Source organism: Mycolicibacterium holsaticum DSM 44478 = JCM 12374, from assembly GCF_019645835.1.
Classification (GTDB): Bacteria; Actinomycetota; Actinomycetes; order Mycobacteriales; family Mycobacteriaceae; genus Mycobacterium; species Mycobacterium holsaticum.
Genome location: NZ_CP080998.1, coordinates 1,760,485 through 2,221,857, shown reverse-complemented (window position 1 = coordinate 2,221,857; position 461,373 = coordinate 1,760,485). Strand labels below are relative to the sequence as shown.

At 67.3% G+C, this 461,373-nt stretch carries 413 protein-coding genes, 7 tRNA genes and 8 pseudogenes (2 of these 428 cut by a window edge); 174 read left to right on the top strand and 254 right to left on the bottom strand.

The window, feature by feature from the left end; translation table 11 throughout:
• The 6 genes from K3U96_RS10665 to K3U96_RS10640 form a co-directional block, all read left to right on the top strand.
• A protein-coding gene (locus tag K3U96_RS10665) for a PucR family transcriptional regulator (protein WP_069404906.1) crosses the window boundary here: on the top strand, window positions 1–746 show its 3' portion. 532 nt of this gene lie to the left of the window's left edge; the window shows 746 of its 1,278 coding nt (coding positions 533–1,278); the start codon falls outside the window, past its left edge; the stop codon is at window positions 744–746.
• A gap of 136 nt (window positions 747–882) precedes the next feature.
• Window positions 883–1,791 (top strand): ACP S-malonyltransferase, encoded by a 909-nt coding sequence (locus K3U96_RS10660; protein WP_220692986.1) that lies wholly within the window; start codon window positions 883–885, stop codon window positions 1,789–1,791.
• A gap of 92 nt (window positions 1,792–1,883) precedes the next feature.
• Complete coding sequence (gene acpM / locus K3U96_RS10655; protein ID WP_069404904.1) at window positions 1,884–2,183, top strand: meromycolate extension acyl carrier protein AcpM; 300 nt, start codon at window positions 1,884–1,886, stop codon at window positions 2,181–2,183.
• The gene (gene kasA, locus K3U96_RS10650) at window positions 2,180–3,430 is read left to right on the top strand and encodes a 3-oxoacyl-ACP synthase KasA (protein ID WP_069404903.1); all 1,251 of its coding nucleotides are present in this window, start codon (window positions 2,180–2,182) and stop codon (window positions 3,428–3,430) included. Before acpM ends, kasA begins: the two co-directional genes overlap by 4 nt.
• A gap of 27 nt (window positions 3,431–3,457) precedes the next feature.
• A complete protein-coding gene (gene kasB / locus K3U96_RS10645) occupies window positions 3,458–4,729 on the top strand; it encodes a 3-oxoacyl-ACP synthase KasB (protein WP_220692985.1) in 1,272 nt (423 codons plus the stop codon).
• Between the two features lie 54 nt (window positions 4,730–4,783).
• Entirely contained in the window at window positions 4,784–6,205 is a 1,422-nt protein-coding gene (locus K3U96_RS10640; protein WP_220692984.1) for an acyl-CoA carboxylase subunit beta, read from the top strand.
• 39 nt (window positions 6,206–6,244) lie between these two features.
• On the opposite strand, the gene K3U96_RS10635 is transcribed toward K3U96_RS10640, so the two are convergent.
• Window positions 6,245–7,783: a glycerol-3-phosphate dehydrogenase/oxidase gene (locus K3U96_RS10635; protein ID WP_220692983.1), complete on the bottom strand. Its 1,539-nt coding sequence runs from the start codon at window positions 7,781–7,783 to the stop codon at window positions 6,245–6,247.
• Window positions 7,780–8,361, bottom strand: coding sequence for a TetR/AcrR family transcriptional regulator (locus K3U96_RS10630; protein WP_069404899.1), 582 nt, complete (start codon window positions 8,359–8,361; stop codon window positions 7,780–7,782). The genes K3U96_RS10635 and K3U96_RS10630 overlap by 4 nt, the downstream gene beginning before the upstream one ends.
• Before the next feature lie 59 nt (window positions 8,362–8,420).
• Here K3U96_RS10630 and K3U96_RS10625 point away from each other — a divergent pair, with 59 nt between their 5' ends.
• Complete coding sequence (locus tag K3U96_RS10625; protein ID WP_220693483.1) at window positions 8,421–10,001, top strand: FAD-binding oxidoreductase; 1,581 nt, start codon at window positions 8,421–8,423, stop codon at window positions 9,999–10,001.
• 48 nt (window positions 10,002–10,049) lie between these two features.
• Here K3U96_RS10625 and K3U96_RS10620 read toward each other — a convergent pair whose 3' ends face one another.
• Window positions 10,050–11,234, bottom strand: coding sequence for an RNA-guided endonuclease InsQ/TnpB family protein (locus tag K3U96_RS10620; RefSeq protein WP_220692982.1), 1,185 nt, complete (start codon window positions 11,232–11,234; stop codon window positions 10,050–10,052).
• A 113-nt stretch (window positions 11,235–11,347) separates the two neighbouring features.
• On the opposite strand from K3U96_RS10620, the gene K3U96_RS10615 reads away from it, so the two are divergent.
• On the top strand, window positions 11,348–12,253 hold the full coding sequence (locus K3U96_RS10615) for a diacylglycerol kinase (protein ID WP_220692981.1): 906 nt from the start codon (window positions 11,348–11,350) through the stop codon (window positions 12,251–12,253).
• On the opposite strand, the gene K3U96_RS10610 is transcribed toward K3U96_RS10615, so the two are convergent.
• The 5 genes from K3U96_RS10610 to K3U96_RS10590 form a co-directional block, all read right to left on the bottom strand.
• Window positions 12,250–12,762, bottom strand: a complete 513-nt coding sequence (locus K3U96_RS10610) for a DUF3145 domain-containing protein (RefSeq protein ID WP_069404919.1) — start codon at window positions 12,760–12,762, stop codon at window positions 12,250–12,252. The genes K3U96_RS10615 and K3U96_RS10610 overlap by 4 nt on opposite strands.
• 117 nt (window positions 12,763–12,879) lie before the next feature.
• Window positions 12,880–13,704, bottom strand: a complete 825-nt coding sequence (locus K3U96_RS10605) for a serine hydrolase domain-containing protein (protein ID WP_069404895.1) — start codon at window positions 13,702–13,704, stop codon at window positions 12,880–12,882.
• Between the two features lie 10 nt (window positions 13,705–13,714).
• On the bottom strand, window positions 13,715–14,791 hold the full coding sequence (locus K3U96_RS10600) for a class I SAM-dependent methyltransferase (RefSeq protein WP_220692978.1): 1,077 nt from the start codon (window positions 14,789–14,791) through the stop codon (window positions 13,715–13,717).
• Between the two features lie 89 nt (window positions 14,792–14,880).
• On the bottom strand, window positions 14,881–16,497 hold the full coding sequence (locus tag K3U96_RS10595; protein WP_220693482.1) for a response regulator transcription factor: 1,617 nt from the start codon (window positions 16,495–16,497) through the stop codon (window positions 14,881–14,883).
• 27 nt (window positions 16,498–16,524) lie between these two features.
• The gene (locus tag K3U96_RS10590; protein WP_069404893.1) at window positions 16,525–17,295 is read right to left on the bottom strand and encodes a dioxygenase family protein; all 771 of its coding nucleotides are present in this window, start codon (window positions 17,293–17,295) and stop codon (window positions 16,525–16,527) included.
• Window positions 17,296–17,359: 64 nt separating this feature from the next.
• On the opposite strand from K3U96_RS10590, the gene K3U96_RS10585 reads away from it, so the two are divergent.
• Together K3U96_RS10585 and K3U96_RS10580 are read left to right on the top strand one after the other, a co-directional pair.
• Window positions 17,360–18,451, top strand: coding sequence for an S-(hydroxymethyl)mycothiol dehydrogenase (locus tag K3U96_RS10585; protein WP_220692976.1), 1,092 nt, complete (start codon window positions 17,360–17,362; stop codon window positions 18,449–18,451).
• Window positions 18,452–18,476: 25 nt separating this feature from the next.
• The gene (locus K3U96_RS10580; RefSeq protein ID WP_069404891.1) at window positions 18,477–19,106 is read left to right on the top strand and encodes an MBL fold metallo-hydrolase; all 630 of its coding nucleotides are present in this window, start codon (window positions 18,477–18,479) and stop codon (window positions 19,104–19,106) included.
• On the opposite strand, the gene K3U96_RS10575 is transcribed toward K3U96_RS10580, so the two are convergent.
• A complete protein-coding gene (locus K3U96_RS10575) occupies window positions 19,103–19,693 on the bottom strand; it encodes an SHOCT domain-containing protein (protein ID WP_220692975.1) in 591 nt (196 codons plus the stop codon). The genes K3U96_RS10580 and K3U96_RS10575 overlap by 4 nt on opposite strands.
• A gap of 77 nt (window positions 19,694–19,770) precedes the next feature.
• On the opposite strand from K3U96_RS10575, the gene K3U96_RS10570 reads away from it, so the two are divergent.
• Window positions 19,771–20,859 (top strand): class I SAM-dependent methyltransferase, encoded by a 1,089-nt coding sequence (locus K3U96_RS10570; RefSeq protein WP_220693481.1) that lies wholly within the window; start codon window positions 19,771–19,773, stop codon window positions 20,857–20,859.
• Between the two features lie 24 nt (window positions 20,860–20,883).
• Here the strand turns inward: K3U96_RS10570 and K3U96_RS10565 are convergent, their stop codons facing one another.
• Together K3U96_RS10565 and K3U96_RS10560 are read right to left on the bottom strand one after the other, a co-directional pair.
• Window positions 20,884–22,647, bottom strand: coding sequence for an Hsp70 family protein (locus K3U96_RS10565; RefSeq protein WP_220692974.1), 1,764 nt, complete (start codon window positions 22,645–22,647; stop codon window positions 20,884–20,886).
• A gap of 60 nt (window positions 22,648–22,707) precedes the next feature.
• Window positions 22,708–23,790: an NAD(P)H-dependent amine dehydrogenase family protein gene (locus K3U96_RS10560; protein WP_220692972.1), complete on the bottom strand. Its 1,083-nt coding sequence runs from the start codon at window positions 23,788–23,790 to the stop codon at window positions 22,708–22,710.
• Window positions 23,791–23,900: 110 nt separating this feature from the next.
• Between K3U96_RS10560 and K3U96_RS10555 the strand changes: the two genes are divergently transcribed.
• Complete coding sequence (locus K3U96_RS10555; protein ID WP_452299539.1) at window positions 23,901–24,512, top strand: TetR/AcrR family transcriptional regulator; 612 nt, start codon at window positions 23,901–23,903, stop codon at window positions 24,510–24,512.
• Window positions 24,513–24,531: 19 nt separating this feature from the next.
• The gene (locus K3U96_RS10550; RefSeq protein WP_220692971.1) at window positions 24,532–26,409 is read left to right on the top strand and encodes a S9 family peptidase; all 1,878 of its coding nucleotides are present in this window, start codon (window positions 24,532–24,534) and stop codon (window positions 26,407–26,409) included.
• 22 nt (window positions 26,410–26,431) lie between these two features.
• Here the strand turns inward: K3U96_RS10550 and K3U96_RS10545 are convergent, their stop codons facing one another.
• Window positions 26,432–26,968 carry a hypothetical protein gene (locus K3U96_RS10545; RefSeq protein ID WP_069406690.1) on the bottom strand — a complete coding sequence of 179 codons (537 nt, stop codon included), beginning with the start codon at window positions 26,966–26,968 and terminating at the stop codon, window positions 26,432–26,434.
• A gap of 153 nt (window positions 26,969–27,121) precedes the next feature.
• Between K3U96_RS10545 and K3U96_RS10540 the strand changes: the two genes are divergently transcribed.
• Genes K3U96_RS10540 through K3U96_RS10520 form a run of 5 tightly spaced genes read left to right on the top strand, consistent with a single transcriptional unit; the run spans window position 27,122 to window position 32,928 of the window.
• Window positions 27,122–28,657 carry an ABC transporter substrate-binding protein gene (locus K3U96_RS10540; RefSeq protein ID WP_220692970.1) on the top strand — a complete coding sequence of 512 codons (1,536 nt, stop codon included), beginning with the start codon at window positions 27,122–27,124 and terminating at the stop codon, window positions 28,655–28,657.
• Window positions 28,654–29,622 (top strand): ABC transporter permease, encoded by a 969-nt coding sequence (locus K3U96_RS10535; RefSeq protein ID WP_220692969.1) that lies wholly within the window; start codon window positions 28,654–28,656, stop codon window positions 29,620–29,622. Before K3U96_RS10540 ends, K3U96_RS10535 begins: the two co-directional genes overlap by 4 nt.
• Window positions 29,619–30,509, top strand: a complete 891-nt coding sequence (locus K3U96_RS10530) for an ABC transporter permease (protein WP_220692968.1) — start codon at window positions 29,619–29,621, stop codon at window positions 30,507–30,509. The genes K3U96_RS10535 and K3U96_RS10530 overlap by 4 nt, the downstream gene beginning before the upstream one ends.
• The gene (locus K3U96_RS10525; protein WP_220692967.1) at window positions 30,506–32,134 is read left to right on the top strand and encodes a dipeptide ABC transporter ATP-binding protein; all 1,629 of its coding nucleotides are present in this window, start codon (window positions 30,506–30,508) and stop codon (window positions 32,132–32,134) included. Before K3U96_RS10530 ends, K3U96_RS10525 begins: the two co-directional genes overlap by 4 nt.
• A 53-nt stretch (window positions 32,135–32,187) precedes the next feature.
• On the top strand, window positions 32,188–32,928 hold the full coding sequence (locus K3U96_RS10520) for an SDR family NAD(P)-dependent oxidoreductase (RefSeq protein WP_220692966.1): 741 nt from the start codon (window positions 32,188–32,190) through the stop codon (window positions 32,926–32,928).
• Here the strand turns inward: K3U96_RS10520 and K3U96_RS10515 are convergent.
• The 4 genes from K3U96_RS10515 to K3U96_RS10500 all read right to left on the bottom strand — a co-directional run bounded on the left by K3U96_RS10515 (window position 32,925) and on the right by K3U96_RS10500 (window position 38,020).
• On the bottom strand, window positions 32,925–34,568 hold the full coding sequence (locus K3U96_RS10515) for a DUF7800 domain-containing protein (RefSeq protein WP_220692964.1): 1,644 nt from the start codon (window positions 34,566–34,568) through the stop codon (window positions 32,925–32,927). The two genes, K3U96_RS10520 and K3U96_RS10515, sit on opposite strands and share 4 nt — an antisense overlap.
• Before the next feature lie 50 nt (window positions 34,569–34,618).
• On the bottom strand, window positions 34,619–36,352 hold the full coding sequence (locus tag K3U96_RS10510) for a hypothetical protein (RefSeq protein ID WP_230982422.1): 1,734 nt from the start codon (window positions 36,350–36,352) through the stop codon (window positions 34,619–34,621).
• Between the two features lie 177 nt (window positions 36,353–36,529).
• Window positions 36,530–36,715 (bottom strand): hypothetical protein, encoded by a 186-nt coding sequence (locus K3U96_RS10505; RefSeq protein ID WP_069403213.1) that lies wholly within the window; start codon window positions 36,713–36,715, stop codon window positions 36,530–36,532.
• A 24-nt stretch (window positions 36,716–36,739) separates the two neighbouring features.
• On the bottom strand, window positions 36,740–38,020 hold the full coding sequence (locus K3U96_RS10500; protein WP_220692961.1) for an acyl-CoA dehydrogenase family protein: 1,281 nt from the start codon (window positions 38,018–38,020) through the stop codon (window positions 36,740–36,742).
• A 132-nt stretch (window positions 38,021–38,152) separates the two neighbouring features.
• Here K3U96_RS10500 and K3U96_RS10495 point away from each other — a divergent pair, with 132 nt between their 5' ends.
• The 4 genes and pseudogenes from K3U96_RS10495 to K3U96_RS10485 all read left to right on the top strand — a co-directional run bounded on the left by K3U96_RS10495 (window position 38,153) and on the right by K3U96_RS10485 (window position 42,454).
• A complete protein-coding gene (locus K3U96_RS10495; protein ID WP_069403211.1) occupies window positions 38,153–38,455 on the top strand; it encodes a DUF732 domain-containing protein in 303 nt (100 codons plus the stop codon).
• An 80-nt stretch (window positions 38,456–38,535) separates the two neighbouring features.
• Window positions 38,536–39,396: pseudogene (locus K3U96_RS26900) on the top strand (lytic transglycosylase domain-containing protein); the annotation flags it as partial.
• Window positions 39,397–39,456: 60 nt separating this feature from the next.
• A complete protein-coding gene (locus K3U96_RS26895; protein WP_230982499.1) occupies window positions 39,457–40,125 on the top strand; it encodes a DUF1460 domain-containing protein in 669 nt (222 codons plus the stop codon).
• Window positions 40,126–40,288: 163 nt separating this feature from the next.
• Window positions 40,289–42,454 carry an alkaline phosphatase family protein gene (locus K3U96_RS10485; RefSeq protein WP_220692959.1) on the top strand — a complete coding sequence of 722 codons (2,166 nt, stop codon included), beginning with the start codon at window positions 40,289–40,291 and terminating at the stop codon, window positions 42,452–42,454.
• 7 nt (window positions 42,455–42,461) lie between these two features.
• Here the strand turns inward: K3U96_RS10485 and K3U96_RS10480 are convergent, their stop codons facing one another.
• Window positions 42,462–43,007, bottom strand: a complete 546-nt coding sequence (locus K3U96_RS10480) for a TetR/AcrR family transcriptional regulator (protein ID WP_220692958.1) — start codon at window positions 43,005–43,007, stop codon at window positions 42,462–42,464.
• Between the two features lie 167 nt (window positions 43,008–43,174).
• On the opposite strand from K3U96_RS10480, the gene K3U96_RS10475 reads away from it, so the two are divergent.
• The gene (locus tag K3U96_RS10475; RefSeq protein ID WP_220692957.1) at window positions 43,175–44,401 is read left to right on the top strand and encodes a cytochrome P450; all 1,227 of its coding nucleotides are present in this window, start codon (window positions 43,175–43,177) and stop codon (window positions 44,399–44,401) included.
• Here the strand turns inward: K3U96_RS10475 and K3U96_RS10470 are convergent.
• The 7 genes from K3U96_RS10470 to K3U96_RS10440 form a co-directional block, all read right to left on the bottom strand.
• Window positions 44,398–45,456 carry a cytochrome P450 family protein gene (locus tag K3U96_RS10470; protein WP_220692956.1) on the bottom strand — a complete coding sequence of 353 codons (1,059 nt, stop codon included), beginning with the start codon at window positions 45,454–45,456 and terminating at the stop codon, window positions 44,398–44,400. The genes K3U96_RS10475 and K3U96_RS10470 overlap by 4 nt on opposite strands.
• A gap of 60 nt (window positions 45,457–45,516) precedes the next feature.
• A complete protein-coding gene (locus K3U96_RS10465; protein WP_069403205.1) occupies window positions 45,517–46,320 on the bottom strand; it encodes a crotonase/enoyl-CoA hydratase family protein in 804 nt (267 codons plus the stop codon).
• A gap of 59 nt (window positions 46,321–46,379) precedes the next feature.
• Window positions 46,380–46,453: transfer RNA gene (locus K3U96_RS10460), tRNA-Ile, on the bottom strand.
• A 67-nt stretch (window positions 46,454–46,520) separates the two neighbouring features.
• On the bottom strand, window positions 46,521–47,000 hold the full coding sequence (locus K3U96_RS10455; protein WP_230982498.1) for a hypothetical protein: 480 nt from the start codon (window positions 46,998–47,000) through the stop codon (window positions 46,521–46,523).
• Between the two features lie 118 nt (window positions 47,001–47,118).
• Window positions 47,119–47,961, bottom strand: a complete 843-nt coding sequence (locus K3U96_RS10450; protein WP_220692954.1) for a carboxymuconolactone decarboxylase family protein — start codon at window positions 47,959–47,961, stop codon at window positions 47,119–47,121.
• Window positions 47,962–47,968: 7 nt separating this feature from the next.
• Entirely contained in the window at window positions 47,969–49,345 is a 1,377-nt protein-coding gene (locus K3U96_RS10445) for a metallopeptidase TldD-related protein (protein ID WP_220692953.1), read from the bottom strand.
• A 2-nt stretch (window positions 49,346–49,347) separates the two neighbouring features.
• Window positions 49,348–50,865, bottom strand: a complete 1,518-nt coding sequence (locus K3U96_RS10440) for a TldD/PmbA family protein (RefSeq protein WP_220692952.1) — start codon at window positions 50,863–50,865, stop codon at window positions 49,348–49,350.
• 45 nt (window positions 50,866–50,910) lie between these two features.
• Here K3U96_RS10440 and K3U96_RS10435 point away from each other — a divergent pair.
• Both K3U96_RS10435 and K3U96_RS27155 read left to right on the top strand, forming a co-directional pair.
• Window positions 50,911–51,600: pseudogene (locus K3U96_RS10435) on the top strand (carbohydrate ABC transporter permease); the annotation flags it as partial.
• Between the two features lie 2 nt (window positions 51,601–51,602).
• Window positions 51,603–51,905 (top strand): annotated as a pseudogene (locus K3U96_RS27155) (sugar ABC transporter substrate-binding protein); the annotation flags it as partial.
• Here the strand turns inward: K3U96_RS27155 and K3U96_RS10430 are convergent.
• Window positions 51,902–52,738: a CbiQ family ECF transporter T component gene (locus K3U96_RS10430; protein ID WP_220692951.1), complete on the bottom strand. Its 837-nt coding sequence runs from the start codon at window positions 52,736–52,738 to the stop codon at window positions 51,902–51,904. The pseudogene K3U96_RS27155 and the gene K3U96_RS10430 overlap by 4 nt on opposite strands.
• Entirely contained in the window at window positions 52,735–54,783 is a 2,049-nt protein-coding gene (locus tag K3U96_RS10425) for an ATP-binding cassette domain-containing protein (protein ID WP_220692950.1), read from the bottom strand. Before K3U96_RS10425 ends, K3U96_RS10430 begins: the two co-directional genes overlap by 4 nt.
• A gap of 107 nt (window positions 54,784–54,890) precedes the next feature.
• Here K3U96_RS10425 and K3U96_RS10420 point away from each other — a divergent pair, with 107 nt between their 5' ends.
• Window positions 54,891–55,331 (top strand): MarR family winged helix-turn-helix transcriptional regulator, encoded by a 441-nt coding sequence (locus K3U96_RS10420; protein ID WP_069403196.1) that lies wholly within the window; start codon window positions 54,891–54,893, stop codon window positions 55,329–55,331.
• Window positions 55,332–55,349: 18 nt separating this feature from the next.
• Here the strand turns inward: K3U96_RS10420 and K3U96_RS10415 are convergent, their stop codons facing one another.
• Entirely contained in the window at window positions 55,350–56,522 is a 1,173-nt protein-coding gene (locus tag K3U96_RS10415; protein ID WP_220692949.1) for an amidohydrolase family protein, read from the bottom strand.
• Between the two features lie 38 nt (window positions 56,523–56,560).
• Here K3U96_RS10415 and K3U96_RS10410 point away from each other — a divergent pair, with 38 nt between their 5' ends.
• Window positions 56,561–56,863 carry an acyl-CoA synthetase gene (locus K3U96_RS10410; protein WP_220692948.1) on the top strand — a complete coding sequence of 101 codons (303 nt, stop codon included), beginning with the start codon at window positions 56,561–56,563 and terminating at the stop codon, window positions 56,861–56,863.
• A 41-nt stretch (window positions 56,864–56,904) separates the two neighbouring features.
• Here the strand turns inward: K3U96_RS10410 and K3U96_RS10405 are convergent, their stop codons facing one another.
• The 10 genes and pseudogenes from K3U96_RS10405 to K3U96_RS10360 form a co-directional block, all read right to left on the bottom strand.
• Window positions 56,905–57,930 carry a spirocyclase AveC family protein gene (locus tag K3U96_RS10405; RefSeq protein WP_220692947.1) on the bottom strand — a complete coding sequence of 342 codons (1,026 nt, stop codon included), beginning with the start codon at window positions 57,928–57,930 and terminating at the stop codon, window positions 56,905–56,907.
• Entirely contained in the window at window positions 57,927–58,937 is a 1,011-nt protein-coding gene (locus tag K3U96_RS10400) for an LLM class flavin-dependent oxidoreductase (RefSeq protein ID WP_230982421.1), read from the bottom strand. The genes K3U96_RS10405 and K3U96_RS10400 overlap by 4 nt, the downstream gene beginning before the upstream one ends.
• A gap of 15 nt (window positions 58,938–58,952) precedes the next feature.
• A complete protein-coding gene (locus tag K3U96_RS10395) occupies window positions 58,953–59,807 on the bottom strand; it encodes a mycofactocin-coupled SDR family oxidoreductase (RefSeq protein WP_220692946.1) in 855 nt (284 codons plus the stop codon).
• Window positions 59,808–59,828: 21 nt separating this feature from the next.
• Window positions 59,829–61,406, bottom strand: a complete 1,578-nt coding sequence (locus K3U96_RS10390; RefSeq protein WP_230982420.1) for a class I adenylate-forming enzyme family protein — start codon at window positions 61,404–61,406, stop codon at window positions 59,829–59,831.
• A gap of 23 nt (window positions 61,407–61,429) precedes the next feature.
• Window positions 61,430–61,615, bottom strand: a pseudogene (locus tag K3U96_RS10385) (thiolase family protein); the annotation flags it as partial.
• Between the two features lie 35 nt (window positions 61,616–61,650).
• On the bottom strand, window positions 61,651–63,816 hold the full coding sequence (locus K3U96_RS10380) for an acyl-CoA dehydrogenase family protein (RefSeq protein WP_220692943.1): 2,166 nt from the start codon (window positions 63,814–63,816) through the stop codon (window positions 61,651–61,653).
• Entirely contained in the window at window positions 63,780–65,213 is a 1,434-nt protein-coding gene (locus K3U96_RS10375; protein WP_220692942.1) for a phosphotransferase family protein, read from the bottom strand. The genes K3U96_RS10380 and K3U96_RS10375 overlap by 37 nt, the downstream gene beginning before the upstream one ends.
• A complete protein-coding gene (locus K3U96_RS10370; protein WP_230982419.1) occupies window positions 65,210–66,055 on the bottom strand; it encodes an enoyl-CoA hydratase/isomerase family protein in 846 nt (281 codons plus the stop codon). Before K3U96_RS10370 ends, K3U96_RS10375 begins: the two co-directional genes overlap by 4 nt.
• Window positions 66,052–67,320 carry an FAS1-like dehydratase domain-containing protein gene (locus tag K3U96_RS10365; RefSeq protein WP_220692941.1) on the bottom strand — a complete coding sequence of 423 codons (1,269 nt, stop codon included), beginning with the start codon at window positions 67,318–67,320 and terminating at the stop codon, window positions 66,052–66,054. The genes K3U96_RS10370 and K3U96_RS10365 overlap by 4 nt, the downstream gene beginning before the upstream one ends.
• Before the next feature lies 1 nt (window position 67,321).
• Window positions 67,322–68,587 carry a cytochrome P450 family protein gene (locus K3U96_RS10360; RefSeq protein WP_220692940.1) on the bottom strand — a complete coding sequence of 422 codons (1,266 nt, stop codon included), beginning with the start codon at window positions 68,585–68,587 and terminating at the stop codon, window positions 67,322–67,324.
• 118 nt (window positions 68,588–68,705) lie between these two features.
• Here K3U96_RS10360 and K3U96_RS10355 point away from each other — a divergent pair, with 118 nt between their 5' ends.
• The 4 genes from K3U96_RS10355 to K3U96_RS10340 all read left to right on the top strand — a co-directional run bounded on the left by K3U96_RS10355 (window position 68,706) and on the right by K3U96_RS10340 (window position 73,497).
• Complete coding sequence (locus K3U96_RS10355; protein WP_220692939.1) at window positions 68,706–69,542, top strand: enoyl-CoA hydratase/isomerase family protein; 837 nt, start codon at window positions 68,706–68,708, stop codon at window positions 69,540–69,542.
• A 4-nt stretch (window positions 69,543–69,546) separates the two neighbouring features.
• Window positions 69,547–70,977 carry a FadR/GntR family transcriptional regulator gene (locus tag K3U96_RS10350; RefSeq protein ID WP_220692938.1) on the top strand — a complete coding sequence of 477 codons (1,431 nt, stop codon included), beginning with the start codon at window positions 69,547–69,549 and terminating at the stop codon, window positions 70,975–70,977.
• Between the two features lie 82 nt (window positions 70,978–71,059).
• Window positions 71,060–72,637: an AMP-binding protein gene (locus tag K3U96_RS10345; RefSeq protein ID WP_220692937.1), complete on the top strand. Its 1,578-nt coding sequence runs from the start codon at window positions 71,060–71,062 to the stop codon at window positions 72,635–72,637.
• A gap of 26 nt (window positions 72,638–72,663) precedes the next feature.
• On the top strand, window positions 72,664–73,497 hold the full coding sequence (locus K3U96_RS10340) for an acyl-CoA thioesterase (RefSeq protein ID WP_220692936.1): 834 nt from the start codon (window positions 72,664–72,666) through the stop codon (window positions 73,495–73,497).
• Here the strand turns inward: K3U96_RS10340 and K3U96_RS10335 are convergent.
• Window positions 73,458–74,684 carry a cytochrome P450 gene (locus K3U96_RS10335; RefSeq protein ID WP_220692935.1) on the bottom strand — a complete coding sequence of 409 codons (1,227 nt, stop codon included), beginning with the start codon at window positions 74,682–74,684 and terminating at the stop codon, window positions 73,458–73,460. The two genes, K3U96_RS10340 and K3U96_RS10335, sit on opposite strands and share 40 nt — an antisense overlap.
• Before the next feature lie 152 nt (window positions 74,685–74,836).
• Here K3U96_RS10335 and K3U96_RS10330 point away from each other — a divergent pair, with 152 nt between their 5' ends.
• From K3U96_RS10330 to K3U96_RS10320, 3 genes are read left to right on the top strand one after another with little or no spacing between them, the layout of a single operon-like run.
• Window positions 74,837–76,030, top strand: a complete 1,194-nt coding sequence (locus K3U96_RS10330) for a thiolase C-terminal domain-containing protein (protein ID WP_220692934.1) — start codon at window positions 74,837–74,839, stop codon at window positions 76,028–76,030.
• A gap of 7 nt (window positions 76,031–76,037) precedes the next feature.
• Window positions 76,038–76,457: a Zn-ribbon domain-containing OB-fold protein gene (locus tag K3U96_RS10325; protein WP_220692933.1), complete on the top strand. Its 420-nt coding sequence runs from the start codon at window positions 76,038–76,040 to the stop codon at window positions 76,455–76,457.
• Complete coding sequence (locus tag K3U96_RS10320) at window positions 76,454–77,671, top strand: CaiB/BaiF CoA transferase family protein (RefSeq protein ID WP_220692932.1); 1,218 nt, start codon at window positions 76,454–76,456, stop codon at window positions 77,669–77,671. The genes K3U96_RS10325 and K3U96_RS10320 overlap by 4 nt, the downstream gene beginning before the upstream one ends.
• Before the next feature lie 13 nt (window positions 77,672–77,684).
• Here the strand turns inward: K3U96_RS10320 and K3U96_RS10315 are convergent, their stop codons facing one another.
• Window positions 77,685–78,857, bottom strand: a complete 1,173-nt coding sequence (locus K3U96_RS10315; RefSeq protein WP_220692931.1) for an amidohydrolase family protein — start codon at window positions 78,855–78,857, stop codon at window positions 77,685–77,687.
• A gap of 152 nt (window positions 78,858–79,009) precedes the next feature.
• On the opposite strand from K3U96_RS10315, the gene K3U96_RS10310 reads away from it, so the two are divergent.
• Window positions 79,010–79,819, top strand: coding sequence for a FadR/GntR family transcriptional regulator (locus tag K3U96_RS10310; RefSeq protein WP_220692930.1), 810 nt, complete (start codon window positions 79,010–79,012; stop codon window positions 79,817–79,819).
• 106 nt (window positions 79,820–79,925) lie between these two features.
• On the opposite strand, the gene K3U96_RS10305 is transcribed toward K3U96_RS10310, so the two are convergent.
• Complete coding sequence (locus tag K3U96_RS10305; protein WP_220692929.1) at window positions 79,926–80,750, bottom strand: mycofactocin-coupled SDR family oxidoreductase; 825 nt, start codon at window positions 80,748–80,750, stop codon at window positions 79,926–79,928.
• Between the two features lie 128 nt (window positions 80,751–80,878).
• On the opposite strand from K3U96_RS10305, the gene K3U96_RS10300 reads away from it, so the two are divergent.
• Entirely contained in the window at window positions 80,879–81,979 is a 1,101-nt protein-coding gene (locus tag K3U96_RS10300) for a DUF7064 domain-containing protein (RefSeq protein ID WP_220692928.1), read from the top strand.
• 26 nt (window positions 81,980–82,005) lie between these two features.
• Window positions 82,006–83,214: a CaiB/BaiF CoA transferase family protein gene (locus K3U96_RS10295; RefSeq protein ID WP_220692927.1), complete on the top strand. Its 1,209-nt coding sequence runs from the start codon at window positions 82,006–82,008 to the stop codon at window positions 83,212–83,214.
• Window positions 83,215–83,218: 4 nt separating this feature from the next.
• Here the strand turns inward: K3U96_RS10295 and K3U96_RS10290 are convergent, their stop codons facing one another.
• On the bottom strand, window positions 83,219–84,049 hold the full coding sequence (locus tag K3U96_RS10290) for a FadR/GntR family transcriptional regulator (RefSeq protein WP_230982418.1): 831 nt from the start codon (window positions 84,047–84,049) through the stop codon (window positions 83,219–83,221).
• 46 nt (window positions 84,050–84,095) lie between these two features.
• On the opposite strand from K3U96_RS10290, the gene K3U96_RS10285 reads away from it, so the two are divergent.
• Window positions 84,096–85,571: an aldehyde dehydrogenase family protein gene (locus K3U96_RS10285; protein ID WP_220692926.1), complete on the top strand. Its 1,476-nt coding sequence runs from the start codon at window positions 84,096–84,098 to the stop codon at window positions 85,569–85,571.
• A 9-nt stretch (window positions 85,572–85,580) separates the two neighbouring features.
• Window positions 85,581–86,018, top strand: coding sequence for a DUF2599 domain-containing protein (locus tag K3U96_RS10280; RefSeq protein ID WP_220692925.1), 438 nt, complete (start codon window positions 85,581–85,583; stop codon window positions 86,016–86,018).
• Here K3U96_RS10280 and K3U96_RS10275 read toward each other — a convergent pair.
• Genes K3U96_RS10275 through K3U96_RS10225 form a run of 11 tightly spaced genes read right to left on the bottom strand, consistent with a single transcriptional unit; the run spans window position 86,008 to window position 97,392 of the window.
• A complete protein-coding gene (locus K3U96_RS10275; protein ID WP_220692924.1) occupies window positions 86,008–86,745 on the bottom strand; it encodes a DUF3298 domain-containing protein in 738 nt (245 codons plus the stop codon). The two genes, K3U96_RS10280 and K3U96_RS10275, sit on opposite strands and share 11 nt — an antisense overlap.
• Entirely contained in the window at window positions 86,742–87,341 is a 600-nt protein-coding gene (locus K3U96_RS10270; protein ID WP_220692923.1) for an Rv1363c family protein, read from the bottom strand. The genes K3U96_RS10275 and K3U96_RS10270 overlap by 4 nt, the downstream gene beginning before the upstream one ends.
• 27 nt (window positions 87,342–87,368) lie before the next feature.
• Window positions 87,369–88,619: an MlaD family protein gene (locus K3U96_RS10265; protein WP_230982417.1), complete on the bottom strand. Its 1,251-nt coding sequence runs from the start codon at window positions 88,617–88,619 to the stop codon at window positions 87,369–87,371.
• A complete protein-coding gene (locus K3U96_RS10260; protein ID WP_220692922.1) occupies window positions 88,616–89,884 on the bottom strand; it encodes an MCE family protein in 1,269 nt (422 codons plus the stop codon). The genes K3U96_RS10265 and K3U96_RS10260 overlap by 4 nt, the downstream gene beginning before the upstream one ends.
• Window positions 89,881–90,981, bottom strand: coding sequence for an MCE family protein (locus K3U96_RS10255; RefSeq protein WP_220692921.1), 1,101 nt, complete (start codon window positions 90,979–90,981; stop codon window positions 89,881–89,883). Before K3U96_RS10255 ends, K3U96_RS10260 begins: the two co-directional genes overlap by 4 nt.
• Window positions 90,978–92,033 (bottom strand): MCE family protein, encoded by a 1,056-nt coding sequence (locus tag K3U96_RS10250; protein WP_220692920.1) that lies wholly within the window; start codon window positions 92,031–92,033, stop codon window positions 90,978–90,980. Before K3U96_RS10250 ends, K3U96_RS10255 begins: the two co-directional genes overlap by 4 nt.
• A 5-nt stretch (window positions 92,034–92,038) precedes the next feature.
• On the bottom strand, window positions 92,039–93,112 hold the full coding sequence (locus K3U96_RS10245) for an MlaD family protein (protein ID WP_220692919.1): 1,074 nt from the start codon (window positions 93,110–93,112) through the stop codon (window positions 92,039–92,041).
• On the bottom strand, window positions 93,109–94,476 hold the full coding sequence (locus K3U96_RS10240; RefSeq protein WP_220692918.1) for an MlaD family protein: 1,368 nt from the start codon (window positions 94,474–94,476) through the stop codon (window positions 93,109–93,111). The genes K3U96_RS10245 and K3U96_RS10240 overlap by 4 nt, the downstream gene beginning before the upstream one ends.
• Before the next feature lie 2 nt (window positions 94,477–94,478).
• Window positions 94,479–95,333 carry an ABC transporter permease gene (locus tag K3U96_RS10235; RefSeq protein ID WP_220692917.1) on the bottom strand — a complete coding sequence of 285 codons (855 nt, stop codon included), beginning with the start codon at window positions 95,331–95,333 and terminating at the stop codon, window positions 94,479–94,481.
• Window positions 95,333–96,184, bottom strand: coding sequence for an MlaE family ABC transporter permease (locus K3U96_RS10230; RefSeq protein WP_220692916.1), 852 nt, complete (start codon window positions 96,182–96,184; stop codon window positions 95,333–95,335). Before K3U96_RS10230 ends, K3U96_RS10235 begins: the two co-directional genes overlap by 1 nt.
• 17 nt (window positions 96,185–96,201) lie before the next feature.
• Window positions 96,202–97,392: an acyl-CoA dehydrogenase family protein gene (locus K3U96_RS10225; RefSeq protein WP_220692915.1), complete on the bottom strand. Its 1,191-nt coding sequence runs from the start codon at window positions 97,390–97,392 to the stop codon at window positions 96,202–96,204.
• Window positions 97,393–97,510: 118 nt separating this feature from the next.
• On the opposite strand from K3U96_RS10225, the gene K3U96_RS10220 reads away from it, so the two are divergent.
• The gene (locus tag K3U96_RS10220) at window positions 97,511–98,635 is read left to right on the top strand and encodes an acyl-CoA dehydrogenase family protein (protein WP_220692914.1); all 1,125 of its coding nucleotides are present in this window, start codon (window positions 97,511–97,513) and stop codon (window positions 98,633–98,635) included.
• 17 nt (window positions 98,636–98,652) lie between these two features.
• Here K3U96_RS10220 and K3U96_RS10215 read toward each other — a convergent pair whose 3' ends face one another.
• Together K3U96_RS10215 and K3U96_RS10210 are read right to left on the bottom strand one after the other, a co-directional pair.
• Window positions 98,653–99,744, bottom strand: a complete 1,092-nt coding sequence (locus K3U96_RS10215; protein WP_220692913.1) for an esterase-like activity of phytase family protein — start codon at window positions 99,742–99,744, stop codon at window positions 98,653–98,655.
• A complete protein-coding gene (locus K3U96_RS10210; protein ID WP_220692912.1) occupies window positions 99,744–100,463 on the bottom strand; it encodes a VIT1/CCC1 transporter family protein in 720 nt (239 codons plus the stop codon). Before K3U96_RS10210 ends, K3U96_RS10215 begins: the two co-directional genes overlap by 1 nt.
• A 117-nt stretch (window positions 100,464–100,580) precedes the next feature.
• Between K3U96_RS10210 and K3U96_RS10205 the strand changes: the two genes are divergently transcribed.
• A complete protein-coding gene (locus tag K3U96_RS10205) occupies window positions 100,581–102,503 on the top strand; it encodes an acyl-CoA dehydrogenase family protein (RefSeq protein WP_069403194.1) in 1,923 nt (640 codons plus the stop codon).
• A 10-nt stretch (window positions 102,504–102,513) separates the two neighbouring features.
• Here K3U96_RS10205 and K3U96_RS10200 read toward each other — a convergent pair whose 3' ends face one another.
• Window positions 102,514–102,987: an LppP/LprE family lipoprotein gene (locus K3U96_RS10200; protein ID WP_220692911.1), complete on the bottom strand. Its 474-nt coding sequence runs from the start codon at window positions 102,985–102,987 to the stop codon at window positions 102,514–102,516.
• Window positions 102,988–103,455: 468 nt separating this feature from the next.
• Between K3U96_RS10200 and K3U96_RS10195 the strand changes: the two genes are divergently transcribed.
• The 5 genes from K3U96_RS10195 to K3U96_RS10175 all read left to right on the top strand — a co-directional run bounded on the left by K3U96_RS10195 (window position 103,456) and on the right by K3U96_RS10175 (window position 108,129).
• A complete protein-coding gene (locus K3U96_RS10195) occupies window positions 103,456–104,613 on the top strand; it encodes a tyrosine-type recombinase/integrase (RefSeq protein ID WP_220692910.1) in 1,158 nt (385 codons plus the stop codon).
• A gap of 149 nt (window positions 104,614–104,762) precedes the next feature.
• A complete protein-coding gene (locus K3U96_RS10190; protein WP_220692909.1) occupies window positions 104,763–104,978 on the top strand; it encodes an excisionase family DNA-binding protein in 216 nt (71 codons plus the stop codon).
• A 96-nt stretch (window positions 104,979–105,074) separates the two neighbouring features.
• A complete protein-coding gene (locus K3U96_RS10185; RefSeq protein WP_220692908.1) occupies window positions 105,075–106,907 on the top strand; it encodes an AAA family ATPase in 1,833 nt (610 codons plus the stop codon).
• A gap of 350 nt (window positions 106,908–107,257) precedes the next feature.
• Entirely contained in the window at window positions 107,258–107,749 is a 492-nt protein-coding gene (locus K3U96_RS10180) for a hypothetical protein (RefSeq protein ID WP_220692907.1), read from the top strand.
• Entirely contained in the window at window positions 107,746–108,129 is a 384-nt protein-coding gene (locus K3U96_RS10175; protein WP_220692906.1) for a flagellar hook-length control protein, read from the top strand. The genes K3U96_RS10180 and K3U96_RS10175 overlap by 4 nt, the downstream gene beginning before the upstream one ends.
• Window positions 108,130–108,193: 64 nt before the next feature.
• Here K3U96_RS10175 and K3U96_RS10170 read toward each other — a convergent pair whose 3' ends face one another.
• On the bottom strand, window positions 108,194–108,490 hold the full coding sequence (locus K3U96_RS10170; RefSeq protein WP_230982415.1) for a CDGP domain-containing protein: 297 nt from the start codon (window positions 108,488–108,490) through the stop codon (window positions 108,194–108,196).
• A gap of 221 nt (window positions 108,491–108,711) precedes the next feature.
• Between K3U96_RS10170 and K3U96_RS26885 the strand changes: the two genes are divergently transcribed.
• From K3U96_RS26885 to K3U96_RS10155, 3 genes are read left to right on the top strand one after another with little or no spacing between them, the layout of a single operon-like run.
• Window positions 108,712–108,876, top strand: a complete 165-nt coding sequence (locus tag K3U96_RS26885; protein WP_230982414.1) for a hypothetical protein — start codon at window positions 108,712–108,714, stop codon at window positions 108,874–108,876.
• On the top strand, window positions 108,873–109,172 hold the full coding sequence (locus tag K3U96_RS10160) for a hypothetical protein (protein WP_220692904.1): 300 nt from the start codon (window positions 108,873–108,875) through the stop codon (window positions 109,170–109,172). Before K3U96_RS26885 ends, K3U96_RS10160 begins: the two co-directional genes overlap by 4 nt.
• On the top strand, window positions 109,169–110,788 hold the full coding sequence (locus tag K3U96_RS10155) for a terminase large subunit domain-containing protein (RefSeq protein ID WP_230982413.1): 1,620 nt from the start codon (window positions 109,169–109,171) through the stop codon (window positions 110,786–110,788). The genes K3U96_RS10160 and K3U96_RS10155 overlap by 4 nt, the downstream gene beginning before the upstream one ends.
• 138 nt (window positions 110,789–110,926) lie before the next feature.
• Here the strand turns inward: K3U96_RS10155 and K3U96_RS10150 are convergent, their stop codons facing one another.
• From K3U96_RS10150 to K3U96_RS10140, 3 genes are read right to left on the bottom strand one after another with little or no spacing between them, the layout of a single operon-like run.
• Window positions 110,927–111,670 (bottom strand): recombinase family protein, encoded by a 744-nt coding sequence (locus K3U96_RS10150; protein WP_220692903.1) that lies wholly within the window; start codon window positions 111,668–111,670, stop codon window positions 110,927–110,929.
• Window positions 111,667–111,912: a hypothetical protein gene (locus K3U96_RS10145; protein WP_220692902.1), complete on the bottom strand. Its 246-nt coding sequence runs from the start codon at window positions 111,910–111,912 to the stop codon at window positions 111,667–111,669. The genes K3U96_RS10150 and K3U96_RS10145 overlap by 4 nt, the downstream gene beginning before the upstream one ends.
• A gap of 46 nt (window positions 111,913–111,958) precedes the next feature.
• Window positions 111,959–112,153, bottom strand: a complete 195-nt coding sequence (locus K3U96_RS10140; RefSeq protein WP_220692901.1) for a hypothetical protein — start codon at window positions 112,151–112,153, stop codon at window positions 111,959–111,961.
• A 243-nt stretch (window positions 112,154–112,396) separates the two neighbouring features.
• Here K3U96_RS10140 and K3U96_RS10135 point away from each other — a divergent pair, with 243 nt between their 5' ends.
• From K3U96_RS10135 to K3U96_RS10115, 5 genes are all read left to right on the top strand, one after another.
• Window positions 112,397–112,639: a hypothetical protein gene (locus tag K3U96_RS10135; protein WP_220692900.1), complete on the top strand. Its 243-nt coding sequence runs from the start codon at window positions 112,397–112,399 to the stop codon at window positions 112,637–112,639.
• Window positions 112,636–113,328 (top strand): hypothetical protein, encoded by a 693-nt coding sequence (locus K3U96_RS10130; RefSeq protein ID WP_220692899.1) that lies wholly within the window; start codon window positions 112,636–112,638, stop codon window positions 113,326–113,328. Before K3U96_RS10135 ends, K3U96_RS10130 begins: the two co-directional genes overlap by 4 nt.
• A complete protein-coding gene (locus tag K3U96_RS10125; RefSeq protein WP_220692898.1) occupies window positions 113,325–114,137 on the top strand; it encodes a hypothetical protein in 813 nt (270 codons plus the stop codon). Before K3U96_RS10130 ends, K3U96_RS10125 begins: the two co-directional genes overlap by 4 nt.
• 167 nt (window positions 114,138–114,304) lie before the next feature.
• Entirely contained in the window at window positions 114,305–114,685 is a 381-nt protein-coding gene (locus K3U96_RS10120; protein WP_220692897.1) for a hypothetical protein, read from the top strand.
• Between the two features lie 15 nt (window positions 114,686–114,700).
• Window positions 114,701–115,273 carry a M50 family metallopeptidase gene (locus tag K3U96_RS10115; protein ID WP_220692896.1) on the top strand — a complete coding sequence of 191 codons (573 nt, stop codon included), beginning with the start codon at window positions 114,701–114,703 and terminating at the stop codon, window positions 115,271–115,273.
• 768 nt (window positions 115,274–116,041) lie between these two features.
• On the opposite strand, the gene K3U96_RS10110 is transcribed toward K3U96_RS10115, so the two are convergent.
• From K3U96_RS10110 to K3U96_RS10100, 3 genes are all read right to left on the bottom strand, one after another.
• Window positions 116,042–117,190, bottom strand: coding sequence for a hypothetical protein (locus K3U96_RS10110; RefSeq protein WP_220692895.1), 1,149 nt, complete (start codon window positions 117,188–117,190; stop codon window positions 116,042–116,044).
• The gene (locus K3U96_RS10105; protein ID WP_268928478.1) at window positions 117,191–118,024 is read right to left on the bottom strand and encodes a serine/threonine-protein kinase; all 834 of its coding nucleotides are present in this window, start codon (window positions 118,022–118,024) and stop codon (window positions 117,191–117,193) included.
• 173 nt (window positions 118,025–118,197) lie between these two features.
• Window positions 118,198–118,270, bottom strand: a tRNA-Asn gene (locus K3U96_RS10100).
• Between the two features lie 148 nt (window positions 118,271–118,418).
• Between K3U96_RS10100 and K3U96_RS10095 the strand changes: the two genes are divergently transcribed.
• Window positions 118,419–118,673, top strand: a complete 255-nt coding sequence (locus K3U96_RS10095; RefSeq protein ID WP_069403177.1) for a hypothetical protein — start codon at window positions 118,419–118,421, stop codon at window positions 118,671–118,673.
• Here K3U96_RS10095 and K3U96_RS10090 read toward each other — a convergent pair.
• From K3U96_RS10090 to K3U96_RS10080, 3 genes are all read right to left on the bottom strand, one after another.
• A complete protein-coding gene (locus K3U96_RS10090) occupies window positions 118,670–118,966 on the bottom strand; it encodes a DUF7155 family protein (RefSeq protein WP_069403176.1) in 297 nt (98 codons plus the stop codon). The two genes, K3U96_RS10095 and K3U96_RS10090, sit on opposite strands and share 4 nt — an antisense overlap.
• Before the next feature lie 65 nt (window positions 118,967–119,031).
• Window positions 119,032–120,957, bottom strand: a complete 1,926-nt coding sequence (gene dnaG / locus K3U96_RS10085; RefSeq protein ID WP_220692893.1) for a DNA primase — start codon at window positions 120,955–120,957, stop codon at window positions 119,032–119,034.
• A 24-nt stretch (window positions 120,958–120,981) separates the two neighbouring features.
• Complete coding sequence (locus K3U96_RS10080; protein WP_220692892.1) at window positions 120,982–122,244, bottom strand: deoxyguanosinetriphosphate triphosphohydrolase; 1,263 nt, start codon at window positions 122,242–122,244, stop codon at window positions 120,982–120,984.
• A gap of 72 nt (window positions 122,245–122,316) precedes the next feature.
• On the opposite strand from K3U96_RS10080, the gene K3U96_RS10075 reads away from it, so the two are divergent.
• Window positions 122,317–124,302, top strand: a complete 1,986-nt coding sequence (locus K3U96_RS10075; protein ID WP_220692891.1) for a TPM domain-containing protein — start codon at window positions 122,317–122,319, stop codon at window positions 124,300–124,302.
• A 92-nt stretch (window positions 124,303–124,394) separates the two neighbouring features.
• On the opposite strand, the gene K3U96_RS10070 is transcribed toward K3U96_RS10075, so the two are convergent.
• On the bottom strand, window positions 124,395–125,282 hold the full coding sequence (locus K3U96_RS10070; protein ID WP_220692890.1) for a type IV toxin-antitoxin system AbiEi family antitoxin: 888 nt from the start codon (window positions 125,280–125,282) through the stop codon (window positions 124,395–124,397).
• A gap of 192 nt (window positions 125,283–125,474) precedes the next feature.
• Window positions 125,475–126,869 carry a glycine--tRNA ligase gene (locus K3U96_RS10065; protein ID WP_069405030.1) on the bottom strand — a complete coding sequence of 465 codons (1,395 nt, stop codon included), beginning with the start codon at window positions 126,867–126,869 and terminating at the stop codon, window positions 125,475–125,477.
• 71 nt (window positions 126,870–126,940) lie between these two features.
• Between K3U96_RS10065 and K3U96_RS10060 the strand changes: the two genes are divergently transcribed.
• Both K3U96_RS10060 and K3U96_RS10055 read left to right on the top strand, forming a co-directional pair.
• Window positions 126,941–127,327, top strand: a complete 387-nt coding sequence (locus K3U96_RS10060; RefSeq protein ID WP_069405031.1) for an ArsR/SmtB family transcription factor — start codon at window positions 126,941–126,943, stop codon at window positions 127,325–127,327.
• Window positions 127,328–127,338: 11 nt separating this feature from the next.
• Window positions 127,339–127,731 carry a Fur family transcriptional regulator gene (locus K3U96_RS10055; protein WP_069405052.1) on the top strand — a complete coding sequence of 131 codons (393 nt, stop codon included), beginning with the start codon at window positions 127,339–127,341 and terminating at the stop codon, window positions 127,729–127,731.
• Here K3U96_RS10055 and K3U96_RS10050 read toward each other — a convergent pair.
• The 11 genes from K3U96_RS10050 to K3U96_RS10000 are packed head-to-tail and all read right to left on the bottom strand — an operon-like array spanning window position 127,720 to window position 138,994.
• Window positions 127,720–128,145 carry a hypothetical protein gene (locus tag K3U96_RS10050; protein WP_069405032.1) on the bottom strand — a complete coding sequence of 142 codons (426 nt, stop codon included), beginning with the start codon at window positions 128,143–128,145 and terminating at the stop codon, window positions 127,720–127,722. The genes K3U96_RS10055 and K3U96_RS10050 overlap by 12 nt on opposite strands.
• A 25-nt stretch (window positions 128,146–128,170) precedes the next feature.
• A complete protein-coding gene (locus tag K3U96_RS10045) occupies window positions 128,171–129,067 on the bottom strand; it encodes a decaprenyl diphosphate synthase (protein WP_069405033.1) in 897 nt (298 codons plus the stop codon).
• On the bottom strand, window positions 129,000–129,857 hold the full coding sequence (gene recO / locus K3U96_RS10040; RefSeq protein WP_220692889.1) for a DNA repair protein RecO: 858 nt from the start codon (window positions 129,855–129,857) through the stop codon (window positions 129,000–129,002). The genes K3U96_RS10045 and recO overlap by 68 nt, the downstream gene beginning before the upstream one ends.
• Window positions 129,858–129,911: 54 nt before the next feature.
• Window positions 129,912–131,321 (bottom strand): MCE family protein, encoded by a 1,410-nt coding sequence (locus K3U96_RS10035; RefSeq protein WP_069405035.1) that lies wholly within the window; start codon window positions 131,319–131,321, stop codon window positions 129,912–129,914.
• 1 nt (window position 131,322) lies between these two features.
• Window positions 131,323–132,444 (bottom strand): MCE family protein, encoded by a 1,122-nt coding sequence (locus K3U96_RS10030; protein ID WP_372514968.1) that lies wholly within the window; start codon window positions 132,442–132,444, stop codon window positions 131,323–131,325.
• Window positions 132,445–132,476: 32 nt separating this feature from the next.
• On the bottom strand, window positions 132,477–133,715 hold the full coding sequence (locus tag K3U96_RS10025; RefSeq protein ID WP_220693474.1) for a virulence factor Mce family protein: 1,239 nt from the start codon (window positions 133,713–133,715) through the stop codon (window positions 132,477–132,479).
• Window positions 133,709–134,968 carry an MCE family protein gene (locus K3U96_RS10020; protein ID WP_220692888.1) on the bottom strand — a complete coding sequence of 420 codons (1,260 nt, stop codon included), beginning with the start codon at window positions 134,966–134,968 and terminating at the stop codon, window positions 133,709–133,711. The genes K3U96_RS10025 and K3U96_RS10020 overlap by 7 nt, the downstream gene beginning before the upstream one ends.
• A complete protein-coding gene (locus K3U96_RS10015; RefSeq protein WP_110917299.1) occupies window positions 134,965–135,996 on the bottom strand; it encodes an MCE family protein in 1,032 nt (343 codons plus the stop codon). The genes K3U96_RS10020 and K3U96_RS10015 overlap by 4 nt, the downstream gene beginning before the upstream one ends.
• Window positions 135,993–137,336: an MCE family protein gene (locus K3U96_RS10010; protein WP_220692887.1), complete on the bottom strand. Its 1,344-nt coding sequence runs from the start codon at window positions 137,334–137,336 to the stop codon at window positions 135,993–135,995. The genes K3U96_RS10015 and K3U96_RS10010 overlap by 4 nt, the downstream gene beginning before the upstream one ends.
• A gap of 4 nt (window positions 137,337–137,340) precedes the next feature.
• A complete protein-coding gene (locus tag K3U96_RS10005; RefSeq protein WP_069405039.1) occupies window positions 137,341–138,207 on the bottom strand; it encodes an ABC transporter permease in 867 nt (288 codons plus the stop codon).
• A gap of 13 nt (window positions 138,208–138,220) precedes the next feature.
• A complete protein-coding gene (locus tag K3U96_RS10000; RefSeq protein WP_069405040.1) occupies window positions 138,221–138,994 on the bottom strand; it encodes an MlaE family ABC transporter permease in 774 nt (257 codons plus the stop codon).
• A 321-nt stretch (window positions 138,995–139,315) separates the two neighbouring features.
• Here K3U96_RS10000 and K3U96_RS09995 point away from each other — a divergent pair, with 321 nt between their 5' ends.
• Genes K3U96_RS09995 through K3U96_RS09975 form a run of 5 tightly spaced genes read left to right on the top strand, consistent with a single transcriptional unit; the run spans window position 139,316 to window position 143,847 of the window.
• Complete coding sequence (locus tag K3U96_RS09995) at window positions 139,316–139,714, top strand: SCP2 sterol-binding domain-containing protein (RefSeq protein WP_069405041.1); 399 nt, start codon at window positions 139,316–139,318, stop codon at window positions 139,712–139,714.
• Window positions 139,707–140,765: an alcohol dehydrogenase catalytic domain-containing protein gene (locus tag K3U96_RS09990; RefSeq protein ID WP_220692886.1), complete on the top strand. Its 1,059-nt coding sequence runs from the start codon at window positions 139,707–139,709 to the stop codon at window positions 140,763–140,765. The genes K3U96_RS09995 and K3U96_RS09990 overlap by 8 nt, the downstream gene beginning before the upstream one ends.
• Before the next feature lies 1 nt (window position 140,766).
• Window positions 140,767–142,272, top strand: a complete 1,506-nt coding sequence (locus K3U96_RS09985; protein WP_220692885.1) for an aldehyde dehydrogenase family protein — start codon at window positions 140,767–140,769, stop codon at window positions 142,270–142,272.
• 19 nt (window positions 142,273–142,291) lie between these two features.
• Window positions 142,292–143,644, top strand: coding sequence for a cytochrome P450 (locus K3U96_RS09980; RefSeq protein ID WP_220692884.1), 1,353 nt, complete (start codon window positions 142,292–142,294; stop codon window positions 143,642–143,644).
• Entirely contained in the window at window positions 143,641–143,847 is a 207-nt protein-coding gene (locus K3U96_RS09975; protein ID WP_220692883.1) for a ferredoxin, read from the top strand. Before K3U96_RS09980 ends, K3U96_RS09975 begins: the two co-directional genes overlap by 4 nt.
• Window positions 143,848–143,853: 6 nt before the next feature.
• Here the strand turns inward: K3U96_RS09975 and K3U96_RS09970 are convergent, their stop codons facing one another.
• Window positions 143,854–144,969: a LuxR C-terminal-related transcriptional regulator gene (locus K3U96_RS09970; protein ID WP_220692882.1), complete on the bottom strand. Its 1,116-nt coding sequence runs from the start codon at window positions 144,967–144,969 to the stop codon at window positions 143,854–143,856.
• A gap of 27 nt (window positions 144,970–144,996) precedes the next feature.
• Here K3U96_RS09970 and K3U96_RS09965 point away from each other — a divergent pair, with 27 nt between their 5' ends.
• The 3 genes from K3U96_RS09965 to K3U96_RS09955 are packed head-to-tail and all read left to right on the top strand — an operon-like array spanning window position 144,997 to window position 148,615.
• Window positions 144,997–146,535 (top strand): acyl-CoA synthetase, encoded by a 1,539-nt coding sequence (locus K3U96_RS09965; protein WP_220692881.1) that lies wholly within the window; start codon window positions 144,997–144,999, stop codon window positions 146,533–146,535.
• Window positions 146,536–146,561: 26 nt separating this feature from the next.
• A complete protein-coding gene (locus tag K3U96_RS09960) occupies window positions 146,562–148,052 on the top strand; it encodes an amidase (protein WP_220692880.1) in 1,491 nt (496 codons plus the stop codon).
• Window positions 148,053–148,063: 11 nt separating this feature from the next.
• Window positions 148,064–148,615 (top strand): CAP domain-containing protein, encoded by a 552-nt coding sequence (locus K3U96_RS09955; RefSeq protein ID WP_069405046.1) that lies wholly within the window; start codon window positions 148,064–148,066, stop codon window positions 148,613–148,615.
• A 3-nt stretch (window positions 148,616–148,618) separates the two neighbouring features.
• On the opposite strand, the gene era is transcribed toward K3U96_RS09955, so the two are convergent.
• The 10 genes and pseudogenes from era to hrcA form a co-directional block, all read right to left on the bottom strand.
• On the bottom strand, window positions 148,619–149,530 hold the full coding sequence (gene era / locus K3U96_RS09950; RefSeq protein ID WP_220692879.1) for a GTPase Era: 912 nt from the start codon (window positions 149,528–149,530) through the stop codon (window positions 148,619–148,621).
• Between the two features lie 79 nt (window positions 149,531–149,609).
• Entirely contained in the window at window positions 149,610–149,927 is a 318-nt protein-coding gene (locus tag K3U96_RS09945) for a cytidine deaminase-like protein (RefSeq protein ID WP_220692878.1), read from the bottom strand.
• Complete coding sequence (locus tag K3U96_RS09940) at window positions 149,924–151,213, bottom strand: hemolysin family protein (RefSeq protein ID WP_220692877.1); 1,290 nt, start codon at window positions 151,211–151,213, stop codon at window positions 149,924–149,926. Before K3U96_RS09940 ends, K3U96_RS09945 begins: the two co-directional genes overlap by 4 nt.
• Window positions 151,210–151,746 (bottom strand): rRNA maturation RNase YbeY, encoded by a 537-nt coding sequence (ybeY, locus tag K3U96_RS09935; RefSeq protein ID WP_069405050.1) that lies wholly within the window; start codon window positions 151,744–151,746, stop codon window positions 151,210–151,212. The genes K3U96_RS09940 and ybeY overlap by 4 nt, the downstream gene beginning before the upstream one ends.
• A gap of 6 nt (window positions 151,747–151,752) precedes the next feature.
• Window positions 151,753–152,088: pseudogene (locus K3U96_RS26880) on the bottom strand (PhoH family protein); the annotation flags it as partial.
• A gap of 261 nt (window positions 152,089–152,349) precedes the next feature.
• Window positions 152,350–152,580: pseudogene (locus tag K3U96_RS26875) on the bottom strand (LAGLIDADG family homing endonuclease); the annotation flags it as partial.
• 585 nt (window positions 152,581–153,165) lie between these two features.
• Window positions 153,166–153,891: pseudogene (locus K3U96_RS26870) on the bottom strand (PhoH family protein); the annotation flags it as partial.
• 110 nt (window positions 153,892–154,001) lie between these two features.
• Window positions 154,002–154,742, bottom strand: a complete 741-nt coding sequence (locus K3U96_RS09925; RefSeq protein ID WP_069405051.1) for a 16S rRNA (uracil(1498)-N(3))-methyltransferase — start codon at window positions 154,740–154,742, stop codon at window positions 154,002–154,004.
• 6 nt (window positions 154,743–154,748) lie between these two features.
• Window positions 154,749–155,897: a molecular chaperone DnaJ gene (gene dnaJ, locus K3U96_RS09920; protein ID WP_220692875.1), complete on the bottom strand. Its 1,149-nt coding sequence runs from the start codon at window positions 155,895–155,897 to the stop codon at window positions 154,749–154,751.
• A gap of 38 nt (window positions 155,898–155,935) precedes the next feature.
• Entirely contained in the window at window positions 155,936–156,967 is a 1,032-nt protein-coding gene (gene hrcA / locus K3U96_RS09915) for a heat-inducible transcriptional repressor HrcA (RefSeq protein WP_069408135.1), read from the bottom strand.
• A 148-nt stretch (window positions 156,968–157,115) separates the two neighbouring features.
• Here hrcA and K3U96_RS09910 point away from each other — a divergent pair, with 148 nt between their 5' ends.
• Complete coding sequence (locus tag K3U96_RS09910) at window positions 157,116–157,436, top strand: type II toxin-antitoxin system VapB family antitoxin (protein ID WP_069408134.1); 321 nt, start codon at window positions 157,116–157,118, stop codon at window positions 157,434–157,436.
• 12 nt (window positions 157,437–157,448) lie between these two features.
• Here K3U96_RS09910 and K3U96_RS09905 read toward each other — a convergent pair whose 3' ends face one another.
• From K3U96_RS09905 to K3U96_RS09870, 8 genes are read right to left on the bottom strand one after another with little or no spacing between them, the layout of a single operon-like run.
• A complete protein-coding gene (locus K3U96_RS09905) occupies window positions 157,449–158,096 on the bottom strand; it encodes a DUF998 domain-containing protein (RefSeq protein ID WP_230982411.1) in 648 nt (215 codons plus the stop codon).
• Window positions 158,097–158,123: 27 nt separating this feature from the next.
• Window positions 158,124–158,339 carry an MbtH family protein gene (locus K3U96_RS09900; protein ID WP_220692874.1) on the bottom strand — a complete coding sequence of 72 codons (216 nt, stop codon included), beginning with the start codon at window positions 158,337–158,339 and terminating at the stop codon, window positions 158,124–158,126.
• Complete coding sequence (gene mbtG, locus K3U96_RS09895; RefSeq protein ID WP_220692873.1) at window positions 158,317–159,630, bottom strand: NADPH-dependent L-lysine N(6)-monooxygenase MbtG; 1,314 nt, start codon at window positions 159,628–159,630, stop codon at window positions 158,317–158,319. The genes K3U96_RS09900 and mbtG overlap by 23 nt, the downstream gene beginning before the upstream one ends.
• Window positions 159,627–163,979: a non-ribosomal peptide synthetase gene (locus tag K3U96_RS09890; protein WP_220692872.1), complete on the bottom strand. Its 4,353-nt coding sequence runs from the start codon at window positions 163,977–163,979 to the stop codon at window positions 159,627–159,629. Before K3U96_RS09890 ends, mbtG begins: the two co-directional genes overlap by 4 nt.
• A complete protein-coding gene (locus K3U96_RS09885) occupies window positions 163,976–169,075 on the bottom strand; it encodes a non-ribosomal peptide synthetase (RefSeq protein ID WP_220692871.1) in 5,100 nt (1,699 codons plus the stop codon). The genes K3U96_RS09890 and K3U96_RS09885 overlap by 4 nt, the downstream gene beginning before the upstream one ends.
• Window positions 169,068–172,034, bottom strand: coding sequence for a mycobactin polyketide synthase MbtD (gene mbtD / locus K3U96_RS09880; RefSeq protein ID WP_220692870.1), 2,967 nt, complete (start codon window positions 172,032–172,034; stop codon window positions 169,068–169,070). The genes K3U96_RS09885 and mbtD overlap by 8 nt, the downstream gene beginning before the upstream one ends.
• A complete protein-coding gene (locus K3U96_RS09875; RefSeq protein WP_220692869.1) occupies window positions 172,034–173,344 on the bottom strand; it encodes a beta-ketoacyl [acyl carrier protein] synthase domain-containing protein in 1,311 nt (436 codons plus the stop codon). Before K3U96_RS09875 ends, mbtD begins: the two co-directional genes overlap by 1 nt.
• On the bottom strand, window positions 173,334–174,080 hold the full coding sequence (locus K3U96_RS09870; protein ID WP_220692868.1) for a thioesterase II family protein: 747 nt from the start codon (window positions 174,078–174,080) through the stop codon (window positions 173,334–173,336). The genes K3U96_RS09875 and K3U96_RS09870 overlap by 11 nt, the downstream gene beginning before the upstream one ends.
• A gap of 275 nt (window positions 174,081–174,355) precedes the next feature.
• On the opposite strand from K3U96_RS09870, the gene K3U96_RS09865 reads away from it, so the two are divergent.
• A complete protein-coding gene (locus K3U96_RS09865) occupies window positions 174,356–175,216 on the top strand; it encodes an LLM class F420-dependent oxidoreductase (protein ID WP_220692867.1) in 861 nt (286 codons plus the stop codon).
• A 69-nt stretch (window positions 175,217–175,285) separates the two neighbouring features.
• Here K3U96_RS09865 and K3U96_RS09860 read toward each other — a convergent pair whose 3' ends face one another.
• A complete protein-coding gene (locus K3U96_RS09860) occupies window positions 175,286–178,741 on the bottom strand; it encodes a non-ribosomal peptide synthetase (RefSeq protein ID WP_220693472.1) in 3,456 nt (1,151 codons plus the stop codon).
• A 99-nt stretch (window positions 178,742–178,840) separates the two neighbouring features.
• Here K3U96_RS09860 and K3U96_RS09855 point away from each other — a divergent pair, with 99 nt between their 5' ends.
• Window positions 178,841–180,499 carry a (2,3-dihydroxybenzoyl)adenylate synthase gene (locus tag K3U96_RS09855; RefSeq protein ID WP_220692866.1) on the top strand — a complete coding sequence of 553 codons (1,659 nt, stop codon included), beginning with the start codon at window positions 178,841–178,843 and terminating at the stop codon, window positions 180,497–180,499.
• 32 nt (window positions 180,500–180,531) lie between these two features.
• Here K3U96_RS09855 and K3U96_RS09850 read toward each other — a convergent pair whose 3' ends face one another.
• Window positions 180,532–185,640 (bottom strand): type I polyketide synthase, encoded by a 5,109-nt coding sequence (locus tag K3U96_RS09850; protein ID WP_230982410.1) that lies wholly within the window; start codon window positions 185,638–185,640, stop codon window positions 180,532–180,534.
• A 137-nt stretch (window positions 185,641–185,777) separates the two neighbouring features.
• Complete coding sequence (hemW, locus tag K3U96_RS09845) at window positions 185,778–186,953, bottom strand: radical SAM family heme chaperone HemW (protein ID WP_220692864.1); 1,176 nt, start codon at window positions 186,951–186,953, stop codon at window positions 185,778–185,780.
• Here hemW and K3U96_RS27150 point away from each other — a divergent pair.
• The 4 genes from K3U96_RS27150 (at window position 186,886) to K3U96_RS09830 (ending at window position 190,378) form a co-directional block, all read left to right on the top strand.
• On the top strand, window positions 186,886–187,137 hold the full coding sequence (locus tag K3U96_RS27150) for an Ms4527A family Cys-rich leader peptide (RefSeq protein WP_350355537.1): 252 nt from the start codon (window positions 186,886–186,888) through the stop codon (window positions 187,135–187,137). The two genes, hemW and K3U96_RS27150, sit on opposite strands and share 68 nt — an antisense overlap.
• A 119-nt stretch (window positions 187,138–187,256) precedes the next feature.
• The gene (locus K3U96_RS09840; RefSeq protein WP_069403563.1) at window positions 187,257–188,933 is read left to right on the top strand and encodes a nitrite/sulfite reductase; all 1,677 of its coding nucleotides are present in this window, start codon (window positions 187,257–187,259) and stop codon (window positions 188,931–188,933) included.
• 28 nt (window positions 188,934–188,961) lie between these two features.
• Window positions 188,962–189,666: a phosphoadenylyl-sulfate reductase gene (locus K3U96_RS09835; protein WP_069403564.1), complete on the top strand. Its 705-nt coding sequence runs from the start codon at window positions 188,962–188,964 to the stop codon at window positions 189,664–189,666.
• A 7-nt stretch (window positions 189,667–189,673) separates the two neighbouring features.
• A complete protein-coding gene (locus K3U96_RS09830) occupies window positions 189,674–190,378 on the top strand; it encodes a sirohydrochlorin chelatase (protein ID WP_220692863.1) in 705 nt (234 codons plus the stop codon).
• A gap of 1 nt (window position 190,379) precedes the next feature.
• Here the strand turns inward: K3U96_RS09830 and K3U96_RS09825 are convergent, their stop codons facing one another.
• From K3U96_RS09825 to K3U96_RS09805, 6 genes are all read right to left on the bottom strand, one after another.
• Window positions 190,380–191,450 carry a sulfate/molybdate ABC transporter ATP-binding protein gene (locus K3U96_RS09825; protein ID WP_220692862.1) on the bottom strand — a complete coding sequence of 357 codons (1,071 nt, stop codon included), beginning with the start codon at window positions 191,448–191,450 and terminating at the stop codon, window positions 190,380–190,382.
• A 27-nt stretch (window positions 191,451–191,477) separates the two neighbouring features.
• Window positions 191,478–192,290, bottom strand: coding sequence for a sulfate ABC transporter permease subunit CysW (gene cysW, locus K3U96_RS09820; RefSeq protein ID WP_069403567.1), 813 nt, complete (start codon window positions 192,288–192,290; stop codon window positions 191,478–191,480).
• Window positions 192,287–193,171: a sulfate ABC transporter permease subunit CysT gene (cysT, locus tag K3U96_RS09815; RefSeq protein WP_069403568.1), complete on the bottom strand. Its 885-nt coding sequence runs from the start codon at window positions 193,169–193,171 to the stop codon at window positions 192,287–192,289. Before cysT ends, cysW begins: the two co-directional genes overlap by 4 nt.
• A complete protein-coding gene (locus K3U96_RS09810) occupies window positions 193,168–194,199 on the bottom strand; it encodes a sulfate ABC transporter substrate-binding protein (RefSeq protein ID WP_069403569.1) in 1,032 nt (343 codons plus the stop codon). Before K3U96_RS09810 ends, cysT begins: the two co-directional genes overlap by 4 nt.
• Before the next feature lie 116 nt (window positions 194,200–194,315).
• Window positions 194,316–194,408, bottom strand: a complete 93-nt coding sequence (locus K3U96_RS27145; RefSeq protein WP_350355536.1) for an Ms4533A family Cys-rich leader peptide — start codon at window positions 194,406–194,408, stop codon at window positions 194,316–194,318.
• A gap of 141 nt (window positions 194,409–194,549) precedes the next feature.
• Entirely contained in the window at window positions 194,550–194,747 is a 198-nt protein-coding gene (locus K3U96_RS09805; RefSeq protein WP_069403570.1) for a hypothetical protein, read from the bottom strand.
• A 33-nt stretch (window positions 194,748–194,780) separates the two neighbouring features.
• Between K3U96_RS09805 and K3U96_RS09800 the strand changes: the two genes are divergently transcribed.
• From K3U96_RS09800 to epsC, 4 genes are read left to right on the top strand one after another with little or no spacing between them, the layout of a single operon-like run.
• The gene (locus K3U96_RS09800) at window positions 194,781–196,010 is read left to right on the top strand and encodes an FAD-dependent oxidoreductase (RefSeq protein WP_220692861.1); all 1,230 of its coding nucleotides are present in this window, start codon (window positions 194,781–194,783) and stop codon (window positions 196,008–196,010) included.
• Window positions 196,011–196,068: 58 nt separating this feature from the next.
• Window positions 196,069–198,093, top strand: coding sequence for a glycoside hydrolase family 15 protein (locus K3U96_RS09795; RefSeq protein ID WP_069403572.1), 2,025 nt, complete (start codon window positions 196,069–196,071; stop codon window positions 198,091–198,093).
• A gap of 56 nt (window positions 198,094–198,149) precedes the next feature.
• The gene (gene cysK / locus K3U96_RS09790) at window positions 198,150–199,085 is read left to right on the top strand and encodes a cysteine synthase A (protein ID WP_220692860.1); all 936 of its coding nucleotides are present in this window, start codon (window positions 198,150–198,152) and stop codon (window positions 199,083–199,085) included.
• Between the two features lie 7 nt (window positions 199,086–199,092).
• Window positions 199,093–199,677 (top strand): serine O-acetyltransferase EpsC, encoded by a 585-nt coding sequence (gene epsC / locus K3U96_RS09785; protein WP_069403574.1) that lies wholly within the window; start codon window positions 199,093–199,095, stop codon window positions 199,675–199,677.
• A 24-nt stretch (window positions 199,678–199,701) separates the two neighbouring features.
• On the opposite strand, the gene K3U96_RS09780 is transcribed toward epsC, so the two are convergent.
• Together K3U96_RS09780 and lepA are read right to left on the bottom strand one after the other, a co-directional pair.
• Window positions 199,702–200,415 carry a sensor domain-containing protein gene (locus K3U96_RS09780; RefSeq protein ID WP_220692859.1) on the bottom strand — a complete coding sequence of 238 codons (714 nt, stop codon included), beginning with the start codon at window positions 200,413–200,415 and terminating at the stop codon, window positions 199,702–199,704.
• A 7-nt stretch (window positions 200,416–200,422) separates the two neighbouring features.
• Window positions 200,423–202,327: a translation elongation factor 4 gene (lepA, locus tag K3U96_RS09775; RefSeq protein WP_230982495.1), complete on the bottom strand. Its 1,905-nt coding sequence runs from the start codon at window positions 202,325–202,327 to the stop codon at window positions 200,423–200,425.
• Window positions 202,328–202,365: 38 nt separating this feature from the next.
• Here lepA and K3U96_RS09770 point away from each other — a divergent pair, with 38 nt between their 5' ends.
• Entirely contained in the window at window positions 202,366–202,968 is a 603-nt protein-coding gene (locus K3U96_RS09770) for a type II toxin-antitoxin system PemK/MazF family toxin (RefSeq protein ID WP_069403576.1), read from the top strand.
• 18 nt (window positions 202,969–202,986) lie between these two features.
• On the opposite strand, the gene K3U96_RS09765 is transcribed toward K3U96_RS09770, so the two are convergent.
• Window positions 202,987–203,598, bottom strand: a complete 612-nt coding sequence (locus K3U96_RS09765; RefSeq protein WP_220692858.1) for a GNAT family N-acetyltransferase — start codon at window positions 203,596–203,598, stop codon at window positions 202,987–202,989.
• Window positions 203,598–204,029, bottom strand: coding sequence for a CBS domain-containing protein (locus K3U96_RS09760; protein ID WP_069403578.1), 432 nt, complete (start codon window positions 204,027–204,029; stop codon window positions 203,598–203,600). The genes K3U96_RS09765 and K3U96_RS09760 overlap by 1 nt, the downstream gene beginning before the upstream one ends.
• Window positions 204,030–204,272: 243 nt before the next feature.
• Here K3U96_RS09760 and K3U96_RS09755 point away from each other — a divergent pair, with 243 nt between their 5' ends.
• On the top strand, window positions 204,273–205,130 hold the full coding sequence (locus K3U96_RS09755; RefSeq protein WP_220692857.1) for a ribonuclease Z: 858 nt from the start codon (window positions 204,273–204,275) through the stop codon (window positions 205,128–205,130).
• Between the two features lie 142 nt (window positions 205,131–205,272).
• Complete coding sequence (rpsT, locus tag K3U96_RS09750; RefSeq protein ID WP_069403580.1) at window positions 205,273–205,533, top strand: 30S ribosomal protein S20; 261 nt, start codon at window positions 205,273–205,275, stop codon at window positions 205,531–205,533.
• Window positions 205,534–205,562: 29 nt separating this feature from the next.
• Here rpsT and holA read toward each other — a convergent pair whose 3' ends face one another.
• Genes holA through K3U96_RS09735 form a run of 3 tightly spaced genes read right to left on the bottom strand, consistent with a single transcriptional unit; the run spans window position 205,563 to window position 208,908 of the window.
• Window positions 205,563–206,525, bottom strand: coding sequence for a DNA polymerase III subunit delta (holA, locus tag K3U96_RS09745; protein WP_069403581.1), 963 nt, complete (start codon window positions 206,523–206,525; stop codon window positions 205,563–205,565).
• Complete coding sequence (locus K3U96_RS09740) at window positions 206,522–208,066, bottom strand: ComEC/Rec2 family competence protein (protein WP_220692856.1); 1,545 nt, start codon at window positions 208,064–208,066, stop codon at window positions 206,522–206,524. Before K3U96_RS09740 ends, holA begins: the two co-directional genes overlap by 4 nt.
• Window positions 208,067–208,071: 5 nt before the next feature.
• Window positions 208,072–208,908: a ComEA family DNA-binding protein gene (locus K3U96_RS09735; RefSeq protein ID WP_220692855.1), complete on the bottom strand. Its 837-nt coding sequence runs from the start codon at window positions 208,906–208,908 to the stop codon at window positions 208,072–208,074.
• Between the two features lie 158 nt (window positions 208,909–209,066).
• Here K3U96_RS09735 and K3U96_RS09730 point away from each other — a divergent pair, with 158 nt between their 5' ends.
• Window positions 209,067–209,792, top strand: coding sequence for a hypothetical protein (locus K3U96_RS09730; RefSeq protein ID WP_230982409.1), 726 nt, complete (start codon window positions 209,067–209,069; stop codon window positions 209,790–209,792).
• Between the two features lie 1,105 nt (window positions 209,793–210,897).
• On the opposite strand, the gene K3U96_RS09720 is transcribed toward K3U96_RS09730, so the two are convergent.
• Complete coding sequence (locus K3U96_RS09720; RefSeq protein WP_220692854.1) at window positions 210,898–211,335, bottom strand: hypothetical protein; 438 nt, start codon at window positions 211,333–211,335, stop codon at window positions 210,898–210,900.
• 194 nt (window positions 211,336–211,529) lie between these two features.
• Between K3U96_RS09720 and K3U96_RS09715 the strand changes: the two genes are divergently transcribed.
• Window positions 211,530–212,051: an Rv2253/PknI dimerization domain-containing protein gene (locus tag K3U96_RS09715; protein ID WP_372514970.1), complete on the top strand. Its 522-nt coding sequence runs from the start codon at window positions 211,530–211,532 to the stop codon at window positions 212,049–212,051.
• Between the two features lie 15 nt (window positions 212,052–212,066).
• On the opposite strand, the gene K3U96_RS09710 is transcribed toward K3U96_RS09715, so the two are convergent.
• Genes K3U96_RS09710 through K3U96_RS09675 form a run of 8 tightly spaced genes read right to left on the bottom strand, consistent with a single transcriptional unit; the run spans window position 212,067 to window position 221,072 of the window.
• Complete coding sequence (locus K3U96_RS09710; RefSeq protein ID WP_220692853.1) at window positions 212,067–213,548, bottom strand: MCE family protein; 1,482 nt, start codon at window positions 213,546–213,548, stop codon at window positions 212,067–212,069.
• Window positions 213,548–214,732: an MCE family protein gene (locus tag K3U96_RS09705; protein WP_220692852.1), complete on the bottom strand. Its 1,185-nt coding sequence runs from the start codon at window positions 214,730–214,732 to the stop codon at window positions 213,548–213,550. Before K3U96_RS09705 ends, K3U96_RS09710 begins: the two co-directional genes overlap by 1 nt.
• Window positions 214,729–216,162 carry an MCE family protein gene (locus tag K3U96_RS09700; RefSeq protein ID WP_220692851.1) on the bottom strand — a complete coding sequence of 478 codons (1,434 nt, stop codon included), beginning with the start codon at window positions 216,160–216,162 and terminating at the stop codon, window positions 214,729–214,731. Before K3U96_RS09700 ends, K3U96_RS09705 begins: the two co-directional genes overlap by 4 nt.
• Window positions 216,159–217,241, bottom strand: coding sequence for an MCE family protein (locus tag K3U96_RS09695; protein ID WP_220692850.1), 1,083 nt, complete (start codon window positions 217,239–217,241; stop codon window positions 216,159–216,161). The genes K3U96_RS09700 and K3U96_RS09695 overlap by 4 nt, the downstream gene beginning before the upstream one ends.
• A complete protein-coding gene (locus tag K3U96_RS09690) occupies window positions 217,241–218,263 on the bottom strand; it encodes an MCE family protein (RefSeq protein ID WP_220692849.1) in 1,023 nt (340 codons plus the stop codon). Before K3U96_RS09690 ends, K3U96_RS09695 begins: the two co-directional genes overlap by 1 nt.
• A complete protein-coding gene (locus K3U96_RS09685) occupies window positions 218,260–219,447 on the bottom strand; it encodes an MCE family protein (protein ID WP_220692848.1) in 1,188 nt (395 codons plus the stop codon). The genes K3U96_RS09690 and K3U96_RS09685 overlap by 4 nt, the downstream gene beginning before the upstream one ends.
• Before the next feature lie 12 nt (window positions 219,448–219,459).
• A complete protein-coding gene (locus tag K3U96_RS09680; protein ID WP_069403592.1) occupies window positions 219,460–220,317 on the bottom strand; it encodes an MlaE family ABC transporter permease in 858 nt (285 codons plus the stop codon).
• An 11-nt stretch (window positions 220,318–220,328) separates the two neighbouring features.
• Window positions 220,329–221,072: an MlaE family ABC transporter permease gene (locus K3U96_RS09675; RefSeq protein WP_230982492.1), complete on the bottom strand. Its 744-nt coding sequence runs from the start codon at window positions 221,070–221,072 to the stop codon at window positions 220,329–220,331.
• Window positions 221,073–221,342: 270 nt separating this feature from the next.
• Between K3U96_RS09675 and K3U96_RS09670 the strand changes: the two genes are divergently transcribed.
• Genes K3U96_RS09670 through K3U96_RS09650 form a run of 5 tightly spaced genes read left to right on the top strand, consistent with a single transcriptional unit; the run spans window position 221,343 to window position 226,525 of the window.
• A complete protein-coding gene (locus tag K3U96_RS09670) occupies window positions 221,343–222,215 on the top strand; it encodes an alpha/beta fold hydrolase (protein ID WP_069408213.1) in 873 nt (290 codons plus the stop codon).
• A gap of 27 nt (window positions 222,216–222,242) precedes the next feature.
• Window positions 222,243–223,493 (top strand): sulfotransferase family protein, encoded by a 1,251-nt coding sequence (locus K3U96_RS09665; protein ID WP_220692847.1) that lies wholly within the window; start codon window positions 222,243–222,245, stop codon window positions 223,491–223,493.
• Complete coding sequence (locus tag K3U96_RS09660; RefSeq protein WP_220692846.1) at window positions 223,490–224,734, top strand: alkyl sulfatase dimerization domain-containing protein; 1,245 nt, start codon at window positions 223,490–223,492, stop codon at window positions 224,732–224,734. Before K3U96_RS09665 ends, K3U96_RS09660 begins: the two co-directional genes overlap by 4 nt.
• Window positions 224,731–225,480: an SDR family NAD(P)-dependent oxidoreductase gene (locus K3U96_RS09655; RefSeq protein WP_220692845.1), complete on the top strand. Its 750-nt coding sequence runs from the start codon at window positions 224,731–224,733 to the stop codon at window positions 225,478–225,480. Before K3U96_RS09660 ends, K3U96_RS09655 begins: the two co-directional genes overlap by 4 nt.
• Before the next feature lie 34 nt (window positions 225,481–225,514).
• Window positions 225,515–226,525, top strand: a complete 1,011-nt coding sequence (locus K3U96_RS09650) for a zinc-dependent alcohol dehydrogenase (protein WP_220692844.1) — start codon at window positions 225,515–225,517, stop codon at window positions 226,523–226,525.
• Between the two features lies 1 nt (window position 226,526).
• Here the strand turns inward: K3U96_RS09650 and K3U96_RS09645 are convergent, their stop codons facing one another.
• Complete coding sequence (locus K3U96_RS09645) at window positions 226,527–228,155, bottom strand: flavin-containing monooxygenase (protein WP_220692843.1); 1,629 nt, start codon at window positions 228,153–228,155, stop codon at window positions 226,527–226,529.
• A gap of 196 nt (window positions 228,156–228,351) precedes the next feature.
• Between K3U96_RS09645 and K3U96_RS09640 the strand changes: the two genes are divergently transcribed.
• The 5 genes from K3U96_RS09640 to lipP1 all read left to right on the top strand — a co-directional run bounded on the left by K3U96_RS09640 (window position 228,352) and on the right by lipP1 (window position 233,850).
• Window positions 228,352–229,533, top strand: a complete 1,182-nt coding sequence (locus K3U96_RS09640) for an acyl-CoA dehydrogenase family protein (RefSeq protein WP_069407748.1) — start codon at window positions 228,352–228,354, stop codon at window positions 229,531–229,533.
• A 14-nt stretch (window positions 229,534–229,547) separates the two neighbouring features.
• Window positions 229,548–230,456, top strand: coding sequence for a biphenyl-2,3-diol 1,2-dioxygenase (gene bphC, locus K3U96_RS09635; RefSeq protein ID WP_220692842.1), 909 nt, complete (start codon window positions 229,548–229,550; stop codon window positions 230,454–230,456).
• Complete coding sequence (locus K3U96_RS09630; RefSeq protein WP_220692841.1) at window positions 230,453–231,919, top strand: FAD-dependent oxidoreductase; 1,467 nt, start codon at window positions 230,453–230,455, stop codon at window positions 231,917–231,919. Before bphC ends, K3U96_RS09630 begins: the two co-directional genes overlap by 4 nt.
• Before the next feature lie 165 nt (window positions 231,920–232,084).
• Window positions 232,085–232,924 carry an IclR family transcriptional regulator gene (locus tag K3U96_RS09625; RefSeq protein ID WP_220692840.1) on the top strand — a complete coding sequence of 280 codons (840 nt, stop codon included), beginning with the start codon at window positions 232,085–232,087 and terminating at the stop codon, window positions 232,922–232,924.
• Entirely contained in the window at window positions 232,921–233,850 is a 930-nt protein-coding gene (gene lipP1 / locus K3U96_RS09620) for a LipP1 family hormone-sensitive lipase (RefSeq protein ID WP_220692839.1), read from the top strand. The genes K3U96_RS09625 and lipP1 overlap by 4 nt, the downstream gene beginning before the upstream one ends.
• Here lipP1 and K3U96_RS09615 read toward each other — a convergent pair.
• Window positions 233,793–235,034 (bottom strand): NADH:flavin oxidoreductase, encoded by a 1,242-nt coding sequence (locus K3U96_RS09615; protein ID WP_220692838.1) that lies wholly within the window; start codon window positions 235,032–235,034, stop codon window positions 233,793–233,795. The genes lipP1 and K3U96_RS09615 overlap by 58 nt on opposite strands.
• 99 nt (window positions 235,035–235,133) lie before the next feature.
• On the opposite strand from K3U96_RS09615, the gene K3U96_RS09610 reads away from it, so the two are divergent.
• Both K3U96_RS09610 and K3U96_RS09605 read left to right on the top strand, forming a co-directional pair.
• Window positions 235,134–235,481, top strand: a complete 348-nt coding sequence (locus tag K3U96_RS09610; protein WP_220692837.1) for a hypothetical protein — start codon at window positions 235,134–235,136, stop codon at window positions 235,479–235,481.
• Entirely contained in the window at window positions 235,474–236,088 is a 615-nt protein-coding gene (locus K3U96_RS09605) for a Dabb family protein (protein WP_230982408.1), read from the top strand. The genes K3U96_RS09610 and K3U96_RS09605 overlap by 8 nt, the downstream gene beginning before the upstream one ends.
• 52 nt (window positions 236,089–236,140) lie before the next feature.
• On the opposite strand, the gene K3U96_RS09600 is transcribed toward K3U96_RS09605, so the two are convergent.
• The gene (locus tag K3U96_RS09600; protein WP_220692836.1) at window positions 236,141–237,028 is read right to left on the bottom strand and encodes an SDR family NAD(P)-dependent oxidoreductase; all 888 of its coding nucleotides are present in this window, start codon (window positions 237,026–237,028) and stop codon (window positions 236,141–236,143) included.
• On the bottom strand, window positions 237,025–238,947 hold the full coding sequence (locus K3U96_RS09595; RefSeq protein WP_230982407.1) for a flavin-containing monooxygenase: 1,923 nt from the start codon (window positions 238,945–238,947) through the stop codon (window positions 237,025–237,027). The genes K3U96_RS09600 and K3U96_RS09595 overlap by 4 nt, the downstream gene beginning before the upstream one ends.
• A 103-nt stretch (window positions 238,948–239,050) precedes the next feature.
• On the opposite strand from K3U96_RS09595, the gene K3U96_RS09590 reads away from it, so the two are divergent.
• From K3U96_RS09590 to K3U96_RS09555, 8 genes are all read left to right on the top strand, one after another.
• Window positions 239,051–240,640: an acyl-CoA synthetase gene (locus K3U96_RS09590; protein WP_220692834.1), complete on the top strand. Its 1,590-nt coding sequence runs from the start codon at window positions 239,051–239,053 to the stop codon at window positions 240,638–240,640.
• Between the two features lie 14 nt (window positions 240,641–240,654).
• Complete coding sequence (locus tag K3U96_RS09585; protein WP_220692833.1) at window positions 240,655–241,761, top strand: zinc-binding dehydrogenase; 1,107 nt, start codon at window positions 240,655–240,657, stop codon at window positions 241,759–241,761.
• A gap of 46 nt (window positions 241,762–241,807) precedes the next feature.
• A complete protein-coding gene (locus tag K3U96_RS09580; protein WP_069408000.1) occupies window positions 241,808–242,962 on the top strand; it encodes an acyl-CoA dehydrogenase family protein in 1,155 nt (384 codons plus the stop codon).
• Window positions 242,947–243,969, top strand: coding sequence for an acyl-CoA dehydrogenase family protein (locus K3U96_RS09575; protein ID WP_372515078.1), 1,023 nt, complete (start codon window positions 242,947–242,949; stop codon window positions 243,967–243,969). The genes K3U96_RS09580 and K3U96_RS09575 overlap by 16 nt, the downstream gene beginning before the upstream one ends.
• A 76-nt stretch (window positions 243,970–244,045) precedes the next feature.
• Window positions 244,046–244,537, top strand: a complete 492-nt coding sequence (locus tag K3U96_RS09570; RefSeq protein ID WP_069408001.1) for a nuclear transport factor 2 family protein — start codon at window positions 244,046–244,048, stop codon at window positions 244,535–244,537.
• Between the two features lie 4 nt (window positions 244,538–244,541).
• A complete protein-coding gene (locus tag K3U96_RS09565; protein ID WP_220692832.1) occupies window positions 244,542–245,393 on the top strand; it encodes an SDR family oxidoreductase in 852 nt (283 codons plus the stop codon).
• 70 nt (window positions 245,394–245,463) lie between these two features.
• Window positions 245,464–246,405, top strand: a complete 942-nt coding sequence (locus tag K3U96_RS09560) for an alpha/beta hydrolase (RefSeq protein WP_220692831.1) — start codon at window positions 245,464–245,466, stop codon at window positions 246,403–246,405.
• Between the two features lie 81 nt (window positions 246,406–246,486).
• Complete coding sequence (locus K3U96_RS09555) at window positions 246,487–247,563, top strand: hypothetical protein (protein ID WP_069407778.1); 1,077 nt, start codon at window positions 246,487–246,489, stop codon at window positions 247,561–247,563.
• Between the two features lie 4 nt (window positions 247,564–247,567).
• On the opposite strand, the gene K3U96_RS09550 is transcribed toward K3U96_RS09555, so the two are convergent.
• From K3U96_RS09550 to K3U96_RS09525, 6 genes are read right to left on the bottom strand one after another with little or no spacing between them, the layout of a single operon-like run.
• The gene (locus tag K3U96_RS09550; RefSeq protein WP_220692830.1) at window positions 247,568–248,380 is read right to left on the bottom strand and encodes an SDR family NAD(P)-dependent oxidoreductase; all 813 of its coding nucleotides are present in this window, start codon (window positions 248,378–248,380) and stop codon (window positions 247,568–247,570) included.
• Window positions 248,381–248,390: 10 nt separating this feature from the next.
• Window positions 248,391–248,879, bottom strand: coding sequence for a nuclear transport factor 2 family protein (locus tag K3U96_RS09545; protein WP_220692829.1), 489 nt, complete (start codon window positions 248,877–248,879; stop codon window positions 248,391–248,393).
• Between the two features lie 9 nt (window positions 248,880–248,888).
• Window positions 248,889–249,740, bottom strand: a complete 852-nt coding sequence (locus tag K3U96_RS09540) for an LLM class F420-dependent oxidoreductase (RefSeq protein ID WP_220692828.1) — start codon at window positions 249,738–249,740, stop codon at window positions 248,889–248,891.
• Between the two features lie 10 nt (window positions 249,741–249,750).
• Window positions 249,751–250,551 carry an SDR family NAD(P)-dependent oxidoreductase gene (locus tag K3U96_RS09535; RefSeq protein WP_220692827.1) on the bottom strand — a complete coding sequence of 267 codons (801 nt, stop codon included), beginning with the start codon at window positions 250,549–250,551 and terminating at the stop codon, window positions 249,751–249,753.
• 14 nt (window positions 250,552–250,565) lie between these two features.
• Entirely contained in the window at window positions 250,566–250,856 is a 291-nt protein-coding gene (locus K3U96_RS09530) for a ferredoxin (RefSeq protein WP_220692826.1), read from the bottom strand.
• Window positions 250,857–251,990, bottom strand: a complete 1,134-nt coding sequence (locus K3U96_RS09525; protein WP_220692825.1) for a 3-ketosteroid-9-alpha-monooxygenase, oxygenase component — start codon at window positions 251,988–251,990, stop codon at window positions 250,857–250,859.
• 101 nt (window positions 251,991–252,091) lie between these two features.
• On the opposite strand from K3U96_RS09525, the gene K3U96_RS09520 reads away from it, so the two are divergent.
• Window positions 252,092–253,798 (top strand): 3-ketosteroid-delta-1-dehydrogenase, encoded by a 1,707-nt coding sequence (locus K3U96_RS09520; protein ID WP_220692824.1) that lies wholly within the window; start codon window positions 252,092–252,094, stop codon window positions 253,796–253,798.
• Here the strand turns inward: K3U96_RS09520 and K3U96_RS09515 are convergent.
• Window positions 253,795–254,445 (bottom strand): PadR family transcriptional regulator, encoded by a 651-nt coding sequence (locus K3U96_RS09515; protein ID WP_220693465.1) that lies wholly within the window; start codon window positions 254,443–254,445, stop codon window positions 253,795–253,797. The two genes, K3U96_RS09520 and K3U96_RS09515, sit on opposite strands and share 4 nt — an antisense overlap.
• Before the next feature lie 221 nt (window positions 254,446–254,666).
• On the opposite strand from K3U96_RS09515, the gene K3U96_RS09510 reads away from it, so the two are divergent.
• The 4 genes from K3U96_RS09510 to K3U96_RS09495 are packed head-to-tail and all read left to right on the top strand — an operon-like array spanning window position 254,667 to window position 258,706.
• Window positions 254,667–256,214: an FAD-binding protein gene (locus K3U96_RS09510; protein ID WP_069407848.1), complete on the top strand. Its 1,548-nt coding sequence runs from the start codon at window positions 254,667–254,669 to the stop codon at window positions 256,212–256,214.
• The gene (locus K3U96_RS09505) at window positions 256,211–256,780 is read left to right on the top strand and encodes a PaaI family thioesterase (RefSeq protein ID WP_220692823.1); all 570 of its coding nucleotides are present in this window, start codon (window positions 256,211–256,213) and stop codon (window positions 256,778–256,780) included. The genes K3U96_RS09510 and K3U96_RS09505 overlap by 4 nt, the downstream gene beginning before the upstream one ends.
• 59 nt (window positions 256,781–256,839) lie before the next feature.
• Window positions 256,840–257,646: an SDR family NAD(P)-dependent oxidoreductase gene (locus K3U96_RS09500; RefSeq protein ID WP_220692822.1), complete on the top strand. Its 807-nt coding sequence runs from the start codon at window positions 256,840–256,842 to the stop codon at window positions 257,644–257,646.
• A 10-nt stretch (window positions 257,647–257,656) separates the two neighbouring features.
• A complete protein-coding gene (locus K3U96_RS09495) occupies window positions 257,657–258,706 on the top strand; it encodes an NAD(P)H-dependent amine dehydrogenase family protein (protein WP_220692821.1) in 1,050 nt (349 codons plus the stop codon).
• Here K3U96_RS09495 and K3U96_RS09490 read toward each other — a convergent pair.
• The 8 genes from K3U96_RS09490 to K3U96_RS09455 form a co-directional block, all read right to left on the bottom strand.
• A complete protein-coding gene (locus K3U96_RS09490; RefSeq protein WP_220692820.1) occupies window positions 258,684–259,544 on the bottom strand; it encodes a DegV family protein in 861 nt (286 codons plus the stop codon). The two genes, K3U96_RS09495 and K3U96_RS09490, sit on opposite strands and share 23 nt — an antisense overlap.
• Complete coding sequence (gene octT / locus K3U96_RS09485; protein WP_069407694.1) at window positions 259,535–260,266, bottom strand: diglucosylglycerate octanoyltransferase; 732 nt, start codon at window positions 260,264–260,266, stop codon at window positions 259,535–259,537. The genes K3U96_RS09490 and octT overlap by 10 nt, the downstream gene beginning before the upstream one ends.
• On the bottom strand, window positions 260,256–260,924 hold the full coding sequence (gene gpgP / locus K3U96_RS09480; RefSeq protein WP_069407695.1) for a glucosyl-3-phosphoglycerate phosphatase: 669 nt from the start codon (window positions 260,922–260,924) through the stop codon (window positions 260,256–260,258). Before gpgP ends, octT begins: the two co-directional genes overlap by 11 nt.
• Window positions 260,921–261,289 (bottom strand): ribosome silencing factor, encoded by a 369-nt coding sequence (gene rsfS / locus K3U96_RS09475; RefSeq protein WP_069407696.1) that lies wholly within the window; start codon window positions 261,287–261,289, stop codon window positions 260,921–260,923. Before rsfS ends, gpgP begins: the two co-directional genes overlap by 4 nt.
• Window positions 261,286–261,927 carry a nicotinate-nucleotide adenylyltransferase gene (gene nadD, locus K3U96_RS09470; RefSeq protein WP_084223723.1) on the bottom strand — a complete coding sequence of 214 codons (642 nt, stop codon included), beginning with the start codon at window positions 261,925–261,927 and terminating at the stop codon, window positions 261,286–261,288. The genes rsfS and nadD overlap by 4 nt, the downstream gene beginning before the upstream one ends.
• Before the next feature lie 90 nt (window positions 261,928–262,017).
• A complete protein-coding gene (locus tag K3U96_RS09465; protein WP_220692819.1) occupies window positions 262,018–263,463 on the bottom strand; it encodes a vWA domain-containing protein in 1,446 nt (481 codons plus the stop codon).
• A gap of 9 nt (window positions 263,464–263,472) precedes the next feature.
• The gene (locus K3U96_RS09460; RefSeq protein ID WP_069407699.1) at window positions 263,473–264,375 is read right to left on the bottom strand and encodes an AAA family ATPase; all 903 of its coding nucleotides are present in this window, start codon (window positions 264,373–264,375) and stop codon (window positions 263,473–263,475) included.
• 14 nt (window positions 264,376–264,389) lie between these two features.
• Window positions 264,390–265,637 carry a glutamate-5-semialdehyde dehydrogenase gene (locus tag K3U96_RS09455; protein WP_220692818.1) on the bottom strand — a complete coding sequence of 416 codons (1,248 nt, stop codon included), beginning with the start codon at window positions 265,635–265,637 and terminating at the stop codon, window positions 264,390–264,392.
• Window positions 265,638–265,711: 74 nt separating this feature from the next.
• On the opposite strand from K3U96_RS09455, the gene K3U96_RS09450 reads away from it, so the two are divergent.
• The 6 genes from K3U96_RS09450 to K3U96_RS09425 are packed head-to-tail and all read left to right on the top strand — an operon-like array spanning window position 265,712 to window position 269,157.
• Window positions 265,712–266,590, top strand: a complete 879-nt coding sequence (locus K3U96_RS09450; protein WP_220692817.1) for a ribokinase — start codon at window positions 265,712–265,714, stop codon at window positions 266,588–266,590.
• A complete protein-coding gene (locus K3U96_RS09445) occupies window positions 266,587–267,405 on the top strand; it encodes an enoyl-CoA hydratase/isomerase family protein (protein WP_220692816.1) in 819 nt (272 codons plus the stop codon). The genes K3U96_RS09450 and K3U96_RS09445 overlap by 4 nt, the downstream gene beginning before the upstream one ends.
• A 40-nt stretch (window positions 267,406–267,445) precedes the next feature.
• Window positions 267,446–267,775 carry an ArsR/SmtB family transcription factor gene (locus K3U96_RS09440; protein WP_220693464.1) on the top strand — a complete coding sequence of 110 codons (330 nt, stop codon included), beginning with the start codon at window positions 267,446–267,448 and terminating at the stop codon, window positions 267,773–267,775.
• Window positions 267,775–268,386, top strand: coding sequence for a cation efflux transmembrane domain-containing protein (locus K3U96_RS09435; protein WP_220692815.1), 612 nt, complete (start codon window positions 267,775–267,777; stop codon window positions 268,384–268,386). The genes K3U96_RS09440 and K3U96_RS09435 overlap by 1 nt, the downstream gene beginning before the upstream one ends.
• Window positions 268,387–268,406: 20 nt before the next feature.
• Window positions 268,407–268,946: a YbhB/YbcL family Raf kinase inhibitor-like protein gene (locus tag K3U96_RS09430; protein WP_220692814.1), complete on the top strand. Its 540-nt coding sequence runs from the start codon at window positions 268,407–268,409 to the stop codon at window positions 268,944–268,946.
• Between the two features lie 25 nt (window positions 268,947–268,971).
• Window positions 268,972–269,157, top strand: a complete 186-nt coding sequence (locus K3U96_RS09425; RefSeq protein WP_220692813.1) for a hypothetical protein — start codon at window positions 268,972–268,974, stop codon at window positions 269,155–269,157.
• Here the strand turns inward: K3U96_RS09425 and K3U96_RS09420 are convergent.
• Window positions 269,154–271,229 carry an NAD(+) synthase gene (locus K3U96_RS09420; protein ID WP_220692812.1) on the bottom strand — a complete coding sequence of 692 codons (2,076 nt, stop codon included), beginning with the start codon at window positions 271,227–271,229 and terminating at the stop codon, window positions 269,154–269,156. The two genes, K3U96_RS09425 and K3U96_RS09420, sit on opposite strands and share 4 nt — an antisense overlap.
• A gap of 44 nt (window positions 271,230–271,273) precedes the next feature.
• Between K3U96_RS09420 and K3U96_RS09415 the strand changes: the two genes are divergently transcribed.
• Together K3U96_RS09415 and K3U96_RS09410 are read left to right on the top strand one after the other, a co-directional pair.
• The gene (locus tag K3U96_RS09415) at window positions 271,274–271,813 is read left to right on the top strand and encodes a cysteine hydrolase family protein (RefSeq protein ID WP_220692811.1); all 540 of its coding nucleotides are present in this window, start codon (window positions 271,274–271,276) and stop codon (window positions 271,811–271,813) included.
• Window positions 271,814–271,852: 39 nt separating this feature from the next.
• Entirely contained in the window at window positions 271,853–272,716 is an 864-nt protein-coding gene (locus K3U96_RS09410) for an NAD-dependent protein deacetylase (RefSeq protein ID WP_220692810.1), read from the top strand.
• Here the strand turns inward: K3U96_RS09410 and proB are convergent.
• The 11 genes from proB to K3U96_RS09355 form a co-directional block, all read right to left on the bottom strand.
• Entirely contained in the window at window positions 272,713–273,813 is a 1,101-nt protein-coding gene (gene proB, locus K3U96_RS09405; protein ID WP_220692809.1) for a glutamate 5-kinase, read from the bottom strand. The two genes, K3U96_RS09410 and proB, sit on opposite strands and share 4 nt — an antisense overlap.
• The gene (gene obgE / locus K3U96_RS09400) at window positions 273,810–275,255 is read right to left on the bottom strand and encodes a GTPase ObgE (RefSeq protein WP_220692808.1); all 1,446 of its coding nucleotides are present in this window, start codon (window positions 275,253–275,255) and stop codon (window positions 273,810–273,812) included. The genes proB and obgE overlap by 4 nt, the downstream gene beginning before the upstream one ends.
• Window positions 275,256–275,342: 87 nt before the next feature.
• The gene (gene rpmA / locus K3U96_RS09395; protein ID WP_069403886.1) at window positions 275,343–275,606 is read right to left on the bottom strand and encodes a 50S ribosomal protein L27; all 264 of its coding nucleotides are present in this window, start codon (window positions 275,604–275,606) and stop codon (window positions 275,343–275,345) included.
• Between the two features lie 43 nt (window positions 275,607–275,649).
• Window positions 275,650–275,973, bottom strand: a complete 324-nt coding sequence (gene rplU, locus K3U96_RS09390) for a 50S ribosomal protein L21 (RefSeq protein ID WP_069403885.1) — start codon at window positions 275,971–275,973, stop codon at window positions 275,650–275,652.
• 172 nt (window positions 275,974–276,145) lie between these two features.
• On the bottom strand, window positions 276,146–279,013 hold the full coding sequence (gene rne / locus K3U96_RS09385) for a ribonuclease E (RefSeq protein WP_220692807.1): 2,868 nt from the start codon (window positions 279,011–279,013) through the stop codon (window positions 276,146–276,148).
• Between the two features lie 311 nt (window positions 279,014–279,324).
• Window positions 279,325–279,735 (bottom strand): nucleoside-diphosphate kinase, encoded by a 411-nt coding sequence (gene ndk, locus K3U96_RS09380; protein ID WP_220692806.1) that lies wholly within the window; start codon window positions 279,733–279,735, stop codon window positions 279,325–279,327.
• A 10-nt stretch (window positions 279,736–279,745) separates the two neighbouring features.
• Window positions 279,746–280,126 carry a DUF4233 domain-containing protein gene (locus K3U96_RS09375; RefSeq protein ID WP_069403882.1) on the bottom strand — a complete coding sequence of 127 codons (381 nt, stop codon included), beginning with the start codon at window positions 280,124–280,126 and terminating at the stop codon, window positions 279,746–279,748.
• The gene (gene folC, locus K3U96_RS09370) at window positions 280,123–281,532 is read right to left on the bottom strand and encodes a bifunctional tetrahydrofolate synthase/dihydrofolate synthase (RefSeq protein WP_220692805.1); all 1,410 of its coding nucleotides are present in this window, start codon (window positions 281,530–281,532) and stop codon (window positions 280,123–280,125) included. The genes K3U96_RS09375 and folC overlap by 4 nt, the downstream gene beginning before the upstream one ends.
• A 16-nt stretch (window positions 281,533–281,548) precedes the next feature.
• Window positions 281,549–284,218: a valine--tRNA ligase gene (locus K3U96_RS09365; RefSeq protein WP_220692804.1), complete on the bottom strand. Its 2,670-nt coding sequence runs from the start codon at window positions 284,216–284,218 to the stop codon at window positions 281,549–281,551.
• 97 nt (window positions 284,219–284,315) lie between these two features.
• The gene (locus K3U96_RS09360) at window positions 284,316–285,572 is read right to left on the bottom strand and encodes a saccharopine dehydrogenase family protein (protein ID WP_069403879.1); all 1,257 of its coding nucleotides are present in this window, start codon (window positions 285,570–285,572) and stop codon (window positions 284,316–284,318) included.
• Window positions 285,573–285,582: 10 nt separating this feature from the next.
• Window positions 285,583–287,568 (bottom strand): S9 family peptidase, encoded by a 1,986-nt coding sequence (locus K3U96_RS09355; protein ID WP_220692803.1) that lies wholly within the window; start codon window positions 287,566–287,568, stop codon window positions 285,583–285,585.
• 101 nt (window positions 287,569–287,669) lie between these two features.
• Between K3U96_RS09355 and K3U96_RS09350 the strand changes: the two genes are divergently transcribed.
• Both K3U96_RS09350 and K3U96_RS09345 read left to right on the top strand, forming a co-directional pair.
• Window positions 287,670–288,848, top strand: coding sequence for an FAD-dependent oxidoreductase (locus K3U96_RS09350; RefSeq protein WP_220692802.1), 1,179 nt, complete (start codon window positions 287,670–287,672; stop codon window positions 288,846–288,848).
• On the top strand, window positions 288,845–289,459 hold the full coding sequence (locus K3U96_RS09345) for a VOC family protein (protein ID WP_220692801.1): 615 nt from the start codon (window positions 288,845–288,847) through the stop codon (window positions 289,457–289,459). The genes K3U96_RS09350 and K3U96_RS09345 overlap by 4 nt, the downstream gene beginning before the upstream one ends.
• Here the strand turns inward: K3U96_RS09345 and K3U96_RS09340 are convergent.
• The 6 genes from K3U96_RS09340 to K3U96_RS09315 all read right to left on the bottom strand — a co-directional run bounded on the left by K3U96_RS09340 (window position 289,425) and on the right by K3U96_RS09315 (window position 295,592).
• Complete coding sequence (locus K3U96_RS09340; RefSeq protein ID WP_069403875.1) at window positions 289,425–289,919, bottom strand: transglycosylase family protein; 495 nt, start codon at window positions 289,917–289,919, stop codon at window positions 289,425–289,427. The genes K3U96_RS09345 and K3U96_RS09340 overlap by 35 nt on opposite strands.
• Before the next feature lie 208 nt (window positions 289,920–290,127).
• Window positions 290,128–290,448, bottom strand: coding sequence for a transglycosylase family protein (locus K3U96_RS09335; protein WP_069403874.1), 321 nt, complete (start codon window positions 290,446–290,448; stop codon window positions 290,128–290,130).
• Between the two features lie 1,036 nt (window positions 290,449–291,484).
• Window positions 291,485–292,075, bottom strand: a complete 591-nt coding sequence (gene mobA, locus K3U96_RS09330; protein WP_220692800.1) for a molybdenum cofactor guanylyltransferase — start codon at window positions 292,073–292,075, stop codon at window positions 291,485–291,487.
• 10 nt (window positions 292,076–292,085) lie between these two features.
• Window positions 292,086–293,156: a 2-oxoacid:ferredoxin oxidoreductase subunit beta gene (locus K3U96_RS09325; protein ID WP_220692799.1), complete on the bottom strand. Its 1,071-nt coding sequence runs from the start codon at window positions 293,154–293,156 to the stop codon at window positions 292,086–292,088.
• Entirely contained in the window at window positions 293,153–295,108 is a 1,956-nt protein-coding gene (locus K3U96_RS09320) for a 2-oxoacid:acceptor oxidoreductase subunit alpha (RefSeq protein WP_220692798.1), read from the bottom strand. The genes K3U96_RS09325 and K3U96_RS09320 overlap by 4 nt, the downstream gene beginning before the upstream one ends.
• Window positions 295,109–295,445: 337 nt before the next feature.
• On the bottom strand, window positions 295,446–295,592 hold the full coding sequence (locus tag K3U96_RS09315) for a hypothetical protein (protein WP_165614091.1): 147 nt from the start codon (window positions 295,590–295,592) through the stop codon (window positions 295,446–295,448).
• Between the two features lie 128 nt (window positions 295,593–295,720).
• Between K3U96_RS09315 and fdhD the strand changes: the two genes are divergently transcribed.
• A complete protein-coding gene (gene fdhD, locus K3U96_RS09310) occupies window positions 295,721–296,557 on the top strand; it encodes a formate dehydrogenase accessory sulfurtransferase FdhD (protein ID WP_069403870.1) in 837 nt (278 codons plus the stop codon).
• Window positions 296,558–296,582: 25 nt separating this feature from the next.
• Here the strand turns inward: fdhD and clpX are convergent, their stop codons facing one another.
• The 6 genes and pseudogenes from clpX to K3U96_RS09280 all read right to left on the bottom strand — a co-directional run bounded on the left by clpX (window position 296,583) and on the right by K3U96_RS09280 (window position 301,504).
• Window positions 296,583–297,863: an ATP-dependent Clp protease ATP-binding subunit ClpX gene (clpX, locus tag K3U96_RS09305; RefSeq protein WP_069403869.1), complete on the bottom strand. Its 1,281-nt coding sequence runs from the start codon at window positions 297,861–297,863 to the stop codon at window positions 296,583–296,585.
• 317 nt (window positions 297,864–298,180) lie between these two features.
• Window positions 298,181–298,474 (bottom strand): hypothetical protein, encoded by a 294-nt coding sequence (locus K3U96_RS09300; RefSeq protein WP_220692797.1) that lies wholly within the window; start codon window positions 298,472–298,474, stop codon window positions 298,181–298,183.
• A 127-nt stretch (window positions 298,475–298,601) separates the two neighbouring features.
• Entirely contained in the window at window positions 298,602–299,261 is a 660-nt protein-coding gene (locus K3U96_RS09295) for an ATP-dependent Clp protease proteolytic subunit (RefSeq protein WP_069403867.1), read from the bottom strand.
• A pseudogene (locus K3U96_RS09290) lies at window positions 299,258–299,872 on the bottom strand (ATP-dependent Clp protease proteolytic subunit); the annotation flags it as partial. The pseudogene K3U96_RS09290 and the gene K3U96_RS09295, both read right to left, overlap by 4 nt.
• Window positions 299,873–299,966: 94 nt before the next feature.
• Window positions 299,967–301,391 carry a trigger factor gene (gene tig / locus K3U96_RS09285; protein WP_220692796.1) on the bottom strand — a complete coding sequence of 475 codons (1,425 nt, stop codon included), beginning with the start codon at window positions 301,389–301,391 and terminating at the stop codon, window positions 299,967–299,969.
• A 39-nt stretch (window positions 301,392–301,430) separates the two neighbouring features.
• Window positions 301,431–301,504, bottom strand: a tRNA-Pro gene (locus K3U96_RS09280).
• 139 nt (window positions 301,505–301,643) lie between these two features.
• Between K3U96_RS09280 and K3U96_RS09275 the strand changes: the two genes are divergently transcribed.
• Window positions 301,644–301,717: transfer RNA gene (locus K3U96_RS09275), tRNA-Gly, on the top strand.
• A gap of 103 nt (window positions 301,718–301,820) precedes the next feature.
• On the opposite strand, the gene K3U96_RS09270 is transcribed toward K3U96_RS09275, so the two are convergent.
• The gene (locus K3U96_RS09270; RefSeq protein ID WP_230982405.1) at window positions 301,821–303,083 is read right to left on the bottom strand and encodes an acyl-CoA dehydrogenase family protein; all 1,263 of its coding nucleotides are present in this window, start codon (window positions 303,081–303,083) and stop codon (window positions 301,821–301,823) included.
• A 51-nt stretch (window positions 303,084–303,134) separates the two neighbouring features.
• Window positions 303,135–304,790, bottom strand: a complete 1,656-nt coding sequence (locus K3U96_RS09265) for a long-chain-fatty-acid--CoA ligase (protein WP_069403864.1) — start codon at window positions 304,788–304,790, stop codon at window positions 303,135–303,137.
• Window positions 304,791–305,004: 214 nt separating this feature from the next.
• Here K3U96_RS09265 and K3U96_RS09260 point away from each other — a divergent pair, with 214 nt between their 5' ends.
• Entirely contained in the window at window positions 305,005–305,748 is a 744-nt protein-coding gene (locus tag K3U96_RS09260; RefSeq protein WP_220692795.1) for a DUF1542 domain-containing protein, read from the top strand.
• Between the two features lie 86 nt (window positions 305,749–305,834).
• On the opposite strand, the gene K3U96_RS09255 is transcribed toward K3U96_RS09260, so the two are convergent.
• From K3U96_RS09255 to K3U96_RS09245, 3 genes are read right to left on the bottom strand one after another with little or no spacing between them, the layout of a single operon-like run.
• The gene (locus K3U96_RS09255; protein WP_069403862.1) at window positions 305,835–306,629 is read right to left on the bottom strand and encodes an Fpg/Nei family DNA glycosylase; all 795 of its coding nucleotides are present in this window, start codon (window positions 306,627–306,629) and stop codon (window positions 305,835–305,837) included.
• Between the two features lie 2 nt (window positions 306,630–306,631).
• Entirely contained in the window at window positions 306,632–307,105 is a 474-nt protein-coding gene (locus tag K3U96_RS09250; RefSeq protein ID WP_069403895.1) for a ribose-5-phosphate isomerase, read from the bottom strand.
• Between the two features lie 48 nt (window positions 307,106–307,153).
• A complete protein-coding gene (locus tag K3U96_RS09245; protein WP_069403861.1) occupies window positions 307,154–307,774 on the bottom strand; it encodes a mycothiol-dependent nitroreductase Rv2466c family protein in 621 nt (206 codons plus the stop codon).
• A 181-nt stretch (window positions 307,775–307,955) separates the two neighbouring features.
• Between K3U96_RS09245 and K3U96_RS09240 the strand changes: the two genes are divergently transcribed.
• The 3 genes from K3U96_RS09240 to K3U96_RS09230 all read left to right on the top strand — a co-directional run bounded on the left by K3U96_RS09240 (window position 307,956) and on the right by K3U96_RS09230 (window position 311,335).
• Window positions 307,956–308,327 carry a DUF732 domain-containing protein gene (locus K3U96_RS09240; RefSeq protein WP_084222930.1) on the top strand — a complete coding sequence of 124 codons (372 nt, stop codon included), beginning with the start codon at window positions 307,956–307,958 and terminating at the stop codon, window positions 308,325–308,327.
• 9 nt (window positions 308,328–308,336) lie between these two features.
• A complete protein-coding gene (gene pepN, locus K3U96_RS09235; RefSeq protein WP_220692794.1) occupies window positions 308,337–310,922 on the top strand; it encodes an aminopeptidase N in 2,586 nt (861 codons plus the stop codon).
• Between the two features lie 62 nt (window positions 310,923–310,984).
• Window positions 310,985–311,335, top strand: a complete 351-nt coding sequence (locus tag K3U96_RS09230; RefSeq protein WP_069403859.1) for an HNH endonuclease — start codon at window positions 310,985–310,987, stop codon at window positions 311,333–311,335.
• Window positions 311,336–311,342: 7 nt separating this feature from the next.
• On the opposite strand, the gene K3U96_RS09225 is transcribed toward K3U96_RS09230, so the two are convergent.
• The 3 genes from K3U96_RS09225 to K3U96_RS09215 are packed head-to-tail and all read right to left on the bottom strand — an operon-like array spanning window position 311,343 to window position 312,697.
• Window positions 311,343–311,810: a DUF5130 domain-containing protein gene (locus tag K3U96_RS09225; RefSeq protein WP_069403858.1), complete on the bottom strand. Its 468-nt coding sequence runs from the start codon at window positions 311,808–311,810 to the stop codon at window positions 311,343–311,345.
• On the bottom strand, window positions 311,797–312,030 hold the full coding sequence (ctaJ, locus tag K3U96_RS09220; RefSeq protein ID WP_084222929.1) for an aa3-type cytochrome oxidase subunit CtaJ: 234 nt from the start codon (window positions 312,028–312,030) through the stop codon (window positions 311,797–311,799). The genes K3U96_RS09225 and ctaJ overlap by 14 nt, the downstream gene beginning before the upstream one ends.
• A 25-nt stretch (window positions 312,031–312,055) precedes the next feature.
• On the bottom strand, window positions 312,056–312,697 hold the full coding sequence (locus K3U96_RS09215; protein ID WP_220692793.1) for an HNH endonuclease: 642 nt from the start codon (window positions 312,695–312,697) through the stop codon (window positions 312,056–312,058).
• A gap of 137 nt (window positions 312,698–312,834) precedes the next feature.
• On the opposite strand from K3U96_RS09215, the gene K3U96_RS09210 reads away from it, so the two are divergent.
• The gene (locus K3U96_RS09210; RefSeq protein ID WP_069403856.1) at window positions 312,835–313,230 is read left to right on the top strand and encodes a globin; all 396 of its coding nucleotides are present in this window, start codon (window positions 312,835–312,837) and stop codon (window positions 313,228–313,230) included.
• A complete protein-coding gene (locus K3U96_RS09205; RefSeq protein WP_220692792.1) occupies window positions 313,230–314,795 on the top strand; it encodes a glycoside hydrolase family 13 protein in 1,566 nt (521 codons plus the stop codon). Before K3U96_RS09210 ends, K3U96_RS09205 begins: the two co-directional genes overlap by 1 nt.
• 85 nt (window positions 314,796–314,880) lie before the next feature.
• Here K3U96_RS09205 and K3U96_RS09200 read toward each other — a convergent pair whose 3' ends face one another.
• From K3U96_RS09200 to K3U96_RS09135, 14 genes are all read right to left on the bottom strand, one after another.
• Window positions 314,881–316,308, bottom strand: a complete 1,428-nt coding sequence (locus K3U96_RS09200) for an MCE family protein (protein ID WP_220692791.1) — start codon at window positions 316,306–316,308, stop codon at window positions 314,881–314,883.
• A 1-nt stretch (window position 316,309) separates the two neighbouring features.
• Window positions 316,310–317,449 carry a virulence factor Mce family protein gene (locus K3U96_RS09195; RefSeq protein WP_069403853.1) on the bottom strand — a complete coding sequence of 380 codons (1,140 nt, stop codon included), beginning with the start codon at window positions 317,447–317,449 and terminating at the stop codon, window positions 316,310–316,312.
• On the bottom strand, window positions 317,446–318,741 hold the full coding sequence (locus tag K3U96_RS09190; RefSeq protein ID WP_372515074.1) for an MCE family protein: 1,296 nt from the start codon (window positions 318,739–318,741) through the stop codon (window positions 317,446–317,448). The genes K3U96_RS09195 and K3U96_RS09190 overlap by 4 nt, the downstream gene beginning before the upstream one ends.
• A gap of 29 nt (window positions 318,742–318,770) precedes the next feature.
• Window positions 318,771–320,021, bottom strand: coding sequence for an MCE family protein (locus tag K3U96_RS09185; RefSeq protein WP_220692789.1), 1,251 nt, complete (start codon window positions 320,019–320,021; stop codon window positions 318,771–318,773).
• Window positions 320,018–321,034 carry an MCE family protein gene (locus K3U96_RS09180; protein WP_220692788.1) on the bottom strand — a complete coding sequence of 339 codons (1,017 nt, stop codon included), beginning with the start codon at window positions 321,032–321,034 and terminating at the stop codon, window positions 320,018–320,020. The genes K3U96_RS09185 and K3U96_RS09180 overlap by 4 nt, the downstream gene beginning before the upstream one ends.
• 60 nt (window positions 321,035–321,094) lie before the next feature.
• A complete protein-coding gene (locus tag K3U96_RS09175) occupies window positions 321,095–322,468 on the bottom strand; it encodes an MCE family protein (protein WP_220692787.1) in 1,374 nt (457 codons plus the stop codon).
• Window positions 322,469–322,472: 4 nt separating this feature from the next.
• A complete protein-coding gene (locus K3U96_RS09170; protein WP_372515072.1) occupies window positions 322,473–323,330 on the bottom strand; it encodes an ABC transporter permease in 858 nt (285 codons plus the stop codon).
• Window positions 323,327–324,130 (bottom strand): MlaE family ABC transporter permease, encoded by an 804-nt coding sequence (locus tag K3U96_RS09165; RefSeq protein WP_069405946.1) that lies wholly within the window; start codon window positions 324,128–324,130, stop codon window positions 323,327–323,329. The genes K3U96_RS09170 and K3U96_RS09165 overlap by 4 nt, the downstream gene beginning before the upstream one ends.
• 99 nt (window positions 324,131–324,229) lie before the next feature.
• On the bottom strand, window positions 324,230–325,831 hold the full coding sequence (locus tag K3U96_RS09160) for an acyl-CoA synthetase (RefSeq protein ID WP_220692786.1): 1,602 nt from the start codon (window positions 325,829–325,831) through the stop codon (window positions 324,230–324,232).
• A gap of 251 nt (window positions 325,832–326,082) precedes the next feature.
• Window positions 326,083–326,244, bottom strand: coding sequence for a hypothetical protein (locus K3U96_RS09155; protein WP_165614142.1), 162 nt, complete (start codon window positions 326,242–326,244; stop codon window positions 326,083–326,085).
• A gap of 1 nt (window position 326,245) precedes the next feature.
• Window positions 326,246–327,127 (bottom strand): VOC family protein, encoded by an 882-nt coding sequence (locus K3U96_RS09150; RefSeq protein WP_220692785.1) that lies wholly within the window; start codon window positions 327,125–327,127, stop codon window positions 326,246–326,248.
• A complete protein-coding gene (locus K3U96_RS09145; protein ID WP_230982404.1) occupies window positions 327,108–328,919 on the bottom strand; it encodes a CocE/NonD family hydrolase in 1,812 nt (603 codons plus the stop codon). Before K3U96_RS09145 ends, K3U96_RS09150 begins: the two co-directional genes overlap by 20 nt.
• Before the next feature lie 118 nt (window positions 328,920–329,037).
• On the bottom strand, window positions 329,038–330,021 hold the full coding sequence (locus K3U96_RS09140) for an NAD(P)H-dependent flavin oxidoreductase (protein ID WP_220692784.1): 984 nt from the start codon (window positions 330,019–330,021) through the stop codon (window positions 329,038–329,040).
• A 136-nt stretch (window positions 330,022–330,157) separates the two neighbouring features.
• The gene (locus K3U96_RS09135; protein WP_220692783.1) at window positions 330,158–331,429 is read right to left on the bottom strand and encodes a styrene monooxygenase/indole monooxygenase family protein; all 1,272 of its coding nucleotides are present in this window, start codon (window positions 331,427–331,429) and stop codon (window positions 330,158–330,160) included.
• Between the two features lie 384 nt (window positions 331,430–331,813).
• On the opposite strand from K3U96_RS09135, the gene K3U96_RS09130 reads away from it, so the two are divergent.
• The 12 genes from K3U96_RS09130 (at window position 331,814) to K3U96_RS09075 (ending at window position 342,938) form a co-directional block, all read left to right on the top strand.
• On the top strand, window positions 331,814–332,494 hold the full coding sequence (locus K3U96_RS09130; protein ID WP_220692782.1) for a GntR family transcriptional regulator: 681 nt from the start codon (window positions 331,814–331,816) through the stop codon (window positions 332,492–332,494).
• A complete protein-coding gene (locus K3U96_RS09125) occupies window positions 332,491–332,877 on the top strand; it encodes a cupin domain-containing protein (protein ID WP_064918001.1) in 387 nt (128 codons plus the stop codon). The genes K3U96_RS09130 and K3U96_RS09125 overlap by 4 nt, the downstream gene beginning before the upstream one ends.
• A gap of 2 nt (window positions 332,878–332,879) precedes the next feature.
• Window positions 332,880–333,287 carry a RidA family protein gene (locus K3U96_RS09120; RefSeq protein ID WP_069405936.1) on the top strand — a complete coding sequence of 136 codons (408 nt, stop codon included), beginning with the start codon at window positions 332,880–332,882 and terminating at the stop codon, window positions 333,285–333,287.
• 1 nt (window position 333,288) lies between these two features.
• Window positions 333,289–334,164, top strand: coding sequence for a fumarylacetoacetate hydrolase family protein (locus tag K3U96_RS09115; RefSeq protein ID WP_069405935.1), 876 nt, complete (start codon window positions 333,289–333,291; stop codon window positions 334,162–334,164).
• 86 nt (window positions 334,165–334,250) lie between these two features.
• A complete protein-coding gene (locus K3U96_RS09110) occupies window positions 334,251–335,072 on the top strand; it encodes an FAD binding domain-containing protein (RefSeq protein ID WP_069405934.1) in 822 nt (273 codons plus the stop codon).
• Complete coding sequence (locus K3U96_RS09105; RefSeq protein WP_069405933.1) at window positions 335,073–335,564, top strand: (2Fe-2S)-binding protein; 492 nt, start codon at window positions 335,073–335,075, stop codon at window positions 335,562–335,564.
• Window positions 335,557–338,025, top strand: a complete 2,469-nt coding sequence (locus tag K3U96_RS09100; protein ID WP_220692781.1) for a xanthine dehydrogenase family protein molybdopterin-binding subunit — start codon at window positions 335,557–335,559, stop codon at window positions 338,023–338,025. The genes K3U96_RS09105 and K3U96_RS09100 overlap by 8 nt, the downstream gene beginning before the upstream one ends.
• Window positions 338,022–338,468 carry an SRPBCC domain-containing protein gene (locus K3U96_RS09095; RefSeq protein WP_069405932.1) on the top strand — a complete coding sequence of 149 codons (447 nt, stop codon included), beginning with the start codon at window positions 338,022–338,024 and terminating at the stop codon, window positions 338,466–338,468. Before K3U96_RS09100 ends, K3U96_RS09095 begins: the two co-directional genes overlap by 4 nt.
• A gap of 22 nt (window positions 338,469–338,490) precedes the next feature.
• Complete coding sequence (locus K3U96_RS09090) at window positions 338,491–340,089, top strand: phytoene desaturase family protein (RefSeq protein ID WP_220692780.1); 1,599 nt, start codon at window positions 338,491–338,493, stop codon at window positions 340,087–340,089.
• A 40-nt stretch (window positions 340,090–340,129) separates the two neighbouring features.
• On the top strand, window positions 340,130–341,749 hold the full coding sequence (locus tag K3U96_RS09085; protein WP_220692779.1) for an FAD-dependent monooxygenase: 1,620 nt from the start codon (window positions 340,130–340,132) through the stop codon (window positions 341,747–341,749).
• Complete coding sequence (locus K3U96_RS09080) at window positions 341,746–342,213, top strand: VOC family protein (protein ID WP_220692778.1); 468 nt, start codon at window positions 341,746–341,748, stop codon at window positions 342,211–342,213. The genes K3U96_RS09085 and K3U96_RS09080 overlap by 4 nt, the downstream gene beginning before the upstream one ends.
• A gap of 107 nt (window positions 342,214–342,320) precedes the next feature.
• On the top strand, window positions 342,321–342,938 hold the full coding sequence (locus K3U96_RS09075) for a GntR family transcriptional regulator (protein ID WP_069405007.1): 618 nt from the start codon (window positions 342,321–342,323) through the stop codon (window positions 342,936–342,938).
• Window positions 342,939–342,941: 3 nt separating this feature from the next.
• On the opposite strand, the gene K3U96_RS09070 is transcribed toward K3U96_RS09075, so the two are convergent.
• Window positions 342,942–343,718, bottom strand: a complete 777-nt coding sequence (locus tag K3U96_RS09070; RefSeq protein ID WP_205871010.1) for an SDR family NAD(P)-dependent oxidoreductase — start codon at window positions 343,716–343,718, stop codon at window positions 342,942–342,944.
• A 186-nt stretch (window positions 343,719–343,904) separates the two neighbouring features.
• On the opposite strand from K3U96_RS09070, the gene K3U96_RS09065 reads away from it, so the two are divergent.
• Complete coding sequence (locus K3U96_RS09065) at window positions 343,905–344,942, top strand: AraC family transcriptional regulator (RefSeq protein WP_220692777.1); 1,038 nt, start codon at window positions 343,905–343,907, stop codon at window positions 344,940–344,942.
• A gap of 15 nt (window positions 344,943–344,957) precedes the next feature.
• Here the strand turns inward: K3U96_RS09065 and K3U96_RS09060 are convergent, their stop codons facing one another.
• From K3U96_RS09060 to K3U96_RS09015, 10 genes are all read right to left on the bottom strand, one after another.
• Window positions 344,958–346,673 (bottom strand): flavin reductase, encoded by a 1,716-nt coding sequence (locus K3U96_RS09060; protein WP_230982403.1) that lies wholly within the window; start codon window positions 346,671–346,673, stop codon window positions 344,958–344,960.
• 136 nt (window positions 346,674–346,809) lie between these two features.
• On the bottom strand, window positions 346,810–347,460 hold the full coding sequence (locus K3U96_RS09055; protein WP_069405009.1) for a DUF8185 domain-containing protein: 651 nt from the start codon (window positions 347,458–347,460) through the stop codon (window positions 346,810–346,812).
• Complete coding sequence (locus K3U96_RS09050) at window positions 347,457–347,819, bottom strand: acyl-CoA thioesterase (protein WP_220693460.1); 363 nt, start codon at window positions 347,817–347,819, stop codon at window positions 347,457–347,459. Before K3U96_RS09050 ends, K3U96_RS09055 begins: the two co-directional genes overlap by 4 nt.
• Window positions 347,820–347,863: 44 nt before the next feature.
• The gene (locus K3U96_RS09045) at window positions 347,864–352,726 is read right to left on the bottom strand and encodes an NAD-glutamate dehydrogenase (RefSeq protein WP_220692776.1); all 4,863 of its coding nucleotides are present in this window, start codon (window positions 352,724–352,726) and stop codon (window positions 347,864–347,866) included.
• Between the two features lie 123 nt (window positions 352,727–352,849).
• Entirely contained in the window at window positions 352,850–354,523 is a 1,674-nt protein-coding gene (gene ettA / locus K3U96_RS09040; RefSeq protein WP_069405011.1) for an energy-dependent translational throttle protein EttA, read from the bottom strand.
• Between the two features lie 86 nt (window positions 354,524–354,609).
• Window positions 354,610–355,077, bottom strand: a complete 468-nt coding sequence (gene ssb, locus K3U96_RS09035) for a single-stranded DNA-binding protein (protein WP_069405012.1) — start codon at window positions 355,075–355,077, stop codon at window positions 354,610–354,612.
• A 214-nt stretch (window positions 355,078–355,291) separates the two neighbouring features.
• On the bottom strand, window positions 355,292–357,301 hold the full coding sequence (locus K3U96_RS09030; protein WP_069405013.1) for a bifunctional copper resistance protein CopD/cytochrome c oxidase assembly protein: 2,010 nt from the start codon (window positions 357,299–357,301) through the stop codon (window positions 355,292–355,294).
• A 22-nt stretch (window positions 357,302–357,323) separates the two neighbouring features.
• Complete coding sequence (locus K3U96_RS09025; protein ID WP_220692775.1) at window positions 357,324–359,672, bottom strand: glycerol-3-phosphate 1-O-acyltransferase; 2,349 nt, start codon at window positions 359,670–359,672, stop codon at window positions 357,324–357,326.
• Window positions 359,669–361,258 (bottom strand): HAD-IB family hydrolase, encoded by a 1,590-nt coding sequence (locus tag K3U96_RS09020; protein ID WP_372515077.1) that lies wholly within the window; start codon window positions 361,256–361,258, stop codon window positions 359,669–359,671. The genes K3U96_RS09025 and K3U96_RS09020 overlap by 4 nt, the downstream gene beginning before the upstream one ends.
• A 32-nt stretch (window positions 361,259–361,290) precedes the next feature.
• Entirely contained in the window at window positions 361,291–362,775 is a 1,485-nt protein-coding gene (locus K3U96_RS09015) for a wax ester/triacylglycerol synthase family O-acyltransferase (RefSeq protein ID WP_220692773.1), read from the bottom strand.
• A gap of 127 nt (window positions 362,776–362,902) precedes the next feature.
• Here K3U96_RS09015 and K3U96_RS09010 point away from each other — a divergent pair.
• The 4 genes from K3U96_RS09010 (at window position 362,903) to K3U96_RS08995 (ending at window position 365,746) form a co-directional block, all read left to right on the top strand.
• Window positions 362,903–362,975 (top strand) — tRNA-Arg (locus K3U96_RS09010).
• Window positions 362,976–363,015: 40 nt separating this feature from the next.
• On the top strand, window positions 363,016–364,533 hold the full coding sequence (locus K3U96_RS09005; RefSeq protein ID WP_220692772.1) for a PE-PPE domain-containing protein: 1,518 nt from the start codon (window positions 363,016–363,018) through the stop codon (window positions 364,531–364,533).
• Window positions 364,534–364,611: 78 nt separating this feature from the next.
• Entirely contained in the window at window positions 364,612–364,962 is a 351-nt protein-coding gene (locus tag K3U96_RS09000) for a hypothetical protein (RefSeq protein ID WP_069405027.1), read from the top strand.
• Window positions 364,963–364,993: 31 nt separating this feature from the next.
• Window positions 364,994–365,746, top strand: coding sequence for an enoyl-CoA hydratase (locus tag K3U96_RS08995; RefSeq protein ID WP_220692771.1), 753 nt, complete (start codon window positions 364,994–364,996; stop codon window positions 365,744–365,746).
• Between the two features lie 59 nt (window positions 365,747–365,805).
• Here K3U96_RS08995 and K3U96_RS08990 read toward each other — a convergent pair whose 3' ends face one another.
• From K3U96_RS08990 to K3U96_RS08955, 8 genes are all read right to left on the bottom strand, one after another.
• Window positions 365,806–366,954, bottom strand: a complete 1,149-nt coding sequence (locus K3U96_RS08990) for a dihydrolipoamide acetyltransferase family protein (protein ID WP_220692770.1) — start codon at window positions 366,952–366,954, stop codon at window positions 365,806–365,808.
• Window positions 366,951–368,009: an alpha-ketoacid dehydrogenase subunit beta gene (locus K3U96_RS08985; RefSeq protein WP_372515070.1), complete on the bottom strand. Its 1,059-nt coding sequence runs from the start codon at window positions 368,007–368,009 to the stop codon at window positions 366,951–366,953. Before K3U96_RS08985 ends, K3U96_RS08990 begins: the two co-directional genes overlap by 4 nt.
• Before the next feature lies 1 nt (window position 368,010).
• A complete protein-coding gene (pdhA, locus tag K3U96_RS08980) occupies window positions 368,011–369,078 on the bottom strand; it encodes a pyruvate dehydrogenase (acetyl-transferring) E1 component subunit alpha (protein ID WP_220692769.1) in 1,068 nt (355 codons plus the stop codon).
• Window positions 369,079–369,179: 101 nt separating this feature from the next.
• Window positions 369,180–369,998 (bottom strand): HpcH/HpaI aldolase/citrate lyase family protein, encoded by an 819-nt coding sequence (locus K3U96_RS08975; protein ID WP_220692768.1) that lies wholly within the window; start codon window positions 369,996–369,998, stop codon window positions 369,180–369,182.
• Complete coding sequence (locus K3U96_RS08970; protein ID WP_069405023.1) at window positions 369,998–370,498, bottom strand: MaoC family dehydratase; 501 nt, start codon at window positions 370,496–370,498, stop codon at window positions 369,998–370,000. The genes K3U96_RS08975 and K3U96_RS08970 overlap by 1 nt, the downstream gene beginning before the upstream one ends.
• Entirely contained in the window at window positions 370,495–371,718 is a 1,224-nt protein-coding gene (locus tag K3U96_RS08965) for an acyl-CoA dehydrogenase family protein (protein ID WP_220692767.1), read from the bottom strand. The genes K3U96_RS08970 and K3U96_RS08965 overlap by 4 nt, the downstream gene beginning before the upstream one ends.
• Entirely contained in the window at window positions 371,715–373,703 is a 1,989-nt protein-coding gene (locus K3U96_RS08960; protein WP_372515069.1) for an acetyl-CoA carboxylase biotin carboxylase subunit, read from the bottom strand. Before K3U96_RS08960 ends, K3U96_RS08965 begins: the two co-directional genes overlap by 4 nt.
• 5 nt (window positions 373,704–373,708) lie before the next feature.
• Window positions 373,709–375,259, bottom strand: coding sequence for a carboxyl transferase domain-containing protein (locus K3U96_RS08955; protein ID WP_069403748.1), 1,551 nt, complete (start codon window positions 375,257–375,259; stop codon window positions 373,709–373,711).
• Between the two features lie 69 nt (window positions 375,260–375,328).
• On the opposite strand from K3U96_RS08955, the gene K3U96_RS08950 reads away from it, so the two are divergent.
• Window positions 375,329–375,928: an SACE_7040 family transcriptional regulator gene (locus tag K3U96_RS08950; RefSeq protein ID WP_069403747.1), complete on the top strand. Its 600-nt coding sequence runs from the start codon at window positions 375,329–375,331 to the stop codon at window positions 375,926–375,928.
• 63 nt (window positions 375,929–375,991) lie between these two features.
• Here K3U96_RS08950 and K3U96_RS08945 read toward each other — a convergent pair whose 3' ends face one another.
• The 3 genes from K3U96_RS08945 to K3U96_RS08935 form a co-directional block, all read right to left on the bottom strand.
• A complete protein-coding gene (locus tag K3U96_RS08945) occupies window positions 375,992–376,144 on the bottom strand; it encodes a hypothetical protein (RefSeq protein ID WP_165614087.1) in 153 nt (50 codons plus the stop codon).
• A 31-nt stretch (window positions 376,145–376,175) separates the two neighbouring features.
• Window positions 376,176–376,403, bottom strand: coding sequence for a hypothetical protein (locus tag K3U96_RS08940; RefSeq protein WP_069403746.1), 228 nt, complete (start codon window positions 376,401–376,403; stop codon window positions 376,176–376,178).
• Between the two features lie 93 nt (window positions 376,404–376,496).
• Entirely contained in the window at window positions 376,497–378,338 is a 1,842-nt protein-coding gene (locus K3U96_RS08935; protein WP_220692765.1) for an alpha/beta hydrolase family protein, read from the bottom strand.
• Window positions 378,339–378,536: 198 nt separating this feature from the next.
• Between K3U96_RS08935 and K3U96_RS08930 the strand changes: the two genes are divergently transcribed.
• Window positions 378,537–379,304 carry an MmpS family transport accessory protein gene (locus tag K3U96_RS08930; RefSeq protein WP_220692764.1) on the top strand — a complete coding sequence of 256 codons (768 nt, stop codon included), beginning with the start codon at window positions 378,537–378,539 and terminating at the stop codon, window positions 379,302–379,304.
• Here the strand turns inward: K3U96_RS08930 and K3U96_RS08925 are convergent.
• The gene (locus tag K3U96_RS08925; protein ID WP_220692763.1) at window positions 379,301–380,623 is read right to left on the bottom strand and encodes an MFS transporter; all 1,323 of its coding nucleotides are present in this window, start codon (window positions 380,621–380,623) and stop codon (window positions 379,301–379,303) included. The genes K3U96_RS08930 and K3U96_RS08925 overlap by 4 nt on opposite strands.
• Window positions 380,624–380,648: 25 nt before the next feature.
• Here K3U96_RS08925 and cmrA point away from each other — a divergent pair, with 25 nt between their 5' ends.
• Window positions 380,649–381,455, top strand: a complete 807-nt coding sequence (cmrA, locus tag K3U96_RS08920) for a mycolate reductase (RefSeq protein ID WP_069403744.1) — start codon at window positions 380,649–380,651, stop codon at window positions 381,453–381,455.
• Window positions 381,456–381,538: 83 nt separating this feature from the next.
• Here cmrA and K3U96_RS08915 read toward each other — a convergent pair whose 3' ends face one another.
• Window positions 381,539–383,113 (bottom strand): helicase HerA-like domain-containing protein, encoded by a 1,575-nt coding sequence (locus tag K3U96_RS08915; RefSeq protein WP_069403743.1) that lies wholly within the window; start codon window positions 383,111–383,113, stop codon window positions 381,539–381,541.
• An 80-nt stretch (window positions 383,114–383,193) separates the two neighbouring features.
• Here K3U96_RS08915 and orn point away from each other — a divergent pair, with 80 nt between their 5' ends.
• From orn to K3U96_RS08900, 3 genes are all read left to right on the top strand, one after another.
• Window positions 383,194–383,841: an oligoribonuclease gene (orn, locus tag K3U96_RS08910; protein WP_069403742.1), complete on the top strand. Its 648-nt coding sequence runs from the start codon at window positions 383,194–383,196 to the stop codon at window positions 383,839–383,841.
• A gap of 35 nt (window positions 383,842–383,876) precedes the next feature.
• A tRNA-His gene (locus tag K3U96_RS08905) sits at window positions 383,877–383,952 on the top strand.
• Between the two features lie 191 nt (window positions 383,953–384,143).
• Window positions 384,144–385,760, top strand: coding sequence for a serine/threonine-protein kinase (locus tag K3U96_RS08900; protein WP_220692762.1), 1,617 nt, complete (start codon window positions 384,144–384,146; stop codon window positions 385,758–385,760).
• A gap of 301 nt (window positions 385,761–386,061) precedes the next feature.
• Here K3U96_RS08900 and K3U96_RS08895 read toward each other — a convergent pair whose 3' ends face one another.
• From K3U96_RS08895 to K3U96_RS08885, 3 genes are all read right to left on the bottom strand, one after another.
• Window positions 386,062–386,718 (bottom strand): hypothetical protein, encoded by a 657-nt coding sequence (locus K3U96_RS08895; RefSeq protein ID WP_131815051.1) that lies wholly within the window; start codon window positions 386,716–386,718, stop codon window positions 386,062–386,064.
• 29 nt (window positions 386,719–386,747) lie between these two features.
• Window positions 386,748–387,725: an IS481 family transposase gene (locus tag K3U96_RS08890; RefSeq protein ID WP_220693458.1), complete on the bottom strand. Its 978-nt coding sequence runs from the start codon at window positions 387,723–387,725 to the stop codon at window positions 386,748–386,750.
• A gap of 530 nt (window positions 387,726–388,255) precedes the next feature.
• Window positions 388,256–389,476, bottom strand: coding sequence for a L,D-transpeptidase (locus tag K3U96_RS08885; RefSeq protein ID WP_220692761.1), 1,221 nt, complete (start codon window positions 389,474–389,476; stop codon window positions 388,256–388,258).
• A 155-nt stretch (window positions 389,477–389,631) separates the two neighbouring features.
• On the opposite strand from K3U96_RS08885, the gene K3U96_RS08880 reads away from it, so the two are divergent.
• Window positions 389,632–389,704: transfer RNA gene (locus K3U96_RS08880), tRNA-Lys, on the top strand.
• 570 nt (window positions 389,705–390,274) lie between these two features.
• Here the strand turns inward: K3U96_RS08880 and K3U96_RS08875 are convergent.
• On the bottom strand, window positions 390,275–390,502 hold the full coding sequence (locus tag K3U96_RS08875) for a DUF3618 domain-containing protein (protein ID WP_069403752.1): 228 nt from the start codon (window positions 390,500–390,502) through the stop codon (window positions 390,275–390,277).
• Between the two features lie 114 nt (window positions 390,503–390,616).
• Here K3U96_RS08875 and bcp point away from each other — a divergent pair, with 114 nt between their 5' ends.
• Window positions 390,617–391,090 carry a thioredoxin-dependent thiol peroxidase gene (gene bcp, locus K3U96_RS08870; RefSeq protein ID WP_220692760.1) on the top strand — a complete coding sequence of 158 codons (474 nt, stop codon included), beginning with the start codon at window positions 390,617–390,619 and terminating at the stop codon, window positions 391,088–391,090.
• On the opposite strand, the gene K3U96_RS08865 is transcribed toward bcp, so the two are convergent.
• The 4 genes from K3U96_RS08865 to K3U96_RS08850 form a co-directional block, all read right to left on the bottom strand.
• On the bottom strand, window positions 391,079–392,413 hold the full coding sequence (locus K3U96_RS08865; protein ID WP_220692759.1) for a dipeptidase: 1,335 nt from the start codon (window positions 392,411–392,413) through the stop codon (window positions 391,079–391,081). The two genes, bcp and K3U96_RS08865, sit on opposite strands and share 12 nt — an antisense overlap.
• 100 nt (window positions 392,414–392,513) lie before the next feature.
• A complete protein-coding gene (gene acpS, locus K3U96_RS08860) occupies window positions 392,514–392,906 on the bottom strand; it encodes a holo-ACP synthase AcpS (RefSeq protein WP_069403737.1) in 393 nt (130 codons plus the stop codon).
• A 15-nt stretch (window positions 392,907–392,921) separates the two neighbouring features.
• On the bottom strand, window positions 392,922–402,161 hold the full coding sequence (locus tag K3U96_RS08855) for a type I polyketide synthase (protein WP_220692758.1): 9,240 nt from the start codon (window positions 402,159–402,161) through the stop codon (window positions 392,922–392,924).
• Between the two features lie 674 nt (window positions 402,162–402,835).
• Window positions 402,836–403,525, bottom strand: coding sequence for a MerR family transcriptional regulator (locus tag K3U96_RS08850; RefSeq protein WP_220692757.1), 690 nt, complete (start codon window positions 403,523–403,525; stop codon window positions 402,836–402,838).
• 309 nt (window positions 403,526–403,834) lie between these two features.
• On the opposite strand from K3U96_RS08850, the gene K3U96_RS08845 reads away from it, so the two are divergent.
• Window positions 403,835–405,130, top strand: a complete 1,296-nt coding sequence (locus K3U96_RS08845) for an MFS transporter (RefSeq protein ID WP_220692756.1) — start codon at window positions 403,835–403,837, stop codon at window positions 405,128–405,130.
• On the opposite strand, the gene K3U96_RS08840 is transcribed toward K3U96_RS08845, so the two are convergent.
• The gene (locus tag K3U96_RS08840) at window positions 405,127–405,546 is read right to left on the bottom strand and encodes a ChaB family protein (RefSeq protein ID WP_220692755.1); all 420 of its coding nucleotides are present in this window, start codon (window positions 405,544–405,546) and stop codon (window positions 405,127–405,129) included. The genes K3U96_RS08845 and K3U96_RS08840 overlap by 4 nt on opposite strands.
• 178 nt (window positions 405,547–405,724) lie before the next feature.
• On the opposite strand from K3U96_RS08840, the gene K3U96_RS08835 reads away from it, so the two are divergent.
• Both K3U96_RS08835 and K3U96_RS08830 read left to right on the top strand, forming a co-directional pair.
• Window positions 405,725–406,306: an AfsR/SARP family transcriptional regulator gene (locus K3U96_RS08835; protein WP_220692754.1), complete on the top strand. Its 582-nt coding sequence runs from the start codon at window positions 405,725–405,727 to the stop codon at window positions 406,304–406,306.
• Between the two features lie 138 nt (window positions 406,307–406,444).
• On the top strand, window positions 406,445–407,173 hold the full coding sequence (locus K3U96_RS08830) for an IspD/TarI family cytidylyltransferase (RefSeq protein ID WP_220692753.1): 729 nt from the start codon (window positions 406,445–406,447) through the stop codon (window positions 407,171–407,173).
• Here the strand turns inward: K3U96_RS08830 and K3U96_RS08825 are convergent.
• The 6 genes from K3U96_RS08825 to K3U96_RS08800 form a co-directional block, all read right to left on the bottom strand.
• On the bottom strand, window positions 407,142–407,834 hold the full coding sequence (locus K3U96_RS08825) for an IspD/TarI family cytidylyltransferase (RefSeq protein ID WP_069403730.1): 693 nt from the start codon (window positions 407,832–407,834) through the stop codon (window positions 407,142–407,144). The genes K3U96_RS08830 and K3U96_RS08825 overlap by 32 nt on opposite strands.
• 13 nt (window positions 407,835–407,847) lie before the next feature.
• A complete protein-coding gene (locus K3U96_RS08820) occupies window positions 407,848–408,504 on the bottom strand; it encodes an Rv1363c family protein (RefSeq protein ID WP_220692752.1) in 657 nt (218 codons plus the stop codon).
• Complete coding sequence (locus K3U96_RS08815) at window positions 408,501–409,322, bottom strand: Rv1363c family protein (protein WP_220692751.1); 822 nt, start codon at window positions 409,320–409,322, stop codon at window positions 408,501–408,503. The genes K3U96_RS08820 and K3U96_RS08815 overlap by 4 nt, the downstream gene beginning before the upstream one ends.
• A 141-nt stretch (window positions 409,323–409,463) precedes the next feature.
• The gene (locus K3U96_RS08810) at window positions 409,464–410,939 is read right to left on the bottom strand and encodes a FadD3 family acyl-CoA ligase (RefSeq protein ID WP_268928476.1); all 1,476 of its coding nucleotides are present in this window, start codon (window positions 410,937–410,939) and stop codon (window positions 409,464–409,466) included.
• Window positions 410,936–412,126 (bottom strand): amidohydrolase family protein, encoded by a 1,191-nt coding sequence (locus tag K3U96_RS08805; RefSeq protein WP_220692750.1) that lies wholly within the window; start codon window positions 412,124–412,126, stop codon window positions 410,936–410,938. Before K3U96_RS08805 ends, K3U96_RS08810 begins: the two co-directional genes overlap by 4 nt.
• Before the next feature lie 65 nt (window positions 412,127–412,191).
• The gene (locus tag K3U96_RS08800) at window positions 412,192–413,742 is read right to left on the bottom strand and encodes an AMP-binding protein (protein WP_220692749.1); all 1,551 of its coding nucleotides are present in this window, start codon (window positions 413,740–413,742) and stop codon (window positions 412,192–412,194) included.
• Between the two features lie 117 nt (window positions 413,743–413,859).
• Between K3U96_RS08800 and K3U96_RS08795 the strand changes: the two genes are divergently transcribed.
• Window positions 413,860–414,576, top strand: a complete 717-nt coding sequence (locus tag K3U96_RS08795) for an enoyl-CoA hydratase/isomerase family protein (protein ID WP_220692748.1) — start codon at window positions 413,860–413,862, stop codon at window positions 414,574–414,576.
• An 83-nt stretch (window positions 414,577–414,659) separates the two neighbouring features.
• Here the strand turns inward: K3U96_RS08795 and K3U96_RS08790 are convergent, their stop codons facing one another.
• Complete coding sequence (locus K3U96_RS08790; protein WP_220692747.1) at window positions 414,660–415,181, bottom strand: VOC family protein; 522 nt, start codon at window positions 415,179–415,181, stop codon at window positions 414,660–414,662.
• Window positions 415,178–415,597, bottom strand: coding sequence for a nuclear transport factor 2 family protein (locus K3U96_RS08785; RefSeq protein ID WP_220692746.1), 420 nt, complete (start codon window positions 415,595–415,597; stop codon window positions 415,178–415,180). The genes K3U96_RS08790 and K3U96_RS08785 overlap by 4 nt, the downstream gene beginning before the upstream one ends.
• Before the next feature lie 50 nt (window positions 415,598–415,647).
• On the opposite strand from K3U96_RS08785, the gene K3U96_RS08780 reads away from it, so the two are divergent.
• Genes K3U96_RS08780 through K3U96_RS08770 form a run of 3 tightly spaced genes read left to right on the top strand, consistent with a single transcriptional unit; the run spans window position 415,648 to window position 417,764 of the window.
• Window positions 415,648–416,079, top strand: a complete 432-nt coding sequence (locus K3U96_RS08780) for a Zn-ribbon domain-containing OB-fold protein (protein ID WP_220692745.1) — start codon at window positions 415,648–415,650, stop codon at window positions 416,077–416,079.
• A gap of 16 nt (window positions 416,080–416,095) precedes the next feature.
• Window positions 416,096–417,250, top strand: a complete 1,155-nt coding sequence (locus K3U96_RS08775) for a thiolase family protein (RefSeq protein WP_220692744.1) — start codon at window positions 416,096–416,098, stop codon at window positions 417,248–417,250.
• Between the two features lie 52 nt (window positions 417,251–417,302).
• A complete protein-coding gene (locus tag K3U96_RS08770; RefSeq protein ID WP_372515068.1) occupies window positions 417,303–417,764 on the top strand; it encodes an Rv2576c family protein in 462 nt (153 codons plus the stop codon).
• Here K3U96_RS08770 and K3U96_RS08765 read toward each other — a convergent pair.
• Entirely contained in the window at window positions 417,680–418,366 is a 687-nt protein-coding gene (locus K3U96_RS08765) for a TetR/AcrR family transcriptional regulator (protein WP_220692743.1), read from the bottom strand. The two genes, K3U96_RS08770 and K3U96_RS08765, sit on opposite strands and share 85 nt — an antisense overlap.
• Window positions 418,367–418,537: 171 nt before the next feature.
• Between K3U96_RS08765 and K3U96_RS08760 the strand changes: the two genes are divergently transcribed.
• Entirely contained in the window at window positions 418,538–419,818 is a 1,281-nt protein-coding gene (locus K3U96_RS08760) for a cytochrome P450 (RefSeq protein WP_220692742.1), read from the top strand.
• A gap of 79 nt (window positions 419,819–419,897) precedes the next feature.
• Here the strand turns inward: K3U96_RS08760 and K3U96_RS08755 are convergent, their stop codons facing one another.
• A complete protein-coding gene (locus K3U96_RS08755) occupies window positions 419,898–420,299 on the bottom strand; it encodes a hypothetical protein (protein WP_069403718.1) in 402 nt (133 codons plus the stop codon).
• A 78-nt stretch (window positions 420,300–420,377) separates the two neighbouring features.
• Here K3U96_RS08755 and K3U96_RS08750 point away from each other — a divergent pair, with 78 nt between their 5' ends.
• The gene (locus K3U96_RS08750) at window positions 420,378–420,905 is read left to right on the top strand and encodes an Rv2253/PknI dimerization domain-containing protein (RefSeq protein ID WP_220692741.1); all 528 of its coding nucleotides are present in this window, start codon (window positions 420,378–420,380) and stop codon (window positions 420,903–420,905) included.
• Here the strand turns inward: K3U96_RS08750 and K3U96_RS08745 are convergent, their stop codons facing one another.
• From K3U96_RS08745 to K3U96_RS08690, 12 genes are all read right to left on the bottom strand, one after another.
• Entirely contained in the window at window positions 420,906–422,555 is a 1,650-nt protein-coding gene (locus K3U96_RS08745) for an MCE family protein (protein WP_220692740.1), read from the bottom strand.
• Between the two features lie 2 nt (window positions 422,556–422,557).
• Window positions 422,558–423,964 carry an MCE family protein gene (locus tag K3U96_RS08740; protein WP_220692739.1) on the bottom strand — a complete coding sequence of 469 codons (1,407 nt, stop codon included), beginning with the start codon at window positions 423,962–423,964 and terminating at the stop codon, window positions 422,558–422,560.
• The gene (locus K3U96_RS08735; protein ID WP_220692738.1) at window positions 423,961–425,469 is read right to left on the bottom strand and encodes an MCE family protein; all 1,509 of its coding nucleotides are present in this window, start codon (window positions 425,467–425,469) and stop codon (window positions 423,961–423,963) included. Before K3U96_RS08735 ends, K3U96_RS08740 begins: the two co-directional genes overlap by 4 nt.
• Window positions 425,453–426,562, bottom strand: coding sequence for an MCE family protein (locus K3U96_RS08730; protein WP_220692737.1), 1,110 nt, complete (start codon window positions 426,560–426,562; stop codon window positions 425,453–425,455). The genes K3U96_RS08735 and K3U96_RS08730 overlap by 17 nt, the downstream gene beginning before the upstream one ends.
• Window positions 426,563–427,588 (bottom strand): MCE family protein, encoded by a 1,026-nt coding sequence (locus tag K3U96_RS08725; protein WP_220692736.1) that lies wholly within the window; start codon window positions 427,586–427,588, stop codon window positions 426,563–426,565.
• Window positions 427,585–428,781: an MCE family protein gene (locus K3U96_RS08720; protein ID WP_220692735.1), complete on the bottom strand. Its 1,197-nt coding sequence runs from the start codon at window positions 428,779–428,781 to the stop codon at window positions 427,585–427,587. Before K3U96_RS08720 ends, K3U96_RS08725 begins: the two co-directional genes overlap by 4 nt.
• 12 nt (window positions 428,782–428,793) lie before the next feature.
• Window positions 428,794–429,651: an MlaE family ABC transporter permease gene (locus K3U96_RS08715; protein WP_069403592.1), complete on the bottom strand. Its 858-nt coding sequence runs from the start codon at window positions 429,649–429,651 to the stop codon at window positions 428,794–428,796.
• Window positions 429,652–429,662: 11 nt separating this feature from the next.
• Entirely contained in the window at window positions 429,663–430,472 is an 810-nt protein-coding gene (locus tag K3U96_RS08710; protein ID WP_220692734.1) for an MlaE family ABC transporter permease, read from the bottom strand.
• The gene (locus K3U96_RS08705) at window positions 430,462–431,628 is read right to left on the bottom strand and encodes a thiolase C-terminal domain-containing protein (protein ID WP_220692733.1); all 1,167 of its coding nucleotides are present in this window, start codon (window positions 431,626–431,628) and stop codon (window positions 430,462–430,464) included. Before K3U96_RS08705 ends, K3U96_RS08710 begins: the two co-directional genes overlap by 11 nt.
• A 91-nt stretch (window positions 431,629–431,719) precedes the next feature.
• Window positions 431,720–432,895: an OB-fold domain-containing protein gene (locus K3U96_RS08700; protein WP_220692732.1), complete on the bottom strand. Its 1,176-nt coding sequence runs from the start codon at window positions 432,893–432,895 to the stop codon at window positions 431,720–431,722.
• 27 nt (window positions 432,896–432,922) lie between these two features.
• Window positions 432,923–434,131: a CaiB/BaiF CoA transferase family protein gene (locus K3U96_RS08695; protein ID WP_220692731.1), complete on the bottom strand. Its 1,209-nt coding sequence runs from the start codon at window positions 434,129–434,131 to the stop codon at window positions 432,923–432,925.
• Window positions 434,132–434,159: 28 nt separating this feature from the next.
• Complete coding sequence (locus tag K3U96_RS08690) at window positions 434,160–435,659, bottom strand: aldehyde dehydrogenase family protein (protein ID WP_220692730.1); 1,500 nt, start codon at window positions 435,657–435,659, stop codon at window positions 434,160–434,162.
• 264 nt (window positions 435,660–435,923) lie between these two features.
• On the opposite strand from K3U96_RS08690, the gene K3U96_RS08685 reads away from it, so the two are divergent.
• The 5 genes from K3U96_RS08685 to K3U96_RS08665 are packed head-to-tail and all read left to right on the top strand — an operon-like array spanning window position 435,924 to window position 439,601.
• Complete coding sequence (locus K3U96_RS08685) at window positions 435,924–436,622, top strand: SDR family NAD(P)-dependent oxidoreductase (RefSeq protein WP_069407267.1); 699 nt, start codon at window positions 435,924–435,926, stop codon at window positions 436,620–436,622.
• A 26-nt stretch (window positions 436,623–436,648) separates the two neighbouring features.
• Window positions 436,649–437,509 (top strand): mycofactocin-coupled SDR family oxidoreductase, encoded by an 861-nt coding sequence (locus K3U96_RS08680; protein ID WP_069407266.1) that lies wholly within the window; start codon window positions 436,649–436,651, stop codon window positions 437,507–437,509.
• A gap of 16 nt (window positions 437,510–437,525) precedes the next feature.
• Window positions 437,526–437,720 carry a ferredoxin gene (locus K3U96_RS08675; RefSeq protein ID WP_069407265.1) on the top strand — a complete coding sequence of 65 codons (195 nt, stop codon included), beginning with the start codon at window positions 437,526–437,528 and terminating at the stop codon, window positions 437,718–437,720.
• A 25-nt stretch (window positions 437,721–437,745) separates the two neighbouring features.
• Window positions 437,746–439,110 carry a cytochrome P450 gene (locus K3U96_RS08670; RefSeq protein WP_069407264.1) on the top strand — a complete coding sequence of 455 codons (1,365 nt, stop codon included), beginning with the start codon at window positions 437,746–437,748 and terminating at the stop codon, window positions 439,108–439,110.
• 47 nt (window positions 439,111–439,157) lie between these two features.
• Window positions 439,158–439,601 carry a hypothetical protein gene (locus K3U96_RS08665; RefSeq protein WP_220692729.1) on the top strand — a complete coding sequence of 148 codons (444 nt, stop codon included), beginning with the start codon at window positions 439,158–439,160 and terminating at the stop codon, window positions 439,599–439,601.
• A 48-nt stretch (window positions 439,602–439,649) separates the two neighbouring features.
• Here K3U96_RS08665 and K3U96_RS08660 read toward each other — a convergent pair whose 3' ends face one another.
• From K3U96_RS08660 to K3U96_RS08610, 11 genes are all read right to left on the bottom strand, one after another.
• Window positions 439,650–441,014: an amidase family protein gene (locus K3U96_RS08660; protein ID WP_220692728.1), complete on the bottom strand. Its 1,365-nt coding sequence runs from the start codon at window positions 441,012–441,014 to the stop codon at window positions 439,650–439,652.
• A complete protein-coding gene (locus K3U96_RS08655) occupies window positions 441,011–442,225 on the bottom strand; it encodes a DUF1214 domain-containing protein (protein WP_220692727.1) in 1,215 nt (404 codons plus the stop codon). Before K3U96_RS08655 ends, K3U96_RS08660 begins: the two co-directional genes overlap by 4 nt.
• Window positions 442,226–442,233: 8 nt before the next feature.
• Window positions 442,234–442,998, bottom strand: coding sequence for a sugar phosphate isomerase/epimerase family protein (locus K3U96_RS08650; RefSeq protein WP_372514931.1), 765 nt, complete (start codon window positions 442,996–442,998; stop codon window positions 442,234–442,236).
• Window positions 442,999–443,000: 2 nt separating this feature from the next.
• Window positions 443,001–444,170: a sulfotransferase family protein gene (locus K3U96_RS08645; protein ID WP_220692726.1), complete on the bottom strand. Its 1,170-nt coding sequence runs from the start codon at window positions 444,168–444,170 to the stop codon at window positions 443,001–443,003.
• The gene (locus K3U96_RS08640) at window positions 444,167–445,294 is read right to left on the bottom strand and encodes an LLM class flavin-dependent oxidoreductase (RefSeq protein ID WP_220692725.1); all 1,128 of its coding nucleotides are present in this window, start codon (window positions 445,292–445,294) and stop codon (window positions 444,167–444,169) included. The genes K3U96_RS08645 and K3U96_RS08640 overlap by 4 nt, the downstream gene beginning before the upstream one ends.
• Window positions 445,295–445,376: 82 nt before the next feature.
• Complete coding sequence (locus K3U96_RS08635) at window positions 445,377–446,153, bottom strand: SDR family NAD(P)-dependent oxidoreductase (RefSeq protein WP_220692724.1); 777 nt, start codon at window positions 446,151–446,153, stop codon at window positions 445,377–445,379.
• A gap of 17 nt (window positions 446,154–446,170) precedes the next feature.
• Window positions 446,171–447,469 (bottom strand): acyl-CoA dehydrogenase family protein, encoded by a 1,299-nt coding sequence (locus tag K3U96_RS08630; protein WP_220692723.1) that lies wholly within the window; start codon window positions 447,467–447,469, stop codon window positions 446,171–446,173.
• Window positions 447,470–447,491: 22 nt separating this feature from the next.
• Window positions 447,492–448,271: an enoyl-CoA hydratase/isomerase family protein gene (locus K3U96_RS08625; RefSeq protein WP_220692722.1), complete on the bottom strand. Its 780-nt coding sequence runs from the start codon at window positions 448,269–448,271 to the stop codon at window positions 447,492–447,494.
• 1 nt (window position 448,272) lies between these two features.
• Window positions 448,273–449,499 carry an acetyl-CoA C-acetyltransferase gene (locus tag K3U96_RS08620; protein ID WP_220692721.1) on the bottom strand — a complete coding sequence of 409 codons (1,227 nt, stop codon included), beginning with the start codon at window positions 449,497–449,499 and terminating at the stop codon, window positions 448,273–448,275.
• 1 nt (window position 449,500) lies between these two features.
• Window positions 449,501–450,688, bottom strand: a complete 1,188-nt coding sequence (locus K3U96_RS08615; RefSeq protein WP_220692720.1) for an acyl-CoA dehydrogenase family protein — start codon at window positions 450,686–450,688, stop codon at window positions 449,501–449,503.
• Window positions 450,672–451,670, bottom strand: coding sequence for an acyl-CoA dehydrogenase family protein (locus K3U96_RS08610; RefSeq protein WP_220692719.1), 999 nt, complete (start codon window positions 451,668–451,670; stop codon window positions 450,672–450,674). The genes K3U96_RS08615 and K3U96_RS08610 overlap by 17 nt, the downstream gene beginning before the upstream one ends.
• Window positions 451,671–451,943: 273 nt before the next feature.
• Here K3U96_RS08610 and K3U96_RS08605 point away from each other — a divergent pair, with 273 nt between their 5' ends.
• The 4 genes from K3U96_RS08605 to K3U96_RS08590 all read left to right on the top strand — a co-directional run bounded on the left by K3U96_RS08605 (window position 451,944) and on the right by K3U96_RS08590 (window position 455,564).
• The gene (locus tag K3U96_RS08605; RefSeq protein ID WP_220693454.1) at window positions 451,944–453,032 is read left to right on the top strand and encodes an amidohydrolase family protein; all 1,089 of its coding nucleotides are present in this window, start codon (window positions 451,944–451,946) and stop codon (window positions 453,030–453,032) included.
• A 27-nt stretch (window positions 453,033–453,059) separates the two neighbouring features.
• Window positions 453,060–454,202, top strand: a complete 1,143-nt coding sequence (locus tag K3U96_RS08600; RefSeq protein ID WP_069407459.1) for an amidohydrolase family protein — start codon at window positions 453,060–453,062, stop codon at window positions 454,200–454,202.
• 61 nt (window positions 454,203–454,263) lie between these two features.
• Complete coding sequence (locus K3U96_RS08595; protein ID WP_069407462.1) at window positions 454,264–454,656, top strand: Rieske (2Fe-2S) protein; 393 nt, start codon at window positions 454,264–454,266, stop codon at window positions 454,654–454,656.
• On the top strand, window positions 454,653–455,564 hold the full coding sequence (locus tag K3U96_RS08590; RefSeq protein ID WP_220692718.1) for an alpha/beta fold hydrolase: 912 nt from the start codon (window positions 454,653–454,655) through the stop codon (window positions 455,562–455,564). Before K3U96_RS08595 ends, K3U96_RS08590 begins: the two co-directional genes overlap by 4 nt.
• Before the next feature lie 45 nt (window positions 455,565–455,609).
• Here K3U96_RS08590 and K3U96_RS08585 read toward each other — a convergent pair whose 3' ends face one another.
• The gene (locus K3U96_RS08585) at window positions 455,610–456,083 is read right to left on the bottom strand and encodes a hypothetical protein (RefSeq protein WP_069407457.1); all 474 of its coding nucleotides are present in this window, start codon (window positions 456,081–456,083) and stop codon (window positions 455,610–455,612) included.
• A gap of 36 nt (window positions 456,084–456,119) precedes the next feature.
• On the opposite strand from K3U96_RS08585, the gene K3U96_RS08580 reads away from it, so the two are divergent.
• The 6 genes in view from K3U96_RS08580 to K3U96_RS08555 are tightly spaced (at most 41 nt apart) and all read left to right on the top strand, a layout consistent with a single transcriptional unit that may run on beyond the window.
• Window positions 456,120–457,421, top strand: coding sequence for an NADH-ubiquinone oxidoreductase-F iron-sulfur binding region domain-containing protein (locus tag K3U96_RS08580; RefSeq protein WP_220692717.1), 1,302 nt, complete (start codon window positions 456,120–456,122; stop codon window positions 457,419–457,421).
• Window positions 457,418–457,729, top strand: coding sequence for a ferredoxin (locus K3U96_RS08575; RefSeq protein ID WP_372514933.1), 312 nt, complete (start codon window positions 457,418–457,420; stop codon window positions 457,727–457,729). The genes K3U96_RS08580 and K3U96_RS08575 overlap by 4 nt, the downstream gene beginning before the upstream one ends.
• Window positions 457,726–459,369, top strand: coding sequence for a thiolase C-terminal domain-containing protein (locus K3U96_RS08570; RefSeq protein WP_220692716.1), 1,644 nt, complete (start codon window positions 457,726–457,728; stop codon window positions 459,367–459,369). The genes K3U96_RS08575 and K3U96_RS08570 overlap by 4 nt, the downstream gene beginning before the upstream one ends.
• A 41-nt stretch (window positions 459,370–459,410) precedes the next feature.
• Window positions 459,411–460,235: an alpha/beta hydrolase gene (locus tag K3U96_RS08565; protein ID WP_069407461.1), complete on the top strand. Its 825-nt coding sequence runs from the start codon at window positions 459,411–459,413 to the stop codon at window positions 460,233–460,235.
• Window positions 460,235–461,053 (top strand): NAD(P)-dependent oxidoreductase, encoded by an 819-nt coding sequence (locus K3U96_RS08560; protein WP_069407453.1) that lies wholly within the window; start codon window positions 460,235–460,237, stop codon window positions 461,051–461,053. The genes K3U96_RS08565 and K3U96_RS08560 overlap by 1 nt, the downstream gene beginning before the upstream one ends.
• 28 nt (window positions 461,054–461,081) lie before the next feature.
• Window positions 461,082–461,373: the start of an NAD(P)-dependent oxidoreductase gene (locus tag K3U96_RS08555; protein WP_220692715.1), read on the top strand. It continues 503 nt past the right edge of the window; only the first 292 of its 795 coding nucleotides appear in the window; it begins with the start codon at window positions 461,082–461,084; its stop codon lies beyond the right edge, outside the window.

Genomic DNA, 461,373 nt, shown 5'->3' with positions numbered 1-461,373 from the left:
ACACCGGACCGGAGCTGCAGTCGCAGGCCGCCGCGCTGAACTGGGACGCCACCGCGCCGGCCACCGTCATCGTGGGCCTGCCCCAACCCGACCGCATCGACCTGGCCAGCGACGACATCCACGACGTGGTGAAGCGCAACGGCCGCGCGGCGCTGTCCGACGTCCACGGCGCCTGGCTGGTCGCCATCGTCTCGGGTGCGCTGTCCCCGACCGACCGGTTCCTCGCCGACGTGCTGTCGGTGTTCGCCGACGGCCCCGTCGTGGTCGGGCCGACCGCGCCCACCCTGGGTGCGGCCCATCGCAGCGCCACCGAGGCGATCGCGGGGATGAACGCCGTCGCGGGCTGGACCGGGGCGCCGCGGCCGGTGGCCGCCCGCGAACTGCTGCCCGAGCGGGCCCTGCTCGGCGACGCGACGGCGATCGCGGCGTTGGAGACGGAGGTGATGCGGCCGTTGGCCGACGCCGGCCCTGCGCTGACCGAGACCCTGGACGCGTATCTGGACTCCGGAGGCGCCATCGAGGCCTGCGCCCGCAAATTGTTCGTTCATCCAAATACCGTCCGCTACCGGCTCAAACGGATCGCCGACTTCACCGGACGTGATCCCACTGTCCCACGCGACGCGTACGTGCTCCGCGTGGCCTCCAGCATGGGTCGGCTCAGCCGCCAGACATACCAAACGAGCACGCCAAATACCGGTCCGGTGGTGCGTCCGGTGCTGCGACCCGCCAACCCGACAGGTCAGTAAACGAAGCTGCTGGTCGCGAAGCGATCTCGGTGAAGTCGCATCACATGCCTTTTTGTGGACTATCCACAAAAACATAAGACGAGGTTCATAATCTCTTACACCGCGCAAAACCGTCTTCACAGTGTTCTCTTAGAGAGTGCTTGCATTGCTTGCGCCCGGACAGGGCTCCCAGACTCCCGGCATGCTCGCCGCGTGGCTTGAGCTACCCGGTGCTGCCGAGCGTCTTGCCGCCTGGTCGCAGATCAGCGGACTGGACCTGGCCCGCCTGGGCACCACCGCGGCCGCCGAGGAGATCACCGACACCGCGGTGACCCAGCCGCTCGTCGTCGCCGCGACCCTGCTCGCGCACGAGGAACTGACCAAGCGCGGCCTGCTGCAGGGCCAGGACTTGCTGGTGGCGGGCCACTCCGTCGGTGAGATCGCCGCATACGCCATCGCCGGGGTCATCTCCCCCGACGACGCGGTCAAGCTGGCCGCCACTCGTGGCGCCGAGATGGCCAAGGCCTGCGCAGCGGAGCCGACCGGTATGGCCGCGGTGCTCGGCGGCGACGAAACCGAGGTGCTCGCTCGCCTCGAAGCGCTCGACCTGGTGCCGGCCAACCGCAACGCCGCCGGACAGATCGTCGCCGCGGGTGCCCTCGCCGCGCTGGACAAGCTGGTCGAGGACCCGCCGGAGAAGGCGCGGGTGCGCAAGCTGGCCACCGCGGGCGCTTTCCACACCCACTACATGGCCTCGGCCCTCGACGGTTACGCCGCCGCGGCCGACGGTGTAACGACCAACGAGCCGAGCGCGACGCTACTGTCGAACGCAGACGGCCAGCCGGTGGCCTCGGCCGCCGACGCCATGACCAAGTTGGTCGCGCAGATGACCCGCCCCGTGCGGTGGGACCTGTGCACCGCCAGCATGCGGGACAACGATGTCACCGCGATCGTCGAGTTCCCGCCCGCCGGGACGCTGACCGGTATCGCCAAACGCGAACTTCGGGGAGTGCCGGCCTACCCGGTTAAATCCCCGGCTGACCTGGACGGGCTCGCAGAGTTCTGACGGGCATCACATTTCCGGCTCGCCGGGAAGCACAACCGCATATCTGAACGTCACAACAAGTAAGCAGTACCAAACAAATAGAAGGAGCCACCGTGCCCGCAACTCAAGAAGAAATCATTGCCGGTCTCGCCGAGATCATCGAAGAGGTCACCGGTATCGAGCCGTCCGAGGTCACCCCGGAGAAGTCGTTCGTCGACGACCTGGACATCGACTCGCTGTCGATGGTGGAGATCGCCGTCCAGACCGAGGACAAGTACGGCGTGAAGATCCCCGACGAGGATCTCGCCGGCCTGCGCACCGTCGGTGACGTCGTCGCCTACATCCAGAAGCTCGAGGAAGAGAACCCCGAGGCCGCTGCCGCCATTCGGGCGCAGATCGCGGACAACAAGTGACCAGACCTTCCACTGCTAACGGCGGTTTCCCCAGCGTTGTGGTAACCGCCGTTACGGCGACGACGTCGATCGCGGCGGACATCGAGAGCACGTGGAAGGGCCTGCTGGCAGGCGACAGCGGAATCCGCGTGCTCACCGACGACTTCGTCACCAAGTGGGACCTGCAGGTCAGAATCGGTGGACACCTCAAGGAGCCCATCGATCCACAGATGTCGCGTCTCGACATGCGCCGGATGTCCTACGTCCAGCGGATGGCCAAGCTGCTCAGCGGTCAGCTCTGGGAGACCGCGGGTAGTCCCGAGGTCGACCCGGACCGCTTCGCCGTCGTGATCGGCACCGGCCTGGGTGGCGGCGAGAAGATCGTCGAGACCTACGACGCGATGAACGAGGGCGGCCCGCGCAAGGTGTCGCCGCTGGCCGTTCAGATGATCATGCCGAACGGTGCGGCCGCGGTCGTCGGGCTTCAGCTCGGGGCCCGCGCAGGCGTGCTCACCCCGGTGTCGGCCTGCTCGTCAGGCTCGGAGGCCATCGCTCAGGCGTGGCGGCAGATCGTCATGGGCGACGCCGACATCGCCGTATGTGGCGGTGTCGAGGGCGGTATCGAGGCGCTGCCGATCGCGGCGTTCTCGATGATGCGCGCCATGTCGACCAACAACGACGATCCCGAAGGCGCATCACGGCCGTTCGACAAGAACCGGGACGGTTTCGTGTTCGGTGAGGCCGGCGCGCTCTTGGTCATCGAGACCGAGGAGCACGCGAAGGCACGCGGCGCCAAGCCGCTGGCCCGGTTGCTCGGTGCGGGCATCACCTCGGACGCCTACCACATGGTCGCCCCGGATCCCAACGGTCTGCGGGCCGGCCACGCAATGAAGCGTGCGATGGAGACCGCGGGCTTGGAGCCCAAGGACATTCAGCACGTCAACGCTCACGCCACGGCCACGTCGATCGGTGACGTCGCCGAAGCCAACGCGATTCGCGTGGCGGGCGTCGAACATGCCCCGGTGTACGCGCCGAAGTCGGCGCTCGGCCACTCAATCGGGGCCGTCGGAGCGCTGGAGTCCGTGCTGACCGTGCTCACGCTGCGCGACGGCGTCATCCCGCCGACGCTCAACTACGAAACCCCCGACCCCGAGATCGATCTCGATGTCGTTGCGGGCGAGCCTCGATATGGCGACTACCAGTACGCCATCAACAACTCGTTCGGTTTCGGTGGGCACAATGTCGCCCTGGCGTTCGGACGCTACTGAGCTAGGAAAGGAAACGTCGGGACTGTAATGGCAGGGCAGACACGGCTGACTCGGCTCTCCACAGGAGCCGGTTTCCCCAACGTCGTCGTCACCGGTATCGCGATGACGACGTCCGTGGCGACCGACGCCGAGGGCACCTGGAAAGCGTTGCTGGAGGGGCGCAGCGGAATCCGCAAGCTCAAGGATCCGTTCGTCGAACAGTACGACCTCCCGGTCCGTATCGGTGGTCACCTGCTCGAGGATTTCGACTCCGAGCTCACCAAGGTCGAACTGCGCCGGCTGTCGTATCTGCAGAAGATGTCGACGGTGCTGGGCCGGCGGGTGTGGAAACACGCGGGTTCCCCCGAGGTGGACACCAGGCGGTTGATGGTGTCGATCGGGACGGGCATGGGTTCGGCCGAAGAGCTCGTCTTCGCCTACGACGACATGCGCGCCAAGGGTATGCGGGCGGTATCGCCGTTGGCGGTGCAGAAGTACATGCCCAACTCCCCTGCTGCCGCGGTGGGCTTGGAACGCGGCGCCAAAGCCGGTGTGATCACGCCGGTTTCGGCGTGCGCCTCCGGATCCGAAGGTATTGCGCACGCATGGCGCAACATCGTGCTCGGCGAAGCCGACATCGCGATCTGCGGTGGTGTCGAATCCAAGATCGAGGCCGTGCCGATCGCCGGTTTCGCCCAGATGCGAATCGTGCTGTCCAACACCAACGACGACCCGCCAGGTGCTTGTCGTCCGTTCGACAAGGACCGCAACGGTTTCGTGTTCGGTGAGGCCGGCGCGCTGCTGGTCATCGAGACCGAGGAACACGCCAAGGCGCGCGGGGCCAACATCCTGGCCCGCATCATGGGTGCCAGCGTCACGTCCGACGGCTACCACATGGTGGCCCCCGACCCCAACGGTGAGCAGGCCGGACATGCGATGACCCGCGCCATCCAGCTCGCGGGCCTCTCGCCCACCGATATCGACCACGTCAACGCGCACGCCACCGGCACCTCGGTCGGTGACGTCGCCGAAGGCATCGCGATCAACAATGCGCTCGGCTCACACCGGCCTGCGGTCTACGCACCCAAGTCGGCCCTGGGGCATTCGGTGGGCGCGGTCGGAGCGGTGGAGTCCATCATCACCGTGTTGGCGCTGCGGGACGGCATCATCCCGCCGACGCTGAACCTGAAGAATCAAGACCCCGAGATCGACCTGGATGTCGTTGCAGGTGGGGCTCGGCCCGGAAATTACCAGTACGCAATCAACAACTCGTTCGGATTCGGTGGGCACAACGTCGCGCTCGCCTTCGGGAAGTACTGACGTACCCACAACTCGAGGCGCACGCCGAAATCCGGTGCGCTACAGGAGGTTTCGATGACGATCATGGCGCCCGAGACGGTTGGCGAATCGTTGGACCCACGCGATCCGCTGTTGCGGCTGAGCACGTTCTTCGACGACGGCACCGTTGAGCTGCTGCACGAACGTGACCGCTCCGGCGTCCTCGCCGCCGCAGGCACCGTCAACGGCGTCCGCACCATCGCCTTCTGCACCGACGGCACCGTCATGGGTGGCGCCATGGGTATGGAGGGGTGTACCCATATCGTCAACGCCTACGACACCGCCATCGAGGAGCAGAGCCCGATCGTCGGGATCTGGCACTCGGGCGGCGCGCGCCTCGCCGAGGGGGTCAAGGCCCTGCACGCGGTCGGCCTGGTCTTCGAGGCGATGATCCGGGCGTCGGGCTACATCCCGCAGATCTCGATCGTCGTCGGCTTCGCCGCGGGTGGCGCGGCCTACGGGCCCGCGCTGACCGACGTCGTGATCATGGCGCGGGAAGGCCGGGTGTTCGTCACCGGACCCGACGTGGTGCGCAGCGTGACCGGCGAGGACGTCGACATGGCGTCGCTGGGTGGCCCGGACACCCACCACAAGAAGTCCGGCGTATGCCACATCGTCGCCGACGACGAGATCGACGCCTATGACCGCGGCCGCCGGCTGGTCGGCTTGTTCTGCCAGCAGGGCCATTTCGACCGGGCCAAGGCAGAAGCCGGTGACACCGACCTGCACGCGCTGTTGCCCGAATCCGCGCGGCGCGCCTACGACGTGCACCCGATCGTCGAAGCGCTCCTCGACGACGACGCACCGTTCGACGAGTTCCAGGGCAAGTGGGCGCCCTCGATCGTCATCGGCCTCGGCCGGCTGTCGGGCCGTACCGTCGGCGTCATCGCCAACAACCCGCTGCGCCTGGGCGGCTGCCTGAATTCCGAGAGCGCCGAGAAGGCCGCGCGGTTCGTGCGGTTGTGCGACGCGTTCGGCATCCCGATCGTCAACGTCGTCGACGTGCCCGGCTATCTGCCCGGCGTGGATCAGGAGTGGGGCGGGGTGGTGCGCCGCGGCGCGAAGCTTCTGCACGCGTTCGGCGAGTGCTCGGTGCCGCGCGTCACGTTGGTGACGCGCAAGATCTACGGCGGCGCCTACATCGCGATGAACTCGCGCTCGCTGGGCGCGACGAAGGTGTTCGCGTGGCCCGACGCCGAGGTCGCGGTGATGGGCGCCAAGGCCGCGGTCGGCATTCTGCACAAGAAGAAGCTGGCCGCCGCGTCCGACGACGAGCGCGAGGCGCTGCACGAGGAACTGGCCGCCGAGCACGAGCGGATCGCCGGTGGGGTCGATTCCGCGATCGACATCGGCGTGGTCGACGAGAAGATCGACCCGTCGACGACCCGCAGCAAGCTGACGCAGGCGCTGGCCGAAGCGCCGGCCCGCCGCGGTCGCCACAAGAACATCCCGCTGTAAGGCAGCGATTTCGGCGCGCTCAGCGCCCGTGACGGGGCATTAGCGCGCCGAAACCACAAATTCGTCGGCTACCGTCTCGGCCCGGTCGCGGTCGGCCTTGACCAACCCGATCCGGGTGCGACGGTCGAGGATGTCGTCGGCGGTCAGCGCGCCTTCGTGCGTCACCGCGTATTCGAACTCCGCGCGGATGACGTCGATCCCGTCGGCCACCGGTTCGGTCGGCCGCTCGCAACTGGCGGCCACGATCACGTTGGGGGCCTCGGCGCCGTAACGCGCGACCAGCGAACTGGGTATCTCGACCGGCGCGCGCAGCGTCGTGACGGGATTCGAGGGCGCGCCGACCAGCGGCAGGTTGCGGGTGCGGCAGGGTGTGGCGGTCAGCCCGCGCAACGCGACGGCCCGGTCCACGACATCCTCGGCCATATAGCGGTATTCGGTCAGCTTGCCGCCGATGATGCTGATCAGACCCGACGGCGACTCTACGACCGCGTGCTCGCGGGACACGTCCGCCGTGCGGCCCGCTCCGGTGTCGATCAGCGGCCGCAGCCCGGCATACGCGCCGATCACGTCTGAGGATCCCACCGAGACGTCCAATGCCGTGTTCACGGTGTCGAGCAGGAACGTGATCTCCTGCGGAGTCGGTTCGGGCACATCGGGAATCGGGCCAGGCGCGTCCTCGTCGGTGAGCCCGAGGTAGATCCGGCCCAGCTGTTCGGGCATCGCGAACACGAAGCGGTTGATCTCCCCGGGTATCGGAACGGTCAGCGCCGCAGTCGGATTGCCGAATGCTTCGGCGTCGAACACCAGATGCGTTCCGCGGCTTGGCCGCAGCTTGATCGACGGGTCCACCTCACCGGCCCATACCCCGGAGGCGTTGACGACGGCGCGGGCCGTGACATCGAAGGATTCGCCGGATAGCTGGTCGGTCAGCCGCGCCGTGGTGCCCGTGGCGTCGGAGGCCGCTACCCGGGTCAGAATGCGCGCGCCGTGCTGTGCCGCGGTGCGGACCACCGCCGTCACCAGGCGCGCGTCGTCGATCAACTGCCCGTCGTAGGCAAGCAGGCCACCGTCTAATCCGGCGCGGCGCACCGTCGGGGAGAGCTCGATGGCGTGCGATGCGTCGACACGCCGTGAGCGCGGCAGCGTCGAACCCGGGGTGCCAGCCAGCTTGCGCAGCCCGTCGCCGGCCAGGAAGCCGAACCGGACCAGCGCCCGCGACGCGGTGTTCATCGACGGCAGCAGCGGAACCAGTTGGGGCATGGCGTTGACGAGGTGCGGGGCGTTGCGGGTCATCAGGATTCCGCGTTCGATCGCGCTGCGCCGCGCGATGCCCACGTTGCCGGTCGCCAGGTAGCGCAGCCCGCCGTGCACGAGCTTCGAACTCCACCGGCTGGTGCCGAAGGCGATGTCGTGCTTTTCGACCAGCGCGACGCTCAGCCCGCGGGTGGCCGCGTCCAGCGCGATACCCGCACCGGTGATGCCGCCGCCGATCACCAGGACGTCGGGCGATTCCCCGTCGGCCAGCGCAGCGAGTTCGGCGGCGCGCCGGGTGGCGTTCAGAGCTGTTGAGCCAGTCACGGTTTCAGGTATCCATTCAGGGAGTGAGCCAGTTCGACGGCCAACGCGTCGGCGTCGAGGATGGGAGCGACGATCTGGGCGGACTGAATCGTCGACTGGGTGATCAGCACGCACATGGCCGCGAGTTGGCGCGGGTCGCCGTCGCGAACGCTGCCCTCGTCCTGTGCCAGTTTGATCTCGCCGGCGACCGCGTCCAACAGGATCTGCTGGCTGGTACCCAGTCGTTCGGCGATGTAGACCATGGCCAGCTCCGGTGCGCTGTGCAGCACCGACATCACCACGTCGTCACCGCGTACACGCTGTGCGACGGCGACGATACGGTCGACGAGCGCCTCGCGCCCCACGCCTTGTGCGGACACCTCATCGAGCAGGGCCACGATCCGCGCGGTCAGCAACGCGGCCATGATCGATCGGGTATCGGGCCAGCGTCGATACACCGTGGGCCTGCTGACGCGCGCGCGGCGGGCGATCTCGGCCAGGGTGACGCGGTCGATTCCGTATGCCGTGACGCAGTACGCCGCCGCCTCGAGGATCCGGTCCTCGATCGACGCCGAAGTTACGTTACTGCTTGACATCATGTGTAATACTGTAACGCATGACGCGTCGAGATGACCACCCGGCCGGCCTGCTGCCCCCGATGAAGTGGAACGCCTGGGGTGACCCCGACGCCGCCAAACCCCTGTCAGAAGGGATCCGGGCGCTGCTCGAGCAGGCCCTGGGGGTGGCGGGATCGACGGTTCCCGAACCGACGGTCGAGGAGGTGCGGCTCCGGCCGTCCGCGCTGTCCGACGCCGACCGCGACGGCTTTTCTGCGATCGTCGGCGCTGAGTACTGCACTGTGGACGACCGTGGACGCCTGTTGCGCGCCGGCGGCAAGTCCACGCTGGACCTGTTGCGCCGCAAGGATTCCGGTGTGCAGGATGCCCCGGATGCGGTGCTGCTGCCGGGCTCCGAGGACGAGATCGCTTCGATCCTGCGGTTCTGCGCCGAGCGGGGTATCGCGATCGTGCCGTTCGGCGGCGGCACCAGCGTCGTCGGCGGGCTCGACCCGATCCGCGGCGACTTCGCCGCCGTCGTCTCGCTGGACCTGCGGCGGCTGAACCAGCTGCATTCCCTCGACGAGATTTCCGGTGAGGCCGAACTCGGCGCCGGAATGACCGGGCCCGACGCCGAACGCCTGCTCGGCGAGCGCGGCTTCTCGCTCGGCCATTTCCCGCAGAGCTTCGAATACGCCACCATCGGCGGGTTCGCCGCCACCCGGTCCTCCGGGCAGGATTCGGCAGGCTACGGCCGGTTCAACGACATGGTCCGTGGGCTGCGGGCGGTCACCCCGGCCGGCACGCTCGAGTTGGGCCGCGCCCCGGAGTCAGCGGCCGGACCCGACCTGCGCCAGCTGCTGATCGGTTCGGAGGGCGTGTTCGGCGTCATCACCCGGGTGCGGGTCCGGGTGCACCCCGTGCCGACCGCCACCCGCTACGAGGCCTGGTCGTTTCCCGACTTCGCGACCGGCGCCGACGCGCTGCGCGCCGTCGTGCAGACCGGCACCGGACCGACCGTGATCCGGCTGTCCGACGAGGCAGAGACCGGCGTCAACCTCGCGACCACCGAGAAAATCGGCGAACAGCAGATCACCGGCGGCTGCCTGGCCGTCACGCTGTTCGAGGGCACCGACGCCCACGTTGCGAGCCGCCACGCCGAGACCCGCGCGGTGCTGGAGGCCGCGGGCGGAACCTCGTTGGGTGAGGAACCGGCTCGAGCCTGGGAGCACGGCCGGTTCGGCGCGCCGTATCTGCGGGACTCGCTGCTGTCCGCAGGCGCGCTGTGCGAGACGCTGGAGACCGCCACGAACTGGTCGAATGTGTTGGCGCTCAAGGCCGCGGTCACCGAGGCGCTGACGAGTTCGCTCGCCGAATCCGGCACACCGGCGCTTGTGCTGTGCCACATTTCCCATGTGTACCCCACCGGCGCGTCGCTGTATTTCACCGTCGTGGCCGGACAGCGCGGCAACCCCATCGAACAGTGGCGCACGGCCAAAACCGCCGCCTCGGATGCGATGATGCGCACCGGCGGCACCATCACCCATCATCATGCGGTGGGCGCGGACCACCGGCCGTGGATGCGCGACGAAGTGGGCGACCTCGGCGTCGCGGTGCTCCGCGCGGTCAAGGCCACGCTGGATCCGGCGGGAATCCTCAACCCCGGCAAGCTGATTCCTTGACGTCCTCCCCGGACCAAAGTCCGGAGATTCCAACCCCATACCACCCGCCTACGCGGCAGGAGTAGAGAATTGAGGTTCACGGTTCATAGACCGCCCACTGGCGAGGTCTCCCCGTGCGGTCACCGCCCGTCCGGCGGCGATGTTACGTGCAGCATTGACGTCGGCGTTGCACCGTCCAGCAGTGCAGGCTTCGCACTCGAAAACCGCTTGGCTCTTGCGGTTCCCAGGAGCGACGTGCCCGCACGCGGAGCATCGTTGCGACGTGTACGCAGCCGGCACCTGCTCGACCCGGCCGTAAGCCTTGTGCTGCAGGCGTGTAACAAGCTGGCCCCAGCCGCTTCGGCTGATTGCGCGATTGAGCCCCCTCTTCTGAGCCACGCCCATACCGGGCTGCTGGATGGTGCCGCTCGCGGAGCGCGTCATCGCCCGCGCATCAAGGGCCTCGACTCTGATCACGTCGAACCGCCCTGCGAGGTCGGTAGTGGTTTTTTCCACCCAGTCCTTGCGCCGATCTCTTTCGCGTGCCTTCAGTCTCGCGATCGCCCGTTTGACCTTCTCGCGTCGACGGGAGCCGAGCTTGGCGCGGGCGAGCCGCTGCTGCAACACCTTCAGTCGTTTCGACTCACCAGGTGTAAGACTGGGTGCGTGAAGCAGTTCGCCGGTCGACAGAGCAGCCGACACCGCCACGCCGCGATCGACCCCCACCACGCTGCCGTCACCTGGACTAGTGATCGGATGGGGAATGTTCGCGAACGCGATATGCCAGCGTCCAGCCCGATCACGCTTAACCCGGTAAGACTTGACACCGTCCGGCACCGCCCTCGACAGGCGAAGCCGCACCCAACCAACCTTCGGTACCCATATGCGGCCGAAGCGGCGGTTCAACCGCTCGACATGGTGCGCCTTCACGGCGACTTGCCGAAACCCTTCATGCACGCCGGCCTTGCGCCACGTCGGACGGCTATGCGTTCCGTTAAAGAAGTTTCGCATCGCTTGGGCGAAATCGCGCAGCGCCTGTTGCTGCACCGTGTGACTTCCTGCGCGAAGCCACCCGTATTCTCCCCGAATCTCCGTCAACTGCGCGCACTGCTCGACATAACCGGGAGCCTTGCGGCCCGGTTGCCAGTATTGCTGCTGCTCCACCGCCAAATTCCACACATACCGCGCATCCCGACAATGCGCCAACAAGCCCTCCTCTTGCTCGGGAGTCGGCAACAGTCGGAACCGGGACATACCCGAACCGTAATTCCCACCACCGACAATCGCTGCCCTAGTAGACCCTCATCCGTCGAGAGCGGCTTCCTTCCGGGAGTGACGTCCCAGGTTCCCAGCCGAAGGAAGCATCAATGATGTCAGTCGGCCGGGTCACTGTCCTGACCAACCCGATGTCGGGGCACGGCAGCGCGTCACACGCCGCCGAGCGGGCGGCCGCCAGGTTCGCCAAGCGCGGCGTCGACGTCGTCGCCATCGTGGGCCGCGACGCCGAGCACGCCCGCCGCCTCGTCGAGGGCGCCCTCGAACGCGATATGGACGCGCTCGTGGTGGTCGGCGGCGACGGCATCATTTCCCTCGCGCTGCAAGTGCTTGCCAAGACCGACATACCGTTGGGCATCATCCCCGCCGGCACGGGTAACGACCACGCGCGTGAATTCGGCATTCCGCGAAAGGATCCCGAGGCGGCCGCCGACGTCGTCGTCGATGGTGTCACCAAGACCATCGACTTGGGTCGCATCGTGGGCGCCGACGGCACCAACAAATGGTTCGGCACCGTGATGGCCGCCGGGTTCGACTCGCTGGTCACCGACCGGACCAACCGGATGACCTGGCCGCACGGCCGGATGCGCTACAACCTGGCGATCGTCGCCGAGTTGTCGAAGCTGCGGCTGTTGCCGTTTCGGCTGTGCCTGGACGGGCGCGAGATGGACATCGAGTTGACGCTGGCCGCGTTCGGCAACACCAAGAGCTACGGCGGCGGGATGCTGATCTGCCCGGACGCCGACCCCACCGACGGCAAGCTCGACGTGACGATGGTGGCCTCAGCCTCGCGCACCAAGCTCATCCGGCTGTTTCCCACCGTGTTCAAGGGCACCCACGTGCACCTCGACGAGGTGAGCACAGCCCGGGCGCAGACGATCACCGTCGACTCGCCGGGTATCAACGCCTACGCCGACGGTGAGTACATCTGCCCGCTGCCGGTCGAGGTGTCGGCGGTGCCTGCCGCGCTGAAGATCCTGCGCCCGGCTGGCAGCTAGCCCACTCCGCGCGACAGCCAGCTGACCTCGGCGCCCTCCCCGCCGTCGCGGTAGGGCTCGAGTGCCTCGTCCCATGCGGTGCCCAGAACCGAATCGAGCTCGGCGGCGAGCATGTCGGCGCCCTCGGCCATCAGCGCGCGCAACCGCATCTCCCCGACCATCACGTCGCCGTTGGCGCTCATCGGCCCGCTCCACATGCCCAGCTGCGGGGTGTGGCACCACCGGTGTCCGTCGACGCCGGCGCTGGGATCCTCGGTCACCTCGAACCGCAGCACCGACCACGAGCGCAGTGCGCTTGCCAACTGGGCACCCGTGCCGACCGGGCCGACCCAGTTGGTGACCGCGCGCAGCTGTCCGGGCATGGCCGGCTGCGGGGTCCACTTGAGATTCGCCCTGGCTTGAAGGGTCGACGACAACGCCCACTCGACATGCGGGCACACCGCCGCGGGTGAGGCGTGGATGTACACCACGCCTGTCGTCGCGTCGGCGAACTGATTCGCTGCACGCATCTGCTGCTCCTTCGGTTCCACGAGGGACGTCTTCCCCAACGACCTGGCAAAACCGAATGACTTGCAGATATGTATGTGTCGTGCGTGTCTATTGTGCCTTGTGTGACCCCTGTTGCGCTAGTCTGCGCGGAATTCTCTCAGCACTTCATCAGAGAGGGCAGGCCACGGGGTGTATGCCCACTTGTCGAAGTCGCGGTCGGTGAGCACCACGAGCGCGAGCTCGGCCTCCGGATCAACCCATAAAAACGTGCCTGACTGGCCGAAATGGCCGAACGTGGCGCCGGAGTTGGCCGACCCGGTCCAGTGTGGCGACTTGGTGCCGCGGATCTCGAAACCCAGCCCCCAGTCGTTGGGCCGCTGCACCCCGAAACCGGGCAGCACGCCGGTCAGACCGGGGAACTGCACGCTGGTGGCCTCGGCGTGCATCTGCGCCGACACCGTGGCGGGGCGCAACAGGTCGACGGCGAAGGCCGCGAGGTCGGTCACCGTCGACGTGGCCCCGAACCCGGCGGCGGACGCGCCGCCGGTCAGCGACGTGGCTGACATGCCGAGCGCTTCGAACACCGCCTCGGTGAGGTACTGCCCGAACTCGATGCCCGACGCCTGCGCGATCGTCTCGGCCAGGACGGTGAAGCCGTAGTTGGAGTACACCCGGCGGGTGCCGGGCTTGGCCATCAGCTCCGCGGAGTTCATCGAGTAGCCGGTCGCGTGTGCCAGCAGGTGGCGCACGGTCGAGCCCGGTGGGCCCGCTTCGGTGTCGAGTCCGATCGCGCCTTCTTCGACTGCGATGTGCGCGGCGCGGGCGACCAACGGTTTGGTGACCGACGCCAGCCGGAACTTGTGCCCGCCGTCGCCGTACTCGGCGAGCACCCCTGACGGACCGACCACGGCAGCAGCCGCTGTGGCCACCGGCCAGTCGGCAATAGCGTTCAGCGCGCCCACCGCGCGGAGCTTACTTGCGGGCGATGTAGTAGTTGTTGATCGGGTCCGACTCGATCTCGCGCACCTGCACCTCGGCGAAACCGGCGTCGACGAGCATCGACTCGGCGAGCTGGCGGCCCCAGCACGTGCCAAGCCCGGCGCCGTCTAGCCCCAGCGACACGCTCATGCAGTGCATCGTCGACACCGTGTACATGTACGCGGAGAACGGGGCACCGACGTTGTCCTCCAGCCGGCTCGACGCCTTGATGTCGACCATCAACAGGTAGCCGCCGGGCCGCAGCGCGCGGTGGATGTTCTCCAGCACCTTGGCGGGCTGGGCCTGATCGTGGATTGCGTCGAAAACGGTGATGACGTCGTAGTTTTCGACGGCGTCGAGCTCAGCGACGTCGCAGGCGACGAACGCCGCGTTGGTCAGGCCGAGTTGCGCGGCTTCGGCCCGGCCGGTGCCCAGCCCCTCATCGGAGAAGTCGATCCCGGTGAAGCGGCTGGCCGGAAACGCCGTGGCCATGACGTTGATGGCATGTCCGCTGCCGCAACCGATGTCGGCGACGTCTGCACCCGCGCGCAGCAGCTCCGGCAGCCCGTCGGCCATCGGCAGGATGACGTCGACCAGCGCCGCATCGAACACCTCCCCGCTCTCCTCGGCCATCACCTGGTGAAAGCGCGGATACTCGCTGTAGGACAGGCCGCCGCCGGTTCGGAAGCATCCGATGATCTTCTGTTCGACCTCGGCCAGCAGCGGGATGAACTGCGCGACGCGGGCGAGGTTGTCCGGTCCCGCCGCGCGGGTCAGCACCGCCGCGCGCGATCGCGGCAACGTGAACGTCTGGTTGGTTGCGTCGTAGTCGACCACCTGTGCCGCCACGACGCCGCCGAGCCACTCGCGCACGTAACGTTCGTTGAGCCCGGCTGCGTCGGCGATCTGGGCGCTGGTGGCCGGAGGAAGTTCGGCCAGCGTGTCCCACAACTTGGTCTGATGGCCGATCGACAGCAGGATGGCCAGGCTGGCGCTGTCGATCGCACCGACCATGCGCTCTGCGAACTGTTCGGTGGTGTCGGCCACCGCGGTATCGGGCAAAGTCGTCATGACGAAAACAGTAGGCCGCACAACGTTCGAACGCATCGGGAAAACCATGCAAATCCGCGACTGCATGATGATGCAAATGATGTAGGCAGTTAGTGCAACAAGTTCTGTTCGTGCGCCCAGGCCACTGCCGCGGTACGCGACGAGACCCCGAGCTTGCCATAGATGTTGGCGAGATGTCGCCCGACGGTCTTCTCGCTGATACAGATCTGCTCGGCGACCTGCTTGTTTGTCCCGCCGCTGGCCACCCGCCGCAGGATGTCGATCTCCCGTCTGGTTAGACCGCCCGGCAAGGGCGACGCGCACTGAGACGACTCGACCCCAAGTTGGGCATAGATGTTCTCCGCGGTTGCCGCGTCGGCGGCGGCCAGATCCTGCTCTCCGAGACCTCTGTGCGCCACCGACATCCATTCATAGACTTGCGCGGTTTCGTAACGGCACTGTTGTACGCGGTACTCCCGCAGTGCGCCCTCCAGCACTTCGAGAGCGTGCGCGTGTTGAGCGCGTCGCACCAGCACCGCACCACGCGCATGCGCCGCCCACGCCCGGAAGCCCGGTGTGCCGAATGCGGCTGCCCCGGATTCCAATTCTTGACAATGCCTTTCGGCCTCGTCGATGTCGTCGCGGGACAAGGCCACCTCGACGGCACCGAACAGCAGACGCATCCGGCCCAGCCGATCCTCGCCCGCGAGCGCCACCCGCAGATTGGTCCATGCAATCTCGCCGTCACCCAGATGACAGTGCAGCAGCGCCTCGCCGGGTTGGGGCTCGACGCCCAGTTCTCGCGCCCGTGCGAAGGCGGCAAGTGCGCCGTCGGCGTCGCGGCGAAGGCGACGTACTTCGCCGAGTTGGTAATAGCCCTCGCCCGCGGCCCAACTGTTGACCTCTTCCAGCGCGCGGCTTGTCTGATCCAGTCGAGCGTCCAGGGCCGTGTAGTCGTCGGTGCCAGCCAACAGTTGCAGACGATGCACGTCACATACGCCGCCGTAGGTGATCGAGGCCGCGAAGTCGCGGCACCAACGCTCCATCGACTGAGTCCACGACCGCATGCGCGGCAGATCGGCAAGCCGGTGGCAGTGATGCAACACGATGCAGTAGATGTCGCCGGCCCAGTCCAGCGGCACCTGATCAGCCAGCACCGGCAGCATCGCCTCGTCGATCAGGCTGTACGCCTCGGCCATCCGGCCGTCCAGCATCGCCTCCAGCCCCTCGGCGACGTGGGACAACGCGGTCAGCGCAGGCGAATCGAGCCGCCCGCACAGTTCCCGCAGCGCGCTCACCCGCGGCCCGATGACGGCGGTGTCGCGGTTCCGCACGGCGACGACGGCGTCCAGGTAGGCCAGGTATGCGTGGGTCGGGCCGGCGGGCGCGCCCTCGAGCAGGCGCCGCGCCCGATTCATCCAGCCCTGCCCGATGTTGACGTCGCCGCGGGTGAGCCACCCCAGCGCGACGTCCACCGCTTTCATCGCCGCCGACGGCGGATCGGTGCGGGCCAGTTGGGTGAAGACCCGCTCGGCGACCCGCAACGATTCCTTGCCGTGCCCGAGGCGCCAGGCCGCGGTGGCCATCGCGTCGAGGTCGTCGACGCCCAGCGAGGTGTCCTCCGCGGCCTGCGTGAACGCTTCGTAGGCCGCGCGCCAGTCGCGGCGCCCGTGCGCGCTGCGCGCCGCGATCAGAAGTTCACTCGAAACGTCCAGCCGGGTAACCATGTCGATTCGGGTCAACGGTATCTCCCCTCAGAGCAGTTCGATCGATCGTTTCGCCAGTCCCATCCAATATCCGTCGATCACCTGGCGCGGGGCTTGGCCGGGGTCCGAGGATGCGCCGAGCGCAACGAACAGCGGTGCGAAGTGCTCGATCGTGGGATGCGCGTACGGCATGCCCGGCGCGCGGTGGCGGAAGTCGACGAGCGCGTCGACGTCGCCGGCGGCGAACCGTTCGGCCGCCCATGCGTCGAACTCCACGGACCACCCCGGTGGCACCGCGCCCGGCGACGGGTCGTCGAGGAACGGCAGCCCGTGCGTGGTGAACCCGGACCCGATGAGCATGACGCCGTCGTCGCGCAGCGGTCGCAACCGTTCACCGAGCCTCAGCAGGTGTTGCGGATCCAGCGTCGGCATCGAGATCTGCACGACGGGGACATCGGCGTCGGGATACATCACCGTCAACGGAACGTAGGCGCCGTGATCGAGCCTGCGGTGCGGGTCGTGGCGCACCGGTTCGTCGGCCGGCATCGCGGCTTCGACGCGCGCCGCGACGTCGGCGGCGCCGGGCGCGTCGTAGGTGACGTCGTAGTAGTGCTGCGGAAATCCCCAGAAGTCGTAGGTCAACGGCGTCCGCGGCGACGTCGAACCGATGGTCAGCGGCGCGGACTCCCAGTGCGCGGAGACGACGAGGATCGCCGTGGGGCGGGGCAGTTCGCCGGCCCATGCCGTCAGCTGCGACACCCACAGGTCGTCGTCGACGAGCGGGGGTGCGCCGTGGGACAGATACAGCGCCGGGATCATGCCTCCAGCCTGACACTCCGCTGCGCCCTCCTCACCGAAATTGCCCACCCATTACGTTGGACGCATGAGTCAAACGGTTCGTGGTGTGATTTCGCGGAAGAAGGGTGCGCCGGTCGAGGTGGTGGATGTGGTCATCCCCGATCCCGGCCCTGGCGAGGTGGTGGTCGACGTGATCGCCTGCGGTGTGTGCCATACCGACCTGACCTACCGGGACGGCGGTATCAACGACGAATACCCGTTCCTGCTCGGCCATGAGGCCGCCGGCACCGTGGAATCCGTCGGTGCGGGGGTCACCAACGTGGCCCCAGGCGATTTCGTGATCCTGAACTGGCGTGCGGTGTGCGGGCAGTGCCGGGCATGCAAGCGCGGCCGCCCGCACCTGTGCTTCGACACCCACAACGCGGCGCAGAAGATGACGCTGAGCGACGGCACCGAGTTGACGCCCGCGCTGGGCATCGGCGCGTTCGCCGACAAGACGCTGGTGCACGAGGGCCAGTGCACGAAAGTCGATTCCGCCGCCGACCCGGCCGTGGCCGGGCTGCTGGGCTGCGGCGTGATGGCCGGCATCGGCGCGGCGATCAACACCGGTGCGGTCAACCGTGACGACACCGTTGCGGTCATCGGGTGCGGCGGCGTCGGCGACGCGGCGATCGCCGGTGCGGCACTGGTCGGCGCCAAGCGAATCATCGCGGTGGACACCGACAACAAGAAGCTGGACTGGGCGCGCGAGTTCGGCGCCACCCACACCGTCAACGCGCGCGAGCTCGATCCGGTGGAAACCATCCAGGACCTCACCGACGGGTTCGGCGCCGACGTGGTGATCGACGCGGTCGGGCGTCCGGAGACCTGGAAGCAGGCCTTCTACGCCCGTGATCTGGCGGGCACGGTGGTGCTGGTGGGTGTTCCGACGCCGGACATGACGTTGGAGATGCCGCTGGTCGACTTCTTCTCCCGCGGCGGATCGCTGAAGTCGTCCTGGTACGGCGACTGCCTGCCCGAGCGCGACTTCCCCACGCTGATCAGCCTGTACCTGCAGGGCCGGTTGCCGCTGGAGAAGTTCGTCACCGAACGGATCGCGCTCGACGATGTGGAAGGGGCGTTCACGAGAATGCATGGTGGAGAGGTATTGCGCTCGGTGGTGGTGTTAGACCGATGAGCGCTTGCGCGATGAGGAGAAAGCGATGAACGGCGGACCGATTCAACGGGTCGTCACCAGCGGCACGTTCGAACTCGACGGCGGCAGTTGGGAAGTCGACAACAACATCTGGATCGTCGGCGACGACAACGACGTGATCGTGTTCGACGCCGCCCATGACGCCGCACCGATCCGGGCGGCGGTCGGGAGCCGCAACGTGGTGGCGATCGTCTGTACGCACGGGCACAACGACCACATCACCGTCGCCCCCGAACTGTCCGCGGCGCTCGACGCGCCGGTGCTGATGCACCCGGCCGACGACATGCTGTGGCGGATGACGCACCCCGACAACGATTTCCGCACCGTCGACGACGGCGACGCCCTCACCGTCGCCGGTATCGAGTTGCGCGCCCTGCACACCCCCGGGCATTCACCCGGTTCGGTGTGCTGGCACGCGCCCGAACTCAACGCGGTGTTCAGCGGCGACACGCTGTTCCAGGGTGGGCCCGGCGCGACCGGCCGGTCATTCTCCGACTTCCCGACGATCCTGGAGTCGATCTCGGGCCGGCTCGGCAAGCTGCCCGGCGACACCGTCGTCTACACCGGCCACGGCGACTCCACCACGATCGGCGACGAACTGGTCAACTACGACGATTGGGTGGCCCGGGGGCACTAGCCCTGATCCGACGTCGGCGGCATCTCGTCGGGCGCCAGGGGCCGGGCGCGTTTGGCGGCGCGCACCGACCAGAGCACCGACGGGATCAGCAGCACCGCGCCCGCCCCGGCGAGCAGGCCGAACACCCACGGCAACCAAGCGTGGCTGCTGCCGTGGCCGAACGCCAGGCGCGGGCTGATGTAGCCGTTGATGTCGCCGTCGGTGGTGACGCGGTAGGTGGCGCCCTGAGCGATTCGCGCAGTCCATACCCGCACATGGGTGTCGCTGTTGACTGTGGTTGTCGCGCCGATACTTTCGGTGACCACCGGGTCGGCCACACCGTCGGGCGGTTCGATGCTCAGGCTCATCCGCGGGATGGGAAATCCGGTCGTCGGCTGTCCGATGACCAGCGTGTGGAAACTGACGTTCACGTCACCCGCGGGGAGGTGGACTTCGCCGGAACCCGGGATCGGCACCTCGCCGTACGCGTCGTAGTCGTCGAGCACGAACGCGTTGAGGACCAACGTCGCGATGACGCCGGCGATGCCGACCACCACGGTCAGGGTGGATACGACGACAGCGAGGCGCGGGCCGAACCTTCCACTCATGGGCGAAGTCTGTCACGCCCACGGCCGCGAAGACTACGGTCGTGGGTGTGAACCGTCCGCATGTCTCGGACGTCGCGGTGCCCGAATCGAGCATCGTCGTACGTCCCGAACCGATGGAAAGCGAGTCCTACACCGCGAGTTCGCGTCTGCAGGCCGCCGGTTTGCGCCCGGCCATCGCGCTGTTCGAGAAGGCCGCATCGGAGGTGCCGTTGCCTGCCGCTCCGCAGCCGATCGTCATGGCCGACTACGGTGCGGCCACGGGCCACAATTCGCTGCTGCCGATCTGCTCGGCGGTGCGCGCGATACGCCAGCGGACCCGGCTTGACCACTCGGTTCTGATCGCCCACACCGATGTGCCCGACAATGACTTCTCGGCGTTGTTTCGCACGTTGACCGAGGATCCCGACAGTTACCTGCACGAGGATTCCAACACGTTCCCGACGGCGGTCGGCCGGTCCTTCTACGAGCAGATCCTGCCCACCAGCAGCGTGCATCTGGGGTGGAGTTCCTGGGCGGTGCAGTGGCTTCGCCGCGTCCCGGCGCCGATCCCCGACCATGTGCAGATGGCGTACAGCGCCAGCGCCGAGGTGCGCGCCGCCTACGCCAAGCAGGCCGCCGACGACTGGCTGGCGTTCATCGGGTGCCGCGGCAGGGAGTTGCGCCGCGGCGGCCGCCTGGTGGTGATGACGATGGCCGTCGACGACGCCGGCGAGTTCGGTTACCGTCCGCTGCTGGCGGCGTTGGTGGACACGCTCAACGAACTGGCCGGCCACGGTCTGCTTTCGGCCGACGAAGTACACCGGATGTGCATTCCGACCGTCGGCCGCAGCAAGGCCGACTTCATGGCGCCGTTCGCGCCGAAGGGCCGCTTCGAACAGCTCGAGATCGAGCACCTCGAGGTGTTCGACGCCGAAGACCGGTACTGGAAGCAGTACCAAATCAACAAAGACGCTGCGATTTTCGGCAGGCAATGGGCGTCGTTTCTGCGCGCGTCGGTGTTTCGGACGCTGGCCAGGGCGCTCGACGGTGGCCTGACCGATGCACGTGCGGAGGCCTTCTTCGACCGCTTGGAGGGCGGGGTCGGCGAACGCGTCGCCGCGGCGCCCGAGCAGATGCAGATACCGATGGCCCACCTGGTGCTGATCAAGCGGCCGAAGCTGCACTGAGGCTGCACCCGCGACGGGGCGCCGTCACGGACCCGGCGGTTGCGGTAATTGCGGCGCGGGCACCCACGGCAGTCCCGGGATCGTCGGGTACGGCGGGGTCGGACTCCACGGCGGGGGCTCCGGCGTGGTCGGCGGCGGGGGCTCCGGCGTGGTCGGCGGCGGGGGCTCCGGCGTGGTCGGCGGCGGGGGCTCCGGCGTGGTCGGCGGCGGGGGCTCCGGCGTGGTCGGCGGCGGTTCGGGCGGCGGTGGCGCCGTGACCGTCTGGGTCACCGGCGGGGGCGCCTGCTGGGTGACGGTGCGCGGTGGCGGGGGCGGTGCCTGCGTCACCTGCGCTGGTTCGCTGGTCGGCGGCGCCGTCGTGGCCGGCCGCGGGGTGGCCGTGATGGGGTCGGTGGTCGACGCCGGCGAGGGGGCGGCGTCGTCGCTGATGACGAACAGCGCCGCGGCGGTCAGCGCCGCCAGCACCGCGAGGACGCCGACGCCCGCCGCGACTGCGGGTTTGCGATACCACGGCAGCGGAGGCGGCGGCAGGTCGTCCCACGACTCGTGTTCGAACTGCACCTGCGGACGCGGTTCGGACGCCCGCCCGTTCACCACCGGATAGTCGTACGGGTCGGCGGCCGACACCTCCGGGATGTCCTCGGCGTCCGACCAGGCCAGCGCCCCGGGCGTGCCGGGCGGCGGCGGCGCGGCTTCGGGTGCCATGGCGGTCGCGGCGGCGGCCGACATCGACGTCGCGCCCTCCTCGACCGTCCCGCGCACGGCTGCCAGGCCCCCGCCGATCGCGGCCGTCAACTCGGGGTGCGCGGCGGTGATGACCGGTACCCGGAAGTGCTCGGACAGCGCGGTGGTGAGGATCGGGATGCGCGCACCGCCGCCCACCGATGCCACAGCGAGGATGTCGGCGTTGTGAATCCCGTTGCGTTCCAACGTGTCCTGTAACACCGCGGTGAACTCGGCGACCGGCTGGCGGATCGCTTCGTCGAGTTCGTTGCGGGTCACCCTGGCCTCGGTGCGGTGCCCTGGCAGGTCGGCGATCAGGGTGGTGGCGGCTGCGGTGGACAGCCGTTCCTTGGCGCCGCGGCACTGCGCGCGCAACCGGGCCAGCGATCCGATCGCCGACGTCCCGGACAGATCGATGCTGCCCGCCGCGGAGAGGTCCTCGATGACATGAGTGAGCAGCGCCTGATCGATAAGGTCACCGGACAGGTCGCTGTGCCGCACCGTCGGGCCGACGGGGGTGTAGCCGTTGGCCGCGTCGACCAGCGTGATGCTCGTTCCGCTGCCGCCGAAATCGCACAGGGCGATCACGCCGCGGGCGGGCACGCCCGGGTCGTCCTGCAGCGCGGTCAGCGCCGCGGTCGCATCCGAGACCACCGGCACCTGCTTGGGCTGCCGAAATTCGGGGACCGCGGCCAGCGCCTCGCGCAACGCGTCGACGGCGGCGGGGCGCCAGTGCGCGGGATGGGTCACGGTGATCGGCCCGGCGGGCACCCGGCCACCGCCGACCGCGTAGAGCATGGCGCGCAGCGCATCGGCCAGCACGACGTCGGCGCGGTGGGTGGTGCCGTCGGCGGCGACGATGCCGACCGGATCACCCACCCTGTCGACGAAGTCGGTGAGGATCAGCCCGCGCTCGTTGAGCCGCGGGTTCTCGCTGGGCACGCCGACCTCGGGCGGCCGGTGGGGGTAGCGCGTGAGTACCGGGGACCGCGACACCGCGGTCCGGCCCACTACCACGGCCGCCAGGTTGGTGGCCCCAACCGACAGCCCTACGCCGTCAGACATGGTTTCCCGTCTCGATGAAAATATCCCGATATCACGCCGCAGGGGCGAGGTTAGCGCTTCTCAGCGGATCGTCCCCGCCCCGGGGATCAGCGGTAGATCCAGCGCCGTCACCCAGCCCGGGGACAGGCTGTTGACCGCGGGGACCGCGTTGAGCGCGCGCAGCCCGGTGGCCAGGCAACCGGCGGCGGCCGCATCGCGACCCGATCCGTCGGTGAACCGGAATGCGGTCTCCTGGAAGATGCTCGGCGTGCCGTCGATCTCCACGCGGTAGACGTCGTTCTCGTTACCGGCCGGCCAGTCGGGTGCGGCGTCGTTGCCGATGCGGTTGACGTGTTCGAGCTGAATACGGGTCTGCCCCTGGTAAATCCCGTTGACGGTGAAGCGCACCGCGGCGACGTTGCCGGGTTCGATGATGCCCTTGGCGGTCTTGCGTTCGGTGGGCGTCACCCACTTGTCCCATGTCGTGGTGATCTCATCGAGCATGATGCCCGCAGCGTGCGCAATCATCGGTACCGTTGCGCCCCAGGCGAATACGAGGATGTCGGGGTTCTCCAGCAGCGGGCGGTACTCGGGCGGTTTGCCGATGCCCATCTCCCGGTCGTAGTCACCGGTGTAGTCGGTGTAGTCGAGCAGTTCGCTCGCGCGCACCTTGCGGACCTCCGAACACAGGCCCATCAGCGTCATCGGGAACAGGTCGTTGGCGAAACCGGGGTCGATGCCGGTGGTGAAGCACGACGACTCCCCCAACTCGCACGCCTGCGTGACGGGTTCGATCCAGTTCGGCGGGTTGAGGTGCATGCTCGGCCACACCCACGGGGTCATCGCCGTCGAACAGACGTCGATGCCTGCCCGCAGGAACCGGGTGATCAACGCGATGTTGTCGTCGGCGTGCGCCGCGGTGGGACCGTAGTGCACGAGCGCGTCGGGTTTCAGCGCGATCAGGGCGTCCACGTCGTCGGTCGCCGTCAACCCCAATGACGTTGCCAAGCCGCAGATTTCGCCGACATCGCGGCCCACCTTGTCGGGATTGCTCACGCCGACACCGACGAGTTCGAAATGCGGGTGCTTGACGATCTCGGCGATCACCATCTTGCCGACGAAACCGGTTCCCCAGATGACCACGCGTTTGGCGTCAGATTTCACGCCCTACACCTTAGAGCCGCCACGGGGGTTCGATCCGTTTGACGGACGGTGTCACTTAGTGACAGAGTGGACGTGTCACTAAGTGACAGCCGTTGTGAGAGGAGGGCACGATCCCCAACCTGGCCGAGGCGCGGCTGAGCGTTTCCCGCCTTGCGTGCGCGCTGTTCTGGGAACGCGGGGTGGCCGCCACGAGTGGCGATGACATCGCCGCGGCCGCGGGGCTCTCGACGCGCACGATCTGGCGCTACTTCCGGACCAAGGAGAGTTGCGTCGAGCCGGTGCTCGCGAAGTCCACCGACCGGTTCATCGCGGTGTTGGACCGGTGGCCACCGGAACTGTCGCTGGCCGAGCACCTCGTCGCCGACGCCGTCGAGCACCCGATGAGCCAGCAGGACATCGAAGACGAGTACACCGCGATGCGGATCGCGGCGAGCACGCAAACCGAGCCGGCGTTGCGCACCGCGTACCTGATGGTGCACGACCAACTCGAACGCGGCTTCATTCCGGTGATCGCCAAACGCCTGCGGCTGCCCGACGACGACCTGACGGTCCGGCTGTGCGCGGCCGCCGTCACCGCGGCGTTTCGCGTCGTCGACGAGGACGTCAGCACCGCCGTCGTCGTCGACGGCCAGAACGTCACCCAGCACGAGGTGCTGGCGCTGATCGACCGGGCGATCCGGGAGGCCACCAACGGCCGGCTCGGTGGACCCGTCCCGTCATGACCCAATCCGAAAGGAACCCGTGGCCCTGCCCGAAAAGATCTCTGTCGAAGAGTTTTTCAGCCCACCGGAGCGCGCGCTGGCGACGATCTCACCGGACGGCACCAGGATCGCCTACCTCGCGCCGTGGAAGAACCGGCTCAACGTGTGGGTGCAGAGTGTCGACTGCGATGAGGACTCGCGGTGCGTGACGGCCGACGAGACCCGCAGCGTCTACATGTACCGCTGGACCCACGATTCCCGGTGGCTGCTCTACGTGCAGGACAACGGCGGGGACGAGAACTGGCACGTGTACCGCGTCGACCCGGATGATCCCGGCGCCCCCGCCGTCGACCTGACGCCGTTTGCCGGGGCGAAAGCGATGTTCGAGTTGCCCGCCGGGCGGCCGGCGAAAGCGGTCGTTTACCTCAACACCCGCACCGTCGAGCTGCTCGACGTCTACGAACTCGACATCGCCTCCGGCGAGCTCACCCTGCTCGCGCAGAATCCCGGCGACGTGTTCGACTGGCTGTGCGCCCGCAACGGTGAGCTGTTCTCGTCGACGATGACCGCCGACGGTGATGTCTCGTTGGCGCGATGGGATACCGCGACACAGACGTCACATCCCATTTCGACGTACGACGGCGCCGACTACCCGGTGGGCATCCTGCCGATGCACGCCACCCCCGACGGCAGCGGCCTGTGGCTGGGTTCCAACAAGGACAGCAGCCGAGTTCGCCTGGCCCGCCTCGACGCCGCAACCGGTGAGGAGACCGAGGTCGACAGCCACCCGGTGTTCGACCTCGGCGGGCCACTCGGGATCGTGCCGACCCTCATCGTCAGCCAACGGACCGGCGAGCTGCTTGGCGCCCGCTATCACGGTGAGCGCCAATTGATTTCCGTTTTGGACCCGCACTTCGGTGCGGTGCTGGACAACCTGGCCAAGCTCTCCGACGGCGATCTGGCCACCGTGTCGTCGGATGCCAGCGAGCAGCGTTGGGTGGTCAGCTTCACCCACGACCGTGATCCCGACGTCACCTACTACTACGACCACTCGACAGGTGAAAGCCGGCAGCTGTTTCGGCCGTATCCGCATCTGGATCCGCAGGCGCTGGCGCCGATGACCCCGGTCACGATCACCTCCCGCGACGGACTGGCTCTCCCGTCGTATCTGAGCCTTCCGGTCGGCGTCGAACCGGTCGGGCTGCCGATGGTCCTGCTGGTGCACGGCGGTCCGTGGACCCGCGACAGCTGGGGTTATTCACCCGAGGTGCAACTGTTCACCAATCGCGGATATGCGGTGCTGCAGGTCAACTTTCGCGGCTCGACGGGGTTCGGAAAAGATTTCGTCAAGGCCGCGGTCGGTGAATTCGCCGGCAAGATGCACGACGACCTCATCGACGCCGTGGACTGGGCCGTCGAACAGGGCTACGCCGATCGCGATCGGGTCGCGATCTTCGGTGCCTCCTACGGCGGATACGCGGCGCTGGTCGGTGTCACGTTCACCCCGGATGTGTTCGCTGCGGCCGTCGACTACGTCGGCATCTCGAACCTCGCGACCTTCATGCGCACGCTGCCGGCCATCGCCCGCCCGTTTCTGGCCAACAACTGGCATCTGTTCGTCGGCGATCCCTCGGACCGGAAACAGGAGGCCGACATGCTGGCCCGCTCACCGATCACCCGGGCGGACCAGATCCGCACCCCGCTTCTGGTGATCCAGGGCGCCAACGACTCCCGCGTCGTCCAGGCCGAATCCGACAACCTGGTGGCGGCGCTGCGCAACCGCGGCGTCGAGGTCGAGTACATGGTCAAGGACGACGAGGGACACGGGTTCCTCAACCCGGAGAACCTGATCGACATGTACTCCGCGGTGGAGCGCTTCCTTGCCCGTCACCTCGGCGGCCGAGTGGCTACCGGGTGAGCGGATCCGGCGGCGTCGACGCTCAGAAGCAGCGGCGCAGGCCGCCCGGCTCACAGATCAGCGGATACTGGTCGACGGGGATGACCAGTGGGCGGTTGAAGGACATCGTGAGCGGCACTTCGAACATCGCTGCCTGCTCACCGCACGCGGCACCGTGGATCACCTTCATCGTTCCCACCCACGTGTACGGGTCGAACGCATAGATCGTGCGCTGCGGCGCGGTGCTGCCGTCCGCACAGACCTTGCCGTCGATCGTGGGGTATTCGAACGTCCAGCGCCCGCCGATCATCTTGGCCTCGGCGCCGGGCTGACCGCTCGGGGTGACCTTCAAGGTGCACCCGACCGGAAGCAACAGCGGTTCGCGCAGGTCACCGACCGTGGGCACGCACAGCGGGAAGATCTCCCACGTCGTGGCGGCCTGTCCGTCGATGTTGACGTTGTAGACACCCTCGGGAACGCCCGGGGCCTTGACGTCTCCTTGCGCCTGGGCGGGCGCAGCCAGCACGAGTGCCGTGGCAGCGCTGATCAGGGCCACCCCGAGCCCACGGAGAAGTCTCACGATGTGCACCCTTCCACCCTGCGTCCGACGTTGAACCGCGTCGAGTATGTCAGTGTGAACATGGCCCCGTCACCTGTTTCGCCGCGTCCGCGTTTCCCCGAGCGGCCTCAGCGGGTAGAACGCGGGTGCAGACGACTCCCGAGGTGATGGCGCATGAAACGGCTGGCGGTGACGGCAGCTGTCGCCGCCATCGCCTCTCTCGTCCTTGCCCTCACCGCGTGCTCACCTGGCCAACGGGTCGACCTCGGCGACGACGTGTCGGGCAACCTCATCGCCGCCATCTCCGGTGAACCCGACCAACTCGATCCGCACAAGACCACCGCCTACTTCTCGTTCGAGGTGCTGGAGAACGTCTTCGACACCCTCGTGCAGCCCGACGAAAACCTCGAAATGCGTCCCGCGCTCGCCGAGTCGTGGCAGATCAGCCCGGACCAACTCACCTGGACCTTCCATCTGCGCGGTGGTGTCAGCTTCCACGACGGCAGCCCGCTGCGCGCCGACGACGTCGTCTACTCCTACCACCGGATCATCGACGAGAAACTGGCCAACGTCGACAAGTTCAGCGCCGTCGCCGACGTCACCGCGCCCGACCCGCTGACCGTCGTCATCAACCTCGAGCGCCCGACCCCGAACCTGCTGACCAACCTCGGCGGTTTCAAGGGCATGGCGATCGTGTCGCGCCGCAACGTCGAAAGCGGTCAGATCGCCACCCACCCGGTGGGGACGGGCCCGTTCGAGTTCCTGGGCCAAAAGAGCGGTGACTCGATCACGCTCAGGGCCAACCCGTCATATTGGGGTGGGGCACCGAAGATCTCCGGTGTCACGTTCCGGTTCATCTCGGAACCGTCCACGGCGCTCTCAGCGCTGCAGGCCGGTGAGATCGACTGGACGGATTCGGTTCCCACCCAACGCGTTGCGCAGTTGCGCGAAGACGACTCGATCACGTTGGCGGTGACCGCCAGCAACGACTACTGGTATCTGGCGCTCAACGAAGCCCGGCCACCGTGGAACGACGTGCGGGTGCGCCGGGCCGTTGCGTACGGCATCGACCGCGACGCGATCGTGGCGGCCACGAGCTACGGCACCGCCACCGCGAACCAACTCGCGATCCCGGCAAACAACCCGTGGTACACCCCGTATCACCGCTACCGCTATGACCTGGACACCGCCCACCGGCTGCTGAACGAGGCCGGCGTCGGCGACGTCGGCATGGACCTGTTGGTCACCAGCGAGTATCCGCAAACCGTCACCGCCGCGCAGATCATCGCCGATAACCTTGCCCCGCTTGGTATCACGGTGAACATCCGCACCGTCGACTTCGCCACCTGGCTGGACCAGCAGAACACCGGCAACTTCGACATGCTCATGATGGGCTGGCTGGGCAACATCGACCCCGATGACTTCTACTACGCCCAGCACCATTCGCAGGGCACCAGCAACGCCCAGAAGTTCTCCGACCCCGAAGTGGACCGGCTGCTGGACGCGGGGCGGGTGGAGACCGACCGGCAGGCGCGCGGTGCGCTGTACGACGAGGCGGCCACGCTGATCGCCGACAAGGTGAGCTACATCTTCCTGTACAACCCGTCGGTGATCCAGGCGTGGACCCCGGCCCTGACGGGTTATACGGCCCGCCGCGACGCGGCGGTCCGGTTCCGCACCGCAGATCTGGCGCAGGGGCAGGAGCGATGACCCGCGTGCTGACGCATCCGGTCGTCGGGTTCCTGGCGCGCCGGTTGCTGTATTCGGCGGTGGTGATGGTCGGCGTACTCGTGGTGGTGTTCGCGCTCGTGCACCTGGTGCCCGGCGATCCCGTCCGGATCGCGCTGGGCACGCGCTACACACCGGAGGCCTACGACGCGCTGCGCCACGCCAGCGGGCTGGACAAGCCGATGGTGGCGCAGTTCTTCGGTTACCTCACGTCGGCGCTCACCGGCGATCTGGGGGTGAGCTTCCGCAACGGCGACCCGGTGACGCTGATCCTGCTCGAACGGCTGCCTGCGACAGTGTCTCTCGCGGTGGTCGGCATTCTCATCGCGCTGCTCATCGCGTTGCCGGCCGGGATCTGGTCGGCGCTGCACGAGGGCCGGCTCAGCGACGCGATCGTCAGGGTGGCCAGCCAGTTCGGCGTCTCGATCCCCGACTTCTGGATGGGCATTTTGCTGATCGCGCTGTTCGCGACCACGCTGGGGTGGCTGCCGACGTCGGGATACCGCCCGCTGTTCGAGGATCCGGCGGGCTGGCTGCGCCATATCGTGTTGCCCGCGTTGACGGTTGGGCTGGTGGCCGCGGCGATCATGACGCGCTACGTGCGCTCGGCGGTGCTCGAAGTCGCCGCCACCGGCTACGTCCGCACCGCGAGATCCAAGGGGTTGCCGCCCGCGGTGGTCACCTTCCGCCACACGGTGCGCAACGCGCTCATCCCGGTGCTGACCATCACCGGCATTCAACTGGCCACCATCCTCGGCGGGGTCATCGTCGTCGAGGTGGTGTTCGCCTGGCCCGGGCTGGGCCGACTGGTCTACAACGCCGTCGCGGCAAGGGATTACCCGGTGATCCAGGGCGCGGTGCTGCTGATCGCGGCGCTGTTCCTGCTCATCAACCTGATGGTCGACGCACTCTACGCTGTCGTCGACCCGAGGATCAGGTTGTCATGAGCGCCGACGGTGACCGGGATACGCGGGTGGCGTTCTGGCGGCTGCTGCTGGGCAATCCGGTGACGGCCGCCAGCGCAGCGGTGCTCGCGGTCATCGTGTTCGTCGCGCTGGGCGCGGATTGGCTTGCCCCGTATGGCGTCAACGATGTGGATGTGCCCAACGCGCTGCAACCGCCGAGCGGCGCGCACTGGTTCGGCACCGACGAGTTGGGCCGTGACGTGTTGTCCCGTGTGCTGGTGGCGATCCAGGCGTCGCTGCGGGTGGCGGTGGTCAGCGTCGCGTTCGCGGTGATCGTCGGCGTGACGGTCGGGGTGGTCTCCGGTTACCTCGGCGGCTGGTTGGACACGGTGTTCATGCGCATCGTCGACGTGATGTTCGCCTTCCCGGTGCTGATTCTGGCGTTGGCGGTGGTGGCCATCCTCGGCCCGGGAGTGACGACGACGATGCTGGCGATCGGGATCGTCTACACCCCGATCTTCGCCAGGGTGGCCAGGGGCAGCACGTTGAGCGTGCGCACCGAACCGTACGTCGCGGCGTCCCAGAGCATGGGCACCGGAAGCGGCTACATCCTGGCCCGGCATATCCTGCCGAACATCGCCGGGCCGCTGGTGGTTCAGACCTCGCTGTCGTTGGCGTTCGCCATCCTCGCCGAGGCGGCGTTGTCGTTTCTCGGGCTGGGCATTCAGCCGCCGGAACCGTCGTTGGGCCGGATGATCTTCGACTCGCAGGGCTTCGTGACGCTGGCGTGGTGGATGGCGGTGGTTCCCGGCGCGGCGATCGTCGTCACGGTGCTGGCGTTCAACCTGCTGGGCGACGGCCTGCGCGACGTGCTGGATCCCAAGCAGCGCACACTTGCCGAAGCCCGCCGAAAAGGGATGCAGCAATGACCGGCCCCACGCTGAGCGTGCGCGACCTGCGAGTGTCGATCGGTCGCCGCGAGATCGTGCACGGTATCTCGTTCGACGTACAGCCCGAACAGACGATGGGCATCGTCGGCGAGTCCGGCTCCGGTAAGACGATGACGGCGCTGGCCGCCACCGGGCTGCTCGACGCGCCCGGCGCCGTCGTCGCCGGAACGAGCGTGCTGGGCGCCGCTGCCGGCAAGGACGCCGTACAACTGGTCGGCGCGTCGGCGCGGTTGTTGCGCACCGTGCACGGCGGCCGGATCGGCTTCGTGTTCCAGGATCCCGCCACGTCGCTCAACCCGCTGCTGACGATCGAACGTCAGATCACCGAATCGATTGAGACACATCGTCGTTCAACGCGGCGCGAGGCCCGCGCCCGGGCGCTGGAGCTGCTGGAGGCCGTCGGCCTGCCCCAGCCCGAGTCGCGGCTGGACAGCTATCCGCATCAACTGTCGGGCGGACAGCGGCAACGCGTGATGATCGCGGTCGCGATGGCGTGTGACCCGCAACTGCTGATCGCCGACGAACCGACCACCGCGCTGGACGTGACGACGCAGGCCCAGATCGTCGCGCTGGTACGGGATCTGCAGCGCGACTTCGCCACCGCGGTGGTGTGGATCAGCCACGACCTCGGCGTGATCGGGCAGGTGGCCGACGACGTCACGGTGCTTCAGCACGGCCGCGCCGTCGAACAGGCCCCGATCGCCGACGTCTTCGACCGTCCGCAACATCCCTACACCCGTGAGCTGTTGGCCGCCCGTCCGCTGGTCGGGCACGCCGGGCCGGCGCCGGTCGACGACGCCGAGGTGTTGCTGGACGTCGCCGGCCTCGATGTGCGGTACCGGGTGACGACGACGACCGGCAAGCGGACCGTGCACGCGGTGGACCACCTGACGTTTTGCATCCGGCGCGGCACCACGCTGGGCCTGGTCGGCGAGTCCGGTTCGGGCAAGTCGACGGTGGCCGCGGCGCTGACCGGTCTGGTCAAACCCGACGCCGGCACCGCCACCATCGGCGGGGCCGACGTGATCGGCGTGCGGCGCTCGGCGGTCAAGTCGGTGCGCAGGCGGATCAGCCTGGTGCTACAGGACCCGTTCTCGTCGCTGAACCCCCGCGCGCGGGTGGGCACGTCGATCGCCGAGCCGCTGGTGGTGCATCGGCTGGCGCGGGGCAGGCAGGCGCGCCGGGCCCGGGTCGGCGAACTGCTCGAACTGGTCGGGCTGGCCGCCTCGTTCGCCAGCGCCTACCCGCACGAGTTGTCCGGTGGCGAACGCCAACGCGTGTCGATCGCGCGGGCCCTGGCCGTCGAACCCGACCTGGTGATCTTCGACGAAGCCACTGCGTCCCTTGATGTTTCGGTGCAGGCTCGGGTGCTCGACCTGTTGACCCGGCTGCAGCGTGAGCTGGGGTTGACCTACCTGTTCATCGCCCACGACCTGGCGATCGTGCAACAGATGAGCCATGACGTGCTCGTCATGCGCGACGGCGCCCAGGTCGAGTACCGTCCGGCGGCCGACCTGTTCGCCGCGCCCGAACACGACTACACCCGCGAGCTGCTGGCCGCGGTACCGCCGCCTCACCGCCGAAATAGCATTCCGGGTCGCTGATGCGGCGGCCCGGCAGCCATGGCGTCACGCTCGGCGTGAGAGGGTCTTGATCCATGACTTCACTAAGCGGCAAGGTCGCATTGGTCACGGGCGCGTCGGCGGGGTTGGGCGCCGCGGTCGCGCAACTGTTCGCCGAGCGCGGTGCGACGGTGTTCGGCATCGCGCGCGACGCCGAACGGATGGCGGCGGTCTTCGGCGAGATACCGGGTGGCAGGTACGCGTCGGTGGACGTCACCTCGTCGTCGGCGTGCCGCGACGCGGTGACGCAGTGCGTCGAGGCGTTCGGCCGGCTCGACGTCCTGGTCAACGTCGCGGGCTTCCACCAGATGCGCCACAGCACCGCGGTGACCGACGAGGACTGGGACCGCGACCTCGCGGTGAACCTGAACGGGCCGTTCTACCTGTGCCGCGCGGCCCTGCCGTACCTGCTGGAGAGCGGCGGCAACATCGTCAACGTCGCCTCGATCGCCGGCGTGGAAGGTGAGGTGTACTCCGCGGGCTACTGCGCGGCCAAGCACGGGCTGGTCGGCCTGACCCGCGCGCTGGCCGTCGAGTACACCAAGGAGAGGATCCGCGTGAACGCCGTCTGCCCCGGCGGAATGCCGACCGCGCAGACCACCGAGTTCACCGCGCCCGACAACGCCGACTGGGATCTGATTCTGCGGATCGCGTCACCGCGCGGCTTCATGGACACCGTCGACGTGGCCAAGGCGATCGCGTTCCTCGCCAGCGACGACGCCGCCGCGATCCACGGCGCGGTGTACCGGGTGGACAACGGTAAGGGTGCGGGCTAGAGCAGCTTGTGCTCGATCACGGTGGTCAGCTGTGGCTTTCGCCAGCCGCCGGTGACCTTCTCGATCCGCACGCCCATTTCCCCGCCGACGATCTCCAGCGTGCCGATCTGGTTGCGGAAGTGCGGCATCGTGACGGGCCGCCACCGTAGCCGCGGCATCCCGACCTTCGTGGTCCGCACCAGCGCCTTGCCGACGGCCTCGACGAACCCGGTGTGGCCGACGCGCAGCACGACGCGTTCGACCGCCGACGGTTCCTTGCGCAGCCCCGAGCACACCACCTGCCACACCTTGGTGCCCAGCCCGGCGACATCGTCGGGTGCCTCGACCTCGGTCACCCAGCAGTGGTGCACGTCGCCGCCGAACAGCACCATCGAGTCCGGCGCCGGCCCCCGCTTACCGCTCACCACGTCGATGACCAGATCCTCGAAGCGTCGATAGCTGTCCTGGAAGCAGGCCCAGTGGTCGAGGTTGGCGCCGATGCGCACCTTCTCCCCCAGCCCGGACAGCCGCCTGCCCCATGCGCCGTCACCCACCGCCTCCGACCAGGCTTCGATGTGGTGCATGCCGTACGGCAGCAGGATCGGCAGCGAGCTGGCGAACAGCAGATGGTCGTAGTTCCCGTCGACGTTGGCGGTGATCCAGTCCCATTCCTCGTCGGTGGTGATCCGACGGCGCCCTGGCTGAAGCTGGCGCCCGGAGCGGGCGTCGACGACGATCAGGCGCGCCGACCCGAGATCGCGGCACATACTGAAATGCGAGACACCGTCGTCTTTTTCGGCCATGCGCGCGAGCTCGCGGACCGCCTCGGTGCCGTCGCGGGTTTCCACCATACGCCGGAAGGTCTGGTCTTTGGCCAGCTCGTCGGGCGACATGTTGCCGAGGTGCTGATAGATCCAGTACGCCATCAGCCCGCCGATGATCCGGGTTTGATACCAGTCGGTCTGGCGCTTCTCCTGAAGCCAGGCCAACGAGGTGTTCCACTTGTCGTTGATCTCGTGATCGTCGAACATCATCGACGTCGGAACCGTCGAGAGCATCCACCGCACAACGGGATCGCGCCAGGCGTCCCAGTATCCGATGCAGTACTCCTCGAAGTCTTCGAGCACCTCGACGGGCCCGTCGGCGTGCACCTCGCGGTCGGCCACCAGGTCCCTGATCGTGTCGTTGACCTGATCGGCGTAGAGCTGGTCACCCATCATCAGCAGCGCATCCGGCCACAGCGCCGACGGCTGACGCAGCATCCGCATCCCGTAGGTGCGCAGCACGTCGATGCCCTGACCCTTGGGGTGCCACCAGTGCTGGTAGGTGTAGGGCGGGTGATGCGGGGACGACGCGCGGCACGACCCGAACAGCAGCCGCAACGAGCCGTCGCGCGGCATCAGCCGCACCCGGGGTTGCGGGAACTCGTAACCGGATGGCGGCCAAGCTTTCTGACCGTCGAGGCGAACCTCGTAGGGATGTTCACGGTCCGGGTCCAGCGACGTCACGCAGACGATCGCGAAGTGGTGACCCTCGACCTCGAAGGTGTCCGCGCGGTGGCCGAGCACCTCGACCTCGCACGGGATGTCCGTCTCCACCCAGATCGTCGCGTCGGTCTCACCGACGTGACGAAGCAGGGGCCCTACGCGAACCTCGGGCATCGCCCCATCATGCATCACCTAGCGATGGCAGCGGTGCCCGAGGCGCGATCTCAGTGTTCAGGCCGTCGACGTCCCAGGAAGAACGCCAACCCGATGGCGCCGAAGCCCAGCGTGCCGATCACCCCGGCCGCGACCATCAGGAAGATGTCGCGTCCGGTCAGGCCGGCCGACGACGACTCGTCGGATGCCAGCTGCAGACGGTAGTCGCCCGGCAGCGGACCCTCTTGGGGCTCCTCCAGACCCGGGAACTGCTGGGTCCGGTGCACCTCGAATTGCCGTTCACCGCTTGGCGTCTGGGTCCACACGCCCCATGCCGGCGTCGCACCGTCGAGAAGGACCTTGCGCTCACCGAACCGGGCGTCCTCGCCGACATCGACGATCCGACGGACTCGGAAGGGTTGGTAGGTCGCATCTGAGTAACGCACCTGTACGGGCACGTTGTCGTAACGCAGCACCCGCGGCGGAGGCGGCGGCAACGGCAGCCCGGCACCCGGGTAGTAGCCACCGCCGAAGAAGCTGCCCACCGCGATGTTGGTGAGGGCCTGGGCGGTGTCGATGGCCGCATTGATCGGGTTGAGGATCGCCGCGGTGAAGCTGTAGGCGGCGAACCTGGCGGCCTCCAGCACGATCCGCGACAGCGGCGGGATGTACATGATGCGGGGCCGCATGTCGTAGACGTAGACGATCCGCACCGGAGCCCGGAACGGGTTGGCGATGATCGGGCGGTAGTACCTGTCGTACTCGATCCATTCCGGACGCCACTGGCGTACGTTGCTGACGAACTCGGCCTGGCGACGCTCGGCACGACGCTCGACGCCGAATTCGGTCTTGGCGCTCGCCCCGATGTCCAGGCCCGGGATCTTCAGGCTGGTTTGGATCGAGTTCGCGAACGCGGCGACGTCCTTTTCAGCGGCCGGCTCGGGCTGCTTCTCGAGGATCGGCTCGGCGCTCTTGGCCAGCTTCACGTCCTCGGCCGGGGCCTCGAGGGTTTCGGGCTCCAGTGTCTTGATCTGCTTGGCGGCCTGCGAGATCGACACCGTCGGCGTCTCGGATTCGCCGTCGCGGGTCGTGGTCTTGCTCTCCGAGGTCGGCGACTCGCTGCTGGGCGACGACGGCGCCTTGCTGGCCTCGGTGTCGGGTGCGAGCGCCTCGGACGGGGCCACCGACGTGCCCGACGTCGGCGGCGCATCGGCGTCGGCCTGCGTGGTACGCGCAACCTTGCTCTCGGTGCTGGGGGCAGCGGAGCCGGCCGGTGAGCGCTCGGCGGTGCTCGACGGCTTGGACTCGTTGGTGGCCGACGGTTCCGGCTCGGCGGTGACGGCCGGTTCGGTGGGCTGCACCGTGGTGCCGACGGTGGTCTTCGGCGCCTGGGTCTGCGGCTCGGGTTCGGGCTGCTCGACGGCGGACGGGGCCTGCGTCTCCGGGGCCTGCGTCTTCGGGGCCTGCGTCTGCGGGGCCTGCGTCTGCGGGGCCTGGGTCTTCGGGGCCTGCGTCTGTGGCGCCTGGGTCTGCGGGGCCGGCTGTGACGGCGGCGCGGGCGCCTCTACCGCGGGGGCCGGGCCCTTCGGTTCCGGAGCCTGCTGTTTGGGCGCGTCCTCCTTGGGCGCCTTGGGGGCCTTGGGCGCCTCCTCCTGCTTGGGCTCTTTGGCCTTCGGCGCGGGCGCCATGACAGTCGTCGTCGGCCCACTCGGGTCGTCCGATCCCGGCTTGGCCAGCGCCGGTGCTATTCCTCCGGTAAGGGCTGTCAGCGAGATGACGATTCCGGACGCCAGAACGGCGACCACGCCACGCTTCGAGCAAAATTCAAGCGGTGCACCCATTGTGCGTTTGCTCCTTCAAAACATGCGCGTCGACTCCCCCAACGCTGGTGCCTGTTTCCAGCAGTCGCGGCGCTCGACAGTTTCATCGCTAATTCGGCCGTAGTAGTTACAGACCCGAGCGACGGAAAAAATATTTCTGGGCTACGGCTTTCGACGCAGGGCGCCGACCACCAGGACGATCCCGACCAGCGCGATGAGGGGACCCAGAATGGACCAGGTCGTGGTGTTGCTCATCGGGCTGCCGCCCACCATGCCGAAACCCTGCAGCGCGAACAGAAGGCCGAACGCCGCGACGATCACTCCGATGACGGCTATGGCGATTCGCATGGTTTCACCCTAGGGGCAGCGTTGTCAGCGGCGACCGGCGAGGTACTTGCGGTAGGCCTCGGCGGCGGCCGCCAATTCGGGGCGCGCATCCAGCACGGGTTGCAGCTTCTTGCGCGCGGCCTCGCGCTTGTAGGGCAGGAACTCCGTCGGGAAGTTGCCGTCGTGCGGCTGGTAGTCCCGCAGCACCCGGCGCGCGACGGTGGCCATGTGCACCTCGTCGACGCCGTCGGCGATGCCCATCGTCGGCGCACCGGCGTACATCGCCTGGATCGGGGTGAGGTCGGTGGTGCCCAGCGAGCCGAGGATGTGCAGCGCGTTGAACGACACGTCGCGCAGCACCCGCGCCATCGTGAACTTGACGGCGGCGATGTCGGTGCGCGCCTCCTGCGTCGAGGTCTGGTCGATCTTCCACGCGGTCTCCAGCACGAACAGTCGCAGCATCTTGATCATCGCGTAGGACTCGGCGATCTTCTCCTGCACCATCTGGTGTTCGGAGATGACCTTGCCGTGCGATTCGCGGCTCAGCGCCCGCTCGCACATCATGTCGAAGGCCAGGTTGCACTGCGCGATGGTGCGCATGGCGTGGTGGATGCGCCCGCCGCCCAGACGCCGCTGCGCCAGCATCTTCGCGCCGTCCTCCGGGCCCAGAAGATGATCGAGCGGCACCCGCACGTCGCGGTAGACGATGTGGTTGTGGTTGCGCGGTTCGGGCATGATCTCCACGCCCGGCGCCTTGCGCGGCACCACGAACATGCCGTTGGTGCACATCACGAAGAGGATGTCGGCGACGCGGCCGGCCGAGGTGAACCACTTCTCGCCGTTGATCACCCATTCGTCACCGTCGCGCACGGCGTGGGTCTTGAACAGGTTGGGGTCGCTGCCACCCTGGGGTTCGGTCATCGAGTAGGCCGAGAACATGTCCTGGTTGAGCAGCGGCTTGAGCCAGCGTTGCTTCTGCTCCTCGGTGCCGTACGCGGCGAGCATCTCCATGTTGCCGGTGTCGGGTGCGGACGCCCCGAACATGTGCGGGGCGCCGGCGTAGCGTCCGATGACCTCGTTGAGCAGGCCGAGCTTGAGCTGTCCGTAGCCGGGGCCGCCGAGTTCGCGGTCCAGGAAGATCGCCCACAGGCCCTGGTCCTTGACCTCCTGCTGCAGCTCACGCACATAGGCCTTGACCGCGGGGTCCGGTGAGCGCACCGCGTGCGGAAACACGTGATCGAGCGGTTCGACCTTCTCCTCGCAGAACTGCTTGACCCAGTCGAGCTTTTCCTGAAATTCCGGTTCGGTGCTGAAATCCCACGCCATGCCAGCAGTCTGTCATCACGCCTCTGACGCCAAGCAGCAATCCCGGCCTCGGTCACGCTCCTGTGTCAATCTGCATCCAATCGCGCCTGCCGCGACCAGAAGCGGGTAGTAAAGCGGTAGGAAAGACATGACATGACGACGCTTGCGCGACACACAGCGCTGTTGGTGCTAGGAATCGGCTCGCTGTTGGCCGCACCCCACGCTGCCGCATCACCCGACGACGATTTCTGCCGCAGCATGACCTCGGTAGGTTTCACCGGCAACTGCGCGACCCTGAGCACCCTGGCCCGCGACGTATGCGCGCAACTCGCGCGCGGCGCCGATGCGTCGGCGGTGGCCGAGAAGTTGGACATCACGACGAAAGACGAAACGCTGTCGAACTTCATCGTGGCCGGTGCTCGGCTGTACTTCTGCCCGGAGCCCCACCAAACCTGAACCGCTAAACTTCGACGGCAATGAATGCCGGTGGGCCCCGATCTGAAATCGCCAGGATTGTTGCTGTCGCGGGCATCGCCATGATGTTGTCGGTCCTCGTCGGATGCTCGACCTCGGAGCGGCCGGAAACATCCGCCACGACGACAGCGGCACCCGCGAACCCCGCACCCGCTGCCGAGCCCCCGCACCGTGAGCTCGCGTCCGACCCCGTCGACATCGCCGAGGGCCTGGTTGCCGACGAACATGCGTTGCGCGACCCGTCGTCCTCGGAGGCGGCGCTGACGGCGGCGGCGCAACGGCAGCAAGCGGCCTACCGGGCCATCGGACGCCATCCTGAATGGGACCCGATCGTGCGTCCACGGATCCCGCCCGAGCTCCTGGGGGTCTACGACCTCAATGTCAACGCGCGCCGGGAACTCGGCGTGATGAGCCGGCCGAAGGACACCCTGCCGGCGTGGCGGATCGTCGCGCCCACACCGGCGGCCGAACTCATGGATTACTACCGGGAGGCCGAAGCGGAGTTCGGTGTCGACTGGAACTATCTGGCGGCCATCAACCTCGTCGAAACCGCGTTCGGCCGCGTCGCCGGGGTGAGTACCGCGGGCGCGCAGGGTCCTATGCAGTTCATGCCCGCCACGTTCGCCACGTTCGGCGCGGGCGGGGACATCCACTCGCCGCGCGACAGCATCATGGCGGCAGGACGCTACTTGGCCGCCAACGGGTTCGCCGGAAACCGCGATCACGCGCTGTACCGGTACAACAACTCGAACAACTATGTACGGGCCATCAACGACTACGCCGCCGCCATGGCCGCCGACCCCGCCGCGTTCACCGGCTATCACCGGTGGGAGGTCTACTACCTGACGACATCCGGTGATGTGCTCCTGCCGATCGGATACGCCGAGCCTACTCCGATTCCTGTTGCGAATTACCCTGGCGCGGTGACGAACACGGCGCTCGAGGTTCAGATCTCCGAACAGAGCGCACAGATCCTCGAGAGGATGCTGACGGCCAGGAACGGTGCGGCCGGTGCAGGCGCCGACGCGATTTCGCAGCAGTTCGTTGGAACGCCTTATGGCGCAGACACTCTCGTCGGCTCCGCGAACGCGCCGGAGAAGCTGGTGGTGGAGTTGGAGAAGGTGGACTGCTTCACCTATGCCGACTACGTCGAAGCGCTGAAGCGGGCGAGCAATCGCGAGGAGTTCCTCGACGCGCTCATCGACGTGCGCTACAAAAACGGCGTCGTCGCATTCCAGAACAGGAAGCACTTCTTCACCGACTGGGCCGCCGCATCGCCCGCAGTGGCGACCGACGTCACCGCGACGTTGAGCCCCAACGTGATTGAGGTGCACAAGAACCTCAACGAAAAGGACTCAGGCGGCCTCTACCTACCCGGGCTACCGGTGGTGCCCAGGACCATTTCCTACATTCCCAGTTCCCAGGTCGACGGCGGCGTGCTGAGCCAACTGCGCACGGGTGACTACATCGGGGCGTTCGCCGAAGACGGCGGCCTCGACGTCACCCACGTCGGCATCTTCGTCGCCACACCCGACGGGCCGGTGTTCCGCAACGCCTCGTCGTTACGCGCGCACGAGAAGGTCATCGATCAACCGCTGGCCGAGTACCTGCAGACCGTGCCGGGCGTGGTCGTGCTCCGCCCGACCCAATAGCGTTTGCTGGAGCTCCTCGGTGGGGTACAGCGAACGCGATCGAACATCTTCGTCGCGTGTTCTTCGAAGTCGCGTACACCGCGCGCCGGAAGCGGTAATTTGCTGCAAACGTCAATAATTCGCTGCACCGCTTCGCGTCGCGCGGGCATGGAAGGAAACCACCATGGGGTACGCCAACCACATCGGCCGCGTCGGGGCCCTGGCGGTGACGTTAGGCGTCGGGTTCGCCATCGCCAACGCTCCGGCCGTCGCGTTCGCCGACACCTCGGGCACCTCGTCCACGAGCAGTTCGTCGCCGAGCGAGTCGTCGGCATCCAGCGAATCGTCGACGTCGACCACCACGTCTTCCACCGAGGATGCGACGTCGCCCGCCGAGTCCGACGACACCGCCGCGTCGGACCCGACCGAAGACGCCGCCGCGGACAGCGACGCCGAACAAGAACAAGACGCTGACGCGCAGGAGGAAGCCGAGGAGGACGCTGAGGCGTCGCAGGACGACGCCGCGCTCGACTTGGCAGACGGCGACGCGGATGACCAACCGGCGACGAACACACACGACTCGCGCGCGTCGAGAATCGCCGACGCCCCGCGTGACGTCCAATCGTTGGTCACCGACGCCGTCGAACGGTTCACCCGCGCGCAGGAAGAGAAGGCACAGCCGAACATCGCGGCCGAGGTCGACAACGCCGCCGATGACGTCGCGCAGCCGCCGACGACCACGACATTCACCACCACGGCGTCCAACCCCAACCCCACGGCGACGTTCACGACTTTGACGACCCCGGAGGCCGCCGCTGCGGCGGTGACGCAACCGCGGCCCACCTTGGTCAGCCTCGTCACCGAGACGGTGGCCGCCGTGCTGGGACCGCTGATGGGCCTGGACACCGGAGCGCCGCTTCAAGCCCCTGCGCTGTGGGCGATGCTGGCGGCCGCGCGAGGTGAGTTCGAACAGGGATCGTCTCAGCAGACCGCACCGCCGGCCGCGCAGTACACCGTCACCCAGATCTCGAGCCCGTCAGCGCAAGCCACCGGCACGCCCTACGTGCTGGTGATCGGCGTCGACGGGACCAACCTGGGCAGAATTCTCGCCGACCCCGAGAACGACAACTTCTTCGCGCTGATGGCCGACGGCACCACCGCGGCGGCCAGCATCGTCGGGCACACCACGATCTCCAACCCGTCGTGGTCGGCGATCCTGACCGGCGTGTGGGGTGAGACGACGGGTGTGGTCAACAACGTGTTCACCCCGGGCACCTACGACCGCTGGCCGACGGTGTTCAACCTGCTCGAGTCGCACGACCCGAACATTCAGACCATCACGATCGCCAACTGGAACGTCATCGCCGATATCGCCGGCGCCGGTTCGATTCCCGCCGACCAGATCATCTTCATCCCCCAGGTGCCCGGTGACTCCAGTTGGTTCCTCACCGACGACGCGGTCGGTGCGGCCACCGTCGAGGCGATCCGCAACACCCAGACCGGCACGCCGACGTTCATGTTCACCTACTTCGTCGGCGTCGACGAGAACGGCCACAACTACGGCGGCGCGTCGCCGCAATACGCGGAGGCGATCCGCAACGTCGACGAGAACATCGGCGACATCATGGCCGAGATCGCCAAGCGCGAAGACTGCAATACCGGACCGTGTGAGAACTGGACCGTGATCGTGGTGACCGACCACGGTCATCAGCCGCAGAAGGGCTTCGGTCACGGTTTCCAAACGCCCACCGAGACTTCGACGTTCGTGATCGCCAGGGGCTCGGACTTCAAGGACGGGTACATCAACCTGCAGTACCAGATCGTCGATACGACGCCCACGGTGTTGACCCTGTTCGGCGTCACGCCGCCGGCATACTCCAACGGTGTCTCGCTGACCACCCTCGGCGACAGCGATGTCGACCCGGTCGATCTGCACCAGGCGCTCTTCGATGCCATCGACATGAACGGCTACCCCGATATCGCCACCAACGTCGCGCTGAGCGTGCGGACGATCTTCACCTCGATTCCGTACTTCATCTACACGTTCACCTACGACACGATCGATCAGCTGAAGGCGGTCGCCAAGCAGGACATCTTCCTCGTCAGCGCGCTGGCCGGGCTGGCGGTCGTGCCGGTGCAGTTGGTCGGCAACCTGCTGTACGTGGCGACCAACATTCCCGCGCAGATCGTGGCGCGGCTGACCGGGGTGACCGGCGCCAGCATCTTCCCGCTGGTGGCCCCGCCGCCGTCGACCTGGCCCCCAGCGCAGCTCAACGTGCCGGATCTGGCGCTGCTGGCCTGCGGCGATGGCGCCGCTGAGCCGCAGTGCAACGCCGCAATCGTTGCGTGACAACGCATCAGCTGAACGCGGGAGCGACGAACCGTTCGACCATGTGACGTTCGACGTCGTCGTCGACGACGGGCCAGATCGCCAGCGCCATCACGACGCGAACGATCCACTGGGCGGCCTGCGCGTCGTCGTCGGTGATGCCGGTGAGGTCGGCAGCCATTCGGCCCAGCACCGGCGAGGACGGCAATTCGGTTAGGTCGCGACCGGTGGTGAGCCCGATCATCATCTGCCGGATCGGGTCGGCCCGGATGTGCTCGAGCGCCACGGTGATCGCCTTCACGACGCGTTGCGTGCCGGTGAGGTCGTGGACCGCGGCCCGGACCGCGTCGACGACGCGGGCCGCCAACCGCAGCAGCACGGCGTCGCGGATCTGCGCCTTACCCCCGGCGTAGCGGTAGATCGTCGCGCGGGAACAGTGCACCCGCTCGGCGAGGACGTCGATCTCCAAGGCGTCGAGGCCGTCGCGCAGGACGAGGTCGGTGGCGGCGGCATAGACCCGCTCCGCGGCGGCGGTGCGACGCTCACCTCCGACGAGCCAATCGTCTCGTGCCACCGTTGCTCCCTCGTTTCTCAGGGTTGAGACAAAAAAGACGTTACATCTCAGCGTTCGCGCATGTGCACGGGACGCCGTGAGACGGCGTCGCCCATTGCGGTTGAACTGGGATTTCAACTTTGTGGCCGGCTATTGACGCGGCTGGAATCGCCGGACAGGTTGGACGCATGGGGTGGCGCAGCGGTCAGCTTGGCATCGCGTTGTTCGACGACGAATGCATCCAGAATCCCTATCCCCTGTACCGACGGATGTTGGACACGGCGCCGGTGCACCAGATCGGCGGATCAGGGTTTCACGCGGTGTGCGGTTGGCAGGCGGTCAATGACGTGATCGCCCGGCCCGACGATTTCTCCTCGAATCTGACCGCGACGATGACCTACCAACCCGGCGGAGTTGTGGGTGCCTTCGAGATGGAGGGGCTGGGCGGCAAGAGCCATGTGTTGGCCACCGCCGACGAGCCCGCGCATGCGGTGCACCGCAAGGCGGTGCTTCCGCAGTTGACCGCCAAGCGGATACGCGCGTTCGAACCGTTCGTCGGTGACATCGCCGACCAGTTGTGGGCGAAGAGCTTTCACGACGGGCGTATCGAATGGATGAGCGCGATGGCCAACCGCTTGCCGATGATGATCGTGGGACGGATCATCGGCGTGCCCGACGCAGATGTCGACAAGCTGGTCCGGTGGGGTTATGCGGCGACCCAGGTCGTGGAGGGCCTGGTGAGCCAGGACCAGTTGGCCCAGGCCGGCGTCGCGGTCGGAGAACTCGCCGGATACATCATCGAGCAGTTTCGACAGGCTGCGGCTGACCCGCAGGACAACTTGCTGGGTGACCTGGCCGCGGCGTGCGCGTCGGGCGAGATGGAAGAACAGACGGCGCTGGGGATGATGATCATCTTGTTCAGCGCGGGCGGCGAATCCACCGCGTCGTTGATCGGCTCTGCGGCTTGGGTTTTGGCGACCCGCCCGGATATCCAGGCGCAGGTGCGCAGTGCGCCCGAACTGCTCGGTGCGTTTCTCGAAGAGGTGCTGCGCTGCGAACCGCCGTTCCGCGGTCATTACCGCCACGTGGTCGACGACACGACGCTGTGCGGTGTGGACCTGGCGGCCGGTTCGCGGCTGTTGTTGTTGTGGGGTGCGGCCAACCGCGATCCGTCACACTTCGACAGCCCGGACGAGTTCAGGTTGGACCGGGCTGGAGGTAAGGGGCACATCAGCTTCGGCAAGGGTGCACATTTTTGCGTCGGGGCGGCGCTTGCGCGCCTGGAGGCGACGATCGTGATCCGACAGCTCCTCGAACGGACTACGCACATCGAGGCCGCCGACGTGGGCCGTTGGCTGCCGAGCCTGCTGGTCCGGCGACTGGACCGGCTGGAACTGGCCTGCGCCGGCGGCTAAATGGCGAGGCGTCGGGACGGCGTGAACCGCACCGGCATCGACCGGATGCCGTTCATCAGAGTGGACCGCACACGTTGCACCGGCCCGGCGAGCTCGAGGTCCTTCATCCGGGACAGCACCTCAGGAATGATCGCCGCGGCTTCTACGCGGGCAAGGTTGGCGCCCAGGCAGAAATGGGTTCCGCCGCCGCCGAACGCCAGATGCGGATTCGGCGCGCGGCCGATGTCGAGGCGGTCGGGGTCGGTGGCCAGGCGGGCCTGCTCGCCGGGGTGCTCCAGTAGCGCGAGAATGCCTGCGGCGACGAGGTTTCGGGTGGTATCACCGCCTGCATTGATCAGCAGCAGGAAAAACATGTTGAATTCGAGGTCGGTGAGGCTCTCGCCGTCGACCTCGGCGCGCAGCAACGAAGTCGCGATATCGTCGCCCGGTTCGGCGCGTTTGCGGGCGGCAAGCTCGGTGCCGTACTGGAACATCTGCATCTGCGCGTCCAAGACGTGTGTCTGGTCGTGTAGGTCGCCGACCGCGCCGGAGTTCATGATCTCGGTCAGCTCATAGAGCCGCCGACCGTCGTCCAACGGAATGCCGAGCAGTTCAGCGATGACGAATGACGGTAGCGCACCGGCGATGTCGTACACGAAGTCGCATTCGACTCGCTCGACTACGGCGTCGACGATCTCGCGCGCCATGCCCGCGACGTGGTCGTTCAGCCGAGCGACCTGCCGCGGGGTAAACCCCTTGCTCACCAACGAACGCAGCTTGGTGTGCCGCGGCGGGTCCATCGTGAGCATCATCAGCGACAGTTGGTATTGCGCTTCCGGGACCGGCACGTCGAAGAACACACCGGCCGCCTGCGACGACCAGGTGGCGCTGTCCCGTGAGACGGCCAAGATCTCGTCATAGCCGGTTACCGCATAGAACCCGTCGTCCTTGTACGGGTGCCAGGCAACGGGGGCGTGCCGCCGAAGTTCGCGGAACGCGTCGTAGGGCATACCGGCCAGATAGATATCGGGATCGGTGAGGTCGACTCCGGCGATGCTGATCGCGTCCTCGGTCATGTCGCCCCGACCTCCCAACGAGCCCAGATGGGACCAAACCCTAGCCAAGTGTGGTCGCGATTACTCCGGGTCGACGAAGACCGGTGGCTCTCCCGACATGCCCGCCATGACGGCGGCAATCTGGTTGGGCCTGCCGATCAGCCCGGTTTGTAACTCGGATTCGAGCGACAGGGCGGCCGAGGCGTCGTTGCTGACCCAGGTCTCGTTGTAGAGGCGTTTCGCCGCGCGCACCGCGTCGGGGGACTTCTGGGCGATCTCCTCCGCGAGCGCCAGCGCCGCCGCGAGCGGATCGTCAGCAGTGCGCGTGACGAGTCCGAGCGCGACAGCATCGCTCCCGGAGACGATACGGCCGGTGAACGTCAGCTCCTTCGCGACGTCGATGGGCACCAGCCGCGGAAGCGTCTGTGTGATGCCCATGTCGGGCACAAGGCCCCACTTGACCTCCATGACGGACAGTTTTGCGTCCGGCGCGGCGATCCGGATGTCGGCGCCGAGCGCGATCTGCAGACCGCCGCCGAAGCAATTGCCGTGAATCGCGGCGATGACCGGCGCCGGCACCGTCGACCAGTCATAGGTCACACGCTGCGCGAAGTTGGCCTCGCGGTCGTCGTCTCGCCCCAGCAGCACACTCGTCCCGCCGCGGCGGTCCATGAAACTTGCGACATCGAGTCCGGAGCAGAAACTCTTGCCCTCGCCGTGCAGCACGACCGCGCGAACCGAAGCGGCGCCGGCGACTTCTTCAGCGGCATGTACCAGGCCTTCGAACATGGCGTGGTCAAGCGCATTGTGTTTGTCTGCGCGAACCATCGTCACAGTGGCCACGCCACTCGCACCGATCTGCACTCGAACTCTGTCATCGCTCACGGGTGGCAATTTACCGCGGCGCGGTACTGACCATCCGGCGCACTGCGGGGTTGGAAGTGTGGGGCGGGCGGGACTTGAACCCGCGACCTAGGGATTATGAGTCCCCAGCTCTGACCAACTGAGCTACCGCCCCCGCGCAGCAAGGCGAGCAAGCGCGGGACAACTCTAGCGTTGGCGTACCCCTGGTGTGTCTAGGGGCGTCAGCGTTCTCCGCGGGAGCAGTTCGGCTCTGCCGGCTTTGACGGCCACGTGCAGACGTCGACGAAGGTGGTGCTGTCGAACCCTCCGCCGTCGAACACGCCGAAGGCATCGCCGTGGGTACCGGTGTAGGTGGCGCCGCCACCGCCTTCACCGCCCGAGGTGACGATCGTCGTGACCGCCCAACCGTCGTCCTCCAGCGCGGACTTGTAGGCGTTCATCACCTCGACCGGCGCGCCGTCGACCCGAAAGTGCATGTGGATTCCGTTGTCGGCGATGTCCTCTGGCCCCTTGGTCTCCTGGGAGGCCGCCGGTGTGGGTATCAACGAGGGTAGTTGCGAGCGGTCGACCGGGCTGGTCGTCGTTGCGGCCGAAGACGTCGGCGACGCCGCTGGCTGACTGCTCGTCGCGGTGGTGCCCTCGGTGGCCTTGTCCGCGGTGTCGGAGCTGGAGCATCCGGATACCACCAGCCCAGCGGCCATCGCCGTCACGCCTAAAGCGTAGGTACTGCGTCTCATGCTGGCCCTTTCGTCTCGCGCACAGTAGCAACGCGCCGCACCGAGAAGACCGTTTTTGGCAAATGTGTCAATATTTGCTGAACTAGCTGAACACGGTCTGCCCGTCGGCGTCGATCAGATACTGCTCGGTGCCCTCGGCCACCCGCGGCGCGTCGGCGCCCAGCGACACCGCGATCTTGTTGGCGGCGTTGCGCATGACGTCCAGCGTCAGTTCGAATGCCTCCTCGTCGGAGAAGTGTTTGCGCACACCGCCGGCCACTTCGTCCGAGATCTGCGACGGCGACCAGATCAGCGCATCGACGTACCGTAACGCCGCCTTGTGCGCCTTCGTCAGCTCGTCGGCCGATTCGTACCGTTCGATCTGGCTGTACAACTCGTCAGACCCGCCCGCGTCCAACGCCGTGCTCTCCCGCAGCGACTTGCACAACCGGCAATTGTGTTGCGTGGCCCCGCGCAACCGCACAACCTCCGTCGTCACCGGGTCAAGACCCCGCAGCCGCGCCACCGCGGGCACGAACCCGTTGAGTAGCGCATCGACCGGATCAGTGTCGTGATCCCACTCCACCACGTCGCGCGCACCGCGCCCTCCCAGCCCCAGCGCGTCACATCCCGCCCACACCCGCGGCACGAAGTCGGCGATGAAGATCGTCACCACCGTGCGAAACGCGTTGTCGCCCAAGGTCGCCAGCAGTTGTGTCCGCTGGTTCTCCCCGATCCCCGACACATCGACGGAAAACTGCTCGGCGAATGCCGCCACCACCGAGTCACGTTCGGCCGGACCCTCGACCGGGTCGACCTCCACCGGAAGCGGCGGCAACACCAGCGCCCTGGCGCACGTCAACCGGATCAGCGTGTCCAGACCGCGGTCCCCCGACGACAACGCCACCAACCCAGCCAGCCTCTCGGCCAGTTCATGTGAGCCCATGTGGGCATTATTGCGCCTGGCTCACCGATGACATGTGAAAGTCCGGTATTCGCAGCGACGGCATCGCCGCCCGGGTCGCCCAGTCACCCCACTCCCGCGGCAGCGTGACCTCGCTGACCCCGGCTTCTGTTGCTCTGCGCAAGACATCCAAGGGGCTCTCGTTGAACCGAAAATTGTTGACGGCCGCGCTCACGTCGCCGTCCTCGACGAGGTAAACGCCGTCGCGGGTCAGCCCGGTCAACAGCAGCACCGCCGGGTCGACCTCGCGGATGTACCACAGCGTGGTCAACAACAATCCGCGCTCGGTGCCGGCGATCATGTCGGCCAGGCTCCCCGCACCGCCCGTCATCACCAGGTTGTCGGCCGGCACCGCCACCGGCGCACCGAATTCCGCAGCCGCCGCGCGCGGGTACGCCAACGTCTCGATGGCACCGTCGCGGATCCAGTCCACCCGGCCGATGTCCATCCCGTTGTCGAACACCGACACCCGTTCCGATGACGTCGTCGTCGCCACGAACGGTGTGCACTCCAACCCCGCCGCGTACGGATCCGAGTACAACGTCAACGGCAGATCGGTGAGCTTCTCGCCCACCCGCGTTCCGCCGCCGGGCGCCGACAGCGCGGTGCGGCCCTCCTGCGCGCCGCGCCCGTCCATCGTCCAGGTCAGATAGATCATCAGGTCCGCCACCGTCGACGGCGGCAGAATCGTCTCGTATCGCCCCGCAGGCAACTCCACCGACCGCCGCGCCCAGCCCAACCGCGTCGACAGCTGCTCGAACATCGAATCGGTTGGCACATCGGCGAAGTCAGGTGTGCTCACGCCCACCCACGCGCTGGCGCCGTCCCGTTTGGCATTGATCTCCACCGAGCCCGTCGGCTGCGTGTAGCGTCTGCGCAGCCCGTTGGACGTGGCGACGAACGTTGTCTCCATGACGTGCCTGGCGTACCCGTACAGCTGATCGGGGCCGCGAAAGCCGCGCGCGGCAAGGCTGCCCGCCAACGGCAGGAACGCCTGCGCTCCGGTGCCGGGCACCGGGTCGTCCCAGTCCCGCGGCGCGGGCCCGGCCGGCAACGGTTCAGCGCTGTCGCGTGCTGCGGGTGCCGACGCCGCCGCCTCCTGTGAGGCGGCCACCAGCCCCGTGATGACACCCGGATCCACCTCGCTTGACCGCACGGACCCGACCCGGGCCTCGTTGCCTTGCCGCAGAATCGATATCACCGTGGTGTGCCGGCTCGTCGACTCGCCGTTGGTGGTCATCGAGTTGCCCGCCCACCGCAGCGACGCGTCCGCCCGGTCGGTGACCAACACGATCGTCTCGTCGGCCCTGCCCAACCGGGCGGCCTCGGCCAGCGCGCTGTCGATGACCTGCTGCGCCCCGATCACCGCTACCGCCCTGCCTCGGTGCGCGTGTTGAGCACGTTCACGCCGCGAAACAGCGCCGACGGGCTGCCGTGACTGACCGGGGCCACCTGTCCCGGCTGGGCCTTGCCGCAGTTGAACGCCCCGCCGAGGCGCCACGTCGACGGCCCGCCGACCGCCTCCAACGCGCCCCAGAAGTCCGTGGTGGTCGACTGATACGCGACGTCGCGCAGCTGGCCGTCGAGCCGGCCGCCGCGGATCCGGAAGAACCGCTGCCCGGTGAACTGGAAGTTGTAGCGCTGCATGTCGATCGACCAACTCTTGTCGCCCACGATATAGATGCCGTCGTCCACCCGCGCGATCAGCTCCTCGGTGCTCACATCCTCGGTCGCCGGCTGCAGCGACACGTTGGCCATCCGCTGGATCGGCACGTGGTGCGGCGAATCGGCGTACGAGCAGCCGTTGGACCGCGCCACACCCAGCCGCGGTGCGAACACCCGGTCCAGCTGATAGCCCACGAAAACACCGTCGCGCACCAGATCCCAGCGCTGCGCACGTACACCCTCGTCGTCGAAACCGACGGTGGCCAAGCCGTATTCGACGGTGCGGTCGGCGGTCACGTTCATCACCGGCGAGCCGTAGCGCATGGTGCCCAGCTTGTCCGGCGTGGCGAACGACGTGCCCGCGTACGCTGCCTCATAGCCGATCGCCCGGTCGTATTCGGTTGCGTGCCCGATTGATTCGTGGATCGTCAACCACAGGTTGGACGGGTCGATCACCAGATCCGTCGGTCCCGCAGTGACGCTGGGTGCCTTGACCTTCTCGGCGAGCAGCGTCGGGATCTCGACCAGCTCGTCAGACCAGTTCCACACGTCGTCACCGGCGAGGACCTCCCAGCCCCGCGCGGACGGCGGGCACAGCGAGCGCATGGTCTCGAACGTGCCCGCGGCCGCATCGACCGTCACCGCCTCCAACATCGGCAGCACCCGGACCCGCTGCTGGGTGATCGTCGAGCCGAAGGTGTCGGCGTAGAAGGTCTGCTCCTTGACGGCGTTCACCCCGGCCGACACGTGGTCGACACCGTCGGCGGCCAGCAGCCGCCCGGAGTGCTCCCCCAGCACGCCCAGCTTGTCCGTCGAAGCGACAGCGAACGGGTCGACCCGGTAGTCCGACACCCACTCGGCGTCGGAATACACCGGTTCGGGGGCCAGCTCGATGCGCTCGGCGTTGAGCGGGGCCAGCGTCGTCGCCACCTGCACCGCCCGGCGCGCCGTATCGGCTGCGACGTCGGTGCGCAGTTCGGCGTGCGAGGCGAACCCCCAGGTGCCGTCGACGATCACCCGCACCGCCAGGCCGATCTCGCGGTTGACGACGGCGGTTTCCAGCTCGCCGTCGCGTAGCTGTACGAGTTCGGTGGTGATCGCGTGGATGCGCAGATCAGCGTGGCTGGCTCCGGCGGCCACGGCCGCGGACACCGCCGCATCGGCCAGGGCATGTCGCGGAAGCTCGAGGAAGTCGGCGTCGACGCGTCGGCTCGCTGTCACGCCTCTACCGTAGTGGCGGACCCTGCGGCCCGCTTTAATGGCTCGGTGACCACCCCTCGTGTCCGGACGAGCGCGCTGGGTTATCTGCTGCTGGCGCCCAGCCTGTTCGGGGTGGTCACGTTCCTGCTGCTGCCGATGCTGGTCGTGCTGTGGCTGTCGCTGCAGCGCTGGGACCTGTTGGGGCCGATCGAGTTTGTCGGACTGCGTAATTGGCAGTCCGTGCTGACCGACACGTCGTTCGCCACCTCGCTGCTGGTGACGCTGTTGTTCATTGCGGTCGTGGTGCCGACGCAGACGGTGCTGGGGCTGGCGGCCGCGGCCCTGCTGGCCCGCGGGCTGCCCGGCAGCGGGTTCTTCCGCACGCTGTACGTGCTGCCGTGGATCTGCTCGCCGCTGGCGATCGCGGTGCTGTGGCGCTGGCTGCTCGCGCCCACCGACGGCGCGGTCGCCACGCTGCTCGATCAACGTGTCGAGTGGCTCACCGACCCGACGCTGGCGCTGCCGGTCGTGTGCGCGGTGGTGGTGTGGACCAACGTCGGGTACGTGGCGCTGTTCTTTCTTGCCGGCATCCTCAACATCCCCGAGCAGATCCACAACGCCGCCCGGATCGACGGCGCCACCGCGTGGCAGCGGTTTCGTCGGATCACGCTGCCCCTGCTGCGTCCGACGCTGTTCTTCGTGCTGGTGACCGGAATCGTCAGCGCCGCCCAGGTATTCGACACCGTGTATGCGCTGAGGTTCTCGAGTGGATGGGTAGCCGCAGCGGCAACGCGTACCTGGGTGCGGACGGCGCGGCGATCCCTGCGGTACTGGCCGCGCAGCCCGGCTACCACGCGTACTGGCGCTCGCGCGGCGTGGATGTACGCCCGTTCTTCGAAGTGCTCGACGGCCCGCGCATCGCCGCCCCTGGCGGGGCGGGCTTCCCCGCGGGTTTCGACGCGCTCAAACCCTACTTCGACGAGATGTTCCTCGGTCGCCTCGAGGTGCCGACGGCACTGAAGCGGGCGCAGCGCGCGGCCAACGACGCCGCACAGCGCTAGCCGCTGGTGCCCGCCACCGTCAACTCCAGGGCCAGCGCGGCGCCGCACACCACGGCGACGATCGAGAACGCCACCCAGTCAATGCGTTTGGGCCGCGACGGCATCGCCGAGATCTGGCCGGCACCGCCGCGCGCGGTGATCGCGTCGCCCATCTCGTCGGCCCGCCGCAGCGCGACGATGATCGCGGCCGCCAGCAGGTCGATGGCCTCCAGCCACCAGCGGCGGTGGCGCCCGCGTCTGCTCGGTGGCCGCACCTTGGGTCGCAGCCGGCGTGCGGCGTAGAGCACCCGGAACTCGTCGATCAGCATCGGGAACGCGCGCAGCGCCAACGTCAACGCGACGGCCCATTCGTCGACGGGTATGCGCAACAGACGCAGCGGCCGGCCCAAAGTGGCCACGGCCGGGGCGATCTCGGCGACGTTGGTGGTCCACGACACCATCACGCCCAGCCCGAGCAACACGATCGAGAGCGCGGTGATGCGCAGGAAGTTCAGCAGCCCGCCGAGCCCGACGTCGACCGAGCCCACGGCGATGATCGGGTCGCCACCGGCGAAGGTGGCGGTGACACCGCCGAGGAGCAGCAGAACCCACAGCCAGCCCGGAATCGTGGGCAGCACGCCGCGCGGGATGCGCGTCAGCCAGGCGGCCGTCAGCACCAGCGCGGCCACCGCGCCGATCGGCACCCAGCCCGGATAAAACGTGAGCAGCACGCCGATGCCTGCCACGATGGCCAGCTTGGAGCCGGCCCACAGCCGGTGTATGACGCTGTCGCCGGGCACGGGCCGCAGCAGCACCAGCGGCTTGGGCTGACGTCGGGTGGCCGGCGCCGTCATGACATACCTCCGGCCGCCGAGGGCGCCGCGACCAGGGCGCCGCTTTCCAGGTGCAGCGTGCGCGGGCACAGCTCTTCGAGCCCGACGAAGTCGTGCGAGATCACGACGACGGTCAGGCCGGCGGTGCGCCGCAGGTCTTCCAGCAGGCGCAGCAGGCCGCGTTGGCTGGCGGCGTCCAGACCGGCCAGCGGTTCGTCGAGGATGAGCGCGCGCGGTGACCGTTCCAGCAGCCCGGCCAGCACCACCCGGCGCATCTGCCCGCCGCTGAGTTGGTCGATGCGCCGCTTGGCCAGCCCCGGGTCCAGCCCGACCGTGCTCAACGCCCTGGCCACCCGGCGGTGGTCGTCGACGGAAAAGCCGGCTGCCGAGGCGATTTCGTAGCCGACGTGGCTGCGCATCAACTGCAGCCGCGCGGCCTGGAATGACAGCGCCACCGCACCCACCTGCTCGGCGGCCGGTGCGCCGTCGAGCAGGCAGGTGCCGACAGTCGGAACGGTCAGGCCCGCCATGATCCAGGCCAACGTCGACTTGCCCGACCCGTTGAGCCCGTGGATCAGCACGCCGTCGCCCTCGTGCACGGTGAAGTTGATGTCGCGCAATGCGGTGGCCGCCCAAGGGGTTCCGCTGCCGTATTCGTGCCCGACGCCGGTGAGTTCGAGTACCGGGTTTTCGGAGTGGTGGCCTGCTACGACGGTCGCCGCGGGCGCCGCCGTGGTCTCCACCATCTCGGTGTTGTCGGCCGCGCCGCCGGTTCCGTTGAGGTTGATGGTCCGGTCGGCGTTGTCGGCCTCGTCGTTGTAGTGGGTGATGTGCACCAGCGACATGTCGTGACGTTTGGTGAGGCCCGACAGCAGCGACACCAGCGATTCGCGGCCCTGCTGGTCGACCATGCTGGTGACCTCGTCGGCGACGAGCAGCGAGGGTTCTCGGGCCAGCGCCGCCGCCACCGCCAGGCGCTGCAACTCGCCGCCGGACAGCCCGCCGGTGTCGCGCTCGGCCAGCCCGTCCAGGCCCACCTCGACGAGCAGTTCATGCACGTCGATGGTCTTGCCGGGCGGCAAGCCCCAGACGACGTCGTCGGCGACGCGGGTGCCCAGCACCTGGCTCTCGGGATGCTGCATGACCACCGCGGTGCCGCCGATGCGCCCGAGGCCGACGGCGCCGGGCCGTTCGACGGTGCCCGACGTGGGTTCGCGTCCGGCCAGCACCAGCATCAGCGTGGTCTTGCCCGAGCCGTTGGCGCCGGTGACGGCGAGGTATTCGCCGGGTTCCACGGTCAGCGAGACCGGACCGAGGGCGTCGTCGTCGCTGCCGGGATAGCGGAACCGCACGTCGTGCAGCCGGGCGGGCACCGGCGCCACGGTGCCGGTGTCGACGGAGGACTCGAGCTTGTGCACGTCGGGGATGCCGAGCAGCCGCGCCATCACCCGCGAGAGCGCCCACCAGCCCAGCAGGCTGATCATCGTGATGGACAGCACCCCGCTGCCGAAGAACAGCAGCGGCCAGTAGTCCAGCGCCGTCGCGAAATTCCGCTTGAGTTCGTCGGCCACACCTTGCATGTTCGGGATGCGGGCGATGATCGCGGCCGCGCCGTCGACGTTCGCGGTGACCGTGTCGAAGATCAGGTGACGTAGCCGCGACAGGATGGCCAGCGCCACCACCGAGGCCGCCCCGAACACCGCACCCGCGATGATCGCGACGAACACCACCGTCGGGGTGCCGCGGCCGCGGCGCTTGACGATCCCGGTGAGCCCGCCGATGTAGGCACAGTTGAACACCGTCATGAACCCGCCGACACCGGCGATCAGGAACGCGATGATGCCGCCGGCCACGGTGGCCGTGATGAGCACACGCAGCCGGTAACGGTAGGCCAGCAGACCCATCGGGACGGTGCCCAGCAGCGCCAGCCCGGCCGCGAACGGGACGACGACGGCGATGATCGCGGTCGCCGCGGACAGCGCCGCCATCACGGCGGCCTGTGCGAGTTCGCCCGGACGCAAGGAACCGGTCCGTCGAGACGGTGTCGATTCCCCGGTCAAGGCCATTGCACGATTCTGCCAGTCGAAAGCCGATAAGCTCCATCAGCGCAGTTGTGACTGGCGACACGGCCGCGATCTTGATAAATATAGTAAAGCTATGTAATCATGGCCACATGTCGCCGTCACTCGGAGCCGACCTGCTCGCCGTCGTTGCCCGGATCAACCGACTGGCCACCCAGCGGGCCCGCATGCCGCTCGGTTACGCCCAGGCGCGGCTGCTGTCGACCATCGAAGACCGCGGCGAGGCCCGCATCTCGGACCTGGCCGCACTCGACCACTGCTCGCAGCCGACGATGACCACCCAGGTGCGTCGGCTCGAGGACGCCGGGTTGGTGTCGCGCACCGTCGACCCCGAGGATGCGCGGGCCGTGCTGATCCGCATCACCCCCAAGGGGGTGGAAACGTTGCGTCAGGTCCGGTTGGATCGCGGCGCGGCCATCGACCCGTATCTGGAACGCCTCGACGACGACGATCGGCGCGTGCTCGGCGAGGCCGTCGTGGTGCTGCGTCGCCTCCTCGAGGACGCCGCGTCCCCGGGCGCCGTCGCCAGGTAGCCTCCCGGTGAGGTCGCCCTACCCGGCGGCGCGCGGAAACCTCAACATGCGTCGCGCGTTCTGCTCCACGATCAACGAGCACTCGTCATCGGGGACGTCGGCGAGCACCTCAGCCGCGCGTTTGCGCGAGTTCGGCCAGTTGGAATCCGAATGGGGGAAGTCGATCTCGAGTGTGATGCGGTCGACCCCGATGGTGTACCGGTTCGCCAGGCCGTGTTCATCGTCGATGAAACAGCCGTAGAAGTGACGGCGGAAGAGATCCGATGGGCGTGTGTCGAAGTCGATCGGCTGGTAGTAGCGGTGCCGCTCCCACACATAGTCCGCGCGCTCCAGGATGTAGGGCACCCACCCGATGCCGCCCTCGGACAGCGAGAACTGCAGGTCGGGGAACTTCTGCAGCTTGCCGGAGAACAGCAGATCGACGGTCGTCCACATCAAGTTCGTCGAGAACAGCGTGATCGCCACCGCGAACGGCGCATCCGGCATCGCCGGCGCCGGTGAAGTGGCCAGGGCCGAATACGAGAAGCCCGGCACGAACGAGCCGGATCCGAAATGCAGCGACACCGGCATCTTGGCTTCAGAACAGACCTGCCACAACCCGTTCCAGTGATCAGAGTGAAAAGACGGCAGGCCCATCGGCACGGGGCTGTCGGGGAACGACACGGTGCGCGCCCCCTTGGCGGCCACGCGTTCTGCTTCGGCGACGGTCGCGTCGATGTCCCACACCGGCAGAATCGCCAGCGGAATGTAGCGGTCCGGCGCGGTGGCGCACCACTCGTCGATGTAGAAGTCGTTCCACGCCTTGACGCAAAGCAGGGCGAGTTCCTTGTCCTGACCGCGAAAGAACGTGCTACCACCGAATCCGGGAAACGACGGGAAGCACAGCGCGGCCTGCACGCCGTCGAGGTCCATGTCGGCGATGCGTGCCGCCGGGTCATAGCAGCCGGGAATCATGTCCTCGTAGCGGACGGGGTCCATCCCCCATTCCTCGGGAGGCTTGCCCGCGACCGCGTTGAGGCCGATGGTCGGCAGGATCTGCCCGTCATAGCTCCACAGATGCCTGCCTTCGATTTCCACGATGCGCGGGCCGTTCTCGTGGAACTTCGCAGGCAGTCTGTCCTGCCACACCCGGGGATGTTCGATCAGATGGTCGTCGACGGAGACGATCTGATGGTCCTTTTGCAACGGCATGGTGGGCCTCCTGCGAATCAATCGGTAACTTGGGCTACATGAACAACGCGGGTTCAGACGAGGGTTCGAATGTCATCCGCAAGCGGGTGGATGAGGACGACCACGATCTGCTGACTTTCGGTGAAGTCGGTGAGCGGCTACGCATCGAAATCGCCTCGGCCCGTGCCGCTGTCGCCGAAGCCGAGTCCGGCGGTGACGCCGAGGCGCTCCAGCGAGCCCGTACACGGTTGGCCGCGCTGGAATCCGCGGTCAAGCGCAACAGCGCCAGCGGCATCAACGACGCCAACTTCGAGAAGTTCTTCGGCTATCCGGGGACCGCCAAACGCAACCTGCCCGGCTGACGCTTGCGGTGTCGCTGCGCGCGCGGCGGCTGTGAGCGGTCTCATGGCCGCGGGGGGCAGGGCGGGTTCGGGCCGACCCCGCACATTCCGTGATGGATGTAGCTGGGTACTTCCACGGCGGGCGGCTGCACGTCTGCGTGCTGGTTGACCAGGTTGAAGCCCAGGTTGAACACCAGCATGATCAGGTTGAACACCGCCGTCAGCGCCAGAATGCGCACGGGGGTGACGGTGCGCTTGTTCTTCAGCTGCTCGATGCCGATATCGGAGAGCATGTGGCCGTTGCGGTCACGCAGGCAGTAGATGGCGATGGACGACATGCTGACCAGGCCACCGAACACGATGCCCTCGTACAGTGGGAACTGATACATGGTGCCGCGGAAGATCGACCAGGTGTCGTCGACGCGCAGGTAAGTCCACAGCCCGATGCGGTGGAAATACTGTTCGAGCACGATGTCGAGAACGATGAACAGCACCAGCATCGCCAGCAGCACGCCCGCGGTATTGATGCGCGGCAGCCTTTTTCGCATGCGGGCGATCACCTGATCGATGCCCATGATGGCCAGCGGCGTCAGCAGGATGTAGCTGGCGAGGAAGTAGATGATCGGTTGCGGGTTCTCGGCGCCCTTGTGCACCCAGCCCGGGATGAACTCACCCCAGGTGCCCATGTTGAAGAAGCCGGCGTTGTACCCGAATACCGGGCGCACGGCATTCACCCCGGGGTCTTGCCAGGCCGCGAGCAGCCAGGCCACCACGAAGATGCCGACGGGCGGAAGTTGCTTGTCCCGCCGGGTCTTGCGGATCATCCAGATGAGGAAGAAGACGCCGCCGATCATGCAGCCGATCTCCCAGAACCGGATCCAGGCGATGTTGGAGCCGGGAATGGGGTCGGGTCCGATCGGCGCGGGCGCGAACTTGTCGGAGAAGATCCAACGCCCGTAGACGTAGAGCTGAAACGCCACGAAGACGGCGCCCAACCGGGCCAGCCAGATGATCGGCGGTGAGTCCCGGTAAGTCTTGGGCTCCTGCGCGAGAAACTCCGGGGTCTCGGTATGTCGATGCGTGGTCACCTGACGGCTCCTGTCCGCGTGAAGGCCTCGATGATTTTCTTGCCATACTGTTGGCGCCGCCGGGTACTGACGAGAAAGCCTGGCGGGGAATGGAATCCAAGGTCGGGAAGGGCGCTGCGGGCGGCAAGCATCGCCCGCGTTTGCTCGGTGTCGCCGCACGCCGCCATCGCCCACAGCATCTCGTCGGTGACGTGCGTGCCGATCGCGCGCGGGTCTCCCCGGGCGAAGTCCGCCCGGATCGCGGCCACCTCGTCCTGCCAGCCGTGCAGGGCGACCAGCGAGTCGTAGGTCTTGACGGTCAGATAGAACGCGATCTGGCGTTTGGCGTCATCGATCGCGCGCTGTGGATCTTCGTCGTCGATCGCGGTGATCACCCAACCCCAACGCAAGAGCCGCGCCGGGTCGCGCCCGGTGCGCTGCGCGCCCGAGGCCACGTTCGGCTCGACGATCTCGGTCCACCACCGGTCGGTGAACAGCCCGTGTCCGAGCACCCCGTCAGCCACGCTGCCGACGGCGCGCAGCATGTGAACGTTGAACGCACCCAACAGGATCGGCACTTCTATGCGGCCAAGCACCGGAGCCTGGATCCGGGCGTCGATGTGGTAGTAGTCACCGTCGAAGGTGATCCGCTGGCCGTTCTCGGCGTGCAGGAACGCCCGGATGCAGCCAACCAACTCTGTCATCCGGGGCGCCGGATGTGAGGAGTCCACCCCGAACCAGTCGCGGTTCATCCGGCCTGTCCCTGCGCCCAGCCCGAGGAACACCCGGCCGGGCGCGATGTGATTGAGGTGCCGCGCCGACGCGGCGTGCACGAACGGGGACCGCGCGAACGCGTACGCGATCCCCGGCCCGATCCGAGCGGTGCTGGTGTGGTGCGCCATCTCCGATGCCGTGACGTACGCGCCGATATCGGCGAACTCACCGGCGCAGAACGCCGCTGCGCCAGCGGCTTCGGCGTGTTTCGCGAGTTCGCTGCCCGGCCACGGCATCGCCCACTGCTTCGCCATCGGTGTCGGCCCGCGTCAGAACTTCAAGGTGGCGCCGGCGTCGACCTTGAGCTGCACTCCGGTCACGTACCGGGATTCGTCGGAGGCCAGGTAGCAGATTCCGTGCGAGATGTCCTCGGGTTCGACGTAGGGAATCGGCATGCCCTGCATCATCGGGAAGGTCAGCAGCGCATCATCGAGTGCCGGATGCTCGAGGTCGGGCCGGAACATCTTGTACATCGACTCGTTGTGCAGCATCGGGGTGTTGACGTTGGTCGGGTGCACCACGTTGACCCGGATCGACTTGGGCGCCAGCTGGGCCGCCAGCGCCATCGTGTACTTGTCGATGAACTGCTTGGCCAGGTTGTAGCCCGCGCCGCCGGAGCCGTTGGGTCCCGCATTCGCCGCCGCTCCGGCCTTTTCGGCCAACAGTCCGGCCACCGACCCCACGGTGATGATCGACGCCCCGGCCGACAGGTACGGCAGCGCGACGTGAACGGTGTTCACCACGCCGACGAAGTCGACGTCGAAGGCGTTGGCGAAGGCGTCCATCGGTTGGTCCGCGCCCAGCGGGCAGATGCCTGCGTTGGCGACCACCACGTCGAGCTTGCCGAGTTCGGCCACCGCCGATTTCAGCGCGTCGGCCAGCGCAGCCCGGTCGCGCACGTCGACGACGGCCGTCACCACCCGGCGTCCGGTCTTCTCGACCTCCCGGCCGGCCTCCTCGAGGTCGTGCTCGGTGGACAGCGGATACGCGTTGTGTTCGACGTCACCGCAGATGTCGAACAGGATGACGTCGGCGCCCTCCTCGGCCAGTCGCACCGCATGCGACCGGCCCTGCCCACGCGCCCCGCCGGTGATGAGAACCACCTTGCCCTGCACTCTGCCCACGTTCGTTCCTTCCGTCAGGTGTCACTGGCCGGCTGTATTGAGTTGTTCTCTGAGACGGTGCTTTTGCACCTTGCCGCTGATGGTGCGCGGCAGTTCAGGTACCACCACGACGCGCTCAGGCGTCTTCTGTATGGCCAGTCCGCACGCCGCGAAGTGCGCTGCGGCATCGGCGATGTCGAAGGAGCTGCCGTCGTTGAGTACGACGAACACGCAGACCCGTTCGCCGTACTTCTCGTCGGGGGCTCCGATCGCGGCGGCTTCGGCCACCGCGGGGTGGCTGCCGACGGCGTCTTCGACTTCCTTCGACGAGATGTTCTCGCCGCCGCGCACGATGATGTCCTTCTTGCGGTCGGTGATGGTGAGGAAGCCGTCGGCATCCAGCCGGCCGACATCGCCGGTGCGAAACCACCCGTCGACGAAGCTGGCCTCGGTGAAGCGGGGATCGGTGTAGCCCCGGAACAATTCGGGTCCCTGCGTGAGGATCTCGCCGTCGGTGCCGGTCGGCACGTCGTTTCCGTGCTCGTCGATCAGGCGGACCCTGGTGCCCGGGGCGATGCGCCCGTCGGTGTCGGCCCGTTTGTCCAACGGGTCCTCCGGGCGGCCCACGCTGATGGTGGGGTGCTCACTTGATCCGTAGCAGCGGTAGGCGCCGATGCCGAACCGGTCGGCGCGCCGGATCAGCGTGCCCGCGACACCGGCGGCGCCCGTCGTGTACTCGCGCAGGCTCGACACGTCCAGGCCGTCGCGCTCGGCGATGTCCAGGATGCCGCCGAGGTGGATCGGTGCGCCGGCCGAGACCCTCACCTCGTGCTTGGCGATGAGCCGGGCGGCGGCTTCGGGATTCCAGGCGTCCATCGCGATGGTGCCGCCGGACCTGCACATCAGGCGCAGGATGCCCAGCGTCCCGGCGATGTGCCCGGACGGGAACACCGCCAGCGTGGTCTCCCCCGACGCGGTGCGGCGCAGTTCGTCCATCGCCCGCAGTTCACCGAGCAGCGAGCCGTGGCTGTGCTGGACGCCCTTGGGTTCGGCCGTCGTGCCCGATGTGTACACCAGGACCGCGCGACTGTCGGGATCGGGGCGAACCGGTGTGAAACCCGTTGGCGCAGCCGAACTCAGCTCTTCGAGCGGGATGGTTCCGGCGTGCGCGCCGCCCGCCACGATGCGGTACTGCAGGTCCGGGAGATCGGCCAGCGCCGCCACGGTCGCGCGGGTGTTGCGGTTGCGTAGCTCACGGGCAACGATGATGGCGCGCGCCCCCGATTGCCTGGCGATGAAGGCGACCTCGGCCGGCCCGTAGATCGGCACGATGGGCAGCACCGCCGCGCCGCACAGCCAGGCCGCGGCATGCGCGGAGAAGCATTCCCGCCAGTTCGGCAGCTGAACGGCGACGATGTCGCCAGGTCCGATACCCAGCCCCGCCAGCCCGGCGGCCAACCGCGTGCCCTCGTCGAAGAGTTCGGCGACGGAGAACTCGTCGGGATGGACGTCACTGTGCACGATGACCGTGGTGTCTGGATGCTCGCCGATGAACCCGGCGATCTCGTCGGGAATGTTGTCGGCGGCCGCGACCACGGGGCGCTCGGACTCGGTCAGCACGACAGCAGCACACATCCGGCGATCGGGCCGCCTTCGCCGTCGGCGCCGAAACCCAAGGCTTCCAACCAGGCCAGCGTGAGATAGCGGAACCCGTAGTACAACTCGACCAGGTCGACGTCCGGCGCGATCGAACCGTGCACCGGCATGTCACAATCGAGCAGCCTCAGCGGCGAGGAGATGGGCCGTGCGCTCAGGTACTGCTCCATGGAGCGGTACCACGCGTGGGTGCCGGTGTTCGCGCCGGTCATTTGATCAGCGGGTCGCGCGGCAGCCCGAGGATGCGCTCGGCGATCTGATTGCGGGTGATTTCCGACGTGCCGCCCGCGATGGTCATACCGCGCGAGGCCAGCACCATGAAGCCCGGCACCTTGCCGAGGCCGCTGACCAGCGCCACGTCGGGTCCGGTCAACTCCGCCGCGAGACCCGCCCGCGCCACCACGTGTTCGGCGATCAACAACTTGGTGACGTTTCCCTCGGGCCCGGGTTCGGCGCCGACCACGCTGCGTGCCACCCGGCGCAGGTTGAGCAGCCGCAGAGCGTGATCGTCGGCGAGGAACCGGCCCGCCCGCTCGGGCGCCGCGGCCACCCGGTCGCCGTATTGCTGTGTCAGGTCCACGACCGTCGCGGCCGCACCCTTGATGCCCGGCAGCCCGCCGCCGATGCTCACCCGCTCGTTGCCGAGCGTCGCGCGCGCCACCCGCCACCCGTCGTTGGGCGCACCGACCACGTCGCGGTCGGGTACGAACACGTCGTTGAAGAAGACCTCGTTGAACTCCGAGCCCCCGGTGATCTGGCGCAGCGGCCGGACTTCGACGCCGGGAGCGGTCATATCGACGATGACAGTGGTGATGCCTGCGTGCTTGGCCGCGCCCGGATCGGTGCGCACGGTCGCCAGGCCGTACCGGCAATACTGCGCCCCGCTGGTCCAGACCTTCTGGCCGTTGATGATCCAGCCGCCGTCGGTGCGCGTGGCCTTCGTGCTCACCGCCGCCGCGTCCGAACCGGCGCCCGGTTCGGAGAACAACTGACACCACACGTGCTCGCCGGTCAGCGCCGGATGCACCAGGCGCTCGATCTGATCCGCGGTGCCGTGCTGGATCATCGTCAGCACCACCCAGCCGGTGATACCGAAGTCCGGGCGTTTGATGCCGGCCTCGGCCATTTCCTGCTCGATGACCAGTTGCTCCACCGCTCCGGCCGCCCGACCCCACGGCGTCGGCCAGTGCGGCATGACATAGCCGGTCTCGATCATCTTCTCGCGCAACTGTTTCGGATCCAGACCCGACCAGGTGGCAAACTCCGCACGCACTTCCTGACGCAACTGTTCTGCCTCCGCAGGCAGATCGATCGAGTTCTCCCGCACGACGCCCTTGGCGGTCAGCTGGTAGACGTCGAGCGGAGCGTCGCGCCCGCCGAGCAAACCGCGCAGCGTGACGGCACGCCGAAGGTGCAGGTGCGCGTCGTGCTCCCAGGTGTACCCGATGCCGCCGTGCACCTGGATGTTCAATTCGGCGTTGTGCACGTAGGCCGGAAAGGCCAGCGTCGCCGCGCAGGCCGCCATCAGCGCGAACTCCTGCTCTCCCCCATCCGCGGCCCGTGCCGCGTCCCATACGGTGGCACTGGCAGATTCGACCGCCACCAGCATGTTGGCCAGATGATGCTTGACCGCCTGGAAGGTGCCTATGGTGCGGCCGAACTGCTCGCGCACCTTTGCGTACTCGACCGCCGAATCGAGACAATTATGTGCTCCCCCAACGGCTTCGGCGGCGAGTATGGTCCTGGCCATGGCGCGGGCGATCCCGGCCGCGCCCGGCAGCACCTCGGCGCCGCCGACCTCGACGTCGGTCAGCGTGACGCGCGCGGCGCGCCGGGTCGGATCCAGGTTGGTCTTCATCGTGACGGTGAGGCCGTCGGTCGCGGCCGGCAACACCAGAACGTCCTCACCGGCGGTCAGCATCAGCAGGTCGGCCAACCCGGCGCCGAGCACCACACCCGCATCCCCCGTGCACCGCGACCCCTCGGAGGACAGCGCGGTATTGAAACCCACGCCCGCGGCGTAACTCCCGTCGACCAGGCCCGGCAACCACCGCGCGCGTTGCTCCTCGGTGCCGGCCACCGAGACGACAGCCGAGGCGATCACTGTCGGGACGAACGGCCCCGGCGCAACCGCGCGGCCGAATTCCTCTGTCACCGCGACGAGTTCGGGTAGTCCACACCCCGAACCGCCGTACTGCTCGGGCACGTGGAGGCCGAGCCACCCCAACCCGGCGAGCTCTGCCCAGAAGTCCGGCCGCGGTTCCGCGTCGGCGTCCAACAGCGCCCTGGCGGCCGCACGCGCGCCACGCGCACCGAGGAAGGACTGCGCGACGTCGGCTAGCTCACGGTGGTCTTCGGTGATGGCGATTCCCATCGCTGCACTCCTGTTTCGCTCGAATCGTGAAGGTCCGGCCAGGTTCGGTGTCGCAACGCCCCGGAAGCTGTTCTGGTGAGGTAGTCGTCGCGTTTGATCCCGCGCCACAACTGGGTGACGTAGTCGCGCTCGCCGAGTTCACCACGGGCGACCCGGTCCGCCAGGGCTGCCCGACCAGCAGACACCGAGGCCGGGGTCTCACCGAGCAATTCGGTGAGTTCGGCGAGTTCGGCCGCGTCGACCTGTGCGCCGACCCGGTCCACCTCGGCGAGGTACTTGACCAGCCGGGCCGCCCCCTTGATGTAGCGGGTGGCCAACGCGTCGGTGGAGCGCCCGACCGCGTCGGACAGTGCCGCGGCGGTGGCGGCGTACACGGCGGCGTGCTCGGAGTCCCGGTCCTCGTCGGGCAACTCGACCTCGACGTCGGATATGCCGACCACCCGGGCCAGCGCCTCGATCAACAACCGGCGGTGCAGCATCCCGTAGATCAAGCTGTTCCCGGCATCGGGCGAATGGACGGGCACCGAGGACCGTGCGTCGATGCCGCTGGGGTTCATCGAGGCCAGCCGCGTCTCGGCGAACAGCCGGTAGTACCAGACCCGGTCCTCGTCGACCTGATGCCCGGAGTGCCGTCCGTATTCGGCGATACGGTCGGGGAAATGGGTGAAGGTGTCCTGCACGGTGCGCAGGGACAGCCAGGCGATGTCGTCCATCGGGTCACCGAAATGCGCCAACTCCCAATCCACGATGGCGGTGACCTTGCCGTCGGCGTACATGAAGTTGCCGGGCCCGGTGTCACCCTGGACCAGCACGGTCGGTCCGTCGTAGTCGGGGATGTGGCTCTCGAGCCAATCGATGCAGAACGACACCAACGGCGCCGGTTTCCCGTGGGCCGCAACACGTCGCCGCATCCTGGTCAGCTCGTCGCGCACGTGCCCGGGCACCGGGCCCGCCGGACCGAGGCTGGGGATGTCAAGGCTGGCGGCGTCAATGCGATGCAGGTAGGACAGCTTGGCGATGAAGTCCTGGGCGGTACGCACCTGAACTTCGGGATCCTTGATCAGCCGAAACCAGGTATCGCCGCCGATCCGCTCCAACAGCACCGCCTGTTCGACCGGATGTGCGGCCAAAACCCGCGGCACCGTCACACCGTGCCGACACAGCTCGGCCATGATCTCCGCCTCGACCTGCAGGGGGTGAAAGGCGCTGCCGGGCTTGGGCGGATGCGGGTCATAGCGCAGGAACAGCTTCTCGCCGCCTGCCCGGCCGTGCGCATCGACGAACCAGGCCTGCCTGCTGGCGCCTCCGGGCACTTGCTTGACCTCGACCCGGTCGGCCCCGGTGACCTCCAGGATCCACTGCTGTAACTCTGCGGAGATCGCGGGCACGCTGCTCATGACCGGGCGCCCGACTTGGCTGCGGCGGCGGCCAGCCAGGCCTTGACCGCCGCCCGGTGCTCGGCGGTCATTCCGCTGCGCACCATGCGCTCGCTTTCGGCCAGCAACGCCTGCCCCAACGGAAGGCTTTGGGCATCAGCCACGTTGGCTTTGACCCCGGCGAACGCGTACGTCGGCCCCGCGGCGATCTGCGCGGCCCAGCGGATCGCCGAATCCCGCAACTCGCCGTCGTCGACGACGCGGTTGAACAAGCCCATCCCCTGCGCGGCCTCGGCGTCCACGGGTTCGTCGGCGATCAGCAGCTCCAGTGCCTTGGCCGGTCCGACCAGCCGGGTCAAAAACCAGGCTCCGCCGAAGTCGCCGGAGAAGGCCAGCTTCGACCAGCCGGGGATGAGCCGCGCCGAACGTGCCGCGATGCGCAGGTCAGCGGCCAGGGCGATACTCATCCCCGCACCGACCGCCGGTCCGGGTAACGCGGCGATCGTCACCTTCGGCATGGAGTGCAGCAGCATCACCATCTTGGCGTTGTCCGTCAGGCGGGCGGCCTGGGCGCGCACCCTGGCGTCCGCGTCGGCTTGGCCGCCGCCCGCGTCTTGTCTGGCCGAATTGCCGTCGCGCACATCACCGCCCGCGCTGAACGCAGCGCCCGATCCCGTGATCAGCACACAGCCGATCGCATCGTCGGCGCTGAACTGCTCGAGTAACTTCGGCACCGCGACGTACATCTCGGCATGCAGTGCGTTGCGCCGCTCGGGACGGTTCAAGGTGATCACCCCGACCCCGTCGATGATCCCGGCCAGCACGGTGTCCGTGCCGGATTCGACCGGCTGGGCTGAACTCACTGTCGCGATTTCCCGATCAGTTCGTTGTGCCGGTCGAGCATCGCCACCGCCTTGCGGCGCAATTCCTCATCCGGGGTGGGCAGCGTCACCGGACCGTGCTCACGGCTGGGCAGCGCCACGGTGGCGGTGGCCGGAGCGGTGATCTCGCCGCGCTGGCTGGTGCAGCGGAAGTCCAGGTCCACCAACGCGTTTCCATTCTCGATGCGCTTACCCACCACCTCGCCGGTGATGAACTGGGTGTCTCCGATGAAGTTGAACTTGCGCATCTCGTCGTGCTGGCGCACCAACCAGCCGTCGTCACCGATCCAGTCGGTGACAAAGTGGGTGAGCCAACACTCGCGCATCACACCGTAGTCGTAGGCCATCGGGTTGCCGATGGACTGCGACCATTCGTTCTCCCAGTGCAGGCGCTGGGCGACGTCGGGGATGCCCGCGGCGTTCTTGATGTAGAACTTGGGCACCCGCTGGCGGTTCTTGTAACCGATTCGGGCGGCGCCGATCCCGTACGGCCCGAAGCCATAACCGCCCGAGTGGAAGCTGATGACGTCGGTGAGCGTCAGCGGTCCCTTGACCATCTTCGGCAGCGCCTCGCCGACCTCGACGTCCTCCCAGTACCGCGGCTCGGCGCCGCGCGCGCGTTCGGCGGCGTAGATCTCGTCGATCTCGGCGATCTGCTCGTCGTTGTAGCTCGCGGGCTGGATGTCCATGTACTTGCCGCGCTCGCGTGAGCGCTGACGTTCGGTCGCGATCAGGATGATGCGGGCGACGGCGACCACCTCGGCGCGTTGGTTCACCTTGACCTGGCGCAGGATGCGGATGATGGATCGACCCGCGTACTCGCTGTGCTTTTCTTCTATCGACTCCAAGCCACCGAAGCCGTAGAGCGAATCCCCCGGCCGCACCGGCTGATACCACTCGGTGGTCTGCCCGGAGACGAAGACGTGGATGCCGGAGAACAGCCCCCTGGTGGCCCTGCGGATATCCTCCGGGATCGGATCGCCCAGCATCTTCTTCGACATCGCCGAGAAGATCATCGGCGGCGCGATGACCCCGCCCCACCGGGTGTCGGCGGCGTAGTCGGGATCGCAGAACAACGGGTTGTCATCCCCGGCTCCGCGGGCGAAGTTGCGGATTCCGTCGATGCTGGCTTCACGGTAGAACTCGTCGATGCTCGTCGGGGCATCGATGCCGATCAGCAGCTTGGCGCGCTCGATGTCCTCGTCCTTGATGGCGTGGTCGAACTCCTGCTGTTGGGTCTGGGTCATGTCAGTACATCCGTATCGGTAGGTTGGTCAGTCCGCGTAGCGACACCGTCGGCTTGTAATGCAGCCCCTCGGGAGGTGTCGTGAGTTCCCAGTTGGGGAAGCGCCGCAACAGGGTGCTCAGCGCCGCGCGGCCTTCCAGCCTCGCGAGCTGATGACCCAGGCAGAAGTGGATGCCGAAGGCGAACCCGAAGTGCCGGTTGGGCTTGCGGGTCAGATCCAGCGCGTCCGGGTCGTCGAATACCGTCTCGTCCCGGTTCGCCGAGATGATCGCCGCCAGCAGCTGTGCGCCGCGCGGGATGGGAACCCCGCGAATTTCCATGTCCTGCTTGGCCAGCCGAGCCGCACCGTAGGCCACCGGGGCGGTGTAGCGCAGCAGCTCCTCGAAGGCAGTGGATTCGAGCAGTTCGGGCTGGCTGCGCAGCAAGTCCTGTTGCTCGGGATGCTGAGTCAGCGCCAGCACGCTGCTGCCGATCAGGCTCGAGGTGGTGTCATGGCCGGCCAGCAGCAACAGGAACACCATGGCGACGGTCTCCTGATGGCTGAGTTTGTCGCCACCTTCGTTGGCCCGCACGAGTTCTGAGAGCAGCCCGTCGTCGGGGTTGAGCCGGCGGTCGGCGATCATCTCCTCGAAGAGCTTGGACAGTTGCATCGAGTGATACGCACTGCGCAGCTGTCCGCCGCGTCGTCCGGCGTCGTCTCCGAGCTTCTCCACCAGTTGGTGGAAGGTGTCGCGGTCCTTGTCGGCGACGCCGAGCATGGTCGCGATGACCGCCAGCGGCAGCTTGACGGCGAAGGCCTGGACCAGATCGACGTCACGTTCGGCTGCCACCTCGTCGGCGAGCTGCTCGGAGATCTTGACGATGTCGGGCGCCAGCGTGCTGACGAACCTCGGCGTGAAGGCCTTGTGCACCAACGTTCGCAGGCGCTTGTGGTCTGGGTCGTCACGGAACACCATCGTCTGGGTCAGCATCCGGATCGACGACGGCAACATCCACGTGAACCGGCGCGCCGAGGTGTACTTGATGATGTCGTTGGAGAACCGGTCGTCGCTGAAGACGAATCCGACGTCCTCGTGCCGGGTCACCAGGTAACCGCCCTTGCCGCGCAGCAGCAACGGGGCGGTCGCCCATGAGATCGGCGCGTCCGCCCGCAGTTCGGCCATCCGCGCGAATGGATCGTCGAGCATCTGCCGGGTGCCGAGGTGGGTGTACGCCAACCCGGCCGGGCCCGGACTTGCCTTGGGGGACGTCCTGGACAGTTTCGTCATGGCCACTCCCACCGGGGCTGACTCGCACCACGGCTGCCCGCTACCCGCATACCTGAACTGCCCATCTCATTTCCCCGTGTGTCGGTTGCGAATCCAAATCATTAGTACACTGAATACTATGATTTCCGCTAGCCCCCCATCGGACATTGAGCCGGGCGCGCCCGCAGCCGGTGCGCTCGAGGCCGTCGAATTCACCGTCGGCTCGGACCATGTGGCCACGGTGACGCTGAATCGACCGAAGGCCATGAACTCCATCTCGGACCGGATGGCCCGCGAGTTGGCGTGGGTCTGGCAGACCGTGCGCGACACCGACGACATCCACGTCGTGGTGTTGCGGGCCGCAGGCGAGCGGGCCTTCTGCACCGGCGTGGACGTCAAGGGAGACGCGAGTTGGTTCCTGAAGTCCAACGTGTGGAACAGCTTTGACCCCGGAGTATGGGTCTCGCCGAAGATCGCGCACCGGTGTTGGAAGCCGGTGATCACCGCGGTCCACGGACTGGTGGCCGGCGGCGGGCAGTACCTGCTCAACGAGGCCGACATCGTCATCTGCTCCGAGGACGCCGCGTTCTTCGACCCGCACGCCAACGGCTCGATCGTCTCGGCGCTGGAACCGATCGGGATGCTGCATCGCGGAGTCCCGCTCGGCGACGTGCTGCGCTGGGCGCTGATGGGCACCGAAGAGCGCATCTCGGCCCACACCGCGCTGCGCCTCGGGCTCGTGACCGAGGTCGTCGAGCGCGACCAGCTGTGGGAACGCGCCCATCAGATCGCGACCACCATCGCCGAGCGAAACCCCAGGGCAATACAGGGCACCATCCGCGCGATATGGGAATCTCTTGACATGACCAGGTCCACCGCGCTGCAGAACGGGATGGCCTATACCCACATCGGCAACCCGCCGGTGGCCGAGCGACGCGCGACGCCACGGCGCAACGGGCCGCCCAGCTACCGGTGACGCAGTGGATCAGGACCTGATCGCGCCGCGGATCGACTCGCGGCAGGCCAAGCTGGCGGGCCGGGCCGCAGAGCAGATCGTCGCCGACGTCATCGAGCTCGGCTGGCCGGTGGGCCACGTGCTCGGTTCCGAGGCCGAGCTGCTCGAGCGATACGGGGTGAGCCGAGCGGTGCTACGCGAAGCGGTGCGCCTCGTCGAGCACCAGCGCGTGGCGCGCATGCGCCGCGGCACCGGTGGCGGCCTGGTCATCGACGAACCCGACGTCGACGCGGTGATCGGCCCGACGGTGATCTATTTGCTGCGCGCCGAAGCGACCCTCGACGAACTCTTCGACACCAGGATCATCCTGGAAGAGCTGGTCGCCGAGCTGGCCTCGCAGCGTGTCGGCGAGGCAGACATCCGCACCGTGCGCGAAACCCTGGCGCAGGAGTCGACGGGCAACTTCACCGAGTATCGACTGCTGCACAGCCAGCTGGCCGCGCTGACCGGAAATCCGGTGTTGCAGTTGTTCGTCGAAACCTTCAGCCGTGTCATCGATTTCCACTTCGCCGACGAGGCGATGCTGCCCGCCAGCATGATCAAGGAGGTCCAGCACGCGCACGCGAGCATCGCCAGGGCGATCCTGACCAACAACCCCGGCGTGGCCCGTGAGCGGATGAGCAGGCACCTGCGCGCTGAAGCCGACTTCATCCACCGTCAGCCGGCCACGGTGCAGCATCTCGACCCGACCGCCGCGCTGGCGGGTACCGACGGCGACAAGCGGGGCGAGGCGCTGGCCAGACAGATCTTCGCGTGGGTGCTCGACACCGGGGCGACACCGGGCACGTTCATCGGCTCGGAGGCCTCGCTGATGACCAAGTATCGGGCCAGCCGGGCGGTGCTGCGCGAAGCGATCCGGATCCTGGAGTACCAGCAGATCGCGCTCACCCGGCGCGGTCCCGGCGGCGGGCTGTTCGTCACGGAGCCCGACAGTGCCGCGCTGACCGAGATCATCTCGATCTACCTGCGCCGCCACGGCGTCACCACCCAACACCTCGAAGAGGTGCGCAGCGGGCTGGAGCTGGCCGTGGTCGAGCGGGTGGCGGCCGCCGTGCGCTCCGGCACCGTCGACACCGCCGTCATCGAGCAGGCGCTGACCACCGAGTCCGAGCAGGGGGTGACCGCCGCATACGCCAAACGTGAAGACTTCCACTCGGTGCTCGCACGGCTCTCGGGCAATCGCGCGCTGGAACTGGTGCACCGGGTGACCATGCGGCTGGGCTGGAACTTCTTCGCGCAGTACGCCAATGCCGACCCGCACGCGCTGGAACGCGCGAGCCGCGCCATCGAGCCGGCGCACCGCGGCATCGCCGATGCGCTGCTGGCCGGCGACGGCGAGCTCGCGGTGGTGCGGATGCGCTCCCACGTCACCGCCACCACACCGTCGGGGCGGTGATCTTGGCGTGCCTGTGGGACTGACCCTGTCCATGGCCCGGCATTGAGTATACTGTTATATCTAATTGAAGATGGGAGCGCACGTGAAGCATCCGTGGGACCAGCGACTCGGAGTGTGGTGGATCGCCGAAGATCATCCCCACGCACCGGCGATCGCCGAGTCACCCAGCGGGCGCACCTTGAGCTTCGGTGAGCTCGCTGCGGCGGCCCACCGGGTGGCCAATGCGCTGCGCGCCCACGGCATCGGGGGCGGCGAGGTGGTCGCCTACGCGCTGCCCAACGACGTCGATGCCGTCGTCTGGCAACTGGCGACCACCGAGATCGGCTTGCGCTACCTGACCCTGAACCCGACGTTGTCTTCCGGCGAATTCGCCTCGATCCTCGCGCACTCCGGGGCCAGCGCCCTGGTCTCGCACGTCGACTACCTCGACCGCTGCGCCGGCGCCGCCGGCGGCGCCACCCTGGGCGTCGCGGTCGGTGCGGCACCCGCGGAAGACAAGCTGCCCCCCGGGTTCATCACCGACGCCGCATTGGTCGCCGACCAGCCGTCGACGCCGCCGGCCGACCGCAAGCAGGGCGATTCCATCCGGTATTCCTCGGGGACCACCGGCAAGCCCAAGGGCATCGTGCGCACCCTTCAGGACCGCGATCCGTCCGAGGCCGCCAACGCCATGGCGGTGTTCGGCCGGGCATTCGACTTCCGGCCGTTCGACGGCGCGCATCTGGTGTCCACGGGCATGCATCACGCCGGTTGCCAGAGCTTCTACCTCGGGGCGCTCAACGTCGGGCAGGCGCTGGTGATCCTCGGCAAGTTCGACGCCGAGCAGACCCTGGCCGCCATCGACCGGCACCCGGTCACCTCCGCCTACATGGTGCCCACCCAGTTCGTCCGGATGGTCAAACTTCCGCACGATGTCCGCAGCAAGTACGACGTGTCGAGCCTGCGTTCGGTGGTGCACTCGGCGGCGCCGTGCCCTCTGCAGATCAAAAAGGACATGATGGATTGGTGGGGCCCGGTGATCTGGGACACCTACGGCGGCACGGAGGGTGCGGCCACCATCGCCAAACCCCATCACTGGCTGGAGAGGCCCGGCACGGTCGGCAGGCCGGTGCGGGGCATGAGCGTCAAGATCCTCGACGACAAGGGTAATCCGTTGCCCGCCAACGAGATCGGCAATGTGTACATCGAGTCGCAAGCTGGGCGCAGCTTCGAGTATCGCAACGACGCCGAACTCACCGACTCGGTGCACCGCGGCAACGCGTTCACGCTCGGCGACATGGGCTATCTCGACGACGACGGCTACCTGTTCATCTGTGACCGCGCCAAGGACATGATCATCAGCGGCGGCGTCAACATCTATCCGGCCGAGGTCGAGGGCGTTCTGTCCAGCCACCCGGCCATCGCGGACGTCGCCGTGATCGGCATACCCGACCCCGAGTGGGGCGAACAAGTCAAGGCCGTGGTCGAACTCGTCGCCGGCGTGGCACCGTCCGACGCGCTGGCCGAGGAACTCATCGCCTACACGCGGGCGCGGTTGGCCGGTTACAAGCGGCCCCGCTCGGTGGACTTCACTGCCCGACTCCCGCGCACAGAAACCGGCAAGCTCCTCAAACGTCAGGTCCGGGACACCTACTGGGTGGAAGCCGGTCGGCGGGTCTGAGCGATGGCGGCGATTCCGGGGCTGACATGAGCATCACAACACGGGAAGTGTTCGACGGAGAACAATCCGCGCCCGTGGCGGAAGTGTTGCAGCTCAAGGCGTTGCCGTACGACCGGTTCCTGGCGGGACCGATCACGACGACGGCCCGCCGCACCATCTACGGCGGGCAGGTGGCCGCCCAGGCGCTGCGCGCGGCCAGCCTGACGGTGCCCGATGGTCGCGTCGCCCATTCATTGCACGCCTACTTCCTGGCCGCCGGGGACGCCAGCGCACCAACCGTGCTGGAGGTGCAACGCGACCGCGACGGCGGACGCTACTCGGGACGCCGCGTCGTCGCACGCCAGGGCGAGGCGGTGATCTTCTCGATGGTCTGCTCGTTCTCACGGGCCAAGCGCGGCGCCCCCGAATTCCAGGCGGCCGACATGCCCGACGTTCAGCGTCCGGCCGAACTGCCCACCCACCAACTCAACGCGTCGCGCACCTTCGACGTGGAAGCGCGCGTACCGGCGGATCCCGATCCGTGGTACCGCTGGCCTGCGCGGCTGTGGCTGCGCATCCGAGAACCGCTCGCCGACGATCCGAACGTCCGCGCCTGTGGGGTGGTGTTCCTGTCGGATCTGTGCACGGGGCTGTCGCGGGCCCCGCAGATCGAAGAGGTGGGCCTGCTGCCCAGCCTCGACCACGCCGTGTGGCTGCACCGCGGCGCCGACCCGAACCAGTGGCTGCTGGTGGACCTTCATCCGCAGGCCACCGCCGGCGGGCGCGGCATGTACTGCGGACAGATCTTCGACGAGCGCGGCACGCTGGTGGCCAGCTTGAGTCAGGAGTCGTTGTTCGACATCGCCCGCGACGGCGTGTAGCGCACCGGCAGTGACGCCAGGCCCGATGTGAGGCTGGTCGCCGCCCACGTCTCGGCTCCGGCCTGCTCGATGTCGGGTAGCCGGGTGAGCAGTTCGCGGATCATCACCGAACCCTCGGCGCGGCCCAGATGTGAGCCGACACAGAAGTGCGGCCCACCGCCGCCGAAAGCCAAGTGATCGCCGCGTTTACGGTCGATGTCGAACGCCTCGGGGTCGTCGTAGACGCGTTCGTCCCGGTTGCCCGAGCCGTAGTAGATCACCACCTTGTCACCCTTGGCGATCTTCTGGCCGGCCAACTCGGTGGCCTGGGTGGCCAGGCGGCGGATGTAGACCACCGGCGACAACAACCGCAGCATCTCCTCGATCGCACCGGGAAGCCGCGCGTCGAGGTCCTCGACCAGCCGGGCGCGCACGTCGGGGTGGTCGAAGAGCAACTTCATCCCGCCGGAGATGAGGTTTCGCGAGGTGTCCAGGCTGCCGTCGGTCAGCAGGATGAAGTTGCCGATGAACTCCATGTCGGTGATCGGGCGGCCGTCGACTTCCATGTTCGCGTAGGCGCTCAGCACATCGTCGGCCGGCTCGGCCTTCTTTGCCGCCAACGCCGCAAAGCCCATCTCGGCCATCTCGACGAACGATGCCTGGAAAGCCTCTTCCCCCACCACATCCGGCGAGCTGTGGGTGATCATGAACAACTCGTGCAGCCGGTGGCCGTGTTCACGAGGGATACCCAGCAGCGCCGCGGCGGTGTAGCCGGCCATCCGGCCCGCGAGATCGACCAGATCGCACTGGCCGTCACCGGCAACGTCGTCGACGATCCCGGCGGCCAGGCTCTGCAGGTCGGGCAGCATGTGCTTCACCCGGGCCGGAACCAAGCGGGGCGCGACCTGGCGTCGGAACTGCGCGTGCCGGGCGCCGTCCATGGACAGAAAGCCCACCTCGATCTGAGCATCGGCGATGCCGACCGACGGCGCGGACTGAAACAGCTCGGGATGGTGCTCGATGTAGCGGATGTCGGCGTTGCGCGTCACCGCCCAGAAGTGACCGCCGTCCGGGTCGGGGTGCGGATAGACAGGGGCGTTCGCCCTCAGCCAGCGGTACTGGCCGAACGGATGCCCGTTGCTGAACGACTTCGCCGAGTACAGGTCGATGGGTACTTCCGGTGCGTCGACGTTGACGGTGTCGGTCATGGAAACCTCCGCGCTCGCGGGTACACGGCCCCCGTAACATAGCAAGGTTTCAGGCGCATATTCGCGCTTTAGCCGGGCTGTTTGGCGCCGGTTTGCGGTAATTTTTGTCTGAATATGCTTGTATTTGGTGTGCCGGCCCGTAGGGTTTCGATATGGGTCAGACGGCACCGCACCCGCTGCGCGACCGGTGCGCGATCGTCGGGATCGGCGCGACGGACTTCACCAGAAAGTCCGGGCGCACCGAAGTGGCGCTGGCCGCGGCCGCCGGTAGCGCGGCCATCGCCGATGCCGGAATGTCACCGGCGGACATCGACGGCATCGTGCGGTGCGAACAGGACACGGTGCGTCACAACGACCTCGCCGACGCGCTGGGCCTACCCGCGCTGACCTACTGGGGATCCACCGGGACGGGCGGTTCTGCGCCCGCCGGAATGGTGGCTCAGGCGTGTGCCGCGATCGCCTCCGGGCTGGCCCGCTCCGTCCTTGTCTTCCGCTCCCTCAACGGGCGCTCGGGGGCGCGCTTCGGCCAAGCCCGGCGCAGGCAGGCGGCCGTCGGCGGCAACGGCTCCTACGATGAGTTCTTCCTGCCCTACGGGCTGCTGGCCCCCGGCCAGATGTTCGCCCTGATCGCCCGCCGTCACATGATCGAGTACGGCACGCAGCCAACGCATCTGGGCGCCATTGCGGTGGCATGCCGCGAACACGCGAACGCCAACCCGGCAGCTCAGATGTACGGCAGGCCGATGTCGCTGTCGGACTACCTCGGTGCCCGGCCGATCACCGAGCCGTTGCGGCTGTATGACTACTGCCTGGAGACCGACGGTGCGTGTGCGGTCGTGGTGACCTCCGCCGAGCGCGCCCGCGACACACCTGCGCCGCCGGTCTCCATACGCGCCGTCGCCCAGAGCGCCGACCCGGCCCAGCAGCCCGGGCTCGTGTTCGGGGCGCTGATGCGCGCCAGCCTGACCGAGCAGCCGTCGGCCAGGACCGCCGAACTGCTCTACCACAGAGCGGGTCTGGGGCCCGAAGATGTCGACGTGGCGCAACTCTACGATTGCTTCACGATCACGGTGCTGCTCCAGTTGGAGGGCTACGGCTTTGCCCCCAAGGGCGACGGTGGGCCGTTCGCGGCTTCCGGTGCGTTGCGCGTCGGCGGTGCCCTGCCCGTCAACACCGCGGGCGGAAATCTGTCCGAGGGTTACCTGCACGGGCTGAACCACGTCGTCGAGGGCGTGCGCCAAATCCGCGGATGCTCGACCAACCAGGTGCCCGACGCCGAGGTGTGCCTGGTCACCTCCGGGTTACCGACGGCCACCGGCGCACTCCTGCTGACCGCCGCCCGTTAGGACCGCCATGCCTCAAACGCCCACACCCGTCCTGGACGATTCCGACACCGGGGGCTTCTGGCAGGCCGCCCAACGCGGTGCGCTGGCCGTGCAATGGTGTTGGCGCTGCGCACAACCGGTTCACCTGCCCCGGCCGCAGTGCCCCCGTTGCGGGTCGTCCGAGCTGGGCTGGCACGATGTCGACGGCACGGCCACGGTGTACTCGTGGGCGGTGGTGCGCCATCCCGTCCACCCGGCTTTCCCCGTGCCGTACACCGTCGCCCTCGTCGCGCTGACCGACCACCCAAGCGTGCGGCTGATGGCTCACTTTGACGGCACCCCGCCTCTGCGCGAAGGGCTGCCCGTGCGCTGCGTTGCGCGCCCCGATGCCGCCGGAGTGCTTGTCCCGCAGTGGGAACTCGTCACCGATGACAGGAGTATGACGTGACCAAGGTGTTGCAGGGTGTGCGGGTGCTGGAGGTGGCGCTCTACGGGTTCGTACCCGCCGCGGCAAGCGCGCTGTCGGACTGGGGAGCCGACGTGGTCAAGATCGAGCACCCTGAGACCGGGGACCCGATCCGGGGTCTTGCCGCCTTCGGGGTCAAGCCCGGCGACGGCGGGGTGACCATGCTCTGGGAGGTGCTCAACCGCGGAAAGCGCTGCGCGGGAATCGACATCGCCCATCCCGACGGTTACGCGGCGCTGATGAGCCTGGTCGATCATGCCGATGTCTTTGTCACGAACTTCCTGGGCCCGGCCCGCCAGCGGTTGCGTATCGACGCCGAGCACATCCGAGCCCGCAACCCGAGCATCGTCTACGCCAGGGGCACGGGACACGGCGTGCGCGGACCCGACGCCGACCGCGGCGGCTTCGACGGGATCTCATACTGGGCGCGCAGCGGGTTGGCCACGGCGGCGATGCCGGTCGATTACGACTACCCGATCGGCCTGCCGGGTCCGGCGGTCGGCGATATCCAGGCCGGGCTGAACCTGGCGGGCGGTATCTGCGGAGCGCTCTACCATCGCGAGCGCACCGGTGAGGGCGCGGTCGTCGACGCGTCGTTGTTGTCGTCGGGGCTGTGGGCCATGCAGGCCAGTATCGCGGGCAGCTACGTCACCGACCGCGATCAACTCGCCAAGGGAGACCGGCGCCATCCCGGCAATCCGCTGGCCAACGTGTACCGGACCGCTGATGATCGCTTCGTGTTCCTGGCGATGCTGGAGGCCGACCGGTACTGGCCAGGGTTCTGTCGGGCGGTGAGCCGGCCGCACTGGGTCGATGATCCACGGCTCGCGTCGGCCAAGTGCCGGTACAAGAACATCGGGTACTGCGTGCAGCTCCTCGACGATCTGTTCGTCGAACATCCACTGGCACACTGGAAGTCGGTGCTGAGCAGTCAGGAAGGGCAGTGGAGCGTCGTGCAGTCGCCTCGCGAGACGCTCACCGACGAGCAGGCCTGGGACAACGACTTCTTCAGGATGGTCCAGTACGACAACGGCCCTTCGCTTCCGCTGGTGCCCGTGCCGGTCCAGTTCGACGAGACCGCGGCGGAGTTGACGCCCGCGCCCGGGCATGGCGAGCACACCGATGAGCTGTTGCGCGCGTGTGGTTACGACGACGAGACCATCATGAACCTGAAGATCGCCGGCGCGATCACCTGAGGACCGCGCGGGCTCAGGTCGAGCGCGGAAAGCGCAGCAGCTTGCGCGCGTTCGTCTCGGCGATCTTCGCCACCTCGTCATCGGGCACGTCGGCCAGCACCTCGGCGGCGCGTTTGCGGCAGTTCGGCCAGTTGGAATCCGAATGCGGGAAGTCGCTTTCCAGCATGATGTTGTCGACGCCGATCGCGTCGCGGTTCTTGAGCCCGTGTTCGTCATCGATGAAGCAGGTCCAGAAATGCTCGCGGAACAACTCCGAGGGCCGGGCGTCGAAGTCGATGTTCTGGTAGTACCGGTGGCGCTCCCAGGTGAAGTCGGTGCGCTCGAGCATGTAGGGCACCCAACCGATACCGCCTTCGGCGAGCGAGAACTTCAGGTGAGGGAACTGCTGCAGCTTTCCGGAGAACAACAGATCCACGGTGGTCCACCAGGAGTTGGTGGCGAACACCGCGATGGCGACGGCGAACGGAGCGGTCTTGCTCTTCATGGTCTTCGGCGCAAACGGGGCACCGGAGAACGAGAACCCGGGTACGTATCCGCCCGCGCCGAAATGCAGTGAGACCGGCAGTTCGGCATCGGAGCACACCTGCCACAACGGATCCCAATGGTCGGTGTGAAAGGACGGCAAATCGAAGACCGTCATGGTGTCCGGGAAGGACAGCGTGCGCGCACCCTTTGCGATCAGGCGTTCGGCCTCGGCGACCGTGGCGTCGATATCCCAGAACGGCACCAGGCCGAGGGGAATGTATCGGTCGGGGGCCGTGGCGCACCATTCGTCGATGTAGAAATCGTTCCATGCCTGCACACACAGGCCGGCCAATTCCTTGTCTTTGCCGTGAAAGAAGGTGCTGCCTGCGAAACCGGGAAAGGACGGGAAGCACAGCGCGGCGTGCACACCGTCGACGTCCATGTCCTTCACGCGCGCCACGGGGTCGTAACAGCCCGGGATCATGTCCTCGTACCGCACCGGGTCCACACCCCACTCCTGCGGCGGCTTGCCGGCCACCGCGTTGAGCCCGATGGTGGCGAAGCGGGTGGCGTTGTAGTGCCACAACTGCTTGCCGTCGACTTCCTTGATCTGCGGCGCCTCATCGCACCACCGGGCGGGCAGCCGGTCCAACCACACCCGCGGATGCTCCACGAGGTGGTCGTCGACGGAGATGATCTGATGACTCTCCTGAAGCGGCATGGCTCCTCCTCAAGACCCGACGGCCACCGATGGGCCAAATATACCCATATTTAAGCGGCTCCGACAGGGTGTTGATCCACATCGGGATCCGCGGTGCGCGGTAACCTGAATGTCCGACTGTTTGAGAGGCTGGCGCGCATGCGGAGTGGTACATGACCATCGACGTGACCACCGCCGGCGACTCGGCCCGCCAGGAACGCGTCGCACGGGCCCGGCGACGCAAGATCTCGCTGGTCATCGCGCAAGACATCGTCCGGCAGATCGCGCTGGACCAGCTCACCCCCGGCTGCCCGCTGCCCACCGAGCAGGCGATGGCCGCCCAGTTCGGCGTCGGGCGGGCCTCCATCCGGGAGGCGCTGCGGGTGCTGGAACTGCAGGGCATCATCGAGATCCGGCGGGGTAACGGCGGCGGACCCGTCGTGGGCCGGCGTGGGCCGCAACGCTTCGGCGAGACGATGACGATGCACCTGCAGTTGGCCTGCGCCACCATGCGGGATGTCAACGAGGCGATGATCCAGCTCGAACCGCTGTCGGCGGAACGGGCCGCGCAGCGCGTGCACGACGGCTCCGCCGACCCGGCGGCGATCGCGGCGGTGGTCGAGGAGAGCAGGCGCGGGATGGCGCGGGTCACCGAGCAGAACCTGTCCAGCCAGGACTACGTCGATTCCGGCAGTCGCTTCCATCTACTCGTCCGCGACGTCGACCCCAACCCGGTTCTGGATCTGCTCACCGAATCGGTGAGCCACATCTTTGCCAGTCGCACAGCTGACGGCGGCGCCAACCTGTTCAGCAACGACACCCGGACGCGGCTGCATTTCGATCACATCCGCATCGCCGATGCGATCCAGGCCGGCGATGCCGAAACCGCGCGGGCCCTGATGCGCGACCACATGGCGTCGGCCGCCCGGGCGATCTTCGAGATCGCACCGGACCTGGCCGAGGACCTGGTCGACTGGCAGTGATCCGATGAGCGCGCGCTGGACTTTGATCTCCTGATGCAGCCGGGCGCCGGCCTCACCGAAGGTGAGCGGACCGTGGTCGTCTTCGGCCTCGCGTCTGGGTGCGGGATCAGGCATTGCAGAACCCGGCATCGACGGGAAGGCAGACCCCGGTGAGGTAGCGGGCCTGATCGGAGACCAGCCAGGCCACCGCGTTGGCGACGTCGGCGGGCTGCAGAACGTCAACGCCGGGCAGGACGTTGCGCAGATTGCCGACCGGGTTCTCGGCCATCTTGCCGATCCAGTCGACGAAGGCCTGGTTGCGCGTCATCCCCGAGTCGACACCGGTCGGCAGGATCGCGTTGACTCGAATATCGTTGGGGCCGAGGAGGTTCGCGAACAACCTCATCAGACCCAGGATGCCCGCCTTGGCGGCGGTGTAGCCGTCCAGGCCGCCCCAGCCACCCGTGAAGCCCTTGACCGCGGCTGTGGAACTGGTCAGCACCACCGACCCCGGACGGCCGGTCTCGACGAGTGCCTGCGTCGTCGCCTTCACGGTGTTCCACACCCCGACCAGCATGATGTCGACCGCGTCCCGGAAGGCCAGGCCCTCATCGACATCCGAGGGGTAGGCACACCCTCCGGCGTTGGCGATCACGATGTCGGCACAGTCCACGCCGAGCGCGGCCGTGCCCGCCGAGAAAGCCCGTTGCAGTTGGGCCAGCTCGCGGACGTCGGCGACCTGCAAGCTGGCCCGCCGCCCCTGTTCCTGCACCAGACGACACGTCTGCTCGAGGTCCTCGCGCGACCCCATCGGGTACGGAATGGTGTCGATATCAGCGCAGATGTCGACGGCTATCACGTCGGCGCCGTCGGCAGCCAGCCGCGCGGCGTGCGCCCGGCCTTGACCGCGGGCAGCCCCGGTGATGAAGGCGACCCGCTGCGCATCGGCCATGGCGCTTCTCGCTTATCACTCGAAATGTTCGACTATTAGCGGCCAACGTACGGCAGCCGTCCCCGGTGTGGCAAGGGATTTCATCGGCATTCGACTAAATAAGTATCCTTTGGTCTAGGATGCGAATCATGGCGCGTGCGCTCACGTCGGATGTTGCGAACGGACCGGTCACCGCCGATACCCCATTCGTCGCGGCGGACGACAACTTTCATCCCGCACCCGAGGGCGATCCGTACTGGGCCGAGACCACGTGGTGGTCCTTCAACGTTCCCGAACGCAAGATCGGTTGCTGGCTGCACGCCACCTTCCACACCACCCGCGGCACGGTGACGTGGCGGGTGTACGTGTGGGACCCCAGCGGTGCCCGCCCCGAGGAGTTGCGTTACTTCCGCATGGAGACCGACGTACCCATGACGGAACCGAACCCGGATCTGCGCGATATCGTCGTCCCCGGCGGCGGGTTCTCGGTCCGGATGCTCACCCCGATGCGCGAATACCAAATCGAATTCGCCGATCCGGAAGCCGACTTCGCCATCGAGCTGCACTTCGAGGGGCTGCACGAACCCCGCCGATTCACCCCCGGTGAGCCGCCGTTCATGAACCACACCCACTTCGACCAGGTCGGACGGGTGACCGGACTGTTGACGCTCGACGGCGAACGCATTCCGATCGACTGCTACTCGGTGCGCGACCGGTCCTGGGCACCAAGGGGTGCGCCGAGGCCGGAGCATAAGCCCGGCGACAGCCGCCCGGCGGACAGCACGTCGAGGGTCCGTCACCCCGGCGGCCCGCTCTGGCGCCAGATCGAACGCGAACGCGGACGTGGACGCATCCAGTACGTGTTTGCCCACGCCGGACCGGAAACCGGGTTCCTGGGGTTCGTCCGGGTCGCCGACGGTGACGCCGACGGCTGGTCACCGCTCAACCACGGTTGGCTGCTGCGTGACGGGGAGTTCGCCGCGCTGGACAAGTCGGCCAGCGTGATGAAGAACTATCGGGATCCGGTCACCGGATGGAGCTCGCACATGCAGCTACAGCTGACCGACGTGCTGGGCAGGGAGTTGGTCGCCGAAGGCTTCTCTGTCAGCCATATCAGCGAATACGGCGGTGGCAGCACGGCATTGATGCGGTTCGACATCGACGGGCGCATCGGCTGGGGAGAAGACCAGGACATCTGGGAACCAAAGCACTTCGCGCGCATGCGTGACGCACTGCAGGCGCTGCACTAGAACTCGACGACCCACAGGAGACGCCCATGGCCGGACCGTTCGAAGGTGTTCGCGTCGTCGAGGTGGCGGCATGGACCTTCGTGCCCGGCGCCGGCGCCATCATGGCCGACCTCGGTGCCGACGTCATCAAGGTGGAGCCGCCGACCGGGGACCCGCAACGCGCCCTGCGCAATGCGCTCAACGCCGACGACATCGCGCCCAACCCTTTCCTGCAGGTGCCCAACCGTGGTAAACGCAGCATCACCATCGACCTGACCACCCCGGCGGGCCTGGACGCGCTGCGCCGGCTCGTCAACGGCGCCGACGTCTTCCTCACCAGCTATCTGCCGGACGTCCGCGCCAAACTGGGCATCGACCCCGAAGACCTGCGCGCGGACCATCCTCGGCTGATCTACGTACGGGGTTCGGGCTGGGGCAGCGCCGGCCCCAACGCCTCCACCGGTGGATTCGATTCCGCCGCAGCGTGGTCGGCCGCGGGCGTACAGAACAAGCTGACCGCCCCGGGAGCCGCCGAGCCGGCCGCGCAGCCCGCCGCCTTCTTCGACCTGCAGGGCTCCAGCGCCATCGCCGGCGCCGTGGCGATGGCGTTGTTCCGGCGGGAACGTTCGGGTGAGGGTGCGCTGATCGACGTCTCCCTGCTGAACACCGGAATGTGGACGATGGGCCCCGACCTCGCCGCGGCGGCGGCCGGTTCCGGTGAACTCCCCCGCATGGAGCGCAAGGCGGCGCCCAACCCGATCGTCAACTACTACCGCACCTCCGACGACCGTTGGCTGAACCTGGTGTGCCTGCAGGCCGACCGGTTCTGGGCCGAACTCTGCACGCTGATCGGGCGCGAGGACCTGGCCGACGATGAGCGGTTCCGCGACGCCATCTCGCGCTACGTCAACAGCGCCGAATGCGTCGCCGAGCTGGACGCCACCTTCGGCGGCCGCACGCTCGAGGAATGGCGCAGCGCGCTGGCCGGGTTCTCCGGTGTGTGGTCGGCGGCCGCAACGTTCGAAGAGGTTTGCGCCAGCCCGCAGGTCGCCGACAACAAATATCTTCCCGAGGTCGTCGGAACCGACGGCCGAGCCTTCCGGTTGGTTGCCCCGCCTTATCAATTCGACGGCGTGCCAACCACTCCGGTGGGACCGGCACCCGAACTCGGCCAGCACACCGAGGAGATCCTGTTGGACTGCGGCATGGACTGGGACACGATCGCCGACCTGCGCGAGCAGGGGGCGCTGGGCTGACGTGTCAGGAGTAGAGGTCGATGACCGTTTCGTTGGCGAGATCGCCCCAGAGCATCCGGCGGCCCGCCCGATTCATGTGCGCGGTCCAGAGGTCCCTGGCTCCTGCCCCGTCTCCGTCTTCGACCAGCGCGATGAACTTCTCGAAGGTGCGCAACGTCTGCTTGAATTGTTTCTCGACGACGCCGGGGCCGGCGGCGGTCCTGACCACACGCTCCATGTGCTTGGTGACGATGTCACGCAGCACCGCACCGACCAGTGCCATGGTGTTGTTTCCGGACCGATCGAGGATGACATCGTGGAACCGGAAGACCGCCGCCGACCACTCGCGAAAGTCGGCTTGTTCGGTCCCGTCAGCGATCAACTCCGCCAATGTCGCGGCAGTGGACTGCAATTCGGCGATGTCGTCGGGCCGGGCCCGGTTGGCCAGCAGCTCAGCGGCGGCGGGTTCGAAGACCTTGCGTGCCTCATACACGTCGGCCAGCGTGGTCTTCGACATCTGCAGCAACAGCCCGAAGTCCCTTGCGGCCACGGCGGTTTCGGGCGAGGACACCAGCACGCCACCCCGCGAACCGCGGCGCACCACGATCAGCGACTCACTCTCCAGGATCCGAAAGGCTTCGCGCAGGGTGGGCCGGGATACCCCGAACTGCCGGACGAGTTCGACCTCGGTCGGCAGTACGTCGCCCTTCTTGAGCACCCCGCGAACGATACTGCTGCGCAGGTGGTCGGCGATCAGCTCGGCGGTCTTGGGGGCGCGGACCAGCTTGGACGAGCGGTCACCACGCCCGGCCAGATCCATCACACCCCTGCCCCATCCGCCGAGCAACTCCGTCAAATATTTAATTCAGCTTACTCAATGACATCCAACTAGGAGGAGTTCTGTGACTGCCACGACAGTTTCCACCCGCGGAGGCTTGTTCATCAACGGCGCGTGGACGTCGGGCACCGGCAACGACACCGTCACGGTGGTGAACCCGGCGACCGAAGAAACCATCGCCGAGGTGCCACAGGCAACCGTCGCCGACGTCGACGCCGCTGTCACCGCGGCACGCAACGCCTTCGACGAAGGACCGTGGCCGACGATGCGCCCGGCTCAACGCGGCCGCATCCTGGCCGCCATGGCCGACGAACTCACCCGGCGCCGAGACGAACTCATCGAGTTGAACATCGCCGAGGCCGGCTCGACCCGGATGCTCGCCGAGATGCTTCAGGTCGGCACCCCGATCGACCACTTCTGCGACCTGACCAACCGGGTGCTGCCACAGTTCGACTTCGAGCCCCCGGTGCGGCCGGTGATGGGACACGGCATCGGCCAGGGCATGGTGCTGCGCGAACCGTACGGCGTGGCCGCGCTCATCACCCCGTTCAACTTCCCGTTCCTGCTCAACCTGGCCAAGGTCGGACCCGCGCTGGCCGCCGGCTGCACGGCGGTGCTCAAACCGTCGCCGTACACGCCGCTGGAGGCGCTGGTACTCGGCGAGATCGCCGAGACCGCCGGGCTGCCCCCGGGCGTGCTCAACGTCATCACCGGCGACATCGCCGAGGGCGAGGCGCTGACCACCCACCCAGGGGTCGACCTGGTCAGCTTTACCGGCTCGGATGCGGTGGGCCGCAGGGTGTACACGCAGGCCGCGGATTCCCTGAAGAAGGTCGTCCTCGAACTCGGAGGCAAGTCGGCGAACATCCTCCTCGAGGACGCCGACCTCGACAAGGTGATGGAGAGCGTGCTCGCGGGCATCGTCACGCACGCCGGCCAGGGCTGCGCGCTGCTGACCCGGATCCTGGTGCATCAGTCCCTCCATGACGAACTGGTCGCCCGCATCACCGCCGTGCTGGGCTTCATCAGCGTCGGCGACCCGTCAGATCCGACGACGATGATGGGGCCGCTGATCCGTGAGGCTCAACGCCGGCGGGTCGAGTCGCTGATCGCCACCGGGGTCGACGAGGGCGCCCAGATCGCCTTCGGCGGAAAGCGTCCCGCACAATGCGAACGTGGCTATTTCGTGGAGCCGACGCTGTTCGTCGGCGTCGACAACTCGATGCGCATCGCGCAGGACGAGTTTTTCGGCCCGGTCGGCGTGGTGATTCCGTTCAGCGACGACGACGAAGCGGTGCGGCTGGCCAACGACAGCCGCTACGGGTTGGCGGGCGGCGTCTGGTCGGCAGACCCGCTGCGTGCGGTGGCGGTCGGCCGCCGGTTGCGCGCCGGCACCGTCATCATCAACGGTGGCGGCGGCGGATTGAACCCCAGCGCACCGTTCGGCGGCTACAAGCACAGCGGTATCGGCCGGGAGTTCGGTGAGCACGGGCTGGCGGAGTACTTGCAGCACAAGGCGCTTCAATGGCCGGTCGGCTGAGGTGAAGTCGTGAGGGTCGCTCGCTTGCTGGCCATCGCCGCGGGCGCCGCGGCGCTACTTTCCGGCGCGGTGGTGGCACAGGCGGCGCCACTGCCCGCGCGCCCGGCGGGCTCCCCCGACTACATCGACCACACGGTGTGGGAGTACCACGGCGATCGGGCGACCCTGCGGATCTACCCCACCGCGTGGGGCTGGGCCGGGTCGGGGGTCTTCACCAACGGCGCGCAGAGCTACGACGCGTGGGCGGAGTTGCTCGAACATGCGCCGGACGCCAATACGCTGTCCATGCAGAACCAGTTTCTGTGCTACTGGCAGCTGTCCACGTTCACCAACCCCGGCAAGGTCGGCACCTGGAACCTCGAACCGTGGCGACCGGTCGTGTCCAGCATCATCATGCAGAACTCGGGGTGCAACCCCGGCGGACCGGACGACGTTCTCAACTGGTGATGGGCGCGAACACCGGGTCGATGAGATCCGTGACCGCGGCCCAAGGAACGGTGATCGAGCGAACCTCCCTGCCGAATTGTCCTTCGGGGAAGTGAATTTGGAGGCCCGCGTCGGTCGGAATCCAGAATCGGAAGTTGCGCTGCACCGGCGCCCACCCCGCGTAGTACTCGCCCCACCCGCCAAGCGGCGGCGTCGGGTAGGTGGCGGGCAGGATCTGCTTGGTCAACTCGCCCAACCGGTTCAGCCCGGCCTGTTCATCGACGAACAGGTTGCCCCAGACGATCTGGATCCCGCTGCGCGAGTCGAAGACCCGCGTGGCCACGGTGTCGACAGGCATGTTCGGTAGGTCGAACGCGTTGTACTGACCCTTGAACAGCGCTGAGATGGTCATCGGCCGAAACAGCAACCTGCCATCGGTGTTGAACACCCACCGGGAGCTCTTGCTGGCGCTGGCGGCGAAGAGCCACACCTGACCGTCGGCCTCGTCGTCGAGGATCCGGTTGATCGCGTCGGTGACCGCGGGATTGCCGCCGGCGAGTTTCTCGTAGTTCACCGTCCACTCACCGGGCCCCTGGGGGCTGACCCCGGCGCGGACGTCAGGTACGACGGTGTAGGTGACGCCGTTGGATATGGCGTCCGCGTCGGCCGTGGGCGCCGCGCCGACGAGCAGCCCGACGAGCGTGATGGCGAGCAGCGGGCCCGCCCACCGCGCGAGAACCCGGCTCATGGCAGCACGACGTCGCTGGCCAGCCAGCGGCCGTCGACCTTTTCCATCGTGATGATGATCCGGTTGCGATCAAGGCGCGGTTCGGGATTCAGCGCGTTGGTGACCGCCTGATCGAGGAAGAGCATCACCTCCACCTTGTCCTGTGTCGCCGACTTGATACCCGCCGCGACGACCTTTCCGTCGGCGCTGGCCTTGTTGTCGATGAGCGCCTGTTTAAGCTGACTACTGGACTCGCTGTACATCGTCTTGAATTCGCCGGTCGCACCGTCCAGCACCGCCGCGAAGTTCGCGTCGAGCTTGGCCGCGTCGACACTGGTCAGCACGATTGCGTACTGCTGCGCGGCGGCGAGGGCCTGCTGGCCGGCGTCGGCGATCGCCCGGTCCCGCTGCAGTTCGAGCGCCAGCAGCGCGCTGGTCACCAATGCGCCGACCACGAGCGCGGCGCCCGCCCCGAGGGCCACCGTCTTGCGACCGGGCCAACGCAGCCACCGGCGCCGCGGGGAATCCGGTGCCAGGCCGGTCTCCTCGGGCCGGACCTCTTCAGCGTCGGTGTCGCCGGTGGCATCCAGTGTCGATGCCTGTTCCCGGGTAGTCATCGTCTGCTCCTTTCGGGGTAGCCCGCATCACGGACCGCTCGGCGGTGGTGGAAGTGGCAGGAAGGGGCCGCCGTAGGGCGTCGGAATGGTCAGCGGGCCGGTCGGAACCGGATCGGCGCGCTGTAACGGATGCGCACCCGGTGGTGGGCCCGCGGTGTCGTCACCCGGTGGTCGCGGTGCGTTGCGCGCGCCCCGCACAAGATATTTCGGATCCGGGTTCGGGCAGTAGGTGTACAGGAACGGCTCCGGGAAGTCGGTCAGTGTCGGCGGGGCCTTCGGCAGGTTGTAGTCGCACCCGTACCGCGAGTACAGGCTCACCGCGCCCCACACCCCGCCGTCGCGGAAGGTGCTGCCGACCGCGTCGAGCGCCGAACCGGCGCGGTACTGCGGGAAGAAAAACTCCTGCAGGGCGGGCACCCGCAGATACGCCAACTGGGACACAGTGGTCAGGTTGCCCAGCAACTGCACCATCGTCGGTGAGTTGTCGGCGATGACGGCGTCGATGCCCGCGAACGCTTCGGGGCCGCGGTCCAGCAAGGTCCGGTAGCCGCCGTCCATGCGTTCGACGCCACCGAGGATCGTCGAAAGGTCCGCCGACGTCGCGGCCATCCCGGGGCTGACATCACGCACCGTCGACAGCACCACCTTGCTGTTCCGGATGAGGCTGACCGTCTGCGGCAGCACCGAATCGAGCGTCGACACCAGGAACGCGCCACCGTCGAGAATGGCGGCGAGTTTGTCCGCCCCGTCCGGGCCCACCCGCAGCTCGTCGAGGACGGCCGACAACCGTGCGGGGTCGACCTGCTCGAGGGCGCCGTCGAGATCGCCGAGCAGCTTGGCCAGCGTCACCGGCGTTCGCGTTCGGTCACTGGCGATTTCGGCACCGTCGGCGAGGTAGGGCCCGTCGTTGCGGTCGGCGCGGAAGTCCAGGTACTGCTCACCGGCGGGTGACAGCGCCGATACCCGCACCTCGGTATCGGTGGGGATCCGGGTACCCGGATGGATCGCCGCCACTGCCACCGCACCGGTGTCGGACAACTCGATCGAGCGCACCCGGCCCACCGGCACCCCGCGAAGCGTCACGTCCTGGCCCGGCAGCAGACCACCGGTCTGCTCGAGGTGCACGCGGATCACCGCCTCGGTGCGCGACGGATCCAGCCGCAACGTACCGAACATCAGGTACGTCACACCGATGACGAACATCATCGCCAGCGCGATCGCCGACAGGCCCAGTCGGTGCAGCTTCGCCCAACCCAATGCGTTCAACAGCGCTCTCACGGTGGCCCCTCCAGCGACCCCCCCGGCGGAGCCGTCGGCGGGGGTGGCGGCAGTCCCGGCGGTGACGGAGCGGGTGTGAGGTTGCCGGGATTCGGCCCGATCAGGTTGGGCGGCTGCGGCATTCCGGGCGGCGGGGTGGGCGCACCCCAGAACTTGTTGCGGACCATCAACAGCTCGTAGGAGATGCTGCCGACCAGATTGCGGAAGTCTTCTCGCCCCGGCCCACGGCTGCCCGGATCGGCGGGGTGGTGCGGGTCGGCGAACGCACCGACAGCGAGGTCGGCGAGATCGATCTCGACGTTGGATGCAGTCGAGTTGGTCGTCTTGAGGATCGGGCCGAACATCAGGTTGAAGTTGGCCAGCGACGCGCCGGGCGCCGTCGACGCGTCGTTGAGGCCCGCGGAGAGCCGGTTGAGGTCGGCCATCATGCTGCGCGACTCCTCCCCGCGCACCGAAGGAAACTTGGCCAGTTGCAGGGTGATCCGGTTCAGCTGTGCGATCAGATCGACGATCCGGTCGGTGTTCTCCGCGACGGCGCCCAGCGCGGGGCCGGCAGCCTCGATGGCCGCGTCGATGGATTTCTGCCGGGCCGCCATCGTGGCGGACAGATCGCCGGTCTGGTTGAGCGCGCGCTTGATGGAATCCGAACGGGCCGAGAGGCTCTGGATCAGCCGGGTGGACTCGTCGACGAACTTGTTCAGATCCTCACCCTTACCGCCGACCGCGCGGCCCATCCCGTTGATCAGCCGGGTCAGGTTGCGGATCGCTCCCCCGTTGACGAGCAGCGCCGCGGTGCTCAGCACGTCTTCCACCGAGGCGGCCGACGCCGTGGAGGCCAGCGGAAGCACCGCGCCCGGCGCCAGCGGTGTGGTCGTGGCGGATGCGTCGGCAGGCGGTGTCAGCGCGACGAAGATGTCGCCGAGCGGGGTGGCCGACCGCAATTCGGCGGTTGTGCCGGCGGGGATCGCGACATTCGAGGCGATCCGCATCGTCACCACCGCCGTGTAGTCGCGGGCGGTCATCGACTCGACCTCGCCGACGTCGGCGCCGGACAGCCGCACCTTGGCCTTGGCGGGCAGGTTCAGCGCGTTGGCGAACGTCGCGCTGATCTCGTATGTGTCCGCGCCGACGGACGGCGCAGGCAACGGGATCCGGTCCAGGCCCATCGAACAGCCCGCCAGCCCACCCACCAGAGCCACTGCCGTGGTGAGCGCGGCAAGCGCGCGGAGCGGTCTGCGCGCCGGTATCGCCAAGACCGGTGTCATGGGGTAAGACCTGCCAATCCCTCGAGCATGCTGGTGATTCCGAAATCGGGGCCGAAGTCCTGGACGGTCCCGGTGGTGCATCCCAACTGCTTCATGCCCAGCAGGTTGCACACCTCCTTGGTCAGCTGACCGTTGAGTTCGACCTTGTCGAGCACGGGATGCGAGCGAATCGCGTTCTTCTCGTGGTCGATCATGTTGTAGACGTTGTCGAGCAGCATCGGCGCCACATCCAGCGTTTCCGCGAGCTCGCGCCGGTAGTCGGCGATGGCCTTGGTGGTCGTCTCGAAACCGGCAGCCGTCGACTTCAGCGCGTCCCGGTTGTCCTCGATCAGATCGGCTGTTTCGGTGAGGATCTGGTTGATCTGCGCGCCGGTCGACCCGCTGCCGAGCTGTTCGGCCGCCATCACATCGCTGAGTTGGCGCATCGACGAGCCGAAGTCGCGGATGGTCCGGTCGTTCTCGGCTGACGCGGTGGTCAGGCTTTCCAGGTTGGTGACGATCTTCGTGATCGCGTCACCGGTCGGGGCGCCGCGTTCCTTGCTCATCCTCAGCGCGGTCGACAGCTCCCCCAGCGCCGACCGGATCTTTGTGCCGTTGCCCTCGGTCATCGCGGCGCTGACCGAGAGCAGGTCGGCGACCGGGCCGGACCCGTGCCCGTCGCCTTCCAACTGCACGGCCAGCTTGTCGATCATCGCCAGCACCCGGTCGAATTCCACGGGGGTGCGGGTGCGGTCCAGGCCGAGCGTCTGACCGTCGGCGAGCGTCGGCCCGTCGCGGTAGACCGGGGTGAACTCGACGTGCCGGTCGGTGAGGATGGAGGTGGAGACGGTGACCGCCTGCGCGTCGGCGGGGATTTTGACGCCGGGTTCGACCCGCATCGTCACCTCGACGTACGCGCCCCTGGCCTCGATCTTCTCCACCGTGCCGACCGGCATCCCGAGAATCGACACCGCATTGCCTTCGTAAAGCCCGCTCGCACTGTCGAAAAGCCCGATGATCGTCATCGCCCGCTCGCTGAACGGGCCGCTCGTACAACCGCACGCGCCGCACACCATCGCAACGATGGCGATCAGCTTGAGGAATGCGCGCGGGGTCATTTGCAGTCCCCGAAGTAGGGCGGCAGGTTGAACTGCTTGGCGCGCCCGCTGATCGCGCAGATGAACGTGTCGATCATGGTGCCACCGCTGGAGGTGAAGTCGAACTCGTTGCCGTTGCCGGTGGCGTTGGCGAAGTTGCGCACCGTGACGGGCATCAGCTGCAGCGTGCTGCGCAACAACGCGTCGTTGCGGCCTACCGCGCTGAGCATGCCGTCGAGGTTGTTCATCAGTTCATCGATCCGCTGCCGGTCGCCGATCAACACGGGCCGCAACTGGTTCACCAACTTCGTGGTGGCGTCGATCAGCCGAACCACCAGGTCCTTGCGCGCGGCCAGATCGCCGAGCACCTCGCGGCCCTGGGTCATCAGCAGGCCCAGGCTGCGCTGCTGATTGCCGAGCAATTCGGCCACCTGCTCGGTGCTGCGCAGCAGGTCGTAGATCTGATCGCGGCGCGACGCGATCACCGATGACAGGTGCTCGATGTTCTGCAGCGCCTGGGGCAGCACCTCGGGTGCCCCCGCCAACTGTGTCGACAGCGTGGTCATCGACTGCGCGATCTTCTCGGCGTCGACGGCTTCGAACGTCGTGGTGGCGTCCTGCAGCGCGGCCTGCAGGTCGTAGGGCACCTCGGTGTTGGCCAGCGGAATACGGTGGTCGGAAAGGTCTTTCGAACCCGCCGGCTGTAGGTCGACGTACCGGGCACCGAGCAGCGTGGTGAGTTTGACCGAGGCCCGGGTGGCCGAGCCCAGCGGTATGTCATCGTCGATCTCCAGTCCGACGGCCACGTGGTCGCCTGCGAGGCGCATGCTGGAGACGCGCCCGACCCGCACACCGGCCACCGTGACCTGGTCGCCCACACTCAAGCCGGCCGCCTGTGCGAACTCGGCGGTGTAGACGTCCTTCCCGATCCCGAGCCGGCCCAGGCCGAGCGCAGCCCCCAGGGTCAGCACGATGACCAGCACGGCGGTCACGCCCAGTTGCAGCTTGCTGTAGGACTGGATGGACCGAAGCCACAGACGTTTCCCGGCCGTGCTGTCGTGCGTCACTGTCATGACCATCACCGGCACTTCTGGCTGTAGGTCAGCCGGTCTTCGGGCGTGCCTTCCCGGACGATCGCGTTGATCAAGCTGTCGATCCGGGGGAATTGGCTGACGGTCAGGTTGCATGCGTACACGTCGAGGTACGCCCCGCCCTGACTGAACCGGGCCAGACCCTTGAGCATCAGCGGTGTGTTGAAGGCCATGTAGGCGAATCCCTGTTTGTCTTCCATGAAGTGCTTGGCGAAGCCGGGTTCGCGCGCCAGCCATTCCCTCATGTCCGGCTGGACGTCGGTGATGACGTTCGCCAATCGTTCGCCGACCACGGAAACCTGATCCAGCGAGTCGACGAATTCGGCACGGCGTTGGGCGAATCCGTTGAAGGCCGTCTCCGCCGAATCGATGCTGCTGTTCAGCGCGTCGCCGTGGTCGGCCAGCGAGGCCACCACGCTGTTCAGATGGGTCAGCACACCATCGAGGATCGCGTCGGTGCCCGAGTACGACTGCGCGAGGCGGGTCGTCTCGGAGATCATCGTCGCGATCGCTCCGGTGTCGCCCTGCAGCGACCGCACGATGGCGGTGGTGAGGTTGTCGACCTGTTCGGGGTTCAGCAGCGCGAACAGCGGCTCGAACCCGTTGAGCAGCCGGGAGATGTCGAATGAGGGTTCGGTGTGTTCGACAGGGATGACCGAGCCGGCGGGCAGCACGCGGGGGTCGCCGTAGTCGGCAAGCGACAGGCCGAGGTAACGCTGCCCGATGATGTTCTGGTAGACGATGGCGGCCTTGGTGTTTCCGTACAGCACCTGTTCGGACTGCACCCGGAAACGCACCCGCGCGTCGGTGCCGTCCAGCGCGACGTCGTCCACGCGGCCGACCTTCACTCCCGCCATCCGCACCTCGTCACCGACCTTCAGCCCCGATACATCGGTGAAAACGGCGCTGTACGCGTGCGTTCGACCGTCGACCTCACGCTGCAACGTGACGAACACCGTCCAGATCAGCGCGAGGCAGACGACCAGGAATATGCACAGCCCGATCAGCGGGCGGATGTGTCTTCTCAGGGGTGTCCTGACAGGTGTGCTGGCCGACTTCACGGACCGTCCCTCCCTCCCGGCTCGACGGACCCGGGATGCGCAGCCTCCGCGGGCAGTGGCGACCCCGGCGGCGCGGCCGCCGACGGATCGGGAACGATGTGCACGGTGCTGCCCCTGAGTACCGGCCCGAGCAGCAGTTCGGCGGCGGCATTGGGCTGTGGTCCGAGCAGTTCGCTCAGCTCTGCGCGTTCTTGTGGGCTGCCGACCGGGCCCACGTTGCCGCCGGGCGGTTGGTAGTTGCGCGGGTCGAGTTGTCGGGGCAGCACCGGCGGGTCGGCGGTGAGCGGGGCGGTGCGGCAGCTGGGGCCCTCGAGTGCGCCGTAGCGCGGGCAGTCCTGACGGGTGTACATCCGGTTCGGTGTGAGGACCAACATGAACTTGCCCACCGCCATCTTCTTGTCCTCATGCCAAACGTGTTCGAAGAAGCGGTTGGTCAGGTCGTTGATCCGGGTGACGATGGGTGCGAAAGCGCCTGAGCCGTCGGCCATTACACCCATCACCGGGGACATCTGAGTGGTGATCACGATCATCTGGTCGGTGTTGTTCTCGAAGGAGGTGCCCACTTCGCCGAACGTGGCGTGCCCGGCAGACAGGAAAGTGGTCAACTCCTGACGTTTCTCGGCGAAGGTGCGCATGGGCACGACCGCGCTGTGCACGGCGTCCAGCAGGTCGGGCGCGCTGTCCTCGAGGCCCTGCAGGGCTTCGGAGAGGACCGCGAGCGTGGCCTCGGTGCCGTCGTCGGCGATGATGCGGTTGAGTTGGTCGACGATGCGGTTGGCGCCGCTGCCCGCGCGTTCGAGTTCGTCACCGCGCCCGCTGGTCGCCTCGGCGACGGCGGCCAGCACGCCGACGGTGTCGGTGGACCCGGGTCGGCCCGCGGCGGCGAGCACGTCGCGCAGCTTCGACAACGCCGTCTGGAACTGGACGGTGGCCAGGCTGTCGTCCTGACGGATTTGCGAACCCGGCTTGAGCGCGGGCCCGGAACCGTTGTCCACCAACTGCACTGACGATACGGCGAACACGTTGCCCGGCACGACGCGCGCTGTGACCGAGGCGGGGATCGCGTGCGCGAAGTGCGGGTCCAGGGTCAGGTCGACCTCGTTGTCGCCGCCGTCGATGCTCGGCGTCACCCCTTCGACGGTGCCGACCAGCGCGCCGCGGAATTTGACGTCGGAGCCCCTGGGCAGCCCGTCTCCGACATTGGCGAGCAACGCGACCACCTCGACACGGTTGGAGAACGCCCCCTCGGACTTGGCGATCGCGGCGGCGGCCAACAGCACGGTGCCCAGCAGCAGCGCGATCCCGCGCAGCAGTAACCGGGAATCCGATACCGGGTTGGTGGCCGATTCGAAGCTCTGCGTCACCGTCAGCCCCCCAGCCTCGCGCCGGAGCCGATCCCCCACAAGCCGATGGTGAGAAGCAGGTTGGCGATGATCATGACCGAGATGCTGGCCCGCATCGCGCGGCCGGCCGCGATCCCGACACCTTGTGGGCCGCCCGCCGCGAAATAGCCGTAGTAGCACTGGATGGTGGATGTGAGGATCACGAACACGATCGCCTTGACGACGGAGTACACGATGTCTTGGCCGGTGAGCACCAGCCGGAAGTAGTGGTTGAAGGAGCCGGCCGACAATCCGCCCGCGAAGGTCACGATGCTCTGCACCGCGGCGTAGTTCACGACCAAACACAGGATGTAGAGCGGAATGATCGCCACCACCGAGGCCAGCAGCCGGGTGCTGATCAGGTACGGCAGCGGACGGATCGCCAACGACTCGATGGCGTCGATCTCCTCGGAGATGCGCATCGAACCAAGTTGCGCGGTGAACCGGCAGCCGGCCTGCGCGGCGAACGCCAGGGCGGCCATCACCGGCGCGAGTTCGCGGGTGGACACCGTCGAGGACAGCAGTCCGGCGGCGGGTTCCATGCCCAACAGGTGCAGCGCCTGATAGCCCTCGATGCCCACGATCGCTCCGGCCGTCGCGCCGAGCAGAATGATCACCCATGCGGTGCCGCCGCCCACCACGATGGATCCGTTGCCCCACGTGACATCCGACAAGATGGTCAGGAAGGCCTTGCGGTACCGGGTCACCGCCAGCGGGACACCGCCGACCGCGCGGCTGAAGAAGGTCAGCATGTGGCCGAGCCGGATGCCGAGCCCGGCCACGGACGTCGACGCGCTGACCAACGGCCGCAGACCTCTGGGGTAGTACGGCGCCGCCATCAGAGCGCCGCCTTGGGGAACAGCAGGACGTACATCTGGGTGAACACCACGTTGGTGATCATCAGCAGCAGGATGGACGCCACCACGGTGGCGTTGACCGAGTTCGCGACGCCCGCGGGCCCACCCTTGGTGGTCAGTCCCTTGTCACACGCCACGATGGCGACGATCGCGGCGAACACCACCGCTTTGATCATGGTGAGGATGAGGTCGCCGACGGTCGCGAACGACGCGAAGGTCATCACGAAGCTGCCCGCCGCACCGTTTTGAGCGAACGTGTTGAACAGATAGCCGGCGAGGAACCCGATGAAGCACACCAGCCCGGTCAGCGCGACGCCGACGACGATGGACGCCGCGAGCCGCGGGACCACGAGCCGGCGGATGGCCGAGATCCCAAGAACTTCAAGGGCGTCCACCTCTTCGCGGATGGTGCGCGAGCCGAGGTCGGCGCAGATCGCCGAACCGACCGCGGACGCCATCAGCAGGGCGGCCACCAGCGGCGCGCCCTGCCGGATCACCGCGAGCCCGCTGGCGGCTCCGGCCAGCGAGGTGGCGCCGACCTGTCCGGCCAGCAGGGCGAACTGGATCTGCAGCGTCACCCCGATCGGGATCGCCACGCACATGGTCGGCAGCATCGCCGTCGACGCCATGAACGCCGCCTGCTGCACGAACTCCCAGAACGGAAACCGCCATCTGACGATATCGATCACCAGGTAGCGAAGCGCCTGCAGGCCCAGGATGCACTGGCTGCCAACGGTGCTCAGCGCCGCAACGGGGTGCCGCTGGACGTATCCCCGGCCCCACTCACCGACCTCGCCGAGTGGGCTTGGGTCCACCGGGCGCTGCGTGGTCATCCCGCGCTCACCAACCGTCAGCCACGTGGAAGTCCGAGCGCCCGTTCCGCGATGACATTGCGCAAGACCTCGTTGGTGCCCCCGGCGATGGTGAAGGCCCGTCCGTACAGAAACGCGTCCTGCCACCAACCACCGTCGTGGACATGCGGATCCGTTTCGACACGAATGCCGTCATGGCCCTGCAGTTGCATCCCGTATTCGTGCAGTGCCAGATTGATCTGGCTGAACAGGATTTTGGACACCGGCGCATCGGCGAAGTCCGCGCCGCCGTGCAGCGCGCGGCTTTCGTTGTACGCCGCGACCAACGAGTTGACGTGCACGTCGGCGACGAACCCCCCGATCGCCTGACGCACGTCTCGGCGATCGAGTGCAGAGCCCGATTCGGCGCCCGACGAGTCGGGCAGGCTGCCCGCCAGCCGTACCAGCCGCTGCAGCGCACCGAACAGCGACGCACCGCTGCCCGCGCCCGCACGTTCGTGCACCAGGCTGGCCGTGGTCACCGCCCAGCCCTGATCCACCTCCCCGATCACATGCTTGCTCGGGACGCGCACCCCGTCCAGGAAGACCTCGTTGAAGTCCGCCGTTCCGGTGATCTCGCGCAGCGGCCGCACCGTGACGCCCGGCAACGACATGTCCAGAGCAAACGCCGTGATGCCCGCGTGCTTGGGCGCGTCCGGGTTGGTGCGGGCCAGCAGATAGCCCCAGTCGGCGTGCTGTCCGTTGGTCGTCCACACCTTCTGCCCATCGATGACGAAGACGTCGTCCTCACGGCGTGCGCGGGTGCGTAGGCTCGCCAGGTCGCTACCAGCTTCCGGCTCACTGAACAGCTGGCACCAGATGTGTTCGCCAGAGCGGATGCGGGGCAGGAAGTAATCCCTCTGCTCGGCGGACCCCGACGCGATGATCGCCGCGGCTGCCAGCATCCCGCCACCGACCGGACCGGGTGCGTTGACCCGGATCAGCTCGTCGATCACCACCGATTCGTGCAGCGGATGCGGATCGGGCAGCCCCCCGTAGGCCACCGGCCAGTTCACCCCGAGCATTTGCTCGGAGAACAGCCGGGCGGTCCACTCCCGCAGTGCGGGGATGTCGTGGGCCTCCGGCGCCCGGACGCCGGTCCGGCCATGTCGGGGAGGTTGATGTCGAGCCGCCAAGGCACGTACTCGCTCGCGCAGGAAGTCGAGGTGCGTGTCCTGTTCGAGGTGCATTCAACCCCTCTCCATCGATTGGTCGAACCAGCAATCGACCTTAATCAGTGTCCTGTATGTTTGTGAAGCCTTTTCCCGAACCGGTCTGTCCGGCCCCGCGTACAGCTAAGGAGCCGCCGTGAATTTCGACCTCACCGACGAGCAGCGGGCGCTGATCGAGGTGACCCGGGAGCTGCTGGAGCGGCACTCGTCGGTGGCGGCGGCGCGGGCGTTGATCGACGGGCCGTCAGGCTACGACGAGCAACTGTGGCGCAAGGGGGTCGGGCTGGGATGGCCCGCCTTGACCATCGCCGAGGAGCACGGCGGACTGGGCTTGCAGTCCACCGAACTGGCTTTGGTGGCAGTCGAACTCGGACGCGGGCTGGCCTCGACTCCGTTCCTGCCGACCGCCGTCGTCGCCGATGCGGTCACCCGCTCGACCGCTGTCGACCGCGTTGCACTGCTGTCTTCGCTGGCCTCCGGTACCCAGACCGCGGCCTGGGCATTCGCCGAGGCCGGACAACCGTGGTCGACGGCCGGGATTCACACCACCGCGGTCCGGGACGGCTCCGGGTATGTCATCAACGGCGCGAAGGCCTCGGTGCAGGACGCCGATTCGGCGGCGGTGCTTCTGGTCGACGCCGTGCTCGACGGGCGGCCGGCGCGCTTTCTGGTTCCGGCCGACACGACCGGTGTGAAAATCGAGCGCCAGCACACGCTCGACGTGACCCGCCGGTACTGCGATGTCGTGCTGGACGGGGCGGTGCTGGGTGCCACCGCGCTGTGCGCCGAGGGCGCGGCCGCCGAGCAGTCGATCGTCCGCTCCAACGAGCTCGCTGCGGTGCTCACCTGCGCCGAACTGGTCGGCGTGGGCGAGCGACTGCTCGAGCTCACGGTGGCCTACGTCAAGGACCGCGTGCAGTTCGGCAAGGCCGTCGGCAGCTTCCAGGCCGTCAAGCACAAGTGTGCGGACATGCGGATCTGGATTCAATCCAGTGCTGCGGCAACCTACTTCGCCGCCATGACCCTCGATAGCCAACATCACGACAGCGCCCACGCGGCCAGCGTCGCCAAGGCCTACGTGTCGGATGCGGTGAATCAGCTTGCCGGCGAGGCGCTGCAACTGCACGGCGGCATCGGTTTCACCTGGGAGCACGACCTGCACCTGTTTCTGCGCCGGGCCCGGGTCGGCGCAGCGCTGTACGGCGACGCCGACCACCACCGCGAGGAGTTGTTCCTGGCGCAGGTTCTCGCCTCCGCCTGACGCTCTTCTCGGCGCGCTCAGAGCGCGAACGCCAGGAACTGGGTGAACTGATCGGCCGAGAAATTGTCGTCGCTGACCAGCACCAGGGCCTGACGCCCGTCGGGCAGCGTGGGCCCGAGCGTCATCCCCTCCAGGTTGTCGATCGGGTCGACGGCGCCGGCCAGATCGACGAGCAGTGTCTTGGTCATCGTCTGCACCGGCGCATCGCGCAGCGACGGCCGGGCCAGCACGTCATCGGCGTCGCCGATGACGACGCGGTACAGACGCGCTTGGACGTGCGTGCCGTATCCGCGTTCCAGCACCAGGAACTCGTCGTCGTCGACCGCCACCAGTTCGGACAAGCCGTTGTCGCCGCCAGGACCTGAGGCAACCGCGTCGACGCGGTAGGTGTATTGCGCTGTGGCGGCGCGGGTCTCGACGTCGAACTTGGTGATCCGGACCAGCGCGCCGTCGGCTTCGCTGGGCAGTTCACCGTCGTCGTAACGCGGTCCCTCCATCGCCGCCCACAGGTGGCGGCCGTCCGGGCTCAACGAGAGGCCTTCCAGCCCAACGTTGCGTCTTGGCCCGGTTTCCTCGCCGGACATGTGCAACATCGGGGGCAGGGTGAACTCGCCGAGATAGCCGCCGTCGAGGTCGGCGATCCGTACCGACGGGTCGAGCATCGCCTCGCCCTGCCGTTCGCCCTCGCTGGACCAGTAAATGCGCTGGCGGCCAACGTCAACGGCGATACCTTCGGGGTCCGGCGGCACCACCGGTGGCCTGGCGTCGGCGTTCAGCGGCGCGAACGGCTTGCCGTCGGCGTCCAGCAGGGGGTGCGTGCCGACAAAGTCGACGTCTTCGACGCCACTGTCGGACAGTGTTATCCGGGCGGTGTAGAACCGTGCCGGGTTCTTGGCCGAGCGGTCGTCGCTGATGAGGTAGTACAGGTCGCCGTCGCGGTCATAGCTCAGCCCGGACAGCCCGCCGATCGCCGTGCCATCGAGGGTCGCGCCGTCCCGCAGTTTCAGCTGACCCAGATACTGCGGCCCGTGGACGTCCGTGGTTTCGGCGCCGCCGCATGCCGACACCAGCACGGCACATGCGAGCGCGGACTGCAGAAGGCCTCGCACTAGGCCACGGTATCGAGCAATGTTCCGACAAAGTAGGTGGCCGCAATCGCCACGGTGCCGAACGCCAACTGGCGCAGCGATCCGAACCACGCCGGTTTGCGGGTGATCCGGGCGGCCATGGCCCCGGCGATGAGCAGTCCCAGCCCGCCGCACGCCAGGCCGACCCACAGCGATTCGTATCCGAGCAGGTAGGGGATCAGCGGGATGATCGCGCCGATCGCGAACAACACGAACGACGAGGCCGCCGCCACCCACGGCGACGGCTTCTCCCTGGGGTCCACACCGAGCTCCTGCACGAGGTGGAAGTTCAACGCGCGGCTCTCGTCACGGTGCACCTCGTCGGCGGCCTTCGTCGCGGTTTCGCGCGTCATACCCATCTCCATCAGCATCGCCACCAGCTCGGCCTCTTCGGCTTGCGGGTTCTTGCGGAAGGAGCGGCGCTCGACGAGAACCTCGGACTCGATCTGTTCGTTGGCAGTGGTCACCGAGGTGTACTCCCCCATGGCCATCGAGAAGGCGCCCGCCAGCAGCCCGGCGACGCCGCTGATCACCACGGTCTGCGCGCTGGCGGCGGCCGCGACGCCCGCGATCAGCGCAGTGTTGCTGACGAGGCCGTCCATGGCGCCGAACGTGGCGGCGCGCAGCCAGCCGCCGGTGACGTCGGCGTGCCGGTGGGTGGTGAGGTGAGGCGCACCCGTGGGCGACACCCATTTAGGCATTCCCGGACCCTTTCATGTCCTTGATTGAACTTCATCGGATTCCACCGGATTTAGTTAGGTACTCCTGCGTTTGCCGCATCACAGTTTGAGGTGCGCGGTAGCGGGCTACCGTTGGGTATGACCACCACTGCAGAGCACCTACGCAATGCGCTCGACGGCCGTTGGCGCGATGTGAAGAACCGGATGCGTGAGGAACTCTCCACCGAGGTTTTCCGCCCGCACTACACCCCCAACACGGTCATCGCCCGCACCAAAGTGGCCGAGCAGATGAAGATCATGGCCGACCACGGCGCCGCCGAAGACGGATTCAAGAAGGAACACGGCGGCAACGGCGATGTCGGTGCCGCGGTCACCCAGATCGAGATGCTGGCCATGTCGGATCTGTCGCTGATGGTCAAGGCCGGTGTGCAGTGGGGGTTGTTCGGCGGGGCTGTCGAGAACCTCGGCACCGAACGCCACCACGAGAAGTACGTGCCCAAGATCATCAACCTCGACCTGCTCGGCTGCTTTGCGATGACCGAGACCGGCCACGGCAGCGACGTGCAGTCGCTGGAGACCACCGCGACCTACGATCCGGCCACCCAAGAGTTCATCATCGACTCCCCCACCCGCACCTCCCGTAAGGACTACATCGGCGGTGCGGCCGAAACCGCGCGGATGGCAGCGGTTTTCGCGCAGCTGATCACACCCGATGGGGTGGGGCACGGTGTGCACTGCTTCCTGGTCCCGCTGCGCGACGACGACGGCAACGATCTGCCGGGGGTGACCACGTCGGACAACCACTACAAGGGCGGCCTGCCCGGCGTCGACAACGGGCGCATCCAGTTCGCCCACGTGCGGGTGCCGCGGGAGAACCTGCTCAACAAGTACGCCGACGTCGCCGAGGACGGCACCTACTCATCGCCGATCGAGAACCCCAACCGACGGTTCTTCACGATGTTGGGCACGCTGATCCGCGGTCGCGTCACCGTCGCAGGCAGCGCGGCCGCGGCCGCGCGGGTGGCGCTCGACATCGCCACCCGATATGCGTTGCAGCGCAGGCAGTTCGCCGCACCCGACGACGAGAACGAAGTGCTGATCATGGATTACCTTGTCCATCAGCGCCGGTTGCTGCCGTTGATCGCGAAATCCTATGCGCTGCAGTTCGCGCAGAACGAGTTGGTGGCCAAATGCCACGAACTGCAGACGGCCGACGATCCCGATCCCGAAGAGCAGCGCGAGTTGGAAGCCCGCGCCGCGGGCCTGAAGGCAACCAACACCTGGCACGCGACGCGCGCGATCCAAGAAGCCCGCGAAGCCTGCGGCGGGGCCGGGTACATGGCCGAGAACAGGTTGATCGCGCTGAAGGCCGACACCGATGTGTTCACCACGTTCGAGGGTGACAACCATGTGCTCACCCAGCTGGTCGCCAAGCAGCTGCTCACCGACTACGCCGACGACGTCAAGAGCATGAGCCCGGTGGAATGGGTGCGCTTCGCCGCCGAGACCGTCGGCACCCGCGTGCTCAAACGCACTGCGGCGCAACCGATCATCCAGACGATCCTGGACAACCGCCAGGACAACGAAGAAGAGGGCAGCCTGTTCAACCGCGGTACTCAGGTGCAGATGTTCGAGGACCGCGAGGAGTACATGCTGTCCACCGTGGCGCGCCGGCTGCAGGGCAAGGCCAAGGAGATGAGCGCGTTCGAGGCGTTCAACGCCGTGCAGGATCACGTGTTGCACGCCGCGCGCGCACACATCGACCGCACCATCCTGGAAGCGTTCGTCGCAGGCATCGACACATGCCAGGACGAGGAGGCCCGCAAGATCCTCGAGATGGTCTGTGACCTGTACGCGCTGACCGTGATCGAAGAGGACCGCGCCTGGTTCATGGAGCACCGTTTCCTGTCCACCGAGCGCGCCAAGGCCGTCACCCGCGGGATCAACGAACGCTGCCGCAACCTGCGTCCGTACGCGGAGTTGCTGGTCGACGGGTTCGGCATTCCCGAGCAGTTGCGTTACGCCGAGATGCTGCACCCGGAGAACATCGTCGACACCTGATGTCCTGGCGCTACGGGCCGGGGATCGGGTCGACCGCGGTCAATCTGCCGTCGACGACCCTGAACCGGACGTTGCCGATGCCCGTCGGGCAGCACGCCGGGTCGTCACCCTGACGCCACCGGTACTGCAGGACGGCGGTCTCGTTACCGGTGGGCATGACGCTGATGTAGGGCCGGGGCTGCGGTGTCGGGGTGCCGAGCGGTCGCTGGTGTTCGAAGAACAGCACCTGCTGAGGGCTGTCGTCGGCATCGCCGGATGTGACGACGACCCAGTGCAGTCGGCAGTCCACGGTGTGCCCGCGGTCGGACTCGCGCCACTGGGCTGCGGGGAGCTTCCCGATCTCGGCAGCGATGACGTCGGCGCTGGGCGCGTCGGACGGGGAACAGGACGCCGAGGTGCTCGGCGCGGCGGGCGGCGGGCTGGAGCCGCATCCGGCGGCGACCAACACCATGGTCAGCAGCCCGAGCAGCCGAGCAAAACGCATGGGGCCGAGCTTACGGACGCGTCGGCCCGCCACCTCGCTCGGTGACGGGCCGGCGCCCGAATGGCTCCCCGCTAAGCAGCGGCGAGCTGTGTTGTCCCCGTACACGCGCCCGGCAAGGGCGGTGTGATCGCGACCACAGTATCGCCCTGGGAGGTGAGCCGCTCGGCTTTTGCCGGTCCGCAGCGCCGACATCTGTCCAGTGGGATCGGACCGGGTGAAATGGGCGCTCGCCGATGTTGCAGGTGCAAAAAAATGTCGGGCGATAGAACCTGCGAAATACTTGCTCCCCCGGCTGGACTCGAACCAGCCTCTCACGGGGTTTTGGCAGGTTCTCTGAGCTGGCCCTACGGCCCGAAATTGGCACTTTAGCAGCACTTATCCACTAGCCAATCTGGTTGATTGTGTTAGGTTCTGTCGGACTCACTGTTGTGCAAATGTTGTGCAGAGACCGACCGAAGCGAGGCCCACGTGCCAACACGCAAACCACAGAGCACCCCCCGCCGTCTGGCCTTCGGCCGGGCGCGGCAAGAACGGTCGGGCCGATGGTCTGCGGCCTACCTCCATCACGGCGTACTGCACCGGGCCGTCGCCACCTTCCCCACAAAGCAGGCGGCGACCTCCTGGCTCGACGGTGAGCAACATCTGATCGAGCTGGACCGGCGCACCCCGGGAACCTGGACACCGCCCGCAGAACGCGCCACCAAAGCCGCCGCGGCCCGCCTCACATTGCGCGGTTACGCCAAGCCGTGGCTCGAACAGCGCAACATATCTCGCCGCACCCGAGAGAACTACCGCTACCACCTGGAGTCCAACATCCTGCCCACGCTCGGAGACCACGCGCTCACTAAGATCACGCCCGAGGATGTCCGCGTGTGGTTCTCGGGGTTGGGCACCGATTACCCAACCCGCAACGCGCGCGCATACGGAGTGTTGACCGCCGTGCTCAACACTGCGGTGGACGACGGTTTGATCGACCGCTCCCCCGCCCGAATCAAGGGCGGCACCGCGGTCAAGCACACCAAGCGCTCGGTGGTCCTGCTGGAGCCGGGCGAGCTGGCTGCGCTCGCCGAGGCCATGCCCGCTGAGTTGCGGCTGACGGTGCTGCTGGCGGGATGGTGCGGGCTGCGGCGCGGTGAGGTGTTCGGCCTGACCCGCGAGGACATCGGAACAGGCTGTGCCACCGTGCGGATCAACAAGGCGGTCGTCTACCGGGAGCACACCTACACCTGCGGCCCGACGAAAACCAGAGAATCGAACCGCACTGTGACGGTACCGATCCACCTGCGGCCGGTAATCGAGAGTCACCTGCGTGAGCACACCGGCAAGGCCAAGAGCGCGTTGCTGTTCCCCGATCCCGAGACCGGATCGTTCTACACAGAGGGGCGATTCCGCGGCCCGTTCTTCGCCGCCCGCAAGGCTATCGACAAAGAGGGTCTGCACTTCCATGACCTTCGCCACTTCGGCGGCGTCATGGCGGCAGTGGCCGGGGCTACGACCAAAGAGGTCATGGACCGCCTCGGCCACACCACCAGCACCGCCGCGATGCGCTACCAGCACGTCGCGGCCGGCCGCACCGATGCCCTGGCCGAACGCTTGTCGGCACTAGCGGCGCCCAAAACTCCGTAAGTCTCTACCGTCTAAGACGGCGGAATCATACTGAGCCACAGCGATTCTCACGCATCCACGTTTAACCGGATGTATGCTGACAACTGACGGCCGGGACTGTGCCTGCCAAGGGGAATGAACCCGCGCGCCAGGTGTAAAGGACCACCGCCATGCCCGCCCGTCCCATCACTCCCGACTTTGAGTCTCTCCAGCACGCCGCCGCGCGTACTGGATTCTCCGTCTTCACCTTCCGTGCGCTGGTGAGCAGCGGGAAGTTGCCCGCGTACCGCCTGAGCGACAAGCCCGGGAGTGCGATCCGCGTTAAGCGCGCCGACGTCGATGCCCTCATGAAACCGCTTATCCCCGAGGCTGTGTACGCCGACTAACCCCGAAACGTCACCGGACCGTGGGGCCTTGCCTCTGACCACCCACGGCCCGGTGATCGCCCGCGGAAATTCCCGTCACCCACGAACAGGAACACCATGCAGAATACCGCCGAACCCGGCAGCCGCCCCGGGGCGTCAGAGGCAATCAACACCAACACCAATGGGCACCACGACATGGGACTCGGCGCCCTTGCGGAGTGGATCAGCGGCGCGCAATGGGCTGACGAGCTCGGCGTCGACCCCGACAGCGGCATCGGTGAAGTCCTCGGCGAGAACGCCTGGAAGGCAGTGCGCAAGTTCTGCCGTCGCTACGCCGTCGACGTCTATCACTATGGCTCCGATGGGATGGCGTTCTCCGACTTCGAGGCGCTGCCGCGTGAAGTTTGGCGCACCGCGAGCCCAAAGGTCGAATTGACCCGCGCGCAGGTCGCCGAGTTCGCCGACGATGCGCTGACCGAGGATCCGCACGAGATCGGCGAGAAGCTCCAACGAGAGCGGTTACAGCGGTACCGCGAGAGAGACCGGGCCGAACGTGCCCTAAAGGCGAAAAGCATTCCCAGTGATCGCCTGTACACGTTGGATGAGGTTGCGCGGGTCTGTGGAGACAACACCGCCGATGCTGTGCTCGCAGTGATAGAGCGAGCCAATCGGCGGACATGGAACACGCCGAAGCCGCACAACCATCGTGAGCATGAGTATTTGATCACCGCCGCCGAGTTGTACGCGAAGTTCCACGTGGCGGTACGCGCCATCGCCATGATGACCGCGGCGACCGAACAGGATCAGGATGCCGCCCTGGACAGGCTCAGCCTGGCCCGCGCTCGACACCGCAACGACGTGACCGAGCGAGCGAAAGCCGGTGACGCAGACCCCGACGACGGAACGCCGCTCTACGCCGACATCGCGCAGCTTCTCGACGGTGGCGTGCCCGACCCGCCAACGCCGGACATTCTGCGCCGTAAGGATGGCGTCGGACTGTTCTACCGCGGTGAGATCAATCTGCTCTACGGCGATCCCGAGGACGGCAAAACCATGGTTGCGCTCGCTGGGTGTGCCGAGGTGCTGCGCGACGGCGGCACCGTCTTGTTCGTAGACCTGGATGACAACGGCGTCGAATCCATCGTCACCCGACTGCTGATGCTCGGAGCGCCGGAATCCGCATTGCGCGCGGGCAGGTTCCGCTACTGCTCACCCGCAGGCCGCGACCGCTTGGAGCAAGTGATCAAGGACTGCACGGTCGACGGGCAGATTCCCGACGTCGCGGTCATCGACTGTGTGGGCGAGCTGGTGCCAATGTTCGACGGCAGCAATAACGACAGCGACGACTTCACCAGGATCATCCGCGCCACTGCCGGGCTGCTGGCGCGGTCGGGAGTGTGTGTCGTGCTGATTGACCACATGGCCAAGAGCACCGACAGCCGCAAATATGGAGCGGGCGGAACCATGGCCAAACGCCGGCGAGTGGGCGGAACGCAACTGCGGGTCGATGTTGAGGTGCCGCTGCGCAAGGGGCAGGGCGGGACGCTGCGATTGTCGATTCGCAAGGACCGGCACAGCGGGCTACGCCAACACTGCCACCCGGTCTCGAGCTCGAGCGCCAACGACGGTCTGCAACAGGCAGGACGTTTCATCATCGACCCCGGAGACACCGCGTGGTGTGTTGCCGTCGACCCAATGGTTTTGAGCGCCGAGGATGGCGCGCCGACGCACGACGGCAAGCACAGCCGCTACATCGAGGCAGCACAAGGGCTCGATGAAGGATGGACGATCACCGCCCTTGCGCAACGTGTCCACGGCGACCAGTGCACCGAAGCGCAGCGTAAGGACACCGGCCGCGCCGTCAAACACATGATCGCCACCGGTTGCGTTGAAAAGCTCGCCGCAGGAGGCAAGTTCAAGCCTGCGACACACCGCCTCATGCGCGACTAGCAGGCGTACAAAAGCCCCCGTCGCACATGGACAAACCACCATGGACAACCGGTCTCCATGGACAACACATGGACACATGGACATCGGGACAACAAATCCGCAGGTCACTCCATGGACAACCCTTATGGACAACATGGACATCGCCCATATGGACATTGGACACACCCCCTTAGGTGTGTCCATGTGTCCATGGGTCGTTCTGGTCCGCGAGTCCAGTGCAGGGGTTAGGACCGACAGAATCTCGTTGCGTCGGGCCACCCGACGACGCGGCCGGAACACAGTAGAGGGCGGTGCCCGAAAGTGCGCGCGAGCGTACGACCCATTGCACGCAATGTCGACACAATGCATACATGGCACCTCGGGAAGGCCGACAAGATAGCTATCGGAGGGCAGCCCGCGCATATCGGTTGCGGGTCATCGGCCGGACGTGGCAGGAGATCGCCGACGCTGAGGGCTACAAGACGCGCAGCGGTGCTCAACTGGCCGTGCGTCGGCATCTGGCGCGTGAGGCACCGGAGTCCATCGAGGATCAACGACGGGCGGCGGTGGACGGGATTCGGGTCGCGCAGGCGGTGCTGTTCGAGCGTCTGGCCCTGGCCGTCGAGCGCGACGACGACGACCGGATCGCGTCGATTTCCAAGGAGATCCGCGCCCACATCGCCGAGACATCGAGGCTCAACGGGTTGGCCGCGCCCGTGAGGTCCGAGGTCGATGTACGGATGTCGCACTCAACGGCCGCGATCCTGGACCGTGCCGAGCGAGAACTGTTGGCCCTGAGCGCGCAGCGTCAGCGAGAGTTCCCGGTGATCGACGCCGAAGTGATGGAGGCTGTGACGGAATGAGCACCACGCAGGACGACACGATCAAGGCCGCGATGAGCGTGGCGCGCGACGTGGCCGAGGGACGGCTGGACCCGGCCGCGCTCGATGCGGCGGTGGCCGACGAATGCCGCGCGCTGTTCGGCGTCGTGGCGGGGCCGGCTGACCCGTTGTGGTCGTTGCATGTGGACGTCGCCCGCCAGGTGCTCGCGCTCGGCGGTGTGCCCGCGAACGAGTTGAGCGAGTGGGCCGCGGTCATCGGACCCCGAGAACAGCAGAGCGGGGCTGTGGTGGCCGCTGAGACGTCGGCAGCGCCATCCGTGGACGATTCCATGGCTGACGCCGAATCGTCAGCGAGCGGGCCACACAGCCCCGACTCCATTGTTGCCGAGACTGAGGATTAAGCGGCGAACATGGTTGCGGTGCATGAAAATACCGTCTCAGACGGGTATCTGCTGCGCCGCTCGGCTACGGCTGGAGATGGTGCTGCGGCGCCCACGGGTAGGGATCTTGCCCTGGTCCGGCGACGTCATAGCAATTCCCCGAACCCGGCCAGTACCCGGTGATGGATCCGTTGTTGTATGAGGGAAGTGGCTGGTTGTAGAAGCAGCGACGCCACGACCCGTTCTCGCGGACAGGCCCGTCGCAGTAGGACACCAGTGGACGTGGCTCGCAGTACATGTCGTTGTCGGCACCAGCGGGCGCGGCCAACGTGACACCCAATGGTGCCATTGCCAACGCGACGAGGATCACTCGTAGTTTCAACGGATGCACCCCTCTGACCTCAGTTTGCCCCAGTCTCAGCGGGAAACAATAGCGGGCAGGTAGGGCACCTGTCACCGGGACAGCAGAAACTTGCTGACCTCGGTTACTGCACTCCGATGTTGTTAGGTCGTCGTGTGACTACGCCAAATCGTGACCACCGAAGCGGTTACGCGGACCCGCAATCGCGCCCGATGGCCTCGTGGCAAGGGCGGCTTGCCGTCATGGCATCGCGCGGCGAAGTCGACGGCCCGCGCGTCGACGAGTGCCGCCGCGCGCTCGCATGGTGGCGGTGCCACAACGTGATCGCCGCCGAGGTCGACCGCGGGGCGATTGCGGCCGACCGGGCAGCCGAACTGATCGAGCACCTGACAGGAGCGCTGGCATGACCACAACCGACGCCGAGACAGAGCCCGCCGCAACGGTCGTCACACCTGACCAGCTCGACGCGGCAATCCTGGACGGGCTGGCCGACGCCGAGGGCCAGGCGATGGCGTGGGCGCAACTGCGCGAGCTGCTGCCCGCCTCGACGTATTGGCAGCGCGTCGAGTCGTTGACCCGGCTTGACGTCACGGGCCGGGTGCATGTCGTCAAGGTCGACGGGCGGAACTACGTCGCGCTGGCGTTGACGCTGCCTGCCCAGCGGCCACGACGGCGCCGAGGCGTGCCGAGGACGGCGGCGTGAGCGCGGCGGCAGCGACGGCCGGTGACCCGACGACGCGGGTTGTGGCGGTGCGCGCCGTGGCGGCTCAGCGTGCACAGCGCCGACCGGCGACACCGGCAGAGCTGGCCAAGCGGATCGTTCCCGGCTACCGGATCACCCCGACCATCGCATTGATCAGCGACGCCATCGCCGACGCGGTGACCAACCCTGACCGGCGTTACATCATCAGCACGCCGCCGAGGACCGGTAAGTCCGTGCTGACAAGCCAGGTCGGCACCGTGTTCGCCCTGGCCAGCAATCCCGCGGCGATGATCATCCTGCGGTCCTACAGCGACAGCCTGGCCGAGGAACACTCGCGTGCAGCCCGGCGCCTGATCGAGGACCACGGCCAGCTCTTGGGGATCTCACTGTCCACCGACAAGGCCAGCGTGGGCCGGTGGCAGTTGGCCGGCGCACGCGGTGGTCTGTTGGCCGGTGGCATCCTGTCCGGCGCAACCGGATTCGGCGCCGATCTGCTAATCGTGGACGACCCGATCAAAAACTCAGTGGAGGCCGACAGCGCTGCCTACCGGCGCCGGTTGAGCACGGAGTTCCGGGCCTCGCTGCTCTCACGTCTGCACCCCGGCGCCAGCGTGATCATCGTGGCCACCCGCTGGTCGGAGGACGACCTGTCCGGCGAGCTGCTGGCCGAGGACGGCACGCGGTGGACGCACATCAACGTGCCCGCGATCAGTACGCCGGGCGTACCCGATGCCCTGGACCGGGCGCCGGGTGTCGGGATGACGACCGCGCTCGGTGAGCGCAGCGTCAGCGATTTCGAGGAGATCAAGCGGGCGGTGGGATCGCGCGCGTGGGCGGCGCTGTACCTCGGCGTGCCGAGCACGCCCGAGGGCACGCTGATACGCGCCGACTGGCTCGACACCTGGCGGCTACCGGCCGCACCGCCGCGCCCGATCAAGACGGTTGTCGGCGTCGACCCGTCCGACTCGGGTAGCGGCGACAACTGCGGCGTGGTGGCCGCGTCGATCACCCCTGACGGCACGGTGGCGGTCATCGCCGACGTGTCCGCGCCGATGACCAGTGACCAATGGGCCAGGGCCGCTGTCGAACTGGCGGTGAACGTGGGCGCCTCGGAGATCGGGGTGGAAGGATTCGCTGCGCGCGAAACCTACGTGCGGGTGGTCAAGGATGCGCTGTCGCGGTACCAGGTCAGCCGACCGGTCAGGGTCACGTCCTGGCCTCCCAAGGGCTCGGGCCGCGGCGGTGGCGATGCGCTGGCGCGGTCGTCTGCGCTGCTGCAAGGTCTGGAGGTTGGAACGGTGCGCATCGCCGGACACCTGCCCGACCTGGAGGACGCGATGGTCGGCTGGCAGATCGGCCAGCACCAGCCCGACCAGATCGCTGCCCTGGTCGTCGCTCACGACGTGCTGGTGCACAGCCTCGCGCAACAGGTGACCTTCACCAATCCCGCGCGCGCCGGGCAACTGCGCGAGACCGGATCACGCCGGTTCACAGGACGATTCGACCCTCGCGGGCTGGCCTCGGTGACACCGATCAACAGCCGGTTGACTCGACGTATCAGCGACGGCGGCTATGACCCGCTGCGCTACCAGCGGCCGACACGGCGCGGACTCTGATACGCGGGCGGTGCTGTCGGCCGACCCCGAACTGACGCGCCGGGGCCGGCCGACATTGGACGCCGTAACCACACGACACCAGGCCGATACTCGGACATGTCAACGAGCGGATACCTGGTGCGCCCATGTGGCTTTCCTCTATGGAGTTCTCAAGGTGCAGCGATGAAAGTCGACGGCCGCGGTTGCGGCCTTGGCCCGCAGACGCGCAGCGTCCTGGCCGTCGAGCACGACGCGCACCGTGCTGGCGTGCCACTTACCGCCCGTGGCGGTGGGCACGGCGTCGGCGGTCAGCTCGGCGGCGATGGCCCGCAGTGATGCACCGCCCGCCCGAGCCGCGAGGATGCGGGCGACGACCTCGGCGGGCAGGTTCGACGGCCGACCGAGGCGCACGCCCTGGGCGCGTTTCACTGCCAGGGCCTCGCGGGTGCGTTGGCTGATCAGGCGCCGCTCAAGTTGGGAGAACACGGCCATCATCGACGCGGTGGCCTCACCCGCGGGCGTGCTGGTGTCGATGGCCAGATCACAGGTCACCAGCTCCCACCCGCCACGGCGGGCGCGTTCCATCAGCTTGGCCGTGTCCAGCACCGAGCGGCTGATGCGGTCGAGCTTGGCGGCGAGTAGCCCGGCCGCGTCGCCCAGCTCCACCGCGGCCACAGCGGCGGCCAGGCCGGGCCGGTGCTCGATGCCCTTGCCGCCACTGATGCCCTCATCGGCGTGCCAGGCCACGACGGTCCAACCCCGGCGCTCGGCCTCGGCGGTGATGGCGGCGCGTTGGGCATCGAGCCCGGCGCCGCTGGCTGCCTGCTCATCGGTGGACACCCGCAGATAGGCGACCACGGTGCCCTCCGGTGCGGTGTGGGTCCGGCGACGCGGCGCGCTCACGCCAGCGTCTCCAGCGCGTAGGCCGATCCGATGCACAGCTGAGTGCAGCTCTCGCACTCCCAGTAACCGGCCTTGCTGACCCGGCCCGCGTCGACCAGGTAGCCCACGGTCTCCACGAACGCGATCACGCGGTCGTAATCGCAATCGACATCTGTGCACAGCATCCGCTGCATGTCGAAAGCCGAGTAGTCATCGTTGACGATGGCCGGGGCGCAGGTGTCACAGACGTGATAGACGCTCATGGTTTGTTGTTCCTCTCGGTTGGTGGGGTCAGGGGTCACGGCCGGGCTACTGGTACTCGATGCCCGAGGCGTAGAAGGCGTCATCGGCCGCATCGGCTGCAGGTCCGGTGCCGGGCGCCCATACCGGGACGCCGGCCGGCGCCTGGTGGCACACCGCAGCCAGTGAGCAAACTGGCTTGGCATCCGATACCGGCGCCGCCGACGCAACGGATGCAATGGCAATACCGGTGCTGGCGAACATGATTCGAGCGATTTGTGTACGCATGGCCTGAAAATACCGTCCGGTCTCGTCGAAACAGAGCTAACAGGTACACGAGGCCAACCGTGCCCACAATCACCACGATTTCGGACTCTGAACTTCAGGACTCCGCCGTCCGGAACGGCAATATCGTTGTGCCACAGTGTCTTTGGATACGGCACGGACAACAGGCCCTCGTACGTCGCAGCGCAGAAGCGGTGCACCCCGCAGTGATTGACTGCGCCCATGACCGTTACAGCAACAGCCGACCCGGCGTCACGCACAGCGTCAAGCTGGTCGTCCACACTGGCCGCGCTCAAGAGTCGCGGAGTTCCCGACACCGACCCGCGGGTCATCGAATGCCAGACGGCGCTGGCCTACTGGCGGTGCCGCCGAGTTATCGACGCCGAACGCGGCAACCTCGATCCAGCCCACATTCCCGCCCTGGCCGACATGCTGCGCCATGCCCACCCGGTGGTGTCCGCATGAGGCCGGTAACGCGGCGGCGAGCCAAGACCGCTCAGTCCGCCCGACCCGAACCGGTGCTCTCGCAGGCCCAGTTGCGGCAGCGGCGCCGCGCCGGACTGACCACGGCCTACGGCGGTGCGTTCTCGCTGCCTGCCGAGGTGAGCGCCGTCGTGCACCCCCTGGCGCGCCGAGTCAGCCGGTTGCCCAACCCGCAAGTTTGCGCAAGCTGTGCCGCCGATCTAGCTGACGCGGTGCACGAGCTGGTGTCGACGGTGATCGGGTGGCTCGCCGAGATCGACGCAAAGGCCCGCGCCGAGCACCTGACCCACCTGGACTCGGCGGGTAAGGCGCAGGCGGTGCGGCTGATGGTCGACCTCACTCAGCGGCCGGCGCTGCCCGACATTGGAAGCGACGCGCTGGCGTCGGGGATCTGGGCTACCCATCTGGTCCAGATGTCGCAGGCGTGCAGCGGCGAACTGGCCGGGCTGCTGGCCCGCGCCCGACCACCCGGCGACCCGCAGTTGCGCGGCGTGGCCAGCCGGTCCGAGCGGCTGTGCGACATGCTGCGCGACGTCGACACCGCCGCACGCCAACTGGAGATCCGCATCGACCGCGCCGAGGCCGCAGCGGCCAAACGCCGCCGGTCACAGAACAGCCGCGCGCAGACCAAGCGCGCCCAACTACGCGAGCTAGGAGTAGCGATTCCATGACCACTGCATTGCAGCCCGTCGAGTTCACCCCGCCGCTGATCGCACCGGCCAACCCGTTGGGCCTGGACGCGGCAACCACCTGGACACAAGCAACCGAGGGCGAAGCCCTGCACTGGCTGCCCTCCGGTGTGCAGATCCGCGCGCGCACCCACCGCGACCCCGGCGCGTTCGGGATCTGGGGTGCGCCGTGGTGCGTCGACCCCGACGACTTGGACCCCGGCGACGTCAAGACCGGCCCGCCACCCGAGGACAGCGACCCCGACCCCTTTGCGGCTCAGACGGTTTGGGCGTTCGACCGGCTACAGGAGTGCGGCAACCTCTCGGAGTTCGACCGCGGCCAGGTGATCGAGCGCGCCCGCCAGACGTTCGCCATCCGCGAGCCGCTGGCGGTTGAGACCCAGTTCGCCACCCGGCTGCTGGCCGACGCGCCGAGCCCGACCGCTGCCGCCGATCTGGTGGAGGCGGTGGGCCACCTTGAGCAGACGTTCGCCGCAACCGGCACGTTCGGGCTCATCCACGCACGGGTAGGGCTGCTGGCGCTCGCCGAGCACCTGCGCATGATCGTGCGCGACCCGGGGGCGCCGGGCGTGCTGCGCACCCCGGCCGGTCACCGATGGGTGTTCGGCGCCGGGTACGCAACGCCGTTGGGCGACACGCTGGTCGGCACCAGCCCGACCTACGGATGGCGCGACGAGGTCGTGGTGCGCGAGGTGATCCAGTACGAGGCAAGCCAGTTCGTGGCCATCGCCGAACGCTCGGTGATCGTCGGCTATGAGGCCCTGATCGGCACGGCGGTGATCACCCAGTGACCATCGTCGTGTGCGAGGGGCTGCGGCGAAACGAGGTTGCCGCAGCCTCTCGCAGACCACGGCGGGAACCGGCGTCGTGGTGGCGGTGGGCAGGCTGCGGACCGCACTGCCATCACGACGGCCGATTCTCACAGAGAAGCGCGTCCGTGCAGATAGGCTTCGAGCCCGTGGCAAAGATGAAACCAGGTAATGGCGCTCTTGCGGTGGCTGTCGTGCTGTTTGTGCTTACTGCGCTGTTTGCGCTCTGGAATGTGAACAACCGGGACGGCATCGTCTGCGGCAGTTGGCTCTCTCCCAACGACCAGCACGCCAAACTCGCTGACTACGAGGATTTCGCGGACCCTCGCTACTTCTCGAACGACCGGCAGGTGACCGACTGTGCAGAAGCCCGCGCAGACCGGACGCCGGTCGTCGTCGTTTTCGGCGTACTGACCATTGCGGCCCTGGCGGTCGGCGTACTTCGCCGCTATCAGCCGCGCGACGCATCGACCGGGAACAACCCGGCGAACCTGAAACCCATCCCGAGAATGCGCCGCGACGATGATTGAGGAGCGCAGCGAGCAGTGAGCAACGGTCATCGGCTGACGCAGGCCGAACTGTCCCGGCTGTCGACGGCATTCCATGAGGCCGGCCACGCGGTGGCAGCCGTGGTGCTCGGCGGCCGAGTACACGGGTCGGTGCTCGATGACGAACACCCGCATACCGAGTTCGACACGCTGCCCGCAGGCACCGACCCGGCGGTCAGCCTGGCAGGTCCGTGGTGCGAGGCGCGGTGGACCCTCGGCCGCAGCCCCGGCCCCGCCGACAACCGCCGCATCCTGGCCGCCCACACCTCAGACGACCGCGCTCTGTGCGCCGCGGGTGGATGGGCAGCGGGCGCCAGCGTCGTCCCACTGCTCGAACGCTGCTGGCCCGCAGTCAAAGCCGTCACATCCCGGCTCTACTTCCACGGCCGCGCCGAGCACGCCGACGTATGCGCCGCGCTCGGCCTGACCGACGACGGCGGGCCAGCCAGTCTCGGACTGGCAATGATCCGGTCAGGCGCGGCGCCGGGCGCGTTCACCATCACAAAACCCGTGGCGGCGAACGTGGGCTCACCATTTCGGTCGGTGGACCGCATTAATCTAGATGGATGACGAACGCCCCGCAGGCCCTCCATTAGGGTGATCGCTGCCCCGAGTCACAATTCTGGTTGGAGCCCGACAACTGTGAGACGCGTCCGACTAGTCGACCCCACCTCTTCACGTGGCGGGCGACGCTTCGAGGCGGGGGCCGAGCGCCGTCTCTACGGCCTTGCGAACCATGTTGCAGCCTCACTGCAAGGCCCCAAAGGCCACGCACTTCTCGTGGCTGAGATGCCAAGCCCCTTGGGCGTGCCCGATTTTGTTGCCCTCGTCGGCGGACAGTGCTGGTTGAACGCTCGCGAAGCCGCCGGGGTCCCCCCGGTGCTGTCGGAGATCGACTGCACTGTCCTCTCCGCGCTTTCGCCTGTCCGGCCGCTGAGCTTGGCCACGCTGGCGCGACGTCTCGGATGGGACATCGAACAGGTTGACCGTTCAGTTGGTCGGCTCTTACGGTCGGGCGCTGCTGTATCTACTAGTTCCCGGACCGTTTCGTGCGCTCCCGGTATGAAGCCTGTTGGCTCACTCTTCGCAATCGAAGCCAAGGTCAAGAACTGGCAACGCGCCGTCATCCAGGGACGCGGGTACCGAACATGGGCCGACAACTATGTGATGATTCTTGGCGACACCGGCCCGAAGGCAGCTGAGCGAGCCCGGTCCGCGGTGGCGGCAGACGGCGCGGGTCTCTATACGGCGGTGGGGTGGGTGGTTCGCCCACGTAAACGGTCGCCGTCGCTAGCTAGGCGAACGATGGGATTTGAACACTTGTTTGCGGCTCTTGCCTCAGGTCCAACCTTCCGATGACCTGAAGAGGTTCAAGCCGCCGAGAAACGGGGTGATCCAGCGACCGGGACCGATCCTCGTTCCTGTGACACGCAGGACCTCGGGCCATTCGCCACGCGCTTCCGTGTATCGATCGCGAAGGTAGTCGACCCGTTCGCGTCCGCTCAGGGGTTCGAGCGCCCGAATGACGCTCGACAGCACCGTCGCATGGTGCCGGAATGCACTCGCTGCCTGCGGTGCGATTGTTCCAGGCGTTAGACGGGCCGATAGGTCGCGCTGTTCCGACGTGAGCAGGTCGTACTCATTGCTCGACAGGCCGCCCAGCAAGCCTTGGAGCGTCGGTCTCTGGTACCAGGCGCCACCGCCGGGATCAGCATCCCGGTCCTCATAATCCTGATATGCGCAAATCCGTTGCCGCATATCCCATCCGGTGCCCAACGACTCGGCACCGGCAGCGACTGCCGGCAGCGCCGCGAGATCGCCAAACGCGACGCGCACCGGACGATCCCGGCTCAATGCGTATGCCGACCGCATCAGACCGAATACCTCTTCGGGTGTCGACGACGGCGGCATCGATGTGTCATTGCGTGCCACCACGAAGAGCCAACCTCTTGGTTCACACTGATCCAAAGCACCTATGTGAGCGTCAAGCTCTGCACCTGCGGCCCAAAATTGTTGGTCGCCTGCAACTGTTAGCCACGCGGCCGGATCTATCTCTACGGCAACTTCGGCGAGGTCAAGAGCCCGCTTACTGTTTGGCGTGTCCGGATATGAAACCAGGGTCGTGGGGGCAAGATGCGGACTTCCCAGCTCGTCCTGGATTCCGAAGACTGTGGAGGTATGGGTCCGCATCGACTCTCGGGTTGACAGATCGCCTCTCGTTCCACCCCATAGCGACCAACCGTCGTAACTGCGAAAGTTCCCACATCGAGGCATATCGAGCGCGTATGTCATTGAGTCGAACCAGAATTCGCCGCCCGCATTCCTGATCGCCGTCGACGTCTCGAGCGCGGACTTCTTGAAACCATTAGATTCGCGCGGCGAGATGAACGGTGACAGGAATGCGCCCCTGGCATACCCGTCTCTGATGGCATTGCCGGTCCACTTGATGAGGTTGTTCCTCGCAGTGTCCTGAATCATCACCGCCATTTACAGAGCCCCGAAGACTGCGGCGAGGGCCGCTCCATTTCGATATCGACGAGCTGGCTGCGCGTGCAGGCCACGCTCGACTACCTCTACCAGTGGGGCGGGAAGATCGGTGCGCACCTGAGCCAGCGGTATATGTTGCGCCGTCCTCAGCCGACGCATGTACTCCGTATCGTCGCCCTTATAGGGGACGGGCGGTTGACCGGTTGCAGCGAGATAGACCAAAGCGGCGCAACCAAAGACGTCTGACGCGGCAGTCGGCGCGCCTGAATACGCTTGTAGGTGCTCGGGCGTCATGAAGCCCGGAGTTCCTGGCTGACCGCCGATCGTCAATCCGCTCTTGAGAGTGTGTTTGGCGAAGCCGGGGTCCATCACAACGAACCGACCACTCAGCGTTCGCTGCACGTTGCCGGGACTCAGATCTCGATGGATTACCTTCTTCGCGTGCAACGCCCCAAGGCCAGCCGCAACGTCACTTCCAAGCGCGATCAACTGGTCCGCGGACCATCCCGTTCCGCAACAATGGCGGAGGTCTCCGCCGTCTAGAAACTCCTCCAACCAGAACGCGGCTACCGGCGGTGTTCCGAGTTCCCGTAGTTCAGTGCGGACCTTGACGACATTCGGATGATCGACGCTGCGGAGTAATTCAACCTCACGACGTGCCCGCTCAAGTGCTGCCGGGTCACTGGCCGCCCCGAGATCAATCAGCTTCAATACGCTCTCCGTCCCCGCGGCATCAGCGACGACGTGGACCTGTTTTTGCCCTCCAGCGACAAGCGGCCGAACACGGTGAACGCCCAAATCAGTGCAAGCGTCTGTGACCAGGTCCGCCGGCATGGCTACACCTACACCCCTCACATATAGGGGACTGCGCCGCCGCCCACGCTGATTGCGGTCGCGAGTTCGTCCACGCGGCATGGTAGCCGTTACTGCGGCCGAGTTGGCCCGCGACACTAACCAAGATGTTGTGCGGATGTTGTGCATCAGAGCCGAAAACCGCTCTGACCTTGCTCCCCCGGCTGGACTCGAACCAGCAACCCTTCGGTTAACAGCCGAATGCTCTGCCAATTGAGCTACAGGGGATCGCTCCTCCGCGAACGTCGTGTTCGGCGGATCGAGGGATGACTCTAGCCTACGTGCCGCGCGGGCCGCCAATACGCCGCCACCCGGCACGCACCCCGCGAAGTGAGGCAGGATGGATGGGTATGCACCGTCGACCGGGAGGGGCCCTGTGATCCGGTATCTCGTCGTATTGGCTGTCGGCTACGTCATGGGCACGAAGGCTGGCCGACGTCGGTATGAACAGATCGCCGGGACCTACAAGGCGGTCACCGAGAGCCCGGCCGCCAAGGCCGTGATCGATGCGGGGCGGCGCAAGATCGCCGACCGTGTGTCACCGGACCAGACGATGGTCACGCTGACCGAGATCGACTCCGACACCACGGTGATGGGCCCCGAGGCCGCGCAGCGCGGGCAGCGTCGTTAGTTGATGCCCTCGGAGATCGTGGTGCCCGGAAGCAGCGGGCCGGTGCTGAAGCCCGCGCCGTCGGGACCGTAGAGGCCGAAGGACGGCGTGCCGACGTTGAAGCCGTTGCCGTTGGAGGTGCCAAGGCACTTGCCGTCTTCTTTGTTGCCGAACCAGGCCAGGCAACCCTGCGCCACCGAAACATCAGAGGTGGTGCTGACCAGCACAGATGCCGCGAACGGCGCCGCGACCGCAGCCACCGCGAGCGTGCCCGCAGCGACGAGCCGCCGCACCCGGTTGTTGGTCGATGTCACGAGCTTGCCTTTCTGACCGTCCCCCGACGGTTTATAGCGTGCCAACCCTATCGCGTTACCGGGTCTCACGCAGTCAAGTCATCGCCGCTGGCCTGTTCGAGCAGGCTGCGGCGATACGCCTCCATCGCCACCAGGTCCCCGAACAGCGCGTGGTACTCGTCGCCCTGTTCGACCGGCGACATGCGCTGCAGTTTCGACTTCACATCGGCGATCTGGCGTCCCACCCAGACCTCCTGCAGCCGGGCCAGCACTCCACCGATGTAGCGCGGCAGCCGTTCGTCGTCGACGACGTTGATCGCCTCCACGCCGAGTTCGTTGACCAGGTTCGCCACGGCCGGCGCTGCGGTCTGATCGCGGACCGCCTCGATCCACTCCGCGCCCGACTTGCCCGCCGATGCGCCGCCGGCACCCTCGATCGCGGCGCGCACCGCCGCATAGCCGGGATGGGTGAAGCTCTCCACGGTCAGCGAATCGAACACCGGACCGGCCAGCGCCGGATACTGCAGCGCCGCCTTGAGCGCCTCCCGCTGCGGCCACAGGGTCGGGTCGGTGGGATCGGGCCGTGCCGCCGCGGCCGGCTGGGCGCCGGACCGTCGCGCCGGGGCCTCGGTCCCCGCGCCGCGACGCCGGCCGCGGTCGGGCATGCCGCGCTTCTGGGCCTCCTCGCGCACCCGCGACAACACCTGGCCCTCGTCGCTCCATCCCGTCCACCCCGCCAGCCGACGGGCGTATTCGTCACGCAGCGCGTAGTCGCGGATCCTGGCCACCAGCGGCACGCACTGGCGCAGCGCGTCGACCTGGGCCTGCGGATCGTTGTCGAGAGCGTCACCGTCGGGGATCAGGTTGCGGATCGCGAACTCGAACATCGGGATGCGCCGGGCCACCAGGTCCCGCAGCGCCTTGTCACCCGATTTGAGCCGCAGGTCACACGGATCCATCCCGTCGGAAGCGATTGCGACGAAGGACTTTCCGGCGACCTGCTGGTCGCCGTCGAACGCCTTCAACGCCGCGGCCTGGCCGGCCTCGTCGCCGTCGAAGACGAAGATCAGCTCACCGCGGTACCAGTTGTCGTCCATCATCAACCGGCGCAGCAGGGCGAGGTGCCCGTCCCCGAACGCGGTGCCGCACGAGGCCACCGCGGTGGTCTCGTTGGCCAGGTGCATGGCCATCACGTCGGTGTAGCCCTCGACGACGACGGCGCGGTGCGACTTGGCGATGTCGCGCTTGGCCAGGTCCAGGCCGAACAACACCGCGGACTTCTTGTACAGCACCGTCTCAGGGGTGTTGACGTACTTGGCCTGCATCTGGTCGTCGTCGAAGATCCGCCGGGCGCCGAAGCCGATCACCTCACCGCTGCTGGCCCGGATCGGCCACAGCAACCGGCGGTGAAAGCGGTCCATCGGGCCGCGGCGGCCCTCCCGCGACAACCCGGCCGCCTCGAGCTCCTTGAACTCAAAGCCCTTGCGCAGCAGGTGTTTGGTCAGCGAGTCCCAGCCCGAGGGCGCGAAGCCGCAGCCGAACCGGGCCGCGGCCTCGGCGTCGAAGTTGCGCTCGAGCAGGTACTGGCGCGCCGGGGCGGCCTCATCGGATTGCAGCGCCTGGGCGTAGAACTCCTGGGCGGCGACGTTCGCGGCCAGCAGCCGGCTGCGGCTGCCGCGGTCGCGTTGCACGTTCGTCGCGGAGGCCCCGGAGTAGGTGATCGTGTAGCCGACGCGGTCGGCGAGCAGTTCGACGGACTCGACGAAGCTGACGTGCTCGATCTTCTGGATGAAGGCGTAGACGTCGCCGCCCTCTCCGCAGCCGAAGCAGTGGAAGTGGCCGTGGTTCGGGCGGACGTGAAACGACGGTGACTTCTCGTCGTGAAACGGGCACAGCCCCTTCATCGAGTCCGCGCCGGCGCGGCGCAGCTGCACGTAGTCGCCGACCACGTCCTCGATGCGGATGCGTTCACGAATGGCCGCGATGTCACGATCGGGAATGCGGCCTGCCACGGCCACAGTCTAGGCCCCGCCCGATTACCCTTCCGCGGGTTCCAGCCGCTCCAGCCGGCCCTCGGTGTACGACGCGATCTGATCGACGATCACCCGGATGCGCGCGCCCTCGTCGGCGGCGTCGTTGAACGCCGGTACGAAGATCGGGTCCAGGGTCGCGGGCGCACCCGCGAGCAGCCAGTGCGCGACCCGGTGGATGCGTTCACGCTGTTGTGCCTGCAGTTCCAGGTGCCGCGGGTCGGACATGATGAACTGCAGCGCCAGGATCTTGAGGATCGCGACCTCCGCGCGCACCAGGTCGGGCACGGCCAGGTCGGCGCCGTACCGCACCAGCGGGCCGCGCCCGGCGACCTCCCGGGTGGCCGTGATCGCCGCCGATGCGAAACGCCCGACCAACTCGCTGGTCAGCCGTTTCAGCGCGACGGACGCACCCAGCGTGCCGTCGTACTTACCGACGGCGGCGACCACCGGCAGGCTCGACAGCCGTTCCGCCGCGGCCGCCAGGTGCTCGGCGGGCAGGCCCGCGCCCATCCCGCTGGTCTCGCCGAGCCGTCCCAACACGGCGGCCGCGTCGTCGTCGGCCAGGACCCGCATGTCGATGCGCCCGGAGATGACGCCGTCCTCGACGTCGTGCACCGAGTAGGCGACGTCGTCGGCCCAGTCCATGACCTGGGCCTCCAGGCACGGCCGGCGCGCCGGGGCGCCGGAGCGGATCCAGTCGGCGAGAACCGCGTCGTCCTCGTAGAAGCCGAACTTGCGGTGCTGCCCGTCGCGGCGCCACGGATACTTGGTGACCGCGTCAAGCGCTGCGCGGGTCAGGTTCAGACCAGCGCTACACCCTTGACTATCAAGGGTTTTCGGTTCGAGGCCGGTCAGGATCCGGATGTTCTGGGCGTTGCCCTCGAAACCGCCGTGCTGGTCTGCGAACTCGTTGAGCGCGCGCTCCCCGTTGTGCCCGTACGGCGGATGCCCGATGTCGTGGGCCAGCCCGGCCAGGTCGACGAGGTCGGGGTCACAGCCCAAACCGATGGCCATCCCGCGGCCGATCTGGGCCACCTCCAACGAATGGGTCAGCCGGGTGCGCGGCGTCTCCCCCTGGCGGGGTCCGACGACCTGAGTCTTGTCGGCCAACCGGCGCAGCGCCGCACTGTGCAGCACGCGCGCGCGGTCGCGGGCGAAGTCGGTGCGGTGTTCGGTGTCGGTGCCCGGTAGACCGGCAGCCTTGGCCGGTTCGACCACCAGCCGCTCTCGGTCGAACTCGTTGTACGGATCGGAAATCGCTGCCACCGGAGCACAGTCTGCCAGCCGTGTTCGCGGGTAGCGCGTGGTCGGGTCGTGCGCCGCATTACATTGGCGATCATGCGTCTCGCTCGTCTGCTCAGCCTCGTGTCGGCGGTGCTCGTCGTCAGTGTCCTTGTGGCGCCGAGCGCGGCCGCCGAACCGCCGTTCCGGGTGCCGGGATACGTCACCGACAGCGCGGGCGTGTTGTCTGCCGATCAGCGCGCCCAGGTCGAGTCCGCTGTCAACCAGCTCTACACCGATAAGCGCATCCGGCTGTGGGTGGTCTACGTCGACAGTTTCGGGCAGAGCCCGGTGCGGTGGGCGCGAAGCACCATGCAGCTCAGCGACTTCGGTGAGCGTGACGCGCTGTTGGCGGTCGCGGTCAACGAACGCTCGTACGCGTTTCAGGTGCCGACGGCGGTGATGGACCAGTCCGACGCGGGGGCGCTGCAGCGCGACGACATCGAACCGGCCCTGCGCCGCAACGACTGGGCGGGCGCGGCGGTCGCGGCGGCCACCGGGCTGAACACCGCCCCGGGCGGCGGGATCAGCTGGGTGGCGGTGCTGGTGGTGCTGGCGGTCATCGCCGTGGGCGTGCTGGGTCTGTGGCTGTGGAGCCGGCGTCGGCGCCGCAAGCGCCGCGAAGCGGAGTTCGCCGCCGCGCGGCGGGTTGACCCGACGGATCCCACTGCGTTGGCGGCGGTGTCGCTGGATGCGCTCGACGACCTGTCCCGGGCGATGGTGGTCGAGGTCGACAACGCGGTGCGCACCAGCGAGCACGAGCTCGAGCTGGCGGTCGAAGAGTTCGGCGACGAGCAGACCGCGAAGTTCGCCGACGCGGTGCGCAACGCGAAAACCACCCTGACGCAAGCGTTCAACGTGCGCCAACAGCTCGACGACGCGATCCCCGAGACTCCCGCACAGCGCCGGGACCTGTTGACGCGGGTGGTGGTGGCGGCCGCCAGGGCCGACCGAGAACTCGACACCCGCAGTGAGGAGTTCGCCCAGCTGCGCGACCTGGTGATCAACGCGCCGGCGCGGCTGAACACCATGACCCAACAGGTCGTCGACATCACGGCGCGGATCGAACCGTCGCGCCAGAAGCTGGCCGAACTGCACAACGAGTTCGACTCCGCGGCGTTGACGTCGGTGGCCGACAACGTCGACGCGGCCAAGGAGCTGCTGACGTTCGCCGACCGGTCCATCACCCGGGCCCGAGAGTTGGCCGAGCGGCCGGTGGCCGGACGCCAGACCGAGCTCGTCGAGAGTGTGCGCGCTGGGGAATCCGCGCTGGGCCAAGCTAATTCACTGCTCGATGCGGTCGACAGTGCGGCCAGCGACATTCGGCGCGCCGCGGCCGCGCTGCCCGCCACGATCGAGGACATCAAGGCCGGCATTTCACAGGCCGGTGCGCTGCTGGCGGAGGGCTCAGTGCCGCAGGCCGACCAGCTCTCGGCCGCCAGGGACGCCGCGACGGCCGCCGTCGCTGCCGCGCAGCGCACCGGATCGGTGGATCCGCTCGGCACGTTCACCGAGCTGACCAAGGCCGACGCCGACCTGGATCGGCTGTTGGCCGCCGTCGAGCAGGAGCGCGAAGCCGCCGACCGGCTCAACCGCGCGCTGGAGGAGGCGCTGTTCACCGCGCGGTCGCGGGTGCGGTCGGTGTCGGACTTCATCGACACCCGGCGCGGCACCATCGGCCCGGAGGCGCGCACGCGGCTGGCCGAGGCGGTCCGGCAGATCGGCGCCGCCGAAGCCAAGCGGTCGACGGATCCCGCGGAAGCCATCGCGCACGCCAACGGCGCGGCGATGCTGGCGGCCCAGGCGCAGGCGTTGGCCAACGCCGACGTCGAGCAAGCACGACGCAACTACATGGGCGGCCCGTACGGCGGTGGCGGCGGTGGCGGGAACATGGGTGCCGTCATCGGCGGCATCCTCATCGGCAACATGCTGGGCGGCGCGATGCGCGGCGGCTTCGGCGGGTTCGGCGGGGGTGGCGGGTTCAGCCCGGGTTCGTTCGGCGGCTCCGGCGGCGGCTTCTCGGGCGGCGGCGGCCGGTTCTAACTCACCCCTGGCGGCGAGCGTGCGTGTTCCCCTCGCTTCGCTGGTGGGCCCAGAGGGCGACACGCCGCGCAAATCCGCGAGTTTGCGCACGCTCACGCCGCCCGCGAGCGCCTTAGCTCGACCTCGATGCGCCGCAACATCGCCTCCGGCCTAACCCTGACGTCGTCGAAAACCACCGACAGCACACTCCAGTCGATCTCCTGCAGAGCGGCTCGCTTTCGGCGATCCCGACGAAACTGCTCCTGGTCGCTGTGCCAGTCGAAGCCGTCGTACTCGACGGCGACCCTGCGTTCGGGCCACGCGAAATCGACCCGCCACGTTCGGAAATCGCGATCGATGATCTCGTACGGCAACTCCGGCGGCGTCAAACCGCCGTCGATCATGACCAGGCGCGCCTCGCTCTCCATCGGCGACTCGGCTTCGGGCCTCGCCAGCGGAATCAGTTCGCGCACAGCCACAATGCCGCGCCTGCCCGCCTGCTTTCCGACCGCGATGCGCAGCTGACGCGCATCACACGTGCCGCTGCGCAGGGCGGCGTCGAGCGTGGCCAGTGCGCGTGGACGACGCAGGCCACGCGCCACCTCGACGGCGGTCCACCCCGGCGTGGTCGCGGGTCGGCCGTCGACCAAACCCAGCGGCGCGCCGTCGCGGCGATGCACGAACAACCCGTCGGAGTTGCGCAACTGGTGCCCGTCGGGGTTGAGCACGTGAAGGTCCACGACCCCTTCGGTGTCGAATCCATATGCGGCCGCGGCTGTCCCGAGACAGATCGCGACGGCTTCTCCGGCACGGAGATCCAGGCCGGCAAGCCGTGTGGCGTCGTCGGGTTCGTCACGGCCGTAAACGCCGGGCCAGACCTTCACCAGTTCACCGCTGCGAATCTTGGTGTCGAGCCGGCTGCGGCCCATCACCGCTAACAGTTGAGCCGTGGTGGCCACGCCGTTCTGGGTGTCGAAGAGCGCTGCGATATCGCCAGTCATGACGATGATTCTCAGTGCTGGGCGGGGGCGCACCCCGCACACGTTGCCCCGGCTGTGGATGAGTAACCGGTTGGGGACGACGCCGGCTGACCGCGAGCGTGCGCAAACTCGCGGATTCGTGCGGCGTGTCGCCCTCTGGGCCCACCGCGAAGCGAGGGGAACACGCACGCTCGCGGCCAAGAGAAGAGGGGGTCAGCAGCCTTTGAGGCGGGCGGCCAGGTAGTCGCTGACGGTGTCGAGTGCGACGCGGTCCTGCGTCATCGCGTCGCGTTCGCGGATCGTCACCGCCTGATCCTCGAGCGTGTCGAAGTCGACCGTCACGCAGAACGGGGTGCCGATCTCATCCTGGCGCCGATAGCGCCGGCCGATCGCGCCTGCGTCGTCGAATTCGACGTTCCAGTGCCTGCGCAGTTCGGCGGCCAGGTCGCGCGCCTTGGGCGACAGGTCGGCGTGCCGTGACAGCGGCAGCACCGCGGCCTTGACCGGCGACAGCCGCGGGTCCAGCCGCAGCACGGTGCGCTTGTCCACCCCGCCCTTGGCGTTGGGGGCCTCGTCCTCGGCGTAGGCGTCGACGAGGAACGCCATGAACGAGCGGGTCAACCCCGCCGCCGGTTCGATGACATACGGCACATAGCGGGTGTCGCTGGCCTGGTCGTAGAACGACAGGTCGGCACCGGAATGCTTACTGTGCGTGGACAAGTCGAAGTCGGTGCGATTGGCCACACCTTCCAGCTCACCCCACGGGCTGCCCGAGAAGCCGAACTTGTACTCGATGTCGACCGTGCGTTCGGAGTAGTGCGACAGCTTCTCCTTGGGATGCTCGTAGAGCCGCAGGTTGTCGCGGTCGATACCGAGGTCGACGTACCACTGCAGGCGTTCATCGATCCAGTACTGGTGCCACTCGCGGGCGGTCGACGGTTCGACGAAGAACTCCATCTCCATCTGCTCGAACTCGCGGGTCCGGAAGATGAAGTTGCCCGGCGTGATCTCGTTGCGAAAGCTCTTGCCGGTCTGGGCGATTCCGAACGGTGGCTTCTTACGCGCGGTCGTCACCACGTTGGCGAAGTTGACGAAGATGCCCTGGGCGGTCTCGGGCCGCAGATAGTGCAGGCCCTCCTCGGTCTCGATCGGGCCCAGATAGGTCTTGAGCATCATGTTGAAGTCGCGCGGCTCGGTCCACTGGCCCTTGGTGCCGCAGTCCGGGCAGGCGATCTCCGACATCGGCACCGCGTCGGGGTCGTCCAGACCCTTCTTGGCCGCGTAGGCCTCCTGCATGTGGTCCTGGCGGTGGCGCTTGTGGCAGTTGAGGCACTCCACGAGCGGGTCGTTGAACACGTCGACGTGACCGGAGGCCACCCACACCTCGCGCGGCAGGATGATCGCGCTGTCCAGGCCGACGACGTCGTCGCGGGCGGTCACCACCGCGCGCCACCACTGCCGCTTGATGTTCTCCTTGAGCTCCACCCCCAGCGGGCCGTAATCCCACGCCGACTTGGTGCCGCCGTAGATCTCGCCCGACTGAAAGACGAGGCCGCGACGCTTGGCGAGGTTCGCGACGGTGTCGATGATCGAAGAAGATGGAGCCACGGGCACACAGCCTAGCGACCCCGCGGCGTTCCGTTGACATGCGTAACTGCGCATGTATGGTGGGCGCCATAATGAAAACCGTTTCCACTTTGGCCAAGACCGCCGACAACGCCGGGAACACCGTCGATGCCGTCCACGACCACAGCGGCGCGCCGTTTCCCGAGCTGCCGCCGCGCGACGTGCTGGACACCTCCGGTGATCTGCTGCGCGCGCTGGCCGCGCCGGTCCGCATCGCGATCGTGCTTCAGCTGCGCGAATCGACCCGCTGCGTGCACGAGCTCGTCGACGCGCTCGGGGTGCCGCAGCCGTTGGTCAGCCAGCATCTGCGCATCCTCAAGGCCGCGGGTGTGGTGGCCGGGGAACGGTCGGGCCGGGAAGTGATGTACCGCCTTGTCGATCACCACCTGGCCGACATCGTCGTCGCCGCCGTCACCCACGCAGGCGAGGGCGGCACATGACCTCCACCCCGATGCCCACCGGCGTGCGCTCGACCCGCCAGCGCGCCGCGATCGCCGCGCTGCTCGACAAGGTCGACGAGTTCCGCTCGGCCCAGGAGCTGCACGACGAACTGCGTCGGCGCGGCGAAGGGATCGGGTTGACCACGGTCTACCGCACGCTGCAGCAGATGGCGGCCGCCGGCCTCGTCGACACGCTGCGCACCGACACCGGCGAATCGGTGTACCGGCGCTGCTCAGACGAGCACCATCACCACCTGGTGTGCCGGGCCTGCGGCGCGGCCGTGGAGATCCAGGGCCGCGACGTGGAGACCTGGGCCGCCGAGGTCGCCCGGGAACACGGCTTCTCCGACGTCAGCCACACCATCGAGATCTTCGGGCGCTGCGGGGACTGTTCAGCCGACTAGCGCGCGACGCACGTCGGCGCCGGTGGCCAGCACCATGAGGATCAGGGTGCGCAGCGCGTCATCGGTCAGACCCGCGGCGGGAAAGTTGTAGCGCAGCAACACGTCCGCGGCCTTCTTGGAGTTGCGTGCGGCGCCGGCGGCGATCTCCTTGGGTGCGCTCTTGGCGGCCAGCGAGACGGTGCCGAGCAGCGTCTTGTGCGCGTGATCGGCCACCTTGGCCCGCAGCTTGGCGTCCAACGGCAGATCCCACGCCAGGATCTGGGTCAGCGACACCATTTCCAGACCCTCGGCGATCGTCACCGCGCGCAGCGAGGCGAACGTCTCGTCGTGGTGCACGGTGATCGCACCGTCATCCTCCCGTTGCACCGGCAGGATTTCTTCGAGCACCGCGGCCAACCGCTCCTGCAGCTCCATCAGGCCCGCCCGCTCAGGTACATCATTAGGCTCTGCCGAAGCGACGATTGCGGTTCACGTACTCCTCGCACGCCGCCCACAGATCGCGGCGGTCGTAATCGGGCCACAGCTTGTCCTGGAAGACGAACTCCGCGTAGGCGGCCTGCCACAGCAGGAAGTTGCTCGCCCGCTGCTCCCCCGAGGTCCGGATGAACAGGTCGACGTCGGGGATGTCGGCGCGGTGCAGATGCTTGGCGAACGCCGCCTCGCTGATCCGGTTCGGGTTGATCTTGCCGTCGACCGCCTCCTGCGCCAGGGCGCGCGCCGCCTCGACGATCTCGGTCCGCCCGCCGTAGTTCACGCAGTAGTTGATCGTGATGACGTCGTTGCCCACCGTCATCTGCTCGGCGATGTCGAACTCCTTGATCACGCTGCGCCACATGCGCGGCCGCGAGCCGACCCAGCGCATCCGCACGCCCATGTCGTTGAGGTTCTCGCGGCGGCGCCGCACCACTTCCCGGTTGAAGCCCATCAGAAACCGCACCTCTTCGGTGCTGCGTTTCCAGTTCTCCGTGGAGAACGCATAGACCGTCAGGTGTTTGATCCCGATTTCGATTGCCCCGCAGGTGATGTCGATGAGCACGGCCTCGCCCATCTTGTGCCCCTCGGTGCGGTGCAGGCCCCGCTGGGTGGCCCAGCGGCCGTTGCCGTCCATGACGACGGCGACGTGGTTGGGCACCTGCTCGGCGGGGATCTGGGGGGCGGCGGCCTTCGACGTGTGCTGGGGCGGCCGGGCGAACCTGCCGTTGGTTCTGGGTGGCAGGTCGGGGAATACGACCGGCCACGTCGACTTGTCGGGGAAGCTCGGGTAGTCCTCAGGCGCCGGAGGCAGCTGGGGGTAGGTCGCCTTGCGCGTCCGGTTCCCGGCCCTCTTCACTGCCATGCGCCATATCCTGCCCGAACCCGGACACGCGGCGATCAGCGACCGCCCTGTCCACCCGATAGACCCGTTCGACCAGCGGTAACGTCCGCAGTTGGCGTTCCAGATGCCACTGCAGATGCGCGGCGACCAGCCCGCTGGCCTGGCTGCGATGCGACGACGTCGTCGCCTGCGCATACTCCCAGTCGCCGTCGTGCAGAGCGACCATCAAATCCACCACACCCTGCGGCGGGGTCACCGACCCCGACGGGCGGCAGTGCACGCACACACTTCCGCCTGCCGCGACATGAAACGCCCGGTGCGGCCCGGGGGTGGCGCAGCGGGCGCACTCGGTCAGCGCCGGGGCCCAGCCCGCGATCCCCATGGCGCGCAACAGATACGCATCCAGCACCAGCTCGCGGGGTCGGCCGCCGTCGGCCACCGCCCGCAACGCCGACACGGTCAGCCGGTGCAGCGCGGGCATCGGCACCCGCTCCTCTCCGGCCAGCCGTTCAGCGGTCTCCAGCATGGCGCACGCACACGTGTAGCGGCCGTAGTCGCTGACGATGTCGGTGGCGAACGCGTCGATGGACTGCACCTGGGTGACGATGTCGAGGTTCCGGCCGGGATGCAGCTGAACGTCGATGTGCGCGAACGGCTCCAGCCTGGCCCCGAACTTGCTGCGGGTGCGCCGCACCCCCTTGGCCACCGCGCGCACCAACCCGTGCTGGCGGGTGAGCAGCGTGACGATCCGGTCGGCCTCGCCGAGCTTGTGCTGGCGCAGCACCACCGCCCGGTCCCGATACAGCCGCATCGTCACAGTCTGGCATCCCGCGGTGACGCAGTCGCGGATGCGCGCCGAGGCGCCTCAGCTTCCCGGCGGCACCAGCATCGACTGCCACGTCTGGTCTGCGGCGTTGCGCGCCAGATCCGATTGGGTGTACCGCCGGCCGTCGGGGCCGGTGTAGGAGCCGCTGGCCGGGTCGTACACCGCCACAGCCACCGGTGGCGGCAACTGCGGAATGTCCTGGCCCGTCAGGGTGGCGTTGGGGTCGCCCTTCCAGTTGAAGCCGTCGTTCAGCGCGACGTAATCCTCATCGCTTTCGCACAGCTTGACCGTCGCCGCCCGCTTACCCGGCCGGGTCGTGCACGGCAGATTGCGCGCGCCGCGCACGTTGAACTGCGAATCCTGCGGCACCCGGCAGTACAGGTCGCCGTCGGGCCGGGCCGGATGGTCCACCAGGCTCGGACTGCGCAACTGCGCGGCAGGCAGGTACCCGGTCATGCACGGTGGTGGCAGGTTGAGGTTGAGGTTGAAGCTCAGATAGGCGCCCCGATAGTCCTGTTTGGTGTCCACGTTGGCCGCCAGCGAACCCTGCTCGATGGCCACGAGTTGGGGCAGCAGGACCAGGATCTGCTCGATGCTGTCGGAGTAGGTGACCGCGACCTTGCCGACGCTGACGAGGTTGGCCAGCAGGATCGGCAGCGTGGGTTGTAGCCGCTCGACCAACTGGCGGGCCTCGTCGAGGGCCGGGCCACCGTTGTCGAGGACGGCGGCGACGGCCGGATCGTGGCGCTGCAACTGCCGGGTGACGACGGACAGATGCGACGCCCAGTCCTGGATCGGCCCCGCGGTGCGAACCTGCGAGTCGAGTACGGGCGCGGCGTCGTCGATGAGGGCCAGCATCGGCTCGAGGTTGTCCCCCGCGTCGATCGACAGGTCGGTGATGCCGTCCACGATCCTCGCCAGTTCCGGCCCGAGGCCGCTGACCGCGGTGTAGGACTCGTCGACGACGGTCTTGAGGTTGTCGCGCGGGATCGCCTGCAGGCCCGTCTTGACCGCATCGAGCACCGCGTTGATGTCTTTGGGTACCGACGTGTCCGCGACGGGGATGACGTCACCGTCTTTCAGCGGCGGCGCGGTGTCGCTGCGCGGCACCAACTCGATGTACTGCTCCCCGATGGCCGACTGGCTGTGCACCTCGGCCGTCAGATCGGCGGGGATGTCGACGCCGGAATCCAGCGACATGTACGCGACGACACCGGATTCGGTCAGCTGCACCGACGTCACCCTGCCGACTTCGCTGCCCCGGTAGGTGACGTTGCCGGTGGCGTACAGACCCGCGGCGTGGGGCAACTCGACGGCCACGGTGTAGCGGCCGACGCCCAGCAGTTGGGCGGGTAACTTCATGTAGTTGACGGTCATCAGGGCCAGCGCGATCAGCGCGATGACGGTGAACACGGCCAGCTGCACCCGCGCTCGTCGGTTCAGATGCATGTCAGGGTCCCTGATCCCAGCGGTACGGCGCGGTCAGCGGGTTGCCCGGTCCCAGTGGGCCCGGGGCCAGGCACGGGCTGGGGAACTGGCCGATCGTGCGGCCCCATTGCAGCTCCAGCCGGGTCAGATCGCACTCCCACCTGGTGCCGGTGAACAAGCCCGCATCGAGCCGGCTCAGCGTGAGGTCGATGACCGCGGTCAGGTTCGCGTAGTCACCTCGTTGCCATGTGTCGATGTCCGTGTTGGGGAACGGGTAGGTGGGGATCAGACCCAACGAGCGGGTGAGGCTGGGGCCCGCGTCGGCCAGCGACTGCAACACCGGCCCGACCGCCGCCAGTTCGCGAACCAGTTGCTCCTTGCTCTGGTTGACCGTGTCGGTGGTGAGCGCGCTGAACCTGGCGAGCCCTTCTGCGGCCTGCACCAACGTGTTTCGCTGCTCGTTGAGCACCTGCAGCGCGCCGGGCAGGGTGGTGATCGCGCGGTCCAACACGGGTTGGTTGGCGGCGAACTTTCCGGTCAGCGCGTTGAGGCTCTCGGTGGCGGCGATGATGTCGCCGCTCTGATCGTCGAGGTTCACCGCGAACCGGCTCAACTGCTCGACGAGGCTGCGCAGGTCGTGTTCGCGGCCACGGAACGCCGTGCTCAGCGCCTCGGTGATGTCACCGGCCTGACCCACCCCGCCGCCGTTGAGTACCAGCGACAGCGCGGCCAGCGTCTGTTCGGGCGTCGGGTAGGCCCCGGCGTTCGACAGCGCGATCAGCGAACCGTCTGTCAGCCTGCCCCGCGGCGCTTCGCTTGTCGGCGCGGCCAATTCGATGTGCAGCGATCCGAAGATCGTGGTCATACCGATCATCGCGGTGGCGTTCGCCGGCAGGTCGACGTCGCCGTTGAGCCTCATCGTCACCAACGCGTGGCCGCCCTGCAGGTCGATCCGCGTCACATGGCCGACCGTCACATCTGCGACCCGCACCCGCGAATTCGGTTGGATGTTGCTGACGTCGGGCATCTGTGCCTGCACCTCGAACGAGCCGGGACCGTTGCCCTCGGTTCCCGGCAACGGCAGCGAGTTCACCCCACGCCAACTGCACCCCGACCCGGCGGCGATCAGCACCGCGAGCATCATGATCGCCGAGATCCGCAGGCACCCGGGCCATCTCATGAGCCACTCCCGTGGGGCACCATCATCTCCGAAAGGCCGACGGCGGGCTCGGGCGGCACGAAGTCGGGCCGCATCCAGGCCTCGCTGTAGGTGACCTCGTTGGGCCGCGCCTGGGTGCCGACGAACAGGTTCTCCCCCAGCGGCGGGAAGTTGTACTGACGGTTCTTCACGATCGGCGCGAGGTACTGCACGCACAGCTTGGCGGCCTGCTCGGCGCCCAGCCGGGAGGCGGCCTGCACCGCCCCGCACAGGAAGGACACCGGGTTGGCGAAGTTGCTCACCATCAGCGCACCGGTCAACGACCCGTTGGCGGGCTCGTAGATGTTGTTGAAATTGGCCATGACCGTCGGCAGTATGTGCAAGGTCTGTTCGAGGTCGTCGAGGCTGCCGACGACCGCGGTGGAGATCGACGTCAGCTTGTCCGAGGCGATCCCGAGCGGTTCGCGGTTCTCGGCGACGAACGTGCGTACATCGTCGACGACGTCGTTGAGGTCCTCGACCGCCTGACCGACCTCGTTGGGATCGTCGGCAATCAGCGACGACACCGCGGACAGGTTGACGTTCAGCCGGCCGAGTAGGTCGCTGCTGTCGCGCAGGGCCGACACCAGCGCCGCGAGGTTCCTGATGGTGCCGAAGACGTCCTTGCTGTGATCACCCAGCGTGGACAGCGTCTGCGAGAGCCGGATCACCGTCGCGCGGATCGTGGTTCCCTGACCGCGCAGATTGTCTGCGGCCGTGTTGATCACGGCACCCAGGCTGCTCATCCCGCCGGGTTCGGCCGGCTTCAGCATGTCGGTCAACCGTTCGAGCTGTGCGCGCACGTCGTCCCACTCCACGGGCACGGCGGTGCGTTCCAGGGGGATGACCGCACCGCCGGCCAGTTTGGGTCCGCCGGTGTAGGGCGGGGTCAGCGCGATCGCCCGGCCGGTCACCAGTTGCGGAGACAAGATGATCGCGTTGGCCTCGGCAGGCACGTGGTAGCGACGGTCGAACCAGAAGGTGATCTTGGAGCGCAGCGGTTGCGGTTCGATCTTCACCACCTTGCCGACGGACACGCCCCGGATGCGCACGTCGTCACCGGGATACAGGCCGATGCTGTTGTCGAAGTAGGCGACCACCACGTTCCTGTCGCGGTGTTCGCTGAGCCGAATAGTCACCACCATCCCCGCGATCAGCACCGTGATCAACGTGATCGCCAGCGCGGCACGCGGTTTGACCGCCAACCTTTTCACGATGCGCCTCCTGGTGCGGCGGGCGGTCCGGGCGGCGGGCCACCCGGGGGCGGCGCCGGCGGCTCAGGCGTGTAGGGGTAGCGGCCGGGAAACTGCGTCGGCAGCCGCGGATCCTGGTTGCCGGTGATCGCGTCGGGCACCGAAAGCCGCGGTTGGCCGCCCTGACCGGTGCGCGGATACGGAACGGGCAGCGCGGGCGTGCCGGGCTGGCCGACCTGTGGATCGCTGAGTTGCGACGGCAGCAGGGTCGCCGGGTCCAGGCCCAGGTCGGAGAACGCGGCGTCGATGAACGGCTGCACGAATTGGCCCGGCAGCAGGTTGGCGACATAGGCCTTGAAGAACGGGCCCGAGGATATTGTCTCGCCCAACGCCATCGCGTAGGTGTTGAGTCCCTTGATCGCCTGCTGGATACGTTCTTTCCGGTTGTCGACGATGCTCAGGACGCCGTTGAGCTTGTCCAGCGCCGGCTTCATTTGTTGTCGGTTCTCGGCGATGAACGCCTTCAATTGCCGTGCCACCGCCGAGATGCTGGTGCTGATCTCGTCCATCGCCGCGCTCTGGACCCGCAACTGAGCCAGCAGCGCGTTGGTGTCGCGCACCAGGTCGACGATCTGATCCGTGCGGTGCGCGAGCACCCCGGTCGCCTCGGCGGCGTTGTCCAGCAGGTTGCGCAACTGCGCGTCCCGCGAGTTGAGGGTTTCGGCGAAACGTGCCACCCCGTCCACCGCGTTTCGCACATCGGGCGGGGTGTCGGCGAAGGTCTGCGCGAGGGTCGCCATCGAATCCGACAGCTGGGTGGTGTCCAGATCCCCGATGGTGGCGGCTAATTCGCCGAGGGCGTCGGGCAATTGGTAGGGCGAGGAGGTGCGCTCGATCGGGATCGGGCCGACCAGCTCGTCCTCACCCCGCGGGGTGACCGCGAGCTGTTTGGTACCCAGCAGGCCCTTGGCCCCGATCGCCGCTTCGGTCCGGTCGCCGAGGTGGATGTTTCCGGCGATGTCGAACGTGACCAGCACGCCGGAATCCTCCAGCGAGATATCCGACACCTTTCCCACCGGATATCCCGACACTTCCACGGTCGCACCGCTGTACAGCCCACCGGCATCCTCGAAGTAAGCCGCGTAGGAGGTGTTGTCGTTGACAAACGGCAGCCTCTGGTTGCCCAGCGCACCCGCCACGATCGCGACCACCGCCACCGCCCCCACGACGCCCAGCGTCAGCGGGTTGCGTTCGGAGAAGGTCTTTTTCAGTCTCATTTCGGTGCGCACCGCCCCGCGCTCTGACCGGCGACCTTGACGAACACCGGCTGTCCGCCCTTCCCGTTGAGTTTGAGGACCACGTCACAGAAGTAGAAGCTGAAGTAATCCCCGGATATCCCCTGCCGGTTCAGCTTCTGGTAGGCCTCAGGAAGGTCGTTGAGGACCTTGTCGAAGTACTCGTGGTCGGCCAGCACCACCGCGGCGACGCGGTCGGTTTGGTTGACGACGTTTCGCGCCGGCTCGCGCACATTGGTCAGCAGGTCGGCGACCGACTCCGCCGCGGCGTTGGTGTGGGCCACCGCGTTGGCGATATCGGTCCTGCGCTCGGCCAGCCCGTGGATCAGCTCCGACAACGACGACACCGCGAGATCCAACTGGTCGGATTGCCCGCCGAGCGAACCGAGCACCACGTTGAGGTTGTCGATCACCTGACCGATCAGCACGTCACGGTCGGCCAGGGTGTTGGTGACCGCGGCGGCCCGGTCCAGGAACGATTCGATGGACGGCCCCTGGCCCTGAAGTGCTTGCAGGAGTTGGCCGCTGAGCTCATTGACCTGTTCAGGCTCCAGCGCCCTAAACAGCGGACGAAAGCCGCCGGTGACCGATTCGAGGTCCAATGCAGGGGAGGTCCGCGCCATCGGGATCGTCTGACCCGGCGCCAGCACCGTCGGGCTCTCATCGCTGTCGGTCAACGCCAGGTATCGGCCGCCGATGAGGTCGTCGTAGCGGATCTCGGCGCGGGTGGACTCGGTCAGCACGGCCCTGGTGTCGGCGCTGAACTGCACCGTGACGGTCGCGTCGGCGTTGACGACGATGCTTTTGACCTTGCCGACCTCGACGCCGGCCACGCGGACCATGTTGCCCTCACGCAGCCCCGACACATTGCTGAACTCGGCGCGGTAGTCGCGGGCGTCGCCGCCGAACCTGAACTGTGCGAAGACCACGATGAGCGCGAACAGCGCCAGCGCACACACGAGCATGAAGGCCGCCAGGCGCACGACGACGCCTCGAAGTTTCGCGCTCACGGCGTTCCCGCCGGGTTCGGTGCGGCGGGAGAAACCCCGGGCCACAGGGGAACACCGCCCGGACCGTACAACGCGGCGCCGTAGGGCGGTGCCCACGGAGGCTGCGGTCCCGGGGCCGGCCCGGGCAGGCATTGCCGGATGCTCGGCTCCTGCGGAACCGCGCGGGTCACCGGGAAGTAGTTCGCCCAGCACGGATGTCCGATTCCCGGGTTGGGCCGGATGTCCAGGCCCCTGCCCCAGCCGGTGTCGGTGATCAACTGGCGTACCGGGAAGTTCTTCGTGGCGTCGGGCAGCGAACCGCATCCGGGTTTTCCGCCCGGCCCGCCCTTGGCAGCCACCACGGGCAGGTTCTCCGGATAGGCGTACGGGTCGTTACCCGGCAGCAGTGTCACGTCGACGACGAACGTTCTACCGTCACCGCCGAACATGTGGCCGGACTTGTCGAGTATCCAGTCGGCGCCCTGCAGCATGCAGGTGTAGGTCGGGCCGTAGAAGTTGACCAGGCTGGTCGTCGAGTCCAGGGTGTCGACGGCGGTGACCAGATCGTCTTTGGCGCTCGCCAGCAAGTTGGTTCCGGCTGTGGTCAGCCCGACGGCGTTGAGCAGCAAGGCATCCAGCGCGTTGCGGTGGTCCGTGACCGTGGTTGCGGTGGTGGATGCCGCGTTCAGGATCGCGACGATGTCGTCGGCGACCGAGCTGTAGATTTCGCCGACGTCCGTCACGGATCGCAGGTCGGCGCGGATGGTGTCGGTGCGGGCGTTGAGCGCGGTGAGAACCTCCTGGAGGCTTGTGGTGGCCGCGCCGATGCGCTGCCCGCGGCCACGCATCGCGTCGGCCACGGCGGTCAGCACGGCGTTGAGTTTCAGCGGATCCACCATGTCGAGCACGTCGACGAGGTTCTCGAAGACGGTGTTCACCTCGGTGGTCACGTTGGCCGAGCGCAACACCGCACCGGCAGAAAGGCGCTGCGGGCTCGGCTGCGTGGGGTACACGAGGTCGACGAACTTGGCCCCGAACACCGTGGTGACGTCGATCTTGGCTGCGACGTTGGCGGGGATGAACCGGATCTGGTCGGGGTCGATCTCCAGCTCGAGCCGCGCTTGGCCGGCATCGCCGTGGATCTCGGCAACCCGGCCCACGTTGACGCCGCGCAATTTGACCTTGGCACCGGTTTCGAGCACCAGCCCCGAACGGTCCGACGTCAGCGTGACCGGCACGTAGGACCGCAACGCACCGGTGAACGACGCTGCGGTCGCGCAGGCCAGCAGCGCGATGATGGCCAACAGGATCAGCGGCCACCACCGGTTGCCGAGACGCTGCCCTCGTGATCGCGGTGGCATCGGACTACCCGGCCAGGTGGAAGTTGCCGGACTGGCCGTAGACGGACAGCGTGACAGCCACCAGCACAATCGCGCCGACCACCATGGACGCCCGGACCGCCCGGCCGACGGCTTCCCCGACCCCGGCCGGACCGCCGGAGGCGGTGTAGCCGTAGTAGGTGCAGATCAACATGACCACGACGATCATCGCGATGGTCTGGACGAACGACCAGGCCAGGTCGGGGGTATTGAGAAACGTGTTGAAGTAGTGGTCGTACACCCCGGTGGCCTGACCGTAGATCGCCGTCGTTCCCACCCGGGCGGACACGAAGCCCATGATCAGCGCGACGGCGTAAAGCGGTATGACGACGATGGTTCCGGCCACCACGCGGGTGGCTGCCAGGTAGGTCACGCTGCGGATGCCGATCACTTCCAGCGCGTCGACTTCTTCGTTGATCTTCATCGCCCCCATCTGTGCGGTCGCGCCGGCGCCGACCGTGGCGGTCAAGGTGACCTGCGCGGTCCCCGGCACGATGATCCTGGGGATGAAGTAGGCCGCCGCGAAGCCGGTGAACGCTTCGACGCCGACGCTCTGAAACTGGGTGTAGCCCTGCGCGGCCACCACCGCCCCGGTGGTCACGGTCATGAAGCCGACGATCACCACGGTGCCGCCGATGGCTGCCAACGCGCCGCTGCCCAAACCCATCTGGGCGATCAGGCGCAACACCTCGGGGCGGTAGTGGATGACGGCGTCGGGGATCGCGGCCAGGGTGGTGAAGTAGAACCGGGTCTGCGCACCGATGCGGTCCCATTCGGCGGCCAGCTTGGACCCGATCCGGCGCAGTCGTGGAAACCGGTTTCGGGCAACGGCTTTCGGAAGCGTACGTGTCATGGCTTGCCGTCTTTCAGGTCTGGGTGAATTGGACGCCGACAGCGGTCACGATGATGTTGATGGTGAACAGCACCATGAACGAGAACACCACGGTCTCGTTCACCGCGTTGCCGACGCCGGCCGGCCCGCCGCCCACCGAGATGCCCTTGTAGCAGGCGATCAAGCCTGCCGCCAGGCCGAACAGCGCCGCTTTGACCATCGAGACCACCACGTCGCCGACCCCCGTCACCAGCGTCATCCCTGCGATGAAGACACCCGCCGAGACGTGCAGGTTGTACACGCAGAAGAAGAACGACGCGATCATGCCGACCAGGTTCACCAAGCCGATCAGCGCGACCGACACCGTCGTGGCCGCGAGCACCCGCGGGATCACCAACGCCTGGATCGGATCGATACCCATCACGCGTTGCGCGTCGAGTTCCTCGCGGATGGTGCGCGCACCGAGATCGGCGCACATCGCGGTGGCGCTCGCACCCGCGGTCACCAGCACGGTCACCAACGGGCCGATCTGGTTGATGTTGAACAAGGCCGCACCGGCACCCGAGAAGTCCGCGGCACCGAATTCGGCCAGCAGGATGTTGAAGATGAACGTGTTGATCAGCGCGTACGGGATCACCATCAGCACCGCGGGCACCACCGAGACCCGCGCGACGAACCAGGTTTGATGCAGGTACTCCTGCCACGCAAGCGGTTTGGTGAAGATGCCGGCCGCCACATCCAGCGACATGCCGACGAACCCGCCGATCGCCCGCACCGGGGTGGCGAGTGTGTCCGCCGTAATCACCATGGCGTGAACGTGGTTCGAGCGGCACGGTGGCAGGTATCGTGCCAAGTGTTGTGCGGGCAGTGCCGATCGACTCGCGACATGCCCAGAGGCTATCGATCTCGGTGAGCCCGGTTCGGCTCCCCGTTGGGATATATCCCTCTCCCATAAGGGACATCTCCGTGTCGGCTGGTACGCGATCGCGGTCGTGTCGCGCCACCCCGTCGTGGGCGCGGGTATATCCCTTGGGGGATACGAAGTGCTCACCAACGGCATCTGACCAGAGCACACCTGCGGTGCTTGCATGGGTGTGAGCGGACCACCACACAGATCGGAGCAAGGCGCATGGGCTTTTTCAAGGATGCCGACGAGCTTGACACCTACATCGGCGGGGTCTTCCGCGACGCCGGCGAGCACCCGGAATCGGGCCCGAAACTCAAGGGCGCCAACATCGTCATGCGGGTGATCTACACCGACCCCGATTGCGAGATGACGATGGTCTTTCGCGACGACTACCAGGTGATCCCGGGCCCCAACGAGCACAAGGCCGACGTCACCCTGCTGATGCGCGGGGATACCGCCGACCAGTTCTGGCGCGGCGACTACAACCTCGCGATCGGCCTGGCCAAGGGGCAGGTCAAGGCCAAGGGACCGGTCAACAAGATCCTCAAGCTGGTTCCGCTGACCAAACCGCTGTTCCCGATGTACCGGGAGAAGGTCGCCGCCAAGGACGCCAATGCCTGAGACCATGCGGGCCGTGGTGCTGCGTGCGCCTCACCACGTCGAGGTCGCCGAGCTGCCGATACCCCACATCACCAGCCCGACAGACATTCTCATCCAGGTCGAACGGACCGCGATCTGCGGCACGGACCTGCACCCTTATGAAGGGCGCCTTGAACTCGAGCCCGATATCGTGCTCGGGCACGAGTTTCTGGGCACCGTCGTCGACGCAGGCAACGCGGTCAACCAGTTCACCGAGGGTGACCGGGTGGTCAGCTCGTGCGTGGCCAGTTGCGGCTCCTGCTACCAGTGCCGGCGCCACCAGCCCGGAAACTGTGCGGGGGCACGGATTTTCGGGCTGGGGATGGCGCTGGGTGACCTGGCCGGCGGGCAGGCCGAGTATGTGGTGGTGCCCAACGCCGACATCAACGCGCGACACATCCCGGCCGGCGGCACCGCCTGCGACGACGACATCCTGTTCGCCGGCGACATCATGACCACGGGCTACGAGGCGATCGCGCGGGCGATGATCCCCGGCGACACCGTGGCGGTGGTCGGCGCCGGACCGGTCGGTCTGTGCGCGACGATGGCCGCGGGCGCCTTGGGTGCCGCGCAGGTGATCGTCATCGACAAGGTGGCCGCCCGGCTCAAGGAGGCCGAGAACCTCGGAGCCAGCGCAGTCGACGCGGCGCAGATGGACCCCGCCGACGCCGTGCTGGACGCCACGGACTGGCGCGGCGCCGATGTCGTCGTCGACGCCGTCGGTCACGAATCAGCGCTGCTGACCGCCATTTCGCTGGTGCGCGCGGGCGGCACGTTGTCGATTCCGGGGGTGTACAACGAGGACGCCATCACGATGCCGTTCGGTGAGCTGTACCTCAAGGGCGTCAAAGTCGAGATGGGGGTCTCCCACATCACCGAATACATCGACGAAGTGATCGCGTTGAACTGCGCGGGCCGGCTGCGGCCCAGCGCGATCATCTCGCACCGGATGGGGCTGTCGCAGGCGCCCGAGGCCTACCGCATGTTCGAGGCCCGTGAAGCGACCAAGATCGTGCTGGATCCGAGGAGCTGATATGACAAGCGTTGCCGTCAAACACTATCCGATGCGGATCGGCGGTGCCGACGTAGACTCCGAGCGCCGCATGACGATCGTGGATCCGGGCACCGGCGAAACTGTGGCCACGGTCGCCCAAGGCGGATCTGCCGAGGTCGATTCCGCGGTCGCCGCGGCGAAGTCCACCTTCGACGCCGGTGTGTGGCGGCTGAAGACACCGCAGGAACGCGCGACGGTGATGCGCCAGATCACCGCCGCGGCCAACGCGGTCGCCGACGAGCTGGTCGAGCTGGAGATGTGTGCCAACGGCGCGACCGTGCGCCAGGCCACCGGATTCCACATCGGTTATGCGCTCACGCATTTCAACTACTTCGCCGATCTGGCCGAAACGTATGCGTGGCAGCGCCCCGCGCCGATCTCGTCGTTCCCGGCGCTGGGCCAACCGGTCGTGCACCGCGAACCGATCGGTGTGGTGGGTGCGATCGCCCCGTGGAACTTCCCGCTGCTTCTGACGCTGTGGAAAGTCGGCCCGGCGTTGGCCGCCGGGAACAGCGTGGTGGTCAAACCCGATGAGCACACACCGTTGTCGATCCTGGAGTTCGCCCGCATCGCCGAGGCCAACGGGTTGCCGCCCGGAGTGCTCAACGTCGTACCCGGCGACGGACCCGAAGCCGGAGCGCGGCTGGCCAGCCATCCCGACGTCGGCAAGATCGCGTTCACCGGCTCCACCGCGGTGGGACGCGAGATCATGCGGCTGGCGTCGGGCACCGTCAAACAGGTCACCCTCGAACTCGGCGGCAAGGGCCCCTCGATCGTGCTCGACGACGCCGACCTGGACATGGCGGCCGACGGGGTGCTCTACGGCTGCTTCGTGTACTCCGGCCAGGTGTGCGAATCAGGCACTCGGGCACTGGTTCCCGCCGATCGCCACGATGCGTTCGTCGACCGGCTGGTGCGACGCGCCCGGACCATCCAACTGGGCCCGACCCGGGACTGGGACACCGACATGGGTCCGGTGATCGACGGTAGACAACAGCGCCGCATTCTGGAATACATCCAGGGCGCCGTCGCCGAGGGCGCCCAGATCGTGCTCGGCGGTGAAGCGCTGCCGCAGCCGGGTTTCTGGGTCAGCCCCACCATCCTGACCGGGGTGCACAACGATATGCGCATCGCCAGGGAGGAGGTGTTCGGGCCCGTCCTGGTGGTCATCCCCTACACCGACGACGATGACGCCGTCGCGATCGCCAACGACTCCGAATACGGTCTGGCGGCCAGCATCTGGAGTGGCAACAACGCCAGGGCCCTGGAGTTGGCCGAGCGGATCCAGGCCGGCAGCGTGTGGATCAACGACGCGCATCAGATCAACTGCCAGGTCCCGTTCGGGGGTTACAAGCAGAGTGGGCTGGGCCGCGAACTGGGCCCCGACGCGCTGGACGCGTACACCGAGGTCAAGACCGTGCACCTGGATCTGTCCGGCGGTCGCGACGCCAAACCCTACGACATCCTGCTCAGCCACGCCGACTAGCCCACCCGAGGAGACCACGATGAGCCCTGTCGAAAGCGAACTGTTCACCGCCGACGTATCATTCGACGACGACGACACCGTCGACATCCCGCCCACCAACGATGTGGCCGCGACCCGCGCCTACGATCCGCTCAACGTGAGCAGCGACGCGTTCTGGGATCTCGATCTGCCCGAACGGGATCCGATATTCGCCGAGTTGCGCAGGGACCGCCCGGTCAGCTGGCAGCCGCCGATCGAAACCGCGGTCTCCCCGGATCCCGACGACCCCGGTTACTGGGCGGTGGTGCGGCACTCCGACATCATCGAGGTCAGCCAGAACAACGACGTCTTCGTCTGCCGGTACGGGGTGATGTTCGACATGTTGCCGCCGGTGTTTCTGGCGATGGCCATGTCGTTTCTGGCGATGGACAACCCGCAGCACCACAAAGTGCGCCGGCTGGTCAGCTCGGTGTTCACCCCGCGTCAGATCCGGCGCATCGAAGGGGATATCGCCACCCGCGCACAGCGCATCGTCACCGCGGCGGTGGCGATGCACCGCGACGGCCAACCGGTCGACTTCGTCGCCGACATCGCCAAGCACCTGCCGACCGAGATGTTCGGCGACATGTTCGGCTTTCCCGAGGAGATGCGTGCCGACCTCGTGCATGCCGCCGACGAGACGCAGGCATGGGCGGACCCGGTGTTGCTCGCCGGGCGGGATCCCGCGGAGGTCCAGGTCGAGGCGGCGCTGCGGATCCACGAAATGACCGAGGGGCTCATCGAGCAGCGCCGCAAGCAGCCGGCCGAGGACCTGCTGAGCGCCCTGGTGCACGCCGAGGTCGATGGTCAGCAGTTGTCGGAATTCGAGATCGGCGCCACCATGGTGCTGTTCTCGGTGGCCGCCAACGACACCACCCGGCACACGTCGAGCCTGGCAGCCAAGGCGCTCAACGACTTTCCCGATCAGCGCAGATGGCTCTGGGACGATTTCGACGGCCGCATTCCCACCGCGGTCGAGGAGTTCCTGCGTTGGGGGTCGGTGGTGCAGAACTTCCGCCGCACCGCCGTGGAGCCCTACGAACTGGGTGGCCAGCAGATCCTGCCCGGTGACAAGGTCGTGATGATGTACGGATCGGGCAACCGCGACGAGACGGTGTTCGACGACCCCACCACCTTGAACCTCGATCGCCGACCGAATCCGCACATCGCGTTCGGCGGCGGCGGTATCCACTACTGCCTGGGTAGTCAGTTGGCCAAGGTGATGTTGCGCTCGCTGTTCCGCGAGCTCCGCGATCAGACACCGGATTTCTGCACCGGTGCACCGGAATTGGTGCGCACCAACTTCATCCGCGGGGTGTTGAGCATGCCGTTCGATCCGGGGATAACGCGATGAGCGCCTGCCGGGTGGTGTTTTCCGCGGATCGCTGCGCAGGCATCGGGCTGTGTGAAGCGACCGCACCGGACGTCTTCGAGATCGGCGACGACGGCAAAATGCATGTGCTGCAGACGGTCGTCGACATCACCCGGCGCCTTGAAATCGAGGAAGCCGCCACCAACTGCCCGACCCGGTCGCTGCGCATCGAGATCGTCGATTGATGGTCGTCAAGCCCCGTCGGACTGGTACAGCATCGAGACGGCCTCGACCCGGTTCTCGGCGCCCAGCTTGCGCAAGATGTGCTTGACGTGTTGTTTGACGGTGCCTTCCGAGATGAACAGCTTGGTGGCGATGGCGCCGTTGGTGCGTCCGTGGGCCATGTGCTCGAGGATTTCGATCTCGCGCGACGTCAGCCGGTCCCGCACCGACCGCACCGCCCTGCGCGTGGGTCCGGCCAGCACCCGACCCGGTTCACCCGCGGTGGCCGTCTCGTCCAGATCGAAATCGTGCATGCTCGACACCGCGTTGTCGCACTCCTGCGACGCCGACCGCAGCGCGCCGCCGACCGCGTCGAGTTGGGCGGCCGCCCTGGCCCTGCTGAAGGCCAGCGCCAACCCCTTGGCGTACGCCGCGAGCATCTCGCAGTCGGCGGCATCGGTCTCGCGTTTCTGCAGGTAGCGGTCGGTGTGCAGGAGCGCCACCACCCGGTCGCCCGCCATCACCGGCGCGGCCACATACGAGTTCGAGCGCGACGCCTCGGCGATCGGCCGGTGCACGCGCGCCTCGTGCTGAACGTCGGTGACCAGCCTGGCTTCCCGTCGGCGCACGATCTCGGTTTCGAAGAGCCCCCGCACCAGCGGCTGCGGTTGCTCCTGCCCGGCGCGGTTGATCTGCGCGGCCCACTCCGGATCGTCGGGCACGTACACCGAGTGCGAGATCCACACCCCGTCGACGATGCGCGAGAAGATCGCCCGGTCGAAGCCGAGCCGGGTGACGGCGTGCGGGGCCAGTTCCATCAGCTCGGCCACCGAGCACGGCGCCGACTCCAGACATCCCAGCGCCTCCCCGAGCCGGTGCGAGGCGTCCCTGACCCGCACCAGCGCCACGTCGGCGTCGGCCAGTTTGCGCAAGGCCGTCAACAGGGCCGTGGCATCGGAATTGTCGTCGAGGACGTCGGCCAGCGCCGTCCAGGCGTCATCGAGGATGGCGCGCGCGTCGGCGGCGGCGGGTCGCCATTTCGGATCGTCGGGGTCGGCGATGGACCGTAACCCGGCCAGCACCGCGCGCAGCCGCTCGTCGGTCGGCGCTGATCCAGCCGACGTCGCGCGGTCCTCGCGATCCACCCCGCCAGCGTAGAGAAAGGAAACGTGATGTACCCAGGAATCCACGCGGCCGTCGACCCGGCGAAGCCGGCCGCCATCATCGTCGACACCGACCAGGTGCTGACCTACGGCGACCTGGAGGAGCGGTCGGTACGGCTGGCCAACGCCCTGCGCGAGGCCGGGGTCCGCCGCGGTGACGTGGTCGCGTTGCTGTCGACCAACAACGTCGAGGTCTTCGTCGTGTACTGGGCCTGCCTGCGCGCCGGGCTCTACCTGACCTCGCTCAACTACCACCTGACCCCCGCCGAGGCCGCCTACATCCTCGCCGACTGCGGCGCCTCGGTGCTGATCGCCTCACCCGACCTGGGCGCGCTGGCCCTGCAGGCCGCCGAAACGGCGCCCGACCTGCGGTTACGTCTTGCCTACGGCGCCGGATCGCCGGGCCTGGACGCCTACGCCGACTTCCTCGCCGGCGCGTCACCGTTGCGATCCGACGACGAACCTCGCGGCGCCGACATGCTCTACAGCTCCGGAACGACGGGCCGGCCCAAGGGAATCAAACCCGCGCTGCCCGAGCGCCAGGTCGGCGATGACGGCGACCCGTACGTCACGGTGTTCGGCGCCGCGTACGCCATGTCGGCCGACACCGTCTACTTCTCCCCCGCGCCGCTGTACCACGCCGCGCCCCTGCGGTTCGGGATGATCGTGCACTCGCTGGGCGGCACCGTGCTGAGCACGTCGAAATTCGACGCCGAGCAGTCACTGGCGGTGATCTCGGGCTACGGCGTCACGCATTCGCAGTGGGTGCCGACCCACTTCGTGCGCATGCTGCGGCTGCCCGGCGCGGTGCGCAGCCACTACGACGTCAGCTCGCAGACCCACGTGATCCACGCCGCGGCGCCGTGCCCGGTCGAGGTCAAAAAGCAGATGATGGCGTGGTTCGGTCCGATCCTGCACGAGTACTACTCGTCGACCGAGGCCAACGGTGTCACGATGATCGGCCCGGACGAATGGCTGGCCAAGCCGGGTTCGGTCGGCCGGGCCACGCTCGGCATCCTGCACATCTGCGACGACGACGGTCGCGAACTGGCGGCCAACGAGACGGGGCTGGTGTATTTCGAGCGCGACACGATGCCGTTCGTCTACCACGGCGACCAGGAGAAGACCGACGACGCACGCCATCCCGACCACCCGACGTGGTCGACGTGCGGCGACGTCGGTTTCGTCGACGCCGACGACTACCTGTTCCTGCGCGACCGCAAGGCGTTCACCATCATCTCGGGTGGCGTCAACATCTATCCGCAGGAGATCGAGAACGCTCTGGCGTTGCATCCCGACGTCTTCGACGTCGCGGTAATCGGGGTGCCCGACGCGGAGTACGGCGAGATCGTCGCCGCGATGATCCAGTTGCAAACCGGCGTCGTCGCGGACGCCGACGTCGCCGATCGCATCAAATCGTATCTGCGCGAACACATTGCGGGATACAAGGTGCCGCGGCGCATCGAGTTCGTCGACTCCCTGCCCAGGACGGTGACGGGAAAGCTCGTCAAGGGTGTGCTGCGAGATCGGCTCACCCGCACCGGATGACGGCGGCGTCGATATCCTGGTAGGCGATGGTCGACACTGCCCGTTTTCCCACGCTCACCCAGCAACTTTTCCGCCTGGCGAGTGGCTCCGTCACGTCCGTCGAGCTGACCCGGCGCTCGCTGGACGCGATCGAGGCCAGCCAACCCACACTCAACGCGTTCCGGGTGGTCCTGCGGGAGGAGGCGTTGGCCGACGCCGCCGCGGCCGACCGTAAACGCGCGGCGGGCGAACAACTTCCGCTGTTGGGGATTCCGATCGCGGTCAAGGACGACGTCGACGTCGCCGGGGTGCCGACCCGGTTCGGCACCGACGGCACGGTGCGGCGGGCCTCCCAGGACGCCGAGGTCGTGCGGCGGCTGCGCGCGGCGGGCGCCGTGATCGTCGGCAAGACCAACACGTGCGAGTTGGGGCAGTGGCCGTTCACCAGCGGGCCGGGTTTCGGCCACACCCGCAACCCGTGGTCGTGTGAGCACACCCCCGGCGGGTCCTCGGGCGGCAGCGCCGCGGCCGTCGCGGCCGGGCTGGTGACCGCGGCGATCGGCTCCGACGGTGCGGGCAGCGTACGGATCCCCGCGGCGTGGACGCATCTGGTCGGCATCAAACCGCAGCGCGGCCGCATCTCCACCTGGCCGCTGCCCGAGGCGTTCAACGGCATCACGGTCAACGGGGTGCTGGCGCGCACCGTGGCCGACGCCGCGATCGTGCTGGACGCCGCGTCGGGCAACGTCCCTGGCGATCTTCACCAGCCGCCGCCGGTGCGGGTGTCGGATTCGGTCGCGCAGGCGCCCGGTCCGCTGCGCATCGCGATGTCGACGAAGTTCCCCTTCACCGGGTTCCGCGCCAGCCTGCATCCGGAGATCCGCGCCGCGATGCAGGCCGTCGCCGCCCAACTGGGCGAGTTGGGCCACACCGTCACCGAGAACGACCCCAGCTACAGCCTCGGGATGTCGTGGAACTTTCTGTCCCGCTCGACGTCGGGGCTGCTGGACTGGGCCGACCGCCTCGGCTACGGCGTTCGGCTGGACGCGCGCACCAAGTCCAACCTCCGGATGGGCCGGTTGCTCTCGGAGAACGTGCTGCGTAAGGCGCGCGCTCGGGAGGCCGCCGCACAGCGCCGGATGGGATGGATCTTCAACATCGCCGACGTGGTGCTGGCGCCGACGACCGCGCAACCGCCGCCGCTGGTGCACGATTTCGATCACCGCGGCGGCCTGTCCACCGACCGCACGATGATCAAGGCGTGCCCGGTGACGTGGCCGTGGAACCTGCTGGGCTGGCCGTCGATCAACGTGCCGGCCGGGTTCACCTCGGCCGGGCTGCCGATCGGTGTTCAGCTGATGGGCCCCGCCAACAGCGAGCCGCTGCTGGTGTCGCTGGCCGCCGAACTGGAGGCGATCAACGGGTGGGCGATGAAGCAGCCGCAGCCGTGGTGGACCGCCGGGCCAGCCCCGGACCCCACGCCGACCGGCCGCAACGAACCCGACATTGTGGGGTCCATCTCCGACGAGGTCGCGTAAGGTCTTCGATCATGAATGCGCGGCGCTACGCATACGCGGTCCCGGCACTGGCCCTAGCGGGCGGGTTGGTCGCGGGAATGCCCGCGGCGAACGCGGACAACAAGCGGCTGAACGACGGTGTGGTCGCCAACGTCTACACCGTGCAGCACCAGGCCGGGTGCGACACCGACATCAAGATCAACCCCAAGCTGCGGTTGGCTGCGCAGTGGCACACCAACGACGTGCTGCACAACCGGGCGCTGAACTCCGATATCGGCTCGGACGGCTCGACCACACTTGATCGGGCGCGCAACGCGGGCTACGCCGGCGACGTCGCCGAGACCGTCGCGATCAACCCGGCGTTGGCCATCAGCGGTATCGAGTTGATCAACCAGTGGTACCACCGGCCCGACTACCACGCGATCATGGCCGACTGCGCCAACGTCGACATCGGGGTGTGGTCGGAGAGCCTGATCGACCGCACCGTGGTGGTCGCGGTCTACGGCAAGGGCGACGCCGCCCCGCCCGTCAACGCCCCGGGTCAGCGCCCGTTCGGGCAACCGGGCGCGGGCGTGCCGGGCTGAGGTCTAGAACCCCAGCCGGCCCAGCTGTTTGGGATCGCGTTGCCAGTTCTTGGCGACCTTGACCCGCAGGTCCAGGAACACCTTGGTGCCGAGCAGCTTCTCGATCGACGTGCGCGCGGCGGTGCCGACTTCGCGTAACCGCGCGCCGCCCTTGCCGATGACGATGCCCTTCTGGCTGTCGCGCTCGACGAACAGGTTGGCGCGCACATCGACCAGGTCCCCTTGTTCTGGTGAGCGGCCTTCGCGCCGGCTGACCTCCTCGATGACCACGGCCAGCGAATGCGGCAACTCGTCGCGCACACCCTCGAGCGCGGCCTCCCGGATCAGCTCGGCCATCAGCGTTTCCTCGGGTTCGTCGGTGAGCTCCCCGTCGGGATAGAACGCCGGGCCCGGCGGCAGCTGCGCGGCCAGCACGTCGGTCAGCACGCCGAGGTTCTCCCCGGTGGTCGCCGACACCGGCACGATCTCGGTGTCGGGGCCGACCAAGTCACTGACCGCGACCAGTTGCGCGGCCACCCGGTCCTTGGCCACCTTGTCGATCTTGGTCACCACCGCGATCAGCGTGGTGTTCGGCGCGACGGCGCGGATCTGCTCGCAGATCCACCGGTCCCCCGGCCCGATCCGCTCGTCGGCGGGGATGCACAGCCCGATGACGTCGACCTGGGAGTAGGTGTCCTTCACCAGATCGTTGAGCCGCTGCCCGAGCAGGGTGCGCGGCCGGTGCAGGCCGGGGGTGTCGACGAGGATGATCTGGAAGTCGTCGCGGTGCACGATGCCGCGGATCGTGTGCCGGGTGGTCTGCGGCCGGTTCGACGTGATGGCGACCTTCGCGCCGACCAACGCATTGGTCAGCGTGGACTTGCCCGTGTTCGGCCGGCCGACAAAACACACGAAGCCGGAGCGGAAGTCCGTCATGGCGTCCCGCTTCGCGCGCCGAGACTGCGGGCATATCGCGTTTTCGGCGGTTTCTGCGATCTGTGCGCAGTCTCGAGCCTCATGTGGGGTTTCCCGACCGGTCGGTGATGAGAACGGCCGCGTCGGCCGACAGTTCGCGCACCGCGGCGACGCCGGCGTCGTCGACGGTTCCGCCGACCAGCACCGCCGCTTCGAGCCCGCTGGCGCCGGAAGAGACGGCGGCGGCGACGGCGGCCTGCAGTGCCGTCAGGCGCAGCGCGTCCAGCGCGACCGGCGCGCCGGCGTAGGTGCGGCCGTCGGCGTCGCGCACGGCGGCGCCGGTGGTCGCGTCGGCCCGGCCCATCGCGCCGCGGGCCAGCGTCACCAACTTGGCGTCCTCGGGGTCGAGCTCACTCATTGGGTCTCCTTGGGTGCCGGCGCCGTCGGGCTGACCAGGACGGTACCGATGCGGACCCGGCCGCGGTGGTCGGGACCGCCCTCGGCGCGCAGCCGCAGCCCGTCCCAGGTGACCTCGGCGCCGGGCAACGGCACGCGGCCCAGCTCGAAGGCCACCAGCCCGCCGACGGTGTCGACGTCGAGGTCTTCGTCGAACTCGATGTCGTAGAGCTCGCCGAGGTCTTCGATCGACAGCCGCGCCGACACGCGGTAGCGCTTGTCGCCCAGGTCCTCCACCGGAACGGTTTCACCGGCGTCGTATTCGTCGACGATCTCGCCGACGATCTCCTCGAGCACGTCTTCAATGGTGACCAGCCCGGCGATGGCGCCGTACTCGTCGACCAGCAGCGCCATGTGGTTGCGGTCGCGCTGCATCTCGCGCAGCAGGTCGTCGAGGGGTTTGGAGTCCGGAACGAACACCGCCGGCCGCATCACCTCCGACACCCTGGTGCCGCGGCCCCCGTCGGTGGAGTAGTAGGTGCGCTGCACAAGGTCTTTGAGGTAGACCACGCCGACGATGTCGTCGACGTTCTCGCCGACCACCGGAATCCGGGAGTGCCCGCTGCGCACCGCCAGCGACGTGGCCTGCCCCGCCGACTTGTCCGCCTCGATCCACACCATCTCGGTGCGCGGCACCATCACCTCGCGGGCCGGGGTGTCGCCGAGTTCGAACACCGACTGGATCATCCGGCGCTCGTCGTCGGCGACCACGCCGCGCTGCTGGGCCAGGTCGACGACCTCGCGCAGTTCGATCTCGGAGGCGAACGGTCCGTTGCGGAAACCGCGGCCCGGTGTCAGCGCGTTGCCGATCAGCACCAGCAGCCGGCTGATCGGGGTCAGCAGCAGCGAAACCGCTTGCAGCGGAAGGGCGGCCAGCAACGCGATCGTGTACGCGTGCTGTCGGCCCAGGGTGCGCGGGCCGACGCCGATGACCACGAAGCTGACCACCACCATGATCGCCGCGGCCACGAACAGCCCCCACGTCACGCCGAGATGACCGTCGAGATAGGCCGCGAGCAGCACGGTCGCGCCGACCTCGCACGTGATGCGCAGCAACACGATGAGGTTGATGTAGCGCGGCCGTTCGGCCATCACCTTGGCCAGCCGGACCGCGCCGGGGCGTTCGTCGCGCAGCAGTTCGTCGACGCGCGCCGGCGACACCGTGCTCAGCGCCGCGTCGATGGCCGCGAACAACCCACCGAGACCGACCAGCACGATCGCGACGATCAGCTGCCCCGCGGTGCTCACAGTTCGTCGAAGTATCGGGAGTTGTCCAGCAGCCTGCGTTCCTTCTCGGACTGGCGATGCTGATGATAGGACTCGACCTGATCGGCCACCCACTCTTCGAGCAGTTGGCGCTGCAGCGTGAACATCTCCTTTTCCTCATCGGGTTCGGCGTGGTCGTACCCGAGAAGGTGCAGCACGCCGTGCACGGTCAGCAGGGCCAGCTCCTGGCCCAGCGAGTGACCGGCCGCCGCGGCCTGCTCGGCGGCGAACTCCGGGCACAGCGCGATGTCGCCGAGCAGCGCCGGGCCCGGCTCGGGCGCGTCGGGCCGCCCACCGGGTTCCAGCTCGTCCATCGGAAAGCTCATCACGTCGGTGGGCCCGGGCAAATCCATCCACCGCATGTGCAGGTCGGCCATGGCCGCGGTATCGAGCAGCACCATCGACAACTCGGCTGCCGGATGCACGTTCATCTTGCGAATGACGAACCGGGCGACGCTGATCAGTTCGTCTTCGGAGACGTCGATGCCCGACTCGTTGGACACCTCAATGCTCATATCGGGCTACCGTCGTGACCTGTTCCCCGAGGCCCGCCGCTGGGCCCGGTTCACCAACCCCGGCTCCTCGAATTTCGCGTACGCATCGACGATTTCGGAGACCAGCCGGTGCCGCACCACGTCGGCGCTGGTGAGTTCGGCGAAGTGGATGTCGTCGATGCCGTCGAGGATCTGCATCGCCGCGCGCAGTCCGGAGCTTGCGCCGCCGGGCAGATCCACCTGCGTGATGTCGCCGGTGACAACGACTTTCGAACCGAAGCCCAGCCGCGTCAAGAACATCTTCATCTGTTCGGCGGTGGTGTTCTGCGCCTCGTCGAGAATGATGAACGCGTCGTTGAGAGTGTTGTGCGTGAGCAGAAAGTCTTCAGTCACATAAAGGGAATCCGCAGCCGCCACTCGAATACAGACAGCCTCCTCAGTTCCTGCCGGCTCGATGCGATCGATATAGCGCTTCGGCTGACCGCCCCCTGTTACGTCATACTTGGCCGCCTTGCGTGCGAGTCGAAATGGAGCGATGCCCTCGGGAAGGCGAATATCGAGAGTGTGCGCGTCAGCCCGGTGATGTACGTCCTGGCCCCGCGCCTTTCCGGGCTTCCGTCCCTCGGCCTTCCTGGTTCGCGAGTAGACGACACCGCCGATCGATCGAACGAGAAACTTGACGTCATCTCTGAGGCGGTCAGAAACGGTGGTGAATTGTATTCGGCAAGTACGGCCCTGCTGGGTGACAGGATCTCCATCACTATCGAACAGGCCTTGCAGGACGCCGAGCCTGGCATCGAACGAGTTGAACAGGTACTCCCGCGGAACGAACTTGCGGTCGGACTTCAGACCCATCAGACCGAGGCGGCGCAAAGCGCCTGTCACCGGGTTCTCAATCGTGATGACTTCCCCAGGACGCCTTACGCGGTTCAGTACGTAATCGACGTCGGTTTTCCGACGAACGTCAATGCCTGGGATGCGGCGCTGCAGAGCGTCGGCCAATTCAGGATCACTCGTGGCGAATGCAGGGGTGGCTCGACACGAAAAGCAGCCGTCACCGAGAAGCAAGCCAAGGGCGTACGGGTCGAGAGGTACCGAACGCCGTTCGAACTCCGCGGGGGCGCTCAACAATGGCAGTTCATAGCGGTGGTAATGAGCTGCGCGGAGGTTGCCAATCATCTCCTTGGTCTGCAGCACTCGGGCCGGTTTCCCGCGATAACGGTCGCTGCGCGTGTATACGGACCACAGGTGGTCACCGGATGCGAGGGTCGACGAGCCGTCCTGGGTGTAGACGCGGTAGATCTCCTTGAATCCTTGCGGATACACACCCAAGACCTCAGTCGGTCGGCCATCGGATCCGATGACGAAGTCGCCGACATTCAGGTCACCGATTGGCTGGAAGCCCTCCGGCGTCAGTACTTCGGTAAACAAGGGCTGCGCGCGGCCCCGCATGTACGCCAGCGGTGCCACCTCGATCACCCCGGCGCTCATCAGTTTTGGGATCAATTCGGGATCCATCATGTCGTGCAGCGCGTCGTAGAGCGGTCGCAGGTAGGGGTCGATCTTCTCGCTGAGGGTGCCCGGCAGGAAGCCCAGCCGCTCCCCGGCCTCCACGGCAGGCCGGGTCAGGATGATCCTGGTGACCTGTTTGGTCTGTAACGCATTGACCGCCTTGGCCATTGCCAGATACGTCTTGCCGGTGCCTGCCGGGCCGATGCCGAAGACGACGGTGTGCGCGTCGATGGCGTCGACGTAGCGCTTCTGGTTCAGCGTCTTGGGGCGGATCGTCTTGCCGCGCCGCGACAGGATGTCAAGGGTCAGCACCTCGGCGGGCGACTCGTTGCCGGCGCCGGTGAGCATGCTCACGCTGTGCCGCACGACGTCGGGGGTCAGCGACTGCCCGCTGGCCACGATCGCCAGCAATTCGGAGACCACGCGCTCGGCCAGCGCGACGTCAGCGGGTTCACCGGAGAGGGTCAGCGCGTTGCCGCGCACATGGATGTCGGCCGCCAGCACCCGCTCGAGCGCGCGCAGATTCTCGTCGGCGGAACCCAGGAGGCCCACGACATAGGCGGGTGGCACATCGATTCTGGAGATGCTGCTTTGTACCGACTCAGAAGACTGTTCAGCCTGCGACGAGTCAGCGGTCGTCTCGCGGGGCGTCAAGAGGGTTCAGTGCCTGCTTTCTGTGTGTGTCCTGGCCTGGCGGTTCGTCAAGAACCCCCAGTTTACCGCCGGGTCGTGACGCTTCCCAATGTTTAGCGCAGGCGCCCGGTTCACCGCCACCGCCCGGTCAGCACGCCAAGGGCCCCCAGCGCGACCGCCGCCGCCGTCGAGGTCCGCAGCACGGTGGGACCCAGCCGCACCGGCGTCGCGCCGGCACCGGACAGCGCCGCGACCTCGTCGTCGGTGATGCCGCCTTCCGGGCCGACGACCAGGTACACCGCACCCGCATCGGCCACCGGCACGTCGGTGAGCGGGCGCGTCGCCGATTCGTGCAGGACGAGCGCGACGGCGTCGCGGGTGCCGAGGCGCTCGACCAGCTCGGCCGTCGACACCACGGCGCCGACCTGCGGGATGTGCGCGCGGCGCGACTGGCGGGCCGCGGACCGGACCACCGCGCCCCAGCGCCGCAGCCCCTTGTCCACCTTGGCCGCACCGTCCCATCTCGCGACGCAGCGGGCGGCCTGCCAGGCCAGAAACGCGTCGGCCCCGGCCTCGGTCGCCAGTTCGACGGCCAGCTCCGCACGGTCGGATTTCGGGATCGCCTGCACGACGGTCACCGTCGGCGAAGGGGGCGGCACGAAACGGCGCTCCAGCACCCGCGCGGTCAGGCGGGCCTTGGCCGCCTCCTCGACGACACAGTGCGCCAGCTCGCCGGCGCCGTCGCTGAGCGCCAGCCGCTCGCCTGCCCGGATGCGGCGCACGTTGGCGGCGTGGAAACCATCGTCGCCGTCGACGACGACGGTCTCACCGACCGGCGCCAGCGCGTCGACGTAGAACAGCGCCAACGACACGACGGGTCAGCGGCCGCTGAACGTTTCGCGCAGCCGGGAGAACAGCCCGCCACCGGAGGACCCCGCCGCCCCGTTGGTGGAGCGCACCTCGGCGACGTCGCGGGTGCGGCGTTCCTTGAGCTTGCCCAACAACTCGATGTCCTCGTGCTCCAGCCGCGACGGCACGACGACCTCGATGTGGGCGTGCAGATCACCGCGCACCCCGGACCGCAGATGGGGCATGCCGTGGCCGCGGAGCGTCGTCACCTGCCCGGGCTGGGTGCCCGCCGGGACGGTGATCTCCGTGGGGCCGTCGATGATCGCCTCGACGCTGACGCTGGTGCCCAGCGCGGCATCGACCATCGGTACCGAAATCGTGCAGTGCAGGTCATCGCCGTCGCGCACGAAGATCTCGTGCGGCTTCTCGTGCACCTCGACGTAGAGGTCACCGGCGGGTCCGCCGCCGGGCCCGACCTCGCCCTGGGCCGCCAACCGCACCCGCATCCCGTCGCCGACGCCTGCGGGGATCTTGACGCTGATCTCCCGTCGCGCCCGCACCCGGCCGTCACCGCCGCAACGGTGGCACGGGTCGGGTATCACCTCGCCGACGCCGCCGCACACCGGGCACGGCCGTGACGTCATCACCTGGCCGAGCAGCGAGCGCTGCACGGTCTGGATCTCGCCGTGGCCGCCGCACGTGTCGCAGGTGGCGGGGCTGGAGTTGCCGTGGGTGCCCTTGCCGTGACACAGGTCGCACAACACCGCGGTGTCGACGGTGACCTGCTTGGTCACCCCGGTCGCGCATTCGGCCAGGTCCAGCCGCATCCGCAGCAGCGAGTCCGAGCCGGGCCGGACCCGCCCGATCGGCCCGCGCGACGTCGGGCCGCCGCCGAAGAACGCCTCGAACACGTCGCCAAGCCCGCCGAACCCGGCGAACCCGTTGCCCGCGGCGCCCGCGGATTCCAGCGGATCGCCACCGAGATCGACGATCCGGCGCTTCTCCGGATCGCTCAACACCTCGTAGGCGACGCTGATCTCCTTGAACCGCGCCTGGGCGTCCTCGTCGGGGTTGACGTCGGGGTGCAGTTCGCGCGCCAGCTTCCGATAGGCGCGCTTGATCTCCGAATCACTTGCGCCCTTGCTCACTCCGAGCAGCCCGTAATAGTCGCGTGCCACGCCTGACCTGCCTGTCTATGCCTGTGTTTGGTGCCGAGTTATCGGCTGCCTAAGACTTCGCCGATATAGAGAGCAACCGCAGCGACATTAGCGATAGTTCCCGGATAGTCCATCCTGGTGGGTCCCAACACACCCATGCCGCCGTACACCTTGCCCGCACTACCGTAGGCCGTGCTGACCACCGCGGTGCCCGTCATCTCCTCGGCCTCGGTCTCGTGACCGATGCGCACGGTGACCTTGCCGGCCTCCTGCTGCGCGGCCAGCAGCCGCAGCACCACGACCTGTTCCTCCAGCGCCTCGAGCACCGAGCGCAGCGAGCCGCCGAAGTCGGCGGTGTTGCGGGTCAGGTTGGCGGTGCCGCCCAGCAGCAGCCGTTCTTCGCGGTGCTCGACGAGGGTTTCCACCAGCACCGTCGCGGCTCGCCCGATCGCGTCGGACAGTCCGCCGGTCCCGTCGAGCTGGGCGGCCAGCTCGGCCACCGCGGCGGATGCGGCCGACAGCGGTTTACCCTCCAGCGCCTGCGCCAGCCGATCACGGAGCTGCCCGAGTTCGTGGTCGTCGATGGTGTCGCCGAGCTCGACGATGCGCTGGTCGATGCGCCCGGAGTCGGTGATCACCACCAGCAGCACCCGCGCCGGGGTGAGCGGGACGACCTCGAGGCGGCGCACGGTCGACGCCGTCAGCGTCGGGTACTGCACGATCGCCACCTGCCGGGTGAGCTGCGCCAGCAGCCGCACGGCGCGGCGCAGCACGTCGTCCAGGTCGACGCCGGATTCCAGGAACGTCAGGATCGCGCGTCGTTCAGACGTGGACAGCGGTTTGACGTCGTGGATGCGGTCGACGAACTCGCGGTAGCCCTTCTCGGTGGGCACCCGGCCCGAGCTGGTGTGCGGCTGGGTGATGTAGCCCTCGGCCTCGAGGACCGCCATGTCGTTGCGCACGGTCGCACTCGACACCCCGAGGTTGTGTCGCTCGACAAGGGTCTTGGAGCCGATCGGTTCCTTGGTGGCCACGAAGTCAGCGACGATGGCGCGCAGCACCTCGAACCGACGCTCGTCGGCACTCCCCATGGTTCACCTCCGATTTCGCTGTCCAGTTTACGGTCATCAGCAGCGCGAATACCCGCCAGCACAGTTCACGTGGCGAACGGCGCCTGTGCGATAGCCTTCGCAGCGTGAACCCTCCGCCCAGATCGAGGACACCGGGGGCGTCCGGCAGATGATCTTCAAAGGCGTCCGCGAGGGCCGACCGTATCCCGATCACGGGCTGTCCCACCGGCAGTGGGCCCGGATCCCACCGCGGCAGATCCGGCTCGACGAGTTGGTGACGACGACGACCGTGCTCGCCCTTGACCGGTTGTTGTCGGAGGACTCGACGTTCTACGGGGACCTGTTTCCGCATGCGGTGCGCTGGAAGGGCATCGTCTATCTGGAGGACGGGCTGCACCGCGCGGTGCGGGCCGCGCTGCGTAACCGCACCGTGCTGCACGCCCGGGTGTTCGACATGGACATCCCGTCCCCAGCTGACGCGTGGGCCTAGTAGCCGGCAGGCCTAGCCGCGAGGCGCCGCCGACCGCGTCCACAGCAGCAGGGCGCTGAGCAACTGCCAGCCCAGGATCGTGTACACGCAGGCCCGCTCGACGAGCCCGACCGGCGCGTAGTTCACCGCCCAGTCGTTGTAGTTCTGCAGCATCGCGAAGATCACGATCCCGGCGACGCCGATCAGCGCGCCGACCCAGCGGTACCAGCGCGCCGCGGTGGCGCGCGCCACCACCGCCGATCCGGCCAGCACCGCGGCGTTGCCGCCGAGGATCGCCAGAAACGCGCCGAGCGCGTGCAGCCACTGATATCCGTTCGTCCACAGCGGGGAGCCGCCGTGCACGACGCCGACCAGGAGGTTGCCTACGGCGTTGAGCGCCGCCAGCACGACGAACACCGCGCTGAAGCGGCCCCGGACCGCCGTGGCGACCAGCAGTGCCCCGGTCAGGAACAGCACCCCTTGGGCGTAGAAGGCGGCGTTCATCAGATAGGCGCGCGGTGACCAGGCCGGAACGCCCAGCGAACTGATGTAGTGCTGGGTGTAGCTGTATCCGGGTAGCGCGGCCGCCGCCAGCAGTTCGAGCACGACGTAGCCGAGCGCCGCGGCAACCCAACATGCCGCGGCCACCGTAAGCGTCGTCGGCCGCGTCGTGGTCGCCACGGCAACCAACGTAGAGCAGTCGGGGTGTTACTCCGCTTGGATGGCGGCCTTCAGGCTCAGCGGACGGATGTCGGTCCAGTGCTGCTCGATGTAGGCCATGCAGTCCGTGCGGGCGGCTTGGCCGAACAGGACACGCCACCCGGTGGGCGGTTCGGCGAACGCGGGCCACAGGCTGTGCTGGTCCTCGTCGTTGACGAGCACCAGGAACGTACCGTCGTCGTCATCGAATGGGTTGGTGCGCATCGCTTCTCCGAGGTGCTTGGTCGGCGGGTGCCTCGGTGCCCGCACCGAGGTCCGCGCCGAGGATCCGGTCGGACAGCAACCCGAGGCAGGACAGGTTGGGAAACCCGGGCCCCTGGGTCAGCCCGGACAGCCCGGGCAGAAACAGTTTCGGGGCGACGTTGGTGACCGCGAGGTCATAACCGATGGCCTCCTGCAACCGGTCGCCGCTGAGCGGTCCGCCCAGGCCGAGTTCGAGCAGATCCAGCGCGTCCTGGCCCAGCAGCGGCACGAACCATGTCGCGTCGGCGCCCGAACCGTCGATCACCAGGTCGAAACCATGCACGGTCTCCAGGCTCTCACCGCCCTGATTCGTGCTCAGCGTCAACCGGATTCGCCCGTCGCGGGCTACGGCGTGCGCCACCCTGCCGCGCAGGTGACGGATCCGGTCGTCGGACAGCAGGGCCTCTTGCACCCGCGCGGAGAACACCCCACGGTCGGTGCGGGTCAGCGCGTCGCGACGTTCGGCCAGCGTCAGGCCCGTCCATCCGGTGGGGTCGGAGAACAGCGTGTTCTCGAAGAAGCCCTCGCCCCTGGTGAACAGGGTGACCTGCGGCGAGATCACGGTGATCGTGGAAACCCGGTGCCGGAACAGCTCGTTGAGCATCGACGCCGCGGTTTCGCCGCCGCCGATCACCGCGACGCGCTCGGCGGTGATCAGCTCGCACTGGGCGGCGCGGTGCCAGAACTGGGCGATGGACAGCACCCGCGGGTTGCCTGGCAGGATCGACCGCTCGGGCTGACCGGGGCCGGTGATCATCAGCCCGTCGCCGTGCACGGTCTCATCGGCGGTGCGCACGGCCCACCGCCCGGTGGCGCCGGAGTCGACCGAAATCTGCTGCACCTCACCGTAAACCACGTTCATGCCGATGTTGTCGGCGACCCAGCGCAGATACTGGCTCCACTTCTTGTGCGTTGGCGCCGGCCTGCCGCGGTCCACCCATTCGGCGAACTGGCCGGTGCCGATGAGGTAGGACTGCCAGCTGTGCCGGGTCATCCGCTCGTCGAGTTCGGCGTTGCGGCGCGGCACCAACGAGGACCGGTACGGGAAGCCGACGTCCTTTTCCGGGCCGGTGCCGAGCCGGTGTTGACCGTCGGTCCAGCCGCCGTCGGCCTTCCAGTTAGCCGCCACCGCAGTGCGTTCCACGGCGACGACGTCGGGTACGGCGACGCCCATCTCGCGCAGGACGGCGGCCTTGGCGGCGACTGCGACCGCCTTGGCTCCCGCACCGACCACAGCCAACGTCGGGGTCATGACACCACCTCTCGTAACGATTCCTGCCACAGGGACTGAAGGATGACGACATCGTCGGCCGACAGGATGTCGGGCAACGTCCGCCACTGCGCGGCCAACACCGGCGCGTCGCTCGCACCGAGCACCGCCGCCACGATGGTCAGCTCGTGTCGCACCGCGAGTTCGGGCTCCGGCAACGGCGATACCCCTGCCAGCAGCGTGCGATCCGGTCGCAGCACGCCACCGTCGAGCCCGACGTGGATGCGGCCCAGGAAGTTCAGCAGCAGCTGGGGTTCGCGGTATCCGCGCAGCCGGCTGGCGGTGTCGGGGCGCAGATAGCGCAGCAGACCGTAGTCGATGCCGTCGCCGGGGATCGCGGCCAGGTCCTGGCTGGACTGCACCCGCAGCGGGTAGATCGCGGTGAGCAGCCCGACGGTGTCGGATGTGTCCGCGTCCGCGACGATGCCGTCGGCGCGCCCATGGGTCTCCAGCGCCAGCAGCGGCGGGCGCGGGTCCTGCCCGCGGTGTTGTCGCCAGCGGGTGAGGGTGCGCGCGGCCGCGACGGCCAGCAGGTGCGGCGTCGGGACACTCGATGTCACCAGCCGGGCGCTGACATCGGCGTCGGCGACCGACACGGTGACGACGACGTCACCGGCCCTGTCGGTTTCGGGCTGCACCCGGCGCGCGCCGATGGCGGGATCCTCGCCGTCGAGTTGCGCGGCCCAGAAGTCACACGTCTGCAGGTCCTGCGCGCGCTCGCGGAGCCGGCGCGACCACCGGCGCAGGCTGGTGTGTTCCCGGATCGGGGCCGGTGCTGCGCCGGAACGGATCGTGTGCCATGCCGCGTCGAGCTCACCCAGCACGATCCGCCATGACGCCGGGTCCAGCGCGAGCGCGTGCGCGGTGAGCACCAGCACGCCGGGCCCGTCGGGTGGGCGCAGCCACACCGCGGACAGCATCGAACCGCGTTGCGGGTCAAGGCGTTGCACCGAGGCATCGGTATGTCGGGCGACGGCGTCGGCCAGGTCGCTCTCGACGGTCACCTCTGACAGGATGTCGCCGGGTTCCTGAGCCACCAGCGTCATCGTCTCGGCGTCGAGCCGGCACCGCAACACCTCGTGCCCGTCGACGACGGCGCGCAGCATCTGGTGCAGCTGATCGCCGGTGATGCCGTCGGGTAGCCAGATCGCCTCGGTCTGGGCCAGCCGGCGCGGGTCGCCGTGTTCGTAGAGCCAATAGGCGTTGGGTAGCACGGGAACCGGCCCGGCCTCGTCACGATCGTCGCGTTCGACGCCGACCCACTCGTTGTCGATGGCCGCCGCGAGTTCGCGCACGCTTGCACATTCGAGCATCAGCCGGGCCCGCAACGGGATTCCGCGCCGCCGCGCGGCCTGCACCACCGAGAGCGCCACGATGCTGTCCAACCCGAGCGCCAGGAAGTCGGCGGTGACGTCGATCTCGGCGCCGTCGAGCAGTTCTGCCAGCACCTGCACCAGCGCGGCCTCGGTCTGGGTCTCGGCAGCGGCCGACGGACCCTCCGCAGCGGTGATTGCGGCCAGCGCGGCGTCGTCGACCTTGCCGTGCGCGGTGAGCGGGAGCTGGTCGACGACGACGATGCCGTGCGGAACCATGTAGCGCGGCAACCGTTTTGCCAGCAGGGCTCGCAGCTCGGCCACCGCGGGCTCGGGATCCGCGGCCACGTACGCGGTCAACCGTGGCCCCCAGCGGTGCCTGCGCACCGCGACGTGGGCGTGGCGCACGGCCGGATGTGCGTGCAGGACCGCGGCGATCTCGTCGGGTTCGACGCGGAAGCCACGGATCTTCACCTGGGTATCGGAGCGCCCGAGGAACTGCAGCGCACCGTCGGGCTGGCGGCGCACGACATCGCCGGTGCGGTACATCCGCCGGCCCGCGGCGAACGGGTCGGCGACGAACCGGCTTGCGGTCTCCCCCGCCCGGCCCAGATAGCCGCGGGTCAACTGCCCGCCGGCCAGGTACAGCTCGCCGGGCACGCCGTCGGGCACCGGGCGCAGCCAGGAGTCCAGCACATAGGCGCGGGTGGGTGAGGTGGGCCGCCCGATCGTGGGCTTTTCGTGGTCGGCGATACCGGCAACGACGGCCTCCACGGTGGTTTCGGTTGGGCCGTAACAGTTGTAGGCCGCCATCCCGGTGCGGGCGCATTCGTCGCGGATCAGGGTCCACGCCGGAAGTCCGACGGCCTCGCCGCCCAGCGCCAGCACCGCGAGGGGCACGGTGGTGAGCAGGCCCGCGGCGTGCAGTTGGGCGAACATCGACGGGGTGGTGTCGATCATGTCGATGCCGTATCGCCCGATCGTGTCCACCAACGCCTCGGCGTCACGTTGCACGTCGTCGTCGACGATGTGCACGGCGTGCCCCTCCAGCAGTGCGGCCAGCGGTTGCCAGGCGGCGTCGAACGTGAACGACCAGGCGTGGGCGACCCGCAGCGGCCGGCCCAGCCGAGCCGCCGCCGGGCGCAACATGTTCCGCGCGTGATCGGCGGCGTAGGCCAGGACGGCCTGATGAGTTCCGACGACGCCCTTCGGCCTGCCGGTGGTGCCCGAGGTGAACACCGCATAGGCGGCCTGCCCGGGATGCACGGCAGCGGGCCGGAAGTCACCGGTGAGTTCGTCGGCTGCAGCGGCGATCAGTGCGTCGTCGACGACGACCGCGGCACCGGACTGCGCCAGGATGTCGGTGACGCGCTCGGCGGGCATCGACGGGTCCAGCGGGACGATCACTCCCCCGGCCTTGAGCACCGCGAGCATCGCGGTCACGTACTGTCGGCCGCGGCTGAGGTTGACGGCCACCGGGTGTTCGGCACCGACCCCGCGCCGGGCCAGCGCGGCCGCCAACCGGTCGGCGGCCTGGTCCAGTTCCCGGTAGGTGAATTCGCCGCTGTTCCAGCTCAGCGCCCGCGCTGCCGGCCGACTGTCGACGATCTCGGCGAACGCGTCATGTATGCCGAGATGTGCTGGTGTGTCGATGGATTCGGCTGGCGGGGTGGCTTCACCGTCGAGCAGCACACCGACGTCGCGCAGCGGGCGGTCCCAGTGGGTGATCAGGCGCTGCACGGTGCTCAGCAGACGCCGGCCCAGCGATTCGGCGCTCATCGGCCCCAGCGCGTCGTCGATCACCTCGACCAGCACGGTGAGTTGGTCGTCGACCATGTGCGCGGCGATGGTCACCGGGAAATGGGACAGGCTCTCCAGCGCCGCCGGGCGAAACGACGCGCCGTTGGCGGTGAAATCGCCGCCGCCGACCAGCCCGCCCGGCGGGAAGTTCTCGTACACCAGCAGGCTGTCGAACATCTCACCGATACCGCCCAGCGCGCGCAGTTCGGCGTGCGGCTCATAACTGTGATCGCGCAACAGGGCGGCCTCGCGCTGCAGCGCAACGCATTGCGCGCCGACCGAGGCCACGGGGTCGAGCCGCACGCGCAGCGGCACGGTGTTGATGAACAGCCCGACCATCGTCTCCACGCCGGTGAGCTCATCCGGCCTGCCCGACACCGTCACGCCGAACACCACGTCGCTGCGGTCGGTGAACGCGGACAGCAGTGTGGCCCACGCCATCTGCATCAGGGTGTTCACCGTGATACCGCGGGTGCGCGCGGCCTCCGCCAGCTCCGCGGTGGCCTGTTGGTCGAGCTTCAGCTCGGTGCGCCGCGGTGCTCCGGTCGGCGGCTCGGCCGCCGCCAGCGTGGGTGTCAGCAGCGTCGGGCCGTCGAGCCCGTCGAGGTGTTGACGCCACAGCGCCCGGCTGGCGTCGCGGTCGCGGTCGGCGAGCCAGCCGATGTAGTCGCGGTACGGCCGCGGCGGTGGCGGCAGTGCGGCCGGGTCACCGCCGTACCGGTACAGCGTGATCAGCTCGCCGACGAACAGCGGCAGCGACCAGCCGTCGATGATGATGTGGTGGGCGAGGACGGTGAGACGGAAGCGATCGCCATCCTCTTCTGTCGGCATTTCGATGAGCACGAATCGGATCGCCGGTCCGCGTTCCAGGTCGAACGGACGGCGCCGTTCGGCGATGTCGAGCGCGTCCAGTTCGTCGGCGGTGGCGGTGATCTGTCGCCATGGCACGTCGACATGGGTGGGCACCACCTGCACGGGCCGACCGGGGTTGGCCTGCAGGAAACTGGCCCTCAGGTTGGGGTGGCGGGCCAGCATCGCTGCCGCGCATTCGCGTAACAGCGCGGTGTCCAGCGCGCCGCTGATGTCGGCGGCCATGGCGATCACGTACGGGTCGCCGCGGTCGTCGTCGCTGAGCTTGGCCAGCGAGAACAGCCCCTGTTGCAGCGGGCTGAGCGCCATCACATCCTCGATGGCCGCCTTGGCGTCCGTCGCGGTCAAGGGGCACCGTCGCGCGAGGCCGTCCACATCGACGTCACGGCTGCCAGTTCGTCGGGTGAGAGCCCGGAGGCCGACATCGGGTCGTGGCGGGTGTCGGCGACCCGTGGCGTGTCGGCGGCCTCGTCGATCTTGGCGGCCAATTCGGAAACGGTGGGGTGCTCGAACACCATTCGCGCGGTCAGCGCCAGCCCGGTGTCGCGGGCGCGGGCGGCCACCTGCACCGCCAGGATCGAGTCACCGCCGAGTTCGAAGAAACCGTCGGTGCGGTTGACGTCGGGCACGCCGAGCACGTCGGCGAGGATCGCCGCGAGCGCCCGCTCGGTTTGGGTGCGAGCCGGTTCGGCCGGCCCGGCGGGCGCCGACGGCGCGCGCACCTCGGTCGTGTCGAGGATCTGCACGGAGCCGTGCTCGGTCCACCGCCCCCGCGTGCCGCGGGCCCGAAGATGCGTGCCGATCTGGTCGACGACGTGGTCGTAGACGTCGCCGACGGCGCCGATCGCGACGGGGTCGCGCCAGCCGTCGAGGATGCTGACCTGTGCCGCAACGCTGAACTGGTGCACCTGGCGCAGTTCGGCGTCGTCGGCGATCTGCACGTCGCGCAGCCGTTGGTCGGGATCGTCGGCGAACGCCGCCAGCACCCGGCCGAGCCAGCCGACGAGCCGCTGCGCGGTCGCGCGCCGGTACAGGTCGGTGCGGTAGATGAGGTGGCCCCGGTATCCGTCCTCGGTCGCGAAGAAGTTGACCGACAGATCGGCGTGCGCGACGTCGAAAGGGGGTTCCAGCGCGGTGAACGTGGTCGCGCCTTGTGCGCCGGACTCGATGGGTTGGTCGACGGGCAGCCCGTCGCGCACGTGCACCACGACACCGAACAGCGGATTACGTGACAGCGACCGCGTGGGCCGCACCGCGTCCACCACCTGGTCGAACGGAAGGTCCTGGTGTGCATAGGCTTCCAGCGCGGTGTCGCGGGAGCGGCGCAGCACCTCGCGCAGCGTCGGGTTGTCCCGCAGGTCGTTTCGCAGCACCACGATGTTGACGAAGAACCCGATCAGCTGGTCCAGTTCGGCCTCGGTGCGCCCGGCGACGGGGGTGCCCAGCGGGATGTCCGGTCGTTCACCGGCTTTGAGCAGTGCCACGGCCACCGCCGATTGCAGCAGCATGAACTCGGTGACGCCGAGCTCCTGGCTCAACGCGGTGAACTTGGCGCGGGTCGCGGCGTCGATGCGCAGCTCGACGGCGTCGCCGTCGCCGCTCAGCACCGGCGGGCGCGGGAAATCCGGTGCCAGGCCGGGGTCCTCGGGCAGGCCCGCGAGTTGGGTGCGCCAGTACTCCCGCTGCCCGGCCACGGGTCCGTCGGTGTCGGACAGCAGGGCCGCCTGCCACGCCGCGTAGTCCGCGTACTGCACCGGCAGCGGCGCGAACTTCGGCGGGTGACCGGCGCGGCGGGCCCGGTAGGCGGTCAGCAGGTCGGTGAACAACACCATCGCCGACCAGTGGTCGGATGCGATGTGGTGCACCACCAGCGACACCACGTGTGTGTCGGGCGTCGACAGCACGGCGGCGCGCACCGGCAGGTCGTGTTCGAGATCGAAGATCTGGCGCCGCTCGTGGTCCAGTTCGGTGTGCAGCCAGGTGTCGTCGGCGCCGTGGGCCCGGCGAACCGCCACGTCACCGGCGGCGTTCACGATCTGGTATGGCACCCCGTCGATTTCGCGGTAGGTCGTGCGCAGCACCTCGTGGCGGGCCACGACGTCACGGACCGCCGCGACGAACGCGTCGGCGTCGCAGGGCCCGCTGATGCGGGCCGCGAACGGGATGTTGTTGACCGGGTTGGGCCCGTCGATGCGGTACTGGAACCACATCCGCAGCTGCGAGGCCGACAACTGCAGCGGACCGTCGTGCGGGATCGCCACCAGCGGGGGCCGCGCGGTACCGCGCGAGGACGTCGCGTCGATCCGCTCGGCCAGCGCGGCGACGGTACCGAGCTCGAACACCTCCCGCACGCCGATGTCGACGCTGAACCGCGACCGCAGCCCCGCAACCAGTTTGGTGGCCAGCAGCGAGTGCCCGCCCAGGTCGAAAAAGGAGTCGTCGGCGCCCACCCGGTCACGGTCGAGCAGGTCGGCGAACATCTGCGCGACGTGCCGCTCGGTGCCCTCGGCGGGTTCGCGGTACGCGGCGCCGGAACCGGCCAACGCATTCAAGTCCGGTTCCGGCAGCGCCGCCCGGTCGATCTTGCCGTGCGCGGTGATTGGGATCTCGTCGACGACAACGTATGCCGCCGGTGTCATGTACTCGGGCAGCGCGGCGGTCACCCGGTTGCGGATGCGCTCGACGTCGACGACCTCGGCGTCAGGCGCCGCGGTCAGATACCCGACGAGGCTTCGGCCCAGCCCCGGCAGGTCGCTGGCCACCACGACCGCCTGACCGACGCTGGGGTCCACCGAGATCGCCGCGGCGACCTCCCCGAGCTCGATGCGGAAACCGCGGATCTTGACCTGCTCGTCGGCGCGCCCGACGAACTCGATGTCACCGTCGGCGTTGCGGCGCGCAAGGTCGCCGGACCGGTAGAGCCGCCCGCCCGCCGTGAACGGGTCGGCGACAAACCGTTCCGCGGTCAACCCGGGACGGTCGTGATAGCCGTGCGCGACATGTGTTCCGCCGATGTAGATCTCACCGATGACACCGACCGGCACGGGCTGCAGTGCGTCGTCGAGCAGGTGGATCTGGGTGTTGATCTTGGGGGTGCCGATCGGCACGATGCGGGTGCCCTGGGTGCCCTCCACCTTGTATCGGCTGGCGTTGATGACGGTCTCGGTGGGGCCGTAGAAGTTGTGCAGCAACGCGTCGAACGTGGCGTGGAACTTGTCGGCGAGCTCACCGGGCAGCGCCTCCCCGCCGATCGGCACCCGCTGCAGGGTGCGCCACTGGTTCACGCCGGGCAGCGACAGGAACAGCCCGAGCAGTGACGGCACGAAGTGCATCGAGGTGATGCCTTCGTTGCGCAACAGGTCGGTGAGATATCCGATGTCGCGCAGGCCGTCGGGCCGCGGAATCACCAACCGCCCGCCGCAGGCCAGCATGCCGAAGATCTCGCCCATCGACACGTCGAAGCTCGGCGACGCGACCTGTAGCAGCCGCTCGCGATGGTCGATGTCGTACTCGTCGGCGAACCACACGAAGTACTCGGCGACCGGCCGATGCGGTACCGGCACCCCCTTGGGCAGACCGGTGGACCCCGACGTGTAGATCAGGTACGCGGTGCTCTGCGGGCTCAGCGCGCGCACCCGGTCGGTATCGGTCGGGTTGTCGGAGCGGTACCGGTCCAACCCGGTGACCGGTTCGCGCAGCACGAGTTTCGGGTCGGAGTCGGACAGGATGAAGGTGAGCCGGTCTTCGGGGTAGGTCGGGTCGACGGGCAGGTAGATCGCGCCGGCCTTGATCACGCCGAGCGCGGTGATCACCAGTTCGGGTGAGCGGTCCAGCAGCACCGCGACGCGGTCCTCGGCGCCGATGCCCTTCTCGATCAGCCAGTGCGCGACCCGGTTGGCGGACTCGTTGAGCTCACGATAGGAGTAGTGACGGCCCTCGTAGACGAGGGCTACCGCATCGGGGGTGCGGGCGACCTGCGCCTCCACCAGCTCGGTCAACGTCTTTGCCGGGGTGTGGAATTCGTCGCCCGCCGCGACCGCACGCAGCCATTCGCGATCGGCGGCGCCCATCACCTGCAGCTCGCCGATCCGCTGGTCGGGGTGGCGCAGCGCGTCGTCGAGTAGCACGGCGTAGTGATCGAGCAGCTGTCGGGCCAGCGTCGCGTCGAGCACCTCGACGAGATACTCGGCCTCCACCACCACCGTCGGGCCGTCGAACTCGACCATGAATGTCAGCGGAAGCTGGGTGAATTGGCCACGCAGCTCGGCACGTTCGCACGTGATGCCGGGTGGGCAGAAGCCGGACCCGTCGGCGCCGCGGGCGCCGAACGCGACGCGGGTCATCCGCTCCACCCCGTGGCGGCGGTCGGGGTTCAGCTCGCGCACCACCCGGTCGAGGTTGGCGTGTTGATGGGCGAACGCACCGACGGCGGTGTCGCGGGTGGCCGCCAGGACGTCACGGAAGGTCTGTCCGGCTAGGGGGCGCAGCCGCAGCGCCACGGTGTTGCCGTAGTAGCCGATGACGTCGTCGAGTTCGGCGGGCCGGTTCAGCACCGGTGTGGCGACCAGCATGTCGTCGGCGTGGGTGTAGCGGTGCATCAGCACCCCGAACGCGGCCAACAGCACCATGTAGGGGGTTGCGCCGGATTCCTTGGCCAGCGCGGCCACCTGCTCGGCGGTCTGCCCGGGCAGCGTCAGCGTGGTGCGCTGCGAGCGCCAACTCGTCGGGACCGCAGACCCGTTGGGCCCGGGCAGCTCGAGGGGTTCGGGCGGATCGGCCATCGCCGCGCGCCAGTAGTCGAGGTCTTCGGCGCTCGGCTCGTCGTCCAGTCGGGGCACCGCGGTGGGTGCGGGCAGCGGTTCCCCGTCGTATGCACGGGTGAGGTCGGCGAAGAACACTGCCCAGCAGGCGTCGTCCCACGCGATGTGGTGCGCGACCAGCAGCATGACGTGTTCGTCGGCGCCGGTGCGGACCACCGTGATGCGCAGCGGCGCGTCGGTGCTCAGGTCGAACGGCGCGTTGAACTCGCGCTGCGCCAGCACCTCCAGGCGCAGTCGGCGGGCATGCTCGGACAGTTCGGAGAGGTCGTGGACGGACCAGCCCGGTGTCAGCTCGTCGTGCACGGTCGGTTGCGGCTCGCCGTCGGCGTCGGCGCAAAAGGTGGTGCGCAGCGCGCGATGGCGCGCTGCGACGGCGTCGAGGGCGTCGTGCAGCCGTGACACGTCGAGCGCCCCGGTGAGCCGGTAGGACAGGCAGATGTTGAGGATCGCGCCGGTGGGATCGGCGGTCTGGACGAACCACATGCGGCGCTGGCCGTCAGACAGGCCGTCGACCGCGTCGTTCTGCGGGTTCGTCGACCGCAGTCCCCGCTCGGCGAGCCTGCGCCGCAACACCTCCAGCCGTCGCTGGTCGAGGTCCTCGCGGATATCAACGGTGTCAGTCACGCGTGGTTTCCACCTTCTCAGTGCGTGCGGAAGCTGTCGGGTCGTCCAGGGCGTCGATGAGTTCGCGGGCGGTGATGCCGCCCAGCAGGGTCGCCAGCGTCACCTTTGTGCCGGTGCTGCGCAGCAGCCGGCTGCGCAGGTCCAGCGCCAGAAGGGAATCCACGCCCAAATCCAGCAGCGGCGTTTCGGGGTCGATCGCCGTCGCGTCGAGGGCCAGCACGGCGGCCAGCGCGGCCAGTACACGGTCGGCGACGTCGGCGCCGGCGGCGAGTTCAGCTGTGTGCGGCGCTGGTTCGCGCACCGGTTGGCTGTCCAGGAACACGCGCAGTCGCTCGGCGTCGGCGGACATCAGCAGCGGGTCGGCCGGGTGATCGCACAGGCTGGCCGCGACCGCTGCCTCCGGTGCCATCGGCAACAGCCCCGAGCGTTCGATGTTGGCCACCCCGGCCCCCTCGGCGATGCCGCTGCCGCGTTGCGGATCGCCTTGCCACAGCCCATATCTGACGGCCACACAGGCCCGGCACTTCGCGCGTAGTTGGCCGGCCATCACGTCGAGCATCCGGTTGGCCGCGGAGTAGGCTCCATGGCCGCGCCCGCCCCAGACCCCGGACAGCGACGAGCACAGCACGATCCGTACCTCGGGATGCAGCGGCCAGTGGTCCGTCATCCGGGCGAGCCCGGTGATCTTGGCCGCCGCGGTGTCGGTGAACGTGGCGCCGGTGATGCGGTCGCATTCGGCGAACGTGGCGGCGCCCGCGGCGTGCACGAGCAGCGTCGCGCCGCCACCTGCGTGCTCGCGGGCCACCGCCAAAAGCTGCTCCGCTGATGTGATATCGCACCGCGCGTCGACGATTTCGACATCGGGCGAGCGAAGCTGGGTCCTGGTCGTCTCGCCGATCCCGCTGCGGCTGAGCAACACGATCCGGCGGGCGCCGCGCTCGGCGAGGTACCGCGCGAAGTGCATGCCCACGGTGCCACTGCCGCCGGTGATCACCACGTTGTCGAGCACACCGTCGGTGAGCGGCCACGGGGTGGCGGCCGTCATCGATGCCGTCACCGTGCGGGTATACGCCGTTCCGTCGCGCACCGCCGCGTCCTGCGCCTGGCCGAGTACCGCGTCGACAGCGGCCGCGGCGGTGGCGTCGTCGACGTCCCACGACGGCAGGTCCAGACGACCGAACGTCAGGTCGGGGTGTTCGAACCCGACGCTGCGGTGCATTGCGGCCAGGGCGCCCTGGGCCGGCAGGGCCGCGGCGTCGCCGGGGCGGACTTGCTCGCCGCCGACGGTCACCAAACACACGGTGGCGCACTCTGATCCGGCGGCTTCGACGTAGTCGAGCAGTCCGGCGTCGATGAGCTTGGCGATGTCGTGTGCGGCCGGTTCGGCGTCCGGGCAATCGAGCACGGGAGCGACCGCGACGAGGACGTCGGCGTCGTGTGCGTCGGCGGGTTGCGCGCCGGGATGGTGCTGCACGGCGGTGCGCAGCCGATCGCCAAGGGTGCCAGCGGGGCCCAAGAGGTCGACGACCGCGATACGTCGAACCGTATCGCCGGGGACCGGGCGTGCCGTCGGCACCCACCGTTCCTCCGCCACGGTGAGCCGAGGCACCGGCGCAAGTGGTTCCGGCGCTGCCCACAGCGCGACAGCACGCATCGGTGCGTTCGGAAAGCCTTGCAGCACAGTGCTGTCGGTGTCGAACAGGTCGGCCCAGCGGTAGCCGGGGTCGGCGACGGCGGCGGCGACGATGGCCGCCGACACGGCGTCGCCGAACGGTTCACCGCGTCGACCCGACCCGACGATCTGCGGTTCGTCGCCGGGCTCATCAGCGAACAGATCGCCCAACGCGAACAGCAGCGACGGATGCGCCGACAGCTCGACGAACCGCGATGCCCCGCGCCCGCGGGCTGCGGCCGCCGCGCGGTCGAAGCGGACGGTGTTGCGCAGGTTGCGGTACCAGTAGTCGACGAAGTCGGTGCCCGCAGCGACGGTCGCTGCGGTGGCCGATCCGATGAATTCCGCTGTGCCCGCCACGAATTGACCGCGCGGCAACGATGCGGTGAGGGCGTCGCGCAGTGGTTCCAGCGCGCTGGTGTGGCCGGGATAGGTCACGTCGAGTGCGCGCACGAACACCGCGCGCTGCGATGCGGCGGCCACCAGCGCGTCGACGGCGGCGCGGTGCCCCGATACCACCACGGAGGACGGGGAGTTGACGGCGGACACCTCGAGCCAGCCGTCGACCGTCGCGGCGAGACGCTGCGCGTCCTCGCAGGTGATGCCCAGCGCCGCCATGCGGTAGTCGCCCGCCAGGCTGTCGACGGCCCTGGCCCTGGCGATCACCACGGCCGCGGCGTCGGCGAGGGTGATCGAGCCCGCGATGTAGGCGGCGGCGATTTCGCCGAGGCTGTGTCCCACCACGATGTCGGGGGCGAACCCGCAGGATCGCCACACCTGGGCCAGTCCGGCCGCGTGGGCGAACTGCGCGGCCTGGCGCTGCACCTGGCTCCACCCACCACCGTCGGTGTCGGCGGTCAGGTACGGCAACGGGGAGGGTTCCCCCGCGGCGACGAACGCCGCCGCGCACCGGTCGACCTCGGCGCGGTACACCGCCGACTGACGGTAGGCGTCGGCGCCCATCGACGGCCACTGGTTGCCCTGGCCGGGAAGGACGAACGCCGTTCGGGCCACGACTGACCCCGACGACCGGGCCAGAAGCGGATGGTCCGCACCTGTGCTCAGCGCGCGCAGACCGTCGGCCAACTCGTCGAGGTCGGCCGCGCGCAGCACGGCGCGGTGCCTGCGCAGCCTGCGGGTGCGCACCAAGGTGTTGGCGACCGCATGGACGGCGCAACCGTGATCCAGGTAGCGCAGGATCGCCTCGGCGTCGGCCCCGATCAGTTCTTCGGCGTGCGCGCTGAGCACGACGGGCACCCGCCCGTCGGGCAGCAGGCGACCCGGCATCAGGCCGCCTCGTTTCCGCGCTCGGGCATCGAGACGATCACGTGTGCGTTGGTGCCGCTCATGCCGAACGCACTCACCGCGGCCATCCGCTGACCGTCGACGGCGGGCCAGGGTGTCAGCTTGGTGGCTAGCCGCAGTCCTTGGCTGTCCCAGTCGATTTCGCGGCTGGCATCGTCGGCGTGCAGCGTGGGTGGGACGGCGGCGTGCTCGGCGGCGATCAGCACCTTGGCCAGTCCCAGCCCACCGGCGGCGGCCTGCGTGTGGCCGATGTTGGACTTCACTGAGCCGAGCAGTCCGCCGCGGCGGGCTGCGGTGGCGCCGTAGGTCTGCGACAGCGAGATCAGCTCGGTGCGGTCGCCGAGTCGGGTTGCCGTGCCGTGTCCTTCGATCATGCCGATGTCTTCGGGGCGCACGGCGCCTTGGTCGATGGCACGCTTGAACAGCCGGGCCTGCGCCGCTCCACTCGGTGCGGTGAGCCCGGCCGACCGGCCGTCCTGGTTCAGGCAGGTGGCCCGCAACTCGGCGAGCACCCGGCGTCCGTCGCGCAGCGCGTCCGAGCGGCGTTGCAGGACGAAAATCGCCGCGCCCTCGGCCCACACCGTTCCCGAGGCGTGCGCGCTGTACGGGCGGCAGTGGCCGTCGTCGGAAAGCGCGTGCTGCTTGGAGAACTCGACGAAGAAGCCCGGTGATCCCATCACGCAGACACCGCCGGCCAGCGCCAGATCGCAGTCGCCGCAGCGCAGCGCCTGGCTCGCCACATGGATGGCGGTCAGCGCCGAGGAGCACGAGGTGTCGATCGTGAGCGCGGGTCCGGTGAGGCCGAGCGTGTAGGCGATCCGCCCGGACACCGGGCCCAGCGCAGTGCCGGCCATCAGATGTCCGGTCAGGTTGGTGTATTCGGCCAGATCGGGTCCGTAGCCCATCGCCGACGCGCCGAGGTAACAGCCCACGTCGTGTCCGGCGAGGTCGTCGGGGTTGATCCCGGTGTTCTCCAGGGCGCGCCACGCCACCCGCAGTGCGACCCGCTGCTGGGGGTCCATGGCGAGGGCCTCGCGCGGCGAGATGGAGAAGAACTCGGGGTCGAATGTGGCTGCGCCGGTGAGGAATCCACCTAGGTCCTGGATCGGCTTGAAGCCGTCGCGCCGTGACCCGTCCAGCACGTCACGGATCGCCCAGCCGCGGTCGCGCGGGAACGGGCTCAGCGCTTCGCGTTGTTCGGCGAGCAGCGCCCAGTACTGGTCGGCGGTTTCGATTCCGCCGGGCGCCTCGAGCGCCATACCGGTGATGACCACGGGGTCGCTAGCTGTCATTGATCAGCTCCGCCACCGTGTCGATGTGCTCGTTGAGGTAGAAGTGTCCACCGTCGAAGAGTGTGAGCGTGACGGCTTGCTCGGTGTGGATTTCCCACCGGCGCAACATGTCCTGGCTGACCCGGTGATCGCCGCGGCCGCCGAGCAGATGGATGTCGGCGCGAATCTTGCGGTCCGGGCCGCACACGTAACGGTTGAACGCCACATAGTCGGCACGCACGGCGCGGACCAGCAACTCGATGAACTCCTCGTCGTCGAGCAGGCGCGGATCGGTGCCGCCGAGGTCGACCATGTTGGCGACCACCTCGGCGTCGGCGGTCGGCAACCGCGGTGAGGTGACGACCGTGTGGGGCGCCTGGCTGGCCGACACCCACAGCTGGCCGACGTCGACGCCGTGTTCCTCGGCGACGCGGGCGAACTCGAACGCGATGATCGCGCCCATGCAGTGGCCGAACAGGCGCAGCGGGCCGATGCGGGCCCAGTCACCGGCCGCGTACAGATCCGCCGCCAACTGTTCGACGGTGTCGGGCGCCGGGTGCGACAACCGGTCGGCTCGTTGCGGATACTGCACGACGTACGCGTCGTTGCCGGTGGCGGCCAGGGCTGTCGCGAACCCCCGGTAGGCCGCGGCGGCGCCGCCGGCGTGGGGGAACACCACCGTCGAGCCGTCGGCGCGCTGGCCGGGTGTGCGTTTGATCCAGGGCGCGAAAATCAGTTCCCGCTGTTCATCGATCATCGTGGCGGTGGCGTCGCATCGGCTCCACGGCAGTGGACGGCCTGGCTCTGCGCGGCGGTACCACCCATCATGTCCCTCCGAGAATTAGCGCAGGCTGCCCTAAGTTAGGGTGACATTACCTTATCGTCGGCCCGCCGAACACGGCTACGCCCCGAGTGCCACCGGGTGCGGCCATCGACCAACCGGTCGCGGCTTGGAGATCGGCGGCTACGTAACGTGGGGTCGGTAGTTGCGTCGAAAGGACGCTTCGAAAGGACGCTTCGAAAGGACAGGGCATGGATCTGGCAGGCGTCGGGATTTGGAGTTCGCAGCTGCGTTACGGCGACCAGGGCGAGGCGGCGGACGCCGCCGCCGAGCTGGAAGACCTGGGCTTTACGGCGCTGTGGATTCCCGACGTCGGCGGGCCGGTTCTCGATTCCGTGGACCATCTGCTGTCGTCGACCAAGCAGGTCGTCATCGCCACCGGCATCCTGAACCTGTGGATGCACGAGCCTGCCGACGTGGCGGCGCGCTATCAGTCCCTGACGGCCGAACACGGTGAGCGTTTCCTGCTGGGCATCGGGGTGAGCCACGCGCCGCTCATCGACTCGAAGGAACCGGGTCGCTACCGCAAGCCGCTGGCGGCGACGCGAGCCTTCCTCGACGGCATCGACGCGGCGCAAACCCCGGTGCCGGTCGGCAACCGGGTGCTGGCGGCGCTGGGCCCCAAGATGCTCGAGTTGTCGGCGACCCGGGCGCGCGGTGCCCACCCCTATCTCGTCACGCCCGAGCACACCCGGGGCGCCCGCGAGGTGCTCGGTACGGGTCCCCTCCTGCTGCCCGAGCAGACCGTGCTGCTCACCGAGGACGCTTCGGTGGCCCATACGATCGGAAAGGACTGGCTGCGTTCGTATCTGGCGTTGCCGAACTATGCCAACAACCTGCTGCGCTCCGGTTTCACCGAGGAAGACGTGACGTCGGTGAGCGACCGGTTGTTCGACGCGATCATCGCGTGGGGCGACGAGGAGAAGGTGCTGGCCCGCGTCAACGAGCATCGCGACGCGGGCGCCGACCACGTGTGCGTGCAGGTGTTGACCGCCGACCCGAGGGAGTTCCCGCGCGAGCAGTGGCGTCGGCTGGCCGCGGCGCTGGGTTAGCTTCCGCCGAGACCGACGTTTCGGCGCGTTTTACTCGCACTTCCCCGCCCGTTTGTCCCTTTCGGCGGATCATCGGGTGAGTTCGGCGAGGACTTCGGCGCTGTCCATCGCCGCGACCTCCAGATACACCTCGGCCACCGCGTCGAGCCGGTCGGCGTCGGGTTCCCGCTCGCGCAGTCGCTCGGCCAGCTTGGCCACGCACCGGGCGGCGAACATGTCGGTGACCATCACCGACGACGTGTCCAGCCACTCCCGCATCCGGGCCACCGCCTGGGTGGCCAGCAGCGAATCCCCGCCCAGGACGAAGAAGTCGTCGTCGACGCCGACCTGTCCCGCCTCGACGCCCAGCACCCGGGCCACGATCGCCACCAGCGCCGACTCCAGCGGGTTCGTCGGCGCGCGGTAACCGCGCCCGGCGGGCATCTCGGCGTCGGCCAGTTGCCGTTGCACGGCCGCGCGGTCGATCTTGCCCGCCAGCGTGAACGGTATCCGGTCGGTGACCACGAGAACCTTCGGAACCATATGTGCCGGAACCAGTTCCGCCATCTCAGCGGCGACCGCGTGCGAGTCGACGGTCGGATCGGTGGTCCGGACCAACGCCGCCAGCACGTCGCTCTCACCGGGTAGCACGGCGGCGACGGCGGCGTCGATGCCGCCGACGCGCTTGAGCGCCGCCTCGACCTCGCCCAGCTCGATCCGATATCCGCTGATCTTGACCCGGTGGTCGATACGGCCGACGAACTCCAGCGTGCCGTCCGGCCAGTAGCGGACCAGATCACCTGTGCGGTACCACGTTCGGCCGTCGTACTCGACGAACTTCTCGGCGGTCAGGTCCGCGCGGTCGCGGTAACCGCGGGCGATGCCGCGGCCGGATAACCACAGCTCGCCGGGCACCCAGTCCGGGCAGTCCGCACCGTCGGCGGCGACCACGCGGCACGCGATGTTCGGAAACGGCGTGCCGTAGGGCACCGACGCCCAGTGCGGCGCCGGCTCGTCGACCTCGCACAGCGTGGCGTGCACCGCGGTCTCGGTCGCCCCGCCCAACCCCGCCACCCGTACGCCCGGTGCGGCGTTGCGCAGTGCCACAACGAGTTCCGGGCGCACCCAGTCGCCGCCGAGAAGCACCGTCCGCAGGCTCGACAGCCGGGCGCCGCCGACGCTCAGCAGCATGTCCAGCCAGCCGGGCATCCAGTTCAAGAACGTCACCGAGTGCTGCTCGATCAGATCGGCCCACCGGTCGGGGTCGCGGCGCTGTTGTTCGTCGACCACGACGACCGTGCCGCCTGCGCGCAGGATCGCGAAGATCTCCAGCACCGACATGTCGGCTTCCAGCGAGGCCAACGCCAGGCTGCGATCGGTGGGTCCGAGGTCGAAGTGCGCGGTGAGAAACTCGACGGTGTTCATCACCGCGTCGTGGGTCAACTCGACACCCTTGGGTTCGCCGGTCGACCCCGAGGTGAATAACACGTACGCCAGCGCCGAGGGGTCGACCGCGGCCAGTGCGAAATCCGCGTCGCGGTCGACGGCGGCGGCGACGGTGATCGTCGGCACGTCGGGCAGCACCGCAGCCGGTTCAGCGTCACCGCACACCAGCACCGCCGCGACACCGCTGGATTTCAGGATGCGCGCGGTCCGGTCGGGCGGTTGGTCCGCGCCGATCGGCAGGTACGCCGCGCCCGCGGCCAGAATGCCCAGCACCGCGGGGATCTGCTCGGCGCATTTCGGTCCGATCAACGCCACCAGATCGTGTGGCCGGACCCCGTTGTCACGCAACGTTTCCGCGACCGAACACGCCTGTCCGCGCAGGGCGCCGTAGCGCAGCTCGCCCGCGCTGCTGAGCACGGCGGGCGCATCGGGCGTTGTCTGCGCAGCGCGGAAGAACCCGTCGTGCAACGCTTCCCCACTCGCCGGCGCGGTCGCGGCGTTCACCGCATCGCGTACCGCGCGGGCCTGCTGCGGTACCGCGGGCGGATCCGGCGCGTCCCACGCCGCGTCGTCGGTGGCGAGGCGGGTCAGTTCGGCCACGTGATAGGCGAACATCGCGTCGACGACGCCGGGGCGGAACGCCTCGACGCGGACATCCCAGTTGATCATCAGGCCGGTCGCCAACGGGGTGGCCTGTGCGTCGATGAGCACCTGCGGGCCTTGGGAAATCGTCCACACCGGCGCGCCGAACTGGTCGGTCACCTCCCCCGCGAACAGGTCGCCGAGACCGATCGCGCTGGTGTACACGATCGGTGCCAGCGTCTGAACACCGCGGTGCCTGCTCAGGTCGCGCAGTACCGAGAGCCCGGAGTAGCTGGAATGCCGTGCGGTGCTGTGCAACGTCTCCTGGACCGCGCGGGTGCGCTCTGCGGCGGTGCGGGTCTGGGTGAGATCGATGTCGAGCATGAGCGACGAGGTGAAACACCCGACCAGCTTCTCGACGTCGGGGTGAAACGGCTCGCGGCCGAACATCGGCAGGTTGAGCAGGAAGCGCGCGTTGGTCGACCATCGCGCCAGCGCGTTGGCGTACGACGCCGCCACCGCCATGGCCGGTGTGAGGCCGCGACGCTGGGCGGCGGCGAACAGCGCGTCTCGGGTCGGGACGTCGAAGACGTGCCAGAGCCGGACGCTGCGCCGGGGGTCGGCTTGTTCGGCGGGTGGAACCAGCGGCAGCACAGGCGGTTCGGGCAGTTCCGGTATCCTTTGGGCCCACCACCGCACGTCTTCTTCTGACGGTCCGGGGTCGGCGGCGGTGAGCGCGGCGCGGTACTGCCGGTAGGTGTAGCCCAGTTCGGGCAGCTCACCGCCGCGGTAGAACACCGCGAGGTCGGCCATGAACTTGCGGTAGCTCACCGCGTCCGCGGCGTTCATGTCCATGTCGACGTGCAGGCGGGTGCGCCCGCCCGGGCACAGCGACAGGCTCAGTTCCAGCACGTCACCGTCGAGGACCTGATGCGATTTCTCGTCCCGGATCGCGTCGAGCCGTTCCTGCGCCGCTGATTCGGACAGGTCCCGCAGGTCGTACACCGTCACGGGCAGAGCACGCTCACCGATGCGCTGCGTGCCGTCGGGCAGGATCTCCACCCGCAGCATCGGGTGGCGCGCAACGAGTTTCGCTGCGGCCTGCCGCAGCCGGTTCGGGTCGACGCCTGCGCCGTCGAATTCCACGTACAGGTGGGCGGCCACCCCGCCGAGTTGCTGGTCGTCGTTGCGGCCCAGCCACATCGCGTGCTGCATGGGCGCGAGCGGGAACGGTCCGTCGGCGTCGGTGTCCTCGGCTGCTGCGGGGTCGGCGCTCGGCGGTGCGGTACGGGCGGCGACCAGCGCCGACCACGCCGCGACCGTGGGCGCCTCGGCCAGCGCGGCGAAGTTGACGTCGATGCCCTGCTTACGCCAGCGCCCGGACAGCGACATCATCCGGATGGAGTCCAGGCCGGAGGCGATCAGGTCGGCGTCGGGGTCGACGGCGTCGGGGCTGACACCGAGGAGTTCGGCGACCTCCTGTCGGACGGTCTCGGAACTCGTCGCCGCATCACCCACTCTGTCCTCCAAATTAGTAAAGGCTGCCCTAACTAACCCGGTGGACGCTACCTTATATTCGAGGCACCGCACACTCCTACAGAGGGGCCCACATCATCCATGAGCACCGGTTTCACGCCTCAGCGGAGCGACTTCGCCGACCTGGCGCACGGTTTCGCGCCGTTTCCCGCCGACCGTGCCGAGGAGTACCGCCGGGCGGGCTACTGGACCGATCGCCGGCTTGATTCGATCCTCACCGCCGCGGCGGCCGCCTGGCCCGACCGCAACGCGGTGATCGACGCCGACGTCACCTACACGTTCGCCGAACTCGACGCGCGCGCCGACCGGATCGCCGCGGCGCTGGCCGACCGCGGCATCGCCGCAGGAGACCGGGTCCTGTTGCAGCTTCCGAACACGTGCGAGTTCGCGGTCGCGCTGTTCGGGCTGCTGCGCGCGGGCGCTGTGCCGGTGATGTGCCTTTCGGGACATCGTTTCGCCGAGCTCAGTCACTTCGCCGCGGTCAGCGGCGCCGTGGGGCTGATCATTCCCGACGTCATCGCCGGATTCGACTACCGCGACATGGCCGAAGGTCTGGTGAACGACCACCCGGGGTTGCGTCACGTGTTCGTCGACGGCGATCCCGGAAGGTTCCAATCCTGGTCGCAGCTGGGCACTTTCGACGGCGCAGTCCGTGAACCGGCGCCCGTCGACCCGGACCTGCCCGCGCTGCTGCTGGTGTCCGGCGGCACCACCGGGCTGCCCAAACTGATCCCGCGCACCCACAACGACTACGTCTACAACGCGACGGCCAGTGCCCGCGAGTGCGGCCTCACCTCCGCAGACGTCTATCTGGTGGTGTTGCCCGCGGGCCACAACTTTCCGCTGGCCTGCCCCGGCCTGCTCGGGTCGATGACGGTCGGCGCCGCGACGGTCTTCACCCCCGACCCCAGCCCGGAGTGCGCGTTCGCGTTGATCGATCGCCACACCGTCACCGTGACCGGCCTGGTCAACGCGCTGGCCAAGATGTGGACGCAGGCCTGCGAGTGGGAACCGGTGCTGCCCAAGTCGTTACGGCTGGTGCAGGTCGGCGGGTCGCGGATGACCGCCGACGAGGCGCGCTACATCCACGAGGGGCTGACACCCGGGCTGTCGCAGATCTTCGGCATGGCCGAGGGCATGCTGAACTTCACCCGCCTCGGCGATTCCGTCGACATCGTGCTCAACACGCAGGGCCGGCCGATGTCGCCGCACGACGAGATGCGGGTGGTTGACGACACCGGCGCCCCGGTCGCGCCCGGCGAGGAAGGTGAACTGCTGGTCCGCGGGCCTTACACCCTCAACGGCTATTACCGTGCCGACGAAGCCAATTCCCGCTCGTTCAGCCCCGACGGGTTCTACCGCACCGGGGACCGGGTGCGAATCTTCGCCGACGGACCGCGGGCCGGCTACGTCGAGGTCACCGGCCGTATCAAGGACGTCATCCACCGCGGCGGCGAGACGGTGTCGGCGTCGGACCTGGAGGAGCACCTGTTCGCCCATCCGGCGATCTACGCCGCAGCGGCCGTCGCGCTGCCCGATGAGTATCTCGGTGAGAAGATCTGCGCGGCCGTGGTTTTCAACGGCTCGCCGATTTCGCTGGCCGAGCTCAACCAGTTCCTCGACGCGCGCGGGGTTTCGGCGCACTCCCGCCCCGACATGCTCGCCCCGCTGCCGTCGCTGCCCAAGACCGCGGTCGGCAAGGTGGACAAGAAGAGAGTCGTGGCCCAGCTGCTGTCCTGACCGGTAGGTCGCCGCGAGCGGGCGCCGGCCCCTCAGGACGCGTGGACCTCTTCGCGTGCGGCGGTGACCAGTTCGACGATCCGGTCGCACACCGCGTCCGCGGTCGGGTATTCCCACAGCAGGGTCGGCGGCAGCGCGAGGCCGGTCTGCTTCTCCAGCTGCCGCAGCAGGCCGACGGTCATGATCGAGTCGACGCCGAGTTCGACCAGCGGCTGGCTGGTATCGACCCCGTCCTCGGGCAGGCCCAGTTGGGCCGCCACAGCCGCGACCACGCGCCTGGGCACCTGCTGCGGATCCGCGTCGACGCCGGCCAACTCGTCGGCACCGTCCGCGTCGGTCTCCGCGGGCGCCACGTCGGCGAGCATCGGCACCGCGGCGGCGTTGGCACGCAGCGGCAGCACCACCACGTTCGCCTCGTCCAAGCGCATGGCCACGTCCAGCGCGCGCATCGCCTCGTCGGCGGTCACGGTGTCCATCCCCAGCGCGTCCAGTTGCGCCGCGACGAACCGCGACGTCGACCCCATGCCGAGGCCACGCCACGCGGTCCACGCGACGCTGACGGTGCGATCCCCCAGCGCGCTGCGGTGGCGGGCCATCGCGTCGAGAAACGAGTTCGCGCAGGCGTATGCGCCCTGACCCGGGAAGCCGGGCAGATACCCGCACGAGGAGAACAGCACCATCCAGTCCAACTGCTCGGGCGGAAACACCTCGTGCAGGGTCAGCGTGCCGTCGACCTTGGGCCGCATCGCCGCCTCGATATCGTCCTGGCTGGTATTGACCAGCAGCGCACCGGCTTCCACACCCGCGGCGTGAATCACGCCCCGAACCGGTGGCAGGTTGCGCAGCGCCGCGCGAAGGGTTTCGGCCGCGCCGGGCGCCGCGATGTCGACGGCGACGACGTGAACCGACACGCCGCGCTCCTCGAGGGCCTCGACGGTGCGGATCACCTCGGAGTCACCGCAGTCGCGCCATGTCTGCCGCTCGGGCATGCCCGAGCGGGACAGCAGCACCACTCGCCGCGCCCCGATGTCGGCCAGCCGCTGGGCCATTCGAAGTCCCAGCACGCCGGTGCCACCGGTGATCACATAGGTGCCACCCGCGCTGCACTGCATCGGCGCACCGGCGCCGTGGCCCGCGTCGGCCAACCGCGCGACGGTGGCGACACCGTCGCGGATCACCACGACCGCATGGCCGGGCAGCGACACCAACGCACCGACGGGTAGGTGCGCGTCGGCGACGTCGAGCACCCCGCCGAAGATGTCCGGGTGTTCGGCGGCGGCCACGCGGGCCAGCCCCCACAGCGAGGCGTGCGCGACGTTCGTCCCCTCGTGCACCTGCTGCGTCAGCACCCACATCCGCGCCTTCACACCGCGCTCGAGCAGGTGTTTGAGCGTGCGCATCACGAGGTCCACCGACGCCTGCGGTGAGCCGTGGGCGTCCGGCAGCACCAATACCGTCGCGTCGCGGTCCAGTTCGGCGGCCGTGATCGCGGCCGGATCGGTGCACATCGCGTACGGCACATCGGCGGCGGCCAGGTCGCGGGTGGCGAATCCGCGCGTTTGGGCGTCCCCGCCGACGAGCAGCACCGCGGCGGGGCGGCTGTCTTCGCGCCACGGCACCGGATACCACGCCAGCCGGTGCACCAGCTGCGAGACATCGCTGCCGGTGGGGTTTTCCAGCTCCTCGAACACCATCGCCGTCAGCGACGCACACACCGTGCCGTTTTCCTCGGCGATCGACACGTCGGCGGCGGTGGTGCCGGCGCGGCGCCGAACATGCAGAAGGGCCACCGCAGGCGGCCGACCGTGTACCGCGACCCGCTCGATCCGGGCGGGCATCCGCAGCCGCGGCGGGCCGTCGAACACCGTCGACGCCGCCGACGTCGCCGCGTCGAGAAGCGGAGCCCAGCTCGCCGGCCGCGACCGGTCAGGGCGAGCTGCTACCCGGACCAACAGCTCACCGTCCCCGCGGCGCAATTCGGTGATCTGCCAATCGAATCCCATCGCGGCGACGCCGAGCGCCGCCAGCGTGTCGACCACGTGCTCGGCAGGCAACGGCTCGGGGCAGCGGTCGCGCAGCACGGGCTCGTCGATCGTCCGGCCCCGCAGTTCTTCGAGGTCGTCGTCGGCCGCGGCCACCGCGCTGCTGTGGGTGAGCCAACTGCCGTCCTCGGCGGTGTCGTCGTCGAGCAGGCACGTGGCCAGGGTCAGCGCGCGGTCCTGCAGCACGACCTGGACGTCGCGGGCCCGACCGGGGGCCACCGGCGTGCGCAACCGGACGTCGACCAGGTCGCACTGCGCCGCGGCGAGGAAAGTGTTCAAAAGAACTGCGGCAGGCACGATCTCGGTGCCCTTGACCGGATGATTTCCCGGGTAGGGCCGGGTGTCCAGGTCGAGGCGGGTCTGCCACATGCGTGACGTCACGGCGCCCGTCACGTCGACACGGCCGCCGAGCAGCGTGTGGCTCTCGACGTCGTGCACGCCGCGACCGCCCGGCGGCGGGGTCGGGGTGCGCCAGAACCGCCGGTGCTGCCACTGGGTCACCGGCAGGTCGTCGGCCCACGGCGCGGTGACGGCGATACCGTGGTCCACGGGTGCGCCGTGGCAGTGCAACGCCGCCAGCGCGGTGGCCACCGACGTGATGGCGGGCCGGTCGCGACGAAGCAGGGGTAGGACCGCGTGCTCGTCGATGCCGTGATGCGTGAGCGTCTCGACGATGGAATGCGCGACCACCGGGTGCGCGGATACCTCCAGGAACAACCGATGGCCGTCCTCGACGGCGGCTACGACCGCCTCGGTGAAACGCACCCGGTCCCGCAGGTTCGCCACCCAGTAGCGCTGGTCTCGCGGCGCGGCCGAGCGCGGGTCGGCCAACGCTGTTGTGTACAGCGGGATATCGGGTTTGCGGGCAGGTGGCAGCTGACCGGTCAGCCGACCCAGCTCGCCGGTCAGAGTGTCCATGGCCGGGCTGTGAAACGCCACGTCCGTGTTGACCCGGCGCACCACCAGGCCCTCGTCGGTCCAGGATCGGCAGACCGCGTCGACGGCGCCGATTTCGCCGGAGATCACCGTCGACCCCGGTGACGCGCTGATCGCGGCCACCACGTCGAGGCTCGCGCCCAACCGCTTTTCGGCGTCCGCGAACGGAACGTGCACCAGGGCCATCGCCCCCCGGCCCATCACCGTGCGGAACCCGCGGGCCCGGTAGCAGGCCACCGCCGCCCCCACCGTCAGGTCGAACACCCCCGCGGTCACGCAGGCCGCGACCTCTCCGACCGAATGCCCGATCACCGCCGCCGGCGCCGCCCCGCGGGCGCGCAACACGGCGGCCAGGCCCACCTGCATCGCGAACGTCAGCGCCTGCACGCGGTCGGTGCTGCCGAGCTCACCCGTGCGCAGCGCCTCGGCCGCCGAAAAGCCCAGTTCGGCGGTGAAGATCGGTTCGACGGCTTCGATCACCGCCGCGAACTCGGGTTCGCCGGCCAACAGTTCGCGGCCCATCTGCGGCCAGTGCGAGCCGTGTCCGGAGAACACCCACACCGCGCCGTCTTCCGCGGACGCAAGGGCGGCGCCGGTCACCACCGAAGCGTCGGGCACCGCGTTGGCCAACGCGTCGAAACCGGCGGCCGCACCGTCGATGTCGTCGGTGACGACCGCCGCGCGTACCGGTTCGTGCGAGCGGCGCAGCCACGTCGTCGCGGCGACCTCGTCGAGCCGCAGGTCACCGCGGCCCAGGCGCGCCGACAACGCCGCCGCCTGTGCGCGCAGCCGCGGCGCGGATCGCGCCGACACCGGGATGACAACCGGATAACGTTGCGCCCGTGTGGTTTCGACGACCTGCGCCGGCGCCTCTTCGAGCAGGACGTGGGCGATGGTGCCGCCGTATCCGTAGCTGCACACCGCGGCGCGTCGCGGCGCGTCGTCGCCGCGTTTCCACTGCTCGACCTCGGTGGGCACCCGCAGCCCGCTGTTGGCCCAGTCGACCGCCGGGGTCAATGTCTGCAGGCCCGCGGTCGGCGGGATCGTCTCGTGGTGCAACGCCAGCGCGGCTTTGATCAGCCCGACGATCCCGGCCCCGCCCTCGAGGTGACCGACGTTGGGCTTGACCGATCCGATCCGGCAGGGCGCATCGGGGGGCCGGCCCACACCGTAAACCGATGACAGCGCGCGGATTTCGGTGGGGTCGCCGGTCGGAGTGCCGGTGCCGTGCGCCTCGACGAAGTCCACGCTCGACGGCGCGACACCCGCGGATTGGCATGCGCGCCGGAACATTTCGGCCTGGGCGTCACCGTTGGGCGACATGATGCCCACGGTGCGGCCGTCCTGCGCGACCGCGCCGCCGCGCACCACGGCGTAGACGTGGTCGCCGTCGCGCAGCGCGTCGCCGAGCCGCTTGAGCACCACCACGCCGGCGCCTTCGCCGCGCCCGTATCCGTCGGCCGTGGCGTCGAAGGTCTTGCATCTGCCGTCGGGGGCGGTCGCGCCTGCGACGTCGAGCACGCGGGTCAGCCCCGGGCCGATCAGCGCGCTGACCCCGCCGGCCAACGCCAACGACGTCTCCCCGGCGCGCAACATCTGGCAGGCCTGATGCACGGCCACCAGCGATGCGGCGCAGGCGGCGTCCAGCGCGACGCTGGGCCCGCGCAGATCGAGCAGGTGCGACACCCGGTTGGCGATGCCACACAACGAGGTGCCGATCCCCGTCCAGGCTTCGATGCCGGTGAGGTCCTCCATGACCAACTTGCCGTAGTCGTCGGAGTTGACGCCCATCAAGACGGCGGTGTCGCTACCGGCCAGCGACCTCGGCGGCACCCCGGCGTGCTCGAGCGCTTCCCAGCTGACCTCCAGCGCCAGCCGCTGTTGCGGATCCATCAGCTCGGCCTCCCGCGGCGAGACGCCGAAGAACTCCGCGTCGAAGCCGGGCAGGTCGTCCAGGAAGGTGCCCCAGCGGGTCACGTCGCGCAGCACCGCGGCGTTGCGCGGGTCGCGGCGCAGGTAGGGCTCCCACCGCTCGGCGGGCACTTCGGTGACCGCGCTGCCGCCGTCGAGCAGAAAGTTCCAGAACTGGGCCGGTGTGGTGATGTCACCCGCCACCCGGCAACCGATGCCGACGATCGCGACGGGCTCGGAGGCGGAGCTCACGAAAGAATCCGGCCGCCACAAACAGGCCCAGTAGTCTGGATAGCCTTGCCTAACAAGTGACGCGCCATGGCGCCCATATTTGCACACCGTCGGTGATATTTGGCAACTACGGAGCGCAGGTCGGAAGTGGTGCCGCCCTAGTCGAGCACCGCGCGCACGACCGCGTCGGCCAACAGGCGGCCGCGGTCGGTGAGCACCAACCGGTCGGCCTGCATGGTCGCGAGCCCGTCGTCGACGACGGTGGCGGCGCGGCGGCGTTCGGCCTGGCTCAGCAGCGCCACCGGCAACCCGTCGCGCAGTCGCACCCGCAGCATGACGTCCTCGGTGTGGCGGATGCCGTCGTCGAGCAGCTCGTAGTCGGCCACCGGCAGCTGCCCGGCATCCAGCGCTTGGGCATAAGCGTTGGGGTGCTTGATATTCCACCACCGGGTCGCACCGACGTAACCGTGCGCCCCCGGCCCGGCGCCCCACCATTGACCGCCGTTCCAGTAGCCGATGTTGTGCCGGCACTCACCGCCGGGCCGACACCAGTTCGACACCTCGTACCAACCGAACCCGGCCGCCGACAGCTGCGCGTCGAGCAGCTCGTACCGGTGCGCCAGCTCGTCGTTGTCGGGTGTGGTGAGCTCGCCGCGACGCACCCGGCGCGCCATCGCGGTGCCGTCCTCGATCACCAGCGCGTACCCGGATACGTGGTCGACACCCGCGTCGACGGCGGCCTCGATCGAGCGCAGCAGATCGCCGTCGCTCTCCCCCGGCGTGCCGTAGATCAAATCGAGGTTGACGTGCGCGAACCCGGCGGCGCTGGCTTCGCGGGCGGCGTCGAGGGCGCGGCCCGGCGAGTGCACCCGGTCGAGCACCGCCAGCACGTGCGCAGCGGTCGACTGCATGCCCAGCGACACCCGGGTGAACCCCGCGGCGCGCAGCTGCGCGAAGAACTCCGGCGAGGTGGACTCGGGGTTGGCCTCGGTGGTGACCTCGGCGTCGGGAGCCAGGACGAAATGCTCGCGGATCGCCGCGAGCACCACCGCCAGGCCCGCGCCGCCCAGCAGCGACGGGGTGCCGCCCCCGACGAATACGGTGTCGACCGCCGGCGGCGACCCCAGCTGGGCGGCGGCCAGGCGCAGCTCGGTACGCAGCCCGGCCAGGAATCCGTCCGGGTTCGCCCCGCCCAGCTCGGCCGGTGTGTAGGTGTTGAAGTCGCAGTATCCGCAGCGCGACGCGCAGAACGGCACGTGCACGTAGATGCCGAACGCGCCCCCCGGTGTGGCGGCCAGGCCCGGCAGTGTCACGGGCGCGGTTCGGACGGTCATAGGGCCAGTTTCCCAGACGACTTCTGCTCACCTTGAGCGCAAATATCGCCCGGTTAGTGCACACGGCGTAGTTCATGGCACAATTGGCGTCGTGACTGCCGCACGCATCTTCCCCCGCATTTCGCTGGTGGCGCGTCGGCACGTCGATTTCAAGCGCGTCTGTACCTGTTGTTGTCTGCCTTGACGCGCTGATTTCGGACCCAGCCCAACCAACACTTCTAGCTGGCCGCCGGATCTGCGCTGCCGGTCAGCTCACCGGTGAATGCGCGGTCCCAACGCCGGCTCCACGAAGGAGCCAAACCCATGACTCAGGCAAACCCAAGACCAGCCCGTGCGCCTCGCGCCGAAGGCCAGTGGGCTCTCGGGGACCGGGAACCGCTCAACCCCACCGAGCAGTTCAAGAAGGACGACGACGCGCTCAACGTGCGTGACCGCATCATCGACATCTACTCCAAGACCGGTTTCGACGGCATCGACCTCACCGATCTGCGGGGCCGGTTCCGCTGGATGGGGCTCTACACGCAGCGCGCGGAGGGCTACGACGGCACCTGGACCGGTGACGAGAACGCCGAAATCCTGGAAGCCAAGTACCTGATGATGCGGGTGCGCTCCGACGGCAAGGCGCATTCGGTCGAAACCATCCGCACCCTGGGCCAGATCTCGATCGACTTCGCCCGCGACACCGCCGACCTCACCAACCGCGAGAACCTGCAGTACCACTGGATCGAGATCGAGAACGTGCCCGAGATCTGGCGCCGCCTGGACGCCGTCGGCCTGGGCACCACCGAGGCGTGCGGCGACTGCCCCCGCGGCATGCTCGGTTCGCCGCTGGCCGGCGATTCGGTCGACGAGGTCCTCAACGCGCAGCCCGCGCTCGACGAGATCGTGCGGCGCTACATCGGCAACCCCGAATTCTCCAACCTGCCGCGCAAGTACAAGACCGCGATCTCGGGCCTGCAGGACATTCCGCACGAGATCAACGACGTGTCGTTCGTGGGCGTCAACCATCCCGAACACGGGCCCGGCCTGGACCTGTGGGTCGGCGGCGGCCTGTCGGTCAACCCGATGCTGGCCCAACGCCTCGGCGTCTGGGTGCCGCTGGATGAGGTGCCCGAGGTGTGGGCGGGCGTGACCTCGGTGTTCCGCGACTACGGGTACCGCAGGCTGCGCTCCAAGGCCCGGCTGAAGTTCCTGGTCAAGGACTGGGGTGTGGAGAAGTTCCGGGAAGTTCTCGAACAGGAGTACCTGGGCCGCAAACTCATCGACGGCCCGGCGCCCGAGCCGGTGCCCCACGCCATCGACCACGTCGGCGTGCAGCGGCTGAAGAACGGCCTCAACGCGGTCGGCGTCTCGCCGATCGCCGGGCGGGTGTCGGGCACGGTGCTGTGCGCGATCGCGGACCTGGCCGAGCAGGTCGGCTCCGACCGCATCCGATTCACCCCGTACCAGAAGGTCATCATCCTCGACGTGCCCGACGACAAGGTCGACGAGCTGACGGCGGGGCTGGACAAGCTCGGTCTGCCCGCGCGGCCGTCGCACTGGCGGCGCAACCTGATGGCGTGCACCGGCATCGAGTTCTGCAAACTGTCGTTCGCCGAAACCCGGGGCCGCGCCCAGGTGATGGCGCCCGAGTTGGAGCGACGCCTCGACGACATCAACGCCCAACTGGACGTGCCGATCACCATCGGCATCAACGGCTGCCCCAACTCCTGCGCCCGCATCCAGACCTCCGATATCGGGTTCAAGGGCCAGATGGTCGACGACGGCAACGGCAACACCGTGCCCGGATTCCAGGTCCACCTGGGCGGCAGCCTGGGCGTGGACAGCGGTTTCGGCCGCAAGTTGCGCAAGCACAAGGTCACCGACGCCGAACTGGGCGACTACATCGAGCGGATCGTCCGCAACTTCGTGAAACAACGCGACCAGGGTGAGCGTTTCGCTACCTGGGCGATGCGGGCCGACGAGGCCGATTTGCGATGAGCGCACGGGCGACCAACGGAAGGCACAGATGACCGACCTTTCTTCAGACACCGATCTGCAGGCACTGGCCGAGCGCGGCGCCAGGGAACTCGACGGCGCCAGCGCCGTTGACCTGCTGCGCTGGACCGACGAGCACTTCCGCGGCGACTACATCGTGGCGTCCAACATGCAGGACGCGGTGCTGGTCGATCTGGCCGCCAAGGTGCGCCCCGGGGTGGACGTGTTGTTCCTGGACACCGGCTATCACTTCGTGGAAACCATCGGCACCCGCGACGCCGTCGAAGCCGTCTACGACGTGAAGGTGATCAACGTCACGCCGGAGAACTCCGTGGCCAAACAGGACGAGCTGTTCGGCAAGGACCTGTTCGCCCGCGAACCCAACGAATGCTGCCGGATGCGCAAGGTCGAGCCGTTGAGCAAGGCGCTGCGCGGATATTCGGCGTGGGTCACCGGCATCCGGCGGGTCGAGGCGCCGACGCGGGCCAACGCACCGCTGATCAGCTGGGACAAGGCGTTCGGCCTGGTGAAGATCAACCCGTTGGCGGCGTGGACCGACGAAGACATGCAGAACTACATCGACGCCAACGGCATCCTGGTCAATCCCCTTGTCTACGAGGGCTATCCCTCGATCGGCTGCGCTCCGTGCACGGCCAAGCCGGTCGAGGGCGCCGACCCGCGCAGCGGTCGCTGGGCAGGCACCGCCAAGACGGAATGCGGGCTGCACGCCTCGTGAGGTCGTCGTGACGCTCATCCTCACGGCGCACGGCAGCGTCGATCCGCGCTCGGCCGCGGTGACGCACGCGGTGGCAGGCCGCATCCGGCGGCTGCGGCCGTGGCTGGACGTGCGTCCGGCGTTCCTGGAGAAAGCCGCACCGAGCCTGGGCGATGTGCTCGCCGGCGTGCCCGGCCACGGAATCGTGGTGCCGTTCCTGCTCGCCGACGCCTACCATGCCCGCATCGACCTGCCCGCGGTGATCGAAGCCTCGGGGGCGAACGTGGTACAGGCCGAAGTGCTCGGCCAGGACCTGTCGCTGCTGTCGGTGTTGCGGCAGCGCCTCGCCGAGAGCGGGGTGTCTCCCGACGACGACGGCCTCGGGGTGATCGTGGTCGCCGTCGGTTCGTCGAGCGCCACCGCAAACGCGCACACCGCGGCCGTCGCGCAGACGTTGCACGCCGGAACCCGTTGGGTGGGCGCCGAAGTGGCGTTCGCCACCGGGCCGTATCCCAGCGTTCACGACACCGCGCAACTGCTGCGCGCCCAAGGTGCACGACGCCTGGTGATCGCCCCGTGGTTCTTGGCGCACGGCCGGATCACCGACCGTATAGCCGACTACGCTGGCGCACACGGTATTTCGATGGCCGAGCCGCTGGGCTCGCACAACCTCGTCGCCGCCACGGTGCTGGACCGCTTCGACGCGCGCACCACCGCCGACATCGCGGCCTAGCTCACGCCGTCGTCAGCGCCTCGTCATCATCGGCGTTGTCGGCCTTGGGTATTGACGAAGCGGCCGGTATCGCGGGCACACGGGTGGCCCGAACGTAGACGGTGTCGCCCTCTTTCAACGCGAGCGCCTCGGCGTCGCCACGGGTGATCTGCGCGGTGAACGAGGTGTGCGACGCGGCGTTGGTGAGCTCGACGCGAACCTCGAAGCCCAGCATCACGATCCGGTCGATGGTCGCCCGCACCACGCCGGTGGCGGCGATGGTGTCGTCGCTTGCCGCGATGGCCATCTCCGGATTGCGCCCGACGCGGATGTCGTGCGGGCGCACCAGGCTGCCGTTCAGCGACGACACCGCGCCCAGAAACGACATCACGAACGCGTTCGCGGGCTCGTCGTAAACCTCTGTCGGAGAACCGACCTGCTCGATACGACCCTTGTTCAGCACCGCGATGCGATCGGCCACGTCCAGCGCTTCGGACTGGTCGTGGGTGACCAGCACGGTCGTGACGTGCACCTCCTCGTGCAGCCGTCGCAGCCAGACCCGCAGGTCCTCCCGGACCTTGGCGTCCAGCGCGCCGAACGGCTCGTCGAGCAGCAGCACCTGCGGGTTCACCGCGAGCGCGCGCGCCAGCGCCATGCGCTGCCGTTGCCCGCCGGAGAGCTGATTGGGGTATCGGGTCTGGAAACCGGCCAGCCCCACCACTTCCAGCAGGTTGTCGACCTTCTCCTTGATCTCGGCCTTGGGCCGCCTGCGGATCTTCAGCCCGAACGCCACGTTGTCGCGCACGGTCAGATGCTTGAACGCCGCGTAGTGCTGGAACACAAAGCCGATGCCGCGGCGTTGCGGGGGCACCTTGGTGACATCACGGCCGTTGATCGTGATGGTCCCGGTGTCGGGCCGGTCCAGCCCGGCGATCGCGCGCAGCAGGGTCGACTTACCCGAACCGCTGGGGCCGAGCAGCGCGGTCAGCGACCCCGACGGCACGTCGAAGTCGACGTTGTCCAGCGCCGCGAAGTCGCCGTAGCGCTTGTTGACGGCGCGCACGGTGATCGCAGTGGTCGTCCGGGTGGTCACGGCAATCGTCTCCTCATGGCGTAGAACTCAGGTGTCCAGTTTCGCGCGGCGGACGTCGAGTAGCACCTGGACCACCAGGACGACGACTGCGACCGTCATCAGCAGCGTGGAGATCGCGTAGGCGCCGTACTCGTTGCCGCGGGTGTGGCGGTCGGACACCAGCAGCGTCAACGTCTGCGATATCCCCGGCAGGTTCGACGACACCATGATCACGGCGCCGTATTCGCCGAGCGTGCGCGCGACGGTCAACACCACCCCGTACATCAGCCCCCACTTGATCGAGGGCAGCGTGACCAGCCGGAACGTCTGCCACGCGCTCGATCCCAGTGTCGAGGCGGCTTCCTCCTGGTCGGTGCCCAGCTCGTGCAGCACCGGTTCGACCTCGCGGATGACGTACGGGACGGTGACGAAGATGCTGGCGAGCACGATGCCGGGAAACCCGAAGATGATCTTGATGCCGAGGTCGTTCTCGACGAACCCCAGCGCCCCGGCCGAGCCCCACAACAGGATCAACGCGACACCGACCACCACCGGAGACACCGCGAACGGCAGGTCGATCACCGCCTGCAGCAGGCTTTTCCCTCGGAACCGGTTGCGCGCCAACACCAATGCGGTGGGCACCCCGAAGATCACGTTGAGGGGCACCACGATCGCGACGACGATCAGCGACAGGCGCAACGCCGAAATGGCTGCCGGGGTGCTGATGGACGCGATGAACTCGCCCACCCCGGGCTCGAAGGTGCGCCACAGAATCAAGCCGACCGGCACCACCAGCAGGAACAGCAGGTAGCCCAGCGCCAAAAAGCGCAGCAGGTAGCGCACCGCGGGCGACAGGGTCACGTCACCAACTCCTGGCGCTTGGCGGCCCGCGACCCGATGGTGCGCAGGATGAACAGCACGACGAACGAGATCGTCAGCAGCACAATCGACACCGCGGCCGCGCCGGTGCGGTCGTCGAACTCGATCAACGTGCGGATGTACTGCGAGGACACCTCGGACTCGCCGGGCACCGCGCCGCCGATCAGCACGACCGAACCGTACTCACCGATCGCGCGGGAGAACGCCAGCCCCGCCCCGGAAAGCAGGGACGGCAGCAGCGCGGGCAGCATCACCAGCCGGAAGATCGTGAAGTTGTCGGCGCCCAGTGACGCCGCGGCTTCCTCGACCTCGCGGTCCAACTCCAGGATCACCGGTTGCACCGAGCGCACCACGAACGGCAGCGTGACGAACAGCAGCGCGACGCCCACGCCCCACTTGGTGTGCTGGATGTGGATTCCCACCGGGCTGTTCGGCCCGTAGAGCGCCAGCATCACCAGGCTCGCCACGATGGTGGGCAGGGCGAACGGCAGGTCGATGATCGCGTCGACCAACCGTTTGCCGACGAAGTCGTCGCGGGTGAGCACCCAGGCCACCAGCAGCCCGAAGAACAAGTTGATCACCGCGACCGCGAACGAGACGGTCAGCGTGACCCGGAACGACTGGATGGCGCCGTTGGAGGTGATCGCCTGCCAGAACGCCTCCCACCCGCCGCCTGCGGATTGCCACACGATCGCCGCGAGCGGCATCAGCACGATGATCGACAGCCACGTCGTGGCGACCCCGACGCGCAGCTTCGTGTTGCCGTAGCGGCTGGTGAAAAACCCCCTGGCCGCTGCGGCATCGCCGGCGCCGGACTGGTCCGGCGGAAGCTGTGGCCCGTCCGCGTCGAGGCCAGCTGTCATCTCGTTGCTTCTTTGTAGATCTTGGTGATCGTGCCGTTGTCCTTATCGAACAATGCCGGATCCACGGCCTGCCAGCCGCCCAAATCGTCGACGGTCCACAGTTTCTCCGGAGCGGGGAAATCGCCTGCGAATTCCATCGCGACCCCGGGGTCGACCGGACGGAAGCCGGCCTCGGCCCAGATCTTCTGGCCCTCGGGCGTGTAGAGGAAGTTCTTCAGCGCGTTGGCCTTCTCGGGATGCGCGCTGGAGGTGACGACGGCGACGGGGTTTTCGATCTTGAACGTCTGCGGCGGGTTCACATGCTCGACGGGCTTGCCCTGCCGTTCGATGTTGATGGCCTCGTTCTCATAGCTCAGCAGCACATCGCCGGTGCCCTGCAGGAACAGGTCGCTGGCCTCCCGTCCGGACGACGGCCTGGTCCGGATGTGATCGGACACCAGCGCGTTGACGAAATCCAGCCCGGCCTGCGCGTTCTGCCCGCCGTTGCTCTTCGCGGCGTACGGCGCCAACAGGTTCCACTTGGCCGAACCCGAGCTGAGCGGGCTGGGGCTGACCACCTCGAGGCCCGGCTGCAGCAGGTCGTCCCAGTCCCGGATGTTCTTCGGGTTGCCCTCGCGGACCACCAGCGTGACGACCGAGCCGAACGGGACGCCGCCGGTGGCGTCGGCGTTCCAGTCCTCGGCGACCTTGCCCGCCTTCACCAACCGGGTGACGTCGGGTTCGACGGAGAAGTTCACGATGTCGGCGGGCTTGCCGTCGACCACGGCGCGCGACTGGTCACCCGAGGCGCCGTAGGAGGCGGTCACCGCGGTGCCCTCGCCCTCCTGGGTGGCGGCGAACGCCGGGATGATCTTGCTCCAGCCGGGTTCGGGAACCGCGTAGGCGACCAGCGTCAACGTGTGGTCGCCGCCGCCGGTCTCCGCGCCTCCGCCCGCGACGTCGCTGGACCCGCCGCCGCACGCGGCCAGCAGGCTGGCCGTGGCGGCGACGACGGCGGCGGTGCGCCAGGACTTGCGGTTGATGAGCATCTGATGACCTTTCCTTGCAGGGACGCTAACGGGGCGACCCGCCGCGACGGCACGAAGGGACCAGCATCAGGCTCGGGAAAGCCGCTGCCGACACCAAACCGCGGACGGGATTGGAGTCAGCAACAACAGCAGACATCAGCGACAGCGGTGAAACCCACGGCAATGAGGGCCAACACATGGCCGTCCTTGTTGCCGGTTGCCGTACGCATGGCGCGAAGAATAACAGAACCAGCCGATTGTGCGCGGCGTGGGCTCAACCGCCCTGACGCGTCACCAGCCACGTGACGAGCACCAACACCACCAGGAAGACCAGCACCAACGTCACCCGCGAACGTGGCATGCCGCCCTCCTCATCGGTCGTCGTCCAGGTCAAGATGGCGCGCCCGGCGCACCAACCGAATGCTGTTGCCCAGCGCGCCGTCGAGCACCACCGCAACCCCGAACGCCAGCGCCAGCACCACCGGCATCACCACCGCGGTCTGGGCAACGAACGGCAGCCCGGTGAGCCACAGCTCAACGCCGTCCCACCAATTGAGGAAGCCGTCCACCAGGCCAGGGTAGGTGATGGCAAGATTTGCGCCGTGCCGGACGACCACCGCAGCGACCGCACCACCTGCCTCGTCGCCGGCGGCGGCCCCGCCGGAATCATGCTCGGGCTGCTGCTGGCCCGCGCCGGCGTGGACGTCACGGTGATGGAAAAGCACCCCGACTTCCTGCGTGACTTCCGCGGCGACACCGTGCATGCCAGCACCCTGCGGTTGCTCGACGAACTCGGTCTCGGCGAGCAGTTCGACCGGATGCCGCACCGCGAGATCGACCGGTTGACCATGGACGTGCAGGGCACCGAGGTGACGATGGATCTGCGTCGAATCCCGGGGCCGCACAAACACATCGCGCTGGTCCCGCAGTGGGATTTCTTGGAGCTGTTGGCGTCGGCGGCCGAGAAGGAGCCGACGTTCACGCTGTTGCGCAGCACCGAGGTGCTCGGGCCGATCGTGCGCGGCCGCACCATGGTCGGGGTGCGCTACCGCACCCCCGACGGCGCGGTGCGCGCGATGCACGCGGCGCTGACCGTCGCCTGCGACGGCCGGTCCTCGACGTTGCGGTCGGCGATGGGGCTGACGCCCAAGAACTTCGGCGCGCCGATGGACGTGTGGTGGTTCCGGCTGCCGCGCAACGCCGGCGACCCGCACGGCCTGGCCGGGGTGCTCGGCGCCGGCCACGCCCAGATCGTCATCGACCGCGGCGACTACTACCAGTGCGCCTACGTCATCCCCAAGGGCCGCGACGGTGAACTGCGCGCCGAAGGCGTCGAGAGGCTGCGCCGCGACGTGGTGGCCCTGGTGCCGTGGCTGGCCCCGCACACCGCGGCGTTGACGTCGATGGACGACGTCAAGCTGCTCAACGTGGCGCTCAACCGGCTGCACCGCTGGTACACCGACGGATTGTTGCTGATCGGGGACGCCGCGCACGCGATGTCACCGGTCGGCGGGGTCGGGATCAACCTCGCGGTGGCCGACGCGGTGGCCGCCGCGCGCGTCCTGGCCGGCCCGCTGCGCACCGGCAGGGTCTCGACCAGGCAGCTGGCCCGGGTGCAGATCCGGCGGTGGGTGCCCGCGGCACTGATCCAGGCCGTGCAGCGGGTGATCCACGCGCGGGTGATCGCCGTCGCGGTGGGCTCCAGCGGCCCGGCCCGACCCCCGCTTATGGTCCGGCTGGCCGCGCGCTCGTCGCTGCTGCGCAGGGTCGCGGCCTACGGGGTGGCGATCGGCCCGCTGCCCGAACATGTGCCCGAATTCGCACGCCGCTGAAACCGCGCGGGAAACGATTCGGTGGACGGCGGGCAGGTCGGCAGTCGATGATGTCGGCATGGTTCTGCCACAGATCGAGCCGTCCGACGGGTCCCCGCAGGCACAGCCCGACCTCACCACTGAGTCCAACGTCTCGTTGACGATGACTGGGCCGATGCCCTACGCGCCGACGGCGACGTTGCGGAACTCCTTTCCCCCGATCGCCGACTACGCGTTCTTGTCCGACTGCGAGAACACCTGCCTGATCTCGTCGGCGGGGTCGGTGGAATGGCTGTGTGTTCCGCGCCCGGACTCCCCCAGCGTGTTCGGCGCGATCCTGGACCGCGGCGCCGGCCACTTCCGGCTGGGCCCGTACGGGGTGTCGGTACCCTCGGCGCGCCGGTATCTGCCGGGCAGCCTGATCCTGGAGACCACCTGGCAGACCCACACGGGGTGGCTGATCGTGCGCGACGCGCTGGTGATGGGGCCGTGGCACGACCTGGATGCCCGGTCGCGCACCCACCGGCGCACCCCGATGGACTGGGACGCCGAGCACATCCTGCTGCGCACGGTGCGCTGCGTCAGCGGGACGGTCGAGTTGGTGATGAACTGCGAACCGGCCTTCGACTACCACCGCATCCCGGCCACGTGGGAGTACTCGGCCCAGGCCTACGGCGAGGCGATCGCCCGCGCGCGCCGCGACCCCGATGCGCATCCGACGATGCGGCTGACCACCAACCTGCGGCTGGGCCTGGAAGGTCACGAGGCCCGCGCCCGCACCCGGATGAAGGAGGGCGACAACGCGTTCGTCGCGCTGTCGTGGTCCAAGCATCCGGCACCACAGAACTACGACGAAGCCGCCGACAAGATGTGGCAGACCAGCGAGGCGTGGCGGCAGTGGATCAACATCGGGAACTTCCCCGACCACCCGTGGCGGGCCTACCTGCAGCGCAGCGCGTTGACGCTGAAGGGGCTCACGTACTCCCCGACCGGCGCGCTGCTGGCGGCGCCGACCACGTCGCTGCCCGAAACCCCTCAGGGCGAACGGAACTGGGATTACCGCTACGCCTGGGTGCGCGACTCGACGTTCGCGCTGTGGGGTCTGTACACGTTGGGTCTTGACCGCGAGGCCGACGACTTCTTCGCGTTCATCGCCGACGTGTCCGGGGCGAACAACGGTGAACGGCACCCGCTTCAGGTGATGTACGCCGTCGGCGGTGAGCGCACGCTGGTCGAGGAGGAACTGCACCACCTGTCCGGCTACGACGGCGCGCGCCCGGTGCGCATCGGCAACGGGGCGTACAACCAGATGCAGCACGACATCTGGGGCACCATGCTGGATTCGGTGTACCTGCACGCGAAGTCGCGCGAGCAGATCTCCGACACGCTGTGGCCGGTCCTCAAACAACAGGTCGAAGAGGCCATCAAGCACTGGCGCCAGCCGGACCGCGGCATCTGGGAGGTGCGCGGTGAACCGCAGCACTTCACCTCCAGCAAGATCATGTGCTGGGTGGCGCTGGACCGCGGGTCCAAACTCGCCGAACTGCAGGGTGAGAAGTCCTACGCCCAGCAGTGGCGCGCCATCGCCGAGGAGATCAAGGCCGACGTGCTCAAGAACGGTGTGGACTCCCGCGGGGTGCTCACCCAGCGCTACGGCCACGACGCGCTGGACGCGTCGCTGCTGTTGGCGGTGCTGACCCGGTTCCTGCCCTCCGACGACCCGCGGGTGCGGGCCACCGTGCTGGCGATCGCCGACGAGCTGACCGAGGAAGGGCTGGTGCTGCGCTACCGCGTCGAGGAGACCGACGACGGGCTTGCCGGCGAGGAGGGCACGTTCACGATCTGCTCGTTCTGGCTGGTGTCGGCGTTGGTGGAGATCGGTGAGCTGCACCGGGCCAAGCACCTGTGTGAGCGGCTGCTGTCGTTCGCCAGCCCGCTGCACCTCTACGCCGAGGAGATCGAGCCGCGCACCGGCCGCCATCTGGGTAACTTCCCGCAGGCCTTCACCCACCTGGCGTTGATCAACGCCGTGGTGCACGTGATCCGCGCCGAGGAAGAGGCCGACAACTCCGGCGGGTTCGTGCCCGCCAACGCGCCGATGTAGCAGAGGCGCCTTACCGCTACTCTCGGTCTGACGAACGGGCTCGACCAAAGGGCGGCATGGGCAACATCTATCACGACGTCAGCGAGATCGTGGGTCGGACCCCGCTGGTCCGGCTCAACCGCATCACCGAGGGTTTGCAGGCCCAGGTGCTGGCCAAACTCGAGTTCTACAACCCGGCCAACAGCGTCAAGGACCGGATCGGGGTGGCGATCATCGACGCGGCCGAGGCCGCCGGGGCGCTGCGGCCGGGCGGCACCATCGTGGAGGCCACCAGCGGAAACACCGGTATCGCGTTGGCGATGGTGGGCGCGGCCCGCGGCTACCGGGTGATCCTGACCATGCCGGACACCATGTCGACCGAACGCCGGGTGATGCTGCGGGCCTTCGGCGCCGAAATCGTCCTGACACCCGGCGCCGAGGGTATGGCCGGCGCCGTCGCCCGCGCCAAACACATCATCTCCGAGACCCAGAACGCGGTGGCCGCAGACCAATTCGCCAACCCCGCCAACCCCGACATCCACGAGCGCACCACCGGCGAGGAGGTGTGGGCCGACACCGACGGCGCGGTCGACATCTTCGTCGCCGGGATCGGCACCGGCGGCACACTGACCGGTGTCGGCCGGCTGCTCAAGTCCCACAAGCCCGACGTGAAGATCGTCGGTGTCGAACCGCTGGACTCCCCGATCCTCAACGGCGGTGACCCCGGCCCGCACAAGATCCAGGGCATCGGGGCCAACTTCATCCCCGAGGTGCTCGACCGCGGCGTCTACGACGAGATCATCGACGCCGGGTTCGACGACGCGATCACGGTCGCACGCGCCCTGGCCACCCAGGAGGGCATCCTGGGCGGCATCTCGGCGGGCGCCAATGTGTGGGCCGCGCTCGAGTTGGCCAACCGGCCGGAGAACGCCGGGAAGATGATCGTGGTGGTCATCCCCGACTTCGGCGAACGCTACGTGTCCACGCCGCTGTTCGAGCACATCCGGGACTGAGACCGTCATGGCGCTGCTCGCCACCCTGCGAGAGGACCTGAGAAACGCCCGTGCCCACGATCCCGCCGCGCGCGGAGATCTGGAGAACGCGCTGGTGTACTCCGGTCTGCACGCGATCTGGGCGCACCGGGTGGCGCACCGGATGTGGGCACGGCCGCGGCTGCGTGGACCGGCGCGCGTGCTGATGCAGATGGTCCGGGCGCTGACCGGTGTCGAGATCCACCCGGGCGCCACCATCGGCAGGCGCTTCTTCATCGACCACGGCATGGGCGTGGTGATCGGCGAGACCGCCGAGATCGGCGACGACGTGATGCTCTACCACGGGGTGACGCTGGGTGGGCGCACCCTCAAACAGGTCAAGCGCCACCCCACGGTCGGCAACCGGGTCACGATCGGCGCCGGCGCCAAGGTGCTGGGGCCGCTCACGGTCGGCGACGACAGCGCGATCGGCGCCAACGCCGTTGTCACCCGCGATGTTCCGCCGGATTCGATCGCGACCGGCATACCGGCGGTCGTGCGGCACCGCACCGATCAGGAACGCGAGCAGGCCGTCGACCCCACCTGCTACATCGATCCGGCGATGTATATCTGAGGGTCGGCGGGCGGCGGAAGCCGGTCAGTCGATCTTCTGCAACATCAGGTTGGCGACCGAGACCGCGTCGTGCGCGCCCATCGGGTCGGGCCCGGCCACGTCGGAGATCTCCACGTCCACAACGCAATCCGATGCCACCCCCAGCGCGCGCTGAACCGTCGAGCCGCCGTCGTGCATCACGACGGCCGACACGGTGTTGTGGTCGACGGTCACCCCGGTGATCCTGCTGGCGGCGGAGGTGTGCGAGCCGGGGCGTTGCAGCACCAACGTCTGCCCGTTGCAGCGGTGCCATTCGTCGGCCGCGGCGGCGAAGAACTGCTGGGCGTCGTCGGGGGTGGCGAACTGGACGACGCCGAAGAATCCCGACGACGACGGGCCGTTGGCGTCCCCACCCGCCCACGACTGGCTGGCCACGGTGCGCACCGAACCGGCCCCGTAGACGACCTTCTGCAGCCGGTAGCCGGTGCCCACGCACTCCGCGGGGGTCGCCTCGGCCTCCCCGACGCTCTGCAGCAGCAGGTCGGGGCCGCCATCGACGAGCTGCCCCAGGAAACCGGCGATGCCCAGCATCGTGGCCAGTTCGTCGCCGCTGGGCAGCACCTGGGCGAGCGCACGCACCGGCGACGGCTTGACGACCTCGGCGATACGCAGCGCGGGCGGGTCGGCGACCTGGCTCGAACAACCGGCAAGCAGCACACAGGCGCTCAGCGCACCGACGGTCCACCCGCGCGAGCGCATCGACGGCCTACTTCTTGGCCTTGTCGGCAGCCGAGTCGGTGGACAGGGCGGCGACGAACGCCTCCTGCGGCACCTCGACCCGACCGATCGTCTTCATCCGCTTCTTGCCTTCCTTCTGCTTCTCCAGCAGCTTGCGCTTACGGGTGATGTCACCGCCGTAGCACTTCGATAGCACGTCTTTGCGGATCGCGCGGATGTTTTCGCGGGCGATGATCTTCGACCCGATCGCCGCCTGCACCGGAACTTCGAACTGCTGACGCGGGATGAGCTCCTTGAGCTTGGTCGTCATCTTGTTGCCGTAGGCGTACGCCGAGTCCTTGTGCACGATCGCGCTGAACGCGTCGACGGGCTCACCCTGCAGCAGGATGTCGACCTTGACCAGGTCGGCTTCCTGCTCGCCGGCCTCTTCGTAGTCCAGGCTGGCGTAGCCGCGGGTACGTGATTTCAGCGAGTCGAAGAAGTCGAAGATGATCTCGCCCAACGGCATCGTGTACCGCAACTCGACGCGTTCGGGCGACAGGTAGTCCATGCCGCCCAACTCGCCGCGGCGCGACTGGCACAGTTCCATGATCGCGCCGATGAACTCGCTGGGCGCGATGATCGTCGTCTTGACGACGGGCTCATAGACGGCGCGCATCTTGCCGCCCGGCCAGTCCGACGGGTTGGTCACCACCATCTCCGCACCGTCTTCGGTCACCACCCGATACACGACGTTGGGTGAGGTGGAGATGAGGTCCAGGTTGAACTCTCGCTCGAGGCGCTCGCGGGTGATCTCCATGTGCAGCAGGCCCAGAAAGCCGCAGCGGAAACCGAATCCCAGCGCCACCGAGGTCTCCGGCTCCCACGTCAGCGCGGCGTCGTTGAGTTGCAGGCGGTCCAGCGCGTCACGCAGATCCGGGTAGTCCGAGCCGTCGACCGGATACAGCCCCGAGTACACCATCGGCTTGGGTTCGCGGTAGCCGGTCAGCGCCTCCACGGCGCCGTTACGTGCGGTCGTCACGGTGTCACCGACCTTGGACTGCCGCACGTCTTTGACCCCGGTGATCAGGTAGCCGACCTCCCCGACGCCCAGGCCGTCGGACGGCTTGGGTTCCGGGGACACGATGCCGACCTCGAGGAGTTCGTGGACGGCGCCGGTGGACATCATCTTGATCCGCTCGCGTGGGACGATCCTGCCGTCGACGACGCGGACGTAGGTCACCACACCGCGGTAGGTGTCGTAGACCGAGTCGAAGATCATCGCTCGTGCCGGGGCGTCGGCGTCGCCGGTGGGGGCAGGCACCTCGCGCACGATGTGGTCGAGCAGGTCGGGGACACCATCGCCGGTTTTGCCCGAGACCCGCAGCACGTCGCCGGGTTCACAGCCGATGATGTGGGCGATCTCCGCGGCATAGCGGTCCGGGTCGGCGGCGGGCAGGTCGATCTTGTTGAGCACCGGGATGATCGCCAGGTCGCGGTCGAGCGCCAGGTAGAGGTTGGCCAGTGTCTGCGCCTCGATGCCCTGGGCGGCGTCCACGAGCAGCACCGCGCCTTCGCACGCCTCCAACGCCCGCGACACCTCGTAGGTGAAGTCGACGTGGCCGGGGGTGTCGATCAGGTGCAGCACGTATTGCTGGTCGCCCTGTTGCCCCTGCACCGTCCAAGGCAGCCGGACGTTCTGGGCCTTGATCGTGATGCCGCGCTCACGTTCGATGTCCATCCGGTCCAGGTACTGCGCGCGCATCGTGCGGTCGTCGACGACGCCGGTGAGTTGCAGCATCCGGTCGGCCAGCGTCGACTTGCCGTGGTCGATGTGGGCGATGATGCAGAAGTTTCGAATCTGCGCCGGCGCGGTGAAGGTCTGGTCGGCGAAGCTGCTGATGGGAATCTCCTGGTGAAGCGGACTATGTGTGCTATCAGGGTATCCAGGCAGGCGCCGGTCGGCACAATCGCGGCCAGGCGACTTCACATATGCTCGGCAATATGGCTCCGCCGTGGAAAACCTTTCAGAGGTTTGCCGAGAATTTGGTGTTCAACGAGGCGCCCAAGTTCGTCCGTCAACTGCAGAATTCCCAGACGCTGCAGCGCGGTATCCAGCAGGGCATCAAGATCGGCTGGGATGCCATCGCGGGCCCCGTCGACGAGCGCGTTCCTGCCCTCACCACAGGCCGGCCGGTCAGCCGCAATTTCGTGCCGACCACGCATCGCGCCCGCAAGCTGGTCTATGCCCCCGACCTGGACGGCCGCGCCGACCCCGGCGAGATCGTGTGGACCTGGGTGGTCTACGAGGACGATCCGAACCAGGGTAAGGACCGTCCGGTGCTGGTGGTCGGCCGGGACCGCGCCACCCTGCTCGGGCTGATGCTCTCCAGCCAGGACCACCATCGCGACGACCCGAACTGGGTCGCGATCGGCAGCGGCACCTGGGACTACGAGAACAGGCAGAGCTGGGTGCGGCTGGACCGGGTGCTCGACGTGCCCGAGGAAGGCATCCGCCGCGAAGGGGCGATCCTCGAACGCGAGAAGTTCGAGCTGGTCGCCACCCGGCTGCGCGCCGAGTACTCCTGGAGCTGACTTCTCCTCGGCGCCGACCTATCGCGGTTGGCGCCACATGGGCCACATCGTCGGCCCGCCGTCGGGCACCGTGATCTCGCCGGTGACCTCGAAGCCGAACCGCTGATAGTAGGGCACGTTGTCGGGGTTGCTGGACTCCAGGTAAGCCGGCGCATGCTCGGCGTCCACCCGTTCCAGCCGGGACTGCATCAAGGCGTGCCCGAACCCGCCGCCGCGCACGGTCGGATCGCTGCCGATCACGCCCAGATACCAGTGCGGCTCTTCGGGATGGTGCTTCTTCATCAGCTCGCTGATCTGGCGACCCCGGCCCGCCGCGGTGCCCATCGCGAGCATGAAGCTGGGCATCATCCGCAACTCCTGCAGCGGCGACTGCTGCCACCGGCCCGGCGGATCCCACAGCGCCGCCGCGCCGATGCCGTCGGATCCGAGCGCGACCTCGACGCCTCCGCCGGCCAGAAAGTGGTAACGGGTCATCGCCGCGAACATGCGCGTCAACCCCTTGGTGCGGCGGCTGTCGTCGGGCAGCAGCCACGTCATCAGGGGGTCGGTGTAGAAGGCTCGGCCCAAGGTGCGAGCCAGCGACCGGATATCGGCCTTGTGCGGTGGACGAACGTCGAGGACGCTCGGCATCAGCCGCCCTGGGTGATGTAGGCCTCCAAGTGCTCCTGTTGCGCCTCGAGTTCCTCCATCCGCGTCTTGACCACGTCGCCGATGCTAACAATCCCGGCCAGTCGACCGTTTTCCATCACCGGAACGTGACGCACCCGGTTGGTGGTCATCAACGCGCTCAGGCTGTCCACGGAGTCGTTCGGCGAGCAGGTCGCCACGAGCGTGGACATGATCTCCGACACCGGGCGGGTGAGCAGCTCACCGCCCTTTTTCTGCAGTGCACGCACGACATCGCGTTCGGACACGATGCCGGCCAAACCATCCGGGGCGACCACCACCATCGCGCCGATGTTCCGCACGCTCAACTCGGTCAGCAGCCCGGCGATCGAAGTCTCCGGGGTAATGGTCGCCACCGACGCACCCTTGTTGCGCAATACGTCCGCGATCCGCATCGATGCCTCCGTTTCAGTGATCTTCCTCACACCAGGCTAGGTCTGCGGGGCCAAACGCGGGAGGTTTTGGCATCGGTGTCCCAGAACCGCGGCACCGCTGCCCCCGGACGGCGCAGCCCCGACGGACCGCTCGAGCGCGCACCGTGCGGCGCCGTCGTCCGGTGCGGGCACGAGTCATCAGTCAGCGCAACCGATTTCGCTACGACCGCACTTTTGCCGCTGCGGTCCGGTATATGTGGGGCCATGATCGAGGTGACGCTGCTCGGAACTGGTAGCCCGATTCCCGACGCCAATCGCGCGGGCCCGTCGACGCTCGTGCGGGCAGGCGGGCAGACGTTCCTCATCGACTGCGGCCGCGGGGTGCAGCAGCGGATGACGGCCGCCGGTGCCGGCGCCAACGGGCTGACCGCGCTGCTGCTGACCCACCTGCACAGCGACCACATCGCCGATCTCGGCGACATCATCATCAGCCGCTGGGTCACCACGTTCACCCCCGAACAGCCCCCGTTTCCGATCATCGGCCCGCCCGGCACCGCCGAGGTCGTCGACGCCACGCTGAAGGCGTTCGGCTTCGACATCGGCTACCGGATCGCCCACCACGACGACCTGAAGACGCCGCCCCCGCTGGAGGTGCACGAATACACCGAAGGGGTGGTGTGGGACCGCGACGGCGTCACGATCACCGCCGCGCCGACCGATCACCGGCCCGTGGCCCCGACGATCGGTTTCCGCGTCGAACACGCCGGCGCCTCGGTGGTGCTGGCCGGCGACACCGTCCCGTGTGAAAGCCTCGACAAGCTGGCCGCCGGGGCGGGCGCGTTGGTGCACACGGTGATCCGCAAGGATCTGATCGACGCGATGCCGATGCAGCGGATCCGCGACATCTGCGACTACCACTCCTCGGTCGAGGAGGCGGCGGCCACCGCGACGCGCGCCGGGGTGGGCATCCTCATCCTCACCCACTACGTGCCTGCCATCGAGCCTGGTCAGGAAGACCAGTGGCGGGCGCTGGCCGCGACGGCGTTCGACCGGCAGATCGAGTTGGGCGACGACCTGCACCGGGTCGAAGTGCACCCGGGCGTCGGCGCCCAGCCCGGCTGACACCACCGGGCCCATACCGGCAGGCCAGCGTCCCTCGCTTTGGGAGATCGGGGGGCTCGCTGGTACCCTGAGCAGTCGCTGCCCTTGTTCGGGCGCCCACTTACTTGCCCCATCCCGTCGAGACTTACGAAGGACTATCCGCGTGGCCAACATCAAGTCGCAGATGAAGCGCAACCGCACCAACGAGAAGCGCAGGCTGCGCAACAAGTCGGTGAAGTCGTCGCTTCACACCGCGGTGCGCGGGTTCCGGGCGGCTGTGGAGTCCGGCGACAAGGAGAAGGCCGGCGAGCTGCTGCTGTCGACCAGCCGCCAGCTCGACAAGGCCGCCAGCAAGGGTGTCATCCACAAGAACCAGGCCGCCAACCGCAAGTCGGCGCTGGCCCGCGCGCTCAACAAGCTCTGAGCCGCGCCGCTTTCCTTATCTTTATCTTTCTAGTCCGCCGCGAGTTCGGCGACTTTGCGCACCGTCGATTCCAACGCGTAGTTCGCGTCGGCTGCCGCACCCTTGACGTCGGCGTTGAGCGCCGCGACGAGCCGCATCGCCTCGGCCACCGATGCACGCGACCACCGACGGGCCTGCTTCTGCGCCTTCTGCACCCGCCACGGCGGCATCCCCAACTCCGAGGCCAGCCGGTAGGGATCTCCGGACAGCGGAGCCACCCGCGCGATCGTGTGCACGGCCTCGGCCAACGCGTCGGCCAGCACCACCTGCGGTTCGCCGCTCATCATCGCCCACCGCAGCGCCTCGGCGGCCCCCGCGACGTCGCCGAGGACGGCCTTGTCGGCGATGTCGAAACCCTTCACCTCGGCTTTGCCTGAGTGGTAGCGGCGCACCGCCGCGGCGTTGACCGCGCCGTCGGTGTCGGCGACCAACTGTGAGCACGCCGATGCCAGCTCGCGGATGTCCGAGCCGACAGCGTCGAGCACGGCGGTGACGGTGTCGTCGTCGACCTTCATCTTCAACGCGCGGAACTCCGCGCGCACGAAGTCGGCGCGCTCACGCGGCTTGGTGATCCGGGCGCATAAATGCTCTTGGGCCCCCAGCTTTTTGAGTTGATCCGCGAGGGCCTTGGCGCGGCCACCGCCGGAATGCACGACGACGAGCATGGTGCCCGGCGGCAGGTCCGCCGCGGCCGCGGCGATGACGGCGACCGCGTCCTTGCCCGCCTCGCCCGCCGACTCCAACACCACCACCCGCTCGTCGGCGAACAACGACGGGCTGAGCAGCTCGGCCAGTTCGCTGGTGCTGACCTCACCGGCGCGCAGCCGATCGACCGGGACGTCGTCGGTGCCTGCGCTCTTACGGGCGGCCCGCAGCACGGCGGCCACGGCGCGTTCGACCAGCAGCTCCTCGTCACCCAGGACCAGGTGCAGGCGCGAATCCTCTTGGCTCACTCCCCGATCGTGTCATGCCCGCCCGACAGCCCCGACACCGTCCACGCGAGCAGGCAGATCGCGGCCGCGCACACCGCGAGCCGCACCCAGCGCCACCGCCACGCCAACACGGCGACACCGCCTGCCGCCGCGATCGTCGACACCCCGAGCAGACCCGAGGGCACCGGCAGCGACGCGCCGGGGACCGCGGCGGCCCAGTGCGCCACCTTCAACAACCACCACAGCTCGGGCCCGGTGAACCGGATCAGCAGGTGGGTCGCGGGCGGCCAGAGCCCACCGAGTGCGGCCGCCGCGGTGCCGATCACGGTGATCGGTGGGATCACCGCGGCCGCAGCCAGGTTCGCGACGACGGCGACCAGGCTGAACCGGCCCGAGATGCCGGCCACCAGTGGCGCGGTGACCAACTGCGCGGCGACGGCCACCGTCACCGCGTCGGCCAGCGGCTTGGGCCAGCCGCGTCCGACGAGTCGCCGCGACCAGTGCGGAGCCAGCACGACGAGGGCCGCCGTCGCCGACACCGACAGCGCGAACCCGACGTCGACGGCCAGTTCCGGGGAGGCGACCATCAGCACCAGCACGCTGGCCGCCAACGCCGGCATCGCCTGCCGCCTGCGGTGGGACAGCAACGCCAACAGCGTGATCCCGCCCATCACCGCCGCCCGCAGCACGCTGGCCGACGGTTGCACCACGACGACGAACGCCACCAGCACCGCCGCGGCCAACACGACGGCCGTCCGCGGTCCGATCAGCCCCGCGGTCAACAGCACAGCACCGCAGACGATGGTGACGTTGGCGCCCGACACCGCGGTCAAATGCGTCAACCCGGATGCCCGGAACTCGGCGGTCGTCTGCGCGGTCACCGCCGAGGTGTCGCCCAACACCAGCGCGGGCAGCATCGCCGCCTGATCGGCGGGCAGCACGTGCCGCGCGGCGTCGGCGAACCCGCGCCGAATCCGGTGTGCGGCCCGGTGGACCGGCGACGCTTGTCCCAGCGACAGTTCTCCACCGGCCGAAAGCACCGCAACGGACAAATCGCGGCGCGTCGGCCGGCCGATGCGCGCACGGAACCCGGCGGGTTGTCCCGCCGACAGGTCGGCGACCGAGACCGCCGAGGCGAAAACGACCACCCCGCCGGTCATCTCGCGTCCGTCAACCGCCACCAGCGATCCGCGGAACATCGCCCGGTTACCGCCAAGCACGCGTGGGCTCTCACTCGCCGTCACGACGACGGCGGCGACCGTGCCGTAGCGCTGCGTGACCGGATGATGCTGCAGGGCGTCGACCCGCAACCCGATCGCGATCGCGAACGTCGCGCCGACGACGGCGACCGCGGCGAGGCCGGCGCGCACGGCCCAGCCGTCGGCGTCGGTGCCGCGGCGGCGCTCACCGAACCACCCCGCCGCGGCGGTCAGCGCCACCGCCGCGATCACCGCCACGAACAAACCGGTGACGTGCCAGAGGATTCCGGCCGCCGTCACGGCCCAGCTGGTCAGCGCCGCGGGCACCAGGCGCAGGTCGAGCCGGAATGCGCCGACTTCCATGGGGGTCACACACGCACGAGTTCACGAAGCTTCTCCAGCCGCGCTGGACCGATGCCGTCCACGTCACCGAGCTGGTCGACGCTGCTGAACGGTCCGTTGGCGTCGCGCCACGCCACGATGGCCGATGCGGTCACCGGCCCGATTCCGGGCAACGTGTCGAGCTGTTCGACGGTCGCGGAGTTGAGATCCACGAGAGCGCCGGGGGCCGCGGTGCCCTGCGCGGGTGCTGATGCGCCGGTGGACGCGGTCGCGCCGGTGTCTGCGGTGACCGAGCTGCCCATCGCGGCCGGTTCACCGGGAGCCGGTGCGATGCCGACGATGATCTGCTCACCGTCGGTGACACGCCTGGCCATGTTCAGCCCGAGCAGATCAGCACCGTCGAGCGGTCCCCCGGCGGCTCCCAGCGCGTCAGCGATCCGCGCACCCGGGTCCAGCGTGACCAGACCCGGTTTGTGCACCAACCCGACCACGCTGACGACGACCGGCTGCGCGGGCCCCGGCGGGGCGTCGCTCGGTGTCGGGCTGCCCGACGAAACCATCTGCACCGGAGGTAAGTTCGCCGACATCACCGGCGGTGGCCGGTCACGGACGATGGCGAACACCGTCACCAGCACCGCAACGATGCCCACTACGGCCAGTGCCACGACACCGGCCCGGCCGGGGTCCGCGCGCACCCCGGCGATCCAGCTGGCGGCGCCGCCGGTGTTGGTGTCGGGAAGCCATCGCGACAACAGCGTGTCGGGTTGGGGCGCCTCACCCGGCGGCTGGCCGTCGTCGGCATCGGGCTCGGTCTCGGCGCCCAACCGACGCTGCAGACGCTCGGCCGGCAATTCGGTTCGCATGCGCTGAAAGGTAGGCCGCGGCGCCGACCGATTTCGTCTTGTGCGGTGACACGCCGCAGAGGCTGTGGATGAAATCGCGTTTGTGGATACGGTGTGGTTGACGCTTGTCCGCCGGCGCCCGCGCCACCGCGTCGCCACGGCACGTAGGGAGCGCAACAATGGATCGTCGTACACCGATGATCGCCGGCATCGCGTTCGGCGTGCTCTTCGCCCTCGCGCTGGTGACGGGTCCGAGCATGCCGGGCATCGACCGGCCCGGCTTGGACATCGTCTCCTATGTCAACGAACATTCGGCCACGATGCGGGTGCACGCGCTGTTGGTGGCGTTCGGGTCGCTGGCGCTGGTGGTGGTGTTCGGCCACGCCCGTGACCGGCTGACCGGCCCCGCCGGTTACGTGTTCACGATCGGCTCGGCGCTGGTGCTGGCCCAGATCGCCGTCGCGACGTGGTTCACCGCCGGGTTCGCGCTGAACCCCGCTCAGCTCGGTTCGGCGACGGCCCGCACGATCGGTGACATCGTGGCGATGTCCGCGCCGATGCTCACCTTCGCCAACATCATGGTCGCGGTACCAATTCTCTTGGCGGCCAACGAAGACCGGTTTCCACGCTGGCTGGGGATCGCGGCCGCGGTGTTCACCGTCGAGCAGTTGATCGAGACGATCACGATCATCGGCCCGCCGGGCAGCTTCATCTCACCGGGCGGACCGATGAACGTCTATCTCGGCGGGTCGTTGTTCGTCGTGTTCTTCGCCGCGCTCGGCGTCGCGCTGTCCCTGGACGATCCGTCGTCGGTGGAATCCGGGCCGTCGGAGCGACCCGACCACGCCCCGGAGCGTGCCGACCGGCCCGCCGGAGAAACCGAGGAGTCCGCCGACGAGAGCTGATCCGAAGCGGCGGGCGCATCGTGGTGCCGGCCGAGGTCCGCTGCCCGCTTGGGTATCTGCGCGAACCTACCTAATTTCGGGCGGTGCAGCTGGGTGTGGTGGGTATCCGAAGTCGCTGCGGGACGCGATGTTTGGGTGGTCGCCGGCTCGCTGGCGGGTTCGGCGGCCGGCAGCTCGGCAGGGCCGGGACGCAGCGTCGACGCGGTGCGTGCAAACGGGTCGGCGACCGCGGCGCGCACGTTGGTGACAGCGGTCTTGGCCGCGTCGCCGACGATGCCGGCGGCGACGGCCACGGCGTCGGCTGCTTGCGCGGTGCCCGCTGCGATCGCTGCGGACGGGTCGCCGGACACGGCCAGTTCCTGGGCGGCGGTGTCGACGGCCTGCACGGTTCCCAGCAGCAGGATCTCGCCTGCCTGAAACGCGATGGCCGCGAGAACCCTGATCGTCTCGACCGCGAGCACCTGTGGCAGCGTCCTTGCGCCGGTTTCGGTCGGCGCGGGCGGCGGCAGCGGCTGGTTGAGAGCGGCCAGAATGCTCGTCCGCGCGGCGTCGACTTCGTGCAGCAGATCACCGGGCCGCAGCGCCGCCGAAGCGACGTCGAACAGCTCGACCACGGTGACCTCAAGGTTGTTGAACGCCTTCGGCACCACCCGGAAGACATCGTTTTCGATGATGCCCGTCGCCGCGGCGTTCGCCGGTCCGGTCACCGAAGCCGCGGCAGCGCCGAGCGCCCGCAGCGGTGATCCCGTCGCGCCGAGGGCGCCAAGAAACGTGACCGGGGTAATTGCCAGCGCGATCGGCACCGTGATCAGCCCGTCGACGACGTGGGGGCAGATGAGGCTGCAGTACTGAAGCTGGTTGCCGATGAACGCCAGCGGTATCGCGCCAAGGGGTGGGGCGGTCGCGGCGAGACGTACGTCGTGGACCTCGGTGCGCGGCGTTGCCACCGCCGGCTCGGCGGGGATGACCGCCGTCGGCGCGACGACACCCACGGCGGTGACGGCGGCAAGCAGACCCGATTGAAGTCGACCCGGCATCTCGACCCCCTTTTTGGTAGCGACCGGACCTCTAGGTCACGGCTGGGGGGACCGAAAAGTTCGAATGCCTACAGCCGTACGAGGCGGAACGGGTAGGTGAACGTGCCGCCCGGCGCACCGTCGCAACCCGCCGCGAAGGAGGATTCAAGCGTGCCCGACCGCGTCGTCGCGTCCCAGGAATAGACGTCACGGGTGGCGATGACCGGACCGTAATAGACGTTGCCGCAGCGTAACCCGTCCGGCACGTCGACGGTCATCGTGTACCGGCCGTCTGCCAGCTGCGCGGTTCCCCGGTACGGAAATGCCTTGGCGTTGGGTTGCGGCACCGCCTGGACCTCGACGCACTTTTCGTTCCCGCAGCGCGAGATCACCCACAGCCAGGTGTGGAAGTCGTATCGGCCGTCGATGTGCAGTTCGAAGTTGCCGTAAGGCGTGTCGGCCGCCGCAGTCCCCGGCGATGACAGTGCGATGACAGTGCACGCGATGGCGAGCAGTGCGGCTTTCATGGCGGTCTCCGGACTCGTGGTGGTCTGCAGTGATCCTCACCGATTGCGGGCACCCCCTTTAAGGGTTGTCCCTGCAGGCGGGACAGCGCATCGCCTGCCCTCGGGTCGTCCCGCTCAGCGGACGACGGTGCGCACCGCCATCGGCACCACCGCTAGGTTTGGTTACCTGGCCGGGCCGCCGCGGTGAGGAGTGTGTGTTGGGGATCTCCGAACTGGTGGGGTGCGCGGCGGCGGTGGCGCTGGGACTCACGGCGGGCGGATTCGCGGCTACCGCCCACGCGTCCGAGGACGACTGGGGCCTCAACGGCACCTACACCGCGACGTCGAACGGTGAATGGGCCAAGACCAACGACAAGTTTCGCGATGAAGCCAGCTTGCGCAGCACCTGGACGATCTCGACGGTCTGCAGTTACCCGACCGAATGCACGGGCACTGTGGTCAGCGACTTCGGTTGGACCGCACCGATTTACAAGACCGGCGGCATCTGGTACGTCAAGCACACCGTGGAGAACTGGGTGCCGTGCCCGGACGGCACGGGGGCGCCCGGGCTTCAGGTGTTCCGCTTCGTGCCGGTCGTGGAGGACGGCAGCCAAACCGACCCCGCGTCGACGACGTTGGCGGGTGAAGACCAGACCACGGGCGTCAGCGGCGCCTGCGGGGTGAGCAAGCCGGTGTTCATCAGCATGCCGTTCAAGCTGGTCAAGGTCGGCGGTTGAGCGATCCGCCGACCGTCATGGTCCGGTGGCGAACAGATCCTGCCACGGCCGAGGGCCGGCCGGCGTAACCAGGTCGCCCTGGCGGAACACCTTTCCGTCGGGTGTGGCGTACTGACCCGTCTGCGGATCGTAGGTCGCCACCGCAACGGAGGGTCCTGCGGGTTCGGGCGCCGGCGGGGCCGGTGCGGGCGCCGGGGTGCCCTCGACCGGCCCGAAGATCCGGTCACCGAAGTCGACCCGGTCGTCGGGGGCCACGCCTTGGGCGATCAGGTTCGGGTCGATGGGGTACGGGCCGGTGGCGTGTTGGCGCATTGCCAGCGGCTCGAAAGGCCGGTCACTTTCACAGATCTCCACCGTGGGGGCCCGCTTTCCCGGCTGACCCATGCAGGGGTAGTTGCGAGCACCGCGAACGCCGATCGGCGAGTCCTGCGGAAGCTTGCAATACAGCCCGTCGGGGGTGTCGACGACGGTGGTGTCCTCGGGCGACCGCCACATGCTCGGCGGCAGGAACCCGACGGTGCATGCCGGTGGATCGTTCATCACCATGGTGAAGTCTCCCAACGCCATTCCGGTCGGGTTGTTTCTCGAGACGCCGACCGTCTGGGTGGCGGCGACGTAGGGCGGGAACAGCACCAGCAGTTGTTCCAGGGACGCGTGATAGGTGACGCCGACCTTGCCGATCGTGGTGAGGTTGGCCAACAGCACCGGCAGCGTGGCCTTGACGCGGTTGAACAGCTGGGACGCCTCGTCGGCGGCGCCGGGTCCGGCGTCCAGCACCGTGCGTATCTGCGCATCGTTGGCGGCGAGCTGGTCGGTGATGCCCGCCACGCTGCGCGCCCACGTTCGGATGCTGTCCGCGGACTGCGCCTGGCCGTCGAGCAACGGGCGGCTGTCGTCGATCAACGATCGGGCGCGATCGGCGACGGCGTCGGTCTCGGCGACCACCGTCGCCGACGAGTCCATCAGCGATCCGATGTCGTAGGCGGCACCGTCGAGGCCCTTGAACGTTTCGTCGAGCAGCGCGCTGATCTTGTCCTTGGGCACACTGTCCAGCAGGGCGCTGACCTGATCGAGCATGGGGCCGACGGCCTGCGGCACAGACGTGTTCTCCTTGGCGATGACCGATCCGTCTGCCAGGTAGGGCCCGTCGGCATTGGCGGGCGTCAGATCGACGTACTGTTCCCCGACTGCCGAGACGCTGCGCACGTAGGCGTGCGAGCTTGCCGGGATTCTCGGTGACGTACCCAGCGACAGGGTGGCGACGGCACCGTCGCGGGTGGGCTGCACATCCATCACCTTGCCGACCTGTACGCCGCGATAGGTGACGTTGGCGAACCGGTAAAGCCCGCCGGTGCCGGCCAACTCCAGCTTCACCGTGATGCGGCCGATTCCCAGCAGCGTCGGTACCTGCATGTAGCTGAACAACATCACCGAGATGCCGACGACGGAGGCGACCGTGAAGACGATCAACTGATTCCGGACGAAACGGGTGAGCATCAGCTGCCGCCCTCGGGGACCGCACCGGTCGGCGACACCGCCAACGGTGGCAACTCGGCGACTTCGGTGGGGGTGGCGGTGATGGGCGCCTTGAGCGGGTCGTAGGTGTAGGCCAGGTACCATGGATCTCCGGGTGCGGGGACCATCGGGGCGCCCTCCTGGCCCCACCGGGTGCCCAGGAACAATCCCCGCTTGAGCCGCGGGATGGTGAAGTCGAACACGATGAACTGGTTCATGTAGTCGCCTCGGATCGCGCGGTCGATGAAGCTCTGCGTGTAGGGGAAGGTCGGCGCGTACGACAGCACCGTGCCCAGGTCGGGTCCGACGTCGGCGAGGGCCCGCAACGTCGGCTCGAGGTTCTCGAGGTTGCGGACAAGATCGGCTTGGGAGTCGTTGATCAGTCCGGTGGCGGTGTCGCTGAATTGGCGGAGTTTGTCGAGGGCTTCGGTGATGCGCGGCCGCTCTGTGACCAAGACGTCCAGCGCGGGCGGAATCCGGTGCAGCGCAGCGGTGATCACGTCTCGCTGGCCGGCGAACGTGGTGGCCATCCGGTCCATCGCCGCGATCGACGCGTTGATGTCGTCACGTTGGGTGTCGAGCATGCCGACGAAGTCGTTCAGCCGGGTCAGCAGGCTTCTGATCTGGCTCTCGCGGCCGTTGAGCGCGGCGTTGAACTCCCTGACGATGTCGCCCACCTGGCCAAGGCCCCCGCCGTTGACCACGACGGACAGCGAGGCCAGGGTCTGTTCGGTGGACGGATACGTCGAGGACCGGTCCAGACCGATGGTCGCACCTGGTTGCAGCGTGCCGCTGGCCGGTTGTCCCAACGGTGGGTTTAGCGCCAAGTGCATCGAGCCGAGCAGGCTCGTCTGCCCGACGGTGGCCACCGCATTGGCCGGTATCGCGACGCCGGGTTCGACAGAGATCTCCACGTCGGCGTGCCAGTTGTCGACCCGCATCTTGCCGACGCTGCCGACCACGACATCGTCGATCATGACCGGTGAGTTCGGCTCCAGCGAACCGACATTGGCGACGAGCACACGGTAGGTGGAGGCGTCGGGACCGTGCCCGACGGTACCGGGAAGCGGCAGTGAGTTCAGCCCTTCGAAGGCACATCCGGTTGCGGTCAGGACGACGCAGGACGCGAGCACGGTCATGCGGCGAAGCGCCTTGCCGACGGTCATGATGGCGGCTCCTGCGCTTCCGCGGGAAGCAGCATGTCCGAAACGGTCGTCGGCCCTGACGGCGCGGCCGTGGGCACTCCCGGCGGGACGGGCGCCCCGGGATACAGCGCGGGCTGGGGATGTCCTGGCAACCCGTGCGGCGCATAGGCGCCCGGAGGAGCCGGTGGGGTGTCCCAGCCCGCCGGGGGCGGCATGTCGCCGGCACCTGTGTAGGCCGACACCGCCGGTGCGAGTTCGGGCGGCAGCGGGCTGCCGCCTGCGCCGCCGGGCGCCAGGTCGGGATCCGAGTAGATCAGGTTGTCCGGGCTCGGCGATTTCTGTAGGTAGGCGTTGAACGGCATGGGCAGGTAGTTGAAGTTGAGCAGACGCAGCGCAGGGCCGAGGTATTCCGCACAGAGCCTGGAAGTCTCTGATGCGGTGGCGTTCTTGACCGCGCCGATCGACGAGCAGACCAGCTGTACCGGGTTGGCGAAGTTCGACATGGCGAACCCACCGATCATCGTCCCGGTGTCGGGGTTGTAGATGTTGTAGCCGTTGGCGATCGCGTTGGGCGCCGCGTGCAGGACGTTCTCCAGGGCCAGGCGGCGGTCGGCGAGGTTCTGTGTCACGTTGGCCAACCGGGATATCTGCTCGGCGGTCTGCTCGCTGCTTCCGGCTACGAATCGCTGCACCTCGACGACGGCCTCCGACAGGTAGGTCAGTGCCGCGTCGAGGTCGGACCTGCTGGCATCCACGAGGCTGCTCACGGTGGCCAACCGGTCCGAGAACTGCACGATCTGAGTGTTGCTGTCACGCAACGCGGCGACGAAGACCTGAAGGTTCTTGATGACGTCGACGATGTCTGCGCTGCCGTCGGCCAGGATGCGGCCCACCTGTGCGAGTTGGGTGATGGTCTCGCGCAACTTCTCTCCGTTGCCGTTCATCGCGCTGGCCGCGCTGTCGATGACACGTCCCATCGAGGTCGTCGAGACATCGCCGGAGGGCCCCAACTCCGTTGCCAGGCGCATCAGTTGGGTCTTGACCTCGTCCCACTCGACGGGCACGGCGGTGCGGTCGGCGCCGATCACCGCGCCGTCGGGCATCGTCGGCCCGCTCGTCTCGTAGGCGGGTGTGAGCTGAACGTAGCGTGCGGAGACGAGGTTCTGCGCGACGACGACGGCCTGGGCGTCGGCGGGCACGGGCACGTCACGATCGACGCGCAGCGTGACCCTCGCCTCGGCTCCGACAGGCTCGATGGCCTCGATGGTGCCCACCTTGACTCCCGCAACCCGCACCTCGTCGCCGGGATAGATGGCGGTGGCCGAGGTGAAGTACGCGGTGATCGTCTTGGGACTGAGGTAGTTCTGGTAGACCAGTACCGCCGAACCGGCGATCAGCAGCCCGGCCAGTACCGCCGACAACGCGACGGTCAGACGCTTACGGCGGTTCATCGTGATCCTCCGGGAATCCCGTTGTACGGGAACGGGAATTCGGCGCGGGGCCCGGCGTTGTCCGGAGGCTGGCCGGCGTTGACACCGCGTCTGAAGCCCCACAGGTAGTCGAGGAACGGTTGCAGGGCCGGTCCCGGGATGAGGTTGCCGACGAACGCGTTGTAGTAGAAGCCGTTGTTGACCGCCTCACCCTGGGTGACCTGGTACTTGGCCAGGCCCGTCAAGGCTTTGGCGATGTTGTCGCGGTTACGCTCGAGCATGTCGGAGACCATGTTCAGCTTCTCCAGGGTGGGCGCGAGTTCGGCTTCGTTGTCGTGCACGATGTTGGTCAATTGCTGTGCCGCCGCTGATGTTTGGGCGAGCAGGTTCACGATGGCGTGCCTGCGTTGCTCGAGCACACCCGTGAAGTCGTTGGCGTTGAGGATGAGCGTGTTGAGCTGCTGGCTGCGTTCGGAGAGGACACCGGTGACGTCGGCGGCGCTGTTCAGCAGGTTTCCCAGCGTCTCGTCGCGGCCGTTCAGCGACTGTGACAGCCGGCTCAGCCCGTCGAACGTGGGCCCGAGTTGCGGGGCGATCCGCTCGATCGTCTCCGACAACGTGTCCAGCGACCGGTTCAGCGCCGCGGTGTCGGTGGTAGCGGTGTTCGCCGTGAACTCGCTGACCGCCTCGGTCAACGAGTACGGCGACGAGGTCCGCGACAGTGGGATCACATCGGAGGGACGCAACTTCTCGGTGCCGTCGGGTTCCAGCGTCATCATCCGCTCACCGAGCAAGGTCCCGGTGCGGATGTGAGCGGTGGTCTGTGATCCCAGCGCCACCGTGGCGTTGACGGTGAAGGTGACCAACGCCTTGCCCTTGCTGAGTGCGACCCGCGAAACCGAACCGACCTTCATGCCGGACACTTTCACGTCGTTACCCGCCGTCAGCCCACCGGCCTCGGCGAACAGCGCCTGATATCTGATCGACGTCGCCATCGAGAGCAGCCGCTCCGGTTGCAGCCCGACCGCGCATACCAGCACGATCAACACCGTGCCGATGAAGCCGGTGCGGATAAGCGACGCCTTGCGGTATTTCAGCATCAGGGCTCCCCGCACCTTCCGGTGTTCTGGATGATCCAGGGAAAGTGCGCGGTGCGACCCTGTAGATCGGTGACGCGCACCGAGATTCCGCAAAGGTACTGATTCAAGAAGCTGCCGTAGGCGCCCAGCCGCACCACCTTCTTGTAGTTCTCCGGGAGCTTCTGCAGTGAAATGTCGAGCAACGGTTCGTCTTTCTCCAACAACGGAGCGACCCGATTGAGTTGGTCGATGCTGCCTGCCAGCGGTTGACGCGCGTGGTTGAGCAGGTCGGCCAGCGACGCGGTGCCGTTGTCGAGCGCGGTGATCGCCTCGCCGATGGGATCGCGGTCGGCGGCCAAGCCGGTGATCAACTGTTCGAGGCGGTCGACGGCACCGGAGAACTTGTCCCCGTCCTTGGCGACGGTGGTCATCACCGCGTTGAGGTTGTCGACCAGCTGCTGCACTGTCTCACCGTTGTCGGCGATCGCGTTGGTGAAAGATGCCGTCTTGGCGAAAAGGGACTCCACGTTGCTGCTCTGCCCCTGCAGGATCTGGATCAGCGAGCTGGTCAGCGCGTTGACGTCCTGTGGGTTGAGGCCCCGGATGACCGGCTTGAGCCCACCGAGCAGCAGGTCCAGATCGAGCGCCGGGTCGGTGCGCTCGGTCGGTATTTGCGATCCGGCGGCCTGGATTTCGGTAGAACCAGGCCCGTCGAGCAGTTCGAGATAGCGGTCGCCGACCAGGTTGAGGTAACGCACCGCGGCCCTAGTGCCCGTGGTGAGCACGATCTCGGGGTCGGCGTCGAACTCGACGAGGACCTTGTGGTCGGTCTGCAGCGATACGCCGGTCACGGTGCCGACCCGGATTCCCGAAACCCGCACCGAATCCCCCGGTTCCAGGCTCGACACATCGGTGAACACCGCGGAGTAGCCGTGGGCGGTGCCCGATCGGTACTCGCTGAAGACCGCGAACAGACCGGCGGTCATCAGCACCATGACGCCCCCGAACACGCCGAACTTGAGCGCGGTGGCAAAAAGCCTCATCCCGGCTGCCCGATCTGGGCGGTGTTGCGTGGCGGCCCGTCGATCGGGCCGAACAACGCCTGTTTGAGCGCATCGGAGTTGAGCAGGATGCCCTGGTTGCCGTATTGCGCACGGTTGGCGTCGATGTCGGTGACGACATACGGTGCCCGGGTCTCGTACCCGACGTCGGGTAGCCGCCCGCACTGCGGCCCACCGGTGGCCGCGACCTTGGGCAGGTTGCCCGGGTAACGGTAACGTTCGGAACCCAGCACGAAGGAATCCAGCAGCAGCACACCGGGTACCGGTGTCGGCGGGGCTTTGGCCAGTGGCGCCATACCGGCCAGGGCGCAGTTCAGCGCGGCGTTGTACTGGTTTGTCAGGTCGGTGGTGGGCACCAGCAGGTCAGCGACATCGGTGAGCGCCCGCCGGTTGGTGGCCACCACCTCGCCGGCGATTTCGGCCAGCCCAATCGTGCTGAGCAGCAACGTGTCCAGATCGCTTTGCTTCTCCACGATGGTGTCGCTCATGCGGGTGGCGCGTTCGGCGATCGTGACGAGATCGGGCGCCGCGTCGGCATAAGCGTCGAGCACCTCGGGGGCCACCGCTATGTCGTGGGCGAGGTTATCCAGGCTGGGGTTGATCTTGGCCAGCATCGTGTCCAGGTCAGACATCATCTGGCCGAACTTCGCGCCGCGACCGTCCAGACCAGTCGCGATCGCGCCGAGCGTCTCGTTGAGCTTGGCGGGTTCCACCTTGTCCAGCACGGCAACGAGTTGTTGGAAGATCGTGTTGATTTCGACTGTCACGTGCTCGGAGTCGAGGACCTGTCCGGACCGCAGCGACTGGGGTGCGGGATCATCCGGTGGGACCAGCGCGACATACTTCGCGCCGAACACGGTCGACGACGTGATGTCCACCCGCACGTTGGCCGGGATCAGTTGCAGCGCTGACGGTTCCATCGCGAGGTGGATGGCGGCCTTACCGTCGGGCAGGGTGTCGATCGACGCCACCGTGCCGACCTGTGCACCGTTGAGCTTGACCCGCGCGTCGGGGTTCATGACCAGGCCGGCGCGTTCGGAGATGATGGTGATGGGCACGGTTTTGGTGAAGTCGCCGCGGAACAAGGTGATGGCCAGGGTCACGATCAAGGCGATCGCGATGATCATGGCCAGCCCGGTCAGCGGGCGTAGTGCACCAGATTTCATGGATGACGCCCTTTAGCCTGAGAGGTTGAAGTTGCCGTTGGAGCCATACACCGACAGCGACACCAACAGCGTCACCGAGACCACCACCACCAAACTGGTGCGCACCGCGTTACCCACCGCCACCCCCACCCCCGAGGGACCCCCGGTGGCGAAATAACCGAAGTAAGTGTGGATCAACAAAATCGTGATCGCCATCAACACCGCCTGCAGAAACGACCACAACAAATCGATCGGGTTCAAAAACGTGTCGAAATAATGGTCATAGAGCCCACCGGACTGCCCGAACAACACCACCGTGGTGAACTGCGACGCCACAAACGACAAGATCACCGCGATCGAATACAACGGCGTGATCGCCAACATCCCGGCCACAATCCGCGTCGACACCAAATATTCCACCGGGCGGATCGCCATCGACTCCAACGCATCAATCTCCTCATTGATCCGCATCGCCCCCAACTGCGCAGTCACCCCCGCCCCGAACGTGGCCGCCAACCCGATCCCGGCCACCACCGGCGCAGCGATACGCACATTGATAAACGCCGCCAAAAACCCCGTCAACGCCTCGATACCGATATCACCCAACGAGCTATACCCCTGCACCGCCAACGTGCCCCCGGCCGCCAGCGTCAAAAACCCCACAATGGCCACCGTGCCACCGATCATCGCCAACGTGCCCGCACCCATCGAGATCTCAGCGATCAACCGCACGATCTCCTTACGGAAATGCACACTGGCATGCGGAATACCGGCCAACGCCCGCACATAAAACAACAAATGATCACCGACACGACCCAACACATCCACCGGCCGGCGCACCGAACGCGTCAACCGCGGATAGGTGGAACGCAAAATCGTCATCGTGCCCATCAGCGGCCCCGCTACCCCGCCGTCATCCGGATACCAATCGCGGTGACCACCACATTGATCACAAACAACGACATAAACGCATACACCACCGTCTCATTGACCGCATTACCCACCGCCTTGGCCCCACCACCCGAAATCGTCAACCCCCGATAACAGGCCACCAACCCCGCGATCAACCCGAACAACGCCGCCTTCACACACGAAATAATCACCTCAGGCACCCCGGTCAACAACGTGATCCCCGCCGCGAACGCCCCCGGATTCACATCCTGAATGAACACCGAAAACATATATCCACCCAAAATGCCGATCACCACAACAAAACTGTTGAGCAACAACGCCACCAAACCCGAAGCCAACATCCGCGGCGTCACCAACCGCTGCACCGGATCAATACCCAACACCTCCATCGCATCGATCTCCTCACGAATCGTGCGCGACCCCAAATCCGCACAAATCGCCGTCGACCCCGCCCCCGCCACAATCAACACCGTCACAATCGGACCCACCTGCGTCACCGCCCCAAACGCAGCACCAGCCCCCGACAAATCCGCCGCACCCAACTCCCGCAACAAAATATTGAGCGTGAAACTAATCAACACCGTGAACGGAATCGCCACCAACAACGTCGGCGCCAACGCCACCCGCGCAATAAACCAACACTGCTCCAAAAACTCCCGCCACTGAAACGGCCGCCGAAACACAAACCGCACCGCATCAGCCGACATCGCAAACAACCCACCCACAGCCGCCATCGGCCCCGCCAAATCACGCACCCGCGGCAACCCTCTTCTGCGACCCACCGCCCACCGCTCCGGCGACGTCACCACCGCACGGTCGGTGACGTCCGGCGTTGACATCGCGCTCCTCAGTGCTGGGTGAACGGATAACGGGTAGCGACAGTCCCCCGAGCGCAAAGGTTCGCACCGAACCGCGGCCGCTCACGCTGAGCGTCCCGCTTAACGGGAGGCCCGATCAGCGGAACACGTCACCGCTGCCGCGCACCGGCGTGGCAGGCTGTTGCGATGACCGACAACGCCTCGCTGGCCGCCCGAGTCGAGAACGATCTGCGTGAGGCTCAAACCCCGTCGGGGACATTGCGCTACTACGACGCCGGTTCCGGGCCGGTTTTGCTGTTCCTGCACGGTTCGGGCCCGGGCGTTACCGGCTGGCGTAACTTCCGCGGCGTGCTGCCCGCGTTCGCCGACCAGTTCCGGTGTCTGATCCTGGAGTTCCCCGGGTTCGGGGTCAGCGACGACTTCGGTGGGCATCCGATGGTCACCGCGCAGGGTGTGGTCACCCCGTTCCTCGACGCGCTCGACGTGGACCGCGTCGACATCATCGGTAACTCGATGGGCGGCGGCGTCGGCGTCAACTTCGCGATCAACAACCCCGACCGCATCGGCCGGCTGGTCACGATCGGCGGCATCGGCACCAGCATCTTCAGCCCCGGACCCAGCGAGGGCATCCGGCTTCTGCAGGAATTCACCGAAGACCCGACCCGCCAACGCCTGGTGGACTGGCTCAACTCGATGGTCTACGACCAGTCGCTGGTCACCGATCAGCTCATCGAGGAGCGCTGGCAGCTGGCGACCGATCCGGACACGCTTGCCGCCGCGCGCCGCATGTACGGCAAGAAGGCGTTCGCTCAGATGATGGCGATGATGAAGGCCGCCGACATGCCGATGCCGTGGGCGCTGATGCACAAGGTGGCAGCCCCGACGCTGTTGACATGGGGTAGAGACGACCGGGTGAGTCCCCTTGATATGGCGTTGATCCCGATGCGCACCATCCCCAACGCGGAGCTGCACGTGTTCCCCAACTGCGGACACTGGGCGATGATCGAGGCGAAAGAGGCGTTCGAAAGCACCGTGCTGGCGTTCCTGAACCGACGATGATCGGTCCGCCGGCCCCGGAGGAGCCAGATGGATAGCGCGGTAGACATCGAGGATCTGACCAATCCGGTGCTCACTCGGGCGCAACGCGACACCCTCGAACAGGTTGAAAGCCTGCCCGTAGACCTGGACCCCGGAACCCTGATCGCGGAGGCGGTCGAGAAAACCGGACTGGAGAATTTCGGGAGCGGCGATTTCCGGACCCGGCTCGATGCGTACGCGGGAGCCGTCGAAGTCGACACCGGCGCCACGAACCTCAACCGCCTCATCCTCCATAATCGGATCGTCCGACTGCTGTCGCAGCGCCTGTTGTTGACCGATCTGCTGCGCCGCTATCCCGAGATAAACGAGATCGAGATCGACAGACCGATCATCGTGGTCGGGCTTCCCCGTTCGGGCACAACACATCTGGTGAACCTCATCGCCTCGGATGCCCGGCGGCGGGCTCTCCCGTACTGGGAGAGCCAGGAGCCGTTTGTACTTCGCGGCGAAGGCCCCGGCGTCGACGGCGTCGATCCCCGATTCGCGCGAAGTGCCGCCGAGCACGAATCGGCGAAGACGATGACCCCACTGCTGCAGGCGATGCACGACCGGTTTCCGCAGGCGATCGAGGAGGAGGTCGAGCTGCTCGACCTCGACTTCGCGAGCTATGTGCTGGAGTGGCATGGCCGGGTTCCGCAGTGGCGCGACTTCTATCTCGGCTTGAACCAGGACGAGCACTATGCCTATCTGCGCACGATTCTCAAGGCACTGACATTCTTGAGGGGGCCACGGCGGTGGGTCCTCAAGTCCCCGCAGCACTGCGAACAACTCGGCCCGTTGATGCGCACCTTCCCCGACGCGACCGTCGCGTTCACCCACCGGGATCCGGTGGCGGTCATCCAATCCGCCGTCACCATGCTGGCTTACGGCGACCGGGTCCGCCGCAAGAAGATTGACCCGGAAGCGCTGGTGGAGTACTGGATCGATCGAGTCGAACGGCTGCTGCGGGCGTGTGCGCGCGACCGGGAGCTCGTCGATTCCGGGAGCAGTATCGACATCTCCTTCCACCAACTCAACGGAAACGAGATGTCGATCCTGGAGACGTTGTATGCCTACAACGGCACACCGTTGAGCCCACAGGCGCGGGCGGCGTTCCGCGGCTACCTCGACGACAACCCGCGAGGCAAGCACGGCCGGCTTCGCTATGACCTGCAGGGCCATTTCGGGCGGTCCCCGAGCGAGGTTCGTTCGCGGTTTGGTTTCTACTTCGACCGTTTCGACGTGCGGGAGGACGCGTGACGCCCTATGAGCCCGCGTACCTGAGCCGACCAGGGGCCGACGAGATCGTCGGCGCGGGTGCGCCTGCCGAGCAGGTCAGCCCCGGCATCTGGCTCTCTCCGGGGTTGTCGAACTCGTATCTGCTGACTACCGATGAGGGCCGGATCGTGGTGAACACGGGGATGGGTTTCGAGGGACCGGTTCACCGCGCTAACTATGACGCCATCAGCACCGCACCGATCCGCTACGTCATTCTCACGCAGGGACACGTCGACCATGTCGGGGGTATCGACACGGTCGCCGACCCCGACAGCGAGATCGTCGCGCAGGCGAACTGGCAGACGTGGCGGCACGACAACGAGCGGCTGTCCGCGTTCCGGGCCCGCAACTCTGCGTTCGCATGGCTCGACAAGGTGATCGCCACGATCGAAGGCACGACCGAGCGGTTCGGGCCCCCGCCGCCGCAGAGCGTGCCGAACCCCACCGTCGTGTTCGACGACGAACTGATCATCGAGCTCGGTGGCCGCACTCTGCAGCTCATCTCCACCCCCGGGGGTGAAACGACCGACAGTCTGGTGGTGTGGTTACCCGACGAAGAGGTCTGCCTGTGCGGCAATGTGTTCGGGGCACTTTTCGGACACATTCCGAACCTGGTCACCGTCCGAGGTGACCGCTATCGGGACGCGCTGACCGTGGTGGAGTCGATCGATCGAGTCCGCGCGCTCGGCGCCCAGACGTTGCTGACGGGGCACTTCGGCCCGATCGTCGGAAAAGACCGGATCGAATGGGAGCTGACGCGGCTACGCGATGCCGTGAAATACATTCACGACCGCACGGTGGAAGGTATGAACGCAGGCAAGGACGTTCACACGCTGATGCGTGAAATCGAACTACCGCCCGAACTGGAGGTCGGCCAAGGGTACGGCACCGTACGGTGGAACGTCCGCGCCATCTGGGAGAACTATGCGGGATGGTTTCACCATCGATCGACCGCCGAACTCTACGCCCAGAGCACGGACCCAGCCGAAGCGGATTTGCTCGAACTCGCAGGCGCAGGACCGGTTCTCGACCGGGCCCGCGCACTCTTGCACGCCGGAGAACCGGTGCGGGCCGTCCAACTGGCCGAGATCGTGAACCGTGCCGAACCCGAAAACAAGGAAGCCAAGCAGGTGTCGCTCGCCGCACACCAAGCGTTACTGCGAGACAGCTCCAACTTCTGGGAGGCCGCATGGCTACGCAAGCGGATCGAGGGCCTGACATGAGCAACCGCGTTTCGTTCGACTTCACCGGTGCGACGGCGTTGGTCACCGGCGGCACCAGCGGCATCGGTCACGCCACTGCAACCCGGCTGCGCGACAGCGGTGCGCACGTGACGATCACCGGCACCAGGGCCCGACCCGAGGACTACGACGTCGACTTGTCGGGTCTGCGGTATCATCAGTTGGCGCTGACCGACTCGAGCGGGATCGACGCTCTCGCCGACGCATTTGCGGAATTGGACGTGCTCATCAACAACGCCGGGGGCAACTTTCCGGGTGGTCTCGATGAAGCGACCGCGGCAGGGTTCGCCGCATCGGTGGAGGTGAACCTGCTGGCGCCGTTCAGGTTGACCGAACGCCTGCACGGCGCGCTGAAGGCATCGACAGCGGCGGGCGGCGCGAGCGTGGTGATGCTCGCCTCGATGGCGGCGATTCGTGCGGTGCCGGTGGTACCCGGGTACGGATCTGCGAAAGCCGGGGTGCTCGCGCTGACCCGCAACCTCGCCGTGAGATGGGCCGCAGACGGTATCCGGGTCAACGCCGTCGTCCCCGGGGTCGTCGCCACCCGCATGACCGCGCCGATGGACCATGTACCTGAGATCAAGCAAGCACAGATCGACCATATCCCGCTCGGCAGGTTCGCCGACCCGGCGGAGATAGCCAGCCCGATTCTCTATCTGTGCAGCGGCAATGCGTCCTACAGCACCGGATCGGCGCTCGTCGTCGACGGCGGCTACGGCGTCTTCTGAACGACCCAACGACATCGACGAGGAGGATGCCGCAGTGAGAGCAGCCGTCATCACCGCTCCGCAGACCACCGAGATCGTGGACGTGCCGACGCCAACCGCCGGCCCGCACGACGTCGTGGTGAGGATCCGGGCCTGCGGCATCTGCGGGTCCGACACCCTCTACATCTCCCTCGGCGGGCTGCCGCCGCGGCAAGGCAGGATGCCGATCGGCCACGAACCCGCCGGTGAAGTGGTAGAGGTCGGCGCCGAGGTGAGCGGCATATCGGTCGGTGACCGAGTCGTGGTCAACCCGATGGCCGCGGCTGACGACATCATCGGCAACGGCGGCTCGACCGGAGCGCTGGCCGACTACCTACTCGTCAAAAACGCGGTGCGCGGCAAGAGCATCGAGGTGGTGCCCGATCACATTCCATACGAGGTCGCAGCGCTCAACGAACCCATGGCGGTGGCTCGTCACGCGGTCAACCAGGTGGCGCCCCGGCAGAGTGATCAGGTGCTGGTGTTCGGCGCTGGCCCCATCGGCCTGGGCATCACGCTGGCGTTGAAATCGCGCGGGGTCAGATCCGTCGTCGTTGCCGATGTCCTGCCGTCCCGGCTGGACAAGGCGCTGAAAGTCGGTGCGGACGCCGTGATCAACTCCGCGGCCGAGGATCTGGCTGCGCGGCTGACCGAGCTCCACGGAACCGGGACTTCGATGTGGCCGGACCGGGCAGGTACGGACATATTTCTCGATGCCGCCGGTGTGCCCGCGGTGATCGACACCGCCCTGGGCGTGGCCAAACGTGGAGCCAAACTCGGCGTCGTCGCCGTCCACAACGAGCCCGTCAGCATGGACCTGATGAACCTGATGGCCAACGAGCTGACGATCGTCGGGTCGATGGGATATCCCAGTGAGATCTTCGAGGTGACCGACGACATCGTCGAAAACTGGGAGAAATACCGCGTGATCATCAGCCACACTTTCGATTTCGATGATCTGGCCGAGGCGCTGCAGTGTGTCGCGACGCCGGGCAAGGCCGACAAGGTCGTCATCACGATGAACTGATTCACGGCGCCGGGATCAGTGCGAACCCCTTGTAGCCGGCGTCGGCGACCTCCTGGCAGATGTCGAGGTACACCCCGAAACCGCCGATGAACAACATGAATCCGCGCGGTTTGCCCGGCACGTTGGCGCCCATGTACCAGGAGTTCGCTTTGGGAAACAAGGTGGCTTCGGCGCGTCGGCTGCATTCGGCGATCCAGTTGTCCACCGCATCCGCCGTGGCTTCCATCGCGGCGTACCCGTGTTCGTCCAGATAGCCGATGGCGTCGGCGATCCAGTTCACGTGGGCTTCGGCGTGCAGCACCATGTTGGCCAGCACCGCAGGCGCGCCGGGACCCGACACCATGAACAAGTTGGGGAAGCCGTCGACGCCCAGGCCCAGATAGGTTCGCGGCCCGTCGGACCAGTCGTCGCGCAAGCTCTGTCCGCCGCGGCCCGCGATGTCGATCTTGGCCAGCGCGCCGGTCATCGCGTCGAAGCCGGTGGCGAGCACGATGGCGTCCACGTCGTAGTGGGCATCCGAGGTGTTGATGCCGCTGGCGTCGATCGACTCGATCGGTGTCTTGCGCACGCTGACCAGGGTCACGTGCGGTTTGTTGAAGGTCTGAAAGTAGTTGGTGTCCGTGCAGATCCGTTTGGTGCCGATCGGATGGTCGTCGGGGATGAGAAGCTCGGCGACCGCGGGGTCGTCGATGACGGCGCGCACCTTCTCCTCGTAGAACTTGCGGGCCTCCTCGTTGGCGGCCATGTCGATCATCTGGTCGCTGAAGGTCTTGGAGAACAGCACGCCACCGAGCTGCCAACGCTTTTCGAACGCTTCCCGGCGCTCTTCGGGAGTGGCTTCCATCGTCAGCTTGGGGTGGGCGATGTGCGGTGACCCGCCGCCGCTGCGCCACGACAGCCTGCGCCGTTCGGCGTACGTCGCCTTGATCTGTGCCCGCTCGTCATCGGAGAGCGGCCGGTTGCCCGAGGGCACGCTGTAGTTGGGCGTGCGCTGGAAGACGTAGAGTTGTTCGGCTTGTTCGGCGATGACCGGAATCGACTGGATGCCAGACGATCCGGTGCCGATCACCGCTACCCGTTTACCCGTGAAGTCAACGGTCTGGTGTGGCCAGTGCGCGGTGTGGTACAACTCCCCGGCGAAGCTGTCCAGGCCGGGAAAGTCCGGGGTCAGCGCCGCCGACAACGGACCGGTGGCCATCATGCAGAACCGGGCGCTGACCACGTCGCCGCGGTCGGTGCGCACCGTCCACCGCATTGTCTGTTCGTCCAGCACTGCCGCGGTGACCCGGGTGTCGAACGTGATGCCGTCGCGCAGGTGCAGTTTGTCGGCGACCCAGTTCAGGTAGCGCAGGATCTCGGGCTGGGTGGCGTATTTCTCCGACCAGTCCCATTCCTGCTCGAGTTCGCTGGAAAACGAGTAGCAGTAGTCGACGCTTTCCACGTCGCAGCGTGCACCCGGGTAGCGGTTGTAGTACCAGGTGCCTCCGACTTCGGGGGCCGCTTCGAACACCCGCACCGACAGCCCCTGGCCGCGCAGCTTGTGCAGTGCGTAGAGGCCGGCGAATCCGGCGCCGACCACGACGACATCGACGTCGACCACCGGGCGCTGCGGGTCTGCCGAGATACTCACGGCGCCACGGTAGGCCGTTTGGGTGGCCGCCGCACGGTCGACTTCCCGGTCACCGGACGCTTGCCCCGCCCACTGCCCGGGCAACGGACCCGCGAATACTGACCTGAATCCGGTCCGCTGAACGGGATTGCCGCCCGAACCGCAGCCCACTGCGGTAGACCATGAACCAGGCCACACACAGATAGGAACTTCGACGATGAGTGAGCGCGTACTCGACAGGCTGATGGAACTCGCCGACCAGTTCACGGCGCAGGCCGTGGAGGCCGAGAAGATCGGCCAGTTGCCCGACGCAACGGTCAAGAGCATGAAGGCCATCGGCTCGATCCGGCTGCTGCAGCCCGAGTCGCACGGCGGATACGAAGTGCATCCGCGCGAGTTCGCCGAGACGGTGATGGCCACCGCCGCGCTGGATCCCGCGGCCGGCTGGATCAACGGCGTGGTCGGCGTGCATCCCTATCAGTTCGCCTACGCCGATCCCCGGGTGGCCGACGAGGTGTGGGGCGATGACCCCGACACCTGGATCGCCTCGCCGTACGCACCGCAGGGCGTGGCCAAACCGGTGGACGGCGGATACGTCTTCAACGGCCGCTGGCAGTTCTCCTCGGGCACCGACGCGTGCGATTGGATCATCCTGGGAGCCATGATCGGTGACGCCGACGGCACGCCGCTGATGCCGCCGCAGATGCTGCACATGATCCTGCCGCGCAGCGATTACGAGATCGTGCCCGATTCATGGGATGTGGTGGGCCTGCGCGGCACCGGCTCCAAGGACGTCATCGTGCGGGACGCGTTCGTGCCGGAGTACCGCACCATGGACGCCATGAAGGTGATGGACGGCACCGCTCAGATCGAGGCCGGCATGACCAAGACCCTCTACAAGATGCCGTGGTCGACGATGTTCCCGCTCGGAATCAGTTCGGCGACCATCGGTATCTGCGAGGGCGCGCTGGCCGCGCACCTGGACTATCAGCGCGAGCGCGTCAGCGCGGCGGGCACCGCGGTCAAAGACGACCCCTATGTCTTGTACGCCGTCGGCGAGGCGGCCGCCGACATCAACGCTGCGCGTCAGGAGATCCTGGCCAACGCCGACCGCATCTACGACATCGTCGACGCCGGCAAGGAGGTGTCCTTCGCCGACCGGGCCGCGGGTCGCCGCACCCAGATCCGCGCCGTATGGCGCGCGGTCATGGCCGTCGACCAGATCTTCACCCGCTCGGGCGGCAACGCGCTGCGCATGGACAAACCATTGCAACGGTATTGGCGTGACGCGCACGCGGGCATGGCCCATGCCATCCACGTGCCGGGCACCGTCTATCACGCCTCCGCACTGAGTTCGCTGGGCGTGGATCCGCAGGGTCCGCTGCGGGCGATGATCTAGGAGGGCCTGCCGACGTGAGTGATCTGAAAAGCCTGGGATACGTCAAGGTTCAAGCCACCGACATGGAGCGCTGGCGGCGCTTCGCGTTCGGCGTGCTCGGGTTCGCCGAAGGCTCCGGCCCGGATCCGGACGCACTGTATCTGCGCATGGACGAGCGCGCCGCGCGCATCATCGTGGTGCCCGGCGACGTCGACAAGATCGTCACCGTGGGCTGGGAAGTGCGCGACCATGCCGCGCTCGAGCGGGTGAAGGCCACGCTGACAGACGCCGGAGTCGCGGCGAAGGAACTGTCCCTTCAGGAGGCCGACGCGCGCCGAGTAGAAGAAGTTCTCGCGTTCGACGATCCCGCGGGCACCTCGACGGAGGTGTTCCACGGCGCGGTGCTTGACCACAGCCCCGTCGTCACACCGTTCGGGGCCAGGTTCGTCACCGGTGACCAAGGCCTCGGCCACGTGGTGCTGCCGGCACTCGACGTGCCGGGGCTGTTCGAGTTCTACACGGAGGTACTCGGTTTCAGGTCCCGCGGCGCGTTCCGGGTGCCGACGCCACCGGAGTTCGGCCCGCTGCGGGTGCGGTTCCTCGGGATCAACGAACGCCACCACAGCCTGGCGATCTGCCCGGCGATGACGTTACGCGACCCCGGCCTGATTCACTTGATGGTGGAGGTGGACAGCCTGGACACCGTCGGGCAGGCCCTGGACCGGGTCAACAAGGACGGCTTCCAGTTGTCCTCGACGCTGGGCAGGCACACCAACGACAAGATGGTGTCCTTCTACGTGCGCGCACCCGGGGACTGGGACATCGAGTTCGGCACCGACGGCATGCGCGTCGACGAAACGTACTACACCGCAGAGGAGATCACCGCCGACAGCTACTGGGGCCACGAATGGGTCAGTGACCTGCCCGCATCGATGCGACCGTGACGCCAGACGCCGACGTCACCCCGGTTGCGGCCGCGTCGATCACCACCTGGGACCACGAGGCCGACGTCGTCATCGCCGGATACGGGGTGGCAGGCGCCGCCGCAGCGGTCGAGGCCTGCCGGGCGGGCGCGGACGTGCTGGTGCTCGAACGCACCGGCTCGTGGGGCGGCGCGGCGTCGATGGCCGGCGGGTTCATCTACCTCGGCGGCGGCACCGCGATCCAAAAAGCCTGCGGGTTCACCGATTCCGTCGAGAACATGGCGGCGTTCCTCAACGTCGCCATGGGCCCTGGCGCCGACGAGAACCGCATCGCCGACTACTGCGCGGGCAGTGTCGGCCATTTCGACTGGCTCGTCGACTGCGGGGTGGTGTTCAAGCCGGAGTTCTTCGCCGAACCGGGCTGGGAGCCGATGGGCGACCAGGGCCTGATGTACAGCGGCGGGGAGAACTCCTACCCGTTCAACACGATCGCCGACCCCGCGCCGCGCGGCCACGTACCGCAGATGTCGAACAAGAAGCAGGGCGAGGCCAGCGCCGGCTACATGCTGATGAAGCCGCTCGTGGAGACCGCCACCGCGGCAGGTGCGCGGGCGATCTATGACGTGCGGGTCCAGCGCCTCGTCGTCGAATCCGACGGCCGGGTGGCCGGAGTCTGTGCGCGCCAGTACGGCACCGACGTCACGATCCGCGCGCGCCGCGGCGTCGTGCTCGCGACCGGTAGCTTCGCCTACAACGAGTCCATGGTGGCGCGGCACGCACCGCGCATCGCGGGCCGTCCCGCCGCGTCCATCGAACAGCACGACGGGCAGGCCATCCGCATGGCGCAGGCGCTCGGCGCGGACCTGGCGCACATGGACGCCACCGAGGTGGCGATCTTCATCGACCCGCAGCAGTTGGTACGCGGCATCCTCGTCAACGCCCGCGGGCAGCGCTACGTCGCCGAGGACACCTACCCGGGCCGGGTGGGCCAACTCACGCTTTACCACCAGGACAACACCGCCTACCTCATCATCGACGGCGACTCCCAAGAGGAGGCGATGGCCTCACTGTCACCGCAGTTGATGTTGCGTCCACCGACCTGGGTGGCCGACACCGTCGCCGACTTGGAGCACCAGATGGGGCTTGCGAGCGGCGCGCTGCAGGCGACCGTGACCGCTTACAACGACGGCGCCGTTCGCGGTGAGGATCCGCTGCTGCACAAAAAGCCGCAGTGGATCCGGCCGATCGGCTCCCCCGTCGGCGCGATCGACCTGCGCGACAGCACCGGCGGGTTCACCCTCGGTGGTCTGCACACCACGCTGGACGCCGAGGTGCTGCACGTCAGCGGTCAGCCCATTCCGGGTCTTTTCGCGGCGGGCCGCTCCACGGCCGGCCTGGCGGCCTGGGGGTATGCCAGCGGTGTTTCGCTGGGCGACGGCAGCTTCTACGGCCGGCGCGCCGGTCGCGCCGCCGCCAACGGGTAACCGAACCACCGCGCCGGCGCCCACGGCGCCGGATCGTTCACCGCGTCTCGAGTGGCGCGGATCTTGACCGTGCCAAATGTGTGACAGCGACCACAGACTATGGTACAAACTGCCATATGACTATTAGTCATATGGCAGTCCGGAAAACGTGCCTGAGGAGGCGTCATGACGGTGAGCGTCGAATCCACCACCCCTAGTGCGGTTATCGACCGCGTGTCGCTGGTGCTGGATGCGTTCGACGGTCCCGGCCGGTTGACGCTGGCCCAGATCGTGCGCCGCACGGGTCTGCCGCGCTCCTCGGCGCACCGCATGCTCGAGCGGTTGGTCCAGTTGCGGTGGCTGCGCCGCAGCGGGCGCGACTATGAACTGGGCATGCGGCTCGTCGAACTCGGCTCGTTGGCTGTACATCAGGACCGGGTGCACCGGGCCGCGATCCCGCTGCTGCACGATCTGCACCGTGCCACCGGGCTGGTGGTGCACCTCGCCGTGCTGGACGGCGCCGACGTCGTGTACCTCGAGAAGATCGGTGACCGGATGACCGCCGCCATCCCCACCCGGGTCGGCGGCCGTCAACCCGCGCACTGCACCGCGGTGGGCAAGGTGATGCTGGCCTACGCCGAGGAACTGGCCGAGGTCGATCTCACCAAGCGGAAGACCAAGTACTCCATCGGTTCTCACGCCCAGCTTGCCGCGGACCTGGCGAAGATCCGCGCCCGCGGCGTGGCGTTCGACCGGGAGGAGTCGTTGCCGGGATTCGGTTGCGTCGCGGCGCCGATCGGCGGCCCCGGCGAGGCCGTCGCCGCGGTGTCGGTATGCGGACCGATGAGCCGGATGTCGTTCGACCAGCGGCTGGCCGCCCCGGTACGCATGACGACGATGGGGGTCTGGCGCAACGTCGAGGACGGACCACAGCGTGTGGCGCCGACGTTGCAGCAGGCGCGTCCGTTGCGCGGCGGCCCGATGCCGCGACCCACCGCTGATCCGGCCGCGCTGAAGTACGCATGAACCTGGACCCGCAGATCGCCGGCTACCTCGAGGCGCTCGATTCCGGCTTTCCCGCCGTGCACACCATGACCGGTGCGCAGGCCCGCGCGGTCATCAAGTCGCGGTTCGTCCCGTCGCGCCAACCCGAAGAGGTGGATGCGGTGACCGACGAGACGGTGCCCGTGGCCGACGGTTCGGTGCCGGTGCGCATCTACCGGCCGGCGTCGTCGACCGGTGCCGTACCGGTTCTCGTGTACGCCCACGGCGGCGGGTTCGTGTTCTGCGACCTGGACACCCATGACGGGTTGTGCCGCGCATTCGCCAACCTGCTTGGCGCCGTGGTGATCTCCGTCGACTATCGGTTGGCGCCAGAGCATCGCTGGCCGTCGGCCGCCGAGGACGTCTACGCGGTGACGCAGTGGACGGCACGCAACGCCGACAGGTTCGGCGGTGACGTTGAGCGCATCGTCGTCGGTGGTGACAGCGCCGGGGGCAACCTCGCGGCGGTGACAGCGCTCATGGCGCGCGATCGTGGCGGGCCGAGCCTGGCCGCCCAGCTGCTGGTGTACCCGATGATCGCGGCACACTTCGACACCGGCTCGTATCAGCTGTTCGGGCAGGGTTTCTACAATCCCCGTCCGGCGTTGCAGTGGTACTGGGACCAGTACGTGCCCTCCCCCGCCGACCGCGATCACCCCTACGCCTCACCACTGGCCGCCGACTTGCACGGGATGCCGCCGGCGATCGTCGTCATCGCCGGCCACGACCCGTTACGCGACGAAGGGGTCGCGTACGCCGACGCCTTGACCGCCGCAGGTGTGCACACCGTGCAGTGCCGCTACGAGGGCGGCATTCACGGGTTCATCACGATGCCGACGCTCGACCTTGCTCAGCGCGCGCGCACCGAGGCCTGCGGCGAACTCTCGGCGCTGCTGGCCGCGCCGTAGCGCTGCACCGGATCCAGCACGCAGTGCGTGCGCCCGAACACGGTGACCATGCATTTGTTGTTGTGCGTGCAACGGCTTTTCGTATCCGGGTCGTCGATCATCCTGTTGACGAGATCGGGCTCGCGCAGCAGCGCACGCCCCATCGCCATCAGGTGGAAGCCCTCCCGAATGCCCGTTTCCAGATGGGCGCGGTTGGTGATTCCGCCGAGCAGGATCAGCTTGGTGTTTCGCATGACCGGCACGAACTGCCGGGCGGCCTCGAGCATGTACAGATCCTCGTAGGGATAGGCGCCCATGGTCCACTTCGCGGTGAGGCGGACGCCGGCGCGCATCGGCCGCGGCACCACTTGGGTGAACTCCCTGACCGGGATGTCGCCGCGGAACAGATACATCGGTTTGAACACCGATGAGCCCTGGGTCAATTCGATAGCGTCGAGGCTCTGGTCAGCATCGAGCAGTTGTGCAGTGCGCAACGCCTCGTCCACCCAGATACCGCCGGGCAAGCCGTCGTCCATGTTGAGTTTCGCGATGACCGCGATCTGAGTGCCGACGACGTTGCGGACGTGTCTGGCGATCTCACGCACCAACCGCGAGCGGTTGTCGATACTGCCGCCGTAGTCGTCCTTGCGCCGGTTGATCAGCGGGCTCAGGAATGAACTCGGCAGGTACAGATGGCCGAAATGCAGTTCGACGGCGTCGAATCCGGCGTCGACGGCGACCTGCGCGGCGCGCCCGAACTGGTCGATGACCTCGACGATCTCGGCGCGGGTGATCTCCCGGCAGTACGCCATGGACGCCGGGTTGACGAACCGGCTCGGCGAAACCGGGGTCACACCCGTGAGCTTTTTGGATGCGACCACACCGGCATGGCCCAACTGCGCGGCGATGGCCGCACCTTCCTCATGCACCGCCTCGGTCAACCGGCGCAATCCCGGCAGCGCGGCCTCGCTCATCACGATCTGGCCGGGGGCGCTGGCGCCTTGCGGTGACACGCAGCAGTAGGCGACGGTGGTCATCCCGACACCGCCGGCGGCATACGCCCGGTGGAACTCGACCAGATCATCGGTGACCAAACCGTCCGGGGACCGGCCCTCGGAGGTGGCGGCCTTGACCACGCGGTTGCGTAACCGCGCCGGACCCAGGTCGACGGGCGCGAACGGGTCCGGCGTCTCAGCGGGGTTCATCGTTTCACGTTCCCGGCCAGCGGCTTCGGGGTCAACCGTGCTGTCCCGATGGGCGGGAACACGACCGCCGACCGGCCCCGGTGACCCTAGCCTGAGGAGGTGGCTGAAGGCGCGGTTTACGTCATCGACCGCGTGGTCACCCGGCCCGGGTGTGCCCGCGCGTTCGTGGACCGCTACCTCGACGAGTACGCCCCCGGCGCCCGCGGTCGCGGCATGACGCTGCGCGATGTGCTTGTCAGCCCGCCGATCTGGTTCGATGACCAACCCAACACGGTCACGATCACCTGGACGTTGCCCAACCCGGGGGCCTGGTGGGAGATGACGTGGCAGGGCCGGCCGGACCCGTCGCTCGGGCAGTGGTGGGACGACATCGCCGAGCTGATCGTGGAGCGGACCCGCAACGTCGCGGCCGCAGCCGACGACGTCGACGGGCTGGGCGATGTTTAACGTCACGAGGCTGATCACCACCGCCGAGGGCGACCGGGAGCGGCTGGTGAGCATGCTTCGCACGGCGGCGTCGCAAACCCGCGCCGCACACGCCGTCGTCGCACCGACGTTGCCCGGCTCCCGCAACGGCGGCGACATCCTCGTGCATCTGCGTTACACCGAGCGCAGCCAATGGGACACTGCCGCAGCGCGATTCACCGATATTCTCGAAAACCACGCGGTCGGCCACGTCGACGGCGCGACGTATTCGGGCAGTCCAGCCAGCACCGGCCGTGCCGCACCGGCGACGGTGTATCGCACGCTTTTGCTGCGGGTGGCGCCCGGCACCGACGCTGCCGTCGTCGCGCGTTTCGAGGCCGATCTCGCCCTGATGCCGCGCTACGTGCGCTCGATCGTCGACTGGCAGCTGAGCCCCGTCGAGTCGGCGGTCGGTGCCTCGCCGTGGACCCATGTGTTCGAGCAGCACTTCACCGACGTCGACGGCCTGATGGGCCCGTACCTCATGCACCCGATTCACTGGGCCTACGTGGACCGCTGGTTCGATCCGGAGTGCCCCGAGGCCATCGTGCGCGACCGCATCTGCCACAGCTTCTGCCCCTCCGAGTGATTTCGGCGCGCTGACGCCCCCTCACGGGGCGTGCGCGCGCCGAAATCGCCAATTACATGCCCGCGGGCAGGATGTTGGGGTTCGCGGCGGCCGGCGGTTCCCGGGGCGGCAGCACCGTTGCCCCGTCGAGGCTGCGCACCGCCAAGCCCTGCGACCACGGGTAGTGCAGGCTGAACGCCACCAACCCGGTGCGCTCGGCGGCGGGCAGGTGGCACATCGCGAGCACGGTCTCGGCCAGGTACTCCACCGGTTCGGTCGGAAATGTCTCGGGGATCAGCGATGCGGCGCCGGGTGTGCGGATCGCCGTCGAGGGTCCGACGCAGTTGACCGCGATGTTGGCGTCGAGCAGTTCGGCCGCCACCCCCTGGGTGAACCGGTGCAGCGCAGCCTTCATCGACGCGTACACGACGTCCCCGGAGGTCTTGTTGTACTCGCGGTAGGGCCGCACGGGCGCGACGCCGGTGACCGAGCCGATGTTGACGATCCAGCCCGCACCCTGCTGTCGCATGTGCGGGATCGCCGCTCGGGTCAGCACGAACGGCGCCCGCAGGTAGTGCTCGACCGTCCGGTCGAACGTCTCCATGTCCATGTCTTCGACCAGCGCGTAATCGGCGAAACCCGCGTTGTTGACCAGGATGTCGATGCGTCCGGTCCGCTCGAGCACCTGGTCCACCAGGCCGGCGCGCTGCTGTGGATCTTCTAGGTCGGCGGCGATGCCGATCGCCGTACCGCCGGCCGACTCGATCAGCTCGACGGTCTCACCGATGGTGCCCGGCAGTTCCGCAGCCCTCGCGCCCCGTACCGACGCCGACGGCCGATACGAGCGCGCGGTCACCACAACCGTCGCACCTTCAGCCGAAAGGCGTTGCGCCACAGCGCGCCCGATCCCCCGGCTACTGCCTGTGACCAGCGCCGTTCGACCGGCAAGCAGTCCGCTCATCGCAGCGTGAAGTGGTCTTCGACCGGCGCGCGGTGCTGCTGCCACACGTCGACCAACCGGTACGGTGTCGACACCACCACACGGCCAGAACCCGATCGGTAGTAGGTGTGCGCGTTAGGGGTATGACACCACACCGTCTGCGACATCGCCTCGTCGATCGCGGCCACGTACTCCTCGTAGGCCTGTCGGGTCACCTCCATGGTGGTGGCGCCGCGCAACGCCATCAGCTGCAGGCACTCGACGATGAAGTGCGCCATCACCTCCATCGAGAAGTTCGCGCCCGCCCCGTGCCCGGGACTGTAGTTCGGCGCGGAGTTGATGAACAGGTTCGGGAACCCGGGCACGGTGCCACCGCGGTACGCCCGCGGGCTGTCGCCCCACTCCTGTTGCAGCGTGCGTCCATCGCGGCCACGGATGTCGAGGGTCGACAGGAAGTCGAGGTGATAGCCGGTGGCGTAGATGATCACGTCCAGGTCGATCTGCCGACCATCCTGGGTGACAATGCCTTTCGGGTTCACCTCGGCCGGTTCGGCGGCCTCCACGTCGACGTGTTCGCGGGTCAACGCCGCGTAGTAGCCACCGGGATCGCGCACGATCCGCTTACCGTACGGCGCGAAGTCCGGTGTGACCTTCTTCGCCAGTTCCGTTCCCTCGCCGAAGGTCCGGTTGATGTAGTCGCGGCACATCTGCAGCAGCACGTCGTTGGCCGGGGAGATGGACAGGTTCTTCTCGGCCCATTCCGGGTCGCGCAGGATGACCGGGTAGTTGTTGTCCGCGGTACCCCAATAGGACTTCAGCCGGTGCCAGTTGGCGTAGTACGGCAGGTGCCGGCCCAGGAAGCGCCGGTGCTCGGGCACATCATCGGACAGGCGCTTGCGCGGTGCCACCCAGTGCGGTTGCCGTTGGAACACGGTCAGGTGCTCGACGTCCTCGACGCAGGCGTCGACGATCTGCACGGCCGTGCACCCCGCCCCGATCACCGCTACCCGCTTACCGGCCAGATCCACCGACGGATCCCACAGCGCCGAGTGGATGCTGGTGCCCGCGAAGGAGTCTCGACCGGGCACGTCCGGCCAGCGCGGACGGTTCAGATAGCCGGCCGCGGTGACCACCACCCGCGCGAAACTCACCTCACGTTTGCCGTCACGGTCCACCGAATGGATCTGCCACTGGTGGCGGTCCTCGTCCCACCACAACGCCTGCACCTCGGTGCCGAACCGGGTGTGCTCGCGAAGCCCGTACTTGTCGGCCAGCGACACCAGATACGCCTGGTATTCCCCGCCCTGCGGGTAGTAGCTCGTCCAGTCGGGGTTCACGTCCCGCGACAACGAGTAGTACGCGGAGGGGGTGTCGACCCCGATGCCCGGGTAGGTCGTGGTCAGCCACGTCCCGCCGACTTCGTCGTTGCGATCGAAGATCTGGTAGTTCACCCCGGCGTCGGCGGCAGACAACGCGGTGATGATGCCGGCCAGACCCGCGCCGACGATGGCGACCGTCGTCGATTCCGGAATCGGCACCGTGCGCGGCAACGTCGGCTGGGAAAGCTGAAAGCCGCCCTGTTCGAGCAGCAGCGCTACGAACTCGTCGTCGACGTCGGAGCCGAGCGCCACGGGCAGCACCCGGGTGAACAACGCCGGGTCGTCGGCCGCCAGTGCATCCGGGGCCCGCGGAGCGTCCAGACCGTCGACGATCGCGGCTACCAGTTCCTCCATCGTGTCGGGGTCGGTGACGCCGGCCCGCTCGGGCGGATCGGGAACGTGGCTGATCTTGGGCCCGAACCGGTCGGCGACCGCTGGGTCACCCGTCAACTGCGCCAGCACTGCCACCAGGACGCCGGGGTCGGCCTGGCGCAGGTGTGCCCGCAGTTCGGCAGCGTCGACCGGCACCCGGGGCGTCGTGGCTTGCGCATCAGTGGTCACAACGACGAAGTATCGGCGCGAACGCGGCGACCGGCCATGGTGTTGCCTACTGAGCGGGACACCAACCGCCCTGTTCGGCCCGCCGGGCCCTACGCTGCCGGTCATGCAAGGGTTGCAGGATCTCGACGCCGTGATCGCACGGGCGCGCAGCCATAGCGTCGGCGACATTCCGCGGCGCTCGGCCCGTAGACAGCCCGACAAGATCGCGATCATCGACGGTGACCTGCAGCTGACGTACGCCGAGTTCGACAGCGTCGTCGACAGGGCGGCCGCCGCGTTGCACGACAATGGATTTCGGCCCGGCGACCGGGTGGCTCTGTTGTCGCACAACTGCTGGCAGTACGCGGTGCTGGCGTTCGCGACGGCCCGCGCCGGGGTGGTACTGGTCCCGATCAACTTCATGCTCACCGCCGAGGAGATCGCCTACATCCTCGGCCACTGCAACGCCACCGGGTTCATCGTCGAGGACCAACTGACATCGACCGCCGAGCAGGCCATGCGGTCAGGGGGTGCCGTGAGGACCAGGGCGGCGCTGACCCGGCCAGGCCAGCCGGCACCGCCGGGCTGGGACGACTTCGCGCAGTGGCTGACCACCAGCTCGCCGGCACCGACACCGCACATCGACGACGACCAACTGCTGCGGCTGATGTACACCAGCGGCACCGAGTCGCGTCCCAAAGGGGTGATGCACTCCAGCCGCAGCCTGATCTGGCAGTACGTCAGCACGATCATCGCGGGCTCGATGACCGGCGACGACGTCGAGATCCATTCGCTGCCGCTGTACCACTGCGCGCAGCTGGACAATTTTCTGGCCACCGACATCTATCTGGGTGCCACCAGCATCATCCTGCCCGGCCCCGACCCGGACCTGGTGCTGCGGGCCATCGAGCGCCACCGGGTCACCAACTACTTCGCCCCGCCGACGGTGTGGATCTCGCTGCTGCGCTCGCCGATCTTCGACGAGGTGGACCTGTCCAGCCTGGGCAAGGGTTATTACGGCGCCTCTGCCATGCCGACGGAGATCCTCGCCGAGATCCGCGAGCGGCTGCCGGGGCTGCGGCTGTGGAACTTCTACGGCCAGACCGAGTTGGCGCCGTTGGCCTCCGCGCTGGGACCCGACGAACAGGACACCCACGCCGGCGCGGCGGGACGGCCGGTGGTCAACGTGGAGACCACGATCCTCGACGAAGCCGAAAACCCGGTTCCCGCCGGCGTACTGGGTGAGATCGCCCATCGCAGCCCGCATCTGATGCTCGGCTACCTCGACGACCCGCAGAAGACCGCAGAAGCGTTCCGCGGCGGCTGGTTTCATTCCGGCGATCTGGGCTACTACGACGAGCACGGGCTGCTGCACGTGGTCGACCGCAAGAAGGACATGATCAAAACCGGCGGGGAGAACGTCGCCAGCCGCGAGGTCGAGGAGGTCATGTACCGGCACAGCGGAATCGAGGAAGTCGCCGTGTTCGGGCTGCCGCACCCGACCTGGGTCGAGGCCGTGGTCGCGGCGGTCGTCCCCCGCGCCGGCTGTGCCCTGACCGAGGACGACGTGATCGCGCACTGCCGCGAGCACCTCGCCGGGTTCAAGACCCCCAAGCATGTCTTCTTTGTCGACGCGCTGCCGAAGAATCCGAGCGGCAAACTGCTCAAACGTCAACTGCGCGAACGCTTCGCCAACGAAGCGCCCAGCCGCTGAAAGGAAGTGCCCCGGTGTTCACAGGACGGATCGCACGATTCGATGGCCCAGGAAAGCCGTTCGAGATCGACACGGTGAGCCTGCCCGAGGTGAAACCCGGCGAGATCCTGATCAAGGTGAGCCGCACGAACATCTGCGGCTCGGACGTGCACGCCTGGCACGGCACCTTCGCCACCGGTGGGCTGGGCGGACAACTCCCCACCGTGCTCGGCCACGAGATGGTCGGCGCGGTCGAGGCACTCGGGGACGGCGTCAGCGCGGACTCCAACGGTGTGCGCCTCGAGAAGGGCAGCCGGGTGGTGTTCCCGTACTTCTTCAGCTGCCACCGGTGCCGTCACTGCCTGGCCGGTCGGCGCAACGCATGCCTGAACCTGAAGATGGCGATGCTCGGCCGCGCCGACGAACCGCCCTACTTCGTCGGAGGCTACGGCGATTACTTCCTGCTGCCCGCGGGCGCGGTCGTCTACCAAGTGCCCGACAACGTGACCGACGACATCGCTTCGGGCGCCAACTGTGCACTGTCCCAGGTGATCTACGGCCTCGAACGCGTCGATCAGCAACTCGGCGAGATCGTCGTGGTGCAGGGCGCTGGCGCGCTGGGGCTGTACGCCGTCGCGGTGGCCAAGGCGCGCGGTGCGGCTCGCGTCATCGCCATCGACGGTGTACCCGAGCGGCTGGAGTTGGCAACGGCTTTCGGCGCCGACGCGGTGATCGACATCAACGAGGCCGCCACGGTGAAGGACCGGACGAAAATCGTCAAGACCCTGACCGGCGGGCATGGCGCCGACGTGGTGGTCGAGGTGGTCGGTCACCCCGCCGCGATCGACGAAGGCCTCAAGATGCTGGGCCAGTTCGGTCGTTACGTCGAAATCGGCAACATCAACATCGGCAAGACGTTCGAGTTCGACCCGTCGCGGTTCGTCTTCGCCAACAAGACGATGGTCGGGGTGTCGCTGTATGACCCCGCCGTGCTGTCCCGGGCGCTGACGTTCCTCGAACAGCACCGCGACAGTCTGCCGCTGCACCGCCTCGCCGCCGCGCAGTACCCGCTCGACGACATCAACGAAGCCTTCGCCGCTGCCGAGCGCAGAAGCGACGTGCGCGCCAGCATCGTCTTGTGACACGGTCCGAAGAGTTCCTGCAGACCAAATCTCTAGAGTTGTCGTCATGAGCACGCAGACGGTGCCCCGGCTGGTCCCACCCGCGGCTGTCGACGCCGCCTCGACAGCGGCGCTGCGCGCCGAGGTCCGCGAGTTCCTCGCCGAGCAGCTCGCCGCGGGCGCCTACACCCCTGCGGTCGACGCCTGGCTGACGGGATGGGACGAGGATTTCACGAGAGCACTTGCCGCACAGGGCTATCTAGGGATGACGGTGCCCGTCGAGTACGGCGGGCACGGCCGCTCGTTCATCGAACGGTTCGCCGTGACCGAGGAACTCCTCGCCGCGGGCGCACCGGTCGCGGCCCATTGGATCGCCGACCGCCAGATCGTGCCGTCGCTGCTCAAGTACGGCACGGAAGCGCAGAAAAAGAAGTTCCTCGCGCGGATCACCCGGGGCGAGTGCTACTTCGGCATCGGTATGAGCGAACCGGATTCGGGCTCGGATCTGGCCAGCGTGCGCACCAAGGCGGTGCAGGTCGACGGCGGTTGGGCGCTGTCGGGCACCAAGGTGTGGACCTCGGGTGCGCACCGTGCGCATGCGTTCATCGCGCTGGCCCGCACCGCACCCGTCGACCCGCAGAACCGGCACGCCGGGCTCAGCCAGTTCATCGTCGATCTGCGCGGACCGGGAGTGGACATCCGTCCCGTCGTCTCGATGAACGGCGCGCACCACTTCAACGAGGTGATCCTCGACGGGGCGTTCGTGCCGGACGACATGGTGTTCGGCGAGATCGGCCAGGGCTGGCGACAGGTGACGTCCGAACTGGCCTTCGAGCGCAGCGGGCCCGAGCGGTTTCTGTCGACGTTCGTCCTGTTGACCGCATGCAGCGAGCGGATGGCCGCGCGGCAGGTTTCCCGCGATGCCGATGTGGGCCGGCTGACGGCCCGCATCGCCGCCCTGCACCAGATGTCCACCGCCGTCGCCGGTGCGCTGGAGCGACGTGAACCGGCCGACGTCCCCGCGGCGGTCGTCAAGGTCCTGGGCACCACCACCGAGGGCGACATCGCCGATTTCGCCGACACCATCACCGACGGCACAACCGATCCCGCGTTCGCCCAACTGGTTTCGAACGCGGTCGACCAGCGGCCCGGCTTCACGCTGCGCGGCGGGACCAACGAGGTGCTGCGCGGTGTGATCGCCCGCGGATTGGGGCTGCGGTGACCGTCGACCCCGCACTGACCGAGATGATGGGCGCCGTCTTCGCCGAGTACCGCGAAGCCCGCCCGCCGGCGGCGGCGATCGCTCGCGACCCGGCGTTGTGGCGCCGTCTCGACGAACTCGGGCTGGTCCGGTTGACCGGCGCCGAGGAGTCCGGCGGCAGCGGGGCCGGCTGGTTCGAGGCGGCCGAGCTGCTCACCGCGGCCGCCCGCAATGCGGTGCGAATCCCGTTGGCCGAGCATGATCTGCTGGCCTGTTGGCTGCTGGACGCGAACGGGATGCCCGGTGATGCCGCGGTGCGGACGGTGTGCCTGCTCGACGACGACGCGACGGCGCGGGGGGTCCCCTGGGCCGCTGGCAGCGACCGGGTGGTGGTGGTGTGGCACGACGGTGACGAACACCGTGTCGCGGACGTCGAGCGCGCAGCGCTGGACATCGCGGCGGGCGTCAACCTGATCGGCGAACCGCGCGACACGGTCACCGCCGATGTCACCGCGCTCGACGGAGTACCCATCGGGGCCGACCTCGTCGCGCAGTTGCAGATGAAGGCCGCTGTGGTGCGGGCGATTCAGGTGTGCGCGGTACTCGACGAGACCGCGCTGCGCTCGATCGAGCACGCTGGCTCGCGCGTCCAGTTCGGCCGGACGTTGTCGCGCTTCCAGGCGGTGCAGCACGCGATCGCCGACCTGACCGCAGAAGCGGCACTGGCCCGTGCGGCGACCGAATCCGCACTGACCGCGGCGGTCGGCAGCGACTGGACGGCGCCGAACCTGCCCTTCCGCATCGCGGTCGCCCGCTCCTGCGTCGGCCACGCCGCGTCGGTGGTGGTGCGAAACGCGCACCAGGTGCACGGCGCCATCGGCACCACCATCGAACACCGGTTACATGAGTTCACCCGCGCCGCACTGGCATGGCGGTCTGAGTTCGGGTCGGTGCGGCACTGGGACGAGCAGGTCACCGACGCGACGCTGGCCGCGGGCGCCGACGTGTGGCGCCTGATCACGGATTGAGCCGCCGCGACGCGTGGTGTTCCACTCAACGGGCATCGTGGTGCCACATCGTGGTCGGCGGAGGTTGACTGCTGCCATGAGTAACGACATCACGCTGTCCGAGGTCCAGGAGTTCATCGCTGCCTTCTGGTACCACTACGACCAGGGCCATTTCGCCGAACTCGGCGCCCGGCTCGGCGACGAGATGGAGTACCTGAGCCGATCCGACTCGGGCAACTGCCCGTTCGAGGACCTGCTGGCCGCCGAACTGCACGGTAAAGACGACACATTGGCGTGGCTGACCCAGCACCGCAACGAGAACCCCTACCCGCTGCGTCACCATGCGACCAACATCTTCCGCACCGGCGTGGACGGCGCGGTGACCACCGCCCGCTTCTACCTGTATGTCAACCAGGTGACCAACAACGTCCCGTTCGACGTGTCCAGCGGGGTCGTCGACGTGGGCATCCGACGCGCCGACGGCGGTCTGGTCTTCACGTCGATGACGGTGATCCTCGACGCCGAGGACTCGATCCCGTTCGCCGAGCACGCCGCCAAGACCGCCGCGACGGCTTCGGCCGGTTCGTAACGGCGTGGACGCACGGGCAACATTCGGCGGCGGTGTCGCGGTCATCACCGGCGCCGGCAACGGAATCGGTGCCGGGCTGGCCCGGCACGCCGCCGGGCTGGGCATGACCGTGGTGTTGGTCGACGTCGACGCCGACGCCATCGCCGCGCTGCGCGAGGAACTGCCCGGCTCGACGGACGTGGTGTGCGACGTGCGCGACCCGGAAGCGCTCGAAGCTGTTGCCGCGCAGGTCTACTCCGATATCGGCCCGGTACGGCTGCTGGTCAACAACGCGGGCGTCGAACAGTTCGGGTATCTGTGGGACATCCCCGTGGCCAACTGGGACCGGCTGGTCGACATCAACGTCAGCGGGGTGTTCTACGGGATCCGCGCATTTTTGCCCCGCATGGTGGCCGCCGACACCCCGGCGTGGGTGTGGAACCTGTCGTCGATCGGCGGGGTCGTCGCGATGCCGTTGCAGACGCCCTACATCATGAGCAAGCACGCGGTGCTGGCGCTGACAGAGTGCCTTCGCCTCGAAGTGGAACTGGCCGGACACGCCGACCGGATCCACGTGCAGGCGGTGCTCCCCGGCGCGGTCAGGTCGAACATCTTCGAGGCGGCCGGCGGGGTCGACGACGGCGACGTAGCGGCCGCCGAATCACACCGGGCAGCGATGTTGGACATCAGGAACTCGGCGATGGATCCGCTGCAGGCCGCACGCGTGATGTTCGATCAGTCGGCGGCCGGCGAGTTCTACCTGCTGACCCAGCCCGAGTACGTCGGCAACGCGATGGCCGAACGGGCCGCGGTCCTGGCTGAGCGCCGCGCACCGGCCCTGCGCACCAAGCAGCGATTCGACCCCGCTCGGCAGTGAGCGGACGACGCGCGGGCGCGCATGCGGCCGCCACGCTGCGGTCGGCATCAGGCGACCGGGATCCACTGTGATGCAGTACCGACTGGACCCGGATGCCGCCGCGCGCGTCGCGGCGTTCGGGACCGTCGCACCGATGCGTGAGCGGGGTCTGGCCGAAGTCCGCCGGACGCTCGAATCGGCGCCGCACCCCGACGACATGCCGCACATGGCCGACATCGAGGACCGCGTCATCTCCGGCCCTGGCGGATCGGTCCCGATCCGGATCTATCGGCCGACGCGCGTCAACCCCTGCCCCGTTCTGGTCTACTTCCACGGCGGCGGAATGGTATTGGGCTCCAACCACTCGTTCGAACCGCTCGCCCGGACACTGGCCGCGGTGAGCGATGCCACGGTGGTGTCCGTCGAGTACCGGCTGGCGCCCGAGGCGCCCGCGCCGGCGCAGTTCGAGGACGCCTGTGCGGCCACCTCGTACGTCGCCGCCAACGCCGACGCGCTTCGGGTCGACGCCCGCCGCCTGGCCGTCATCGGTGACAGCGCGGGCGGCTCGCTGGCCGCGGCCGTCGCGCTGGCCGCGCGCGATCGCGGCGGCCCGTCGATCTGCTGTCAGGTGCTGCTGTACCCGGGCCTGGACCGCAATATGACGTGTGAGTCGATCCGCAGCATGCCCGACGCGCCGATGCTGCGCCGTGCGGACATCGACTACATGCACGAACTCGCCGACCGGGGGGTTACCACGGCGCCGGACGAATACCGGTTCCCCGCAATGGCAACCGACCTGTCCGGGCTGCCGCCGGCCATCGTCGTCACCGCCGCCTATGACCCGATCCGCGACTGGGGCGAGCGGTACGCGGCGCGGCTGCGTGACGCCGGGGTGCAGACGACCCTGACCCGCTATCCGGGCATTTACCACGGGTTTTTGATGCGTTCGGATGCCACGGCCAGGGGCCGGTTGGCGGTGGCCGAGGTCGGTGCGCTGCTGCGCGCCAAATTCGCCACCCCGCTCCCCTTCTAGCGTCTGCTCGCCGGGGAACGGGTGTCCCGATCACCGGACAGGTGGTGCTCGGAGGGGCTGCGGCGGCACCACAATCAAGCCATGCTTACCGAACAGCAGCGGATCGAGCTTTCCGACGTCCTGCGGCCGGCCTCACCGCCCCGGGAACTCGACAACATCTACACCGACGATCAACGCGAGCGTCTGCTCGACGTGGTCCGCACGCAGGGGCCGTGGCGGCTGATCATCGCCCAGCACTTCGCGTCGGCCGAAGAGCTGATGGCGACCATGAGCGGCATGTTCCCCGAGGGGTTCACCCCGTCGCTGGACCTGTTCTTGACCGCGACGTTCCGCGGCTATCTGGCCAACTACGGCACGGTGCTCTACCCCGAGTTGCACGACTGCTTCTACAACCAGCGCTTCGTCGACTACGCCAAGAGCTACTGGGACGCCGAGTACGCCAAGCCGCAGATGATGCTGTTCAACATCAACGGTCCGTGCGCCAACCGCGATCCCGGCCACCTGGATGCCCCGAGCTTCCGCGGCGTCCGGCACGAGAACGCGCCGACGTGGCTGACCAGCGTGATGGGCAAGTCCGGCTTGTTCCGCGACTACCTGATCAAGATGGCGCAGGTGATCACCTGGTTCTCCCTCGACGAGGGAAGCGGTTTCACCTACTGGCCCGAGGGCCCGCTCAAAGAGCCGCGGCGCATCATGCCGCCGATCTACAACCGCGGTGTGCTGGTGCAGAACGAGATGATGGTGCATCGCGGCGAGGCGAACGGGCCGCTGGAGTTGCAGACCCCGGCGGGCCTGGCCTTCGACACCGTGTTCACCGGTGATCCCGCCGATCGCGACCACTGGCTGCTCAAGAACGGCGACGACGTGATCGCCCGGCATCACACCGACGAGTTGCGGTTCCTGGTGCACTGGTCGGCCGAGGTGTTCTCCGATTTCGACGAGCTGAAGAAGAACATGGACGGCAGCGACGACCTGACCGTCGACAAAGCCATCGACATGCTCGTCGACGACGTGCACAAGAAGGGCATCAAGCTCGACGTGCCAAGCGAGCCGCTGCACGACCCGCAGTTCATCGCCGCGCTCAACGCGGTATACGACCTCGGCGGTCCGACAACCTATCCCGAGGACGCCCCGATCAGCGCGTTCCAGCTGACCTGAGGTTTCAGCGCACGATCACATCGCTGGGCGTGCGCGGCGCGCCAAGCAGGTCCCGGTGCGACGGCGGCTGTCTGCCGCCCTCGTCGGTGATGCCGTAGCGCTGGGCGAGTTCGGCGGCGATCAGGGCGTGCCCGCTGCGCTCGCCCCGCTGCGGGTCGCGGTACAGCGCGTCGATCACGTGCCCGACGAACTCGGGTGTCTCGGCGTGCTGCGTCATCGCCGCCAGACCGTCGGGGTTGCCGTCGAAAGCGCTGCGCAACTTGGCCGTCAGCAGGATCCCCATCCAGATCGACGCGGTGTGCACGGTGGTCCCGCCGAAGTCGACCGCCATGTCGGCGGCCATCTTGTCGACGCCGGCCTTCTGAGCCCCGTAGGCGGGTCCATGCATGTAACACACCGATCCCGGGGAGGACGTGAACGCGATCAGCCCGCGCTCGGCGCGAAGCAGCAGCGGCGCGGCGAAATACGACGCGACGTACGCCGATCGCAGGCCCACGTCGAGGATCTCAGCCAACTCGACGGGCTTGTCCCAGAACGGTTTCGGGCCCGTCAGAGCGTCGTGCACGACGGCGGCGTTGTTCACCAGCAGATCCAGCCGGCCGTTCTCGGAGGCCACCCGGTCAAACAGCGCAGCCACGGCCGCGTCGTCGCGGTGGTCCAGCGGCGCGGCGATGACACCGTCGCCGGTGTCGCTGACGGTGCGGCCCGTCGCGTACACCCGCCAGCCGTGCATCTGCAGCGCCCTGGCGATGCCGTGGCCCGCGCCGCGGCTGGCGCCCGTGACGACGGCGACGGGCGGGTCGAGGATTTCGGTCACGCACGAAAGACTACGGCGCGGGGCGCCCCGCAACACCGTCCGCCAACAACGCGCGTGATTCGGCGCGCCCGTCGAGGGTGCGGGTGGTGCGGTCGACGATCTGCCAGCGCCCCTCGATCCGGTTGAGCCGGAAGTGGTTCGCGGCCGCGCGCCACACCACGTAGCCGTCGCCGCGCCGGGTCACCACCAGCGACTCGCACACCGCGATCGCCTCATCGCCGTGCACGGTGGCGACCGCAGGGCCGAGGAAGTGCGCGCAGCCGCGCCCGATCAGGCCCTGGTGAGCGTCGGAAGCCACCATGGCGGCAACCTCGGCACGGCTGTGCATCGGCCAGCCCTCGACGTCGTAGGCGCCCTCGACCGCCCACAGCGCGGCGGCCGCATCGGCCTCGCCCGCGTCGACCAGCGGGCCGTACGAGGCGATCATCCGCTCGATCGCGCGTTCGTCCTCGACGCGGTGCAGTCGCGCTTCGAGTTCTGCCAGTCGGTCGTCGGTCACGATGGCTCCTCACATGCCGTCGGCCACCGTGCGTAGCGCGGTGAGTTGGTCACAGTATTCGTCGGGTGTTGCGGCGGTCAGCGAGCAGGTGACGGCCGTGGCACCGAGATCGGCCAGCTTGCGCAACCGCTGCGCGGTCGTGTCGCGGTCGCCGCAGGGGTCAAGCGGCCCGACCGGTAACACCACGTCGAACAGCGGTGGACGCTCCACGGCGGCAAGCATTCTGGCCATGTCAGCACCGCGCAGCCCGAACGGCATCCAGCCGTCGGCCAACTCGACCGCGCGGCGCAGCGACCGCATGCTGCGGCCACCCACCCAGATCGGAACGCGCGGTTGCACCGCGCACGGCTCAACCATCATCGACTCGTAGTGGTAGTACTCGCCCGCATAGGCCGGGTTCGGGGTGGACAGCGACGCCCTCAGGGCACGGATCGCGTCGTCGGCGCGGGCGCCGCGGTCCGCCCACGACGCGCCGAGGAGGTCGAACTCGGCGGACAGCGAGCCGACGCCGACGCCGAGCACCAGCCGTCCCCCGCTGACCCGGTCCAGGGTGCCGTACCGCTTCGCGAGCGCCAGTGGGTGGTGATATCCCAGCACCACCACCGAGGTGGCCAGCCGGATGCGGGAGGTGCGTGCCGCCAGAAACGCCAATGTGGCCAGCGGATCCCAGTACACCGAGCCGCGCACCGCGGCGTCGTCGGCGGGTACGGCGACGTGCTCTGAACACGTCAGGTAGTCGAACCCGAGTTCGTCGGCCACCTGCGCGATCCGGGCGATGTCCTCGATACCGGCGTCGCGCTCCCATGCGTTCGCCGCGGCGGGCATCTGAATGACCACCGGTGTCGACAATCCGATTCGCATACCTTCGGTTCTAGTCGATGCCTTCCGCGCCGATGAGCTTTTGTATCGCCCGGTGCGACCCGAGCACCACCTTCGCCCGGTCCGGGTGGTTGCGTTGCTCGACGTCCTGGGCGTTGCCGCCGGCGACGTACACCGGACCGTTGGGCAGGTTCTGCAGCCCCTCACGGGCCACGTCCGCCGGCTCGGCGACGCGCATTCCCGGTACGTCGAAGTTCAGCCCGACGCGGGCCATCGCCGGAGTGCGTGTCACCCCGAGCACCAGTTCCAGCACGTGCACGTCGAAATCCCGAAGTTCCAGCCACAGACTCTCGGCGAAGATCCGCCCGAACGCCTTCACCCCGCCGTAGATGGTGTGGCGCATCGAGCCCAGGTAGCCCACCATCGACCCGACGAGTAGAACCCCGCCGCGGCGACGGTCCCGCATCGGCCGGCCGAAATGCTGGACCAGCGCGAGCATGGTGCCTATGTTCAAGTCGATGACGCGCTGAAAGTCCGCGAGGTCACCGTCGAGGAAGTTCTCGCTGCACGTGTTGGCGCCCGCGTTGTAGATCAGCAGCCCCACCTCGAGGCCATCGGTGGCCTCCACGACACGCCCCACAGCCGTCTCGCTCACCAAATCCACTGACAGGGTTCGGACTTCGACGCCGAGTTCGCGGCACGCCGCGGCGGTGGCCTCGAGCGGGCCGGGTTTTCGCGCCAGCAGGACGAGGTTGATCCCGGCGCGCGCGAGCAGCAGGGCGAACTCCGCTCCCACGCCTTCTGATCCGCCCGCGATAACCGCCCACGGCCCATATCTCGTCAGATCCGTCATAGTCCGATTCTGCGTCACGTCGAGGATGCGTCCACCGTGTCGTCGACGACGTGCAGCGCACCGCTGGCCACCGCCTCGTCGATCGAGTTCCGCAGGTCCGAGCAGCCCAGAAACACTCCGCCGCTGTGCTTGGTCAGATGCTCCGCGTCCTGTCGTTGCGGACACCTGGCGATTGCGTGGGCGTTCCACTGGATGCTGGTCTGCTGCCAACTGCTCTTGCGGACCAGCACTTCGGCCGCGCAGCGCCGGCAACTCACCGGTACCAGCGGCGAGTCCTGCAGGCGGTTGTCGGTCCGGACGGCCATCTAGGCCTGCGCGGCGCGTGCGGCGATGTTGTCCTCGACCTGCTGCTGCCACGCCTCCCGCGGTCGGGTGACGTCGATCTCGTACTCGAACCGGTCCACCATGTCGGGGGCGATGTCGGCGACGTCGACATAGAACTGCTCGTACCACCGTCGCAGCTGATAGACGGGCCCGTCCTCTTCGCACAGCAACGGGTTGTCGATGCGGGCCTTGTTCTTCCAGATCGCCACATCCTGTTCGAAGCCCACCTTGACCCAGTCCCCCAGCGCCACCGCGGTCTGCAACGCGGCGTCCTTCGGCAGGCTCTCGGACTTCTTGACGATGATCCCATACTGCAGCACAAAGGAATTCGCATCGATCGGATAGTGACAGTTGAGCAGTATCGTCTTCTGGTCTTCGTGCTCGAAGTGGTAGGTCAGGTCGTCGATCATGAACGACGGCCCGTAATACGACGCAGCCGATGTGGTGCCGAGCATCTTGGGTTGGCCCTCAGGATGCGGGATGTCCTCACGGGAACCGCTGTTCATGTACTGGGTCGCGACGTGCCCTTCGAAGATGTTCTTGAAGTAGGTCGGCATCGACCCGTGGATGTAGAAGAAGTGCGCCATATCGACGACGTTGTCGATGATCTCGCGGCAGTTGGTGTTGACCACGGTGGTGTACCAGTGCCAGTCGGTCCACTCGTCGCTTCCGGCGCCTTCGATGCGTGGGATCGCCACCTCCTCGGGCGGCGGGTTGCGCTCGGGATCGTTCCACACGAACAGCATCCCGTCCTGCTCGAGCGTTATCCAGGTCGCCGTGCGGGCCAGCCGCGGCACCCGCTTGCTGTAGGGCACCTTCTTGCACCGGCCGTCACCGCCCCAGCGCCAGTCGTGAAACGGGCACGCGATCTCGTTGCCCTTGACTTCGCCTTGGGACAGGTCCCCGCCCATGTGCCGGCAGTAGCCGTCGAGCACGTTGATCCTGCCGTCCGCGCTACGGAACACCACCAGTTTCTGGCCGAAGGCGTGCACCGTGTGCGGTTTACCGTCCCCGAGATCGCGGGCCAGGCCCAGGCAGTGCCAGCCGCGCGCGAACCGGGTGGGCGCGTCGTCGGTTTCGATCTGGCGGACCTCGACATCAGTCTGCAACGTCATGGCTTGGTTGTACCGCGGAAAACCCGCCAGGGCCGAAGATCGTCCCGCTGGTAGGGAGGCTGAATCCGGGGTGCGGTGAGCGCTATCTACTGTCGACAAACGTGACGACTTCCGACGCAAGCACGATCCCTGCCGGACTGGATGTCCAGGACACCGTCGTCGACCTCGTGGTCGTCGGCTCAGGCACCGGAATGGCCGCTGCGCTGGCGGCCAAGGAGCTTGGGATGTCGGTCCTGCTGGTCGAGAAGTCGTCCTCGGTCGGCGGTTCGACCGCCCGCTCCGGCGGTGCGCTGTGGTTTCCCGCGAGCCCGATCCTCGCCGAGAACCGGGCCGGTGACCGGATGGCGGCCGCGCAGGACTACCTGGACTCCGTCGTCGCCGGAACCGCGCCCCGGGAACGCTCCGCGGCGTTTCTCGCCCATGTCGGCGCGACGGTGCACCTGCTGCGCCGGGCCACACCGATGCGGCTGTTCTGGGCCAAGGACTACTCCGACTATCACCCCGAGAGGCCCGGCGGCACCGCGGCCGGCCGCACCTGCGAGTGCCGGCCGCTGAACTCGGCGATCCTCGGCGACCACCGGAGCCGGTTGCGCGGCGGCGTCATGGAAGTCAAGATCCCGATGCCCACCACCGGAGCCGACTACCGGTGGCTGAACCTGATGTCGCGGGTGCCGCGCAAAGGGCTGCCGACGATTGCCAAGCGTCTCGGCCAGGGGGTCGGCGGACTGCTGCTGGGCCGCCGCTATGTCGCGGGCGGACAGGCGCTGGCCGCCGGGTTGTTCGCCGGGGTGCTGCGGGCCAACATCCCGATCTGGACCGACACCGCGCTGCGCGGCCTGAGCACCGAGAACGGCCGGGTCACCGGCGTCGTGGTGGACCACGGCGGACGCGAGGTGAGCGTCACCGCGCGGCGTGGTGTGGTGTTGGCCGCCGGCGGATTCGACCACAGCATGGACATGCGGTGGAAGTTTCAGTCCGAAGCCCTCGGCGAGAACATGAGCCTGGGCGCCGACACCAACACCGGTGATGCGATTCGCTGCGCGCAAGACGTCGGCGCCGCAATCGATCTGATGGATCAGGCGTGGTGGTTCCCGGCGATCGCACCGCTGCCCGGGGCGGCCCCGTTGGTGATGCTGGCCGAACGGTCACTGCCCGGGTCGGTGATCGTCGACCAGAACGGCGCCAGGTTCGTCAACGAGGCGACCGACTACATGTCGTTCGGCCAGCGGATGCTCGAGCGGGAACGCGCCGGCCATCCGGTCGAGCAGATGTGGATCGTTTTCGACCAGAAGTACCGCAACAGCTATGTATTCGGCGCTGAACTGTTTCCGCGGATGGCCATTCCACCCGCCTGGTATGAGGCGGGTATCGCGCACCGATCCGATGACCTCGCCGACCTCGGCGCCAAGATGGGGGTGCCGGTGTCGCAGTTCAGCGCGACGATGACACGGTTCAACGAGGCGTCGCGCACCGGTCACGACGCCGATTTTCACCGCGGCGCCAGCGCGTATGACCGGTACTACGGCGACCCGACCATCAAACCCAACCCGAACCTGCGCGCGCTGGACAAGGCGCCGTTCTATGCGGTCAAAATGGTGCTCAGCGACCTGGGCACCTGCGGCGGACTTCGCGCCGACGACCGTGCCCGGGTACTGCGCGAGGACGGCACCCCGATCGGGGGGCTCTACGCGATCGGCAACACCGCCGCCAACGCGTTCGGTGCCAGCTATCCCGGTGCGGGAGCGACGATCGCGCAGGGTCTGGTGTTCGGCTACATCGCCGCCCAGCACGCGGCAGACCGGTCCTAGTCGGAATCTTCCGCGTCGGCCTTCTTCTCGATCTCATACCAGTATTCCGGTTTGGGCCAAGGGATTCCGGTTTCTGCTCCCCCGGTGGCCTTGGCGAAGACCGCTTGGGCCTCGTCGAGATCCTTGATCATCTGCACGGTCAGTTCGCGCTCTGCGGCGTAATGCCTTTCTGCCCACTGCAATCCGACGCGGGCGAATGCCCACGCCGGTTCGACGTCGGCCCAGCGCGCATCCTTGGCCGCCTCGTTGTGCATCTGCTCCACCCAGGCCAGGTGCTCCTGCAGGATCTCCTTGAGCCGGGCGGGGCTGGTCAGATGGCCCAACGTCACCCGCAGAATCGCGCTGTGTTTGAGCACCGGCGGGTCCAGCGGGGCCTCGTTCGCCCACTGGGTGACGGCCTGCATGCCGGATTCGGTGATCTTGTACAGTCGCCGGTTACGCGTGCCCGCGCTGTTTTCCACCCGCGAGGTGACGAATCCGAGCTCTTCGAGCTTTTTGAGCTCCGAGTAGATCTGGCTGTAGGCCGGGCTGCCGTAGAAGAACCGCATACTCCAGCTGATCCATTTGCGGATGTCGTAACCGGACAGCTCCGTGTCGTACGACAGCATGCCGAGCAGCGCCCATGCGGTCGCTGTCAGGTTCGGCATCGCCGAAGTCGGTTCCACCGAACCAGGCTATCAATGCCGGTGCTGGTGAAATTGTTAGCTGCCGCTCACCGGGACACCGCGTGGCCGGGTAACCGGGCGATGCCAGACTGTGGTCATCACCAGGCGATGGAGGCGGATTTGGCTGCGGACGACTCGACGGCGGGCGCGCGAGCGTCGGCACTATCCACCCGGTCACCACGTCCTTCGCAGGTGACCCCCCCGTGACCGCCTTCGACCAGGTCGTCGATGTCCTGGTGGTCGGCTCGGGCGGCGGTGTCACCGGCGCCTATACCGCGGCGCGCGAAGGTCTTTCGGTGGCGCTGGTCGAGGCGACCGACAAATTCGGTGGAACCACGGCCTATTCGGGTGGCGGTGGGATGTGGTTTCCGTGCAACCCGGTGCTCAACCGCGCGGGCAGCGACGACACCGTCGAAGACGCCCTGGCCTACTTTCACGCCGTCGTCGGCGACCGCACCCCGCGGGCACTGCAGGACGCCTACGTCCGCGGCGGTGCAGCGCTGATCGAATATCTGGAAGCCGACGAACATTTCGAGTTCGCCGTGCTGCCGTGGCCGGACTACTTCGGCGCCGTACCCGGCGCGCGAACCGACGGCTTACGTCACATCGTCGCCAAACCGCTGCCGGCGAGTCGACTCGGGCCGTACAGCGATTCGGTGCGCGGACCGCTCGACAGCGAGCGGCTCGGCACACCCCGACCCGATCTGTTGACCGGTGGCCGCGCCCTGATCGGGCGGTTCATCGCCGCCCTGCACGGCATGCCCAACGCCGCGTTGCACCTGAATTCCCCTTTCGCGGAGCTCATTACGGACAACGGCGCGGTCGTCGGCGCGGTCGTGGACCGCGGGGGCAAGCGGGTGACCCTCGGCGCCCGTCGGGGGGTGCTGCTGGCGGCGGGCGGTTTCGAACAGAACGAGCCGATGCGAAGGCGATACGGTGTGCCGGGCCGCGCCGAGGACACCATGGGCGCCCCCGGCAACACCGGCGCTGCACACCAAGCGGCCGTCGAGGCGGGGGCGTCGGTCGATCTCATGGATCAGGCGTGGTGGTCACCGGGTCTGACTCACCCCGACGGACGTTCGGCGTTCGCGTTGTGGTTCACCGGCGGCATCTTCGTCAACCAAGAGGGCGCCCGCTTCGTCAACGAATCCGCGCCTTACGACCGGCTGGGCCGGGAGATGATCCGCCAGATCGACAGTGGCGCGCTGCGGTTACCGTGCTGGATGGTCTACGACGACCGGGAGGGCGAGGTGCCACCGGTCAAGGCGACCAACGTGTCGATGGTCGAAACCGAGCGTTACCGCGCCGCGGGCCTGTGGCACACCGCTGACACGCTGGAGGCGCTGGCGCAGCTGATCGGCGTGCCCGCCGCCAACCTGATCCGCACCGTGCAGCGCTTCAACGACATGGTCGCCGGCGGCGAAGATCAGGACTTCGGACGCGGCAACGAAGCCTACGACCGGGCGTTTTCGGGCGGAAAGCTGCCGATGGTCCCGATCGACACACCCCCGTTCCACGCCGCGGCGTTCGGGCTGTCCGATCTCGGCACCAAGGGCGGCCTGCGCACCGACACCCGGGCCCGGGTGCTGGACACGTCGGACCGGCCGATCCCCGGCCTGTACGCGGCCGGTAACACCATGGCCGCCGTCAGCGGCACCGCCTATCCGGGAGGCGGCAACCCGATCGGCGCGTCGATGCTGTTCAGCCATCTCGCGGTGCGCGACATGGCGGCGCGGGGGCCGCACGGATGACCGACGACTTCGCATCGCTGACGCAGTCGGTGCGCCGCCTCATCGACGCCACCATCCGCAGCGAAGTGGGCGGCAACGTCGCCGCGGAGGCCAGGGCGCACGTCGACCGGGCCGTCGACCTGTTGTCGGCGGAGTTGATGCCCGGTTCGTACGGGGTGCGCGCCACCGCCGACGGCCGCCCGACGGCGCTGGGCAACGTGTTGATCGGGGCCCGCAACGCCGTCGCTCCCCCGCTGGTGATCCACCACGAAGCCGACGGCAGCGTGCACACGGAGTTCGAACTCGGCGCCGCCTACGAAGGGCCCGCGGGACACGTGCACGGCGGGGTCTGCGCGCTGATCCTCGACCACGTCCTGGCCGCGCCCGCCCACCAACCGGGAAAACCCGCCGTCACCGGGACCATCACCGTGCGCTACGTCCGCCCGACCCGGCTGGGCCGGCTGCGCGCCCAGGCCCGCGTCGACCGCGTCGAGGGCGCCAAAACCTACGTCGTGGGAAACATCGCCGACGCCGAGGGCGCCACCGTGGAAGCGTCCGGCGTTTTCATCCGGCCCAAACGCCGCTGAAATCCCGACGATCGAGACATCTGGCTGACACCGTCTGCCCGACAGTGTTGTATCGGCCCATGGCAACTCTTCAGCGATACACCGACCGTCGCGTTCTGATCACCGGCGGTGGCTCGGGCATCGGGCAGGCGACCGTGCTTCGCATCCTCGACGAGGGCGGGCGCGTGGTCGCCGCCGACATCAGCGAGGCCGGGTTGAAGGACACCGTCGCCAAGGCCGAACCGCACGGTGACCGGCTCACCACCGTGGTCATGGACATCGGCAGCGAACCGTCGGTGCAGGCCGGCGTCGCCGACGCGGTCAGGGCGCTGGGAGCGCTGGACACGCTCGTCAACGCGGCCGGGGTGCTGCGCTCGGCGCATTTCCTGGACACCACGCTCACCGACTTCGAACAGGTGTTGCGGATCAACCTGGTGGGCACCTTCCTGGTGACCCGCGAGGCCATCCCCGCGCTGCGCGAGGGCACCAAACCCGCTGTGGTGAACTTCAGTTCGACGTCGGCGGCGTTCGCCCACCCGTACATGTCGGCCTACGCGGCGTCCAAGGGCGGCATCCAGGCGATGACGCACGCGTTGGCCCTGGAGTTCGCCAAGGAAGGTATCCGGTTCAATTCGGTGCAGCCGGGCTCGATTTCGTCGGGCATGACCGACGGCACGGGCGAGTCCAAGCAGAGCGTCGGGCCAGGACTGCCCGCCGACACCGACTTCACCCTGTTCGGCAAGGTGCAGCCGGTGTTGCCCGTCGACGACGGGGCGATGTTCGCCAAACCTGACGCCGTCGCCGCGGTGGTCGCCATGCTCGGCAGCACCGACGCCTACTTCGTGACCGGCACCGAGGTCCGCGTCGACGGCGGCACCCACATGTAACCTCCTGCAGATGAACACCGCCCGACCTCTTCGCGTCATCCAATGGACCACCGGCAACATCGGCCGGCGGTCACTGCACGCCATCCTCGGCCGCGACGACATGGAGCTCGTCGGGGTCTACGCCCACGGCGCCGACAAGGTCGGCGTCGACGCCGCGGACCTGGCGGGCTGGCCCGAACCCACCGGGGTCACCGCCACCAACGACGTCGACGCGCTGCTGGCTCTGAAACCCGACGCGTGCTGCTACAACCCGCTGTGGCCCGACATCGACGAGCTGGTCCGGCTGCTGGAAACCGGCGTCAACGTCTGTTCCAGCGCGGCATGGATCACCGGCGGCAAGCAGACGCCCGAGGACCTCGATCGCATCCGGAAGGCCTGCGAGACGGGCAATTCCACCATCTTCGGCAGCGGTGCGCATCCGGGCATGTCCAACATGGTGGGCATGGTGCTGTCCGGCGCCTGCGAACGCGTCGACGAGATCCGTATCACCGAATCGGTGGACTGCTCGACCTATGAGTCAGCGGGAACCCAAGTGGCGATGGGCTTTTCGCAGGATCCCGATACCCCGGGCCTGGCCGAAAGCGTGCGGCGCGAAAGCGAGGTCTTCGCCGAATCCGCGGCGATGATGGCCGACGCCATCGGCGCCAAACTCGACAAGATGACGTTCGACGTGACGTTCACCGCCGCGACCGGCGACAGCGACCTGGGCTTCATGCAGATCCCGAAGGGCACGGTCGCCGGGGTCATGGGCTATCACCGCGGCTGGGTGGGCGACAAGAACGTCGTCAGCGTCGGCTTCAACTGGATCATGGGCAACCACGTCACACCGCCGAAGCCGCTGGAACACGGCCACGTCATCCAGGTCTTCGGCCTGCCCAACATGCGCACCGTGCTGCACTGCCTGGCGCCCAGGGACTGGACCGAACCCGGCTTCATGGGCCTGGGCATGATCTACACCGCGCTGCCGGTGACCAACGCGGTGCCGGCCGTCGTCGCCGCCGCGCCGGGCATCGTCACGCTGGCCGACCTGCCGCCGGTCACCGGTCGTGCGGCGGTGTAGCGGGATCGGTGATCTGCACGACGACGCCCACGGCCCCGGCGCCGACGTGCACCGACAACACCGGCCCCATGTCCGACACCGTGAGCGACCCGATCTGCGGCAGCCGCGTGGTCAACTCCGCGCCGATCGCGTCGGCGCCGTCATGGTTGTCGACGTGGTGCACCGCGACCGCGGCTTGATGGTCGCCGACGACGTCCACCACCCGATCCACCATCGCCGCGTGGGCCTTGCCGACCGTGCGGATGCGCTGATCGAGCACCAACCGTCCGTCGACGTCCAGGCACAGCAGCGGCTTGACCGCCAGCGCGGTGCCCAGCCACGACGCCGCGGTCCGGATGCGTCCGCTGCGCCGCAGGTTGTCGAGGCGATGCACGACGACGAACACCCGGCCGCGGTCGACGGCAGACCGGGCGACGCCTTCCACCGTGTCGAGGTCCGCACCTGACGCCGCGGCGCGGGCGGCGCTCAACGCGACGAAGCCCACCCCCATCGCGACCGATCGCGAGTTGACCACCCGTACCGCAGGGCCGAACTCCCGGGCGGCCTGCACCGCCGCGCTGTACGAGCTGGACAGCGCGGCCGAAAGATGCACGGCCACAACGCCGTCGCCGCCGCTGTCGTGCAGCGCGTGCCGATAAGCCTCGGCGAGCTCGGCCGGCGTGGCTCCGGCGGTGGTGGCGCGCGGCAGCTCGTGGATGTCGTAGGGCACCTCGTCGACGCCGTCGCGCAGATCGACCTCGTCGACCAGCACGTGCAGCGGCACCTGCCGGATCTGCCACTGTTTGAGCTCATCGGGGTGCAGCCGCGACGACGAGTCCGTGACCACGACTACGGACACGAGACGCCCGCCTCCACCAGTGCCTTGACCATCAGTTCGGCAACGGCCTGATGGCCCTCGAAGTTCCAGTGAATGCCGTCGGGGTTGCCCTGGCCGGCCATCACGTATTCGCCGACAGCCGCCTTGAGGTCGACAAGCGGGACGTCGTGCTGCCCGGCCCATTCGGTGATCGCCCGCACCGTCTGTTCGCGGCCGGAGTGCGCCTTGCCGTAGGTCTCGGCGATGTGCACCGACGGCAGACACGCCACCACGGGAATGCCCGGGCGGTTGAAATCGATGGCGCCGCGGGTCATTTCGAGGTACTCAGCCGAGAGCCGCCCGGGCAGCGCCGGACGCGACACCGGCGAGAGCCGCGGCTGCAGCCACCCGTAGCCGTCGCGCACCCACCGTCGTAGCCACGGCGGACGCACGTAGCGGATCAGCTCGCGCAGCGCGGTCGGCAGCGGAGACGGCAGCGAGTCCATGCCGCCGGTCGCGAAGATCACCGCCCCCGCGCGCGGCAACGCCGCCCACGCCCGCGGATCCTGGGTGGCCGCCCACCACACGTCGCGACAGGTCCAGCCGATCCGCCCGATCAGCTCGACATCCCAATTCAGCTGGCGCGCAACGATGTTAGGCCAGATCCTGGCGTCGTCTGAGGGTAGTCCCCCGGCCGGCCCGTAATACGACAGCGAGTCGCAGAAGACGAGCAGGGTGGGGCGGAGCGGTGTATCACAAGACATCGTTGGCAACCTGTGCCGAGGCGTTCCACACATCGAGGCGCCAGCGGATGTCCTCGGCACGCGCGTCGAGGTCGCTGTGCCCGGACAGCTGCACCCAGCTGGCGTTACCCATCCCGCCCAGGATCGGCCAGTTGTCCACCGGCAGCCCCAGCAGCGCCGCCGTCAGCGCCGCGATCAGCCCGCCGTGGGCCACCAGCACCACCGGCCGCTCGGGTGAATCCAGCCCCCACTCAGCCTGCCCGGCGACCAATTCGGTCACCAACGGCATGGCACGCGCGGCGACGTCGACCCGGCTCTCACCGCCGTGCGGGGCCCAGCGGGCGTCCTCGCGCCAGGCCAGCCGCGCGCCGGGCGCGGCGTCGTCGACCTCGAGGTGCGTCATCCCCTGCCAGTCGCCGAGGTGCGTCTCCCGCAACCGGGCATCGACCAGCACCGGCATTCCGGCACGGTCGCCCAGAGTTACCGCGGTGTCCAGGGCGCGCCGCAGATCGGAGGACACGATGACCAGCGGCTGGCGCTTGGCCAGCACGTCGGCGGCCGCGACGGCTTGTTCGCGGCCCAACTCCGACAGGTCGGTGTCAAGCTGCCCCTGCATCCGGCTGCCCGCGTTGTACTCGGTCTGCCCGTGTCGCAGCATGACCAGGCGGCGGATCCTCATGTCTGGCCGTCCAGATCGACCGGTACTTCCGGGCAGTCCCGCCAAAGCCGGTCCAGGGCATAGAAATTGCGTTCGTCCTGGTGCTGGATGTGCACCACGATGTCGACGTAGTCGAGCAGCGTCCAGCGTCCCTCGCGGGCCCCTTCGCGGCGCGCCGGTTTGTACCCGGCGATGCGCATCTTCTCCTCGACCTCGTCGACGATCGCGTTGACCTGGCGCTCGTTGGACGCCGAGGCGATGACGAAACAGTCGGTGATCACCAGCTGCCCCGACACGTCGATCACCACGACGTCGTCGGCGAGCTTGGCGGCGGCCGCCCGCGCGGCCACCGTGGCCATCTGGATCGCTTCGTCTGAGGCGCTCATCGCTGCTTTCCCTGGGTCGCTAATGATGGGGCGGCGTAGAGCTTTCGCTTCGCCACGTACTGGACCACGCCGTCGGGCACCAGATACCAGATCGGCCGGTTCTCCTCGGCGCGCTGACGGCAGTCGGTCGAGGAGATCGCCAGCGCGGGCACCTCGACGAGGGTCAACGCGTCGTCGGGCAACCGTCGGCCCGCGGCGGCGACGTGCTCACCGTCCAACTCGTAGCCGGGCCTGCTGACGCCGACGAACTTCGCGATGGCGAACATCTCCTCCCAGTTCTGCCACGACAGGATGGAGGCCAGCGCGTCGGCGCCGGTGATGAAGTACAGCTCGGCGTCGGGGTTGAGGGCGTGCAGGTCGTTGAGCGTGTCCTTGGTGTAGGTCGGCCCGCCGCGGTCGATGTCGACGCGGCTGACCGTGAACCGGGGATTGGACGCGGTGGCGATCACGGTCATCAGGTAGCGGTCCTCGGCCGCGGTGACGTCGCGGTGATGCTTCTGCCACGGCTGGCCGGTGGGCACGAACACCACCTCGTCGAGCCCGAACAGGTCGGCGACCTCACTGGCGGCGACCAGGTGGCCGTTGTGGATGGGATCGAACGTCCCACCCATCACCCCTAGCCTGCGTCCGGAAGTCACGAGCAGCCAGCTTACTTCTCGCGCCGAGTGTGGGCGCGTGTCACGGTTCCGGCCGCGACAGTGTGCGGGTAACCCACGTTCGCGCCGGACCTACACGGGCAGCAGCGCATCGATGACCGTCGCCAGCTGCTTGGCCGAGCGGCATTCGTGCATGGTGATGACGTCCTCGTAGCGCGGCACCGCCGAGTCGCCGCTGCCCCACAGATGCCGCGGCTCGGGGTTGAGCCAGTGCGCATGCCTGCTGGAGTTGACCATGTGCGCCAGCAGCTCGGTTTCCGGGTTCCGGTAATTGTTGCGGCCGTCGCCGAGCACCAGCAGCGAACTGCGCGGCGACAACACATTGGGCCAGCCGTCGAGAAACGACACGAACGCGTGGCCGTAGTCGGAGTGCCCGTCGCGGGTGTACACCCCGGCCTCGCGGGTGATCCGCTGCACCGCGACGGCCAGGTCGGCATCCGGGCCGAACAACTCGGTCACCTCGTCGGTGGTGTCGATGAAAGCAAAGACGCGAACCCTGCTGAACTGCTGGCGCAGCGCGTGCACCAGCTGCAGCGTGAAGTGGCTGAACCCGGCGACCGAACCCGACACGTCGCACAGCACCACCAGCTCCGGACGGGCCGGGTGCGGCTTCTTGAGCACCACGTCGATCGGCACCCCGCCGGTGGACATCGACTTGCGCAGCGTCTTGCGCAGGTCGATCTGGCCCGCGCGCGACCGGCGCCGACGCGCGGCCAGCCGGGTCGCCAACGTGCGCGCCAGCGGCGCGACCACCCGGCGCATCTGGCGCAGCTGCTCCCCGGAGGCGCGCAGGAACTCGACGTTCTCGGCCAGCTGCGGCACGCCGTACATCTGGACGTGGTCGCGGCCGAGCTGTTCGGCGGTGCGACGTTTGGTCTCACCCTCCACCATCTTGCGCAGCTGCGTGATGCGTTGGGCGGCCATGGCTTTGGCGATCTGCTCCTGCGTCGGTGTGGGCTCGTCCCCGTAGGGCGCCAGCAACCCGGCGAGCAGCCGGCCCTCGAGGTCGTCGAGGTTCATCGCCTTGAGCGCCTGATACGACGAATACGACGGGCCGCGGCTGGAGTTGTAGCGGCCGTAGGCCTCGACGATCTGGGCGATCATCGCGGCCATCCGCTCGTCGAGGTTGGCCAAATCCTCGTTGTCGGCCAGCAGGTCCAGCAGCGCGGCCCGCATCGCCTCGACGTCCTCGGGCGGCAAGCCTTCGGTGTCGCCGATCGGCTGGTCGTCGTCGAGCAGGACGGTCCTGGCGCCCAGCGCGGCGGGGAACCACAGGTCGAACATCGCGTCGTAGGTGTCACGGTGATCGGGGCGGCGCAGCACCGCGCAGGCGATGCCCTCGCGCAGCGCCTCCCGGTTGCCGAGGCCGAGCACCGAAATCACCCGGCCGGCATCGACGGTTTCCGACGGGCCCACCGAAATGCCTTGTTTGCGTAGCGCTTCGACGAACCCGACCAGGTGACCGGGAATACCGTGCGGCGCCAACGGCTGTGGCGGACGGGTGCGGCGGACGGCCATCGTGGGCTCCTAGTTCAGGCGGAGTTCGCCGCTGGCCTTGATCTGATCGGACTGGTGTTTGAGCACCACGCCGAGCGTGGCCGCGATCGTCGCGTCGTCGATCGTGTCCATCCCGAGGGCCAGCACGGTGCGGCCCCAGTCGATGGTCTCGGCCACCGACGGGGACTTCTTGAGCTGCATCCCGCGCAGCACCCCGATGATGCGGACCAGCTCAGCGGCCAGATGCTCGGGCAGCTCGGGCACCCGCGACAGCAAAATGCGCCGTTCCAGGTCCGCGTCGGGAAAGTCGATGTGCAGGAACAGGCAGCGCCGCTTGAGCGCCTCGGACAGCTCGCGGGTGGCGTTGGAGGTCAGCAGCACGAACGGGGCGCGTTCAGCGGTGATCGTGCCCAGCTCGGGAACCGTCACCGCGAAGTCCGACAGCACCTCGAGCAGCAGCCCCTCGATCTCGATGTCGGCCTTGTCGGTTTCGTCGATCAGCAGCACGGTCGGCTCGGTGCGCCGGATCGCGGTCAGCAGCGGACGCGACAGCAGGAACTCCTCGCTGAACACGTCGTCGCGGGTGGCATCCCAGTCGCCACCGCCGGCTGAGCCGGCAAGTCCAGCACTGCCGGCTTGGATGCGCAGGATCTGCTTGGCGTGGTTCCACTCGTAGAGCGCGCGCGCCTCGTCGACACCCTCGTAGCACTGCAGCCGGACCAGCCCCGAGCCGGTGGCCTGCGCGACCGCGCGGGCCAGCTCGGTCTTACCGACCCCGGCGGGCCCTTCCACCAACAACGGCTTGCCCAGCTGGTCGGCGAGGAAAACCGCGGTGGCCGTTGCGGTGTCGGGCAGATAGCCGGTTTCGGCCAGCTTGTTCGCCACGTCGTCGATGTCGGCGAACAGCGGTGCCGGGCGTGCGGGGACAGTCAATGTAGTAGCTCCTATTAGGCCGGGCGGGTGTGGCCGTCTCCCCACACAATCCACTTGGTTGACGTCAGCTCGGGCAGCCCCATCGGCCCGCGGGCATGCAGCTTCTGCGTCGAGATGCCGATCTCGGCGCCGAACCCGAACTGCTCACCGTCGGTGAACGCCGTCGACGCGTTCACCATCACCGCGGCGGCGTCGACCTGATTGGTGAAACGTTGCGCCGCAGCAAGATCGGTCGCCACGATGGCCTCGGTGTGCCCGGTGCCGAACTCGTTGATGTGCGCGATCGCGGCGTCCACGCCGTCGACCACCGTCAGCGCGATGTCCATCGAGAGGAATTCGGCGCGCAGCTCGTCCTCCGACGGGTCCTCGTGCACGGCCACGCCCGCGTCGCGAAGCGCCTTGGTGAGCCGCGGCACCGCCTGCTCGGCGATCGCGGCGTCGATCAGCACCGATTCGGCGGCGTTGCACACGCTGGGCCTGCGGGTCTTGGCGTTCAGCAGGATCCGTTCGGCGACGTCGAGGTCTGCCGACTTGTCAACGTAGACATGGCAATTGCCGACTCCGGTCTCGATCGTCGGCACCGTTGCGTCGCGCACCACCGCGTCGATGAGCCCGGCCCCGCCGCGCGGGATGACGACGTCGACCAGCCCGCGGGCCTGGATCAGGTGGGTGACGCTGGCCCGGTCCTCGCTGGGCAGCAACTGCACGGCGTCGGCGTCGAGCAGTTCGGTGGCCAAGGCCGCGCGCAACGCCTGCACCAGCGCGGCGTTGGAGCGCGCCGCTGACGAACTGCCACGCAGCAGCACCGCGTTACCCGATTTCAACGTCAGCCCGAACGCGTCGACGGTGACGTTCGGCCTTCCCTCGTAGACGATGCCGACCACGCCCAGCGGTACCCGCACCTGGCGCAGCTGCAGCCCGTTGGGCAGCGTGCTTCCCCGAAGCACCTCGCCGAGCGGGTCAGGCAGCCGGGCGACCTGGCGCAGCCCGTCGGCGATCCCTTCCACCCGGTTGGGGTTCAGCGCGAGCCGGTCGAGCATGGCTTCCGGTGTGCCCGCGGCCCTGGCGGCCGCCAAGTCCTGTTCGTTGGCCGCGAGGACCTCGCCGACGCGCATCAGCACGTGGTCGGCGGCGGTGTTGAGCGCACGGTTCTTGGTCTCGGTGCTCAGGGTGGCCAGCGCGCGGGCCGCGACGCGGGCGCGGCGGGCGGCGTCGTGCACGTGTTCGCGCAAACCGGGTAGTGACGGGGCCTGCACACTCATTACCCCAGCGTATCGAACGGGTCCGGGCCGTTCGACACGTGTCGGGTAGCCGGGCTGGTCTAGCGTTGTCAGTCATGGTGGCGCGGGTCTGCGTGGTCGGCAGTGTCAACCTCGACCACACCTTCGTGGTGGATGCGCTGCCCCGGCCGGGTCAGACGGTGCTCGCGTCGTCGATGTCGACCGCACCCGGCGGCAAGGGCGGAAACCAGGCGGTGGCCGCCGCCCGCTCGGGTGCCTCGGTGCAGCTGGTCGCGGCGCTGGGCACCGATTCGGCGGCCGAGCAGCTACGCGCCCATCTGGACGGCAACGACGTCGGGCTGGCCGGTGTGGTGACGCTGCCCGGGCCCAGCGGTTCGGCGGTGATCGTGGTCGACTCCGCGGCCGAGAACACGATCGTGGTGGCGCCGGGCGCGAACGCGCATCTGCGCGTCGACGACGCCGACGTGCGCGCGGTGATCGCCGACAGCGACGTGGTGCTGATGCAGTTGGAGATCCCGGTCGGCACCGCAGTCGACGCGGCGCGGGTGGCCCGCGCGGCGGGCGCGGTCGTCATCGTCAACGCGTCGCCGGCGGGCGCGCCACCGCACGATCTGCTCACCCTTTCCGAGTTGGCCGACGTCGTGGTGATCAACGAGTCAGAGGCCGGCCAATGGCACTGGCCGGTCGCCCATCTGGTGATCACCCGCGGTGCCCGCGGCGTCAGCTACCTGGGCGACGACGAGCGGTTCGACGTGCCCACACCGGCCGTCGAGGCAGTCGACACCACCGGCGCCGGTGACGTCTTCGCCGGTGTGCTGGCCGCCGGGTGGCTGACCGGACACGAGGACGCCATGCGGCGCGCATGCGCGGCCGCCGCGCTGTCCACGCTGGTGCCAGGGGCAGGCGACTGCGCGCCCTACGCAGAGGCAATCGACGATGCAATAACCAACCGAAAGGCAGAACGGCAGTTATGACTGACACCCCGCGTCCCCCCGACGGCGACTGGCTGGGCACGCCGTATCTGCGCTTCACCCGCGAGGGCGCGTTCGGGGTCTGCACACTGGACCGGCCGGAGGCCCGCAACGCGATGACGCCGGCGATGTACTTCGGTATCCGCCACGCGGTGCGCCACGTCGACGCCGACCCCGACCTGGCGGGCCTGCTCATCACTGGCACGGGCGACGTCTTCGCCCCGGGTGGCGACATGGGCGGCGGCGACGGCACCGACAACTGGCTGACGTTCGGCACGGCGCTGGGCATGGACGTCACCCCGTTCGAGACGCTGCGCCAGTCGGTCAAGCCGGTGGTCTCGGCGGTCAACGGGTTGTGTCAGGGCGGCGGGCTGCAGATCGCACTGTGCAGCGACATGGCCGTCGTCAGCGACCGGGCGACGTTTCGGGTGCCCGAACTGCTGCGCGGTATCGCCGATACGTACTACAGCCAGATGCTGACGCGGCTGATCGGTCCCGTTCGCACCCGTGACCTGATGTTCACCGGCCGTACGCTGAGCGCGCAGGAGGCGCTGGACTGGGGCATGGTGGCCAGGCTGGTTCCGCATGACGAGCTGGCCGAGCGGGCCCGCGAGGTGCTCGCGCAGTGCGCCCGGACCGCGCCGGCGGCCAGGGGCGTGGTCAAGTCGAGCATCGACAACTACCTCGGCTTGTTCGACCGCATCGGCATGCAGGCCAACCTGTCCGGGCCCGAGGTCATCGAAGGGTTCCGGGCGTTCAAGGAGCGGCGGTCACCGGACTGGGTGCACCCCGACCTGCGCGTCGACGGCCGCCTCTAACCGGTGAAATCAGTACAGCATGAGCTGTACTATCGTCGGCATGCAGACGGCCACCCAGAGTGACGCGTTGTCCCGGTTCGGTTGTGCGCTGTCCGACCCGACGCGCGCCGAAATCCTGCTGATGCTGCGCGACCGCCCCGGCTACCCGTCGGAGCTGGCCGACAAGATCGGGGTGTCGCGACAGATCGTGTCCAACCACCTGGCATGTTTGCGCGGCTGCGGCCTGGTCGTCGCGCAGCCGGAGGGCCGGCGCAGCCGCTACGAGCTCGCCGACGCGCGGATCGCCCGTGCGCTCGACGACCTGGTCGGGCTGGTGCTGACCGTCGACCCGGCCTGCTGTCCGGCGGCCGATTCGCAGGCCTGCTGTTGATGCCGGCGACGACGGCCGCGCGGCGCGACGTCCTTGTCCGCCGCATCCGACTGTTCGTGGCCGCGACCATCAGCTACAACGTGATCGAGGCGATCGTCGCGCTGACCGAGGGCAGCCGCGTGTCCTCGGCCGCGCTGGTGGGCTTCGGGCTCGATTCGGCCGTCGAGGTCGCCTCCGCCGCGGCGGTCGCCTGGCAGTTCAGCGCCCCGGATCCGGAGGCGCGGGAGAAGACCGCGCTGCGGTTCATCGCGTTGTCGTTCTTTGCTCTGGCGGCCTACATCACCGTCGACGCGGTGCTGAAGCTCTTCGGAATCGAGGAGGCCCGGCCCTCGCCCATCGGCATCGCGCTGGCCGCGCTGAGCCTGGTGATCATGCCGGTGTTGTCGTGGGCGCAGCGGCGCGCCGGCCGCGAACTGGGATCACGTTCGGCGGTCGCCGATTCCAAGCAGACGCTGCTGTGCACGTATCTGTCCGCGATCCTGCTGATCGGGCTGCTGCTCAACGCGCTGCTCGGATGGACGTGGACCGATCCGGTCGCCGCGCTGGGCATCGCGGTCATCGCGGTGCGCGAAGGCATGACCGCCTGGCGCGGGGATCCGTGCTGCCCGTGAAGCGAACTAGACTCCCGGGCATGCCGATCGTTGGGAAGCTGCTGCGCCGATTCCGCGCAGGCGCACACCGCAGCCCGCTGGCCGCACCGCAGTACGCGGGCGCCGACACCATCGACATCACCAGCAGCGCGTTCGGCGACGGCGGCCCGATCCCGCAGAAGCACGCAGGCGCCGCCGTCGGCGAGAACGTGTCGCCGCCGCTGCGTTGGAGCGGGGTGCCCGCACCGACCAAACAGCTGGCGCTCGTCATCGACGACGTCGACGTGCCCGGGCCAAAACCGCTGATGCACACGATCGCGCTGATCGAAGCGGACCGCCGCAGCCTCGACGAGGGTGAGCTCACGCCGGGCGCCGACGGGGTGCGTTTCGTCAAGGCGTTCGGCGACGCCTACGTCGGTCCGGCGCCCATCCCGGGACACGGCGCGCACCACTACCGGTTTCTGCTGTTCGCACTCGACGAACCGGTGCCCGCAGATGTGGCCGACCACAAGGCGTTCCTCGCCGCCATCGCCGGCCACGTGCTGGCGCGCGGCGCGCTGACCGGCACCTACGAACGCTGACCAATTGCGCGCTAGCGTGGACGTAATGGCACGCAAACAGCTGACAACCAAGCAGGAAGCGAACTGGCTCTGGATGCCGCTGATCATCGGTCTGATCATCGGCGTGACCGTGGCAGCCATGACCGATCAATGGTGGTGGTCGACGGTCGGGGTGCTGGCCGGCGCAGCTGTCGGCGCGATCAGCGCCGCTAGGCTGCGCCGCAAGCGCTAACCAGCGTCGGGTATTTCGCGTTCGATCTCGTCGAGCCAGACCCGCGCCGACATATCCGAGGGCGCCCGCCAGTCACCGCGCGGTGACAGCGACCCACCGTGAGACACCTTGGGCCCGTTGGGTAATGCCGAACGCTTGAACTGGGAGAACGAGTAGAAACGCTGCGCGAACACCTGCAGCCAGTGCCGGATCTCCTTGAGCGAGTAGGACGGTCGCTTGTTCTCTGGATACCCGGCGGGCCAATCCCCGCGCTCGACGTCGTTCCAGGCGTGCCACGCCAGAAACGCCACCTTGGACGGCCGGAACCCGTACCGCAGCACCTGGAACAGCGAAAAATCCTGCAGCACATAGGGTCCGACCTTGGACTCGCTGCTCTGGATTTCCTCGTCCTCACCGGCGGGCACGAGTTCGGGGGAGATCTCGGTGTCCAGCACCGACTGCAGCACCTCGTTGACCGCATCCTCGAACTGCTCCGAGGCGATGACCCAGCGGATCAGGTGCTGGATCAGCGTCTTGGGCACCCCGCCGTTGACGTTGTAGTGCGACATCTGGTCGCCGACACCGTATGTGGACCAGCCGAGCGCAAGCTCGGACAGGTCGCCGGTGCCGAGCACGATGCCGCCGCGCTGGTTGGCCAGCCGGAACAGATAGTCGGTGCGCAGACCGGCCTGTACGTTCTCGAACGTGACGTCGTAGACCTTCTCTCCGCGGCCGAACGGGTGGTCCATGTTCTTGAGCATCAGTTCGGCGGTCGACTTGATGTCGAGCTCGGCGAAGGTCACGCCCAGCGCCTCGGCCAGCCGCAACGCGTTGTTCTTGGTACGGTCGCCGGTGGCGAACCCCGGCATGGTGAACGCCAGAATGTCGCTGCGGGGCCGTTCTTCTCGATCCATTGCCCGGGCGGCGACGATCAACGCGTGCGTCGAGTCCAGACCGCCGGACAAGCCCAGCACGATCTTCGGATAGTCCAGCGCACGCAACCGCTGTTCGAGCCCGGACACCTGGATGCTGTAGGCCTCGTAGCAATCCTGTTCCAGCCGTTGCGGGTCAGAGGGCACGAACGGGAACCGCTCGACTTCGCGGCGCAACCCGATGTCGCCCGACGGCGGGTCGAGCCGAAACTCGACCCGGCGGAACGTCTCGGCGGCGATGCCGTGGTGGCGCCGGTTGTCGTCGAACGTGCCCATCCGCAACCGCTCGGAACGCAGCAGTTCGAGGTCGACGTCGGCGACCGAGCGTCGCTCCCCCTTCGGGAACCGTTCGGACTGCGCCAGGCAGACCCCGTTCTCCCAGATCATCGTCTGGCCGTCCCAGGCCAGGTCGGTGGTGGATTCGCCCTCGCCGGCCGCGGCGTAGACGTAGGCGGCCAGGCACCGCGACGACGCCGACCGGGCCAACAGGCAGCGGTCCTCGGCGCGGCCGACGGTGATCGGGCTGCCGGACAGGTTGGCCAGCACCGTCGCGCCGGCCAGCGCGGCCTGCGCGCTCGGCGGGATCGGCACGAACATGTCCTCGCAGATCTCGACATGCAGCACGAAACCGGGCATGTCGACGGCGCTGAACAGCAGGTCGGGGCCGAACGGCACGTCCGCGGCTCGTCTGTGCTCTTCGCGCGAGCGCTCATCGCCGATCCGGATTACGCCGCGCACGTCGTCGCCGGGCGCCATCTGGCGGCGTTCGTAGAACTCGCGGTAGGTGGGCAGATACGACTTCGGCACGACGCCGAGCACCCGGCCGCGGTGCACGACGACGGCGGTGTTGTAGATCCGGTGCGCGTACCGCAGCGGGGCGCCGATCACCAGCACCGGCAGCAGGTCGGCGGACGCGCTGACGACGTCGAACAGCGCGTCTTCGACCGCGTCCAGCAGGGCGTCCTGCATCACGATGTCCTCGATCGAATACCCCGACAGCGTCAACTCCGGAAACACCGCGAGCGCGACGCCGTCGTCATGGCAGGCACGGGCCAACCGCAGCACGGATTCGGCGTTGGCCTGCGGGTCAGCGAGGGCGGTGTGGTGCGTACAGGCAGCGACACGGACGAAGCCCTGGCGGTAGACCGAGTAGAAATCCATGCTTCATTGTTGCCCGAATACCGCAACCGGGTATGCATGTGCCCATGAGTGACACCGCCGTGCTGGTCATCGACATGATGAACACCTACCAGCACCCCGATGCCGAGAAGCTGATCCCGAATGTCGAGCAGATCATCGATCCGCTGTCGCAGCTCGTCGCCCGGGCGCGTGAGCGCGACGACGTCGAGCTGATCTACGTCAACGACAACTACGGCGATTTCAGCGCCGAGTTCAGCGACCTCGTGCAGTCGGCGCTGCAGGGTGAGCGTCCCGACCTGGTCGAGCCGATCGTCCCGCAGAAGGGTTGCCGGTTGATGACCAAGGTGCGCCACAGCGCGTTCTACGCGACCTCGCTGGCGTATCTGTTGAACCAGCTCGAGCCGCAGCGGGTGATCCTCACCGGCCAGGTCACCGAGCAGTGCATCCTCTACACCGCGCTGGACGCCTATGTCCGGCACTTCCCGGTCGTCGTCCCGTCCGATGCGGTGGCCCACATCGACCCGGAGCTCAGCGATGCGGCGCTGTCGATGATGCACCACAACATGAGCGCCGAAATTCTCAGCGCGGACAAGTGTTTGGATTAGGCCCCGGGCGCTGATGAACTGAGCCGTACCCTCGACAATATGGACGCCCCCGAACTTGTCGCGCTGCTGCGGGAACGGCGTACCGCGGTGCTGACCGGTGCCGGAATGTCCACCGACTCCGGCATCCCGGACTACCGCGGGCCGGACTCGCCGCCGGCCAATCCGATGACCATTGGACAGTTCACCTCCGATGCGGCGTTTCGGCAGCGGTACTGGGGGCGCAACCACCTCGGCTGGCGGCACATGGACGACACCGCGCCCAACGCCGGTCACCGTGCGCTGGCGCGGCTCGAGCAGGCGGGGGTCGTCTGCGGTCTGATCACCCAGAACGTCGACCTGCTGCACACCAAGGCGGGCAGTCGCGCGGTGGTGAACCTGCACGGCAGCTACGCCGAGGTGGTCTGTCTGGGCTGCGGGCACGGCATGTCGCGTGCGGCGCTCGCCGACCTGCTGGAGGCGGCCAACCCGGGTTTCACCGCCCGGGCCGCGGCGCTCGGCGGTATCGCCGTGGCTCCCGACGCCGACGCGGTGGTGGACGACACCGCGTCGTTTCGCGTCGTGGACTGTCCGCGATGCGGCGGCATGCTCAAACCCGACATCGTCTACTTCGGCGAGAACGTACCCAAAGACCGTGTCGCGCAAGCTTTTGCGATGGTCGACGACGCCGACGCCCTGTTGGTGGCCGGTTCGTCGCTGACGGTGTACTCGGGCTACCGGTTCGTCCGCCATGCCGCGGCGGCCGGTATACCGATCGCGATCGTCAACCGCGGCCCCACCCGCGGCGACGCGTTGGCGACGGTCAAGGTCGACGCCGGGTGTTCGGAGATGCTGACCCTGCTGTCGGCGGCGCTTTGTGGAGCGTCAGCCGCGGTGAGCGCGGTTACGGCTCCCCAAATCGCCTAGACGGCGACCAGGTCGTCGGCGTGCACCGCGGGACGGCGCATCTCAGCGGGCAGATCTGACGTCGAGCGGCCCAGCATGGTCTCCAGCTCGGCGTGGTCGTAGGCCACCACGCCGCGCGCGACCATCGTGGCGTCCTGCGCGCGCAACTCCACGACGTCACCGCCGTAGAAGCGCCCGGACAGCGCAGTGATTCCGGCGGGCAGCAGCGACCGGCGTTGTCGGACCACCGCGCGCACCGCGCCGTCGTCCAGCGTCAACGCACCCGACGCATCGGCGGCGTAGCGCACCCAGAACCGCCGGGCCGACATCCGTTCGGCGCGCGGGGCGAAGACGGTGCCGACCGACGCGTCGGTCAGCGCGGTGGCGGCATCAGACGCCGCGGCCAGCAGCACCGGGACGCCGGCGTCGGCGGCCAGCAGCGCCGAGGACAGCTTGGATGCCATCCCGCCGGTGCCCAGATGGCTGCTTTGGCCCGCCACCACACCGTCGAGGTCGGCGGGACCGGATACCTCCGGGATGAACTGCGCCTGACCCTTGCGCGGATCCGCGTCGTAGAGCCCGTCGATGTCGGAGAGCAGCACCAGCGCGTCGGCGCCGACCAGATGAGCCACCAGCGCCGAGAGCCGGTCGTTGTCGCCGAACCGGATCTCGTTGGTGGCCACGGTGTCGTTCTCGTTGACGATCGCCACGGCGTGCAGCGCGCGCAGCCGGTCCAGCGTGCGCTGGGCGTTGGTGTGCTGGACCCGCATCGAGATGTCGTGGGCGGTCAGCAGCACCTGCCCGACGGTGCGGTGGTAGCGGGCGAATGCCGTGCTCCACGCGTTGACCAACGCCACCTGCCCGACGCTGGCGGCGGCCTGTTTGGTGGCCAGGTCGGTCGGCCGCTTGGACAGCTTGAGCGGTTCGATGCCGGCGGCGATCGCACCCGAGGACACGATCACCACGTCCGAACCGGCCTTCATCCGGCCCTCGATCGCGTCGGCCAGGGTGGCCAGCCGGCTGGCGTCGAACACCCCCGACGGCGTGGTCAGCGCGGTGGTGCCGATCTTGACGACGACGCTGCGCGCGGTGCGCACGGCGTCGCGATGAGCACTCACGACTTCCCACCGGGCCGACGGCGTTCACGACGGGCCGCCTTGCGGTCGGCCGCCGACACCCGGTCGGTCTGCTCCAGCCGCGCGTCGGTGCCGCGCCCGGACAGCGGGACGTCGACGCCTGCGGGGGTCTGGGGTTCCCAGTCGAAGGTGACCTCGCCGATGGTCACCGCGCAGCCCGGGCGGGCGCCCAGGCGCAGCAGTTCGTCCTCGACGCCCAGCCGCGCCAGCCGGTCGGCCAGGTAGCCGACGGCCTCGTCGTTCTCGAAATCGGTTTGGTTGACCCATCGTTCGGGCCGTACCCCGCGCACCACGAAACCGCCGTGGCCGTCGGGTTCGACGACGAACCCGCTCTCGTCCACGGCGACGGGCCGGATGACCGGGCGCCGCGCCACGACGGCGGGTTGGGCCTCGCGATACGCCGAAACCATCTCCCACAGCGCAAACGTCAATGGCCGCAACCCTTCTCGGGTGACCGTGGACACCAGGAAGGTGGGCCAGCCGAAGCGCTTGGCGATCTCCTCGCGGACGAACTCAGCGAGCTCACGGGCCTCTGGGACGTCGATCTTGTTGAGCACCACCGCTCTTGGCCGTTCGGCCAGATCACCGAGCGTGGAGTCACCCTGCAACGTCGGGGTGTAGGCGGCCAGTTCAGCTTCGAGTGCTTCGATGTCGGAGATCGGGTCGCGGCCGGGTTCCAGCGTCGCGCAGTCGACGACGTGCACCAGCACGGCGCATCGCTCGATGTGGCGCAGGAAGTCCAGCCCCAGACCGCGGCCGTCGGATGCGCCGGGTATCAGGCCGGGCACGTCGGCGACGGTGAAGGTGTGCTCGCCTGCGGACACGACGCCGAGGTTGGGCGCCAGGGTGGTGAACGGGTAGTCGGCGATCTTGGGTTTGGCCGCCGAGATGACCGACACCAGCGACGACTTGCCCGCGGACGGGAACCCGAGCAGGCCGACGTCGGCGACGGTCTTGAGTTCCAGCGTGAGGTCGCGGACCTCGCCCTTCTCGCCGAGCAGCGCGAAGCCGGGTGCCTTGCGGGCCCGTGAGGCCAGCGCGGCGTTGCCGAGCCCGCCGCGACCGCCGGCGGCGGCCTCGAAGCGGGTGCCCGCACCGACCAGGTCGGCGAGCAGCCGGCCGTTCTCGTCGAGGACGACGGTGCCGTCGGGCACCTTGACTTCCAGGTCGGCGCCCGCCGCGCCGTCGCGGTTGCTGCCGGCGCCCTGTTTACCCGAGGGTGCCACGACGTGCGGATGGAAGTGGAAGTCCAGCAGCGTGTGCACTTGCGGATCGACGACGAGCACCACGCTGCCGCCGCGGCCGCCGTTGCCGCCGTCGGGGCCGCCGAGCGGTTTGAACTTCTCGCGATGGACCGAGGCGCAGCCGTTACCGCCGTTGCCGGCCCGCGCGTGAATCACCACGCGGTCGACAAACCGAGGCATCGGATACTCCTCTCCTTCGCCGAAAGGGACATTTGGGCGCGAAAGTGCGAGAGCCTAACGCCAAAACGTCGATTTCGACGGCGGGAGTCAGGCCTCCGCGGACGGTCGCACGACGTTGACGGTCTTGCGGCCGCGCTTGGTGCCGAATTCCACAGCGCCGGGGGCCGTGGCGAACAGCGTGTCGTCGCCGCCACGACCGACGTTAGTGCCGGGATGGAAATGAGTACCCCGCTGCCGCACCAAAATTTCGCCGGCCTTCACGATCTGGCCCCCGAACCGCTTGACGCCAAGCCGCTGGGCTGCGGAGTCGCGACCGTTGCGTGAGCTGGAAGCGCCCTTCTTGTGTGCCATGTCTGGTTCCCTCAGTGCTCTCTGTTCGTCGCCTGACGGCTCATCACGCGATGCCGGTGACCTTCAGGACCGTCACTTGCTGACGGTGCCCCTGACGTTTGTGGTAGCCGGTCTTGTTCTTGAACTTGTGGATGCGGATCTTGGGGCCTTTGGTGTGCTCGAGCACCTCGCCGGTGACGGCCACTTTCTCCAGCGCCTTGGCGTCGGTGGTGACCTTCGCCCCGTCGACGACGAGGGCCACGGGCAGCGACACCTTCGAGCCGGGTTCGCCGTCGAGCTTCTCGACCTTGACCACGTCTCCGACGGCGACTTTGTACTGCTTGCCGCCGGTCTTGACGATTGCGTACGTGGCCTTATCGGCTGCCATCGTGCTCGTGCTCCTACGTCGTTTCTGACACAGCGCTGCTCGCGACTGCGCGGGTCTGGGTTTCCGGGTCTTCCACGATCGCCGGCCACGGCCTGGCGACAACTGCTCAAGGCTACTTGAGCCGGGCCTAGAGGGTCAAATCACCGCAGGTCAGGCGCCGACCCTGACGTGGTCAGCCGCCGTGCGCGGGCGGGCCCGCAGGTCGGGCCGCGGCGCGGCGGCGGTGTCGGCCCGCTGGCCGGGTCGCCGCCACAGCCGGCTCCTCCGAGTCGTCCGAGTCCTCCGAGTCCTCCGAGTCGTCGGAGTCGTCGGAGTCGTCGGAGCCGTAATCGTCGGAGTCGTCGTCCTCGTCGGAGTCGTCGTCGATGACCTCGATGTCATCGTCGATGTCGTCGTCCTCGTCGTCGGAATCCAGATCGATCTCGTCCTCGTCCTCATCCGACTCGTCGTCGTCTTCGTCCTCATCGGGCTCGTATGCATCGTCGTCGACGTCTTCGTCCTCCGAGGGGGACACCGCCTCCCGGATGCTGTCGGAGTCGGCCTCGGCGACCTCCTCGGCGGGCTTCTTCTCCTCGCCCTCCTCGTCACCCTCAGGCTCGGTCGTCGGGGCCGTACCCGCGGCCATCGCCTTGAACATCGGATGCTCACCGGCCGGATGCGCAGGCACCTTCGCGACCTCGACATCGTCGGGCTTGGCGCCGCGCTTGCCCCGCTTGCCCCGGCGGCCGCCGGAGTCGGACTTGCGTCCGTTCGACGACGCCGAGTCGATGGGATCGGTGTGCAGAACGATTCCCCGCCCCGCGCAGTGCGAGCACGACGTCGAGAACGCCTCGACCAGCCCGGTGCCCAGCCGTTTCCGCGTCAACTGCACCAGGCCAAGCGAGGTGACCTCGGAAACCTGATGCCGAGTGCGGTCACGGGCCAGCGCCTCGGTCAGCCTGCGCAGCACGAGGTCACGGTTGGACTCCAGGACCATGTCGATGAAGTCGATGACGACGATGCCGCCGATGTCGCGCAACCGCAGTTGGCGCACGATCTCCTCGGCGGCCTCCAGGTTGTTGCGGGTGACGGTCTGTTCGAGGTTGCCGCCCGAGCCGGTGAACTTGCCGGTGTTGACGTCGATCACCGTCATCGCCTCGGTGCGGTCGATGACCAGGGTGCCGCCCGAGGGCAGCCACACCTTGCGGTCCATCGCCTTGGTCAGCTGCTCGTCGATGCGGTGCACGGCGAACACGTCAGGGGCCGTCTGGGCCCCCGAAACCTCAGGGGGCTGGTATTGCGTCATCCGCGGAAGCAGTTCGGGCGCAACCGCTGTCACGTAGTCGGTGATGGTCTTCCACGCGTCGTCGCCGGAGACGATCAGGCCGGTGAAGTCCTCGTTGAACAGGTCGCGGATGACCTTGACCAACACGTCGGGCTCTTCGTAGAGCGCCACCGCGGCGCCGGCCTTCTTCTCGGTGATCTCGGCGGCCTTGGCCTCGATCTCGGTCCAGCGTTTCTGCAGCCGTTCGACGTCGGAGCGGATGTCTTCTTCTTTGACGCCCTCCGAGGCGGTGCGGATGATCACGCCGGCGTCCGACGGCACGACCTCGCGCAGAATCTCCTTGAGCCGCTGGCGTTCGGTGTCGGGCAGCTTGCGGCTGATCCCGGTCGACGACGCGCCCGGCACGTACACGAGATAGCGCCCGGCCAGCGACACCTGGGTGGTCAGCCGGGCGCCCTTGTGCCCGACGGGGTCCTTGCTGACCTGCACGACGACGTAGTCGCCCGGCTTGAGCGCCTGTTCGATCTTGCGGTTCTGGCCGCCGAGGCCCGCGGCCTCCCAGTTCACCTCGCCGGCGTAGAGCACGCCGTTGCGGCCGCGGCCGATGTCGACGAAGGCGGCCTCCATCGACGGCAGCACGTTCTGCACGATGCCGAGGTAGATGTTGCCGACCAGCGAGGCCGACGCGGCCGAGGTGACGAAGTGTTCGACGACGACGCCGTCTTCGAGCACGGCGATCTGCGTGTACCGGGAGCCCTCGTGCGGCGCTTCGGTGCGGACCTTGTCGCGCACCACCATCATCCGCTCGACGGCCTCACGGCGCGCCAGGAATTCGGCCTCGCTCAGGATCGGGGGCCGGCGCCGGCCTGCGTCGCGGCCGTCGCGGCGACGCTGACGTTTGGCTTCCAGCCGCGTCGATCCGTTGATGCCCTGGATCTCGCCGTCACCGCTGGACGCGGACTTGTCGGCCTTGGTCGCCTTGCGCGGCTCGCGTTCGTGCACGACGGTGTTGGGCGGATCGTCGGGGGCCAACGCGGTGTCGTTGTCGTCACCGGAGCCGGATTTGCGACGACGACGGCGGCGGCGACGCCGGGTGGCACCCTCACCGCCGGTGCTGTCGTCGCTGGTGTCCTCGTCGGAGTCGTCGGAGTCGTCGGAGTCGTCGTCGGAGTCGCTGCCCTGGTTGTCGGTGTCGTCGGAGTCCTCGTCACCGCTCTGCTCGCCGCGGCCCCGCCCGCGACCCCGGCGGCCACGGCGCCTGCGCCGCCCGGACGGGCGCTCGAACTGGTCGTCGTCGGAGTCCGCACCGTCGTCGGAGTCTGGACTGTCGTCGTCGTCCTCGTCGTCGTCCTCATCGGCGCTGTACTCGACGGTGACGGGTTGGGGCGCGACGAACAGCGGCAGGTAGTCGGCGGGCTCGGGGTTGGCCGGTGCGGGTGCGGCGGGCTCATCGGCCTGCACCGGCGCGGTGTCCTGCGACGCCGGCTCGTCGGCTTCGGCCTGCTCGGGCGGCTGCTCGTCGCCGTCGGGGGTTTCGGCGAGCGCGTCGCGCACCCGCTGGGCCTCGTCGTCCTCGACCACGGAGTGCGGGCCGCGCGGCCTGCCGTCGAGTTCGGTCAGCGCGTCGAGCACCCGCTTGCTGGTGGTGCCCAGCTCCCGCGCCAGCGAATGGACCCTCAGCTTCTCGGGCTGCGGGTCTTCGGTATGCGGTTTCTGCTCTGAAAGCTCTTCGGTCGGCGCTTGGGAATGGTCTTGGGAATGGACATTGTCGGCCACGTAGTCTCCTCTAAGCCCCCGGGCGCGTCCTGTTCTGACGCGGCCACGCGAGGGCTTCCGCTATTGGCCCGGGTATACGCTCCCGAGCTTGTTATGGTCTCGCGCCGAGCGGCTCCACTGTGGAACCATCCCGGCGCCTGTTGCGAATGATGGCTGGACGGTCGGCGCCGCACCGCGCGTGGCGATGGTCGCGCACGTCTAAGTCTTCATTCGGGTTTCCGACCCCAATTACGGCTCGGTAACCCGAAGCAAGTATCCCACATCACGCCGCTCCACCCGACCAGGCCGCGCGAGCAGGCAATATGAATCTTTTAGCTGCTTGGAAACCAGAGCGCGATCTCGCGGGCGGCCGACTCGGGGGAATCCGAGCCGTGCACGATGTTGTCCTGGGTGACCAAGGCCAGGTCACCGCGGATGGTGCCGGGCGCGGCCTTCTCCACCGGGTCCGTTCCGCCGGCGAGCTGGCGGAACGCCGCGATCGCGCGGGGGCCTTCCACGATGGCCGCCACGACGGGCCCGGAGGTGATGAACTCCAGCAGCGAGTCGAAGAACGGTTTGCCCTCGTGTTCGGCGTAGTGGCGACGGGCCAGGTCCTCGCTGACGTCCTTGAGCTGCAGGGCCGCGATCGTCAGGCCCTTCCGCTCGATCCGGCTGAGGACTTCTCCGATCAGGCGCCGTTTGACGCCGTCGGGCTTGATCAACACCAGGGTCCGCTCGGTCACGGCCGACAGCCTAGTCGGGCTGCTGCTGCTGTCCCGGCAGGAGCCCGCGTTTCTGCCGGCGCAGCACCTCGGCGCGCAGGTAGGCGATCACCGCCCACACCACCAGGAAGACGACCCCGATCAGGCCGATCGCGACATGGACGACGAACCCGGCGATGAACACCACCTGGACGGCCAGATTCGCCCAGATAGCCCACGGCCGGCCCTGCACGCCGCACATCAGCACCAGCACCGCCGCGAACCCGATCAGGTATGCCCCCGACGCCGCGGTCAGACCACCTCCGATGCGCGCCACCACCGGCAGCGCCAGCAGCACCACGATGGCTTCCAGGATCAGCGTGCCGGCCATGACGCCGCGGAAGCTCTTCCACGGGTCCGGCTGCTGGCTCATTGCGGGTCCTTCCCGAACAGCGTGCGTGCCGCGCCCGCGGTCACCACCGAGCCGGTGATCACGATGCCGGCGCCGCCGAACAACTCGCCCTCGCTCGCCGATTCCTCCGCGATCGCGGTCGCGGTCTCGATCGCGTCGGGCAGGGTGGCTGCGGTGACGACGCGTTCGGGGCCGAAGCGCTCCTCGGCACGCAACGCCAACGCCGCGACGTCGAGCGCGCGCGGCGAACCGTTGTGCGTCACCACGATCTGGTCGAAAACCGGCTCGAGCGCGGTCAGGATGCCGTCGACGTCCTTGTCCTCCATCACCGAGAGGACGCCGACAAGGGTGCGGAAGTCGAATTCCTCGGTGAGCGCCTGCGCCAGCGCCGAGGCTCCGGCCGGGTTGTGCGCGGCGTCGATGAACACCGTCGGCGCGCTGCGCATGCGCTCCAGCCGGCCCGGGCTGGCCACGGCGGCGAACCCGGCCCGGATCGCGTCGACGTCCAGTTGGCGCTGGGCACCCGCGCCGAAGAACGCCTCCACGGCGGCAAGGGCCAGCACCGCGTTGTGCGCCTGATGTTCACCGTGCAGCGGCAGGAAGATCTCGGAGTACACGCCGCCCAGACCCTGCAGTTCCAGAAGTTGGCCGCCGACGGCGATCTGCCGGTCGAGCACGGCGAACTCGGAGTCCTCGCGCGCGACGGCGGCGTCGGCCGTCACCGTCTGGCGCAGCAGCACCTCCATCGCCTCGGGGCTCTGCCGGGCGATGACGGCCACGATGTCGGTGGGCACGAGGTCCTCGTTCTGCTTGGTGATGATCCCGGCCTTCTCCCCGGCGATCTCGGCGACGGTGTCGCCAAGGTAGTCGACGTGGTCCACCGTGATCGGGGTGATGACGGCGACGGGCGCGTTGACGATGTTGGTGGCGTCCCAGCGGCCGCCCAGGCCGACCTCCACGACCGCCACGTCGATCGGCGCGTCGGCGAACGCGGCGAACGCCATGGCCGTGACCACCTCGAATTTGCTCATGGCCGGCCCGCCGGCGGCTTCGGACTGCTGGTCGACCAACTGCACGAACGGCTCGATTTCCCGGTAGGTCGCCACATACTGCGCCGGGCTGATCGGCTTGCCGTCGATGGAGATGCGCTCAACGGCCGACTGCAGATGCGGGCTCGTGGTCCGCCCGGTGCGCCGGTGCAGCGCGGTCAGCAGAGCGTCGACCATGCGGGCTACCGACGTCTTGCCGTTGGTCCCCGCGATGTGGATCGACGGGTAGCTGCGCTGCGGTGACCCGAGCAGCTCCATCAGCGCCGAGATGCGTGCGGTGCTGGGCTCGAGTTTGGTTTCCGGCCACCGCTGATCAAGCAGGTGCTCGACCTGAAGCAGCGATGCCACCTCGTCAGGGGTGGGGGCGGGGTCCGTCATGAGCGCCGCGCCGAAGTCATTTCAGCGATGCCAGCCTCGCAGTGATGCGCTCGACTTCCTCCTGCGCCAGCTGCTGGCGCGCCCGGATCTTGTCGACCACGTCGGCGGGCGCCTTGGCCAGAAACGCCTCGTTGCCGAGTTTGCCTGTGGTGCCTGCCAATTCCTTCTGCGCGGCGGCCAGGTCCTTCTCGAGCCGGCGCCGCTCGGCGGCCACGTCCACGGTTCCCGAGGTGTCGACCTCGACGGTGACGGTGCCCTTCGACAGCCGCACCTCGATGGCGGCGGTCGGGGTGAAGTCGTCCCCGGCGTCGGTCAGCCACGCCAACGCGCTGACGGCGGGCACCTGGGCGGTCAGGTCGGCGTCGTCGATGTCCGACAGCCGCGCGGGCACCTTCTGCCGGTCGTTGAGCCCCTGGTCGCTGCGGAACCGGCGCACCTCGGTGATCAACTTCTGCATATCGGCGACCCGCTGGGCCGCAACGGGATCCAGCGCAAAGCCGGAGGCTTCGGGCCAGTCGGCCACCACCAACGACTCCTGGCCGGTCAGCGTCTTCCACAGCACCTCGGTGACGAACGGCATCACCGGATGCAACAGCTTGAGCAGCGTGTCCAGCACCCGGGCCAGCACCGCTGTCGTGTGAGCGGTGTGCTCCTCTTGGCCCAGTTGGGTTTTGGCGAGTTCGACGTACCAGTCGCAGAACTCGTCCCAGGCGAAGTGGTAGAGCGATTCGCAGGCCCGGCTGAACTCGTAACCGTCGAAGGCCGCGTCGACTTCCGCGCGTACCACTTCCATCCGGCCCAGAATCCAGCGGTCGGCGTCGGTGAGTTCGGCCGTGTCCGGCAGCGCTGCGGGCCTGGCCCCGTTCATCAGCGCGAACCGGGTGGCGTTGAAGAGTTTGGTGGCGAAGTTGCGCGATGCGCGTGCGTGGTCCTCGCCGATGGACAGGTCACCGCCGGGGCTGGCGCCGCGGGCCAGCGTGAAGCGCAGGGCGTCGGCGCCGAACTTTTCCACCCAGTCCAGCGGGTCGATGCCGTTGCCGCGCGACTTGCTCATCTTGCGGCCGAACTCGTCGCGGATGAGCCCGTGCAAGAAGACGTTCTCGAACGGCACCTGCGGTCCGCGCTTGCCGTAGTCGGTGATCGCGTCGTCGTGGGCGACGAAGGTGCCGAACATCATCATCCTGGCCACCCAGAAGAACAGGATGTCGTATCCGGTGACCAGAACCGTTGTCGGATAGAACTTCTGGAGCTCAGGTGTGTGATCGGGCCAACCCATTGTGGAGAACGGCCACAACCCCGAGGAGAACCAGGTGTCCAGCACGTCGGGGTCTTGTTCCCAGCCGGCGGGCGGTGTCTCGTCCGGCCCGACGCAGACCATCTCGCCGTCGGGTCCGTGCCAGATCGGGATGCGGTGGCCCCACCACAGCTGGCGTGAAATGCACCAGTCGTGCATGTTGTCGACCCAGGCGAACCATCGCGGCTCCAGGCTCCTGGGGTGGATCACGGTGTCGCCGTTGCGCACTGCGTCCCCCGCCGCCTTGGCCAGGCCTTCGACCTTGACCCACCACTGCAGCGACAACCGGGGTTCGATCGGCTCCCCGCTGCGTTCGGAGTGCCCGACGCTGTGCAGATACGGCCGCTTCTCCTCGACGATGCGGCCCTGACCGGCCAGTGCCTCGCGCACCTTGACCCGGGCCTCGAAGCGGTCCATACCGTCGAATTGTGTTCCGGTGCCGGTGATCCGGGCCTTGGTGTCCATGATGGTGGGCATCGGCAGGCCGTGCCGCATGCCGATCTCGAAGTCGTTGGGGTCGTGGGCCGGGGTGACCTTCACCGCGCCGGTGCCGAATTCCGGGTCGACGTGGTCGTCGGCGACGACGACGATTTCGCGGTCGAGGAACGGATGCGCCAAGGTCTTACCGACCAGGTGGCGGTAGCGGTCGTCGTCGGGGTGCACGGCGATCGCGGTGTCACCGAGCATCGTCTCCAACCGGGTGGTGGCCACCACCAGGTGCGGTTCGTCGTCCGACAGCGAGCCGTAGCGGAAGGACACCAACTCGCCTTCCACGTCTTCGTATTTGACCTCGAGGTCGGACACGGCGGTCTCCAGCACCGGTGACCAGTTCACCAACCGTTCGGCGCGATAGATCAGCCCGGCGTCGAACAGCCGCTTGAAGATCGTGCGGACGGCCCGCGACAACCCCTCGTCCATGGTGAACCGGTCGCGGCTCCAGTCCACGCCGTCGCCGATGCGGCGCATCTGCCCTTCGATGGTGCCGCCGGATTCGTGTTTCCAGTCCCACACCTTGTCGACGAACAGCTCGCGGCCGAAGTCCTCTTTGGTCTTGCCGTCAATCGCCAACTGCTTTTCGACGACGGACTGGGTGGCGATTCCGGCGTGATCCATGCCGGGCAGCCACAGCACCTCGTAGCCCTGCATCCGCTTGCGCCGGGTGAGCGCGTCCATCAGCGTGTGATCGAGCGCATGCCCCATGTGCAGGCTGCCGGTGACGTTGGGCGGTGGCAGCACGATCGAATAGGCGGGCTTGGTGCTGGTGGCGTCGGCGGCGAAGTAGCCGGCGTCGACCCAACCCTCGTAGAGGTCGGACTCCACCGCGCCCGGGTCCCACGACTTGGGCAGGGCTTCGACGCCGGGATCGACGGCGCGGCGGGGGGTTGAGGTCACCCCGCAATTCTAGGAAGGGTCCGCCACTGCGGGGCCAGTGGGCCTATGGGGCGCCGAAAAGCGGTTTTTCGGCGTCGTAAGGGCTGCTCGGCGCGCTTCAGGCGAGCTTGTCCGTCCGCACCGACACCCCCGCGGCGGGGAATCGGGACAGCAACGCGTCGCCCATCGCCGCGGCCGGGGTCAGCACACCGCGCAGATCCGAGAGCCGGTCACGGTCCAGCGCGAGCGCCAGCCCGCTCTCGCCGAGCAGCACCGAGGTGGCCTTGTAGCCGGGGTCACCCTGCTGGGACATGGTGGCCTGGTAGCGGGCGCCGGTGGTCGTGGTGGTGTAGGTCTCCACGGTGTAGTGGCCCTGCTCCCGGACGCGCTCGCTGGGCCCGGTGCCCGGCTTGGGCACCACGCGCTCGACGAGCTTGGACGGCAGCCGGTGGAAGAACCGGGTGCCCAGCGCCATGGCGGCGGTGTTGCTGGCCGCCGCGACGGCCGCGGCCACCGGGGCGGCGATGGAGCGGCCCACGCTCATCTGCTCACCGTATTCGAAGCGCCTGCCGTAACCGTAGTCCAGTAATGCGTTGCTGCGCCGCACGATTCGGGTGTTGACCGATGCCATGACGAACGGGGCGGTCCAGTATCCGTCGAGCTCCGGCGCGATCTCCGCACCCCGACGCCATCTCATGTCGGGCTGCGCGCCGAGTTCGGGCTCCGCGCCGCGATCGTCGTACAGCGTGTAGGGGTCCTCCATCAACCGCCTGGCCTCCGGGTCGGTGGAGGCGGTGTGCATGACCTCCAACATCGAGGCGACCGTGCCCCCCGACACTCCACCGGCGAACTTCCGCACCACCAGGTTGGTGTCGCCGAGCTGCCCCGCGTCGTCCTGCTGCACCCTGCGGTACAACGCGAAGACCGTGAGATCTGAAGGGATGGAATCGAATCCACACGAGTGCACGATGCGGGCGCCGGTGTCGATGGCCTGCTTGTGGTGCAGGTCGATGCTTTGCCGGATGAACATCGGTTCGCCGGTCAGGTCGGCGTAGTCGGTGCCTGCGGCCGCGCAGGCGGCCACCAGCGGCAGCCCGTACTTGATGTAGGGCCCCACGGTGGTGACCACCACCTGGGTGCGCGCCGCCATCGCGTTCAGCGACGAGGGCTGCGATGCGTCGGCGGTGATCAGCGGCCACGACTGCGCCGCGGCGGGCAGCGTGTCGCGCACCGCGAGCAGCTTTTCTTGCGACCTGCCCGCCAGCGCGATACGGGCGTCGCCGGCGGCTCGGGCCAGGTACTCGGCCGTCAGTTTCCCGACGAATCCAGTTGCCCCGTATAGGACGATGTCCAACTCCCGTTGCGCTGCGCTCATGACGGCGACGCTACCCGAGGGCCGCGGGCCGCTCGACGTCCTCACCCAGCACATGGCGGGCCAGAAACGCCGTGACCACCTGATACCAGAGCTTGGCGTGTTGCGGGCTGAGCACCCAATGGTTCTCGGACGGGAAGTACAGGAACTGGTGTGCGCTGGTGCCGTCCTCATCGGCGGGCAGACCGGAGTCGGTGAGCAGCTCGTACCACAGCCGAAGCGCTTCGCCGATCGGCACGCGGTAGTCCTTGTCCCCGTGGATCACCAGCATCGGTGTGCGGATCTGGTCGACGTAGCGGTGCGGGGAGTAGGTGTCGGCCATCTCCCGGGTCATCTCGCGCACCCAGTAGTAGGACGAGTCCGTGGTGGCGCCGAACTGATCGAGCGCCCACAGGCTGGCATGGGTGACGATGGCGTCGAACCGGTCGGTGTGGCCCGCGACCCAGTTGGCCATATAGCCGCCGAAGGATCCGCCCATCGCCGCGGTGCGCGCGGCGTCGACGCGCGGGTGCGCGCATGCGGCGTCGGTGGCCGCCATCAGGTCGTCGAACGGCGCACCGCCCCACGCGCCCCAGCCGCGTTGCACGAAGTCCTGCCCGTAGCCGGTGGACAGCCCGGGATCCGGCAACAGCACCGCATAACCGCGGGCGGCGAGCAGCCACGGGTTCCAGCGCCATGACCAGCAGTTCCAGCTCGACAGCGGACCGCCGTGAATCCACAGCAACAGCGGCGCCGGCGCGTCGCCGTCGGGCAGCACCAACCAGGACCGCACCCTGGCGCCGTCGGGCGCGGCCGCATCGAGTTCGGTCAGTCGCCCCGGCAGCCGCGGCGCCGCCACACACGGCATCTGCGTCACCGTGCCTTCGGGGTCGATCCGCACCGGATGCGGCGGCGCGGCATACGAGGTGCGCAGCGCGTACAGAACGCCGCCGGGGCCCGCCGTCACATCGGTGTAGGCGTAGTCGTCGAAGGTCAACTGGGTCACCGCGCCGTCGGCCACGGCGACGGAAAACACCGGGCAGCGCCCGTCCTGGTCGGCGGTGACGATCAACGCCGACCCGTCCCGCGACCACGTCAACGATGCCGGCCAGCGGTCCCACTCCGATGCCACCGTTTCGTGCTGACCGCCGAAACGTAAGCAGCCCAACGTCATTCGGGGTGCCTTCTCCGGCGTCGAATACGACTCGCGGACATAGGCCACCGCCGACCCGTCGAGCGCGATCACCGGGTTCCACAGGTCCGCGCCGGGGTCATCGGCGATCACGGTGCGCTCGCCGGTGTCGGTGTCGATCCGCATCAGCACCGAATGCTGCGACGCGCCCGGTGCCGGCTGCTGCCAGGTGGTCACCACGAACCGACCGTCCGCGCTGACGTCGAACTGCGCATCGCGCAGCGCGCCCGCCGGGGACCCGGTGAGGTCGGTGGGCTCGTCTTCAGCGAGACCCAGGCCGAACAGATGAGGATGGCTCAGCCCGATGTCTTTGTCCCAGCGACGGATCGGGTAGCCGGTGTGCAACACCGCGCTGACCTTGTTGTCCTTGCGGAGATCACGCAGCCGGCGGTCGTCGTCGACGGTGCGCGCCGACGGCAGCATCGGCGCGCGCACCACCGTCACCGCGGTGTCGCGGGCCGCGCGGACCGCCTCTATCCCGCCGGGCAGTGCCAACACCTCGTACGCCTCGCCGCCCGCGGCCGGTAGGCGCCATAACGCCGCGGGCGGTTTGTCGTCGTCGTCGCTGGGTCGGGCGGCGAGGAACAGCAGATCACCCTCTGCGGTGAAGACCGGTGACGACTCCCCCTTGGCGCCGCGGGTCAGCCGTCGCGCGGGCCGGCCGCCTGCGGGGTCCAGCTCCCACACCGCGGTGACGTATTCGGTGCGCTTGTCGTTGAGTTCGGCGACGGTCGTCACGACTCGTGTCCCGTCGGGTGACACCGCAAGGCCGGAGACGCGCGGCAGCGCGAGATAGTCGTCGAGGTCGTCGAAGGGCGTCGCGGTCATGCGTTGTTGGTAGCACAGCCCCGGCGCCGAATGGCCAGTTGTGTTCCGCGTCAACGCCGGAAGCCGGGTCGTAACGCGCCGTTCGGCGCTAGGTTCGACGGGTGCCGAAGCGGATCGTTGTGGTCGGGGCCGGCATCGCCGGCTTGGCGACCGCCGTGGCGTTGCAGCAACGGGGCCATGACGTCACGCTCGTCGAGGAGCGCACCGACACTTCGTCGGGTGCGGGCATCTCCATCTGGCCTAACGCGCTGGCCGCGCTCGACGAGCTGGGCCTTGGCGACCCGGTGCGCGAGGCCGGCGGCCGGGTGACCGCGGGCGCCATGCGCTGGCGTGACGGCACCTGGCTGCGGAATCCGTCGCCGCAGCGCATCGTCAAGGCACTGGGCGAACCGCTGGTGGTGATCCGCCGGTCGGCGTTGACCGCGGTGCTGGCCGACGCCCTGGCCGTTGGCACCCTGCGCACCGGCCTGTCCGCAGACGCGCTGCTGCCCACCGGGGACGGTGTGCGGGTGACGTTGTCGAACGCCGCCACCCTGCACGCCGACGCTGTGGTGGGCGCCGACGGCACCCACTCGATGGTGGCGCGTCACCTCAACGGTGCGCTGAGCAACCGGTACGTCGGCTACACGGCCTGGCGGGGGGTGGCCGACTGCACGATCGACCCCGATGTCGCCGGTGAGGTGCTCGGACCCGGCGTCGAGTTCGGCCTCGTCCCACTCGGTGCGGACCACACCTATTGGTTCGCCACCGAACGCACCCCTGAAGGCGGCCAGAAACCACAGGGTGAGCTGGCCTACCTGCGGTCCAGGTTCGCGGCATGGGCCGATCCGATTCCGCAGGTGCTGGCCGCCACCGACGCCGACGTCGTGCTGCGCAACGATCTCTACGACCGCGACCAGGCGCGGCAGTGGTCGCGCGGGCCGGTGGTACTCGTCGGCGACGCCGCTCATCCGATGCGGCCCCATCTGGGTCAGGGCGGCTGCCAGGGGCTCGAAGACGCCGCGATCCTCGCGCGGTTCGTCGACGGCACCGACGCCGCGGGCGACCTCTCCGCGGCGTTCGCCCGGTTCGTCGCGTTCCGGCGCCCCCGGGTGGACTCGGTGGCGCGCGAGTCAAAGCTGATCGGCGCCGTGGTCAACCTGCGCCCGGCGGTGCTGAGCACGCTGGCCAGCCGCGCCTCGGCGCTGGTTCCGGAATGGGCGCTGACGCGGCACCTGGCCGGCATCGCCGCGCGGTCGGCGTTTCGGCTGCCCGACGAGCGCGACGTGCAACCGGCGTGAGCACCGCGCTGGGCGCCCTATCGGTCGAGGCAGCCGACCCGTGCGCGGTCCAGGCGTTCTGGGTCGAGGTGCTCGGCGCCGACGCCCAGCGGGCCCTCGTGTCGTTTCGACCCCAACAGCGGCCCAAGACCGTGAAGAACCGTGTGCATCTGGATGTCTACACCCATGACGTCGCGACACTGTTGGACTGCGGCGCGCGGGTACTGGCCGAGCACTCCGGCTGGGTCACCCTCGCCGACGTCGAGGGCAATGAGTTCTGCGCGTTCCCCGACCCCGAGCCGGCGACCGGGCCCGCGACCCGGGTGTTCGCGGTGTGCACGGACAGCAACCGTCCTGAGGCGCTCGCCGCGTGGTGGGCGGCGCTGGTCGGCGCAGACGTCCGAAACGGGCCCGACGGCACCCCGCGCTGGCTGTACGGTTCGGCGGGCTGGGAATCGCTGATCTGGAAGTTCATCCGGGTGAGCGACGAACGGGTGGTGCCCAACCGCTGGCAGTGGACGCTTCAGGACGAACCCGGCAGGTTTACCGCGCTGCGCGGGCCCGACGGCGGGTTCGTCGATCCCCAGGGCAATGAGTTCAGCGTGTTGCGCCCAGCGCGCCCAGCGGGTTGAGCAGTGCGGTGCACATCTGGCGCGGGTTGACGAATCCGAGCAGGCCGCGGGTGGGCATCGCCGCGCAACCAGTGGCGGCGGGAGCCGGGGCGGCCGGGCTGCCTGCGGTGGTCCACACCGCGGGGGTGGCGCCGCGGGGGCCGCACTTGGGCCATGCCTTCAGGCCCTGGGTGCGCAGAACGTTCTCGGCCACGCGGATCTGCTCGGCGCGGGATGCGTGGGCGGGGTTGCCGACGCCGCCGTTGGAGCTCCAGGTCGCCTGCTTGAACTGCAGTCCGCCGTAGTGCCCGTTACCGGAGTTGATCGACCAGTTGCCGCCGGACTCGCACTCGGCGATGGCGTCCCAGTTGACCGAATCGGCCTGCGCGGTGGCGGTCGACACGGCCATCGGCACGATGGCGAGCGCCCCGGCGATTGCGATGGCCCACAGGCCCTTGGTGACTGCCTTACGAATGTTCATCGCTGCGGTCCTTCCCCGACCGTTTGACACAAGGTCCGCGTGAAGAGCTGCTCTCCGCTGCGGTTATCCGGTGTGTCGGGTGAGGAAGGTCACCTGTTACGCGAGTGTCAAAAGTTTTATTCGTTACTTAACTGGCGTAAGAGGCTTCTGAGAAAGAAGGGACGGCGCCGGTTTACCGCGGCGCCGTCCCCTACGCTGTCTTTCCCTGCTAGCCGCGTCGGCCGCAGGACGGCCACGCGCCGATGCCCTGCGACTGCAGCACGTTCTCTGCGACGCGGATCTGCTCGGACCTGCTGGCATGGTGCGGCATGCCCGATCCGCCGTTGGACCGCCAGGTGCCCAAGGTGAACTGCAGACCGCCGTAGTAGCCGTTACCCGTGTTAATCGACCAGTTGCCACCGGACTCACACGCCGCGACGGCATCCCAGTTCACGCTGTCCGCATTGGCGGTGCCTGCCAGCGCCATCGGAGCCACGGCGAGCGCGCCGGCGATGGTGGCCAGGCCAAACGTCTTGCGGATGTTCTTCACTTCTATCCTTTCGCCAAGCGCGCGCCAGTAACACCCGGCGGTCGGCCGGGCGTGGTGCCTTTACAGGCGTCAGGGGTGGGCCGCACCGTCTCGGTCAGGTGCAGCAGCGGAAGGCCGAAACCTCACCGGACATCACAGCCCGGCGGCCACCGGAGGCTGGTCCATCGCAGGTCCCTCCCGGCAGCCCCACTCACGCGCAGGTTCGTGGGTTTTGAAATTATTTGCTCCGTGGTGAAGCCCTTTGGGACCGTACAAACCGGATACGCGGAAGTCATCTCGGTGAAGAACGTGTCGCGGAATGATCACGGACAGATCACGGCGACATTTATCAAGCGTCCATGCAGGTCAATCACCGCTTTGACGGAGGCACCAAATACGGCCGGCCCGCGCGTTTTGGTGAGCCATCTCACCATGGTTTTGTGACGTGAAGCACGCCTAGACGCGGCCCCGACTGGGTAGGCAGGCTCGAAACCTGCTCCCAGGGCGCAGAAATCGCGGGGGTGGCCCCGCAAGATGGCGAACGGGTTCGCTGAGAATACGACGCCGGCCAACCGTGTGCATCCAGCGGTGAAACTGTTGCGGCCTAAGCGGTTTCACGATGATCCCGGGCCGCAGGCGCGTACACGTCGCAGGGTGATCACCTCAGGGGGTTCCACGCGAACAGCATTGAAGGCTTTGCACCCCAACATGTTTGACGCTTCACAGCCCAGGAGCACGCTTATTACCCTGCCGGACCCGACTCCCCCGGTCCGCTCGCCTGTCCGAATGGCCCGCAGGAGCATCGGGTGCGCCCCTGTCCCGGAATGAAATTCGCGTGAGGTTGGTGACCGAATTGGTACCCATTGTTGCTTTTCGGACACGAAATAGTCTGCAGCAAAACGGCATTCACACTGCACTGGGCGCCCGCAGGCATAGCGATAGCGCAGAACAACTGTTGTGATCGTGAACGCTTATCACAGCCGACTACCGACAGAATTGGCTACACGGAATTCGATTCCGTCAGTCGCAAATAGTCGACCGATAATTGGTGAATTTGCTAGGCAATTTGCTGGAGGCGTACCGCATCGAGATCAGCGGTGGTGTTGACGTTGGTCAACCCGCGCTGCTCGGGCAGCACGATGCGCTGGGTGTCGACGGTTTCCACCAACGCGCGCATGCTGCGCTCCCCCGCGGCCACCAGTGCTTCCACCCGATCGGCCAGCGAGGTCCGGTAGATGCCGGCCAGGTAGTGGTCACGCCCGTCCCAGGGCAGCACCACGTCGGCGCCCAGCACCACCGCGGGTCCCACGAGTTGATCGACGAGGTCGACGGTCAGCAGTGGCATGTCCACCGCCGAGACGAACGCCAACTCGATGCCCGCATCTGCGGCCGCGCGCAGCCCACGTCCGGTCGCCAGCAGCGGACCGACGCCGCGCACCTCGTCACGTAGCACCTCGGCGTCGAGCTGGGGAAGCGCCTGCCCCGGCGCGGCCACCACGTACACCGGCGCGCAGCGGGGCTTGAGAATGTCGACCATGTGCTCAACCAGGGTGGAGCCCGCATAGGGCAGCGTGGCCTTGTCACGGCCCATTCGGCGAGAAGCTCCGCCCGCCAAAATAATTGCGGCCAGGCTCACAGTGGTCGTCATGGGTGAGACGTTAGTCGACAGTCCAGGTGTCTTTGCCCCGAAGCAGCGACTGCAGCGCCGTCGTGTCGTGCGGCTGCGCATCTCGGGCGGCGGCGACCTGATGGCGTGCGGCGTCGTCGTAGGTCGGCTTGCTCACCTGTCGGAACACACCCATCACCGAGTGCTCGAGGTTCTGCTCGGACAGCCGTGACAGCGCGAACGCGTACGCCGAGTCCTCGAGGTGTGCGTCGTGCACGACGATCTCGGTGGCCGACACGTCGGCGGTCTTGGCGATCTCGAGCCCGTAGCCGGACTTCACCACGCAGTACTCACCGTCGGCGCCGAAGACGACCGGCTCACCGTGGGTGAGGTTGATCAGGCGCTCCTCGGCGCCTTCCTTACGCAGCGCGTCGAACGAGCCGTCGTTGAAGATCGGGCAGTCCTGCAGGATTTCGACCAGCGCGGCACCGCGGTGGGCAGCCGCTGCCCGCAGCACCTCGGAGAGCCCCTTGCGGTCGGAGTCCAACGCGCGGCCGACGAACGTGGCGTCGGCGCCCAGGGCCAGCGACACCGGGTTGAACGGGTAGTCCAGCGAACCCATCGGCGTGGACTTGGTGATCTTGCCGACCTCCGAGGTCGGCGAGTACTGGCCCTTGGTCAGCCCGTAGATCCGGTTGTTGAACAGCAGGATCGTGATGTTGATGTTGCGGCGCAGCGCGTGGATCAGGTGGTTACCGCCGATCGAGAGCGCGTCACCGTCACCGGTGACCACCCACACCGAGAGGTCCTTGCGCGCCAGGGCCAGCCCCGTCGCGATGGTGGGCGCCCTGCCGTGGATGGAGTGAAACCCGTAGGTGTCCAGGTAGTACGGGAAGCGGCTCGAGCAGCCGATGCCGCTGACGAACGCGATGTTCTCGCGGCGCAGACCCAGCTCGGGCAGGAAGTTGCGGATCGTGTTGAGGATGACGTAGTCACCGCAACCCGGGCACCACCGGACCTCCTGGTCGCTGGTGAAATCCTTACCCTTCTGGGGCTGGTCGGTCGTGGGCACCCCACTGGTGCCCGACGTCAGGCCGAGGTCAGCTCCAACCAGATCTGTCATGCGTCCGCTCCCACACCAGTCGCGTCGGCTGCTTCGGCCTCGATGGTGGCCGCCGCCAGCCGCGCGAACTTGGTCTTGTCACTTTCCTTGTCGCCCAGCGTTCCCTCGAGCGCGGCGTCGATGATGCTCTCCACCTCGTCAGCCAGGAACGCCATGCCTTCCACCTTGGTCACCGACTGGATGTCGACCAGGTACTTACCGCGCAGCAGCAGCGCCAGCTGCCCGAGGTTCATCTCCGGCAGCACGACCTTGTCATAGCGCCGCAGCACCTCACCCAGGTTGGCCGGAAGCGGGTTGAGGTTGCGCAGGTGCGCCTGGGCGACCTTGACCCCCCGGCGCCGTGCGCGTCGGCACGCCTCACCGATCGGGCCGTAGCTGCTGCCCCAGCCCAGCATCAGCAGTTCGGCGTCACCGGTCGGGTCGTCGACCTCCAGGTCGGCGACCTTGATGCCGTCCACCTTGGCCTGCCGCAGCCGCACCATCAGATCGTGGTTCTTGGGCTCGTAAGAGATGTTGCCTGAACCGTTGGCCGCCTCCAGGCCGCCGATGCGGTGTTCCAGACCCGGCGTGCCGGGCACCGCGAACTGACGCGCCAGCGTCTCGGGGTCCCGTGCGTAGGGCTGGAACGGCTCATCGGATTTGGCGAAGGCGTGGGTGATGGCCGGGTACGTGGTGACGTCCGGAATGCGCCACGGCTCAGAGCCGTTGGCGATCGCACCGTCGGACAGGATCATCACCGGGGTGTGATAGGTGACCGCGATGCGCGCGGCCTCCACGGCGACGTCGAAGCAGTCCGACGGTGAGCGCGGCGCGACGATCGCCACCGGCGACTCACCGTTGCGCCCGAACATCGCCTGCAGCAGGTCGGCCTGCTCGGTCTTGGTCGGCAGGCCGGTCGACGGGCCGCCGCGCTGCACGTCGATCACGATCAGCGGCAGCTCGGTCATCACGGCCAGGCCGATGGCCTCGGACTTCAGCGAGATCCCCGGCCCCGACGTGCTGGTGACGCCCAGCGCGCCGCCGTAGGACGCGCCGATCGCCGCGCCGATGCCGGCGATCTCGTCTTCGGCCTGGAAGGTCAGCACGTTGAAGTTCTTGTGCTTGGACAGCTCGTGCAGGATGTCGGAGGCCGGCGTGATCGGGTAGGTGCCCAGCACCACCTGGATGTTGGCCAGCTGGCCCGCGGTGACGATGCCGTAGGCCAGCGCGGTGTTACCGGAGATCTGGCGGTACTCACCGGCTGTCAGCTTGGCGGGCGCCACCTCGTAGGTGCTGGCGAACGCCTCGGTGGTCTCGCCGTAGTTCCAGCCCGCCTTCAGCGCCAGCACGTTGGCTTCGGCGATATCGGGCTTGCGGGCGAACTTCTCGCGGATGAACGCCTCACTGTGCGAAAGCTCACGGCCGTACATCCACGACAGCAGGCCGAGCGCGAACATGTTCTTGGCGCGCTGGCCGTCCTTCTTGGACGCGCCGATGGACTCGACCGCGCCGAGCGTCAGGGTGGTCATCGCGACGGCCTGCACCACGTAGTCGGACAGCTCGTCGCTTTCCAGCGGGTTGGACTCGTAGCCGACCTTGGCGAGGTTGCGCTTGGTGAACTCGTCGGAGTTGGCGATGATGAGACCGCCGCGGGGAAGGTCGGAAACGTTTGCTTTAAGGGCGGCCGGGTTCATCGCGACGAGCACGTCGGGGCGGTCGCCCGCGGTGAGGATGTCGTAGTCGGCGATCTGAATCTGAAACGACGAAACACCGGGCAGCGTGCCCTGGGGGGCGCGGATCTCGGCAGGGTAATTCGGTTGCGTGGCAAGGTCGTTGCCGAACAGCGCCGCCTCGGAGGTGAACCGGTCACCGGTGAGCTGCATACCGTCGCCGGAGTCGCCGGCGAACCGGATGACGACCTTCTCAAGCTTCTGCCGAGTCCCTGGACTGGCGCCGTTGCCGTTGGCCCCCACTCGCCTGCCTCTCTAGTAGCGGGTCGTTACCCACGAACGTCGTCCGCGTCGCCGTCAGCGTGACCCGGCGACGTTAGACGTCACACCCAAATTTTTTATGTCACTGCCAGTACCGATTATTGCACTTTCCTTAGGTAGGCCTATACCGGACCCGCGCAGGACACGAGGTCCAGGGTAGCCCAAACGCCCTGCTCACGTGTGTGCAGGGGTGCGACGTGAGACAAACTGTGCTTTTCGTCACCCCGCCGGGCGCCGGGTTTTCTAAGGAAATGGTTACTGCGCAGTAGCAGCCGGCTAGCACGCGGGAGGGTGCGCCTCGACGACCTGCGCCGGGCCGCTATGCGAGCCGGTCGGCCACGACCGCCGCGCGCCGTTCGCGCCAGCGCAACCGCAGCAGCAGCAGGTTCTGATGTGCACGGAACCCGGCCGAAAGCGGATCACGCCACGCGCGGGCCCGGGCTTTCGATTCGGTTTCAGGATCCACGCACACCATTGTGCCGTTCCATCCCGACCGCGGCGAGTTCGACGAGTGTGGCCTGCGTCCTAGGCTGGGCACATGCCGTTGAGCCGAGGACCCGACAACACCGACGTGGTCCGAGCGGAGCAGGCGTAATGGGACGGGTCACCGCCCGCCGCCGGGTTCAGCATGTCACCGCCGAAAACACGGTGGCCCGGCCTGACACGCTGGTGGTCGAAGAGCCGCTGGAAATCCGGGTCGACGGCACGCCGATCACCGTCACCATGCGCACCCCCGGCTCAGATATCGAACTGGCGCAAGGTTTTCTGCTCACCGAAGGGGTGATCGCGCGTCGCGAGGATGTGCTGACCGTGCGGTACTGCAAGGGCACCACACCCGACGAGTCCGGGGTCGCGGCCAACACCTACAACGTGCTCGACGTCACGTTGGCGCCCGATGTCGCGCCGCCCGACGTCGATGTGACCCGCAACTTCTACACCACCTCGTCGTGCGGTGTGTGCGGTAAGGCCTCCCTGGAGGCGGTGCAGTTGAGCAGTAAGCACGGCCCCGGCGACGACCCGTCCACCGTCACCGCCGAAACGTTGACGAGCCTGCCCGCGCTGCTGCGGGACGCGCAAAAGGTGTTCGCCGCCACCGGCGGCCTGCACGGCGCCGCGCTGTTCGACACCGGCGGTGCCATCCTTGCGGTCCGCGAGGACATCGGCAGGCACAACGCCGTCGACAAGGTCATCGGCTGGGCGCTGGAGCACGACCGCATTCCGCTCGGCGGCACGGTGCTATTGGTGAGCGGACGCGCGTCGTTCGAGCTGACGCAGAAGGCGGTGATGGCCGGTATCCCGGTGCTGGCCGCCGTCTCGGCGCCCTCCTCGCTGGCCGTCGACCTCGCCAGCCAGTCCGGGCTCACGCTGGTGGCGTTCCTGCGTGGCGACTCGATGAACGTCTACACCCGCCCGGACCGCGTGGTGCGCTAGGCCGGGGGAAACTAGGCGGGGAAAATTAGGCGGACTTGTCCCGGCGCTCGGTCCGAGACGGCTTGCGCGGCACGATGGTCGGCAGCACGTTGTCCTGGACCGTCTCCTTGGTGACGACGACCTTGGCGACGTCGTCACGGCTGGGGATGTCATACATCACCGGCAGCAGGACTTCCTCCATGATCGCGCGCAGTCCACGCGCACCGGTGCCGCGATGGATCGCCTGATCGGCGATGGCCTCCAGCGCGTCGTCGGTGAACTCCAACTCGACACCGTCCATGTCGAACAGCCGGGTGTACTGCTTGACCAACGCGTTCTTGGGTTTGGACAGGATCTGCACCAGCGAGTCCTTGTCCAGGTTGGTCACCGACGCCACGACGGGAAGCCGACCGATGAACTCGGGGATCAACCCGAACTTGATCAGATCCTCGGGCATCACTTCGGAGAAGTGGTCCTGCGTGTCGATCTCGGCCTTGGAGTGCACCTCGGCGCCGAAGCCCAGCCCGCGCTTGCCGACCCGGTCGGAGACGATCTTCTCCAGTCCCGCGAACGCGCCCGCCACGATGAACAGCACGTTGGTGGTGTCGATCTGGATGAACTCCTGATGCGGGTGCTTGCGCCCGCCCTGCGGGGGCACCGAGGCCTGCGTGCCTTCGAGGATCTTCAGCAGCGCCTGCTGCACTCCCTCACCGGACACGTCGCGGGTGATCGACGGGTTCTCGCTCTTGCGGGCGATCTTGTCGACCTCGTCGATGTAGATGATGCCGGTCTCGGCACGCTTGACGTCATAGTCGGCGGCCTGGATCAGCTTGAGCAGAATGTTCTCGACGTCCTCGCCGACGTAGCCGGCCTCGGTCAACGCCGTGGCGTCGGCGATCGCGAACGGAACGTTGAGCATCTTGGCCAGCGTCTGCGCCAGGTAGGTTTTGCCGCAGCCGGTGGGCCCGAGCATCAGAATGTTGGACTTGGCCAACTCGACCGGCTCCGCGCGGGAGTCGCGGGTCTTCTCCGAGGCCTGGATCCGCTTGTAGTGGTTGTAGACCGCCACGGCAAGAGTCCGCTTTGCGGTGTCCTGTCCGATGACGTAACCCTCGAGGAAATCCCGAATTTCAGCCGGTTTGGGAAGCTCGTCGAGTTTTACGTCGTCGGCGTCGGCCAGTTCCTCTTCGATGATTTCGTTGCAGAGGTCAATGCACTCGTCGCAGATGTAGACCCCTGGGCCCGCAATGAGTTTCTTAACCTGCTTTTGACTCTTGCCACAGAACGAGCACTTCAGCAGGTCACCGCCGTCTCCAATGCGCGCCATGGTGGTGGGGTCCTACTTTCCTCGCAGTTGGTACTGAATCTTCTTGTGTGCTTCGCGTCGGGCTTTTCCTAAGGGATGGTCCCGACGCTACCCGCTTGTCACTACACGGTGCGACCGATAATGCCGAATCGCGTCTTTGGTATTCATCTGTCGCGCCAACATATCGTCTGACAACCCCGATAACTGTGCGGAACGCGCACTGTGTCCCTGGCGTGTCGCCGCCGTTACCGCTTCGGGAGCCGTCCGCAACCAAAGTACCCGTCGCTGCGCAGATATCCACCGCGAGCGGCGCCGCCCCCGCAGCGCAGGCGTCGGGCTTACCGCCGGCCCGGACCTCCGGGTCCGACCGGCCCCGGGCCCACCGGGCCTGGCCCCACCGGACCGGGCCCGACCGGACCCACCACACCTCCGACGCCGACGGGACCCGCCGGCCCCAGGACCGGGTTGGGGCCCAGGATCGGGGTCGGGTTCCAATACACGTCGACAGCCGAGTACGGCACACACTGGTCGGTGTAGACGTCCCAATAGGTTCCGGCCGGGCACACCTCGTCGGCGTGACCCACCGCCGGCGAAACCACCTGAAGCGCCAACGCCATGGCTCCCGTGGCCATCACGGCACACAGTCGTCTGCCCACCCGCACTACGCTCTCCTGCCGTCTGATCCCCCGAATGGCTGCCGTGAAAGCCTGCCATACGCGGGGTTTGACGCAGCGCGGATTGACGCGATTGGTGACGGGCTCAGGCGGTCTGCGCCGAGAGCTTGCGGTACTCCAGCACCGTGTCGATGATCCCGTACTCCTTGGCGTCCTCGGCGGTGAGGATCTTGTCGCGGTCGGTGTCCTTGCGGATCTGCTCGGGTGTCTTACCGGTGTGGCGGGCCAGCGTCGTCTCCATCAAGGTGCGCATCCGCTCCACCTCCGCGGCCTGGATCTCCAGGTCGGAGAACTGGCCCTGGATGACGCCGGACAGCGCCGGCTGGTGGATCAGGACGCGGGCGTTGGGCAGTGCGAGTCGCTTGCCCGCGGTGCCCGCGGCCAGCAGCACCGCGGCGGCCGACGCGGCCTGGCCCAGGCACACCGTCTGGATGTCGGCGCGCACGTACTGCATGGTGTCGTAGATCGCCATCAGCGACGTGAACGAGCCGCCCGGTGAGTTGATGTACATGGTGATGTCGCGGTCGGGATCCAGCGACTCCAGCACCAGCAACTGGGCCATGATGTCGTTGGCCGAGGCGTCGTCAACCTGCACGCCGAGGAAGATGATGCGTTCCTCGAAGAGTTTGTTGTACGGGTTGGACTCCTTGACGCCGAAGCTGGAGTGCTCGATGAACGACGGCAGAATGTAGCGGGCCTGGGGTTGCAGGCGGGCGTCCAGAGACGGATGGATGTGATCGGTCATTTGTCTAGTCCTGCTCCCGGTCCTTGGCCGTTGACTGACGCGCTGGTGATGATGTGGTCGACGAACCCGTATTCGAGCGCTTCCTGCGCGGTGAACCAGCGGTCGCGGTCGGAATCGGCTTCGATGCGTTCGATGGTCTGCCCGGTGAACTCGGCGTTGAGCCGGAACATCTCCTTTTTGATGACCGCGAACTGCTCGGCCTGGATGGCGATATCCGAGGCGCTGCCCGTCACACCGCCCAGCGGCTGGTGCATCAGGATCCGGGCGTGCGGCAGCGCGAACCGCTTGCCCTTGGTTCCGGCGGCGAGCAGGAACTGCGCCATCGACGCGGCCATGCCCATGCCGTAGGTGGCGATGTCGCACGGCGCCAGCACCATCGTGTCGTAGACGGCCATGCCGGCGCTGATCGAACCGCCGGGCGAGTTGATGTAGAGGTGGATGTCCTTGGTGGGATCTTCGGCGGCGAGCAGCAGAATCTGCGCGCACAGCTTGTTCGCGATGTCGTCGTCCACCTGCGAGCCCAAGAAGATGATCCGCTCGGACAGCAACCGCTCATACACCGAGTCGACGAGGTTGAGCCCGTGGCCGTTCGACCGCATGTCAGTCACGACTGGTACCTGCTTTCTGTCAAAGTCTCGTTCTCACCGACACTAACCAACCAGCGCCGTCGCGCAGTCCCCAGAGGGGCCGCGTTCGCTCACAGCGTCACTTGGCGTCGGCGGGTTCCTCGCCGGCTTCCTCGGCGGCGGGGGCCTCTGCGTCCGATGCGTCCGCGGCTTCGGTCTCCGCCTCGGCCGGCGCCTGCTCATCGGGGCGGCCGAAGAACTCGGTGGTGTCGATCTCGTTGCCGTCGCTGTCGGTGACGGTGGCGCCCCGCACGACGGCGGCTACGGCCAACCCCCGGCGCACGTCGGCGAACATCGCAGGCAGCTGGTTGTTCTGCTGCAGGGCCTGCAGCAGCTGCTGCGGTTCCATGCCGTACTGCTGCGACATCAGCACCAGACGTTCGGTGATGTCGTTCTGGCCGACCTGGACCTCGAGCTTGTCGGCGATCGCGTCCACCAGCAGCTGGGTCTTGATCGCCTTCTCCGCGTTGCTGCGGGCGTCGGCGTCGAACTCCTCGCGGCTGCTGCCCTGGGATTCCAGCAGTTCGGCGAAGCGCGCCTCGTCGTGGTCGAGGCTGTGGATCGCGCTGTGCAGGGTGTCGTCGACCTGGGCCTGCACCACGTTCTCCGGCAGCGGCACCTCCACCTGCTCGAGCAAGGTCTCCAACGTCTTGTCGCGGATCTGCTCGGCCTGCTGCACCCGCTTGGTGCGCTGCACCTGCTCGCGAAGGCTGTTACGCAGCTCGTCGATGGTGTCGAATTCGCTTGCCAGTTGGGCGAAGTCGTCGTCGGGTTCGGGCAGTTCACGTTCCTTCACCGACTTGACGGTGACGGTGACCTGCGCCTCCTTGCCCGCGTGCTCGCCGGCGGCCAGCTTGGTGGTGAAGACCCGGCTCTCGCCCTCCTTGAGCCCGACGATCGCCTCGTCGAGGCCGTCGATCAGCTGGCCGGATCCGACCTCGTGCGACAACCCTTCGGTGGCGGCCTCGGGCAGCTCCTCGCCGTCGATCGAACCCGACAGGTCGATGGAGACGAAGTCGCCGTCCTGCGCGGCGCGGTCCAACCCGCTCAGGGTGCCGAAGCGGGCGCGCAGCGACTGCAGCTCGGCGTCGACCTCCTCGTCGGTCACCTCGATGGGGTCCACGGAGATCTTGAGGCTCTCGAGGTCGGGCAGCTCGATGTCGGGGCGGACGTCGACCTCGGCGGTGAAGACCAGGTCCTCGCCGTACTCCTTCTTGGTGATCTCGATCTCGGGCTGCCCGATCGGGTTCACCTGCGTCGTCGTCACCGCCTCGGAGTAGCGGCCCGGCACCGCGTCGCTGACCACCTGATCCAGCATCGCCTCGCGGCCGACGCGGGCCTCCAGCAGCTTGCGGGGCGCCTTGCCGGGGCGGAAGCCGGGCAGCCGCACCTGCTTGGCCAGCTGCTGGAAAGCGCGGTCGAACTCCGGCTCGAGCTCAGTGAAGGGCACCTCCACGTTGATGCGAACCCGGGTCGGGCTCAACTTCTCGACGGTGCTCTTCACTTCGTACTCCTTCAAGTTCTGGTGTGGTTCGTGTTGCAGTCGGGGTGACAGGATTTGAACCTGCGGCCTTCCGCTCCCAAAGCGGATGCGCTACCAAGCTGCGCTACACCCCGCGTCCGCGTCCGTCGGACGTCCACGCGGGCCGTCCCCGAAACGCAGGACGACCACGCGAGATACTACGGGCTGGACACGCGGTGCCTTTAATTGGATTTGGTTCCGGTGCCGCCGGTACAGTCTGCTGGTGCTGCACACGCGGGCGTAGCTCAATGGTAGAGCCCTAGTCTTCCAAACTAGCGACGCGGGTTCGATTCCCGTCGCCCGCTCCAATAACGCCGCCGCTGGGGCGTTTCTGCATTTCGACGACGGTTCCGGCAGGCTGCGCCGCCGGCGAACGCACGAGTTCTGCGCCGACCTGCACTTGCGTGGCGCTCACCGGAAGGCATTGAGCCCGGTGATCGCGCGTCCGACGATGAGGGACTGAACCGAGTCGGTGCCCTCGTAGGTGTACACGGCTTCGATGTCGGCGTGATGCCGCGCGACGTGGTGATCAAGCAGGATGCCGTTGCCACCGAGAATGTCCCGAGCCATCGCACAGACCCGTCGGGCGGCGTCACCGGTGTTCAGCTTGGCCAGCGCGGCGTGCTCGATCGACACCTGTCCGCGGGCCTGCAACTGCGACATCCGGGTGCACATCAACTGCATGCCGGTGATGTCGCTGAGCATGTGCGCGAGCTTGTCCTGGACGAGCTGGAACCGGGCCAGCGGACGACCGAACTGCTCGCGTCGCAGCGAATAGGTCAGCGCCGCCTCGTAGGCGGCCACCGCGTGGCCCAGTGCTTCCCAGGCCACGGTCTGTCGGGACTTCGCCAGCACGTAGTTGGTGTCGTTCCAAGTCCTGGCCTTCGCCAGCCGGGCGTCTGCGGGCACCCGCACGCCGTCCAGGCGGATCTGGGCCTGCCACACGCCGCGGTTGGCTGCCTTGCCGATGATCTTTCTGGCGTGATACCCCGGCACCGGGTGCTCCGCGCCGTCGGGGTGTTCCACGACGAAAGCACCGACCTGACCGGCGTCGTCCCTGGCCCAGACGACCACCACGTCGGCGACCGTGCCGTTGCCGATCCACCTCTTGTGCCCGTCGAGCACCCACTCGTCGCCCTCGCGCCGGGCCCGGGTTTCCAACGCCACCACGTCGGATCCGTGCTCGGGTTCGGTCAACGCGAAGGCGCCGAGAGCTTCACAGGTCGCCATCCGCGGCAAGTATCGGGCCCGCTGCTCTTCGGAGCCCAGCATCGCGATGGTCGTCATCGCGAGCCCGGAATGCACGGCGTTCAACGTGGCGATGCTGCCGTCGCCGCGGGCCAGTTCGGCCGCGATGACACCTTCGGCGAGAAACGACACCCCCGGGCAGCCGTTCCCGACGATCGAGGCGCCGGCGATCCCGAGCCGGCCATAGCCGTCGGCCAGCTCGACCGGGAACTCCGCCCGTTCCCAGAAACCGGCAGCGGCCGGCGCCACCTCGGTGTCGCACCACCGTCGAACGCGATCCCGCATCTGGCGTTCCCGGTCGGTGAGCAGTTCATCCAGCAAGTAGAAGTCGGTGCCCCGAGACATCGCCAGGTCAGCACCGCTCGGCAACTCATTGTCGGTTTCGCCGTAATCGTGATCGGTCGCTGGACTGATCGGCGCGTTCATGCGTGGGTCCTGCTTTCACGTTCGGATAGATACGCGGGGCATGCGGGCCCGTCAGCCCTGAATCCGGCTGCTGTGGCCGGCCCACTCCTTGTCGCGCATCGCAAACTTCTGCACCTTTCCGGTCGACGTGCGCGGTAAGGCCTCGACGAACTCGATCGCCTTGGGCACCTTGAAGCGGGCGATGTGCTCCTGCAGGTAGGCGATCAGCTCCTCCTCGGACAACTCGAGGTTGGGCTGGCGCACGACGAACGCCTTGGGTCGCTCACCCCACTTCGTGTCCGGCACACCGATGACGGCGACTTCGGACACCGCGGGGTGCGCCTCGATCGCGTGCTCGATCTCGATCGTGGAGATGTTCTCGCCACCGGAGATGACGATGTCCTTGGAGCGATCACGCAACTCGACATACCCATCGGAATGCTGGACGCCGAGGTCCCCGGTGTGCAACCACCCGCCCTCGAATGCCTTGTCGGTGGCCTCCTCGTCGCGGAAGTACCCGGCCATCACATTGTTGCCCCGCATCACGATCTCGCCCATGGTCTGGCCGTCGCGCGGAACATCGTTCATGTGTTGGTCCACCACCCGCACGGGATCGGACTGGATCATCGCGACGCCCTGTCGTGCCTGTCGGCGCGCCTGCTCGGCCGCCGACATAGCCGACCAGCCGGCCTGCCACTCGTTGAGGGCGTAGGGGCCATACGACTCGGTCATCCCGTACACGTGCACGATCCGGGCGCCCAACTCGCGCATCCGCGCGATCACCGTCGGCGCCGGCGCAGCGCCCGCCACCGTCGCCACCAGCCCCTGATCAAGCGGATGCGCCTGCGGCGCTTCGGCGATCGTCACCAGCACCGTGGGTGCACCGTCGAGATGTGTCACCCGCTCCTCATCGAGCAGCCGCCAGATCACGTCGGCGCGTACCGCCCGCAGGCACACGTGCGTCGCACCGATGCCGGTCACCGCCCACGGGGTGCACCAGCCGCTGCAGTGGAACATCGGCAGCGTCCACAGGTACACGCTCTCCGGGTCGAAGCGCTGGTGAATGATCTCGCCCAACGCGTTGAGGTACGCACCGCGATGGGTGTACATCGCGCCCTTGGGCCGTCCGGTCGTGCCCGAGGTGTAGTTGATCGCGATCAACCCGAGCTCGTCGTCGACCTGCCACGGCAACGAGTCCGCCGAGCCGCGCGCCATCAGCTCGTCGTAGGAGATGTGCGCGTGCTCGGTAGCCGCCAACGAGGCGGGCCCATGCGGGTCGTGCAGCGCCACCACCTCCTGAACGGTTTGCAGGCTGGACAGCACCGGGGCCAGCGACTCGAGGTACTCGGTGTCGGCCACCAGCAGCTTGGCTCCGGAGTGATCGCAGATGTACTGGACTTCCTCGGCGGCCAGCCTGACGTTGATCGGCACCATCACCGCACCTGCCAGCGGCACCCCGAAGTTGGCCACCAACATCTCCGGGATATTGGGGCACAGATACGCCACCCGATCGCCGCGTTCAATGCCCGAGGCGCGCAGAGCATTCGCCAAATGTGTTGCCGCCGCACCGAACTCGCTGTAGGTCAGCCGGTGGCTGCCGTAGGCGATGGCGGTCTTGTCGGCAAACACGTCGAGTGACCGCTCGAGAAACGTCAACGGAGTCAGGGCCGTGTACGAACCGGATGTCGTCACGTCCTGCCCCACCGGCAGGTCAACTGTGGGTGCCATGAACCCTCCGCATCGTCAGAATCGATACATACGGCCGTGTAGACGACGGTAGACCGCTGGCGCACGCTGTGTCCCGCAGTCCCGCGGAGTGGAAATCCCGGATCGGGCGAACTGGTTCCGGCGAACCGCGGGCGTATAGCGGGTCCGCTCTCGGCGTAACCCAGCGCTGGTCGCGGCCCTGATCTGAGGGTTTCCTGTCGGTACGCTGAACGCCATGAACGCCGTGCTGCTGGTCCTGGTCGTGCTCGTCATCGTCGCGTTCGGCGTGCTCGTCTACGCGGCGATGAAGGCCTCGGACAACCGCAACGCGGCGTCGCTGGAGGACGCCAAGGCCGATGCGCGTCGGGTCATCGAACGCCTCGGCGGCCAGGTGATCAACCTGACCGGCACCGACGAGGCGTCCAAGCAGGCACTGGCCGACGCGTCGGAGCGGTACACCGCCGCCGGTTCCCAGATCGAGCAGGCCACCACCGTGCGCCAGGCCGCGCTTGCCAAGGAAAGCGCGCTGGAAGGCATGTACTACGTCCGCGCCGCGCGCACCGCGATGGGCATGGACCCCGGACCGGAGTTGGAGACCCTGGCGGGTCAGCGCTCAGCGGGCGTCGTCACCGAGGACCGCCGCGTCAACTTCGAGGGCCGCGAGATCGAGGCGTCGCCGGCGCCTTCGCAGCGCACCCCGAACTACTACCCCGGCGGGCAGGTCGCCGGCCGTCCGGTGCCCGCCGGCTGGTACTCCGAACCGTGGTGGAAGCCGGCCCTGGTGGCCGGTGCGTGGGGTCTGGGCTCGGTGCTGCTGTTCGACGCGCTGTTCTCCGGTATGCACGGCAGCGGGTATGAGCAGGGTTTCGCCCAGGGCTCCGACCAAGGCTTCGATCAGGGCCAGGGCGGCGACTTCGCCGCGGACGACGGCGGCGGCTTTGACTTCGGCGGGGACTTCGGCGATTTCGGCGGCTTCTAGCCACCTCCCCCGCGAGTGTGGGGTGATGACACGGCGTTAGGCCCCGAGGCGTGACATAACTCCACCTTCGCGCCAGAATGCGGGCGCTACTTCTGGCAGGTCGGGCACCAGAACACGTTTCGCCCCTCCATCACCGCGGTGCGGACCTCCGTGCCACAGATGCGGCACGGCTCACCGGCGCGACGGTAGACGTAGGTGCGGGGCCGGTCGGGACCGTAGGCGGGCGCGCCGTGGTCGTCTTCGGGACGGATCACGATGATCTTGCCGCGCCGGAAACCGACCTTCATCAGCGCGACGAGATCGGTCCACATTTCGTCGAACTCGGCCTCGTCAATGTGGATACCCGGACGGTACGGGTCGATGAGGTGGCGGTACAGCAGCTCGTTGCGGTACACGTTGCCCACGCCGGCGATCACGGTCTGGTCCATCAACAGTGAGCCGATCGCCCTGCGGGACTTGCGGATTCGCTCCCATGCCAGTGAGCCGTCGGCGTCGCGGCGTAACGGGTCGGGGCCGAGTCGGGCGATCACGTCGTCGATCTCGGCCTCGTCGATCACCTCGCACACCGTGGGCCCGCGCAGATCGGTGCCGTACTCGGTGCCGATCATCCGCATCCGCACCTGGCCGACGGGCAGCGGCATCGGCAGCGGCAGCTCGGTGAATGTCCCGTACAGCCCGAGGTGCACGTGCACCACCCGGCCGCCTTCGTAATGGTGAAACAGGTGCTTGCCCCACGCGCTGGCCTTGCGAAGCACCCGTCCGCTGACGGCGGCCGCGCCGTCGGCGAACCTGCCCTGCGGGCTGGACACCAGCACCGGCGCCCGGGCGAAGCGGCGCTGATGCAACCGGGCAAGCCGGTGCAGGGTGTGGCCTTCGGGCATTCCTAAGCGCCGGGCACCGGCGGTGCGACGTGGGTGCGCTCGTATTCGGCCAGGATGTCGATACGCCGTTGGTGGCGTTCGGCTTCCGACCACGGTGTGCTGAGGAAGGCGTCGACGATCGCGAGCATCTCGTCTTCGGTGTGCATGCGCCCGCCGATGCCGATCATCTGCGCGTTGTTGTGCTCGCGGGCCAGTTTGGCGGTCTCGACGCTCCAGCCCAGCGCACACCGGATACCGGGGACCTTGTTCGCGGCGATCTGCTCGCCGTTGCCCGAACCGCCGAGCACGATGCCGAGGCTGCCCGGGTCGGCGACCGTCTTCTCGGCGGCCGCGATGCAGAACGCCGGATAGTCGTCGACCGCGTCGTACGTGTAGGCCCCGCAGTCCACGGGCTCGTGCCCGTTGGCCTTCAGGTGCTCGATGATCCGCTGCTTGAACTCGAAGCCCGCATGGTCGGCTCCCAGGTAGACGCGCATGGCGGTCACCCTACTTCGACGCCCGCGGAATCGACATGAGGGCCGCGGTCAGTCGAAGGTCGGGGCCTCGGTGCGGGTGCGCTTGAGCTCCCAGAAGTGCGGATACGCCGCGAACGTCACCGAGGCGTCCCACAGCTTGCCTGCCTCCTCGCCGCGCGGGATCTTCGACAGCACCGGGCCGAAGAACGCGACCCCGTTGACGTGGATCGTCGGGGTGCCGACGTCCTCGCCGACGGCGTCCATGCCCTCGTGGTGGCTCTTGCGCAGCGCCTCGTCGTACGTGTCGGTGGTGGCCGCCTCGGCCAACTCGGCGGGCAGTCCCACCTCGGCCAGGGACTCCTTGATTACGGCGTCGAAGTCCTTGTTGTCCTGGTTGTGGATCCGGGTGCCCATCGCGGTGTACAGCGGCGACAGCACCTCGCGGCCCTTGGCCTGCTCGGCGGCGATGGCGACCCGCACCGGACCCCACGCCTTCGTCATCGCCTCCTGGTACTCCTCGGGCAGATCGCGGCCCTCGTTGAGCACCGCAAGGCTCATCACCCGGAAGTTCACCTCGATGTCGCGGACCTTCTCGACCTCGAGGATCCACCGCGAGGTGATCCAGCACCACGGGCACAGCGGGTCGAACCAGAAATCGGCGGTTGATTTTTCGCTGGACTTCTCAGGCATCGGGCGTCCTCTCGTAGGCGGTCTCATAGGCAGTCGCAACCCGTTGAACACAACTGCGCCGACGCGAAACGTGTTCCCTAAGCATGACCGGCCACTCCGGCTCTATGAGAAACGCCCTTAGTGTGCAAACGGTTATCAAACCGTGGTTGCGATGTGACCGCTGTGAAGAATTGTTACCAAAGTGAATAAACATGTTAACCGGGCCACCCAGACCTTCGCGCTGACCATCGGCGCCACCGCCGCGGCAGCGCTGCTCGCGGCCCCCGCGCACGCCGACCCGATCGATGACACGTTTCTGGCCGCGCTGACCGACGGCGGTGTCCCGTTCACCAACCCGGTGGACACCGTCGCGCTCGGCAAAGCGGTGTGTCCGCTGCTCGTCGAACCCGGCAAGTCGTTCGCGGCCGCGTATTCCACGGTGGCCAACAACGGCGTCCCGCCCCAGATGGCGGCCTTTTTCACCGGCATCGCCATCTCGATGTACTGCCCGCAGATGGTGTCCTCGCTGGGCAACGGCACCGTGCTCGACTGGCTCCCGCTGCCCGGCCGATAAGTTGGTTGGGTGGCCTTACCCAACCTGACCCGCGACCAAGCCGTCGAGCGCGCCGCGCTCGTCACCGTCGACAGCTACCACATCGTCCTCGATGTCACCGACGGTGACGGTAAGCCCGGCGAGCGCACCTTCCGCTCCACCACCACCGTCGAGTTCGACGCGTTGCCCGGCGCCGAGACCTACATCGACATCGCGGCCGACACCGTCCGCAGCGCCACCCTCAACGACCGGCCCGTCGACGTGTCCGGATACGACGAGTCCACCGGCATCCCGCTCACCGCCCTCGACAAGCGCAACGTCCTCGTCGTCGACGCCGACTGCCGCTACTCCAACACCGGCGAGGGCCTGCACCGGTTCGTCGACCCCGTCGACGACGAGGTGTACCTGTATTCACAGTTCGAAACCGCCGACGCCAAGCGGATGTTCGCGTGTTTCGACCAGCCCGACCTCAAGGCCGCGTTCGACATCACCGTGACCGCCCCGTCGCACTGGCAGGTGGTGTCCAACGGCGCCACCCTGGCCGTCGAGGACGACGGAAACGCCAAGCGGCACCGCTTCGCCGCGACGCCGCGGATGAGCACCTACCTGGTCGCGTTGATCGCCGGGCCGTATGCGCGCTGGGATGACACCTACTCCGACGACCACGGCGACATCCCGCTCGGTCTGTTCTGCCGCAAGTCGCTGGCGCAGTTCATGGACGCCGACCGGCTGTTCACCGAAACCAAGCAGGGATTCTCCTTCTACCACAACAATTTTGGTGTTCCCTACGCGTTCGGCAAGTACGACCAGCTGTTCGTGCCCGAGTTCAACGCCGGGGCGATGGAGAACGCGGGCGCGGTGACCTTCCTCGAGGATTACGTGTTCCGCAGCAAGGTGACCCGGGCTTCCTACGAGCGTCGCGCAGAAACCGTGCTGCACGAGATGGCGCACATGTGGTTCGGCGACCTCGTCACCATGCAATGGTGGGACGACCTGTGGCTCAACGAGTCCTTCGCCACGTTCGCCTCGGTGCTGTGTCAGGCCAAGGCCACCGAGTACAGCGAGGCCTGGACCACGTTCGCCAACGTCGAGAAATCGTGGGCGTACCGCCAGGACCAGCTGCCCTCGACGCATCCGGTGGCCGCTGACATCCCCGACCTGGCCGCCGTCGAGGTCAACTTCGACGGCATCACCTACGCCAAGGGCGCCAGCGTGCTCAAACAGCTCGTCGCCTACGTCGGCCTGGAGGAGTTCCTGGCCGGGCTGCGGGATTACTTCCGCGACCACGCGTTCGGCAACGCCACGTTTGCCGATCTGCTCGGCGCGCTGGAGAAGGCGTCGGGCCGCGACCTGTCCGGCTGGGGCCGGCAGTGGCTCAAGACCACCGGGCTCAACACGCTGCGGCCCGAATTCGACGTGGATGCCGACGGCCGGTTCACCCGGTTCGCGATCACCCAGAGCGGTGCGCAGCCGGGCGCCGGTGAGACACGGGTGCACCGCCTGGCGGTCGGGGTCTACGACGACGACGGCACCGGCAAGTTGGTGCGCGTGCACCGCGAGGAGCTTGACGTCGAAGGTTCGGTCACCGACGTCGCTGCCCTGCAAGGGATTTCACGCGGAAAGTTCATCCTGGTCAACGACGACGACCTGACGTACTGCTCGCTGCGCCTGGACCCCGAATCGCTGCAGACCGTGCTGACCCGCATCGCCGACATCGCCGAACCGCTCCCCCGCACCCTGGTCTGGTCGGCGGCCTGGGAGATGACCCGTGACGCGGAGTTCACGGCCCGCGACTTCGTGGCGTTGGTCGGCGGGGGCGTGCAGGCGGAGACCGAGGTCGGGGTGGCGCAACGGCTGCTGCTGCAGGCGCAGACCGCCCTGAACTCCTACGCGGATCCCCAGTGGGCCAGCGATCAGGGCTGGCCCGAATTCGCCGACCGGCTGCTGGAGTTGGCCCGCGGCGCCGCGCCCGGCTCCGATCACCAGTTGGCCTTCGTCAACGCGTTGTGCGGCTCGGTTCTCAGCCCGCGCCACGTCGAGGTGCTGTCGGCGCTGCTGGACAGCGATCCGGCCGACAGCGGACTGCCCGGCCTCGACGTCGACACCGACCTGCGCTGGCGCGTCGTCACCGCACTGGCCGCAGCCGGCGGGGTGGACGCCGACGGGATGGAGACGCCGTTCATCGACGCCGAGGCACAACGGGATCCGACCGCGGCGGGTCAGCGGCACGCGATGGCCGCCGCGGCGGCCCGACCGGAGCTGGCGGTCAAGGAAGCGGCCTGGGAACAGGTCATCGAGGACGACACGCTGGCCAACATCACCGCCCGGTCGATCATCGGCGGGTTCGTCCAGCCGGGTCAGCAGGAGCTGCTGGAACCGTTCCGGGACAAGTACTTCGGTGCGATCTCCGGGGTGTGGCAGCGCCGTTCCAGCGAGGTCGCGCAGACGGTCGTCGTCGGGCTGTACCCGTCCTGGGACGTCAGCAAGGCCGGGTTGGACGCCGCCGACCGGTTCCTGGCCGACCCCGATGTGCCTCCGCCGCTGCGCCGTCTGGTGGTCGAGGGCCGCGCGGGCGTCGAACGCGCGCTGCGGGCACGCCAGTTCGACGCGAGCTAGGGAGCGCCCGACACGCCGGAGTTTTGCGGAACTTTCGCACGCTCGCACGGCATCCTCGGAAGGTGGCAGTCAATCGGAGCCGTCGGGCACGCGCTGCCCGCAAGCGCAAGCGTCGACTGAGCGCCGTCGACAACGACCTCACCGCCGACCAGTGGGCCGCGATCAAAGGCGCGTGGAGCGGCTGCGCCTACTGCGGCGCGACGGAGGGCCCACTGCAACGCGACTGCGTCATGGCGATCTCGCGCGGCGGCCGTTACACCGTCGACAACGTGGTGCCGGCGTGCGCGTCGTGCAATACCAGCAAGTGCAACGAAGAGGTCACCACGTGGATGCGCCGCAAACGCCTCGACGAGCGCAAGTTCCTGACGCGTTATGTCGAGATCCGCGCGGCGTTCGCCGCCGAGCGTGCGTAAAGCGAGGTCAGCGGGGCGAGACGCCTGCGCTCATCACCTCGACGGCCTTGATCAGGCCCTCCATCAGCTTGCCGTCCTTGAACGCTGCGGCGGCGGCGTTCACGCCCAGCGGCGCGGACTTCTCGATCCCGCGGCCCTTGACGTCGTTGCCGTACACCACCTCGATGGCGCGCTGGTTCGGCGAGACGGCCAGCAGGACCGCGTTGTCGGGGGTGGGCACCTTGGCCAGCATCTCGCGGGCGCCGGCGGCGGTGTCGGCGCCGAGATCACCGAGATAGACCGCGAAACGGGCCCTGGCCGCGCGGGAGCCGTACTTCAGCGCGTTGTCGAGAAAGACCAGGTCCTTGACCGGGAACGGGTAGCTCAGCGACAGCTCGCCGGGTTCGGTGACACCCGAGACGCGGCCGCTGCTCGTGACCACCCAGCCGAGCGGCAGGTTGCCGGGTTCAACGGTCGTGACTTCACCACTTGCCACTGGCGCCGCCTCCTATCGTCAACGGGTGTGACCCGTGACCACCATGGCCGTGGTCAGCGGGTTCGTCGGACGCCCACAAGATCGGTTCGTGCGTCCACTTCTCGGAAATCTGGTAGGTCGCCGGGTGTGGGCCTTTGCGCCGCCAGATCAGCGCGGCCAGCACAGCGGTCAGCCCGAGCGGCACCAGGATCACTATGGCGTATGAAGTTGCAGCGCTCACGTCGCAAACCGTATACCAGCCGCGATTACGCCGCGCCTTCACCCAGGTATCGCATCCATGACGGATCGAGTTCCTTCACGGTCGACAGCAGCCGCCAGTGCTGCCCCTTCGGCGGCAGCGGCGCCGAACGCAGCGTCCAGCCCAGCTCGCCGAGCAACCGGTCGGCCTTGCGGTGGTTGCACGTCGAACAGGCCGCCACGCAGTTCTCCCAGGAGTGCTCGCCGCCGCGACTGCGCGGCACCACGTGGTCGACGGTGTCGGCCTTGCCTCCGCAATAGGCGCAGCGAAACCGGTCGCGGTGCATCAACGCTGCCCGGGTCATCGGGACGCGGGCCCGGTAGGGCACCCGCACGTAGACCTTCAGCCGGATCACCGAGGGGACGACGATGGTGCGGGTCGCCGAGTGGATGACCGGCCCGCCCGGGTCGTCGTGCACGACGTCGGCTTTCCCGCACATCAGCATGATGACCGCCCGCCGCATGGGCAGAGCGGTCAACGGTTCGTAGGTGGAGTTCAGCAGCAGGACCCGGCGCCGCCCCCAGAAAGAGCCGTCGGTGCTACTCGGTGGATGGATGTCGACGCTGTGCAGGGCACGTGCTTGGGCGCGCGGTACTGCAACCCCGGATAGGCCCGATCGTCTGGACGGGCCTTTCTTGCGATGCGCCATACGTCCTCCGACGCACAGTAAACCCTGGTTTCGGCTCGATCGCACGGTCTTTCCTGCCGTGTTCGCAGCTCACCCCGACGAACAGGTGGTGACGACCGCCTGACCAGCCATATCCGGCGACAAGACACAATGGTGGCGTGACACAGCCCCAACTGTCCTTCTACGACCAGGTCGGTGGCCACGAGACGTTCCGCGCGATCGTCTCGCGGTTCTACCAGCTGGTGCGTGACGACGAGATCCTGTACCCGCTCTACCCCGAGGGCGACATGGACGGCGCCGAGGAGCGGCTGAGGATGTTCCTCGAGCAGTACTGGGGCGGGCCGCACACCTACTCCGACCGCCGGGGCCATCCGCGGCTACGGATGCGCCACGTCCCGTTCCGCATCGGGTACCTGGAACGCGACGCGTGGCTGCGCTGCATGCACACCGCGATCTCGGAGATCGATACCCAGACGCTCGACGACGCGCATCGCAAGCAGCTGCTGGACTACCTGGAAATGGCCGCCGACTCGTTGGTGAATTCGCCGTTCTGATGCCCGCACCGTGGTGGTCTTCGGCCGTCTTCTATCAGGTGTATCCGCGGTCGTTCCGCGACAGCGACGGCGACGGTGTCGGCGACCTCGACGGCGTCACGGCCCGGCTGGACCATCTGCAGCGGCTCGGCGTCGACGCGATCTGGCTCAACCCGGTGATGGTCTCGCCGATGGCCGACCACGGCTATGACGTGGCCGACGCGCGCGATGTGGATCCGCTGTTCGGCGGCCTGGGCGCGCTGGATCGGCTGATCGAGGCCGCCCATGACCGCGGCATCAAGATCACGATGGATCTGGTACCCAACCACACCAGCTCACAGCATCCGTGGTTTCAGGCGGCGCTGCGGGCCGGCCCGGGCGGCGCCGAGCGGGAACGCTACATCTTCCGCGACGGCGCCGGGACCGACGGCAACCAACCGCCGAACAACTGGGTGTCGATCTTCGGCGGGCCCGCGTGGACCCGCGTCGTGGCGCCCGACGGGAAACCCGGGCAGTGGTACCTGCATCTGTTCGACGCCGAACAACCCGACCTCAACTGGGACAACCCGGAGGTGTTCGAGGACCTCGAGAAGACGCTGCGGTTCTGGATGGAGCGCGGCGTGGACGGGTTCCGCATCGACGTCGCGCACGGCATGGCCAAGCCGCCGGGGCTGCCGGACATGGAGATCGCCAAGGCCGAAATGCTGTTGGCGGACATGGACAAGGACCCCCGCTTCAACAACGACGGTGTGCACGAGATCCACCGCCAGATCCGGCGGGTGTTCGACGATTACGCGCACGCCGTCGCGATCGGTGAGGTGTGGGTCTACGACAACGAGCAGTTCTCCCGCTACGTGCGTCCCGACGAACTGCACCTGGGTTTCAACTTCCGGCTACTGCGGGCCCGTTTCGACGCGACCGCGATTCGCGACGCGATCGAGAACTCCATGGCCGCTGCGGATCTGGTGGCTGCCACGCCCACCTGGACACTGTCGAATCACGATGTCGATCGCCCGCCGACCCGCTACGGCGGCGGGCCGGTCGGGCTGTCCCGGGCGTTGGCCATGACGCTGCTGATGCTGGCGCTGCCCGGCGCGGTCTTTATCTACAACGGCGAGGAACTCGGCCTGCCCAACGTCGACCTGCCCGACGAGGCGCTGCGTGACCCGATCTGGGAACGCTCGGGTCACACCCTGCGCGGACGCGACGCATGCCGGGTGCCGCTGCCGTGGGAAGGCGAGGCTCCGCCGTTCGGGTTCTCCACCAATGCCGATACGTGGCTGCCGATTCCGCCCGAGTGGGCGGCGCTGACGGTCGAGAAGCAGGTCGACGACCCCGAATCCACGCTGTCGTTCTTCGGTCGTGCCATCGAAATGCGCCGCATGCGAAGCGAATTCGAGGGTCGCACGGTTTCGTGGCTCGACTCCCCCGCCGATAGCGTGGCCTTTGCGCGCGACGGCGGCTTGGTGTGCGTACTCAACGCGGGCGACGCCGCCGTCGCGCTGCCCGATGGCGAGGTGCTGTTGGCCAGTGCCCCTTTGGTCGACGGCAAGCTGCCGCCCGACACCGCCGCCTGGCTGGTCTAGTTTCCGATTTTCCCTCGAGCAGACGAGAGATCGCGTGAAAACGCGCTCCGGTGCGGCCTTTTGCGGCTGCGCGCCGGAATCGGGCTCACGGATCTGTGGGAGGCAGCAGCATGTGCTGCCATGTCCGGCCCTCGGGCGCACTGCGCGCGAGGTTGGACTGCGTGTAGGTGCGGCCGTCGGATCCGACATAGGTGCCCGAGTTCGGGTCGTACTGCGCAATCGCTACCGGCGTCGGCGTTTCGGGGCGAGGTTGCGGAACGGACTGCCCGGACAACGTGGCGTTCGGGTCGCCCTTCCAGTTGTACCCGTCGTTGAGAGGCACGTAATCCTCTTCGCTCTCACACATTTTGGCTGTCGGAGCGCGCTTGCCGGGGCGGGCGGCGCAGGGCACGTTGCGCAGGCCGCGCACGTTGAACTGCGAGTCCTGTGGCACCCGGCAGTACAGATCACCGACGGGACGGTCGGGGTAGTCGACCTCGCTGGGTGCTCGTCGCTGTTGAGCCGGCAGATATCCGGTCATACAGGGTGGCGGGAGGTTGAGGTTCAGGTTGAACGACAGGTAAAGCCCGCGGTAGTCCTGTTTCGTGTCGCGGTTCGCCAGGCCGGCGCCTTGCAGGATCTCCAGCCCCGGTGGGGTCAGCACCAGGAGCTGTTCCAAGTTGGGTTGGTAGGTGACGGCCACGTCAGCGACGCTGACCAGGTTCGCCATCAAAACCGGCAGGGTCGGTTGCACGCGATCAAGCATGCTGCGAACCGCGTCGGCGGCGTCCGGACCGGTGTCCAAAATGCCGCGCAGCGCCGCGTCGTTCTCCTGCACCTGGCGGGTGATCTGCGCGGTGTTGGCGGCCCACGCCTGAATCGACTCCGAGGTGTCGATCTGGGTATCCAGAATCGGCTGAGACTCGTCGATCAGGGTGGTCAACGCGTCGAGGTTGTCGCGCGCATCGATGGCCAATGTGGTGCTGGATCTGACAATCCGGGACAGTTCGGGACCCAGACCGCCCACGGCGGTGAACGCTTCGTCAATGGCCGTCTTCAGGTTGTCGTGCGGAATCGCTTGCAGGCCTCGGTTGGTCGCACTCAGAAGCGCGTTGATGTCGGCAGGCACCGTTGTGCGGTCGACGGGAATCACGTCGCCGTTCTTCAGCATCGGGCCGCCATCGCTGCGCGGCACGAGCGCGATGAACTGTTCCCCCAGCGCCGTCTGGCTGTGCACGCGCGCATCCAGGTCGGCGGGTATGTCAATGCCGGTCTGCATGGTGAGGACGGCGTCCACGCCGGTCGGGCTCAACTGCACATCCTTGACGAGCCCGACTTCGGTGCCTCGGTAGGTGACGTTGGCATTGGCGTAAAGCCCGGCGGCGGCGGGCAGGTTCACGGTGACCTGGTACTGGCCGGCGCCGAAAAGAAGATTCGGCACTCTGAGATACGTCAATGCCATGGCGCCGCCGGCGAACAGGAAGATCACGGCAAAGAACACCAGCTGCAACTGGACTCGTCTGTTGAGATGCATGTTAAGGCCCCTGATCCCAGCGGTAAGGCGCCATCAGCGGGTTACTTGCCGTGTAGGGGCTGGGCAGCTGGCCGATGGTGCGACCCCATTGCAGTTCCAACTCCGTGAGGTCGCCCTCCCAGCGAGTTCCGGTGAACAAAGCCGAGTCCATCCGGCTGAGGGTCAGGTCCGCGACGACGGTCACGTTGGCGTAGTCGCCGCGCATCCACTTGGTCAGCGTGTCCTTCGGGAAGGGATAGGTGGTCAGTAGGTCGAGCGAACGCGTCAAGGCGGGCCCGGCGTTCGCAAGCGACTCGAGCACCGGGCCGAGGTCTTTGAGTTCCTGAACCAGCGCGGCGCGGGTTTGGTGGACCGAGTCGGCGGCCAGCGCGTTGAACTTGCCCAACTGATCGAATACCTCGACAAGGTTGTCGCGCTGGCTGTTGAGGACTGCCAGGCCATCTGGGATCGCTTCGAGCGCCTCGTCGACGACGGGTTGCTGCGCAGCGAACTGTCCGACGAGCCGGTTGAAACTTTCGGTGGCAGCGATGATGTCGCTGGTTTGATCGTTCGCCCGGTCCATGAACGTGTCCAGCTGCACCAGCAGGCTCCGCAGATCGTCTTCGCGGCCGGCGAATGCGGTGCTCAATGCCTTGGTGATGTCGTGAACCTGTCCGATTCCGCCGCCGTTGAGCAGCAGTGACGCCGCGGCGAGTGTCTGTTCGGTCGACGGATAAGCGCGGCCCGACGACAGGGGGATCACGGACCCTTGGCGCAGCCTGCCCTGTGGCGGCGTGTCGGTCGGCGGTGCGAGTTCGATGTGCAGCGATCCCAACAGGCTGGTCTGCCCGACCGAGATCGTGGCGTTGGCGGGGACGTTGACGTCGCCGTTGAGCCTGATCGTCACCAGGGCGTGCCAACCTTGTCGTTCGATCGTGGTGACCGTGCCGACGTTCACGTCGCCCACGCGGACGCGCGAATTCTGCTGAATGTTGTGCACATCGGGCATCTGCGCCTGGATCGTGAAGGAGCCCGGGCCACGACCTTGAGTGCCGGGCAGCGGAAGGGCGTTCAATCCACGCCAACCGCACCCGGACAACACTGTGCTCAACACGAGCGCTGCCGCCACACCGGCGGTTCGCCACCGTCGTGCCCGCGTCATGGTGCCGCCTCGGGCGGAACCATCATTCCGGGTAACCCGGCGCCCGGATCGGTTTGCCGCCCCGGTTGCTCCGCGCCCGGTATCGCCGCATCAGGCAAAGGGACCTCGGCGGGCAGGGGCGAGGAGTGATCCACCTGCGGTATCGGTTGGGGTGGAACGTAATCCGGCCGCATCCAGTCCTCGCTGTAGGTGACTTCGTTGGGACGTACGCTGGCGCCGACGAATGGGTTGAGCCCGAGCGGCAGAAAGTTGTACTGGCGGTTCTTCACGATCGGCGCCAGATACTGCACACACAGTTTCGACGACTGTTCAGCGTTCAGCCGTGATGCGGCCTGTATCGCGCCGCACAGAAAGGTGATGGGATCGCTGAAGTTGTTGGCCGACAACGCTCCGCTGAGGGTGCCCTGGGCGGGTTGATACGAGTTGATCAGGTTGGCCTGTCCCGTGGGAGCGGCGTGCAGGAACTGCTTGATGTCGTCGATGCTGTCGACCAGCACCTGGGACACTGACGCCAACTTCTCCGACGTCGTGCCGATACTTTCGCGGTTGTCGGCAACGAACGTTTTCACCTCGCCAAGGACAGAATTCATGTCCTCGATGGCGTGCGCCACTTCGCCGGGGTCGTCGGCCAGCAGTCCCGTGACAGACGCAAGGTTCCTGTTGAGCTGTCGTATCAGCACCGTACTGTCCTGCAACGCCGACACCAGCGAAGACAGATTCTTGACGCTGGTGAACATGTCGTCGCTGTGATCACCGAGAGACGACAGCGCCTGCGAAAGTTTGATGATCGCATCGCGAATCGCCGGTCCCTGCCCCCTCAGGTTCTCAGCCGTGGTGTTGACGAAAGAGCCCAGGGTGCTGACACCACCTGCTTCGGTGGGCTCCAGCGCCTCGGTGAGCCGTTCGAGTTGACCGCGGAAGTCGTCCCACTCCATCGGTACCGCAGTGCGGTCTTCACCGATCACCGCATCGTCGGGCAGGGTCGGGCCTGACCGATACGGCGGGGTGAGCTGAATTGACCTTGCTGTCACCAGTGTTGGCGACAGAATCACTGCCTTGACGTCGGCCGGAACGGGATAGGAGCCATCCACCCAGAACGTGATCTTCACCGTCGTGGGTTGCGGTTCGATGGCGTCGATCTTGCCGACAGTGACGCCTCGGATCCGGACGTCATCGCCGACGAAGACGCCGTTGCTGTTCTGGAAGTACGCCACCACACGGGTGCGGTTCGTCTCCCGCGCGGACCCAATCAACAGGGCCGCCGCGCCGACCAGGGAAACAATCAAGGCCATGATTACGCCGATACGCGTGTGTGCCCTGCTCATCGGTCACCCTGCCCGGAAGCGTGTTCGGCCGACGGCTGCGCCGGAGGCCCTGGCGGCGGTCCGCCCGGTGGCGGCGGCGGTAGCGGCTCGCGGTACGGATAGCGCGGATCACCGGGTTTACCGGTGATGGCGTCGGGCAGATGTAGCCGCGGCTCGCCGCCCTGCCCGGTGCGCGGAAAGGGCACCGGCAACGCCGGCGTGCCGGGCTGGCCGACCTGCGGATCGGTACGCTCCGAGGGCGCAAGCACGTTCGGATCCAAACCCAAGTCGGAGAAGGCGGCATCGACGAACGGTTGTACGAACTGACCGGGCAACAAGTTGGCGACGTAGGCGTTGAAGAACGGCCCGGAGCTCACCGATTCGCTGAGCGCCATCACGTACGCGGACAGGCCGCGGAATGCTTCCCGCACTTCGGCTTTGCGGTTGTCGATTGTTGCGAGCACTCCGTTCAACTTGTCGAGCGCCGGTTTCATGGTCGACCGGTTCTCGGTGATGAACCCGAGAATCTGATCGGCCAGTGCCGAGATGTTGCCGGAGATCTGGTCCAGTGCAGCGCTTTGGCTTTGCAGTTGCACAAGCATGGCGTTGGTGTCGGAGATGAGCCCCACGATCTGGTCGGTACGCCCAGCCAACACCCCGGTGGCCTTGCGGGCGTTCGCCAGTAGCTCACGCAGGTGTGTGTCGCGTCGGTTGAGGGTTTCGGAGAACCGGGCGACGCCGTCGACCGCGACCTTCAGCTGCGGTGGGGTGTCGCGCAATGTATCGCTCAGTGTCCGCAACGAATCGGATAACTGGCCGGTGTCCAGGCCGCTGATGGTCGCCGTCAGGTCGCCGATGGCGTCGGGAAGCTGGTAGGGCGAGGTGGTCCGCTCGATCGGGATGGTGCCGGACAATCGGCCATCCCCGCGCGGCGTAATCCCGACAACTTTGTTACCCAGCAGGCCGATTGTCTTGATGGCGGCCTCGGTTCGCTCCCCTAGCCGGATGTTGTCAGCGACGGAGAAGGTGACCAGCACGCCGTCGGGTTTGAGTTCGATCCTGCGCACCTGCCCAGCGCGAAAGCCCGATACCTGCACTGGGGCGCCGGTCGTCAGACCGCCCGCCTCGTCGAAGTACGCGGAGTACGTCGTGTCGGAGGTGAGGAACGGCAGCTTGTTGAAGTTGAAGGCACCGACGGCGATGAGTGCGACCGAGGTCAGCGCGACGGCGCCGATGGTGATCGGGTTGCGTTCCCTGAAGGGCTTCATCGTGGGGTGCACCTGCCTGTGGATTGACTGGCGACTTTGACGTAAACAGGCTGGCCGCCTTTACCGTTCAACTTCAGAACCACTTCACACATGTAAAAGCTGAAGAAGTCGCCGTAGATCGCCTGTCTGCCCAGCACGCGGTAGGCGTCCGGAAGTGTCGTGAGCAGGTCGTCGAAGTACTCGTGATCGGCCAGCACGGTTCCTGCCGTACGGTCGGTTTCGGTAACCACCTTCTTGAGTGGCTCACGGGCCTCGGCGAGCAGGCCGGCAATACTGCGGGCGCCCTCGTTGGCGTGCGCCATCCCAGTGCTGATGTCCTGCTTGCGCTTCTCGAGCCCGTGCACGAGCTCCGACAGCGAGTCCACAGCCTTGTCGAACTTGTCGGTGTGATCGCCGAGAGAACCCAGCACCGTATTCAGGTTGACGACGACCTGTCCGATCAGTTCGTCCCGATCGGCCAGCGTGTTGGTCAGTGCAGCGGTCTGGGTGAGAATCGACCCGATCGTGGGCCCCTGCCCCTCAAACGCCGAGATCAGCTGGCCCGCCAACGCATTTACTTGATCGGGTTCCAACGCTCGAAACAGCGGCCGGAATCCACCGATCAACGCGTCGAGATCGAGTGCCGGCGCGGTCTGGGTCATCGGGATCGTGTCACCAGGGATGAGCTTCCTGGTTCCACCGGCGCCGTCCTCCAACGACAAATAGCGTCCTCCGATCAGGTTGTCGTATCGGATGACTGCCCGGCTGCCCTCCGTCAAGATCACGGATTCGTCGGCACTGAATTCGACCAACGCGGTGGAATCATCCTGGATCGCAATGTGTTTCACTTTGCCGACCTCGACGCCGGCGATGCGGACGAAGTTGCCGTTCTCCAGCCCGGTCACCGCGCTGAAGGAGGCGTGGTAGGTGCTCTCCTCCTGGAACCTGAGCTGCGCGAAGATGGCGATCAGGCCGAAAGCGCCCAACGCGCACACAACGAAGAAGATTGCCAGGCGGATCAGAAGCCCGGACATACTACGTCGCAAGGCGATTCACCTCTTCCAAATGGTGCTGACTGAGCAGCGTCGGCGTGATCACGATGGCGGCGCTTCCCCGTGATCGGTGGGCCCCGGCCCGGGTGGCGGATGCGGGGGAACGCCCGGGTACAGCGGCGTGCCGTCGGGTCCGTACAGCGGGGCACCGTAGGGCGGCGCACCGAAGTACGGAAAAGGACCGGGAGCCGGGCCGCCCGGATAGCGGATGCTCGGCGGTTCGGGCACCGCCCGAGTGACCGGCAGGTAGTTGGCCCACCCGGGGAAGCCGATCCCGGGATTGGGACGGACGTCTAGGCCGGCCCCGAACCCGGTGTTGGCCACCAGGTAGCGCACAGGCCAGCTCTGGGCGACGTCGGGAAGCGATCCGCAACCGGGCTTGCCGCCGGGTCCGCCCTTGGCGGCGATGACGGGTAGGTTCTGCGGATATCGGTACGGGTCGTCACCCATGAGCAACGCCGCGTCCATGATGAGCGACTTGCCGTTGCCGCCACCGACGTAGTGCCGCAGCCCGCCGTCGAGGGTGTTCTGGGCGCCCACGAGAAGGCAGGTCAATGACGGGTTGTATTTCATCAGCAGGTTCGTGGTCGGCTCGATCAGATTGACGGCTCTGATCAAACTGTCCTTGCTCGGGCCCAGAACGTTGATCCCGCTGCGCGACATGCCCACAACGCCAAGCAGCAGTGCGTCGAGCTGCCGGGCCTGATCAGTCAACGTCACGCTCGTGGTTGTTGCGGCCCCGAGGGTATCGATGATGTCCTGCGCGGCCGCGCTGTAGGTGTCGCTGACCTCTTCGATTGCTCGCCAGTTCGCACGCATTGTCTCGGATCGCGGATTAAGCGCGATCAGTACCTCATTTGCGGCTGTCGTGGCCTCCCCCATGCGTTCACCCTGGCCGCGCACCCCCTCGGCGAACGCCGCCAGAATCGCATTCAACTTCGCCGGATCGATCTGGTTGATCAGCTCCACCAAGTTTTGGAAGACGGTGTTCACCTCGACGGAGACGTTCTTCGACTCCAGAACCGCACCTGCGGAAAGTCGTTGCGGATCCGGGTTTCTGGGATACACCAGGTCGACGAACTTCGACCCGAACAGCGATGTGGCGTCAATACGGGCTTCGACGTTGGCCGGGATGTATTTGACCTGGTCGGGGTCGATCTCTAGCCGAAGGGTCACCGCGTCGGACGCACCGGAGATCATGGCGACACGCCCGACCTGAACCCCACGCATCTTCACCTTTGCGTACGGTTCCATCACCAGCCCCGCGCGCTCCGAAGTCAATGTGACGGGCACCGTCGGCGTGAACGACCGGTTGAACGCGCCCATACAGACCGCGACTGCGACGGTCAATCCGACAACCAAAAACGCAGCCCACCACTCGGATGCAATTCGCGGGGTTCCCACTTTGGACGACATCGCACTACCCGGAGAAGTTGAATATGCCGGTCTGGCCATAAATGGCGAGGGTGACGAACAGGATCAGGAAGCTCGACGCGACGAGTGAAGTTCGGGTGGCGCGCCCGACTGCCTCCCCGACCCCGACCGGACCGCCGCTCGCGGTGTAACCGTAGTAGGTGTGAATCAGCATGATCACGACCGCCTGCATGATTGTGACTGCGAACGAACGCATTACATCGCCGGGAACCAGGAACGTGTTGAAGTAGTGGTTGTACACCCCCGCCGACTGGCCGTAGAACACCGTCGTGCCGAAGCGGGCAGCGGTATAGGCCATCAGCAGCGCGACGGAGTAGAGGGGAAGGACGACGATCACCCCGGCCGCTACCCGCGTTGAGGCCAGGTAGGCAATCGAGCGGATGCCCATGACCTCCAGTGCGTCGATCTCTTCGTTGATCCGCATGGCGCCCAACTGCGCGGTCGCGCCGGCGCCGATCGTGGCGGCCATGGCGATTCCTGCGGTGGACGGCGTGATCAGTCGGGTGTTGAGGAAGGCCGATGCGAACCCGACCAGGGCGTCCACCCCGACCTGGGAGAGTTGGTTGTAGCCCTGCGCCGCGATCAGCCCGCCTGTCGACATGGTCAGGAAGGCGACCACAGCGACCGTGCCCCCGATCACCGCGAGCGCACCGGTTCCCAGGCTCATCGCCGCGACCTGTCGTAACAACTCGGACTTGTACCTGACGAAGACGTCGCCGATCGAAATGATTGTCTGGCCGTAAAATCGGGTCTGATCACCGATTTGCCGCCAGCCCGATCTCGCCCCGTCTACCGCGATCATGGTCCGCGGTAGACGTTGTCGGAGAACGATGCTCGCGCTCACTTGGTGACCTCGAACCCGATCGCGGTGACGACGATGTTGATCACGAACAGCAGGACAAACGAAAACACCACCGTTTCGTTGACCGCATTGCCGACCCCGGCCGGGCCCCCACCGACGGTCGTGCCCTGATAGCAGGCGATCAGACCGGCTGCCAAGCCGAACAGCGTTGCCTTGACCATGGATATCAACACGTCACTCAAACCGGTGATGAACGTCATGCCCGCGACGAACGCGCCGGGGGTGACATGCTGGAAGAACACTGAGAACAGGAAACCGCCCGTCAGCCCGGTGAGCGTCACCAGCGATGACAGCAGCAACGCCACCACCGTGGCAGCCAGCACTCGCGGTGCCACCAGGGCCTGCATCGGGTCAATGCCCATGACCCGCAACGCGTCGAGCTCTTCACGGATGGTGCGCGCTCCCAGATCGGCGCACATGGCCGCCGCACCCGCACCGGCAACGACGAGCACGGTAACGAAGGGACCAATCTGGTTGACCGCCCCGATCGCTGCGCCGGTGCCGGAGAAGTCGGCGGCGCCGAATTCCATGAGCAGCACGTTGAACGTGAAGACGGTCATGACGACCAGCGGAATGGACAACATCAGGGTCGGGATGAGTGACACCCTGGCCACAAACCAGGTCTGCTCCAGGAATTCGCGCCAGGCGAACGGTGGTTTGAACATCGTCACGAACGCGTCGAGGGAAAAGGCGCAGAAGCCACCGACGTTGCGCAGAGGTTTCAAAGCGATGGCGCGCGGTGAACCAATCGATGTTCGGTTGACATCTCCGGCGCGGCGGATGATCCCCGCCGCCGTTTCGGCGCTGTCGGTGGCCACGCCCTCACCTGCTCACGGGTGAGCTGGTTGACGGTTCTCGGTGACTGCGGCCCACGATGAACCTCACGACTGCGCCAAGTGCGCATAGGAGACACGGAGTTCCTTCTTGAGGATCTTGCCGCTCGGGTTCTTCGGTAGGGACTCGACGAAGACCAGATACTTCGGCCGCTTGTAACCACCCAGCACTTTTCGTGCATGTTCCTCGACCTCTTTGGCCGTGAGCCCCGCACCGTCTTTGGGAACGACTGCCGCGGTGACCGCTTCGATCCAGTGCGGATGCGGCACGCCGAAAACGGCGACCTCCGCGACCCCGTCGAGCAGGTAAAGGGCCTCCTCCACCTCACGCGAGGCGACGTTCTCGCCCCCCGTCTTGATCATGTCCTTCTTGCGGTCGACCACCGTCAGATAGCCGTCCTGGTCGATCACGCCGAGGTCGCCAGAATGAAACCAACCGCTGCGGTAAGCGGCGGCGGTCTTTTCTTCGTCGTTGTAGTACCCAAGCGTGGCGTGCGGTGAGCGGTGCACGATCTCGCCGACTTCGCCGCAGGCAACGTCGAGGTCGTCCTCGTCGACTACGCGGGTCTCCACGTTCAGCGATGGGCGTCCTGCCGAGCCGGCACGTGAAAGCTGTTCCTCCGGACGCAAAATCGTGGCTAACGGGGCCAGCTCGGTTTGTCCGTAGAAGTTCCAGAACCGCACGTTGGGCAGGCGGCGGGAGAGTTCCTTGAGCACTTCCACGGGCATCGGCGATGCACCGTAGTAGCCCTTGGCGAGGCTGGACAGGTCCCGCACGTCGAAATCAGGATGCCGCAGCAGGGAGATCCACACGGTGGGCGGACAGAACAGCTTTGTGACCTTCTCCCGCTCAATCGTTTCGAGCAACGCTTCGGCGTCTGGTCGGGGCAGGATAATGCTGGTTGCACCGAGATAGACATCGACGGAGAAGAAGCAGTCAAGCTGGGCGCAGTGATACATCGGCAGACTGTGCAGTTCGATGTCATCCGAACTCATGTCGCCGTCCACAGCGCAGGAAACGTACTGGCTGATCAGCGAACGTGAGGTGAGCACGACACCCTTGGGCCGCGATTCAGTCCCGGAGGTGTACATCAGCCGCAGCGGGTCATCGTCTCCGATCAACACCTCCGGCGACACGCTGTCGCCAGCGTCGATCCAGCGGTCGACGTTGTCCCAGTTGCCCGTCGGCGGGCGGCCTGTCATCGGAATCCAGCCCAGCGCAGCATCAGAGATGCTCGCCGAGGACAACGCCCGCTCGGCGACCGAGGCAAGCGCATCCTCGGCGACGAGGCTCTTGGCGCCCGAATGGGCGAGGATGAACGCGATCTCTTCGGCGTTGAGCATGAAGTTGATCGGGACCAGCACCACACCGAGCCGAGCGGTTGCGAAGGTCAAAACCGCGAACTGCCAACAGTTATGGGACAGAATGGCGAGCCGATCGCCTTTGACCAAGCCCTTTTCGGTGAGGTTGTTCGCGCACCGGTTCACCGCAGCATCGAACTCGCGGAAAGTCACTCGACGGTTGTCGGCAATGACGGCGGTCTTGGCTGGATACCGAAGTGCTGTGCGGCGGAGGAGATCGCCTAAGCCGTGTTGGCGTGCGCGCGCCACCGTGGCCGCGGTCGCTGCCGATGAAGCCGTGCTCGTCATGACCATCCCCTCTGGATTTCAGACAGCTGTTACGCAGACGCCTCGTGTGCCGAAGGCCTCGCCGGCGAGTTGAAGGTGTGTCGCAGCTTGACCATTGGGTCGAAGAGTAACCCATAGTTTGATCAAAATAAAGCCATTTTCGAATCTCTTAGGCCTCAAAAGGCATCTTTGTGATCAAACTAGTGGTGGCTCGGCGCATGGTCGGCTGGCGCGACCTTCCGGATGCCGCGCACGCGCAGAGCTACCGCGGACTACTCCTCCACTGGGTCGCCGGAGAGCGGACGTTGGTCGCAGGAGTCGTATTCACGGGCGAAATGGACGAAGAGATCGCTGCGTAACCCCTTCCAGCACGTGACCAGCAACGCACCCACAATCGCTGTGGCAAAGGCGATCACTACCAAGAGGTCGGTCACGTCACGTCCCCTTGAGAAAGTCCGGAGTCGGAAAGAGGTTGCCCCACGCGTCGAACCCGGCACGGTCCGACCAGGTTCGCGATGGGGTGTCATGGTTGACAATCGACATCTCACAAGATAATTCGAGCCTGTGGCCGTCGGGCATGATGAAGTAAGCAAAGATGTTGCCACCCGCTCGATGACGGCTCACCCCGAGCTCGAGGTGCGTACCAGCCGCGGCGAGGACATCGATTGCCATCTTCACGTGATCGATGCTCGACATCGCCAGCGCCCAGTGGTGCATGCGTGCCTGCCCCAGCGTCACCGCGACGTCATGGTGCAGCAGGCCCTTGCGAATGAAGCTGCCGTGCCACATCTCGGAGCTGGGATCCAATTCGATGTGTTCGGTCTCGCGCCAGCCGAGTACGTCGACGAACAACTTCGATGCCGCTTTGACGTCAGCAGACTGAATTGCGATGTGGTCCAGGTCCAATGGCTGAAAACCGCGGCGTGACGCGATGGTCGGCTCTGCGAGCACGTGGTAACGGTTGTCAGCCACCAGCACGTAGTCCACCGCGAGACCGGAGTCAAGAACCCATCGCATTCCCTCGGCCTGATTCGGATGCGCTCCGTCGGTGCGAGTCGTGGTCAATCCCGCTTGGTTCAACGCGCGCTCGGCAGATTCGATTTCAGCCACGTCTTCAGCGCGGAAGGCGACACGACTGACTCCAGTGGGCCCTTCTTTGAACGCGACATCCCAGTTGCCATCAAACCCGCAGCCCAGATAAACCGCATCACCGGTGCGCGCGATTTCGACCAGGCCGACGACATCCTGGTAGAAACCTACGGTCGAGTCGACGTCGTTGACGTAGAGCTCGAGGTGTTCAATCTGCTGAATTCCCACTGTTCCTCCGAGGTTCGGCTGGTATGACAGGCAAGATGACATAAGGCAGTTGACGATCGGACGAGTGCAGGGTGACCGTCCCGCCAAAGACGTCCGCGGGTCGATCCCGGGTGTCTCCGTGCATTGCGTCGGCGGGGTTGTACCAGTCCACCGAGGTTTGGCTGTCGGACGACTCATGCTGATAGTCGTGCCCCTGCACCGTGAGGGCGAGTGTGTAGCCGGCCGGGACGACAATCGACGTCGGCCAGATTTCGACGTCGAGCTCGTAAACGGTCTGCGGCACAAGAGGCGTCGGATCGTCATGGGTATGGTAGGGCCGATAGGGCGTGCTCTGAACGGGATCGAGCTTTCGGTGCGATCCGCGCAGCCAACCCAACGAGACCGGAGTGTGCGGATCGTTCGCGCCGGCAAACGTGACCTCGTCGCCAAGGGGGTCGAAGACCCGCAGCACCAGGAAAAGGTCGACGTCACGCGTCGATGACGAGACGAAGAGCTTCACGGCCGAGGGCCCGGTGATCTCCGTATCGACGTCGAAAACCGTACGGTAAGTGAGGCCGCCGCTCAAAGCCTGGTAGCTCGCCTGCCGTTCGCCTGCGGGTGGCTTCCGGTCGAGCCTTTGGTCGAAATGATCTAGGTACAGCTTTGTCCAGTCAGTCCCTGGAAGGGGCCAGTCCCGTTCGTATCGAAGCGACGTAGTCCCGTCGACGTGGCGAACGTTGAGAATTACCGGGGGAACATCGTCCCAGCCGTTCGGCTCGTCCTTGAGAAAGTGGTCGAAGAAGCGCCTTTGCAGTTCCCGCCCGTAATCGGTGTAGAAATGGGTCCAGTGCTCGAGGTTGTGGAACTCAAGCCACTTCCGCCGCGACCCCGCGCGCAGGAAGCCCTCGACGTTACCGCGCAAGTGAAGGCCCTGCCCGCCGATGTTGGCCGCAGACAACAGCGGCACCTCGATGGCCGACAGGTCCGCGTTGAGCGACTCGAAGTACTCGTCGAACGTGGGATGGTCGTGAAGTTCGGCAATCAAGTCGGCACGATTTTGCGCACGGACCTCGGGCGGCAAGGTTTCGTCTCCGAAGACCGGCACATCTGTGACGGGATTTCGCCCGCCACGTTCGCCAACGCCGAACTGCGCCTTGTCGATCCGGTTGCGATACCAGCGGACGATGAACGTCGACAGGATCCCGCCGTGGCGGCGTGCGTCGCGGTAGTGATCGGAACAACCCTCCCACGGACAGATGGCCGCCAAGTGCGGTGGTCGCAATGCGGCAACCTGCCACTGATTCATTGCGACATAGGAGATTCCGATGAGTCCGACCCGGCCGGTACTCCAGGATTGGGTTCCAGCCCACTCGATGCAGTCGTAATAGTCTTGCGTCTCGCGAGGGGACCAGTGGTCCACATATCCGGGGCTGCGCCCCATGCCCCGTGAGTCGACACGCACCACCGCGTACCCGTGTGGAACCCATTTCTCGGGATCGATCGTCTCCCAATTGGCGTAGCGATTACTGGAGCCCGTGGGGACATCGGGGTGCTGGGTGCAGAGGGCGGTCCATTGATCCGGCCGGCCTTCGGCGAAGTTCAGCCCTTTTCCATACGGGGTGTAGCAGAGAAGTACCGGATGTCGCCCCTCCGTCGGGCGGTAGACGTCTGCGCGAAGGAGTAGGCCGTCATCGGCTTCGATCTCGACATCCCAATCAATCTGCATACCTTGGCCGTCGTGGGCCATCTTCACCTCTTTCTGCCCGTTGCACGGGTACGCTGCCTCCCACACCGGCCACGAATATTTGATCATAAGATGCACCAATTACGGGGCATTTCGCGACAATCTGGGCATCTTTGATCAAATTACTCAATCGCGCGCCGATACTCGGCGTTATCCCGGCGGCGGGCAACCCCGCGCGGAGGCGCATTCAACGCGTCGCGATCAGGGCGGGCAGTCTCTTGTCGATCAGTTCGTACGCGTCGCGCATGATCTGATCGACCACCTCGGCGCAACTCGCGACTCCGTCGATCAGCCCTTGGGCCTGACCGGCCCACCACATGCCGCCCTCCACGTCGCCTTTCTCAAGCACTTCCGTGCGGCCTCGCGCGCCTGAAGCAAGGTGCGCGACATCTTCAAACCCCGAACCATCCCGTTCCGAGATGCTGAGAATCTCCTCAGACACAGAGTTGCGTGCCACCCGAGCGGTGTTGCGGAATTTTCGGAAGACGATCACTGTCGCACGTTCGTCGTTCATCACAATCTGCTTCTTCACGTTCTCGTGCACCGGGGCCTCAGTCGTCGCAACGAATCTGGTGCCCATGTTTATCGCCGACGCACCCAACGCAAGTGCGGCCGCCAGACCCGCACCTGTGGCGAATCCACCACTGGCGATGATGGGAATGGTGAGGCACTTAGCGGCGGCGGGAATGAGCACGAGACCGGGAACGTCATCGTCTCCGGGGTGGCCGGCGCATTCGAATCCATCGATGCTGACCGCGTCGACGCCAAGCTTCTCAGCCTTCACCGCATGACGCACAGCCACCGCTTTGTGGATTACCTTCACACCAGCGCTCTGGAAGCGAGGTAAGTGCGGTGCCGGGTTGTTGCCCGCTGTCTCAACGATTTTCACGCCACCGTCGATGATCGCTTCGCGATACTCGTCGTAAGGCACCGGTTTGATCGTGGGGAGGATGGTGAGGTTGACACCGAACGGCTTATCCGTGAGATCACGCGTACGCTGGATCTCCCGCGCCAGCGCTTCCGGCGTCGGCTGGGTCAGCGCCGTCAGGAAGCCCAACGCACCGGAATTCGCCACTGCGGCGATCAACTCTGCGGTGCCCACGGCAGTCATGCCACCGCAGACGATGGGATGCTCTATGCCGAACTCCTCGGTGAACCGGGTGACGAACATGGACCTTCTTTCCTTGCCGGGGACTATGGTTCCCGCATGCTGGCGATCATGGCAGCCGCCGGCGGCCAGGTGCGCGAGATAAGGGCGCCGCGTTCACCCCGTCGCGCACTCAGCCCTGGTACCGGGAGGACGGGTGCTAGTCACCGACACCAACTGCCGGGGCGGTCGCCGCGCCCCCGATGACGCGCCCGGCTTCGACCGGATCGAAGAACCACGGAAAGGCGTTGGGCGGATGTGAGAAGTTTCCGAAAATTCGCTCCGCCAGGTCTTTTCGCTCTTGCGCGGCGGTGAACAGGGCGAGTTGGGACTGTGACGGCGGGTCCAAGAGGCTGTTGGTGAAGGTATACGCGTACTGCTCGTAGTCTTGCCAGAACGTCTCCCACACATCTGACATCCATTCCGCGTCAAACGGTCGGCTATCGCGCTCCACGATGCGGTGCAGATAGTGGCGCGCGCCTTTGGCAGCACTGTTGGAGCCTTGACCGCTGACCGGGTCCTTCAAGCTCAGCACGTCACCGAGTCCCAACACCTGCGCACCCGATGGCAGCGTAGCCACGGGCCGGCGGACTCCAGGGGTGATTCGGCCGCGGATGGCGCTAGCCGGATCCGCCAGTCGCGCGTTGCGAGCCAGCGCGTATTGGTCCGGAGCGATATCTTGAAGTACCTCCTTGCAACGCTTCAGGATTTCCTCTGGATCCGTCGCATCGTCGAAGCGATCGATCGGCCCACCCGGCACCGCCTCGAAGATCATGAACACCGAGTCGCGCTCGGTTGTGTTGAGAAAGTGCGTCCCGAATATCTCGCCCGCCCCCGCGTGGGCAGCGAAGTACATGCACTCGAAACCAACCGACTCAGCCCAGGCGGGATGACCGTCAACGACGACCATCGCCAGGTGCCGCTGGGCCTCGGTGTAGACCGACCGTTGTTGATCACGCTCGAAAAGTCCGCTGATATCCCCCTTCCCCGCGGCGACGATGGTCAGGTCGCTTGCGCTCGCGTACGCCTCGATGTTCTCCAGCCTGGCGTCCTGTATCACCAAGTTGCCACCGCGCCGCTGGAACTCCTCGGCCCACCGGGCGCACTTGAGCCGCAGATCGACTGCCTGCCAGGAGATTTTTTCGGGGTTCCACGGGCCGTCGATCGACAGCGCAACGGTCCCGCCTGGCACGATCATTTCGAAGTGCACGCCGTCTGAGGGGACCAACACGTCATCCCAGAAGTTGACTCCGAGCTCCCGCTCGAAAGCCTGTGCGTCCGGCGAGATCCCCGCCGACGAGGGGACGAAGCCGCGACGAACCTGGCCCGGCGTGCGGTCGGAAACGATCGTCACGTCGTACCCGTGCTCAAGCAGGCCGAGCCCCAAAAGCAGGCCGCTGTGACCCGCACCGATGATCGAGATCGTCCTCATAGTTCATCCTTTGCAAACGAAACGTATTGGTATCCAACAGGTTTTCTGCATTCAACGGGATCGCGCCCGCCCCTTCGGGCATCGTCGGTGCCATGGAGATCGACTTCGCAGACGCGTCCCGTCAGATCTGCAAGATCTGCACCCTCGCGGGCCATCGGCACCTCTTCTATCGGTGGGTCGACTCTAAAGCGCAGGTTCCGGCCACGTCAAGCATGTTTGATCACAAAGTTCGCTTTTTGCTACCTTTTTCGCGGGTTTGAGCTTTTCTTTGATCAAATTATGGGTTACTGTTCAGGCCGGTGGGACGGACCACCAACCCAGGACCAGAGCGCAACGACGAACGAGAGGCCTTAGATCGCAATGACATCGGCAAGCACGACGTCGGTGGTCGCCATCGAGGAATCGCCGACGGGCACTGCACAGACACGCGTTGATATGGCTGTCAATGCGCTGCAAGATTTGATCGTCTCGGGATCGCTTGAGCCCGGGGCCCCGCTTCGGCTTGCACCGCTGGCGGAGCGATTGGGCATGAGCATGATGCCGGTTCGGGAGGCGCTGCGGGTGCTGGAATCCCTGGGCCTGGTGGAGCAACAGCCCAGGCGCGGGGCGCGGGTGAGCCTGTTCTCCGTACAAGACCTGATGGACACGTATCGGGCTCGGATCCGACTCGAGACCTTGGCTGTCGAGCTGGCCGCCGATCGTTTCACGCCCGAACACGGGAAGGTGGCGCTCGCGCACTTGGAACGGCAATGCGCCGCGGCCGCACGTGGTGCGCTGGAGGAGTCGCGCAAGGCGCACACGGCGTTCCACTTTTCGATCTACGAAGCAGCCGGATCCGCCTGGTTGATTCGCCTGATCACACCGCTGTGGGCGAACAGCGAACGCTATCGAATGCTGTCTCTGCCCCACCGAGGCGCCGTCAAGGACCGTCGACTCGAACACGAGCGGATCTTGGAAGCGTGTATCCGCGGCAATCCTCGCGTTGCGTCACGCGAACTGCACGAGCACCTGGCCAAGACGGTCAACGTCGTGGCCCGTCAACTTGGAGAGGAAGCCCTGTTTTGAACAGCCCTGAACTCACTGAACTCATCTTGCGGGCAGAGGAAATGCCCTGGCGGGCAAAGTCATTGCCCGGTGTTTCCGAACGTATGCTGTGGCGCGACGATGACTCTGGCGCCTCGATCGCGCAGATCAAGATCGAGAAGGGCTGTGGCATTCCGCAGAACCACTGCCACGCCTCGAACCAGTTCATGTTCGTGTTGTCGGGCAGCTACAAGTACCTACACAGCGGTGAAGTCCTGACCACCGGATCCTTCTACTGGAATCCCGCCGGCAACTTTCACGGACCGACCGAGGCTCTGGAGGACACGGTCTTTCTGGAGGTCTACGACGGACCGCACTACCCCCAACGTCCCGATTGGTATGACAACGATGAAGATGCGAGGTAACCATGTCCATTTCCGAGGTCTACAGCAAGAAGCTGAACACACCGTTGGGAGTGTTCTCCCAGGCCATCAAGGTGACTGATCCGAAAGAGTTGCTGTTTGTCAGCGGTCTGACGTCCCGCGCTCCTTCGGGCGAGGTGGTCGGCGTCGGCGACGTCAAGGTCCAGACCGAAACCATCCTCGAGAATATGAAGTCCATCCTCGAGGAGGCCGGCGGCAGTCTCGCCGACATCGTCAAGCTCACGGTCTTCATCCGGGACATGGAGCAGTTCGATGACATCCACGAGGTGCGCAAGCGCTACTTTTCCGCACCGCTACCGGCGTCGTCGATGTTCGAGGTTTCCCGGCTGGTGGACAAGGAACTCCTGATCGAGATCGAGGCCATCGCCGCGATCGGCCAGTCAGGCCGCTGATATGCAGCTTGCCACCTTCCAAATGCCGGGCGGGCAAGCCAAGCCGGGCGCCGTACGGAGGGACGAGGTCATCGACCTCAGCGCGATCTGCGACGAGATCCTCGATCTCGTCGCAGATCCCGCGCTCTTCGACGACGCCAAGCGGGCCGCCGCTAACAACGAGAGCACCGCTCGTCTCGCGGATGTTCGACTGTTGGCCCCGATACCACGACCAGGCCACATCTATTGCGTCGGCTGGAATTATCCAAAGCACTATGAGGAGGGCATCGGCAAACGCGCCGGCCAAGAGACCGACGAGCGCAAGTTCGCGACGTTCTTCTCCAAGCCCAATGGCAGCGTGATCGGCCCCGGCGATGCGATCGCCTGGGATGCGGCTGTCACGACCAAGCTCGACTACGAGGGCGAACTGGCGGTCGTCATCGGCAAAGGGGGCCGATCCATCTCTGAAGAATGCGCGAAGGATCACGTATTCGGATACACCCTGGCCAACGACATCACCGCGCGTGACATCCAGCGTCGCCACGGCGGCCAGTGGCAAAAGGGTAAGGGCATGGACACGTACTGCCCCTTGGGGCCGGTGATCGTCACCGCCGACGCACTTGACGAACGGTCTTTGACCCTGCGGTCACTCGTCAACGGGGAAGTGCGCCAGGAGGCGTCGACGGGGTCGCTGTTCTACCCCGTCGAACGGATCATCGCGCAACTCTCGCTGGGTATGACCCTCGAACCGGGCGACGTCATCCTCACCGGCACGCCGTCCGGGGTCGGTTTTGCCCACGACCCACCCCTGTTCCTCGAACCGGGCGACGTCACAGAGGTGGAGATCGCCGAAATCGGGCGTCTGGTCAACCGCGTCGAGAAGATCGCACTCACCTAACTCGCCACCGTCGACCCCTCCCGCGAGGCAGACTTCCCCGGGGACCTACGCGCTCATCATTCGAGCCGACCCACAAGGAGTAAGCGATGTTGCTGAAACCGTTCGAATACGCGGTTGCTGCATCGGTTGACGAGGCGATCCAGCTGCTTTCGGCACCGGATTCCCGAGTCCTGGCGGGCGGAGCCACCTTGATCAACATGATGAAGCTCAGGGTGGCTTCGCCCCACAGGCTCGTCGACATCGGCAGCCTTGCCGACCTCAAACAAATCGTCGTGGGTGACGACGGTTCACTCCAGCTAGGCGCCGGCGTGACCTTCACAGAGATGCTCGCCTCCGAGACGGTGCGGGCGCACCGCCCGATCCTGCGCCACGTGGCCGCCACCCTCGCGGATGTGCAGGTACGCAACCGCGCCACCGTCGGCGGCAACGTCTGTCACAACGACGTGAACAACAACCTGCCGCCGCTCATGCTGGCCGTCGGCGCGTCGATGACAGTCGTCGGCGCCGACGGCGAGCGACAAGTCCCGGCCGACGAATTCTTCATCGCGCCGTTCTGGACCGCGGTGGGGCCCGGGGAACTGTTGACCAAGATCGTGATCCCGCCCAGACCACCCCGTCGAAGCGACGGATGGGCGGCGCTGCGGGTCGGCGCCGACGGCCCCGGCATCGTGAATGCGGCGGCGACCCGCATCGGTGACGGCGTCCGGATCGCGTTCGGAGGCGTCGCCTCCCGGCCCGTTGCGGTTTCGGCCGCCGCAGAGCCGGACGAGATCCGCGCTGCCATCGCCGATGCGAATATTTCTCCGCCCCCCGACGTGCACGCCACGACCGAGTACAAACGGCACCTCGCCGGTGTCCTCGGCCTGCGCGCCGCGCAGCAAGCCCTGAGTGAAACGGAGGCCCTGTAGATGAACGAGCCCACCCGCGCGAAGGCAATCGACCTGCGTATCAACGGGCGTGCACACCACTGCGAGGTGGAGGCCCGAAAACTGCTTGTGCACCTCATCCGCGACGACCTCGATCTCGTCGGAACACATGTCGGGTGCGACACCGGCACATGCGGGGCATGCACTGTGCTCATCGACGGCCAGTCCACGAAGTCGTGCTCGGTTCTTGCCATCCAGGCCGACGGCGCCGAGATCACCACGGTCGAAGGCGTGTCACCGACCGACGGCCTCAGCGTTCTCCAACAGGCGTTCTCCGACCACCACGCCCTCCAATGCGGCTACTGCACACCGGGCATGTTGATGAGCGCGACCCACCTGCTGCGTTCCAATCCAAACCCGACACGCACCGAAATAAAGCGTGCGCTGAAGGGCAACATCTGCCGCTGCACCGGCTATTGGAACATCGTCGACGCCATCGAGGCGGCCGCCAGGAAGGAGCGAACGAGTGAGTAGCGACCTCCACGACACCGCAGAGGCTTCCTCGGCAATCACCGCAACCGAAGCTTGGACCGGTCAACGGCTCAAACGCAAGGAAGACCGACGACTCCTCAAAGGGCAAGGCAAGTTCGTCGATGACGTCAAGCGTTACGGTATGGGCTACCTGCACTTCGTCCGCAGTCCGTACGCGCATGCACGCATCGTCTCGGTGGATGTGTCGCAGGCCGAGGCACTTCCCGGGGTGTATGGAACCCTCACCGGACGCGAGGCAGCGGACCTCACCGATCCGTACTGGCAGGTCGCACCCGGCGATGCAAGCGCCATCACCGAATACTGCCTGGCCGTGGACAAGGCATGCTGGGCAGGGCACCCCGTCGCTGCGGTCGTGGCGGCCACCCGCGAAATAGCCTGTGATGCCGCTGAATTGGTAGAAGTAGAGTACGAGCCTCTTGACCCGCTGATGGATGCCCGCAAGGCAACCGAGAACGACGCGCCGATCGTGCACGAGGATGCCGGGACCAACGTCGTATTGTCCGCCCTGTTCGACTACGGCGATGTCGACGCGGCGCTGCGAGATGCCGATCATGTACTTCGGATCTCAGAACTGTACTTCCACAGGTTCTCTTCGACTCCGCTGGAATGCTCCGGCTCCGTTGCGGAGTTCGACGCGGGCACAGGTGAGTTCACCGTCACCTGCAACCTGCACGGTCCCGGTCCGTCGATCACCTGGATCTCTGGTGCGCTCAGGGTTCCCGCCGCCAAGTTGCACCTGATCACCGGCGACATCGGTGGCGGGTTCGGAAACAAACTCACCGGATACACCTATGTGACCGCGGCTTGTCTACTGGCCCGCAAGCTGGGCCGTCCCGTCAAGTGGACCGAGTGGCGCACCGAACAGCAGACCGCGAATGCACACGGTGCCGACCGTTGGTTCCAGGACATCGAAGTCGCTGTGGCGAAAGACGGTACCCTGCTGGGGTTTTCGGCGAAGGCGATAGACGACGTCGGCGCCTTCCCCCGCTACGAGCCAACAGGTGCCGTGCTCTGGACCCAGGTGACTCCGGGATGTTATCTGTGGCGGAACATCCGCGTCGACATGAGACAAGTCATCACCAATAAGACGCCGAGTTCGGCGAACCGCGGCTACTCACGGATGCAGCATCTGTGGTTGACCGAACGGATCATCGACATCGTGAGCCACGAACTCGGTTTCGATCCGGTCGAGATCCGGAAGCGCAATTACATCCCGGCCACGGACTTTCCGTACGAAACTCCCAGCGGGGGGATCTACGACTCCGGTGATTACACGCAGTCCCTCGACATCGCCTTGGAACTCGCAGATTACGACAGGTTCCGAACTCAACGCGGCGTCCGCAACAACGGCAAGCTGCTGGGTATCGGCATCGGATCCACCCTGGACTCGGGCACCCAGAACTACGCGCAGGTGCGTCTGGCGAACCCGCACATCCCCGTCTCCGGCAACAACCAGGTCGCGACCATCAAATTGGACCTTTCCGGCGAGGTGGTGCTGTCGCTTGGCTCGGCGCCACAGGGCCAAGGACACGAAACCACCGCCGCACAGGTAGCGGCCGACATCCTCGGTGTGACACCCGATGACGTCATCGTGCACAGCGGGCACGACTCGCGCCGCAACACGCATGCCGGCTGGTCGGGCACCAACGCCAGTCAATTCGCCGTCACCGGACTGGGTGCGACCAAAGGTGCTGCGGAGAAGCTGGCCGCTGAGATCCGACTCCTCGCCGGCGCGGTGCTCGGGGCACCTGCCGCCGAGATCGTCCTCGCCAAGGGAGCGGCCCTGGCTCCCCACGGCGGATCGCTCACGTTTTTCGAGCTGGCGAGTCTGGTGAACGTCGACAACCTCGACTACCCAGCCGATTTGGATGTGACGCTCAACTGTCGTTACGTGTACCGGCCACCGTTCGCCCTGCCAGATGTGGAACGGAAGTTCGGCAACTTGACGCTCACGTATGCGTCGCAGGTACACCTGGCGGTCATCGAAATCGACCCGGACACCGGGGCAATCGAAATTCTGCGGTATGTCGCCGTTGACGACTGCGGGGTACGGGTCAACCCGATGATCGTGGAGGGTCAGGTGCACGGCGCGTTGGCCCATGGCCTGGGCGCCGCGCTCACCGAAAGCTACGAATACGACGAACACGGGCAGTTGCTGACGTCGAACTTCTACCAATACCACGTGCCGACTGCCCTCGACATGCCTGATCTTCACACCGGCGAGGTCGTCACCCCGTCGCCATTCGGACCGGTGGGCGCGAAGGGGATGGGCGAGGGCGGCGGTGCAGGCCTGCACACCATCAGCGCGGCAGTTCAAGATGCATTGCGGGCCGCAGGGATACGAGCGGTGGTGCATGAAAGTTTCAACGACCCACAACGCGTGTGGTCGCTCATCCACGAACCCGAGGCCAGCCAACGCCGAGTGATCGTGGAGTCACGATGAACTTTGATGGGACCCGCTTGGTCGAGGCATCACCGGAGACGACCTGGGACGCGATCGCCGAGCCCGCCACCTTCCTCGGCTTGATCCCGGTGGTCCAGGACGTTTCGGTGCAATCGTCCGGCGAAATCCGCGCACGCTGCGTATTTCCGCTCGGCCTCGGCAAACTGCACCTCACCGCCAGGGTGAAGTGCGTCGAACGCACACCGGGCGAGAGCGCACGCTTCGCGGGCACCGCACTCGGAGACGGCGTTCACGTCACCTTCGACAACAGGATCGTGCTGGGCGCCGCGCCCGATCCCAACTCCACAACGCTGCGATGGACCGCATCCGTCGTATTGCGCGGCCCCGTCGTCGGGATGACTCAGCACGTCGCGCCTCTTCTGGTGTCACAACAGATCGATACCGCCTTCGCGGCGTTCGTATCGCACTTGGGTTCGGTCTGAGCCATTGCCACGTTTTGACGCAGTGATCATCGGGAGTGGACTCAACTCCCTGGTAGCCGGCGCGCTGCTGACCCGCGCCGGCTGGGGCGTGTGCGTTCTGGAGAGCAGCGACCGCCTCGGCGGCGCCGTGCAGACCGCCGAGCTCACCGCGCCGGGTTACACCCACGACGTCTTCTCCGGGTTTCACGTGCTGTTTCTGCTGAGCGAGGCATACCAGCGGCTCAAGCCTGAACTCGACGCCCGCGGACTGCAATACACGTTCGCACCGGTACAGACTGCCTACGCTTCCCCACACCACGACGCGGTCCTGCTGACGTCGTCGCACGAGCAGAATGTCGCCGAGTTCACGCGCCACCACCACGCCGACGGCGCGGCCTGGGATCGCCTCGCCGACTGGTTCGGCCGACATCAGCAGACCACCACTCATTTGATGGGGAAAGAGTTTTGGTCGTTGGCGACGCTGAAACTCGGCGTCACTGCCTACCGCCGGCTGGGGCGCGACGGCAGCCTGCGCTACGCAGGCGACCTACTCGAAAGCTGCCGTGACTGGGTGACGGCGGAGTACCAATCCGAACCTGCCCGCGGCTTTTTCGCACCGCTGCCCCTCCACGGTGGCCTCGGACCGGAGTCCGTGACCTCTGCGTTGATGGCGAAAATGGTCGCGCTGTCGATCGAGATGGTTGGGATGCCGATTCCCCAGGGCGGCGGGGTCAAGCTGATCGAGGCCCTGGCTGGCATCATCCGCGACGGTGGCGGCGAATGCCGAACCAATCGTGACGTCACCCGCATCGAGGTGTCGGGCGGAGCGGCGACCGGTGTTGTGACCGCCGACGGCGAACGCTACGAAGCGCGCCAAGCCGTGCTCGCCAACGTGACTCCCCAACAGCTTTACCTGGATCTCCTGCGGAACGAGGATGTTTCGCCCCCGGTTGCCAGTGACGCTCGGCGATTCCGGTATGGCCGCGCGGGAATGCAGATACACATGGCACTGAGCGAGCAGCCTCGCTGGCGGGGCGATTCCCGGCTAGCCCAAGCCGCATCGGTGAACCTGACACCGGGACTCGACGGAGTGTCACGAGCCGTCAACGAAGCTACCCGACGACTGCTTCCCGCATCTCCCACGATCGCAATCGGCCAGCACACGGTCGCAGATCCCTCTCGCGCCCCGAAGGGCGGTGCCACGTTGTGGGTTCAACTCCTCGAGTTGCCGTCCAGTCCTGTCGGTGACGCGGCGGGCGAGATCGATGTCGGAAACGGCGTGTGGACCGAGCATCTCAGAGAGACATTCGCCGACCGAGTTCAGGAGATCATCGCGCAGCACATCACCAACCTGGACTCGGCGCTGGTGGGCCGCGCCGTGTTGTCCCCCGCAGACCTCGAGGCCGCCAACCGCAATCATGTGGGCGGCGACGGCTACAGCGGGTCGTTGGAACTCGACCAGAGCCTCATCCTGCGTCCGCGGCCCGGCCGGTCCAGCCATCGAACCATGGTGGATCGGCTACTACACATCGGCGCGAGCACCCACCCCGGACCGGGATTGTCCGCGGGATCGGGTGTCCTTGCCGCAGACGCGCTTCTGCGCAGACGCCGGCTTACGCGCATCCTGCCCCGCCGCGGGTGAGCCCAGCACCCGAGACCGAATCTCGCAGTAAGGACGGAAGGTGAACGACACGTTGAACGAGCACAGGATCGCCGTCATCGGCGCCGGGCCGGTGGGGCTCAGCGCCGCCGCCTGGCTGGCCTGTCACGGCATCTCCGTGACGGTGTTCGAAGACGACGCGATGACGTCGTCGGCACCAAAAGCCGGCACGGTCGTTCCGCGAGCGTTGGAATTTTTCGACCGTCTCGGCATCATCGACAAAGTACTCGAATCGGGCATCCGGATCGAGAGCGTCGACTTCATCAGGCGGACAACAGAAACGCCGTTGATGCGTGTCGACATGACTGAACTCCAACAGGACACCGCGTTCCCGTTCTTCTTGAACTTGCCTCAACATGAGTTCGAGCCGATTCTGCTGCAACGCGCGGTGGAGCTTGGGGCCGAGGTCCGCTTCGGGCACCGGCTGACCGCCCTGAGCCAACGCGACGACGGCTGTCTGCTCACGCTGGAAACCGACAACGGCACTGTCGAATACGAGGCCGATTACGTTCTCGGATGTGACGGTGGCAAAAGTACCGTGCGTCGCCAGCTAGGCTTGCGCTACCGCGAGATCACTCCGGCCGAGCAGTTCATCGTCGTCAACGCCGAGACTGACGTCCGCGGCAACGACGGACACCCTCCGGATTCACTGTCCTATCTCTGCGACGCCAACGGATTTTTCACCCGGATCCGCCTGCCGAAGTTCTGGCGGTTGGGTTGGGCGGCACCGGCAGACACCCCTGAACTCACCGATGCCGAAATCGATCAGCGCTTGCGGGAGGAGCTCGGGCCAGATCAGCCGTTCCGGGTGCTCGATTGGGCGCAGTATTCATCTCAGGGACGCGTCCTGGATCGGTTCCGCGTCGACCGAGTGTTCCTCCTCGGCGACGCCGCCCATCTGGTCACGCCGATCGGCGGCCTTGGCCTCAATACCGGCTTCGAGGACGCCTTCAACTTCGGTTGGAAGCTGGCCTGGGTGCTGCGGGGCTGGGCGGGCCCGGCGCTGTTGGACACCTACAGCGCCGAACGTCAGCCCATCATCGCCAGCACCGCCTTGGCGATGCAGAACCGCAAGCGCAGCTTCATGGAAGTCAGCGGCAATCGGTTGATCAATGCGGCCGGCGCGGTGCGACGCCAGGCGGCGCTGCGCGACCCGCGTCGCCGGTGGGCGGCGGCATACAACGGTTCGCTTCTCGGGCTCAACTACCTTCGGGCGCCCGACACCAAGCCGGTTCTGCGCCCACCGATCGCACGCGGAGACCGGGTCCCCGACGGCAGCATCTTCGGCCCCGACGGACGGCTCCGGCGCCTGCACAGCCTGCTCGGCCGCGAATTCGTCGCGTTGACATTCGTCGACTGGCCCGCAGAGGCGGCGTTGCTCACCGATCCCCCACCCGGACTCGCGCAGGTTCTGATCAGCTGCCGGGACGCCCCCCTTGACTCCCGGGCCCGCGGCCGGACCTACTTTGACGTCCGAGGCACCCTGACCAAGCGCTTCGGCGCCAAGAGCGGCACTACCTACCTCGTGCGGCCCGATGACTTCACGGCGGCGATCACCTCTGCGGAACCCGCGGCGATTGTCACCGCCTACCTGACGGCCGTCGGCAGGTCCCTCGCGGCAGTGGCGGAGGAACCCGCGTGACCGCCGGCACCATGACGGGGTTGCATCACGTCTCCTTCACTGTTTCCGACCTGCCGCGCTCGGTGGCGTTCTACGGGTCGCTGGGCTTTGCCCATGAACGAACCATCGTGGTAGCCGATGCCGCCGGCATCGGTGGGCGGCTGCGCTGCGCCTTCATGGCTGCGCCGGGGGTGCGTCTCGAACTGCGCGAATACGGTGTCAGCGGTGAGCAACGCGCACCCGAGGAACACGATGTCGGATCGGCGCATATCGCACTGCAAGTCGACGACATCCAGGCGTGGCATCGCAGGCTCAGCGCCGAGGGTGTCCGCTTTCTGTCCCCACCGTTGCACAGCGACACCGCCGCCGCGATGTGGGTGTTCCTGCTCGACCCAGACGGGCTGCCCGTCGAGCTCGTGGAGCCGGACACAGCGGGTGCGCCGTCGGGGAAGGCGCAGGGTATGGACACGGTCCGCGACATATAGTGAGGCGATGACGGTTTTGCCGTGCTGACGCAGACGCTGCGGATGGAGAAGGGTTTTTGAGCGGCACTACGAGTAAGCCGAGGCCTACGACGAGGGTCGAGGACGCGGTGGAGATCCTTCGGGAAGAGATCGTCACGGGCAAGCTTCCTCCTGGCTCACCACTTCGGCTGAAGGCGCTCGCCGACCGGCTCGGGATGAGCATGATGCCGGTCCGCGGCGCACTGCTCAGCTTGGAGTCGCTCGGGCTGGTGGAACAAGATCCTCGCCGCGGCGCGCGGGTCGGCAGCTTCTCGCTCGATGACCTGTACAACACCTACGAAGCCCGGCTTGCGCTCGAGGTACTCGCTGTGGAGCGGGCCGCATCCCGCTTCACCGACGAGGACGAGGAAAAGGCGCGCAAAGCGCTGGACGAGCACACCGCCACTGCAGCGAACACCATGGCATCGCGGGAAGCGCACACGGCGCTGCACTTTGCGATCTACGAGGCCGCCCGGTCCCCGTGGTTGACCAAACTCATCATGCCGCTGTGGGTCAACAGCGAGCGCTATCGGCTCGTGTCGATTCCGCACCGTGGCGACCGCGAGGCGCGCCGGCTCGAGCACGAGCGGATCATCGACGCCTGCGCCAGGCGAAATCCTCGCGTCGCCGCACGCGAACTCAGCACGCATTTGGCGTATACCGCCAACCTCGTCGCCCGTGAACTCGGCGGCGAGGACATGTTCTAAGCGCTAACGCGCCAGGAAGCCACCGTCCACCGTGAGCGCGGTGCCCACCATGTACGACGCGTCGTCGGATACCAGAAACGCGATAGCAGCCGCGATCTCCTCCGGCTCGGCGCTTCGACCGATGGCGGTGGTTTCTTCACCGACGGCCTGGAAGACAGCGTCCGACTGCTCCTGTGGCATCCCGGCATAGAAGTGCTGCAAGGCCATGGTCCGAGTCGGTCCAGGGACGACGCAATTGACCCGGACCCCATCCCGCGCGTACCGCGTCGCCAGTGAGGTGGTCAGCTGACGAACGGCGGCCTTGGTGACGTTGTACGCGATCGTGCTTTCTCCGTTGATCTCTTGACCGACGTATGACGAGATCGACGCGAGGTTGACGATCGCTCCGGACCGCTGCGCGATCATCGTCGGCAGGACTGCCTTGCAACACAAGAAGGCGCTGCGCAAGTTCACCGCCATCACCCGATCCCACTCGTCCACAGTGATATCGACCGGGTCCTTGATGAACATGTTCCCAACAGCGTTGACGAGAATGTCGACTCGTCCGTACGCATCGAGGGCCTGCGCCACAAGGGCGGTGGCGGTCTGCTCAACCGAAGCGTCGCCGGCGACGGGCAGCACCGTGGACGGCGGCAGCGTCTCGACAAGCGCACGCAAGTAATCGTCGTTGATGTCGTTGACGACCAGGCGACAGCCTTCGTCTGCTAAACGCTGCACTGTCGCACGACCTATGCCGGCGCCGGTGCCCGTGACGATCGCGACCTTGCCGTCGAGTTTCAAGTCAATTCCTCACGCCGTAGCAGGGTTTGATGATCCGCGGCGCACCCCCGGTGCATGTTTTCGCCGCGAACTCACTGTGACCGTATATGATCAAAATCGGCGTCGTCAATGCCGCTTATGCTTGTTCCAACGACTATTTTGATCAAATTCGATACTTGACGGCGGGCTCTGTGCTTATCTGTATACGTGGCCCGCCCGGCACGGCCTTCATCGCTGACGGATGCTCGATCCGCCAGCACGCCGGCGTGTCAAACGCAGGGTGCCACGCTGCTCGACCTCGACCGCATCGAAGACGACGATCAGATCCAGGCCTTGCTGACCGACCTTCTCGCGCCGCATTCCCTTGATGTCGAACGCGGCTGGGCGCTCGATGCGGCTGTACGTGTCCATGCCATCGGCAGGATTCAACTCGTCTGGATCAAGTACGGCGCACCCGTCCTCATTGACGTGGCGCCATCGGCGAGACCGTTTCACTTGGTGCAGATGCCATTACAGGGTTGCGCCGCCATCGCCACAGCCGACGAGGAACTCGTTTCGACCCCGAGCTTCGCGTCCGTCGCGAATTCACGACGACGCTGTGAGATGCGATGGCAAGCCGACTGCTCGGAGGTCGCCGTGCGTGTCGACGACGACGTGCTACAGCGGCACCTGGAGTCCTTGTTGGGCCGCCGGGTCAAAGCTCCGATTCAGTTCTCACTCGGAATGCCGCTTGACACAGGCCCTGGACGAAGTTGGCGCGCGACGATCGACTTGCTGGTCGCTGAGCTTCGCCGCGACGAGAGCTTGGTCCATTCGTCGCTGATGGCTACCGAACTGGAAACACTGATCCTGACCGGTCTGCTGACTGCGCAGCCTCACAACTACTCGACGGCCCTGCATTCCGACGCCCGGGCCGTACCCCCACGCGCTATCAGGAGCGCAGTGGAATTCATTGAGACAGCGCCCAACCGCGCGATCACCACCGCCCGCCTGGCCGCCCACGCCGGCGTCAGCGCAAGTGCACTGCAACGTGGCTTTCAGGTTCATGTCGGTTGTTCGCCGATGGAGTATCTGCGCGACGTCCGCCTGAGACGGGCTCGGGATGCGCTGGTGGCCGCTGACCCAGCGTCGAATGTCACCGTTACCGAAGTGGCGCTGGAGGCCGGTTTCATGCATCTGGGCCGCTTCTCCGTCGAATACCGCCGCAGGTTCGGCGAATCCCCATCCGAAACCCTCCGCGGCTGAGGTGCGCGCGCCCCTTCAGTTCGCGATCGCCGAGAGGCACCGAAAGCCGCCCGAGTGGAAGATCAAGGGTTCACCTCCGCGCGCCTCGTAGCGCTCGACTTCACCTATCAACATGATGTGATCGCCGACATCAACCGTCCGCACGTTGCGGCACTCGAAATGCGCGATCGCACCCACCAGCACGGGCGTATCGCCAAGGCCGTTGACGACCTCCACTCCAGCGAACTTGTCCGGCGCGGGTTTTGAGAACTGGTGGGCAAGGTGCGCATGTGCGGCATCCAGAACATGCACAGCGAAATGCGATGCGGTGGTGAACGCTCGCGCGCTCGGCGCATCGCGACGAACACACCAGGTCACCATCGGCGGATCCAGCGATGCCGAGGAGAATGAGTTGACGGTCATCCCGACGGGTGTGCCGTCGAGATCTCGAGCCGTCACAACGTTGACCCCGGTCGCGAACTGCCCGAGGGCACGTCGCAGATCACGAGGGTCAAACTCGGGCCGGCTCAGGCTGGCCAAGTACGCCGCGGCGTTCTCCGCGTCCAGATACCACGAGAAGAAATCCGGTGGGTAGTCAAGACCGTTGGCGAAGCGGTCGCCGATCTCGGGGTGCTGCGTGGCCGCGATGTGCAGTTGGATGGCGTACGGTTCCGGCGGCTCGAGCATCGCGTTCGTCCACTTCGTAACGTATTGCGCATAATCCCAGTAGCGCTCGAAAGTGCGCTGCATGAATTCCCGGTCAAATGCGCGCCCGTCGTGCGCAGAGATCGCGTCCAGATAGATGGCGGCGCTCTTGCTCGCGTTGTTCGATCCCTGCCCGGTCAGCGGATCGTTGAGCACCACCACATCAGCCATTCCGAGCACCTCGGCTCCCGAGGGCAGCACAGCCACGGGATGCCGAACCACCGGTGTCAGACGTCCCGACATCACCCCGTGTTCGTCGGTCAGCGCGATGTGGTGGCATCGATCCGCCTCCCACGGCAAGAACTCGGTCAGGATGCGCTTCGAGATTTCCAGATGGTCCGATGCCGACCTCACATCGTTCCAGCAGTCCATCGGACCGCCGATCACCCCCGAGAAAACCATGATGCTGCAGAGACCGCCCAGCGTCAGAGCGGGAAAGACGAAGTACTCACCAACGCCCGGCAAGATGTTGTAGGACACCTCTGCGGGCTGCGGATCCATTCCGTGCACATAGGTCAGCGCGGTGGCACGTTGCGGCTTGTCGTACGTGGAACGCGCGCTGTCGCGGGTGAATAGGCTGGCGACATCGCCCTTGCCTGCCGCGATCACGACGAGGTCTGACTCCCTGGCATACGCCTCGATATCGCCGACGTCGGCCTTACCTACGACGAATTCGCCGCCGCGCCGGATGAATTCGTCGATGTATCGAGGTATCTTGACTCGTTGATCCACCGACTGCGCGACGGCGCCGAGTTGGCCCGTCCACCTGATGGATGGCACCGGTTCACCCGGCTGGTTCGCGATCGTCATCGATACGGCGCCGATCGACGGCGCCTCGTCCCGCCACAGATCCAACCCAAGGGCCCGCTCGTGGCGAAGCGCACGGCCGAACATGCCCTGACTCGATGTCACTGCGCCGGCGGCGATCTCCGCTGGAGTGCGGTCGCTGATCACACGGACGTGATAGTTGTGTGCAAGCAAGCCGATGGCCAGTTGCAGGCCCGACTGACCGGCACCAACTATCGTGATGTGGTCATGCGTGCTCAACTGGGCTCCCGATGTGCTGAGATCACGAGTCAGAAGTTAGCGTTCCCGCCCATAGCGCTGCTATCCGATTAGCCGCACCACTATCCGCGAAGCATCGCGATCGTGCACAGATTTCGGCGCAGCTCGCGGGGCAAAGTCAGCGCAGCACCACAGCGGGGGTGCCGCGGCGCCGGTACACCGAGCCGAACCGTGCGTCGATACGCAACCACATCGGATGCGCCCGCACCCGCACGATCTCGTCCTCGGCCAGCGTCTGCGGCAGAAAACCCATTGCGGTCAGGGCGAATACGCAGCGCATGGGAATGCCGACGCTGTCCTCACCTGCACTGACCGACATCACATTCTGATCCAGCAGGGAGACCGGCGGTCCGTGGGCGCTGGAGTGTTCTTTGGCCAGCGCGCCGCCCTGTTCGGCCAGATCCAGTACGACGCGGGCAGGCACATCGTCGAGGTGCCCGAAACCCGTCTGGGGCGGTAGCGCGCCGCGCCACGCGGAGTCCATCGGAAAGCCCGGCTCCACGCGACCGTCGGGCGCCATCGCGGCCAGGCCCGCGGCCAGCGCGTCGGCGCCGACCGCCAAGTCGACCGGTGTGACCCGACCGCCGACCACCCGGCTGGCGAGCACATCGAACCCTGTTGCCGCCCAAGCGACGATGTGCTCGTCGGAACGCTGCCGCAACCTGATCACCGCGGCTTCGTCGAGTCGCAGGACGCGGTCGGTGAACGTGGCGAGGTCGTCGCGATGAGTCACACCGTCGAGCCAGATGCCGCGTTCGGTCAAGGTCATCGGGACCAACGCCGCAAGTACTCCTGCTGGTTGGGCGACAGTCGTTGCAATCGCTGCTCTTTGATATGGACCGCGGCCAGTTGTGTATCGGCGATCACGGCCGGCTTGGAGTCCGGCGACGCGTTGACCGACCTCACCTCGTAGCCGATGGTGAAGTCGACGGCGCGCACGCGCTTTGACCACATGGTCACCTGAAGCGGCGAGTCCACCAGCCGCAGTTGCGCTTTGTAGGAGATGTTGACGTCGGCGATCAGCAGTCCGATGGTTTGGATCTCAGGGCCGAACGGTTCACGCAGAAACGGGATACGGGCCTCTTCGAGAATGGTCACCATGGTGGCGTGGTTGATGTGCTGGTACATGTCGATGTCTGACCACCGCACGTGCACCGGCGCCACAAAGCCATTCACCCAGAAATCCCCGTTCCACTCGTTCGCGTCATGCTGCGAATCTGACGTGCCGCCACCGACAGCGTCGCCAGGTCGTGTTGATCACTTTCGTATATCTCGGCAAGCGTGCGTCGGGCACGGCTCACCCGGGAGCTGTTCGTCATCTCCCACTCCGCGATCTTCTCCTCGCCGCTCTCGTTGGGCTCACCGACTGCCAGCACATCGAAGCACAACACTCGCAGTGACCCGTAGACGTCGTCGCGAATCGCCAGCCGTGCCAGCGAATGCCACCGGTCATCGCGAGCTAACCGCGACACCGCGGTGAGCAGGCCGTCGGTGCCGAGGCGGTCCATCAACGCGAAATAGGTGTCGGCCACCTCATCGGGCTCCCTCTCGACGATGTCGGCGATGTCGATGATGTCGAGCAGGCTGTACTGGTACAGCCCGGCAGCGCTGACATATGCGAGGTCCTCTGGGATGCCTTCGCTGCGCAACTCGTCGGCGTGCTGGTTGACGATGGCCTTGTCGTCGCCGCGTAACCACTCCGACATCCGCGGTGTCAACGCTTCGACTTTCGCGGCAAACCGGTTCGTCTCGGCACCGACCGCCAACGGTTGGGGTCGATAGTTGAGCAACCACCGACCGGACCGGTCGACGAGCCTGCGCAGATCCAGCGTCATCCGGTCGGTGATCGCGACCGATACCCCTAGATCAGCGGTGGCGCGAATTCGCCTCCACCGCTTGCTGATTCCGAAGATAGCGTTGGTGGCCGCATAGCTGCGCACGGCATCGACGGGTCCGACACCGACGTCTTCGGTGATCCGGTAGGTGTAGGTGATGCCGCTGACGTCGACGACGTCGTTGACGAGCATGGTCGTGACTATCTCGCGGCGCAGTTGGTGCCCACGGATTTCGCTGCTGAACGCCTCACGCAGCTTTATCGGGAAGTACCACGGCAACCGCGAGGCGAACGCCTCCTGATCGGGCAGATCACTGGCCAGCACATCGTCTTTGAGCGCCAGTTTGACGTGTGCCATCAGCGTCGCGAGTTCAGGTGAGGTCAGGCCGATACCGGCCTCGGCGCGTCGCCTGATCTCCTTCTCGGACGGCAGCGCCTCCAGTTCGCGGTTCAGGCCGCGCTCGCTGACGAAGTCCTTGAGCATGCGGGCATGCACCGAGAGCAGGCTGGCCGCGTTGGCCCGGCTGGTGCCCATGAGATCGTTCTGGTCCTTGTTGTCATCGAGCACCATCTCGCCGACTTCGTCGGTCATCGACAGCAGCAGGTCGGCACGGTCCTGCGGGTTGACCTTGCCGGCGGTGACCAGCGAATCGATCAGGATCTTGATGTTGACCTCGTGGTCAGAGCAGTCCACGCCGGCGGAGTTGTCCAGCGCGTCGGTGTTGATTCTGCCGCCAGCGAGGTCGAACTCGACACGGCCCAGCGGCGTCACCCCGAGATTGCCGCCCTCACCGATCACCTTGGCGCGCACCTGGTTTCCGTTGACGCGCACCGGGTCGTTGGCCCGGTCGCCGACGTCGGCGTCCGATTCCGTCTCGGCCTTGATGTAGGTGCCGATCCCACCGTTGAACAGCAGGTCGGCGGGCGCCTTGAGGATGGCCTTGATGAGGTTCGGCGGTGTGAGTTCCTCGACGGAGTCGTCGATACCGAGCGCGGCGCGCGCCTGCGGGCTCACCGAAATGGACTTCTGCTCCCTGGTGAACACGCCGCCGCCCGCGCTGATCAACGAGGTGTCGTAGTCCTCCCAACTGGACCGGGGAAGGTCGAAGAGGCGCTTGCGCTCGTCCCACGAACGGGTGGCATCGGGATCGGGGTCGATGAAGATGTGCCGGTGGTCGAACGCTGCGAGCAGGCGAATGTGCTTGGACAACAGCATGCCGTTGCCGAACACGTCCCCGCTCATATCGCCGATCCCGACGACGGTGAAGTCCTCGGCCTGGGTGTCCACCCCCATCTCGCGGAAGTGCCGCTTGACGGATTCCCACGCGCCCTTGGCTGTGATACCCATCGCCTTGTGGTCGTATCCGACAGATCCACCGGAGGCGAACGCGTCACCCAACCAGAACCCGTAGGAGTGAGCCACTTCGTTGGCGATGTCGGAGAAGGTGGCCGTCCCTTTGTCGGCCGCCACCACCAGATAGGCGTCGTCGCCGTCGCGTCGAACCACGTCGGCTGGGGGCACGATGTCGCCGGTGGTCTTGTCGACGTTGTCGGTGACGTCGAGCAGGCCGCTGATGAACAGCTTGTAGCAGGCCACCCCCTCATTGCGTTGGGTCTCGCGGTCGGCCGCCTCATCTCCGGTGGCCAACGGCGGTTGTTTGACGACGAACCCGCCCTTGGCGCCCACCGGAACGATGACCGCGTTCTTGACCGCCTGCGCCTTGACCAGCCCGAGAATCTCGGTGCGGAAGTCCTCGCGGCGATCCGACCAGCGCAAGCCACCGCGGGCGACATGTCCGAACCGCAGGTGCACGCCCTCCACCCGTGGCGAGTACACGAAGATCTCGAACCTTGGCCGGGGCAGCGGCAGTTCGTCGATCAGACCGGCGTCCAGCTTGAACGACAGCACATTCTGCTGGCGTGCCGAATTTTCCTGTGAGACGAAGTAGTTGGTGCGCAGAGTGGCCTGGATCATCGACGCGAAGGCGCGCAGCACCCGGTCGGTGTCCAGGCTGACCAACGCGTCGATGTCGGCGGCGACCGCCGCGGCGGCGGCCTGCGCAGTGCCACGCTTGGGCGCGTGCTCATCTTGTTCGGCGGGGTAAAACAGCGCCTCGAACAGCTCGATCAGCGAACGCGTGGTGTGCGCGTTGTCGTTGAGCACCGACTCGATATGTGCCTGGCTGTAGAGAAATCCGGCTTGCCGCAGGTATTTCGTGTAGCTGCGCAGGACCGCGACCTGCTGCCAGGTCAGACCCGCGCGAAGCACCAGTTCGTTGAATCGGTCGACCTCGGCACTGCCGTGCCAGATGGCGGTGACCGCGTCGGCGAACCGTTCCGCGGTCGAGTCGCGTTCGGGGCCGGGGGCCGGCCTGGGAACGGACACGTGCGGGACGATCTTGAACTGGTAGATCCACACCTGCAGGCCGTCGGGGCGCACCACGGTGAACGGCCGCTCCTCGAGCACGACGACGCCCATCGATTGCAGTATCGGCAGCAGGTCGCTCAGCGACGCCGATCGGCCGCCCAGGTACAGGGTGAGCTGAGCGGCCCCTTCGTCGGACAGGTCGATCAGGACGGGTGTGATCGAATCGTCCTGCAGCTCTTCGATGATCGCGATGTCTTCGATGGCGTCGGACGGTTGGACGGCTTCCTTGTAGAAGTCGTTGAACGCCGTGGCGTAATGCTCGGCGCTGGCCTGGTCGATCGACCCGGCTCGCACCGCACCGATCAACCGGTCCGCCCAGGTTCTGGCGGCCTCGGTGAGCAGACCCTGAATACTGTTCTTGTTGTCCGCCGTGGTGTCGATGTCTTGGCGCCGCGTATCGTCGGGCATGCGGACGGTGAAATGAACTACCGCCCAGGGCGATTCGCTGACCCGGGCAGTGTATTCGATGCTGACACCACCGAGTTCGCGGACCAGGATGTCCTGCATTTCGAGCCGCACCGCGGTGGTGTAGCGGTCGCGCGGCAGGTACACCAGGCATGACACGAAGTGAGCGAGCGAGTCGACGCGCAGGAACAGAAGCGTGCGTCGCCGCGAACCCAGGTCGACGACGTCTTTGACCATGTCCAACAGGTCCTGAGCCGACAGCGCGAAGAGCTCTGAGCGCGGGATGGTCTGGATGATGTCGAGGAGGAGCTGGTCTGGATGGTTGGGGTCACGTTGCGACAGCGCCAACGCTTCGCGGACGCGTCGCGAGATCAGGGGTATTTCAAGCACGTTGGCGTTCGTCGCCGCGACGCTGAACAGCCCGACGAAGCGGTGTTCGATCGCTGTGTGACCCGACTGCTCGCGGACCACCACGATGTAGGGATAGGCGCCGTAACGCAGATAGCTCGGAATGGTCGCCTGGGCCAGGCTGAGCAGCTCGCCGGGTTTGGTCAGCCCCTGAAGCACGTCGCGGCGGGACCGCAGCACGCCCAGCCGGCTCGACGGGTCGACCGACGACCGGCCGTCGTCCACTTGGCAGCGCTGATAACCCAGCAGCACGAAGTAGCCGTCACCCAGCCAACGCAGCAGCGCGGCAACGTCGCCGCGGTCCTGGCCGGGAAACCTTCCGCCGGTATCGGTGTCGACTTGGCGGGCAAGGTCGTCGAGCGTGGCCGCCAGCGCATCGGTGTCCAGCGCGACCTGACGCGCGTCTTCGAGCACCGTCGGCAGTGCCTGTGCCACGTTCGCCACCGCCTTGGTGTCCACGGTCGGCGCCAGCTGAACGTGGATCCAGGCCTCCTGAACGCCGTCGCGCACGTCAGCTGCCTCTGCGGCGGGACGCAGGTCGAGCAGGTCACCGGCCGGGCCGCGGTGCGCCAGCATCACCGGGTTCATGATCGCGGTGTAGGCGACACCGAAGCGGTGCAGCAACACGGTCACCGAATCCATCACCAGCGCGGTCTGGTCGGTGACGATCTGCAGCGCCGGGCCGAAGCCCCCGGCGTCGTCGCTGGTGTACACCGCCACCCTGGTGCTGCCGACCGGCCGTTGCTGCCCGAGCCGGTAATGGGCCGCGAGCAGCCCGGGTGAGACCGCTTTGTGCACCGCGAGGTTGACCGGCACGGTGACGCTGACGGATTCGGGCGCGTCGGCATGCGGACCGCGGTAGGTCGAGACGTAGGCGCTGGCCATCCGTGCCGCAATGTCCTGGCTGAGCGCGGGCGACGGTGTCGATCCTGCATCACCGGATCTCGGGTTCACCGACATAGGTGCTCCTGCCCTCGACGACACGGTTCCGTGGTGCGCAGGTGCGACATTATCGTCCCGCGCAGGCCTCCCTAGCCCGATCGGGCGGGGAAGGCTTGGCGTGGGCGATGCGGTGCGGCCGGATCAGTCGCGGGTCAGTCGCCGGTGCGTCACCCGGTGCGGACGTGCGGCCTCGGCACCCATTCGCTCCACCTTGTTTTCCTCGTACGCGGCGAAGTTGCCTTCGAACCAGAACCATTTGGCCTCGTTGTCCTCGTCACCCTCCCACGCCAAAATGTGTGTGCAGGTGCGGTCCAGGAACCAGCGGTCGTGCGAGATCACCACCGCACAGCCGGGGAAGTTCTCCAGCGCGTTCTCCAGAGACGACAGCGTCTCCACGTCGAGGTCGTTGGTCGGCTCGTCGAGCAGGATGAGGTTGCCGCCCTCCTTGAGGGTGAGCGCGAGGTTGAGCCGGTTGCGCTCGCCGCCGGACAGCACCCCGGCCGGCTTCTGCTGGTCGGGCCCCTTGAACCCGAACGCCGAGACGTAGGCCCGCGACGGGATCTCGTTCTGTCCGACCTCGATGTAGTCCAGCCCGTCGGACACGACTTCCCAGACCGTTTTGTTCGGGTCGATACGCGACCGGCTCTGGTCGACGTAGCTGAGCTTGACCGTCTCGCCGACCCGGACCGTGCCGCTGTCGGGCTGCTCGAGCCCGACGATGGTCTTGAACAGCGTGGTCTTACCGACGCCGTTGGGCCCGATGACGCCGACGATGCCGTTACGGGGCAGCGTGAACGACAGGTCCTTGATCAAGGTGCGGCCCTCGAAGCCCTTGTCCAGGTGCTCGACCTCGACGACGACGTTGCCCAGCCGCGGTCCGACCGGGATCTGGATCTCCTCGAAGTCGAGCTTGCGCGTCTTCTCGGCCTCGGCAGCCATCTCCTCATAGCGCTGCAGCCGGGCCTTGCCCTTGGCCTGACGCGCCTTGGCGCCCGACCGCACCCACGCCAACTCGTCCTTCAGCCGCTTCTGCAGCTTGGCGTCCTTGCGGCCCTGCACCGCGATGCGCTCGGCCTTCTTCTCCAGATATGTCGAGTAGTTGCCCTCGTAGGGGTAGGCGCGGCCGCGGTCGAGTTCGAGGATCCACTCGGCGACGTTGTCCAGGAAGTACCGGTCGTGGGTGACCGCAAGGATCGCGCCCTTGTACTCCGCGAGGTGCTGTTCGAGCCACTGCACGCTCTCGGCGTCCAGGTGGTTGGTGGGCTCGTCGAGCAGCAGCAGGTCCGGCTTGGACAGCAGCAGCTTGCACAACGCCACCCGGCGGCGCTCGCCACCGGAGAGATGGGTGACCGGCTCGTCGGGCGGCGGGCAGCGCAGCGCGTCCATCGCCTGCTCGAGCTGGGAATCGATGTCCCATGCGTCGGCTGCGTCCAGCTCCTCCTGGAGCCGGCCCATCTCCTCCATCAGGTCATCGGAGTAGTCGGTGGCCATCAGCTCAGCCACCTCGTTGTAGCGGTTGAGCTTCGCCTTGATCGCCACGCCCTCTTCGACGTTCTCCCGGACGGTCTTCTCCTCGTTCAGCGGCGGCTCCTGCTGCAGGATGCCGACAGTCGCGCCCGGTTGAAGAAGCGCGTCGCCGTTGTTGGGGGTGTCCAGCCCGGCCATGATCCGCAAGACGCTCGACTTTCCGGCCCCGTTCGGGCCGACGACGCCGATTTTCGCGCCTGGAAGGAAGTTCAGGCTGACGTCGTCAAGGATGACCTTGTCGCCGTGCGCCTTGCGGACCTTCCGCATCGAATAGATGAATTCGGCCATGCCGTGGTGTTGCCTCCTGAGTCTTTCGCTGTCTGCGCTGTCTGCGCAATTCGCTCGGCCCCATCCTAGGCGTGGCCTTGGTGGGGCTATGCCGACACTGGCAGCCCGTCGTCTGCGCTCACCGCGTCGGCAGCGGAACCGAGCTCGTCGTTGTCCGAACCTGCGGCGTCTCGATCTGTCGACCGCTGGTCCTCCTGCTGCTTGGCCCGGTCGATCCGCGCGACGCAACGGGCCAGATCAGGCCCGACCGATGTCGCGCGTACCTCGACCGATGATCGTCGGTTGCCGTCACGGTCGTCGTACTCGCTGGTGTAGACGTGTCCGACGACGATCACCGGATCGCCCTTCACCAGGGCAGCGCTGACACCGGCCACCACTCGCCCCCAGCAGATCACTGTGACGAACAACGAGTTTCCCGGCTCCCATGTTCCCTCGGCCGTACGGCGTCGCGAGTTGCTCGCGACGCGGAACCTGACCATTTCCTGATCACCGACGCGGCGGTGGATCGGGTCGGTGACGACGTTGCCGACGATGGTGAAAGCTGTCTCGAACATGATTCCTCCAACTTTGTTGCGTGACGACGGCCGCTCGGCGCGTCGGTGACACCGCCATTGACCGCCGGCGCACCGACAGCGTGCGTTCGCCGGCGCAGCACAGCCCGGCCGGTTGTGGATGAATCAGCCGTTGGGGACAGCCTCAGCCCCGCCCAAACCGACCGTTCGGTTCGTTAGCCGCCGTGCGATCCACCATTGCGGCGGTCTCGCGACCTCAACCCGACCCGTCGCGGCGGGCCAGTTCAGCCAGCATGTTGTTGTAGGCGGCCAGATCCTCGTCGTGGTCGCGGTCGGCGGCGCGGTCGAGCCGCTTGGCGGTGCGCTGATCGCTGCGCTGCCATTGAATGAGCAGTGCGATCATCACCACGACGAGCGGGACTTCGCCTGCGGCCCAGGCAATTCCACCGCCGGTCTTCTGGTCACTGAGCAGATCGGTGTTCCAGCTCAGGTTCAACGACCGGTAGAACGCCTCGGCGAGGATCGTCTTAGACCCCATCAACAGCACCCCGAAGAACGCGTGCAGCGGGAGCGACGCGAACACCATCGCGACCTTGCCCAGCTGCGGAAGCTGCCGCGGCGCAGGGTCGATACCGATGACCACCCAGTAGAACAGGTAACCGCTGAGCAGGAAGTGCAGATTCATCAGCACGTGCGCGAAGTGGTAGTTCACGGCGCTGTCGTAGAGGCCGCCGAAGTACAGCCCGTAGAACCCCGCGACGAACACCACGGTGGCCACGATCGGCTGGGTCAGGAATCGCGCGAACCGCGAATGCAGGCCGGCCAACAGCCATTCGCGCAGCCCCGGCGCCTCCCCACGTCCGGCCGTCGGCAGCGCCCGCAGCGCCAGCGTCATCGGGGCACCCAACACCAGCAGGATCGGCACCAGCATCGACAGCACCATGTGCGCGATCATGTGCATCGAGAACATCGCAGGCATGTAGCGGCCGAGGCCCGACGAGGTCGCGAACAGCAGCGCAGCGCACCCCAGCAGCCAGCCCAGGGTCCGGCCGACCGGCCAGCCGTCACCGCGGCGCTGCAGCCGGCGCACTCCCAGCAGGTACACCACGGCCATGACGATCGCGGCGGTCCCGAAGATGAGGTCGAACCGCCAGTCGAACAGCACCCGCTCGAAGGTCGGCGGCCCGGCCAGGTCGTAGCCGATCTCGACCTCCACCACGCTGGGCTGCACCCGTAGCGGCGGCGGTGGCGTGCGGCCCAACCCGACGGCGATACCGAACGTCGCACCGAACACCACCGCTTCGACCAGCGCGAGCCGGATCAGCGGTCGCCGCTCCCCCGGATCCTGCTGTAACGCCGCGACACCGCTGCGGCGCTGCCGCCAACCGATCACGGCGAGCAGGCTCAGCGCGACGATCTTGGCGACCACCAGCCGGCCGTACGGCGTGGTCAGCAGGTCGCCGGGCTCGATACGCACCAACGCGTTGATCACGCCGCTGATCGCCATCGTCACAAAGCACCACAGCGCCAGCGCGGAGAACCGGCGCGCGGCCAGGTCGGCGTGCGAGCCGCCGCGCAACGCGTGCACCAGCAGCGCAAGCAGCCCCCCGGCCCACAGCGCTCCGGCGCCGAGGTGCAGAAGCAGGCTGTTGGTGGCCATATCGTGCGCGCCGCCGGTCGACGAGTGCCCGGTCAGCCCGAGCGGGACCAGGGTGATCAGCGCGCCGGCCAGCAGGACGGGCGTCCAGGTCCATCGCAGCACCGGCAGGCTCGCCACCGTCACCGCCGCGGCGATGAACGCCGTCCACCGCCAGGCGCCTGCGACGTCGACGAGGCTGGCGGCCGACCAGATGCTGACCGGGTCGAGGTGGCGCAACGGCTGACCGGACACGTCCGACACCGTCAGCGGCACCAGCAGCGCCGCGCACACCGTCCACACCGCAGAGGCGGCGGTGCCCAGCCGCAGCGCCCGGTAACCGTCGGCGTCGAGTACGCCGTTGGGCTGGGGCGGGGTCAAAAACGCCGCGAACAGGAACGCGCCGACGGCGATGACGGCGGCGATCTCCCCCGACGCCCGCACGAACGGCAGGCCGTATGTGGTCACCGGGCCCGGATCGGGCAACCCGGTGGCGGTCAGCGCATCCGCCAGGGCCAGGCCCCCGATTCCCGCGGCGACGGCACCGGCCAATACGCCGACGCCGACGAGCACAGGCCACCCCGCGCTGCTGCGCACGCCCGCGCCGACCAACCGGCTGGGAGAAGTCATCTCCCCAGCTTATTGCGCGACCCTAGGCAGGCTCAGCGCGCAGGGCCCGGCGCTCCATTTCACGCGCGAAAAACTGGTCGCGCGAGATTCGCTCGACCTTGTCCATGTCTTGCAGGATGGCGCCAAGTTCGTCGCGGAACGCGCTGCGCCGCTCCGCGAGGTCGGCACCGGACTTGAGGAGGTTCTGGTCGGCGGCCACCTGTCGGGCGGTGGCGAACAACAGCGCCGATACCGACTCGTTGCTGCGTACCCGCCCTTGTGCGGCGTACTGGCTGCCCAGCCCGAGCGCCGTTTTCGTCAGGTCCTTCTCAGCGATCTCGACGGGTGCGTCGCGCAGGGCGTCGGCGACGATCTCATAGGCCTCGAAGAACGGGCGCAGCATCGCGCCTGCGACCAGCGGCTGTTTGCTGCGCAGCAGGGTGTCGACTTGGTCACCTCCGGCCGACACCTGCGCTTCCCAGTCGTCGTACCACGACATCTCCTCGGCCACGTGCTCACGGAAGGCCGCGGAGTCGGCGAAGTAGAAGTCGAACTTCAGCAGGTCGCGCAGCCGCATCGTCTGGTTCCAGAACGCCTCCAGCCGGTCCCCGTCGCTGCGCGCCGCGCAGGCCAGGGCCAACTCGACGATCGAGGTCTCCAGAAACGCGTCGATGAGCGTGTTGCGGTAGAAGGCCGCCTCGTGTTCGTCCTCCGGAGCGATCCGCCAGACGCATTCCCTGCCGCCCTCGACCGCGGTGACCGGATGGCCGTTCGACAGCGCATCCAGCGCCGAACGCACCCCCTCGGGCGTGCGCAACCGCAGGGCGCTGTTGGTCATCGGCGTCTGCTTGCGTTCCAGATAGTCCAGCGAGTCCTGCACGGTGTGGTGAATCTGGTCGAGCGTGAGCGCGACACCTCGCGCGCTCAGCAACAACGCCGAGACCAGCGCCGTGGCATTGACCGGTGTGGCACGCAGAATCCGCCACGAAACTTCGAACGCCATCTTCTGCAGCGCAAGGCGTTTGGCGTCCTCGTCGGTGGTCATCGGCCCGTGCGGCTCGCCGAGATACTCCCGCATCGAGACCGCCTCCGGGAAGCGGACGTAGATCTTGCCGTAGTTGCGTTCGCCCTGCGCCTTGATGAAGTTGTACATCCACGACAGGCTCTCGGGCGTCTTCTCGCCTCCGCGGGCGTAGGCGGCGTATTCGGCGGTCTCGTGCAACTGGTCGAAGCTGATCGAGACGGGCTGCAGCAGGATGTCGTCGCTGCGGCCATCGAGGTAGGCGTCGGCGACGTAGGCGAGCAGCCCGAGCTTGGGGGGCAACATCTTTCCGGTTCGTGAGCGGGTGCCCTCGATGGACCAGCTGAGGTTGAAGCGCTTTTCGACGATGTAGCCGACGAACTGCCGCAGCACGTACTTGTACAGCGGATCGTCGAGCTTGCGGCGAAGGAAGATGACCCCGGAATGGCGCATCACCGGACCCATCAAGCCGAACGACAGGTTGATGCCGGCGAACGTGTGCACGGGCGGTAACCGATTCTCCTGCATGGCGACCGGCACGATCACGCCGTCGAGGTAGGACCGGTGTGAGAACAGCAGCACGGCCGGGTGGTTCTCCAGGTTGCGCCGCATCGACTCGACCTCTGCGCGGTCGTAGTCGATGTTGGGGTCGAAGCCGCGGCTGAAGATCGCCCGGCCCAGCGACGGGATCAGGTCGACCGAGAACCGGCTCCATCCGGTGGACAGTTCGTCGAGCATCTCACCGGCGCGTTCGACCGTCGCGTCCGGAATCCGTTCCAGCCCTTCGCGAAACCGCGCGGATGCCAACAATTCGGGTTTGATCAACCGCGGCGACTTGTACTCGGGCCCCAGCAACCGCAACTCGACGCGTTCGATCGCCAGGGCGGCGCGGCGGATGACGAACCGGGCGAACTCCCTGGCGTTCTCGGCGACGGTGGTATCGGCCCACTGCTGACGGAGTTCGGACACCTTGGCCGGCTCGCCGGCCACCACCCTGGCCCGCGACGGGTCTCTGCGCAGAATGCGGCGTTGCAGGATCTCGGGTGGACGGTAGGTGTCGCGGCCGGACAACAACGCGACGATCTTCGACCGGGTGGGCAGCCCGCCCGGCACCCAGAACACGCGCACCGGCACCACCGACCGGTCCTCGTCAGCCTGGAGCTTCTCGACGAGTTGCGCCAGGACACCGGGCGGCGGGTCGTCATCATGGGGCAGTCGCAGCACCTCGACCTTGGTGTCGGGGTGTTCGCGCCGCTGGTGGGTCAGCCAGTCGTTGAGCAGTTCCTGCTCGGCCGGTGAGGACACCGACGCCAGCACGAGAGCGTCGTCGGTGGGGCTGAACGTGGCGTATTGGTCGACGGGTGGGTTCACGACCGGCCTTCCCCAGCGGTGTCTTTCGCCGCGGACTTCTTGGCTGCCTTCTTGGCGGTGGTCTTGGCTGCCTTCTTCGCGGTCTTCTTGGCGGTGGTCTTCTTGGCGGACTTCTTCGCCGGTGCGCGGGTGTACAACTCGGGGGTCGGCAGCGTGTCCTGCGGCCAGTCCTTCAGCGTGTCGAGGTAGAGCTGACGGACCTCCTCGATCCGTTCGGAGAGGTTGTCGTGTGTCCAGTCGTCGACGGGGATCGGCGGATAGACCACGACGTCGACGGTGCCCGGGTTGAACGTGCTCGAGTCGCGCGCGGCGATGACCTCGGCGTTGCGAATCACGATGGGCACGATCGGGATTCCCACCGACATCGCGATGCGGAACGGGCCCTTCTTGAACGGGCCGACCTCGGTGGTGTCCAGCCGTGTCCCCTCCGGCGCGATCAGGATCGACAACCCTCTGCGGGCCAGGTCTTCGACCTTCTTGAGCCCCTCGACCGCCTTTTCGGGATCGTCGCGGTCGATGAACGCCGCATCCATCACCTTGCCCAGAGTGCCGACGACGGGGTCCTTTTCTAGCTCTTTCTTTCCCACGGAAGTGAAGTCGGTGTCGACCAGCCGTCCGGCAATCAGCGGGTCGGCCTGGTTGCGATGGTTGAAGATGAACACCGCGGGCCGCTGCGCGGTGAGGTTCTCCTTGCCCAACACGTTGAGGTTGACGCCGATCGCCGTCATCAGCGCACGGCCGAACGTCGAGGTGAAGAAGTTGACTCCCGTGCGCTTGTTGCGGGTCAGCATCCCGAGGCTGATGGCGCCCGCCGCGATCGGAACCATGGAGGCGATGCCTGCGGCGGTGCGCAGCTGCGAGACCGGGTTGCTTCCGCTGCGGCTGCTGAACCGCAGCACTGGCCAGCCGCGTTTGGCGGCGACGGCGGCCAGCTTGCCGGCCGGGTTGGTCGGCCGGGGGTTACCGACGAGGTACATCAGCGCGACGTCTTCGTCTCCGTCGGCGTAGAAATAGCTCTTGGACAGGTCCACACCGTGTTTGGCGGCGAAAGCCTGTACGGCCCTGGCCTTTCCGGGGCCCCAGATGATCGGCCGGCATACCTCGCCGGTGAGCAGACCGTCCTCGTCGATCTCGAATTTGTTGCTCAGCACGTTTTCGATGCCGAGGAACCTCGCCACCGGCTCGACTTGAACCGTCAGCGCCGAGGAACTGAGCACGACGGTGTGGCCGCGCGCCATGTGGGCGCGCACCAGCTCGCGCATCTCGGGATAGATCCGGCCGACGATCTTCTGCACGAAGAGCCGCTCGGCCAGCTCGTCGATGTCGGCCAGCGAGTTGCCGCGCAGCATGCGGGCTCCCTTGCCGATCAGGTCCTCGAACTCCGAGCGCCCGAGTTGGTGGTTCAGCCCGGCCTGCACCATGCCGATGAACTCGCCGACTGACATCTGCCGGTGGCGCAACCGGTCTCGGGTCATGATCACGCCCGTGAACCCGGCGACCAGAGTGCCGTCGAGATCGAAGAATGCGCCGACCTCCGGGCCGGCTGGGCTGGCCTGGATTTCGGCGACCGAACCCGGCAGCCGCATGGTGCGTCTCATAGGCTGACCGTTTGCCGAAGTCATTGCGACGTACTCCCATTGGGTGAGGCCGGACTGGATGAGATCGCGGAGTGCGGGAACGAGGCGGGCACGGCCCGGCCGTCACCGCCGAGAGCGAGTACCTCGTCAAAACCCTTGAGCAGGCAGCGCGCCCACAGGTCCGGTTCGGTGATCGCGGCGCGGTCGTACCGCGTCGTGATCGTGCAGTAGCCGCTGCGCGAAATCAGCACGACCATCATCGCCACCCCGGGAAGCGGGCCAAGCCCGTACTGGCGCAGGATTTTCGCGCCCGCGATGAAGGTGTCGCCGGCATACACCGGCACGTTGCTGGCCTGCACGTCGGAATTGACGATGGACCCGGCCATCGACTCGAGCACGCTGTCGGGCAGCAGGCCGAGCACCGGAGCGATCGCTCCGACCATGTCGATGGCGCGTTCCTCGCGCTTGGTGGTCATCTGCGACCGGATGTTCTTGATGCGCACCTGCGGATCGGTCAGGCCGATGGGCGCGGCGAGATTCACACCGGCGAAGCGGTTTCCGCCGGCCGGGTCGGCATCGGAGCGAAGGTTCACCGGCACCGCCATCGGCAGCGCGTCGATCGGCACACCCTTGGCGTGATGGTAGAGCCGCAGCGCTCCGCAGAGCCCAGCCAGGTATGCGTCGTTGATCGAACCGCCCGCCGCCTTGGCGGCGCGGTGGATGTCGCCGAACTCGATGTCGATCGACTCGCTGCGCGAGGACAGGCTGCGCCTGCGCAACACCGGCGACGGTTCGGCGACGGGGCCCACCACACGGGCACCCGACATCGCGTATTCGACGACGTCACCCATCCGCGAGACCGGGTCGCGGACCACTTCGCCGACGACGTGCGCCGCCCCGGCCAACACGCCGCGAAACCTGCCGAGCACCGTGCTGGGCAGCCGGTTAATCCCTTGGCGCATCAGGTCGTTGGGTGAGAGGTCCTGCGGTATCGGCAGCGGCGGGACCTCCTGCGGCGGCGGTTCGCGCTCGAGGTCATAGAGGTTGGCGAACATCTCCACCCCGCCCACGCCGTCGGTGACGGCATGGCTGAGGTGGACCATCAGCGCGGCGCGGCCGTCGGCGAGGCCCTCGACGAGGGTGGCCGTCCACAGCGGCCTGGAGATGTCGAGTGGCGATTGCGCGGCGACCTCGGCGAGGTCCAAGACCTGGCGCAGCGTTCCGGGTTCGGGGACGCGGAGCCGGCGGACGTGGTAGTCGAGGTTGAAGTCGGGATCGACCACCCACCGCGGCGCGACCGTCGGCAACGTCGGCGAGACCACCTTCTGCCGCAGCCGCAACACCTTGCGGGAGGCGTGTTCGAACCTGTCGCGGAACAGCCCCCAATCCGGGGTGGTGTCGAGAAGTTCCAGGGTCATGATGCCCGAGCGGGTGCGCGGGTTGGCCTCCCCGCGGTGCAGGATCTGGTCGAGGGCACTGAGTTCCTCAGGAAGTCCTGCCGCGTCGAGGTCCGGCAGATCCGTCATAGCTCGGCGCTCCCCTTTCCACTGCGAATGCTGCTGTCACCACGCTAGCCCGCCGCACGGTGGCGGGAAGGGGCTTTAGTAGCTGTCCGGGGTCCGTGGCGCTGGAAGTTAGAATTCGGAGCGCATTGCCTCCGTAGCTCAGCGGAAAGAGCAGCCGCCTTCTAAGCGGTTGGTCGCAGGTTCGAGTCCTGCCGGGGGCACGCGATAGATTGCTGGGGCACCGTCGAACGGAAGTCAAGCATGGGAACACGCGCGAGCAAGCTGGCGCTGAGCGTTGCGGCGGCAGGTATCGCGACCAGCGTCGCCGGGGTCGCCGCGCTGCAACCGGCCGCCATCACCGCGCCGCTTGTCGATCTGGCCGCGCTCATCGTCGTCGGCAGTTCCACCAACCCCAGCGGGGCAGGCGTCGAGAACTTCTTCCAGGGCAAGTTCAACGACCCGATGTACACCGGTCCCAACGGCGACGACATCGTCTACGTCAACTTCTGGTCCGGCGCCGAAGGCATCGAACGGGCCCTCGACGCCAACGCCGGTGAGCGCAACGCCATCATCGCGTCGGGCTGGGGCGCGGCCAACGCGAGCCTGCTGGCGTTGAGCAACCGCCCAGACCTCAGCGACACGGTGTTGATCCTCGACAACGATGTCGCTCGGCCCGACGGCGGCTTCGGCACCAGGTATCCGTGGTTCGCCCTGATCGGCGTCAACCCGTTTCCCACCCCCAGCAAGGTGCCCGCGCTGCGGGCGGTGAACATCGGCTACGAGTACGACTACAACTCCAACGCCCCCGCGGTTCTGCTCAACCCGCTGGCGGCCGTCAACTCGCTGGTCGGTTACCTGTACCGGCACCGGGACCAGGCCTCACTCGACCTGCCGGTCAACCCCGACGGCACGCCCGCGGTCGCATGCAACGCCAACACGTGCGCGATCACCGTCAGCGGCGCCGTTCTGGACTGTCCCGACGCCCGCTGCAGTTCTCCCGGCGATCGGATCACCGCGTACATCACCACCCGGAACAACACCACCTACGTCACCTACGCCGCCGACGAGCTTCCGCTGACCCGGCTCATCGGCGACATCTTCGGTCGGCGGATCGCGGCGTTCACCGACCCGCTGCTGCGCCTGCTCGTCGACGCCGCCTACTACGGCGGCAATCCGATTCCCAGCGATCCCAGCGCCTACCGCCCGGCGACCCTGTTCCCCTCGCTCATGCGGGTGTTGGACACCATCGTCCGCATCCCCGGCGCCATCGCACAGGGCTGGCATGCTGCGACGGCACCGCCGAAGTCGGCGCCGAAGCCCGCTGCCACGCAGGACACCTCCACCGCGGACGCCGCCGGTGAGCAAGCATCCGAGCAGGACAGCGCGGAGAAGACGTCGCTCATGCAATCTCCCGTCGTCGAACGCGCGCTGTCCTCGCTGGCGCAGTTCCGGCAGTCACCGGAGGCCGACGCGCAGGCCGACCCCGCTGCCCAGGCCGACGCACAGGATGTCGACCTGTCTCAGGCGCCGACCGACGAGAAGCGCGCATCGCGCACCAACGTCGTACGCACCAGCGTCAAAGCCGAACCTGGCGGCGCAGGCCTCACCGGCGGCACCGAGGCCGACACAGATTCGGCAGCAGCCGAGGCTGATTCGCCCGCCGAAAGCGTGGCTGAGTCGCCGCAGCCCACCGCCGACGACACCGACGCCGCCCAGACCACCGGCGACGAAGCCGGTGCCGAGCAGGACAGCGCCGAGCCGACCAGCGCCGCCGCCTGACGCGATTCGCGTTGCACGGCTATGCCGATCGATACACTCATCGGCGTGAACTTCGCGCGACGCGGCGGGGCCGCGGCCATGACGGTCGGTGCGCTGCTGGCGGGTGCGGTGTCCGTTCCCGCACAGGCCAGCCCACCGAGCTACGGCAGCAATGGGGTGTTCGGCGTGGGCAGCAACGCCGCCGACGGGTGGGCGACGGCCTACATTCAGCCCGGCCGTTACCGCGTCGACCAGGCGCCGAGCATGGCCCCCTACCAGAGCGCGCCGGGATTTTGGTACCGGTGTCATGCCTTCCCGTGCAGCCCGAGCTTTCCCGGCAGCATCATCGCCAGCGGTGCGGCCGTCAGAGACGCCCCGACCTTCATGGACATCCTGCCCAGCGACGTCGCGGTGGCATTGAACAACGTCACGCTGACGGCCGCCAACTGAACGTCGGCACCGCCGCTCTACGCTGTGCATCGTGTCTGATCTTGTGTTGGTCCACATCGAGGACCGCGTCGCCGTCGTCACCGTCAACGATCCCGACCGCCGCAACGCGGTGACGGTCGACATGTCCGCGCAGCTTCGCGCCGCTGTCGACGCCGCCGAAGCCGACCCGGACGTGCACGCGCTCGTCGTCACCGGCGCCGGTAAGGCCTTCTGCGCGGGCGCCGATCTCAGCGCGCTCGGCGAGGCGACCGAGGACGGCCTGCTGAAGATCTACGACGGTTTCCTGGCCATCGCCAACTGTGCGCTACCGACCATCGCCGCGGTCAACGGCGCGGCCGTCGGGGCCGGCCTGAACCTGGCGCTGGCCGCCGACGTGCGGATCGCGGGCCCGGCAGCCCTGTTCGACTCGCGGTTCTTGAAGCTGGGCATCCATCCCGGCGGCGGCGCCACCTGGATGTTGCAGCGCGCGGTCGGTCCGCAGGTGGCGCGCGCGGCGTTGCTGTTCGGCATGCGTTTCGACGCCGACGCGGCCGTACGCCACGGCCTGGCACTCACCGTCGCCGAGGATCCGGTCGCGGCCGCCCGCGAACTGGCGGCGAACCCGGCCGGTGCACCGCGCGACGTCGTCCTCGCGACCAAGGCCTCCATGCGTGCCACGGCCAACCCCGGCGTCATCGACACCGATCAGCACCGCATCGCGGTCGACACCGAACTCGGGCCGCAGGCCACGTCGATCCTGTCCCCGGAATTCGCCGAACGGCTGGCCGCCGCCAAGCGCAAATAACGCGACTTGTGGAGCCGCACCCGCGGTGAGCGCGGCTCACGCTCCACAAATCCGTGGGGCTACGCGTCCAGCAGCGCCAACTCCGGCGTTTCGATCAGCTCACGCAGCTCAGTCAGGAACGCCGCGACCTGCGCGCCGTCGGCCACACGATGGTCGAACGCGCAGGTGAGTTTCATCGTCGGACGGGCCAGCACCTCACCGTCGACGACGACGGGACGCGGTCGCAGCGACCCCATCCCGAGAATGGCCCCCTCCGGATAGTTGATCACCGGCACTCCGTCGTCCAGACCGAGCGCCCCGAAGTTCGACACCGTGAACGTCGACCCCTGCAGCTCCCCCGGCCGAAGCGCGCCCGCGCGAGCGTCCCGGATCAACGCCGCCACCACGGCGGCCAGTTCGCGCGTCGTCTTGTCCTGCGCGTCGCGCACCACCGGAACCAGAAGCCCGCGCGGTGTGGCCACCCCGAAGCCCAGATGCACCGCCGAGTGCAGATGGATCTGCGGCCCTTCGGTGGTGTCGACCCAGGTCGCGTTGAGGTCGCGGTGGTGGCGCAGCGCGATCGTCAACAACCGCAGCGTCAACACGAACGGGCTGATCGGCTCGCCGTGGCGGTCCAGCCGGTCGCGCAGCGCAAGCAGGCGGGTCGCATCAACCTCTACCCCGGCGTGGGCATCCGGTATCTCCCTGCGCGACAACGCTATTCGCTGAGCCATTGCGGCGTGCACTCCGCTGACCGCCACCATGTCCGCGACGGGCGCGACCCGGCCCGCCGCGGCCAGGACGTCCGCACGGGTGATCACACCGTCGGCGCCCGAACCGGTCAACGCGTTCAGGTCGACGTTCAACTCGGCGGCCAGCTTGCGCACCGCCGGTTTGGCCCGTGGCCGGTTGGGCGCGGCGCGCCTGCTGCTGTCCATTTCGTCGTCCGCGCCGTAACCGACCAGCACCGGTGTGCGTTTTCCCCCGGCGGCGGTTTCGAAGCGCACCAACACCGCGCCGACGTCGAGGGTTTCGCCTTCGGCGCCACCGAGTTCGACGATGCGGCCCGCGTACGGGCTGGGGATCTCCACCTCGGCCTTGTTGGTCTCGACGGTGCACAGCGTCTGGTTCAGTTCGACGTCGTCGCCGACCGCGACGGCCCATCCGGTGATCGTCGCGTCGTCGAGCCCCTCACCGAGATCGGGGACCAAAAACTCCCGCACCGTCATGGTTGCCCCAAGGTTCGGTCGACGCAGTCGAGTAACCGGTCGACGCCGGGCAGCCACAGCTTCTCCAGCCGGGCAGGCGGGTACGGGGTGTCAAAACCGGTGGCGCGCAGCACCGGTGCCTCCAGGTCGTAGAACAGTTCCTCTTGGAGCCGCGCGGCCAGTTCCGCGCCGAACCCCAGCGTGCGCGGACCTTCGTGCATCACCACCGCGCGACCGGTGCGCCGTACCGAATCCGCGACCGTGTCGAAGTCCAGGGGGTTCAGCGAGCGCAGATCGATCACCTCGATGCGCCAACCGCGCTGCTCGGCGGCGATCTCGGCCGCGCTCAACGCCGTCGCGACCAACGGGCCGTAGGTCACCACGGTGACGTCATCGCCGCCACGCCGGATCGCTGCCCGCCCGATCGGCAGGCCGACCACCTCGGTGTCGACCGGTTCGCGCGCCCAGTACCGCCGCTTGGGTTCGAGGTACACGACCGGGTCGGAGCTGCTGATCGCCTGTCGCAGAAGCCAATACGCGTCTGACGGGGTCGACGGCACCACCACCTTGAGCCCGGCGGTGTGCAGCCAGTAGGTCTCGGTCGACTCGGAATGGTGTTCGACGGCGCCGATCCCGCCGAACGACGGGATGCGGATGGTCACCGGCATCGCGATATCACCGCGGGTGCGCATCCGGTACTTCGCCAGGTGGCTGACGATCTGATCGAACGCCGGCGCGGCGAACCCGTCGAACTGAATCTCCGGAACAGGGATCAGGCCGCGGACCGCCATGCCGATCGCGATGCCGACGATCGCCGACTCCGCCAGCGGGGTGTCGAAGCACCGCTGCGCGCCGAAGGTTTCGGCTAACCCCTCGGTGACCCGGAACACCCCGCCGAGCGTCGCGACGTCCTCGCCGAACACCAGCACCCGCTCGTCGGCGGCCATCGCATCGTGCAGCGCCCGATTGATCGCCTGCACCATCGTCAGCGTCGGGGCCACCGGCACCGGGGTCAGCACCGGCCTGCGGGGTTCGTCTTCGCCGTGCGCGGCGGGGCGCTCGATGATCTGTGTCACCTCACACCTCCTTGGCCAACTCGGCCAGCAGCTCGCGACGCTGGCTCACCAGATCCGGAGTGATGTCGTGATACACCGTGTCGAACATCTCCGCGACATCGAAATCGTCTGCGCCGACGACGGAGTCACGCAGTTCGGCACGCGACCGTTTCGACCTGGCTACGACGCGCTCCTCGAGCCGCTCGGTCCACACCCCGGCGTCCCTCAGATACGTGCGGTAGCGCTGGATCGGATCCCTTGCGGCCCAGTGCGCCACCTCGTCGGGATCGCGGTACCGGGTGGGGTCGTCGGAGGTGGTATGCGGACCCATCCGGTAGGTCACCGCCTCGATCAGCGTCGGACCCCCTCCTTGACGGGCCCGCTCGGCGGCCTCGGACACCACCGCGAAACTCGCCAGAACGTCGTTGCCGTCAACGCGGATACCGGGCATGCCATAGCCGATCGCCCGGTGCGCGATCGACGGCGCGGCCATCTGGTCGCTGACCGGTACCGAAATCGCCCACTGGTTGTTCTGCACGAAGAACACGCACGGCGCCTGGAACACCGCCGCGAGGTTCAGCGCCTCGTGCGCATCGCCCGTGCTGGTGGCGCCGTCGCCCAGGAACGCCAACGTCACCGAATCTTCGTCCAGCCGTTGGGCGGCCATCGCGGCGCCGACGGCGTGCAGTGCCTGGGTGCCGATCGGAATCGAAATCGGAGCAACGCACTTGTCGGTGAAACCCAGCCCGCCGTGCCATTTGCCGCGCCACACCGCCGCCATCTGGGCGGGGGTGATGCCGCGCAGCAGGAAAGCACCGATCTCGCGGTACTGCGGGAACAGCCAGTCGGTCTTGCGCAGGCATGCCGTCGCGCCGATCTGGGCGGCCTCCTGCCCGCGGCACGACGCGAACAGCGCCAGCTCACCTTGCCGCTGCAGGTTGACGAACTCGACGTCGAGTTCACGGGTGACGACCATCGACTCGTAGAGCCAGCACAGCGTCTCAGAAGGCAGATCGCGGCGGTATCGGGTCTCGGCGGTCGCTGTGCCGTCGGGCGCGACCAGTTGCACCAACTCCGACAATCCAGCCATACCGCCTCCTAGGGTCACTGGCGGCGGATCGCGCCGTCAGGCGACTGAGGTGCTCAGTGCGGAGGCGGTCAGAGCAAAACCCCTGGTTGGGGGTCCGTCCGTCAGCTACCGGGGTGTGGCGCCGACGCGACGATGCGCTCTGCTCGCCGCAGCACTGGGGCATCCACCATTATGCCCTCGAACTGAAAGACGCCCCGTTGGTCGCGGGCCGTGTCGAGCACGCGGCGCGCCCAGTCGAGCTGTTGATCGGTGGGCGTGTAGGCGGCCCGGATCACCGCCACCTGGGTGGGATGGATGGCCACCTTGGCGTCGAACCCGACCGCGACGGCGTCATCGGCTTCGGCCCGCAAACCGTCGAGATCCCTGATGTCCAGATACACCGAGTCCAGCGCCAGCCGCCCGTAGGCCTTGGCCGCGAGCAGGCTTTGCGACCGCACATGCCTGGCGACGTCGCGGTAGGTGCCGTCGGGCCAGCGGTTGGTGGTGCCGCCGGTGACGGCGAACAGATCCTCCGCGCCCCACATCACCGCGAACGCGTTGTCGACGCGCGCTGATTCAACCACGTTGAGCGCGCCGATCGGGGTTTCGACCAGGATCACCACATCCAGCGGCGCCAGTGCGGCCACCTGCTCGGCGGCCTCGGTCTTGGCCAGCATCACCGTCGTGTAATCGGTTGCCGCCAAAGTCTTTACGTCCAACTGATGGTCAGGTGTTCCGATCGGGTTGACCCGCACGACGGTGCGGGCGGGGTCAAGCGGGGTGTCGATCAGCGCCTTACGGGCCGCCTCGCGGTCTTTGGCCGCCACCCCGTCCTCGAGGTCGAGAATCACGACATCGGCTGCGGCTGCGGCCTTTTCGAATCGCTCGGGCCGGTCGGCCGGGCAGAACAGCCAGCCGGGGCCGGCCTTGTCGATCGCCATCAGGATTCGCCCTCCGGGCGCATCCGCACCATGGTCTTGCGCGACGCGGTGGCCACGATGTCGCCGTGCTGATTGCGTCCGGTGTGGGCGAACGTGACGATGCCCTCACCGGGCCGGCTCTTGGACTCGCGCTTGTCGGTGATCTCGGTTTCGGCGTAGAGGGTGTCCCCATGGAACAGCGGCTTCGGGAACGCGATCTCGGAGAACCCGAGGTTGCCCACGATCGTGCCCTGGGTCAGCTGCGCCACCGACAGGCCGACCAACGTCGACAACGTGAACATCGAGTTGATCAGCCGCTGATTGAACGGTGGCAGCGCATCGGAGAACGCCGCGTCGAGGTGCAACGCCTGGGTGTTCATCGTCAGCGTGGTGAACAGCACGTTGTCGGCTTCGGTGAGCGTGCGGCCAGGCCGGTGCTGGTACACCACCCCGATCTCGAACTCCTCGTACCACAGGCCCCGCTGGGTTACGACTTTCTTGGGGGCGTCTTCTCCGCTCACAGACCGAGTTCCCTTCCGATCAGCATCAGCTGCACTTCCGTTGTGCCCTCTCCGATCTCGAGGATCTTACTGTCGCGGAAGTGGCGGGCCACCGGGTACTCGTTCATGAACCCGTAGCCGCCGAAGATCTGGGTGGCGTCGCGGGCGTTGTCCATGGCGGCCTCGCTGGCCACCATCTTGGCGACCGCGGCGGCCTTCTTGAACGGCTTGCCCGCCAGCATCATCGCCGCCGCGTCGTAGTAGGCGGCGCGTGCTGTGTGCGCGCGGGCTTCCATCCGCGCGATCTTGAACGCGATCGCCTGGTTGGCGCCGATGGGGCGGCCGAACGCCTCACGCTCCTTGGCGTACTTGACGCTCTCGTCCACGCAGCCCTGCGCGGCTCCCACCGACAGCGCCGCGATGGCGATGCGGCCCTCGTCGAGGATGCGCAGGAAGTTCGCGTAGCCGCGGCCGCGTTCACCGAGCAGGTTCTCCTCGGGCACCCGCACATCGTCGAAGCTCAGCGGATGGGTATCCGAGGCGTTCCAGCCGACTTTGTTGTAGGCCGGTTCCGCGGTGAAACCCGGTGTCGGGACGGGCACCAGGATCGAGCTGATCTCCTTCTTGCTCGCTCCTTCCCCCGAGTCGTCCCCTGCCCTTCGGGCGTGGGCCCAGCGCTCCTGCCCCCTGGAACCGGTCTCCCCGGTGACCGCGGTGACCGTCACCAGCTTGGTGATGTCGGTGCCCGAGTTGGTGATGAACTGCTTGCTGCCGTTGATCACCCAGGTTGACCCGTCCAGCTTGGCGGTGGTTTTGGTCGCGCCGGCGTCGCTGCCGCCGCCCGGTTCGGTCAGGCCGAACGCGCCGAGCGCCTTGCCGCTGGCCAGCAGCGGCAGCCACTCCTGCTTCTGCGCGTCGCTGCCGAACCGGTAGACGGGCATCGCGCCCAGCGACACCCCGGCCTCGAGCGTGATCGCCACGCTCTGGTCGACCTTGCCGAGTTCCTCGAGCGCCAGGCACAGCGCGAAGTAGTCGCCGCCCATGCCGCCGTACTCCTCGGGGAACGGAAGGCCGAACAACCCCATGTCGGCCATCCCGGCGACGACTTCGTACGGAAACGAGTGCTCCTCATCGTGTTTCGCCGAAACCGGCGCCACCACCGACTGCGCGAAGTCGCGCACGGTCTTGGCCAGTTGCTCGTAGTGGTCGGGCAGCGTGCCCGTCGACAGAAAGTCGGTCATGCCTGCGGCTCCTTGCTTGCCGTTATCCGGGCCAGCACCTGGCCCACCTTCACTTGTTCGCCCGCGGCGACCAGCAGTTCGGCCACACCGTCGACGGGTGCGGTCAGCGCGTGTTCCATCTTCATCGCCTCCACGGTGACGACCACGGTGCCGGCATCGACCCGCTGACCGTCCGATACACCAACGGCGACAACTGAACCGGGCATCGGGCTGGTCAGCTCGGCATCGCCGGACAGTTCGTCGTCAGCGCGGACCGGCGCCTCACGCAGCTCTTCGACCATGGCGGTGCGCCCGGCGCCGGCCAACCAGATCTGGCCGTCGGTGGTGGTGACAAGGTAGTCGGTGCGCAGCCCGTCCAGCGTGACCGCAAGCCGCTCACCGTCCAATGACGCGGTCAGCGAGTGGGATTCACCGTGTTCGACGGCGGCGCTGGCCGCCGAAGGGCTGCCGGTGAGGTATACGTGGTCGGTGCGCGCACCGGAGCTCAGCCGGAACGTTGTCGGCGCCCGCTCGCCGACCCGCCAACCTGACGGCACCGCCCACAGATCGGCCGCCGGATTGGTCCAGCCGCGCAGCCAGTTGTAGGCCGCCGCGGCGATCAACGCCTCGTCGCCTGCGGGCGCGGGTTGGAAGTGCGGCGCGCGGCGGTCGAGCAACCCGGTGTCCAGACGGCCCGCGACGACGTCGGCGTCGGCGAGCAGAAAACGGAGGAACTCGATGTTGGTGATCACCCCGAGCACCGCGGTGTCGGCCAGCGCCGCGTCGAGCGCCCGGATGGCGTCGGGCCGGTCGGCGGCGTGTGCGATCACCTTGGACAGCATCGGGTCGTAGTCGCTGCCGATGACCGAACCGCGGATCAGACCCGAATCGACCCGGACGCCGGGCCCGCGGGGTTCGGCAAGCGCCAGCACGTCGCCGCCGGTCGGCAGGAAGCCACGGCCGGGATCCTCTGCGTACACCCGCGCCTCGATGGCGTGGCCGGTGATGATGACGTCGTCCTGGGTGATCGGCAGTTTCTCGCCCGCCGCGATGCGCACCTGCTGTTCGACGAGGTCGATGCCGGTGACCATCTCGGTCACCGGATGTTCGACCTGCAGGCGGGTGTTCATCTCCATGAAGAAGAACTCGTCGGGGCGGTCGGCGGACACGATGAACTCCACCGTGCCCGCGCCGGTGTAGTCCACGCTGCGCGCGGTGTCGCAGGCCGCCGCGCCGATGCGCGCCCGCGTCGCCGCGTCGAGCAGCGGGGACGGTGCTTCTTCGATCACCTTCTGGTGGCGCCGCTGCAGGCTGCATTCGCGTTCGCCGAGGTGCACCACGTTGCCGTATCCGTCGGCGAGCACCTGCACCTCGATGTGCCGCGGATTGAGCACGTAGCGTTCGAGGAACAGGGTGTCGTCGCCGAACGCGGCGCCGGCCTCGCGTCGTGCGCTGGTGAGCGCGGCGGGCAACTCCGCGGCCTCCTGCACGACGCGCATGCCCTTGCCGCCGCCGCCGGCCGACGGCTTGACCAGAACCGGATATCCGACGTCCTCGGCCCCGGCGATCAGGTCGGCGTCGGTCAGACCGGGCCGCGAAATCCCGGGCACGACGGGAACCCCGAAGGCCGACACGGCCGCCTTGGCCGCGATCTTGTCGCCCATCGTCTGGATCGCGGCGACGGGCGGCCCGATGAACACGATGCCGGTGTCCTGCAGCGCAGCCGCGAATTGTGCGTTCTCCGAGAGGAATCCGTAACCGGGGTGGATCGCCTGGGCGCCGGTGCGCTTCGCCGCGGCGATGACGGCGTCGATGTCGAGGTAGCTGTCGCGCGCGGGCGCGGGGCCGATGTGCACCGCGGTGTCGGCCTCGGTGACGTGGCGCGCGCCGGCATCGGCGTCGCTGAAGACCGCGACCGACCGGATTCCCATCGCGCGCAGCGTGCGGATGACCCGCACCGCGATCTCGCCGCGGTTGGCGACCAGCACTGTGTGAAGAGCAGCCACGTTCATCACATCCGGAAAACGCCGTAGGAAACCGGGTCGAGCGGGGCTTGCCCGGCGATTGAAAGCGCCAGGCCCAGCACCGTTCTGGTGTCGGCGGGGTCGATGACCCCATCATCCCACAGCCGCGCTGTCGAGTAGTAGGGGTTGCCCTGGTCCTCGTACTGCTGGCGGATCGGGGCCTTGAAGTTCTCCTCCTCTTCCGGGGTCATCTCACCGCGCACCGTCGCCAGCACCGAGGCGGCCTGTTCGCCGCCCATTACCGAGATCCGGGCGTTGGGCCACATCCACAGGAACCGCGGCGAGTAGGCCCGACCGCACATCGAATAGTTGCCCGCACCGTAGGACCCGCCGATCACGACGGTCAGCTTGGGCACTCGCGCGCACGCCACCGCGGTGACCATCTTGGCGCCGTGCTTGGCGATTCCGCCTGCCTCGTAGTCACGGCCCACCATGAAGCCGGAGATGTTCTGCAGGAACAGCAGCGGGATGACCCGCTTGTCACACAGCTCGATGAAATGCGCGCCCTTCAGTGCGGATTCGCTGAACAACACCCCGTTGTTGGCGATGATGCCGACCGGATGGCCGTGGATGCGGGCGAACCCGGTGACCAGCGTGCTGCCGTAATCGGCCTTGAATTCCGAGAACTCGCCGCCGTCGACGATGCGCGTGATCACCTCGTGCACGTCGTAGGGCACCCGCGAGTCCACCGGCACGACGTCGTAGAGTTCGGTCTGATCGGCCACGGGGTCGACCGTCGGCGTTACGTCCCACGGCGGTTCGGCACGCGGGCCCAACGTCGCCACGATGCGTCGGACGATGCGCAGCGCGTCGCGGTCGTCGTGTGCCAGATGATCGGTCACCCCGGAGGTTTTGGAGTGCAGGTCCCCGCCACCGAGTTCTTCTGCGGTCACCACTTCACCGGTGGCGGCCTTCACCAGCGGTGGGCCGCCCAAAAAAATGGTGCCCTGGTTGCGCACGATGACGGCTTCGTCGCTCATCGCGGGCACGTACGCACCGCCCGCAGTGCATGATCCCAGCACCGCGGCGATCTGCGCGATGCCCTGCGCACTCAGGTTGGCCTGGTTGTAGAAGATCCGGCCGAAGTGCTCACGGTCGGGGAACACCTCGTCTTGGCGCGGCAGGAACGCACCGCCGGAGTCGACGAGATAGATGCACGGCAACCGGTTCTGTCCGGCGATCTCCTGGGCACGCAAGTGCTTCTTGACCGTGACCGGATAGTAGGTGCCGCCTTTCACGGTGGCGTCGTTGGCGACGATCATGCACTCGCGCCCGGACACCCGGCCGATCCCGGCGATCATGCCCGCGCCGGGGCACTCGTCGTCGTACATGCCGTCGGCGGCCAGCGCGGCCACCTCCAGAAACGGGCTGCCCGGATCGAGCAGACCGTCGACGCGGTCCCGCGGCAGCAGCTTGCCGCGGCTGACATGTCGTTCGCGGGCACGTTCGGATCCGCCGAGCGCGGCGGTGGCCAGTTTGGCCCGCAGCTGCTCGACGAGTTCGACATGCTTCTCGCGATGTGAAACCCGCGTTGCCATCGAGGGAAACCCGTTTCAGTTGAGTTAATGGCGACTAACCGAAGTGGATGTTAGTTATCATTAACCGAAATGTCCACCGTCGCTCGCGTTGAAACGCCCCGCAGCCGACGCAAGTCCGATCGTCGCGGGAAGCTGCTCGCGGCCGCTGAGCGGTTGATCGCCGACCGCGGGTACCTTGCCGTGCGCCTCGAGGACATCGGGTCGGCCGCAGGGGTCAGCGGACCGGCCATCTACCGGCACTTCCCGAACAAGGAAGCGCTGCTGGTCGAACTGCTGGTGGGCATCAGCACGCGCCTGCTGGCCGGCGCCAGAGCGGTCGTCGAACAAGCCGGCGACCCGCACGAGGCGTTGGACGGTCTGGTCGACTTCCATCTCGACTTCGCGCTCGGGGAACCGGACCTGATCCGTATCCAGGACCGCGATCTGGCGCATCTACCCGCTCCTGCGAAGCGTCAGGTGCGCAAGGCTCAGCGTCAGTATGTGGAGATCTGGGTGGAGCAACTAAGGCACCGCGGCGTCATGGAGAAGGAGGCGCGGCTGATGGCCCATGCGGCGTTCGGCTTGATGAACTCCACACCCCATGCGCTCAAGGCGCACGGCGCCAACGGGATCGAACCGGCACGCTCCCGTGACGTGCTGCGCGCAATGACGTTGGCAGCGCTGACGTAACGGTGCCCAGCAACGACAGCGGCGGCCACCCGTGATGGGTGACCGCCGCGTCCGACGTCGGGGTTAATACCAGGCACGCCGGCCGGCGACCGGGCGCCCGACGCTGCCGAGCAGCCAGAACACCGCGCCGATGACGATCAACGCGATGCCGACATACATCAACGGCGTCCACAGGAAATATCCCAACACCGCCAGGACGATTCCGAGCACAATCATCACGCCACTCCTTCGTTATTAGCTGCCGCTGTCAGGCAACAGCTTTGGGATAGAGCCCCGAAGCGCTGGGCTCGGGGATGTTGCAATCAACCTTCGGGTTCACACCCGCGTAGTTGAGCGGCCCGACCAGAACCGTCAAGGCCGTCCGCGCCGCCGTGGCGCAGTTGGCATCGCCGGTCTGAAAATAACCGCGCTGATAGGCGGCCAACACACCGATCAGCAACCAAATGAGTACGACGACACCGATAATTCCTCGCATGCTGCGCCTCCATCCGTGTGGTCACCGCCATTGGCGTAGCTGTGATTTACCCTGGCGCCAATTGCGGTAAACCTCCGAAGCGCACCGACTGCGTCAACGGTGCAAGGAAGGTGAAAACGCTGCGAGAAGCCACTCGCTCATGGCTTTGAGCAGCACAGCGCGGTTCTCCCGTTTATCGATCTCGTGACCGTCGTCGTCGAAAACCAGGTATTCCGTGGTGCGGCCCAATGCTCGCAACGCGTCAAACATTTGCTGAGATTCACTGGGCGGCACGTTGGTGTCGTTCGCACCGTGCACGAGTAGCAACGGTGCGACGAGCTCTTGCACCCGTTGCAACGGAGACAGCGCCGCCAGCAGGTCCCGGTCGCTGACGGGGTGGCCGTACTTGGGATAAGCCGCCGCGGCGATCCACGGTTCGGTGTTGCGGTACCACGTGTTCAAGTCGCTCATACCGCAGATGCTGATGCCCGCGGCAAACAGGCTCGGGTGAAAGGTGAGCGCGGCCTGGGTGAGGTAGCCACCGTAGGACCATCCGCAACATGCGATGCGGTCGGCGGGTGCGTGGTGGTGCTCGACGAGAAAGTCGACGGCGTCGGCGACGTCGTCGATGGCGGCGAACCTGCGTTCCTTGTCGTCGGCGTGCATGAAGGTGCGCCCGAACCCGCCGGAGCCCCGCACGTTCGGCAGGAACACCGTGATCCCGGCTTCCACCAACGCCGGAAAGAATTCGTTGTAGCCGGGCCGGCCCTGGCCCTCGGGTCCACCATGCAGGAACAGCATCGCCCCGATCGGGTCCACCCCGTCCGGCGGGCGGAACAACCAACCGCTGAACTTCAGCCCGTCGCGAGCGGTGATGGTCTCCAACGTCGGGTCGGTGCTCACCGGCCCGAGGCTGGGCTCGCGGTCGACGAGCTCCCACTCCCCCGTGCGCGGATCGACCAGTTCGACGGTCGGCGGCGATGACGGCCCCTCGACCGTCATCGCCAGCATCGACCCGCCCGCGCTGATGCTCAGCTGGCTGGCCACCATGCCGGGCAACGGAATCGGGTCGTGCAGTGTGTTATCGGCCAGTTCGAGGATCTGTAATTCGCTGGCACCATGGATGTTCCACAGCATGGCCACCGTCGAAAGGTCGTCACTGACGGTGAACTCGTCGAGTTCGTGTTCGGCGCGCTCGGCGAGCACCTGATAGGTCACCCCGTCTGCGGTGGCGGTGACTTCGAGCAGACGCGCGTATTCCGCACCGTTCTCACTGCGGATAAGGGCACGCACATAGCCCTCGGTGCTGTCATCCTCGAACTCCGTTGCGGGCTGGTATCTCTCGGTGAACTCCCCTTCGGGACCGGAGCGTAACCGGCGCGGCAAATGGTCGTCGAGGATGAGCCCGGTGTCCGTGGTGGAGCCGGGATCGTATGGCAGCAGCATGATCTCGATTCCGGCGCGCAGCATGATCAGATCCCGGTACCCACGCGGGCCGACGCGCACCAGCGCTACCCCGGCCCAGGCGTCGACCAGCCGACCACTGGAGCGTCGGTCCAGCACGGTGGTCTCGCCGGTGGCGGGGTCGATCAGACAGGAACTTCCGACGCCGTCATCGCCGGTCAGGATCGCCGCCACCTGGGTACCGTCCCAATTGATCAGCTCGGCGGTGCCCTCCTGGGCGCCCTCGGGCCACGAATCGATGCGCCGCGCGTCACGGTCGTCGGGATCAGTTGTCACGACCCAGATCTGGCTTCGGGTGCTGCCTTCGGGGGCGACCTGACACGCCAGCCAATGCCCGTCGGCGGAGTGCATGACCCGGGTGACGGGTCCCTCGACGGGCAGTTCGACGTCACGCGAGGACGTCGCGCGCCAGCCGCGCAGGAAGCGCTGCACCGCGCGGGGAAAGCCGCCGTCGTCGACGAGGTGCGCGAACGCGGTCGCGTCCGGCGACATCGACGCTCCGTAGACCCGGCGAACCTGTTGCCCCACCCCTCGTATTGTCCATAGCCCAGCGTCGGCTGCGACCCGGCACGTAGAAGTGCCAGGTCGCAGCGTCGCTCGTCGGCGTCAGCGGGGCTGATGAGAGGCTTGCAGATCGCGGCGGCGGGGTTTGAGCGCTCGCACAGGTACCCTCGCAGCCATGAGGTGGGCATGACGGATTCACGCCGCGACGGGCCCGACCCGTCTCAGCCGCAGAGCAGCGGTTACACCGGCTATGTCGATCCGGCTTATGCGAGCCAGGCGGGTTACGGCCCCACCTACCAGGCGCCGGTCGGTCCCGCGCCGACCGAGCAGATGACGGGGTATTCGCCCTACGGCTATGACCCCTACACCGCCGGACAGTACGGGCAGCAGTATCCGCCGCCCGGCGCGCCGATCGACGAACCACCGCCAGAGGAGCCCGAGGCGCCGCGGTGGTTGTGGGTGCTGGCCGGTGTCGCGGTGGTGACCGTCGTGGGGCTGGTCGTCGCCCTGGTGATCGTCAACGTGAACCGATCCCGGCAGGAAACCGTCGTCGCACCGCCCTCGATGCAGGAGCCCAGGTTCACCACCCGGACGCCGACGACCACGCCGCCCCGGCCCACCGTCCCGGTGGTGCCGGCGCCCACAGTGCCCCGCACCCCACCGCCGACCGGGACCACGGGCCCGCGGGCGACCGAAACGGTGCTCTACAACGTCACCGGTAGCGGTCGCGCGATCAACATCACCTACGTCGATTCCGGCGGGATGTTGCAGACCGAGTTCAACGTGATGCTGCCGTGGAGTAAGCAAGTTCAATTGGCCGCGCCGGCAGAGGGTTCGGCGAGTATCAGCATCATCAACGTCGGCCGCGAGGTGTCCTGCTCGATCACGGTCAACGGCGCGGTCGTCGAGCAGCGCACCGGCGCCGGGCTGACCATCTGCACGGCGCTCGGCTAACCCGTCGTCGCGCGCTGCGGCACCCGCACGGCCAGCATCGCCAGCAGACCGGCCAGCAGCACCACCAGCAGCCCGCCCATGCCTGCGCGATCGCTACCGAATACGGCGATGAACGTCGAGAACAGAAACGGCGCCAGGTACGACACGGCTCGGCCGGTGGTGGTGTAGAGACCGAAGGCGATGCCCTCCTTGCCTTCGGCCGATATCCGCAGCATCAGCGTCCGCGCCGCCGACAGCGTCGGCCCGATGAACAGGCACAGCAGCAGCCCGCAGACCCAGAACGCCAACGGCCCGGACAGCACCATCAGCGTGATGCCGACGGCGATCATCGCCGTCAGCGAGGTGACGATGACGGCCTTGGCGCCGAACCTGTCGTCGAGCAGTCCGCCTGCCACGGCGCCGACAGCGGCCACGACGCTGGCACTGACCCCGAACAGCAGCACGTCGGCCGCCGAGACGCCGTACACGTTCACGCCCAGCACCGCGCCGAACGCGAAGATGCCGGTGAGCCCGTCGCGAAACACGGCGCTGGCGATCAGGTAGTAGACCACGTTGTGGTCGCGCCGCCACTCGGCGCTGATCTCGGTCCACAGGGTGCGATATCCGCTGAAGAAACCGGCCCTGACGCTGGGCTGCGCCCCGTGCCCCGGGCTTCGCACCGCGATGACGACCGGCAGCGCGAACAACCCGAACCAGACGGCGGTCAACAGCATTGCGGCCCGGACATTTTGGCCGTCCTCGATCGGAAGCCCCAAAAGGCCACGGGTGTCACCGTCGCCGGAGACGAAACCGAAGTAGACGATCAGCAGCAAGACGACGCTGCCGAAATAGCCAAGTCCGAGGCCCAATCCGGATATCTGACCCGATGTCTTGGGGGTGGACAGCTGACGCAGCATCGCGTTGTAGGGCACCGTCGCCAACTCGTTGCAGGCCGACGCGCCGGCCAGCAGCAGCAGCCCGGGCAGCAGGTACTGGTAGTCGTCGCCGATCAGGCTCATCGCCGCGGTCAGCAGCAGCGCGAGGCCGCTGAGCACTCCCAGGACGCGGCGGCGCCGCCACGGTGCGTCGACCCACACCCCGGTCACCGGGGCCAGCAGAGCGACCACCAGGCCGGCGCCCCCCAGCGCCCAGCCCAGCCAGCTCGCGGGGCTGGCGCCCCCCGGTAGGTCGTCGCCCACGGCGTTGGTCAGGTAAACCGAGAACACGAAGGTCACGACGATCGCGTTCAACCCCGTCGCGCCGAAGTCCCACAGGGCCCACGCGAACACCTGCCGTTTGGCCGCGAGCTGCGGCGCCGCCGCCGGGCGGGTGTCGCTCATGCTGGCCCACGATATAGTCCGCCCCATGCCAGTACCTGCTCCCACCGCGGACGCCCGTGCTGTTGTCACCGGCGCGTCGCAGAACATCGGTGAGGCGTTGGCCATCGAGCTCGCCGCCCGCGGGCACCACCTCATCGTCACGGCTCGCCGCGAGGACGTGCTCAAGTCGCTGGCACAGCGGATCACCGAACGCTACGGCGTGACGGTCGAGGTGCGTGCGGTGGACCTGGCCGACCCGGCGGCGCGCGCCGAGTTCTGTGACGAGCTGGCCGCGCGCCACATCTCCATCCTGTGCGCCAATGCAGGCACCGCGACGTTCGGCCCGGTCGCCGAATTGGATCCGGCCGGGGAAAAAGCCCAGGTTCAGCTGAATGTCCTTGGCGTGCATGACCTTGTGCTCGCCGTGGTGCCGGGGATGGTGCAGCGTCGGGCCGGGGGCATCCTGATTTCCGGTTCAGCGGCGGGCAATTCACCGATTCCGAACAACGCCACCTACGCGGCCAGCAAGGCGTTCGTCAACACGTTCAGCGAGTCGCTGCGCGGTGAGCTCAAACGTGTCGGCGTGCACGTCACGCTGTTGGCGCCCGGCCCGGTGCGTGAAACCCTACCTTCGGAGGAAGAACAGTCGCTCGTCGAGAAGCTGATCCCCGATTTCCTGTGGATCTCCACCGAGTACACCGCGAAGCTGTCGCTGGATGGCTTGGAGCACAACAAGATGCGGGTGGTGCCCGGCGTGACGTCCAAGGCGATGTCGGTGGCCAGCGGCTACAGTCCGCGCGCGATCGTCACGCCGATCGTGGGCGCGGTGTACAAGAAACTCGCAGGCGGCTGAGCGCTGTTGCCGCGAAATAGCATTCCAGGTCGTCGATTCACCGAAATCACAGCCCGGAATGCTATTTCGGCGCGGTCTGCCGATCAGCGCCTGCGACGGCGCCCGGTGCCGAAGATGCTGCGGGTGATCTCGCGGCCGATGACGGTGCCCGCCGAGCGCATCGCGCTCTTGAACGCGGGGCTGTCCATCATCTTCTCCAGCATGCCCGGCTCCGCGGGCGGGGCGGGCATCGGCGGCACGGGCATCGGCATTTCCGGTACCGGCACTTCCGGGGGTGCGGCGGCCACGTCAGGCGGCGGTGCGAGCTTGGCGGCCAGCCGCTCGTAGGCCGAGTCGCGGTCCACGGTCTGCCCGTACTCGGCCTGCAGTGGGCTGGCCTTGGCGGCGGCGGTGATCGCGTCGTTGCCGATGGTGTCCATCAGCGACCGCGGCGCCCGCATCCGGGTCCAGGCCACCGGTGTCGGCGCGCCCTTCTCTGAGAGGACGGTGACAACCGCCTCGCCGATACCCAGCGATGTCAACGCCGACTCCAGGTCGTACACCTTGGTTTTCGGGTAGGTGCGCACGGTTCGCGACAGCGCCTTCTGGTCGTCGGGGGTGAACGCGCGCAACGCATGCTGGATGCGCGCACCGAGTTGGGAGAGCACGTCGTTGGGGACGTCGGTGGGTAGCTGGGTGCAGAAGAACACGCCGACACCTTTGGATCGGATCAGCTTGACGGTCTGTTCGACCTGCTCGAGGAACGCCTTGGACGCGTCGGTGAACAGCAGGTGCGCTTCATCGAAGAAGAACACCAGCTTGGGCTTGTCGAGGTCGCCGACCTCGGGCAACGACGTGAACAGGTCGGCCAGCACCCACATCAGGAAGGTGGAGAACAGCACCGGCCGGGTGGCCTGGCTGCCGAGTTCGAGCAGGGTGATGACGCCGCGGCCCTGCTCGTCGAAGCGCAACAGGTCGGTGGGCTCCAGCTCGGGTTCGCCGAAGAACGTGTCACCGCCCTCGGCCTCGAGGTTCACCAGGGCGCGCAGGATCACCCCGGCCGTCGTCGTCGACACCGCACCGAGCGATTTCAGCAGGGGCTTGCCCTCGTCGCTGGTGAGGTAGGAGATGACCGACCGCAGGTCCTTGAGGTCCAGCAGCGGCAACCCTTGCTGATCGGCCCAGTGAAAGATCAGCCCGAGGGTGGATTCCTGGGTCTTGTTGAGGCCCAAAACCTTTGAGAGCAGGATCGGGCCGAAGCTGGAGATCGTCGCGCGTACCGGCACCCCGCCGCCGCTGGTGCCGAGCGTGAGGAACTCGACCGGGTACGCGGTGGGTGTCCAGCTGTCGGCGGTGTCGGCGGCCCGCTGGTCGATCTTGTCGCCGGCCTGCCCCGGCCGCGAAAGCCCCGACAGGTCGCCCTTCACGTCGGCCATCAGGCACGGCACGCCCGCAGCGGAGAGTTGTTCGGCGATCAGTTGCAGGGATTTGGTCTTGCCCGTCCCGGTGGCGCCTGCGACCAGGCCGTGCCGGTTGATCGTCGCCAGCGGAATGCGGACCTGCGCAGACGGGTCACACACCCCGTCCACGACGACCGCGCCCAGCTCAAGCGCCTGGCCTTCGATGGCGTATCCGGCGGCGATCTGCTGAGCGGAGGTGCCCGTCGGCTCAGTCGTCATGGTCGAAAACAGTACTGTGATCGTCTGAGGCGAGCCATGGGCCCACGGCCGAAAGGCGGGGGATGACAGGAAGAGATGCTGTGCGGGACGAACTGGTGTGGATCGACTGCGAGATGACGGGGCTGGATCTGGCGTCAGACCGGCTCATCGAGATCGCGGTGCTGGTGACCGATGCCGACCTCAATATCCTCGGTGACGGTCTCGACGTCGTCATCCACACCGATGATCAGGCGTTGTCGTCGATGATCCCCGTCGTCACCGAGATGCACACGAAATCGGGGCTGATCGAGGAGGTCCGCACCTCGACCGTCGACGTCGCCGCGGCGGAGGAGATGGTGCTCGACTACATCCGCACGCACGTCAAACAGGCCAAGACCGCGCCGCTGGCCGGCAACTCGATCGCCACCGACCGCGGCTTCATCGCCCGCGACATGCCCAAGCTCGACGATTTCCTGCATTACCGGATGATCGACGTCAGCTCCATCAAGGAACTCTGCCGGCGCTGGTACCCCAGGATCTACTTCGGCCAGCCCGAGAAGGGCCTCGCGCACCGCGCCCTGGCCGACATTCACGAGTCGATCCGTGAGTTGCGCTACTACCGGCGTACCGCGTTCGTACCCCCGCCCGGGCCTTCGACCAGCGACATCGCCGCGATCGCAGCCGAACTAGGGACCAACGGCACCGACGCGAACGTTATCGATTCGGCCGGACAGCGCCCGAGCGGATAGTATCGACGACGCCGCAGCAACACGCCGCGGCAATGGTGGCTGTAGTTCAGTTGGTAGAGCACCAGGTTGTGATCCTGGCTGTCGCGGGTTCGAGTCCCGTCAGCCACCCCAACTGTGAACATCGCCCCACCTGCGCTTTAGCGGGTGGGGCGGTGGTCGTTCAGGGGTTCATGCAACGAAATATGCAATAGCGAGCGAGCTCCGCGAGTAGGGCCGCGTTCCGGCCGCGACCACAAGCCAGTCTCCGTTGGCAAGGTGTAGCCGATCTCTCGACGGAGACGCCGGGCCGTAGCATCCGGTGGATGCCGCTTAGTAACGGGGCGGACTTCGCTGGCTACCGCATTATCCGGCTGCTTGGGTCCGGCGGTATGGGCGAGGTCTATCTTGCTCAGCACCCGAGGCTGCCACGCCACGATGCACTGAAGCTCCTGCCGAAGGAGTGGTCGGCAGACCCGCAGTATCGGTCCCGGTTCAGTCGTGAGGCGGATCTTGCGTCGACCTTGTGGCATCCGAACATCGTCGGAGTCCATGATCGCGGCGAGCACGATGGCCAACTCTGGATCGCGATGGACTTCGTCGACGGTCAGGATCTAAGCCTTCAGCTGTCCGAGAGGTATCCCGCCGGACTGCCCGCGGACCAGGTGATCCCGATAGTCGCCGCCGTTGCGAGCGCACTCGATTATGCGCACACGCGCGGGCTGCTTCACCGCGACGTGAAGCCGGCCAACATCCTCCTCACTGAGGACGAAGAAGGCGATCAGCGCGTACTGCTTGCCGATTTCGGCATCGCCAGGAACATCGACGACGTCAACGGCCTGACGACTACGAACACGACAGTGGGCACGGTCGCTTACGCCGCACCCGAACAGTTGATGGGCGAGCAGATCGACGGGCGCGCGGATCAGTACGCTTTGGCGGCCACCGCTTACCACCTCTTGACCGGCGCTCCCCTTTTCCCGAATTCGAACCCTGCTGTTGTGATCAGCAAGCACTTGAATTCACCTGCACCCGCGCTTAGCGATACTCGCGCCGATCTCGCTGCACTGGATCCAGCTCTTTTGAAAGCCCTATCCAAGTCGCCAGCAGACCGGTACATCCGATGTGTTGACTTCGCACGGGCACTGGAGGCCAGAACCAGCGTTGACTCAACAGCCCGGCGGTCTAGTGCGCCAACACAACTGGCATTGGTCCGGCGTCGGGACGCGCCCACATCGACGACGGCTGCGCGACAAGCCATCAGGCGCTGGTTGATTCCGACCATCGCAGCCGCGGTGGTCATTCTTCTGGCCGGCACCCTATTGCTGTGGCGCCCTTGGTCCGACCGCAATACTTCCGACGGCGACCCGTCGACCCCCTCTTCATTGACCACGCCGGGAATGAGTCCGACCCGGGGTCCTATGGATCCGTTCTCGCCACCGGCGCCATCGCCCACTTCATTGGCCCCGGTACCGGCGACGGCTACACAGCCACCGGTGGAGAACGGTTACGCACTCACGGCATGCTTCAACTCGAACGATCCGCCGACGGATCGGCCCACGACCGCAGAATTACTCTTCTGTGCGAGCGGAGGGCTCTCACTGCAAGACATCACCTGGACCGCCTGGGGCCGAGACGGTGCGGATGGCAGCGGCATCGCTGTTTTCAACGTCTGCGAGCCGAGCTGCGCAGAGGGCTACCGTGTTTCGAATAAGGTAGTTCTGCGAGCCTGGAATCCGCAGCCCGCGAGCGCGTCGTCTGGATGTCCGTCGAACCTGCTGTACTACACCGACATCATCATCGCGTTCCCAATGAGCGTGCCGCCGGCCGAGGCGAGAATGCCCCCCAACACCCGATACTTGGGAATGCCCGCGCTGCAATATTCCAGCGAGCCAAACCCGACGCCTCCGGCTGAGTCGATGGGAACTGTGAGTTGCTACTGATGACACAACGGCCGCCAGCGGCGAAGCGGTCCACCGGCGACCGCTGCATCGTCGGTGTGACATGGGAGTAGATGTCCATCGTCGTGGTGAACGTCGTGTGCCCGAAACGTTTCGGGACCACCGTCGGGTTCTCCCGCACCTCCAGCAGCACCGCCGCGTGCGTATGGCGAGACCGTGGAGGGTGATCACCGGCAGCGCGTCGGTTCCCAGCTCCTTGCGGTCCGGCTGCAGGTCCGAAGCCCAGTGAGTTAACGAACGCGGCTCGGCCTGGATCATCACGAAGCTCGATCGGCTCTCTCCCCTAGCCGATATAAACGATCAGAATCGTGCCTTGGTTATTCGTGCCCAGACAACGCATCGCTTGTGGCCACACATCCGTAACCGCGGAAATGCAGTGCATCACGTATGACTGATGCGTTACCGGGCTGTAGGCAACAACCGTGGGGCCTGGATGGGAATACCAAGACGAACGGACACTGTCGGCGAAGGCGCAACTAGTGTCGCCGGATGCAACCCCACTCAAGCCTGATGGGCAGATCTTGAAATTCTCGACAGGGCCTGCGGCCGCAGGCGGGGGTTTGACCACCGGCGGCGGGGGCGTGTCACGGACAAAGTTGAACGCGCCCGGCGGAGTTTCCCACAGCGTGTTGTTTTCGTCGGATGTGACTTCGACAGGAACCTCATGCGACTCTCCATCCGAAGTTCGTATCCTGGCGATGCCCTTGTACTCGTTGCCCGACTTGTGAACGAGCTCCACTTTCATAACCTGCAACCCTGACAAGCCAGGGTCGGAGTCCAGATCCTTCTGCATCGAGGCTTGCACCGACTTCGAGATCATCTCGATAGACGGCAGCGCATGCGTGGTGGGCGCAGGCGGTTGGACGGGGACGGGCACCGCAACAGTCGGCGGGGCTGGTGCGGTCAGCTGCCGCGGCCACAACACCACACCCAATGTCACAGCGGAGGCGATACCAGCGACACCGACGGCTAGGTGTTCTTCGCGGGCAGGTTGTGAACGCTGAGGCGTTCGATTGGTGACTTTCCCTTGATGCCGGTGTGGGGTCGGTGGTGATTGTAGTGATGGATCCATGCCTGGTAGGTCGCGGCGCGGGCTTCGTCGGTGAGGTAGGTCTGGGCGTAGGCCCATTCCTGGTTGAGGGTGCGGTTGAACCGCTCGACTTTGCCGTTGGTCTGCGGCCGGTACGGACGGGTCCTCTTGTGTTGGACCTGGGTGCCCAAGGCCTCGGCGAAAACCTTTGACCGATAACAGGATCCGTTATCGGTCAGCACCCGCTTGATCACGATTCCATGATCAGAGAAGTGCTGCCTGGCGCGTTTCCAGAAAGCGGCGGCGGTCTCTTTTCGTTCATCGTCGAGGATCTCGGAGTAAGCCAGCCGAGAGTGGTCATCAACGGCATGGTGCAAAAAGGCGTAGCCGCGGCCCTGCTTGTTGTTGTTCCGGTTGCCGACCGTGCGCCCGAGCTTGCGGTGGCCACCGCCATCAGGGATACGACCAAGCTTCTTGATGTCCACGTGCACCAGATCCCCCGGCGCAGCATGTTCATATCGGCGCGGTTTGGGCCGGCGCACCGCCAGGCCGGTGTTCTGATCCAGATGGCACAACAGCGGCATCCGGTAACGGCCCAGTACAGCCTGCACCGTCGAGCGCGACAGATGCAGGTGATAGGCGATGCGGTGCGGTCCCCACCGCCGGGTGAAGCGCAGGTTGATAATCCGCCGTTCGGTCTTCTTGGGAGTCCGGTTCGGACTGGCGTGCGGACGGCTCGAGCGGTCACCCATCGCCGCGACACCACCGGCACGGTAGCGGTCGGCCCACTTCTTGGCCGTCGCCGGCGAGCATTGGAACCGCTCAGCAGCCCGGCGCAGCGGCCAGCCCTGATCGACAACGCAGCAAGCCAACCGCAATCGGCCCTTCGGGGTCAACAAGGCATTAGCGTGAGACATGAGGACCTCTCGGTGATCGATGTGAGTGTGGTAACCACACCGATACCGGAGGTCCTCACCTACTTCCTCACGCCACGCCGTCCACAACCTGCCTGGTCATTACAGCTAGGGCTGCGGGCACCAGCCAGCTCCGCTGCTTCGTGGGTGCCAGCTCGGGTGCGGGGAATTCCTCTGCTGGCCGACCCCAGTGTGCACCCTCAAGCGGCGGATACCACCCCGGCTCCGACATATTGACCCCCGGAAATTGACCGCCTGGAAAATTCCTGTGAGAAACGGTACGCCGATCTGCGTTGGAGCCGCGTTGTTCCAAACAACACCCGCCACCGCGTAGGTCCATTCCATGCAACGCCGACGTTGCATGGCGGTGTATCTACCGGACCTACAAGGTAGTTAGCAAAGCCTGACCATCGCAGATCAGGGAGTAGTTTTGCTTCTCAATGCAAGGATCCACCCCACGCATGGGTGTTCGAGTCCCGTCAGCCACCCCGATCGGTCAGGGAGCGGATTCCGCTCCCTGACCGTTTTTCGGCTCAGATGTTGGCGTTGCCGGCCTTCCACGTCTCCCACGGGATGTTCCAGTCCCCCAGGCCGTCGGTGCCCGGCAGCGTGGAACCGACCGTGTTGACGACCTCGACGACGTCACCGCGCTTCGAGTTGTTGTAGAACCACTGCCCGTTGCTGGTACTGACGTTGACGCAGCCGTGGCTCACGTTGCTCGAGCCCTGGCTGCCCACCGACCACGGCGCAGCGTGCACGTAGATGCCGCTGTAAGAGATCTGGGTCGCCCAATCCACCTCGGTGCGATAGCCGTTGGGTGAGTTGACCGGCACCCCGTAGGTCGACGAGTCCATCACCATGTGCGAGCGCTTCTCACCGACGATGTAGGTGCCGTTGTTGGTCGGGGTGCTGTTCTTGCCCATGGACACCGGCATGGTCTTGACGACTTCGCCGTTGCGCTTCACGGTCAGCGTCTTGGTGGTGTCGTCGATCGTGGAGATCACCTCGTCACCGATGGTGAAGTGCGTGGTGACGTTCTCCTGCCCGAACAGGCCGTCGCCGAGGTCGACGCCGTAGGTGTTGACCGACACATCAACCGTCGTACCGGGCTTCCAGTAATGGGCTGGGCGCCAACGCACTTCGCGGTTGTTCAGCCAGTAGAACGCGCCGTCGACGTGCGGCGTCGTCTTGACCGTGATCGCCCGCTGGGCGGCCAGCCGGTTGGGGATGTTCTCGTCGAACCGGATCGCGACCGGCTGACCCACGCCCACCACCTCGCCGTCGCTGGGCACGACGTAAGGCATCGTCAGGTTCTCCGGCGAATGCGTCTCGAACGTCATCTGCCTGCTGGTGGCGCCGCCGAGGCCCATCGACTCCGCGGTCAGCGTGTAGCGCTTGTTGTAGCCGAGCGGCTCAGTGGTGGCCCACGTCAGGCCGTCGGGGCTCAGCTTGCCGTCCACGGAGCGGCCGTTCTCGTTGACCATCGTGACCGAACCCAGCACGCCGGACTCGGCGCTGACGGTCACCGGGGCGTCGACGCTCACTCCCACCGCCCCGTCCTTGACCGACGACACGAGCTTGGGGATGAGCAAATCCCCGAACGGGGTGCCCTTGTCGGAGATCACCTGGGTCTCGGGAGGTGCGGAACTGCTGCTGCAGGAGGACAGCCCCAACGCGACCACGGGGACAAGGGCAATGGCCGTCAGCCATGCACGACGCCGACGCGGACGGGTCACTGTCTGGACCTGCCACATTTTCTTTCCACCTCGCAACCAGGAACAACAGAGCAACGCTTCTCTGCAACAGTGTATGGGCAAATTCGAATGCAAGGCGCCTCGACGGGCTCTGCGCGACCCCCTGCGCTCGGGATTTCACGCCGCGCCAGAGGGCCTGTTATTGTCGCACACGCGCGCCGTTAGCTCAGTTGGTAGAGCAGCTGACTCTTAATCAGCGGGTCCGGGGTTCGAAACCCTGACGGCGCACTTACCCGGGGTCGATCTCTGCGATCCTTGTGCCGCCGTCCTCTGGGCCGGCGGCACTTCTTCTCAATCGCGCAGATGACGCGCCATGCCCCCGCGGGCGCCCGCTCCGCGCTCCCACCCGATGCCGACCAAATCGTTGCGGATTACGCAGGCGTCAATTATCGTCCCTGATCGGCGGCCTGCCGGATTGATGTGTGCTGGTGGCAGCATAAGCAAAGTTATGGCTTTGGTCACAAATGCCGGCTGATAGTTGCGGAAGAGACAGCGTTGGCACCGAGTTTTCCGGTTTTAGGCTGCTAGAACGCGCATAATTCTGATACAGTCGGTTAGCTGACGGCTGGCTCTCAGCCCGCAGGTCAGCAAGTTGCACAAACGGACGGGGAATTAGCTGATGTCGCAGATAAGCGGATCGTTTACGGCAGGCGCCGTGGATTCGTACGCTGCCGATGAGGTAACTGGGGACAGTCCGGTCGCGGTGTACAGCTGCAGCCGGCTCGGCCGAGTCGCCAATCCCCCGAGCTTTTCGTTCGCCGACTGGTTGCGCTCTGCGCGTCGCCGGGGCTGACGGCCTCAGCGCTGCTTGATTCGGCGCACCGTCAGCACGAGCAGCAACGCACCCACGCCGGCCAGCGTCACCGCCACGGCCGGCTTCTTGACGAACCGCACCGCGCCGGCCTTGAAGTCCTCGGCCAGCCTGGTGGGGTTGGCCCGTTCGGCCAGAATGTCCACGGTCGACGCCAGCTGATTACGCGCCTGATCGATCTCCCGCTTGATGGTGTCGGGATCGCGGTCTGCCACTTGCGCCTCCAAGCCGCCTGAGAAGTCGCAACTCCACTTCGGAGCCTGCCGATCTACCCTAAAGCAGCCCGCGCTCACCGGAGCGCAAAGGTCGACATGAAGGGATGTCCAGGCGTGCCACAGACACCGCGACTCGAGGTTGGCGACAAAGCCCCGGCGTTCAACCTGCCGGATGCCGACGGCAACACGGTCAAGCTTTCCGACTACAAGGGCCGCAAGGTCATCGTGTACTTCTACCCCGCCGCGTCGACGCCCGGCTGCACCAAACAGGCCTGCGATTTCCGCGACAACCTCAGCGAGCTCAACGACGCCGGTATCGACGTCATCGGTATCTCACCGGACAAGCCGGAGAAACTGGCCAAGTTCCGCGACGCGCAGAAGCTGACTTTCCCGCTGCTGTCCGATCCCGAACGCAAGGTGCTCACCGCGTGGGGCGCGTTCGGCGAGAAAACCATGTACGGCAAGACCGTTCAAGGGGTTATCCGCTCGACCTTCCTCGTCGACGAGAAGGGCAACATCGAGGCGGCCCAGTACAACGTTCGCGCCACCGGCCACGTCGCGAAGCTACGACGCGATCTATCCGTCTGAGCCCAGCTTCGCCAACAGCAGCGCCTCGGCGGTGGCCGCGCGTTCCAGTACGCCCAGATGCAGACTCTCGTTCACGCTGTGCGCCTGTGTCGCAGGATCTTCCACCCCGGTGACCAGGATCTTGGCCGACGGGAACGCCTCTGCGAACTCGGCGATGAACGGGATCGAGCCGCCCACACCGGTGTCGACGGGTTCGGCGCCCCACGCTTCCCGAAACGCCGCCCGTGCGGCGTCGTAGACGGGGCCGCTGGCGTCGATCGCGTACGGCCGGCCGAGGTCGCCGGGGGTGACGGTAACCTGCGCTCCCCACGGCACGTTCTCTTCGAGGTGACGCGTCAGCGCGGCAAGATGCGCGCCGGCGTCACCGCCAGGCGCAACCCGCATGCTGATCTTCGCTTTGGCCCGCGGGATCAGGGTGTTCGACGACTTGTCGATCGACGTCGTGTCGATCCCGATGACCGTGATCGACGGCTTGGCCCAAAGCCGTTGTGGGACAGAACCCGAACCGATCTCCGACACCCCATCGAGTAACCCGGTCTCGTCGCGTACCCGTTCGGGCGGGTAGTCGACGTCGGACGCGGTGGCCTCGTGCAGGCCGGCGACCGCGACGTTGCCGTCGTCGTCGTGCAGGCTGGCCAGCAACCGCACCAGCGCGCTGAGCGCGTCGGGCACCACCCCGCCCCACAACCCGGAGTGCAGCCCGTGATCGAGGGTGGCCACCTCGACGATGCAGTCGGCGAGCCCGCGCAGCGAGACCGTCAGCGACGGCACGTCGGTGCTCCAGTTGTCGGAGTCGGCGATGACGATGACATCGGCGGCCAACGTCTCGCGGTGCGCGGCCAGCAGCTTGGACAGCGACGGTGAGCCGGATTCCTCCTCGCCCTCGACGAACACCGTCACCCCGACCGGCGGGTTGCCACCGTGCGCCCGAAACGCCGCCAAATGGGTTGCGATACCGGCCTTGTCATCGGCGGTACCCCGACCGTAAAGTCGGCCGTCGCGCTCGGTCGGCTCGAACGGTGGCGTGTTCCACTGGGTGTGGTCGCCCTCGGGTTGAACGTCGTGGTGGGCATACAGCAGCACGGTCGGGGCGCCCGGCGGGGCCGCATGGCGCGCGATCACGGCCGGTGCACCACCTTCGCTGACGATCTGTATATCGCCGAATCCCGCATCGGAGAGCAGTTTTGCCACGGTGTCCGCGCTGCGCTGCACCTCGGGTCGGCGGGCGGGGTCGGCCCACACCGACTCGATACGCACCAGATCCTCGAGGTCGCGCCGCACCGAGGGCAGCACCTCACGCACTCGCTGCACCAGATCACCCATGGCCACGACGCTACCCGGTCAGCATTCACCGCGAGAGACCGCAAACTGCCGGCCAAGCGCGGCGTGTCGTGTGCAGACACGGTCCCTCGCGGAAGTGGGCTCAGCGTTCCTCGAGGATGGCGACCGCCGCCGCGGTGCCTGCCTCGTGCGTCAGCGACAAATGGATCGTCACATCCTTGAGATGCTCGGCGATCGCACCGGTCAGCCGGACCTTCGGCCGGCCCCACATGTCGGTGACGACCTCGATGTCGCGGTGTATGCCCTCGGGCAGCACGGGCCGTTTGGCGAACCGCGAACCCGACCACGCCTTGATGACGGCTTCCTTGGCCGCCCACCGCGCGGCCAAATGCCGCGCCGCCGACGAGCTCTTGTCGGCGGCGTCGCGGCGCTCACCGGGGGTGAACGTCTCGGCGAACACCGTGCCCGGCTGGTCGACCTGCTCGGCGAACTCCGGGATGGACACCAGGTCGATCCCCACCCCGACTATCGCCATAGCCGTGACGCTATCTCACTGTGTCGACGCCACATACACGTCGCCATCGCCAAGCCGCGACGTCGGGTCCAGCAGCATCTGAGCCTCCTGCCGCTTCTCCGATGCATCCCCGGCGAACCTGCGGTCCGCCGGCTTCTCGTACATCGGCGGGCCGCCCGCGATCGCCGACGCCAGCCGCAGCTGACCCGCCAGCACCCGGGCGTTGGCGCGCTCGAGGTAGTCCGCACGCTGCTGCGGGCTCAGCGCGGCGATGAACGCCTGCGGATGCACCAGCGCGACCAGACCGGATACGTGCCCGAAGCCCAGGCTGGTCACCAAACCGGCCTTGAGCGGGAACTGTTCGCCGAACCGCAGGGTGTCGCGCAGCCAAACGAGGTGCGCGGCGTTAGCGAGCTCGTCGTCGACGCAGTCCAGGCTGCGGTTGGGCGGGATGACGCCGTCGCGCAGGATCTGGCACAGGCCCATGATCTGGAAGGCCGCTGCGCCGCCCTTGGAGTGTCCGGTCAGGCTCTTCTGCGACACCACGAACAGCGGCGCGCCTTCGGACCGGCCCAACGAGTCGGCCAGCCGTTCGTGCAACTCGGTCTCGTTGGGGTCGTTGGCCAGCGTCGACGTGTCGTGCTTGCTCACCACGGCGATGTCGTCGGGGCCGACGCCGAGTTTGGCGAGCGAACGCGCCAACTCCGACTGCCGCCCGCCGCGGCCCGCGCTGAGCGCGCCCATACCCGGGGCCGGAATCGACGTGTGCACGCCGTCGGCGAACGACGACACGTAGGCCACCACCGCCATCACCGGCAGGCCCATCTTGAGCGCGAGGTCGCCGCGGGCCAGCAGCAGGGTGCCACCACCCTGCCCCTCGACGAACCCGAGCCTGCGCCGGTCGTTGGCCCGGGAGAACCGCGCGTCGCTGATGCCCTTGGCCCGCATCGCCTCGGTGTCCGCGGTGGCCGCCATGTCGCCGAAGCCGATGATGGCTTCCAGCGTCAGGTCGTCGTATCCCCCGGCGACGACGAATTCGGCCTTGCCCAACCGGATCTTGTCGACGCCCTCCTCGACCGAAACGGCCGCGGTGGCGCACGCGCCGACCGGGTGGATCATCGCACCGTAGCTGCCGATGTAGGACTGCACGACGTGTCCGGCGTACACGTTGGGCAGGACTTCCTGCAGGATGTCGTTCGGCTTGTTCCTGCCCAGCAGGTTGCCGTGGTACATCGTCTGCATCGACGTCATACCGCCCATGCCGGTGCCCTGCGTGCTGGCCACCAGGCTGGGATGCACCCAGCGCATCAGTTCGGTCGGTGTGAACCCTGCGGACAGGAACGCGTCCACGGTGGTGACGAGGTTCCAGATCGCCAGCCGGTCAATGGAGTTCATCATCTCCTGGCTGACGCCGTAGACCATCGGGTCGAACCCGGTGGGGATCTGCGCGCCGACCGTGCGGGACAGCTTCGTCTTACGCGGCACCCGGATCTCGGTGCCCGCCTTACGGGTGACCTGCCAGTCACCGCTGTCCGGGACGGGCGCGATGACGGTGTGCTCCGGGTCGGCCCGGTGAAACGCCCTGGCCTCTTCCTCATTGGACACCACGAACGTGAAGTCCTTGTCGAGGAACACCGAAACCAGCAGCGGCGCAGTGTGATCAGCGTCAATCGCGCCGTCCCCGACGAACTCGCGGATACCCACCCGTTCGACGACGGCGTCGTGGTAGCGCTCCACCAGTTCGCCTTCGTCGACGAGATCACCGGACTCGGTGTCGTACCAGCCGGGGGTCGGGTCGTCCTCCCACTTGACCAATCCGGTGGTCCACGCCAACTCCAGCACCCCGGCCGCCGACAACTCGTTGTCGACCTCCATCTCGAAGCGGGTCCGCGACGAACCGTACGGGCCCAGCTCGGCACCGCCGACGATGACCACCAGATCGGCCGGATCGACGTCCAGGTCGTCCCACGCCGGCGGCGGTGCCGCGCGGTGACCGCGCGGCGGCGAGGGCAGCGCGCGGATCATTCCGTGCTCATCGTCCTCATCATCGGTCGGCTCCGACGTCATCTCCTCGCGAGCCTTGGCGGCCAGTTCGGCGAGATCCAGATCCACGTCGGCGAGCCCACCGGTGAAATCGGCCTGCAGCGGTTCACGTGCCGCGGCCACCTTCGCGTCGATGTCGCACAATCCGATCAGCATGGTCGCCATCTCGTCGGTGGTGTAGGTGGTCACCCCCGCTTGTTCGACGGCGTCGACGATCGCGTCGTTGTGGCCCATCAACCCGGTGCCCTTGGTCCAGCCGATCAGCGCGTGCGCCAAGGAGACTCGGTGCGCCCAGGACGACTCGGCCTTCCACCGGGCGACCAGCGCGTCGAGCGCGGACTTGGACTCGCCGTACGCGCCGTCACCACCGAACATGCCGCGGTTCGGGGAGCCCGGCAGCACGACGTGCAGCCGCGCGGCGACGTCCCGTTCGGCACCCACATGCGACAGCCCACCGATCAGCCGCTGAACGGCCCACAGCAGCACCTTCATCTCCATCTCGGCGCGCGATCCGGCGTCCGACAGATCACCGGCCACCCGCGGCGCAGCGAACGGGAACAGCAACGTCGGCGTCAGCGCATCCTTGAGGTGGATCGATTGCGGGCCAAGGCTTTCAGTCTGTTCACTGCCAACCCAGGAGACCAGCGCGTCGATGTCCGTGTAGGAGGCCATGTTGGCCGGCACCACCCACAGCTTGGCGTCGAACCGCGCGTGGTCGCGGTAAAGCGCGCGATAGAACGCCAACCGGTCGTCGTCGAGCTTCGACGTCGTCGCGATCACCGTCGCGCCACCGTCGAGGAGTTTGGACACCACCGACGCGGCGATGGACCCCTTCGACGCACCCGTGATGACCGCGACCTCGTCGCTGTAGCGGCCCCGGCCGGGATTCTCGGCGCCCGCGGCGGCGCGGCCGTACAGCGAGGCGTGGATATTGCGGCCCGCCGCCAGCGCCTTGCCCTGCCACCAGGTGGCCTGCTTGCCGACGATGTGGCCTGCACCCTCGAACCGTTCGGACAGCCGCGCCCAGTCGGCGTCGATCTCGCCCTCGTCGACCAGCCACAGCCTGGCCAGGTCCTCGCGCGCGCTGGCCCACCGGTCGTCGAACAGCACCGCCTTGCGGCCGTCGAACACCGGCGCCACCAAACGCGGCCAGTCCGAACCTAATTCGGCGGTGACCAGATCGATCAGCTCGGCGTCCGTCTTGTCCGGAATGCTCACCGGCGCGTCGAGGCCGAGCTCACCCAAGATCAGGCGGGCCGCCGAGGCGAGCACCCCGGTGGGGCCCGTCACCTGTGCGGCGAACTCGCCGAGTGCGGCCGAATCGACCACACCGCCTCCGCTGCCTGCGGCGGCCGCGGGCAGCGAAACCGCAACACCCTGCCGCGCACCGACGGCGGCGACGGCGGCGTCGATCACCTTGTCGACGGTCGCCGCATCCGCGAGCGCACCGTCGTGCAGCACGCCGAGGTCACCACCGCGCACGCTGGCGCCCTCGCGGGTGCCCAACGCCACCTCGACGGTGACGTGCCTGACCCAGCCGTCGCCGAGTTCCCAGGTCTTCTTGACCCGTTCGGCGATGTAGGCCGGACGTTTCCCGGACGGGCCGAGCGCGGTGCGCAACTGGTCGTTGATCGCATCGGAAAGCACTGGGCCGAACGGCTTGTAGGTGCGGGCCAGCTTGGTCACCTGACCCTTCAGCCCGGCCAGGTCGGCCTCCGCCGCACCGTCGATGGCGCCGAGGTTCAGCTCCGACCCCAAATCCACCAGCAGCTGGTTGCGTCGCGACGACGCGCCGTCGGTGATCGACTCGATGGAGTCCAGCGGCTCGATCTGGTCGATACGCATCTTGGCCGACAGCGCGATCAGCGCCATGGTGGCGTCGGCGGCGTCGTAGGAGAGGTCGTCTGGACGGGGGCCGCCCGACGGCGCAGCAGGAGCCGCGGGCGCCGCGGGGACCGCTGCGGGCGGCGCCTGCTCGACGGCGCCGGCCTGCGGTTCAGGTGCGTCGTCGAAATCCGCCTCGGGTTCGGGGTCGGTGTCGGTGGCGAACAGCACCGCCGCGTCACGTTCGGCGTTGAGCACCTCGGTGGTGTTGTGCGAGTACTCCGGCAGTTTCAGCGTGTTCTCCGCCAGACCCGCGACGGTCGGAGCGGATTTCACGCCGATCTCCACGAAGCGCTCCACCCCCAGGCCGCCCGCGGCCTCCTCGATGAACAGCAGATCCTGGGTCTCGATCCAGCGCACCGGGCTGGCGAACTGCCAGGCCAGCAGCTCGATGACGACCTTGCGGCACAACTCGGCGGGCCGCTCGTTACGCCAGGTGTCGTAGTCGGCCAGGATCTCGTCGAGCGGCTCGGCGGGAACCAGTTCACGGATCTCTTCGATGAAGTCGCGGTCCAAGGTGAACGGGCGCGGCACCAGGTTCGGGATGTAGCGTCCGACAACGAGTTCGGGAGGTGTCGCGTCGGGCATCACGCGTTCCAGCGCCCGGCGGAAGTCGTTCACCCCGATACGCAGCACCGAGGAGTGGAACGGCACGTCGATACCGGGCACGAGAATGAACGAGCGCTTGCCGCCGGTGATCTCGCGGCGCTTCTCGACCTCTTCCTCCAAGGCCTCCAACCCGGCGACCGTTCCGGCGATCGCGTACTGCGAGCCGCGCAGGTTGTAGTTCACGATCTGTAGGAATTCGCCTGTGCGCTGCGAGATCTCGTCGATGAAGGCCGGCACGTCGACATCTTCGAGATCGATCTGGGACGGTCGGATCGCGGCCATCCGGTAGTTCGAGCGGCCGTGCGCGTCACGCGGGACGATGTCGTGCATCTTGGAGCCGCGGTGGAAGACCGCTTCCAGCAAGCCTTCGAGTCGGTAGACACCGATGACGCAGGCGAGCGCCGTGTATTCGCCGACCGAGTGGCCGCAGGCGATCGCGCCCTCGACGAACGCGCCCTGCTCACGCATCTCGGCGACCTGGGCCGCGGCGACCGTGGCCATCGCGACCTGGGTGAACTGCGTCAGGTAGAGCACACCCTCGGGATGGTGATAGTGCACACCGGAGGCGATCAGGCTGGTCGGGTTGTCACGCACCACGTGCAGCACCGAGAAACCCAGCACGTCGCGGGTGAACCTGTCGGCGGTGTCCCAGATCTTGCGTGCGGCCTTGGACCGCGCCCGCACCTCCATGCCCATGCCCTTGGACTGGATGCCCTGGCCGGGGAAGGCGTAGACCGTCTTCGGGGCGGCCAGTTGCGCCGTCGCCGACATCACCAGCTCGTTGCCGACCCGTGCGGCCACCTCGATCACCTCGGCGCCGCGGTCGATACCGACGCGGTCGACCCGGAACTCGATCTCGTCGCCGGGCAGCACCATGCCCAAGAAGCGTGAGGTCCAGCCCACCAGGCGGGCCGGCGGAGTGGCCCTGCCATCGGTCGCGGTGACCACGTGCTGGGCCGCCGCCGAGAGCCACATCCCGTGCACGATGGGCGTTTTCAGCCCTGCCAGCAGTGCGGCCGCCCGGTCGGTGTGGATCGGGTTGTGGTCACCGGAGACGACCGCGAACGCGCTCATGTCGGTGGGCGCGGTGACGGTGACGTCGCGGCGACGGCGCCTCGGGGTGTCGGTGGCGTTGTCGGTCATCGCGCCGCCCGCACGCGGCGGATCGGCGAGTTCGGCCGCGCCGGTGCGCCCGCGGATCGCGAACCGTTCCTCCAGCCGGGCCAGCACGGTGCCGTTGCTGTCGGCGATGCCGACCTGGACCGGGATGACGCGCCCGTACTCGGTGTCGACAGCCGTCGAAACCTTTGCGGTGACGGTCAATTCGGCCTTGCTCTTGGGCATCGGCTCGAGCAGGTGCGCGGCGTGGTCCAGGTGCACAAGGCTCAGCAGGCCTTCGACGACGGGGAAGCCGGCCTCGGTGGCGGCCGAACCGATGACGGAGAACACCGCCGGCCAGCAGTGCCCCACCAACGCGTCGGGCACCAGCGTGAGCCCCGGCGCCAGCGGCGCGCCGAACGTCGCGGTGACCCCGGTGTGGTCGGCGACCTGCTCGGGATCCCACTCGACGGTCACCGTCGCGGTGTCGCCGTGCACGGGCGGCAGCGCGTCGGGTGTCTGGGCGCCCGCGGCGATCGCGAGGACCGAGCGCATCGCCGCCGACGCGTCCTCGACGGTGACGACCGGCATGCCGCCGTTGACGGTGCAGGGCGGAAGGGTGAACGGAATGTTGATCCAGATGTCGGAGAGCGGGACGCTCAACGTGACGCCGGTGGGGCCCAGTTCGAGGCGGGCACCGGTGGAAGCGTGTGTGGCGCTGGGCTTTCCGGGTACATCGTTGACCTGCCACTCCTCGGGCGCCCCGATGCGGTGCACCGGGTTGATCGCGGTGCGCCCCGCCCACAACACGTCCGGGGAGTCCAGCACGACCGAGAGCGGCCCCGTGGTCTCGGCGCGCGCATAGCGCCGCGACACCACAGGTACGGGTCGGCCGTCCGTCGCCAGCACCTGGTCGATCGCGGCCTGCTCGAAGCGGTCCAGCAGGTCACCCACCGGTTCGTCGACGCGGGTGATGCCCGCGACCGCCTGGGTGCCCGGAATGATGCAGACCTGGTCGGCCGAGTACCGCGCGTCATGGGCCTGCCACAGCGAGTCGCTGCGCCACCAGCGGCGCACGTCCTTGTCGATGACCGGCACGAAGTTCACCGGCTTACCCGGCGTCTTGCACAGCGTTACGAAGAACGGCACGTCCGCGGGATGCAGCTTGAGCGTCTCGGCGTCGGGGTAGCGCGCCAGCAGCGCGGCGATCGCCTGCTGCGGGTTCTCCAGCAGCGCAGCATCGTCGAACAGCGTCTCGATGGTGCCGGAGTCCTGCGGATGCAACCGGGCCTCGGCCCGCTGCAGCATGTCGGCGAACCGCTCACGCCAGGTGTCGGCCAGCCAGGGGCTGCCCGGCGCCGCCGTATCGGCGGTGCTGTCGCCGTCGCCGACCGACAACTCGACATAGCGCTGCAACCACTGCAGGTAGGTCATCTCGCCGACGTCGCCGAAGTAGGGCTTACAGGTGTTGGCCATCGCCGCGATCAGTTCGTCGCGGCGGGCCGCGACGGCGTCGGCGTCACCGGCGACCTCGTCGAGCAGCCGGCCGCACCGTGACGCGGCGTTGTCGATCTCGTGGATGTCGGCGCCGAGCTGGCTGCGCGAGGATGCCATGCCGCCCTGGGCTTTTCCGGCGCTGATCCAATGGTCGGTGCCGGTCGTGTCGACGAGCATCTGCTTGACGGCCGGTGAGGTGGTGGCCTCCAGCGTCGCCATCGCCGCGGTGCCGACCAGGATTCCGTCGACGGGCATGGGCGGGTAGTTGTAGGCCTTGGCCCAGTCGCCGGACAGGTATTCGGCGGCGCGCTCCGGGGTGCCGATGCCACCGCCGACGCAGACCGTGATGTTGGACAGCTTGCGCAGGTCGGCGTAGGTGTCCAGCAGCAGGTCGTCGAGGTCTTCCCAGGAGTGGTGCCCGCCCGCGCGACCACCCTCGATGTGCACGATGACGTCCTTGCCGGGCACCTCGGCGGCGATGTTGATCACCGATTTGATCTGGTCGACGGTGCCGGGCTTGAACACCACGTGGCTGATGCCCACGGTGTTGAGCTCGTCGATGAGGTCCACGGCTTCGTCGAGTTCCGGGATGCCCGCGCTCACGACGACACCGTCGATCGGCGCACCGGACTGACGCGCCCGCTGCACCAACCGTTTTCCACCGAGTTGCAGTTTCCACAAATACGGATCGAGGAACAGGGAGTTGAACTGCACGGCGCGGCCGGGCTCGAGCAGCCCGGTCAGCTCGGCGATGCGGTTCTCGAAGATCTCCTCGGTGACCTGACCACCACCGGCCAGCTCCGCCCAGTGCCCGGCGTTGGCGGCCGCGGCGACGATCTTGGCGTCGACGGTCGTCGGCGTCATGCCCGCGAGCAGGATCGGTGAGCGCCCGGTCAGCCGGGTGAACTTGGTGGACAGTTTCACCGAGCCGTCGGGCAGCGCCACGGTGGTCGGTGCGAAACTCGACCAGGCGGGCGGCACGTCGGGTTCGGCGCCGACGGTGAACAGGTTGCGCTGACCGACCCGGGTCGCGGCGGGCACCAGGCCGATGCCGAGGCCGCGGACAATCGGCGCGGTCACCCGGGTCGCGGTGTCGCTCGGGCCGAGGTCGACGATCCACTTGGCGCCCGCGTCGTGCAGCCGCTCGACCTCGGCCACCCAGTCGATGGGTCGCACGAAGATCGACTCGGTCATCTCGTGCGCCAACTCGGCGTCGATGCCGCACTTAGCGGCCCACCGGTCGACCAGCTCGACCCCGTCGGCCAGCCGTGGCGTGTGGAAGCCCACCTCGACCTGCACGCCGTGGAACACCGGTGAGAAGACCGCGCCGCCGCGCAGCTTGCTCTTGCGCTCGGCTTCCTCCTTCTCGGTGATCTTCGCGCAGTACAGCTCGAAGCGACCGAGTTGTTCCGGGGTGCCGGTGATGACGACCGACCGCCTGCCGTTGCGGATCGACAGCACCGGTGGCAACACCGTGCGGACGTCCTGGGAGAACTCCTCGAGAAGGTCGGCGATGCGGTCGGGATCGACGTTGGTCACCGACACCATCGGCGACTTGTCCCCGCGACCGACCATGCCGCGACGCCGCGAGATCAGGGAACCGGCCGCGCCGATCAGCTGCAGCAGGGCCAGCAGCTCGGCGTCCCTGGCACCGTTGGCGCGCAGCGACTCGCAGGCCATCAAACCCTGGGAGTGCCCGGCCATGGCCACCGGCGGGCTGCCCTGTAGATCCAGGCCCTGGCGGGTCAACGCGCGGATGGCGGCCATCTGCGTCAGCAGGATGCCCGGGCCCGAGATCGCGGCGGTGATCAGCTGCTTGTTGGTGGGCAGCGGCTCCTCGGCGGCCAATGCCCGCACCCACTTCATCGGCTCGAAACCGATGGGCCGGACCACGACCAGCTCGCGGGCCACCGGCTCGAGCAGCAGCTCGGCCTCTCCGACCACCTCGCTGAGCTCAGACTCGATGCCGGCCGAGCTGACGAGCTCTTCGAGGTTCTCCAGCCAGGAGCCGCCCTGGCCGCCGAACGCCACGGCATAGGGTTCGCCCGCGTTGAGCCGATCAACGAGGGCGTGCGTACCTGCGATGGTGGCCGCGTCCGGCGTCTTGCGGTCGGCGGGCGCCCGGTGCTGCTCGTTGATCGTCACGTCGTGTTATCTCCTCGGTCCCGCATTACTGCTCGTCGTCTGTGGCTGTCGGCCTGATGCGCTGGCGGCTCGCGCGCGCGTGCGCGGGGCGCGGTCGATTCGGCGTCGAATCCGACTGGTTCAGGTGTGTCCGCCCAGACGGGTCTCACGACCGTCTCGCGGACTCGCCAGCCGTACTAAGAGTGTCATAAGAACTTGGCCATTTTGACCGCCGAAATGGTTACTAGCGAGTTCTACGCTTTAGTAACCGTGAGTTCGGTAACGCGCGGTTCGACGCGCGCCGAAGGCTTCCGGGACAAATGTCCTGCATGCAGGTGGTTACGGTGGAGTAGGGGTAATTTCCCTGATCAAGGCAGTATTGTTATGCAATCGTTATCTAGAATTTTGGCGGCTCGCCCTACCAGCGGGATCGCACGTCGAAAAGGTGACAATCCGCCGAAAATTGCCGACTCCGTAACCCAGCCACGGCGGATTGTTTGCTGAAGTTACTTACTACTCGGTAAGGTTTTAGTCCCATCGCCCCATGCGGGGCGGTGAGGATGTGGTTGATCCCCACGCCGACTCCCCCGACCGACCGCTGGTGCGCCACTGGTCACCGCGGTGACACGGGTTCAGTGGAGTCGGCGGGCCGACAGCGCGACGGCGCCGGGGTTGCCCAGCGAACCGCCCGGCCCCTAGTGGGCCGTCGGGTTTTGGGGTCGTCGCGACGCCTTGTCCAGCTCGCCGGCCACCACCCGGCGCCACATGTCGCGGTAATCCTGGGCCACTTGGCCGATCTTTTCGGGCTCAGGGGCCTGCGGGCCGAACGTGTCGGTCACACAGTCGTCGATCACCTCGACGAATCCGCTGGCCATGTTCGCGATCGCGGGTCGCGTCGTTTCGTAGATGCGCAGCAGGGCGCGAAGGTAGGCCGTTTGGTCCGCCGCCCGAGCGACGACGTCACCGATGACCGGGTCGACGAGCACGACAGCGCCCTCGACGAGCTCGGCCAGCCCGTATTCGATCAGCCGGCGCACCTCGTCGCCGCCGGGGTCGACGTCGATGCCGCTCTCCGGCGTCGGCGTCGCACTTGGCTCGCCTTCCTCATCGGGCGGACCGAGTACGGCGCGCTGTATTCCCAGGATGTCGGCCAGGTCGGCGCCCTGACGCATGCTGGCGAAGAACTCGGCGATGTGCGCCGAGTTGAAGCCGCGCCGATGCAACTGGTTGATGGTGCGCAGTTGCGACAGGTGGTAGTCGTCGTAAAACGCCGACCTCCCCACCCTGCGCGGCGGGTCGAGCAGCCCTCTTTCGCGATAGGCACGGATGTTGCGGGCGCTGACACCGGAGATCCGCGCGAGTTCATCGAGTCGGTACTCAGCCAAACCGAGCCCTCCCCGCGGGGTGCGAAATGCACACCGCCTCGGCGCTGCCTCGAGTCATGCGACCACTTTAACCGCGATCAGCCACCCGCGAGCGAATCATTCCCACAAACCCGGATATTTGCTAGCTATGGCTTGCAGACCAGCTAGCAATGCTAATCGCTCGTTGCGCGCTGTGCACATGCACAACTTTCAGCCAACTCGATATGGGTCCGGTGAGTGAGCTCACCACGGCACAATTGGCGCCGGGAGTCGGCGTTACGCGACGATGGTCCCGGCAGGCATCACAACAATGGGTCAGCGAGGTTCGTTGTGCGTCCCTGGATCGTCTGGACCACCGGACTGTTCGCCTATATCGTCGCCGTGCTCGACCGCACGACGCTGGGTGTCTCCGGTCTGGACGCGGCCAACCGCTTCAACGCCAGCCCCAGCGTGCTGTCCACGTTCGTCGTGCTGCAGGTGGTTGTCTACGCCAGCGCCCAGGTGCCCGCCGGCGTACTGCTGGACCGGTTCGGCTCCAAGACCCTGATCATCGCCGGCGCCACGCTGATGTCGGCGGGCCAATTCGCGCTCGCGTTCACCGAGTCGCTGCCGACCGCCATCGCCGCACGGGCAGTGCTCGGTCTCGGTGACGCCGTCACGTTCATCTCGGTGCTGCGCCTGGTACCGCACTGGTTCAAACCGCGGCAGGTGCCGCTGGTGACGCAGCTGACCGGCATCTGCGGACAGCTCGGCCAAGTCCTTTCCGCGATACCGTTTTTCGCGCTGCTCAACGCGCACGGCTGGACCACGGCCTACGCCTCCGTGGCGGCGCTGGGCGTGCTGTCGATCGTCTTGACGCTGCTTTTGGTGAAAAACACTCCGCAGGGCAACGTTCTGGAGATCCAGACCACGTCGATCACCGAAACGCTGTCGAGCGTGAAAACCGTGTGGTTACGGCCCGGAACCCGACTGGGCTTTTTCACCCACATGGGCACGCAGTTCTCCGTCACCGTTTTCGCGCTGATGTGGGGAGTGCCCTACCTGACGGTGGCGCAAGGCGTTTCAGCCGGAACAGCGGGCGCGTTGTTGACGATCTCGGTGGCCGCAGCCATTTGGGCGGGCATCATCATCGGCATCTTCACCGGCAGACATCCGCATCGCCGCTCACGCCTTGTGCTGGTCATCATCGCCAGCAACGCGTTGATCTGGTCCATTGTCCTGGCGCTGCCCGGTCGTGCCCCGCTGTGGCTGCTGATCGTCCTGGTGGTGGTGATCTCGGTCGGCGGTCCCGGCTCGATGGTCGGGTTCGACTTCGCGCGAACGTTCAACACCAGCGCCACCCTGGGCACCGCCCAGGGGATGGTCAACATGGGCGGGTTCGCCGCATCCCTGCTGGTGATGCAGACGATGGGCGTCATCCTCGACGCCGCCGGTGGCTTCTCGTTCGACTCGTTCCGGCTGGCGTGGACCGTTCAGTACGCGATCTGGGCACTGGCCGTCGGCGGCATCCTCATCACCCGCCGCAAGACGCGTCGGCTCATGGGTCTTGAAGGCGCCGCGCCCCGGGTGGTGCGTGAACGGCTGTTGCTCGAGACGCTGGACGTCAAGCCGCCTGGCGGCGACTAGCGACTGCGCGAGGTCGCCCGGCGGTTGGCTTTCTTGATCGCCGAAACCAATTCGCTCTTGTCCATCTTCGAACGACCCGAGATGTCCAGGCGCCGTGCGACATCCACGAGATGTTTCTTCGACGCGTTGGCGTCCACACCCTCAGCGGTCTTACCCTTGGCGTTCGGTCCACCACTGCGGGCCCGCTGGTCCGACGGGCCCCTCTTGGACTTGGGTTCCCAATGGTCGCCCACCTTCTCATAGCTGTGCTTGAGCGCGCTGTAGGCGACGCGGTGGGCGCGTTGACCTTCGCCGTACTCCTTGACCGCTGCGTCGTGCGCCTTGGCGAACGTGCGCTGCGCCTTGGCATCCGACTTCTGCAGTGTGCTCGGAAGCTCGCTCTTGCGAGCACTTCCGCTCTTCGTCGTCTTCGGCATCGTAAAACTCCTCGTTGCACTACTTGACCTGCTGTCACATCGAACGGCCGGCTATGGGGTTCCCGGCCGACCGACCACTAAACGTGCCAACCAGCGCGAGCGCGCGGGGGGCGCACGCCTGAAGACGAGTAGCCGACTACGCGTGTGCCCGCCACCCCACCCGTTCGACGATCCACACGTGGACCAGTACTCGCTGCACCTGCTTGGCGGATTCGCCGCCCACATCGGCGACCGCGAGATCGACCTGCCGCCGGCGTGTCAACGACTCGTCGCGCTGCTCGCCTTGAAGCGCAGACCGATGCACCGGCTGTGGGTGTGCGCGACGCTGTGGCCCACCACCCAGACCCGCACGGCCGTCGCGAGCCTGCGCTCTGCCACCTGGCGGCTTCGCCCGCTGGGCGCCGACCGGCTCGTCACGCAGGATTGCCAGTACCTCGCGCTCGCCCCCGAGGTGTGGGTCGACTGGCACCACGCGGTCGACCTGATGGACCGGCTGCCCGGCAGCATCGTCGAACCGCAACTCGTGGCCGACCTGCTGCCGCTTCTTCGGGCCGGCGAACTGCTCGACACATGGAGCGAGCAGTGGGTCGGGCCCGAGCGCAGCAGCTACCACGCGATGCGGATCAGCGCCGTCGAAGCACTCGCCCACGGCGTTGACAAACCGGTACCGCACCAACCTCTTGGCGCGATCCGCTCGGTGCACGCCGGTCGCCCTGTCGCCCGGCGGCACATCGATTTCGGCGATTCGGGGGAGCCGTGAACACCGTAGTGATGATCACCATCGGGCTGGGCGTGGCTCTTGTCGCGATCGGGCTGTACGACCTGCAGACCCGCTTGGAACAGTGGGACCACGACCGCCACGCCGACGACTGACGCGAGGCAATGCCAAGATACGACCATGCGCGCGTCCCCGGAGCCCTCCGCCGTCGGGGTGGTGCTCGCCGCGGGCCTGGGTTCGCGCGTGGGTGCCGACGGCAACAAGGCCTACCTTCAGGTGGCCGATCGCGCCATGGTGACGTGGTCGTTGGAGACCCTGACGCAACTGGCCGACATCGCGCGGGTGGTGCTGGTTCACCGGCAAGGTGAGCGCACGCTGGCCCAGCACACCGTGGCGCGTGAACTGCCCACCGCCGCCGTCGAGTTCGTCGAGGGCGGGGACAGCCGACACGCATCGGAGTTCAACGTGCTGCGCTACCTGGCCGCAGACATCGACGCCGGGGCGATCGACGTGGTGCTGATCCACGATGCCGCCCGACCGGTGGCCGGTCGGCACCTGTTCGTCACCGCGGTGGCAGTGGCCCGCGAGTTCGGTGGCGCGATCCCGGCGCTGCCGCTACCCGAAGTGGTGAGCACCGAGCCGTCGAGATCCACCGCGAGGTTGGTCCGGGTCCAGACACCGCAGGCATTTCGGGCCGCCCCCCTGCTGCAGGCCTACCGGACCGCCGACGGCCAGCGCTTCGAGGGCACCGACACGTCGTCGTGCGTCGAAGCGTTCACCGATCTGCAGATCCGCACCTTCGCCGGTGAACAACGCAACATCAAGGTGACCTACGCCCACGACATCGCCGTCGCCGAACACCTGCTCACCGACGCGGTCAGTTCCGATCCTGCTGCCGGCTCGCGATGACCGCCTCGAAGAACGGCGCATCCGCGGGCAGCACGGCGCGGAACCCGTCGGGGTCCCCGGCGACGACGGTGATCTCCACCCCCGCCCGGACGGCCTCCTCGACCTCGTCGAAGTCCTCGGAGGTGCGCCCGGACAACAACGACGCCAGTTGACCGGCGGCGACGCCGCGCGGATATTGCGCGGCGGCCAGCGTGGACCGATCCACGGTGGCGATCACCGAACCGCTCTCGTCGACGGCCTTGACGCTGTCGGTGACCGGAAGTGCCGGCACCACGACGGCATCGGACAAACCAGCGATCACCCGGTCGCGCAGCTCGGCGCCGACCAGCGGTTGCCGGATATCACCGATCAACACGTGCGTCGTCGAAAAATTTTGTTGCTCAAGGTATTTCAACCCCGAACTCAGGCACGCAGCCCGTTCACCGGAACCGTCGGCAGCGGTGACCGCGACCGCCGCCAATCCGCTGTCGGCAAGGGCTGCGCCCACGTCGGCGAGAAGTGGCTCCGCCGCTGCCACGACCACCCGACCGGCCCCGGCCACCGCGTCGAGCATCGCGCGCACGATCCGTTCCAGCGGCGCCTGCCCCGCCAGCGCAAGGAACGCCGACGCCGGGTTCTGCGCGACCGAAACCGGCAGCGGCACAATCGCCGAGAGCTCCACCGAGGCTGTGCCCTTAGATCGGATCGAATTGAGCGATCAGCCAGCGGCCGTCGATCTTCTGCATGCCGACCTTGACGCTGCTGGCGGCGAACGCGCCGTCCGGGTTCTCCTTGCTGGTCGTCACCTGGTTGACGAACACCAGCACTTCGGCGGAGTCCGGGTGCATCTCGGCTACCGCGGCCCGAACCACCGCCGCCGACGTCTTGACGTTCTTCTGCGTCGCGGCCGGCCGGACGATCTGGCTGGTGAACTGGTCGTAGTACGACAGGAAGTCGCCGGTGAGGTTCGACTTCGCCGCCGCGAAATCCTCGTCGAGCGTGTCCGGCGAGTACGACAGCATCGCGACGGTGCCGTTCTTGGCGGCCTCCAACACGGTGTTGGTCGCGGCCGCGTCGGTCTGCTGGGTGGGCCGGTACAAGGTGAAGTAAATCCCGACGGCCGCGCCGGCCGACGCGACGAGCGCCACGGTGACGAGGATGACGCCCAGATGGCGGCGCACAGCGCGCCACGACCGCCGGACGGCACCGGGTTCGGCGGGCTTTTCGTCGGTGGCCTCCACCGCCTCCGTGGGCTCCACCGCCTCCGTGGGCTCGGCGACCTCGGCGGTGTCGGTGGCCTCGGCGGTGTCGGGCTCGGCGGCCGTCACGTCTGCGTCCTCATCAACGGTCACGGTACGAACTCGACTTTCGACATCTTGATCTGGTCGCCGTCTCTTTGCAGGTCGACGGCCAACCGCCACGCGCGCGGCTCTTGCTGAGCGCCTGCGGCGTTGGTCACCCGCGACGTGGCCGCCACCAACACCACCGCAGAGTCCTGGCTCATCTTCTCCACGGCGGTGGAGTTCACCGTGACATCGGTGACCACCTTCGAATCCTTGGCGACCTGGACGAAGTCCTTGGCCTGGTCCTCGAAGTCCGTTTTGAACTGGCCGGTCGAGTTCTCGATGATGCGCTGTACGTCCGCTTCGGCGTTGTTGAAATCCAATGACATCAACGTCACCACGCTCTGCCGGCCCGCCGCGGCATATTCGGCCTGCAGCTTCTGCTGGTCGGCCGCCTTGCGCTGCTGATGAACCATGTAGCCGCTGGCGGCCAGCAGTGCACCCGTGCACAGGATGGCCAACGACATCGCGACCGCTTTGAGAATGCGGCCCCAGCGCCGACCGGAGCCGGCGGGCGGCGGTTGCGGCTCATCCCCGGTCTCGTCGCCGGCCACCTCCTCGGCCATTTCGACGTCCTCGCTCGGACCGGGCTCGCCGTCGGCCTCGTGCTCGCGGGCCTGCGCCGCGGCCTGCTCGGCTTCTTGGCGCAGCCGGATTGCGCGGGCCCGGGCGCGCGCCGCCTCGGCGACGGCCTCGGCCTCGGCGGCCTGCGCCTCGGCCTGCTCGGCGAGGGTCAGCGCTGTGGTCGCTTCGACGGACGGCTGGTTCGGTGCCTGCTCGACGCGATCTGTGTCGCCCGCCGATGCCCGGCGCCTGAATGACGGCACGGCGACCTCCTCGTTCCTACGTGCACTACTCTGAGAATGCGATTATCAATTTTTGAGTATCGCCGCGACGATACCCGCCTCCGGGGCTCCCGACCAGGCCGGGTGTCCTGCGGAAATGCTGTTTACGGGCTGTGCTTGTGCTCAGCCATTTTTGGCCTGAAGGCGGTCCTTCATGACCTTGCCGGTGGCGTTCAACGGCAGTTCGTCGAGGAACTCTACATACCGCGGCACCTTGAAGCCCGCCATTCTTTGCCGGCTCCAAGCGATGAGGTCCTCGGCGCTTACCGCGCCGGTGCCATCCTTGTGCACCACGAACGCCTTGCCCACCTGACCCAACCGCTCATCGGGAACTCCGATCACCGCGGCCTGGGCGACGCCGGGGTGCTCGAGCAGAAAGCCTTCGATCTCGGCGGGATAGGCGTTGAACCCGCCGACGATGAACATGTCCTTCTTGCGGCCCACCACCCGCAGCCGCCCCGACTCGGTGAACTCGCCGAGATCGCCGGTGTGCAGAAAGCCGTCGGCGTCGATCGCCTCCGCGGTGGCGACCGGGTCGTCGAGGTAGCCCTCCATGACGCCGTAGCCGCGGACCAGCACCTCGCCGTCGTCGGCGACGCGCACCTCGATGCCCTCGCACGGAAGCCCGGCGGTGGTGGCGACGTCTTCGAACGAATCGCCGGGACGCGACAGGGTGACGTTTCCGGCCTCGGTCAGGCCGTAACCCGTCATCAACGTCTGGAACGGAAGCTCGTCGTGGATCCTGCGCACCAACTCCACCGGAATGTCGGCCGCCCCCGTCACGGCGGCCCGCAACGTCGCGAGCCGGTCCTTGTCCTCGACGGCGAGCAGCGAGTGATACAGCGTCGGCGGGCCGGGCAGCATGGTGATCCGCTCGCGCTCGATGAGGTCGACGACCCGGTCGATGTCGAACGCCGCAACGGGCACCATCGTCGCACCTCGCAGGAACGACGCGACCAGGCCGGCCTTGAGCCCGAACGTGTGGAAGTACGGGTTGATCATCAGGTAGCGGTCGCCCTCGCGCAGATCGGCGAGCGTCGCCCACTCCTCATACATCCGCAACGTCTGACGGTGGTTCATCCTGGCGCCCTTGGGCCGCCCCGTCGTGCCGGAGGTGAAGATGATGTCGGAGACGTCGGTGCCGTCGATGCCCTCGCATACGAACGGTGAACCGCTGGAGAGGAAGTCGGATTTCAGGTCGATCACCTGCGGACGCCGGCCCGGCTCGGCGAACGGCACCGAGTAGTCCAGGCCGAGGAAATCCTTCTGCACCAGCACCAGCTTGGCGCCGCTGCGGCCGATGATGTCGGCGGCTTCCTCGGATTTGAACCGGGTGTTGACCGGGACCAGCACGCCGCCCGCGGCCAACAGTCCGAACGCCGCGACGATCCACTCCGCGGAGTTCGGCGCCCAGATCGCCGCCCGCTCGCCCTTGCCGATCCCTGCCTTAGCGAACGCTCCTGCCGCACAACGGATTCGGTGTGCCAGCTCGACGTAGGTCAAGCGCAGCGAACCGTCGACGACCGCTTCCGCGTCGCCGAAGCGGTCCGCTGCGCTCAAGACCATCTCACCGATGGTCTCCCAGTGCTGTTGTGTCACACGGTGACGAGGCGGCCCAGGTTACCGCCCATGATCTTCGCCTGATCCTCGACCGACAGGTGCTCGAGCGCGGTCACGTAGTGCGTGGGTTCGGCCAGGCCCTCCGGGTGTGGCCAGTCGGAGCCGTACAGCACCTGGTCCACGCCGATCAGGTTGATCAGGTCGTCGATGCCCTCCTCGTAGAAGGGGCTGACGTGGATGCGGTTCTTGATCTCCTCGATGGGGTTGCCGGGGAAGGCCTCTGGCGCCTTCTTGTAGACCTCGGCCATCGAATCCAGCAGCGGGAACATCCACTTCGACCCGGCCTCGACGATCCCGACCTTGAGCTTGGGATGCCGGAACAGCGCGCCGTGGATCACCCAGGAGGCCACCGCGTCCTGGATCGGACGCCACTCGTTGAGGATGTTCATGGCGTTGGTCTGGAACGGCAGCATCTCCTGGGCGACGCCGTCCCACTCGGAGGTGTAGCGCGAGTAGCCGCTGTCAGACGAGTGCATGCCGACGAACACGTCGTACTCGACGCACTTCTCCCAGAACGGGTCGAACTCGGGCAGCGCGAACGAGCGCGGTCCGCGGAAGCCGGGCACCGGCGCGGGCCGGACCAGGATGGCGCGCGCACCGCGCTTGACGCACCAGTCCAGCTCCTCGATCGCCTTCTCGACGATCGGCAGGGTGATGACCGGCGTGGTGAAGATGCGGTTCTTGTAGTTGAAGCCCCACACCTCGTCGAGCCACTGGTTCAGCGAGTGGATGATGACGTGGATGGCGACCGGATCGTCGCGCAACCGCTCCTCGATCAGGCTGGCCAAGGTGGGGAACATCAGCGTGCGGTCCAGGCCGAGTTCGTCCATCAACTCCAGGCGCGGACCGGGCTCAAAGAAGGCCGGAATGGACCGCATCGGCTCGCCGAACAGCTCGCGCTTGCTCTTGCCGTCGGGGTTGCCGAACTTGAAGTACTCCTCCCACGCCCCCGGCTTGGCGACCACCGAGAAGGTGGGGTTGGGGATGTAGTTGCTGATCTGCCCACGGATGGCGATCTTGGTGCGGCCGTTGATCTCGACGTACTGGACGACGTCCTTGTAATCCTTCGGCAGGTACTTGGTCATCGCCTCCGGCGGCTCGTAGAGGTGGTTGTCCGCATCGAACAGCGGAAACGGGATGTCGACCCGGTGCGAAAGTTGTCCCATGGAACACTCCTTTTCTTCTTGGGAGAATCCTATTCTCATCAACGTCCGGTTTGCAACGGACGTCCCTAGCGGCCGGCCGCCTGCTGCACGTGCTCACGGACCCGGAACTTCTGCACCTTGCCGCTGGCGGTGCGCGGAAAGTCCTCCCCCTCGGGGACGCGGTGCAGTTCTTCGGGCCACTTCTGGATCGCGACGCCTGTGTGCCGAAAATGCGCGCGGACGTCGTCGAGCGTGGGCATCTGATGGCCCTCACGGATCCGCAACACGGCGGCGGTCCGCTCGCCCAACCGCGCATCGGACGCGGCCACCACCACGGCTTCGGCCACGCTCGGCATGCCCAGCAGCACCTCCTCGACCTCGAGGGCCGAGATGTTCTCGCCGCCGCGGATAATGACGTCGGCTTTGCGGTCGGTGATGGTCAGATAACCGTCTTCGTCGAGCACGCCGATGTCGCCGGTGTGGTACCAGCCGTCGTCGTCGAACGCGCGTCTGGTGAGTTCGTCGTCGGTGTAACCCAGGCACAGATCCGGTCCACGGGACAAGATTTCGCCTTCCTCGGTGAGCCGGATCTCCACACCGGGGCGGGGATCCCCGTCGGTGTAGAGCCGTTTGTCCTCCGGCGCCGACGGCCGCGATCCGGTGATCGACGGATGCTCGGTGCTGCCGTAGGACCGGAACACGAACATGCCCATGTCGGCGAGCCTGCGCGTCACCGCCGCAGGCACGGTCGACCCGCCGAGCCCGACGGTGGTGAACCGCGCGCGGTGCGCGTCGGTGCAGTCCGGGTGGTCGAGCAGGCTGGTGACGAAATACGGTGGGCCCCCGCCGATCGACATCCCTTCGCTCTCCATGAGTTTGAGCACCTTGCCCGGATCCCACACGTCGCACAGGTCGATCGGCGCACCTTCGAGGACCGGGATCAGGAACGCCCCCAGCATGCCGATGAAATGGCCGATCGGCGTCGCGGTCAGCTGCCTGCCGCGGTCTTCCGGATAGTTCGCCAGCAGCTGACGCGTCTCGAAGCCCAGGGTCTGGTGGCTGTGGATGACGCCTTTGGGTTTGCTCGTCGTGCCCGAGGTGAACGCGATCAGCGCCGGGCTGGCCGGATCGGTCGGCACGGTGCCTGCCATCGGTTCGTCAGCCAGCAAATCGTCGAAGTTGTCGCCGACCAGGCCGACGACCGGGATGTCGGCGCACAGGTCGGGCGCGAACCTCATCCGGCCGAACTCCTCGGCGGTGATGAACACCTTGGGTTGTGAGGCCGACAGGATGTGGCCCAACTCCTTGCGGCCGTAGAAGTGCACGATCGGCACCACGACCGCACCCACCAACGTCGCCGCCCAGAAGGTGACGGCGGCTTCCATCCAGTTCGGCAGTTGCATGGCGACCACATCGCCGGGTTCGACGCCCCTGGCGCGCAGGCCGGCGGCCATGCGGCGGGCGCTGAGCTCCACATCGGCGAAAGTGCCTGCGAACGGCCGGATGTCGGAGTGCACCCAGAAGCCGGTGTCGGGATGGTCAGCCAGGTTGCGCGCCAGCAGATCGCCGAGCGTATCGCGGGTCCACCACCCCTCTTGCTCGTAGCGTTTGGTCAGCTCGACGGGGATGTTTCGCATCGACCTCTGTTCTTCGCGCCAGCGGCTCATCGCCGGCCCCGGGCAGCGGCCTGCGACTCGGAGGCGATGCTATTCTCCAATTCTGAGAATGCCAATACCGCACATGGAGAATGCTTGATGGTCGAGCTCGAATGGGACGGCGCGTTGGCGGTCATCACCATCGACCGGCCGGAGGCTCGCAACGCGATCGCCCCGGAGACCATGGAGCAATTGGACAAGGCACTCGACGGCGCCGAGGGGGCGGGCGCGCTGGTCCTCAAGGGCGCCGGCGATCGCGCGTTCGTCTCCGGCGGTGACCTCAAACAGCTCGCCGCCATCCGCACCGAGGAAGACGCCGCCGCGATGGCCTGGCGGATGCGCTCGGTCTGCGACCGGATCGCCGACTTCCCCGCGCCCACGATCGCCGTGCTGAACGGGCACGCGCTCGGCGGCGGCGCGGAGTTCGCGGTGGCCGCCGACATCCGGTTGGCCGCCGACGACATCAAGATCGGCTTCAACCAGGTGACGCTGGCGATCATGCCCGCGTGGGGCGGCGCCGAGCGGCTGACCGCGCTGGTCGGCTACAGCAAGGCGCTGCTGTTGGCGGGCACCGGCACCATCCTGCAGGCCGCCGAGGCCGAACGCGTCGGCCTTGTCGATCGCGTGCTGCCTCGCGAATCGTTCGACGATGCGTGGCGCACCATCGCCCGCCAACTCGCCACCCGGCCCGCCGGGGAGGTCAAGCGGGTGATGCGCGGCGTGTCGACCAGCGAGGCCGTCACCGCGTTCGCGCGGCTGTGGGTCGCCGACGAACACTGGGCCGCCGCCGACAAGGCGATGAACCGCGGCAAGTAAACACCGCCACTTTCCGCGAAATAGCATTCCGGGTCGCTACTCGAGCGATTCCGCGACCCCGGCTGCTATCTCGGCGATGCGCGTCAGCCGCCGAGGGCGCGGATCGGGTCGCTGCCGTCCCAGTCGGTGGCGGCGTCGCGGACGAACTCGGCCATGCCCGCGGTGATCTCGGTCAGCTCCATGATCTCGACGACGCTCGCCGGGCAGTTCGGCGGCTCGACGTAGGCGAACCGGGTGCCGACGTCCTCACCGCCTGACCACACCACCGGCCAGCCCGCGGCCGACACCGCCTGCATGGTGGCGTCGAAATCTTCTGCCCAGTACGCGATCTGGTGAAACCCCTCACCGCGGGCCGCCAGGAACTCGGTGAAGACACTCGGCGTCTGGTCCTCCTGCTGGATGAGTTCGACCTGCAGGTCGCCGCTGTTGGCCATCGCCAACGACTGCGTGATCTGACACGGTTCGCCGCGGTAGCTCGCGGTGAGCGTCAGGCCGCGCATCACGAACCACGGCCCGACGCCGAGCTCGAGCCAGCTGGCCAGCGCCCTGTCGAGATCGGTGACGACGTAGCCGATCTGGCGGACCGGCCCTGGCAGCACGGTCACGACGTGATACCGGCAGCGCTCATCACGCGCGCGATGTTGGTGGTCCGCTTGTGGATTCGCCAGCCGTCGGGGGTCCGGGTGAGCTCGTCGTCGTAATGGCCAAGCGCGTCGATCCAGCTGTTCGAATCACCGGGCACGGCCATGAGCACCGCGCGCACATAGGACCTCGCCGTGGCCCGGTCGCCGTCGAGGTCGACGACGATGTTGGAGATGCGGTGGTAGGTCTGGCCCATGCCGTCATGGATCTGCTTCATCAGCTCGGTGAACGCATCCGCGTCGGTGAACTTGCCGAGGTCCCCGTAGTCGATGTCGACCTCGCCGGTCCAGCAGGTACGGAACAGCTTCCAATCTTTGAAGTCGATGCCGGTGGCGTAGCGGACCAGCACCTCGGCGATCTCAGCTTTGTCGGCGTACACGGCGGAAGGCTAGCACCTGTTCTCTCTGGACGAGAACGTCATTTCCAATTATGGTCAACGACGTGTCGACCCAGATTGCGCTCGCGCCCGAGATCTCGACGTGGCCCGACGAGAACCCCCAACTGATCGGTAGTAGCTGCGGTACATGCGGTGCCACGGCCTTCCCGGTGCAGCAGCGGTGCCCCAAGTGCAGCGCCGCCCAGATGTCGCAGGTCAAGTTGCCCCGGCGCGGCACGCTGGTGGCGTGGACGACGCAGGGCTTCCCGCCCGGACCGCCCTATAAAGGCCCCACCGGCAAGGACTTCGTTCCGTTCGGGGTGGGCCTGGTGCAACTCGACGACGTTATTCGCGTCGAGGGTCGGCTCACCGAGAACGACCCGGACAAGCTGGAGTTCGGGATGGCCGTCGAGCTGACCATGGTGCCGTTCACCACCGACGACGACGGCAACGAGGTCGTCACCTTCGCATTCAAGCCGGTCTAGAAAGGACCCCGACCGCATGAGGACCGAAACAGACACAGTCGCGATCATCGGCGTGGGCCTGCACCCGTTCGGCCGGTTCGACAAGACGGCGATGGAGATGGGCGCGGAGGCCATCCAGTCCGCGCTCACCGACGCCGGCGTGGAATGGAAGGACATCCAGTTCGGCTTCGGCGGCAGCTACGAGGTGTCCAACCCCGACGCCGTCACCCGCCTGGTCGGGCTGACCGGTATCACGTTCACCAACGTGTTCAACGCGTGCGCGACGGCCGCCAGCGCGATCCAGCAGACCGCCGACACCATCCGGCTGGGCAAGTACGACATCGGCATCGCGATCGGCCTGGACAAGCATCCGCGCGGCGCGTTCACCGACGATCCGGCCAAGCTCGCGTTGCCGCAGTGGTACGCCGAGAACGGGCAGTTCGTCACCACCAAGTTCTTCGGCATGAAAGCCAACAAGTACATCCACGACCACAACATCAGCCAGGTGACGCTGGCCAAGGTGGCCGCCAAGAACTTCCGCAACGGGGAGCGCAACCCGAATGCGTTCCGCCGCAAGCCGATCTCCGAAGAGGAGATCCTCAACTCGGCGGTGCTGAACTATCCGCTCACGCAGTACATGTTCTGCGCGCCCGACGAAGGAGCGGCGGCGGTGATCATGTGCCGCGGCGACATCGCGCACAAGTTCACCGACAAACCGGTGTATGTGCGCGCCAGCGAGATTCGGACACGCACGTTCGGTGCCTATGAGGTGCACGCGACGTCGGCTCCGCTCGACGAGGATCCGTCGCCGACGGTGTATGCGGCTAGGGCCGCCTACGAGGCGGCGGGCATCGGACCCGAGGATGTCGACATCGCACAGCTGCAGGACACCGATGCCGGCGCAGAGGTGATCCACATGGCCGAGACCGGCCTGTGCGCCGACGGCGAACAGGAGAAGCTGTTGGCCGACGGCGCCACCGAAATCGATGGCACGATGCCGGTCAACACCGACGGCGGGCTGATCGCCAACGGGGAGCCGATCGGCGCCTCGGGGCTGCGGCAGGTGCACGAACTGGTGCGTCAGTTGCGCGGGGAGGCCGGCGAGCGTCAGGTGCCGGGTACACCGCGGGTGGGGTTGGCACAGGTCTACGGCGCACCCGGTACCGCATCGGCGACGATCCTGTCCATCTGATGCACAAGGCGATTCGGCCCTTTCGGCGAAACTATCGATCTAGGATTCGGACATGATGTTGCCGCCGGTACGTCTCGCCCGCGCCCGACGCCGTCTGCTGTCGCTGTTGTCGGCAGTGGTGATGGCCGGTGCCGGTGTCGTGGCTGCCTCCGCGACCGCGCACGGGCAGCCGCCACCACCGCCGCCCGCGGTGCACAACGTCAAGTACACGGTGTTCGCCGAGCAACCGTTCGACGTCGCGATCTACTACCGCGACACCGATCCGCCGAATTGGGCGGACTACAGCCACAATCCGTACGTCTACAGCCCCAAAGCCAAGGCCCGTGTCGGCCCGGACCAACAGTGGGTGCTCGACGTCGTGCTGGCGAACCCCGACGAGTGGGCCATGGTCACCGCGACCAGCGGCCAGTCAACTCAGACGCCCAACATTCACTGCGTGCTCGCGGTGGACGGCGTCGTCGTCGCCACCGACGCGGGACCAAAGGGCGCGCTCTGCTCGATCCGTAACTGGTGATCGGCACCGTCGACATCGGGCGGTTCGCCCTCGAGGCGACGTAGCCACTCCTCACAGAACTGCAGAATCTCGGCGTGCCCGGTGGTCATGCCGAGCGCTTGTTCTACCACCAACGCCTGCGACACGCTCGTCGCGAACATCGTCCAGACCACCGGCGGTACGTCGTTGGACTCGACGCCGTAGCGGGCCAGCGCGGCGGCGATCGCCTTGTTCTGCTCTTCGCGGAACCGTTCGGCAAAGTAGACGATCTCTGCGCGCAGCGCCTTTCGGTGATTGGCGAGCCCCATGAACTCCATCGTCAGCCGGGTCGCCTCCGGCCGGGTGCTGAAGCGCCACAGCGCCCACAGTGGTTTCGGCGACGCCAGGGCGCTCGACAGCACGGCCAGCCCCGCCTCGGCCATGCGGCGGAACACCGCGAGGAACAGATCCTCCATGGTGCGGAAGTAATAGTGCACGAGTTGCGGTTTCAGACCCGCTCTTTCGGCGACCCGGCGGGACGTGACCGCGGCGTATCCCTCTTCGAGCAGCAGCTGCTCGGCAGCGTCGATCAGCACGCCCCGGTTCTTCGCCTCCGGCGCTCCGATCCTTCGCGCCGATGCCATATCACTCCCCCGCTCAGTTCATTCGGGCCCCGACACGCAGATGTTAGACGCCGCAGAGCCCTGTTCCCTTGACCACGACTCTACCGCCATGCTAAGCAGTTGCTCAGCATATTTGGTTTCTCACACGCGTGCACCGCGACAAACCTTGGGTTCCGGGAGGAAACGCTTCACATGACCACCGATTTCGACTCCGTCGACTACTTCACCGATCCCTCGCTGGTGCCCGACCCGCACCCGTACTACGACCACGTGCGCGCGAAGGACCCGGTGTGCTGTCCGATCAACAACGGCGTGCTGGCGGTCACCGGCTGGGAGGCGGCCAACGCCGTCTACAAGGACAGCGAGAACTACTCGTCGTGCGTGGCGGTGATGGGCCCGTTCACCCCGATCCCGTTCGTTCCCGAGGGCGACGACATCGGCCCGCTGATCGAAAAGCACCGCACCGAGATCCCGATGTTCGAGCACATGGTCACGATGGACCCGCCGCTGCACACCGACGCGCGCTCGATCCTTTCGCGGCTGCTTACGCCCAAGCGGCTCAAGGAGAACGAGGACTTCATGTGGCGGCTGGCCGACCGCCACATCGACGAGTTCATCGCCGACGGCAAGTGTGAGTTTCTGGCCGCATACGCCAAGCCGTTTTCGCTTCTGGTGGTTGCCGACCTGCTTGGTGTTCCCGAATCCGACCACGAAGAGTTCCGCGAGGCGTTCGGGGCCGAGCGGCCAGGGACCGCCGTCGGCAACCTCGATCACGAGGTGATCGCCACCAACCCGCTGGCGTGGGCCGACGAGAAGTTCGTGTCCTACATCGAGGAGCGGCGGGAAGCACCCCGCGACGACGTGCTCACCTCGATCGCGACCGCGAAGTACCCCGACGGCTCCACTCCGGAGGTGGACGACGTCGTTCGCACCGCGACGTTCCTGTTCGCCGCCGGCCAGGAGACCACCGCCAAACTGCTCGGTGCCGCGCTGCGGATCCTCGGCGACCGCCCCGACATCCAGCAGCAACTCCGCCAGGACCGCAGCCTGATTCCGGTGTTCATCGAGGAATGCCTGCGGATGGACAGCCCGGTGAAAAGTGTGTTCCGATTGGCCCGCAAGACAACGGCTCTCGGTGACACGCCCGTGCCCGCCGGGACGACGGTGATGGTCAGCCCCGGCGCTGCCAACCGTGATCCGCAGCGGTTCGACGACCCGCACGAGTTCAAGCTGGATCGGCGCAACGTGCGTGAGCACATCGCGTTCAGCCGCGGCATCCACTCGTGCCCCGGAGCCCCGCTGGCGCGGGTGGAGGGCCGGGTTTCGATCGAGCGGATCCTGGACCGGATGGCCGACATCACGATCAGCGAGGACAAGCACGGGCCGATCGACGCGCGGCGGTACGTCTACGAGCCGACGTTCATCCTGCGTGGTCTCACCGAATTGAACATCGAGTTCACGCCCGCGGGCTGAACCGGCCCTTGGTTGACTCTGCGCACAGATCACCCAAATCGCGGGAGTTGCGATCGGTGCGCAGAGTCGGCGACGAGAACTAGGCGTTGCCGCCGTACTCCCATGCGGATCTGCCGTCCCGCCCGACACAGCTGAGGAACAGGCCGTCGGGCGCCTGGGCGACGTCACCGTCGAGCCCCGGACACAGTTGGCCGTCGTTCTTGATCCCGTGCATCTCCGGTGAGCGGAACCAGCGAGGTTCGTATCGCCGCGGTGACCCGCAGAACACCAACCGTCCCCACGACGTCACCCCGAACACGTAGTGGGTGGTGTTGCTGCAGTACGACCCGAGCACGATGTTCGGCGCGATGCCGGGCGTGCAGGACGGTTCGTTGCATTCAGCCGCCGGCGGCGGTGGGGGTGGCTGAGCCGACGCTGACGGTGCAGCGATGACGGTGCCAAGCGTTGCCAAGGCAGCGAGCACTGCGCCGATTGATCGCACGACGCCATTTTCACATGCCCGGCAACGAAATTCTCGCTTTCAGAGAAGACAAATACCGGTGCCACGTTAGGCTGAGGTATGCGTGAAGTCGGTGCATTGGGCCTGGTGTCAGCGGCGGTTGTCGCGAGCGGCGTCGTGATCGGAAGTGTAAGCGCGGCAACGCCGGCGTACGCGTCGAACTTCGGCGTCGAACTCAACGGCACCTACCGGGTGATGTCAGACGGCGAGTGGGCCAGGACCAACGAGGTGTTGATCGACCAGGAGACGGTGATCGAGACCTGGACGGTCTCCAGCGATTGTGTGAGCCCGATCGAATGCGTCGGCACCGTGACGAGTGATCGGGGTTGGACCGGCACGGCCCGGCTCGACGACTTCTGGTACGTCGACCACGACATCCCGAACTGGATCCCGTGTCCGGACGGCACCTTCGCACTGGGCCATCAGAAGTTCATCCTGTGGGGGGTCGACCCCACCACCAACACCCGGCTGACCAAGGACATGAAGACCTTCGGGGGCCGCAACGTGACGAAGGGCGCGAGCGGTGCGTGCGGGGTCAACAAACCCGTCGTCATCGAGCTGCCGGTGCGGATGGAGAAGATCTCCTGATCAGGTCGGCAGCAGGTCTTTCCACGACTTAGGCTGCTGTCCGGCCGCCACGTTCTTCAGCTGCTCCACCCGACCGTCGGGTGTCAGGTAATCACCCGTCTCCGGGTTGTAGGTGGCCACAGCAACCGACGGTCCCGCCGCGGAACCATTGTCCCCGTACGCACTTGGCGTCGCAGGTACCGCCCCGGCTGGGGCCGGTGGCGCCGGAATCGGCGTCCCGTTCACCGAATTGCCGGGCGGAGGTGGCGGCGGCGGAGCGATCGGGGCAGGCTGCCCCACCGGTGTCGAGGGCGTGCCGGGCAGTGACACGGGCGGCTTTCCTTGCGGAACCGCACCCGGCGGCAGCGGCGTGCCCTCGATCGGTGCGTAGATCCGCTCCTGGAAGTCCACCCGGTCATCGACGGGGATGCCCTGCGAGATGAGGTTGGGGTCGATCGGATACGGGCCGGTGTAGTGCTGCCGCAGAGCCAACGGCTGATAGCCCTTGGGGTCGTCGCAGAGCTGCACCGTGGGCGCCCGCTTTCCGGGATGCTCCATGCATGGATAGTTGCGTGCGCCGCGCACGCTGATCGGAGAGTCTTGCGGCAGTTTGCAGTACAACCCGTCGGGGGTGTCGATGGAGGTCAGGTCCTCGGGGTTGCGCCACTGTGACGGCGGAAGGAAGCCGACCGTGCACGCCGGCGGGTCGCCGATGGTCAACGCGAAGTCGCCCGACGGGAGCCCGGTGGGGTTCTTCGTCGGAAGCCCGAACGACTGCTGGGCCGCGATGATCCCCGGGAAGATGACGATCAGCTGTTCCAGTGACGGGTTGTAGGTGACCAGGATCTGGCCCACCGTGGTGAGATTCGCCAGGAGTATCGGCAGCGTCGGCTTCACGTCGGTGAGCAGCTGCGAAACTTCCTGTGCGAAGCCGGGTCCGCGCTGCAGTAGCGCGCGAATTTCCGGATCGTTCTGTTCGAGCTGCTTTGTCACCCCGGACAGGCTGCGCGCCCATGTGCGGATCGAGTCGGCGGTCTCGACCTGTGAATCCAGGAGCGGACCACTGTCATCGATCAGCGCTCGGGTCTGGTCGGAGACGCTGTTGGCGTCACCCGTGACGGTGGCGGCCGAATCGAGCAGCGACTGCAGATCCGGTCCGGCCCCGTTGAACGCCTTGAACGACTCGTCGAGCAGGTCGGAGATGCGATCTCCGGGGATGCTGTCGACCAGGTTGCTCACCTGGTCGAGCATCGGCCCCACTTGTTGGGGGATCGTCGTGTTCTCCACGGTGATCACCGAACCGCTTTGCAGGTACGGGCCGGAGTCGGTGCGGGGGCGCAGGTCCACATACTGCTCGCCGACCGCCGAAACGCTACGGACCTCGGCCTGCAGATCCGCGGGGATTCTCGGCGAAGTATCAAGCGACAGCGTCGCTTCCGCACCGGTTTCGGTCAACGTCACCGACGTGACCTTGCCGATCTGGACGCCTCGGTACGTCACGTTGCCGAAGCGATACAGACCGCCGGCGGCCGGCAGTTCCAGCTTCACGGTCAACCGGCCGATACCGAGCAAGGTCGGCACCTGCATGTAGGCGAACACCATCACGGTGACGCCGACGATGGACGCAATCGTGAAGATGATCAGCTGATTTCGGACGAAACGGGTCAGCATGGTCAGCCACCGCCTCCCGCCGGCGGAGCCGGCAATTCGGCTTGAGCCGGCGGAGCCGGCAATTCGGCTTGAGCCGGCGGAGCCGGCAATTCGGCTTGAGCCGGCGGAGCCGGCAATTCTGCCTGAGCCGGCGCTTCTGCTCCGTACGGGCCCGCGAAGATCTGCGACGACGTGGTGACCGGCGCCGAGGGCAACCACGGAGCGGCGGGCGGCGGCGGCACCACCGGCAGCAGCGGTCCGTTCACCTTCGGCGTGGTCTCCCCCGGCGGCGCACCGGCCGCGGGCGCAAGCCCTTCGGTCGGCGGTGGCGCCACACCGAGCGACATCGGGTTGTACGAGTAGTTCGCCCAGTACGGGTCGCCTGGCGCGGGGATGAGCTTGGCGTTCTCGTCACCCCACCGGGTACCGAGCAACAGCGTCTTCTTCAACCGCGGATAGGTCAGGTCGAACGTCGCGAACAGGTTAATGTAGTCGCCCCGGGTGATCCGGTCGGCGAATGTCGGGCCGTAGGGAAAGGCGGTGGCCCACAACAGCGCAAGGTTCAGATCGGGTCCGATGTCGGCGATCGCGCCGAGCGCCGGACCCAGGTTCTCCAGGTCTTTCACCAGATCGTCACCCGCCTCGTTGACCAGCGTGGTCGCGGTGTCACCGAACGTGCCGAGCTTCTCCAGGGCGGTGGTCAGGTTCGGCCGCTCCTTGATCAGCACGTCGATGGCCGGCGGAATCTCCTTGAGCGCACGGTCGATCACCTCGCGCTGTCCGGCGAAGGTGCCCGCGACACGGTTCAGCTGTTGGATGGTGGCGATGATGTCGTCCCGCTGGGTGTCCAGAACTCCGATGAAGTTGTCCAGTCGGGTGAGCAGTTCGCGGATCTCGGGTTCGCGCCCGGACACCGCGGCGCTGAAATTGTGGATGACGTCACCGATCTGGCCCAGTCCCCCGCCGTTGACCACCATCGACAACGACGACAGCGTGCGTTCGGTGGACGGATAGGTCGACGATTCGCTGAGCGGAATGGTGGCGCCGGGTTGCAGCCGACCGCTGGGTTCTTCGCCCAGTGCCGGGTTGAGCGCCAGGTGCATCGAGCCCAGCAGGCTGGTCTGCCCGACGGTGGCCACCGCATTGGCCGGTATGGCGACGTCGGGTTTCACCGAGATCTCCACGTCGGCATGCCAGTTGTCGACCGTCATCTTGCCGACGCTTCCGACGACGACATCGTCGATCATCACCGGTGAGTTCGACTCCAGCGTGGCGACATTCGCGACCTGCACGTGGTAGGTCACGGCGTCCGCGCCGCGGCCCACGGCTCCCGGCAACGGCAGCGAGTTGATGCCCTGGAAGGAACACCCGGTCAGGGCCATGGCGACGCACGACCCCACGACGGTCAATCGCTTGATCCCGCTGATCATGACGGCGGCGTCCCTTCAGCCGGCAACAGAGGGGCGTTTGGCGGCACAGGTGCAGGCGGCCCGCCGGGCGCCGGGGCCGGCGGCAGCAGCATCCCCTCAACGGTCGTGGGTTGCGCCGGGATATTGGAGATTATTCTTGGCGGGCCCGGTAGCGGCGCACCGGGGTACAACGCCGGCGAGGGCGTCGCGGGCGCGTCACCGTCGGGCATGTACAGCCCGGGTGGGCCGGGCGGATGGGGGCCCCAACCCGGCGGCGGGGGCACATCCCCCATGCCGGTGTAGGCCGACACCGTCGGAGGTGGCTCTGGCGCATCGCCGGGACCCGCACCGCCGGGAGCGAGCTTCGGGTCGGTGTAAATGATGCGGTCGGGGTTGACCGCAGGCCGCAGGTACGCGTTGATCGGCAACGGAATCTGGTTGACGTTGAGCAGTCGCATCGCCGGCCCGAGGTAGTTCGCGCACAGCTTCGCCGTCTCGGGTCCGGTGGTGTTCGCCACGGCGCCGATCATGCTGCAGAAGAACAGGACCGGGCTCGAGAAGTTGGTGAGCGAGAACGCTCCGGTCACCGCACCGCCGTTCGGATAGTAGATGTTCTGGAAGTTGGCGATCGCGTTCGGCGTGATGTGCAGGACGTTCTTGAGATCGGTCTCATGGTCGACGAGTATCTGGGTGAGGCTGGCCAGCCGCTGAACCTGTTCGGAGGTTTGGGCGCGGCTGCCCTCGACGAACCGCTGCACTTCGCCCATCGCCACCGACAGTTGGGAGACCGCGGCGTCCAGATCGGATCTGCTGTCGTCGAGCACGCTGCTCAGCGTGGCCAGCCGGTTCTCGAACAGCACGATCTGCTGCTTGCTGTCGCGGAGGGCGCCGACAAACACTTGCAGGTTCTTGATGATGTCGACGATGTTGCCGCTGCCTTCGGCGAAAATCCGTGCGGCGCCGGACAGTTGAGCCAACGTTTGGCGCAGCTTCTCGCCGTTGCCCTCACCGAGGGCGTTCGCCGCGCTGTCGATGAACCGCGACACAGACGTGTCCGACATCCCCTTTTCGGGTCCCAGTTCGGTTGCCAGGCGCATCAACTGGGTTTTGACCTCGTCCCATTCGACCGGGACGGCCGTGCGGTCACTGGGAATGACCGCCCCGTCAGCCATCTTCGGCCCGTCCCCGTTGCGGTAGGCCGGTGTCAGCTGGACGTAGCGGGCGGCGACGAGGTTCTGCGCGACGATCACGGCCTTGGCGTCGGCCGGCACGGGCACGTCGCGGTCGACCTTGAGGGTCATCTTGGTCTGGGTACCTTCGGGCTTGATCGCCTCGATGGTGCCGACCGCCACGCCCGAGACCCGTACCTCGTCGCCGGGGTAGATGGCGGTAGCGGTCGGGAAGTAGGCCGTGATGGTGTACGGGCCGAAGAACACCTGACGGACGAGGTAGCCCGCACCGGCGACCAGCCCGATGGCCAGCAGGATCGCCGTGCCGGCCACCAGCCGCTTACGGGTTGCCATCATTGGGAAGGTCTCCTGGCTGGGGAATGCTGTTGACGGGGAACGGGATCTCCGCACGTGGCCCGGCGTTGTCCGGCGGCTGGCCGGCATCGACGCCGCGTCGGAAGCCGAAGGCATAGTCGAGGAAAGGCTGGAGCAGCTGCGGCGGCAGCGGGATCATGTTGGGCACCAACGCGTTGTAGTAGGCGCCGTTGGACACGATTTCGCCTTGGGTCAGATAGTATTTGGCGGCGCCGGGCAACATCTTGGCCAGGTTGTCGCGGTTCTTCTCCAGCATCGCGGTCACGACGTTGAGCTGTTCCAGCGTCGGGGCCAACTGCTCCTCGTTGTCGGCGACAACGCCTTGCAGTTCGTTTGACACCGCCGCGGTGTTGGCGAGCAGCCTGGTGATCGCGTAGCGGCGCTCGTTGACGACTGCGAGCAGATCGTTGGCGTTGAGGATCAGCGCGTTCACCTGCTGGCTGCGTTCGGAGAAGATCCCCGTCACATCGCCTGCGGTCTTCAACAGCTCGGCCAGGCTGTCGTTGCGGTTGTTGAGCGACTGTGACAGTCGGCTCAAGCCGTCGAACGTCGGGCCCAGTTGCGGGGCCATCTGGTCGAGCGTCTCGGCCAACGTGTCCAGTGACTGGTTGAGCGATTCGGTGTCTGTTCCCGCGGTGTTCGCGGTCAGCTCACTGACCGCGTCGGTCAACGAGTACGGCGCGGAGGTGCGCGTGGTCGGAATGACCTCGCGGCGGTCCAACGTGCCGCTGCCGCTGGAATCCAGCGCCAGCACCCGCTCGCCGAGCAGGGTACCGGTACGGATGTGCGCGGTGGTGTCCGAGCCGAGCGCGTAGCGGCCGTCGATGGTGAAACCGACCAGCGCGTCACCGTTTTCGAGTTCGATTGACGAGACCGACCCGACCTTGATGCCGGACACCGTGACGTCGTTGCCGACGGTGAGACCACCGGCCTCGGTGAACAACGCTTGGTACCGCAGGGAGGTGGCCCATTGGTACAGCCGCTCCGGTTGTAGCCCCACGGCGATGACGAGGATGATCAGGACGACGCCGATGAAGCCGGCCCTGATGAGTTGGGATCCGCGGTACTTCTGCATCTACTTGTCCACGCACCTTCCCTGCTCTTGCTTGACCCAGGGGAAGACCACTGTTTCTCCCTCGAGAGAACTCGCGCGGAACGTGACCCCGCAGATGTAGTACGGGAAAAACGCACCGTAGGAGCCGACCCGCGCGAGCTTGCGGTAGATCTCGGGTAGCCGCTGGATGGTGGCATCCAGGCGGGGCAGGTCGTTGTTGACCAGCGGAGCGAGCCGATCCAGCGAATCGACGGTGCCTGCAAGGGGTTCACGTGATCGGCCGAGCAGGTCTGCCAGCGACGCGGTGCCGCTGTCCAACGAGTCGATGGCCGTGGCGATGGGATCACGGTCTGAAGACAGCCCGCTGACCAACTGCTCGATTCGGTCGATCGCCCCGGAGAACTCCTCACCGTCTTGTGCCACGGTGTCCAGCACGGCCCGCAACTCGTCGATCAACTGCTCGATGACCGCGTTGTTATCGGCCAGCGAGTTGGTGAACGACGAGGTCTTGGAGAACAGCGATTCCAGCGTGCCGCCCTGGCCCTGCAGGATCTGCACCAGCGAGCCGGTCAGCGCGTTCACGTCCTGCGGGTTAAGGCCCTGGATAACGGGTTTGAGACCGCCGAGCAGCAGGTCGAGGTCGAGCGCAGACGCCGTCCGGTCCTGCGGAATCTGGCCGCCGGCAGGCAGGATCGTCGCCGCGCCCGGGGTGTCGACGAGTTCGAGGTAGCGGTCGCCGACCAGGTTCAGGTAGCGGATCGCTGCCTTGGTGTTCGTCGTCAGTTTGGTGTTGCGGTCGGCGTCGAACGAGACGAGAACCTTCTTGTCGTCCTGCAGGGACACGCTTCGCACGGTGCCGACCCGGACGCCGGCGATGCGCACGGTGTCCCCTTTTTCCAGCCGGGAGGCATCGGTAAAAACGGCCGAATACTCCTCGGTCGCGCCGGTTCTCGACTCGCTGAACACGACGAACAGAAACGCCGTCAGCAGCGCCATGACGACACCGAACGTCGTGAACTTGATCAGCGTGGCCATTGATCGCGTCATCCCGGCTGTCCGATCTGGGGGGTGTTTCGCGGCGGGCCGTCAAGCGGCCCGAACAACCAGTTCTTGAGGCCTTCGGAGTTCAGCACGATGCCCGAGCTTCCGTACTGGGCGGGGTTGGCGCCGACATCTCCGACCACCAACGGCGGCACGAAGTTCGCCGGCAGTTCTGGGAGGCCAAGCTCGTCACAGAAGTCGGCGCCACCGCTGCTGGCGGCGACCTTCGGCAGGTCTCGGGGGTAGCGGTAACGCTCGACGCCGAGGGTGAGGCCGGCGTTGACGAGGACACCCGAATACTGCGGCGGGGATTTCGCGAACGGGACCAGCCCGCCGATGCCGCACCGCACCGACGCCCGGTAGTCGTTGAGCAAGGTGGTGGTGGGCACGAGCAGGTGGATCACGTCGGTGAGGGCCTCGGTGTTGGTACCGATGACGTCGTTGCCGATATCGGCCAGACCGATTGTGCTGATGAGGAATTCGTCGAGATTCTGTTGTTCGTCGACGATGGAATTGCTCACCGCGGTGGTGCTCTGGATCGTCGAGAGCAGATCGGGCGCCGCATCGCCGTAGGCCTCGAGGGTGGGAACAGCGGCCTCGATGTCGTGAGCCAGGTTCGGCAGGCTCGGTTCGATCTTGGCCAACAGCGCGTTGAAGTCGACGAGTGTCTGGCCGATCTTCTGCCCGCGACCGTTGAAGGCGGTGGAGATCGCGCCGAGTGTCTCATTGAGCTTGGCCGGGTCGATCTTGTCGAGCACCGTAACCAGCTGCTGGAACACGGTATTGACTTCGACCATGACGTGCTGGCCCTGCAGCACCTGTCCGGCTCTCAGCGTTTCCCGCGACGGCGCTTTGGGGGCTTCCAGTTGCACGAACTTCGCGCCGAACAACGTCGACGACGCGATCTCGACGTTGACGTTCTCCGGGATGAGATGCAGTTGCGATGGGTCCATGTCCAAGGTCAACTCGGCGGTGCCGTCGGCGCGCTCGGCGATGGACTTGACGCTGCCGACCTGCACCCCACGCATCTTGACCTTGGCGTCGGGGTTCATGACCAGGCCGGCGCGTTCGGAGATGACGGTGATGGGCACGGTTTTGGTGAAGTCGCCGCGGAACAAGGTGATGGCCAGGGTCACGATCAAGGCGATCGCGATGATCATGGCCAGCCCGGTCAGCGGGCGTAGTGCACCAGATTTCATGGATGACGCCCTTTAGCCTGAGAGGTTGAAGTTGCCGTTGGAGCCATACACCGACAGCGACACCAACAGCGTCACCGAAACCACCACCACCAAACTGGTGCGCACCGCGTTACCCACCGCCACCCCCACCCCCGAAGGGCCCCCGGTGGCGAAATAACCGAAGTAAGTGTGGATCAACAAAATCGTGATCGCCATCAACACCGCCTGCAGAAACGACCACAACAAATCGATCGGATTCAAAAACGTGTCGAAATAATGGTCATAGAGCCCACCGGACTGCCCGAACAACACCACCGTGGTGAACTGCGACGCCACAAACGACAAGATCACCGCGATCGAATACAACGGCGTGATCGCCAACATCCCGGCCACAATCCGAGTACTGACCAGGTACTCGACCGGGCGGATCGCCATCGACTCCAACGCATCAATCTCCTCATTGATCCGCATCGCCCCCAACTGCGCAGTCACCCCCGCCCCGAACGTGGCCGCCAACCCGATCCCGGCCACCACCGGCGCAGCGATACGCACATTGATAAACGCCGCCAAAAACCCCGTCAACGCCTCGATACCGATATCACCCAACGAGCTATACCCCTGCACCGCCAACGTGCCCCCGGCCGCCAGCGTCAAAAACCCCACAATGGCCACCGTGCCACCGATCATCGCCAACGTGCCCGCACCCATCGAGATCTCAGCGATCAACCGCACGATCTCCTTACGGAAATGCACACTGGCATGCGGAATACCGGCCAACGCCCGCACATAAAACAACAAATGATCACCGACACGACCCAACACATCCACCGGCCGGCGCACCGAACGCGTCAACCGCGGATAGGTGGAACGCAAAATCGTCATCGTGCCCATCAGCGGCCCCGCTACCCCGCCGTCATCCGGATACCAATCGCGGTGACCACCACATTGATCACAAACAACGACATAAACGCATACACCACCGTCTCATTGACCGCATTACCCACCGCCTTGGCCCCACCACCCGAAATCGTCAACCCCCGATAACAGGCCACCAACCCCGCGATCAACCCGAACAACGCCGCCTTCACACACGAAATAATCACCTCAGGCACCCCGGTCAACAACGTGATCCCCGCCGCGAACGCCCCCGGATTCACATCCTGAATGAACACCGAAAACATATATCCACCCAAAATGCCGATCACCACAACAAAACTGTTGAGCAACAACGCCACCAAACCCGAAGCCAACATCCGCGGCGTCACCAACCGCTGCACCGGATCAATACCCAACACCTCCATCGCATCGATCTCCTCACGAATCGTGCGCGACCCCAAATCCGCACAAATCGCCGTCGACCCCGCCCCCGCCACAATCAACACCGTCACAATCGGACCCACCTGCGTCACCGCCCCAAACGCAGCACCAGCCCCCGACAAATCCGCCGCACCCAACTCCCGCAACAAAATATTGAGCGTGAAACTAATCAACACCGTGAACGGAATCGCCACCAACAACGTCGGCGCCAACGCCACCCGCGCAATAAACCAACACTGCTCCAAAAACTCCCGCCACTGAAACGGCCGCCGAAACACAAACCGCACCGCATCAGCCGACATCGCAAACAACCCACCCACAGCCGCCATCGGCCCCGCCAAATCACGCACCCGCGGCAACCCCACCGCCCACCGCTCCGGGCCCTTAACAGCCACTACCGGCTCCCTCCAGGATCGTGACGGCAGATACGGCCGTCGGGCCACCGATATTGTGCGCCAAAGCGATTCGCGCCCCGTCCACCTGGTTGACCGCCTCTCCACGGAGTTGTTGAAACAACTCAACGCATTGCGCGACGCCGGTGGCTCCTGGCGGATGACCCTTGGCCTTCAGCCCGCCGCTGGGGTTGACCGGCAGCGCGCCGCCAACACTGGTGACTTCGGTCTCGATGAGCTTGTAGCCGCCGAAACGCTCTGCGAAGCCCAGATCTTCATAGCTGATCAACTCGATGCCTGTAAAGAAATCGTGAACTTCGGCCACATCGACATCGGCAGGTGTCAGGCCGGCCATGGTGAATGCCCGCTTGGCCGCCCGGACGGTTGCCGGAAATGTCGTCATGTCCGGTTTGTGTTGATGCATCACCGAATCCAGGCCCAGGCCTACTCCCCGGACCCACACCGGCCGGTCGGTGAAGCGGTCGACCATGTCCTCGGCGGCCAGGATGAGCGCGGCGGCGCCGTCGCTTTGCGGAGCGCAGTCATACAGCCCGAAGGGAGTGACGATCACCGGCGCATCCAGCGCCTGCTCAACGGTGATCTCGAACCGCAACCGCGCCTTGGGGTTGTTGACGCCGTGGTGGTGGTTCTTTACCGCGACCATGGCGAGGTGTTCGCGGGTGGCAGGCGACTCGTGCAGGTAGCGACGAACATGCAGCGCGAATCCGGCGGGCGAGACCAGACCGAGTGGGTAATCCCACGCCATGTCACGGGCCATCGCCTCCCACTGCCACACCATGTCGGCCGAAGTGGTGTCGCGCAGCTTGTCGGCACCCATGACCAGGACGACGTCGAAAGCTCCTGAGGCCACGCCGAATAACGCGTTGCGCACGGCGTCATTGCCTGTGGCGCACGAGTTTTCCACCCGGGTGACCGGCAGGTCGGGCAGCCCGAGCGTGTCGGCGAGGATTCCGGCGGGAAACCCGTCGGCGGTGCCCATCGCACCGAACCACGCCGCCTGCAGGTCCTGCCTGGCCAAGCCCTTGTCCACGCTGGCCGCGCACTCGGCGTATGCCATCGGCAGCAGGTCTTTCATACCGAGGGCGAAGTGCTCGCCGAAGGCCGTCATTCCGGCGCCGACGATTCCGACCCTTCTCATGCCTCGGCTCCCGCTCGTCCCCTGCCCTCCGGGCGTGGGCCCACCGGTCCTCGCTCCGCTGTGATCCTCACGCGCGTTGGCCTTCGGGTCCTCACGCCGCGACCCGCTCGGGCTCGAACATGTAACCGTAATCGGGCACGCCGGAGCGTACCGCCACGCGGCGCAACGCCAGCCGGCCGCGCGCGCCGATGTCGACCGTGCCCGGCGCCGCTCCAGTCACCTTGACCAGTGCGCGGACCCCGACGCCGTCGAGTTCGACGATCACCAGTGAATAGGGGGTGCGCAGACCGGGCACCGGCATCTGCACGGTCGTCTCCGTGTACACCGTTCCGGTCCGGGGCAGGGGAACCAGTTCGTAGCCGGTGGACAGCGCACCGTCGTCCGCCAGCCGGTAGCGCGGCGGGAAGTCCAGTACGTCGCTGCCGGCGAACCTTCCGGCTTCCCACCGGGTCTTGGCCTCGAAGGCCCGCTCGTATGCGGCCAGCGAGATCGGCAGGTCCGCGCCTGCGACGTACTGGCCGTCGGGCATTGGCCGCGGGTCGGGCTCGCGGCGGTTCAGTTCGGCCACCCCGCCGGTGACCGTGATGCCCGAGAGCGTGGCTTGTTCGACCGCCACCAACGGGCCCGTCGTGTCGCGTTCGACCATCCCGGCGAGTGCGAACAAACTCGAACTCGCCCCGGTGGTTGGCAGTTCCGGCGGATCGCCGATGCTCAACTCCACCGCGCGCGGGTGATCCACCCCAGCCACCGCGACCGGGGTGTCCAGCCAGGCGGCTTCCAGCGAGGCGACGAGCCCGCGCTCGTGCAGCAACCGGGGGTCGCCGTAGTCGTGCACGTCACCGGTCGCGTTGCGGGTGCGCACCGGGAGGCTTCGCGCGATGCGCGCGGCGGTGCGGAACTGCAGGCCGCGCTCGGCGGTCAGCACGGCCGCGGCACCGGCGGGTTCCAGGTCGCTGCCGATGATCAGTGTCCGTGGCCGCGCCGAGCTCAGCGCGTCGACGGTCGCAGGCGCGCCGCCGAGCCGTTCGTCGACCTCCAACTCCGGATCCAGGCCCAGGCCCGCCAGCAGTACGGCGGCGCTGCTGCTCTCCAACATCGGCATGTTGCGGCTGACCAACACCACCCGCTCAACTGCGCCACTTGCCAGCAACGCCGCCCGGCCCGCCTCGACCGCGAGCGTGATGACATCCTCGTCGTCGCCGGGCACCCGCCGCGTCGGGGTACCCCAACACGGCAGATAGGTGCCTATCGAAGCGACACGTGGCATCTGATGGCTCCAGAACCTTTCAGCAACCTAGGTGACGGCGCCGGCCGTCTTGAGTTCGATGATGCGATCCCAATCCAATCCGAGTTCCAGCAAGATTTCGTCAGTTTGCTCTGCAAAACCGGGCGCGGGGCCGGTTTCTGGCGCCTTGACATCAAATTGCACCGGGTTCGCGACGAGTTCGAGTTCGCCCGCCGGCACCAGGTACTCGTTCGCGCGGATCTGGGCGTCCTCGGCTGCTTGCAGGGTGTCCTGCACCGGAGCCCACGGCCCGAGCAGCGTCGCGAACCGCTCGCTCCACTCGGCGAGCGGGCGCTTGGCCATCGCCTCCTTGAGGATCTCCGCGGCGGCCTCGGTGTTCTCGGCGATCGACTCGGCGGTGGCGAAGCGCGGATCGTCGATGAGTTCCTCGAGGTCCATATGCCGGCACACGTCGGCCCAGAACTTGGTGGGCTGCATCATCACGAAAGAGATGTAGCGGTCGTCGGCCGTCGGATACAGCCCGACGAGCGGGTTGATCGGCGAGCCGTGCACGCCGGGCGGAAACGCCTCCATGCGCTGGCCGAGATGCTTGGTCAGCGCGACGGTGTGGCCCAACGACCACAGCCCGCTGCCGAGCAGCGAGACGTCGACGACGGACGCCTCGCCGGTCCGTTCCCGCTTGAGCAGCGCCGCGGCGATCCCACCGGCGAGGTTGGTCCCAGAAATGGTGTCGCCGTACGCCGGTCCCGGTGGGCCGACCATGCCCGGTGTGCCCGGCGGCGTGATCGTGGCGGCGGTGCCCGCGCGGCACCAGAAGGCGGTCATGTCGTATCCGCCCTTGACCGACTCCTCACCGCGTGGGCCCAGCGCGCTGCCTCGCGCATAGATGATCGTGGGGTTCACCGCGCGAATGTCGTCGACGTCGATGCCGAACTTCTGCCGGTGCGCGGGCAGGAAGCTGGTCAAAAAGACATCGGCGCGTCGCGCGAGGTCCAGCAGGACTTCTCGGCCCTGCAGCACCGACATGTCCAGTCCGATGCTGCGCTTGCCCCGGTTGGCGTGTTCGATGTTGGGGTTGGGGTCACCTTCGACTCGCAGCAGCCCGGTCTGGCGCAGACCGCGTTGCGGATCTCCGGTCACGGCGTGCTCGACCTTGATGACGTCGGCGCCCCATTCGCGCAGCACGGCACCCGCCGACGGCACGAAGCCGTACATGGCGACCTCGAGGACCCGGATTCCCTCCAGCGGCTTGCTCACTGCTGTCCTTTCTTCGCGCGAGCGCTCATCAGCGGCCCACCACCGTCGCGAACGTCTTGGATTCCAAGAACTCCTCCAACCCCGCGGTGCCCATCTCGCGCCCGATACCTGACTGCTTGTAGCCGCCGAACGGGCTGTCGGGGCTGAAGTAGTTACCGCCGTTGATGGAGAAGGTGCCGGTGCGGATGCGACGGGCCAGCGTCAGCGCCCGATCCTGGCTGCCGAACACCGCTCCGGACAACCCGTAGATGGAGTTGTTGGCGATGCGCACCGCGTCGTCGTCGTCCTCGTAGGCGATGACGACCAGCACGGGGCCGAAGACCTCTTCCTGGGCGATCTCGCTGTCGGGGTCGACATCGGTCAACAGGGTCGGGGTGTAGAAGTATCCGGGATCGATCTTCTCGCCGCCGGTCACCAGCGTGGCGCCGGCATCGACGGCGCGCCTGACCATGCCGTCGACCTTGTCGCGCTGCTTGTCGCTGATCAGCGGACCCATATAGGTGGCCGGGTCGGCCGGGTCGCCGTAGCGCACCATCGCGAAGTTGGTCTTGACGAGTTCGACGATCTCGTCGTGGTGCTTACGCGGAACCAGCAGCCGCGACGTCAGCGCGCAGCCCTGCCCGGCGTGGCTGACCATACTGAAGGCACTGAACAGGGCGGCGGTGGCGAAGTCGGCGTCGTCGAGCACGATCGCGGCCGATTTACCGCCCAGTTCCAAGAAGACGCGTTTGAGGGTGTCGCTGGCCGCCGCCATGATCCGTCGGCCGGTCGGGGTGGAACCGGTGAATGTCACCATGTCGACGTCGGCGCTGGTGGTCAGCGCCGCGCCCACCTCGGGGTCGGCTCCGCTGAGCACGTTGACGACGCCGGCGGGGATGTCGGTGTGGTTGGCGATCAGCTCGCCGAGCGCCAGGGTGATCAGCGGGGTGTCCGGGGCCGACTTGAGCACCACGGTGCAACCGGCGGCGAGCGCGGGCCCCAGCTTGGCCAGCGCCAGCTGGTTGGGGTAGTTGTAGGCGATGATCGCCGCCACCACACCGGCGGCTTCCTTTTCCACCCAGCGGTGATGTTGCATGCCGCGGCTCTCGATGTTGCCGAGGTCTTCGGTCATCGGATAGCTCTTCAGCAGATCGGCGTAGTACCCCACGATCGCGATCGGCTGGTCGAGTTGGGCACCCGCGCACAGCGTCGGCGTCGCACCGACTTCGGCGATCGTGAGTTCGGCGAGCTCATCGCGATGCTCGACGAGCGCGTGATGGAACTGTTCGAGGCACCTGATACGCAGCTGCGTATCCGTCGCCCAGTTGGTTTCATCGAACGCGCGGCGTGCCGCGGCCACCGCCGCATGGGCGTCGGCGACGGTGGCGTCGGGGGCGTGCCCGAGCACCTGGCCGGTGGCCGGGTTGATAGAGGGAAACGTCCGCGACGGCTCGAGCAGCCGCCCGTCGATCAACATGCGCCGGTCGACCTCGACCGCGGCGGTGTCCGCCGACCGGTTGGCCATGGAGATCGTGGTCGCTTCCTGCATTGTTCTCCTCAACACACGTCCCATCTGGCGCAATGTGATGGAAACTTCATTCTCATCCCCGGCGAATCATACATTCGCGACAAGAGAACTCAAGGAAATGACCGGAATCGCCCCTGCCTGCGATTAATGGTGCGACAATCGTCTGCCAAACGTCTCACCAGTGCGAATCTTGATCGGTTAGTGTCTTGCGGGATGCCACGTCCCGAGAGTACGGTTCTCATAATCGGAAGGACGATTCTTGATAGTTGACGCTCGGGCGGTGGCATGAAGAACGCCGTTGTGACCGGTGGTGGTTCGGGCATCGGGCAGGCCGTCGCCCAACGGTTGCGCGCGGACGGCTTGAACGTCGCCACGATCGACATCACCGCATCGAACGCCGAACTCGCCTTCACCGCCGACGTGACCGACCGGGCCCAGATCGACGCCGCGCTCGAGGCGGTGCGCGCCCAACTCGGTCCGGTGACGGTTCTGGTCAACGCCGCCGGGCTGGAAAAATTCAAGCGCTTCACCGACATCGCGTTCGAGGACTGGCAGCGGGTGATCGACGTCAACCTCAACGGCGTCTTCCACTGCGTGCAGGCCGTGCTGCCCGACATGATCGAGGCCGGCTGGGGCCGAATCGTCAACATCTCCTCCTCCAGCACGCATTCGGGCCAGCCCTACATGTCGCCGTATGTGGCGGCCAAGTCGGCGGTCAACGGGCTGACCAAATCCCTGGCGCTGGAGTACGGACCGGCCGGCATCACGGTCAACGCCGTGCCGCCCGGTTTCATCGATACCCCGATGCTGCGCAAATCCGAAGAGCGTGGCTACCTCAAGGTGCAGCAGAGCATCGACACCACACCGGTGCGGCGCATCGGCAGACCCGAGGACATCGCCGCCGCATGCGCATTTCTCGTCTCCGAGGAGGCGGGCTACATCACCGGACAGATCTTGGGCGTCAACGGCGGCCGAAACACCTAACGGCCGATAACGAAAGGACACAAGTAGTGGGACGCGTACAGGGAAAGGTCGCTTTCGTCACCGGCGCGGCGCGCGGGCAGGGCCGCAGCCACGCGGTCCGGCTCGCCGAAGAGGGCGCCGACATCATCGCCGTCGACCTGTGTCAGGACATCCCGACGATCGGCTACCCGATGGCGACGCCCGAGGATCTCGAAGAGACCGGGAAGCTCGTCGAGAAGACCGGCCGTGCCGCGGTGACCGCGCAGGCCGACGTCCGCGAGGCCGGCCAACTGCGTGAGGCGCTGGAACGCGGCATCGCCGAGTTCGGCAAGGTCGACATCGTGGTTGCCCAGGCGGGCGTGGCAGGCATGAAAGGCCAACCGCCGCTTCAGGCCTGGGTCGACGTCATCAACACCAACCTGGTCGGCACCCTCAACGCGATCAACGTGGCGCTGCCGCACCTGACCGAGGGCGCGGCGATCGTGGCGACCGGATCCACCGCAGCGCTGATGGACACCCACCAGAAGAACGATCCCGGCAACGACCCCGGCGGCATGGCCTACGTGCACTCCAAACGTGCGCTGTCGGCATATGTCCACGATCTGGCGACCGAACTGGCCCCGCGCGGCATCCGCGCCAACGTCGTGCATCCGACCAACTGCAACACCGACATGCTGCGCAGCGAACCGATGTACCGGTCGTTTCGGCCTGATCTCGAGAAGCCGACGCTGCAGGACGCCGAGCCGGTGTTCTATGTGCAGCAGGCGATGAAGGTGCCGTGGATCGAGCCGGTCGACATCAGCAACGCCGTGTTGTGGTTGGCCTCCGACGAAGCCCGCTACGTCACCGGCATGCAGGTCCGGGTGGACGCCGGCGGGTACCTCAAGTGGTACGACTACCACAACTAACCGGAGGTCAACGCAGATGAAGGTTTTCGTCGACCCGGCACGGTGCCAGGGCCACACGCTGTGCGCGATGATCGCGCCGGATTCGTTTGTGCTCAGCGATATTGACGGCACCTCATCACCGGTCAACGAAGTGGTTCCGCCGGATCAACAGGAGGCGGTGCGCGAAGCCGCCCAGTCCTGTCCGGAACAGGCCATCACGATCGAAGAGTGACTGAGCAGAACACAGGAGAGCAGACGTGACCGTCGACGACTTGAGCGCCGCCGACAGCGATCGCAAAAAACATCGGTATCACTTCGATCGCCACACGCCGGAATACCGGCTGCAGTTCGAGAAGATCACCGAGGAGATGCAGTCCCGGTGCCCGATCGCGTGGACCGACACCTACAACGGGCACTGGGTCGCCGCCGACAGCAGGTACGTGTTCGAACTGGCCCGCTGTCCGGCGGTGTCCAATCACCACGACATCACCGGTGAGACACCGTTTCAGGGCATCACCATTCCCAAAGCCAGCCGCGCCACCGTGGTGCGCGGCGGCATCCTGGAGATGGACGAGCCCGAGCACAGCATCTACCGCGGCGCGCTCAACCCGTACCTTTCGCCGGCCGCGATCAAGCGCTGGGAGCCGTTCGTCGACGAGATCACCCGCGCGGCGCTCGACGAACACATCGAGAGCGGTCGCATCGACTTCGTCGAGCATCTGGCCAACGTGGTGCCTGCGGTGTTCACGCTGGCGATGATGGGCATCGAACTCAAAAAGTGGAACGTCTACAGCGAGCCCACTCACGCTTCGGTGTACACCCCCGAACACGCCCCCGAACGCGAGAAGATCAACGAGCAGCATCGCGAGATGGGCATCGACATCATCAACAACATGATGGAGATTCGGGAGAACCCGCGGCCCGGACTCGTCAATGCGCTGCTGCAACTGCGCATCGACGGCGAACCCGCGCCCGATATGGAGATCCTGGGCAATCTCGGCCTGGTGATCGGCGGCGGCTTCGACACCACCACCGCGCTTACCGCGCACGCCCTGGAGTGGCTGGGCGAGCATCCCGACGAACGCGAGCGGCTCAGCAAAGAACGCGACACGCTGCTGCACCCTGCCACCGAGGAGTTCCTGCGCTTCTTCACGCCCGCACCCGGCGACGGTCGCACCTTCGCCGAGGACGTCGAGGTGGAAGGTCAGCAGTTCAAGCAATATGAGCGGCTGTGGCTGTCGTGGGCGATGGCCAACCGCGACCCGTCGGTGTTCGACAAGCCCAACGAGATCGTGCTGGATCGAAAAGGCAATCGTCACTTCAGCTTCGGCATCGGTGTGCACCGCTGTGTGGGGTCCAACGTCGCGCGCACCGTGTTCAAGTCGATGTTGACGGCGGTACTCGACCGGATGCCCGACTATGTGTGTGATCCCGCGGGCACCGTGCACTACGAGACGATCGGCGTCATCCAGGGCATGCGTAATCTGCCCGCCACGTTCACCCCGAGCAAGCCGCTGGGCCCCGGACTCGACGAGACTCTCGAGAAGTTGCAACGCATCTGCGATGAACAACAGCTCGCTCGGCCGATCACCGAACGCAAGGAAGCCGCCGTTATCAACTGAAAACTCACCCCAGCCCCCGTCGGGTGGTTTGATATGCAGCCAGGAGGATGACGGTGAAATTGTTGAAGGCTCTCATCGCGGCCATTGTGCTCGCGGCGGCCGCGACGCTGGTCGCCCCGCCCGCCACGGCCATGATGACGTTCGGCAATTACGACGTGCTGACCAACAGGTACAACCGGGCGTCATGGGTGTGGTTCATCTCGCCGTGTATTCCGAACAAGCAACCGGACTGCTTGGATGTCAGCGCCATATCGCGGTTGAAGTTCTACTACGAGTACGGCGGCGAGGCCTCTCTGAAAGACGGCCGCTACACACTGACCGTCGACGTGCCCGACGGTTTGCAATGCCCGGGCCATGTCATGCCCACCCGCGACACCTACAGCTGGGACGAGGTGTCGCTCGCAGGCACCATCGACTCGGTGTATGACGTCGGCTGCTTCGGCGGTCCGCCGGGAACGCAGTTCTGGACGTTTGCGCTGCGCCGGCTGTAAGGATTTGTGTGCGTTTTGTTGCGCTGAGCGCGCCTAAACGCACACAAATCACGTGAAGCCGGGCGGTGCGACGAACCCGCCCAGCAGCTGCTCGAGATGTCGCGCGACCATCAGCGTGGTGCGGTCCTCCAGGTAGGGGCCGACCACCTGCAGCCCGACGGGCAGACCCTCGGCGGTGCGGCCGACGGGAACGGCCGTTGCGGGCAGGTAGGCCACGGTGGCAAGGCCTACCCAACCGAAAAGATCGAAGTAGGAACGACTCTCGTCACCGAACGGGATGAGCCGCTCGATGAACGGCTCATGGTGGTCGTGCTTGACCGCCGGCACGACGGTGATCGGCATCAGCACCGCATCCACCTCGCAGAAGTATTCCGCCATCTTGGCCCGTAGCTGTTCGCGGCGCTCGTTGGCCGACATCCACTGGCGGTGCGACAGCGTCGAGGTGGTGTCCATCAGCGGGTACAGCAACACCTGGTGCAGACCGACCAGTTCGGCCAGCGTCACCGGGGGTTTCACGTCGACCAGGCGCGCGCCCGCGTCGGACAACGCGGCGACCGCGGCATCGAGCACCGCACCGACGTCTGCCTCGACCGGATAGTCCGCGTCTTGCAGCCACGTCGCCAGCCGCACTTCCCCCAGCGTCGACGCACGCGCGCGCGGCAGCTCCAGGCGCCAGCCGACGGCCGACGGCCCGGTCGGTCCTGCGAGGATGTCCAGCGCGAGTTCGAGATCGGCGACGTTGCGTGCCATCGGTCCCATCACCCCGAGGTCGCTTTCGGCCAGTGCCTCCGGTGGCGGGGGTAGGTGACCGCGTTGCGGCACGATCCCCCAACTCGGCTTGTGGCCAGATACGCCGCACCAATTAGCCGGAACCCGAATCGATCCCGCGATATCGCTGCCGAGTTCGAGTGCGGTCAGCCCCGTTGCGAGCGCGGCGGCCGCGCCGCCCGACGAGCCGCCCGGGCTGCGGCTGGTGTCCCACGGATTGTTGGTGGTGCCGAATATCGGGTTGAACGTCTGCCAGTCGGCGGCCCGCGGCGGCGTATTGGTCTTGCCGAAGATCACGGCGCCGGCCGCACGCAACCGCCGGACCGCCTCCGCGTCGCGTTCGGGCACGTGATCCCACTCCGGATGCCCACAGGTGGTGCGCATGCCCGCCGTCTGGTAGGTGTCCTTGACGGTCATCGGCACACCGTGCAACGGACCGACCGCCTCGTTGCGCGCCAGCGCGGCGTCGGCGGCGTCGGCGGCGCGCCGGGCGCCGTCGGGATCCAGTGTGACGACGGCGTTCAGCGGTGGGTTGTACCGCGCGACCCGGGCCAGGTGGTGCTCGAGCAACTCCCGGCTTGACAGCTCGCCTCGCCGGATGGCCTCGGCCAGCCGATGGGCAGGCTGCAGCGCGATATCGGTCATCGCCCCCACCCGTAACGCCGACGAATTCCGTTGAACCGCGCCCACATCTGCGCGGTGCGCTCGGCCTGGTTCACCGTCTTGCTGTCCGGCGGAAGCGCATCGGCCAGGTCGGCGAATCTGACCACCCGGGTGCGCAGTTCGGCAGGTGCGCCGTCGAGCATGTGCCGGTAGGTGAGGTTTCCGCGCTCGAAGCCCTGGGTGTCGATCCAGTTGTGGTAGCCGGGATCAGCGTGGGCGAGCACCAGGCGGACCTTGCCGTCGCGGTCGACCGCGGTTCGGCTCGGCGTATAGCTCACCGGTCGGTAGAGGTAGTCCATGCTGGTGAAGAACACGCCCATGTTCGTCAGCATCCACAGCCCCTCGTGGGCGTCGAACTCGACGACGAGCGCCTCGTCGGCACCGAGCACCCAGTACATGTTCGCCGCCGCGCGCCCACGCTTGGCGTCGGCGTCGGTTCGGCCGACGCCCGGGAAGTGGTTGGGATGTTCGGCGTCCACCCCGCCGTAGCGGAACGGGTATTCCGGCCAGTCGTCCATCAACCCCGTCACGAAATCGCCCGCCCACCTCATCGCGTCGATCATCGTGGCCGGGTCGGGCAGCGGCCTCGGCGAGTCCATGCCGACACGCTCGATACGCATCCGCGCGGGCCGGTCCTGCCACGAGTTAAAGCCCTGACGGATGAACAGCTTTCGCGATTCGGAAGTGGTGGGCAACCAGTTCGGCCCGCGCCGCTGACCCCCGATGTAGATCTCGAACGTGCCGTCGGGTCCGATATCGAGCTGATCGCCGGACATGTTGGCCTCGGGCACGTCACCGAAGGGCTCGGAAAGCACACCGGGCCCACCAGATCGGGGCCCCTGCACGGTGACGTTGAAAAACGGTGCGGTGCCGCGTTCCCCGGCGAGGCGGTACGTCGACCGACCGTCGATCCATGCCTGCTGGTAGAGGAAGTCCGCGCAGTCGCCGCCGAGCTTTCGGGTGGGGTTGCAGAAGGTGTGAATGACCGGATACCGGCTGTCTCTGGTTTCCAGTGCCAGGTCGAAGGCCTGGCCGAGGTTCTGGGTGAGAAACCGGAAACCGTCGGCGCGCTGCAGGCCCGAGGTGGCGTTGTGGTCCTTGAACACCTGCTCGCCCGCCGACTTCAGCCGGTCACAGAACGCACCCCACGCCGCGTTCAACGCGAGATCGTCCGCACCGTCTCCGAACGCCATCGGCTCCCCTATGCGCCAAGTCTTTCCAGCATGCCCGATACCGTCTCACAGGCGCGTCGCGCCGCGGCGAACCGGCCTTCCCCCTCGATACGGGGTCCGATCAGCTCCAGGTCGAAGCCGTGCGGGTAGCCGCAGGCAAGTACCAGGGCGAGGAACCGCTCGATCGGGATGACGCCGTCACCGGGGACCGCACGCGCCGGCAGCGCGCGGTCGCCCAGCACGTAGTCGCTCAGCTGGATCTGCTGGGTGATCGGCAAGGCCTGCGACACCAACTCGGCAAGGCCCGCTTCGGCCCAACAGTGGAACAGGTCGATGCACACGCCGAGCCCGGCCATCTCGGCCAGCGTGACCGTGTCCCGAAGGGTGTGGGCGATGTGCATGTCGGCATACAGTGCCGAGGCGTTCTCGATCGCCAGGGCCACTCCCGCGCGTTCGGCCTGGCCGACGCAGGGTGCAACCGCCACGCAGAACCGTTCGGCGGCCTGCTCCCAACTGTGTTCGCCGCGGCCTCCGGTCAGCAGGTAGACGACGCGCGCACCCACCGCGGCGGCGGCGTCGATGACCCGGGTCAGCTCTGCGGTGGTCGTGAACAGGTGATAGACCGAGTCCACGGTGTAGCCGTGCTGGGCGAGGAGGTCTCTCAGGCCCGGTTCGGCGAGTTGGGTGTCGATGAGGCTCAGCCGCCGTACGCCCAGCGCTTCCCAGTGCGACTGCAGCTCGGGCAGCGGCGTGCCGAAAAATGTCACGCTGTGCACCGAGAGTCGTTCGTGCACGGTCAGTTCCGCTTCTCGATCTCGACGCCGAAACGCTCACGGAACGGGCGGAACTCCTCGTGAAGCGCGTCGAGATCTTCACCGATGTCGGTCAGCAACGTGGTGGAGTACCGGAACTTGCCGTGCCGGTCGCCGCGGTTGTTCACCAGATAGCGCCGCATCGCGGCCTCGGCTTGTTCGCTCAGTGGCCTGCCGCAGAAATCGTAGAACCGGCGGACGGTGCCGACCTGGTCGGCGACGAAGTCGGTGTAGCGGACGTGCAGAATCCGCGGGTCGCCGACCAGCGGGTTGGTCATCGTGTTCTCGATGCTCTCGCGGGTCAGGCCCAGGTGCATCTTCGCCGCGGCCTGCAGGTCCACCGGCCCGACGATCCCTTCGGCGATGTCGGCCATCATCATCGTGCGCGACGCCGCCACCTGGACGGGGTCGCGGTGCAGCCACATCAGCTTCGCGTCGGGGTAGGTCGCGAACAGCTCCTTGAGGCGAAACCCGTGAAAACCCTTGAGCACCCATTGTTTGCGGGGTCGGCGGTACTGGAATTGTTGCAGCATCGCCCGATGGATGCGGTACTGCGCTGCGGGATCGGTGGGCAGGCCGCCGACCACGGTCGGCATCGGCACCCGCCACCACGCCGTCGGCGTCATCACCCGGAAGTCGAAGGCCCAGGTGCGTTCGTCCTCGGGCAGCCCGTCGCCGAGCATGTCGTTGTACGGATGGCTGTGCAGCCATTTCGGCAGTTTGGCGTTGATCTCGCGCCAGTCGGCATCCGCGCGGGCGCGGCGGGGATCGTCACCAGCGGCCAGGCCCGGCGGCGGCGACGGGTACATCACCTCCCAGAAGCGCAGGGCGCGTGCGTCGGGGTCCACCGACATCAGCGCGTGCATCAGCGTGGTACCCGAGCGCGGTTCGCCCGTGACGAACATGGGCCGCTCGATCACCTCATCGGCCAAGGGATATCGGCGCCGGTCTTCGAAGAACTGCAGTCGCGCGGTCAATAGCCAATGGCATACGTCGGCGGCGTTGCGCGCGCCGTCGGCGTCCATGCCGATGCTGTTGAGGTGCTCGACGACCAGGGCGAACCGCTGCGGCAGGCTGGCATCGCCGTAATCCGTCAACCCGGTTTCGGCCTGCGCCCGGCCCAGCATCGACGTCGCGTCCAACCGTGCGCTCACCGCAGGTCTCCGCACAGGCACAGCAGCTCGTCCTCGGCCTCGCGTACGTGCTGGGCCGACGCGGCCGCGTACTGCAGCCCCGCCATACCGCCGTAGTCCAGGATCTTGGGCACGCGCAAACCCGCGTCGACATAATCCTTGACGATGCGAGCGACCTGTTTCGGCGTGCCGTGCGGAATCACCGACAGCAGCATCTCGGGTTGCACTCCGGCAAGGAAGTCCAGGATCCGTTCGCGGGTGAGCACGGCGGGGTCGATGTCCTGATAACCGCGCCAGCTCTCGCCCATCGGGTGCTCGTAGCCGAACCTGCGCAGCATGGGCGCGGAGACCTGCAGCAGGAACGCCTTCACCAGCGGGGCCGCCAGGATCTCTTCGAGCGCCGCATCGTCGGGCGCGATCAGGCACACCTGGATGTAGCACGGGGTGATGGCCAACGGGTCGCGCCCGGCGCGGTCCGCGGAAGCCCGTACCGTCGCGAGCTTTTCGGCGTAGTCCTCGGGTGTCCACGCACCCGTCGGCCACCAACCGTCGGCGTAGCGCCCGACGATGTCCAGCGTGCGTTGCCCGCTTGCCCCGATCCAGATCGGCGGGACACGGCCGTCGTACGGTTCGGTGTCCAGCCGCGCGTGCCGCAGCCGGTAGAACTGCCCGTCGAAGTCGACGGGACCGTCGCTGTCCCACAGCAGCCGGATCACGTGCAGCGCTTCCTCGAAGCGGCTGACCGGCTTGGTGAAGTCGAACCCGTAGGGCACGGTGTTCTCGGTTTCGCCGCTGCCCAGGCCCAGGACGAACCGGCCCTTGGCCAGATGGCCGATGGTCAGCGCGCTCTGGGCGAGCAGCGACGGGTGCCGCCGAACGGTGTCGACGACGCTGGTCACCAGCGGAACGTTGGTGGTCAGCACCGCGGCGGCGGCCGCGACCGCCATCGCGTCCAGGTGTCGGTGCGGTGACGGGGAAACCGTTGCCAGATCGGTGAATTCGGGGGTCCAGATGGAGTCCGGCCAGAAGCTGACCATGTGATCGGGTAGCCAGATCGAGTGGTAGCGGCCGCTGTCGAGTTCGGGCAGCTGCGACAGGTCCAGCGGCAGCGTGGTGCGCAGGTACGCGGCGGGTTGAACTTTCACCCGAGGGCCCCTTCGCGTGCCGAACGTGGGTTACCGTCACGCGAAAACGCCGGATGACGTGACACAATCCCACACTCGCGCCTCACAGCCGGCCGATTTCGCGCAGAAACGCCTGGGTGTGGGCGATGCGACCGGTCAGTGTCGTGGGATCGCCGGTGCACAACTGGAATGCCGTCTCGGTGATCAGCGAAATGTCCTCGGTGTCGGTCTTGGCCAGGTCGAGCGCGCCGGCGCCCTCGGTGGCGACGGGATTGGTCGGCGCCGCGGCGTTGACCGCGATGCCGTCGTCGTACAGTTCGGCCGCAAGGCTTTTCGTCAGCCGGTTCAACGCCGCCTTGACCGTGCCGTACACCCCGAACCCGGCGCTGCGGTCGAAGTCGGAGAACGGCGGCCCGTCGGGCAGGTCACCGCCGACCGATGTCACGTTGAGCACCCAGCCGCAGCCGCGCTCCCGCATGGCCGGGATGGCCAGCTGGGTGAGGTGCAGGGGCGCCATCACGTGCATCTCCATCATCAGCCGCACCCGGCGCTCGGGGAACTCGTCGAGCGGGCGCAGGAAGGTGACCGCGGCGTTGTTGACGAGGATGTCGGGCGCACCGACCTGCTGCACCACCTCGGCGAACAGCCGTCCGCGTTCCTCGACGTCGGACAGATCCGCGGCCACCGCGACCGCCGTCCCGCCCGCGGATTCGATCTCCTCAAGCGTCTGACGTAGTGAGCCTTGGTATTTGGGATCGGGTTCCATGGTCCGCGCGGTCAGCGCGACCGTGGCTCCTTCGCTCGCGAGCCGCTGAGCGATCGCCTTGCCGAGCCCTCGGCTGCTGCCGGTGACGAGGGCGACCTTGCCGTCACACGCCATGGTGGGACCTCCTGGCCTCAGTTGCGCGGAATACCCGCGAGTTTGTCGGCGAACTTGGCTTCGGCGGCTGCCCTCAGCCGCAGCAGGTGCTCGGACGGGAACACGTCCGGCGCGGGTTCGACGTCCTTGAGCAGCAGCCGCGCCAGCGTCACCTTGTGCACCTCGGTGGGCCCGTCGGCCAGTCCGAGCACGAACGACTCCGTCAGGTACTGCACGAACGGCATCTCATGCGAGGTGCCCAGCGAACCGTGCAACTGCAACGCCCGCGCCGACACGTCGTGTAACACCTTCTGCATCATGGCCTTGACGGCGGAGATGTCCGCACGCACCGCCTTGTAGTCGTTGTACTGGTCGATCTTCCACGCGGTCTGCAGCGTCAGTAGCCGGAACGCCTCGATCTCCATCCACGAGTCGGCGATCATCTCCTGCACCATCTGCTTGTCCGCCAGCACCGATCCCTGGGTGTAGCGCGACACCGCTCGCTCCGTGAGCATGTCGAAGATCCGCCGCACCAACCCGACGGTGCGCATGGCGTGGTGGATGCGCCCGCCGCCGAGCCTGGTCTGGGCCACCACGAACGCACCGCCGCGCGGGCCCAGCATGTGGTCGTCGGGAACCCGGACGTTCTCGTAGCGCACATATCCCTCGCGCCCGCCGCCGCCGAGCGGTTGATAGCCCAGCCCGACGTCGCGCAGCACGTTGATCCCCGGTGTGTCGCCGGGCACGACGAACATCGAATAGCGTTCGTACGGCGGCGCTTCGGGATCCGTCATCGCCATCACGATGATGAACGACGCCATCGACGCGAACGACGAATACCACTTCTCACCGTTGATCACCCAGTGATCGCCGTCGCGGGTGGCGGTGGTGGTGAACACCTTCGGGTCGGCGCCGCCGTGGGGTTCGGTCATCGAGAAGCACGACACGATCCGGTTGTCCAGTAGTGGCTCCAGGTACCGCTGTTTGAGTTCGGGCGTGCCGTAGTGCGCGAGGATCTCACTGTTGCCGGAATCCGGTGCCTGGGAGCCGAACACGATCGGCGCGCACTCGGACCGGCCGAGGATCTCGTTGAGCAGCGCGAGTTTGACCTGGCCGTAGCCGGGACCGCCGAGGTGCGCCCCCAGGTGGGTGGCCCACAGCCCGCGCTCTTTCACGATCTCCTGCAGCGGGGGGATCAGCGCCTGGCGCACCGGATCGTTGAGGTCGTGTGACTCCTTGACGATCAGGTCGATGGGCTCGCATTCGCTACGGACGAACTCCGCAACCCACGCCAGCTGCTCGGCCCACTCGGGGTCGGTCGAGAAATCCCAGGCCATCGCCCGTCCTTCCGTCGGCGCTTCAGGTGTCTGACCACTTCTGACGTCGTTGCGCGGCTTCGTCGGTGGCGTGGCTGAGCACCTGGTTGCGATTCTCCAATTCCATGGCGGCCGCGAGGCCCGCCGCGTCGGTGTTGGTCTGCAGCGCACGCTTGGTCAGTTGAACACCCAGCGGCGAGAGACCGGCGATCGTCGACGCGATCTCGAATGCGCGCTCGGCCAACCGGTCCGGTTCGACGATCTCGCTGACCAGCCCACGGCGGTCGGCCTCCTCGGCGCCGACGCTGCGCCCGGTCAACATCCAGTCCGCCGCGACGCTGGTACCGACGATCCTGGGCAGGTGGTAGCTCATGCCCATCTCCGCACCCGAAAGCCCCAGCAGGATCGCGGCGTTACCGAAACTCGCCGCCGTGGAGCAGATCCGGATGTCGGCGGCCAGGCACAGCGCGAGGCCCGCGCCGACGCACGGCCCGTTCACGGCGGCCACCACCGGTTGCGGCAGGGCCCAAATGGCCTGCGGGAGTGCGGCCATCGTCTCCTGGAAGCGCATCCGGTCGATCGCCGGTGCCGATGCCTCCAACATTCCGGGACCGAAATTACGCACGTCGATGCCGGAGCAGAACCCGCGCCCGGCGCCGGTCAGCACCACGGCGTTGACCGAGGTATCGGCGGCGATCTCGGCGAGGGCCTGCGCCAGTTCGTCGCGCATGATCTCGTTGATCGCGTTGAGTTGCCTGGGCCGGTTGAGCTGCAGGGCGACGATGCCGGGTTGGTTCCGGTCGACGATCAGCGCCTCGGGCATGTCAGACCCGCTCGATGATGGTGGCCGTGCCCATGCCACCGCCCGTGCACATCGTGACCAGCCCGGTGTTCAGGTCGCGGCGCTCGAGTTCGTCGAGGACGGTGCCGATGAGCATGGCTCCCGTCGCCCCGATCGGGTGGCCGAGCGCGATCGCCCCGCCATTGACGTTGACCCGTGCCGGATCGAGGTCCAGGTCGCGGATGGTCTTCAGCGGCACCGCCGCGAACGCCTCGTTGATCTCCCAGAGATCGATGTCGTCGGCGGACATCCCGGCCTTCTCCAGACACCGTTGGGCGGCGGGTCCCGGCGCGGTGAGCATGATGACCGGTTCGCTGCCGATCGCCGCCGTGCACCGGATCCTGGCCCGCGCGGCAACGCCGTTGGCGTCCAGCCACCGTCGGGATGCCACCGCCGCCACCGCCGCACCGTCGACCACGCCGGAGGAGTTGCCCGCGTGGTGCACGTGTTCGATGGCCGTCAGCCCCGGATACCGGTCGAGGCAGATCTCGTCGAACGTGGCGGCCTCACCGTCGACGCGGGCCGCGCCCATTTGCGCGAACGCCGGCGGCAGCTTGGCCAGCTTTTCCAGAGTCGTTCCGGGCCGGGGATGTTCGTCGCGATCGAGGGTGACCTCACCGCCGGCATCGGTCACCGCGATGACCGAGCGGTCGAAGTGTCCTGCCGCGATCGCCTCGGCCGCGCGCCGCTGGCTCTCGACGGCGTACGCGTCGACGTCCTCGCGGCTGAATTTCTCCAGCGAGGCGATCAGATCGGCCGAGATGCCCTGCGGCACCGTGGGATGACGTTCGCGGAACGCCGGGTTGTCGCCGTCGATCGTCGGCACGCCGACGCCGACGCTCCACCGCGACATCGACTCGACACCGCCCGCGACCACCAAATCCTGCACGCCGCTGGCCACGCCGGTCGCCGCGACCGTGATCGCCTGCTGGCCCGAACCGCAGAACCGGTTGAGCGTCATTCCGGGCACGGTCTCCGGCCAGCCCGCGAGAAGCACCGCGAGGCGCGCGATGTCGTCGCCGTGCTCGCCGGCCAGAATTCCGTTGCCCGCAACCACGTCGTCGACGTCACCCGGATCGAAACCTGTTCTGGCGCAGAGGGATTTCAGGCACTGCGCGAACAGCTCCTGCGGGTGAATTCCGTGCAGGGCGCCGTCGGCCCGGCCCCGACCCCTCGGTGTGCGTACGGCGTCGACGATCCAGGCGTCCATGTCAGCGCCGCGGCAGCCCAAGGACCTGGGTGGCGATGATGTTGCGCTGGATCTCCGAGGTGCCGCCGGCGATGGTTCCGGAGAAGCTGCGCGCATACCGCTCGAACCAGCTGGCGAAGTAGTGGTCGAGGTTCATGTGCTCGTATCTACCCGTCGTCGACGGATGGATCAACCCGCCCGCGCCCGAGGCGGTGAATGCGGTGTCCATCGCCCGCATCTCGGCTTCGGATCCGAACAGCTTGAGCACCGACACCGACGCGGTGTCCATCTCTCCGCGCGCGGCTCGGGCCAGCGCCGCTGAACCCATCGCCCGCAACGCTTGGTAATCCATGATTGTCGTCGCGTATTGGTCGCGCTGCAGCGCATCCGCGGGGCGGAAGTCGGCGATCATGTTGTCGATGCGGTCGGCGAAACCCAGCCACATCATCGTGCGTTCATGGCCGAGCGAACCGTTGGCGACGCCCCAGCCGCCGTTGAGCGGGCCGACGAGATTCTCGGCGGGCACCCGCGCGTCGGTGAAAAACACCTCGTTGAAGTCCTTGTGCTGCTCACCGCACAGGTCGGCGAACGGACGGCACACCACGCCGGGGGTGTCGGTGGGGATGATCAGCACGCTGATGCCCTTGTGCTTGGGGGCATCCGGGTCGGTGCGCACAAACGTCAACAGGAAGTCGGCGTCGTGCGCACCCGACGTCCACACCTTCTGACCGTTGACGACGAAGTAGGGCTCGTCCACGTCAGAGACAAGCTCAGCGCGGGTGCGCAGCGACGCCAGATCGGAGCCGGCGCTCGGTTCGCTCATCCCCAGCGACGCGGTGATCTCGGCCTTGAGCACCGGCACCGCCCAGCGGTGCTTCTGCTCGTCGGAGCCGAACGAAAGCAGCGACGCGGCAACGATGTTCACACCCTGCGGGTTGAAGCTGTGATAGATGCGGCGCCGGCACAGCTCGTCGAGATGGACGAACTGCTGCAGCACCGTGGCGTTGCGCCCGCCGAACTCGGGCGGCTGGGCGGGTAGCAGCCAGCCGTTGTCGAACAGCAGCCGCTGCCAGTCCCTGGCCCACTGCGGCATATGCGATACCGAACGGGGCCGCTCCAGGGTCTGCGCCGCTGACGGCAGATGCTCGTCGAGGAACGCCGCGAACTCGGCGCGGAACTCCTCGACGTCGGGATCAAAAGTCAGCTGCATGAAACTCCTCGGCGATGATCGCGCGGTGCTCGGCGGCCCCGCCGAGCAGATGCTCGCCGGCCTTGGCCCGCTTCAACGCGAACTGCAGATCGTTCTCCCAGGTGAAACCCATGGCACCGAACAACTGCAGGCCGTTGCGGAAGACCACCGCCTGGGCCTCACCGGCCGACGCCTTGGCCATCGCGGCGGCCAGGCGCCTGCGCGGGTCGTCTTCGGCGATGGTCAGCGCCGCGAAGTATGCGAGCGCACGCGCCCGTTCGGTGGCCACGTGCATGTCGACGGCCTTGTGCTGGACGGCTTGGAACGAGCCGATCGCGACGCCGAACTGCTGGCGCTGTTTGACGTGCTCCAGCGCCAGATCGAGGATGCGCTGGCAGGCCCCGACCATCGTGATCGCCAGCCCGGTCAGCGCGACATGACGCGCCTTCTCGGCGTCGACGTGCATCCGGGCGGTGTCGGGCACCCGCACGTCGGCGAAGGACACCTCCGCGATGTGCAGCACCGGGTCGAACACCGCGCTGCGCCGGGTGCTGACCTGGCCGGCGTCGACGACGAACACGCCGGCCTCGGTGACCACGGCAAGCCGATCCGCGCGGTCACCGTCGAGCACGTGACGCGCGGTCCCGTCGAGCACCCAGCCCTCGGCGTCGCGATGGGCGGCCACGCCGCCGTACACCGCGGTGCCGACCTGCTGCGGGTCGAACCGGTCACCGGCGAGCGGGGCGAACTGCGTCAGGGTCGCCAGAAACGGGGTGGGGTCGGTGGCTCGGCCCAGTTCTTCGAGCACGATCGCCAACTCGACGGCGTTTTCGGCGTCGCTGAGTTCGGTCCAGCCGGCGTCGACGTAGGTCTTCCACAGCGGGGTCGGATCGACCCCGTTCTCGGCCACGCCGCGGACCAGGGACGCCGGGCACTGCTTGGTCACCGCGTCGCGCACGGTCTCCTGCCAGAGCCGCTGGTCGGCGTCGAACTCCAGTAACACCAAGGGCCTCCCGGGATAGGTGAGTCGGCATGAGAATAACATTCTCTTTAGATGCTGTAATCGTTCTCGGCAGCGTACTACCGCGTTTCGACCGATGCATGCCAAGCGACTGACCAGCGCACACTCTGACCTGCACAGAAGTAAGCGAACCGCTGGAGAACACAATTCTTGCCTTTGAAGAACAAGGCTTTACTATGGGGATATGCCCGGCGCCTGCACGTGCTGCTGCCCAACCTGGAAATCGGTCCGCCCGACCGACATCGGAGGCCTGAGGTGATCGAACATCCCGACGGCGCACGAACCCCCGTCATCGATGCCAGCGTGCACGTCTTCTGCAAGTCGAACAAGGACCTGCGCAGCATCCTTCGCGAGCCGTTTCGAAGCCGCGGGTTCCCCGACTACGAGATGGACTGGTACGGCGCACCCGGCGGCGAGTACGCCCCGGGCACCGAGGGCCCCGACCGTCAGTATCCGGGGTCGGATCCCGAGTTCGTCGGCAAGCACCTGTTCGACGACGGCGTCGTGGACGTCGCGGTTCTGCATCCGATGACCCGGGGCATCATGCCCGACCGTCACCTCGGCACGGCGTTGGCCGCCGCTCACAACGAGATGCTGGTGTCGCGTTGGCTTGAGGACAGCTCGTATGCCGAGCGGTACCGCGGCACGATCCGGGTCAACCCCGACGACATCACCGGCGCGTTGCGCGAGATCGCCAAGTACAAGGACCATCCGCGCGTCGTACAGATCGGGGTTCCGCTGCAGTCGCGTGATCTCTACGGTAAGCCGCAGTTCTGGCCGTTGTGGGAGGCGGCGGTGGAGGCGAACCTGCCCGTTGCGGTGCACATCGAGGTCGGTGCGGGGATTGCGTCGGCGCCGACGCCTTCGGGCAACACCCGCACCTACGAGCAGTACGTCGGGTTCATGGCGCTCAACTACCTCTATCACCTGATGAACATGATCGCCGAGGGGGTATTCGAGAGGATGCCCGCGCTGAAGTTCGTCTGGGCCGACGGAGCCGCCGACATGCTCACCCCGTTCATCTGGCGGATGGACTGTTTCGGCAGGCCGCACCTCGAGCAGACACCGTGGGCCCCGAAGATGCCCAGCGATTATCTGCCCGGCCACGTCTATTTCATCCAGGGTGCGCTCGACGGGCCCGGAGACACCGAGTTCGCCGGTGAATGGTTCGGCTTCACCGGCAAGGACAACATGGTGATGTTCGGCTCCAGCTATCCGCACTGGCAGCACAACACGCTCACGGTGCCCGCGTCCTACACCACCGAACAGCGCGACAAACTGTGCTGGCGAAACGCCGCGGAACTCTATGGCATCGACGTCGGGGCCGGCATCAGCGCAAAGTGATAGAAGACTTCTGAGAGGGAGGCCAGGATGACGGTCACAGTGACAGCACGAAAGCCGGCAGCCGAACGCATCGCCGTTCGTTGTGTCGACTCCGATGTGCATCCCGCCCCGCGGCGCGGCGAGCTCGTCCAGTACATCCCCGAGCCGTGGCGCAGCAAGTACTTCCTGACCCGCAAAGTCGGTGAGCAGATCTACTACGACGCCCCCGACTACGCGCACTCCTACGCGATGCGTGTCGACACGTTCCCGCCCGACGGCGAGTTCGCCTGCAGTGACCCCGATCTGGCGTTCAAGCAGCTGATCATGGAGGCCGGCGCCGACATCGCGATCCTGGAACCCGCCGCCTATCCGGCCCGCACGGTTGAAACCCAACACGCGATGGCTGTCGCGCTGAACGACTGGCAGGCCAACCACTGGCTCGACAGCCACAACAACTGGCACGAGCGCTGGCGCGGGTCGATCTGCCTGGCGATCGAGGACCCCCAGGCCAGCGCGCGCGAGATCGAGCGCTGGGCCGGACATCCGTATATGGCGCAGACGCTGATCAAGGCCGAACCACGGCCGTCATGGGGCGACCCGAAGTACGACCCGATCTGGGCGGCGGCCACCAAGCACGACATCACGGTCAGCTGTCACCTCTCGCGCAGCCACCACGAAGAGCTGCCCATGCCGCCGGTCGGGCTGCCCAGCTACAACCACGACTTCATGGTCACCTACTCGCTGCTGGCCGCAAACCAGGTGATGAGCCTGATCTTCGACGGCGTGTTCGACCGGTTCCCCACGTTGCGCGTGGTGTTCGTCGAGCACGCGTTCACCTGGATCCTGCCCCTGATGTGGCGGATGGACGCCATCTACGAGGCCCGCAAGTCCTGGGTGGACATCAAGCGCAAGCCCTCGGAATACGTCAAGGACCACATCAAGTTCACCACCCAGCCGCTGGACTATCCGGAGGACAAAACCGAGCTCAGCCGCGCGTTCGAGTGGATGGAGTGCGAGAAGATCCTGCTGTTCTCCTCGGATTACCCGCACTGGACGTTCGACGATCCGCGCTGGCTGGTCAAGCACCTGCCCCAGCATGCGCGCGAGGCCGTGATGTTCCGCAACGGGATCGCGACATACAAGCTGCCTGAGACGGTTCCGGCGCTTGAGGGCCAGGTGCGGGTGTTCTGAATTGACTACGGAGAGCACGAGCGATGGGCCCACGCCCGCAGGGCAGGGGACGAGCAGAGAAATAACTCAAGAGAAGAAGCCGCCCCGGCTGGCCCAGGGGCGTGAACATGTCGTCGCTACTGTCGACGAAATACCGCCCGGGACACACAAACTCGTGCCCATCGGCCGGCACGGCGTCGGCGTCTACAACGTCAACGGCACGTTTTATGCAATCGCGAACTACTGTCCGCACGAGGGCGGTCCGCTGTGTTCAGGACGCGCGCGTGGGCGCAATATCGTCGACGAGAGCGTTCCGGGCGATGCGGTGATGGTCCGCGACCTGGAGTTCATCTACTGCCCGTGGCACCAGTGGGGTTTCGAGCTGGCCACCGGCACCACTGCTGTCAAACCCGAATGGAGCATCCGGACCTACCCGGTCCGGATCGTTGGTAACGAGGTGCTCGTACAGGCATGACCACAACCGAAAAGAAGCCCGGACCCCAGCTCAAGCGCGGCGAGAAGGTTTTCGAGGTCAACGGCGGCAACGTCGTCTACGAAATCCTCGGCAAGGAAGGCGATTTCATCGCGCTGACGCCGGGCGGCCGGTTCAGCAAGGACATCGAGGGGCTGCGGCCGCTGGCTCAGAAGCTCGTCAAGGGCGGCTACCGGGTGCTGCTGTGGGACCGGCCCAACTGCGGCAAGTCCGACGTGCAGTTCTACGGCCAGAGCGAATCTCACATGCGCGCCCAGACATTGCACGCGCTGATCACCGGGCTCGACATCGGGCCCTGCATCATCGCCGGCGGGTCGGGCGGTGCCCGCGACTCGATGCTGACCGCGATGCTGTATCCGGAGATCGTCCGGAAGCTGGTGGTGTGGAACATCGTCGGCGGGGTCTACGGATCGTTCGTGCTGGGCTCCTACTACATCGTGCCGAGCATCCTTGCCGTCCGCGGCGCAGGCATGAAGGGCGTGGTCGCGGTCGACGAATGGAAGCAGCGGATCGCGGAGAACCCGGCCAACCGCGAGCGCTTCCTGGCCATCGACGCCGACGAGTTCCTCAAGTTGATGATGCGCTGGCTCAACGCTTTCGTACCGAAACCGGGCCAGACCATCCCCGGCGTCGAAGACGAGATGTTCGACAACATCACGGTGCCCACGCTAATCATCCGCGGCGGCGAGAACGACCTTGACCATCCCAAGCGGACCTCGTTGGAGGTCAGCTGCCTGATCAAGGGGTCCACGCTGATCGACCCGCCGTGGCCCGAAGACGCCTGGGAGCGGGCCGGGGAAGCTCGGGCTTCGGGAAAGGTCAAGCGGTTCAACATGTTCGACACGTGGGTGCAGGCCGCGCCCGCGATCCTGAACTTTCTGGACGGCTAGATGACCCCCGCGAAGGTATCCCGCAGTCGGCCGGGTGTCGTGCGATCAGATGGTGCGGATGTGCACTTCGCAGTTGAGCGACGCCTCGAGCGCGGTGTGGACGCGGCTTTCGGGAACCCGCTCCAGATCGGCCTGCCGCAGCGTCACGTGCACCACGTCCCAGCCGTCCTCCCCCGCCACCCGTTCGATATCACCGGTCAGCCCCAGACCGGCCAGCACGCCACGGGCGTCGGCATCGGTGCCGCGGCTGATGTAGGTGAGCACCCCCGGCACCGGCGTCGTGCCGAACGCCCCGGCGCACAGGTCAACCGCGCACCGCTGCAGTTCGTCGGGGTCTTCACCGTCGATCAGCAGCTCCACCTCGCGTCGCTTCGGCGGCAGCGCAGCCAGGTTGTTCTCCACCACCTCCACACCCGCCGTCGCGGCCATGTCACGGAGGCGTGTCATGCCGTCGGTTAGCTGCGCCGGCGTCAGCTCACCGGCCCTGTCGACGCCGACACGCACCACCGCGGTCCTCATGTGCGTCAGCCTAGCCGCGGGCAGGAAGGACGTGTCATGACCTCCACGGCAACCGATCTCATCGTCGCGGCGTGGCCGGACTGTGCACCCCGGCTGCTGCGCGCCGGGCAGCTCGGACCGGAGAGCCACGCCGAGTACGCACCGGCTGGCGGCTACCGGCCGCTGCCCGACGCCGATGCGCTTCTGGAGCAGGTCGACCTCTCGGGGCTGTTGGGGCGCGGCGGTGCGGCGTTTCCGCTGGGCACCAAGCTGCGAACCGTGCGCGACGCCGCACGGCGCGGATCCGAGACGGTGGTGGTCGCCAACGGCGAAGAGGGCGAACCCGCCTCGGTCAAGGATCGCTGGCTGCTTCGCAACCGGCCGCACCTGGTGCTCGACGGTCTGCGGCTGGCCGCCGCGATCGTCGGCGCGGGCCGCGCGTACGTGTACGTCTCCGACACCCGGGCGGCGACGGCGGTGACCGGCGCGCTGGCCGAACTCCCGCCGCAGACGTTCGGCGCCACCGAGGTCACTGTCCTGACCGTCGATCCCGGTTACGTCGCCGGCGAGGAGACCGCCGCGGTGCGGCGCATCAACGGCGGACCTGCCAAGCCGACCGACAAACCGCCGCGGCCCTACGAGGAAGGGGTCCTGGGCCTTCCGACAATGGTCAGCAACGTCGAGACGCTGGCGAACCTGCCGTTCATCCACGAGCACGGCGCTGCGGGCTTTCGCGCGGTCGGCACCCCGATGTCACCGGGTACGTTCCTCGCGACGATCACCGGTGCCGGGCGCCCGCCGATACTCTATGAAATCCCGCACGGCGCAGCGTTTTCCACATTGCTCAAGGTGTACGGCGTGAACGCCGAGTCGGTACGGGGGGCGTTGATGGGCGGCTACTTCGCCGGGCTGCTGAACACCGACGTGCTCGATGCGACCCTCGATCACGAGTCGATGCGACGGCTGGGCGCCGGGCTGGGGTGCGGCGCCATCTCGATCCTCACCGACGACTGCCCGGTCGCCGTCGCGGCCTCGGTGATGTCCTACTTCGACCGCGAGAACGCCGGACAGTGCGGGTCCTGCTTCAACGGCACGGCGGCGATGGCCGCGGTGCTGTGCGCACTGCGCGACGGCGTGGCCACCGACGAGGACGTGGCCCGGCTCCAGCGGTGGTCGGTCGTGCTGCGCGGCCGCGGGGCGTGCGGCACCCTCGACGGCGCCACCAACATCGCCGCCAGCCTGTTGCGGCAGTTTCCGCAGCTGATCACCCGCCATCTGGCGAACGACTGCCCGGCCTGCCGGACCGCGGCATACGCCGCCGTGCGGCCCTACGAAGTGGAGGCGGTGGCTCAACCATGAGTGACGGCTTGCGGATTCGGCTCGATCGCACCATCTGCGACGGCTTCGGCGCCTGCGCCAAACACGCACCGGACTACTTCTCGCTCGACGACTGGGGATATGCGTCGCTGGTGGGCGATGGCACGGTGCCGGAGAAGGACCGCAACGCGGTGATGCGGGCGCTACTGGACTGTCCGGTGCACGCGATCATCTACCTGGGTGAACACCGGCCGTCCGACGATCAAAAGGACCATCCCGAATTCAGGGAGGCGCCTGAGCCGGAGCCGGAAACCGATGACAGCGAGGCGATCTCGGGGTTCGTTCGGTGACCCGGCCGTTACCGGAGCTGACGGTACAAAACGAGTTCTTCTGGACCGCAGGCGCTGACGGGGTGTTGCGCATCCAAGAGTGCCTGGACTGCCAGGCGTTGATCCATCCCCCTCAGCCGGTGTGCCGGTACTGCCGCAGCGACAACATGGGGGTGCGCGACGTGTCGGGCAAGGCGACGTTGAGCGCCTTCACCGTCAACCACCGTTTCGGCTTCGTCGACCTGCCGCCCCCGTACGTGGTGGCCCAGGTCGCCGTCGTCGAGGATCCGCGGGTCCGGTTGACCACCAACATCGTCGACTGCGAACCCGATGAACTGACCCTTGGTCAAACCGTCGAGGTCGACTTCCAGAAGTTGGAAGACGTGTGGCTGCCCGTGTTCCGGCCGACCGCCGACGACCAGGCCGGCCCGGCCGCAGCCGACGACGTCGCACCCGAGGACGTCGGCCGGTACGTGCGGGCGCCGCTGACCACCGAGCGGTTCGAAGACAAGTCGGCGATCACCGGCATCGGCGCATCGCGGCTCGGGCGGCGGTTGATGGTTCCTCCGCTGTCGTTGACCATCGAGGCGTGCAAAGCCGCCGTCGCCGATGCGGGCCTGACGTTCTCCGACATCGACGGGCTCTCGACATATCCCGGGCTCGACGTCGCCGGGATGGGCGAGGGCGGCGTGACCGCGTTGGAGAACGCCTTGGGGCTGCGGCCCACCTGGATCAACGGCGGCATGGACACGTTCGGGCCGGGCGGTTCGGTCATCGCCGCCATGATGGCCGTCGCCACCGGTATGGCGCGTCATGTGCTGTGCTTCCGCACGTTGTGGGAGGCGACGTTCCAGCAGTTGATGAAGGAGGGCAAGGCATCTCCGCCGGGTGGGGCACGGACCCCCAGTTGGCAGATGCCGTTCGGCGCGATGTCGGCCGCGCACACGTTGGCGCTCAACGCGCAGCGCCACTTCGACCGCTACGGCACCACCAGGGAAACGCTGGGCTGGATCGCGATGAATCAGCGCGCGAACGCCGCGCTGAACCCGACGGCCATCTACCGCGATCCGATGAGCATGGACGACTACCTGAGCGCCAGGATGATCACCACACCCTTCGGGCTGTACGACTGCGACGTGCCCTGCGACGGCGCGGTGGCCGTGATCGTTTCCGCCGTCGAGGCCGCAAAAGACCTGCCGCACAAGCCCGTGCTGTTCGAGGCGGTCGGAACCCAGATCGTCGAGCGCACCGACTGGGACCAGTCCACGCTGACCCACGAACCCCAGGTACTCGGCCAGGCAGCGCATCTGTGGACGCGGACCTCGTTGCGGCCCAAGGATGTCGACGTCGCCCAGTTGTACGACGGCTTCTCGTTCAACTGCCTGTCGTGGCTGGAGGCGCTCGGTTTCTGCGGCATCGGTGAAGCCAAGGACTTCCTGGACGGCGGTAAGGCCATCGCCCGCGACGGGGTCATTCCGCTGAATACCCACGGCGGCCAGCTGTCCCACGGCCGCACCCACGGGATGGGCCTGATCCACGAGGCGGTGACCCAGTTGCGCGGCGCCGCCGGAGAACGTCAGGTGCCAGGCGCCACGGTCGCGGTCGCCAGCAGCGGCGGCCTCACCCCCAGCGGGGTCCTGCTGATGCGGACGGACACGTGAGCACCCCGCGCCCGCGCGTCGTGCTCGCCGACGGAGTGCCCATGTCGGGACTGGTGGCCGAGGTCGACGATCCGCGGGCGGTCATCGTCGCGTTCCACGGCGGATCCACCACCGCAGCGTATTTCGACTGCCCGGGATATCCGCAGCTGTCGCTGCTCCGCGCGGGCGCCGCGGCGGGCTACACCACGGTGGCACTGGACCGGCCCGGCTACGGCAGTTCGGCGCCCTACCCGGAGGCGATGGACCGCCCCGAACAGCGCGTCGCGCTGGCCTCCGGTGCGCTCGACAAGGTGCTCGGCACGAAGCCGCGCGGCGCCGGAGTGTTTCTCATGGGCCATTCGGCCGGCTGTGAGATGGCGCTGCGGATGGCCACTGAGTTGGGCGCCGACGTGCTCGGGCTCGAGCTGGCGGGGTCCGGGGTTCGGTACACCGCAGCGATGGCCGAGATCATGAAGGCCACGATGGCCAACCAGCGACCCGTCGGGCTGCGCGAGCTGCTCTGGACGCCCGAGCACGTGTATCCACCCGAGGTGTTGTCCGGTATGACGAACTCTTCGGGCGGGGCGCGCTACGAAATCGAGGTGACCAAAAACTGGCCGCGGCAGGACTTTCCCGCCCTCGCGTCGCAGGTGCGTGTGCCGGTGCAGTTCAGCGTCGCCGAGTTCGAGCGGGTGTGGCGATCGGATCCGCAGATGTTGGCGCAGATCGGCGCGATGTTCACCTCGGCGCCGCGGTTCGTCGTCAACGAACAAGCCGGTAGCGGGCACAACCTTTCGTTGTCGGTGGCTGCCGATGCGTACCACGCAAAGGTGCTCGCGTTCGTCGAGGAATGTGTTCTGGCACAACAAGGATTGGAGACGGGTTGATGCGCGTCGGATTCATCGGACTCGGCAGCCAGGGCGGACCCATGGCCCGGCGCATCGCCGACGGCGGTTTCGAGACCACGCTGTGGGCGCGCAGGCAGGCCAGCCTCGACCCGTATGCGGATACGGCCGCCAAGACCGCGGGCTCGCCGGCCGAGTTGGGCGCGGCCAGCGACCTGGTGTGCCTGTGCGTGGTCGGCGACGACGACGTCAGGGAAGTGCTGTACGGCGAGAACGGGGTACTTGCCGGAATGGCATCGGGTGGAATCATCGCGATCCACAGCACCGTGCATCCCGACACCTGCCGGGAGGTCGCCGAAAGTGCTGCTGCGCAGGGTGTCTCGGTGCTCGATGCGCCGGTCAGCGGCGGCGGTCCCGCGGTCGAGGAGGGCAAGCTACTGGTGATGGTCGGCGGCGACGAGCACGTCGCCGAACGCTGCCGTCCGGTGTTCGCGACCTACGCCGACCCCATCGTGCACCTCGGCCCGTTGGGCAGCGGTCAGGTCACCAAGATCCTCAACAACCTGCTGTTCACCGCCAACCTCGGCAGTGCGGTGAGCACCCTGGAGTTGGGTGCGGCCCTGGGCATTCCGCGGGAGCGCCTCGCCGAGGTACTCAACGGCGGCTCGGCCACCAGCAAGGCACTGGGCAGCATCGCGGTGTTCGGCGGAACCGTCGAGGGGCTGGCACCGATCGCCGGTGCGCTGCTGCAGAAGGACGTTAGGCACGCGGCCAGCATCGCCGCCAACGTCTCGGCGCCCGAAGGTGCCGTGTTCGCCGCAGCCGATGCAGCGTTGACGACAATGGACTATCCGCGATGAGCGCTTGCGCGAACAGCGGAGCGCCCCTATGACACGCGTCGGGTTCGTCGGGGCGGGCCGAATGGGTGCGCCCATGGTGAGCCGTCTGGTCGAAGCCGGCCATGAGGTCCGCGCCCTCGGCAGGACCGACGAGAAGTGCCAGGCGGTACGCGATCTGGGCGCGCAGCCGGTCCCCGCGTTGACCGCGGTCGCCGACGACGCCGACGTCGTCATCGTCTGTGTGTTCACCGACGAACAGGTCCAGCAGGTCTGCACATCCAGCGACCTGATATCCGCCATGGCCCCAGGTGCGGTGCTGGTCATCCACACCACCGGAAGCC

Coding starts and splice junctions, on each gene's coding strand:
- K3U96_RS10535 (WP_220692969.1), top strand. CDS start 28,654: ATGACCCGCGTGCTGACGCATCCGGTCGTCGGGTTCCTGGCGCGCCGG.
- K3U96_RS09985 (WP_220692885.1), top strand. CDS start 140,767: ATGACAAGCGTTGCCGTCAAACACTATCCGATGCGGATCGGCGGTGCC.
- K3U96_RS10070 (WP_220692890.1), bottom strand. CDS start 125,282: ATGACTGGCGATATCGCAGCGCTCTTCGACACCCAGAACGGCGTGGCC.
- K3U96_RS09995 (WP_069405041.1), top strand. CDS start 139,316: ATGGGCTTTTTCAAGGATGCCGACGAGCTTGACACCTACATCGGCGGG.
- K3U96_RS10305 (WP_220692929.1), bottom strand. CDS start 80,750: ATGGCCGATGCGCAGCGGGTCGCCTTCATCACCGGGGCTGCCCGCGGT.
- K3U96_RS09780 (WP_220692859.1), bottom strand. CDS start 200,415: ATGCGCTCGCGCGGGTGGACCGTCGGTGCGCTGAGCGCCTGTGTGCTG.
- K3U96_RS09265 (WP_069403864.1), bottom strand. CDS start 304,790: ATGGCACCCACAGTTGACCTGCCGGTGGGGCAGGACGTGACGACATCC.
- K3U96_RS27145 (WP_350355536.1), bottom strand. CDS start 194,408: ATGCGTACGGCAACCGGCAACAAGGACGGCCATGTGTTGGCCCTCATT.
- K3U96_RS09270 (WP_230982405.1), bottom strand. CDS start 303,083: ATGAACGCGCCGATCAGTCCAGCGACCGATCACGATTACGGCGAAACC.
- K3U96_RS09700 (WP_220692851.1), bottom strand. CDS start 216,162: ATGAACCGCCGTAAGCGTCTGACCGTCGCGTTGTCGGCGGTACTGGCC.
- K3U96_RS09975 (WP_220692883.1), top strand. CDS start 143,641: ATGAGCGCCTGCCGGGTGGTGTTTTCCGCGGATCGCTGCGCAGGCATC.
- K3U96_RS09855 (WP_220692866.1), top strand. CDS start 178,841: ATGAGCACCGGTTTCACGCCTCAGCGGAGCGACTTCGCCGACCTGGCG.
- K3U96_RS10475 (WP_220692957.1), top strand. CDS start 43,175: ATGGGGTGGCGCAGCGGTCAGCTTGGCATCGCGTTGTTCGACGACGAA.
- gpgP (WP_069407695.1), bottom strand. CDS start 260,924: ATGAGGATCCGCCGCCTGGTCATGCTGCGACACGGGCAGACCGAGTAC.
- K3U96_RS08585 (WP_069407457.1), bottom strand. CDS start 456,083: ATGAGGACCGCGGTGGTGCGTGTCGGCGTCGACAGGGCCGGTGAGCTG.
- K3U96_RS10140 (WP_220692901.1), bottom strand. CDS start 112,153: ATGTTCGCCAGCACCGGTATTGCCATTGCATCCGTTGCGTCGGCGGCG.
- K3U96_RS09215 (WP_220692793.1), bottom strand. CDS start 312,697: ATGGCGCATCGCAAGAAAGGCCCGTCCAGACGATCGGGCCTATCCGGG.
- K3U96_RS09020 (WP_372515077.1), bottom strand. CDS start 361,258: ATGCGGCTGCCGGGTTCGGTCGCCGAAATCCAGGCCAGCCCAGCCGGC.
- K3U96_RS10565 (WP_220692974.1), bottom strand. CDS start 22,647: ATGTCTGACGGCGTAGGGCTGTCGGTTGGGGCCACCAACCTGGCGGCC.
- K3U96_RS10275 (WP_220692924.1), bottom strand. CDS start 86,745: ATGAGCCGGGTTCTCGCGCGGTGGGCGGGCCCGCTGCTCGCCATCACG.
- K3U96_RS08775 (WP_220692744.1), top strand. CDS start 416,096: ATGAGGACCGAAACAGACACAGTCGCGATCATCGGCGTGGGCCTGCAC.
- K3U96_RS08795 (WP_220692748.1), top strand. CDS start 413,860: ATGGTCGAGCTCGAATGGGACGGCGCGTTGGCGGTCATCACCATCGAC.
- K3U96_RS10310 (WP_220692930.1), top strand. CDS start 79,010: ATGACCATCGACGTGACCACCGCCGGCGACTCGGCCCGCCAGGAACGC.
- K3U96_RS10415 (WP_220692949.1), bottom strand. CDS start 56,522: ATGCCGTTGCAAAAGGACCATCAGATCGTCTCCGTCGACGACCATCTG.
- K3U96_RS09540 (WP_220692828.1), bottom strand. CDS start 249,740: ATGCGAATCGGATTGTCGACACCGGTGGTCATTCAGATGCCCGCCGCG.
- K3U96_RS08740 (WP_220692739.1), bottom strand. CDS start 423,964: ATGATCAGCGGGATCAAGCGATTGACCGTCGTGGGGTCGTGCGTCGCC.
- K3U96_RS09190 (WP_372515074.1), bottom strand. CDS start 318,741: ATGGCCTTGATTGTTTCCCTGGTCGGCGCGGCGGCCCTGTTGATTGGG.
- K3U96_RS08830 (WP_220692753.1), top strand. CDS start 406,445: ATGCGCGCGTCCCCGGAGCCCTCCGCCGTCGGGGTGGTGCTCGCCGCG.
- K3U96_RS08935 (WP_220692765.1), bottom strand. CDS start 378,338: ATGTCGCCGGACGCGACCGCGTTCGCGCACCTCGTCGACGACGGCGGC.
- K3U96_RS09435 (WP_220692815.1), top strand. CDS start 267,775: ATGCCGGCGACGACGGCCGCGCGGCGCGACGTCCTTGTCCGCCGCATC.
- K3U96_RS08760 (WP_220692742.1), top strand. CDS start 418,538: ATGACCACCGATTTCGACTCCGTCGACTACTTCACCGATCCCTCGCTG.
- epsC (WP_069403574.1), top strand. CDS start 199,093: ATGGCGCTGCTCGCCACCCTGCGAGAGGACCTGAGAAACGCCCGTGCC.
- K3U96_RS09005 (WP_220692772.1), top strand. CDS start 363,016: ATGGGAACACGCGCGAGCAAGCTGGCGCTGAGCGTTGCGGCGGCAGGT.
- K3U96_RS08975 (WP_220692768.1), bottom strand. CDS start 369,998: ATGGCGATCGACAAGGCCGGCCCCGGCTGGCTGTTCTGCCCGGCCGAC.
- K3U96_RS08800 (WP_220692749.1), bottom strand. CDS start 413,742: ATGCGAAACATCCCCGTCGAGCTGACCAAACGCTACGAGCAAGAGGGG.
- K3U96_RS10250 (WP_220692920.1), bottom strand. CDS start 92,033: ATGACAGTGACGCACGACAGCACGGCCGGGAAACGTCTGTGGCTTCGG.
- K3U96_RS08770 (WP_372515068.1), top strand. CDS start 417,303: ATGATGTTGCCGCCGGTACGTCTCGCCCGCGCCCGACGCCGTCTGCTG.
- K3U96_RS09955 (WP_069405046.1), top strand. CDS start 148,064: ATGAATGCGCGGCGCTACGCATACGCGGTCCCGGCACTGGCCCTAGCG.
- K3U96_RS09495 (WP_220692821.1), top strand. CDS start 257,657: ATGAACACCGCCCGACCTCTTCGCGTCATCCAATGGACCACCGGCAAC.
- K3U96_RS09415 (WP_220692811.1), top strand. CDS start 271,274: ATGAGTGACACCGCCGTGCTGGTCATCGACATGATGAACACCTACCAG.
- K3U96_RS08890 (WP_220693458.1), bottom strand. CDS start 387,725: ATGTCTCACGCTAATGCCTTGTTGACCCCGAAGGGCCGATTGCGGTTG.
- K3U96_RS09960 (WP_220692880.1), top strand. CDS start 146,562: ATGGTCGACACTGCCCGTTTTCCCACGCTCACCCAGCAACTTTTCCGC.
- K3U96_RS08765 (WP_220692743.1), bottom strand. CDS start 418,366: ATGGCATCGGCGCGAAGGATCGGAGCGCCGGAGGCGAAGAACCGGGGC.
- K3U96_RS10230 (WP_220692916.1), bottom strand. CDS start 96,184: ATGACCACGCAGCGCCCGGTGGACCCAAGCCCACTCGGCGAGGTCGGT.
- K3U96_RS08705 (WP_220692733.1), bottom strand. CDS start 431,628: ATGAGAAGGGTCGGAATCGTCGGCGCCGGAATGACGGCCTTCGGCGAG.
- K3U96_RS08625 (WP_220692722.1), bottom strand. CDS start 448,271: ATGCCCGAGGCGCTGATCGTCGACCGGAACCAACCCGGCATCGTCGCC.
- K3U96_RS09740 (WP_220692856.1), bottom strand. CDS start 208,066: ATGGAAGTCGGCGCATTCCGGCTCGACCTGCGCCTGGTGCCCGCGGCG.
- K3U96_RS10630 (WP_069404899.1), bottom strand. CDS start 8,361: ATGATGTCAAGCAGTAACGTAACTTCGGCGTCGATCGAGGACCGGATC.
- K3U96_RS08940 (WP_069403746.1), bottom strand. CDS start 376,403: ATGCGAGGAATTATCGGTGTCGTCGTACTCATTTGGTTGCTGATCGGT.
- K3U96_RS08630 (WP_220692723.1), bottom strand. CDS start 447,469: ATGGCCTGGGATTTCTCGACCGACCCCGAGTGGGCCGAGCAGCTGGCG.
- K3U96_RS10035 (WP_069405035.1), bottom strand. CDS start 131,321: ATGCATCTGAACCGACGAGCGCGGGTGCAGCTGGCCGTGTTCACCGTC.
- K3U96_RS09770 (WP_069403576.1), top strand. CDS start 202,366: ATGCTCGGCAATATGGCTCCGCCGTGGAAAACCTTTCAGAGGTTTGCC.
- K3U96_RS09580 (WP_069408000.1), top strand. CDS start 241,808: ATGAGCACGCAGACGGTGCCCCGGCTGGTCCCACCCGCGGCTGTCGAC.
- K3U96_RS10525 (WP_220692967.1), top strand. CDS start 30,506: ATGACCGGCCCCACGCTGAGCGTGCGCGACCTGCGAGTGTCGATCGGT.
- K3U96_RS09625 (WP_220692840.1), top strand. CDS start 232,085: ATGACGGTGAGCGTCGAATCCACCACCCCTAGTGCGGTTATCGACCGC.
- K3U96_RS10470 (WP_220692956.1), bottom strand. CDS start 45,456: ATGACCGAGGACGCGATCAGCATCGCCGGAGTCGACCTCACCGATCCC.
- K3U96_RS09685 (WP_220692848.1), bottom strand. CDS start 219,447: ATGAAATCTGGTGCACTACGCCCGCTGACCGGGCTGGCCATGATCATC.
- K3U96_RS09765 (WP_220692858.1), bottom strand. CDS start 203,598: ATGCCGAGCGTCCTCGACGTTCGTCCACCGCACAAGGCCGATATCCGG.
- octT (WP_069407694.1), bottom strand. CDS start 260,266: ATGTCTTGTGATACACCGCTCCGCCCCACCCTGCTCGTCTTCTGCGAC.
- K3U96_RS09500 (WP_220692822.1), top strand. CDS start 256,840: ATGGCAACTCTTCAGCGATACACCGACCGTCGCGTTCTGATCACCGGC.
- K3U96_RS08660 (WP_220692728.1), bottom strand. CDS start 441,014: ATGACCGATATCGCGCTGCAGCCTGCCCATCGGCTGGCCGAGGCCATC.
- K3U96_RS09410 (WP_220692810.1), top strand. CDS start 271,853: ATGGACGCCCCCGAACTTGTCGCGCTGCTGCGGGAACGGCGTACCGCG.
- K3U96_RS09590 (WP_220692834.1), top strand. CDS start 239,051: ATGCAAGGGTTGCAGGATCTCGACGCCGTGATCGCACGGGCGCGCAGC.
- K3U96_RS10235 (WP_220692917.1), bottom strand. CDS start 95,333: ATGGCGGCGCCGTACTACCCCAGAGGTCTGCGGCCGTTGGTCAGCGCG.
- K3U96_RS09655 (WP_220692845.1), top strand. CDS start 224,731: ATGAGCAACCGCGTTTCGTTCGACTTCACCGGTGCGACGGCGTTGGTC.
- K3U96_RS08615 (WP_220692720.1), bottom strand. CDS start 450,688: ATGCAGCTGACTTTTGATCCCGACGTCGAGGAGTTCCGCGCCGAGTTC.
- K3U96_RS10185 (WP_220692908.1), top strand. CDS start 105,075: ATGCAGAATACCGCCGAACCCGGCAGCCGCCCCGGGGCGTCAGAGGCA.
- K3U96_RS09640 (WP_069407748.1), top strand. CDS start 228,352: ATGAGTGAGCGCGTACTCGACAGGCTGATGGAACTCGCCGACCAGTTC.
- K3U96_RS10255 (WP_220692921.1), bottom strand. CDS start 90,981: ATGACCCCGCGCGCATTCCTCAAGCTGATCGCCATCGTTGCGATGGTG.
- K3U96_RS08720 (WP_220692735.1), bottom strand. CDS start 428,781: ATGAAATCTGGTGCACTACGCCCGCTGACCGGGCTGGCCATGATCATC.
- K3U96_RS10590 (WP_069404893.1), bottom strand. CDS start 17,295: ATGATCCCGGCGCTGTATCTGTCCCACGGCGCACCCCCGCTCGTCGAC.
- K3U96_RS09980 (WP_220692884.1), top strand. CDS start 142,292: ATGAGCCCTGTCGAAAGCGAACTGTTCACCGCCGACGTATCATTCGAC.
- K3U96_RS09045 (WP_220692776.1), bottom strand. CDS start 352,726: ATGTCGGTGAACCCGAGATCCGGTGATGCAGGATCGACACCGTCGCCC.
- K3U96_RS09245 (WP_069403861.1), bottom strand. CDS start 307,774: ATGCCTGAGAAGTCCAGCGAAAAATCAACCGCCGATTTCTGGTTCGAC.
- K3U96_RS09600 (WP_220692836.1), bottom strand. CDS start 237,028: ATGAGCGGACTGCTTGCCGGTCGAACGGCGCTGGTCACAGGCAGTAGC.
- K3U96_RS10360 (WP_220692940.1), bottom strand. CDS start 68,587: ATGACGAAACTGTCCAGGACGTCCCCCAAGGCAAGTCCGGGCCCGGCC.
- K3U96_RS09355 (WP_220692803.1), bottom strand. CDS start 287,568: ATGACCGCGACGCCCTTCGACGACCTCGACGACTATCTCGCGCTGCCG.
- ssb (WP_069405012.1), bottom strand. CDS start 355,077: ATGTTCGAGACAGCTTTCACCATCGTCGGCAACGTCGTCACCGACCCG.
- K3U96_RS08635 (WP_220692724.1), bottom strand. CDS start 446,153: ATGGCGTGTGACGGCAAGGTCGCCCTCGTCACCGGCAGCAGCCGAGGG.
- K3U96_RS10315 (WP_220692931.1), bottom strand. CDS start 78,857: ATGCCGCTTCAGGAGAGTCATCAGATCATCTCCGTCGACGACCACCTC.
- K3U96_RS09760 (WP_069403578.1), bottom strand. CDS start 204,029: ATGCGGATCGCGGACGTATTGCGCAACAAGGGTGCGTCGGTGGCGACC.
- K3U96_RS09755 (WP_220692857.1), top strand. CDS start 204,273: ATGATCGAGGTGACGCTGCTCGGAACTGGTAGCCCGATTCCCGACGCC.
- K3U96_RS09865 (WP_220692867.1), top strand. CDS start 174,356: ATGGATCTGGCAGGCGTCGGGATTTGGAGTTCGCAGCTGCGTTACGGC.
- K3U96_RS10030 (WP_372514968.1), bottom strand. CDS start 132,444: ATGATGCTCGCGGTGCTGATCGCCGCCGGGTCGGGGTGCAGTTGGCGT.
- K3U96_RS10045 (WP_069405033.1), bottom strand. CDS start 129,067: ATGGCAGTGAAGAGGGCCGGGAACCGGACGCGCAAGGCGACCTACCCC.
- K3U96_RS09835 (WP_069403564.1), top strand. CDS start 188,962: ATGACCGACCTTTCTTCAGACACCGATCTGCAGGCACTGGCCGAGCGC.
- K3U96_RS10335 (WP_220692935.1), bottom strand. CDS start 74,684: ATGACCGACACCGTCAACGTCGACGCACCGGAAGTACCCATCGACCTG.
- K3U96_RS09605 (WP_230982408.1), top strand. CDS start 235,474: ATGTTTAACGTCACGAGGCTGATCACCACCGCCGAGGGCGACCGGGAG.
- K3U96_RS09260 (WP_220692795.1), top strand. CDS start 305,005: ATGAACGCCGTGCTGCTGGTCCTGGTCGTGCTCGTCATCGTCGCGTTC.
- hrcA (WP_069408135.1), bottom strand. CDS start 156,967: ATGGGGAGTGCCGACGAGCGTCGGTTCGAGGTGCTGCGCGCCATCGTC.
- K3U96_RS10425 (WP_220692950.1), bottom strand. CDS start 54,783: ATGGCCTTGACCGGGGAATCGACACCGTCTCGACGGACCGGTTCCTTG.
- K3U96_RS09615 (WP_220692838.1), bottom strand. CDS start 235,034: ATGAACCCCGCTGAGACGCCGGACCCGTTCGCGCCCGTCGACCTGGGT.
- K3U96_RS10260 (WP_220692922.1), bottom strand. CDS start 89,884: ATGACACCGGTCTTGGCGATACCGGCGCGCAGACCGCTCCGCGCGCTT.
- rplU (WP_069403885.1), bottom strand. CDS start 275,973: ATGGCAGCCGATAAGGCCACGTACGCAATCGTCAAGACCGGCGGCAAG.
- K3U96_RS08950 (WP_069403747.1), top strand. CDS start 375,329: ATGTCCACCGTCGCTCGCGTTGAAACGCCCCGCAGCCGACGCAAGTCC.
- K3U96_RS10135 (WP_220692900.1), top strand. CDS start 112,397: ATGACCGTTACAGCAACAGCCGACCCGGCGTCACGCACAGCGTCAAGC.
- K3U96_RS08675 (WP_069407265.1), top strand. CDS start 437,526: ATGAAGGTTTTCGTCGACCCGGCACGGTGCCAGGGCCACACGCTGTGC.
- K3U96_RS10200 (WP_220692911.1), bottom strand. CDS start 102,987: ATGCGTTTTGCTCGGCTGCTCGGGCTGCTGACCATGGTGTTGGTCGCC.
- obgE (WP_220692808.1), bottom strand. CDS start 275,255: ATGCCTCGGTTTGTCGACCGCGTGGTGATTCACGCGCGGGCCGGCAAC.
- K3U96_RS09095 (WP_069405932.1), top strand. CDS start 338,022: ATGAACTTTGATGGGACCCGCTTGGTCGAGGCATCACCGGAGACGACC.
- K3U96_RS10400 (WP_230982421.1), bottom strand. CDS start 58,937: ATGGCGAAGCAGTGGGCGATGCCGTGGCCGGGCAGCGAACTCGCGAAA.
- K3U96_RS09195 (WP_069403853.1), bottom strand. CDS start 317,449: ATGACGCGGGCACGACGGTGGCGAACCGCCGGTGTGGCGGCAGCGCTC.
- K3U96_RS08805 (WP_220692750.1), bottom strand. CDS start 412,126: ATGGGACAACTTTCGCACCGGGTCGACATCCCGTTTCCGCTGTTCGAT.
- K3U96_RS08655 (WP_220692727.1), bottom strand. CDS start 442,225: ATGGCGTTCGGAGACGGTGCGGACGATCTCGCGTTGAACGCGGCGTGG.
- K3U96_RS09705 (WP_220692852.1), bottom strand. CDS start 214,732: ATGACCGTCGGCAAGGCGCTTCGCCGCATGACCGTGCTCGCGTCCTGC.
- K3U96_RS10410 (WP_220692948.1), top strand. CDS start 56,561: ATGAACAACGCGGGTTCAGACGAGGGTTCGAATGTCATCCGCAAGCGG.
- K3U96_RS09325 (WP_220692799.1), bottom strand. CDS start 293,156: ATGACAGATCTGGTTGGAGCTGACCTCGGCCTGACGTCGGGCACCAGT.
- K3U96_RS09050 (WP_220693460.1), bottom strand. CDS start 347,819: ATGTACCAGCACATCAACCACGCCACCATGGTGACCATTCTCGAAGAG.
- K3U96_RS09185 (WP_220692789.1), bottom strand. CDS start 320,021: ATGAAGCCCTTCAGGGAACGCAACCCGATCACCATCGGCGCCGTCGCG.
- K3U96_RS10610 (WP_069404919.1), bottom strand. CDS start 12,762: ATGCGTGCAGCGAATCAGTTCGCCGACGCGACGACAGGCGTGGTGTAC.
- K3U96_RS09795 (WP_069403572.1), top strand. CDS start 196,069: ATGGTTCTGCCACAGATCGAGCCGTCCGACGGGTCCCCGCAGGCACAG.
- K3U96_RS10575 (WP_220692975.1), bottom strand. CDS start 19,693: ATGAGTGGAAGGTTCGGCCCGCGCCTCGCTGTCGTCGTATCCACCCTG.
- K3U96_RS26895 (WP_230982499.1), top strand. CDS start 39,457: ATGCTGACGGCCAGGAACGGTGCGGCCGGTGCAGGCGCCGACGCGATT.
- cmrA (WP_069403744.1), top strand. CDS start 380,649: ATGCCAGTACCTGCTCCCACCGCGGACGCCCGTGCTGTTGTCACCGGC.
- K3U96_RS09465 (WP_220692819.1), bottom strand. CDS start 263,463: ATGGCCGTCCGCCGCACCCGTCCGCCACAGCCGTTGGCGCCGCACGGT.
- ybeY (WP_069405050.1), bottom strand. CDS start 151,746: ATGAGCATTGAGGTGTCCAACGAGTCGGGCATCGACGTCTCCGAAGAC.
- K3U96_RS09140 (WP_220692784.1), bottom strand. CDS start 330,021: ATGTTCGTCACCCGGTTCACCGAGGAGTTCGGCATAGAGCATCCCATC.
- K3U96_RS10125 (WP_220692898.1), top strand. CDS start 113,325: ATGACCACTGCATTGCAGCCCGTCGAGTTCACCCCGCCGCTGATCGCA.
- K3U96_RS08885 (WP_220692761.1), bottom strand. CDS start 389,476: ATGTGGCAGGTCCAGACAGTGACCCGTCCGCGTCGGCGTCGTGCATGG.
- K3U96_RS09840 (WP_069403563.1), top strand. CDS start 187,257: ATGACTCAGGCAAACCCAAGACCAGCCCGTGCGCCTCGCGCCGAAGGC.
- clpX (WP_069403869.1), bottom strand. CDS start 297,863: ATGGCGCGCATTGGAGACGGCGGTGACCTGCTGAAGTGCTCGTTCTGT.
- K3U96_RS10060 (WP_069405031.1), top strand. CDS start 126,941: ATGAAAACCGTTTCCACTTTGGCCAAGACCGCCGACAACGCCGGGAAC.
- K3U96_RS10055 (WP_069405052.1), top strand. CDS start 127,339: ATGCCCACCGGCGTGCGCTCGACCCGCCAGCGCGCCGCGATCGCCGCG.
- K3U96_RS10300 (WP_220692928.1), top strand. CDS start 80,879: ATGGCGCGTGCGCTCACGTCGGATGTTGCGAACGGACCGGTCACCGCC.
- K3U96_RS10595 (WP_220693482.1), bottom strand. CDS start 16,497: ATGGTTACCCGGCTGGACGTTTCGAGTGAACTTCTGATCGCGGCGCGC.
- K3U96_RS09360 (WP_069403879.1), bottom strand. CDS start 285,572: ATGAGCGCAGCGCAACGGGAGTTGGACATCGTCCTATACGGGGCAACT.
- K3U96_RS09205 (WP_220692792.1), top strand. CDS start 313,230: ATGCCCGCACCGTGGTGGTCTTCGGCCGTCTTCTATCAGGTGTATCCG.
- K3U96_RS10270 (WP_220692923.1), bottom strand. CDS start 87,341: ATGACTACCCGGGAACAGGCATCGACACTGGATGCCACCGGCGACACC.
- lipP1 (WP_220692839.1), top strand. CDS start 232,921: ATGAACCTGGACCCGCAGATCGCCGGCTACCTCGAGGCGCTCGATTCC.
- K3U96_RS10020 (WP_220692888.1), bottom strand. CDS start 134,968: ATGAGACTGAAAAAGACCTTCTCCGAACGCAACCCGCTGACGCTGGGC.
- K3U96_RS10000 (WP_069405040.1), bottom strand. CDS start 138,994: ATGGTGATTACGGCGGACACACTCGCCACCCCGGTGCGGGCGATCGGC.
- K3U96_RS09525 (WP_220692825.1), bottom strand. CDS start 251,990: ATGACGTTGCAGACTGATGTCGAGGTCCGCCAGATCGAAACCGACGAC.
- K3U96_RS08575 (WP_372514933.1), top strand. CDS start 457,418: ATGAGTGACGGCTTGCGGATTCGGCTCGATCGCACCATCTGCGACGGC.
- K3U96_RS09430 (WP_220692814.1), top strand. CDS start 268,407: ATGCCGATCGTTGGGAAGCTGCTGCGCCGATTCCGCGCAGGCGCACAC.
- K3U96_RS09555 (WP_069407778.1), top strand. CDS start 246,487: ATGCTTACCGAACAGCAGCGGATCGAGCTTTCCGACGTCCTGCGGCCG.
- K3U96_RS08715 (WP_069403592.1), bottom strand. CDS start 429,651: ATGGGCACGATGACGATTTTGCGTTCCACCTATCCGCGGTTGACGCGT.
- K3U96_RS09695 (WP_220692850.1), bottom strand. CDS start 217,241: ATGCTGAAATACCGCAAGGCGTCGCTTATCCGCACCGGCTTCATCGGC.
- K3U96_RS10580 (WP_069404891.1), top strand. CDS start 18,477: ATGAACGGCGGACCGATTCAACGGGTCGTCACCAGCGGCACGTTCGAA.
- K3U96_RS08990 (WP_220692770.1), bottom strand. CDS start 366,954: ATGACGGTGCGGGAGTTTTTGGTCCCCGATCTCGGTGAGGGGCTCGAC.
- K3U96_RS09730 (WP_230982409.1), top strand. CDS start 209,067: ATGGATCGTCGTACACCGATGATCGCCGGCATCGCGTTCGGCGTGCTC.
- K3U96_RS08600 (WP_069407459.1), top strand. CDS start 453,060: ATGACGGTCACAGTGACAGCACGAAAGCCGGCAGCCGAACGCATCGCC.
- K3U96_RS10190 (WP_220692909.1), top strand. CDS start 104,763: ATGCCCGCCCGTCCCATCACTCCCGACTTTGAGTCTCTCCAGCACGCC.
- K3U96_RS09340 (WP_069403875.1), bottom strand. CDS start 289,919: ATGAACATTCGTAAGGCAGTCACCAAGGGCCTGTGGGCCATCGCAATC.
- K3U96_RS10295 (WP_220692927.1), top strand. CDS start 82,006: ATGGCCGGACCGTTCGAAGGTGTTCGCGTCGTCGAGGTGGCGGCATGG.
- K3U96_RS26885 (WP_230982414.1), top strand. CDS start 108,712: ATGGCATCGCGCGGCGAAGTCGACGGCCCGCGCGTCGACGAGTGCCGC.
- K3U96_RS09030 (WP_069405013.1), bottom strand. CDS start 357,301: ATGACTTCTCCCAGCCGGTTGGTCGGCGCGGGCGTGCGCAGCAGCGCG.
- K3U96_RS09160 (WP_220692786.1), bottom strand. CDS start 325,831: ATGACGAGCACGGCTTCATCGGCAGCGACCGCGGCCACGGTGGCGCGC.
- K3U96_RS08700 (WP_220692732.1), bottom strand. CDS start 432,895: ATGCCACGTGTCGCTTCGATAGGCACCTATCTGCCGTGTTGGGGTACC.
- K3U96_RS08730 (WP_220692737.1), bottom strand. CDS start 426,562: ATGCAGAAGTACCGCGGATCCCAACTCATCAGGGCCGGCTTCATCGGC.
- K3U96_RS08750 (WP_220692741.1), top strand. CDS start 420,378: ATGCGTGAAGTCGGTGCATTGGGCCTGGTGTCAGCGGCGGTTGTCGCG.
- K3U96_RS09105 (WP_069405933.1), top strand. CDS start 335,073: ATGAACGAGCCCACCCGCGCGAAGGCAATCGACCTGCGTATCAACGGG.
- K3U96_RS09000 (WP_069405027.1), top strand. CDS start 364,612: ATGACGGTCGGTGCGCTGCTGGCGGGTGCGGTGTCCGTTCCCGCACAG.
- K3U96_RS08590 (WP_220692718.1), top strand. CDS start 454,653: ATGACCACAACCGAAAAGAAGCCCGGACCCCAGCTCAAGCGCGGCGAG.
- K3U96_RS10540 (WP_220692970.1), top strand. CDS start 27,122: ATGAAACGGCTGGCGGTGACGGCAGCTGTCGCCGCCATCGCCTCTCTC.
- K3U96_RS08925 (WP_220692763.1), bottom strand. CDS start 380,623: ATGAGCGACACCCGCCCGGCGGCGGCGCCGCAGCTCGCGGCCAAACGG.
- K3U96_RS10355 (WP_220692939.1), top strand. CDS start 68,706: ATGATTTCCGCTAGCCCCCCATCGGACATTGAGCCGGGCGCGCCCGCA.
- K3U96_RS08915 (WP_069403743.1), bottom strand. CDS start 383,113: ATGACGACTGAGCCGACGGGCACCTCCGCTCAGCAGATCGCCGCCGGA.
- K3U96_RS09945 (WP_220692878.1), bottom strand. CDS start 149,927: ATGAGTGAGCTCGACCCCGAGGACGCCAAGTTGGTGACGCTGGCCCGC.
- recO (WP_220692889.1), bottom strand. CDS start 129,857: ATGCGGCTGTATCGGGACCGGGCGGTGGTGCTGCGCCAGCACAAGCTC.
- K3U96_RS10600 (WP_220692978.1), bottom strand. CDS start 14,791: ATGACGACTTTGCCCGATACCGCGGTGGCCGACACCACCGAACAGTTC.
- K3U96_RS09710 (WP_220692853.1), bottom strand. CDS start 213,548: ATGCTCACCCGTTTCGTCCGGAATCAGTTGATCGTCTTCACGGTCGCC.
- K3U96_RS09110 (WP_069405934.1), top strand. CDS start 334,251: ATGTTGCTGAAACCGTTCGAATACGCGGTTGCTGCATCGGTTGACGAG.
- K3U96_RS10585 (WP_220692976.1), top strand. CDS start 17,360: ATGAGTCAAACGGTTCGTGGTGTGATTTCGCGGAAGAAGGGTGCGCCG.
- K3U96_RS10225 (WP_220692915.1), bottom strand. CDS start 97,392: ATGCACCTCGAACAGGACACGCACCTCGACTTCCTGCGCGAGCGAGTA.
- K3U96_RS08780 (WP_220692745.1), top strand. CDS start 415,648: ATGGTCAACGACGTGTCGACCCAGATTGCGCTCGCGCCCGAGATCTCG.
- K3U96_RS08690 (WP_220692730.1), bottom strand. CDS start 435,659: ATGCAGGAAGCGACCACGATCTCCATGGCCAACCGGTCGGCGGACACC.
- K3U96_RS10210 (WP_220692912.1), bottom strand. CDS start 100,463: ATGCCTAAATGGGTGTCGCCCACGGGTGCGCCTCACCTCACCACCCAC.
- acpS (WP_069403737.1), bottom strand. CDS start 392,906: ATGGCGATAGTCGGGGTGGGGATCGACCTGGTGTCCATCCCGGAGTTC.
- K3U96_RS08565 (WP_069407461.1), top strand. CDS start 459,411: ATGTCGGGACTGGTGGCCGAGGTCGACGATCCGCGGGCGGTCATCGTC.
- K3U96_RS10130 (WP_220692899.1), top strand. CDS start 112,636: ATGAGGCCGGTAACGCGGCGGCGAGCCAAGACCGCTCAGTCCGCCCGA.
- K3U96_RS09145 (WP_230982404.1), bottom strand. CDS start 328,919: ATGATCAAATATTCGTGGCCGGTGTGGGAGGCAGCGTACCCGTGCAAC.
- K3U96_RS10485 (WP_220692959.1), top strand. CDS start 40,289: ATGGGGTACGCCAACCACATCGGCCGCGTCGGGGCCCTGGCGGTGACG.
- K3U96_RS10380 (WP_220692943.1), bottom strand. CDS start 63,816: ATGGGAATCGCCATCACCGAAGACCACCGTGAGCTAGCCGACGTCGCG.
- K3U96_RS09665 (WP_220692847.1), top strand. CDS start 222,243: ATGGATAGCGCGGTAGACATCGAGGATCTGACCAATCCGGTGCTCACT.
- mobA (WP_220692800.1), bottom strand. CDS start 292,075: ATGACGACCACTGTGAGCCTGGCCGCAATTATTTTGGCGGGCGGAGCT.
- K3U96_RS10375 (WP_220692942.1), bottom strand. CDS start 65,213: ATGAGCAGCGTGCCCGCGATCTCCGCAGAGTTACAGCAGTGGATCCTG.
- pdhA (WP_220692769.1), bottom strand. CDS start 369,078: ATGGCTGGATTGTCGGAGTTGGTGCAACTGGTCGCGCCCGACGGCACA.
- cysK (WP_220692860.1), top strand. CDS start 198,150: ATGGGCAACATCTATCACGACGTCAGCGAGATCGTGGGTCGGACCCCG.
- K3U96_RS09810 (WP_069403569.1), bottom strand. CDS start 194,199: ATGCTCATCAACCGCAAGTCCTGGCGCACCGCCGCCGTCGTCGCCGCC.
- K3U96_RS10530 (WP_220692968.1), top strand. CDS start 29,619: ATGAGCGCCGACGGTGACCGGGATACGCGGGTGGCGTTCTGGCGGCTG.
- K3U96_RS10620 (WP_220692982.1), bottom strand. CDS start 11,234: ATGTCCCGGTTCCGACTGTTGCCGACTCCCGAGCAAGAGGAGGGCTTG.
- K3U96_RS09440 (WP_220693464.1), top strand. CDS start 267,446: ATGCAGACGGCCACCCAGAGTGACGCGTTGTCCCGGTTCGGTTGTGCG.
- K3U96_RS08665 (WP_220692729.1), top strand. CDS start 439,158: ATGACGGTGAAATTGTTGAAGGCTCTCATCGCGGCCATTGTGCTCGCG.
- K3U96_RS10450 (WP_220692954.1), bottom strand. CDS start 47,961: ATGGGCTCACATGAACTGGCCGAGAGGCTGGCTGGGTTGGTGGCGTTG.
- K3U96_RS09445 (WP_220692816.1), top strand. CDS start 266,587: ATGACTGACACCCCGCGTCCCCCCGACGGCGACTGGCTGGGCACGCCG.
- K3U96_RS09175 (WP_220692787.1), bottom strand. CDS start 322,468: ATGTCGTCCAAAGTGGGAACCCCGCGAATTGCATCCGAGTGGTGGGCT.
- K3U96_RS09990 (WP_220692886.1), top strand. CDS start 139,707: ATGCCTGAGACCATGCGGGCCGTGGTGCTGCGTGCGCCTCACCACGTC.
- folC (WP_220692805.1), bottom strand. CDS start 281,532: ATGACGGACCCCGCCCCCACCCCTGACGAGGTGGCATCGCTGCTTCAG.
- K3U96_RS09530 (WP_220692826.1), bottom strand. CDS start 250,856: ATGGCCGTCCGGACCGACAACCGCCTGCAGGACTCGCCGCTGGTACCG.
- K3U96_RS10625 (WP_220693483.1), top strand. CDS start 8,421: ATGAAGTGGAACGCCTGGGGTGACCCCGACGCCGCCAAACCCCTGTCA.
- K3U96_RS08725 (WP_220692736.1), bottom strand. CDS start 427,588: ATGACGCGATCAATGGCCACGCTGATCAAGTTCACGACGTTCGGTGTC.
- rsfS (WP_069407696.1), bottom strand. CDS start 261,289: ATGAGCGCCTCAGACGAAGCGATCCAGATGGCCACGGTGGCCGCGCGG.
- mbtD (WP_220692870.1), bottom strand. CDS start 172,034: ATGCCGGGTCGCCTGCTGCCCGACGGGCGGGTGCCCGTCGTGCTCAGC.
- K3U96_RS08930 (WP_220692764.1), top strand. CDS start 378,537: ATGACGGATTCACGCCGCGACGGGCCCGACCCGTCTCAGCCGCAGAGC.
- K3U96_RS09900 (WP_220692874.1), bottom strand. CDS start 158,339: ATGCGCACCAACCCATTCGATGACGACGACGGTACGTTCCTGGTGCTC.
- fdhD (WP_069403870.1), top strand. CDS start 295,721: ATGGGACGGGTCACCGCCCGCCGCCGGGTTCAGCATGTCACCGCCGAA.
- K3U96_RS10365 (WP_220692941.1), bottom strand. CDS start 67,320: ATGACCCAGACCCAACAGCAGGAGTTCGACCACGCCATCAAGGACGAG.
- hemW (WP_220692864.1), bottom strand. CDS start 186,953: ATGACCGTCCGAACCGCGCCCGTGACACTGCCGGGCCTGGCCGCCACA.
- K3U96_RS10175 (WP_220692906.1), top strand. CDS start 107,746: ATGAGCACCACGCAGGACGACACGATCAAGGCCGCGATGAGCGTGGCG.
- K3U96_RS09375 (WP_069403882.1), bottom strand. CDS start 280,126: ATGAGCCAGCAGCCGGACCCGTGGAAGAGCTTCCGCGGCGTCATGGCC.
- K3U96_RS10615 (WP_220692981.1), top strand. CDS start 11,348: ATGATGTCAGTCGGCCGGGTCACTGTCCTGACCAACCCGATGTCGGGG.
- K3U96_RS09680 (WP_069403592.1), bottom strand. CDS start 220,317: ATGGGCACGATGACGATTTTGCGTTCCACCTATCCGCGGTTGACGCGT.
- K3U96_RS09135 (WP_220692783.1), bottom strand. CDS start 331,429: ATGAGGACGATCTCGATCATCGGTGCGGGTCACAGCGGCCTGCTTTTG.
- K3U96_RS10420 (WP_069403196.1), top strand. CDS start 54,891: ATGTCGCCGTCACTCGGAGCCGACCTGCTCGCCGTCGTTGCCCGGATC.
- K3U96_RS10005 (WP_069405039.1), bottom strand. CDS start 138,207: ATGACACGTACGCTTCCGAAAGCCGTTGCCCGAAACCGGTTTCCACGA.
- K3U96_RS09455 (WP_220692818.1), bottom strand. CDS start 265,637: ATGAGTGTGCAGGCCCCGTCACTACCCGGTTTGCGCGAACACGTGCAC.
- K3U96_RS08840 (WP_220692755.1), bottom strand. CDS start 405,546: ATGCCGAAGACGACGAAGAGCGGAAGTGCTCGCAAGAGCGAGCTTCCG.
- K3U96_RS09870 (WP_220692868.1), bottom strand. CDS start 174,080: ATGATCGATGAACAGCGGGAACTGATTTTCGCGCCCTGGATCAAACGC.
- K3U96_RS10050 (WP_069405032.1), bottom strand. CDS start 128,145: ATGGAGCTGCAGGAGCGGTTGGCCGCGGTGCTCGAAGAAATCCTGCCG.
- K3U96_RS10110 (WP_220692895.1), bottom strand. CDS start 117,190: ATGGCGGTGATGATTCAGGACACTGCGAGGAACAACCTCATCAAGTGG.
- K3U96_RS10160 (WP_220692904.1), top strand. CDS start 108,873: ATGACCACAACCGACGCCGAGACAGAGCCCGCCGCAACGGTCGTCACA.
- K3U96_RS10515 (WP_220692964.1), bottom strand. CDS start 34,568: ATGCCCGAGGTTCGCGTAGGGCCCCTGCTTCGTCACGTCGGTGAGACC.
- K3U96_RS27150 (WP_350355537.1), top strand. CDS start 186,886: ATGCCGAACGCGCCCCCCGGTGTGGCGGCCAGGCCCGGCAGTGTCACG.
- K3U96_RS09200 (WP_220692791.1), bottom strand. CDS start 316,308: ATGCATCTCAACAGACGAGTCCAGTTGCAGCTGGTGTTCTTTGCCGTG.
- K3U96_RS09515 (WP_220693465.1), bottom strand. CDS start 254,445: ATGCCGAACCTGACAGCGACCGCATGGGCGCTGCTCGGCATGCTGTCG.
- K3U96_RS09570 (WP_069408001.1), top strand. CDS start 244,046: ATGAGTAACGACATCACGCTGTCCGAGGTCCAGGAGTTCATCGCTGCC.
- era (WP_220692879.1), bottom strand. CDS start 149,530: ATGACGGACTTCCGCTCCGGCTTCGTGTGTTTTGTCGGCCGGCCGAAC.
- K3U96_RS09255 (WP_069403862.1), bottom strand. CDS start 306,629: ATGCCCGAAGGCCACACCCTGCACCGGCTTGCCCGGTTGCATCAGCGC.
- K3U96_RS09505 (WP_220692823.1), top strand. CDS start 256,211: ATGACCGACGACTTCGCATCGCTGACGCAGTCGGTGCGCCGCCTCATC.
- K3U96_RS10640 (WP_220692984.1), top strand. CDS start 4,784: ATGACGATCATGGCGCCCGAGACGGTTGGCGAATCGTTGGACCCACGC.
- K3U96_RS09115 (WP_069405935.1), top strand. CDS start 333,289: ATGCAGCTTGCCACCTTCCAAATGCCGGGCGGGCAAGCCAAGCCGGGC.
- K3U96_RS09735 (WP_220692855.1), bottom strand. CDS start 208,908: ATGCGAACCGAATTGCCGGCCGAGCGTCTGCAGCGTCGGTTGGGCGCC.
- K3U96_RS09250 (WP_069403895.1), bottom strand. CDS start 307,105: ATGCGCGTCTACCTGGGAGCCGACCATGCGGGCTTCGAGTTCAAGCAG.
- K3U96_RS09450 (WP_220692817.1), top strand. CDS start 265,712: ATGGTGGCGCGGGTCTGCGTGGTCGGCAGTGTCAACCTCGACCACACC.
- K3U96_RS09965 (WP_220692881.1), top strand. CDS start 144,997: ATGTACCCAGGAATCCACGCGGCCGTCGACCCGGCGAAGCCGGCCGCC.
- rpmA (WP_069403886.1), bottom strand. CDS start 275,606: ATGGCACACAAGAAGGGCGCTTCCAGCTCACGCAACGGTCGCGACTCC.
- K3U96_RS10330 (WP_220692934.1), top strand. CDS start 74,837: ATGGGTCAGACGGCACCGCACCCGCTGCGCGACCGGTGCGCGATCGTC.
- ettA (WP_069405011.1), bottom strand. CDS start 354,523: ATGGCCGAATTCATCTATTCGATGCGGAAGGTCCGCAAGGCGCACGGC.
- K3U96_RS08865 (WP_220692759.1), bottom strand. CDS start 392,413: ATGGGTGATCTGGTGCAGCGAGTGCGTGAGGTGCTGCCCTCGGTGCGG.
- K3U96_RS09300 (WP_220692797.1), bottom strand. CDS start 298,474: ATGGCCACGGGAGCCATGGCGTTGGCGCTTCAGGTGGTTTCGCCGGCG.
- K3U96_RS09420 (WP_220692812.1), bottom strand. CDS start 271,229: ATGGATTTCTACTCGGTCTACCGCCAGGGCTTCGTCCGTGTCGCTGCC.
- K3U96_RS09425 (WP_220692813.1), top strand. CDS start 268,972: ATGGCACGCAAACAGCTGACAACCAAGCAGGAAGCGAACTGGCTCTGG.
- K3U96_RS08560 (WP_069407453.1), top strand. CDS start 460,235: ATGCGCGTCGGATTCATCGGACTCGGCAGCCAGGGCGGACCCATGGCC.
- K3U96_RS09015 (WP_220692773.1), bottom strand. CDS start 362,775: ATGACGGATCTGCCGGACCTCGACGCGGCAGGACTTCCTGAGGAACTC.
- kasB (WP_220692985.1), top strand. CDS start 3,458: ATGGCAGGGCAGACACGGCTGACTCGGCTCTCCACAGGAGCCGGTTTC.
- K3U96_RS09180 (WP_220692788.1), bottom strand. CDS start 321,034: ATGTCCGGGCTTCTGATCCGCCTGGCAATCTTCTTCGTTGTGTGCGCG.
- K3U96_RS09560 (WP_220692831.1), top strand. CDS start 245,464: ATGCAGTACCGACTGGACCCGGATGCCGCCGCGCGCGTCGCGGCGTTC.
- K3U96_RS08900 (WP_220692762.1), top strand. CDS start 384,144: ATGCCGCTTAGTAACGGGGCGGACTTCGCTGGCTACCGCATTATCCGG.
- K3U96_RS10325 (WP_220692933.1), top strand. CDS start 76,038: ATGCCTCAAACGCCCACACCCGTCCTGGACGATTCCGACACCGGGGGC.
- K3U96_RS10340 (WP_220692936.1), top strand. CDS start 72,664: ATGAGCATCACAACACGGGAAGTGTTCGACGGAGAACAATCCGCGCCC.
- K3U96_RS09120 (WP_069405936.1), top strand. CDS start 332,880: ATGTCCATTTCCGAGGTCTACAGCAAGAAGCTGAACACACCGTTGGGA.
- K3U96_RS09910 (WP_069408134.1), top strand. CDS start 157,116: ATGATCTTCAAAGGCGTCCGCGAGGGCCGACCGTATCCCGATCACGGG.
- K3U96_RS09875 (WP_220692869.1), bottom strand. CDS start 173,344: ATGACAGCTAGCGACCCCGTGGTCATCACCGGTATGGCGCTCGAGGCG.
- K3U96_RS10455 (WP_230982498.1), bottom strand. CDS start 47,000: ATGGCCGCTGGGCTGGTGGTATCCGGATGCTCCAGCTCCGACACCGCG.
- K3U96_RS10075 (WP_220692891.1), top strand. CDS start 122,317: ATGCGTCTCGCTCGTCTGCTCAGCCTCGTGTCGGCGGTGCTCGTCGTC.
- K3U96_RS08945 (WP_165614087.1), bottom strand. CDS start 376,144: ATGATTGTGCTCGGAATCGTCCTGGCGGTGTTGGGATATTTCCTGTGG.
- K3U96_RS08745 (WP_220692740.1), bottom strand. CDS start 422,555: ATGCTGACCCGTTTCGTCCGAAATCAGCTGATCATCTTCACGATTGCG.
- K3U96_RS10520 (WP_220692966.1), top strand. CDS start 32,188: ATGACTTCACTAAGCGGCAAGGTCGCATTGGTCACGGGCGCGTCGGCG.
- K3U96_RS08965 (WP_220692767.1), bottom strand. CDS start 371,718: ATGACCGACTTTCTGTCGACGGGCACGCTGCCCGACCACTACGAGCAA.
- K3U96_RS10010 (WP_220692887.1), bottom strand. CDS start 137,336: ATGCCACCGCGATCACGAGGGCAGCGTCTCGGCAACCGGTGGTGGCCG.
- K3U96_RS10495 (WP_069403211.1), top strand. CDS start 38,153: ATGACGACGCTTGCGCGACACACAGCGCTGTTGGTGCTAGGAATCGGC.
- K3U96_RS08685 (WP_069407267.1), top strand. CDS start 435,924: ATGAAGAACGCCGTTGTGACCGGTGGTGGTTCGGGCATCGGGCAGGCC.
- K3U96_RS09055 (WP_069405009.1), bottom strand. CDS start 347,460: ATGACCTTGACCGAACGCGGCATCTGGCTCGACGGTGTGACTCATCGC.
- K3U96_RS10105 (WP_268928478.1), bottom strand. CDS start 118,024: ATGCCGGCGGACCTGGTCACAGACGCTTGCACTGATTTGGGCGTTCAC.
- K3U96_RS09295 (WP_069403867.1), bottom strand. CDS start 299,261: ATGACCGATCACATCCATCCGTCTCTGGACGCCCGCCTGCAACCCCAG.
- mbtG (WP_220692873.1), bottom strand. CDS start 159,630: ATGACCCCGACGTTGGCTGTGGTCGGTGCGGGAGCCAAGGCGGTCGCA.
- K3U96_RS08620 (WP_220692721.1), bottom strand. CDS start 449,499: ATGGACGCCTGGATCGTCGACGCCGTACGCACACCGAGGGGTCGGGGC.
- K3U96_RS08580 (WP_220692717.1), top strand. CDS start 456,120: ATGACCTCCACGGCAACCGATCTCATCGTCGCGGCGTGGCCGGACTGT.
- K3U96_RS10145 (WP_220692902.1), bottom strand. CDS start 111,912: ATGAGCGTCTATCACGTCTGTGACACCTGCGCCCCGGCCATCGTCAAC.
- K3U96_RS10505 (WP_069403213.1), bottom strand. CDS start 36,715: ATGCGAATCGCCATAGCCGTCATCGGAGTGATCGTCGCGGCGTTCGGC.
- K3U96_RS08955 (WP_069403748.1), bottom strand. CDS start 375,259: ATGGCAACGCGGGTTTCACATCGCGAGAAGCATGTCGAACTCGTCGAG.
- K3U96_RS10430 (WP_220692951.1), bottom strand. CDS start 52,738: ATGACGGCGCCGGCCACCCGACGTCAGCCCAAGCCGCTGGTGCTGCTG.
- K3U96_RS09535 (WP_220692827.1), bottom strand. CDS start 250,551: ATGACGGATCTGACGAGATATGGGCCGTGGGCGGTTATCGCGGGCGGA.
- K3U96_RS09675 (WP_230982492.1), bottom strand. CDS start 221,072: ATGGCGGCTGTGGGTGGGTTGTTTGCGATGTCGGCTGATGCGGTGCGG.
- K3U96_RS09670 (WP_069408213.1), top strand. CDS start 221,343: ATGACCGACAACGCCTCGCTGGCCGCCCGAGTCGAGAACGATCTGCGT.
- K3U96_RS10180 (WP_220692907.1), top strand. CDS start 107,258: ATGGCACCTCGGGAAGGCCGACAAGATAGCTATCGGAGGGCAGCCCGC.
- K3U96_RS10205 (WP_069403194.1), top strand. CDS start 100,581: ATGACCACCACTGCAGAGCACCTACGCAATGCGCTCGACGGCCGTTGG.
- K3U96_RS09690 (WP_220692849.1), bottom strand. CDS start 218,263: ATGAGGCTTTTTGCCACCGCGCTCAAGTTCGGCGTGTTCGGGGGCGTC.
- K3U96_RS10500 (WP_220692961.1), bottom strand. CDS start 38,020: ATGGCGTGGGATTTCAGCACCGAACCGGAATTTCAGGAAAAGCTCGAC.
- K3U96_RS09720 (WP_220692854.1), bottom strand. CDS start 211,335: ATGAAAGCCGCACTGCTCGCCATCGCGTGCACTGTCATCGCACTGTCA.
- cysT (WP_069403568.1), bottom strand. CDS start 193,171: ATGACAGCTGGCCTCGACGCGGACGGGCCACAGCTTCCGCCGGACCAG.
- K3U96_RS08735 (WP_220692738.1), bottom strand. CDS start 425,469: ATGATGGCAACCCGTAAGCGGCTGGTGGCCGGCACGGCGATCCTGCTG.